The organism is Halobacillus sp. H74, assembly GCF_052246715.1.
Classification (GTDB): Bacteria; Bacillota; Bacilli; order Bacillales; family Halobacillaceae; genus Halobacillus; species Halobacillus litoralis_A.
This window is the reverse complement of record NZ_JBQQCI010000004.1, coordinates 230,687-578,497: the sequence shown is the minus strand read 5'-3', so window position 1 is coordinate 578,497 and position 347,811 is coordinate 230,687. Positions and strand designations below refer to the sequence as shown.

General features: G+C 42.6%; 341 protein-coding genes, 1 tRNA gene, 1 other RNA gene, 3 pseudogenes, 6 riboswitches and 1 other annotated feature (1 of these 353 running past the window's edge). Of the genes and pseudogenes, 80 read left to right on the top strand and 266 right to left on the bottom strand.

Annotated elements, in window-relative coordinates; genetic code table 11:
- Positions 1-563: 563 nt before the first annotated feature.
- From ACTWPX_RS12160 to leuS, 3 genes are all read right to left on the bottom strand, one after another.
- Entirely contained in the window at positions 564-899 is a 336-nt protein-coding gene (locus tag ACTWPX_RS12160; RefSeq protein ID WP_443119984.1) for a rhodanese-like domain-containing protein, read from the bottom strand.
- Positions 900-918: 19 nt separating this feature from the next.
- A complete protein-coding gene (locus ACTWPX_RS12155) occupies positions 919-1,230 on the bottom strand; it encodes a rhodanese-like domain-containing protein (protein WP_443119983.1) in 312 nt (103 codons plus the stop codon).
- A gap of 128 nt (positions 1,231-1,358) precedes the next feature.
- Entirely contained in the window at positions 1,359-3,773 is a 2,415-nt protein-coding gene (gene leuS, locus ACTWPX_RS12150; RefSeq protein ID WP_443119982.1) for a leucine--tRNA ligase, read from the bottom strand.
- A gap of 52 nt (positions 3,774-3,825) precedes the next feature.
- Positions 3,826-4,043, bottom strand: a binding site (T-box leader).
- A gap of 116 nt (positions 4,044-4,159) precedes the next feature.
- Here leuS and ACTWPX_RS12145 point away from each other — a divergent pair.
- Complete coding sequence (locus ACTWPX_RS12145; protein WP_164908596.1) at positions 4,160-4,297, top strand: hypothetical protein; 138 nt, start codon at positions 4,160-4,162, stop codon at positions 4,295-4,297.
- A gap of 210 nt (positions 4,298-4,507) precedes the next feature.
- Positions 4,508-5,080 carry a class I SAM-dependent methyltransferase gene (locus tag ACTWPX_RS12140; RefSeq protein ID WP_443119981.1) on the top strand — a complete coding sequence of 191 codons (573 nt, stop codon included), beginning with the start codon at positions 4,508-4,510 and terminating at the stop codon, positions 5,078-5,080.
- A 62-nt stretch (positions 5,081-5,142) separates the two neighbouring features.
- Here the strand turns inward: ACTWPX_RS12140 and ACTWPX_RS12135 are convergent, their stop codons facing one another.
- A complete protein-coding gene (locus ACTWPX_RS12135) occupies positions 5,143-6,183 on the bottom strand; it encodes a tetraprenyl-beta-curcumene synthase family protein (protein ID WP_443119999.1) in 1,041 nt (346 codons plus the stop codon).
- A gap of 55 nt (positions 6,184-6,238) precedes the next feature.
- Positions 6,239-7,015: a lysophospholipase gene (locus ACTWPX_RS12130; RefSeq protein WP_443119980.1), complete on the bottom strand. Its 777-nt coding sequence runs from the start codon at positions 7,013-7,015 to the stop codon at positions 6,239-6,241.
- 59 nt (positions 7,016-7,074) lie between these two features.
- On the opposite strand from ACTWPX_RS12130, the gene ACTWPX_RS12125 reads away from it, so the two are divergent.
- A complete protein-coding gene (locus tag ACTWPX_RS12125) occupies positions 7,075-7,587 on the top strand; it encodes a gamma carbonic anhydrase (protein WP_443119979.1) in 513 nt (170 codons plus the stop codon).
- Positions 7,588-7,624: 37 nt separating this feature from the next.
- On the opposite strand, the gene metK is transcribed toward ACTWPX_RS12125, so the two are convergent.
- Positions 7,625-8,821, bottom strand: coding sequence for a methionine adenosyltransferase (gene metK / locus ACTWPX_RS12120; RefSeq protein WP_443119978.1), 1,197 nt, complete (start codon positions 8,819-8,821; stop codon positions 7,625-7,627).
- A gap of 222 nt (positions 8,822-9,043) precedes the next feature.
- A riboswitch (SAM riboswitch) is annotated at positions 9,044-9,157 on the bottom strand.
- A gap of 285 nt (positions 9,158-9,442) precedes the next feature.
- On the opposite strand from metK, the gene pckA reads away from it, so the two are divergent.
- Entirely contained in the window at positions 9,443-11,038 is a 1,596-nt protein-coding gene (pckA, locus tag ACTWPX_RS12115) for a phosphoenolpyruvate carboxykinase (ATP) (protein WP_128526153.1), read from the top strand.
- 62 nt (positions 11,039-11,100) lie between these two features.
- On the opposite strand, the gene ytkD is transcribed toward pckA, so the two are convergent.
- From ytkD to ACTWPX_RS12075, 8 genes are all read right to left on the bottom strand, one after another.
- Entirely contained in the window at positions 11,101-11,577 is a 477-nt protein-coding gene (gene ytkD / locus ACTWPX_RS12110; protein ID WP_443119998.1) for an RNA deprotection pyrophosphohydrolase, read from the bottom strand.
- A 581-nt stretch (positions 11,578-12,158) separates the two neighbouring features.
- Positions 12,159-12,470, bottom strand: coding sequence for a hydrolase (locus tag ACTWPX_RS12105; protein ID WP_443119977.1), 312 nt, complete (start codon positions 12,468-12,470; stop codon positions 12,159-12,161).
- A 53-nt stretch (positions 12,471-12,523) separates the two neighbouring features.
- Positions 12,524-13,624, bottom strand: coding sequence for an o-succinylbenzoate synthase (gene menC, locus ACTWPX_RS12100; protein ID WP_443119976.1), 1,101 nt, complete (start codon positions 13,622-13,624; stop codon positions 12,524-12,526).
- A 1-nt stretch (position 13,625) separates the two neighbouring features.
- Complete coding sequence (locus ACTWPX_RS12095) at positions 13,626-15,083, bottom strand: o-succinylbenzoate--CoA ligase (RefSeq protein WP_443119975.1); 1,458 nt, start codon at positions 15,081-15,083, stop codon at positions 13,626-13,628.
- 82 nt (positions 15,084-15,165) lie between these two features.
- The gene (menB, locus tag ACTWPX_RS12090; RefSeq protein ID WP_128526149.1) at positions 15,166-15,984 is read right to left on the bottom strand and encodes a 1,4-dihydroxy-2-naphthoyl-CoA synthase; all 819 of its coding nucleotides are present in this window, start codon (positions 15,982-15,984) and stop codon (positions 15,166-15,168) included.
- A 65-nt stretch (positions 15,985-16,049) separates the two neighbouring features.
- Positions 16,050-16,847 carry a 2-succinyl-6-hydroxy-2,4-cyclohexadiene-1-carboxylate synthase gene (gene menH / locus ACTWPX_RS12085; protein ID WP_443119974.1) on the bottom strand — a complete coding sequence of 266 codons (798 nt, stop codon included), beginning with the start codon at positions 16,845-16,847 and terminating at the stop codon, positions 16,050-16,052.
- A complete protein-coding gene (gene menD / locus ACTWPX_RS12080) occupies positions 16,840-18,582 on the bottom strand; it encodes a 2-succinyl-5-enolpyruvyl-6-hydroxy-3-cyclohexene-1-carboxylic-acid synthase (protein ID WP_443119973.1) in 1,743 nt (580 codons plus the stop codon). Before menD ends, menH begins: the two co-directional genes overlap by 8 nt.
- On the bottom strand, positions 18,582-19,973 hold the full coding sequence (locus tag ACTWPX_RS12075) for an isochorismate synthase (protein WP_443119972.1): 1,392 nt from the start codon (positions 19,971-19,973) through the stop codon (positions 18,582-18,584). Before ACTWPX_RS12075 ends, menD begins: the two co-directional genes overlap by 1 nt.
- Before the next feature lie 228 nt (positions 19,974-20,201).
- On the opposite strand from ACTWPX_RS12075, the gene ACTWPX_RS12070 reads away from it, so the two are divergent.
- From ACTWPX_RS12070 to ACTWPX_RS12060, 3 genes are all read left to right on the top strand, one after another.
- Positions 20,202-21,149 carry a 1,4-dihydroxy-2-naphthoate polyprenyltransferase gene (locus ACTWPX_RS12070; protein ID WP_443119971.1) on the top strand — a complete coding sequence of 316 codons (948 nt, stop codon included), beginning with the start codon at positions 20,202-20,204 and terminating at the stop codon, positions 21,147-21,149.
- A gap of 130 nt (positions 21,150-21,279) precedes the next feature.
- Positions 21,280-21,675 carry a hotdog fold thioesterase gene (locus tag ACTWPX_RS12065; protein WP_443119970.1) on the top strand — a complete coding sequence of 132 codons (396 nt, stop codon included), beginning with the start codon at positions 21,280-21,282 and terminating at the stop codon, positions 21,673-21,675.
- A gap of 35 nt (positions 21,676-21,710) precedes the next feature.
- Complete coding sequence (locus ACTWPX_RS12060) at positions 21,711-22,088, top strand: hypothetical protein (protein WP_128526143.1); 378 nt, start codon at positions 21,711-21,713, stop codon at positions 22,086-22,088.
- 61 nt (positions 22,089-22,149) lie between these two features.
- On the opposite strand, the gene ACTWPX_RS12055 is transcribed toward ACTWPX_RS12060, so the two are convergent.
- Positions 22,150-22,362 (bottom strand): hypothetical protein, encoded by a 213-nt coding sequence (locus ACTWPX_RS12055; RefSeq protein WP_128526142.1) that lies wholly within the window; start codon positions 22,360-22,362, stop codon positions 22,150-22,152.
- A 102-nt stretch (positions 22,363-22,464) separates the two neighbouring features.
- Entirely contained in the window at positions 22,465-23,523 is a 1,059-nt protein-coding gene (locus ACTWPX_RS12050; protein WP_443119969.1) for a M20/M25/M40 family metallo-hydrolase, read from the bottom strand.
- Between the two features lie 137 nt (positions 23,524-23,660).
- On the opposite strand from ACTWPX_RS12050, the gene ACTWPX_RS12045 reads away from it, so the two are divergent.
- Both ACTWPX_RS12045 and ACTWPX_RS12040 read left to right on the top strand, forming a co-directional pair.
- Positions 23,661-24,212 (top strand): thioredoxin family protein, encoded by a 552-nt coding sequence (locus tag ACTWPX_RS12045; RefSeq protein WP_443119968.1) that lies wholly within the window; start codon positions 23,661-23,663, stop codon positions 24,210-24,212.
- Between the two features lie 94 nt (positions 24,213-24,306).
- Positions 24,307-25,302 (top strand): potassium channel family protein, encoded by a 996-nt coding sequence (locus ACTWPX_RS12040; protein WP_443119967.1) that lies wholly within the window; start codon positions 24,307-24,309, stop codon positions 25,300-25,302.
- Here ACTWPX_RS12040 and ACTWPX_RS12035 read toward each other — a convergent pair.
- The 3 genes from ACTWPX_RS12035 to ACTWPX_RS12025 all read right to left on the bottom strand — a co-directional run bounded on the left by ACTWPX_RS12035 (position 25,288) and on the right by ACTWPX_RS12025 (position 28,545).
- On the bottom strand, positions 25,288-25,704 hold the full coding sequence (locus ACTWPX_RS12035) for a YugN-like family protein (RefSeq protein WP_443119966.1): 417 nt from the start codon (positions 25,702-25,704) through the stop codon (positions 25,288-25,290). The genes ACTWPX_RS12040 and ACTWPX_RS12035 overlap by 15 nt on opposite strands.
- A 95-nt stretch (positions 25,705-25,799) precedes the next feature.
- Positions 25,800-27,146: a glucose-6-phosphate isomerase gene (locus ACTWPX_RS12030; RefSeq protein WP_443119965.1), complete on the bottom strand. Its 1,347-nt coding sequence runs from the start codon at positions 27,144-27,146 to the stop codon at positions 25,800-25,802.
- Between the two features lie 232 nt (positions 27,147-27,378).
- Positions 27,379-28,545 (bottom strand): iron-containing alcohol dehydrogenase, encoded by a 1,167-nt coding sequence (locus ACTWPX_RS12025; protein ID WP_443119964.1) that lies wholly within the window; start codon positions 28,543-28,545, stop codon positions 27,379-27,381.
- Between the two features lie 147 nt (positions 28,546-28,692).
- Between ACTWPX_RS12025 and ACTWPX_RS12020 the strand changes: the two genes are divergently transcribed.
- Positions 28,693-28,932, top strand: a complete 240-nt coding sequence (locus ACTWPX_RS12020; RefSeq protein ID WP_443119963.1) for a DUF378 domain-containing protein — start codon at positions 28,693-28,695, stop codon at positions 28,930-28,932.
- Between the two features lie 165 nt (positions 28,933-29,097).
- On the opposite strand, the gene yugI is transcribed toward ACTWPX_RS12020, so the two are convergent.
- On the bottom strand, positions 29,098-29,481 hold the full coding sequence (gene yugI, locus ACTWPX_RS12015; protein ID WP_128526134.1) for a S1 domain-containing post-transcriptional regulator GSP13: 384 nt from the start codon (positions 29,479-29,481) through the stop codon (positions 29,098-29,100).
- 167 nt (positions 29,482-29,648) lie between these two features.
- Between yugI and ACTWPX_RS12010 the strand changes: the two genes are divergently transcribed.
- Positions 29,649-30,002, top strand: coding sequence for a helix-turn-helix domain-containing protein (locus tag ACTWPX_RS12010; protein ID WP_128526133.1), 354 nt, complete (start codon positions 29,649-29,651; stop codon positions 30,000-30,002).
- Positions 30,003-30,296: 294 nt separating this feature from the next.
- Positions 30,297-31,469: a MalY/PatB family protein gene (locus ACTWPX_RS12005; RefSeq protein ID WP_443119962.1), complete on the top strand. Its 1,173-nt coding sequence runs from the start codon at positions 30,297-30,299 to the stop codon at positions 31,467-31,469.
- 43 nt (positions 31,470-31,512) lie between these two features.
- On the opposite strand, the gene ACTWPX_RS12000 is transcribed toward ACTWPX_RS12005, so the two are convergent.
- Together ACTWPX_RS12000 and ACTWPX_RS11995 are read right to left on the bottom strand one after the other, a co-directional pair.
- Positions 31,513-32,088, bottom strand: a complete 576-nt coding sequence (locus ACTWPX_RS12000; protein WP_443119961.1) for a superoxide dismutase family protein — start codon at positions 32,086-32,088, stop codon at positions 31,513-31,515.
- Positions 32,089-32,174: 86 nt separating this feature from the next.
- Complete coding sequence (locus ACTWPX_RS11995) at positions 32,175-32,366, bottom strand: hypothetical protein (RefSeq protein WP_128526130.1); 192 nt, start codon at positions 32,364-32,366, stop codon at positions 32,175-32,177.
- 130 nt (positions 32,367-32,496) lie between these two features.
- On the opposite strand from ACTWPX_RS11995, the gene ACTWPX_RS11990 reads away from it, so the two are divergent.
- Complete coding sequence (locus tag ACTWPX_RS11990) at positions 32,497-32,880, top strand: kinase-associated lipoprotein B (protein WP_443119960.1); 384 nt, start codon at positions 32,497-32,499, stop codon at positions 32,878-32,880.
- A 324-nt stretch (positions 32,881-33,204) separates the two neighbouring features.
- Positions 33,205-33,915, top strand: a complete 711-nt coding sequence (deoD, locus tag ACTWPX_RS11985) for a purine-nucleoside phosphorylase (RefSeq protein WP_443119959.1) — start codon at positions 33,205-33,207, stop codon at positions 33,913-33,915.
- A gap of 40 nt (positions 33,916-33,955) precedes the next feature.
- Here the strand turns inward: deoD and ACTWPX_RS11980 are convergent, their stop codons facing one another.
- Both ACTWPX_RS11980 and ACTWPX_RS11975 read right to left on the bottom strand, forming a co-directional pair.
- A complete protein-coding gene (locus ACTWPX_RS11980) occupies positions 33,956-34,198 on the bottom strand; it encodes a DUF2642 domain-containing protein (RefSeq protein ID WP_164908595.1) in 243 nt (80 codons plus the stop codon).
- Between the two features lie 175 nt (positions 34,199-34,373).
- The gene (locus ACTWPX_RS11975; protein ID WP_443119958.1) at positions 34,374-35,843 is read right to left on the bottom strand and encodes a leucyl aminopeptidase; all 1,470 of its coding nucleotides are present in this window, start codon (positions 35,841-35,843) and stop codon (positions 34,374-34,376) included.
- 164 nt (positions 35,844-36,007) lie between these two features.
- Between ACTWPX_RS11975 and ACTWPX_RS11970 the strand changes: the two genes are divergently transcribed.
- Positions 36,008-36,490 (top strand): divergent PAP2 family protein, encoded by a 483-nt coding sequence (locus ACTWPX_RS11970; protein WP_443119957.1) that lies wholly within the window; start codon positions 36,008-36,010, stop codon positions 36,488-36,490.
- Positions 36,491-36,571: 81 nt separating this feature from the next.
- Here the strand turns inward: ACTWPX_RS11970 and ACTWPX_RS11965 are convergent, their stop codons facing one another.
- The 3 genes from ACTWPX_RS11965 to ACTWPX_RS11955 form a co-directional block, all read right to left on the bottom strand.
- Positions 36,572-37,249 carry a 3D domain-containing protein gene (locus tag ACTWPX_RS11965; RefSeq protein ID WP_443119956.1) on the bottom strand — a complete coding sequence of 226 codons (678 nt, stop codon included), beginning with the start codon at positions 37,247-37,249 and terminating at the stop codon, positions 36,572-36,574.
- A gap of 756 nt (positions 37,250-38,005) precedes the next feature.
- Positions 38,006-38,323 carry a YuiB family protein gene (locus ACTWPX_RS11960; protein WP_128526123.1) on the bottom strand — a complete coding sequence of 106 codons (318 nt, stop codon included), beginning with the start codon at positions 38,321-38,323 and terminating at the stop codon, positions 38,006-38,008.
- 172 nt (positions 38,324-38,495) lie between these two features.
- On the bottom strand, positions 38,496-39,716 hold the full coding sequence (locus ACTWPX_RS11955) for an NAD(P)/FAD-dependent oxidoreductase (RefSeq protein WP_443119955.1): 1,221 nt from the start codon (positions 39,714-39,716) through the stop codon (positions 38,496-38,498).
- 298 nt (positions 39,717-40,014) lie between these two features.
- On the opposite strand from ACTWPX_RS11955, the gene ACTWPX_RS11950 reads away from it, so the two are divergent.
- Positions 40,015-41,001, top strand: coding sequence for an NAD(P)/FAD-dependent oxidoreductase (locus ACTWPX_RS11950; RefSeq protein WP_443119954.1), 987 nt, complete (start codon positions 40,015-40,017; stop codon positions 40,999-41,001).
- Positions 41,002-41,154: 153 nt separating this feature from the next.
- On the opposite strand, the gene ACTWPX_RS11945 is transcribed toward ACTWPX_RS11950, so the two are convergent.
- The 3 genes from ACTWPX_RS11945 to ACTWPX_RS11935 form a co-directional block, all read right to left on the bottom strand.
- A complete protein-coding gene (locus tag ACTWPX_RS11945; protein ID WP_443119953.1) occupies positions 41,155-41,514 on the bottom strand; it encodes a HesB/IscA family protein in 360 nt (119 codons plus the stop codon).
- A 131-nt stretch (positions 41,515-41,645) separates the two neighbouring features.
- Entirely contained in the window at positions 41,646-41,876 is a 231-nt protein-coding gene (locus tag ACTWPX_RS11940) for a YuzB family protein (protein WP_128526119.1), read from the bottom strand.
- 70 nt (positions 41,877-41,946) lie between these two features.
- Positions 41,947-42,288 carry a YuzD family protein gene (locus tag ACTWPX_RS11935; protein WP_443119952.1) on the bottom strand — a complete coding sequence of 114 codons (342 nt, stop codon included), beginning with the start codon at positions 42,286-42,288 and terminating at the stop codon, positions 41,947-41,949.
- Positions 42,289-42,452: 164 nt separating this feature from the next.
- On the opposite strand from ACTWPX_RS11935, the gene ACTWPX_RS11930 reads away from it, so the two are divergent.
- Entirely contained in the window at positions 42,453-42,674 is a 222-nt protein-coding gene (locus tag ACTWPX_RS11930; RefSeq protein ID WP_014644140.1) for a NifU family protein, read from the top strand.
- A gap of 45 nt (positions 42,675-42,719) precedes the next feature.
- On the opposite strand, the gene ACTWPX_RS11925 is transcribed toward ACTWPX_RS11930, so the two are convergent.
- Positions 42,720-43,685 (bottom strand): 2-hydroxyacid dehydrogenase, encoded by a 966-nt coding sequence (locus ACTWPX_RS11925; RefSeq protein WP_443119951.1) that lies wholly within the window; start codon positions 43,683-43,685, stop codon positions 42,720-42,722.
- 187 nt (positions 43,686-43,872) lie between these two features.
- Between ACTWPX_RS11925 and ACTWPX_RS11920 the strand changes: the two genes are divergently transcribed.
- The 3 genes from ACTWPX_RS11920 (at position 43,873) to ACTWPX_RS11910 (ending at position 46,464) form a co-directional block, all read left to right on the top strand.
- The gene (locus ACTWPX_RS11920) at positions 43,873-44,379 is read left to right on the top strand and encodes a phosphatidylglycerophosphatase A family protein (RefSeq protein WP_128526116.1); all 507 of its coding nucleotides are present in this window, start codon (positions 43,873-43,875) and stop codon (positions 44,377-44,379) included.
- A gap of 529 nt (positions 44,380-44,908) precedes the next feature.
- Positions 44,909-45,166 carry a hypothetical protein gene (locus ACTWPX_RS11915; protein WP_443119950.1) on the top strand — a complete coding sequence of 86 codons (258 nt, stop codon included), beginning with the start codon at positions 44,909-44,911 and terminating at the stop codon, positions 45,164-45,166.
- A gap of 23 nt (positions 45,167-45,189) precedes the next feature.
- On the top strand, positions 45,190-46,464 hold the full coding sequence (locus ACTWPX_RS11910; protein ID WP_443119949.1) for a hypothetical protein: 1,275 nt from the start codon (positions 45,190-45,192) through the stop codon (positions 46,462-46,464).
- A 173-nt stretch (positions 46,465-46,637) separates the two neighbouring features.
- Here the strand turns inward: ACTWPX_RS11910 and ACTWPX_RS11905 are convergent, their stop codons facing one another.
- Entirely contained in the window at positions 46,638-47,423 is a 786-nt protein-coding gene (locus tag ACTWPX_RS11905; protein ID WP_443119948.1) for a TIGR01457 family HAD-type hydrolase, read from the bottom strand.
- Positions 47,424-47,460: 37 nt separating this feature from the next.
- Positions 47,461-47,898 (bottom strand): DUF86 domain-containing protein, encoded by a 438-nt coding sequence (locus ACTWPX_RS11900; protein ID WP_443119947.1) that lies wholly within the window; start codon positions 47,896-47,898, stop codon positions 47,461-47,463.
- A 136-nt stretch (positions 47,899-48,034) separates the two neighbouring features.
- On the opposite strand from ACTWPX_RS11900, the gene glpX reads away from it, so the two are divergent.
- Genes glpX through ACTWPX_RS11885 form a run of 3 tightly spaced genes read left to right on the top strand, consistent with a single transcriptional unit; the run spans position 48,035 to position 49,630 of the window.
- Complete coding sequence (gene glpX / locus ACTWPX_RS11895; RefSeq protein WP_443119946.1) at positions 48,035-49,009, top strand: class II fructose-bisphosphatase; 975 nt, start codon at positions 48,035-48,037, stop codon at positions 49,007-49,009.
- 14 nt (positions 49,010-49,023) lie between these two features.
- Positions 49,024-49,290: a DUF3055 domain-containing protein gene (locus ACTWPX_RS11890; protein WP_443119945.1), complete on the top strand. Its 267-nt coding sequence runs from the start codon at positions 49,024-49,026 to the stop codon at positions 49,288-49,290.
- A 52-nt stretch (positions 49,291-49,342) separates the two neighbouring features.
- Positions 49,343-49,630: a cytosolic protein gene (locus ACTWPX_RS11885; RefSeq protein ID WP_281976028.1), complete on the top strand. Its 288-nt coding sequence runs from the start codon at positions 49,343-49,345 to the stop codon at positions 49,628-49,630.
- A gap of 36 nt (positions 49,631-49,666) precedes the next feature.
- Here the strand turns inward: ACTWPX_RS11885 and ACTWPX_RS11880 are convergent, their stop codons facing one another.
- Positions 49,667-49,942, bottom strand: coding sequence for a YutD family protein (locus ACTWPX_RS11880; RefSeq protein ID WP_128526109.1), 276 nt, complete (start codon positions 49,940-49,942; stop codon positions 49,667-49,669).
- Between the two features lie 139 nt (positions 49,943-50,081).
- On the opposite strand from ACTWPX_RS11880, the gene ACTWPX_RS11875 reads away from it, so the two are divergent.
- Both ACTWPX_RS11875 and ACTWPX_RS11870 read left to right on the top strand, forming a co-directional pair.
- Positions 50,082-50,711 (top strand): YhcN/YlaJ family sporulation lipoprotein, encoded by a 630-nt coding sequence (locus ACTWPX_RS11875; protein ID WP_443119944.1) that lies wholly within the window; start codon positions 50,082-50,084, stop codon positions 50,709-50,711.
- A gap of 80 nt (positions 50,712-50,791) precedes the next feature.
- On the top strand, positions 50,792-51,727 hold the full coding sequence (locus ACTWPX_RS11870) for a M23 family metallopeptidase (RefSeq protein WP_443119943.1): 936 nt from the start codon (positions 50,792-50,794) through the stop codon (positions 51,725-51,727).
- Positions 51,728-51,770: 43 nt separating this feature from the next.
- Here the strand turns inward: ACTWPX_RS11870 and ACTWPX_RS11865 are convergent, their stop codons facing one another.
- From ACTWPX_RS11865 to ACTWPX_RS11785, 17 genes are all read right to left on the bottom strand, one after another.
- Positions 51,771-51,869: a methionine/alanine import family NSS transporter small subunit gene (locus ACTWPX_RS11865; protein ID WP_128526107.1), complete on the bottom strand. Its 99-nt coding sequence runs from the start codon at positions 51,867-51,869 to the stop codon at positions 51,771-51,773.
- A 1-nt stretch (position 51,870) separates the two neighbouring features.
- Entirely contained in the window at positions 51,871-53,397 is a 1,527-nt protein-coding gene (locus tag ACTWPX_RS11860) for a sodium-dependent transporter (protein WP_443119942.1), read from the bottom strand.
- A gap of 398 nt (positions 53,398-53,795) precedes the next feature.
- The gene (locus ACTWPX_RS11855; protein ID WP_443119941.1) at positions 53,796-55,358 is read right to left on the bottom strand and encodes a Na+/H+ antiporter NhaC family protein; all 1,563 of its coding nucleotides are present in this window, start codon (positions 55,356-55,358) and stop codon (positions 53,796-53,798) included.
- Between the two features lie 136 nt (positions 55,359-55,494).
- Positions 55,495-55,678: riboswitch (Lysine riboswitch) on the bottom strand.
- Between the two features lie 54 nt (positions 55,679-55,732).
- On the bottom strand, positions 55,733-56,503 hold the full coding sequence (gene yunB, locus ACTWPX_RS11850; RefSeq protein WP_281976024.1) for a sporulation protein YunB: 771 nt from the start codon (positions 56,501-56,503) through the stop codon (positions 55,733-55,735).
- Between the two features lie 50 nt (positions 56,504-56,553).
- A complete protein-coding gene (locus ACTWPX_RS11845) occupies positions 56,554-57,627 on the bottom strand; it encodes an HD-GYP domain-containing protein (protein ID WP_443119940.1) in 1,074 nt (357 codons plus the stop codon).
- A gap of 80 nt (positions 57,628-57,707) precedes the next feature.
- Positions 57,708-59,093, bottom strand: a complete 1,386-nt coding sequence (locus ACTWPX_RS11840; protein ID WP_443119939.1) for a bifunctional metallophosphatase/5'-nucleotidase — start codon at positions 59,091-59,093, stop codon at positions 57,708-57,710.
- Positions 59,094-59,104: 11 nt separating this feature from the next.
- The gene (locus tag ACTWPX_RS11835) at positions 59,105-59,917 is read right to left on the bottom strand and encodes a sulfite exporter TauE/SafE family protein (protein WP_443119938.1); all 813 of its coding nucleotides are present in this window, start codon (positions 59,915-59,917) and stop codon (positions 59,105-59,107) included.
- 414 nt (positions 59,918-60,331) lie between these two features.
- Complete coding sequence (sufB, locus tag ACTWPX_RS11830) at positions 60,332-61,729, bottom strand: Fe-S cluster assembly protein SufB (protein WP_128526100.1); 1,398 nt, start codon at positions 61,727-61,729, stop codon at positions 60,332-60,334.
- A 33-nt stretch (positions 61,730-61,762) separates the two neighbouring features.
- The gene (gene sufU / locus ACTWPX_RS11825; RefSeq protein ID WP_128526099.1) at positions 61,763-62,209 is read right to left on the bottom strand and encodes a Fe-S cluster assembly sulfur transfer protein SufU; all 447 of its coding nucleotides are present in this window, start codon (positions 62,207-62,209) and stop codon (positions 61,763-61,765) included.
- Complete coding sequence (locus tag ACTWPX_RS11820) at positions 62,199-63,419, bottom strand: cysteine desulfurase (protein ID WP_443119937.1); 1,221 nt, start codon at positions 63,417-63,419, stop codon at positions 62,199-62,201. Before ACTWPX_RS11820 ends, sufU begins: the two co-directional genes overlap by 11 nt.
- Positions 63,419-64,726, bottom strand: coding sequence for a Fe-S cluster assembly protein SufD (gene sufD, locus ACTWPX_RS11815; RefSeq protein ID WP_128526097.1), 1,308 nt, complete (start codon positions 64,724-64,726; stop codon positions 63,419-63,421). Before sufD ends, ACTWPX_RS11820 begins: the two co-directional genes overlap by 1 nt.
- 19 nt (positions 64,727-64,745) lie before the next feature.
- Complete coding sequence (gene sufC / locus ACTWPX_RS11810; protein ID WP_443119936.1) at positions 64,746-65,531, bottom strand: Fe-S cluster assembly ATPase SufC; 786 nt, start codon at positions 65,529-65,531, stop codon at positions 64,746-64,748.
- Between the two features lie 235 nt (positions 65,532-65,766).
- Positions 65,767-65,907: a hypothetical protein gene (locus ACTWPX_RS11805; RefSeq protein WP_281976018.1), complete on the bottom strand. Its 141-nt coding sequence runs from the start codon at positions 65,905-65,907 to the stop codon at positions 65,767-65,769.
- Positions 65,908-66,133: 226 nt separating this feature from the next.
- Positions 66,134-66,499, bottom strand: coding sequence for a carboxymuconolactone decarboxylase family protein (locus tag ACTWPX_RS11800; protein WP_443119935.1), 366 nt, complete (start codon positions 66,497-66,499; stop codon positions 66,134-66,136).
- Positions 66,500-66,565: 66 nt separating this feature from the next.
- On the bottom strand, positions 66,566-67,423 hold the full coding sequence (locus tag ACTWPX_RS11795; RefSeq protein ID WP_443119934.1) for a MetQ/NlpA family ABC transporter substrate-binding protein: 858 nt from the start codon (positions 67,421-67,423) through the stop codon (positions 66,566-66,568).
- A gap of 30 nt (positions 67,424-67,453) precedes the next feature.
- Complete coding sequence (locus tag ACTWPX_RS11790) at positions 67,454-68,122, bottom strand: methionine ABC transporter permease (protein ID WP_281976015.1); 669 nt, start codon at positions 68,120-68,122, stop codon at positions 67,454-67,456.
- A complete protein-coding gene (locus ACTWPX_RS11785; RefSeq protein WP_443119933.1) occupies positions 68,115-69,140 on the bottom strand; it encodes a methionine ABC transporter ATP-binding protein in 1,026 nt (341 codons plus the stop codon). Before ACTWPX_RS11785 ends, ACTWPX_RS11790 begins: the two co-directional genes overlap by 8 nt.
- 79 nt (positions 69,141-69,219) lie before the next feature.
- Positions 69,220-69,331, bottom strand: a riboswitch (SAM riboswitch).
- Positions 69,332-69,561: 230 nt separating this feature from the next.
- A riboswitch (SAM riboswitch) is annotated at positions 69,562-69,667 on the bottom strand.
- 89 nt (positions 69,668-69,756) lie between these two features.
- Here ACTWPX_RS11785 and ACTWPX_RS11780 point away from each other — a divergent pair.
- On the top strand, positions 69,757-70,176 hold the full coding sequence (locus ACTWPX_RS11780) for a TlpA family protein disulfide reductase (RefSeq protein WP_443119932.1): 420 nt from the start codon (positions 69,757-69,759) through the stop codon (positions 70,174-70,176).
- A gap of 320 nt (positions 70,177-70,496) precedes the next feature.
- On the opposite strand, the gene ACTWPX_RS11775 is transcribed toward ACTWPX_RS11780, so the two are convergent.
- From ACTWPX_RS11775 to ACTWPX_RS11740, 8 genes are all read right to left on the bottom strand, one after another.
- On the bottom strand, positions 70,497-70,808 hold the full coding sequence (locus ACTWPX_RS11775) for a thioredoxin family protein (RefSeq protein WP_443119931.1): 312 nt from the start codon (positions 70,806-70,808) through the stop codon (positions 70,497-70,499).
- 10 nt (positions 70,809-70,818) lie between these two features.
- On the bottom strand, positions 70,819-71,166 hold the full coding sequence (locus ACTWPX_RS11770) for a toprim domain-containing protein (RefSeq protein WP_128526090.1): 348 nt from the start codon (positions 71,164-71,166) through the stop codon (positions 70,819-70,821).
- A gap of 135 nt (positions 71,167-71,301) precedes the next feature.
- On the bottom strand, positions 71,302-71,685 hold the full coding sequence (gcvH, locus tag ACTWPX_RS11765; protein WP_443119930.1) for a glycine cleavage system protein GcvH: 384 nt from the start codon (positions 71,683-71,685) through the stop codon (positions 71,302-71,304).
- Between the two features lie 83 nt (positions 71,686-71,768).
- Complete coding sequence (locus ACTWPX_RS11760; RefSeq protein ID WP_443119929.1) at positions 71,769-72,128, bottom strand: arsenate reductase family protein; 360 nt, start codon at positions 72,126-72,128, stop codon at positions 71,769-71,771.
- 228 nt (positions 72,129-72,356) lie between these two features.
- Entirely contained in the window at positions 72,357-74,138 is a 1,782-nt protein-coding gene (locus ACTWPX_RS11755; RefSeq protein WP_443119928.1) for an acyl-CoA dehydrogenase family protein, read from the bottom strand.
- Between the two features lie 17 nt (positions 74,139-74,155).
- Complete coding sequence (locus ACTWPX_RS11750; RefSeq protein ID WP_443119927.1) at positions 74,156-75,331, bottom strand: acetyl-CoA C-acetyltransferase; 1,176 nt, start codon at positions 75,329-75,331, stop codon at positions 74,156-74,158.
- A 23-nt stretch (positions 75,332-75,354) separates the two neighbouring features.
- Positions 75,355-77,754 carry a 3-hydroxyacyl-CoA dehydrogenase NAD-binding domain-containing protein gene (locus ACTWPX_RS11745; protein WP_443119926.1) on the bottom strand — a complete coding sequence of 800 codons (2,400 nt, stop codon included), beginning with the start codon at positions 77,752-77,754 and terminating at the stop codon, positions 75,355-75,357.
- A gap of 262 nt (positions 77,755-78,016) precedes the next feature.
- Positions 78,017-78,934: a proline dehydrogenase family protein gene (locus ACTWPX_RS11740; protein ID WP_443119925.1), complete on the bottom strand. Its 918-nt coding sequence runs from the start codon at positions 78,932-78,934 to the stop codon at positions 78,017-78,019.
- A gap of 212 nt (positions 78,935-79,146) precedes the next feature.
- On the opposite strand from ACTWPX_RS11740, the gene ACTWPX_RS11735 reads away from it, so the two are divergent.
- Together ACTWPX_RS11735 and ACTWPX_RS11730 are read left to right on the top strand one after the other, a co-directional pair.
- Positions 79,147-79,407 (top strand): hypothetical protein, encoded by a 261-nt coding sequence (locus tag ACTWPX_RS11735; RefSeq protein ID WP_128526083.1) that lies wholly within the window; start codon positions 79,147-79,149, stop codon positions 79,405-79,407.
- Positions 79,408-79,418: 11 nt separating this feature from the next.
- Entirely contained in the window at positions 79,419-79,748 is a 330-nt protein-coding gene (locus tag ACTWPX_RS11730) for a spore coat protein (protein ID WP_128526082.1), read from the top strand.
- A 33-nt stretch (positions 79,749-79,781) separates the two neighbouring features.
- Here the strand turns inward: ACTWPX_RS11730 and ACTWPX_RS11725 are convergent, their stop codons facing one another.
- The 9 genes from ACTWPX_RS11725 to ACTWPX_RS11685 form a co-directional block, all read right to left on the bottom strand.
- On the bottom strand, positions 79,782-79,988 hold the full coding sequence (locus ACTWPX_RS11725; protein ID WP_443119924.1) for a cation transporter: 207 nt from the start codon (positions 79,986-79,988) through the stop codon (positions 79,782-79,784).
- A 278-nt stretch (positions 79,989-80,266) separates the two neighbouring features.
- Entirely contained in the window at positions 80,267-80,941 is a 675-nt protein-coding gene (locus ACTWPX_RS11720; protein WP_443119923.1) for an STAS domain-containing protein, read from the bottom strand.
- Between the two features lie 76 nt (positions 80,942-81,017).
- The gene (locus ACTWPX_RS11715) at positions 81,018-81,686 is read right to left on the bottom strand and encodes a cobalamin B12-binding domain-containing protein (protein WP_443119922.1); all 669 of its coding nucleotides are present in this window, start codon (positions 81,684-81,686) and stop codon (positions 81,018-81,020) included.
- Positions 81,683-82,051, bottom strand: coding sequence for a hypothetical protein (locus tag ACTWPX_RS11710; protein ID WP_443119921.1), 369 nt, complete (start codon positions 82,049-82,051; stop codon positions 81,683-81,685). The genes ACTWPX_RS11715 and ACTWPX_RS11710 overlap by 4 nt, the downstream gene beginning before the upstream one ends.
- Positions 82,048-82,353, bottom strand: coding sequence for an antibiotic biosynthesis monooxygenase family protein (locus ACTWPX_RS11705; protein WP_443119920.1), 306 nt, complete (start codon positions 82,351-82,353; stop codon positions 82,048-82,050). Before ACTWPX_RS11705 ends, ACTWPX_RS11710 begins: the two co-directional genes overlap by 4 nt.
- Positions 82,354-82,490: 137 nt before the next feature.
- Positions 82,491-83,297, bottom strand: coding sequence for a VLRF1 family aeRF1-type release factor (locus ACTWPX_RS11700; RefSeq protein WP_443119919.1), 807 nt, complete (start codon positions 83,295-83,297; stop codon positions 82,491-82,493).
- Between the two features lie 427 nt (positions 83,298-83,724).
- Positions 83,725-84,633 (bottom strand): glycine betaine ABC transporter substrate-binding protein, encoded by a 909-nt coding sequence (locus tag ACTWPX_RS11695; protein WP_443119918.1) that lies wholly within the window; start codon positions 84,631-84,633, stop codon positions 83,725-83,727.
- A 196-nt stretch (positions 84,634-84,829) separates the two neighbouring features.
- The gene (locus tag ACTWPX_RS11690) at positions 84,830-85,012 is read right to left on the bottom strand and encodes a YfhD family protein (RefSeq protein WP_443119917.1); all 183 of its coding nucleotides are present in this window, start codon (positions 85,010-85,012) and stop codon (positions 84,830-84,832) included.
- Positions 85,013-85,200: 188 nt separating this feature from the next.
- The gene (locus ACTWPX_RS11685; protein WP_443119916.1) at positions 85,201-86,373 is read right to left on the bottom strand and encodes an MFS transporter; all 1,173 of its coding nucleotides are present in this window, start codon (positions 86,371-86,373) and stop codon (positions 85,201-85,203) included.
- 133 nt (positions 86,374-86,506) lie between these two features.
- Between ACTWPX_RS11685 and ACTWPX_RS11680 the strand changes: the two genes are divergently transcribed.
- A complete protein-coding gene (locus ACTWPX_RS11680; RefSeq protein WP_443119915.1) occupies positions 86,507-87,265 on the top strand; it encodes a TrmB family transcriptional regulator in 759 nt (252 codons plus the stop codon).
- Positions 87,266-87,409: 144 nt separating this feature from the next.
- Here ACTWPX_RS11680 and ACTWPX_RS11675 read toward each other — a convergent pair whose 3' ends face one another.
- Positions 87,410-87,649 (bottom strand): hypothetical protein, encoded by a 240-nt coding sequence (locus ACTWPX_RS11675; RefSeq protein ID WP_443119914.1) that lies wholly within the window; start codon positions 87,647-87,649, stop codon positions 87,410-87,412.
- 267 nt (positions 87,650-87,916) lie between these two features.
- Positions 87,917-88,513, bottom strand: a complete 597-nt coding sequence (locus ACTWPX_RS11670) for a serine/threonine protein kinase (RefSeq protein WP_443119913.1) — start codon at positions 88,511-88,513, stop codon at positions 87,917-87,919.
- 146 nt (positions 88,514-88,659) lie between these two features.
- On the opposite strand from ACTWPX_RS11670, the gene ACTWPX_RS11665 reads away from it, so the two are divergent.
- On the top strand, positions 88,660-89,046 hold the full coding sequence (locus tag ACTWPX_RS11665; protein WP_443119912.1) for a hypothetical protein: 387 nt from the start codon (positions 88,660-88,662) through the stop codon (positions 89,044-89,046).
- 4 nt (positions 89,047-89,050) lie between these two features.
- Positions 89,051-89,506 (top strand): flavodoxin, encoded by a 456-nt coding sequence (locus ACTWPX_RS11660; protein ID WP_443119997.1) that lies wholly within the window; start codon positions 89,051-89,053, stop codon positions 89,504-89,506.
- A gap of 83 nt (positions 89,507-89,589) precedes the next feature.
- On the opposite strand, the gene ACTWPX_RS11655 is transcribed toward ACTWPX_RS11660, so the two are convergent.
- Together ACTWPX_RS11655 and ACTWPX_RS11650 are read right to left on the bottom strand one after the other, a co-directional pair.
- Positions 89,590-89,853, bottom strand: coding sequence for an alpha/beta-type small acid-soluble spore protein (locus ACTWPX_RS11655; protein WP_443119911.1), 264 nt, complete (start codon positions 89,851-89,853; stop codon positions 89,590-89,592).
- Positions 89,853-90,062, bottom strand: coding sequence for a YozQ family protein (locus tag ACTWPX_RS11650; RefSeq protein ID WP_443119910.1), 210 nt, complete (start codon positions 90,060-90,062; stop codon positions 89,853-89,855). Before ACTWPX_RS11650 ends, ACTWPX_RS11655 begins: the two co-directional genes overlap by 1 nt.
- Positions 90,063-90,203: 141 nt before the next feature.
- On the opposite strand from ACTWPX_RS11650, the gene ACTWPX_RS11645 reads away from it, so the two are divergent.
- A complete protein-coding gene (locus ACTWPX_RS11645) occupies positions 90,204-90,341 on the top strand; it encodes a hypothetical protein (RefSeq protein ID WP_443119909.1) in 138 nt (45 codons plus the stop codon).
- Positions 90,342-90,387: 46 nt separating this feature from the next.
- Here the strand turns inward: ACTWPX_RS11645 and hpaB are convergent, their stop codons facing one another.
- The 3 genes from hpaB to aceB all read right to left on the bottom strand — a co-directional run bounded on the left by hpaB (position 90,388) and on the right by aceB (position 94,903).
- Positions 90,388-91,827 carry a 4-hydroxyphenylacetate 3-monooxygenase, oxygenase component gene (hpaB, locus tag ACTWPX_RS11640; protein WP_443119908.1) on the bottom strand — a complete coding sequence of 480 codons (1,440 nt, stop codon included), beginning with the start codon at positions 91,825-91,827 and terminating at the stop codon, positions 90,388-90,390.
- A 172-nt stretch (positions 91,828-91,999) separates the two neighbouring features.
- Positions 92,000-93,295 (bottom strand): isocitrate lyase, encoded by a 1,296-nt coding sequence (aceA, locus tag ACTWPX_RS11635; RefSeq protein ID WP_443119907.1) that lies wholly within the window; start codon positions 93,293-93,295, stop codon positions 92,000-92,002.
- 15 nt (positions 93,296-93,310) lie between these two features.
- Positions 93,311-94,903 (bottom strand): malate synthase A, encoded by a 1,593-nt coding sequence (aceB, locus tag ACTWPX_RS11630; RefSeq protein ID WP_443119906.1) that lies wholly within the window; start codon positions 94,901-94,903, stop codon positions 93,311-93,313.
- Between the two features lie 434 nt (positions 94,904-95,337).
- Here aceB and ACTWPX_RS11625 point away from each other — a divergent pair, with 434 nt between their 5' ends.
- Positions 95,338-95,751: a VOC family protein gene (locus tag ACTWPX_RS11625; protein ID WP_443119905.1), complete on the top strand. Its 414-nt coding sequence runs from the start codon at positions 95,338-95,340 to the stop codon at positions 95,749-95,751.
- Positions 95,752-96,036: 285 nt separating this feature from the next.
- Here the strand turns inward: ACTWPX_RS11625 and ACTWPX_RS11620 are convergent, their stop codons facing one another.
- The 3 genes from ACTWPX_RS11620 to ACTWPX_RS11610 all read right to left on the bottom strand — a co-directional run bounded on the left by ACTWPX_RS11620 (position 96,037) and on the right by ACTWPX_RS11610 (position 98,834).
- The gene (locus tag ACTWPX_RS11620; RefSeq protein WP_443119904.1) at positions 96,037-96,612 is read right to left on the bottom strand and encodes a histidine phosphatase family protein; all 576 of its coding nucleotides are present in this window, start codon (positions 96,610-96,612) and stop codon (positions 96,037-96,039) included.
- Between the two features lie 153 nt (positions 96,613-96,765).
- Entirely contained in the window at positions 96,766-98,463 is a 1,698-nt protein-coding gene (gene ilvD, locus ACTWPX_RS11615; protein ID WP_443119903.1) for a dihydroxy-acid dehydratase, read from the bottom strand.
- A gap of 212 nt (positions 98,464-98,675) precedes the next feature.
- The gene (locus ACTWPX_RS11610) at positions 98,676-98,834 is read right to left on the bottom strand and encodes a DUF1540 domain-containing protein (protein ID WP_128526056.1); all 159 of its coding nucleotides are present in this window, start codon (positions 98,832-98,834) and stop codon (positions 98,676-98,678) included.
- A 264-nt stretch (positions 98,835-99,098) separates the two neighbouring features.
- On the opposite strand from ACTWPX_RS11610, the gene murB reads away from it, so the two are divergent.
- The gene (murB, locus tag ACTWPX_RS11605; RefSeq protein WP_443119902.1) at positions 99,099-100,019 is read left to right on the top strand and encodes a UDP-N-acetylmuramate dehydrogenase; all 921 of its coding nucleotides are present in this window, start codon (positions 99,099-99,101) and stop codon (positions 100,017-100,019) included.
- 258 nt (positions 100,020-100,277) lie between these two features.
- On the opposite strand, the gene ACTWPX_RS11600 is transcribed toward murB, so the two are convergent.
- The 3 genes from ACTWPX_RS11600 to smpB all read right to left on the bottom strand — a co-directional run bounded on the left by ACTWPX_RS11600 (position 100,278) and on the right by smpB (position 102,099).
- A complete protein-coding gene (locus tag ACTWPX_RS11600) occupies positions 100,278-100,886 on the bottom strand; it encodes a YpjP family protein (protein WP_128526054.1) in 609 nt (202 codons plus the stop codon).
- Positions 100,887-101,176: 290 nt separating this feature from the next.
- Positions 101,177-101,537, bottom strand: a transfer-messenger RNA (tmRNA) gene (gene ssrA / locus ACTWPX_RS11595).
- A gap of 97 nt (positions 101,538-101,634) precedes the next feature.
- Entirely contained in the window at positions 101,635-102,099 is a 465-nt protein-coding gene (gene smpB, locus ACTWPX_RS11590; protein ID WP_128526053.1) for an SsrA-binding protein SmpB, read from the bottom strand.
- A gap of 158 nt (positions 102,100-102,257) precedes the next feature.
- On the opposite strand from smpB, the gene ACTWPX_RS11585 reads away from it, so the two are divergent.
- Complete coding sequence (locus ACTWPX_RS11585) at positions 102,258-103,133, top strand: GNAT family N-acetyltransferase (RefSeq protein WP_443119901.1); 876 nt, start codon at positions 102,258-102,260, stop codon at positions 103,131-103,133.
- Positions 103,134-103,447: 314 nt separating this feature from the next.
- Here the strand turns inward: ACTWPX_RS11585 and rnr are convergent, their stop codons facing one another.
- From rnr to secG, 3 genes are all read right to left on the bottom strand, one after another.
- The gene (gene rnr, locus ACTWPX_RS11580; protein ID WP_443119900.1) at positions 103,448-105,733 is read right to left on the bottom strand and encodes a ribonuclease R; all 2,286 of its coding nucleotides are present in this window, start codon (positions 105,731-105,733) and stop codon (positions 103,448-103,450) included.
- A gap of 40 nt (positions 105,734-105,773) precedes the next feature.
- Positions 105,774-106,517, bottom strand: a complete 744-nt coding sequence (locus ACTWPX_RS11575) for an alpha/beta hydrolase (RefSeq protein ID WP_443119899.1) — start codon at positions 106,515-106,517, stop codon at positions 105,774-105,776.
- A 183-nt stretch (positions 106,518-106,700) separates the two neighbouring features.
- On the bottom strand, positions 106,701-106,934 hold the full coding sequence (gene secG / locus ACTWPX_RS11570) for a preprotein translocase subunit SecG (RefSeq protein ID WP_128526049.1): 234 nt from the start codon (positions 106,932-106,934) through the stop codon (positions 106,701-106,703).
- Between the two features lie 240 nt (positions 106,935-107,174).
- On the opposite strand from secG, the gene ACTWPX_RS11565 reads away from it, so the two are divergent.
- From ACTWPX_RS11565 to ytzI, 6 genes are all read left to right on the top strand, one after another.
- Positions 107,175-107,924 carry a DeoR/GlpR family DNA-binding transcription regulator gene (locus ACTWPX_RS11565; RefSeq protein WP_443119898.1) on the top strand — a complete coding sequence of 250 codons (750 nt, stop codon included), beginning with the start codon at positions 107,175-107,177 and terminating at the stop codon, positions 107,922-107,924.
- Positions 107,921-108,835: a 1-phosphofructokinase gene (gene pfkB, locus ACTWPX_RS11560; protein WP_443119897.1), complete on the top strand. Its 915-nt coding sequence runs from the start codon at positions 107,921-107,923 to the stop codon at positions 108,833-108,835. Before ACTWPX_RS11565 ends, pfkB begins: the two co-directional genes overlap by 4 nt.
- A gap of 16 nt (positions 108,836-108,851) precedes the next feature.
- Positions 108,852-110,747 (top strand): PTS fructose transporter subunit IIABC, encoded by a 1,896-nt coding sequence (locus tag ACTWPX_RS11555; protein ID WP_443119896.1) that lies wholly within the window; start codon positions 108,852-108,854, stop codon positions 110,745-110,747.
- A gap of 54 nt (positions 110,748-110,801) precedes the next feature.
- Positions 110,802-111,068 carry a phosphocarrier protein HPr gene (locus tag ACTWPX_RS11550; protein WP_128526045.1) on the top strand — a complete coding sequence of 89 codons (267 nt, stop codon included), beginning with the start codon at positions 110,802-110,804 and terminating at the stop codon, positions 111,066-111,068.
- Between the two features lie 4 nt (positions 111,069-111,072).
- Positions 111,073-112,791 carry a phosphoenolpyruvate--protein phosphotransferase gene (ptsP, locus tag ACTWPX_RS11545; RefSeq protein ID WP_443119895.1) on the top strand — a complete coding sequence of 573 codons (1,719 nt, stop codon included), beginning with the start codon at positions 111,073-111,075 and terminating at the stop codon, positions 112,789-112,791.
- 85 nt (positions 112,792-112,876) lie between these two features.
- Complete coding sequence (gene ytzI, locus ACTWPX_RS11540) at positions 112,877-113,041, top strand: YtzI protein (protein ID WP_443119894.1); 165 nt, start codon at positions 112,877-112,879, stop codon at positions 113,039-113,041.
- Here ytzI and ACTWPX_RS11535 read toward each other — a convergent pair.
- From ACTWPX_RS11535 to ACTWPX_RS11485, 11 genes are all read right to left on the bottom strand, one after another.
- Positions 113,038-113,640 carry a nitroreductase family protein gene (locus ACTWPX_RS11535; RefSeq protein ID WP_443119893.1) on the bottom strand — a complete coding sequence of 201 codons (603 nt, stop codon included), beginning with the start codon at positions 113,638-113,640 and terminating at the stop codon, positions 113,038-113,040. The two genes, ytzI and ACTWPX_RS11535, sit on opposite strands and share 4 nt — an antisense overlap.
- Before the next feature lie 9 nt (positions 113,641-113,649).
- On the bottom strand, positions 113,650-114,234 hold the full coding sequence (locus ACTWPX_RS11530; RefSeq protein ID WP_443119892.1) for a YdcF family protein: 585 nt from the start codon (positions 114,232-114,234) through the stop codon (positions 113,650-113,652).
- A gap of 89 nt (positions 114,235-114,323) precedes the next feature.
- Positions 114,324-115,610 (bottom strand): phosphopyruvate hydratase, encoded by a 1,287-nt coding sequence (gene eno, locus ACTWPX_RS11525; RefSeq protein WP_443119891.1) that lies wholly within the window; start codon positions 115,608-115,610, stop codon positions 114,324-114,326.
- A 13-nt stretch (positions 115,611-115,623) separates the two neighbouring features.
- Positions 115,624-117,162, bottom strand: coding sequence for a 2,3-bisphosphoglycerate-independent phosphoglycerate mutase (gpmI, locus tag ACTWPX_RS11520; RefSeq protein WP_443119890.1), 1,539 nt, complete (start codon positions 117,160-117,162; stop codon positions 115,624-115,626).
- A complete protein-coding gene (tpiA, locus tag ACTWPX_RS11515) occupies positions 117,155-117,916 on the bottom strand; it encodes a triose-phosphate isomerase (protein ID WP_443119889.1) in 762 nt (253 codons plus the stop codon). Before tpiA ends, gpmI begins: the two co-directional genes overlap by 8 nt.
- Positions 117,917-117,937: 21 nt before the next feature.
- Positions 117,938-119,119, bottom strand: a complete 1,182-nt coding sequence (locus ACTWPX_RS11510; protein WP_443119888.1) for a phosphoglycerate kinase — start codon at positions 119,117-119,119, stop codon at positions 117,938-117,940.
- A gap of 180 nt (positions 119,120-119,299) precedes the next feature.
- A complete protein-coding gene (gene gap / locus ACTWPX_RS11505) occupies positions 119,300-120,307 on the bottom strand; it encodes a type I glyceraldehyde-3-phosphate dehydrogenase (RefSeq protein WP_443119887.1) in 1,008 nt (335 codons plus the stop codon).
- A gap of 36 nt (positions 120,308-120,343) precedes the next feature.
- Positions 120,344-121,372 carry a sugar-binding transcriptional regulator gene (locus ACTWPX_RS11500; RefSeq protein WP_443119886.1) on the bottom strand — a complete coding sequence of 343 codons (1,029 nt, stop codon included), beginning with the start codon at positions 121,370-121,372 and terminating at the stop codon, positions 120,344-120,346.
- A 150-nt stretch (positions 121,373-121,522) separates the two neighbouring features.
- Complete coding sequence (locus tag ACTWPX_RS11495; protein WP_443119885.1) at positions 121,523-121,744, bottom strand: glutaredoxin family protein; 222 nt, start codon at positions 121,742-121,744, stop codon at positions 121,523-121,525.
- Positions 121,745-122,122: 378 nt separating this feature from the next.
- Positions 122,123-122,347 carry a hypothetical protein gene (locus ACTWPX_RS11490; protein WP_128526033.1) on the bottom strand — a complete coding sequence of 75 codons (225 nt, stop codon included), beginning with the start codon at positions 122,345-122,347 and terminating at the stop codon, positions 122,123-122,125.
- 265 nt (positions 122,348-122,612) lie between these two features.
- Positions 122,613-122,688 (bottom strand) — tRNA-Arg (locus tag ACTWPX_RS11485).
- A 399-nt stretch (positions 122,689-123,087) separates the two neighbouring features.
- On the opposite strand from ACTWPX_RS11485, the gene clpP reads away from it, so the two are divergent.
- Positions 123,088-123,678: an ATP-dependent Clp endopeptidase proteolytic subunit ClpP gene (gene clpP, locus ACTWPX_RS11480; protein WP_128526032.1), complete on the top strand. Its 591-nt coding sequence runs from the start codon at positions 123,088-123,090 to the stop codon at positions 123,676-123,678.
- 123 nt (positions 123,679-123,801) lie between these two features.
- On the opposite strand, the gene ACTWPX_RS11475 is transcribed toward clpP, so the two are convergent.
- From ACTWPX_RS11475 to ACTWPX_RS11295, 37 genes are all read right to left on the bottom strand, one after another.
- Positions 123,802-124,056 (bottom strand): HPr family phosphocarrier protein, encoded by a 255-nt coding sequence (locus ACTWPX_RS11475; RefSeq protein WP_128526031.1) that lies wholly within the window; start codon positions 124,054-124,056, stop codon positions 123,802-123,804.
- A gap of 133 nt (positions 124,057-124,189) precedes the next feature.
- The gene (whiA, locus tag ACTWPX_RS11470; protein WP_443119884.1) at positions 124,190-125,146 is read right to left on the bottom strand and encodes a DNA-binding protein WhiA; all 957 of its coding nucleotides are present in this window, start codon (positions 125,144-125,146) and stop codon (positions 124,190-124,192) included.
- A 34-nt stretch (positions 125,147-125,180) separates the two neighbouring features.
- Entirely contained in the window at positions 125,181-126,134 is a 954-nt protein-coding gene (locus ACTWPX_RS11465) for a gluconeogenesis factor YvcK family protein (protein ID WP_128526029.1), read from the bottom strand.
- Positions 126,135-126,137: 3 nt separating this feature from the next.
- On the bottom strand, positions 126,138-127,022 hold the full coding sequence (rapZ, locus tag ACTWPX_RS11460) for an RNase adapter RapZ (protein WP_128526028.1): 885 nt from the start codon (positions 127,020-127,022) through the stop codon (positions 126,138-126,140).
- A 16-nt stretch (positions 127,023-127,038) separates the two neighbouring features.
- Positions 127,039-127,506 (bottom strand): 8-oxo-dGTP diphosphatase, encoded by a 468-nt coding sequence (locus ACTWPX_RS11455; RefSeq protein WP_443119883.1) that lies wholly within the window; start codon positions 127,504-127,506, stop codon positions 127,039-127,041.
- Between the two features lie 485 nt (positions 127,507-127,991).
- The gene (gene trxB, locus ACTWPX_RS11450) at positions 127,992-128,942 is read right to left on the bottom strand and encodes a thioredoxin-disulfide reductase (protein WP_443119882.1); all 951 of its coding nucleotides are present in this window, start codon (positions 128,940-128,942) and stop codon (positions 127,992-127,994) included.
- Positions 128,943-129,417: 475 nt separating this feature from the next.
- Positions 129,418-130,434 carry a tetratricopeptide repeat protein gene (locus ACTWPX_RS11445; protein WP_443119881.1) on the bottom strand — a complete coding sequence of 339 codons (1,017 nt, stop codon included), beginning with the start codon at positions 130,432-130,434 and terminating at the stop codon, positions 129,418-129,420.
- A gap of 88 nt (positions 130,435-130,522) precedes the next feature.
- Positions 130,523-131,146, bottom strand: a complete 624-nt coding sequence (hisIE, locus tag ACTWPX_RS11440; protein WP_443119880.1) for a bifunctional phosphoribosyl-AMP cyclohydrolase/phosphoribosyl-ATP diphosphatase HisIE — start codon at positions 131,144-131,146, stop codon at positions 130,523-130,525.
- Entirely contained in the window at positions 131,143-131,901 is a 759-nt protein-coding gene (hisF, locus tag ACTWPX_RS11435; RefSeq protein ID WP_443119879.1) for an imidazole glycerol phosphate synthase subunit HisF, read from the bottom strand. Before hisF ends, hisIE begins: the two co-directional genes overlap by 4 nt.
- Positions 131,901-132,632, bottom strand: a complete 732-nt coding sequence (gene hisA / locus ACTWPX_RS11430) for a 1-(5-phosphoribosyl)-5-[(5-phosphoribosylamino)methylideneamino]imidazole-4-carboxamide isomerase (protein ID WP_443119878.1) — start codon at positions 132,630-132,632, stop codon at positions 131,901-131,903. Before hisA ends, hisF begins: the two co-directional genes overlap by 1 nt.
- A 13-nt stretch (positions 132,633-132,645) precedes the next feature.
- Positions 132,646-133,275 (bottom strand): imidazole glycerol phosphate synthase subunit HisH, encoded by a 630-nt coding sequence (gene hisH / locus ACTWPX_RS11425; protein WP_443119877.1) that lies wholly within the window; start codon positions 133,273-133,275, stop codon positions 132,646-132,648.
- A complete protein-coding gene (hisB, locus tag ACTWPX_RS11420) occupies positions 133,275-133,868 on the bottom strand; it encodes an imidazoleglycerol-phosphate dehydratase HisB (protein WP_443119876.1) in 594 nt (197 codons plus the stop codon). The genes hisH and hisB overlap by 1 nt, the downstream gene beginning before the upstream one ends.
- Positions 133,865-135,139: a histidinol dehydrogenase gene (gene hisD, locus ACTWPX_RS11415; RefSeq protein ID WP_443119875.1), complete on the bottom strand. Its 1,275-nt coding sequence runs from the start codon at positions 135,137-135,139 to the stop codon at positions 133,865-133,867. Before hisD ends, hisB begins: the two co-directional genes overlap by 4 nt.
- Positions 135,136-135,774 (bottom strand): ATP phosphoribosyltransferase, encoded by a 639-nt coding sequence (gene hisG / locus ACTWPX_RS11410; RefSeq protein ID WP_128526018.1) that lies wholly within the window; start codon positions 135,772-135,774, stop codon positions 135,136-135,138. The genes hisD and hisG overlap by 4 nt, the downstream gene beginning before the upstream one ends.
- Positions 135,767-136,951, bottom strand: a complete 1,185-nt coding sequence (locus ACTWPX_RS11405; RefSeq protein ID WP_443119874.1) for an ATP phosphoribosyltransferase regulatory subunit — start codon at positions 136,949-136,951, stop codon at positions 135,767-135,769. The genes hisG and ACTWPX_RS11405 overlap by 8 nt, the downstream gene beginning before the upstream one ends.
- Positions 136,952-137,422: 471 nt before the next feature.
- Entirely contained in the window at positions 137,423-139,084 is a 1,662-nt protein-coding gene (locus tag ACTWPX_RS11400) for an acyl-CoA dehydrogenase family protein (protein WP_443119873.1), read from the bottom strand.
- A gap of 10 nt (positions 139,085-139,094) precedes the next feature.
- A complete protein-coding gene (locus ACTWPX_RS11395; RefSeq protein ID WP_443119872.1) occupies positions 139,095-140,612 on the bottom strand; it encodes a class I adenylate-forming enzyme family protein in 1,518 nt (505 codons plus the stop codon).
- Entirely contained in the window at positions 140,609-141,001 is a 393-nt protein-coding gene (locus ACTWPX_RS11390) for a MerR family transcriptional regulator (protein WP_443119871.1), read from the bottom strand. The genes ACTWPX_RS11395 and ACTWPX_RS11390 overlap by 4 nt, the downstream gene beginning before the upstream one ends.
- A gap of 172 nt (positions 141,002-141,173) precedes the next feature.
- Positions 141,174-141,557, bottom strand: coding sequence for a hypothetical protein (locus ACTWPX_RS11385; protein ID WP_443119870.1), 384 nt, complete (start codon positions 141,555-141,557; stop codon positions 141,174-141,176).
- 51 nt (positions 141,558-141,608) lie between these two features.
- On the bottom strand, positions 141,609-141,995 hold the full coding sequence (locus ACTWPX_RS11380; protein WP_443119869.1) for a hypothetical protein: 387 nt from the start codon (positions 141,993-141,995) through the stop codon (positions 141,609-141,611).
- Between the two features lie 181 nt (positions 141,996-142,176).
- Positions 142,177-143,850, bottom strand: coding sequence for a glycerol-3-phosphate dehydrogenase/oxidase (locus ACTWPX_RS11375; protein WP_443119868.1), 1,674 nt, complete (start codon positions 143,848-143,850; stop codon positions 142,177-142,179).
- Between the two features lie 228 nt (positions 143,851-144,078).
- Entirely contained in the window at positions 144,079-145,578 is a 1,500-nt protein-coding gene (gene glpK, locus ACTWPX_RS11370; RefSeq protein WP_443119867.1) for a glycerol kinase GlpK, read from the bottom strand.
- Entirely contained in the window at positions 145,578-146,393 is an 816-nt protein-coding gene (locus tag ACTWPX_RS11365) for an MIP/aquaporin family protein (protein WP_443119866.1), read from the bottom strand. The genes glpK (ACTWPX_RS11370) and ACTWPX_RS11365 overlap by 1 nt, the downstream gene beginning before the upstream one ends.
- Before the next feature lie 106 nt (positions 146,394-146,499).
- On the bottom strand, positions 146,500-147,060 hold the full coding sequence (locus tag ACTWPX_RS11360; RefSeq protein ID WP_128526009.1) for a glycerol-3-phosphate responsive antiterminator: 561 nt from the start codon (positions 147,058-147,060) through the stop codon (positions 146,500-146,502).
- A complete protein-coding gene (locus ACTWPX_RS11355; protein ID WP_443119865.1) occupies positions 147,057-147,587 on the bottom strand; it encodes an acyltransferase in 531 nt (176 codons plus the stop codon). Before ACTWPX_RS11355 ends, ACTWPX_RS11360 begins: the two co-directional genes overlap by 4 nt.
- 4 nt (positions 147,588-147,591) lie before the next feature.
- Positions 147,592-148,230, bottom strand: a complete 639-nt coding sequence (gene ppaX, locus ACTWPX_RS11350; protein WP_443119864.1) for a pyrophosphatase PpaX — start codon at positions 148,228-148,230, stop codon at positions 147,592-147,594.
- A complete protein-coding gene (locus ACTWPX_RS11345; RefSeq protein WP_443119863.1) occupies positions 148,205-149,161 on the bottom strand; it encodes a nucleoside recognition domain-containing protein in 957 nt (318 codons plus the stop codon). Before ACTWPX_RS11345 ends, ppaX begins: the two co-directional genes overlap by 26 nt.
- Before the next feature lie 13 nt (positions 149,162-149,174).
- Entirely contained in the window at positions 149,175-150,008 is an 834-nt protein-coding gene (gene lgt / locus ACTWPX_RS11340; RefSeq protein WP_443119862.1) for a prolipoprotein diacylglyceryl transferase, read from the bottom strand.
- Positions 150,009-150,022: 14 nt separating this feature from the next.
- Positions 150,023-150,955, bottom strand: a complete 933-nt coding sequence (hprK, locus tag ACTWPX_RS11335) for an HPr(Ser) kinase/phosphatase (protein ID WP_128526004.1) — start codon at positions 150,953-150,955, stop codon at positions 150,023-150,025.
- 238 nt (positions 150,956-151,193) lie between these two features.
- Positions 151,194-151,547 (bottom strand): phage holin family protein, encoded by a 354-nt coding sequence (locus ACTWPX_RS11330; protein WP_443119861.1) that lies wholly within the window; start codon positions 151,545-151,547, stop codon positions 151,194-151,196.
- 30 nt (positions 151,548-151,577) lie between these two features.
- The gene (locus ACTWPX_RS11325) at positions 151,578-152,612 is read right to left on the bottom strand and encodes a DUF4097 family beta strand repeat-containing protein (protein WP_443119860.1); all 1,035 of its coding nucleotides are present in this window, start codon (positions 152,610-152,612) and stop codon (positions 151,578-151,580) included.
- A gap of 109 nt (positions 152,613-152,721) precedes the next feature.
- Complete coding sequence (bshB2, locus tag ACTWPX_RS11320; protein WP_443119859.1) at positions 152,722-153,381, bottom strand: bacillithiol biosynthesis deacetylase BshB2; 660 nt, start codon at positions 153,379-153,381, stop codon at positions 152,722-152,724.
- Positions 153,374-153,745 (bottom strand): YojF family protein, encoded by a 372-nt coding sequence (locus tag ACTWPX_RS11315; protein WP_128526000.1) that lies wholly within the window; start codon positions 153,743-153,745, stop codon positions 153,374-153,376. Before ACTWPX_RS11315 ends, bshB2 begins: the two co-directional genes overlap by 8 nt.
- A gap of 67 nt (positions 153,746-153,812) precedes the next feature.
- Entirely contained in the window at positions 153,813-156,689 is a 2,877-nt protein-coding gene (uvrA, locus tag ACTWPX_RS11310) for an excinuclease ABC subunit UvrA (protein ID WP_443119858.1), read from the bottom strand.
- A 7-nt stretch (positions 156,690-156,696) separates the two neighbouring features.
- Positions 156,697-158,676, bottom strand: a complete 1,980-nt coding sequence (gene uvrB, locus ACTWPX_RS11305; RefSeq protein ID WP_443119857.1) for an excinuclease ABC subunit UvrB — start codon at positions 158,674-158,676, stop codon at positions 156,697-156,699.
- A gap of 220 nt (positions 158,677-158,896) precedes the next feature.
- Positions 158,897-160,486 (bottom strand): peptide chain release factor 3, encoded by a 1,590-nt coding sequence (locus ACTWPX_RS11300; protein WP_443119856.1) that lies wholly within the window; start codon positions 160,484-160,486, stop codon positions 158,897-158,899.
- Positions 160,487-160,652: 166 nt separating this feature from the next.
- Complete coding sequence (locus ACTWPX_RS11295) at positions 160,653-160,775, bottom strand: hypothetical protein (RefSeq protein ID WP_443119855.1); 123 nt, start codon at positions 160,773-160,775, stop codon at positions 160,653-160,655.
- A gap of 64 nt (positions 160,776-160,839) precedes the next feature.
- On the opposite strand from ACTWPX_RS11295, the gene ACTWPX_RS11290 reads away from it, so the two are divergent.
- Complete coding sequence (locus tag ACTWPX_RS11290) at positions 160,840-164,043, top strand: DEAD/DEAH box helicase (protein ID WP_443119854.1); 3,204 nt, start codon at positions 160,840-160,842, stop codon at positions 164,041-164,043.
- A 134-nt stretch (positions 164,044-164,177) separates the two neighbouring features.
- Here ACTWPX_RS11290 and ACTWPX_RS11285 read toward each other — a convergent pair whose 3' ends face one another.
- Positions 164,178-165,059 carry a COX15/CtaA family protein gene (locus ACTWPX_RS11285; RefSeq protein WP_443119853.1) on the bottom strand — a complete coding sequence of 294 codons (882 nt, stop codon included), beginning with the start codon at positions 165,057-165,059 and terminating at the stop codon, positions 164,178-164,180.
- Between the two features lie 278 nt (positions 165,060-165,337).
- Here ACTWPX_RS11285 and ACTWPX_RS11280 point away from each other — a divergent pair, with 278 nt between their 5' ends.
- Positions 165,338-165,985 carry a haloacid dehalogenase type II gene (locus tag ACTWPX_RS11280; RefSeq protein WP_443119852.1) on the top strand — a complete coding sequence of 216 codons (648 nt, stop codon included), beginning with the start codon at positions 165,338-165,340 and terminating at the stop codon, positions 165,983-165,985.
- Between the two features lie 186 nt (positions 165,986-166,171).
- On the opposite strand, the gene ACTWPX_RS11275 is transcribed toward ACTWPX_RS11280, so the two are convergent.
- The 31 genes from ACTWPX_RS11275 to ACTWPX_RS11125 form a co-directional block, all read right to left on the bottom strand.
- On the bottom strand, positions 166,172-168,247 hold the full coding sequence (locus tag ACTWPX_RS11275) for a PAS domain S-box protein (protein ID WP_443119851.1): 2,076 nt from the start codon (positions 168,245-168,247) through the stop codon (positions 166,172-166,174).
- 324 nt (positions 168,248-168,571) lie between these two features.
- Entirely contained in the window at positions 168,572-169,414 is an 843-nt protein-coding gene (locus tag ACTWPX_RS11270) for an ABC transporter ATP-binding protein (protein ID WP_128525992.1), read from the bottom strand.
- A gap of 350 nt (positions 169,415-169,764) precedes the next feature.
- Positions 169,765-169,947, bottom strand: coding sequence for a sigma factor-like helix-turn-helix DNA-binding protein (locus ACTWPX_RS11265; protein ID WP_443119850.1), 183 nt, complete (start codon positions 169,945-169,947; stop codon positions 169,765-169,767).
- A 386-nt stretch (positions 169,948-170,333) separates the two neighbouring features.
- On the bottom strand, positions 170,334-171,524 hold the full coding sequence (locus tag ACTWPX_RS11260) for a PDZ domain-containing protein (protein ID WP_443119849.1): 1,191 nt from the start codon (positions 171,522-171,524) through the stop codon (positions 170,334-170,336).
- 94 nt (positions 171,525-171,618) lie between these two features.
- On the bottom strand, positions 171,619-173,118 hold the full coding sequence (locus ACTWPX_RS11255) for a S41 family peptidase (protein ID WP_443119848.1): 1,500 nt from the start codon (positions 173,116-173,118) through the stop codon (positions 171,619-171,621).
- Between the two features lie 258 nt (positions 173,119-173,376).
- Positions 173,377-174,063: a cell division ATP-binding protein FtsE gene (gene ftsE / locus ACTWPX_RS11250; RefSeq protein ID WP_128525987.1), complete on the bottom strand. Its 687-nt coding sequence runs from the start codon at positions 174,061-174,063 to the stop codon at positions 173,377-173,379.
- A 237-nt stretch (positions 174,064-174,300) separates the two neighbouring features.
- Positions 174,301-174,705, bottom strand: a complete 405-nt coding sequence (locus tag ACTWPX_RS11245; protein ID WP_443119847.1) for a c-type cytochrome — start codon at positions 174,703-174,705, stop codon at positions 174,301-174,303.
- A gap of 51 nt (positions 174,706-174,756) precedes the next feature.
- Positions 174,757-175,596, bottom strand: coding sequence for a YitT family protein (locus ACTWPX_RS11240; protein ID WP_443119996.1), 840 nt, complete (start codon positions 175,594-175,596; stop codon positions 174,757-174,759).
- Positions 175,597-175,829: 233 nt separating this feature from the next.
- Positions 175,830-176,934 (bottom strand): peptide chain release factor 2 gene (prfB, locus tag ACTWPX_RS11235; protein ID WP_128525984.1). Its coding sequence is split into 2 segments (ribosomal slippage): positions 175,830-176,861 and positions 176,863-176,934, totalling 1,104 coding nucleotides; the frame shifts between segments, so codons are not numbered across the junction.
- Positions 176,935-177,001: 67 nt separating this feature from the next.
- Entirely contained in the window at positions 177,002-179,521 is a 2,520-nt protein-coding gene (secA, locus tag ACTWPX_RS11230) for a preprotein translocase subunit SecA (RefSeq protein WP_443119846.1), read from the bottom strand.
- 121 nt (positions 179,522-179,642) lie between these two features.
- Positions 179,643-179,825, bottom strand: coding sequence for a hypothetical protein (locus ACTWPX_RS11225; RefSeq protein WP_443119845.1), 183 nt, complete (start codon positions 179,823-179,825; stop codon positions 179,643-179,645).
- Between the two features lie 297 nt (positions 179,826-180,122).
- Positions 180,123-180,683, bottom strand: a complete 561-nt coding sequence (gene hpf, locus ACTWPX_RS11220; protein ID WP_128525981.1) for a ribosome hibernation-promoting factor, HPF/YfiA family — start codon at positions 180,681-180,683, stop codon at positions 180,123-180,125.
- A 556-nt stretch (positions 180,684-181,239) separates the two neighbouring features.
- Positions 181,240-181,623, bottom strand: coding sequence for a hypothetical protein (locus ACTWPX_RS11215; protein WP_443119844.1), 384 nt, complete (start codon positions 181,621-181,623; stop codon positions 181,240-181,242).
- A gap of 13 nt (positions 181,624-181,636) precedes the next feature.
- Positions 181,637-181,987 carry a flagellar protein FliT gene (locus tag ACTWPX_RS11210; protein ID WP_443119843.1) on the bottom strand — a complete coding sequence of 117 codons (351 nt, stop codon included), beginning with the start codon at positions 181,985-181,987 and terminating at the stop codon, positions 181,637-181,639.
- Positions 181,987-182,376, bottom strand: a complete 390-nt coding sequence (gene fliS, locus ACTWPX_RS11205; RefSeq protein ID WP_443119842.1) for a flagellar export chaperone FliS — start codon at positions 182,374-182,376, stop codon at positions 181,987-181,989. The genes ACTWPX_RS11210 and fliS overlap by 1 nt, the downstream gene beginning before the upstream one ends.
- Positions 182,377-182,398: 22 nt before the next feature.
- Entirely contained in the window at positions 182,399-183,940 is a 1,542-nt protein-coding gene (locus ACTWPX_RS11200; protein ID WP_443119841.1) for a flagellar hook-associated protein 2, read from the bottom strand.
- A 12-nt stretch (positions 183,941-183,952) separates the two neighbouring features.
- Positions 183,953-184,321, bottom strand: a complete 369-nt coding sequence (gene flaG / locus ACTWPX_RS11195) for a flagellar protein FlaG (RefSeq protein ID WP_443119840.1) — start codon at positions 184,319-184,321, stop codon at positions 183,953-183,955.
- Between the two features lie 243 nt (positions 184,322-184,564).
- Entirely contained in the window at positions 184,565-185,686 is a 1,122-nt protein-coding gene (locus ACTWPX_RS11190) for a flagellin N-terminal helical domain-containing protein (protein WP_443119839.1), read from the bottom strand.
- A 123-nt stretch (positions 185,687-185,809) separates the two neighbouring features.
- Positions 185,810-186,037, bottom strand: a complete 228-nt coding sequence (gene csrA / locus ACTWPX_RS11185) for a carbon storage regulator CsrA (RefSeq protein ID WP_443119838.1) — start codon at positions 186,035-186,037, stop codon at positions 185,810-185,812.
- Entirely contained in the window at positions 186,024-186,470 is a 447-nt protein-coding gene (gene fliW / locus ACTWPX_RS11180) for a flagellar assembly protein FliW (RefSeq protein WP_443119837.1), read from the bottom strand. The genes csrA and fliW overlap by 14 nt, the downstream gene beginning before the upstream one ends.
- A gap of 3 nt (positions 186,471-186,473) precedes the next feature.
- Positions 186,474-187,025 (bottom strand): DUF6470 family protein, encoded by a 552-nt coding sequence (locus tag ACTWPX_RS11175; RefSeq protein WP_443119836.1) that lies wholly within the window; start codon positions 187,023-187,025, stop codon positions 186,474-186,476.
- A gap of 450 nt (positions 187,026-187,475) precedes the next feature.
- The gene (flgL, locus tag ACTWPX_RS11170; protein ID WP_443119835.1) at positions 187,476-188,357 is read right to left on the bottom strand and encodes a flagellar hook-associated protein FlgL; all 882 of its coding nucleotides are present in this window, start codon (positions 188,355-188,357) and stop codon (positions 187,476-187,478) included.
- Between the two features lie 11 nt (positions 188,358-188,368).
- Complete coding sequence (gene flgK / locus ACTWPX_RS11165) at positions 188,369-189,910, bottom strand: flagellar hook-associated protein FlgK (protein WP_443119834.1); 1,542 nt, start codon at positions 189,908-189,910, stop codon at positions 188,369-188,371.
- 18 nt (positions 189,911-189,928) lie between these two features.
- On the bottom strand, positions 189,929-190,423 hold the full coding sequence (locus ACTWPX_RS11160) for a flagellar protein FlgN (protein WP_443119833.1): 495 nt from the start codon (positions 190,421-190,423) through the stop codon (positions 189,929-189,931).
- 12 nt (positions 190,424-190,435) lie between these two features.
- On the bottom strand, positions 190,436-190,702 hold the full coding sequence (flgM, locus tag ACTWPX_RS11155) for a flagellar biosynthesis anti-sigma factor FlgM (protein ID WP_128525969.1): 267 nt from the start codon (positions 190,700-190,702) through the stop codon (positions 190,436-190,438).
- A gap of 73 nt (positions 190,703-190,775) precedes the next feature.
- Positions 190,776-191,201, bottom strand: coding sequence for a TIGR03826 family flagellar region protein (locus ACTWPX_RS11150; RefSeq protein ID WP_443119832.1), 426 nt, complete (start codon positions 191,199-191,201; stop codon positions 190,776-190,778).
- 75 nt (positions 191,202-191,276) lie between these two features.
- Positions 191,277-191,837: a ComF family protein gene (locus ACTWPX_RS11145; protein WP_443119831.1), complete on the bottom strand. Its 561-nt coding sequence runs from the start codon at positions 191,835-191,837 to the stop codon at positions 191,277-191,279.
- Between the two features lie 101 nt (positions 191,838-191,938).
- On the bottom strand, positions 191,939-193,354 hold the full coding sequence (locus ACTWPX_RS11140; protein WP_443119830.1) for a DEAD/DEAH box helicase: 1,416 nt from the start codon (positions 193,352-193,354) through the stop codon (positions 191,939-191,941).
- A 60-nt stretch (positions 193,355-193,414) separates the two neighbouring features.
- The gene (locus ACTWPX_RS11135) at positions 193,415-194,260 is read right to left on the bottom strand and encodes a DegV family protein (RefSeq protein WP_443119829.1); all 846 of its coding nucleotides are present in this window, start codon (positions 194,258-194,260) and stop codon (positions 193,415-193,417) included.
- Between the two features lie 297 nt (positions 194,261-194,557).
- A complete protein-coding gene (locus ACTWPX_RS11130) occupies positions 194,558-195,235 on the bottom strand; it encodes a response regulator (RefSeq protein WP_128525964.1) in 678 nt (225 codons plus the stop codon).
- Positions 195,236-195,397: 162 nt separating this feature from the next.
- On the bottom strand, positions 195,398-196,537 hold the full coding sequence (locus tag ACTWPX_RS11125; protein WP_443119828.1) for a sensor histidine kinase: 1,140 nt from the start codon (positions 196,535-196,537) through the stop codon (positions 195,398-195,400).
- A 169-nt stretch (positions 196,538-196,706) separates the two neighbouring features.
- Here ACTWPX_RS11125 and ACTWPX_RS11120 point away from each other — a divergent pair, with 169 nt between their 5' ends.
- Positions 196,707-197,348, top strand: a complete 642-nt coding sequence (locus tag ACTWPX_RS11120; RefSeq protein WP_443119827.1) for a YigZ family protein — start codon at positions 196,707-196,709, stop codon at positions 197,346-197,348.
- A 61-nt stretch (positions 197,349-197,409) separates the two neighbouring features.
- Positions 197,410-198,384 (top strand): LCP family protein, encoded by a 975-nt coding sequence (locus ACTWPX_RS11115; RefSeq protein WP_443119826.1) that lies wholly within the window; start codon positions 197,410-197,412, stop codon positions 198,382-198,384.
- Positions 198,385-198,478: 94 nt separating this feature from the next.
- Here ACTWPX_RS11115 and ACTWPX_RS11110 read toward each other — a convergent pair whose 3' ends face one another.
- On the bottom strand, positions 198,479-199,525 hold the full coding sequence (locus ACTWPX_RS11110) for a glycosyltransferase family 4 protein (protein ID WP_128525960.1): 1,047 nt from the start codon (positions 199,523-199,525) through the stop codon (positions 198,479-198,481).
- A 482-nt stretch (positions 199,526-200,007) separates the two neighbouring features.
- Here ACTWPX_RS11110 and ACTWPX_RS11105 point away from each other — a divergent pair, with 482 nt between their 5' ends.
- On the top strand, positions 200,008-201,468 hold the full coding sequence (locus tag ACTWPX_RS11105; protein WP_443119825.1) for an APC family permease: 1,461 nt from the start codon (positions 200,008-200,010) through the stop codon (positions 201,466-201,468).
- A 435-nt stretch (positions 201,469-201,903) separates the two neighbouring features.
- A complete protein-coding gene (locus tag ACTWPX_RS11100; protein WP_443119824.1) occupies positions 201,904-202,056 on the top strand; it encodes a hypothetical protein in 153 nt (50 codons plus the stop codon).
- A gap of 41 nt (positions 202,057-202,097) precedes the next feature.
- Here the strand turns inward: ACTWPX_RS11100 and ACTWPX_RS11095 are convergent, their stop codons facing one another.
- Positions 202,098-205,238: an FN3 associated domain-containing protein gene (locus ACTWPX_RS11095; protein ID WP_443119823.1), complete on the bottom strand. Its 3,141-nt coding sequence runs from the start codon at positions 205,236-205,238 to the stop codon at positions 202,098-202,100.
- 229 nt (positions 205,239-205,467) lie between these two features.
- On the opposite strand from ACTWPX_RS11095, the gene ACTWPX_RS11090 reads away from it, so the two are divergent.
- A complete protein-coding gene (locus tag ACTWPX_RS11090) occupies positions 205,468-206,526 on the top strand; it encodes an LCP family protein (protein WP_443119822.1) in 1,059 nt (352 codons plus the stop codon).
- 41 nt (positions 206,527-206,567) lie between these two features.
- On the opposite strand, the gene ACTWPX_RS11085 is transcribed toward ACTWPX_RS11090, so the two are convergent.
- From ACTWPX_RS11085 to ACTWPX_RS11070, 4 genes are all read right to left on the bottom strand, one after another.
- Positions 206,568-207,287, bottom strand: coding sequence for a hypothetical protein (locus ACTWPX_RS11085; RefSeq protein WP_443119821.1), 720 nt, complete (start codon positions 207,285-207,287; stop codon positions 206,568-206,570).
- Positions 207,274-208,377, bottom strand: a complete 1,104-nt coding sequence (locus ACTWPX_RS11080; protein ID WP_443119820.1) for a molybdopterin-dependent oxidoreductase — start codon at positions 208,375-208,377, stop codon at positions 207,274-207,276. The genes ACTWPX_RS11085 and ACTWPX_RS11080 overlap by 14 nt, the downstream gene beginning before the upstream one ends.
- A gap of 233 nt (positions 208,378-208,610) precedes the next feature.
- The gene (locus ACTWPX_RS11075; RefSeq protein WP_443119819.1) at positions 208,611-208,865 is read right to left on the bottom strand and encodes a hypothetical protein; all 255 of its coding nucleotides are present in this window, start codon (positions 208,863-208,865) and stop codon (positions 208,611-208,613) included.
- A gap of 228 nt (positions 208,866-209,093) precedes the next feature.
- Positions 209,094-209,303: a YkvS family protein gene (locus tag ACTWPX_RS11070; RefSeq protein WP_128525953.1), complete on the bottom strand. Its 210-nt coding sequence runs from the start codon at positions 209,301-209,303 to the stop codon at positions 209,094-209,096.
- A gap of 209 nt (positions 209,304-209,512) precedes the next feature.
- Between ACTWPX_RS11070 and ACTWPX_RS11065 the strand changes: the two genes are divergently transcribed.
- Both ACTWPX_RS11065 and ACTWPX_RS11060 read left to right on the top strand, forming a co-directional pair.
- Complete coding sequence (locus tag ACTWPX_RS11065; protein WP_443119818.1) at positions 209,513-210,106, top strand: YdcF family protein; 594 nt, start codon at positions 209,513-209,515, stop codon at positions 210,104-210,106.
- A 569-nt stretch (positions 210,107-210,675) separates the two neighbouring features.
- A complete protein-coding gene (locus tag ACTWPX_RS11060) occupies positions 210,676-212,169 on the top strand; it encodes an NADP-dependent glyceraldehyde-3-phosphate dehydrogenase (protein ID WP_443119817.1) in 1,494 nt (497 codons plus the stop codon).
- A 101-nt stretch (positions 212,170-212,270) separates the two neighbouring features.
- On the opposite strand, the gene ACTWPX_RS11055 is transcribed toward ACTWPX_RS11060, so the two are convergent.
- The 32 genes from ACTWPX_RS11055 to gvpQ all read right to left on the bottom strand — a co-directional run bounded on the left by ACTWPX_RS11055 (position 212,271) and on the right by gvpQ (position 240,730).
- Positions 212,271-212,732, bottom strand: a complete 462-nt coding sequence (locus tag ACTWPX_RS11055; RefSeq protein ID WP_443119816.1) for a hypothetical protein — start codon at positions 212,730-212,732, stop codon at positions 212,271-212,273.
- Between the two features lie 160 nt (positions 212,733-212,892).
- Positions 212,893-213,912, bottom strand: a complete 1,020-nt coding sequence (locus ACTWPX_RS11050) for a YecA family protein (protein ID WP_443119815.1) — start codon at positions 213,910-213,912, stop codon at positions 212,893-212,895.
- Between the two features lie 185 nt (positions 213,913-214,097).
- Positions 214,098-215,465, bottom strand: a complete 1,368-nt coding sequence (locus tag ACTWPX_RS11045) for an ABC transporter permease (protein WP_443119814.1) — start codon at positions 215,463-215,465, stop codon at positions 214,098-214,100.
- On the bottom strand, positions 215,462-216,160 hold the full coding sequence (locus tag ACTWPX_RS11040; RefSeq protein WP_443119813.1) for an ABC transporter ATP-binding protein: 699 nt from the start codon (positions 216,158-216,160) through the stop codon (positions 215,462-215,464). Before ACTWPX_RS11040 ends, ACTWPX_RS11045 begins: the two co-directional genes overlap by 4 nt.
- A 169-nt stretch (positions 216,161-216,329) precedes the next feature.
- Entirely contained in the window at positions 216,330-218,006 is a 1,677-nt protein-coding gene (locus tag ACTWPX_RS11035; RefSeq protein ID WP_443119812.1) for a CocE/NonD family hydrolase, read from the bottom strand.
- A 61-nt stretch (positions 218,007-218,067) separates the two neighbouring features.
- Positions 218,068-218,964, bottom strand: a complete 897-nt coding sequence (locus ACTWPX_RS11030) for a glycine betaine ABC transporter substrate-binding protein (RefSeq protein ID WP_443119811.1) — start codon at positions 218,962-218,964, stop codon at positions 218,068-218,070.
- Positions 218,965-218,982: 18 nt separating this feature from the next.
- Positions 218,983-219,813: an ABC transporter permease gene (locus ACTWPX_RS11025; protein ID WP_443119810.1), complete on the bottom strand. Its 831-nt coding sequence runs from the start codon at positions 219,811-219,813 to the stop codon at positions 218,983-218,985.
- Positions 219,810-221,006 carry a quaternary amine ABC transporter ATP-binding protein gene (locus tag ACTWPX_RS11020; RefSeq protein ID WP_443119809.1) on the bottom strand — a complete coding sequence of 399 codons (1,197 nt, stop codon included), beginning with the start codon at positions 221,004-221,006 and terminating at the stop codon, positions 219,810-219,812. The genes ACTWPX_RS11025 and ACTWPX_RS11020 overlap by 4 nt, the downstream gene beginning before the upstream one ends.
- Positions 221,007-221,041: 35 nt before the next feature.
- Positions 221,042-221,512, bottom strand: a complete 471-nt coding sequence (locus tag ACTWPX_RS11015) for a thioesterase family protein (protein ID WP_443119808.1) — start codon at positions 221,510-221,512, stop codon at positions 221,042-221,044.
- A 13-nt stretch (positions 221,513-221,525) separates the two neighbouring features.
- Positions 221,526-222,473, bottom strand: coding sequence for an L-carnitine dehydrogenase (locus ACTWPX_RS11010; RefSeq protein ID WP_443119807.1), 948 nt, complete (start codon positions 222,471-222,473; stop codon positions 221,526-221,528).
- A gap of 3 nt (positions 222,474-222,476) precedes the next feature.
- A complete protein-coding gene (locus ACTWPX_RS11005; protein ID WP_128525940.1) occupies positions 222,477-223,370 on the bottom strand; it encodes a 3-keto-5-aminohexanoate cleavage protein in 894 nt (297 codons plus the stop codon).
- Between the two features lie 430 nt (positions 223,371-223,800).
- A complete protein-coding gene (locus ACTWPX_RS11000) occupies positions 223,801-224,337 on the bottom strand; it encodes a TetR family transcriptional regulator (RefSeq protein ID WP_443119806.1) in 537 nt (178 codons plus the stop codon).
- Between the two features lie 254 nt (positions 224,338-224,591).
- Entirely contained in the window at positions 224,592-226,670 is a 2,079-nt protein-coding gene (locus ACTWPX_RS10995; protein ID WP_443119805.1) for an LTA synthase family protein, read from the bottom strand.
- Positions 226,671-226,892: 222 nt separating this feature from the next.
- Positions 226,893-228,593, bottom strand: coding sequence for a methyl-accepting chemotaxis protein (locus tag ACTWPX_RS10990; protein ID WP_443119804.1), 1,701 nt, complete (start codon positions 228,591-228,593; stop codon positions 226,893-226,895).
- Positions 228,590-229,726, bottom strand: a complete 1,137-nt coding sequence (locus ACTWPX_RS10985) for an ATP-grasp domain-containing protein (RefSeq protein ID WP_443119995.1) — start codon at positions 229,724-229,726, stop codon at positions 228,590-228,592. The genes ACTWPX_RS10990 and ACTWPX_RS10985 overlap by 4 nt, the downstream gene beginning before the upstream one ends.
- Positions 229,727-229,974: 248 nt before the next feature.
- On the bottom strand, positions 229,975-230,934 hold the full coding sequence (locus tag ACTWPX_RS10980; RefSeq protein ID WP_443119803.1) for an ArsA family ATPase: 960 nt from the start codon (positions 230,932-230,934) through the stop codon (positions 229,975-229,977).
- 15 nt (positions 230,935-230,949) lie between these two features.
- Positions 230,950-231,213, bottom strand: coding sequence for a cory-CC-star protein (locus ACTWPX_RS10975; protein ID WP_128525934.1), 264 nt, complete (start codon positions 231,211-231,213; stop codon positions 230,950-230,952).
- 14 nt (positions 231,214-231,227) lie between these two features.
- On the bottom strand, positions 231,228-231,596 hold the full coding sequence (locus ACTWPX_RS10970) for a hypothetical protein (RefSeq protein ID WP_443119802.1): 369 nt from the start codon (positions 231,594-231,596) through the stop codon (positions 231,228-231,230).
- A gap of 119 nt (positions 231,597-231,715) precedes the next feature.
- Positions 231,716-233,452, bottom strand: coding sequence for a carbon starvation CstA family protein (locus tag ACTWPX_RS10965; RefSeq protein WP_443119801.1), 1,737 nt, complete (start codon positions 233,450-233,452; stop codon positions 231,716-231,718).
- A 263-nt stretch (positions 233,453-233,715) separates the two neighbouring features.
- Positions 233,716-234,846: an acyltransferase gene (locus tag ACTWPX_RS10960; RefSeq protein ID WP_443119800.1), complete on the bottom strand. Its 1,131-nt coding sequence runs from the start codon at positions 234,844-234,846 to the stop codon at positions 233,716-233,718.
- A 197-nt stretch (positions 234,847-235,043) separates the two neighbouring features.
- Entirely contained in the window at positions 235,044-235,409 is a 366-nt protein-coding gene (gene gvpU, locus ACTWPX_RS10955; RefSeq protein ID WP_443119799.1) for a gas vesicle accessory protein GvpU, read from the bottom strand.
- 27 nt (positions 235,410-235,436) lie between these two features.
- Complete coding sequence (locus tag ACTWPX_RS10950; RefSeq protein ID WP_443119798.1) at positions 235,437-235,880, bottom strand: YtxH domain-containing protein; 444 nt, start codon at positions 235,878-235,880, stop codon at positions 235,437-235,439.
- A 5-nt stretch (positions 235,881-235,885) separates the two neighbouring features.
- A complete protein-coding gene (locus ACTWPX_RS10945; RefSeq protein WP_443119797.1) occupies positions 235,886-236,215 on the bottom strand; it encodes a gas vesicle protein in 330 nt (109 codons plus the stop codon).
- Between the two features lie 12 nt (positions 236,216-236,227).
- Positions 236,228-236,527 (bottom strand): gas vesicle protein K, encoded by a 300-nt coding sequence (locus tag ACTWPX_RS10940; protein ID WP_128525927.1) that lies wholly within the window; start codon positions 236,525-236,527, stop codon positions 236,228-236,230.
- Positions 236,508-236,771 carry a gas vesicle protein gene (locus ACTWPX_RS10935; protein ID WP_128525926.1) on the bottom strand — a complete coding sequence of 88 codons (264 nt, stop codon included), beginning with the start codon at positions 236,769-236,771 and terminating at the stop codon, positions 236,508-236,510. The genes ACTWPX_RS10940 and ACTWPX_RS10935 overlap by 20 nt, the downstream gene beginning before the upstream one ends.
- 3 nt (positions 236,772-236,774) lie before the next feature.
- Positions 236,775-237,590, bottom strand: a complete 816-nt coding sequence (locus ACTWPX_RS10930; protein WP_443119796.1) for a GvpL/GvpF family gas vesicle protein — start codon at positions 237,588-237,590, stop codon at positions 236,775-236,777.
- Positions 237,591-237,609: 19 nt separating this feature from the next.
- The gene (locus ACTWPX_RS10925; protein WP_128525924.1) at positions 237,610-237,861 is read right to left on the bottom strand and encodes a gas vesicle protein GvpG; all 252 of its coding nucleotides are present in this window, start codon (positions 237,859-237,861) and stop codon (positions 237,610-237,612) included.
- Positions 237,858-238,619: a GvpL/GvpF family gas vesicle protein gene (locus tag ACTWPX_RS10920; RefSeq protein ID WP_128525923.1), complete on the bottom strand. Its 762-nt coding sequence runs from the start codon at positions 238,617-238,619 to the stop codon at positions 237,858-237,860. Before ACTWPX_RS10920 ends, ACTWPX_RS10925 begins: the two co-directional genes overlap by 4 nt.
- A gap of 12 nt (positions 238,620-238,631) precedes the next feature.
- Positions 238,632-239,537 carry a gas vesicle protein GvpN gene (gene gvpN / locus ACTWPX_RS10915; RefSeq protein ID WP_443119795.1) on the bottom strand — a complete coding sequence of 302 codons (906 nt, stop codon included), beginning with the start codon at positions 239,535-239,537 and terminating at the stop codon, positions 238,632-238,634.
- A gap of 15 nt (positions 239,538-239,552) precedes the next feature.
- The gene (gene gvpO / locus ACTWPX_RS10910; RefSeq protein WP_443119794.1) at positions 239,553-239,822 is read right to left on the bottom strand and encodes a gas vesicle protein GvpO; all 270 of its coding nucleotides are present in this window, start codon (positions 239,820-239,822) and stop codon (positions 239,553-239,555) included.
- Between the two features lie 54 nt (positions 239,823-239,876).
- Complete coding sequence (gvpA, locus tag ACTWPX_RS10905) at positions 239,877-240,155, bottom strand: gas vesicle structural protein GvpA (RefSeq protein ID WP_128525920.1); 279 nt, start codon at positions 240,153-240,155, stop codon at positions 239,877-239,879.
- Between the two features lie 20 nt (positions 240,156-240,175).
- On the bottom strand, positions 240,176-240,730 hold the full coding sequence (gene gvpQ / locus ACTWPX_RS10900) for a gas vesicle protein GvpQ (protein ID WP_443119793.1): 555 nt from the start codon (positions 240,728-240,730) through the stop codon (positions 240,176-240,178).
- 390 nt (positions 240,731-241,120) lie between these two features.
- On the opposite strand from gvpQ, the gene ACTWPX_RS10895 reads away from it, so the two are divergent.
- Both ACTWPX_RS10895 and ACTWPX_RS10890 read left to right on the top strand, forming a co-directional pair.
- Positions 241,121-242,320, top strand: a complete 1,200-nt coding sequence (locus tag ACTWPX_RS10895; RefSeq protein ID WP_443119792.1) for a S8 family peptidase — start codon at positions 241,121-241,123, stop codon at positions 242,318-242,320.
- Positions 242,321-242,741: 421 nt separating this feature from the next.
- Positions 242,742-243,707 (top strand): sodium:calcium antiporter, encoded by a 966-nt coding sequence (locus tag ACTWPX_RS10890; protein ID WP_443119791.1) that lies wholly within the window; start codon positions 242,742-242,744, stop codon positions 243,705-243,707.
- Positions 243,708-244,059: 352 nt separating this feature from the next.
- Here ACTWPX_RS10890 and ACTWPX_RS10885 read toward each other — a convergent pair whose 3' ends face one another.
- The 4 genes from ACTWPX_RS10885 to ACTWPX_RS10870 are packed head-to-tail and all read right to left on the bottom strand — an operon-like array spanning position 244,060 to position 246,507.
- The gene (locus ACTWPX_RS10885) at positions 244,060-244,782 is read right to left on the bottom strand and encodes an amino acid ABC transporter ATP-binding protein (RefSeq protein ID WP_443119790.1); all 723 of its coding nucleotides are present in this window, start codon (positions 244,780-244,782) and stop codon (positions 244,060-244,062) included.
- The gene (locus ACTWPX_RS10880; protein ID WP_128525916.1) at positions 244,782-245,438 is read right to left on the bottom strand and encodes an amino acid ABC transporter permease; all 657 of its coding nucleotides are present in this window, start codon (positions 245,436-245,438) and stop codon (positions 244,782-244,784) included. Before ACTWPX_RS10880 ends, ACTWPX_RS10885 begins: the two co-directional genes overlap by 1 nt.
- A gap of 54 nt (positions 245,439-245,492) precedes the next feature.
- A complete protein-coding gene (locus tag ACTWPX_RS10875) occupies positions 245,493-245,729 on the bottom strand; it encodes a hypothetical protein (RefSeq protein WP_443119789.1) in 237 nt (78 codons plus the stop codon).
- Positions 245,695-246,507, bottom strand: coding sequence for a glutamine ABC transporter substrate-binding protein (locus ACTWPX_RS10870; RefSeq protein WP_443119788.1), 813 nt, complete (start codon positions 246,505-246,507; stop codon positions 245,695-245,697). Before ACTWPX_RS10870 ends, ACTWPX_RS10875 begins: the two co-directional genes overlap by 35 nt.
- Before the next feature lie 269 nt (positions 246,508-246,776).
- Between ACTWPX_RS10870 and ACTWPX_RS10865 the strand changes: the two genes are divergently transcribed.
- Positions 246,777-247,634, top strand: a complete 858-nt coding sequence (locus ACTWPX_RS10865; protein ID WP_443119787.1) for an STAS domain-containing protein — start codon at positions 246,777-246,779, stop codon at positions 247,632-247,634.
- 122 nt (positions 247,635-247,756) lie between these two features.
- Here the strand turns inward: ACTWPX_RS10865 and ACTWPX_RS10860 are convergent, their stop codons facing one another.
- The 12 genes from ACTWPX_RS10860 to ACTWPX_RS10805 all read right to left on the bottom strand — a co-directional run bounded on the left by ACTWPX_RS10860 (position 247,757) and on the right by ACTWPX_RS10805 (position 260,085).
- Positions 247,757-248,284 (bottom strand): PepSY domain-containing protein, encoded by a 528-nt coding sequence (locus ACTWPX_RS10860; protein ID WP_443119786.1) that lies wholly within the window; start codon positions 248,282-248,284, stop codon positions 247,757-247,759.
- Between the two features lie 88 nt (positions 248,285-248,372).
- Positions 248,373-248,900 (bottom strand): PepSY domain-containing protein, encoded by a 528-nt coding sequence (locus ACTWPX_RS10855; protein ID WP_443119785.1) that lies wholly within the window; start codon positions 248,898-248,900, stop codon positions 248,373-248,375.
- Between the two features lie 44 nt (positions 248,901-248,944).
- A complete protein-coding gene (locus tag ACTWPX_RS10850; protein WP_443119784.1) occupies positions 248,945-250,285 on the bottom strand; it encodes a sensor histidine kinase in 1,341 nt (446 codons plus the stop codon).
- The gene (locus tag ACTWPX_RS10845; protein WP_443119783.1) at positions 250,282-250,962 is read right to left on the bottom strand and encodes a response regulator transcription factor; all 681 of its coding nucleotides are present in this window, start codon (positions 250,960-250,962) and stop codon (positions 250,282-250,284) included. Before ACTWPX_RS10845 ends, ACTWPX_RS10850 begins: the two co-directional genes overlap by 4 nt.
- A 231-nt stretch (positions 250,963-251,193) precedes the next feature.
- Positions 251,194-252,486, bottom strand: coding sequence for a (Fe-S)-binding protein (locus ACTWPX_RS10840; protein WP_443119782.1), 1,293 nt, complete (start codon positions 252,484-252,486; stop codon positions 251,194-251,196).
- The gene (locus tag ACTWPX_RS10835) at positions 252,483-253,883 is read right to left on the bottom strand and encodes an FAD-binding oxidoreductase (RefSeq protein ID WP_443119781.1); all 1,401 of its coding nucleotides are present in this window, start codon (positions 253,881-253,883) and stop codon (positions 252,483-252,485) included. The genes ACTWPX_RS10840 and ACTWPX_RS10835 overlap by 4 nt, the downstream gene beginning before the upstream one ends.
- 15 nt (positions 253,884-253,898) lie before the next feature.
- A complete protein-coding gene (locus ACTWPX_RS10830) occupies positions 253,899-254,792 on the bottom strand; it encodes a MurR/RpiR family transcriptional regulator (protein ID WP_443119780.1) in 894 nt (297 codons plus the stop codon).
- Positions 254,793-254,806: 14 nt separating this feature from the next.
- Positions 254,807-255,643 (bottom strand): carbohydrate ABC transporter permease, encoded by an 837-nt coding sequence (locus ACTWPX_RS10825; protein WP_128525906.1) that lies wholly within the window; start codon positions 255,641-255,643, stop codon positions 254,807-254,809.
- 19 nt (positions 255,644-255,662) lie between these two features.
- Complete coding sequence (locus ACTWPX_RS10820; RefSeq protein WP_443119779.1) at positions 255,663-256,556, bottom strand: carbohydrate ABC transporter permease; 894 nt, start codon at positions 256,554-256,556, stop codon at positions 255,663-255,665.
- A 228-nt stretch (positions 256,557-256,784) separates the two neighbouring features.
- Entirely contained in the window at positions 256,785-258,167 is a 1,383-nt protein-coding gene (locus tag ACTWPX_RS10815) for an ABC transporter substrate-binding protein (RefSeq protein WP_443119778.1), read from the bottom strand.
- Between the two features lie 54 nt (positions 258,168-258,221).
- On the bottom strand, positions 258,222-259,127 hold the full coding sequence (gene murQ, locus ACTWPX_RS10810) for an N-acetylmuramic acid 6-phosphate etherase (protein WP_443119777.1): 906 nt from the start codon (positions 259,125-259,127) through the stop codon (positions 258,222-258,224).
- The gene (locus ACTWPX_RS10805) at positions 259,120-260,085 is read right to left on the bottom strand and encodes an N-acetylglucosamine kinase (protein WP_443119776.1); all 966 of its coding nucleotides are present in this window, start codon (positions 260,083-260,085) and stop codon (positions 259,120-259,122) included. The genes murQ and ACTWPX_RS10805 overlap by 8 nt, the downstream gene beginning before the upstream one ends.
- Before the next feature lie 318 nt (positions 260,086-260,403).
- Between ACTWPX_RS10805 and ACTWPX_RS10800 the strand changes: the two genes are divergently transcribed.
- Entirely contained in the window at positions 260,404-262,134 is a 1,731-nt protein-coding gene (locus tag ACTWPX_RS10800) for a nitrilase-related carbon-nitrogen hydrolase (protein WP_443119775.1), read from the top strand.
- A 288-nt stretch (positions 262,135-262,422) separates the two neighbouring features.
- Here the strand turns inward: ACTWPX_RS10800 and ACTWPX_RS10795 are convergent, their stop codons facing one another.
- Entirely contained in the window at positions 262,423-263,499 is a 1,077-nt protein-coding gene (locus ACTWPX_RS10795) for a YkvI family membrane protein (protein ID WP_443119774.1), read from the bottom strand.
- A 237-nt stretch (positions 263,500-263,736) separates the two neighbouring features.
- Between ACTWPX_RS10795 and ACTWPX_RS10790 the strand changes: the two genes are divergently transcribed.
- The 3 genes from ACTWPX_RS10790 to alr all read left to right on the top strand — a co-directional run bounded on the left by ACTWPX_RS10790 (position 263,737) and on the right by alr (position 267,767).
- Positions 263,737-264,987 (top strand): PucR family transcriptional regulator, encoded by a 1,251-nt coding sequence (locus ACTWPX_RS10790; RefSeq protein ID WP_443119773.1) that lies wholly within the window; start codon positions 263,737-263,739, stop codon positions 264,985-264,987.
- Between the two features lie 105 nt (positions 264,988-265,092).
- Entirely contained in the window at positions 265,093-266,223 is a 1,131-nt protein-coding gene (gene ald, locus ACTWPX_RS10785) for an alanine dehydrogenase (RefSeq protein ID WP_281974760.1), read from the top strand.
- 425 nt (positions 266,224-266,648) lie between these two features.
- On the top strand, positions 266,649-267,767 hold the full coding sequence (gene alr / locus ACTWPX_RS10780; protein ID WP_443119772.1) for an alanine racemase: 1,119 nt from the start codon (positions 266,649-266,651) through the stop codon (positions 267,765-267,767).
- 109 nt (positions 267,768-267,876) lie between these two features.
- On the opposite strand, the gene ACTWPX_RS10775 is transcribed toward alr, so the two are convergent.
- From ACTWPX_RS10775 to nikB, 9 genes are all read right to left on the bottom strand, one after another.
- Complete coding sequence (locus tag ACTWPX_RS10775; RefSeq protein ID WP_443119771.1) at positions 267,877-268,479, bottom strand: pyroglutamyl-peptidase I; 603 nt, start codon at positions 268,477-268,479, stop codon at positions 267,877-267,879.
- A gap of 92 nt (positions 268,480-268,571) precedes the next feature.
- Positions 268,572-269,105: a chromate transporter gene (locus ACTWPX_RS10770; RefSeq protein ID WP_443119770.1), complete on the bottom strand. Its 534-nt coding sequence runs from the start codon at positions 269,103-269,105 to the stop codon at positions 268,572-268,574.
- A complete protein-coding gene (locus ACTWPX_RS10765) occupies positions 269,102-269,674 on the bottom strand; it encodes a chromate transporter (RefSeq protein WP_443119769.1) in 573 nt (190 codons plus the stop codon). The genes ACTWPX_RS10770 and ACTWPX_RS10765 overlap by 4 nt, the downstream gene beginning before the upstream one ends.
- Before the next feature lie 33 nt (positions 269,675-269,707).
- Positions 269,708-271,321, bottom strand: coding sequence for a gamma-glutamyltransferase family protein (locus tag ACTWPX_RS10760; RefSeq protein WP_443119768.1), 1,614 nt, complete (start codon positions 271,319-271,321; stop codon positions 269,708-269,710).
- Positions 271,322-271,826: 505 nt separating this feature from the next.
- Positions 271,827-272,801, bottom strand: coding sequence for an ABC transporter ATP-binding protein (locus tag ACTWPX_RS10755; RefSeq protein ID WP_443119767.1), 975 nt, complete (start codon positions 272,799-272,801; stop codon positions 271,827-271,829).
- A complete protein-coding gene (locus tag ACTWPX_RS10750; RefSeq protein ID WP_443119766.1) occupies positions 272,773-273,774 on the bottom strand; it encodes an ABC transporter ATP-binding protein in 1,002 nt (333 codons plus the stop codon). Before ACTWPX_RS10750 ends, ACTWPX_RS10755 begins: the two co-directional genes overlap by 29 nt.
- 7 nt (positions 273,775-273,781) lie before the next feature.
- Positions 273,782-275,341: a glutathione ABC transporter substrate-binding protein gene (locus ACTWPX_RS10745; RefSeq protein WP_443119765.1), complete on the bottom strand. Its 1,560-nt coding sequence runs from the start codon at positions 275,339-275,341 to the stop codon at positions 273,782-273,784.
- A gap of 11 nt (positions 275,342-275,352) precedes the next feature.
- Entirely contained in the window at positions 275,353-276,192 is an 840-nt protein-coding gene (locus tag ACTWPX_RS10740) for an ABC transporter permease (RefSeq protein WP_443119994.1), read from the bottom strand.
- A gap of 87 nt (positions 276,193-276,279) precedes the next feature.
- Complete coding sequence (gene nikB, locus ACTWPX_RS10735; protein ID WP_443119764.1) at positions 276,280-277,221, bottom strand: nickel ABC transporter permease; 942 nt, start codon at positions 277,219-277,221, stop codon at positions 276,280-276,282.
- A 313-nt stretch (positions 277,222-277,534) separates the two neighbouring features.
- Here nikB and ACTWPX_RS10730 point away from each other — a divergent pair, with 313 nt between their 5' ends.
- The 4 genes from ACTWPX_RS10730 to ACTWPX_RS10715 all read left to right on the top strand — a co-directional run bounded on the left by ACTWPX_RS10730 (position 277,535) and on the right by ACTWPX_RS10715 (position 281,786).
- A complete protein-coding gene (locus tag ACTWPX_RS10730) occupies positions 277,535-277,984 on the top strand; it encodes an Lrp/AsnC family transcriptional regulator (RefSeq protein ID WP_128526918.1) in 450 nt (149 codons plus the stop codon).
- A gap of 133 nt (positions 277,985-278,117) precedes the next feature.
- Positions 278,118-279,203: a CdaR family transcriptional regulator gene (locus tag ACTWPX_RS10725; protein WP_443119763.1), complete on the top strand. Its 1,086-nt coding sequence runs from the start codon at positions 278,118-278,120 to the stop codon at positions 279,201-279,203.
- 90 nt (positions 279,204-279,293) lie between these two features.
- Entirely contained in the window at positions 279,294-280,412 is a 1,119-nt protein-coding gene (locus ACTWPX_RS10720) for a glycerate kinase (protein ID WP_443119762.1), read from the top strand.
- A 15-nt stretch (positions 280,413-280,427) separates the two neighbouring features.
- Complete coding sequence (locus ACTWPX_RS10715) at positions 280,428-281,786, top strand: GntP family permease (RefSeq protein WP_443119761.1); 1,359 nt, start codon at positions 280,428-280,430, stop codon at positions 281,784-281,786.
- Positions 281,787-282,160: 374 nt separating this feature from the next.
- Here ACTWPX_RS10715 and ACTWPX_RS10710 read toward each other — a convergent pair whose 3' ends face one another.
- Positions 282,161-283,102 carry an LCP family glycopolymer transferase gene (locus tag ACTWPX_RS10710; RefSeq protein ID WP_443119760.1) on the bottom strand — a complete coding sequence of 314 codons (942 nt, stop codon included), beginning with the start codon at positions 283,100-283,102 and terminating at the stop codon, positions 282,161-282,163.
- A gap of 474 nt (positions 283,103-283,576) precedes the next feature.
- On the opposite strand from ACTWPX_RS10710, the gene ACTWPX_RS10705 reads away from it, so the two are divergent.
- On the top strand, positions 283,577-283,729 hold the full coding sequence (locus ACTWPX_RS10705) for a hypothetical protein (protein WP_443119759.1): 153 nt from the start codon (positions 283,577-283,579) through the stop codon (positions 283,727-283,729).
- 123 nt (positions 283,730-283,852) lie between these two features.
- On the opposite strand, the gene ACTWPX_RS10700 is transcribed toward ACTWPX_RS10705, so the two are convergent.
- On the bottom strand, positions 283,853-284,611 hold the full coding sequence (locus tag ACTWPX_RS10700) for a fumarylacetoacetate hydrolase family protein (RefSeq protein ID WP_443119758.1): 759 nt from the start codon (positions 284,609-284,611) through the stop codon (positions 283,853-283,855).
- Positions 284,612-284,763: 152 nt separating this feature from the next.
- Between ACTWPX_RS10700 and ACTWPX_RS10695 the strand changes: the two genes are divergently transcribed.
- From ACTWPX_RS10695 to ACTWPX_RS10685, 3 genes are all read left to right on the top strand, one after another.
- Positions 284,764-285,690, top strand: a complete 927-nt coding sequence (locus tag ACTWPX_RS10695; RefSeq protein WP_443119757.1) for a prenyltransferase — start codon at positions 284,764-284,766, stop codon at positions 285,688-285,690.
- 228 nt (positions 285,691-285,918) lie between these two features.
- A complete protein-coding gene (locus tag ACTWPX_RS10690; RefSeq protein WP_443119756.1) occupies positions 285,919-286,977 on the top strand; it encodes an aldose epimerase family protein in 1,059 nt (352 codons plus the stop codon).
- Positions 286,964-287,518, top strand: coding sequence for a GNAT family N-acetyltransferase (locus ACTWPX_RS10685; RefSeq protein ID WP_443119755.1), 555 nt, complete (start codon positions 286,964-286,966; stop codon positions 287,516-287,518). The genes ACTWPX_RS10690 and ACTWPX_RS10685 overlap by 14 nt, the downstream gene beginning before the upstream one ends.
- A gap of 283 nt (positions 287,519-287,801) precedes the next feature.
- Here ACTWPX_RS10685 and ACTWPX_RS10680 read toward each other — a convergent pair whose 3' ends face one another.
- Positions 287,802-288,407 carry a YdhK family protein gene (locus tag ACTWPX_RS10680; RefSeq protein WP_443119754.1) on the bottom strand — a complete coding sequence of 202 codons (606 nt, stop codon included), beginning with the start codon at positions 288,405-288,407 and terminating at the stop codon, positions 287,802-287,804.
- A 270-nt stretch (positions 288,408-288,677) separates the two neighbouring features.
- Between ACTWPX_RS10680 and ACTWPX_RS10675 the strand changes: the two genes are divergently transcribed.
- The gene (locus ACTWPX_RS10675) at positions 288,678-289,196 is read left to right on the top strand and encodes a hypothetical protein (protein WP_443119753.1); all 519 of its coding nucleotides are present in this window, start codon (positions 288,678-288,680) and stop codon (positions 289,194-289,196) included.
- 127 nt (positions 289,197-289,323) lie between these two features.
- Complete coding sequence (locus ACTWPX_RS10670) at positions 289,324-289,890, top strand: hypothetical protein (RefSeq protein ID WP_443119752.1); 567 nt, start codon at positions 289,324-289,326, stop codon at positions 289,888-289,890.
- Positions 289,891-289,940: 50 nt separating this feature from the next.
- Here the strand turns inward: ACTWPX_RS10670 and ACTWPX_RS10665 are convergent, their stop codons facing one another.
- On the bottom strand, positions 289,941-292,046 hold the full coding sequence (locus ACTWPX_RS10665; RefSeq protein WP_443119751.1) for a heavy metal translocating P-type ATPase: 2,106 nt from the start codon (positions 292,044-292,046) through the stop codon (positions 289,941-289,943).
- A 983-nt stretch (positions 292,047-293,029) separates the two neighbouring features.
- On the opposite strand from ACTWPX_RS10665, the gene ACTWPX_RS10660 reads away from it, so the two are divergent.
- Positions 293,030-293,860 carry a DUF2935 domain-containing protein gene (locus ACTWPX_RS10660; RefSeq protein WP_443119993.1) on the top strand — a complete coding sequence of 277 codons (831 nt, stop codon included), beginning with the start codon at positions 293,030-293,032 and terminating at the stop codon, positions 293,858-293,860.
- A gap of 368 nt (positions 293,861-294,228) precedes the next feature.
- Here ACTWPX_RS10660 and ACTWPX_RS10655 read toward each other — a convergent pair whose 3' ends face one another.
- The 6 genes and pseudogenes from ACTWPX_RS10655 to ACTWPX_RS10630 all read right to left on the bottom strand — a co-directional run bounded on the left by ACTWPX_RS10655 (position 294,229) and on the right by ACTWPX_RS10630 (position 301,487).
- Positions 294,229-295,989, bottom strand: a complete 1,761-nt coding sequence (locus ACTWPX_RS10655; protein ID WP_443119992.1) for a glycoside hydrolase family 32 protein — start codon at positions 295,987-295,989, stop codon at positions 294,229-294,231.
- Positions 295,990-296,310: 321 nt separating this feature from the next.
- A pseudogene (locus ACTWPX_RS10650) lies at positions 296,311-296,748 on the bottom strand (family 16 glycoside hydrolase); the annotation flags it as partial.
- 48 nt (positions 296,749-296,796) lie between these two features.
- A pseudogene (locus ACTWPX_RS10645) lies at positions 296,797-297,774 on the bottom strand (family 16 glycoside hydrolase); the annotation flags it as partial.
- A gap of 114 nt (positions 297,775-297,888) precedes the next feature.
- Positions 297,889-298,884: an ABC transporter permease subunit gene (locus tag ACTWPX_RS10640; RefSeq protein ID WP_443119750.1), complete on the bottom strand. Its 996-nt coding sequence runs from the start codon at positions 298,882-298,884 to the stop codon at positions 297,889-297,891.
- Positions 298,881-300,437 carry a sugar ABC transporter ATP-binding protein gene (locus tag ACTWPX_RS10635; RefSeq protein WP_443119749.1) on the bottom strand — a complete coding sequence of 519 codons (1,557 nt, stop codon included), beginning with the start codon at positions 300,435-300,437 and terminating at the stop codon, positions 298,881-298,883. Before ACTWPX_RS10635 ends, ACTWPX_RS10640 begins: the two co-directional genes overlap by 4 nt.
- Positions 300,438-300,509: 72 nt before the next feature.
- Entirely contained in the window at positions 300,510-301,487 is a 978-nt protein-coding gene (locus ACTWPX_RS10630) for a substrate-binding domain-containing protein (RefSeq protein WP_443119748.1), read from the bottom strand.
- 401 nt (positions 301,488-301,888) lie between these two features.
- Between ACTWPX_RS10630 and ACTWPX_RS10625 the strand changes: the two genes are divergently transcribed.
- The 3 genes from ACTWPX_RS10625 to ACTWPX_RS10615 all read left to right on the top strand — a co-directional run bounded on the left by ACTWPX_RS10625 (position 301,889) and on the right by ACTWPX_RS10615 (position 306,109).
- Positions 301,889-302,668: a DeoR/GlpR family DNA-binding transcription regulator gene (locus ACTWPX_RS10625; RefSeq protein ID WP_443119747.1), complete on the top strand. Its 780-nt coding sequence runs from the start codon at positions 301,889-301,891 to the stop codon at positions 302,666-302,668.
- A gap of 785 nt (positions 302,669-303,453) precedes the next feature.
- On the top strand, positions 303,454-304,767 hold the full coding sequence (locus ACTWPX_RS10620; RefSeq protein WP_443119746.1) for a glycoside hydrolase family 68 protein: 1,314 nt from the start codon (positions 303,454-303,456) through the stop codon (positions 304,765-304,767).
- Between the two features lie 16 nt (positions 304,768-304,783).
- Positions 304,784-306,109, top strand: a complete 1,326-nt coding sequence (locus ACTWPX_RS10615; RefSeq protein WP_443119745.1) for a glycoside hydrolase family 68 protein — start codon at positions 304,784-304,786, stop codon at positions 306,107-306,109.
- Between the two features lie 280 nt (positions 306,110-306,389).
- Here ACTWPX_RS10615 and ACTWPX_RS10610 read toward each other — a convergent pair whose 3' ends face one another.
- The 4 genes from ACTWPX_RS10610 to ACTWPX_RS10595 form a co-directional block, all read right to left on the bottom strand.
- Positions 306,390-306,848 carry a DinB family protein gene (locus ACTWPX_RS10610; protein ID WP_443119744.1) on the bottom strand — a complete coding sequence of 153 codons (459 nt, stop codon included), beginning with the start codon at positions 306,846-306,848 and terminating at the stop codon, positions 306,390-306,392.
- Positions 306,849-307,085: 237 nt separating this feature from the next.
- The gene (locus ACTWPX_RS10605) at positions 307,086-307,424 is read right to left on the bottom strand and encodes a n-acetylglutamate synthase (protein ID WP_443119743.1); all 339 of its coding nucleotides are present in this window, start codon (positions 307,422-307,424) and stop codon (positions 307,086-307,088) included.
- 155 nt (positions 307,425-307,579) lie between these two features.
- On the bottom strand, positions 307,580-307,966 hold the full coding sequence (locus ACTWPX_RS10600) for a hypothetical protein (RefSeq protein ID WP_443119742.1): 387 nt from the start codon (positions 307,964-307,966) through the stop codon (positions 307,580-307,582).
- Between the two features lie 8 nt (positions 307,967-307,974).
- Positions 307,975-308,232 carry a class I SAM-dependent methyltransferase gene (locus ACTWPX_RS10595; RefSeq protein WP_443119741.1) on the bottom strand — a complete coding sequence of 86 codons (258 nt, stop codon included), beginning with the start codon at positions 308,230-308,232 and terminating at the stop codon, positions 307,975-307,977.
- A 158-nt stretch (positions 308,233-308,390) separates the two neighbouring features.
- Positions 308,391-308,504: riboswitch (SAM riboswitch) on the top strand.
- Positions 308,505-308,560: 56 nt separating this feature from the next.
- Positions 308,561-308,768, top strand: a riboswitch (cobalamin riboswitch).
- A gap of 130 nt (positions 308,769-308,898) precedes the next feature.
- On the opposite strand from ACTWPX_RS10595, the gene metE reads away from it, so the two are divergent.
- Complete coding sequence (metE, locus tag ACTWPX_RS10590; RefSeq protein WP_443119740.1) at positions 308,899-311,202, top strand: 5-methyltetrahydropteroyltriglutamate--homocysteine S-methyltransferase; 2,304 nt, start codon at positions 308,899-308,901, stop codon at positions 311,200-311,202.
- Positions 311,203-311,367: 165 nt separating this feature from the next.
- Here metE and ACTWPX_RS10585 read toward each other — a convergent pair.
- The 3 genes and pseudogenes from ACTWPX_RS10585 to xylA form a co-directional block, all read right to left on the bottom strand.
- Positions 311,368-312,335 (bottom strand): annotated as a pseudogene (locus tag ACTWPX_RS10585) (aldo/keto reductase).
- A 396-nt stretch (positions 312,336-312,731) separates the two neighbouring features.
- Positions 312,732-314,228, bottom strand: a complete 1,497-nt coding sequence (gene xylB / locus ACTWPX_RS10580) for a xylulokinase (RefSeq protein ID WP_443119739.1) — start codon at positions 314,226-314,228, stop codon at positions 312,732-312,734.
- Positions 314,229-314,231: 3 nt separating this feature from the next.
- Positions 314,232-315,560 carry a xylose isomerase gene (gene xylA / locus ACTWPX_RS10575; protein ID WP_443119738.1) on the bottom strand — a complete coding sequence of 443 codons (1,329 nt, stop codon included), beginning with the start codon at positions 315,558-315,560 and terminating at the stop codon, positions 314,232-314,234.
- Between the two features lie 225 nt (positions 315,561-315,785).
- On the opposite strand from xylA, the gene ACTWPX_RS10570 reads away from it, so the two are divergent.
- From ACTWPX_RS10570 to ACTWPX_RS10560, 3 genes are all read left to right on the top strand, one after another.
- The gene (locus ACTWPX_RS10570; protein WP_443119737.1) at positions 315,786-316,964 is read left to right on the top strand and encodes an ROK family transcriptional regulator; all 1,179 of its coding nucleotides are present in this window, start codon (positions 315,786-315,788) and stop codon (positions 316,962-316,964) included.
- A 24-nt stretch (positions 316,965-316,988) separates the two neighbouring features.
- Positions 316,989-318,605 (top strand): glycoside hydrolase family 43 protein, encoded by a 1,617-nt coding sequence (locus ACTWPX_RS10565; RefSeq protein ID WP_443119736.1) that lies wholly within the window; start codon positions 316,989-316,991, stop codon positions 318,603-318,605.
- Between the two features lie 105 nt (positions 318,606-318,710).
- Complete coding sequence (locus tag ACTWPX_RS10560; RefSeq protein ID WP_443119735.1) at positions 318,711-319,865, top strand: ROK family protein; 1,155 nt, start codon at positions 318,711-318,713, stop codon at positions 319,863-319,865.
- A gap of 95 nt (positions 319,866-319,960) precedes the next feature.
- Here ACTWPX_RS10560 and xylE read toward each other — a convergent pair whose 3' ends face one another.
- The 8 genes from xylE to ACTWPX_RS10520 all read right to left on the bottom strand — a co-directional run bounded on the left by xylE (position 319,961) and on the right by ACTWPX_RS10520 (position 329,851).
- Positions 319,961-321,385 (bottom strand): D-xylose transporter XylE, encoded by a 1,425-nt coding sequence (gene xylE / locus ACTWPX_RS10555; protein ID WP_443119734.1) that lies wholly within the window; start codon positions 321,383-321,385, stop codon positions 319,961-319,963.
- A gap of 308 nt (positions 321,386-321,693) precedes the next feature.
- Complete coding sequence (gene gucD / locus ACTWPX_RS10550) at positions 321,694-323,154, bottom strand: alpha-ketoglutaric semialdehyde dehydrogenase GucD (RefSeq protein WP_281974735.1); 1,461 nt, start codon at positions 323,152-323,154, stop codon at positions 321,694-321,696.
- Between the two features lie 21 nt (positions 323,155-323,175).
- Positions 323,176-324,084 (bottom strand): fumarylacetoacetate hydrolase family protein, encoded by a 909-nt coding sequence (locus ACTWPX_RS10545; protein WP_443119733.1) that lies wholly within the window; start codon positions 324,082-324,084, stop codon positions 323,176-323,178.
- Between the two features lie 64 nt (positions 324,085-324,148).
- Entirely contained in the window at positions 324,149-324,922 is a 774-nt protein-coding gene (locus ACTWPX_RS10540) for an IclR family transcriptional regulator (RefSeq protein ID WP_443119732.1), read from the bottom strand.
- A 110-nt stretch (positions 324,923-325,032) separates the two neighbouring features.
- Entirely contained in the window at positions 325,033-326,649 is a 1,617-nt protein-coding gene (locus ACTWPX_RS10535; protein ID WP_443119731.1) for a glycoside hydrolase family 43 protein, read from the bottom strand.
- A gap of 39 nt (positions 326,650-326,688) precedes the next feature.
- The gene (locus ACTWPX_RS10530; RefSeq protein WP_128525856.1) at positions 326,689-327,510 is read right to left on the bottom strand and encodes a carbohydrate ABC transporter permease; all 822 of its coding nucleotides are present in this window, start codon (positions 327,508-327,510) and stop codon (positions 326,689-326,691) included.
- The gene (locus tag ACTWPX_RS10525) at positions 327,511-328,497 is read right to left on the bottom strand and encodes a carbohydrate ABC transporter permease (protein ID WP_443119730.1); all 987 of its coding nucleotides are present in this window, start codon (positions 328,495-328,497) and stop codon (positions 327,511-327,513) included. It abuts the gene before it with no gap.
- A 73-nt stretch (positions 328,498-328,570) separates the two neighbouring features.
- Positions 328,571-329,851, bottom strand: a complete 1,281-nt coding sequence (locus tag ACTWPX_RS10520; protein WP_443119729.1) for an extracellular solute-binding protein — start codon at positions 329,849-329,851, stop codon at positions 328,571-328,573.
- A gap of 323 nt (positions 329,852-330,174) precedes the next feature.
- Between ACTWPX_RS10520 and ACTWPX_RS10515 the strand changes: the two genes are divergently transcribed.
- Positions 330,175-332,142: a YjhG/YagF family D-xylonate dehydratase gene (locus tag ACTWPX_RS10515; protein ID WP_443119991.1), complete on the top strand. Its 1,968-nt coding sequence runs from the start codon at positions 330,175-330,177 to the stop codon at positions 332,140-332,142.
- A gap of 592 nt (positions 332,143-332,734) precedes the next feature.
- Entirely contained in the window at positions 332,735-332,977 is a 243-nt protein-coding gene (locus ACTWPX_RS10510) for a hypothetical protein (protein ID WP_443119728.1), read from the top strand.
- 39 nt (positions 332,978-333,016) lie between these two features.
- Here the strand turns inward: ACTWPX_RS10510 and ACTWPX_RS10505 are convergent, their stop codons facing one another.
- From ACTWPX_RS10505 to ACTWPX_RS10495, 3 genes are read right to left on the bottom strand one after another with little or no spacing between them, the layout of a single operon-like run.
- Complete coding sequence (locus tag ACTWPX_RS10505; protein WP_443119727.1) at positions 333,017-334,501, bottom strand: tripartite tricarboxylate transporter permease; 1,485 nt, start codon at positions 334,499-334,501, stop codon at positions 333,017-333,019.
- Positions 334,502-334,516: 15 nt separating this feature from the next.
- Complete coding sequence (locus ACTWPX_RS10500; RefSeq protein ID WP_443119726.1) at positions 334,517-334,975, bottom strand: tripartite tricarboxylate transporter TctB family protein; 459 nt, start codon at positions 334,973-334,975, stop codon at positions 334,517-334,519.
- A 60-nt stretch (positions 334,976-335,035) separates the two neighbouring features.
- Positions 335,036-336,043: a tripartite tricarboxylate transporter substrate binding protein gene (locus ACTWPX_RS10495; protein ID WP_443119725.1), complete on the bottom strand. Its 1,008-nt coding sequence runs from the start codon at positions 336,041-336,043 to the stop codon at positions 335,036-335,038.
- Between the two features lie 498 nt (positions 336,044-336,541).
- On the opposite strand from ACTWPX_RS10495, the gene ACTWPX_RS10490 reads away from it, so the two are divergent.
- Positions 336,542-336,694, top strand: coding sequence for a hypothetical protein (locus ACTWPX_RS10490; protein WP_443119724.1), 153 nt, complete (start codon positions 336,542-336,544; stop codon positions 336,692-336,694).
- Positions 336,695-336,730: 36 nt separating this feature from the next.
- On the opposite strand, the gene ACTWPX_RS10485 is transcribed toward ACTWPX_RS10490, so the two are convergent.
- From ACTWPX_RS10485 to ACTWPX_RS10470, 4 genes are all read right to left on the bottom strand, one after another.
- Positions 336,731-337,411: a response regulator gene (locus ACTWPX_RS10485; protein WP_443119723.1), complete on the bottom strand. Its 681-nt coding sequence runs from the start codon at positions 337,409-337,411 to the stop codon at positions 336,731-336,733.
- On the bottom strand, positions 337,411-338,997 hold the full coding sequence (locus tag ACTWPX_RS10480) for an ATP-binding protein (RefSeq protein WP_443119722.1): 1,587 nt from the start codon (positions 338,995-338,997) through the stop codon (positions 337,411-337,413). The genes ACTWPX_RS10485 and ACTWPX_RS10480 overlap by 1 nt, the downstream gene beginning before the upstream one ends.
- 417 nt (positions 338,998-339,414) lie before the next feature.
- The gene (gene glpK, locus ACTWPX_RS10475) at positions 339,415-340,908 is read right to left on the bottom strand and encodes a glycerol kinase GlpK (protein WP_443119721.1); all 1,494 of its coding nucleotides are present in this window, start codon (positions 340,906-340,908) and stop codon (positions 339,415-339,417) included.
- Between the two features lie 30 nt (positions 340,909-340,938).
- Positions 340,939-341,769, bottom strand: coding sequence for an MIP/aquaporin family protein (locus tag ACTWPX_RS10470; protein ID WP_443119720.1), 831 nt, complete (start codon positions 341,767-341,769; stop codon positions 340,939-340,941).
- Positions 341,770-342,146: 377 nt separating this feature from the next.
- Here ACTWPX_RS10470 and ACTWPX_RS10465 point away from each other — a divergent pair, with 377 nt between their 5' ends.
- Entirely contained in the window at positions 342,147-342,872 is a 726-nt protein-coding gene (locus ACTWPX_RS10465; protein ID WP_443119719.1) for an immunoglobulin-like domain-containing protein, read from the top strand.
- Positions 342,873-343,022: 150 nt separating this feature from the next.
- Here ACTWPX_RS10465 and ACTWPX_RS10460 read toward each other — a convergent pair whose 3' ends face one another.
- The 6 genes in view from ACTWPX_RS10460 to ACTWPX_RS10435 are tightly spaced (at most 54 nt apart) and all read right to left on the bottom strand, a layout consistent with a single transcriptional unit that may run on beyond the window.
- Complete coding sequence (locus ACTWPX_RS10460) at positions 343,023-343,802, bottom strand: SDR family NAD(P)-dependent oxidoreductase (protein ID WP_443119718.1); 780 nt, start codon at positions 343,800-343,802, stop codon at positions 343,023-343,025.
- Complete coding sequence (locus ACTWPX_RS10455) at positions 343,786-344,190, bottom strand: MaoC family dehydratase (RefSeq protein WP_443119717.1); 405 nt, start codon at positions 344,188-344,190, stop codon at positions 343,786-343,788. The genes ACTWPX_RS10460 and ACTWPX_RS10455 overlap by 17 nt, the downstream gene beginning before the upstream one ends.
- Entirely contained in the window at positions 344,187-344,624 is a 438-nt protein-coding gene (locus tag ACTWPX_RS10450) for an FAS1-like dehydratase domain-containing protein (protein WP_443119716.1), read from the bottom strand. The genes ACTWPX_RS10455 and ACTWPX_RS10450 overlap by 4 nt, the downstream gene beginning before the upstream one ends.
- Positions 344,624-345,772, bottom strand: a complete 1,149-nt coding sequence (locus tag ACTWPX_RS10445) for a thiolase family protein (RefSeq protein WP_443119715.1) — start codon at positions 345,770-345,772, stop codon at positions 344,624-344,626. The genes ACTWPX_RS10450 and ACTWPX_RS10445 overlap by 1 nt, the downstream gene beginning before the upstream one ends.
- Positions 345,765-347,234, bottom strand: a complete 1,470-nt coding sequence (locus ACTWPX_RS10440; protein WP_443119714.1) for an AMP-binding protein — start codon at positions 347,232-347,234, stop codon at positions 345,765-345,767. Before ACTWPX_RS10440 ends, ACTWPX_RS10445 begins: the two co-directional genes overlap by 8 nt.
- 54 nt (positions 347,235-347,288) lie before the next feature.
- A protein-coding gene (locus tag ACTWPX_RS10435) for a biotin transporter BioY (RefSeq protein WP_443119713.1) crosses the window boundary here: on the bottom strand, positions 347,289-347,811 show its 3' portion. It continues 50 nt past the right edge of the window; 523 of the gene's 573 nt are visible here — the last part of the coding sequence; its start codon lies off the right edge, out of view; the stop codon is at positions 347,289-347,291.

The following is a 347,811-nucleotide window of genomic DNA, read 5'->3' as shown; positions in this document are numbered from 1 at the left end:
TCAAACTCTCCATAAAAGTTAGTTTGACTTGCTCATTTGCACACCGAATGTGCTTGTTTCAAATCTCTTCTTTATAAGAAGAAATATCTTGACGTACTGGTTGGTTCGTTCAGTTTTCAAAGATCAATGACTGCCCTATGCGACAGTAATCAAATTCTAGCACAATAAATTATATATCGTCAATAGTTTTGATAGATTTTGTTGAAATAAATATTTCGTCCTTGATTTGATTTGTTTTCAAATAAGCAACGTTGACTATATTACATGTCTCTATTGATCACGTCAATAGTTTGTTAGATTTTTTATAAAAGGACTCCACTTTGCCTCTTAAGGTATTAACAAATCAAAAACCCCTTTAATTAACCATTGAGGAAAGCAGAGTAGAATTTCAATTATGAGGATGTGGAAACGGAAGCTTCCCCTTTACCCAGGTGCGAATAGTTGTACCGGTGCAAAATATAAGTTTCAATCCTCTTATAGATATACATACATATCCACTTATCATTCCAGAATGATCATTCACTGATTACAAATAAAAGATCCCCTTCTTCGAAAGAAGGAGATCATCCATTGGATTGAATATAATAGACAGGTTTGTGTTGTTTTTTTCTAATTAATTTTGCAGCCATTTTCGCTCCGCGTTTATCATCGGACACTACCAAAATTTTCTTCGGACAATCAAAACGCTCGTTCAGAGTTCTTCTTAAATAGCTCAGAGGGATGTTCTCTGCACCTGGATAGGGGGAACGGTGTGCACTGATATAATCTCTTATATCGATGACACAGAATTCATCTTCTGTAGACCTCTGCCGTTGATATGGCTTCAAGAAAAATCTCTGGTTGATTTGATAGGCAACCATCATGATTAAAATGACGGCACAGCCGTATAAAATTTCCATGACCTTTTATCCTTTCACTCTAGAAGACGAGTTCTCCGTTCCAGCCCAACATCCCGCCTTCCATATTCTTAACATTAGAAAAACCATTTTCATTCATGAATTCTGCTGCATTCATGCTTCTCCTACCTGACCGGCAAATCATGACATATTCCTTATCCTTAGGTAGTTGATCAACCGATTGCGGGACATCACTTAGACGGATATGTTTAGCCGTAGGTACCATCCCTTGTGCTACTTCATCATCTTCCCTTACATCTATAACTGTAAAATCTTCTTTTCGTCCGATTCTCTTCTCTACTTCTTGCGGAGTGATTTCTTCTATACGGCTCACATAAGACCCTCCTAAAGATTAGTTTCAAATATATTTTAATTTATAACAACTCAAAGTCAAGGTATCTGTTTTGGAGTGTTCAGCTTGTAAAGAACCACCTCGCACGCTTTATCGAGGTGGTTACTATATCAGTTTGCTACGATATTCACTAGCTTTCCAGGAACGGCAATCACTTTTCTTACTGTTTTACCTTCTAACCATTCTTGAACATTTGTATTTTCTAATGCTTGTTTCTCAAGGTCTTCTTTAGAGGCTTCTTTGTTGACCATCATCTTCGCTCTCACTTTCCCCATGACTTGAATGACGATTTCAACTTCATCTTCAACTAGTTTAGACTCGTCAAAAGAAGGCCATGGTTCATAGCTGATGGTTTCTTTGTGACCGAGTATTTCCCAAAGTTCTTCTGAAATGTGTGGAGCAACCGGAGACAACAGCTTTACAAACCCTTCCACATATTCTTTAGGCAATACATCCGTTTTGTAGCCTTCATTAATGAATACCATCATCTGAGAAATTCCTGTATTGAAACGAAGTTCCTCGAAATTCTCTGATACCTTTTTAACGGTTTCGTGATACACCTTCTCAAGCGTACTGTCATCACTATCCTCTTGAATGGCCCCTGATGATTCTCCATCCGTAACGAACAGCCTCCAAACGCGATCTAGGAAACGGCGTGCCCCATCCAGACCATTCGTAGACCAGGCTACAGATGCATCCAATGGTCCCATGAACATCTCATAAAGTCTCAAGGTGTCGGCTCCGTGGGAATAAACGATATCATCAGGATTCACTACGTTCCCTTTTGATTTACTCATTTTCTCATTGTTTTCTCCCAAAATCATCCCTTGGTTAAACAACTTCTGGAAAGGCTCTTTGGTCGGTACCACTCCCGCATCATAAAGGACTTTATGCCAGAAGCGGGCGTATAGTAAGTGAAGGACCGCGTGCTCCGCCCCACCGATATATACATCAACTGGAAGCCACTTTTTCAATGCTTCATAATCTGCGAACATTTCATCATTATTTGCATCTATATAACGAAGGTAATACCAGCAACTCCCTGCCCATTGAGGCATGGTATTCGTTTCCCTCCGTCCTTTCATCCCTGTTTCTGGATCAACGACATTCACCCATTCTTCTATATTGGCAAGTGGTGATTCACCTGTGCCTGATGGCTTGATTTCCGTTGTTTTAGGAAGTTGTATAGGGAGATCTTTTTCTTCCACTGGTGTGATGGAACCATCTTCCCAATGGATGACTGGTATAGGTTCACCCCAATATCGTTGCCGGCTGAACAACCAATCACGAAGACGGTAAGTCGTTTGTTTCCGCCCATCACCATTGTCTTCCAGCCATTCTATTGATTTGGTGATCGCTTCTTCTTTTGCCAAGCCGTTCAAGAAATCAGAGTTGATATGAGGGCCGTCACCTGTGTATGCCTCTTCCTCCACATTTCCTCCTTCGACTACTGGAATGATAGGAAGGTTGAACTTTTGAGCGAATTCATAATCCCTATCATCGTGAGCGGGTACTGCCATGATGGCTCCACTTCCATAAGTCATCAATACATAATCAGCTACCCAAATCGGTAACTTTTCTCCATTGATCGGATTGACCGCATATGCTCCTGTGAATACACCTGACTTATCTTTAGCTAAATCGGTACGTTCTAAGTCACTCTTGTTCTGGGCTTTTTCAATGTAACCCTCTACTTCAGACTTTTGCTCTTCAGCAACAATCTCATTTACAAGTGGGTGCTCTGGAGCTAATACAGCATAAGTCGCTCCAAAGAGCGTATCCGGTCTTGTTGTAAAAACATTAAAAGACTGATTATACTCATCGATTTGGAATGTTACTTCAGCACCTTCTGATTTACCGATCCAATTCCGCTGCATATCCTTGATACTCTCCGGCCAATCCAGATCCTCTAAGTCATCAAGAAGACGATCTGCGTAGGCTGTAATTTTAAGCATCCATTGTTTCATTGGACGGCGTTCAACCGGATGATCGCCTCTTTCACTTTTGCCATCGATGACTTCTTCATTGGCAAGCACAGTACCCAATGCGGGGCACCAATTGACAGCTACTTCATCAATGTACGCAAGACCTTTTTCATAAAGCTTCAAGAAAATCCATTGCGTCCATTTATAATAATCAGGATCAGTCGTGTTCACTTCCCGATCCCAATCATAGGAAAAGCCTAATTCCTGAATTTGACGGCGGAATGTATCGATATTTTTTTTGGTGAATTCTTCCGGGTCATTTCCTGTATCTAATGCATATTGTTCTGCTGGTAAACCGAATGCATCCCAGCCTATCGGGTGAAGAACTTCGTAGCCTTGCATCCGCTTCATACGGGACAAAATATCTGTAGCTGTATAACCTTCAGGGTGACCAACGTGCAGGCCAGCCCCTGATGGGTAAGGGAACATATCCAGTGCGTAAAATTTCTTTTTGTCCGAATAGCTGTCTGTTTGGAATGTTTTTTCCTTCAGCCAATGCTTTTGCCATTTTTTCTCAATGGTCTTATGATCAAAAGCCATATTCTTTTCCTCCTCATTATCTGAATAAAAATATAAAAAGCCCCTCATCCCTAAATGGGACGAGAGGCTTGATTCCCGCGGTACCACCCAAATTAACACTATAAAAGCGTTCAACTCGACATCTATAACGGCGATCACACCGGCAGAAACTACTTATGTTCACATCTGCAACATCCAAGGCGAGTTCATGACATTCAAGGACAGCTTTCACCAGCCACTGTCTCTCTAAAGCTTGAATCAATCACTACTACTCCTCATCTAAGTTTTTACATTTATAATCGTATCTTAATGAAAGCAGAAGGCTTTGTCAAGCAGACGGAGCCGTATTACCTTACAATAGAAAAAGTCCGTGATAAAATCATAGTGAAAGATGAAGGAGGTTTCTTATGAAAAAACTAATAAGCAAGGCTGTAAACTACGCTAAAAGAAATCCTGAGCAAACAAAACAGTATGCGAAGAAAGCTTATGACTCTGTACAGAAACACAAAAAGAATTCCAAAAACAAATCAAACTCTAAATATTGACCTGCATCTTTATGGTGCAGGTTTTTTCTTCGGCCAGGAATTTTAAAATGTTTAATTGAGAAGAAAAACCGCTTCACACAGGAAAAGACGTCCCTAAGTTCATCGATAATGTCCAAGACTTATGAGCCCGTGTCTGATTCATTTCATAGCCCTGTTTCCCATGCTACAATAAGGAATAGTGATTATATGTAAGATACGGAGGTTAGGTTAATGATTCTGCACCGGATTGTAGATTACTCGCACATATTAATGAAGCAAGCTGTAAATAAGGGGGATATCGCCATTGACGGAACTTGCGGAAATGGTCATGATACCCTCCTTTTAGCTGAACTTGTCGGAGGGGGAGGGCACGTATATGCCTTTGATATCCAGAGTGAAGCAGTCCGAAAAACCAGAGATCGTTTATCAGCGGAAAAAGTACTCGACCAAACGACGGTTATTCATGACTCACACGGAAAGGTAGAAGATTACATACCAGAAAAACATAAGGGGAATGTTCAGGCAGCCATTTTCAATTTAGGATACCTTCCAGGCAGTGACAAAAGCGTTGTTACCACGCCTGATGAGACGATCGCATCTGTAACGAATGTCTTGTCTTCCTTGAAAAAGGGAGGATTGGTTGTGCTTGTAGTTTATCATGGGCATCCTGGTGGGAGTGAAGAAAAAGATGCTCTTTTAGAATATGTAACTTCGCTCAACCAAAAAGAATATCATGTCCTGAACTATGGGTTCATCAACCAGAAACGCACCCCTCCTTTTATCCTCGCAATTGAAAAACACTAATTAAAAACTGGAACACTTCAGGCGATTGTTCTAATGATTAAAAAAAGAAAAGACCTGGGCGTTTATAATTCTCGTCCAGGCTTTAATCTATGATATATCTTTGTATTGTAATAAAAAAATGTTGCTTTTTTCCCGCTCGACTTCAACATATCTTTTACAAAACTTTTAGCATTTTGTAGTTTACCGACTTTACGATCAGCCAAATACATACCGACCAAGCCTTCATGAATCATTTGATGAAAAGCTGGATCAGGGAGTTTCTTTATCTCATGGTGTGTCCTTTCAACAAAATACTTGAAACGTTTTTTCATTTGATCTTCATGTTCATAATAAGCACAGAAGTTCAAGTCACCTTCCAACTCATCTTCGTCTTGGTCAATATAGTAATCCAATAAAATATGCAGCCCTTGCATGAATGGAAAATAGCTGCGTTCCACTTGAGCAGCTAATGAATGATCGATCCTTCCGCCCAAAGTATAAGAAACAAGACAGAAGATGCCTAATGTTGACCCTGTGCAGGCAGAAAACTCATACCATTTCAATTCCGGCCATTCTTTTCGATGCATTTCAAACCATTGCTGAAGCCGTGGTATTCTCTCTTCTTCAATAACATGTTTATGTACCTGCAGATCACTGTATAGGGACCCTAGCTTCAAAGTATAGTCACCCACCATCTCATACCCTTCAGCTTTCCCCAGTACATCTTGACAAGTCTTTACTAGTTGATGTAAATACCCGCCATCATTCTTTTCCTCACGATAACGGTAGTAATCTTTTGTTTCATTAGTTGGAGTGAGAGCGTCTGTCATAGATTGATGCAACATTCTGAAATCCTCAGGATCCATTGAAGTACTGCGATCACAGAGATTATCCAAATAATCACTAATGGTTTGGTAAGCAACTATGAAGCGAATCGCCTCTCTTGCTTCATTCCCTGCTAACACGGAATAGATTGCTCCCCCTTCGCAATGGAACGTTTTTTCTTCAATGCTGGCAAGTGCTTGAGTTCTCAACTCTTCATCTGGTATAGCTTTTGCAAGTTCAATCCATCGCTCAAGTTCTTGATGAACGGCAGGGAAAATATTTTTGTAAACTTGATACATGAGGTGGACGGCATTTTTTGGAACAGAACCTATCAAGATGTTGCCTCCTTGCAGATTAATTAAAATGATTATCGATAAAAGACCGTGTATAGCGATAAACCTCTTCAAATTCCGGTTCATTAAAAATTTCGTGATAAAGCCCAGGCCACTGTTTATAGCTCTTTTCTTTCGAAACGACTTTATCAAACCACTCTGTAGTTTTTTGAGCGTCAACCATGTAATCCGCTTCTGCCTGCATGACCAGCAGAGGGACATCAGGGAATTTGTCAATATTCAAAAATGCTTGACGTGTCGCCTTTTGAAATTCACGATACCACCGAACAGAAACTTTATCAATAATCAATGGATCCTCATTGAATTCCGTAATCTTCTTAGGATTCCTTGTTATGATTTCTGGCTGCTGAGAAGCTTTGATCCTAAGTGAAGGGGTGATATGGTTCAGGAGATAAGAAACTGCCTCTAAAGGTTTGCTTGCTTTATTCAAGATACTAACCGCTGGTGAGGACAGAATCACTCCATCTACTTTTGTTTGTTTTTCTTCCATGAACCGAATCACAGCCAACCCTCCCATGCTATGGCCAATGATGAATATCTTTTTTTCAGGATTTGCCTGCTCCACCCAGGATTTGATTGTATTGGTGTAATCCTTAAAAGAATGGATATGTCCTTTCTTCCCTTCTGAAACACCTTGCCCGGGAAGGTCGCCATATATGACTGAAAAGTGATCCTGACGTAAACGTTCCACTAATTCCTTGTACCTGCCACCATGTTCAAAGGCCCCGTGTACGAGAACGATGGTAGCGATATCGTCAACAGACTCCAATTTCTTCACAGCGTTCCCCCCTTTTCTTCTGATATACTATTATCAACTATATTATAAGGGGGTTCAGTATGTATTGCGAATATAAAGGAAAGCATCCGGACATCCACCCGAGCGCTTTCGTAGCGGATGATGCGGTTATTACAGGTGACGTCACCATAGGTGAAATGGCAAGCATATGGTTTAAAACAGTAATACGAGGAGATGTGGCACCAGTACATATCGGTAAAAACACAAACATCCAGGATCTCAGCCTTCTGCATCAAAGCCCTGATCAACCCTTGATCATTGAGGATGGCGTGACGGTCGGCCATCAAGTTACACTCCACTCTGCTCATATAAGGGAAAATGCTTTAATCGGGATGGGTTCGCTTATTCTGGATGGTGCGGAAATCGGGGAACAGGCATTCATCGGTGCAGGGAGTCTAGTACCGCCCGGTAAAGTGATCCCTCCAAATACACTAGCTTTCGGTCGGCCGGCTAAAGTGATCAGAGAATTGAATAATGATGACATTAAAGAGTTGAATCGCATTCGCGCAAGCTATGTTGAAAAAGGACAATATTATAAAAAACAGCAGAAATAAATAACTGCCTCCACGGTAAAGTGGAGGCAGTTTTTTATTATTTAAACCGATCTTTCAATTGAGCTGCTTTATCTGTTTTTTCCCAAGGAAATTCTACATCTGTCCGGCCAAAGTGACCATATGCAGCTGTTTGGCGGTAAATCGGCCGACGAAGGTCGAGCATTTTAATGATCCCGGCCGGACGAAGGTCGAACAATTCGCGAACAGCTTCGACAAGTTTCTCCTCCGATACTCTCCCTGAACCATTCGTATTGATGGAGATCGATACAGGTTGGGCCACTCCAATCGCATATGCTAATTGGACTTCTACAGAATCAGCAAGATCCGCAGCGACTATATTTTTTGCTACATAACGGGCAGCATACGCAGCAGAACGGTCAACTTTGGTAGCATCTTTACCACTGAAAGCACCGCCTCCATGACGAGCGTAACCTCCATAGGTGTCGACAATGATTTTTCTCCCCGTCAACCCTGCATCTCCTTGAGGTCCACCGATAACGAAGCGGCCAGTAGGATTAATGAAATACTTTGTCTCATCATCAATCAAACCATTAGGTACGACAGGGTCTATGACGTGGGTTTTTAAATCTTTCTTGATTTGCTCAAGTGTGATCTCCTCTGCGTGCTGAGTAGAAATGACAATTGTATCAACCCTGACCGGTTGATCCTTATCATCATATTCTATCGTCACCTGAGTCTTTCCATCTGGACGCAAATAATCCAAGGTACCATCATTGCGGACATCTGCCAGGCGTTTAGAAAGTTTATGAGCCAAAGCGATCGGAAGCGGCATAAGTTCGTCTGTTTCGTTGTTAGCGAATCCGAACATCAGACCTTGATCTCCAGCACCAATGGCTTCAATTTCATCATCACTCATCTTACCTTCTCGAGATTCTAAAGCAACATCAACGCCTCCAGCAATATCAGGAGATTGCTCATCGATGGCTGTCAATACAGCGCAAGTATCGGCATCAAATCCATACTTCGCTCGTGTATATCCTATTTCTTTGATTGTCTGACGGACAATCGAAGGTATATCTACATAAGTATTAGTACTGATCTCTCCGGAGACAAGCACCAGTCCCGTTGTAACTGTTGTCTCACATGCAACCCTCGCGTTCGGGTCATTTTTTAAAATTTCGTCTAAAATGGCATCAGAAATCTGATCGCAAATTTTGTCAGGGTGTCCTTCTGTAACAGATTCTGATGTGAATAACCGGCGGTTGGCAGGCATTCTGAAAAACTCCTCCTTCTGTAAGTACAAAGTATTAGACGGAACTCTTTACCAGTATGTGCAGAAACTAATAAGCTGTTTCATATATTTTCTTGTTGAATCATTTCACAACCAATTGAGCTTTTACATAGGAATATCACCAGGTTTTCCACCTGCTACGGATATTTCTCATAAAAAAGAAAAAACCCTTCCTATATCGAGGAAAGGGGCTGCTTCCTTTCGCTCTTATCGTCCAAGGAGTGTTCTCATTCCTTGCTTCAGGTTAGCACCATGTCATTTGAAAAGACGGTTGCTGGGTTTCTAAGGGCCTGTCCCTCCACCAACTCTGGATAAGAGAGTTTCCGTTCTCAGTTATCGTATCGAAATCCATGTTTAATGTCAATTAGAATACTAAGCTTTTCTAAGGGAAAAGGACCATGTGGAAGTGGTCGATCCTTTCTTCAATCGTAAACGTTCATTAGTATATTACATAAGATGATAACAAGGTATTTCCCACATATATATAGAAATTAATATCATGAAAGCATTTTCAATAATAGTATGGACTATTGTGATTAATGTGTTATACTAATTCCAGATTAGCTTACATTTAAATTTTAATATAAAGGCGGGTCGACGCATATGAGTACCATCAATCAAATGTCAGAATTAAACCTCTTATTAGCGCAAGAGCATGTCCAACACCAATCATCTGTTCCACATTTAGTGGAAAGGATCTTATATCGTAATGAAGGAACTTTAACGGAAAAAGGGGCCGTTCAAGCAACGACAGGTACTTACACTGGTAGATCACCAAAAGATAAATTCATCGTAAAAGATGAGACGACTGCAAATAAAGTCGACTGGGGAACTGTCAATAAACCTATCGATGACTCCACGTTCGTAAATCTGTACCATAAAGTTCTGGATTATTTGAAGGGAAGAAATGAATTATTCGTTTTCAAAGGTTATGCAGGAGCTGATGAGAAACACCGCCTCCCCCTTCAAGTACTTACCGAATTCGCTTGGCACAATTTGTTCGCCCGACAAATGTTCATACGTCCTGAGACTTCAGAAGTTGAAGATCACGAAGCTGAATTCACAGTCATTTCAGCACCAACCTTCAAAGCGGACCCCAGTGTAGATGGTACGAACTCTGAAGCATTCATCATGATTTCCTTCAAACACCGTGTTGTACTTATAGGCGGCACAGAATATGCAGGAGAAATAAAAAAATCCATCTTTTCTGTGATGAATTACGTTCTTCCTGAAAAGAACGTCCTGCCTATGCACTGTTCGGCAAATGTCGGAAAAGAAGGAGATGTCGCTTTATTTTTCGGACTCTCCGGGACAGGGAAAACCACTTTGTCTGCTGATCCACAGCGCCGATTAATCGGGGATGATGAGCATGCTTGGTCCAGTTACGGAGTATTCAACATTGAAGGAGGATGCTACGCGAAATGTATCAACCTCTCCCAAGAAAAAGAACCGCAGATTTTTGATGCCATTCATTTTGGAGCTGTGTTAGAAAATGTGGTGTTAAACGAAGAAACCCATAGACCTGATTACAGTGATACGAGTCTAACTGAAAATACTCGTGCTGCTTATCCTCTCGAGCATATTGAAAATACAGTACAACCGAGTATCGCCGGTCATCCAAATGCCATCATCTTTTTGACAGCAGATGCTACCGGTGTTTTACCTCCCATCAGCAAACTGACTAAAGAACAGGCGATGTACCATTTTCTAAGTGGTTATACAAGTAAGCTTGCAGGAACGGAGAGAGGGATTACCGAGCCGCAAGCAACATTCTCTGCTTGTTTCGGATCACCTTTTCTTCCTTTAGCTCCAGCTACTTATGCTGAAATGCTTGGTGAAAAAATCGACCAGTTCAACACAGATGTTTATTTAGTCAACACTGGGTGGTCTGGCGGTTCCTACGGTGAAGGAGAACGAATCAAGTTAAGTTATACGAGGTCTATGATTCAAGCCGCATTAGAAGGAGAGCTGAGTTCAGCAGAGACTTATCAAGATCCTTACTTCGGGTTGAACATTCCCACGCATTGCCCTGGAGTACCTGATGAAGTCCTTTTCCCAAGAAAAACCTGGGCAAAAGCAGAGGAGTATGACAAGAGTGCCAAAGAACTAGCGGAACAATTCCACGAAAACTTTCAAAAGTTCACTCATGCGAGCCATGCTATAAAGCAAGCAGGCCCGACCTATAACAGGTCCCGATAATATTTTCTCATCTTTTCATAGAATAAAAAGGGATCCACCGATACGAAGCGGTGGATCCCTTTTTAGCTCTCTTTGCAAATGTAATCAATTTTCTTCATACATTCGGGTAGAACTTCATCCTTCATCATGAAGCTGAACCGATCATTTCTTTTTAAGTTACGAGGTAAATGCCTGAATAATACAGGACCAAACGTTTCAAAATAATGCTCCTGATCCGTCAAACCGGAAATGACCGCAAAGTAAACGTTCTTTATGACGGTCCCACCTTTTCCATCTACATGGTATTGACCGATATAAGATAATTCATCAATTTGAGCGCCTGTCTCCTCTTGAACTTCTCTTATCGCTGCTTGCTCTGCCGTTTCCCCTTCCTCTACTTTCCCGCCCGGGAATTCGAGACCTCGGTCTTTGTGCTTCGTAAGCAGCCATTGGTCTTTAAAACGGCAAATGACCCACACATGTTTAGGTGTCTTAGAAAAAGGGTGATCATCAAAAGATAATCGAACAGGATTGTGATAAAAATCGTAAAATGTTTTCATGTCTGCTTCAACTGCCTTTAATTCTTTATAAGCGTTCTGTTTGCTTGCCTGTTTAAATCGTACCATAAGCCACCCCAAATACAAACCACTCTGCAGATAAACTTACAATCATCAAATGGTAGTGTCTTTTGGTTGATATACCCTCATATTTTGAAAATATAACAAAAGAAACCCAACTGGACTTAAATTCCGAAACGGCGGGATAGCCCCATCCTGAGATGAATAAACCTTTTTCCAATTCATTCGTATATCATGATGGTCTTTTTCTTTTTCTGCCAACAGAAGATGGGTGGTAAAGGGACATGAGAATGTTTAGAGCAAATGAATGCTTTTACCGATCACAATCATACCCCCGCAACTCCAGGAGCTTCAAAGCAGAAGGTGGTTATGCTCAACAATCAATTGGAGAAAAAATGAAAGAAAACACTGTCATACACTGTGAATACAGCCATTTTTATGAGACCGTGGACATCGAAATTCCAGCGGGTAGATAAAGTAGAAGTATAGGAAATGGATATTCTCCACGGTTTTATTAACTGAAAGTATTGAAGGCCGCTTCCTTATATGAAGCGGCCTTCTCCTTAATCTTCCAATACACCCATTTCGACAATATGATTCTTGGTTGTCTCATCACCGAGGTCATAAATTTTCTGAAAGGCATGTTTCATTTCCATGTCTGTCTCGTCATTATCTTCATCCTGGTGATAAGGCTTGAACGGTACATGAGCTCTGTAAAATGAACGTACATCGGAATTGTAGATTTCATCAAAAATCTCTCTTAAAGTGATTACTTCTTCTTTTGTAGCGTAAATGAGAAAATCGTCATTGTTTCCATCGTGATTCAATGAAATTTCTCTTGTGCCGATATTGATGTAATACTTATCCCTGTCCATGAATCGCCCTCCTTGGTCCTATTGTGAGCCATTGTTGGAAAGCTTATTACATTCTAAACAGAGAAAGTGTATGCTTCACAGGTCACATGGTGAAGATATTCCTCATCAACATCTACACCGATGCCAGGACCTTGAGGAACTTCTATTTGCCCTTTATTTATTTGAATACCAGGGTTGATGATGTCTTTTTCGAAGTAGCGCAAAGAACCAGACAGATCACCCGGTATGGTGAAATTAGGGAGAGAAGCAAGCGCCAGATTATGTGCTTTGGAAATTCCGGACTCAACCATCCCCCCGCACCAGACAGGGAAGCCCTTTCTTTTACAATAATCATGTATTTGGATTGCAGCCTTCAAGCCGCCCACCCTGCTGATTTTCACATTAATGATTTGGCAGCTTTCCAGCTGGACACCTTGGACCGCATCATGGAACCCACTCACTGATTCATCTAAACATAAAGGTGTTTGAAGGTTTTTTTGTAATTCACGGTGAAGATAAAAGTCACCCGGAGCAAAAGGTTGCTCGAGCATCATAAGACCATATTGATCCAATGACTTCAAATGATCGATATCTTTTGCATCATACTGTCCATTTGCGTCAATCATGATTGGAAGATCGGGATCTATTGCTTGAACAGTTTCAATCGTTTCATGTTCGTATCCTTTTTTAACCTTCAGCTTATAACGGTGATATCCATCTTTTTTTAAATCATGTATATATGATTCCATATCATCCCTTAAACTTATCACTGCCCCCGCTGTGACAAACTTTCGAGTTCCACCTATGAGCTGACTCAAGCTTACCTCTTCCTGCTTACAGTATAAATCCCATAATGAACCTTCCAGCCCAGATTTGGCCATTGGATGACCTTGAAAGCCCTCCATAATAGGTCCTATATCTTTCGGATGGTGGACATTTTTAGATAAGATCGATGGAATCAACAGTTCCTGCAATACATACCATGCTGTATGTATTGTTTCAGAAGTGTAGAATGGCGTAGGGAAAGCTGTGACCTCCCCATACCCTACACGACCGTCACCATCTCTCGTTTCGACGATGATCAGCGGTCTTTCTTCAAGGCGGCCGTGATGAGTGACGAATGGGGATTTCAATGGAAGTATAATCTTACGTAAAGTAATCCGGTCAATATTCATCTCAGTCCTCCTGATCCAATAAAGAAAATAATTGTCTGCGCAGCACCTTGTTCGAAGCATTTCTAGGAAGTTCCTCTACCCAGTGCAATTCAGCTGGCAGTTTATATTTTCCTAACCTTTCTTTACAGAAATCCAAAATCTCTTCTGATTCCAAGGTCTCAGGTGACTCTGAAACAAGGAAAGCGACAGGGACCTCGCCCCAACGTTCATCTTTACGGCCTGTAACCCCTGCTTCACGTATACCTGGAATATCAGATAACACACTTTCGATTTCTGCTGGATACACATTTTCCCCACCAGAAATAATCACATCCTTCACTCGATCGACCACATACAGAAATCCATCTTCATCTTTATAACCAATGTCTCCTGTTCTTAGATAGGCGTCCCTCTGTTGCGGACGATTATAATATCCTTTTGAAACCATCGGTCCACGAACGATAATCTCTCCTGGTTTCTTTTCATCATCGTTATTGATCCAGAGCTCAGCTATGCTTAACGCCTTACCTGCTGAACCTATTTTAGTAAAAGCTGACTCAGGGCTTAAGGTAGCAATTTGGGAGGATGTTTCTGTCATGCCATATGTCTGGAAGACGGGAACATTTCGGCCCGCTGTCTGCTCGAGTAAATGGACAGGGACAGGTCCCCCTCCTAAAAGCATACATTTGAAATGATCCGGGTATCGCTTGCCGCCTAAGTCTTCCATAAGCTTTTGTAGCATTACCGTGACCACGGAAACGTGTGATACCCCCTCAGTGATTAAAGCTTTATTTACCAAAGAAGGTTCAAACTTTTTCATTAAATGGATAGTCATTCCGTATATTACACTTTTCATCAAGACAGAAAAACCTCCGACATGAAACAATGGTAAACACATCAGCCATTTGTCATCATGTCGTAATCCCAGATTTAATGATGAAGCGATAGCACTGAACCAATGGTTCCCATATGTATGCATGACAGCTTTCGGCTTTCCCGTAGTGCCTGATGTGTACATCATCGTATAAACTTCATCCAGAGCCAACTCGTGCTTTAAGTCATATTCATCTGCAAGTTCCTGGGGCAGCTCACTCACTTTCTGCACGGCAGTATTCAAATTCTGAGAAGCTATTTCCGCTTTCACCTCATAACTATTACCTATGAATAAACGCTTAACATGAGCATCTTTTAATTGATAGGATATTTCTGCACTAGTCAATCTCGTGTTCAGTAACACGACAACGGCACCAATGTAGCTTATGGCATGTATGAAAACAGGATAATTCAAATCATTATCCGAGAGAAAAGCGATATGATCCCCTTTTTGCACACCTGAATTCATTAAAGCCTGTGCCATTTGCCTGCTTTCATTCCTTAGCTCTCCAAAGGTTTTCTTTCCCCCATCAGGAGACTCCAGAGCAATGTGATGAGGATTTACCTCTGATTGTTTTTCTAACCAATGTGGAATACATTCGCTCATTTTACTCATCCCTTTTTAAGATCTGGAAAAAAAGGGCACCCCCACTATGGGATGCCCCTTTAACAACCTTTCATTCATCAAATCATGGAAAACGCGGGAACTGATCGAAATCAGGCTTCCTCTTTTCCTTGAAGGCGTCACGGCCTTCTTTTGCTTCTTCTGTCGTGTAATAAAGCAGTGTAGCGTCTCCACCCATCTGCTGAAGGCCTGCAAGACCATCCGTGTCAGCATTGAATGAGGCTTTCAAGAAACGGAGGGCAGTAGGAGATTTTTCAAGCATCTCTCTACACCATTGAACTGTTTCTGCTTCCAGTTCTTCAAGAGGTACGACTGAGTTGACCAGCCCCATGTCTTCCGCTTCTTTCGCACTGTACTGGCGGCACAAATACCAAATTTCGCGTGCTTTCTTATGTCCGACGATACGTGCCAGCAAACCAGCACCATACCCGGCATCAAAACTCCCTACTTTCGGACCTGTTTGACCGAAGATGGCATTATCAGCTGCAATGGTCAAATCACATACAATATGTAATACGTGGCCGCCTCCTATAGCATAACCAGAAACCATCGCTACTACGGGTTTTGGAATAACCCGGATCAATCGTTGAAGATCCAGAACATTCAAACGCGGAATATGATCATCACCTACATAACCACCATGACCTCGTACACTCTGGTCCCCACCTGAACAGAAAGCATCATCGCCAGCTCCAGCTAATACAACAACGCCGATTCTAGAATCATCACGAGCATATGCAAATGCATCAATCAACTCATGGACGGTTTGTGGACGGAAAGCATTTCTTACCTCAGGACGGTTAATCGTGATTTTAGCGATCCCTTCAAATCTTTGATAGACAATATCTTCATATTCGCGGTCTTGAACCCAATCAAAAGACATATTATTTCCTCCTTGTTTACTTCTATATCTAGATTCTTCATGACCAAAACGTCTTCATACACATTTTATTTTACCATGAAGCTATCTACAATTTTAGCAAAAATCTGTGGTTTCTCAAGATGGACGGTATGACCGGCCCCTTCCACTTCTATCCAGGACCCATAAGAAAGCAACTCTTCCATCCTTCGATTGATGGATTGAAACTTACTATCTTTCGCTCCTGTGATAAGCATCACTTCAATTTCCAGGGAAGAAAGATGATCCCACCAGGAGGTTTGAACCCCCGTCCCCATGCCTCTTAAAGATTCAGATAGCCCTACAGGGTCTTGATTTAACCGTTCTCGCTTCAGCGTTTCTTTCTCCTGTTCAGGGAGAAGGACTTGAGATTTAAATAACGGGATGTTCTCCCAGAAGGAAACAAATTTTTCAATTCCTTCTTTTTGAAGCTGCTCCACCAACTTTTGATCATTTGCCTGTCGTACCTGTCTCTCTTCTATTGTGGCTAAACCTGGTGAAGCACTTTCTAAAATAAGCCGATCAACAAGATGAGGATAAAGAATAGCAAAAGATAAAGCTGTACGCCCACCCAGAGAATACCCCATCAATGTTACTTTTTCCAAGTTCATTTGGTCCAGAATGGCTGCTAGATCACAACAAAACTGTTCCATCGTCACCACTCCTACCGACCCTGTCCTTGAATGACCGGGAAGCTCCACTTTGATGACTCGATAATCTTGATTCATGTTTTCCAAGAAGAGATTGAATGTAGCTGCACTTCCAGTAAATCCATGGAGCATAAGCAAGGCAGGTCCCTCACCGGTGTCTTCTACCCAGTAATTCCGCTGTTGCACACGCTTAATCATCCTTTTCACTCCAGCTCAGGACAGCTTTTTCAACACTTTGCCACTTAGCTTTATGAAAAGCAACATGGTCCTCCCGGTTTGTCTTCACTTCAATGACATATAAAGATTCATTTTGATAACTTTCTGAAAGGGCCGTGCGATAATCATCCCAATTATCCACCTGTTCATGAATACCCCCATACATTTCTACAGCAGGTCCTAGCTCGATTCCGAGTGGTGTACCGAACAGTTCTTCAAAGTGTTTCTCATGATTGGACTGAGGAAGATAAGAAAATATTCCTCCTCCATCATTGTTGATGACGACAATTGTCAAAGGTATTCTCTTATTTTTAGCCATCCATAACCCGTTCATATCATGAAAAAAGGACAAGTCGCCAAGCAGCAGCGTCGTTTTCCGCCCTGTTGCAGCTGTTCCTAAAGCGGTGCTCACTACTCCATCAATACCATTCGCACCACGATTCGCCATTAACTTTATACGCTTTGGCGTCGACATGAAAAAGCTATCCACGTCCCTGATAGGCATACTGTTCCCAATAAAGAAGTTAGACTCATCAGGCAGGCTTTGCGATAAATACACAACAGCATGTCCCTCATTGAGGGACTCTCCAGGTTCAAGTAACATCTGTGTTTTAGCTTTATTATTCATAATCTGCCATTGATTCAACCAGGAGGTCTCTATATTATCTTCCGGCATATGGTCAGTGAGCTGATCGCAAAAACTTACGGGATCTGCCCAAATATGATTCGGGTTAATACCGGCAGGCTCCCGATAACTTGCATGATCATCCACAATATAATGATCGACCTGACTTTCAAATCTCTGCACCCATTTCAAATAGGCTTTGGAAACAGGCATTGCGCCAAAACGTAAGATATAGTCAGGGGTAAGACTTTCTTGAAGAAGCTCAGATTTCAGTAAACCGTCGTAGTTTTCAATGATATTCCTTTTATCGTGCTCCCCTGCCCGCAGTTGAGATAAAGGATCAGCCAGTATAGGGAGACCCATCCTCGAGGCCAGGCGTGTAACAGAAGCAGCCAGGTCCGTGTTTACCTGAGGTCCGACTACAATCAATCCCTTTTCCTTATGACCAAAATGAGTGAAGAAACTTTTAAGCTTCTCAGCAGATAAAACAGAGCTTCCTGCTTCCGCGCGCCGGATCGGCTTCACCTCTCCACGCCAACAGCCCTCCAAAGTAAAGTCAGGGATGAGGGGTTCTCGTAATGGAAAATTCAAATGGACGGGCCCCTCATGCCCTGCCACCGCTTCTTCAACAGCTCGAGCTGCCTGTCTTCTTGCATACATATGATTATCCAGTTCAGGCATGGCAAGATCCTGATACCATTTAGCGTAGTTACCAAACATGTTGATTTGGTTTATGGCTTGTGGTGCTCCCACTTCTCTTAACTCATGAGGACGGTCAGCCGTCAAAATGATCAGTGGGATGCGACTATAATAAGCTTCGACAATTGCTGGGTAGTAATTGGCTGCAGCTGTACCTGAAGTGCAGATCAAAGCTACGGGACGCTGCTCTTGTTTAGCCAGCCCTAAGGCGAAAAAGGCAGCCGACCTTTCATCGAGATGGACCCAATGGTTAATTTCTGAATGCTCAGCAAATGTCATAGCAAGCGGTGTAGATCTTGAACCTGGTGAAATGACCACATGCTCTACACCGGAGAAAGCAAGTTGGTCAACAAAGTGAGTGACAAACATAGATAATGACTCTATATGATTCATCAGAAACCTCCTAAAACAGACCGCATCGGTTGCAGCTTAACGGCTGTTTCTTCATACTCAGCCTCTGGATCTGAATCTTCTACAACACCACACCCAGCGAATAAGGAGGCTTCATCTTGTTGAATGAGTGCCGATCGGATGGCTACAGCGAATTCTCCGTTATTACGGGTGTCGAACCAACCGACAGGACCTGCATACCAGCCTCTGTTCAATGTTTCATGTTCTCTGATGTAAGACACGGATTTCTTCTGTGGCATACCACCAAGAGCTGGTGTAGGGTGAAGCTTCTCGATCACATCCAACAATGTATAACCTTGATCCAGAATAGCTTTCACTGGCGTATATAAATGCTGCAGATTCTTTAAAGGATAAAGAATAGGCGCTTCTGGTATTTCTATCTGACTACCGCAAGCTTCTACAGCTTCCCGAATCATTTCCACCACGAACTGATGCTCCTGACGGTTTTTAGGATCTGCCAATAACTCCTGCCCTAATAGCATGTCTTCTTCTTCAGATCTCCCTCTAGGAGTGGTGCCTGCCAGGCAAGTTGAAACCAACTTCCTTTCATCCACTTTCGCTAACCGTTCTGGTGTCGCACCTATGAAGTGATCTCCATTACTTTCAAAAGCGAAAACATAGCTGTTCGATTGTGTTTCAGCTAAAGTTCTCAGAATTGAAGTGATATGGGTATCTTCATGGAAAGATAATCTCAATTCACGCGCCAGTACGACCTTTTCAATCATACCAGCCTTAATATCTTCCGTAGCCTTTCTCACAGAAACTTTCCAGTCTTCCGGTGAAATTTCTACTGTTTTTTTGATTTCAGGAAGTTGGACAGCTTTCATTTCCGCTTCGAAAAGAAGCTCCCTTTGACTCAAAATCTGGTTGGCGATTTGCTGTGGGTGATCTTCTGGAAAAATTACTGCGTTGATTGTTAAATACGATTCCTCGTCCACATTAGTCAGTAAATAAGCAGGGATGGTCAACTGACTGTCAGGAAATGACTCCCATGGCGTTGTTTCTGCTTCAAAAGGATCAAAACTGAATCCACCTAAAGCTACCATACCAGTCCCTTTTTTATTATAATCATCATGGATGATTGCATTTTCCTGAAGCTCATTCCATAACGACTGCACTTCCTGGAAACGCTGTTCACTTTTCGCGTATAATTGACTGCCTTTACCGACGCCGACCATTGTAAAGTCATTATCAGCACTCTGCCAAAATGAGCGATGTGTATCTACAGCTGATCCCGCTTCAAAAAACTGAAAAGGGTCCTGGGTATCTATACGTTCAACGATACTTATAAAAAGAGGTTCCCCAATATGATGTGCTTTCTGAAGGGCTTCCCCGATCAATTCTTCTATATGAGGGGCCTTCGTATGAAGCATATAAATTCCTCCCATTCTTTAAGGGACGTTCATAATATTCTCATCATACAGCAACTTCGAAAGAAATAGTTGTATGCATCACTATCTATTTTATTCTCTTTTTTCTCTTGACTCAAGAAATCTTACCTCGTTCTTGCATTTTCTTACATTGATTGACACTCCGCGCCTGTTTCCCTAAACTTAAATTGTTATCATAAAATAAGATTGGAAACAAGGGAGAGAACATCAATGAGCTTAGTTCAAAACAACCAAAATGTAAAAGCTTCCTTGAATGAACGTGAAGGATTCCAAGTATGGTGGAGACTGCTTCGCCCTCATACATTAACAGCTGCATTCGTTCCTGTATTTGTCGGGACAATGTTAGCGGCTATGGAACAATCAATCGATTTCTGGTTATTTGCCGCTATGTTGCTCGCCTCCATCCTCATTCAAGCTGCCACGAATATGTTCAATGAATACTACGATTACGTTCGTGGACTCGATAATGAAAATTCAGTCGGGATTGGTGGAACAATTGTCCGGGATGGAATTCGTCCTAAAACTGTATTATTCCTCGCCCTCTCTTTTTTCGTAATCGCAGGTTTATTAGGAATTTATATTTGCGCTTCCTCCAGCTGGTGGATCGCTGTGATCGGCTTAATATCCATGTTGTTCGGTTATCTTTACACAGGCGGCCCCTATCCCATTGCCTATACTCCTTTTGGGGAGGTTACAGCAGGGTTCTTTATGGGAACGATAATCATAGGAATCAGTTACTACATCCAACGACTGATAATCACCAGTGAAGTTTTGATTGTTTCCATCCCGGTCGCAATCTTTGTAGGAACTATATTGCTCGCGAATAATATTCGCGACCGGGTGGGTGATGAAGAGAACGGAAGGAAGACCCTAGCCATTTTATTCGGCCACAAAGGTTCTATCGTTTTTTTAACCGTTTTATTTATTATTGCTTATATCATTACCGGAGCACTTATTTTCACAGGGACCCTTCCACTCTGGTCAGTAATCACTTTCTTTAGTGTAATAAAAGCTAGAAAAGCCATTCAGGGATTTATAGGAAAACAAGCACCTCTTGAAATGATGCCTGCTATGAAGGCTACAGCACAAACGAATACGATATATGGATTACTTTTAGGTCTTTCTTTGCTCATTCACCTTTATCTCCCCTTTGGTTAAAGTGAAGCGCATGAAGCTAATAAAGGTTCTGGTATTCACAACAATGAAGGATGGCTTACATACCATCCTTCTTTCTATTTAGGTTTGACCATTTTCAGAATGGGAATATTAAAAAAAGGTTGGGATGAAGATGGAACAATCAATGATGAAAAATACCTTGATGGAAACATTGGGGATGGAGATTGTAGAAGCTACTGAAAAACTCGTAAAAATAAGAATGCCTGTTGACTCCAGAACACTCCAGCCGATGGGTTTCTTACATGGTGGAGCGAATGTCGCATTAGCAGAAAGTGCCGCAAGTATTGGTGCTTATTTGAACATCGATCCTCAAGTGCAACAAGTATTCGGTGTAGAAATCAATGCTAACCATATAAAAAGCGCTCGTAATGGTCATGTCATAGGTACAGCCCTTCCAGCTCATATCGGAAAAAATACGATGGTCTGGGAAATTACCATTAAGAACGAGTCAGAAGAGATCATTTGTCTCTCCCGTTGTACTATCGGGATCGTTCCTCTGAAAAAATGAGATCACCTCAACAATAGAAAGGAGTACGATCATCCATGTTGACAGAACAGCAAAAAAAAGATTTCAAAAATCGCCTATTGAAAATGAAAGAAGAGGCTGAATCTGAAATGAAAGAATATCACCAGGACCAAGCCAAAGCAGACTACCCCAATGATCGGACAGGGGAAATCTCGAGTGTGGCCGATCATCCCGGCGACCAGGGCACAGATCAATTTGAGCGAGCGAAAGAGCAAACCCTTTATGAACAGGCTCGTGAAAAATTGATGGAAGTGAACGATGCTCTGAAAAGAATGGAAGAAGACCGCTATGGTTACAGTGAAAAGTCTGGAGATCCAATCCCCGAAGAACGTCTGGAAGCAATGCCGACCGCTCGTTATAAAGTCGACGAAGTAGAAAAAATGAAAGAACAATAACCAAACAAAAAAGGGCGCTGATCAGCGCCTTTTTTTGTTTGGTAGTATTAAATCAGAATCGTTAAGCAGAAGGACTCCCGAACTTTTCAGTCGCATCAATGAACAACCGTAAAGTGGAAGAAACGGTAGATACATCAACAAGACCATCATCGCTATCTTTCACTTTATCAAGCTGTAAAAGAATGTAATCATCATACCCTTGCACTTGCAGTTGACCAGCACAAATCTTACCTTTCAAAGTCATTATTTGTTGATGAAGAATTTCTCGATCCACACAGACCACTCCTTCGATTACTGAAGATTATATCTGCTATTCTTGCCAAATATGCCCTTTAATAAACGAAAAACGCCTGGGACATTCCCAGGCGCTCTATCTTTAATCTTCTAATGGATTTAAATTTTCATTCCCCGTCATGTTTGCAATCATTTCTACTAACAAATCCACTTCTTCGTCAATATCCTGAATGCTGGCTGTTTCCACGGGAGAATGCATATACCTAAGTGGTAATGAAACCAGGCTTACAGGTACCCCTTTCCCCGTTAAACGCATCTTATCCGCATCAGTACCTGTTAAACGAGGGGTCAATTCATATTGTATATCCATCTCCATTTTTTTGGCCGTTTGCTCTAACCACTGGTTGATTTTCCGATTGATTGGTGCCCCTTTAGCAAGAACAGGTCCTCCTTCTAACCGGATATCCCCATATTTGTTTTTATTCACACCAGGATAATCCGTGGCAAACGTTACATCGCATGCAATAGCCATTGACGGCTCAACTCCAGCTGCAGCAAAATAAGCTCCGCCCATGTTCGTCTCTTCATTGACAGTACTTACCGCATAAACACCTACATGAAGATTTTTCTCTGATAACTTCCTTAAAACTTCACCAACAATAAATTGCCCCGTTCGATTATCAAGACCGCGGCCAGCTATGTATCGGTCCATCAAGACTTCAGGATCTCGTTTATACACGGCAAGGTCTCCGATTTGGACTGATTTTTCTATTTCATCTTTGGATTTCGCACCACAATCGATGAATAAATCGGCCACACCGAAGTCACCTTTCAAACCACCATGATGCTGAGCATTGACGCCAATAACCCCGGTGACTTCTTTTTCATGACCGAGCACGGTCACTTTCATTCCGACCGCAGCTTTCGGATTAATTCCGCCCATCTTATCAAAATGAAGATAGCCTTGCTCATCGATTCGATTGATCACAAGGGCAATTTCATCACAGTGACCAGCAAGCATGACCTTGAAGTCAGCTTCGGGATTCAGAATGGCAATCGCGTTTCCGGCATGGTCTGTTCTTATTTCATCTGCTATCCCACGCATTTCTTCCATCCATCTTCTTTGAATCTGCATCTCCATACTAGAGGGAGATGGTGTTTTGAGTAATTCTAATAAAAGGTCCAGTCTTTCTTTTTTCATCATGTACGCCTCCTTCAATACCAATCATATCAAAAATATCTTATTAAATTTCAATTTCATGCATATTCAATCACAAAGGAGGGAACACCCACATGTATGTAGTCTTACATGTATGCTAGTTTCAGAGGAGGTTTTGTATGAGTCTAGAAGAATGGTTTCACAAAGGGATGACTGCACAAGAATATGTCGACCAAATGGAAAAACACCAAAAAAATTTCATTTATATATATGAAAATTTTTCAATCCCCACCCAGGACCAGCCATTATTCGAACAACTTCAAACAAAAAGACTTCGTGCTATTGTATTGACTGAAGATTGGTGTGGAGATGCAATGCTCAATATCCCTATTTATTTAAGGCTGGCTGAAGCTAGCCACATCCCTACCCACTTTCTATTAAGGGATGAAAACCTGGAGCTGATGGATCAATATTTGACGAATGGACAATCCCGTTCTATACCCAAAATCATCTTCATTGATTCTGAAGGAAAAGAAGTGGGAACATGGGGGCCGAGAGCACCTGAAGTACAGGAATTCATCAATGATTCTATGGCAAACCTTCCTGAGCGCAAGGCTGATGACCATCAGGAAAAGCAAAAAGAAATGCTAACCTTCATTACTAAGGCCTACCGGGATCACCATGATTTTTGGGATTATGTTTATGAAGATTTGAAGAATACACTTAAATAGTGAATCAATACTTGTCCTAGCATTCAGGACAAGTTTTTTTATGTTTGAATTTATGGATAATCTCCCATACTAATGATAAAAAGGGGCGAAAATGATGCAGCATTGGATTCGCCAGTATTTCCAAATTCCTTTGTTCCTACGTTTATTAAGTACGGTATTCCTCATGATGTTCCTTTTTGGGGCAACGATTCATATTATAGAGCCAGATAATTTCCCTACGGTGTTCGACGGGATCTGGTGGGCCTTTGTGACAGGTGCTACAGTCGGTTACGGCGATTACGTCCCATTAAGTTTGTCGGGAAAAGTGATAGCTATATTACTGATTCTTTCTGGAGGAGGATTAGTCACCTTTTATATGGCGACTTTATCCGCTTCAACCATCAAACATGAAACAAACCTCTCCGAAGGTAAAATTGATTTCAAAGGAAATGAACACTTAGTTGTTGTCGGTTGGAATGAACGGACCAGGCATTTGATTGATATGCTTGAAGAGCAAAATTTACATGAAAGAATCGTCTTAATCGATCGCACAATGAACCGTTTTTATCAGCGTCTATCCTCTGTCCATTTCGTCAAAGGTAGCGCAACGCACGAGGAAACGTTGGAACAAGCCAATCTAAAAGAAGCCCGTATCGCAATCATCACCGCTGATCCATCTATGGAAGAACAACAGTCAGATCAATCCGTCATCCATCAAATTGTTGCCTTGAAAGGGCACCACCCGGGTTTATTCATCATAGCGGAGATCTTGACAGAACGCCAACGAATCAATGCGCAACGTGCTGGTGCGAACACTGTCATCCGTTCAAACGATTTTATGAGCAGCCTTTTTTATCAGGAATTGTATAGGAATGACCCAGTTAAGCCGTTCGAGCTGTTGCTCAGCCTATTGACAGAGCGTCAGTTCCACGAAGAAAGAATCACAGATGAGCTTGTCGGACAGCCAATAATCAAAGCATATGAACATTTCTTAGAGAACTGTTTTCAAATTATCGGAATCCGGAAAAATGGGGAGGTCTCATTCAATATCCACACTGGAATCACGTTAGAAAAAGGAGATATCTTGATTGTCTTTTCACCTCTTCGTTAATAAAGCCTGTTCCACCTGGTGTAACAAATCCTCTCCTGCACTGATGTGTTCTTTGGGAAATGAAGCATCTTTATCGACAGGTTCTTGGAATTGATCGAAAATCGCCCGGACATTCCCTTCTTTAACGTTATCATCTAAACCTGGATTATATTTATGAGATAACAAGAAAGGTTCTTCCATTTGTATTAGTGCATGGTCACTCGGAGCGTCCAGTGAACCGGATGTAACTACAAATGGCAGACGAATAAACTGGTAACCGACATGATCATCAATTTTGTTATCAAAATACCCATGTTCATAATCCCAGTTATCTGCAAGGGTGAACCCTAGAGCTTTCAACTCTTTTTCAACATCATCGAAAGTAAATACACTGCCCGTGAGCGGGGAAGATAGTGGTATCAAAATCATCACTCCTTTATAGCTTACTATGCCCAAATAAAACCACCTCAGGTCATCCATTTTCTGGATGACCTGAGGTGGTAAAATATAGTTTATATTTACAGGCGCTTTTCCAATTTTTCTTTTTCTTCTTCGAATCCAGGTTTGCCAAGTAATGCAAACATATTCTTCTTGTATGCCTCGACTCCTGGCTGGTCGAATGGATTCACCCCTAACAGGTAACCACTGATAGCACATGCTTTTTCAAAGAAATATGCAAGATACCCAAATGTGTATGCATCTCTTTTCGGCATATGGAGGATTAAGTTTGGCACGTCTCCATCTGTGTGTGCAAGCATTGTTCCTAAATAAGCTTTTTCATTTACTTCATCCACAGTTCCTCCAGCGAGGTAATTAAGGCCATCCAGGTTCTGTTCATCTTCTTCAATGGTAATGTCTGAAGCTGGTGACTCTACATGGAGAACCGTTTCAAACAAATCTTTGCGGCCATCCTGTACGTATTGACCTAAGGAATGCAAATCTGTGGAGAAGTTCGCTGATGCTGGGAAAATTCCTTTTTGATCTTTTCCTTCACTCTCTCCGAAAAGCTGCTTCCACCACTCCGAGAAATATTGAAGAGAAGGCTCATAGTTGACCAACATTTCGATGGTTTTCCCTTTATTGTAAAGGACGTTTCTCACAGCAGCATATTGGTAAGCCGGATTTTCTGACAATTGATCAGTACTCAGCTCTTGTCTTGCCGCCTGGGCACCATTCATCATTTCTTCTATATCTATTCCACTTGCTGCGATTGGAAGTAAGCCAACAGCTGTAAGAACGGAATAACGTCCGCCTACATCATCTGGTACTACAAACGTCTCATATCCTTGTTCACCAGCTAGAGTTTTCAGAGCACCTTTATTTTTATCTGTTGTCGCGTAAATACGCTTCTGTGCTTCTTCCAGTCCATACTTTTCTTCCAAAAACTTGCGGAAAATACGAAAGGCGATAGCCGGTTCAGTAGTCGTCCCGCTTTTGGAGATGACATTGATGGATACATCTTTATCCTTAAGTACATCAAACAATTCATTCATGTATGGTGCACTGATGCTGTTCCCTACAAAGAAGACCTGAGGTGTATCGCGGTCTTCGGATGCTAATTCATTGTAAAAGCTATGATTCAGCATTTCCAATGCAGCACGTGCTCCTAAGTAAGATCCACCGATACCAATAACCAGTAGAACGTCTGAATCTGATTTGATTTTCTCAGCAGACTTCTTAATCCGTGCGAATTCGTCTTTATCATAATCTTCCGGGAGGTCTAACCACCCTAAAAAGTCATTGCCTGCGCCCGTTTTTTCGTGTAATGCTTTATGAGCCTGAGTAACAGCTCCTTGCATATATTCAAGTTCATGTTCACCAAAGAATGGCAAAGCCTTTTCATAATCAAACCGAATATGTGTCATTTATTAACCTCCAAATCTCAATTTTATTACCTGGAACAATTTCACTTTATCGAAACCTTTTATTCAAATCAAGCGAACCTTTTATTGTAAACGGATACATGTTCAATTTAATATTACTAATTTTGATAAAATTAAAAAAAGAACAAAAGCATATGCCCTTGGTCACACAGCTTTGGAGTGGTCTTTCAGGCGATTAATGACAAAAGAGGTACGGAAAACCGTACCTCTTTTGTCATTTAGACATTTCCAGAATTTTCTCTACATCTTCTTTATGAAGCTGGCTGAAGTTACCGAATGGTCCGCGCTTCATGGCACGATCAATGATCACATCAAATTTCTCATCATCGATGTCATAATATCTGAGTGTTTCTGGAGCCCCGATGGAAGACCAGAATTTGCGTAATTCTTCAATACCTTCTTCTGCCACTTCCCGTTCACTTTTCCCTTCTTTTGTAACCCCGAATACTTTAACAGCTAATTGAACGAACCGTTGCTCATTCACATCTAAATTGTGCTTCATCCAATTAGGGAATAGAATCGCTAGTCCGCCTGCGTGTGGTATATCATGAACAGCTGAGACCGCATGTTCAATATTATGACTTGCCCAGTCCCCGCGATACCCCATTTGCAACATTCCGTTAAGTGCGATGGTCCCTGCATAAAGGACCGTTTCCCGATGTTCCACTGATTCTAAATCCTTAAGCAGTTCAGGCGCAGTTTCGATGACTGTCCTCAATACCCCTTCAATCATTTCGTCCTGTACAGGTGATTGAGTGGGGTTATGGAAGTACTGTTCTAACATGTGTGTCATCATATCAACAACACCATATATGGTTTGATCTCTCGGGACACTTACTGTATAAGCAGGATCCAATATTGAAAAAGCAGGATTAGTTAAAGGTGCCGCTCCCCATCCATATTTTTCATTCGTTTCCCAATTGGTGATGACTGCACCTGCATTCATTTCAGATCCAGTCGCTGCTAAAGTCAGCACAGTACCGAAAGGAAGAGCGGCTTCTGGCTTCGCTTTTCGTGTAACAAGGTCCCAGGGAGCTCCATCAAATTCAGCCCCTGCTGCAATCGTCTTCGTACAGTCAATGACACTTCCTCCCCCAACAGCAAGTAGGAAGTCAATCTTTTCATTTTTACAAATTTCTACTCCTCTTTCAACAGTCGTCAGCTTCGGGTTCGGTTCTACACCTGAAAGTTCGAAAACTTCTACATCAGCTTGGCTCAACTGCTTCATTACCTCGTCATAAACCCCGTTCCTTTTGATACTGCCTCCACCATATACAAGCAAGACTTTCTTTGTACCTCCAGGAAGCTGGGTTGGCAATTGGGTGATTTGATCTTTACCAAAAATCAATTTTGTCGGATTATGAAACGTAAAAGCATCCATAAGAATTCCCCTTTCTGAACTGAACTACTTTTCATATTATCCCCGAATTCAATTAATATCTCAAAGGAAATGCAACGTGCATAATTTTCATCATAACGCTTATGCTATGTGGGAATTCCAAATTAAATTGATAAGGAGGTTATCCATATGAGTTGGATTCAACGCGTAGCCTTAATATTAGTTATCATAGGAGCCATCAACTGGGGACTGATCGGTTTATTCCAATACGATTTAGTGGCGGGATTATTCGGTGGCGGTGAGCAGAGTGGGGCTTTCGCTCGTGTCATTTACACACTTGTAGGCATCAGTGGACTTATTGCCATTTCCCTTTACTTTTCACCAGCATCTGAATACAGCGATACAACTGCACCAGAAACAAATGAATAAAACAAAGAAACAGACTGGTCTCGCATATTAAGACCCAACAGGAAAGAATAATTTTCCCTGTGAAAATTATCCTCGACTAGTACACAAGAGTTGAATATAAACCCAGTAGTACTTAGTCGATGCAAAAAGAGCCGGGTCAGCTGACCCGGCTCTTTTCTCATTCATTTATTTACGGAACTTTTCACGATCGTCAGACTGTTTGATCCAGTCTTCCAATTTGTCTTTCAACGAATTAAATCCTGCTGTAGACTCTTCATGTTGTTTCGGTGCCGCTTGCTTGCGTGGGCGGCGTGCAGCTTTTGGTGCTTCTTGAGTTGCACGAATGGAAAGTGAGTATTTGTTGCTCTTTTCATCAATGTTCAAGATTTTAACCTGTACATCGTCACCTTCAGAAAGGTGCTCATTAATGTCTTTAACATAACCGTGTGTAACTTCTGAAATGTGAACAAGACCTTGTACTTTTTCATCCAATGCAACGAAAGCACCGTATGGTTGAATTCCTGTAACTTTACCTTCTAATACCTGTCCTTCTTGGAACTTATCTGACATGCTATACAACTCCTGATTAATTATTATTCGCTTCTTTTCACGCAATAAATGATTTTACCATAAAACTATACATTTAGCAAAGCGCCGTTTCAATTTCACCTCTAAATGTTCATAATTTCACCTTCTCTATCATGGTATAATATAGAAAAGAGTGAGGAGGTATATTTATGTCAGTTGGTAATAACATTCGTAAGTACCGTGAACTGAAGAAGGTCACAATGGAAGAACTCGCCATAAAAGCGAGGATGGGAATACAAACATTAGAAAGTTATGAATCTAATGAACGCATTCCGGAACTTGATACGATCCTCAAAATATCCACCGTCCTTGACATCCCCGCCTCTGAACTTATGGAATTTCATGAAGATGACACTAAAATTGATAAAGAGCTCGAAAATCTCATTAGTGAAATCGGTACAAAAAGTTCCAAGCTCATCTTGAAAAAGGCCCGTGACTTCTCTGAACAGGATGTCCTGCGTGCTATGAATCTTCTTTATGATTTAAATCAGCAAAAAAAGTAAATAAATAGGTTTATAATCTATGAAATGTGGTTATATTAAGTAACGTAAGACTTTCTCGTATTCCCCCTGTGTAAGCAGAGCGATCGTTCGCTTTGCTTTTTTTTTGCTTTTTTTTTGCTTTTTTCCCCTTGCGTCTTCCACCATTTTTCCATTAAACAAAAAATCAACAAAAAAACATTTTTTAATAAAGATATTTAAGAAGTCCTCATTAAACATAAAGCAGTATGTTTTCATTAGACTCCCTGATTCGGTTATGATAATAAGATAATCTGAAATATAGTGGAGGGAAATCTGTTGGAACATTTCAATCAATTCATTTCTAGAAAAGGCACAAGGTCTGTGAAGTGGGATATGGCAGAAGAGCTTTATCAAGATAAGGATGTTCTACCGATGTGGGTAGCAGATATGGACTTTAAAACACCAGAAGCTGTAACCAATGCATTAATGGAACGAGTTGAACACGGGATTTTCGGCTATACTCTTCCTGATCGACTCGTAAAAAAACAAATCACTGAATGGTTATCAAAAAGACACGGTTGGGAGATCGACCCGGAATGGATTACATACAGCCCTGGGGTCATCCCTTCTCTTCATATGATCATTCAATCCTTAACAGATATTGGTGATCACGTTATTATCCAAACCCCTGTCTATCCTCCATTTTACAGTGTCATCAAAGACCACGGACGTCACGTCGTCAAAAATCCTTTGGTGTTAAAAGATAATCGATACGAGATTGATTTCGATGACTTCGAGAGGAAAATAAAAGAAAACGGTGTTACTCTCTTCATTCTTTGCAACCCCCACAACCCAGTGGGGCGTGTATGGACGAAAGAAGAATTAAAAAGAATGAGTGATATATGTGAAAAACACAGTGTGAAAATCGTAGCAGATGAAATCCACGCGGATTTAATTTTCAGCGGGCATAAGCATACGCCAATCGCGTCGCTTTCTGAACAGATAAATCACCTGACCATCACATGCTTATCTCCAACAAAAACATTTAACTTGGCTGGATTACAAACCTCCTATGTGGTCACTGCTGATGCAAGCATTAAAAAGAAATTAGATAAACAATTTCATAATCAAGGAATGATGATGCTTAACACGCTTGGAATCACTGCGATGGAGGCTGCTTATGAACATGGAGAAGAGTGGTTGGAAGAATTAAATGAAGTCTTAGAAAGTCATCGGGATTATGTGATGGAACGCATCCACTCTGAAACTTCTTTACTAAAGGTCTTCCCTGCTGAAGGAACCTATTTGCTTTGGATAGACTGCCGAGGACTGCAAATGAATCAAAAAGAATTGAAATCATTCATGCAGAAAAAAGCGAAAGTTGGTTTGAATGACGGAGTATCCTTCGGGGATGAAGGAAAAGGCTTCATGCGTTTAAATATTGCAGCTCCAATGTCTACATTAGAAGAAGGGGTTTCTAGAATCATAAAAGCTGTGAATGCTCAGTAAAGTCATGTATGGACATAAAAAAGTCTCCCTGAGGAGACTTTTTTTAATTGCTTTCTTGCTTCTTGTCTGGTTCCGTTGGATCACTAGCTTCGTCTTTATCAGCATTTAGAGTTATTATCCCGCAAGCTACTCGGTCCCCAGAGTCACCGGAAGGCTGCGACATTCCATCATCAGGACCGCTATGAATGACTATGGAGGTCCCCTCTTTTCGCAATAACGACATTTGATCTTCTTTCAACTTCGCTTCGGGAAGCATCAGCTCCGTATCGATCATACCGCTAGCATCTGCTTCCACATTCGGCATATCTCCCGCATGAGCCCCCTTGCTGTTCATGAGGCCATGCTCCTTAGCCAAAGGATTGAAATGATTCCCTGCGCTTTTGAAATCAGGAGCTTCACATTTTGGAAACTCATGGATATGTACTCCATGCATACCTGGTTCAAGACCCTCAATTTTCAACTTGACTTGAACTCCCTCTGGCTGTTCGGTGAAGACCGCTGTCCCGATTTTATCATTTTCTGAATTGTAAACTGAAGTTTCTAAAGGGGAACGCTCTCCCCCTGAACACCCGACTATCAGTAATAGAAGGATACTCAAAGACACTGACCATTTTTTCATTGCGTACCTCCGTTCCCTAGCGCTTTTCTATGGTTAGTATCTCCTGATGGCGAGAAAATATAACAAAGCCACGCTAGACATAGTGCCTAACGTGGCTTTTGATTTTGAGTAGGTTGTTCTTCCGACCCGAACTTTTCGTCAATTTTTTTTTCTTCTTTTTGAGAAGCTTTTATAATCAAAATCATCGTTGCCGCTGCAGCAACTATAAAGACAATCAACATGAGAACGGCGGGAATGTACTCCGATTTATCTTGTGGAAAGTATAAGAATTCCATCATAATGAACCACATCCTTCCCAGCAAGTATATCAGATAGTAAGGTGCAAATTGAAGAACTTTACGTATTCTTCACATTTTCGTATATTTGTTACAATAGAAATGAGCAAGCAAAATAAAGGGAGGGGAAGTCTTGACAACATTTGAAAATGGAACAATCGTCAAAGCCCACTACAAAACAGGTATTTACATAGGCGAGGTCATAGAAGACAGGAATCGTTTTTACCTCATAAAGGTTCTGGCAGTAGAAAAGCACCCGATGCAAGGAGATTTACACAACCCCGGAAAGACAGAAGATGTCTTCTTTCATCAACGGAAAGCTTTAAGCTATAATGAAAAAGCGAACGTCCAAAAAGAAGCGGTTCATGCATATGAGGAAAATGAAATTCCCGACTACCAGGAGTCGTTAAAACAAGCGGTCCAAACCTTGAGGAGTAAATTGATACGGAGAGAAACTGAATTCAATCAAAATGCGAAAATTCAATTGGATGACCTGGAAAAACAATATTTTGAATAAGAAAGATGTGGCAGTCATCTGCCACATCTTCTCTTCTTCTTGCAGATAAACAACTTCGAGTCCCATACATTTCATATGAGCCAGCTATCCTCCAGTTAATGGAAGACTTTTCCTTAACCATACATGCCCACCTTGTGCGTATATTCTTGCCTAACCGGTCATTTTGCTCGACACTCTCTATCGATGCATACCGCATAGTACGATCCCAAAATCATTTCTGTAACCTTATTCTTTCAGCCCTTACAATAAAAACAACACCATTTGTTTTCTGACATGGGGTATGGTAATTTTAAATAGTCGAAAGTTTTGGAGGAGGTTATACCTATGACAACACATATCGGGGCAAAACCTGGAGATATCGCAGATAAGATTCTTCTTCCTGGGGACCCGCTAAGAGCAAAATATATTGCTGAAAATTTTCTGGAAGATGCTACATGCTACAATGAAGTTCGTGGTATGTATGGCTACACAGGTACTTATAAAGGAGAGCGTATCTCCGTTCAAGGGACGGGTATGGGCGTCCCATCCATCTCCATTTACATCAATGAATTGATGGAAAGCTATGGTGTGCAGAAATTGATCCGTGTCGGCTCCTGCGGGGCTCTTCAAAGTGATGTGAAAGTTCGCGATGTAATCCTTGCTTCTACATCTACTACAGACTCACAAATGAACCGCATGGTATTCAACGGCATCGACTTCGCTCCTACAGCAGATTTCCATTTGTTGAAGAATGCATATGATGCAGGTGTTGAAAAAGGCTTGAAACTCCGTGTCGGTAACGTATTTACAAGTGATAGCTTCTATCGTGACCAAGCAATGGACCTTTTCAACCTCTTAGCAAAATATAATGTCTTAGCTGTCGAAATGGAAACTACAGCACTTTATACTTTAGCTGCTAAGTTCAACCGCCAAGCTTTGTCTGTATTAACCGTCAGCGACCACATCCTGACTGGAGAAGAAACGACTTCTGAAGAACGTCAGACAACTTTCAATGAAATGATTGAAGTAGCTCTTGAAGCAGCCATTCAAGACTAATGACGATAATACAGAAAGCACCCAATTAAATTGGGTGCTTTTATTTTGTGAGAACATTAGTAATATCTTTTATATCAATAGAGAACACCCGATCACCTATGTTCATTAATATATAATCCTTGCCCACCATATCCACTTTCCCATATAAAGTATGATCGATGGTCTGGATGATAAGAATGGTACCAATACTTTCAGTTAACACCTCTGAAAAGGGAAATCTCTTAACAGAATTAAAAACCGAAAACAGCCGAATCCTTTGCTTCAACCGTGATAAAAGAGACAAAGTACAGCCTCCCTAAAATGATCTTATTGTATTTTATACAAGATGAGGAGCAATGGTTCCAGCCTGAGGAGAGTGGTAAAGAATAAATATGCCAGCGCATTGGATGTCCTGCGATTCCGAAAACTCCCGGATAAAAAAACCTCCTAAGCAGCACCGCTTAGAAGGACTCATAAGATTATTGGATAATATATCCGGCCAACGTTTTGGCCATGATCCCCGTAGGACCTTTAGGCCCTAATTCATGGGATGCCTCGGCGATGGAAGTGCCGGCAATGTCCAGGTGGACCCATGGTACCTTTTCCACAAAAGCTCCTACAAATGCCCCTCCCATAATGGCATGTGCTTTCCTGGTCGGTGAATTATTCAAGTCCGCTATTGAACTTTTTCTCACTTGCGCTTGGTAATCTGCATTATATGGCAACAACCATATCGGTTCTCCAAATGCTACACCAGTATGTTCAACTTCTTGATAGAAGTCTCGATTATTAGTCATTGCGCCAGTCATCCATGAACCTAGCGCAGTTACTACTCCACCTGTAAGGGTGGCCACATCAATAACTCGGTCAGCCCCTTCACTTTGGGCATATGTCACGCCATCAGCTAAGGCAAGTCGGCCCTCCGCATCCGTGTTCAATACCTCAATGGTTTTCCCGCTCATAGAAGTTATGACATCATCCGGTTTAAAAGCATCCCCTGAAATCATATTGTCAGTAGAAGGAATAACAGCGATGACATTCTTGGCCGGCTTCATCTGACCGATTGTTTCCATTGCACCGAGGACAGCGGCAGCTCCGCCCATGTCCCCTTTCATTCCAGGCATTCCTGCTTTAGTTTTTATGGAATAGCCACCTGTATCATAAGTGATTCCTTTCCCTACAAATGCGGTGACATCTTTCCATTCATCCAAACCCTGGTACTTGAGCACAATCATCTTCGGTGGCTCCACGGACCCCTGGTTGACAGCCAACAACGCTCCCATGCCCAATTCTTCCATATCTTCTTTTTCAAGGATATCTAATGAAAAATCATAATCCTCCGCCATTGTGGTAGCAAACTCCGCCATTTCTGTAGATGTCAGAATATTCGCTGGTAAATGAACAAGGTAGCGCGCTGTATTTACACCATCTGCGAAAGCACGTCCCTTTTCCAGCGCAGGGAGAATCACTGCTTCATCATAATCTGTTAGAACGGTTAATTTCTCTATTGTCACTGCTTCATCTTCATTCGTTTTGAATGTAGGCAGCAGGTATGTAGAGGTAATCATTGTTTCTGCGATCAGAGCTGCACTGTCATCCAATCCCCCTTCTCTAGGAATAAAGCTTTCTAACCAAAGAGAAGGGTTTTTTGTTCCATCCTTTTGCATCACTTGAAAGGCATGTCCAACTGATTTTCTGAAGTGGTCTCTTTTCATATCCTCACTTGTTCCTAATCCAAGCACATACACACGTTTAATCCCTTTTTCGTAAGGGATCGTTATCTTTTCTACATGTTTATAACTGGGAGATACATCACTTTCTCGTATGTAATATTCCAAATCAATATTAAACTGCTCTTTGATGCTTGTTATTTGGTCCTCGTCATAATCACTAAACAAACCGATCAAAATCGTTTCTTCTGTTTTCCAATTATTTTTAATCGTAAACATATTTAACACCTCCTACTCTAGTATACAAAAAAAGACACACTTTGCTATCCCTATAAAGACGTTCACAAATCAATTATGATATAATAGCATTGCTCGTAAAAAAATGTTATCTATACATAAATCATATTTATACATATCCTCGAATGATCAGAAAGGATGTCAGAATGTTGTTAGATTTGTTTCAAAACTTCCCCTTATGGGCGTCGATCGCGGCTATTTTCTTCGCCCAAATCGTCAAGATACCCATTCAATTCATTGCTTCAAAACAGTTCAACGCTAGCCTTGCTTTTAGTACAGGCGGGATGCCCAGCAGTCACTCCGCTGCAGTAACAGCTCTAGCTACAGGGGTCGGAATTGAACAAGGCTTCGGATCATCTATTTTCGCCGTTGCATGTGTGTTTACAATCATCGTAATGTTCGATAGTACAGGTGTTAGACGACAAACTGGTGAACAAGCCATCATGCTGAATATACTTCTTAATGATTTCAATCGGTTTGTAAGTGAAGCTAGGAGTTGGCAGAATAAAGAAGGGTATCAAAAGAAAGAAGAGTTGAAAGAACTCCTCGGTCATCAACCCATCGAAGTGTTTTTCGGGGGACTTACAGGCATCCTGCTGACATTTTTACTACATTCCCTCATTTATTGAAGACAATTTTCTTAAATTCTAAGGATGAGTTCTATAAAGGAGATCGTAAAAAAACTCTCTTTTCTGATGAAAGAGAGTTTTTTATTGTTTCATTTGCGAGCGGAACACTTGCAGTGCTTCATTTTGATTTAGTTTTTCCAGGTCTTCCTCTGTCAATTCTCCACTGCCTTTTTCAATCACGTACACATCAATAGTCTGTTTCCCCCATTGGTCATACACTTCCTCCACTGTAGGAAAATACAAATCAAGTTTGTTCCCTTTAATTGCTCCTCCAATATCTGCTACTACTCCATAACCATAACCAGGGATGAACAGCACAGTCCCAATAGGGAAAAGATCCAAATCCGCAGCGATCGTAGAATATAAATCTCTTTTTACATTCACACCAGAAAATGTAATCCCATAACCCGGATGCTCCGGTGTTTTCCCTGTCGACTCAATTCCAGCTGTATAACCTGTAGCTGTCACCTCATGGCTTGAGTACTGGGTGAGGTCAATGCTATCTTCTAATGTTTGAACAGCTTCTATCACCGAGCTGGAAACATACCTTTGTTTTGCTTTTTTCACATTTAAACTTTTTTCATTCAACTCCTGGTTCTTGTCCTCCAAAGCACTTCCATCAAGGGAAGCACTATTGAATTTTGCTGCCAACCATTCATCAAAGTCTGTTACCGATAGATTCGTCACATTTGAAAACGTACTGTAAAAGGCCAACAAGAATAACAAGGTAAAAAAGACATGCTTGCTGTACTTTTTCATGAAATCACCTCTAGGTGTAATCATGTCCAAGCTCGTCTTTTTTATTCACTATTATTTAATAGCGCTGCTACGAAGTGTGTTGACCATTATTTGATAATTATTCAACATACGTGCAGTTTTCTTGAAGACTAAATTTCGAGGCTTTTATTGAGATTATAGGGCTACGTGGAACAACTCGTTTTCCGCGGGAGCGCGATGAGCCTCCTCGAGCTAAACGCTCTGTGGGGTCTCATCCTGCACTCTTGTCCCGCAGGAGTCTCCTTGTTCCCCTCCGCCCTTACCTTATAATTTTCTCGAAATCGCATTTAGGCATCTTTCTAAGTGTGGAGAACTCTGTGCAAATACTATTTCATAGCCTTTTTCAACTAAGAAATCCCTTCTACAAAAAGTCGGTTTCGAGAATTTCTTATGGCAATGGTCGCTTGGGAAGGATGAGACTCCCGTGGGAACAGGGAGTAGGCGAGATCCCACAGGGCTTTTAAGCCCGAGGAAGCTCGCCAGTTCCCCCACAGGAAAGTGTTCAAAGGTGGAATTGCCCTGGGAGACACGACTAGCATAAGCAGAACATTAACGGAATGTGCTTTTTCATTCCTTTGATGTTCTGCTTATGTCGCGAGTGTCTGGGCAATGTAACTGGAGGAATCCTTCCCAAGCGACCCTTTATTCCACACAAACATCTCGAAATCATCCTTTAATAGCAACATGTACAAAAAAAGCTGCTGAAGGCGAATTTCGCCTTCAGCAGCTTTTTGGGTGTTAAAACATTTGATATCCATTTTTCCTAAGTAAACGAATGATAATTCCTGCCACAATTGTTCCAGCAAAACCGCTTGCAAGAATAATGATGTCCACAACTTGCAAGTTCATCAATTGTTCAAAGACCGTTGAAAAAGAGCTCGACGGTTCAGTGAAATACTTCGTCCATGAAAAGCTATCTACGATGAACAGTACAATAACCGGGTATACGAATGACATAATCCATGAAGATCTTAAAAGCATATTTAATAGAAACGAAATTCCGAAAAATAGAACAAAAAACAATAACATAGATACAACGAATTGCACGATATTCAATGTTGCTTCCCCCTAAAACTGTTCAACAGTTCACTTACCCAAACCTCATTCTATAATGGTTGGAACAAAAGCGCAAGAGCCCATTCCTCTGACAAGGTTAGGTAAACGAGACAAATGATGTAAAGCAACAAAAAAAGCGGAGGCAGTCGGGACTGCCTCCGCTAACTCAGGATTAATGGAAGAAATTAAGCTTCCCTTTTTTCAGAAGTAAACCAATTCCACCCAGTTTCAATAAATAACGGTTATCGATGACTTTCTTCATCGCTGTGGCTGACCATCCGAACAATTTCTTATCGTCAAACACTACACCGATGGCATCGTCATGTCCAAGAGAAGCAACTGTTCCTTTCAAGTCTGGCTTGAATGCTTCCAAGTGATTATCACCTTTAACAAGACGGACAAGGTTTGCTGCTGTATGCTCTGCTTGTTGAATAGCAATCTGAGCTGTAGGCGGGTAAGGGCGTTCTGTTTCTTCGTTCATGATCAATGCACAGTCACCCACGATGAACACATCGTCATGACCTTCAGGACGGAGGTCGCCTCTTACTGGAATACGACCACGGTTGGCTTCGAACCCAGCTTCTTCTACTAAGGAGTTCCCACGTACACCAGCTGCCCATACAACTGTATTCGTTTCGATTTCTTCACGCTGCTCGTCTTTTTCGAAAACGAGTTTATTTTCAGTGACTTCTTTGATCATCGCACCAATTTTGAATTCAACTCCACGCGCTTCAAGAGAGTTCATTGCATACTCTACTAGTTCTGGATCGAAACCAGGAAGTGCTGTTGGCGCAGCTTCTACGTTGATGATACGAACGCGGTCACGTGGCACATCATATTCTTTGCAAAGCTCTGGTATACGGTTCGCCAATTCTCCAACGAATTCGATACCAGTAAATCCGGCTCCACCGACAACAATGTTCAAGCGTTCTTGTTTTTTGTCTGATTCATTGTTGTATTTAGCGAAGTTGTACTCGATATGCTGACGAATCAAACGAGCACTGTTAATGCTGTTAATTGTATAAGCATTTTCTTTCAACCCAGAAATTCCGAACGTAGCTGCCTCAAAGCCCAGCCCGATAACCAAATAATCATAAGAAAGCTCGCCATTTTCCAGAATTACTTTCTTATCTTCTTGCTTAATATCTGTTACTGTATCTTGGACAAAATTGACTTTGCTGGTATTCACAACGTCTTTGATTTGAATACGGGTACGATCATGGTGTAGAGTACCTGCTGCATTTTCATGTAACCATGTCGTTTGATAGTGATAACTATGTTTGTTCACTAATGTAATGTTCGCCTCATTGACCCCTAAGCTTTTTTGCAACTTGACGGCTGTCATGATGCCACCATAGCCGGCACCAAGAATGACAATGTTAGGATTCTTCATGAATGATCACTTCCATCTCGTAATTTTTTGCAATCCGTTAATTTCTTTGTGACTCGTTTCACACAAAAAAACATTAAAAAAAGCCTGTCGACTTTGATTGAAAGGTGTCACAAATTCGTAATATGTTTTCTTATTTCATCTTAGACCTTTTCCCATTCATTTTCAACCCAAAATCAATTTATCAAAATTATAGAACAATTACCGTTCTTGTAACTGCTTACATAGGTTCAGTGTTCCCACTACAATTTCTTTTATGATAGAATGTGCTTTAGTGACATTTTTCATCAGGAGGGTAATTATGAGTGATAAAATATATGATATAACTGTCATCGGTGGCGGCCCTGTCGGCTTATTCACTGCTTTTTATGGTGGTATGCGCCAAGCGAGTGTCAAAATCATCGAAAGTCTCCCGCATCTTGGGGGTCAACTGACGGCTCTATATCCGGAAAAATATATCTTTGATGTAGCCGGTTTCCCTAAAGTCCGTGCTCAGGAGCTTGTCGACAGTCTTGAAGAACAGGCAATGGCCTTCGATCCAACCATTGCCTTAGAACAAGAAGTCGTATCTTTGGAACGACTGGAAGACGATACAATCAAAATGACAACAGATAAAGAAGTACACTATACAAAGACAATCGTAATTACAGCAGGAAACGGAGCCTTTCAACCGAGAAAGCTGAAGATAGCTGATAGTGAGCGCTTTGAAGGAACCAACTTACATTACCATGTGAACAATATGGATAAGTTCCGCGATAAAAAAGTCATGATTGCCGGCGGGGGCGACTCCGCTGTGGACTGGGCTTTGATGCTTGAACCGATTGCAAAACAGGTTTCTCTCGTCCATAGAAGAGATAAATTCAGAGCTCACGAACACAGTGTTGCTCAACTGAATGAATCAAATGTAAGAATAATGACTCCGTTCACACCAGAAAAAATGATCGGAGAGGAAAAAATCGAGCAAGTGGAACTGCAAGAAGTGAAAGGTGACAGGTTAGAAACCATCGATGTTGATGATGTCATCGTCAATTATGGTTTCATTTCCTCTTTAGGTCCAATTAAAGATTGGGAACTTGAAATAGAGAAAAATAGTATCGTCGTTAATTCAAAAATGGAAACGAACATTAAAGGAATCTATGCTGCCGGAGATATTTGCACATATCCAGGTAAAGTCAAATTGATTGCTTCCGGGTTCGGCGAAGGCCCTACAGCTGTCAATAATGCGAAAGCCTATATCGATCCAGATGCCCGAGTACAGCCAAAACATTCAACAAGCATGTTTTCCTAAAACAACCCAAAGTTATTTGTAAAGGAAGGAGTCTGAAAATGACCTCCTTCCTTTTTTTATGAAGCACAGGATACATGAGGTTCTTATGCGGTCGTATAAAAATTTCAGCAAATAAAAAACCTTCCTGCATGACAGGAAGGGTAGTCTATATTATTAACAGTTCGGGTCAGGTGTACCAGCGTTCGTAGCTGTCTTGAAAGAGGATCCACAACCACAGGAAACAATGGCATTCGGATTATCAATCGTGAAGCCTCCGCCCATCATATTCTGTTTGAAGTCAATGGTTGTACCTTCAATGATTGCTGCATCTTGTCTATTGACAACGACCGGGACACCACTTGACTCTTCAGTCAGATCAAGTTCTTCATTGATTTCTTCTTCGAAGCCCATGCTATAAGACAATCCACTACAGCCTCCACCTTTGACTCCAAAACGAAGACGAACATCCCCATCTTCCTCTTTCAGCATCTCTTTAATTTGGTGACTAGCGGCTTCCGTAATGTTCAGAATCATCCAAAGCCTCTCCTTTCTCTTCTTAATAAATAGTATACTAAAGTGACAAACGTTTAATCAAACACCATGACCCTATTTCATTAATGGCCAAGGTATCCTGAAAAATGGATTTCAACGATGAATGCATTTACTTATAGGGTTTCATCCAGTTGTTCATATATTTTATCTACCAGTTCTTCTGGTGTATCAGCCATTACCCGGTCTCCTTCGACTAGAGCATACAGGGTTTGGGAACAAAGACCACAGTTACGTAAACAACCATATTCGACAACATCAAGATCAGGATCTTTCTCCAGCTCCGCCTTCGCAGCTTGTGATCCGCTGACCAAGTTATTTATACAGAATTCAATCAATGGATTCATCCGCTTCACCTCATTCTAATGGATGAAACCCTACCTTCATTCAATTTTATCACACCTCCCTTACTCAGGGCTATGGATTGCTTACTTGTTGAATGCCGTAACCTTCCAGAGCTTTGTAAACACTTTTCAATCGTGGATTACCTTCTCCAACAATTTCCCCTTCTACTAATACGAGGGGATAGAACAGCTCTTCATCCAAAAGCTGGTGGATAATTTCGTCCTCTGCTCCTAATTGGCCCTTTGTATGAATATCATAATATTGAAAATGAAGCCGCTCTTCTCCGTACTTCCTGGTAATAGCTGCTTGCAGCCATTCATAGGTTTCCTTAGAACCTGGGGCGTTCACACAACTTGCGCACTTAATTTCCGCTCCATACACTACGACATGAACAGTCTCTCTCTCCTCTTTCATTTTGAGGCTTCCCCCTAAGTAGTTGATTTCCTTTCATTTTACAAAAGAACTGAAAAAAGATAAAATGATAATAGTTCTCAATTCTAAAGATTTTGGAGCAGACAACCATAGATTTTTTATTGATTTCGTTTTATAATGATACTTAAGAAAGGGGAAGATTGAACATGAATGAACAAGTTCAAGAAGTACTGAATAAACTTCGCCCATTTTTACTTCGTGACGGGGGAGACGTTGAACTCGTCGATGTCGAAGACGGAATCGTCCGCTTGCGTCTCATGGGAGCTTGCGGCAACTGCCCGAGTTCAACCATCACTTTGAAAGCAGGTATTGAACGTGCGCTCGCTCAGGAAGTACCAGGAATTTATGAAGTGGAGCAAGTATTCTAATACAGTTCGAAAAAATTCCGCACACATTTATGTGTGCGGAATTTTTTAGTTTACAGGAGTTATCACTGGCTTGTCCTTAAAGAATTCGACTAAATTATCCAGACATAGCCGCATCATTTTGTAACGAGTTTCTACACTTGCTGAACCTATATGAGGCAGGCAGGTCACTTGTGGGAGTTGCAGCAATGGATGATTAGAACTGATAGGCTCTTCTTCAAAAACATCTAAGCCGGCAGCAGTGATTTCTTTATTCTCCAATGCTTTCTTTAAAGCTGTTTCATCTACAGTAGCCCCCCTGGAAGAATTAATGAAAATTGCCGTGTTTTTCATTTTCCGAAAGGCTTCATAGTTGAACATATGATGGGTCTCTTCTGTCAAAGGTGTGAGACAGACGACATAATCTGCTTTTTCTAACAAATCCTCAAACTCAACAAACACTGCCCCCACCTTTTCTTCAGCTTCAGGCTTACGCGAACGATTATGGTAAATAACATTCATATCGAATCCTAGCGCTCTTTTAGCTACCGCTTCTCCTATCCGTCCCATACCCACAATCCCGATTGTTTTATGGTGAATGTCACTTCCAGCAAGCAACAAAGGGGACCAGTGTTCCCAAGCGCCTGTTTTTATATAATCATTTGCTTCAAGTAAACGACGAGCTGTCGCCATCAGTAGACTGAAGGTCAGGTCTGCGGTGGTATCTGTTAAGACGTCCGGTGTGTTAGTAATTTTCACCTGATTATCTGAAGCAGCATCTACCTCCACATTGTCGTAACCCACCGCCATATTCGCTACAATCTTTAGATTTTCAGCATGTTCAAATAAAGTTTGATTCACATCGTCTGACAACATTGTCACAAGGCCATCAGCATTTTCCGCTTTCTCCAATAGGACTTGGCGATCAACGGGTTCCTCTTCTTTTGCCCACATTTCTATATCCAAACGGTTACGATAGGGTTCAATTACTTCATCTGGTAATGTACGAGTGATATAAATTTTAGGTTTTTCCATCAATGGCACCTCCGCATCTTTTTAAATAGTGTATCATATTCTCTGACACATAAATCTTTATTCACAAAGTCCTTTTGCACCATATGTCAGAAAATTTGATATAATGAACATAACCCCCTTTGTTTGTGCAATAATAAACTCGGGTATGAATGTTGTGCAAGTTATGAGGAACAGGAGGGAATTCACTATGGCAAACGATAAAAAAGTGTCCGGCCTTGAAAAAACAGCAAGGGAATGGCTGTTAGCACGGGGCGTAACCATCGATGACATGGCAGATCTCGTTTACTACTTACAATCTAAATACCATGAAGAATTATCAATGGACGATTGTCGTTATAATGTCAACAAAGTGTTGACAAAACGTGAAGTCCAAAACGCAATTATCACCGGTATCCAGCTTGACCAGTTAGCGGAGAAAAAATTACTGGAAGAACCGCTTCAATCCACAATTGAAGTGGATGAAAGCCTTTATGGTATCGATGAAATCATTGCATTTTCAATCGTTAATGTCTATGGCTCCATCGGTTTTACGAACTATGGTTATATCGATAAACAAAAGCCTGGGATTCTGCAGAAATTAAATGATAAATCATCTGGGGAGTGTCACACATTTTTAGATGATATTGTAGGAGCAATAGCTGCTGCCGCCTCAAGCCGCTTAGCCCACAGTATTGCAGGAGACGAAGAAGATTAATACAAAAAACCGGCATTTTCGGGGGTTACTGAAAAACCGTAACTTTTTTGTATTATTCATTAAATAAAGAAGCCGAGTTGGACGATTTTATCGTCCAACTCGGCTTCTTTATTTCTTACTTCTCCATGAGCTAGTATTCGTGGATATTGACGGAGAACGTAGCCACCGCCACCTTGTACAAGCAGAGTGATTTTCTTTTATTATTCAAAGAAATCACTCTTTTTAGATACGCCTCTGTTGATTCCACGATGGACGTTCAGTGGTAACGCCTGCGGAAATAGCACGACCCGAAGATCCACCTGGTAAAGTGAATCTCTTGACCAAGTTAGCTGAGAACAGCGGCAAGCATCCACCGACAAGCGATTCGTGAGGAGCAGCACCAAACTTTAACAACTCCTATGGATTGAAAATTTTTTTCAATAGCCTCCCGTATTCCACCGGTTTTTTTAAATTTTCTGAAACCTTCCCATCACTTATTCCGTATTCCATAAAAGACTGTTACAGAGATATGAAAGGGGAAAATGTGAAGATGAAAAAACTTAAGGGGAAATTGATATGGCTTCTCCCATCCATCATTGTGCTTTTTGGAATCACTCTTTTATTCATGGAGAATTATAATGAAGTGACGGAACCTGCCAATGAGGAGTGGAGTCGTGAGTTGGAGGTAGGATTGACTTCTGTGTTAAGAACTCCAACTACCCAACTGCTGGACGAAAAAAGAAGCATTACATACATAACAGAAGACGGGTCCAAAGGAACACATATGATAATCAGTATAATCTTTTAAACAAAGAAGTATATAACATACCTGTGGATAAATTCACTGAATTCTACTTTGACAACAACCGGTTAATTTTTGCTGATTATCACAATATCTATGATGAAAAATCAGGTGAAAAAATTACTGAAATCGATCAATTTTTCCCACTAAAAGACCAAATCTTATATACGAAAGATCAAGAACTTTATATTTTGGATACCGATCAATTTGAAAGCACTCCCCTTTTGGGTCTGGATGATAAGACCTCACTCCAGGTCCAGCAATCCGGGGACGGAACTTACCTATTGACACATAAGGTGGATGAAAACGGTAACCAAATGAAATATTATGAATTCACAGAGGGGGAAGTTAACAAATTAGGGGAGTCGGAATTTTCAATTCTAGGCACTGAAGAAGTACGTGATATTCAGTTTACCTTTCAAAATGACTCCTACCATTTACTCTTAACAACTGTACAAAAGCAAAGCATGTCCGGAAAAGCGTCTAATTATTATTACTACGCAGAAACCCCTTTTGGAGAAGATCCTGATTTAAAGAAGATGAGCTTTCAAGACCCAGTAGGGAATGCAGAGCTGAGAGAAGTTTCAGATTTAACCATGAAATCGGATGAAAATTCAACTACCATGCTTTTTAAAGCAATCGGATCAACAGAGACCAGGTTCAACGAGCCCGATCAATTTAATATTTATAAATCTTTGATTGATCAAGAAGGCACACAGCAAATAACAAGAATGAGTAATACACCAGATATTTCACACCATCCTACATGGATCGATGGAGAGACGATAGCTTGGGTGGATAACGGTGGAGACGCCAATAAAATTCTTATATCCTCAATGGATCCAAGCATTATAGAAAAAGCAGACCAAGTGAAACAAAGCAGCCTTATACACGCGCTCGGAAAAACAATGGGCATGCTATCCTTCAGCTTCTTGGCTCTGATCATTGCAATGTTTTGGTTCATTTGGCCTTTCCTATTCCTGGTCGTGCTGATGTTCTCCAGTAATCGAGCAATGGAGGAAGACCATTCTTGGGTACTTTATACAGGAATCACTATTTACATGCTTGCAGCTCTAATCGTTCGTGATCCTATCTTTTCAGATCGCTTACTAGCTGCAGCACCACAATACCTTAGCTTTCCAGGTAGTCCTTTCCTATTCATAATCGGGTTTGCTTTATTAGCTTTTGTTATTTTAAAGTCAGGAGCACGCATCAGGGATTGGTCCATATCCATTCAGTTGACCTATTTCATCGGCATCCACGTGCTTTTAGTTACAATTTTCTTTGGTCCTTATATTATGTAAGGCGCCATGCATTTAAGTGTTACTAATAGCTAAAGAGGCGGTGACAAACGAATTTTTTCTCTAGAAAACCCGAACGAATTCGTACGGGTTTTCTAGATGAATCATTTAATACATATGCCGCTCCAGCAACATCTGATCCATTCTACACTATTGTTTGTCTTTTCCAGTGGCATTTAATATGTTGTCCCATCACCTTTTTTCATCCAATCGAATAAATCAATGCATTTGTAAGTCGGGTGTACATCATCATCTGTAAGATCATTGAATGAGCTGAGACCTGTCTCAACCATCAAGGTATCCATTCCAGCCCGGATCCCAGCCTTGATATCTGTGTTGTAATTGTCACCAACCATCAGCACATCTTCTCTCCCATATCCTAACCTTTTCAGAGCACGGTCCATAATCAATGATTCAGGCTTTCCAACAAAAATAGGCTCTGTTCCTGTGCTGACTGATATCACGGCGGTCAGTGCTCCATTACCTGGGACCATCCCCCGCTCGGTAGGAATCGCAATATCACCGTTTGTGCTCAGCAAAACCGCTCCTTGTCTTACTTCTAAACAAGCTTGTGTAAGTTTCTCATAATTAATTTCCCGGTCGATGCCGATAACGACGTAATCCGCATCTTTTTCCACGAGCAACAACCCTTCATTTTCAAGCGCACCATAAAGCCCATGTTCACCAATGACGAATACGCGCGCCGATGAATTCTCACTCTTGATATACTCAGCCGTGGCGATACTGCTCGTATAGACTTGTTCCGCGGTTGCTTCCACACCTAACTTAATCAGCTTGTCAGCGATCTGGCCAGTTGTCTTTGAGGAATTATTGGTCAAAAATATGTAAGGAAGCTTCTTGCTTTTTAAATACCGGACAAACTCGGAAGATCCATCTATCTTTTTATCTCCCTTATACATCGTTCCATCTAAATCAATCAGGTAAGCCTTATAGTCCTTCAATCAATTCCACAACCTTTTCATCAAGCTTCTTAAAACATCAGTTTTTCGAAAATGCTGAAACTGGTCCCAACTCGTTATCTAAATATTGCCTCACCCGCAAAGGAAAATTTTCAATAGAAGTCCATTGATCATTCCATACTTTTTCCACATCAGTATGAGGAATATCCGTATAATGTTGGACAACCACTTTCCTCAATTGGATGAACCGTTTGTATCCCTCTTGCTCATCTACTGGCAATACTTTCTCATCAGTAAGAATATCAATGATATCTTCATAGCTGCCAGGGTCTCTCATAATAAATCCATCAATCATCATGTTACCCACATCAATGATTGCCTCAACACTCAAATGTGTCAAACGTTCGAGCAGCAGACGCTCGGCAAAATCGTTAAAAGAATGTTGCTTGTATTCTGATTGGATTTTTTCCATATAATTTAAAATTTCTTCGATTTTTGCCCTGTTCACAAAGTACATGCTTATACCTCCAAAAACTTTTTCACACAGATTCAATAAATATGATAACATAATTCATGGTTTTAATTAAAAAAGTATGTCTATTTAAAATTCATGTTAGCCTAAGCAGGTCTAGAAGAATCGGAGGAGAAATGATATGGAGAGAGAATTAGCCTTAGAACTTGTACGAGTAACAGAAGCTGCTGCCCTTGCTTCCGCACAATGGATGGGGCGTGGAGACAAAATAAGCGCAGATGATGCCGCCACTACGGCAATGCGAACGATGTTCGATTCCGTTTCTATGGATGGTGTCGTTGTAATTGGTGAAGGTGAAATGGATGAAGCACCAATGCTTTATATAGGTGAAAAACTGGGAAATAAAGCCGGACCAGCTGTTGATATAGCTGTCGATCCATTAGAAGGGACTAGCATTGTATCAAAAGGACATAATAATGGGGTAGCTGTAATTGCTGCTGCGGAACGTGGTGCCCTTTTACATGCTCCTGACATGTATATGGACAAGGTTGCAGTAGGAAAAAATGCCAAAGGCCTTATTAGTATCGACGATCCCATTGAACGGACGATTGATATTGTCGCTCGCGCCAACAACAAGCGCGTAAGAGATTTAACCGTCATCATTCAGGAACGCGATCGCCACCAGGAAATCATCGATCGTGTCATTGAAAAAGGCGCCCGCATCAAATTGTTCGGTGATGGAGACATCGCTGCTGCAATTGCTACATGCCTTTCACAAACAGGCGTAGACCTTTTCATCGGCACCGGTGGAGCACCTGAAGGAGTCATAACCGCTGCAGCTGTGAAGAGTCTAGGCGGAGATATGCAAGCTCGCCTGGCTCCACAAAATGAGGAAGAAATCACCCGCTGTCATGATATGGGTATCGAAAACCCATCTGAACTCCTCACTCTTAACGACCTTGTAAAAAGCGATGATGCCATCTTCGCTTGTACAGGAGTAACAGAGGGTGAATTGTTGAATGGTGTGAAATTCCTGGGCGGGGACCTTGCAGAAACAGACTCAATCGTAATGCGGGCAAAAACTATGACAGTCCGATATGTAAAGGCCCATCATCATTTGAACCTCAAGCCCCACTTAAAGACCAACGAAGAATAGGAGATGATGAGTTTATGGCTGAACGACCTCTTCTTGAGGATATCACTCAAGATACAAGCACTCGCTTCGTATCCTTTACCACTGGAAGCCATCGGTTTGAGCTCGCTTTAATGAGAGCCGAGTATTTCAATAACCAGACAATGGTCATCAACTTGCCGAAAAACCGTCAAGCTTTATTGGATTTGGAAAACATTAACCAAGACGGGCACCTCGAGCATATGTTCCAGTTAAGTGCGATGGAGGCAGAGGAACTTCGCAATTACCTTCCCTACTTGTTATGAGAGAATAAAGAAACTTCCCCTGGCTAAACTAAAGCTTGAAGGAGGTTTTTTTATGGGAAAAGGTAAAGATCAATATTCGGATTTCGCCAATGTTGAAGCCCAACGAAACTTTTTAACTCCTGAGCAATTACCCGAGGGCCCCTATGGTGCACCTCGAAACAAGTACGAACCCGTAAACAACGAAAAAAGTGCTCCATGGACAGAGAAGCAAAGATACTATAGTGCTTTCAACTATGAAAATAAAGCACTGCACCAGGATCTGCCCCGTCAAGAAGATGGAGCCCATCCACTTCATGATGAAACAGATCAGGACCTCAAGCCTTCAGAAGAAAAACATTGAAAAAAGCCGACGTGCTTTTACGAAGCGCGTCGGCTTTTAATTTCTTATCCGTTTTAATACAAAATATGAACATCCAAAATTACAGTATTCATATAAATAATCTTCCAACGTACTGATCTTCGTATCAAATGTAGCTTTAGAATTTTGATCATCATAAAAACCTTTAAGACGGAGCTGGCCATACCCCCAATCTCCTACAATGAAATCATATTTATTCAAAATATCACTGAAGCGTCCTTCCACTTCCTCTTGTTGAAAAGCTTCTTGATGATCTTCTAAAACCTCATATGTTTTACCGAATAGTTCGACCACTTCTCTCACCTCTATCCTACCAATAGTGTATCACATTTGATATTAATGACGGAATCGCAAGTTCGGGAAAAAGGTATGTTTCTTTTGAAAATGACCAATCTAAGAACTATCACGATATTATTTTCAAGGAGGAACTACATTGAATAAATTAATGAAAATCACGATCTTTTTTACTCTATTCGCCTTGATTGCAGCAGGATGTCAAGAAACGAAAGAGGAAGAAGCGAAGAATATGATGGATGATGATACTTTGAATGGAAACGCAATGGATGGGTACAACGACAAACAGAAGGATGGCCAAGTCGGATATGTAAGATTCAATAAACAACAGCTCAATCAAGACGCAGAAAAAAATAGAGAAATTAAAGTCAATCGCGAACAAATGGCAGATATGATTTCAAGAATGATCCTTCGTTATGACAAATTCGAAGATGTAGCTACTGTAGTAACAGACAATGAAGTTCTGGTAGCCTATAAAAAAGCAGACGACACTGATCGAGAATCAGCTGCAGATATGGTACAGAAAACCGCATATTCCCTAGTGCCAAGCTTTTATCATGTATATGTCTCTGACAACCCCGCGTCTTTTGGTGATATCCAAAGCTTGAGCAATTCGACAGTTTATGACCAAGGATATAATGACACGATTGACAGTATTATAAAAAAAATGAAGAACTCACCACAAGGAAAAGTCCAGGAAGAAAACTCTAATCAGCCGAACGTCGGACCGAATATGGATACGAAAGATAAGACAGGGATGGAAAATTAAACGGCAACCCAATTTTTCCAAACATAAGAATCAGCTTACTGTTTAATGCTAAAGGTATCAAAATAATGTAGGTGAACTATATGAAATATTTCGGTCTAATGATTTTATGCCTTTTAATGAGCTGCTTCTTCCACGCTGAAACTATTCATGCAGATGAAGAAAGTAAAGATCGACTGGCTCTTTATAAAAAAACTTCCGTAATTACTGATATCCCCTGGGAGTACTTGGCAGCTATCGATCAATACGAACGACAAGTACATGATGACCCGGAAGATGGCAGGATAACAGCGATACAAGTCGACCCTATGTTTTGGAATGGGACTGCTGGGGAGATACCTGCCCACCTATTCCCTGCAGGTTGGGGTTCTGATGGGAATGGTGATGGAAAAATACAAATTGAAAATGATGAAGATCTCTTATGGTCCCTTGGGAACTACATCAAGTCATACGGAACCACAGAAGAAGATATCAAAATTGCACTATGGAATTATTATAAACGAGACCTGACTGTACAGACCATAATGAATACAGCAGAAGTCTTTAAAAAATTCCAAACTGTCCAGTTGACAAATCGTGACTTCCCATTACCTAAACAAGCGAATTACAGCTTCAGAAGTACGTGGGGAGATGCGCGTGGCTTCGGTGGCAGAAGAGTTCACGAAGGAACAGATATCTTTGCGAATTATGGCGTACCGGTCAAGTCCACGACTTACGGAGTCATCGAAATGAAAGGATGGAACAAGTTCGGAGGGTGGCGCATCGGAATACGGGATATTTACAATATATACCATTATTATGCCCACCTTCAAAACTTTGCTGAAGATGTGAAAGTTGGGGACATCGTGCAGCCTGGAGATGTAATTGGAGCTGTAGGAGCATCTGGTTATGGACCACCAGGGACATCCGGTAAATTCCCTCCTCATTTGCATTACGGAATGTATCAAGACAATGGAAAAAATGAATGGTCCTTCGATCCCTATCCTTTTCTGAGAAAATGGGAACGGATGGCCAAATAAAAAAATAAGCGCCGCACTTTTTCAAGTGTGGCGCCCTTATTTTTTATTTGGATTTTTTCACTGCATTCATAATACTTGCAGCAAGTCCTCCCCAAATTACGACCATACCAATAACCATCATTGTAATAGCACCTGCTGTCATATTAGCCTACCTCCTTATTTTCATCCCCAAGAGCTTTGGAATCCCAACGTTTAAGAGTCATTAGGAAACCTATAACGATTGCGAATGCAGCAACAAACCAACCACCGAATAAAATGAAGCCATCTGTGTAGCCTTCATAGTTACCGGTCTCGGTATCAAATTGTCTAAGAAGGTTTGTTTTGAAGAGATCGAACATCATAAATCCGAGTACAAGTGGGGTGATGACTCCAAGACAAATCTTCCACCATCCACCCAGACGGATATCTGAAATGCCATTCGCATGGTTTTGGAAATCGCCAAGACTACGTAAGAACCAGGCAATGACAACAACTTCAACTAATCCGACGAATGCTACACCGAATTGATTGATGAAATAGTCTGCCGCATCAAGGAAGAACAAACCACCTTGTGTTGCAAATAATAGCGAGATAATAGCTGCTAGACCGCCACCAAATCCTACTGCTGCATTTCTTGATAATCCAAACTTCTCGCTTAAAGCGGCTACATAAGTTTCCGATATCGAAATTAAAGAAGACAAACCTGCCAATACTAGAGATAAGAAGAACAAGAATCCGAAAAGACCATTTAAGGCAGGAAACTCGTTAATGATTTGTGGGAAGACCACAAAGGCTAATCCCACACCTCCACTAACAACCTCATCTACAGGAACGTTGTTTTGAGATGCCATGAAACCTAGGGCTCCAAAAACTCCAATACCAGCTAATAATTCAAAACCAGAGTTACTGAAGCCAGCAATGAAAGCGTTATTTGTAATATCCGATTTTTTCGGAAGGTAACTGGAATAAGTGATCATAATAGCAAAAGCAATCGATAAACTGAAGAAAATTTGACCATAAGCGGCTACCCACACCGAGCTGTTTGTAATCGCATCAAAGTTTGGTGCGAAGAACGTTTGCAATCCTTCAGCGGCACCAGGTAAGGTGATCGCTCTGATTACGATGATTAAAAATAGAACGACAAGCGTCGGAATGAAAATTTTGTTAGCTGCTTCAATTCCCTTTTTAACTCCTTTGAAGAGAACCCCCAACGTAATGACCCAAACAATAAGAAGTGGAATCAGAACACCAGGTACAAGGCTTCCTGTTTGACCGGGATCTACAGATAATTGCAAATATTCATTGAACAAAAAGCCTTCTGTATCGGCTCCCCAAGAAAGATTGAAAGCGAAGATACTATACGAAATAGCCCAGCCGATTATGACGGCATAGTAAGTTGAGATGACGAAAGATACTAATACAGCCCACCATCCCAGCCATTCTGCTTTCTTATTCATTCTAAAGAAAGAAAGCGGTGCAGAACCACGGTACTTATGACCGATTGTAAATTCCATGACTAACAGCGGAATACCCGCTGTCAAAAGAGCAAATAAATAAGGTATAAAAAATGCCCCTCCACCGTTTTCATAAGCTACTGCCGGAAAACGCCAGATATTTCCTAAACCGATTGCAGAACCAACGGCCGCTAGTATAAAACCAGCTCGTGTTCCCCATTGTGCACGATTTTCCATGCGAAAGACCTCCCTGAGTTATCGAAACCCTCAAAAAAACATATGATTCAAAAGACCTGAGGATGTTTCGAAATTTTTATTTTTTTCTGATTATTTCTGCTTAAATTATAACCATCAAAAATGTGCTTGTCAAAATAAATTTAAAATTTTCAGAAAATGTAAAATGTAGTTTTCAGAAATTCATCTCAATAAAATGCTTTTTAGGAAGGGAACTTTATTCATAATAAGGATACAGAGAGTATACCTCTTATAGTTAAAAGTGGGGTGATGTTTTCAGGAAAGGGCTTGAAGAGACAGGTCTTTTAGTTGAAAAGTTGCTTATGAAGCACCGGCTGAAATTTTTAAAACCCGCTCGATTAAAAAAAGATAGAGGATTTTTTATCCTCTATCTTTTTTGTCTATTTACTTGTTGAAGTAGTGGCAGGATTTATTTTGTGAATGATCAATGCTACAACCGCCACAATCACCAATGTAATCATTAATGGTATCCATACCTGTCCTGAAAGACCTAAAATGATATATCCCACTGAAGCTGCAACCGCACAAATTACCGCATACGGAAGCTGTGTAAGAACGTGGTCGATATGATTCGCTCCCGCTCCAGTAGAGGAAAGAATCGTCGTATCTGATATAGGTGAACAATGATCACCAAATACCGAACCCGCGAGGACGGCGGACAGTGCAGGCAGAATGAGCGTCGGATCAGTAACTGCTGCGATTTCTCCCGCAATTGGCAGCATGATTCCGAATGTACCCCAAGACGTCCCTGTCGACAGAGCCATAAATCCAGATAACAGGAATATGATAAATGGCAGGTAAGCTATATTAATATCTGCTTGACTGAATTGTTGAGCCAAATACTCACCTGTTTGCAATTGGCTGATGATGTCACCAATCATCCACGCGAAAATCAAAATATAAATGGCAGGCAGCATCGCTTTAAGACCCTCAGCCAAGACACGGATGACATTTGACTTCGGCTGAGGTTGTCCTATATAAAGGACCAAAGCGAGGAAGACTGCTATTAAACCACCAGTAAACAAGGAAATATTTACATTGGTATTGGCGAAAATGGAGAGAATATCCGCGGTACCTTCCGAATTGCGGATTCCTGTTATAACCATTGTAGCTACAGTTCCGACAATCAAAGACACGATTGGCCAAATCAAATGTGTGATTTTTCCATTTTCATGCTCTTTGAATTCATCATTCAAATCACCTGGCACATCTCCTTTTTCAGGGTCATTCAATTCCCCTGTTGCAAGTGCACGTTTCTCATGAGTTTTCATCGGACCGATATCCAGCCTGAAATAAATCGTCATGAATACAAGTAATAAAGCCGCAAAGACATATAAGTTAGCTGGTATCATTAGGACAAATGCTTCGAAGGCTTGGTAGTTCGTAATTTCGTTGGCTGCCAATATACTGCCTATGGTCCCGATGATATATGCTCCCCAGCTTGATATGGGTGAAATGACTGTAATAGGTGCTGAGGTCGAATCAATATAATAAGCAAGTTTGGCTCTGGATACTTTATAGCGATCGGTTACTGGTCTCGCAACCTGTCCGACAGCTAAAGCATTGAAATAGTCGTCGATGAAGATGACTATCCCCAATAAAGACGGTACGAGTTGGGCTCCTCGTCGTGTACGGATGCGTTCTACTGCCCATTTACCAAAAGCCAGACTGCCTCCCGAAGCAGTCATAAAAGCAGTCATTATACCTAATAAGAATAAAAAAGCCAAAAGGTAGATACTTCCCATATTCAACGTGCCATCACTTACAAAAATGCTGGCAAAAATAGACCAGATCAGACCAATACCTGATCCGATATCCATTTGTGTGAGCATGAATGCTCCTACGATTATCCCTATCCCCAGGGATAGGATCACCTTCCTTGTGACTAAAACAAGGACCAGCATCAATATTGCTGGAATTAAAGAAAAGATGGTTCCTTCCATGTTGTTCCCCTCCGTATATCTTATGATGTAACGGGAGTTGGAAGGCTACTGTGGATTAAAATTGAGGAATAAAAAAAGACAATGATAGAAAATAACCTACCACTGCCTTTTTGCGGCAATTTGATTATCCTCCATTTCGATCAGTAGCGCCCCATGCACCCAAAAGCATGCATGACAGTGTATCTCCTGTTTAGATGTACACCAGCGTCTAACAGCTTGACTCACTGCTCTACACTTCGGCAAACAATCCCTTTCCTCAATGATCTTCGCTTGTCAAACTCCCATTGATTACTGATGATGTCTGCACCTCTACCTCACCGATCTGATAAGGTCACGCATATTCAATTCTTAGCCATTTTACCAAGGGATTCATATTATTGCAAGGGTTCCATTGGATAGGAAAATGAGGGAGTCCCCTCTCCGGACATACCGCCATAGAAATTAGGCACTTTTCCGAGAACGGTGGCTTGATCAATAGGGATATTGTTTGTCACGACTGTTGTTTCTGTAGAAAATGGAATGACGATACGTACATTCACCTCAAAATGAATCGTTAATTCAAATAAAGCTGCATTGATCCCATACTCTGTCATTTTAATATCCACTTCTGATTGAACATCCCCAATGACTCTTAATTGCACTGGAACTGTAGGCCCCAAGTTAGCAAGTAAGCTATTGTTCGTCGCAACGCCGATTGGCAGTTCAATAAGAGTGGCTGGCTGTTCTCCCAACTCTTCCTGAGTCATATCAGGATCTATGTTCGGCTCAAGAGTAGTGTCTTCCATAGGAAGCTCCCCAAGCTCCATACGTTTAAGGAAATTTTGGACACGAATCGTTGTATCTCTCAACGCTCTGTTTACAACGACTGAATTCCACCCCATATATACAATATTGCCCTCTTCATCTTTTTCCATTTTCACAAGATCATTGAACTGTAAATCTTCCGCAATGGTTTTGCTTACTGCTTCATTAATCGCATCCCTCGCAAGTTGCTGTGCTTTTGTTTCAGCAATCTCCACCAGTGCAGGCGTCACTCCTCTGTTGATGAACCAGAGACTTAAGGCGGTGAAAAGGGCAAAAAATATTATACTGATAACGATCCGCCTTCCGATCGAGGACCCTGTTGTCACATTCTTTTTTGGCATAAAACAACCCTCCTCACCTATCTATATGATGGAAAGAAGGGGATTAAGCATCAACTTAAAGAAGTTGTATCACAATTCGTAATGACAATATTTAATTCTTTAGACAAATCCATATCATAAGCAGGCTCATCCTTCTCCCAGACTCTGATTATGGGCCGGTCACATAAATGTGGATGCTGGCTTACAACAACGCCTTTACGGCCATCATCTAAACCAACCGTCAATCCATTTGGGTAAACAGCAATACACCTTCGGAAAGCTTCTACTTTTTTCCGATCGTACAAAGTGCCTGCGCCAGAATAAAGCACTTCCAATCCTTCATGTGGCAACATGGCTTCTCGATATACACGGTTGCTTGTTACCGCATCAAACACATCTGCAACCGCAAGAATCTTCCCGAACAAATGGATTTCATTCTCTTCAATCCCTCTCGGGTAACCGGATCCATTCAACCTCTCGTGATGTTGATAAGCACAGTGAGCCGCAACCAAGGAGATATTCGGAGATTTTCTCAGTAATTCGAAACCTGCTTCAGAGTGCTTCTTGATCATCTCAAATTCTTTTTCAGTCAATTTTCCCGGCTTCAAAAGGACCTCTCTCGGGACGCTGATTTTTCCTATATCATGCAAAATCGCCCCTAAACCTAACTCTTCCATCTTTTGAGCTGGTAATTGTAACTCTTTCCCTAAGGCAAGAGCATACATCGTCACATTTAATGAATGTGTAAATATGTAATCATCATAAGTGAATACATCAGATAGAAGAGAAATGACTTCATCATGATTGCGTAATTCATTCATCAAGGACCGTACGATTCCCCGCATTTCCCGCCCGGACTTTTCAAAAACAAAGTGATTCGATTGTTCGTCTACAGATGAAAAAGAATCCTTAATGGATTTAATTGCTTTCATTCTCAACTTTTCTGAAATTGGATACTGCGTTTCAATATCCTCCGTATGACCATCTTCGATATAAACATATGTAATATCATATTTATCCAGTCGTTCTATCATCCGGGAATTAAAAGCAACTCCCCGATGAAGTAAAACTTGACCATTCTCATTAAAAATAGTTTTCCCTAAAATTGTACCGGGCTCAAGGGATTTGGTAGCAATCACTCTCATGTTAAGCTCCTAACTAAACAAGGTATATTGACACATACAATAAAGCTACCTGATGGTAGCTTTATGATGGAATTCACCTTCTATGTTCTTAATACTTCAGATAATAAGTCTCTTAATAATTCAGGCATAAAATATTTTTTGTTTGATGCATATGCAATTTCAGGAAAAAACCTTCCAAAAGTGAATGTATCCGCTGTGGCAAAGCTATACACCTTGTTATGGTCTATCGGAAAACCATTGTGAGAAACGTTTACCACATGTTCTTCCCCATCACTCCCCTTTTTCACCTCAATATCTACTCCTGCAAAAACCATCTTCCCGATAACTTCTCCTCTGAATCCAAAGCCTTTTAAACGGATCTCAGTAAGTTCTTTTGTATGAGCAGCCCGAATAACTTCCATTATTTCATCGCCCCGCAATTCAACCTTACACGGATTCATGGGATGGGGACAGATACGATGAACATCCTCATAGGTAATATCACCCGCTGGTAAATGATCGAGAAGAATACCTGCATTCAACATCGCAATATCTGCTGATGTCCAATTCTTCAATTTTTCGGTCAATTGTGACATAAGAGGCGTATCCTGGAACCATGCTATATGCATCGCTTCTTCCAAGTTCGTTATTGGCACTTCTAAACTCCTGACTGCCTGAGACCTTATCTCTTGTAATTGAACATTAGCTTCATCATCTTTTTTGAATTGTTCTGTAGGTATAGCATAAGCTTCTTTTTTAGTCACCTTCTTGGTTTCCAGATTCCACTCCACCATGATTTCACCTAAGTGAGTGCCATGTTTACCTGCCGCCGTCAGGAGTGCTCCCTCCACATTTTCACCATTTTTAAATATGTGATGGGTATGACCCCCTATAATTATATCAATGGACGGATAACGTCTCGCAATTTCTTCATCATCATTAATCCCTAGATGAGATAATAGGACGATCATGTCAGCTTCTTTCTCGACTTCTGGCAAGAGAAGATCCAGTACATCAAAAGGAAAAGAGACATCCCATCCTAATTCCTGATAAAAAGCGCGGAAGGGGGCGGTCAGGCCGATAACGGCTATTTTCGTTCCTTTTTTTGATTCAACAATATGATACCGTTTTAACCATTTAGGAGGAGCCGTAATATTGCATGTTAAATTAGCACAAACAACCTTGAAATCAGCGTGGTCATATAAAGAATGGAGATCTTCACTCGCAAGTGTGATACCTTCGTTATTCCCTATAGTAGCAACATGATAGCCAGCATGGTTAAGAAGTTCCACATTGCCTTTTCCCATCAATCCTTCTGCAATAGGATGGAAGCGATCGACATGGTCTCCATTATCGAACAACCAGTATTCTTCACCTTTATAGTCATGTTTCTTCTTCTGTTCATTAAAGTAGCCGACGATTTGGGGCCAATTCTCAAAATGACTATGTAAGTCACTTGTATAATAAAAATATAATTTTTCCTTCATCATCAGTCTCCTCACCATATGCCTTGCCAAATTAAGCGAATACCAATTACTATTAGCAATACTCTTAAGAACCATTCCACAGCCTGTCCATTTAAATGACGATTAGCTGCTGCTCCTAGAGTACCACCTAAATAAGCCCCAGGTATGAACCACAGGGTATAGGCCCATTCCACATGCCCGAGAGCGATATGTGTAGCTGAACTGGATATACTAGCAAAAAATATCATAAACATAGAAGTTGCTGTTGCGATATGTGGTGGAATATTTAAAAGTAATATCATGGCAGGTACCATGAGTGAGCCTCCACCAATACCTAGTAATCCCGACAGCATTCCTACTACAAACGAAAGAAGCAGGCCGATTAGGAATGGCATTCGGTAGGTGTAAGTCCTACCGTCGACCACTTTCTCTCTTTGGATTCCTGTTTTAAATAAAGGGCTTCCTTTTTGCCTTCTTGGAATGAAAAACAGTAACGATACTAAAATCATAATGATTCCGAAAAACAAAGAAAAGGCATCTGCTTCAAAGAATTGATTCAACCAAGACCCAAAAATACCTCCCGGGATACTTCCATATAAAAAAATCACACCTATTTTCTTATCTACACGCTTATGTTTCATATAAGAAATAGCTGATGACATCCCTGTGAAAATCATGACCACTAATGAAATTCCTACAATCGCTTGAGGGTTCACCCATTCAAACGATTGAAAATGATCCCCTAAGAAAAGGAGAACAGGAACTAATATAACACCGCCGCCGAGGCCAGCAATGCTTCCTACCAAAGCTGTTATTAATCCAATAACAAACATAACAAAAAACATACGTACCTTCCTCAACTCTTAATAGATAATATTATAGTATCACGTTTTGTATTCCTAAAACATCTTGTGCTTCCAAGAGTTCCTTAACATGAAAGGATAACAAAAATAACATGGAAAGAACATTCAGTAAATAGATAGTTATCCTATATCAGCTTTTAAGCTGCTCCTCCTCGGGTTAGAAAAATTCGCAGGAGAAACAACGTCATTTCAACTAGAGTATTTTGTGCCTCTCCGAGCTGCCCCTTGTAAGTTGCACCCAACACCATGCCCTCAGAAGAGTAACCGCGTCTATCTGCTTCGGATCACATGATTTTCAAACCCTGCTACAAATAAAAAAACCTTCTTTCATAGTGAATATAAGGACAAAAATAAACCGTACAGATAATAAAATCTGTACGGTTATATAAATCAAAATTAACCGATAGAACCTTCCATTTCAAACTTGATGAGGCGGTTCATTTCTACGGCATATTCCATTGGTAATTCTTTCGTAAATGGTTCAATGAATCCCATCACGATCATTTCAGTCGCTTCTTCCTCAGAAATTCCACGACTCATAAGATAGAACAATTGCTCTTCAGAGACTTTAGAGACCTTCGCTTCGTGTTCAAGAGAAATGTTCTCATTCATGATTTCGTTATATGGGATTGTATCAGAAGTCGATTCATTGTCCATGATCAACGTGTCACACTCAACATTTGAGCGGGCACCTTCGGCTTTTCGGCCAAATTGGACAATACCACGGTACGTTACCTTACCACCATGTTTAGAAATCGATTTTGATACGATTGTTGAAGAAGTGTTTGGAGCCAAGTGGTGCATTTTAGCACCAGCATCCTGGTGTTGACCTTTACCAGCTAGTGCAATGGATAAGGTCATTCCGCGCGCCCCTTCTCCTTTCAACAATACAGCTGGATACTTCATTGTCAATTTAGAACCCAAGTTCCCATCGACCCATTCCATGGTTGCATTAGATTCTGCCACGGCACGTTTTGTAACAAGGTTATAAACGTTGTTCGCCCAGTTCTGAATCGTGGTATAACGGCAATAAGCGTTATCCTTCACAAAGATTTCTACTACAGCACTGTGAAGGGAACTGGAAGAATACGTTGGAGCAGTACAACCCTCTACATAGTGTACAGATGATCCCTCATCAGCAATGATCAACGTACGCTCAAACTGTCCCATATTTTCAGAGTTAATACGGAAATAAGCTTGAAGGGGTGTTTCCACTTTCGTATCTTTCGGCACATAGATGAATGATCCACCAGACCATACAGCAGAGTTTAATGCTGAGAATTTGTTATCAGATGGAGGGATTACTTTACCGAAATACTGTTTAAAGATATCTTCATTCTCTTTCAGAGCAGAATCTGTATCTTTAAAAATAACGCCTAAATCTTCAAGGTCTTTCTCCATGTTATGGTAAACAACCTCAGATTCATACTGCGCAGAAACACCTGATAGATATTTCTGTTCAGCCTCTGGAATTCCAAGACGGTCGAAGGTATTTTTAATCTCTTCCGGAACTTCATCCCAGGAACGTTCTGAACGTTCAGATGGTTTCACATAGTAAGTGATATCATCGAAGTTCAGTTCAGACAAGTCGCCGCCCCATTGTGGCATCGGCATTTTATAGAATTGCTCAAGAGACTTCAAACGGAAGTCAAGCATCCATTTCGGTTCTTCTTTATAGTTGGAGATTTGTTCAACGACTTCTTTCGTCAAACCCTTTTGCGTACGGAAAATAGAAACATCTTTTTCGTGGAATCCGTATTGGTATTCTCCTACTTCTGGCGCTTTTTTGGCCATGATAATATACCTCCTTTTGGTATTGACAAAAGCTTAATCCTCTTTCGTCTCTTCATCGACACCTTTTTCCATCGCTTTCCAAGCGAGGGTTGCACACTTGATCCGCGCAGGAAATTTTGAAACCCCTTGTAAGGCTTCGATATCTCCAAGATCAAGGTTATCTTCGTCAACATCTTTCCCTTGCATGATATCTGAAAAAAGATCGGACATTTTCAAAGCTTCATCAATTGGCTTTCCTTTGATGGCCTGTGTCATCATGGAAGCTGATGAAAGGCTGATGGAACAGCCTTCACCATCAAACTTGGCTTCTTTTACGATGCCATCATCTATTAACAATTGAAGTTGTATACGATCTCCACATGTAGGGTTGTTCATATCTACAGTCATGGGATCTCCTTCAATTGAACCACGGTTTCGCGGGTTTTTATAATGATCCATAATGACTTGACGATATAGTGTATCTAAGTTATTAAAAGACATCGCCAAAATACTCCTTTGTTGTTTGTAATCCTTCAACAAGTCGGTCGATTTCGTCTTCGGTATTATACAAATAGAAGCTTGCTCTTGCAGTTGCAGATACTTCCAACCAACGCATCAATGGTTGAGCGCAGTGGTGACCTGCCCGCACAGCAATTCCCTCTGCATCTAAAACCGTAGCTAAATCATGTGGATGGACATCTGCAAGATTAAAGGTAACAAGACCAGCTCGATGTTCTGGACCATAAATAGTCATTCCATCGATTTTGCTCATTTGCTGTTGCGCGTAAGCTACTAGTTTTTCTTCATGATCTTTAATGTTGTCCATCCCTATATCAGTTAAAAAGTCTATCGCTGCCCCTAAACCGACAGCACCTGCGATTATCGGAGTCCCACCTTCAAATTTCCACGGCAGCTCTTTCCACGTAGAATCATACCAATTCACAAAATCAATCATCTCGCCACCGAATTCTACGGGTTCCATATTATTCAATAGAGCTTTTTTTCCGTATAGGACCCCGATACCAGTAGGGCCACACATTTTATGACCGGAAAATGCATAAAAATCAACATCTAACTGTTGAACATCAATTTCCATGTGCGGAGCACCTTGAGCACCGTCAGCAAGTATGACTGCATTTTGTTCATGTGCCATTCTTGCAATGTCTTTAACTGGATTTATCGTTCCTAAAACGTTGGAAACGTGAGAGATGGCAACAATTTTTGTGTTTGGAGTGATTGTTTCTTTTGCATCTTCAAGCAGGATTGTGCCATCTGGCTGCAGTGGAATATATTTCAAGGTAGCTCCTGTTTCTTTGACGATTTGCTGCCAAGGAATGATGTTACTGTGGTGTTCCATCGGTGTTATGACAACTTCATCGCCTTCCTTCAAGTGAGCACGGCCATAACTAGCTGCCACTGTATTGATGGCGGTAGTTGTACCACGGGTGAAAATGACTTCTTGCGTACTTGAAGCATTGATGAAACGTCTTACCTTTTCACGTGCACCTTCGTATTCATCTGTAGCTATAGTCCCCAGTGTATGAACACCTCTGTGCACATTGGAATTGTACCCCCTGTAGTATTCACCCAACTTCTCAATCACCCGAACAGGCTTTTGAGAAGTTGCTGATGAATCCAAATACACGAGCGGATGTCCATTAACTTCCTGGTGCAGGATTGGAAACTCGTCGCGTACTGCTTTTACATCCATTAATATACTTTCCTTTCAATCACTTGTGTCAACTGGCGTTTAACAGCATCAACTGGTAATTGATTTACAACAGGGGCTAAGAAACCATGAATGATTAAACGTTCAGCTTCAAACTTGGAAATACCGCGGCTCATCAGATAGTATAATTGGACAGGGTCAACACGTCCTACAGAAGCTGCGTGGCCAGCAGTTACGTCATCTTCATCGATAAGCAGGATAGGGTTGGCATCTCCGCGCGCATCTTTGCTGAGCATAAGGACACGGGATTCCTGCTCCGCATTCGACTTGCTGGCACCATGTTCTATTTTACCAATTCCGTTGAAAATGGCAGATGATTTATCCTTCATAACACCGTGCTGAAGAATATAACCGTCAGATCCTTTACCGAAGTGAGTAATGTTTGCTGTGAAGTTCTGCTTTTGACTTCCACGACCAATCGCTACGGTCTTAGCATTTGAATGTGAATTATCCCCGATAAGGTGGGTGATATTCTCAGAAACGGTATCTCCTTCGTTCATTTGTCCAAGTGCCCATTCAATGACTGCATCACGATAGGCAACACCACGGCGGTTTGTGTAGACCGTCGTGCCAGCTTCAAAATTGTCAACAGCGCCAAACGATACCTTTGCGCCATTTTTTGCAATGACTTCTGTAACGATATTTGCTGATGTTTTTTCTTCTTTATTATGAGATATATAATTTTCTACATACGTTACGGAGCTATTTTCTTCAGCTACAACCAGAATGTGGTTGATCAGAGAAGCTTTAGGATCTTCCTGCCAAAAAATCGCTTGAATAGGGTCTTCAATTTGTACGCCCTTAGGAACATACAAGAAAATACCGCCATTCATCAGTGCAGCATGAAGAGCTGTTAAACGGTGCTCATCTACATGCACAGCATCATTCATATAATATTTTTCAACCAAGTCACTGTGCTCTTGGAGTGCAGTAGAGATGTCAGTGAAAATAACACCTTGATCCTTGAGTTTTTGATCAATTGTTCCATATGCAACTGTATGATTCCGTTGAATAACAAGGTTTTGTTGTTCTTTTTCTTCATCTAAGAAGTTTTTAATCTCTACAGGAAGATCATCCAGAGAATCTATCGGATCACTGGAAACGTGATGATCGAATTCAGTGAAGTTCCATTTCGAGATATTCGTTTTATCTGGTTTTGGTAATGGAAGAGATTCAGATTTCTCCAAGGCGCTAAGACGAAGGTTTTTCATCCATTCCGGCTCTTGTAAGCCCTGGGAGAATTGTGTGACATACTCTTTATCGTATGGTAGTGAGACTTCTACTGTCATGATTACCCTCCTATCTTGATTACGCTTTTTGGCCGATTGTTTCATCTTCGATGCCAAGTTCTTGTTTAATCCACTCGTACCCTTCTTCTTCCAGGCGGCGAGAAAGTTCTGGACCACCGGATTTCACTACGCGACCTTGCATCATAACGTGAACTTTATCTGGAGTGATATAGTTCAGCAAACGCTGATAGTGGGTAATGATCAAGCAACCAAAATTTTCGTTGCGCATTTCGTTGATACCTTGTGCTACAACTTTCAAAGCGTCGATGTCAAGACCAGAATCGATCTCATCAAGAATTGCGATCGCTGGTTGAATCATCATTAATTGAAGGATTTCATTTCGTTTTTTCTCACCGCCGGAGAAACCTTCGTTCAAGTAACGCTGGGCCATGTTTTTATCCATATCAAGTGTATCCATTTTTGCGTCCATTTCTTTAATGAACTTCATCAATGAAATCTCATCGCCTTCTTCCCGATGCGCGTTGATAGATGAACGTAAGAAGTCAGAATTTGTCACTCCACTGATTTCACTTGGATACTGCATTGCAAGAAATAGACCAGCCTGCGCACGTTCGTCTACTTCCATTTCAAGAACGTTCTCGCCATCAAGCAATACTTCACCTTTTGTCACTTCATATTTAGGATGTCCCATAATTGCAGAAGCCAAGGTGGATTTCCCTGTTCCGTTGGGTCCCATAACAGCGTGGAATTCACCACCGTTGATTGTTAAATTAACACCTTTAAGGATTTCTTGACCTTCAATTTCTACATGAAGATCTTTAATTTCTAAAGTTGATCCTGACATAATGTATACCTCCAGTATCTATTATTATCGAATGTCCTGGTTGATAGGGATCAAAGAACCATTCTCAATTTATTCTCATTACAATCTTATATCATTTAGTATTTGTTATCAACTTTTTCCTACTAATATGAATAGAAGAAACCAGTTTCACAAATCACCAATATTTTCATTACTCATCCTTATTATAACATGAAAAAATCAGGTGGCTAAAGACACCTGATTCAATCAAAATAAATTATCTATGCAATTGACGGTCGACCTGGGCAATCATTTTCTGACTCTCTTCGAATTCACGTTGGCGCTTTTCTTCTACTTCTAATCGCGTATCCAACTTTCTGCTGTACTCCGCATAACTCATGTTATGCGCTTGGTGCATGGCTTTCTCCATATCAGCAGTGTAATTCAATTGCAGATCGTCACTAATAACGAATCAATCCTTTCAGATTATTTACATAATTTAGAATATCACAGCATTATACGTTAGACAAAACACCGTGAAAGTCCAAATAAGACCCTCAACTGTCGTTTGGTGCGATGTAAGCGTTTAATTCTTTTCTGTTTAAAGAATACATCTTTTTTTCTTTAATATTCAAATTATTCAATCAATTGATACTAGTTGTTAAATCCATATATGCATCCTGGACGAGGGTAACGGCTTGACTGAGAGCTGCTCCTCCACCAAAAGCAGCAGCTACGCCACAAGCTTCAAGGATTTCTTTTTCTGACGCCCCTTGATCTACACAACCTTTGGTATGATAAATCATACAATATTCATCTTGAGCAACGATACTGATCCCAAGTGCCATCAACTGCTTATGCTTTTGGGAGACATCCCCCTCTTTAAAGCACTCTTCTGTGAATTGGCTGAATTTATGAGCCACTTCCGGCATATGGTCTGAGAATACCCCTATACCTTCTTTATAATCATGTAAATATGTCTGAGTCCATGTCATATTTTTCTCTTGCATCTTTTTACCTCCTAAAAAAATAAAGTGACTGCCGTTAGTATCAACAGCAGTCACTCATTTTATCCGTTATTCTGCATCACCAGAAACAGGTACAACGGCTCCATTATACTCTTCTTTAATGAAGGTTTGGATTTCTTCAGAGCGAAGGACTTGTACCAATTGATTGAGTGCTTCATTATCTTTATCTTTGCTTTGAGCTGCTACCACATTAACATAAGGCGAATTCGTACCCTCTAGAATTATCGCATCTTCTTTTGGTGACAGGTCTGCTTCTATAGCATAGTTCGTATTAATGGCAACTAGTACATTTTCTTCACGCTTATAAACTTCTGGAAGTCCTGCAGCATCAACACCCGTATCAAATTCGATATTTTTAGGATTTTCAACGATATCATCTACCGTAGCATCCACTTTTTCAACATTCTCATCCAATTTGATCAGTCCTTCTTTTTCTAATAAGGAAAGAACTCGGCCATGAGTAGAAACAGAACGGCTCATAACAAGTGTTGTACCTTCTTCTACATCCTCCAGGTTATCATATTTTTGAGAATAAACTCCGATTGGTTCAATATGAATCCCACCAAGGTTCACGAAATCAAATCCATCATTCTCTTCTTCTTGTAATTCTAAATAAGGAATGGTTTGGAAATAGTTAGCATCAATACGTCCTTCAGCCAAATCTTTATTAGGTAAAATGTAGTCTTGATACTCCTCAATCGTTAATGTAATGCCTTTTTCTTCAAGAAGTGGTTTCGCCTCTTCCAAAACCTCCGCATGAGGAACACTCGTTGCCCCGACTTTAATTTCAGAGCTTCCTTCACTTCCTCCTTCTTCAGAACCTGAAGTATTATCTTCAGAAGAACCACAAGCAGTAAGTACAAGTACAAATAATAAGGCAAGTGCGCCTGTCCAAATATTTTTCATTTTATAAACTCTCCCTTTAATATATATTTTTTATCTTTTATCCAATTTACGGGTTGCTAAGTCCCCGATGAATTGGAAAATAAAAACAATGATAATGATGATGACAGTACACATAAACACTACATCCCAGTTACTACGCTGGAATCCATAGAAATAAGCAAAGTCACCTAAACCACCAGCTCCGATCGCGCCTGCTACAGCGGTATAACCAATCAATGCAATGGCCGTGACAGTAATCCCGGAGATTAGTGCTGGCTTTGATTCCGGCAGCAGTACTTTGAAAACGATTGTTGAGTATTTAGCCCCCATTGATTTGGCTGCTTCTACAACACCTTTATCCACTTCTTTCAATGCAATTTCTACCAGACGTGCATAAAATGGCGCTCCTCCTATGATTAAAGCTGGCAAAGCGGCTTTAGGTCCTCGAATCGTACCCATTAAGAAATCCGTAAACGGGAATAATAGCAAAATCAGAATAATAAATGGAATGGCACGAAATATGTTAACAAGCGATGCTGTGACCCAGTTCAGCATTTTATTCTGCCAGAGCCCCCCTGGACCAGATAAATAAAGTAATAAACCTAGTAATAATCCAATAACGAACGTTCCAGCAACAGAAATCAGTGTCATATAAATGGTTTCATTTGTAGCTGTTATCATGTCTTCCATTCTTACGTTCGGAAATAACTGATTAAACATGAGGATTCACCTCCACTTCTACAGAGGTCGATTCAATATACTCTATTGCTCTCTCAATTTCACTCTGTTCCCCGTCAAACTGGACGAACATTGTTCCGTACGCCCCTTTTTGGGTTTGAGTGATTTTCCCATGAAGGATATTTACATCTAACTCGAATTTTCTTGATATATCACTGATTAAAGCTTGGTTAGTACTCTCACCAACAAAGTGAAGCTTAATGATTTCACCAGTTCGATAATTATCTTTGATCAACTGCATGGAAGTTTCTTTTTCCGGATCCCCCATTACTTGGTCCACGAATCTTTTAGTGACTTTTTTTTCTGGATGTAAAAATACATCTAGTACATCACCTTGCTCAACGATTTTCCCCTGTTCCATGACAGCTACTTGGTGACAAATTTTGCGGATGACATGCATTTCATGAGTAATGAGAACAATCGTCAAGCTTAATTTTTCATTGATATCGACAAGTAAGTCTAAAATTGAATCTGTAGTCTCGGGATCCAAGGCAGAAGTAGCTTCGTCACAAAGCAGCACTTTTGGATTATTAGCCAAAGCTCTGGCGATTCCAACCCTTTGCTTTTGTCCTCCACTCAATTGTGAAGGGTATGAATTGCCGCGCCCACTCAGCCCTACAAGTTCAATCAATTCATTAACCCTTTTTTGGCGGTCTCCTTTGGATACCCCTGCAATTTCTAAAGGGAAGGATATATTATCATAGACCGTTCGTGACCATAAAAGGTTGAAATGCTGAAAAATCATCCCTATTTCTTGCCTGGCGACTCTAAGCTTCCCTTTACTTAAAGCTGTCAAATTTTGATCATCCATAGTAATACTTCCTTCAGTGGGGTCCTCCAAACGGTTCAAAAGTCGAATGAAGGTACTTTTACCAGCACCACTGTAACCTATTACTCCATAAATTTCTCCTTTGCCTATATTTAGACTTAAATCATCCACCGCTCTAACTTCTTGGTCTTTCGTATGGAAGATTTTCGATAAGCCTTCGATTGAAATCATGGTGTCTCCCTCCATTTCAAAAAAACGCCTTACTGTTATGAGAACAGAAAGGCGTTTTTGTGTCGTCTTAATATCTGTTCTCTCATCTGCCAAAGGAATTTCAACTTTGCAGGAATTGGCACCTTACCAAGTTTTCACTTGCCGGTTGCCGGGCATCACAGGGCCAGTCCCTCCGCCACTCTAGATAAGAGATTTTAGCATATTAACTTATTATTACTTTAACTCACTTTAGCATCACAAGATGGATTCTAGCACTGTGGGAATTTTGTGTCAACTATAACCCGTGGTATTTCGACAAATTTCAAAATTATTTGGATGAATGAGTGTCAAAGTATCCTTTAACAAACGACCGCAATGATATCCTCTATCAACTGAAACTAAAAAAACCCCTTCAAAATAGAAGAGATTCCCTGTCTGTCTCTTCTCATCTGTCAAAGTCTGATGACTTTGCTGGAATTAGCACCGTGCATTATTTTGCCGGTTGCTGGGCATCGTCGGGCCAGTCCCTCCGCCACTCTGGATAAGTGAAGATGTCGTTATGAAATTATAATATATGTTAGCATGGGGTTGAGAATAACGTCAAACGTTAATTTCATCTTATACAAGGAGAATGATTATGAAAGAACAAGCCCCTCATTTTGAACTCCCTTATATTACTGGAGAATCAACTTATAACCTGGAGGATGACATAGAGAAAGTTATCGTCCTGACCTTTTGGACCTCTTGGTGTCCTGATTGTGGAAAAGACCTTCCCAAGAAAGAACAGCTTTACAGTACTGTGGATCACGAAAAAGTGAAGATGGTAACTATAAATGTTTCAGGAAGGGAACGGGATGTAAAAGAAGGCGTTGAATTCGCTGAAAAGTTTTTAAATCAACCGACTCTCGTTGATGAGGGACGTATGACATATGACTTGTATGCTTGCCAGGGCGTTCCGACGACGATCATCATCGATCAACAAGGAAACATTCATGACCGCTTTGGCGATCAAGCATCCTTTTTGGATGTTGTAGAATCTCTCGGTGCCCTAATTTAGATAACATCAGCAACACCCCCTAACACATTACTATGGATTACTTTTCATATAAGGTCGTGGCAAGGGAGAGTTCAATGCATTGTCATCCGACTCCTTTTCTTTTACTCCCTTGTCAGGACTTCCCTTTATGGGGGCAGTGCAGGAAAATCATACATAACACCACTGGAAATAACTCGAGTACTTTGACTTGAATCAAAATATCAAACCAGCACTTCGACTTACAATGTCTTCTTCTTTAAAAGTCACCAACATAAAACTCCTCCCAATTCGTAATTTCGCAAGAGGAGGAGCCCTTCGTCATTTCCCGGGTAATTATTAACTTATTCTACATAGTTAGATATTTTGTCCCTCATAAATGGAACAGAATGAAATGCATAAATTTTTTCAATCACTTTTCCTTCTCTGGTCACCAAAAGGCAGGGAACACTTTTAATCTTAAAGTGCTCCATCAGTGATGGGTGAAGAGAAGCGTTCATTTCTTGGAAAATATCTTTTTCATACAAAGCTTCCAATGTGGAAAGCATTTTTTTCGCCAAGTGACAGGTACCGCAAAAAGGGCTTTGTACAAAAGTGAGTGTTATTCTATCAGCACGAATCATTTCTACGGTTTCATTAGGTACAAGTTCTTGCACAGGAGTCCTCCTAAATTAGATAAATCGGTTTTACATTGAAATGCCTGCTCAGCAAAGCTCTAGCTATCTCGGGCTCAGGGGTCGCCGCCACTTCACGAAAAGCTTTGTCAATATAAATATGTTCTGCGTGGGGGAGCTCTTCAGTTAATTGCTTACGCAACTTATAGCCTGAATCGTCTTCATCAACTAAAATATAGACAGAGCGTTCATCCAAATTAAAATCGAGAATCATTTCTTCCATGCGCTCTATTCCTAAGGTCCCATGAGTACAAATGATTTCAACTTCTTCATCCAGCACCTTTTTCAGCTTCTTCTTGTCTGTGATACCTTCTACAATGACAATACGTTCTCCATCCATCTTCATCACCTTCTATATAGAAACAGACCATGCCAAAGGGGCATGGTCTGAACATGATAAGATCAAACGCGATCATGTCAGACAAGGAAGCATATGTAGCCCTGTCTGTACAATTGCTTGTAAATTTAATAAGAATTAATCTTCATTTATCATTTCTTTATATTCTTCTGGAGACATCAATTCTTCTTTCTCAGATGAATTGCTTGGTTCAACAACCACCATCCAAGCTTTATCATACGGAGACTCGTTGACAAACTCCGGACTATCTTCTAATTCTTCGTTAATTTCTACAACTTTCCCGCTGAGAGGTGCGTACAATTCAGACACAGTTTTCACTGATTCTACACTTCCGAATGGTTCGTCTGCTTCTAATTCTTCGCCGACTTCCGGCAGCTCTACAAATACGATGTCTCCGAGTTCAGACTGAGCGAACTCAGTAATTCCAATACGGACTTTTTCTCCTTCTTCTTTCACCCATTCATGTTCTTCAGAGTAAAGCAAGTCTTTTGGTAAGCTCATTAAGAAAACCTCCACAATAATAATTATAGTTTAACAGCAATTATAAACATAAAAGCAAAAAGCTTTTATTTCCAACGTTCTGCTCACTTCGCCCAATTTTTTTCGAATTCTTCCTGGTTGAATCCAACAGTCACATATTCACCATCTGTTACAATTGGACGTTTGATCAGCATTCCATCAGAAGCGAGCCATTTGATCATATCTTCTTCACTCGCTTGTTTTATCTTTTCCTTCATATTCAGTTCTCTATACTTCTTGCCACTCGTATTAAAGAATTTCTTCACTGGTTTGCCACTCATATTTACGTAATCTTTCAACTGTTCTTCAGAAGGTGGATCATTAACGATATGTACTGATTCGTAGTCAATCTCTGCTTCATCAAACCACTTCTTCGCCTTTTTACAAGTACCACAACTCGGATACCAATAGAAGGTTACAGACATTCAACCATCCTCCTTCCAACTTGTTGTTTTATATTTTATCATACTGAAGCCGGGAATTTCATGAAAATGTATGAATCTAATATAAGAACAAATGTGTAATTTCCCTAAAGGGACAGGTAAATGCGGACAGGATGCATGAAACAAAGGAAATCAATAAGCTTAAAATCCCAGACAAAGCCCCCTAACTTCATTTACAAAGTGAAGAAGGGGGCTCTGAATGCTCAGGGTTTAAACCGTATACTTTTCTGCATTGATCAATGTTTTAGCAATCGCACGTTTTTTAGTAATCACGTTGATCGGTGTATGCCGTGTCAACTTGCGTAATGCACCCAGCATCATCCGAAGAGAATCACCAGATTCAGCAGCGATTAGTGTCTCTTTCGCATGACCTTCTATGCGATTGAACGCTTCTTGGACATATACCTGTGTATAGAGAAGTTTTTGATTATTTTTTTCTTCGCCATTTTTGTTGATGGCTTTTTCGGTACGGAGAATCGCTGATTCCATATTGTAAATTTCCCCTACGATATCAGCGATATTAACGAGCAATTCTTGTTCATTCTCAAGTTTTTCACCATATTTCTGTGCAGCCAGACCTGCGGCAAGCAATCCGATCTTCTTCGCGTTCTTCAACAAGTATTTCTCTTGTTCTAATGCTTCAATTCCTGGTTCTTCAGGCATCATGGTCATAATTTCTTCCTGTAGTGCTTGTGCTTTCTGAAGGAGAGGCAGTTCTCCTTTCATAGCTTTCTTCAATAATGTACCTGGTACAATCATACGGTTGATTTCATTCGTTCCTTCGAAGATTCTGTTGATCCGTGAATCCCGATACATTCTCTCTACTTCGTACTCAGCCATAAATCCATAGCCTCCATGGATTTGCACCGCTTCATCCACTGCAAAATCAAGTAACTCAGTACCGAACACTTTATTCAGAGAACACTCAATAGCATATTCAGCAATAACTTTCGCTACAGCAGCGCCATCCTTGAGCTCTTCATCTGAGAGTTTACCCATGCTCTGCTCAAATAACCCGACTGTCCGATACACAGAACTTTCATTTGCATAGGTATTGGCGGCTACAGACCCGATCTTCTCCTGAATAAGTGGGAAACTAGCGATTGGGGTTTTGAATTGCTTGCGTTCTTTCGCATATTTCACTGAAAGTTCTAAAGCACGTTTGGATCCGCCGACTCCTCCAATTGCAAGTTTGTATCGTCCTACATTCAGGATATTGAACGCAATCACATGGCCGCGACCGATTTCTCCCAACACATTCTCTACAGGTACTTCAGCATCTTCTAAGATCAATGTTCGAGTAGATGAGCTCTTGATTCCCATCTTCTTCTCTTCTGGACCTGTAGAAACTCCAGGGTAATCGCGTTCAATAATGAAGGCTGTGAATTTATCCCCATCTATTTTAGCGTATACGACGAACACATCAGCAAAGGCGGAGTTCGTAATCCATTGCTTTTCTCCGTTGAGAATATAATGAGTACCAGCATCATTAAGTTTAGCAGTGGTCTTGGCCCCTAGTGCATCTGATCCAGATCCCGGCTCGGTTAGAGCATAGGCCGCTATTTTTTCTCCAGTGGCTAATACAGGGAGGTATTTATTCTTTTGAGCATCATTACCGAAGAATACAATTGGCAAAGACCCGATACCTACATGAGCGCCATGAGTGACCGAGAATCCCCCTGCACGAGAAAACTTTTCTGTAATCAAAGATGAACTGATTTTATCTAATTGCAAACCACCATATTCTTCAGGTACATCCGCTCCAAGCAGTCCAAGATCACCAGCCTTTTTCAATAATGCAACGGAATGTTCAAATTCATGTCTTTCTAAGTTATCAATCTTTGGTACAACTTCTCCTAAAACAAAGTCTTCCGCTGTTTTAGCAATCATCAAATGTTCGTCTGTGAAATCTTCCGGTGTTATGACATCTTCTGCAGCTAAATCCTCAACGATGAACCCTCCACCTTTGATCATTTCTTTTGTATCACTCATAATGTTTTCCTCCCCATTCATATTAGTTCAAATACTCCAGCAGCTCCCATACCGCCACCAATACACATTGTCACAACACCAAATTGCTCATTCCTTCTCTTCATTTCATGAATCAAGCTTAATGTCAATTTAGTCCCTGTGCATCCAAGAGGATGACCCAGAGCAATTGCTCCACCATTTACATTGACTTTTTCAGGATTTAAACCAAGCTCTCTGATCACCCGTAAGGATTGGGATGCGAAAGCTTCGTTCAATTCAAACAATCCAATGTCTGATAAAGACAAACCAGCTAGTCGGAGAGCTTTCGGAACTGCTTCAATCGGACCGACTCCCATGATCTCGGGTTCAACTCCTGCCACTGCAAAAGAACGGAATTTCACAAGTGGTGTCAGTCCTTCTTCTTCCGCTTTTTCACGCTCCATGACTAAAACGGAAGCCGCCCCATCACTCATTTGAGAGGAATTACCCGCTGTGACCGTTCCTGTCGTTGAGAAAGCAGGCTTTAATTTACCTAGCACATCTCTCGTGGTACTAGGTCGTACACCTTCGTCCATAGAAAATGTGGAAGTTTTTTCATTCACTTTGAGGTCAGCATCTAAATGTCGATTCATGACCTCTACAGGGACGATTTCATCTTTGAATTTCCCTTCCTTAATCGCTTTGGCTGCTCTTACATGACTTTGGACAGCAAAAGCATCTTGATCTTCTCTTGATATGTCGAATCGTTTGGCTACTTCCTCTGCTGTGTGCCCCATTGACATGTAATACTCTGGTGCCTGTTCTACTAACTGCACATTGGGTTTGATCACATGGCCACCCATCGGAATTAGACTCATGGACTCGGCCCCGCCCGCGATAGCTGTATCACTATGACCTAACATGATTTTCTCAGCAGCATATGCGATACTTTGTAACCCTGAGGAACAGTACCTGTTTATGGTAATCGCAGGCACTTTGTGATGAAGCCCTGCAAGACCGGCGATATTTCTGGCCATGTTCATTCCTTGTTCGGCTTCTGGCATGGCGCAACCAATAATCACATCATCTATGTTTCCTTCATATTGATTGGCACGTTTTAATGTTTCTTTTATAGTAAGTGCAGCTAAATCATCTGGACGCGTGTGGGCAAGCGAACCTTTCTTCGCTCTACCCACAGGGGTCCGTGCACCTGATACAATGACTGCTTCTTTCACGTTGCTTCCCCCTCTTCAAAAATTTAGTTGCGTAGCGGTTTTCCTTTCATGAGCATATGTTGCATACGCGCTTGTGACTTTGGCTCACCTATGAGGCTCAAGAATGCTTCGCGTTCCAGATCCAGCAAATATTGCTCATCCACAAAAGAACCTTGTGCCAATCGTCCTCCTGCTAAAACAAATGCCAGCTTTTCTGCAATCTTCAAGTCATGCTCACTCGCATATCCACTGAGAGCAAGTGATTTTGCCCCAAGCATCATAGTGGCATACCCCTGTTCTCCGACGACTGGGATCTTCACCCGTTTTGGTGGAGTGTAACCGGACCGTGCCAGGCCAAGCACTTTTTGTTTAGCGTCATGAAGGAGGTGGTCCCCGTTAGCACTGATTGCATCCATTTGATCAAGGTAGCCATTCTCTTTCGCTTCTTCCCCTGAAGTCGAAACTTTCGCCATGGCTATTTTCTCAAACACACTATTGGCTATTTTTTGTAAGTCGAAATCGACACCTTGAGGTATATTTCTCAAGTGTTTGATATAGAGTTCTTTGTTCCCTCCACCCCCAGGAATCAGCCCTACACCTGGTTCTACAAGCCCCATATAGGTTTCCGGAGATGCTTGAATTGAGTCAGCCGGCAAACAAACTTCTGCTCCCCCGCCAAGCGTCATTCCGAATGGTGCAACAACTACAGGTTTATCAGAATACTTAAGCTTCATCATACTATCTTGGAAATTTTTTACGACCATTTCAATTTCAAAGAAGTTGTAATCCTGAGCTTCCATTAAAATCATTCCAAGATTAGCACCGACACAAAAGTTTTTCGCCTGATTTCCAATGACAAGACCTTCATAATGTGCTTCAACGTGGTCAATCGAGAAATTGATCATTTGAATGATATCCAGGCCGATCGCATTACTTTGGGAGTGAAATTCTAAACAAGCCACTCCATCGCCGATGTCGATTAAACTAGCACCTGCATTCTTTTTGATGACCTCTCTCGTTTCCTTCAACCGCTTCAAATTGATATTTTTTTCGTTAAATGATTGTTGTCTATATTCACCAGCATGGTAATAGTAAACGTTTCCATTTTCTTTCTTATAAAAGGACTCGTTCACCTTTTCAAGCATGTTTTCAATCCAATCGGGAACGGTTTCTCCTTCTTTCTTCATTCGTTCTACAGAAGTTCGAACTCCAATGCTGTCCCATATTTCAAATGGGCCTAATTCCCATCCGAATCCCCAGCGCATAGCTTCATCAATAGAAGGAACATCATCAGCAATCTGACCATACAGTTCAGCAGAGTATATCAATACAGGCTTGATGACAGACCATACAAGATCCCCCGCACGATCCCCTTCAGCTGAAATGAGTGCTTTCAGTTTGCGTTTCGCTCCTTTTTCCTGTTTAGCCATTTCAGTAGCTTTTGTTTTCAGTTTCCCTCTTGCTTCGTATTCAAGGGTTTCAGGGTTCAATTGCAGGATTTCGCTGCCTTGTTCACCTTTCTTTTTAAGGAAGAATCCTTGACCGCTTTTCGATCCTAACCAACCTTTTTCGAGCATAGATTTCATGAACGAAGGAACTTCAAATGACTTTTTCTCTTCACCCTCCACCTGGTCATAGACGTTGTTCGCAACGTGGATGAATGTATCCAGTCCGACTACATCCAATGTTCGGAATGTGGCACTCTTAGGTCGACCGATCATCGGACCGGTAACAGAATCAACCTCCCCGACTGAATAACCTTTTTCAAGCATTTGCTGGACAGTTACTAATAAACCATAAGTACCGATTCTATTAGCAATGAAGTTTGGTGTATCTTTTGCTTCGACTACACCTTTTCCTAAGACATCTTCTCCAAACCTTTTCATAAATTCCACGACTTCAGATGATGTCTGTTTGGTGGGAATAACTTCTAAAAGCTTTAAATAGCGCGGCGGGTTAAAGAAGTGCGTGCCGAGGAAGTGGCTGCGCAAGTCTTCACTGCAATCCTCAGACATAGCTTCGATTGATATACCGGAAGTGTTGGAACTGACAATCGATCCTGTTTTTCTATGACGGTCCACATCTGCCAAGACTTTCTTTTTAATATCCAAATTCTCTACGACAACCTCTATCACCCAGTCGACTTCCGACAAGTGTTCCATATCATCGCTGAAGTTGCCGACCTCAATTAAATCCAAATTCTGTTTACTGCTTAGTGGTGAAGGTTTTTGTTTTAATAATGCTTTTTTATTTTCGATGACGATTCGATTGCGAACAGCACGATCTTCAAGCTTCAAACCTTTCTTTTTTTCTTCATCTGTTAATTCGCTCGGAGCGATATCCAGCATCAAAACCGGGATTCCCACATTAGCTAAGTGGGCAGCAATGCCTGCTCCCATAACACCTGAGCCAAGAACAGCTGCTCGTTTAATTTTCTGTTGCATTACATTTCCCCCTATCTCTTTGAATGAATACTCATTCATTTTAAAGCCAAAAAAATAAGTTACGGCTAATTCGTATCTATGTATAATATAAAATATTTTCTGATATTTCGCAATCCTTTTCTCCATAATTATGTAAATTCTTACACGCAGTTAAGGGAGGGATCCATCACATTTGATTGTCGATTCATTCTATGCTTATTGAATCGAATCGTGCACTCCCTTTTATGAACAAGGCACCCCGGTAAAAGAGGCGCCTGTTCCTTCACTTTCCAAATACACCCTTTAGAACAAAAGCTACATTAGCTGGTCGCTCTGCTAAACGGCGCATAAAGTAACCATACCAGTCATTCCCATAAGGAACATAAACGCGCATCTTATATCCTTCTTTCACTAACTCTTCTTGACGCTCCACACGAATCCCATACAACATTTGGAACTCAAACAAGTCCTTGGATATATTATTCTCTTCAACCAATTGTTTTGTGTATTCAATCATTGAGTCATCGTGACTTGCCACTGCCGTATAGTTGCCATTCAACAGGTGAAGTCGGATGATTTTCTTAAGGTTTTCGTCTACGTCTTTTTTATCAGGAAAAGCGACTTTAGGTGATTCTTTGTAAGCACCTTTTACTAATCGAAGGTTCGGATTGTATTGATCCAATTCCTTTATATCCTCAACCGTACGGTAAAGGTAAGATTGTAAAACAGTACCTATGTGTTCGAATTCTGACCTTAGCTTTTTGAAGATTTCCAAGGTCTTTTCACAACGATCAAAATCCTCCATATCGATGGTGACGAATACACCTTCTTGTTCAGCAACTCCCAGAATTCGCCGCATATTTTCCAACACGACCTCGTCTGATATGTCCAAGCCCATAGAAGTTAGCTTCAGGGAGAGCTGAGAATCCAGCTTATGTTCGCCAATAGCTTTGATGGCGTCGATACAGCCATCCGCTGCTTCTCTAGCCTCTTCTATGCTATCAATAAATTCACCCAGATGATCAATGGTAACAGCCATACCCTTATCATTAAGCTGCCGGATGGTTTTCACAGCATCGGGAACTGTTTCACCTGCTACAAATTTCCCTGCACCGAAACGCAATCCATACTTTTTAGCTAACTTAGTAAAAAAACGATTTTTTGATAAGAATAGGAAAAAATTCCTGAGTAAACGTTCCATGCCTCTACCCCCTACCTCTGGTACAATCCTATATATCCTAATATCTCTTTTGTAACCGTTAACATAATACTATTTTATCATTTCTGAGGATTAATGGGGAAATATTATCCCTTCTTCGACACGTAGCTCCACGATATTTTTCAATTTCTGTTTTTTTATAGAAATCTGTCTTAAGGTCATACTAAACATGACTATAGAAGGAGGGATTCTTTATGGAACAGCACAATCAATCATCTATGCAAGAGTCACAACCGATGCCTCAAGTTCCTGACATTGTAAGTACAAAAGATCAACTTTATATAACAGATATGTTGTCATGGAATTTGAACGCATGTAAAAAAGCACATTTCTTTGCTCAAAACTGTCAGACACCTGAAATTCAAGCTGCTTTAGAAGAAGCTGGTCAAATGCACCAACGTCATTATGATAAAATCCTCAAGCATCTTGATACCCAATCCAAAACGATGAATTAAGGAGAATGGTAATGAATCAATCACAAAAAATTCAAAACCCTGAAACCAGTGTTCCTAAAACACCGCAAATGAACGAGAGAGATTTCATCAATGATCAATTGACCACTGAGAAATATATGACAGCTTCTTATAATATCGCATTGAATGAAGCCAGTAATCAGACGTTCTACCAGGATCTAGCTACAATCTTCAAGGAAACACAAGACTGCCAAAGAAATTTATATAACCTGATGTTTAAAAATGGCTGGTATAGCATTGAGCAAGAACAACCTCAAAAAATCCAACAGGCCTATCAGCAATTTAATGGTTACAAGACTCAGCTCCCTTATACGGTTCAATAAAAAATAAAAGCCCGGCTAAACGCCGGGCTTACTTTATCCTACTGGTTCATATCCTTGAGCTTCAATCGCTTCTTTCATCAATGATTTTGTTACATATGCTTCATCATACGTAACATTCACTTTTCCACTATCGAGATAAACTTCTACTCCATGAACACCTTCCAGCTTTTCTAATGATCCTTTTACTGCTTTTTCACATTGTCCACAAGTCATACCGTTCACTTCTAAAGTCAATTCCATGTCATTCACAACCTTTCTATTTATTCTTCTTCACATTTTAAATGTGACAGTTGTTCTCATGCTATATTTTGTATATTCCACAATTCACTTGGATTATAACGTAAACCGGTGGATGAATTAGAATATTAGGGAGCCCTCGTGAGAAGGAGAGGGCCAAAAGGTAAGTAGAGATATGTAGCGAATTATTCCATAACTCTTTCCAAGTAATGAAAATAAAAAGAGCAGTTCCGTTTAAAGGTCCACCCTAGAGGCAGTACTCTCCTAAACAAAACTACTTTTCACTTTCCACAGTATTTCCGAACTGCTTGCTGCAAAGAGTTCATAAAATTGATTTTTGAGTGGAATTGCATTGCTTGGAAATTTTTCACGTGGTCCGGCCGCACTCCGGTTATGACAACCTCAGCCCCCATATAATAAAGTGAAGTCATGATATTTTTCAACACATAGGTTCCTTCATGTATTAATTCCCCGACACCTGTAAAATCAAAAAGGATACGTTCGGTTTCTCCAATTTGTGAAGAATGCAGTAAATGATCTTCTACTGTAAACATCTTATCTTCTGTAATATCACCAAATAATGGTACAAGTGCTGTATCAGTCGTCAACTGGATGAAAGGTGCTGATAACCGGTTGCTTTGTTGAATAGCCTCTTCTAACTTTTCTTTCTCTTCAAATAGTTCAAAGTTGGTGTCATTCAACCGCGATCGCAATTGATCCATAGTTTTCGTGACTTTTGTCAATTGATCATCTTTTGTTATAACCAATACTTCAGCATATAAATCATTTTTCCAATTTACGTGCACATCACAAGTGATGGGACTGATCGCTTCTCCCAGAGGTTTCAAATGGCTTTCTAATGATAACTTTTTGATATCAGGTGTGACCCATTTCCTGATTTTATCCATACTATCTTCATCAAAAACATCGAGTAAGTTTTCCCTCACTCCAAACATCGTTTCCGCCTCTTGAGAGTATGATTGTATGATGAACTTTTTATTGATAATAAAGAATGGAAGAGGAAAGGATCGATCAACTCGTTTCATTGAATACTTCATTCCTTCCTTCATCAAACCATTTATTCAGACAGCTCAAATCCCTCATGATCATTACTTGTTCTGATTCGAAGTTCTCCAATTCGTATTTAGTCGCCATGCGCCCCCCGATCATGATGAGAGGCTTCCACTCCAATCGGGAAAAGCGTTCTATTAATACTTTTATCATTGGCAAACGATAAGAGAGGGCGGCTGAGATACCGATAACATCAGGGCGGAATTTATTTATTTGAACCAGAGAATGATCCAAAGGCAGGTTCGGGCCTAGATATCTCACACGCCAACCCCGATCTTTGAAGGTCTCTGCCACCATTTTCAATCCTATATAATGTTGCTCTTCTTCAACACCGAACAAAATGGCTTTATTATTTTTTTGTGTCTTCCTATCTTGTGTCACGTTTTCTCCCTCAAGCCTTGATAACACAAAATCGCAAATCGCTGTGGCCAGATGTTCATCAGCGACAGAAATTTCATTACGCTCCCAAAGTTCTCCGATATAATACATGGCAGGGGTCAATATGTCACCAAAAAGGAAAGCCCTGGGATGCTCTTCTAAAAGAGCCTTCGTATATTCTAATGCGCTTTTATCATCTCCACTCAAGAAATATCGGGCAAGTTTTTCATGCTGCGTATTCAAATGCCTCACCTCTTTGCAAGAGTATGCAAATGTTCCAATGCTTGTTCCAAATAAGCGGTATATACTCTTTTTTCATTTTCATCTTCTAAATTTGTTTCATCCAATAAACGAACTAACCTTTTATAATTATCGATGATTATTTGGGTGGATACACCTCTTGACGTCAAAACAGTATTCAGCCAATTCGTATAATCAATAAAAAACGCTGCACTATCCATTTCATATGCAGCATACAAATGGTCTAAATGGTGAAAATTATCTTCCTCTGTTCGCTCTCTCCCATTTTGACCGAACTTTTCCCATAAAAATGGATAGGCGCCGTAAATCTCATCTACTACTTGTTGAACTAGACGACTCTGTTCTGATTTATTCACGTAGCGACCACCTCATATTTAGAAACCTTTGGTACGATGCCTTTCAATTCTTGGTCAGGGTAACGTTTTTCAAGTTCATGTATTTTCTTGAACTGCTCGCTACGTGCCCAACTTAAGTAGGCATCTTTTGACTCCCATTCCAGATGGACGGTCAACTCTCCTGGTTTTCGATCATTTTGAAGTAATTGAAAAGAATGAAAGCCTTCCGCTTCATCTACGAGACGAGAACGCTTTTTGTATATATTAATCAAGTCTTCAGCTTTATGCTCAGGGATGATGACCGTTGAGTCTACGACGAACATATGAATGTCTCCAATCTACGTAATTTCATTGAATATTATTTTATCATACTAATTTTCTCTATGTATATGTTAACATTCTCCATGCCTTAACATTAAAAAGAGGTACTGGTAATATTACCAGTACCTCTTAGTTTTATTTATTGGACGACTTCATCTAGAACATGCATTTCTTCATGATCTAACAGGTTCTTATTAATCATATCGTTTGCTTCTTTGTTCATATTGTCTTGTAAATCCTTCAGCTCTTCCTTATCACCGACAAGGTAGAAGCGTTCCCATCCATATTCCTTCGCAAGTTTATCAAGTTTAGGCGCAACGCTCTTGTACCAACGATAACGGTTGGCTTCAAATCTTTCCTTGAATTCATCCTGTTTGGAAGATTTTGCACCACCAGATCCCATGGAAGGTTGAGCACGGTGCGGGCCTTGGTGTTGACGCCAATCCTCTGTATTCAAATCTAATTCAAAGAGTTGCGTATCTTTCAAAGTACCAAGTTCTGCATCAATCAGTTTAATATGATTCTTTTGGGTTAGAATGACACCCGTTTTCGGAAAATCGTTCTGCATTTGTTTTAATTGATCAAGCACGGGTGTCTCTTCCCAGAAGAATTCCGTTTTCACTGGCATTTGGAAACGCTCAGCGAACCATACGGTTTCATCACCTGTAGCGAAGAGCACGATACTTTTCGCAAAATGTTGTTCATTTTCTTCAACATACTGCTGTACTTTTTCTTTTACAGCCCAATAATTTCTTTTTTCATCTGAATCTCCATCTTCCTGAAGATAGGATTCAAAGTTATTAAGACCATTTTTTAGATGAATTTTCCATTCTCCCCCTTGTTGCTCAGGGTCAGAAGGATCGGTATTTAAATACATTGTGAATACTTTTTGTGGTTTTTCTAAGTGTATTTGTTCCAATTTCTTTATTTCTTTGTTCAAGTCCATAAAACAGCGACTCCTTTCAAATGGTAAGAATGTCTTCTACAACATATGTTTCCTGAATAAGGAGCGCTTAAACTCGTTCTAAGACATTTTTCTTAACTAAATTATTTATTTATTTCTTTAATCTGTCGCTTAAGCTCATTTATTCTTTTGAAAAAACACTGTTTCTCTTCTTCATTCAAGTCTTTAGCACCGTATCGCACTTGTTGATATAAATATGTGGAATTTACATCAAGATCCACCCGGTTAAACCAATCCTCAATAGGTTCATTAGGGGCTCTTCCTACCCCATATTTAGCTGCGAACTTTTCAAAAACAAGGGAATGTTCTCTGATTTGACCTTTGGTTGACAAGATATCAATAGGCTGATTTTATAATTTTTCCTGATAAAAAAACAACCTGCTCGAATTAAGCAGGTTGTCCGAAAGATTTATTCTTTTGTCCACTCATCGATTAAATCTTGGTTTTCATCGATCCATTTTTGTGCGCCTTCTTCTTCAGTTTCAGCTTTGTTAATAGATGCCATTAAGCTTGCAAGCTGGTCATCAGTCAACATGAAATTATCAAACCATTTCACTACTTCTGGCTGGTCTTCCTTTAATCCTTTACGAGCAGCATATGAAATATTTTCTGAATCACCATACACATTCTTTGGATCCTCTAAGAATTTAAGATCCATTTCAGCAAAAACCCAGTGTGGCTTCCAAAGCGTAGCTACAATCGGTTCTTCACTTTCCAAAGAGCTTTTCAATTCAGTGATCATTGTTGGCTCTGATGAAGCTGCCAGAGAATAATCGAGCTCATACTCACTGATTACATCCTCTGTTAAAGACATGATACTAGCGCCGGCATCAATACCTACGATTTGCTTATCTTCAAAAGCATCAGAACCTTTTAAGTCTTCGATCGTATTGATGTCTTCCATATAACTTGGAACTGCTAGACCTAATTTCGTTCCTTCATACCATGTTTCACGCCAGTCAATGTCCTCTTTATACTTCTCATAGAACGATTTATCTGTATTCGGTAACCAGATTTCCATACCAATATCTAAATCACCACTGGAAAGTGCTTCATACAAAAAGCCCTTTTCTACTTGGTTCAGTTCAACCGTGTAACCCTTTTCCTCTAGAACAAGTTTCCACATGTTTGAAACGGCAACGTTTTCTGCCCAGTTATTCATACCAATCGTAATTGTACCTTTGTCCTCTGAAGTTTCCGCATCCGAACCTTCATTTTCATTTCCTTCAGTTGCTTCATCTTCTGAGCCGCCACAAGCTGCCAGGGTCAACAAGATCCCCAAGAAAACAGCTGGGAGCCATTTACGTAATTTTGTCATTTCTTCTGCCTCCTCTAAGTATGTGGGTTGGATATTAGATATATTTGAACACAGTAGAAAATTATATCATAAAATGACTAAAGTTAAAACAATTTAAACTGTACAAAAAATTCACTGCTGATAATTCACATATAATTCCACCTCAAGTCATCCAAATATTGGATGACTTGAGGTGGGTATTTCTCGTCATTTACATTTACTGTCTTTTGTGAGCGCGGCGGTCGGCCGCTTTGCTTCTCTCTTTCGCGATTTTATCATCACGATCGGCTATCTCTTCAGAGAACTCTACATCGATATTTTTATTTTTTTCATTTTTCGGTGTTTGTGGCAATTTATATTTCTTTTTGCCTTTACCATTATTGTGTTCATCTCTACCCATGAAATTCCCCTCCTTCGTGGTTGAACACAGATAGTATGCAACGCTTTCGTTTCAATTATTCTCTCCAGCTGTAGGCAACTTAACTAAACTTCCCCCGTATTATTTCATTGAGAAATAATTACAGAAATGGCTTTTTAGGGGGCGGATAAAAAATCCCTACCTTGATTAAGGTAAGGATTTTCGTAGGATTATGACTGATGCACAGTCTTTTGGTCGTATGATTCTTTTCCTCGTGTAATTGAGAAACAAGCTGTAGCAAGGGAGAACAATATAAACACACCGCCCACTGTAGCATTATGAACCACAGAAGCTTGTTCGATGACTATCCCGCCAATGGATGAACCAAAGGCAATTCCGAAATGCAATGCTGAATTGTTCAGACTTTGTTGAATGTCAGATGTTTCAGGAGCTGAGTTGATTAAATAGTTTTGTTGCGCCGGAGTGATCGCCCAACTTAACGCACTCCAAATGACCATCGCAATCAAAAATAAAGGTAAAGAGAAGGTTACATAAGGAATCGAGAAAATAGCAATCGCAAACATAATAATAATCCCGATTATACTCTTTTCAGATCCGAATTTGTCAGATAGAAATCCTCCCACTCCACCACCGAGCACAGCGGCTACTCCGAAGATGAAGTAGACGATGCTTACCCAAGTCCCGTCCAAGCCCATTTCAGTCTTTAGGAAGGGGGTTAGATAGGCATATAAAGCAAGATGTCCTGTTAAGAACAGAAATGAAGTGAACTGTGCTGTGAAAATCTTTTTATCCTTAAGCGTACGAAGTTGTTCTTTTACAGATACTACAGGTTTTGGTGCAATATGTCCTAATGTCAAAGCGACTGCTGAAATAGAAAGCAAAGTCAGTATACTGATGAATAAGAACGGTGCCCTCCATCCGAAGGCATTACCAATAGTTAAACCGATCGGCACCCCAAGTACGAGAGATCCACTGATCCCCATAAAAATAGTACCAATCGCCCTGCCTCGATATTCGGGTGCTACGATTGCAGAGGCTATTGTAACAGCAAGGACTACAAGTAAGGATCCACTGGCTGCTGTAATGATTCTAGCTGCCATGATGATGGAGTAATTTGGACTCCAAAAAGCCATAAGGTTTCCTAAGGAGAATACGGTTAGTGTTACTACCATTAGCTTTTTCCGATCGAATTTAGCTGTAGCCGTCAATAAAATTGGTGACGCAATTGCAAAAACCAAGGAAAAAATAGTGATGAGCAACCCTGCTTCTCCAAGGGATACACCAAGATCTTCTGCTACTAAGTCCAAAATCCCACCAATAATCAATTCCACAGTCCCAACTACAAAAGCAACAAGCGCTAACAGATAGACTTTTTTATTCATTGTTTATTATCCTCTCTTTTGGGTTACCACTATAATGGTAACCACTACTTACGAAGAAAACAAGAGGAAAAGTTTACGGTTTTGATCAATCATTGTATATTTGAAAGTAGAATAGTGTGAAGAGAGGTTCTCCATGTTACAAAAATTCGGATTCACTCAATATGAAAGCCAGGTCTTTGAAGTACTTACAGCAGGCAACTCGCCAATGGACGCAACCACAATCGTCAAATATTCGCAAGTACCCAAATCCAAGGTATATGAAGTTTTGCAGCGCCTTGTAGAAAAAGGCATGATTCTCACCTCTTTCAATGACCGGAAAAAACTTTACACTGCCTTACCAATGGAAACAACAATTGAAAAACTGACTTCAGAATTCCAGTCCAATGTCGAAGAATTGAAGAGTAAAGAATTCAGTCTTCCCGATTCGGATGACCGAGTATGGACCTTACAAAATGATACTTCTATTTCCGTGTTGATCAAGGAGTGCATTCAAAAAGCTGACAAACACATTTTAATTACAGGATGGAGTGATGAATTGACCCCGCTCCTTCCTCATTTACAAAAAAAACATAAGGAAGGTGTAAATATCGAGCTTTTATCAGTAGGGGACCTTGACACTGGAAGCATTCCTTCTCATTTACTATTACCGGATGAGCAGCATGAAGCTTTGGAGCGGCATAAACTAGTGATTGTAGATGAGCAGGAAATTCTTTTTGCAGGGGTGGAAAAAGGGTACTTTCAGGGCATACATACCCTTTCCAGACCACTCGTCAAATTCTTTACTGAGTTTTTCTATCATGATGTCGCCCTTACCGAGATCACAAAGAAATATGAATCTGTATTGATAGAGGACGAGGAAATCAGAGAGATTTTGATGAAACTCCGGTATTAATCGATGACTTTTTGCCCGCAAGTCAAAAATAATGACGCCAGCGTACCAAGTTTCTTACGACCAAAAAAGAGCCAGTCACTGGATTTCCCAGGCATACAAAAAGCGGGCCATTTATATTGAATAATGGCCCGCTCATTTTATAATTTATATTTTTTCAACAACATATGCTTTCTTTTCACGGTAATACTTTTCCCCATCCTCCGAAGAATGTTCAAAGAATCCAGCAAATGCATTTACCACCTTATATTCCCGATCAGGATCTGTAAACAATTGCTCTTCGTTATTGGATAGGACGACTACATCCGTTGTAGACACAAAACTATCCAATTCCTTTGCTTTATAATTCTTTCCTACCTCTACTTCACTCAAACGGTGTTGTGTCAATTTCAACTCCACCTTTCTTTTTCACTGTTAAACGTTCATGATGATTTTTTTAAATTAAAGTTTCCCGTTACTAAAGGGCAGGTTGAAGGTCGGGAAAGTATCACTCCCCCCGTTAACCCTGATTTCTACAAACGCCTCGAAATCAAGTTTTCATGTAACCTAACCCTCTATATTAAATGCGGTTCCCAGAATAGAGGAAGATAAAACTTCTCTCTGAGTGAACCTGCTGCAAAACCTTTGTCTGAATTTCAATCAATTAAATAAATTTCAAATAGGTAAGAGTCGTCTCCGATAAAGCCGGATAATAAATTCGATAAAGAACTTAGGGAATTTTTTTGGTACATACCGCCTTAGATAAAACGTTTCATATGCTTTTTTCAAGTCACGCCAATGAGGACAATCAAATTCCTGGGTAAAGCGAACAACATCAATGACCTTTACTTGACCAGAAGAAGTCAATAAAATGTTTTTCAAATGGATGTCTGACGGATTCAATCCAAGGCTGCAAGCAAATTCTAGTGCCTCATCCACCTTCACGACCATCTTTTCGGTAATAGGTATTCCACTAACGAGACAATCGTAAAATGTAATTCCTTCTACATATTCCATCAACAGAAATCCGTCGCCAACTTCATAAAAAGCTGGAAAGTAATCATGATTATTTAATTTCTGGTAAACATGCGCTTCTATTTCTGCCAGGCCTTTGAATTCTGGATAAAAAATCTTTACAGCTTTTTGTGTGTCAAGGACACGGAATACAGCTGCGCTTCTCCCCTTGCCGATGAATTGTAATCCATCAGGGATATAGATTATACAATCCTTGTCAAATTGGACTTCTTCAATCAAGCCTTTCACCTTGAACATAAGGATTCTCCTCTGTGAAAAAGCATTTTATTTCTATAATTATACTAGATTTCTCAAAGAAAGAAGTAATTTTTTGCTCAAACTATTTGACATTGATAATCATTATCAATTAATATGATGATAACTTATCGAAAGGAGATTAGTTAATGGAAAGTATTTTATTCGTTCTCACCCCATTTCAGTATGAAAAAGGAAACAGGGAATGTTCTTGTTATCAAACCATCCGCTTTCTATATGGAGATTTATTACACGTGATGGGAGATCCTTTTTATGTGGAAAACTTAGGGTGGTATATCGGGGTTTATAGAAATGATGATTCTCCTTTTTACATGTCCGCCCATTTCATTGATGATTTATATGAAAAAGGTGTGCTATATACAAAAATGGACCTTACCCTGGCTATCAATTTTCACCAATATAAACTGGATCAGTCCTTAGATGATAAAAACAAGCACCATTTCATTTCACATAAAAGAAAGCTCGATCAATTCACAGCTTTGCACCCTGAATACACGATTGTAGAAAAAAGGTGATCCTATAGCTAACATTCTTATTGGTTTTGCCAGTATGTCAGGAAATACTGAGGATATCGCGGACTTACTTCATACACATCTCCAGGATTCCCATGAGGTCGTAATGGAGGAAGTCGAAGATATTGAGGTTTCTAATTTAAAGGAATTCGACTGTATTCTTATTGGGTCTTACACATGGAATGACGGCGACCTTCCATATGAAGTCGAGGATTTCTATGATGAACTTTCGGAGGTCGATTTATCTGGAGTTCCTGCTGCTGTGTTTGGTTCTGGTGATCCCACATACCCTAAATTTTGTGAAGCGGTCCACTTGCTCCAACACCAATTGCAAATTTCTGGAGCAAACCTTATCCAAGAAGAGTTGGAGATTGAAATGAACCCTGATGAAGAAAGTGATTTACTGAGATGCAAACAGTTCGCTGAGGGCATTTCTAATTATTTATCTGAAGTGAAAATATAACAAGATCACAAAGATCATTTTTGTAATGCCTAAGCGGACTTTTTTTGTATTACCATAGATAACTATTAAAAAAAGAGGCGTGGTCAGCGCCTCTTTTGGTTATCCTCTATTTGCTGCTCTGCTCTCCTAATCAGTTCCTTGACCATACGTCCTCCGATTTGTCCGCCAATTTGACCGGCTTCCCGTGTGGTTAAGTCACCATTATTTCCACGTTTCAGAGGGATGCCCTGTTCCCTGGCCACTTCATACTTAGTGTCCTCTTGATTTGTAGTCGCCATCAGTTCCGCTTTAAGTTTGTCCATTCCTTCTCTCGCTTCAGGGACCAGCAGTTTATTTCGCCTTCCCATTACTTTCTCTTCCTTTTAATTTCTTTCCCTTTGTGGGTGACAAGGTTTCCGTTTTTGTCCACTTCATCTATTTTCCCATCAAATGTTCCTTCTGTGAGTGTGTCAGAAACTTGCTCGTGGGTCGTCGCTAACCCCTTGGAAACAAAGTCTTCCTTCTCATAATCCGATGGCTGATAATTGCGGACATCTTGGTCTTTTTTCTTCTTCACATGTATTCCTCCTCAAACTTTTTCTTAGTTTCTGCATTTTCAGATTAAAAATTCTTTGAAACCTTTTCCTAATTTGCTGCTTTGAGAATAAAGGATAAATATATACGATTTCCTGCACACTATCTATAGGAGGTGTTCATAATGAGTAAGAAAAGCAACTCAGAAAAAAGAAATGTCGCTCCGACTGTCAATCCCCAGGGGTTGTCTGAGGATATCGCGGATCAACAGCCACGATCGCAACTGGAACAAAAAGCAAAAAAAAGCAATGCCAAACGTTAAAAAGCTGACTATAATTTAGTCAGCTTTTTTTATGAATAACACATAATTATTCCTTCAACGACAAGAAGTCTTCAACCATCTTCTTAGACTTGGTTTCATCAAAATTTTGGTAGATCGTTTGAGAAAGCCGCACCGGATCCCCGAAAAAGAATCGTTCATAGAGGGTCTGTCTAGAACCAAACCCACTCATTGTCAAATCCCATGCAAGCCGGAAAAGGGCAACACGATCTTTTCCTTTCACTTCAACTCCTTGCAAGATATGGTCAAGTTGCTCTCCAATTTCTGTATCGAAATCAGTCTCTTTTGGAATCGTCATCAGTCCACTTGCCCCTAACAGCTGAATGATCTCTGTAAATCTTGGATAAAGTTCCTGAAATTGATTGACAGCTACATATAAGGGTTGTTTGGAAGGGACCATAACACCGTAACCATCTATTTTCGCATCATGTTCTGACATTAATAACAACGCTCTTAATGTCTCTAATCCTTTGATTATTTCAACCACTTTACTTTGCACATGTTGATAGTCGCTAATATTGATTGTATCCACAATACTTTGGGCAATTCCAAGTAAGAATTCCGTTTTCACGATCTGCCTTGACACGATTTGATGCAAAGTAAACGGTACAAACTTTCCTTTCAAGTACATTTTAGTAGCAGCACGGATATTGTCATGAAAAAAAACACGATTCCATGGTACAAGCACCCCGTCAAAAATGACAATCGTATCCATTTCAGCAAAACGGGATGATAATGGATAATCATAATCCGAGGCTTTATTAGCAAATGATTCACGACAAACGAATTTCAAACCATCTGTATCTGTTGGAAGGGAAAAACCATATGCATGACAACTTTCTTGAGCACCTGGCGCAGAGAAAACGAGAATCTCATCGGTGATTCCGCCTTGGGTGGCCAATAGCTTTGCACCTTTTATTATTAATCCTTCTTCATTTCGGTTAATAATTCTGGCGTTCGTGACATCTTCTTCTAAAAACGCAAGCTTTGACCGATTGCTTTGCGGATTCACAAATGTATGAGTAAAGGATAAATCTTTTTCCCGTGCGTATTCATAAAAATGAAGTAACCGATCCGGATAACAATTATCTTCTCCATCTAGAAGATCGACCGAAGAAGCAAATGAGGCAAGAACGGTGTTCATATAATCCGGGCTTCTTCCCATCAGGCCACCAGAAACACGCGCCCAGTGCTGGATCATAATCCTCCGTTTCTCCAAATCCGCTCTTGTTCTCGGTATTAAGTAAGATACCCCGATATCATTCCCCGTTGTTTCGGAGTCAAAAGTCATTTCATTTTTTATTTTGCTTTCATTCTGCATATCATAAAGCTGCGATTGAGTCCCCACTACACCTTTGAATGCCGGATGATCAGATATTTTCCCTGTCACCTTTGCTCCATCAAACCAAACCTCTGACTCCAATGCATCAATCCGCTTCTTGTAATCATCTCCTGTAATCACCGGCATGATATCACTCCCGAGTTTTTACAAACACATAAAATAGGTGATATCATACCATATTAAATTGCTTATAAAGTGTGCCTGAACTATTGATAGCAGAAATAAGGAAGAACGAAGGATTAAGTGTCTCCTACAGCTTCGACTGAAAAAGCCCACCGAAAAGGCGGGCTTACATGAATTAGGATTGTTTAATTACTTCTGAATTGAATTGCTCGTATTCAGTCGAACCTTTCAAAGCAGTGGTAGAAGAAGTCCCACCAGATATGACTTGGGAAACTTCGTCAAAGTAGCCAGTGCCCACTTCCCTTTGATGCCTTGTTGCTGAGTAGCCATGAATTTCACTCGCGAATTCTGCTTGCTGTAATTCTGAATAAGCTTCCATACCTCGATCTTTATACTGCCGAGCAAGTTCGAACATTCCATGGTTCAATGCATGGAATCCTGCCAAAGTAACAAATTGGAATTTGTATCCCATCTCCCCTAATTCATGCTGGAAGTCGGCAATGCTTTGATCGTCCAGTTTCTTCTTCCAATTAAAAGATGGCGAGCAATTGTAAGCAAGTAATTTCCCTGGGAATTTTTCATGGATCGCCTCTGCAAACCTACGCGCTTCCTCTAAATTCGGTTCAGAAGTTTCACACCACACGAGATCGGCATAAGGTGCATATGCCAATCCGCGTGCAATTGCCTGATCGAGTCCTGCCGTCGTTTTGTAAAATCCTTCAGCCGTCCGCTCCCCTGTAAGGAATTTCTCATCAACCGGGTCCACATCACTTGTGATCAGATTCGCTGCATTGGCATCTGTCCGAGCGATGATTATAGAAGGCACCCCCATGACATCGGCTGCAAATCGGGCAGAAATCAAGTTGCGGACAGCTGTTTGTGTTGGTAAGAGAACCTTCCCTCCGAGATGACCACATTTTTTCTCAGAGGAAAGTTGATCTTCAAAGTGTACAGCTGACGCACCTGCCTCTATCATCCCTTTCATGAGCTCAAACACATTTAACTGACCACCGAACCCTGCTTCTGCATCTGCTACAATCGGTGCGAACCAATCAATTTTCTCGTCCTCCTCCATGTAGTGGACTTGATCGGCACGCTGTAAAGCTTGATTGATGCGTTTCACTACTTGAGGAACGCTATTCGCCGGATATAAGCTTTGATCCGGGTACATATGTCCGGACAGATTAGCATCTGCCGCTACTTGCCATCCACTTAAGTAGATGGCTTTTAATCCAGCCTTTACCTGCTGCATCGCCTGATTTCCTGTGAGGGCCCCAAGCGCATGAACATAACCTTCTTCATTCATCAGCTTCCACAGTTTTTCTGAGCCTTTTTCAGCTAACGTATATTGAATATCCATAGATCCTCTCAATCGGATGACATCCTCAGGTTCATAAGGGCGTATCACTCCATACCAACGACTTTCATCCTGCCATTCATTATACAACTTCTCTATTCGCTCATTTCTCATTAATTAATTCCCCCTTTAAGGTAAATAACGATAAGCTTTCAACGTTAAAAAATCTTCAAATACTTCATTCCTGACCAAATCGTCGAAAAGTTGTGCAGCCTTTTGATAGGAACCATTTTCAAAATCATCCGCTCCCACTTCCAACTGAATCGCTACCATTTCTTCTTCCATAAGAGCATTATATAAATCAAAAGTGATCATCCGCCCGTCACTCAGTGCACCATGTGGATGACGGATCCATTGCCATACTTGCGCCCTTGAGATTTCTGCCGTTGCTGCATCTTCCATTAAATGGTGAATAGGTATAGCCCCCCGACCATCCAGCCATGATGCAATATACTGAATCCCTACATTTATGTTCGTCCTTAAGCCCTGTTCGGTGATTGACCCGTTTGGGGCTTCCATCAATTGTTCCGCGCTAATATAGTTCATCTTACGCTTTTGGTGTATCTGATTGGACTCCGGCATCCATTTGTTAAATATATCCATAGCAGTCGCTACCATGGCCGGGTGGGCGACCCACGTCCCATCGTGGCCATCTTTCACTTCCCGCTCCTTATCTACCCGTACTTTTTCAAAAGCTGCGGCATTTTTATCTGGATCTTTTTTTACCGGGATCTGAGCTGCCATACCGCCAATGGCATGCGCACCACGTTTATGACATGTTTGGATGGTCAGTAAAGAGTAAGCCCTCATGAATGGCACAGTCATCGTAACGTGCTCTCGATCAGGCAGAAGGATGTCTTCATCATGGCGAAACTTTTTCAAATAGCTGAAAATATAATCCCAGCGGCCGCAATTCAAACCGGCGGAGTGGACTTTCAGCTCATATAAAATTTCTTCCATCTCGAACACTGCTAAAATCGTTTCTAATAACACTGTTGCTTTGATTGTTCCTTGTGAGATATTCAAATATTGCTGGGCAAAAACGAAAACTTCATTCCAAAGTTTCGCTTCTTGATGGTTCTCCAGTTTCGGCAAATAAAAGTATGGACCAGAGCCATTCGCAATCAGCTGCTTCGCATTGTGGAAAAAATAAAGCCCAAAATCCACCAGGCTGCCTGACAATGCTTCACCTTCATAAGTAATATGCTTTTCATCTAAATGCCAACCGCGTGGGCGAACTTTCAGGACTGCCGGTTGTTCATTCAACTGATAGATTTTCCCGTACTCATTTTCAAATTGGATGGTCTTTCTGATCGCATCTCCTAAATTGATTTGACCATTGATCGTATTTGACCAGGTCGGTGAATTGGCATCCTCAAAATCTGCCATAAAAACTTTAGCTCCTGAGTTCATTCCATTGATCACCATTTTCCTGTCTACCGGGCCGGTTATTTCAACGCGCCGATCTTGCAAATCGTCGGGAATCGGAGCAATGGTCCACTCCGCATCCCTGATTTCTTTAGTTTCTATTAAAAAATCCGGTCGTTCCCCCTGATTGATTTTTTCCTGTATATCTTTTCTGTGTTCCAGAAGCTTTTTACGCTCATCATTGAATTTTTCATGAAGCTTGATTAAAAATACCATTGCTTCATCCGTGAGTATCTGATCAAAACCCTTATGAATTTCTCCATGGATTTGCAACCCCGAAAGTTTAGTTTCCATGATCAGCCCCCTTTTGTTATACATTAATAACTATACTTTGATTCTGATATATAACAGATAAAACAAAATTATTCATCTTTCTTAGAGAGACAGTGATCACATTCCATCATATAGGTATAAGCGTGACCCTCTACTTCACAGCCACATTGTGGACAGGGAATGCTGACATTTTTCGAGTGTTTTTTCATTTTCATTCCTCCTTTAATATAACAGATTATTAATTACTTATCTGTTATGGTACAGTTTACTGTGGTTCATTTGGAATTGCAACCACTTTTTTGAATATTTTTATAATTAGGCTTGGAAAGGAAATAAAAGCGGTCCTCTCAGAGAGGACCGCTTTTATTAATGGTTAAAATCGAACAAACGTTCTTGTTGTGTCAGTTAAGTAAGTGTATAATGATATTGACTATAAATATTGAAGGAGTGTTTCTGTGAAATATCAAGCTACGCCCTATTTTACTTTTAATGGTGATGCAAGAGAAGCTCTTGAATATTACAAAGATGTTTTCGGTGGCGAAATCACAGGTGTACAAACCTTTGGAGAAGCTGATTTCGAAACACCACCCGAAATGGACGATCGTATCATGCATGCCCAATTCAAAAAAGAAGAATTGTTTATTATGGTTTCAGATTCTTTCCTGGATCAAACTGTCCAACAAGGAAGCAACATTTCATTAGCCTTAGAATTAGAAAACACGGAGGAAATCCAAACTTATTATGATCGTCTAAAAAAAGACGGGACTGTCCTTATGGAACTGCAAGATACATTTTGGGGAGCAACATTCGCTAAAGTGAAAGACAATTTTGGGGTTATATGGGATTTGAATTATACAAAGGAGCAATAATAAATAGGGGCTGGGAAAAACTAACTGCCAGAGGAAAAGACGAACAATAGGGTGGAATGGATCAAATGGAGCGTAGGCAACATACGTAGACTCCTGCGGGAACAGCACGAGCAGAAGACTTCGAAAGAAAGCGGTCTTTGCTTCCTGAGGAGGCTGAGGCCGTGCCCGCGGAAAGCGAAGTATGTTGCCGGAGCGGCTTATGCATTTATTGCTTCATAAAGAAAACCCGAACCATTTTCGTTCGGGTTTTCTAGCGGAAAAATTCTTTTGTCCCATCCTCCACATTTATTCCTCTAAATGCACAACACAATTGAATAATTCACATTTCCATTTTCCCTCACGAAGGACCACTTCAGACAGCGATGTGTTCTTCATATGTGCTTCATTGATACTTTCCGCATCCAGCTCTCTTAATGTATGGCTTATAAAAGCCCCGTGACTGACTACGATGATATTCATTTTCTCATGCTTTTGAATGATCTCCTCTATGAAGTCTCTGCTTCGCTCCAGTATACTGGATGGCTCTTCTATCCCAAGGTCCAGTGTCCTCCAGCCTTCTCCCCATTTTTCAATTCTTTCTCTCTCTGTAGTCCCTTCTATTTGACCGCCATCGACCTCAAGCAATCGTGGGTCAACTTGTATCTCCAAACCCAGTTGTTCCGCTATGTATTCAGCTGTTTCTTTGGCTCTTTTTAACGGGCTGCTGTACAAAATATCCCAAGAATCACTTTGTAGTCGCTCTGCTAGTTTCCTGGCATCTGCTTTTCCCTCATCGTCCAAAGGAATATCCGATTTTCCCTGCGCTCTTTTTTCTTTGTTCCATGACGTGCTCCCATGCCTGATCCAACCTATTTTAGTCATGTTCATCCCCCCTCTTTCATCATTCTATTATAATATCCGATTTGCTGCACCATCACCTTTAGCCCTGACCCTGTTTATATTTTCTGTTGAACATTAAGATAATTTCTAACACCAATAAAAAAGAGACCGCTAATACCAGCGATCTCCCATTTATTAATCTAAATCCAAATCGGTGACAGCCCCTTTTGCGGATGACGAGACAAGCCGTGCATACTTCGCCAGTACACCCGTCTTATGCTTCGGTTCTGGTCGCTTCCACTCCTTCTTCCGGCGTTCATACTCTTCTTCAGACACCTCAAAATTTATTTGTTGTGAATCGCTGTCGATGGTGATTGTATCACCTTCCTGCAACAATCCAATCGGGCCTCCGACAAAAGCTTCTGGTGATACGTGACCGATAACAAAACCGTGAGATCCTCCGGAAAAACGTCCATCTGTCAAGAGGGCTACTTTACCACCCAGTCCTTTACCGACGATCATCGCTGTAATGGATAACATTTCCGGCATTCCTGGTCCCCCTTTAGGACCGACATTTCGAATGACAAGAACATCTCCTTCTTTGATTTCGTTACTCACGATGGCTTCTGTTGCTTCATCCTCACTATCATAAACTCGTGCCGGACCTGCAAAACGGCTGATTTTTTGACCAGACATTTTTGCAACAGCCCCTTCTGGAGCCAGGTTCCCTTTCAAAACCACTAATGGACCTTTTGGTTTGATTGGTTCATCAAAAGGAACAATCACTTTTTGTCCCTCTTTCAAGGACGGGACTTCAGCCAAGTTTTCTGCAATGGTCTTACCTGTTACTGTCAAACAGTCCCCATGCAGCAAGCCTTGTTCATGAAGCAGTTTCATAACTGCTGGCACGCCTCCGCTCTCGTAAAGATCCTGCATGACATACTTACCACTTGGCTTCATGTCTGCAATATGCGGCACTTCTTGCCTGACTCGTTCAAAATCATCCAACTCCAACTCCACTCCTGCAGAGTGAGCAATAGCTAATAAGTGGAGGAATGCGTTTGTAGATCCGCCTAAGGCCATAACAACAGTAATTGCATTTTCAAACGCTTCTTTCGTCATGATATCTCGAGGGTAAATTTCTTTTTCCAGGAGCTCGATCACAAGTTCTCCTGCTTGTTTACATTCAGACTCTTTATAATCATTTACAGCAGGGGTCGAAGAAGACCCGGGAATACTCATTCCAAGAGCCTCTACTGCAGAAGCCATCGTGTTAGCTGTGTACATTCCACCACAAGCTCCAGCTCCCGGACAGGCGTGACATTCGACTTTATGAAGTTCTTCATCATTAATTTGCCCTTCATGGTATTGACCGACAGCTTCGAATGAAGAAACGATGTCGATATCTTCACCATTCAGTTTACCAGGTTGAATCGTACCACCATATACATAAACAGATGGGATATTCATTCGACCGATAGAAATCAGACACCCTGGAGTTGTCTTGTCGCATCCTCCAATGGCTACCACTCCATCCAGACGCTCAGCGTTCGTTACAGTCTCAATAGAATCAGCGATCACTTCACGACTTGGCAAGGAGTAAAACATCCCTTCATGTCCCATAGCTATTCCGTCTGCTACTGTAATCGTATTGAATATCATCGGTGCACCACCATTTTCACTTGCACCGCTCTTCGCTTCACGAGCTAACCGATCGATATGTACGTTACAAGGGGTTACCTCACTCCAAGTGCTGGCTATCCCAATCATCGGTTTTTTGAAGTCTTCGTCTGTAAATCCGACAGCTCTCAACATCGAGCGGTTCGGGACTCGATTAACGCCTTCACTGATGACTTTACTTTTTATTCTCAAATCCTTCTTTGTTTCCTTCATCCCTTACACCCCTTAATCATTTAATGATTGGTCTTTATTGATTTTTTATTCATGAAAACAACTTACCATGATGATACTAACAAGGAGAGGGCTTGGCAATGACTTTTCTGAAAATAACGAACTTTCCATACATTTTAAGCGCTTTCATTTACTGAAAAAAAAGAAAAAAAGGCTTACTCAATGAGCAAAGCCTTTTTATATAGGGAACCAAACTACATATCTGTCGGTTTGAATGTTTTACAATCCGTTTCTTCACTATGACTCGCTTGTTTCCCTTTATGACTGACTACAAAGATTTCATCAGCACCACAAGAGCGGCCTTCATGATTATACACACAGTTACGTACTTCACAACGGACATCAAGTGCCATTCTCAAACACCTCCCTATATGGCTATAGCTTCTGTCGCAGAGATAGGGAATATTCTTAGCATTTTTCCCCTTTCCAGAGCCACACCAAATTCCTACGCATTGACTAGGAGAATTTATGATAAAATGTATAGCGTGATTACGGAATCCTCGGTGAACTTTTTGTCTAAGCCATCATAAAATGTTTTTAGATAAAGTATGGTCTACAATTACTTAACGTGGCAAATAAGGGTCAGAGGAAAACAACTTAAAATAGGACTGGTGTTTATGGATAAGAAACAAAAGATTTATAATAAATTATTAGACCTTGTCAAAAAGGAAAATGTGAAAGTCGACGAAGTGTTAAAGGATCATTTGTATACGAAGCTCGGTGGGAAGGCAGATTTCTTCATCACCCCTACTTCATATAAAGAGATACAAAATGTGGTCAAACTTTCAAATGAAGATGACATTCCTTTTACTTTACTGGGAAATGGATCGAATTTAATTATCAAGGATGGAGGAATTCGTGGAATCGTCATTAACTTGAAACACTTAGATGATATTTCTTCAGATGGAAATACAATAGTAGCTCAAAGTGGCGCTCGGATCATTGATACTTCTCGCTATGCTTTAAAAAAACATTTATCTGGATTGGAATTTGCTTGCGGTATACCAGGTACTGTCGGTGGTGCTTTGTACATGAATGCAGGAGCTTATGGTGGGGAAATCAAGGATGTACTCGATTATGCTTATGTTGTAGATAAGCAAGGGGATTTAGTGAAACGTCTCGCTTCAGATTTTGAACTGGATTACCGAACTAGCAATATTCCTGATAATGGGGATATCGTTCTGGAAGCGACTTTCAACCTCAAACCGACCTCCTATAATGAAATCAAAGCTGTCATGGATGATTTAACCTTCAAGCGTGAGTCAAAGCAGCCTCTGGAATATCCATCTTGCGGGAGTGTTTTCAAAAGACCGCCGGGGTACTTTGCTGGCAAACTCATTCAAGATAGTGAACTCCAAGGAACCAATATCGGTGGAGCAGAAGTTTCCAAGAAACATGCCGGATTCATTGTAAATAAAGATAATGCTTCGACGACAGATTACATTTCTTTGATCGAACATGTTCAAAAGACCGTTAAAGAGAAGTTCGGGGTCGATTTAGAACGCGAAGTACGTATCATTGGAGAAGATAAGGAATAAAACTAAAAGCCTGCGCTTTCTTCATAGCGCAGGCTCTTCATTGTGGATTTAAAAAGATTAAACAAACGTGCAGGATATTGGAAGGCGATTTCGATCCTTTCATTTAGATTATAGAGCTACGGGGAACAACTCATCCTGTTCTATTCCCGAGATACACGGGTCACAAGCAGAACATCAAACGGATGAAAGCAGAGCCCGTTGATGTTCTCCTTTTTAAAAAGGACGGTTCCGTCAGCGGAACCGTCCTTCATGATTTTTTTACGACATCCATTTCGGTGGAGTATTCTTTTCCCAATAGATGTCACCAATATTATGGTGCTTAACAAATCCATCTGTCTTCAAATGGTAATGAAAATTGAACCAATAACCTTCTCCAGGCCGCTTATCACGTCTTACATGAAACCTTGCTATTTCTTCATTGGTATGATGGTTGTACAAATTGAAGATTTTCTCACCATATCCAGGTGTAGCTTCTTCTGTGATTTCATAGTATGGAACCTCTTCTTCACCAGCTGAGGACAGGATTTCTGTAACGACTTCCTCGATTTTAGGTAAAATTTCGGCAGTCATATCCTCATCGACTTTTTCAATGATACGCGGTCCCATTTTAGTAACCGTTTGGCTTTTCGCCTGTTCTGTTATATTTTCAATGAACGCTTCGGAAGAAAAAACTTCTTCAAGAGACGGTGAAACAATATCGATATTCTCTTCAGTAAACTGATCTTTTGATGATTCATTCACATGATTGTTATCTGTCAGTTCTTTCTTTTCTGCTGCATCTGCATCTAATAATGTTGGTGGTACATACATGCCTAAGGTGATGGCTGATATAAGTACAACACATATCTTCCTTAACAACGGATTCATATAGAGTATCTCCCTTATATGTATTCATTTATGATTGTATCATGTTCTCTATGTTTGTCTATAAGGAAAAAGAAACCGTTTCCAGGTATTGCCCAACAATATTACACAATTGTGCGGCCACTAACCATTAATCTGGATATAATGATAAGCAAGACCTCTCTTTTACCCGCTGCACATGAAAAAAGGAAATAAAAAAAAGACCTCAGGTCATCCAGAAAATGGATGACCTGAGGTCCCTTTTATTGGTAAATCCCTAAAAAAACATATAAAAAAACCACCAATGTATGTATTGGTGGAGACGGTGGGAGTCGAACCCACGTCCGGAGATATCGGCACTCGGGCTTCTACGAGCGTAGTCGATATATTATATTTCGCTACCTCTTCGACCTATCGACAGGCTTCCAAGGCGCTAGCCTGATTAGTCTCTTCGTTTTTCCTCAGGCGGTGGAAAAACGCGTAGCCCACTTTAGTTTGAGACCCTTCATCTAGCACATGGGCGATACCAGGAAGGATCAGCTATAGTCTACTTACGCAGCTACAGCTAGGTTTTCGTTAGATTCGCCAGTTATTATAGGCAAATGACGTTTTACGAGACGTCGCTCGACTCGCGACCCGAGCTCGACCTATCCCCGTCGAATCCGTAACGTCCCCGTTAGGATTAAAGGGATAACAGTCAAGCTGTTTATCCATATCGTTTTTTAACGACAACTACTATTATAGCACAAATATATCTTTTTTCAAGACCTTACTACCTTAAACTGTCTTTGATGGCACGATCAATTTCACGTTTTTGCTGCTTTTGCTTAAGATCCTCACGTTTATCATATTTCTTCTTCCCTTTACCAAGTCCAATTAAAACTTTGGCCACCCCATTTTTTATATATACTTTCAAGGGGACGAGGGAGTAACCCTTTTGCTGTGTCTGACCGATCAATTGGTTGATTTGTTTGCGATGCAGCAGCAGTTTTCTTGCTCGTGTCGGTTCATGGTTAAAGATATTCCCTTGTTCATAAGGTGAAATGTGCATGTTATGCAAATACACTTCTCCTTTATTGATTCGCGCAAAGCTGTCCTTCAGATTAATACGACCGTTCCGGATCGATTTGATTTCTGTCCCTTGCAGAACAATACCTGCTTCGAATGTTTCTTCAATGGTAAAATCATGTCTTGCTTTTTTATTTTGAGCTATCGCTTTTCCATTTCCTCTTGGCATAACGGTTTCCTCCTCTGGTGCGTACCCTTTATTTTATCAAAAGTCCCCATTGTTTCCAATTCAAAAAGGGTCTGCCACTCTAATTTGTCTGAATAGACTTTATCCATTGCGTTGTGAGAATATTATTTTGCAGATGATAAGTAAAGGAGCCATATTTTATGGAGCGAATATTGAATGTAAAACCATTGACAGTGGATGACCTGCCTGCGCTTGAAGCAATGGATACAGGGATAGATGAAGATTATGTAGTCCGTATTTTTGATCGGCTAATAGAATCAGACAACCATGAACTTTTCGGACTTTTTCAAGATGAACAAATGTTAGCCGTCGGTGGCTACAGTTTATTCGGCCAAAAAAAATTGGCCATGCTGGGAAGGTTGAGAAGTGACCTTCGTTTTCAATTGAAAGGAAACGCTACAGAATTATTAAGATCTGTAGTGGACCAATTAAAAAGTGATCCTCGAGTAAGCTGGATTGGGGCAAATACACATTTGGGAAATCTTCCTGCAAGACGTGTTCTTGATAAACTGGGAATTCAACAAGGTCCTGTCCTTCACTATTTGACATTGGTCCGTCCAGATTTGTTGACAGGCCACACCCCAGGGCCTGTATGGGACATTGTCCAAGATGTGGACAAGAAAAGAGACCTGTTATCGGAATTGGAGGACAACGCTCTACAAGTGTTCCCATATGAATGTTACTACCCTCTCCCATATGAGGAAGCTCTTTTAACAGATGAGTATCTAAACAATGCTACTTTTTATCAAAACCCCACAGGAACTCGATTTGTCATAATAAAAAATGACACAAAAAAATATGATTACTCTCATGTGAAATATTTTTGGAACGACCACTATAAGCAGGCAGGGTTTTTCGAGACTCTGATAGACCATTGGAATAACAACCCTGATAACATTGGATGCTGGATCGACTTCTCTGATGAAGGATTAAAAAACATTCAAGACCTTACTCCTTATAATGTCCAGAAACCATGGATCCTTTATGGCATGTGGAAAAATACCAACAGCCAATAAATGTTCCCCTATGAAGTTGCTTTGCCTGATAGCTGGAAGGAGAGGGGCCAATCGTTTCATTACTTCCCCTGACGATAAATGAATGGTTAGGAAAAGGAAACCTGTGTCTGCCTAATCCGGCCATTAAAATGAGAAGCGATTTGTGACCAATAATCTGTATGAGCTATGTAACAAGTAACTTAAATGTAAAATAAATTCAGTTTTATACAACAAGTTTTGCCTCTTATTCAAAGTCCAGTGATCTCATCAATGTATAAACCTAACTGGTTTGAGCCAATGGGAAACGCGCGAGGATGCTCGCGCGTTTTTCATCACTATTTCTTCTTTTTACTACCCTTTTTGGAAACACCTTTATTTCTGTAAAAAGGCTTATTGCCTTTTTGCTTTTTCTTCTTATCTTTCTTCCGTTCCGGTGCTTTTGAATTAATTTGTTTTGGACGTTCAGGGCGTTTTCTTTCTTTTCTAGGCTTCATCCCATCAATTTCGAAATCGACCACGCGTTCATCCAAATTGACATTGGTCACACGAATGGTGACTTCATCACCAATTCGGAAAATGTTGCCGGTACGTTCACCAATCATTGCGAACTCTTTTTCCCGGAAAGAATAATAATCATCGGTAAGGGTGCTTACATGCACCAGTCCCTCAACAGTGTTCGGGAGCTCAACAAACATTCCGAAACTTGTAACTGAACTGATTACTCCTTCGAATTCTTCCCCGATTTTGTCTTGCATGAATTCCGCTTTCTTCAAGTCATCGGTTTCCCGCTCTGCATCAACTGCAGCTCTTTCCATCTCTGAAGAGTGCCGAGCGATTTCAGGCATTTGATCCTTCCAATGCTTCCGTGTTTTATAATCAAGTTTCTCTTCAACCAGATACGTACGGATTAAGCGATGGACGGTAAGATCCGGGTAACGTCTGATCGGGGACGTAAAGTGAGTATAAAAATCGGTCGCTAAACCGAAGTGACCAAGCCCCTGAGGATCGTATTTCGCTTGTTGCATAGACCGAAGCATCAGTTTAGAGATGATCATTTCCTCTTGGGAACCTTTTACTTCTTCCAATACTTTTTGTAATGCTTGCGGGTGGATATTATCGGCAGTTCCTTTGACCGCATAGCCCATATTCGCTACGAATTCAAAGAAGTTTTGTAATTTTTCTTCATCCGGGTCCTGGTGAATACGGTGGATAAACGGTACATCCATCCAATGGAAATGTTCAGCGACCGTTTCGTTTGCAGCGAGCATGAATTCTTCAATAAGGCGCTCTGCCACTGAACGTTCACGAAGTTTAACATCTACGGCCTTGCCTTCTTCATCCACAATGACACCCGCTTCTTTGAAGTCAAAATCGATAGCGCCGCGTCCCATACGCTTTCCACGCAATGTACTGGCAAGACCCTCCATCTCACGGAACATCGGGACAAGATCTTCGTATTTCTTAATTAAACCCGGGTCCCCATCTTCTAAAATACTGTTCACATCTTTATATGTCATCCGTTCATTCGTCTTGATAACACTTTGGAAGATCTCATGTCCTACGACCTCACCACTACTGTCAATTTCCATTTCACAAGAAAGGGTAAGTCGATCCACCTGTGGATTCAAAGAACAAATACCGTTAGATAAACGGTGTGGAATCATCGGGATAACTCTGTCGACCAAGTAAACACTAGTGGCGCGTTCACGTGCTTCTTTATCAATCGACGATCCTTCATCGACATAATAAGTAACATCCGCAATATGGACACCAAGCTTATAATTTCCATTATCAAGCTTTTTGACCATGACGGCATCATCTAAGTCTTTGGCATCCGCACCATCGATAGTGACAATAGTTTCGTCACGAAGGTCGCGTCGGTTCTTAATTTCATCTTCACTAATTTCATCAGGCGTATTCCCAGCCTGCTCCAAAACTTCTTCCGGAAAATCAACTTGGATTCCATGCTTATAGATGATAGAGATGATATCAATACCCGGGTCGTTCTTATGTCCAAGGATTTCTACAATTTCCCCTTCTGCACTCATACGGTCTTCAGGGAATTTTGTAATATTGACAATCACTTTATGACCGTCAGCTGCTCCATTGGTCTGCCCTTTAGGAATGAATATGTCATTTGGGATCCTTTTATCATCTGCAATGACAAAGCCGAAATTACGACTTGATTCATAAGTACCCACGACTCTGGTAGTCGCCCTTTCAAGAATACGGATAACTGTACCTTCCGGGCGCGTGCCATCCTCTTTACGTTTCTCAATACGGACAAGTACCTTGTCATTATTCATAGATGAATTCAAATCAGAATGATGAATGTAAACATCATCTTTATCTTCTTCATCAGGAATAAGAAAGGCGAACCCTTTCGCATGCATTTGGATACGGCCACGGATCAAATTCATTTTTTCAGGAAGACCGAAGCGATTCTTACGTGTTCTTACAAGTTCCCCTTCCTCTTCCAACTCATTAAGTGCCTTCATAAGATTCTTGAAGTCATCAGTATCATTAAATTCCAATGCTTCTTCAAGTTCTTGAACGGATAGTGGTTTTGATGCATTTTCCTTAAAAAACTTCAGTGTTTGCTGTTTTAATTCTGTACTCAATTGTCTTACCTCCTTTTAAATCAAGGACAAGACTCTGAAATTATGACCAATCGAGGGATTCAAGGAATTCAAGTATGTCTTCATGCAATTGTTCTTTTTCCTTATCCATTGTGATCACGTGTCCAGAGTTTTTGTACCATTTAATATCTTTTTGATTTGTTTCTACTTGCTCATAAATATAGTTTGCACTTTCAGTGTTTATCATTTCATCTTGTTCAGCTTGAACGACGAATGTCGGTGTATAGATTTGATCTATATCATCGTGGACTTCATTAATCAATCCACCCAGCTGTTTGAACATTTCTTCTGATTCGCCGAGCAGCTCTTTCACTTCTTGATCAATGTTTTCTTTGGATTTGCCTTCTAATTGCTTATACTGGCGAGCTTTAAATTCAAAACCTTTGGTCAGCTGTTCTTCATTATCAAAGAACACCGGGGCGCACATCGTCACCAGCCCTTTAACTGGTTCAGAGTAAGCCAATTTCAAACCAAGCACTCCTCCGAGAGATAAGCCAGCTATAGCGATTTTCTTATAGCCTAATTCACGCAGATGATTCAAGGCTTGTTTAACATCTGCCCACCAATCTTCAGGTCTCGCTTCAATCAAAGCTTCAAGTTCTTTCCCATGACCTGCATAAATGGGAGCATGAGAGGTGTACCCATGCTTCTGTAAGAAACGTCCGAGCATACGGACATCAGCGGAATGTCCTGTGAATCCATGTAATAATAATACCGCACGTTCGCCTTCCTCAAACGTAAAAGGCTGAGGTTGTTTAATCTTCATCTCATTCTCTCCTTACTTCATCTATTTCCTTATCTTTATATTTTCATTCTTATCCACAATGTTTTCTATTTTACCAAATTAAAGATGTGTTTACACATTTTGTGTCCGACTCCCTTATATTTCCCTTTATTGAAATAGAAAAACCGCGCTCTTTTCGAGCGCGGTCGTTTCATAAAGTAGTCATCAACCTAAAATATAAGCCGTCAAAAAGGCTAAAACGAAGAACAAGACGCCTGTTACAATCGTTGCTTTATGCAAAACAGCGTCAATCCCACGTGCTTTTTGTTTTCCGAACAATTGCTCCGCTCCACCAGAAATCGCTCCTGAAAGACCGGCACTTTTACCAGATTGTAATAAAACAAGTACAATCATAGCAATTGTATCAATGGTCAATAAAGTAATTGCAAGTGTTTCCATGATGTGCCAACACCTCCTAAAGACGTACAAATAACTAGTTTAAATGTAGCATAAAACCAATGGGTCAGCAAGCTTATTTCTGTAGCTTCCGCCCTCTCACAAACGACCAATCGGCAGAGGTAATATTCTTCTGTGATAATCCATGAAAGTTTTTGATTACTTTTGATTATTTATGGTTGATTTTTGTAAGGGCTTTCCTTTACTATAGAGGTAATGAAACGAGCAAGGAGATGTTTAGTATTGCTGACACCTGACCGCCATCAACTGATATTAGAAACAGTCAAAAACGATCATACAGCAAAGATCAAGCGTTTGGTAGAAGTTACTGGTGCATCAGAATCAACGATCCGCCGCGATTTGGATCAACTGGAGAAACAAGGGTTGTTACTTCGTGTACATGGTGGAGCCTCATTAAGAAGGTCAGCAAGTGCTGAACCGACGATGGGAGAAAAAATCACTAAATTCCATCGCGAAAAGCAACTCATAGCGAAATTCGCTGCATCGCTTGTCCAAGATGGTGATTGTATTTTCATTGATGCTGGTTCCACAACATTTGAAATGATTCCTTATTTGAAACAAAAAGATATTGTAGTAGTTACAAATGGTTTGAGCCATTTGGATGCGCTTAGTGAACATAATATAAAAACGTATGTGATCGGTGGCCAAGTAAAACATCGTACTGGAGCCGTTGTTGGCGCAGGTGCTTTACAAAGCTTACAACAATACCGATTCGACCAATGCTTCATGGGAGCAAACGGGGTTACATTGGCGGATGGTTTCACTACACCTGACCCAGAGGAAGCATCCATCAAACAAACTACAGTCCACTTATCCCGAAAACGATATATCCTCATCGATCATTCCAAATTCAATGAAGTCGCCTTCACAAAATTTTTGGATTTACCGGAAGCTGAAATAGTTACGGATTATAAGGGAAACTTACTAGAGGATTATACTAATAAAACGAATATAAAGGTTGTGACAACATGATTTACACATGCACCTTGAATCCTTCCATCGACTACATCATGAACGTGGAAGAATTTGAAGCAGGTGGTCTGAATAGATCTAATCAAACGTTTTACTACCCTGGCGGCAAAGGAATCAATGTCTCTCGCGTGATGGCCCGTTTAGAGATAACAACGGAAGCGCTAGGTTATATCGGTGGTTTCACAGGAGCATTCATTAAAGAATTCTTGGAGAAAGAATCTGTATCTCATGGGTTTATAGACACTTCACAGAATACAAGGGTGAACGTCAAGTTAAAGAGTGATGAGGAGACAGAGATCAATGGGCCTGGGCCTGAAATTTCTGCAAAACTTCAGGAAGAGCTTCTCATGAAGATCAGAACGTTTACAGAGAAAGATACACTCGTGTTAGCTGGGAGCGTCCCCTCCTCTCTACCAGATGATTTTTATGTGACTATGACTGAAATTTGTGCCAAAAATAAAATAAAAGTAGTCGCGGACACTTCTGGGAAAGCTCTGGAACAACTGATCGGTCATCCCCTTTACTTACTGAAACCCAATCATCACGAGCTTGGGGAATTATTCGGAGTTACAGTCGACTCTAAAGAAAAAGCAGCGGAATATGGTCAAAAACTCATCGATAAAAATGTTGAGCATGTCATAGTCTCAATGGGAGGCGAAGGCGCTGTATATATAAACAAAGATCAGAAATTATTTGCCAACGTTCCACAAGGTAAAGTGAAGAATTCTGTCGGCGCCGGCGATTCGGTTGTAGCTGGTTTTCTATCAGCAATGGCGAAAGAAGAGACTATGGAGAATGCATTCCGTTATGGAGTAGCCTCAGGGAGTGCTACAGCTTTCCAAGATGATTTATGCCAACAGAAAGATGTACAGGCACTGCTCGAGCAAATCAGCATATCTGAAATAAAATAAATGGGAGTGAACCAATATGAAAATCACTGATTTATTGACAAAAGATACGATTTTGTTAAATATGACAGCCGCTTCAAAACCTGAAGCAATTGATGAATTGGTCGGAAAATTAGATGCAGCCGGTAAACTTAATGACCGCGATGCTTTTAAGAAGGCCATTGAAGACCGCGAGCAACAGAGCACTACAGGAATTGGTGACGAGATTGCCATCCCCCATGCGAAGACATCAGCGGTTAAAGACCCTGCCATCGTTTTCGGACGTTCGACAGACGGGTTGGATTATGAGTCATTAGATGGTCAACCGACAAAACTGTTCTTTATGATCGCTGCGTCAGAGGGAGCTAACAATACTCATTTGGAGACGTTATCCCGATTATCTTCCTTTTTGATGGATAACAATTTCCGCGCTCAGTTGGAAGCTGCTAAAACTGAAGCAGACGTGATTGAAGCCATTAATGCCAAAGAAGCAGAGGAAGATAACGAAGAAGACTCTTCCGAACAAACTGCAGGGAAAATACTTGCAGTCACCGCCTGCCCGACAGGAATCGCCCACACGTATATGGCGGCTGATAAATTAAAAGCGACAGCAAAAGAAATGGGCGTTAATATCAAAGTTCAAACGAATGGCTCTAGCGGAGTAAAAAACCGTCTTACCCAAGATGACATTGCTGAAGCCGATGCCATTATCGTTGCCGCTGATACGAAAGTCGATATGGAAGGATTCAATGGCAAGCCTGTCATTGAAGTTCCAGTAGCAAAAGCCATTCACGAACCTGAAGAACTAATCAATAAAGCAGTAAACAAAGACGCTCCGATTTATCAAGGTGGAGGAAGCAACCAGGATTCATCTGAGGAAAAAGGTCAACGTACTGGCTTTTATAAACACTTGATGAATGGTGTATCAAACATGCTCCCATTTGTCGTCGGTGGCGGAATTTTAATTGCCATTTCCTTCTTCTGGGGAATCAATTCTGCAGATCCATCAAATGAAGAGTACAACCGCTTCGCCGAAATGCTGAATATCATTGGCGGCGGCAATGCTTTCTTCCTGCTTGTTCCTGTACTGGCTGGTTTCATCGCATCTAGCATTGCAGACCGGCCCGGTTTTGCACCAGGTATGGTCGGTGGTTTGATCGCCATTACCCAAACCGTTGAAGGTGCCGGGAATGGCTCTGGTTTCTTAGGCGGTTTGATTGCAGGTTTCTTAGCTGGTTATTTGACATTATTGGTCAAAAAGTTACTGGAAGGCCTTCCAGCTGTAATGGATGGTTTGAAAACCGTATTGCTCTATCCTGTCCTTGCGATTTTCGGAACAGGTATGATTATGTTACTCATCAACCCTGCTTTGACAAGCGTCTACACATGGCTGTTCGATCTTCTTGATCGTATGAGTGGTTCAAACTTGGCCCTGCTCGGATTAATTGTAGGTGGAATGATGGCGGTAGATATGGGTGGTCCTGTAAATAAAGCAGCCTACACATTCGGTATCGCAGCTTTAGATGCCGGAAACTATACGTTCATAGCTGCTGCAATGGCAGGCGGTATGGTCCCGCCACTTGCTATGGGACTTGCAACGACATTCTTCAAAAACAAATTCACTAATCAAGAACGCGAAACAGGAAAGGCAGCCTATCCACTCGGTGCATTCTTCATAACCGAAGGTGCGATTCCATTTGCCGCTGCAGACCCTGCACGAGTAATCCCATCCATGGTCGCAGGAAGCGCATTGACCGGAATGTTGACGATGTTGTTCGGAATAGGTTTACGCGCCCCACATGGCGGTATCATCGTCGCCCCGCTTGTTGAAGGTGGTTTAATGCAAATCGCACTTTACCTTGTGGCAATAATTGCCGGTTCGATTCTTTCTGCAATTATTGTAGGATTCTTGAAAAAAGACCTCCGAAAGGCTTAAAATAGTAAAGTTAGGGTAACTCATATACAATACGAATTTTTAGGAGGAATTATAATGGTTGAAAAAACATTTACAATTACATCCTCAGACGGTGTACACGCTCGTCCTGCCACAGTTCTTGTTCAGAACGCTGGTAAATACGAGTCTGATATTAACTTGCACTACAAAGAAAAGTCTGTAAACTTGAAATCCATCATGGGAATCATGAGCCTAGGCATCCCAGCAAACTCTGAAGTGAAAATCACTGCAGAAGGTAGTGACGAACAAGAAGCAATCGATCATTTGGAAACAACAATGAAGAATGAAGGTTTGGGGGAATAAAGGCATGACACAGCTTCAAGGTATTGCAGCTTCCAGCGGTATCGCTATTGCTAAAGTCTATCGTCTGGAAGCTCCAGACCTCTCTTTCAGTAAATCAGATATCGAACAACCGGAACAAGAGGTTAAACGCCTCCACGAAGCTTTGGATATTTCTAAGTCAGAGCTTGAAAAGATTAAAGAACACACAAAAAAATCACTAGGCGATGAGCATGCAGAGATCTTCTCCGCTCATCTATTGGTCCTCAGCGACCCTGAACTAATCAAACCGATCGAGGATAAAATCAAAAGCGAAAATGTAAATGCAGAGGCTGCTCTTTCGGAAACGGCCAATATGTTCATTGACATGTTCAAAAACATGGATAACGAATACATGCGTGAACGCGCTGCAGACATTCATGATGTGACCAAACGTGTGATGGCTCACTTACTGGGAGTGACTTTTCCTGATCCCGCATTGATTAATGAGGAAGTCGTCATCGTTGCTGATGATTTAACACCTTCCGATACAGCTCAGTTGAATAAACAGTTTGTCAAAGGGTTCACAACTGATATCGGTGGTCGTACCTCGCATTCTGCAATCATGGCCCGCTCGCTTGAGATACCAGCTGTAGTAGGGACTAAGAATATTACTTCTCAGGCTCCCAAAGATACAATGGTCATCGTAGATGGCATTAATGGTGATGTGATCATTGATCCAACTGATGCTCAAATCGAAGAGTACAAGCAAAAACAAGATGATTTCGAGAAACAAAAGCAAGAGTGGGCAAAGCTAAAGGATGAAACAACTGTCACATCTGAAGGGGAGCATGTTGAGCTTGTAGCTAATATTGGTACTCCCGAAGATGTTCAAGGTGTGCTCAACAACGGTGGTGAAGGTGTAGGTCTTTATCGTACAGAATTCCTCTACATGGGGAAAAGCCAGCTTCCGACAGAAGAAGAGCAGTTTGACGCCTACTCTTCCGTTCTTAAGCAAATGGGGGACAAGCCTGTCGTCGTCCGTACCCTTGATATCGGCGGAGATAAAGAACTGGACTACCTCGACCTGCCTGAAGAAATGAATCCATTCCTGGGTTATCGTGCGATTCGTCTTTGCCTGGAACGCGATGACATCTTCCGTGTCCAACTTCGGGCATTGCTGCGTGCAAGTGTCCATGGAAATTTAAAAATCATGTTCCCGATGATAGCGACACTTGAAGAGTTCCGTCAGGCAAAAGCGATTCTTGAAGAAGAAAAAGAAAACTTGAAGAGCGAAGGGAAAGAAATTTCTGATGAGATCGAAGTCGGTATGATGGTTGAAATACCAGCAACGGCTGTCATCGCACGTCAATTCGCTAAAGAAGTGGACTTCTTCAGTATCGGTACAAATGACTTGATTCAGTACACGATGGCTGCAGACCGTATGAATGAGCGGGTTTCTTACCTGTACCAACCATACAATCCTGCGATCTTGAACCTTGTGAATAACGTCATCGAAGCTGCTCATGCTGAAGGTAAATGGGCAGGTATGTGCGGAGAAATGGCTGGTGATGAAATCGCAATTCCGATCCTATTGGGGCTTGGGTTAGACGAATTCAGTATGAGTGCCACTTCCATCTTACCTGCACGTACACAAATCAGAGAGCTTTCCAAGAAAGAATTATCTTCATATAAAGACGAAATCCTTTCAATGGGCACAGCTGAAGAAGTTGTCGCTTTCGTGAAAGAAAAAACACAAACAAAGTAGTATTCTTATTCATTATGTGGGAAAATAGGTGTGTCCAGAGAAGAACTTCACCTCTGTTATGATCTAAAGAAAGAGATGTGTTTCCATGACATTTACGGTTATCATGCTCGTATGTATTGCTATTGTTTTGGGGATTGCCGCTATGTTCGGCATGGCTGTTTCAAAAGGTTATGATTACAAACACACCGTTGATCCTTTACCAGATGAGGATCACTTAAATGAAAAGAACAAGAAAGCTGACGCCAATTAAGCGTCAGCTTTTTTTGTTTCTCCACTGTCTATAATTTGCATCTTATTTTCAATGGGCGTTCTTTTTTTCGGATTAGGAATGCGAAGAGGATAACCCATCTGCAAAACCGAAACAAGCTTATAATCGGACGAATCAAGTCCGATATCCCGAACAAATTCATTATCATGTAAATATGGGCTTGTGGTCCATAAAACGCCTATACCTGCCTCCCACGCAAGTAGCTGAACGTTTTGGATATAAGCACACACAGCAGCATAGTCCTCTTCATACTTTCTTTGGTCAGGGTCACGCTCCATATAGACTAAAGCATGATGAGGGATATTGAGAAGAAACTGTCGGATTCCCTCTTTCATCTTATTGCTTTTTTGATGATCGTAATTGTTGAAAAAACCTTCTCTATCATAACTATCGATCACCTTTTTGGCATAGTCCATTTTCCCATCGCCTTGATAGAGCTTGATGCTCCATGGTTCTTTCATTCGATGGTTAGGGGCCCAGCAAGCCTTGGAAAAGATCTGCTTCAATACTTTTCGGTCTATTTGTTCATTTTTGTACTCATGAATAGAGCGCCGGTTTATAATCGCTTCTAACAGATCCATATGCTCACCTCATACAATCAGCAGTTTCGTGACTTGCTGGACCATTAGATAGGCCCATTCCCTTAAGAAGAAAGGCAACTTAGTTTCTAATGATTCATAAGCCGAATATTGGGTCGGGACCCCTTTTACATCCATCCCTTGGTTTTCTGCCATAATCACAGCTCTCTTCAAATGAAATTGATCACTGATCAATAGGAATGTATCGATGCTCTTCTCACCTGACACCTTTTTGGCATTTTTCAGGTTGTCCTCTGTCATTAAAGATCGATCTTCATATAAAATATCTTCCTTTGCAACTCCATGTGCGATGGCGTAATCTTTCCCTACTTCCGCTTCTGAGGAAGCAGCATTTTCACTCGTTCCACCTGTCAGCACTAAATATTCAACCTTACCTTCTTCATACAATTCAATCCCTTGTTTCAAGCGTCCTTCAAATACGGGACTAGGCTTCCCATCCCACTGAGCAGCACCAAGGACAATAGCTGCATCAGCCTCAGGTATCTCCTCTTCTTCTCCAAAGGTCCATACAGTGTAACCAGTATAAAGCCCATAGAAAAGGCAAATAAGAAAAACAATTTTAACCAGTCGTTTCATGAATGATTTTCTCCTACTCCTGTTTGTCTAACATTATCATATCATAGAAAAAAGCCTCCCTGAATCATCAGAGAGGCTCATTTGCGAATTTATTTATTCAAGTTATAGAACGCTTTTCCGCCCGCATAGGTAGCTGTTCCCAGTAACTGGTCTTCGATACGAAGAAGTTGGTTGTACTTCGCTACCCGGTCTGTTCGGGATGGAGCACCAGTCTTGATTTGACCAGCATTTGTTGCAACAGCGATGTCAGCGATTGTTGCATCTTCTGTTTCACCAGAACGGTGAGAGATGACAGCAGTGTAACCCGCACGTTTCGCCATTTCAATTGCTTCAAATGTCTCAGTAAGAGTACCGATTTGGTTCACTTTAATCAAGATGGAGTTCCCAATACCCTCTTCAATTGCGCGGCCAAGTTTCTCTGTGTTTGTAACGAACAAGTCGTCACCAACAAGCTGGATACGGTCACCAATGCGCTCTGTAAGAAGTTTTGTACCTTCCCAATCGTTCTCATCAAGACCATCTTCAATGGAGACAATTGGATACTTGTTGACAAGCTCTTCATACCAGTCAACCATTTCTTCAGAGGTGCGCACGACACCTTCACCTTTAAGGTTGTATTTACCGTCTTCATAGATTTCAGAGGCAGCAACGTCCATTGCAAGCTTCACTTCAGCATCCGGCTTGTAACCAGCTGCTTCGATCGCTTCGATGATTGTAGATAGAGCTTCTTCGTTAGATCCTAAATCAGGAGCAAAGCCACCTTCATCACCTACACCAGTGTTATATCCTTTGTTACTAAGGACTTTTTTAAGAGAGTGGAAAATTTCTGCACCCATACGTAGAGCTTCTTTGAATGTTGGCGCACCGACTGGCATAACCATGAATTCTTGAATGTCTACGTTGTTATCAGCATGCTCGCCACCGTTAAGGATATTCATCATTGGTGTTGGAAGCGTAGCTGCCGTGAATCCACCAAGGTACTTATAAAGTGGAAGACCTACTACATCAGCAGCAGCATGGGCAACAGCCATGGAAACACCAAGGATTGCGTTTGCACCTAAGTTTCCTTTGTTTTCTGTACCATCAAGTTCTCTCATCATTTGGTCAATGATTACTTGCTGAGTGACATCCATACCTAGAAGGTTTGGAGCAATTTTTTCATTTACGTTATCCACAGCGTTTTGGACACCTTTTCCAAGGTAACGTTCCTTGTCACCATCACGAAGTTCTACAGCTTCATATTCACCTGTAGAAGCACCACTTGGTACGAGGGCCGTACCGAAAGCTCCGGATTCTGTATAAATTTCAACTTCAACTGTTGGGTTGCCGCGAGAGTCCAGGACTTCGCGTGCATATACGTCAGTAATGTAAGGCATTAATATCTCTCCCTTATTTTTTAATTAATGATTTTCCTGTCATTTCTTCAGGTTGTTCAACATTTAACAGTTCAAGAAGGGTTGGCGATAAATCACCTAAAACACCGCCACTACGGAGTTCTGCACCTTCTTTTGTCACAATTACCGGTACAGGATTAGTTGTGTGGGCCGTCATGGCATCTCCTTCTAAGGTCGTCACCTCATCAGAGTTTCCATGGTCAGCCGTAATGATGGCATGGCCACCCTTTTCCTGTATTTTGTCTACAACTTTACCAAGACATTCGTCCACCGTCTCGATCGCTTTAATGGTCGGTTCAAGCATCCCTGAGTGACCAACCATGTCCGGATTAGCGAAGTTAAGAATGATTGCGTTATGCTTGTCTGCATCCAGTTCGCTCAGCAAAGCATCTGTTACTTCATAAGCGCTCATTTCCGGTTTTAAATCATAAGTCGCGACTTTAGGTGAATCGATGAGGATGCGCTCTTCCCCTTCGAATTCTTGCTCACGGCCGCCACTCATAAAGAATGTCACATGCGGGTACTTTTCAGTTTCTGCAATGCGGAGTTGTTTCATATCATTATCTGCTAAGACTTCTCCTACCGTATTTTTCAAATCATTCGGAGGAAAAGCTATCTTACTTTCAACTTTATCACTGTACTGTGTCATACCAACGAAATGGAGTTGTTTGGGTGCTTTATCTCCACGCTCGTAATCTGTAAAGTCATCGTTAGCAAAGGCACTTGAGAGTTGGATAGCACGATCCGGACGGAAGTTAAAGAAAATGACACTATCTTCATCTTCTACCGTTCCAACTGGCTTGCCGTCTTCATCAGTCAAAACGACAGGCTCCACGAATTCATCATAAATATCTTTTTCATAAGAATCATCAATCGCTTTGATTGGATCCTTGTATGTCGGGCCTTCACCGTAGGCAATCGCGTCATAAGCTTTCTTGACACGCTCCCAACGATTGTCACGGTCCATCGCGTAATAACGACCTGATATTGTTGCGAGCTGACCGACACCGACTTCATCAACCGCTTCTAATGTCTGTTTAAGATACGTTTTAGCTGATTGTTGACCAACGTCACGTCCATCTAAAAAGGCATGGATGAATACTTTTTCCAACCCTTCACTTTTAGCAAGCTTCAACGTCGCAATCATATGATCGATATGACTGTGAATTCCACCATCAGAAAGCAAACCGAAGACATGAAGCGCCTTGCTTTTCGCTTTCGCTTCACGTACCGCGTTAAGGAGAATCTCATTGTCAAAAAAGTCGCCTTCACGGATAGAAAGGTTGATACGAGTCAAACTTTGATAAACGACGCGACCTGCGCCGATGTTCAAATGCCCGACTTCTGAATTACCCATTTGTCCTTTAGGAAGTCCGACAGCTTCCCCACACGCCGTTAACTCGGAGTGTGGGAACTTGTTCCAATAACGATCAAAATTAGGTGTGTTCGCTTGTTTGACGGCATTTCCTTTCTCTTCATCCCGAAGAGCATATCCATCAAGGATAATCAATGCAGCCAGGTTTTGCTTACTCATGCTTACCTGCCTCCACAAGTTTTAGGAAAGAATCAGCTTCCAAGCTTGCTCCACCTACGAGAGCACCATCGATGTCGGACTGAGATAGAAGCTCATCTACATTCGCAGGCTTCACACTGCCGCCGTATTGAATACGCACAGCTTCTGCAGCTTCTGCATTCACAAATTCACTGACCACTTTACGGATGTGTGTACATACTTCATTTGCTTGCTCGGAAGTTGCTGTACGTCCTGTGCCTATCGCCCATATCGGTTCATATGCGATGATCGTTTCTGCACATTGTTCGTTCGTCAGACCATCCAATGCTTTTTTCACTTGTGTTTCCACTACGTCCATCGTTTGATCTGCTTCACGTTGATCAAGGGACTCACCTACACAAACTATTGGAGTTAAACCATGTTTGAAAGCAGCATGGACTTTTTTGTTAACAAGCTCATCTGTTTCTTTGAAAATTTCACGGCGTTCAGAGTGGCCAAGTACAACATATGTGACCCCAAGCTCTTTCAGCATAACTGGACTGACTTCACCAGTGAATGCTCCGCTTTCTTCAAAATGCATGTTCTGAGCACCGACTTTCAGGCTTGTGCCTTCTGTCGCTTCTACGAGTTTTTGTAGAAATGGGAATGGAGCACAAACAACAGATTCCACTTGATCAAAAGAAGGAACCTCGTTTTTAGTTGTTTGAATGAAATCTTCCGCTTCGCGATGAGTTTTATTCATTTTCCAATTTCCTGCAATCACTTGTTTACGCATATCTGCTTCACCTCTCCTTATTTATTTATCGTTCAGTAGTGCCACACCAGGAAGTTCTTTACCTTCCATGAATTCAAGGGATGCGCCACCACCTGTGGATACGTGATCCATATCATTTGCGTAACCGAACTTCTCTACAGCCGCTGCCGAATCTCCTCCACCGATAACTGTATAGCCATCTGTTTCAGAAAGAGCATTTGCCACCGCTTTAGTTCCGTTAGCAAAAGATTCAAGTTCAAATACACCCATTGGTCCATTCCAAATGACCAACTTGGATTCTTTGATGATCTCCGCATATTTCTCTCTTGTTTTCGGACCAATGTCCAAGGCTTCCCAATCAGCAGGAATACTGTCAATCGCTACCTCATGTTTATTGGCAGAATCAGAAAAGTCATCTGCTACAATAACATCCTCAGGCATATGGAAATGGACACCTTTGGCTTCTGCTTTCTTCATATACTCTTTTGCCAAGTCAATTTTATCTTCTTCTAATAGAGATTTACCGATTTCGTGACCTTGTGCTTTCACAAACGTGTAAGCAAGTCCTCCACCAATGATCAAGTGATCGACTTTATCAATCAGGTTGTCGATGACCCCGATTTTATCTTTAACTTTCGCACCACCGATAATTGCTGTGAATGGGCGCTCAGGGTTGGAAAGTGCTTTTCCTAATACATTGATTTCTTTTTCCATTAGGAAACCAGCTACAGCAGGGATATGTTCAGCTACACCAGCTGTAGAAGCATGGGCACGGTGAGCAGCACCAAACGCGTCATTCACGTAGAGGTCTGCCATATCTGCGAATGCTTTCGCAAGGTCTGCATCATTCTTTTCTTCACCTGGATTGAAGCGGACATTTTCGATAAGGAGTACATCGCCATTTCCCATTTCAGAAATAGCCTGGTTCACTTCATCTCCGTATACTTCATCCGTTTTTGTTACTGTTTGACCTAAAAGGTCGCTCAGGCGGTTCGCCACTGAATCAAGACGAAGTTCTTCAACGACTTCCCCTTTCGGACGTCCAAGGTGACTTGCAAGAATGACTTTGGCTCCGTTCCCTGTCAAGTGCTTGATTGTCGGGAGAGCAGCTTTGATTCTGGTGTCGTCTGTAACTTCTCCACCGCTCATCGGTACGTTGAAGTCGACACGGCAGAATACCGTTTGTCCATTCACTTCAACATCACGGATTGTTTTCTTATTCATAGAATGACAACCTCCTTGGTTTGTGGTCAGGTTCATCGCCTGCCCCATATGTACGTTTCCACGTATATCAACTATGAAAACGCCGATAAGCAGGAACCGAAAAAACATGGATAAAGGAGGAGGACATGAGACCCCCTCCTTTCCATCATTTTCATAGTATTTTCAAATATGGCTCAGATATTACAAGCCTTGGTTTTTAAGGTAAACGGCTAGGTCTACACAACGGCTGGAGTAACCGAATTCATTGTCATACCAAGAAACAACTTTAACCATGTTGTTTTCTAGAGTAAGTGTAGAAAGGCCATCGATTACAGAAGAGTGCGTGTTGCCATTGTAGTCAGTTGAAACAAGTGGCTCATCGCTATAACCTAGAATTCCTTTAAGTTTGCCTTCTGCTTCTGCTTTAAGTGCTTCATTCACTTCCTCAGAAGTAACGTTTTTATCTAATTCAGCAACGAAGTCTACGATAGAAACGTTTGCTGTCGGAACACGCATAGCCATACCGCTAAGTTTACCATCAAGTTGTGGAAGAACTTTTGCAACAGCTTGCGCAGCACCAGTAGTTGTCGGGATGATGTTTTGAGCAGCTGCACGAGCACGACGGTAATCCTTATGTGGAAGATCAAGAATTTGCTGGTCGTTCGTGTAAGAGTGAACTGTAGTCATCATACCGCGTTTAAGACCGAATTTCTCATCAAGAATCTTCGCATACGGCGCCAAGCAGTTCGTCGTACAAGAAGCGTTAGAGATAACGTGGTGAGAATCTTTGTCGTACTGGTCTTCGTTAACGCCCATTACGATTGTAAGATCTTCTTGTTTAGCTGGAGCAGAGATGATAACTTTCTTAGCACCTGCATCCAAGTGTTTCTTAGCATCTTCACGTTGAGTGAAGCGGCCTGTAGATTCGATTACGATATCTACACCAAGATCTCCCCAGCCAAGTTGAGCTGGATCTTTTTCAGAAAGCACTTTGATTTCATTTCCACCTACGATCAGGTTGTCACCGTTAGTCGTAACCTCTTCAGAAAGAGTACCGTGAACAGTATCATATTGCAGCAAGTGTGCAAGCATGTTCGCATCAGTCAAGTCGTTAACCGCTACTACCTCTACATCGTCATTTTTCAATGAAGCACGGAAAACGTTACGTCCGATACGTCCAAAACCATTAATACCAATTCTTACTGTCATGCAAAATTCCTCCTTGGATGATAAAAATCATTTTATTTAAAGGGATAACTCCCTTATTAACTCTTGTGCAGCACCTTCATCGGTGATCAGGACATTACTTTGTCCTGGTTGGAAATAAGATGCGATGGCTTGTGCTTTAGAGCGACCACCAGCAACAGCAATGACATGTTTCGCATGCTGCAAGTCTTCCAGTTGAAGACCAACGGTGCGAACCTTGTGAACGATTTCACCTCTATTGTTGAAATAATAACCGAAAGCCTCGCCAACAGCTTCATGCTTTCTGATTAATTCCAGTTGTTCTGAAGAGGTTTTTCTACGCTCTGCCATCGTCAATGCGTCCCCTACGCCATGGATGACGATTTCTGCATGACGGATGATATCAAGCACTTCCTTAATAGAAGGCTCTTCTTTGATGGTTTGATATGATTCCTCACTTAAAGGATCAGGTACATAAAGAAGACGATAATCACCTTTTGCTTTCTTTGCCATTTCTGCACAAATCGTATTAGCCTGGTTTTCTACTCTCTCACCCAAGCCTCCACGTGCAGGTACAAATAAACATTGATCAGCTCCATTGAGCGGAGTCATCATTTGTGCTACCGAAGCCATGGTCGTACCACCAGTAATGGCGATCGCCTCATTCGGACTCATATGCGTTTTCAAATATTGGACACAAGCTTTTCCCATCTCTTGTTTTACCCAATCGAGTTCATCACTATTACCTGGAACAACAACGACATAGTCTAGGTTTAATTTATCCTTTAATTGCTGTTCTAAAACCTTAATCCCAGTAGATTCCTTGATAAACTCGGCTAACTGTTCGAGAATGTTCTGCCCTTCATAACTTAAATGCATACCTCTGGACGTAATCTCGACAGCCCCTTGCTTATTCAAAAAATCAACCTCGCTACGGACGGTGCGCTCCGCTAATTCAACGTTCTCTGCCAGAGCTCTACGCCCTACAGGCTGCATAATCTGAATGTAATACAGCAGCAGATAACGCCGTTGAATAACGTCCAAGACATCGGGGAATAATTTTTTTTGTAAGTCGATGAACGCTCTCATGGAAAAGCTCCTTTTTGAAATGGTTCCACCTGGGATGTATTACGTCCCAGCTAGTCATATTATGTCCCGCTCGGAGCAAAAAAATATCTCATTTCAATTTTTATATTAACAGTGGGGGTCTCTACACGCAAGCGGAAACCATTACGTTTTTTATTGTAAACGCTTTTCCAGCTCAAAGTAGTCGATAGACCTATAATCCAATTCATAATTGCCAATCTTTAAGACAGGTACCTCAAACATGTAATTCTCCAGGAGAACGGGATCTGTTTCAATGTCGATTTCGATAACATCCACATTGAATAAGGAAATAAGGTTCCTTACCTCTTCGCACAGAGGGCATTTATTTCTGGTATACAAGATAACTTCTGACACAACAATCACTCCATTAAGCTGTTCTTATTAATCTGTTAAACCCGCTGTTGAACGTCACGTACGTATTCGGGAAATCGGTTCCGATATTTCTGGAGAGTTCATGAGAAGAAAAAGTCCGGTGTTAAATCTCGAGAAATGGTCTTTTCCATCACTGTGTTAAATTCAAGTTAATAATCATTACAATTAGACACGTAATCATCAACCATTCTGGTAATCCTTTAGTAGAGCTTCTTTTGCCGAAGAGAGGACTTTGTTATACGGTACCTTCCCCCGAACCACCATAAATAATCAATCCGCGATGAGGGGGCTCGTGTAACTGATGCTACGCTATACTAATCCAGTCCTATTATAAATGATTGAACAAAAAAAGGACACGCTCTAGGAGGCATGTCCTTTATCATCATAAAAACCATTATCAATTTTCAGTTTTCTTTTTTGTAAGAAATCCGCTAACTCTCCGCATGCATAGTTCTCAGGTGTTCTCTTCAACGATTCATAATTAAATGACAATTTTTGTTGTTGCTGCATGTCGAACACGTGGATCCGTCTGTCTTCAGAAATTTCCTCAGTTGACAACAGTTTGTAACGGATTAGGTTTGTCATAAATACCCCTTTTCTGTTCAAAGCGAAAAGTCTTTTATTACATAAAATAATAATAACATAAGTAAAGGGTATTAGAAACTACATCGAGATAACAAAAGAAAAAGACATCTTAGTGTAATTTATGTGTGATACTTGCGTAATGTATTTCTAGATAACATTTATGCAACTGCTTTTTCCACTTATATTATACTGAAAAAATATAATGTGAATTTCGACATAAAAAAAGGTCTTCCTATAAAAGAAGACCTTTTTCGACAATGTTCAGCGCGCCCGAGAGGATTCGAACCTCCGACTGACGTAGAACCGGAATCTACCGCTCTATCCAACTGAGCTACGGGCGCAAAAGTGACATGCATTTAATATTATAATTAGATTCATTGAAAAACGCAACCCTTTTATTAAGTTCGTTTTTATATGAATTCAAGGGGGCTCTTCTATATTAATGAAAGCATATATATTGAGCGGTCTTGAAAATTCCTGTTCACTTCATATAGCTATAAAACACGTTACACGTTTATCTGAAAAATATTAGGGTATGATGTTAGAAGGAATCTTAACAAAAGAAAAATCACTGGAACATCACTAGAGTTTACATATCGAGATAGACCCAAGATTTGCTCTTTTTTAATTCCTAATTAAGTAGAAAAAAAGGTCGAATGTTTTTGTTTGACCTTCATTGACCTTAATTGTATGATAAATGTATTCCATCATATTAATTTGATGATAAGGAGGAACTTAAAATGAATTTAGTCCCTACAGTTATTGAACAAACGAATCGCGGAGAGCGCGCTTACGACATTTATTCCCGCTTACTTAAAGATCGGATTATTATGCTCGGAAGCCCAATCGATGATAACATCTCCAACTCTGTTGTCGCTCAATTGCTTTTCCTGGCAGCTGACGACCCAGATAAAGATATCTCATTATATATCAACTCACCAGGTGGATCCATAACTGCTGGTATGGCCATCTATGATACAATGCAATTCATAAAACCCAACGTATCTACTATCTGTACAGGTATGGCAGCTTCCATGGGTGCATTCTTGCTTAACGCCGGAGAACCCGGAAAACGTTATGCTCTTCCAAACAGTGAAGTAATGATTCACCAACCACTGGGCGGTACTCAAGGTCAGGCTTCAGATATTGAAATTCATGCTAAAAGAATTATCAAAATGCGCGAGAAACTGAACAAGATTCTTGCTGAGCGTACTGGTCAACCGATGGAAGTCATTGAGCGCGATACTGATCGTGACAACTTCATGTCAGCTCACGAAGCAGTAGACTATGGCTTGATCGATAAAGTTATGGAGAAAACATCTGATAAATAAGATGTAATTCCTACATCTCTTTAGCAATACTACAGAAAACCGCTGTGATTATTCACAGCGGTTTTTCTCTCTTATGAGAACGTTCCCTTAATCGAGAACGTTCATTAGTTCACATACATAACGTTAAGTTTCCTGCACGAAAGCAGACAAAACACGAATGGCTTCTTCCTCATCTGAACCGTCTGCAATCAGTTTGATATCCTCATCTGTACCAACAGCCAGGCTCATCAGCCCCATAATACTTTTAGCATTCACTCGCTTTTCTTCTTTTTCAATGAATATGTCTGCCGCGAATTTATTCGCCTCTTGCACAAACTGCGCAGCAGGTCTTGCTTGTAGCCCTGTTTCCAACTCAATTTTTACAGTACTTTCAATCACCAGTCATTCTCCTCTCTAGCTATATCTATCGTTTTTTGAAAGCGGATTCAATCTTACAAGGAAAAGAACGCTTTCTAACAATGAAAGCGTTTATAATTGTAGTTAATTATAGCATGAATCAGTGAAAGAAACATTAATTTCTTGTGTTTTCTATCACTTCGCCTCTTCTCACTTTATCAGCAAACTCATCAATCTTCCTTAAGCGATGGTTGATGCCGGATTTACTGATCGTGCCTCCAGAAACAAACTCACCAAGTTCTTTCAAAGAAACTTCCTGATGCTGTAACCTTAGCGCGGCTATTTCTTGAAGTTTATCAGGTAAAGCCTCCAGACCGACAGTTCGCTTTATGAATTTGATGTTCTCCACTTGCCGGAAAGCAGCCCCGATTGTCTTATTTAAATTAGCAGTTTCACAATTCACCAAACGATTAACAGAATTGCGCATATCCCTTACAATGCGGACGTCCTCAAATTTGAACAGTGCCTGATGCGCACCGATATTGCTGATTAATTCTGTAATCTTGTCTGCTTCTTTCAAGTAAGTTATATAACCTTTCTTTCTGTCCAATGTCCGAGCGTGCAGATCGAAGCGGTTCATAAGCTCGCACAACGCCTCGTTGTGTTCCTCATCAGAAGAATAAATCTCCAGATGGTAAGACGAAGTTTCTGGATTGTTGACCGATCCACCTGCCAAAAACGCTCCTCTTAGATAAGCACGTTTACAACATGTATCATTGAGGTATTTACCTGGAATGTCGTGGTTTATCGAAAGTGGTCCCTTAAGAATCCCCAGATCTTCCAACACCACTTTCGCCTTTTCGGTCATCCTGACGATATAGACATTGTTTTTCTTTAAACGCATTTTTTTCCTGACTAGCAATTCTACTGGATATGGATACAATTTTTTTGTTAACGTATAAATCCTTCTGGCAATCGCAGCATTTTCTGTCTGGACATCTAGAATATACTCACGATTTGATAAGGAAAAGGTTCCGTTCATCCTAACGAGTGCAGCTAGTTCAGATTCCATACAGCAAGTATCTGCTTCGACATTGGTCAATTCTTTTTTGATTTCAGATGCAAATGACATGGATGTCCACCCCCTTTTACCACCGAATACCCACTCACAACATAGAATACAATAGTCGGGCGAGTTTATCGGTGTCATGACGTAACATAGACTTACTACGGTCTATGATATCTTCTTCTATTACTTTCAATCCCATCGACCTGATCCGGTCGATATCATAAATGACAGGCTCTGCGTTTTCTTCTGCGTATGCCTTTCTAACTCCCTGGTCAATCGGTTGGTTATGCACGATTACTGATTGGAGGACACCTTCACCGATATGGTCATACAGAGCTTGAATATGGTCGGCAGCCGTATATCCTGAAGTTTCCCCTTCCTGTGTCATAACATTACATATATAAGTGACTTTCGCTTTTGTTTCCATAAGGGCTTGACCGATTTCAGGTATGATGATGTTCGGCAGAATACTTGTATACAGACTCCCGGGGGAAATCACGATCAAGTCAGCCGCTTTAATGGCTTCAACCGCTTCTGGCAAGGGTTGGATGGGGGTCGGACTTACAAATACTTTTTTGATTTTTTTATTCTGCTTAGGAATACTGGATTCCCCTGTCACGATCGTCCCATCTTCCATTTCTGCATGGAGACTCATGGAATGGTTAGCAATCGGATAGATATGACCACGCACATTCAAAACGCGGGAAATCTCTTTGATTCCCTTATAAAAATCCCCCGTCATCGAGGCCATAGCAGCAAGCAATAAGTTTCCCATCGAATGTCCGGACAAACCATTACCATTGGCAAAACGATGTTGAAACAGTTCCAACAGCATCGGTTCTGCATCTGACAATGCGGCCACGACATTACGTATGTCACCTGGAGCAGGAATCTCCATTTCGTTCCGCAAACGGCCTGAGCTTCCACCGTCGTCAGCTACCGTAACAATTGCTGATAGATCGATCGGTAAATTCTTGAGGCCACGCAGAAGTACAGGCATACCGGTACCACCACCTACGACAACGACATTTGGCTTGGTCCCATTATCCATCCGTTACAAACCCTTTCTTTTGTCTATATCTCTATGAGTCACGTGTGTGACATAGTCTGTTGAAAAATATTCTGATAAGTGTTCTGCTAAAGCGACAGATCGGTGCTGCCCGCCCGTGCACCCGATAGCTACGACGAGTTGGCTCTTTCCTTCTCGTTTATATTGAGGAAGCATAAATTGAAGGAGATCCTTCAGCTTTTCAAGAAACTTTTGGGTATCTGACCATTTGAATACGTACGAAGAAACTTCCGTATTCAATCCTGTCAACGGGCGCATATGTTCCACATAATGAGGATTAGGCAGGAAACGGACATCGAACATGAGATCCGCATCGATCGGCACTCCATACTTGAAACCGAAAGAAACCATTTGTACAGAAAATACTTGTTGTTCTTTTTGACGGTAATTTTCGATGATACGCTCTCGGAGTTCTTTAGGTTTTAGTGTAGTTGTGTCAATAATCGTTTGCGAGCGTCCCTTTAGTTCATCAAGCATTTTGCGCTCCCTGCGGATCCCATCAAGAGGAAGCCCTTCCTTAGCTAATGGGTGAGACCGTCTTGTTTCTTTGTAGCGCGAAACCAATGATTGATCTTCTGCATCCAAAAAGAGAATATGTTCTTGTATCCAATCTTCTTTTCCTAGTCGATCCAAAGAGTCGAACAAGGCATCAAAAAACTCTCTTCCTCTTAAATCCATCACTAAAGCGACATTTTGAATATTATTGGTGGAATCTTTCATCAGCTCCAGGAATTTCGGAAGCAAGGCAGGTGGGAGGTTATCGACACAAAAAAAACCGAGATCTTCAAAACTCTGAACAGCCACGGTTTTCCCTGCTCCTGACATCCCAGTAATAATTACTAATTGAGTTTCGTTGGCATCAACTTGCATCTTCAATCGCTCCTCACTACTCAGGTCGTGTCGGATCCAAATCTTGATCGATCAATCGGAAGTCCGTCGTATATACAAATGTCCCATATACTTGCTCGTCACTACTCAGGATGTGCTTGAAAATTTCCCGATCACCCTCCGCCATCGGTTTTTTGAGAACTTCATCTACAGGGACCCACTCTAATTCCCCTTCGTCACTCACTTCCAGCAATTCTCCAGAATAGGCTGTACTGTAAAACGTGAACATCATCCATTCTTGCGCTGTCTGCTCTTCCTCCCGCATGATGAATGTGAAGGAACCCTTTAATTCAGGATTCTGGATGGAAAGACCAGTTTCCTCTTTGAATTCGCGGCTGACTGAGTCTTTTATGTTTTCTCCTGGTTCCATTTTTCCACCAGGAGCTACGTACCAGCCTCGTCGTGGTTTTTTCAACATTAATACGTGTTCATTCACTCGTAATATACAATTTGCTACACGTTGCATCTATTCTGTCACCTCAATTTCTTTCTAGAGGACATCTCCCCTCATTATACAATGAATACACAGAACGCCACAATGATATGATGACTTCTATATATAGAGGCCATCAAAAAAGCGTAATTACCGTTGGAATAAGTCTAACTTAAAGTATTAGGGATGTTAGTGTGGGAATTTCCGGATCAGACTTTGTCGTCCTGATCACAACTATTAAAAGTTCCTCCACGAACAAAAGAGCAAGCCCCTTGTCGCCTCCTTCTGAAGCCGAACGATGCCGCCATCATGTAGTGGAAGGGACTTTTAGCTGGAGGTGGTATGTAGAATAACAAGATACCACGGCTGTTTTTCATATTCTGACCAAAAAAAGGCACAGGTGACAAGCACCTGTGCCTCATAGAGATTTATATCTATTAAAAGGGGGTCAATTATAATTCCATCTTAACAGGTGAATATTTCACAGGCATTACACCTGGATTAAGAAGCTGTATCTTTTAATTGACGACTTTCAATTCCTCTAAAAGATTCTCAATATAGTGCTGTGAGGATTGCGCTGCGATACTTCCATCACCAGTAGCGGTAACGATTTGGCGCAGTTCTTTTTCACGGATATCTCCAGCGGCGAACACGCCAGGTACTTTCGTTTCCATGTTTTCATCTGTTTCGATATAGCCTTGCTCATTCGTGATACCAAGACTTTCAAATGGTTCGCTTAACGGATTCATGCCGATATAAATGAAAGTTCCATTTGTTTGGAAATCATATTCTTCATCCGTTTTTTTGTTGTGAAGTGTCACACTTCCAACCTTTCCATCTTTCTCGTTGATGGTTTTGACGACAGTATCCCAAATGAAATCGATTTTTTCATTATCAAAAGCACGATCCTGCAGGATTTTCTGAGCACGCAGTTCGTCACGACGATGGACGATTGTCACTTTGCTGGCAAAACGTGTCAGGTAAACTCCTTCTTCAACTGCAGAGTCGCCACCACCAACGACAACTAATTCTTTATTACGGAAGAAAGCCCCATCACAAACTGCACAATAAGAGACTCCACGGCCACCAAGTTCTTTCTCGCCCTGAACGCCCAGTTCCTTATATTGAGCACCAGTAGTAATAATGACTGCTCTAGCTTTATATTCTTTATTTCCAGCTCTGACTGTCTTATATTCTTTTCCGTCAATGATCTCTTTTATATCTCCATACGCATATTCAGCACCGAATTTTTTCGCATGCTCGAACATTTTATTAGAAAGGTCCGGTCCTAGAATACTTTCAAAACCAGGATAGTTCTCAACATCTTCTGTGTTTGCCATCTGGCCACCAGGCACCCCACGTTCAATCATGAGTGTATCCAAGTTAGCACGAGAAGTGTAAACAGCAGCAGTCATCCCAGCAGGACCAGCACCTGCAATGATCACATCATAAATACGTTCTTCACTCATCCGTTATCAACTCCTTGATATTCCAATAATCTCAGTTGCTTTTTCCTGTACATATCATAGTAAATCATACGAAAACCGTCCATTAATGTGCTTGAAAGAAAAGTGGAAGTGCCTCGTTCAGCCTCGACAAGCATAAGACAAGCGTTATAGTGAAGTGTTGTTCCTTCACGGAAACGATTGACTTATGACCTCGAGAGGCTAGGCACTGCAACTAGACATAAAGCGAAATGTGGAGAGGGGCCGGGAGCCCTGACACGCATAAGCAAACCATTGCAGTGGAGGGGTTTCTCCACGGAAATGTTTTGCTTATGTCGCGAAGGGCTGCCCCTCGGAACTGGACACCGAAAAAAGAAAAGTGGAAGTGTCTCGTTCAGCCTCGACAAGCATAAGACAAGCGTTGGTCCTTCACGGAAACGATTGTCTTATGACCTCACTAAATGTGAGGAATAGCTTGATAAATGGCTCTTTCCAGCTCTTATTCCTCTTTCCAAGGTCCACCTTCTTGGCCCATCTTCGGATACTGCCTGCATCCTTTTTCCCAAAGTTGTAAAGCTTTTGAAGGGTTTCCGGTATGATAAACAGCGATACTGTACCATTTGTAGTAGACACGGCGGCGAGTGACTTGTTTATTCCGAAGCGAGCGGAATCGATCCACTGCTTCCTTATAAAAGCCACCTCTTGCCAAAGTCTCTGCTACCGCTAGTTTCTGCTGATCATGCATTGGAAATACATTACGGAGTCGTTCAATGTGAACAAGGGCTTGATCCGACATCCCCTTTTCCAATAAAAAAGTGGCTAAATTCACATGACTGTGGATGTTCCAGGGCTCTTCTTCCAGTTGATCCATCTCTAATTGAATAGCTTCTTCTTGGTCACCGTTCATGAATAAAGCAGAAGCATATTTATGTTTGGCCATTTTAAAATCCGGAAAAAGCTCCATCATTTCACGAAGAACATCGAGCGCTTCATCCCATTCTTCTTGTTCCAGATGGTAAAATGCTGTCTCTTGATAGATAAGGAGTTCGTCTTCATCGTCAAAGGCCCACTCATCTTCATCATCGTCTTCCTCAAGAGAATCAAGCATTTCCATCAACTGTTTTGCAGCTTCTTCAAACTCACCATCACCAGGTTGCTCCAAATATGTTTCTACATATTTTTTTGCATCACTAAGCAAGCCCAGGTGAGCGTAATTGTTCGCCATCAAATAATAGCAATCTACATATTCCTTACCAAAGTTCGCTAATACCTCGGTAAGTACCTGATTTGCGGCATGATAAGAACCAACTTCCGTGTACACTACAGAAAGTTGGCATTGGTATAATGGCTCATCGGGAGAGGCTTCGATCGCTTTCTTCAACCACTTGACAGCAGCACTGAAACGACGCTTTTGAAAAGCCTGAATCCCATGTGTAAAGTAAAAAGTTCCTGAAGGCAAAAATGGGATGATGTTCGTATCCTCTTGTGCTGCCGTTCCATTTAGTGATGTTGTCATGAGTGCCCCCCTATTTCCGTTTCAAATCTCACTAATTATGCAGTATAACATAGATGAGCTTCGAGAAATAGGAGGAAAATGTAATTCACTAAGAATGTCTCTTCTCTAAAACACGGAGTGCCTCATCGAAAGGAACTCCACGATCCGTCAAAATCATAAGCAGATGGAACAATAAATCAGCGGACTCCATGGCCAATTCTTCAGGGTCATCATTTTTAGCAGCAATGATCACTTCCCCCGCTTCTTCGCCGATTTTTTTGGCAATGCGGTCCACACCTTCCTGAAAAAGTTTCGAAGTGTAGGAGTCTTTTGGTAAAGTCGATTTTCTCTCTGCCAAAACATCCTGAAGCTGGTCAAGGATCTCATACCGATTTTCCTTTTGTTTATTTTCCGTAACGGTAAGCGACTCTGTAAAACAACTGTAGTCTCCTTTATGACATGCGGGGCCTGAGGGAACCACTTGAACAAGCAACGCATCCTGGTCACAGTCATAATGAATACCCGTCACCTTCTGGGTGTTCCCGGATGTTTCTCCTTTATGCCATAACTCCTGACGGGAACGGCTGTAAAAAACCGTTTCTTCCAGTTGCAATGTCTTTCTTAGGGATTCTTCACTCATGTATGCCAAAGTCAGGACAGATTTAGAGCGGGCGTCTTGAACAATTGCCGGCACTAAGCCCTGCTCATCAAATTTAATTCCATCTATATTCATCTTACAGGCACTCCTTTTTCCTTCAGATATGCTTTCACGTTATCCACTGAGGTTTCCTTATAGTGAAAAATCGAAGCTGCAAGGGCAGCATCTGCATCCACTTCGGTAAAAACTTCGTAAAAATGCTCACTTGAGCCAGCACCACCAGATGCGATGACAGGAACATTGATGACTTCCTGCACGGCTTGTAACAGTGGTAAATCGAAACCTGTTTTCTCCCCGTCTTGATTCATTGAAGTTAGAAGAATTTCTCCTGCCCCTAAGCGAACCGCTTCTTTCGCCCAATCTGTCACTGACCATTTGGTTGGAGTGCGTCCTCCATGGGTGTAGACACGCCAATTTTGTATTTCTTCATCATATCTGGCATCAATGGCCACTACGATACATTGACTGCCGAAATAATCTGCTCCTTCAGTAATGAGCGCGGGCGTTTGCACAGCTGAAGAATTGAGGGAGACCTTGTCCGCTCCATGCCGCAGTGTTTCTTTGATATCTTCAAGTGTGCGAATACCTCCACCTACAGTAAAAGGGATGGCCAGCTCAGAAGCTACAGATCGGACGACATCGATCATCGTTTTCTTTCCTTCATGACTCGCAGAAATATCAAGAAAAACAAGTTCATCCGCACCCTGCTGATCATAGACTTTGGCAAGCTCGACAGGATCACCGGCATCGCGGATATCCACAAACTGAATTCCTTTGACGACTCGTCCTTCTTTTACATCCAAGCAGGGAATGATTCTTTTGGATAGCATCAGTCCACCTCCACATCGAGTGCTTCTTTTAATGTGAACTGATTTGTATAAAGAGCTTTTCCGACTATGGAGCCAATGACATGACGATTGCTGAATTGCTTCAACTCTACTAAGTCACTCAGTCCCTTAATGCCTCCGGAAGCGATGACATCGACGCCTGTCCTTTCAGCTAAGCGGACGATTTCTTTTGTATTAGGTCCTGACAACATTCCATCTTTGGCAATATCCGTATAAATGAAAGTTTCCGCTCCGGCGTCTGCCAATTCTGATCCAAGCTCTGCAGCTTTGATATGGGATTGTTCAATCCATCCAGCAGTAGACACATATCCGTCTCGTGCATCTAACCCTATAACGATTCGATCACCATATTCAGCCAGCAGTTTTTTCGTCGTTTCAATATCACTTACAGCAAGCGAACCGATAATCACACGATCCACACCACGTTCTAAGTAGTAAAGGACATCCGCTTCTGAACGAATGCCTCCACCAATTTGTACGCGGCAGTCAAGCTCTTCAGCAACTCTCAACACATGTTCAGCATTTTGTCTGGATCCTTGCTTCGCCCCATCAAGGTCGACCATATGGATCCACTTCGCCCCAGTCTCCGCAAATTTTTCTGCCACTTCAAAAGGATTGTCTCCATACACTGTTTCCTTATTGAAATCGCCTTGTTCCAGTCGTACACATTTCCCATTTCGCATATCTATGGCTGGATAGATCGTAAAGGTCATCACTGAATACTCCTCACTGTTTACACAATACTTTACAAAAATTTTCTAATAATTGCATGCCAGCTCTTCCACTCTTTTCTGGGTGAAATTGACTGGCGACCAAATTTCCTTTCCCGATAATCGCAGGAACTTCTACATGATAATCCGACGTTGCATATAATATGGAAGGATCTTTCGTTTGAACGACAAAAGAATGGACAAAGTAGACATGATCCTCTTTGACTTCTTTAAGTAGAGGCTGTCCAGGCTGGTGTATGTTCAGCTGATTCCATCCCATATGAGGAACCTTATAGGAACTCCCCTCTTCATCCATCCCAGAAAAACGTGTGATTTCGCCTTTAAAAAGACCAAGCCCTTCTGTTTCTCCACCTTCATGACTCAAATCGAATAAAAGCTGCATTCCCAAACAGATGCCATACAAAGGTACACCATTTTCCACCTTTTCTTTGATGAAAGGAATGAATCCATGTGCCTCCAGAGCTTTCATGGCATCAGGAAAAGCGCCGACGCCGGGAAGAATGTAACCATCACAGTTTGCGAGATCGGCTGGACGGTTCCCGAGTACATAATCAACTTCCAACCTTTCCAATGCTTTAGAAACACTGAACAAATTCCCCATTCCGTAATCTATGATTCCTATCATTATAAACTTCCTTTCGTACTCGGCACTCCTTTTACACGCGGGTCGATGGTGGTCGCTTCATCCAGAGCACGTGCCAGTGCTTTGAACATCGCCTCAATGATATGGTGAGTGTTTTGGCCATGATGAAGTACGATATGTAAGTTCATACGGGCTTCAACAGCCAGTTTCCAGAAAAATTCATGAACATTTTCCGTATCGAAAGTGCCGACGTGGTCTTTCGGTAATTCTGCTCTCCATTCAAGGTGTGGGCGGTCACTCAAATCAACAGCAACCGTCACAAGGGTTTCGTCCATAGGCAATGTCATGGAGCCGTACCGCTTCATCCCATGTTTATCTCCGGCTGCTTCTCGCAAAGCCTGCCCAAGACAAATTCCTATATCTTCTGTCAGGTGATGATCGTCGACTTCCACATCCCCTTGACCTGAAACAGTAAGGTTGAACAGGCCATGTTTTGTAAAAAGCTCAAGCATATGAGCAAGGAAAGGAACCTGTACATCCAAGTCGGCTTTCCCTTCTCCGTCAATGGAAAAATCCAGATGAATGTTCGTTTCTCTTGTCTTTCGTTCAATAATCGCTGATCTTGTTTCTGTCATTTCCAGCGCTCCTTTCTCGATTCTACTGCTCGTGCGTGTGCTTCCAAGCCTTCCAGGCGGGCGAACCGTGCTATTTTATCTGCATTCGTTTGCAATGCTTCACGACTGTAAGAGATGACGCTCGATTTTTTCACAAAATCATCAACAGTCAAAGGGCTGGAAAAACGCGCCGTTCCGTTTGTCGGAAGAACATGATTCGGTCCAGCAAAATAATCGCCGACAGGCTCACTGCTGTATGGTCCTAAGAAGATGGCCCCTGCATGCTTGATTTTCCCTAAGTGTTGGAAAGGATCAGACGTTATGATTTCTAAATGTTCTGGCGCAATGTCGTTGACCGTCTCTATTGCTTCGTCCCATGTGTCACAAACGATAATCATCCCATAGTCTTCCACACTTTGTCTGGCAATATCTGCCCTCGGAAGGTCCTCTAGCTGGTGATGAACTTCTGTTTGTACTCTCTCAGCCAAAACCTGGCTGGCTGTAACGAGGACACTGGATGAACGGGCATCGTGCTCTGCTTGAGACAGTAAATCTGCAGCAATTTCCGGCGCTTTGCCCGTCTCATCTGCCAAAATAGTGATCTCACTCGGACCAGCAATCATGTCTATATCCACATCCCCGAAAACTTCGCGTTTTGCAAGAGCGACAAAAACATTTCCTGGTCCTGTGATCTTATCGACAGAAGAAATCGTTTCCGTACCATAGGCAAGTGCAGCAATTGCTTGGGCTCCTCCAACTTTATACACATTTTCCACCCCTAAAATATGAGCAGCAAGCAGGACACCGTCTGGTATTTTTCCGTCTTCTCCCGGAGGCGTGACCATTACGATTTTCTCCACTCCAGCCACTTGAGCAGGAATTACATTCATAAACACAGAGGATGGATAAGTGGCCGTCCCCCCTGGCACATAAACACCAACGGCATCCAGTGGTGTGATTTTTTGGCCTAAAATCGTACCGTCAGGGGAAGTATCAAACCATGAATGCGAGATTTGTTTTTCGTGGAAAGTACGGATATTATCTGCAGCTTCCTGCAAAATTTCAACAAACTCTCCGTCCATAGCTTCATAAGCTTTCTCAAATTCTTCTCTCGTTACCTGGAGGGAATCGAGTGCCGTTTTATCAAAACGCTCTGTATATTCTTTCACAGCACGATCGCCGTGCAGTTTGACCTGCTCAATGATACTCTGCACAGATTTCCGTTGTGCTTCCGTTCCTTGATCTACACTACGCTTCAAAGACACAAGGTCCGATTTAGAAATGATTTTCATCGGCGATTCCCCTCCATAACAGCGCTCAAGTTTGTTACCATCTGTTCGATCTCTTTGCTTTTCATGCGGTAACTGACTGGATTGACGATTAAACGGGAAGTGATTTCTGTAATTTTTTCATATTCGACTAATCCATTTTCCTTCAGTGTACGTCCCGTTGAAACGATATCGACAATACGATCAGCCAATCCGATCAATGGCGCCAGCTCAATCGAACCGTTAAGTGGGATGATTTCGATTTGCTCCCCTTGTTCCCTGAAATAGTCTGAAGCTACTCTGGGATATTTGGTAGCGATTTTGGGAGCAATCCGGCTTAGTGGCTGTCCCGGTAAACCTGCGACTGCGACATAACACGGACTGATTTTCAAATCGAGCACTTCATAAACGTCACGGTCCTGTTCAAGCAGGACATCTTTTCCAGCAATTCCAAGATCAGCGGCACCATACTCGACATAAGTGACGACATCCATAGGCTTTGCCATCATGACCCGGATGTTCTGTTCAGGGAACTCTAAAATCAACTTTCTTGATTCTTCTAAATCAGCTCCTAAGTCATAGCCCGCCTGCTTCATGAGTTCAGCAGCCTCTTCGTAAATGCGTCCCTTCGGCATGGCAATCGTCAAAGGTTTACTCATTGCTTGCACCCCCACTTTTCGTGAAATCGATGGTTTCCGCCAACGCTTGCTGAAAAGCTTGGACATCAGGAATTTGGTCTACATGCTGAAGCAGAACAGCGTAGCCTTTTTGACGTTTGCTTTTGGATTCTGCAATCCCTTTGGTATAACTATCATCATCCACAATGATTCCGATTCGTCTTTCTTCATCTTCTTGTTCATGCAACGCTTCGACAAGACGCTCCAAATGAATCGCAAACCCAGTCGCTGAAGTATTCAATTGGAAGGATGGGAGCAATGTATCGTAACGACCTCCATTGCAAAGAAGCGCGCCAATATGAGGAGCATCCCCTTCAAAAAGAACCCCTGTATAATAATCCATGTGGCTGATCAAATTCAAATCAAAATAAACATATTTCTCCACGTCGTATTGTTGTAACAAACGGAAAAGCTGCTTCAATTCATTCACAGCCTGCATGCACGATTGGTTACGAGCAAGAGATCGACTGGAATCAAAGACCTCCGTGCCCCCTTTAAGGGTGAGTAATTGCAGCAAAGTTTCTTGTTTATCCTCACTGACAGCAAGGCTTTTGACAGTTTCGCGGTAACCGACGTAGTTCTTGCGATATAAGTGATTCAACAATGTATCGATCGTACCTTGATCATCCCCGAGCCATTCATTAAAAAAGGCTTTCACGTATCCGATATGCCCGACAGTAATGACAAAGTCGTCTAACCCTGTCTGTTTCAATGATTCAACAAGGAGAGCAATGACTTCAGCATCTCCATACGAAGAATGGTCTCCGATCAACTCAGTACCTACTTGTTCAAACTGAGCCGGTTTCCCACCTTCCGTCTGCTGAGCCCGGAATACAGGACCGTCATAGGCAAGACGCAAAGGAAATTCAGAGTTCTTCAGTTGAGAAGCTGCGACTCTTGCAATCGGTGCCGTCATATCTGGTCTCAAGACAAGTGTGTGGCCTTGCTGGTCCAACAACTTGAATAATTGCTGATCCATCGTCGCACTCACTTTCCCTACCGTTTCGTGATACTCCATAATAGGCGTATCCATAAATGAGTACCCGTAAGATAGAATGGCATCAGATAATTTTCTCCGTGCTTTTGATTTTTGTTTATAAAAAAAAGGAAGCGTGTCTCGCATTCCCAATGGTTTTTCGAACATCAACCGTTTAACCAATGATACCCATCCTTTCACAACAAAATCCTTTAGTATGCTAATATGCTAACAAAATAAAGATATAGCGTCAATCATCGCATCTCCATCTTTTATTCCCCTCTTTATCATAGCAGAAACCGCGAGCGGGCATTCTAATTCTTTGGTATATGCGAAACGGGGCATAAGGAAGCGGCTTGATTTTCCATTAAAAAATATAAAGAGGCTGGGACAAAACGATAACTGCCACTGGAAAAGACGAACAATAGGGTAGAATGGATTAATTGGAGTGTAGGCAACTGCGGGAACAGCACGAGGCGAAGACCCCGGAATAAAGCGGTCTTTGCTTTCTGAGGAGGCTGAGGCCGTGCCCGCGGAAAGCGAAGTATGTTGCCGGAGCGGCGTATGCATTTATTGCTTCATAAAGAAAACCCGAACGAATTCGTTCGGGTTTTCTAGCGAAAAAATTCTTTTTTCCCAGCCTCTTTCACATTATTACGTTGTCACCTTGCTTTCATTTAAGATATCGTCCGCATAAGAAAGGACGAGCGGCTTTTCTGAAGGAGCTTCTTCTGTAAACAATTGTCTCACAAACAGTTCTGCCACTTTCTGGTTCCTGCCACCTGATCCTCCCATTTCTAAAGCAACTGTCGCTTCATAAATCTTTGCCATTTTTTCCGCCAGAGTTTTACTATAATAAGTTTGGGCATCTTGAGGCATGGTCAGGACGTCCTGCACGTATGACGTGAATTCATGGACAGCCTTCTGAACCCGTGATACTTCTTCACTCAAGTTATTTACACACTCGAGTCTTTCAATCATGCTATTAGTAAAAAGATCATGAGCTTGGAATTTATTCAAAAGGCGCAGCACTTCTAAACCGAGGATATTTGCTGTTCCTTCCCATACTGTCAGAACTTGAGCATCCCTGAGTAACCTTGGTGTAACGAAGTCTTCGATATAACCATTTCCTCCGTGCAATTCAATGGCTTCATGGGTGAAATTCACCGCTTGTTCGGCCGTTTCTTTCTTCATAATTGCAATGCGCAGCCGGTTCAAGACTTGCTCCGATGAAGTCACTTGTTCTGGAGTGTGAGACACCTGCTCAAAATGATCGATTACATCAAAGACCACCCGTGTTTCCACTTCCTGTTTGACCGTCATTTTCACCAGCGTATCTTTCACCATCGGATATTGAATCAGCGCTTTTCCAAAAGCATTCCTTTTTGCTGCATAATCGACCGCTTCATTTAACGATCGCCTCATGATACCAATCGATGCAACTGCATTACAGACCCTGGATAAATTCAATGCTTCCATCATGTAATAAAATCCGCGATCTGCTTCTCCAACGAGGTATGCTTTCGCACCGTGAAACTCAACTTCTGCTGAAGGAACGGCCCGGACGCCCAGTTTGTCTTTCAAGCGGCGGATCTGGATACCGTTCAAACTTTCATCTTTATTCCTCCATGGCACTAGAAAAAGACTGAGCCCCTTGGTCCCTTCAGGAGCACCTTCTTTTCTTGCCAGTACCATAGCGACACCGCAAGCCCCCGCATTACTGGCGAAATACTTCTCTCCATACAAACGATGGTGACCGTTTTCGTACACAGCTTTCACTTCATTAGCTCCTACATCAGAACCACCTTGTCGTTCTGTTAAAAAAGTAGCCCCTTCAAAGAGCTCGACCTCTCCCGTTGATAGAACGTGAGGAAGGAACGCTTCTTTTAGTTCTTCGCTCGCATAATGGTCAATCAAGTATGCTGTCGCCATCGTCAGCGTCACCGGGCAATAGAAACCAGGCTCTGCTTGGGACAACAGATAACCTTGAGCAAAAGAATACGTATAATCCCCTTTTCGGCCTAATTCTGGAATTTCTTTATGAAGATAGCCGACAATTCCGGTGCCATAGGTCTCTTTTATCGTTTGCTTATATCCCTCATTCAGCCAGACTTCGGAAATGTCATCACCCATTTTGCCATATTTGATCAATCTAGGCTGACCTTCACGATCTGTGTGTGCAGCCCGTTCATCAATGTCACTCGCACACTTCGCTCCGAATTGAGAGAGTTTTGAATCTGCCCATTCAGCGAATGGTGCATTCCATTTATCTTTAAGGAGCTCTTGAAGGTTCTGATCTCTTACGTAAAAGTTCATACTTCTCCTCCTATACTTGACGGGCTTGCTTCCGCAAATGATGTTTCAAAAGCTTCCCTGTCACATTTCGAGGGAGTTCCTCCAGTTCCTCGTAAAGCTTGGGAATCTTATAATCTGCCAATTGTGTCTCTAAATAGGAGCGACATTCTTTTTCAATATCTGAAATTTGTCCATTTTGAATGACAAAGGCTTTTACCGTTTCGCCCCAATCCGGATGAGGAACGCCAATTACAGCAGCGTCTTCAATATGAGGGTGTTGTAACAGCGCTGTTTCGATTTCGCGCGGGTAAACGTTGACACCACCTGATATGACCGTGTCTTTTTTCCTGTCGATCACCCATAGATAACCGTCCTCATCCACCATCCCCATATCACCAGTCAAAAGCCAGTCACCCATGAACGTGTCCTCCGTCTTTTTCTCATCCTTATAATAGCTTTTCATGATCCCTTCCCCTTTAAGGGCGATTTCACCTGTGCGACCTGCCACCACCTCATTGCCTTGCTCATCAATAACGCGGAATTCACAATGGAGGGCGGCACGTTTCCCCACACTTCCTGCCTTCTCATCATGTTCCTTAGGAAGCAGCAAGGTGCCACTTGGCCCTGCTTCCGTCAGGCCATATAAACAGCAAAGACTATCTGTATTAAATTGTTCCCTTACAAACTCTACTTCTGTTTTCGATAGGGGAGCCCCACCGTATGTCCAATATTTCACCCAGCTTAAGTCCGTATCTGTCACTTTAGGATGTTTAGCTGCCATCAAGTAAGCGACAGGTGCACCGAAAAAGTGTGACACCCTTTCTTTAGCTACGAGGTCGAGCATTAAATCAGGAGTGAATGTAGAAGCAAGGATGTGGGTAGCTCCGACAAATGTTCCTCCTGCTAAAAACAAGTGCAGCGGTGCGGAATGACTCAGCGGCATGATATGAAGCATCCGGCTAGAAGGTTTCATTTCCAGTTCTACTGCCATCATAGAAGAAACAGTCAAAATGTTTTTGTGCGTGAAAACGACCCCTTTAGGATCACCGGTCGTTCCAGATGTGTACAAAATTGAGGCTTCTTCGTCTTCATGGGCATCATTGACCAGCTCTGTTGCTACTTCTTTTTCCATAATCTCTGAGAAAGAGTGCCATGGCTGCTTCGGAGCTCCTGTTTTAACGAACGTTCCGTATTTTTCATCAGCCAGCTGGCTCACTTGGTCAAACAAAAGCTCATGAGTCAAAAATACCGTCGCATCACTATGGTCATATATATAAGATACTTCGTTAGCTACTAGTCTTGCATTAACTGGAACCGCAATCGCACCTAAACGATGGACAGCGAAATAACTGATCACAAATTCTTTTGTATTCGGCATATGGATGATCACCTTTTCACCATCCTGGACACCTAAGCGACTCAACGCTCTTGCAAACTGATTGACCTTGTCATTCCATTCTCGATAAGTCAATCGTTCTTCAAGGGTGACGATTCCCTCTTTTTCCGGATACTTTCGGGATTGATAAGCTAACAGCTCAGAAAGATTCATCGCGCATCTCCTCTCCGTTCTTCTAATTCTTCTTCGAATTTCATCAACCATTGTTTCATTTCAGCCTTCAAATGCTCCAACTCCTGGATACGTACATCTACCTCCCTCATTTTGTCTTTTCCATAGCTCAATGTGCGCTCAAGCTGTCTGACCCCTGAAGGATCCTGATCGAATAGGTGAATCATCTCTTTAATTTCATCCAGTTGAAACCCATATTTTTTACCGCGGAAAACCAGACCTAGCCGAGTCAGGTCTTTTGACGAGAATGAACGTCGACCAGCAGAAGTACGCTCAGGATGAATCAAACCAAGCTCCTCATAATACCGGATGGTTCGCAGTGTCACCTGAAATTGATCTGCCACTTGTTGGATTGTAAAAGAATGTGTCATCCGATCCCCTCGCATTGAACGAATATTCTAACAATTAAACTATACCATTTACGTTAACGTAAAGTTCAACTATAAAATATTGGAAAATTCCATTCATTCATAATGGTCCATGATCTCGACTATTTCATTAAATAAAAAAAGCCTTTCAGAGAGGTATTCTCTGAAAGGACGATTACTGATCCCGTGATTGCAGTAAAAATATGAAGGCAAGCAGTGAAGCCGGAATATGTTCACGGATTTCCCATTCCACTAAATATCCCGGCATCTGCTCGAAGCGCTCAGCAACTTCTCTTGGAATTGCCCCACGTTTGATCATAGCCCATACCCTGCCGTCTTGATCTTTGATGGAGAAGTGACCAATGTATCCGTCACCTTCACAACTCCAGCGACACTGGTCTGCTTCAATATAGCGGGTAATACGTTGGCCTGTAGTCTTATTTTTTGTATCTTTCGTATAAGCTACATAAAAGCCTTCCCGGTTTTGGACATAACCTCTCCAGGAAAACCCGCCTTTTTTTTCGATTTGATATAATGCATGGTTGTTCCTATCTTTCAAAATAAAATCAGCAGAACGAACGTTTTCGAAAAAATTGACAAACTGAATGCCTCACAGGAGCTTATTTTTAACACCGGCTATTTCTTGAATTCCTCCATAAAGATCACCATCCATATCAAATAGTCCTGCCTGATAGGACTTCTTCGGCTTATTCCCGACATACATACGCGCAGGGACCTTTTCAAGGATCAGTGATACCTCATCTTCCATAAAATCTGTATCCGTCTGCCGCGATTTTTTCAAGTCAAGGTAACCCGTACGCAAAAGACTTAGTCCAGATGTCGTAAAAATAGCGGAATAAAAAAGGGAAATGAGGAGGCTGCTTATTGTTACCGTAATCACCCCGATGATAAAAACTAGGGCGATCATTGATAGAACACTGCCTGCAATCATCTGCCTTCTTGCATCTTGATAGATTAATGTTTGCACATGGGTCATTTCGCCCCCCCTAACAAGGTGAAAATACTGGTAAATCTTTCATATCCGTTATTAATTTTATCATAAGGCGATAAAAAACGAATAGATTACTTGCTTTTTTTGTATCAAATCTCTCTATAGGCTGGAATTTGGTCCACGAAAAAAACTCTCCCTCAAAAAGAGGAAGAGTTTCTCACTATTATCATACATATTCGATTGGTTTGACAGCTTCTTCTAATAAGCGTTCAAGTTGATTGATATAATCTTGTTTTTGTTGTTCCGTGTAACTCAATTCCTTAGCCATATAATCGATGACCGGAGCTTTATGCTTTCTAACCCAATTAATATTGAAGAAAAGCGCTGCCGTTCGACGGACGAAGAAATCAACCGGTTTGACTGTCATCTCATGTTCCATCGCATAAACGAGCTGAGCAAAAACGGCTGGATCGATTTGCGCTTGATTTGCTTCTTGCTGGCGCTTTTGATAATTGTGGAAGACCACATCGACATTCGATCCATACAGGCGGATCAGCTTTTCAGCCTCCTCTTTACTGAGACCGATGGATTCACCCATTCGGGTACGCTCTTCTTTGAATTTCTTGAATCCTTGCGATCCTCCCACATTACCACCGGAAATCGGCATGCGTTTTGTTTCTGAATCAGAGTAGCGAATTCCGTATTCCTCCATCAGTTGGTCACGGACAAGATCAACAGCTGTTTGAGCCATCTTACGGTAACCTGTCAACTTACCACCAGCCATGGAAATCAAACCAGAATCCGAAATGAACATTTCATCTTTACGAGAGATCTCAGAAGGATCTTTGCCTTCTTCATGAACTAATGGACGTAAACCTGCCCAGCTGGATTCGACGTCGTTTTCTGAAACCTCTACGGTAGGGAACATCGTCTTCATCGCATTTAAAATATACTCCCGATCTTCTTCCCTCATCGTCGGATGAGCGATATCCTCTTTTTCCTCATAAGTCGTATCTGTCGTTCCTATATACGTTTTACCATCTCTAGGAATCGCAAAAATCATCCGACCATCCGGGCTGTCGAAGTAGATAGCTTGTTTGAGCGGAAACTTCGATTGGTCGAAAACAAGGTGAACCCCTTTGGTAAGCTGCAATGTTTTCCCTTTTTTCGAACCATCGATTTCACGTAGTTCATCGACCCATGGACCACCGGCATTAATAACTTTCTTCGCCTTCACATGGTATTGCTCGCCCGTTACGGTATCTTCGATTTTTGCACCTACGATCGATCCATTTTCATCATAGATGAAGTCGACGACTTTAGCATAGTTGGAAGAGCAGGCACCATAATCAACCGCCTTCTTCATGACTTCAAGCGTAAGGCGTGCATCATCTGTTTTATACTCGACATAGTATCCTGCACCTTTAAGACCCTCTTTCTTTATGAGAGGTTCGCGCTCTAGTGCTTCTTCAGCACTCATCATTGAACGGCGTTCGGATTTTTTCACACCAGCAAGATAATCATATACGCGCAACCCTATGTTCGTTGAAAATGGGCCGAAGTTTCCTCCCTCATGGAAAGGAAGCATCATCCACTCTGGTGTCGTCACATGTGGGCCATTTTCATAAACGATTTCACGTTCCTTGCCGACTTCAGCCACCATTTTAACTTCGAACTGTTTCAAATATCTTAATCCACCGTGCACAAGTTTCGTGGATCGGCTGGAAGTCCCGGCTGCGTAGTCCTGCATCTCAACGACAGCTGTTTTCAGGCCGCGGCTGGCAGCGTCCAGAGCGATACCAGATCCAGTAATCCCCCCACCGATGACTAGGACGTCCCAATCTTCTTGAGCCATTCGGTCAAATTGTTCTTGTCTTTCGTAACTAGAAAATGATTGCATACGATCTCTCCTTCTTCCGTTGTCTTCTTTTTAATGGTCTGATACGGTTATTCCCTAAATGGAGGGTATTTATGTGTAAAATTGCTTATTCAAGCGAAACAATTCTAAAAAAAGAGACCACGAATCTCTTTATACCGCAGCATAAAGGTTCGTGGTCTCTCCGTATCTCCGACCGTTGCCATTAACTTATGCCCCAATTATATCAAATTGAGGGGGCGTGTCAAAGCATTAATCTTCCTGTTTGAATACTCTTGTAGCTTCCACCGCTTTCTGCCAACCTTTATAAAGCTTCTTACTTTTCTCTTCTTTCATAGATGGATCGAATTCCCGTTCCATTTTCCATTGATTTTCAATTGCCTTACGATCTTCCCAGAACCCGACGGCTAATCCTGCAAGATACGCAGCACCAAGTGCAGTCGTTTCATTCACTTCTGGACGCTCGACTGTAACATCAAGGAGATCACTTTGGAACTGCATCAGCAAATTATTTTTTACTGCTCCGCCATCAACACGAAGTTTTTTCAATTCAATATCAGAATCCTCGACCATCGCATCGACAACATCCTTGGTTTGGTAAGCCAGAGATTCAAGGGTTGCCCGGACGAAGTGCGCCCGCTTCGTACCGCGAGTCAATCCGAAGACAGCTCCGCGAGCTTCGCTGTCCCAATACGGTGTGCCCAGTCCTACAAACGCAGGGACGACATACACACCTTCCGTCGAAGATACTTCTCCAGCCACCTCTTCACTTTGAGGCGAGGTCTCGATCATATTAAGTCCGTCACGGAGCCACTGTATGGCAGAACCTGATACGAAGATACTGCCTTCGAGGGCGTACTCGACTTTACCATCAAGCCCCCATGCGAGGGTCGTCAATAAGCCGTTCTCTGATTTTACGGCTTCTTCACCCGTGTTCATAAGCATGAAACCACCAGTTCCATACGTATTTTTGGCCATTCCCTTTTCAAAACAAGCTTGTCCGAAGAGAGCGGCTTGCTGATCCCCTGCTATTCCTGCAATCGGCACTTTCTTACCGAAAAAGTGATAATCGACAGTATGGGCATAAACTTCAGAGGACTGCTTCACTTCAGGAAGCATGCTCTTCGGTACATCAAGGATTTCAAGAAGCTCATCGTCCCATTTAAGGTCGAAAATATTATACATCAGCGTGCGGGATGCATTAGAATAATCGGTCACATGGGCTTGCTTTCCTGAAAGCTTGTAGATCAACCATGTATCGATCGTTCCGAACATCAAATCGCCTTTTTCAGCTTTTTCGCGCGCCCCATCAACATTGTCCAAAATCCATTTCACCTTTGTGCCTGCGAAATATGGATCCAGCAATAAACCTGTCTTATCACGGAATGTATCCTCGTATCCCTGTTCCTTCAGTTCATTACAAATGCTTTGCGTTTGACGTGATTGCCAAACAACGGCTTTATATATAGGCTTACCTGTGTTCTTATCCCAAACGACAGTCGTTTCACGCTGATTGGTAATTCCGATACCTGCCACTTGATCCGCTTCGATGTCAGCTCTTCTAAGTACATCCGCAATACATGCAAGCACAGAGGTCCAAATTTCGTTGGCATCATGTTCCACCCAGCCTGGTTTTTGAAAATATTGTTCAAATTCCTTCTGACCTGTTTCTACGATTTCCCCATCGTGGTTGAACAAAATCGCTCTTGAACTTGTCGTACCCTGGTCAATAGATAAAATGTATTTTCCCATTATTCCACTCCTTCTTCAGTTTGATAAACTTTCTTAAGTTCCACTCTCATCGAAGAAAGCATAATTGCTAAAATGATTAAAGTTCCAATCCAGAACCATACATTGGCATTACCCTTGAAAATCGCCTGATAAAACAAGCCGCCATAAACTCCACCGATAGCTGGACCAACCACAGGAATCCATGCGTAACCCCAGTCAGATCCTCCTTTACCTGGAATCGGCAGAACAGCGTGAGCTATCCTCGGTCCAAGGTCACGGGCAGGGTTAATCGCATAGCCCGTTGTAGAACCAAGCGACATCCCGATTGCAACAATTAATAAGCCGACAATCAAGGGATTGAGACCATCTGTAAAATCATTCGCCCCTATGAAAAGGATTCCCATAACCAATACGAATGTTCCAATGATTTCACTCACTAAGTTAGAAATCGGGCTACGTATAGCTGGGTCTGTACAAAAGATGGACTTCATAGCCATCTGGTCTTCTGTATCTTTCCAGTGCGGAAGGTAATGAAAGAATACAATCGTCGCACCTATAAATGCTCCGATTGTCTGTGCAAAGATATACATCGGCACTTTCTCCCAGGCAAAGTCACCGACAGTCGCTAATCCGAGGGTCACTGCCGGGTTAATATGAGCACCTGTCACTTGACCGACAGCATAAACCCCCATAGCAACGGCAAGGCCCCAGGCAATAGTGATGAGTACCCAGCTTCCTTCTGCTTTAGTCGCTTTCAGATTGGCTCCGGCGATTACTCCGGCCCCGAAAATGATGAGAATCATCGTTCCAATCAGTTCACCCATAAATTCAGTCATGATGCGATCTCCTCTCTGCATTCCACAATTGACGAACAAAAACCACACAATGATCAGCAGTCTCTAATCATTGTGTGGATCCGTCAGCCTCATTCACGAAAGGTGATTATGTATTCTCGTTGTTAAAGCGCCACAAATCAGATCGTGAAGTAGAGACTGCGGCAGCTCCTGAAGCAAGGGCTTGATCAACCTCTGCATCTGTCCGGATCAATCCTCCGGCAATGACAGGAACTCCTACACGGTCCTTTATCTCTTCTATCATACCCGGTAATATGCCAGGTAAAACTTCAACGAAATCCGGCTTTGTCTTTTGGATGATCTTCACGTTATGTTCAATGGCCTGACTGTCTATTAAAAACAACCGCTGCACTGAAAGGAGATTGTATTTCTTCGCCTGGTGAATCACATGGGCTCTCGTCGAAATGACTCCATCAGGTTTCACCACCTGCCCAAGGTATTCCATCCCGTATTCATCTGCCTTCAGGCCCTGGATCAAATCGACATGAATGAAGATTTTCTTTCCGGCTTTTTGGCCAACTTTTACAAGTTTTCTCAAGAGTCCTAAGCGGCTTTCCAAAAGGATGATATAATCTGTCTCACTATCCAACAATGCCTCAAACTCTTTTATCTTCTTCACGGCGGGCAAAATTGACTGGCTCAACGTCACAAGCTTCCACCCTTTCCCTGATGCATTCTCCGCTCTTCCATCTGTTCTTTCGTATAAATCACCTGCATTGGATTGCCACCTACAAAAGCCCCCGGCGGGACATTCTTATGCACGAGTGTCCCCGCCGATACTACAGCTTTTTCTCCGATAGTCACTCCAGGTAAAATCGTCGAATTGGCACCGATCAATACCTCATCCCCAATGATGACATCGCCAAGGCGGAATTCCTCAATCAAATATTCATGAGCGAGAATCGTTGTATTATATCCGATCACGGCATTGCGTCCGACTTTGATTTTCTCCGGAAACATGATGTCGACCATGACCATGAGCGCAAAGGCGGTCTGATCCCCGACTTTCATGTGGAGAAAGGTACGGTATAACCAGTTTTTCATGGCTAGGAATGGTGTATAGCGAGCCAGTTGGATGATGACGAAGTTTTTGACCACTTTGAAAAACGGCACCGTCTTATAAATGTGCCATAAGGAATTAGCTCCCTTTACTGGATAGCGCTCCGTTTTTCTCATAAGGTCATCCCCCTGTAATTTCTACTAGCTCACTCATATGTGTCAGCATATAATCAGGTTTAAGATTATCCAACACTTCTCTGCCTTTGATCGTCCAAGCGACACCGGCAGTTTTCGTTCCTGCATTTTGACCTGCTTCAATATCGTGAGTATTGTCTCCGACCATCAATGCTTCCGATGCTTGGGAATCAAGATGACTCAACGCCTTGACGATAGGTTCCGGATGTGGCTTTGCATTCTTTACATCATCAAGTGTAATCACTGTTTCAAACAGCCCGTCCAGCCCTGTCAGTTCCAAGCCCATCTGCACCGTGTTACGCATTTTCGTTGTCACGATCCCAAGTCGGTAGCCTTGCTTTTTCAAAGTTTTGATCGTTTCAACGACACCGTCATATGCTTTAACATAACTGTTATGGTTCTCGATGTTATGTTTACGGTAAGTTACAATCATCTCTTCCACTTTCGCCGGATTCACTTTACTCAAGCTATCCCTCAAAGGAGGACCGATAAAATCGAGTATTTCCTTCCGCTCATATGGTCTGTCGGAATATTGCTCAATCGTATGTGTGAAGGAAGCGATGATCAATTCATTGGTATCAATCAACGTCCCGTCTAAATCAAAGAGAATGGTACGTATGCTCATTAGATGTATCCTTTCTTTTCTGTTGTAGTCTATTCCAAATGAAACCGACGGCTGCTGTCAATGCGACTGCCGTCAATAATCGGATGAGAAGAAGCGGCCAAACCGGAATACCGAGCGGGATGAAAATAAGTGTATCCTCAACGACAGCATGACAAGAAACGAGAAAAAGCAATGCTAAGTACATGTCCTTTTTCGAAACTCCATCTTCTTCTACCGCTTGAATCATCAAACCAGCCCCGTAAGCAAGGCCGATGGTCAGTCCGGCCACTAATGTCATCGAAGTGTTACGCTCCATACCGAGAAATTTCGTCGCCGGCGCAACCCACTCAGAAAAACGGTCCAACCATCCTTTTTCCCGCAAATACTGCATGAAAATCATCAAAGGGATAACAATCAAGGCAAGCTGGATTATCCCCATGAAAGCCGTCTGCAAACCTTGGAAGATGATCTCAGTCCATCCTTCAGGATCTGCCGTTTTCTCTGGAGTGAACCCATACTTAGCGGTTTCTCCTCCACCTTTCCAAAAGAAATTGATGGCTGCCGCCGATATGAAAGCAAGGCTTAAACGAACCCCTGCAACAAACCACCAGCTGACCCCGACTTTTTTGGCCACCGTCGACTCTATCAGCAAGTTGTGGGAAAAAGACATCATAATCGCTAAAATGAAAACTTCCTTTACAGTAAACTCAAAGGATATTATCGCCGCGATACCTGCATAAAGGTTCAAAAAATTACCGAGAACAAGAGGAACAGCTGCTTCTCCAGATAGACCAAGCCACCCCATCATCGGTTCCAGCCGCTCCATCACCCAGGGCAAAATCGGCGTGAATTGTAAGATGGTTACGATCAATGTCACTGGAAAAATGACCTTCCCAAGCGTCCATGTGAGATCGACCCCTTTTTTGATTCCTCTTTGTAATATGCCCTTCATGATACATGCTCCCTTATTTTACTTTCTTTCCGCTATAATATTTATTCGCCACCCCATTCTTGCGGCGATACACCATCAATACAATGGCACCGGCAACAAGAAGAATAGAAATGAACTGGGCCGTTCTGATTTCACCGAACAAATACAAACTGTCTGTACGCATCCCTTCTATGAAAAAACGTCCAACAGAATACCAGATGACATAGCTCAAGAACACTTCTCCTCGACGAGGGTTGAACTTGTGGCGAAGGACGAGCAATAAGATGAACCCAACAATATTCCATAACGATTCATATAAGAATGTCGGATGGTAGACAGTACCATCTATGCACATTTGCTGATTGATGAATCCAGGTAAATACTGCATGAAGTTATTATAAAACGACTCTGAAACAGGCCCCCCATGAGCTTCCTGGTTCATGAAGTTCCCCCAGCGGCCAATCGCTTGACCCAAGATAAGACTAGGAGCAGCGATATCCGCCATTTGCCAGAATGACAATCCTTTTACTCTTGTATATATCAAAGCTGTCAAAACAGACCCGATCAAAGCTCCGTGGATGGCAATGCCACCTTCCCACACAGCAAACACTTTCCACCATGGCCCTCCGGCGTACCGGTCCCATTCAAAAATCACATAATACAAACGGGCACAGATGATGGCTGCCGGAATAGCATAGACGACAATGTCTACCATATAGTCTTTCTTCAATCCCAAGCGCTCTGTTTCTCTAGTCGCAATCCACAGACCTAAGAAAGCCCCTGTCGCGATGATAAGCCCGTACCAATAAATCGAGAGTGGACCAAGTTGGAGGAAGACCGGATTTAACGGTTCAGGTGTACAAGTCATAATGAATTCCTCCCTTACACATTGTTCTGATCTTGATCGATCACTTTAGTCAAACGTTCCGAAAACTCTTCCGCAGCATTTACACCCATCCGTTTCAAACGGAAGTTCATCGCTGCAACTTCAATGATTACAGCAAGGTTACGGCCTGGTCGGACAGGGATGATCGCTTTCGGGATTTCCACGTCCATGATTTTCATAGTCTCTTCTTCTAATCCAAGACGATCGTATTGTTTATTTTTATCCCATAACTCAAGATTGATGACAAGGGTAATACGTTTATAGCTACGTACTGCTCCTGCACCGAACAATGTCATCACATTAATGATGCCAAGCCCGCGAATTTCCAGAAGATGTTCAATCAATGGCGGACTGTTTCCAATCAATGTATCATAATCTTCTTGCCGTATTTCCACACTATCATCAGCTACAAGACGATGGCCTCTCTTCACTAGTTCTAATGCTGTCTCACTTTTACCGACACCACTCTGGCCCGTAATTAAAACTCCAATCCCATAGATATCGACAAGAACACCATGGATTGCTGTAAATGGAGCGAATTTCGTTTCAAGGAAATTCGTCAGGCGGCTGATCACACGTGTCGTTTTATAAGGCGACAGCATAAGTGGAACCCCTGCTTCATTTGCAGCATGATACAACTCTTCAGGAATATCCATTCCCCGTGTAATAACGATTCCAGGCGTAACATCTGTGCAAAGTTTCTCAGCACGTTCCTTACGCTGTTCCTTCGTCAATTCATTAAAGTATGAGAGTTCTGTTTTCCCCAGCAATTGGAGACGGTCTTTCGGATAAAACTTGAAATACCCGGTCATTTCTACACCTGGGCGAGAAATATCACTCATATGTATTTCACGGTGGACACCGTCTTCTCCAGCAACTAACTCAAGTGCGAACTGTGTCAACAAATCTTGCGTACGGACCTTGCTCATATTTAACAACCTCCTCATTCATCAATCACTGTCCCCTATTGTAGCACGTTTTCATATAATCTTGGATAGTAGGTGCATCATATATCATTGAGTAAACAAGCTCAAGCAGCTTCAAAATACTTAGGTTTCGCTACGATATCGAGGATTGGACTTGCTGAAATTGAACCGTCCGGTTACAAACTTCGATAAACCAAAGAAATGCCGTACAGAAGGATGGCTCCTGTACGGCATTCAAAAGTCATTTTTTCATGTCTTTGATTAAACTGTTCAATATCAGGTTGATCATGGAAATGATGACTGCGGATATTATCGTCATTCCGAAACCATCGATATCAAAGGTACCTCCCAAGAGGAGATCTGTCAGCCAAAGAGTGATGGCATTAATGATGAATAAGAATAAACCGAGCGATAAAATCGTAATCGGTAAAGTCAAAATTACAAGAACCGGCCGCACAATCGCATTCAATATAGATAGAATGAGGGCAGCTAAAAGTGCCCCGCCGATTCCATCAATACTGACGGAGGCGAACAAAGCTCCGACAGCAATGATCGCAACAGCGTTGACTACTATGTGCAATAACCAATTTTTCATGACTTACACCTGCCTTCTTCTCATGGACAATCACAGTTGCACTGGAGGATTGACCGTCACAGATCCTGTCTTCGTCTCTGCTTCTATATGATATGCATCCTCAAATTGTTCGTATGCTTCAAATTCCAATAGTTTGTTCATAACTTCTTTTTTATCATTGAGAATCTTGTAATTATCGAGTTTACAATATAGACTACCCATTTTTGTACGCAATACCCCATCGATTTTTTTCTCAGTCGGTAGAGAAACTTTCACACTGCCTGTAGTCGTTTTATAAAAACCGGTGTGGGCTCTGTTACCAGTATGGTTGACTGTAATGCTGCCACTGACTGCAGAGGCATCACTTTTGCTGTAGGCTCCACCAAGGGTGATCGCTCCGTTAATCGTATCAGCATAGCATTGTTCGAACACACCATTGGTCAACGTAATGGCTCCATTTCCTGTTTCAAGTTTACACGTTTCCCCTGAAACATTACTGAGCTCGACAGGACCATTGGATGTTTTCAATTGAAAGTGCTCACTCTTCAACCCATCCATATGCAAAGGTCCGTTCGTCAATTTAGACTTCACAAAAGTGTACGATTTTTTCGGTAAAAACAGTTCCACATTCGTTTTGATTTTTTTAGAAGGACTTGCTAAACGCAGCAGATCATTATTGATTTCAAATTGGACATCGTCGTGAAACCTTTGTCGGGCTTCTTCCTCATTTTCCACTTGATATACTTTCACATGGGATGTGGCCTTCACATAATTCTTCTCCCATGTATGAACTTCCAATGAACCGTTAGCAATGGAAAAATCCGCATCATGAAAGTCAGCTGGCTCCAGTTCGGTTTCATGATCGAATTCTACGTATTCACCAAAAGATAAATCAAAATCGGAATTCTTGATTTTCTCCACAGCATCGCCAAGGAAATTTTTGAGGCCATATTTCTTCTTATCCTCTTGAGCAGCACTGCCCTTACCAGGTTCCTCTTCAACTGAAGAGAGCAGCTTAGCGCCTTCTTCGGCACTAACCGTCCCTTTTTCAATCATCTGCAGGATTTTCATACGTTCTTCATTCATAAAAAATCAGCTCCTTTATATCCATTTACGTTATTCCCTACTTTAAAGATTCAAAAACCAAAAAACACCCTGAAAAAGACAAGCTAGTCATTTCCAGGGTGTAAGTCAATCAGGTTGTAAATGTATATCGATAAAAACGTTCAGTCTTTAACCTTTCCAACTGTGCAGCTGTCTGATCATGGTTTTCAATCAAGCTCATCATTCCGTCTGCCTGGGATAAGTGGGCTTTGATTGCTGCCAATTTCCGCTCCCAGTAAGGTTTTACATCATAAACGATGTCCGGTTCCCCAAGATCTTTTTCACTATTGTTGGAGATTGCATGCATCCATAAGGCGGGACGTTTTGAGGACTCGATATTCTCAACAGCTTCTACTACTGCAGCCCCTAAAGCATCATGATCCGGATGGACCGCGTAACCAGGGTAATGTGTAATAACAATCGTGGCATTCAAAGCTTCAATCTTCTCCTTCAAATGCTCGGCGACTTGGTCACGGGGTTCAAACTCCAGAGTTTTATCACGGTAGCCTAACAGTTCTACATCAATATCCAGTTGCTTCACAGCGTCTTGAAGCTCTTTTTTCCGGAAAGAAGAAAGGGTTTCCCGATTAGCGAAAACCGGATTTCCCATATTTCTTCCCATTTCCCCGAGGGTCCCGCACAAATATGTGACGGAAGCACCCTCATCACGGAACTTAGATATCGTTCCGGAAGCACCGAATGATTCATCGTCTGGGTGTGGAAAAATGACTACGACATTTTCTTTACTCATCTGGATCAGCCTCATGAGAAAAAGGCGTTTCACTGATTTCCAATGCCACCATCAATCGCCCTTCCCTATCGTGGCCAGCCATCAACAGACGATCCTTATCATCGATTTCGTAGTCCGTCACACCTTCAGCGTAAACCCAGCCAAGATCCAGTTTCAGACCTACACGATAAGAACCTCCTGTGCTGACGATTTTCCCGTGTTGGAATTCCACTTGAGCGTTACGGATAAAAGCACCCACATTATAAGCATTTTCATCAAAGTGACTGGCATAGGCACCGTTTGTCGTTTCTAAATGAACATAAACTTTCTTGTTCGCTAATCGATCGATTTTATTTTGAACATTTTCTTGTATGATCGCTTCCATTACTAGTCCCCCCATCAAACCTTTCTGTGTAAAACGATACTCAATTTGAAGGTCAGCGTCAAAACATCTACTTTTGCGCTACTTCTTCCCGTGTATTCATTTTCTCCTCCATCCGTTTTCGATCCCTTTCTAATACTGGTTTCAAATAACGGCCTGTATAGGAAATTTCCTGTTCAGCGACATGTTCCGGTGTGCCGTCGGCAATGATCCGCCCACCGTTATCTCCCCCTTCAGGACCGAGGTCGATAATGTGATCTGCTTCTTTGATCACATCGAGGTTGTGTTCGATGATCAATACAGAGTCACCATTTTCCACAAGACGCTGCAATACATTCAAGAGACGGAAAATATCGTCAACGTGAAGACCTGTCGTCGGTTCATCCAAAATGTAGAAGGACTTGCCATTGGAACGACGGTGTAATTCACTTGCCAGCTTCACGCGCTGTGCTTCACCGCCGGACAACGTTGTCGCCGGCTGACCTAGCTTGATATATTCCAGCCCTACATCTGCCACTGTCTGCAATTTACGTTTGATCTTAGGAATGTTTGCAAAAAAGTCCAACGCCTCTTCAATGGTCATCCCAAGGACATCTGCAATACTTTTCCCTTTATATTTCACTTCTAACGTTTCCCGGTTGTATCGTTTCCCATCACAAACTTCACAAGGGACATACACATCTGGCAGGAAGTGCATTTCTATCTTGATAATTCCGTCTCCCCTGCAGGCTTCACAACGTCCGCCTTTGACGTTAAAGCTGAAACGCCCTTTTTTATAACCACGGATTTTCGCTTCGTTCGTTTGAGCAAAAACATCACGGATATCGTCAAACACGCCTGTATACGTAGCCGGGTTCGACCGTGGTGTACGGCCGATCGGAGACTGGTCAATGTCGATGACCTTATCAAGCTGATCGATCCCTTCGATCGTTTTATGTTTGCCGGGTTTTCGCTTACCATTATGAAGTTTCATGGATAAAGATTTATACAATATTTCGTTGATGAGCGTACTTTTTCCAGAACCAGAAACACCAGTTACCGCTGTGAACAGTCCCAGAGGAATATCTGCATCAACGTTTTTCAAGTTGTTCTCCTCCGCTCCTCGGATGGACAAGTATCGGCCATCTGGCTTCCTGCGTACAGCTGGCAGCGGAATGAATTTCTTGCCTGATAAATATTGCCCGGTCAAGGAAGTACGACTCTTCATTACTTGTTTAGGGGTTCCCTGTGTGACAATTTCTCCCCCGTGCGCTCCTGCTCCAGGTCCGATATCAATTAAATAATCGGCAGCCAACATCGTATCTTCATCGTGCTCGACAACAATCAGTGTGTTATCCAGATCCCTCATCCGTTTCAGCGTATTGATCAAACGATCGTTGTCGCGTTGGTGAAGACCGATCGACGGCTCATCCAACACATACAAAACGCCGGTCAAAGCTGATCCGATTTGGGTAGCCAGACGAATCCGCTGTGCTTCCCCACCTGAAAGTGTACCTGCTGAGCGGGATAAGGTCAGGTAATCAAGACCTACGTTAGCTAAGAAACTTAAACGTTCACAAATTTCCTTTAAAATCATTCGAGCGATCGTTTCTTCTTTTTCAGTGAGTTCCAGAGACTCGAAGAATTCCTTAGCTTCTGTAACTGAGTAATCTGTCGTGAGACCGATGTGTTTCCCGTTGATCAGCACGGAAAGAGCTTCCTCATTCAGACGGTTTCCTTTACATTTCGGGCATGGTTTTTGAGCCATATACTTTTCCATTTGTTCCCGGATGTAATCAGAACTAGTCTCACGGTAGCGGCGGGAAATGTTCGGAATGACCCCTTCGAAGAAAATTTCGTTTTCTCTCACTTTTCCAAAGTCATTTTCATAGCGGAAGTGGATCTTTTCATCGCCGCTTCCGTAAAGCACACGTTCTTTATGCTCTTCCGGCAAATCCTTGAACGGCTTGTCCATATCAATTCCATAATGATCTGCTACACTTTTCAGTAGTTGAGGGTAATATTGTGAGCTTTGTGGTTCCCAGGCGGCAATCGCATGCTTGTTCAAAGATCTGCTCCAGTCCGGGATGACAAGATCGATGTCAACTTCAAGTTGGGTGCCAAGGCCGTCACAACGATTACATGCACCATAAGGGCTGTTGAATGAGAACATTCTTGGTTCCAGTTCACTCACTGAAAAGCCGCAGATCGGACATGCATGATGTTCACTGAACTTCAACTCTTCTTCGCCAATCACATCAACGATCGTATGACCGCCACCGAGATTCAATGCAGTTTCTATCGAATCACTAAGACGGCCTTCGACTCCATCTTTCACAACAATTCGGTCGACGACGACTTCAATCGAGTGTTTTTTGTTCTTTTCTAATGATATTTCCTCGGAAATCTCCCGCATTTCTCCGTCAACTCGCAGACGGATATACCCTTCTTTTTGAAGTTGTTCAAAAACTTTCACATGCTCTCCTTTACGACCGGAGACGACAGGAGCAAGGATTTGAAGCTTCGTCCGTTCTGGATATTCCATCACACGATCGACCATTTGCTGGACAGTTTGAGAACTGATCTCCACTCCATGTTTCGGACATGTCGGCCTTCCGATCCTGGCAAACAAAAGCCGCAGGTAATCAAAGATTTCGGTAACTGTCCCGACTGTTGAGCGTGGATTACGGCTTGTCGTTTTCTGGTCGATGGAAATAGCCGGAGACAGACCCTCGATCGAGTCTACATCCGGTTTATCCATTTGACCTAAGAACTGTCTTGCATAAGCACTCAGGGACTCCACATAACGACGCTGTCCTTCTGCATAAATGGTGTCGAAAGCTAGTGATGATTTTCCTGAACCGGATAAACCAGTCATGACGACCAGTTTATTTTTCGGGATATCGATATCGATATTTTTCAGATTGTGAGCCCGTGCTCCTTTGATACTGATATGTTTACTGGCCATACTCTAATCATCCCTCCGCTTTTAGTTCCAACAAAATGTCACGTAGTTCAGCGGCACGTTCGAAATCAAGATCGCGCGCTGCCTGTTTCATTTCTGTTTCCATATTATCGATGAATTCCTGACGTTCTTTCTTCGTCATCTCTGATGGCTTCTTGCCTAGCTCATAATCTCCCTCTTCTTCCGCAACAGCTGTCGCTTTGATGACATCACGCACTTCTTTTTTGATCGTGGTCGGTGTAATGCCGTGTTCTTCGTTGTAAGCGATTTGTTTTTCACGACGTCGATAAGTTTCATCAATCGCAAACTGCATTGATTTGGTGATTTTATCTGCATACATAATCACTCGTCCATTTTCGTTACGCGCAGCACGTCCAATCGTCTGGATCAGCGAGCGATCAGACCTTAAGAAACCTTCTTTGTCCGCATCGAGGATGGAGACAAGCGATACTTCCGGAATGTCGATTCCTTCTCGTAACAAGTTGATTCCTACAAGGACATCGTATTTTCCGACGCGTAAGTCACGGATGATTTCAATACGCTCAAGCGTTTTGATTTCCGAATGCAAGTAGGCGACTTTGATGCCAAGTTCCTTCAGATAATCGGTCAAATCCTCAGACATTTTCTTCGTCAATGTCGTTACAAGGACTCGTTCATCCCTGTCTTTGCGTTTATTGATTTCTCCTACAAGATCATCGATTTGGCCATGAATCGGCCGGACCTCAATTTCAGGGTCAAGCAATCCTGTCGGCCGGATGATTTGTTCAATCATCTTCGGTGTATGTTCAATTTCGTAAGGTCCAGGTGTTGCTGATACATAAGCTATTTGATTAATATGATTTTCAAATTCTGAAAACATGAGCGGGCGGTTATCCATAGCAGAAGGAAGTCGGAAACCATGATCTACCAACACTTGTTTACGAGCACGGTCACCGTTATACATCCCTCTTACTTGAGGCAAGGTGACATGGGACTCGTCGACCATGATGAGAGAATCTTCAGGGAAATAGTCCATCAACGTGTAAGGAGTCGCTCCTTCTTCACGGAAAGTCAAATGCCTAGAATAGTTTTCGATACCAGAACAGAAGCCCATCTCATTCATCATTTCTAAATCATAATTGGTACGCTGCTCAATCCGTTGAGCTTCTAACAATTTATCCTGATCACGCAATTCCTTCACGCGAACAGCTAACTCTTTTTCTATATTTTTTATCGCTTTTTTCAATTTTTCTTCACGGGTGACGAAGTGGGAAGCCGGGAAAATAGCGACATGCTCACGATCTCCGACAACTTCTCCAGTGAGTACGTCGACTTCACGGATCCTGTCTATTTCATCTCCGAAAAACTCCACTCTCATGGCGTGTTCTTCTCTGGAAGCTGGGATGATTTCTACGGAATCTCCTCGGACACGGAACGTTCCGCGCTGGAAGTCGATATCATTCCTTGCGTATTGGATATCAACAAGATTCCTCAGAAGTTCATCACGATCTTTCTCCATTCCCGTTCTTATCGATAGAACCTGACTGCGGTATTCGTCGGGAGAACCCAGACCGTAAATACAAGAAACACTGGCGACAATGATGACATCATTACGTTCGAATAATGAGGATGTAGCAGAGTGACGCAATTTATCAATTTCATCATTGATGCTCGCATCTTTTTCTATGAACGTATCCGAGGACGGCACATATGCTTCCGGCTGATAGTAGTCATAATAGCTGACAAAATACTCAACGGCGTTATTCGGAAAAAACTCCTTGAATTCACTATATAATTGACCGGCCAACGTTTTATTATGAGCAATGATCAGCGTCGGCTTGTTCACTTGTTCAATGACGTTCGACATCGTAAATGTCTTTCCTGTACCAGTGGCTCCTAGTAGCGTCTGATGCTTTTCCCCACGGTTGATCCCTTCAACGAGCTGCTTTATCGCTCGCGGTTGATCCCCCTCAGGTGAAAAATGTGAAAATAATTCAAAGTTCCCCTCCACGACGAAAACCTCCGTTCCTTACTAGTTCTTATTTAGTTTACCACAACAGTTTACCATTCTAACATAAAACGAACAAACATTCGGTTTTGGAGTCTTTTGGTAATAAATGTTATACCTGAGGTGCTAAAATTCCCCACCTCAGGTATAACATTTATTTCCATTTACAACTCAAAAGAAAGCACTCTGATAGTCAGAGTGCTTTCAAGGGTCATTCTATAAATTAATTTTCAAAGGTTTGATTATATTGGTTTACTTCGAATAAATCCGTGAGTTCAATCTTAGGGTGTTTATCCTGGAACCAACGGAGTGAGAAATCATTTTTGAAAAGAACGACAGGATTTCCTTCTCTGTCTTCTGCCAGCATATTTCGTTCATCAAATAATGATTCATCCACTTGATCTTCCTTCAACCAGCGTGGAATCCGTTCGCCTAGTGGAGTCAGCTCAATGTCCACACTGTACTCATTCTTCATCCGGTATTCGAATACTTCATATTGAAGTTCACCGACGGCGCCGATAATATAATCTTCAAAACGGTAACGCTTGAACAGTTGTATGGCTCCTTCTTGGACAAGCTGTTCCAACCCTTTTCGGAACTGTTTCGATTTCATGACGTTTTTTGCTGTCACTTTTTTGAATAGTTCAGGGGGGAACTGGGGCAGTTCATCATATTCGAACTTCGATTTACCGGTAACAATGGTGTCTCCTATGCGGTAGACGTTCGGATCATAGATTCCGATAATATCGCCCGCATACCCTTCCTCGACTGTTCCTCGTGAAGAAGCGACGAACTGCTGGGACTGAGCAAGCTTGAATGTTTTCCCTGTTCGGGATAAGGTGACATTCATTCCACGTTCGAATTTACCTGAACAAATTCTCACGAAAGCAATCCGGTCACGGTGTTGTGGATTCATGTTCGCTTGAATCTTAAAGATGAATCCTGAGAATTCTTCGTGCTCAGGTGAAACGACTCCTTCGGTTGATTTTCTTGGTGCTGGTTCAGGTGCCATTTCGATGAACGAATTGAAAAATGTTTCTACACCGAAAGGCGCCAACGCACTACCGAAGAATACAGGTGTCTGGTCCCCTTTCAACACTTTATCCATGTCAAAGGTGTCACCCGCTTCGTCTACCATTTCCATTTCCTCTTGAGCTTCCTGGAATGTTGCATTTTCTGTCAGTTCAGGATATTGCTCGAGGTCGTCATAAGAAATGTAATTTTCCTCTTCGTTTCCAGTGTAATGAACAAATTGCTCATTTTCACGATCAAACACGCCAAGGAATCGTTTGCCCATGCCAGCTGGCCACGTCATAGGATATGTCTCAATATCAAGAGTCTGTTCGATTTCTTCCATTAAATCCAGAGGCTCCCGTCCTTCACGGTCCATTTTATTAATGAAAGTGAAAATCGGAATGCCACGCATTTTACAAACTTTGAACAATTTCAACGTTTGGGCTTCAATTCCTTTTGTTCCGTCGATGACCATGACCACACTGTCCACCGCTGTCAAGGTACGATACGTATCTTCACTGAAATCTTCGTGCCCCGGTGTATCCAAGATGTTGACTTGATAACCTTTGTACGGAAAATTCATTACACTTGATGTGACGGAAATCCCACGTTGTTTCTCGATTTCCATCCAGTCAGAAGTTGCGAATTTCCCTGATTTTTTACCTTTGACCGTACCGGCTGAACGGATCAAGTTACCGAATAGCAACATTTTTTCCGTCATAGTTGTTTTCCCTGCGTCCGGGTGGGAGATAATAGCAAACGTACGGCGCTTTTTCATTTCTTCTTGTATTTGACTCATCGTGATATCCTCCATTGTTTAAGATTTCTGTACATATTGGAATGAGGTAGGATATACGTTTTTACATCGGCCGATTCACTCCATAAAAAAAGCGCTCACACTAACAAGCGTCTTCTCAGAATTTTTTTGGTTATACTCTGAAAGTTAGCATAACCCACCATTAAAATCAATCACAACCGACAAACCAGCTTGAGAAATGTTCCATAAACTTCCACCTCAAGTCATCCAGAATCTGGATGACTTGAGGTGGAAGTTTATGGGGTTGGTAGAAAGGTTTTTGAACTTTCATATTCTCCCCTGCTTTTCAAACCTGTTATAATGGGGATAAAAACTGATAGTAAGGATGCCATTTTATGCAGAGTTACTTATTACAACCAAATGATATAAAGAAAATCACAGGGCAAACTTTTTATACTCGAGGGAAACAATATTTTGAGACAGGTAAAGTCTATGGACTTTCTCATAACAGCGCCATCCGATCATGGCGGGCGGTCGTAGCGGGGACACATGACTATGAAGTCCGCGTTTTCTTTTTTGAAGATGAAGATGTAGAAGCTACTTGTGAATGCGCGGCCTATGCAACCTATTACACGTGCAAGCATATTGCTGCTGTCCTTATCGCCATCCGCGAAAAAGCACTCGAAGAATTCGCTCCAAAACTTGCAGAAGAGGGAAGTCGTACAACAACCAACATGCCGAATCAAGACCGGATGTTTGCAGTAAGCTTGTTTGAAGCTTTCCGCCAACGCCAGGAGAATCGTGGAGCACAGGATTTAAAGAAACCCTTACAAATCCAATACTTTCTTCATATTCAATCCATTCTAGGTACAAAAAGTCTAGGGATCGAACTTAAGCTTGGTGAGGGGTACCCTTATGTAATTAAGAATATTCGGGAACTCCTTGAACATATACACAAGGATCACTCCTATCGAATCACTAAGAAATTCACTTATGACCCTTCTGAACATACTCTTTCAGAACCAGACAGGGAGATTTTCCATCTTCTGCAGACTTCCTACGAGCAGGAACAATTTTATGAGCAGCAATGGAATACTGCCGAACAAAAAATATTAAAGATTTCGCCAGGACTTATCCATCAACTGCTTCCTTTTTTAAAAGAACAACGGGCTGTTGTAGTCGAACGCGGGGAAACAACCGGCCTCATCGACTATCAAGAGGAATTTCCCGATTTATCTTTCTACGTTTCTGAAGAGCGTGGACATTTTCATATGCACATGAACCACCTGAAAGATTATGATTATCTTTCTGACTATCATCTCCTTTTCAAAAAAGGAACCTTCTATCCGATCGATCAGGAGAAGGAAGAAGTGATTCGCACTCTATACACGCTTCTTCCCTACAATTCAAACGGCAACCATACGGTGAGCCATCATGATATGGAAGGCATTGTATCCTATGTTCTACCTGAATTAGAAACAATCGCTGACGTGAACCTGGACTCGTCAGCCCAACAGAAAATCATCCAGGAACCCTTACGCGCGGAAACTTATTTGGACTTTTCCCAATGGACACTGACCATCGATGTGAAATTCCATTATGGCGATTTATCCATTGACCCATTCAATGAAAAAGCTCTCACTGAACAGACGATCGTTCGTCGTGATCGTCAAACTGAGCAAGAGATCATGCAAATCATAGAGTCCGCTGAATTCAAGTTTGATGGTGAAGTGGTCTATATAGAGGATGAAGACCAATTGGATGTTTTTCTTCATGAATATCTGCCCAAACTGAAAGATTACAGTGATGTGTATCTATCCTCTGCTGTCCGATCATTGATCAATCAAGAGCATCATGAATTGCAAACATCTGTAGAACTGGAAAGTGATGGCAGTTGGCTCGATATCAATTTCCAAATTGATGGGATCAGCTCTGATGATGTCACGGAGGCATTAAAGGCTGTAATCGAACGGAAAAAGTATTACCGACTTTCTGACGGGGCCCTTCTTTCACTGACATCGGATTCGTTTGAACGTTTTCAAAATCTTGTCGATGAACTTGACTTGAGCTCATCAGACTTGGATAACAACCAATTCCAATTGTCAACAGCTAGAAGCTTGCAGGTTGAAGACGCGCTGCATCCAAGTGACGCGGAAAGAAACCAATTGTTCAACGAGCTCGTTGATCGCTTGAAATCACCACAGTCATTTGAAATCGATCCACCCCAAGGGCTCGAAGCAGATTTGCGCCCTTACCAGCTGACAGGTTTCCGGTGGATGAAGATGCTCAGCTATTACGGCTTAGGCGGCGTCCTCGCTGATGATATGGGACTTGGAAAAACGGTCCAGACGATCACCTATTTGTTGCACGAGAAAAAACAGGGGTTAATGACAGAGCCAGCTATCATCATCACACCTGCTTCCCTTGTCTATAATTGGAAAAAAGAAATCGAAAAATTCGCCCCGGGTTTATCGGTACAGATTCTCACAGGGGATCCAACAATGAGACAGGAAGCCCTGGCCAATGCTCCCACAAAGGATGTGTGGATTACCTCCTATCCACTTCTCAGGCAGGATATTGATGCATATAAAGACCAGAAGTTCCATGCGATGGTATTGGATGAATCCCAAGCCATTAAGAATGAAACGACAAAGACAGCAGTTGCCGTAAGATCCATTAAAGCAAAGCATCGCTTCGCATTGAGTGGTACGCCGATCGAAAATTCTCTGCAAGAATTATGGTCCCTTTTCCGCACCATCATGCCAGGCTTTTTCACAAGCAAGAAAAAGTTCACGCAATTAAAACCTGAGAAAATCTCGCTTATGACGCGCCCGTTCATATTGCGACGGATGAAAACCGAGGTGCTTGACGAATTGCCGGATAAAATCGACACGGTTCAGTATTCCGAATTGACGAGAGAACAGAAAGAAGTCTACCTCGCTTATTTAGAACGGATCCAGGACGATATCCAGGAGACGATCGCGACAAAAGGAATTCAGCGTGGGAAGATTGAAATACTCGCAGGACTTACCAGACTGAGACAAATTTGTTGTCACCCATCACTTTTCTTAGAAAATTATGAAGGACAGTCCGGCAAGCTTGAACAATTGAAGGAACTTACCAGTGAACTGAAGGCAGGCGGCCACCGTTTGCTCATTTTCTCCCAGTTTTCAAGCATGTTGACGTTGATGCATAACGAGCTTGCAAAAACAGGACTCGACGCATTTTATTTAGACGGGAGTACAAAGTCTGATAAACGGATGGAAATGGTTGAAGCCTTCAATGAAGGTGAAAAAGATGCCTTCTTCATCTCATTGAAAGCTGGAGGTACTGGATTGAACTTGACGGGTGCAGACACTGTCATCCTTTATGATTTATGGTGGAACCCGGCCATTGAAGAACAGGCAGCAGGACGGGCCCACCGGATCGGTCAGGAGAAAGTCGTCCAAGTGATCCGGATGATTTCTGAAGGTACGATCGAAGAGCGCATTTACCAACTGCAACAAAAGAAACGCGACCTCGTCGACCAGATCATCCAGCCAGGAGAATCCATGCTCACATCCCTAAGCGAAGAAGAAATCAAACAACTATTCAAATAAAAAAGAGCCATGATGGCTCTTTTTTATTTGGTAATTACTGGATGACTTGAGGTGGAACTTTATTCCACCTCAAGTCATCCAGTAATTACCATTTTAATTCAAAAAGGAAGCTGCCTTCATTTGGCAGCTTCCTTTCATATAGTTTTCTTTTGAATTTTGAACCAGTATCCTCCGAGAATACTTGCGCCCACTGCCATCGTCACCGTGGAAATGATCATATGAAGTGATGAGGCCAATACGATATTTCCGGTCACAACAATGACAAAACCGACGACTGCGTTCAATAGAATAGTGATTAAATACAACCACGACAATGTAATATGATACTTGAACCTTGAAGCATAGATGACAAACCAGATCGCAGCTACAAGGATGACCACAGTAGCCACCCAGTGCAGGGAATAAATCATGTTGGCAGCAGCTTCGCTCTTGATCAAATACTCTATGGCTGGTATATCCAACATTACATTGCTCGCCCGGCTATGCTTAAAGAAAGCCCCTAAGATCACCTGGAATACATAAATGCTGTAACCAATTAAAAAAGCACGGTAACTCATGGAAATCGAAGACCAGCTCTCCCGACTCAATTCAATCTTACTTTCATGCAAACTGTAACTTAACAAAACAAGGACGATCAACAGCAGCTGGCTGAAAGTAACATCAAAGGTTGTGAATCCTGGCGGTGTACCAAGCAATACATTCAATCCACCAATGATCGATTGGAAAATCAGCAACCCTAAACTCATAATCGCTAAAATAAGGACCGGTTTACGTTTTCGATATTTATAGATGGCTCCAAGTGCATTAATGGTTGTCAGAAAAATCAATAATGGTACCATCATGCGGTGAGAATACTCAATAAGGACATGATAATCCGTAAAATCCGGGATTACCTGACCATTACAAAACGGCCATGACGTCCCGCAGGCATCTCCAGAATCTGTCGCAACGACAAGATTTCCTAGGATGAGTGCGAGAAACGTTACGAATGTAGTCAGAATGGAGAATTTTTTCATCGTCTTACCCTTTCTCTATTTAAATCATGGGATATAATAATTAGCTTCCTCAGTAAATCATATCATGAATACCAAAAGATAGAGAACGGAAAAGACGTTCCAAGCTCATGAACTTTTTGTGAACGCCCATTTTCCATCTTTCCCATGCCTGATAGGGGGAAGTTAACAGCGACTCAAAAGCTGCTACCCACGGGTATTTCTATCTCCATCTTAACTTCCCCTGTTTATCATTTTTTGTGAAGGGAAATGTATTCCACATAGAAAGGAGCTTACTATTTATGACCTATAAAGCCTATGTATTCGACGCCTATGGGACAGTTTTCGATGTTCACAGTGTGATGAAGAGGATCCATCAATTCTTTCCTGATCAGGGCCCTTTCATCAGTCAACAATGGCGAGATAGGCAAATTCATTACTTTCTCGTCCGCCAGCTGATGGATGAATATAAACCATTCACTGATATCACACGGTGGGCTTTACTGGACGCCTTAGCGTATAGTGAGGTTTCAGTAAAGCCTGAAGTCGTCGAGGAATTAATGAATGAATATGAAAGACTGCTCCCTTATGACGAAGTCAGTTCACTTTCTGAATATCACCCAGATAAAAAGTTCACCATATTCTCAAACGGCACCCGTTCGATGCTAGAGCCGTTATTAGAGAACAACGAGTTGAGTTCTATGTTCAGCCTTTTGAGCGCAGACGACGTGCAAATATATAAACCACATGCAGAAGCTTATCGATATGCTCATGAAAAGCTCGGCTACGAAAAAGAGGAAATCCTATTCTTTTCCAGCAACCCCTGGGATATCGCGGGGGCTACATCCTATGGCTTCCATACCGCATGGGTCAACCGCAAACAACAGAAGTGGCCGGAGCTTGGTATAGAGCCCACCCACATCATCCAGAACTTAAAAGAGATCCCATAAGAAACAAAAGTACAAGCGCCTTAGTCAGCCTCGGTAATCATAAGACAAGCGGTGCAGTAAAGCGCTCTTCCTTGCACGAAAACGATTGTCTTTTAAGATCGAGAGACTAAACAAGGCACTTTAACCGTTCAGTTATCTTATTAGTTCCCAATCACGAGAAAAGGAGTCCACCTAAGGACTCCTTTTTCAATGAATGTCTTCAAATAATAACACCTGGTCTTTCCCATGTTTTTTCCCTTGATATAATGCCTGATCAGCAGAACGGAACAAATCGTCCAACGAACGGCCATCAGCCGGAAAACAAGCGACACCGACAGAAAAGGAAGAAGCGATTTCCTGTCCATTAACGTAGTATGGTTTTCTCAACTTTTCTAAAGCACGGCCTGCCACTTCACGAGCCTGCTCACTGTCTTGGATGTTCTCTAAAAGGATGGCGAACTCATCTCCACCGATCCTACCGACAGAATCCCCCACACGGATACATTCTTTCATGCGCTTTCCGACAAGGCATAGGAAATCGTCCCCAATTTCATGCCCATACTGGTCGTTGATGGACTTGAATCCATCCCCATCCAAATAAAGGAGTGCAAAAGTCTGCTTTGTACGATCGGATTGCGCAATCGCATGAACTAATCGATCTTCAAATAACCGCCTGTTCGGTAAATCAGTCAAATAATCGTAAAAAGCAAACCGTTCCAGTTTTTCTTCATATGTTTTCTGGTTGGAAATATCACGCGCAACAATTACGAAATGGCTCACGATTCCCTGTTCGCTTACGACTGGTGTACCCCTGCATTCAAACCAGACCGGCTCCCCATTTTGGCTCGTCAGCTTCACTGAAACGGTAAAAGAGTTTTGGCTGGCATAACTATTATTGAATGCGGCATTAAGTTGGATGACATCCTCTTTGTCCAGCTGTCGCCTCAATTCGCGTGGAGACATGGCCATAGGATCACGCCCGAAAAACTTCTTATGCGAGGGGGAAGCGTACATCATACTCCCCGACGGAGCAAAAACAGAAATCATATCGTTTGAGTGATCAGCGATCAAACGGAATTTTTCTTCACTTTGGCGTAGTGCCTCGTGTGCCTTTTCTTTTTCCGTCACATCTTCAAGGATGGCGTAAATACCTTCTTTTTGATCTTTATCGATGATCGGCACAAGAAACACATAGAGAAGACGTTCCTCACCTTCAACAAAAAAACTCGTTTGAAACCATATGTCTTTTTTGAAAAAAGTGTTCAGCAGCTGTTGCTTGACCTCCCCGGCTTGACGATCAGAAACCCAATCAAGGATAGACGTATGCAGGAGCTGGTCTTCCTCTTTTCCTAAAAGGCGTACAGAAGCTCTATTAGCTTTGGTGATTTCTCCTTGAAAGGTCAGCCTCAAAATCGATTGAGGATTATGCTTGAATAATGAACGATAACGCGACCGGCTTGCTTCTAATCGCCTCGTCGCTCTCTTTTCCTCAGTGATATCGCGGACGATTGCACTGATTCCGATCGTTTCTCCTTCTCCGTTCTGAATCTGGGAAACGGTTACAGAAATGTCAATGAAGCTCCCATCTTTATGTACCCTTACCGTTTCATATCCGGATATTTCGAATCCTTTAAGCCCTTTTTCGATCAATCCCTCGGCTTCTTCCCTGCTTTCATCCGGTACGAAAGGAAACGTGGAGGATTGAAGTTCTTTCTTTGTAAAACCATAAAGTTCCTCAAGCGCCTGATTCGCTTCCAGCACGTTTCCATCCGTATCAACAATCAAGATCGCATCTGTCGTATTTTTCATCAAAGATCGGTAAATGGCATTGATTCTGGCTAAGTCCCGTTCTTTTTTCACCACTTCCGTAATGTTACGGGTGATCGCTACGATGTGGGTGACTTTGCCTTCGTCATTGATCGTCGGCGTCAACACTGTATGTCCTCTGAATAGAGTGCCATTTATGGTGATTTCATCTTCGAACGTAAGTGCTTCTTTCTTTGCCACTACTTTTTCATATGAATCTATCAAATCCCTGGATTCTTCATGCCCAAGCAGGTCTTCAATATATTTACCATTCCACTCTGCCCCTTCTATCGGGGAGTGCGCCTGTGCTGCATGGTTCATATAAACATATTTAAAACGTCTGCGATCGACCACTTCCATAAAAAAAATATAATCAGATATTCCATCCATCAGCATATGTAACAATTGCTCATAAGGGTTGCGGTCCGATAAATCACTCATCATCCCTATATCAAACAAATCTCTCACTCGCTCCATGGATATCCCCTCATTCTTTTAATCGTTTCTTACAAATGTGTATACAATATTACCACTTCTCATTATCATTCTACACTAAGTTTCCCATAACTGAAAATTAAATTTCCATCTTTTTACCTATGAAAATTTTCTATAAAGAGTCGAATATATCCATATCTCACAAGATGAAGTTCCAAATTATAGGAAAAACCCTGATTAACGGGAATAGAAAGCTGGTGTCCCTCATCAGGCTTAAGCAAACCTATAGCAGTAGTTTCATAACCTATTGTTAAATTTCTACACACCAAAAAAACCATACGGACGAATCCGCATGGCTTATCACATTTATACAATCGATTGTTTTTGCTGAGTCTGAGCTTCTGCTTGCGCTTGTTTGATCAGGCAACGCCCCTTGCCATGAGGAATGCACATCGGTGTACCGAAAAGTGGATCCTCTCTTACGTCACAAACCATTTCGAAGACATGCTGCATCATATCACATGTAACGACCTCTTCAGGTTTCCCCTGGGTAAAGACTGTTTTATCTTTTACTGCAATGATATGATCCGCATAGCGGCAAGCGAGATTAATGTCATGCAGGACCATGACTACTGTGCGCCCGTTGTCCTGGTTCAAATCGAACAACAAATCAAGAATTTCTATTTGATGCGTCATATCCAAATACGTCGTCGGCTCATCAAGTAGAAGAGTGTCCGTATTTTGGGCAAGGGTCATCGCAATCCAAGCACGCTGACGTTGCCCTCCAGAGAGAGAGTCGACCGAACGTTCTTTCAATTCCATCAGATTTGTATCTTCAAGTGCACGATTGACTGCTTCTTCATCCTGCTTCGACCAGCGTTTCGCGAATCCTTGATAAGGATAACGACCTTGTTTAACCAACTGGTAAACACTCAAGCCTTCAGGAGTCGTCGGACTTTGAGGTAGGATAGCCATTTTTTTAGCCACATCTTTTGTACGCATTTTAGATATATCTTCACTGTCCAAAACGACTTCGCCTGATTTCGGTTTCAAAAGACGCGCCATTGAACGGAGCAATGTCGATTTTCCACACCCGTTTCCACCAATCAGTACAGTCACTTTACCTTTCGGGATCGTAATATCCAATGAATCTATGATAATGGAATCTCCATAGCCTAAAGTCAAGTTGTTTGCCAACAGGGTATCCATAATCTGACCTCTCCTTTTATGTCCTCGCGAAATCTATCGCTGTTGGGGATTGCATATAAACTCACGTATTCTATGTTTTCTCTATTATCTAGTTTATGGTGTTGCTATCGTTGTGTCAATGATTTTGAGAATCATTTTCATTGTGAATCCTTGAAAAGTGTATGCGGTCAAGGAAGGGATGAGAACAAAATAAGCCAGAAGCCTTGTATGTGAAGACTTCTGGCTTTCGTTAAATTTATTCAGCGGTTGTTCCACAATGTTACTGAGAGTCAGTGATGTATTGGACTCATAAAAAATCCTTGCTTATACTTATTATTTTGCATCGTTTTTCTTGTTCAAATAACTATATATTAATTTAACTCCGGTACAATCTTTCGGTGTGCTTTGTACCGAATTTGCCTTACACGCTCTAAAGTTACATTAATTTCTTTTCCTATTTCACTCATTGTCTTTATTTCAGCATCAACTCCATATATCCTATTCAGTACAAGCTGCTCCCTACTTTCAAGAACATATTGGATACTCTTGTACACTTTTATGAACCTGAGATATTCCTCAGAGTTGCGATTCTTAAGTAATTCATAAAATGGAACTCGTTGATATCAATCTTTTTTAAGAGATTTCCTACTGACTTCTAACATACTCATATAAAAAGCAACATCCTCTTTTGTAATCATGGATAAGTCACTCATTTTTATATGCACCATCTTTTTAAATTGTAGATTTGTTGTTTATAGGTATTTACCAAATAACTTTTTCGAATATTCCTGTCCATACGTTGGTGCTTTATATTGGATTTGATCAGGAACACATGCACCCTCCATAATAAAGGGGTTTCATGGAAAAAAACAAGTTCACTTGTTTAAACTTCTTTACTTCCTTTAGGCTCTATCATAACAGTTACCGGAGTAATCCCACACTAGAAAAATCCTACTGATGCTTCATGAGTCGGGGGTTCGACGAAAACAAGTCCAAGCTCATAATGTTCCCCTTCGTACATCGCTCTCTGAAGGTAGCGGTTTTCTCCCCATTCGTCCCTGACTTCGATTTTATTGAACGCCCCTGTTTGCTGCAGAGCTTCATAAAATTGTGTTTCGCTTCTCACAGTCATCCCGTTCACCCGTTCAATCAGTTCTCCGGGAATCATCCCCATTTGAGCTGCCGGACTGCCTGGAATGACTCCAAGGATCCGCACACCTTTTGGATTAGAAGAAAAGAATGGCGGTCTCTCTTCCCTCATGCGATGGAGTATATGGATTATTTCTCGTCCCAACAGACTTACGACTACAGCTGCCAGTGATAATATCTCGACGAAAAAGCTGCCGATTGATAGAGCAAGGACGAGGAGAGCCAGTAAAAATGTATGTCTGCCAAGTGTTTTGGCAGCTTGCTCCGGCGCCTGGCCACGTACGACCCATTCCCATCCCAATAGGAAAGGGACGAGGATCAACCCATAAGATTCTCCTGCTATGGTAAATAATGGCCACCAATCAGCGAAAGGCTCAATACTTCCGCCTGGCACAAGTGCGAAAAAGGGAACGATAGCCATCTTCCTCCCCCTATGCTGACCGATCCACATTCCCCTGCTTCCTTTGGTCCGCTCGGGAAACGTTTGTGTCGGTGGTGTTTTCAACATCAGAATCGCTTCTACCAACAAGAAAAAACCCAATAGAACCGTAATGGCAGCTAGAGGTGTTTCTTGGAGGGGTGTCATCCAGGGGTAATCCTGCCACTCCCCCGGGATATATGGCAGCAGAAGCAGCACAAGATACGCGCCACCTAAAGTATAAGCTGGAGAGTACCAGTTCAATTTTCCTGAAAGACTAAACATGATTATGATAACAGCCGTCATCAAAAGAAAAGGGAAGGACAGGGCCATCCCTCCACCTACCGTAAATATCGATAAACAAAGACCTGCAATCAATGAGACAGCCCATGTGCCTGTCCATTCGGAAAAACGTTCAAACACACGGGTTCCGAATGTTGCCCGTTCTTTTTTTATTCTTTTCATTGATAAAATCATGATCATAATTATTGCTATGTACAAAAAAGGCAGGGTGAACATCCGGCCGCCGCCTTCTACAAATTCCCATATCCAAACGTCCAACATGATTCTCCTTTCAAACAATAGCACAGACAGGCTACGAAAAAATCCGCAGTCATAGACTACGGATATAATTCGTCATCCACCGGCAAATTCCTGCTTATTGAAACAAGACCTCCACCGCTTTTTGCATTTGTCTGTCATTCTCTTCTTTTCTCACTTCAGTAATGATGGCTTCTTCCAACTTGCCACCGGTCTCTTCATCCACTTCCCCTGTTACTGGGATACCAGCTTCTTTTTGGAAAGCTTCGACAGCTGCCTCGGTTTCTTTACTGTAATATCCATCTGTCCGTCCAGGGTCATGACCTAACCCTTTCAACAACTGTTGGATATTTTTCACTTTTTCATGATTATCGTTATATTTGAATGGATCTTCAATATCCACCGGGTTCGTATAGAAGTAGGACGGCTGCTTCACCTTCACAGTCGGCTCGATTCCTTTTTCATGGATCCAATTGCCTTCTGGAGTCAACCACTTGTACAATGTCAGCTTGATTGTACTTCCGTCACCCATCGGGATCGCTTGCTGGACCGTTCCTTTACCGAAACTCTTCGTTCCGACAAGATCATATCCTCCTGCTTCCTGCATGGTAGCGGCCAGTATTTCAGAAGCTGATGCACTTCCTTCATCCATCAACACAGTGATTGGATATGGTTTCTTTTCTTTCGTTTCAGAAAAGTAACGGGATTTCTCTCCACTGCGGTCTTCTACTTGAACGATCGGCTGATCATCCGGAATGAACTCTTTCAAAATTTCCTGTACGTCTGTAAATAATCCACCAGGGTTTCCACGAACATCGATGACGAGACCTTCCATCCCATCGTCCTCTAGTTTTTTCAACGCCTTATGGAACTCATCAGACGTTTTCTCAGAGAAAGAAGTGATTTCGATGATTCCTGCTTTTTTCCCATCGATCGTTTTCGTATCGGTATAAACCGTTTCTAAAGGAATATCATCACGGGTGATGTTGATGTTCAACGGATCGCTCACACCAGGACGGTCGATTTCCAGCGTCACCTCGGTCCCTTTTTCCCCACGGATTTCCAAGACCGCTTCGTAAAGATCAAGACCTTCGACACTCTCACCGTCCACTTTCAAAATCTGGTCGTTCGGCTTGAGCCCGGCTTTTTCTGCCGGAGATCCTTTGATAGGAGCGACGATAGTCACTTTATCATTGACCATGCTCACTTCGGCGCCGATTCCCTGGAAGGTAGATTCAATCGACTGGTTGAACTGTTCCATCGTCTCTTTATCCATGTACACACTGTAAGGGTCTTCTAAGGTATCAAGCATCCCCTGGATAGCACCTTCAACCAAATTCTTTTTGTCTACTTCCTCTACGTAATTCTCTTGAATGACGTTATAAGCTTGTTCTACTTTTTTCAAATCAGCATTGCCTGACATATCTTTCAAGAACTCTTTCTGTTCCTCTTCAGACAAGCTCCCGAAATTTTCTGCATTTTTATCTGCGTATTGGTCCGATTGCGATTCTTCTTGCACGCCACCAGCAAAATATTCTATGCCTATGTAAGAGCCTGCCGCTCCCAACAGGACCGCAAGCGCCATGAGCAGCGCAACGTAACGCGGTTTCAAATTCATCGCATTCACCCTTCTATAATGGATTTCCCTATTGCCTCTATCCTAGCAAAAAAGCGCCTTCATCGTAAATGTACGATCCTTCTTGAATTATAGATATGCTTCCATCGTCTACAGCATGTCCATTTCATTATAGGACATCGTCAGACATCTATCTACCTATTTTTGGATGAAAGAGCCACCCCTATCCCATGTTATTAACTAATAACGTTGATTATGTAAAACAAAGACTGCCTCTGCATGGGAGACAGTCTTTGTTTTCTAATATTCATATCCGTATTCACCGTTACTCTGGTCACGAACGAGCATGCCATCTTCAATCGCAATGACACGTCTGCGAATCGTATTTACGATTTCCTGACTATGTGTCGCCATCAAAACCGTCGTGCCCCCTGAATTGATTTCATCGAGGATGTGCATGATTTCCCAGGAAGTGTCGGGATCGAGGTTACCCGTCGGCTCATCGGCAATCACTACTTTTGGATGGTTGACGATGGCACGGGCAATTGAAACACGCTGCTGTTCCCCGCCGGAAAGTTCATCCGGTAAGAAGCGGGCTTTGTTTTTCAAACGTACTTGGTCAAGGACATCCATGACACGACGCCTGATGTTTTGAGGATGTTCTTCAATCACTTCTAATGCGAACGCTACGTTTTCATAGACCGTCAATGTAGGCAGCAAACGGAAATCCTGATAAACGACGCCGATTTGACGACGAAGCTTAGGTATTCTACGCTGTTTCATTGTCGATGTATTTATGTCATTGATCAAAACAGTACCTGTCGTCGGTTTTTCTTCACGGTAGATCAGTTTCGTGAACGTGGACTTTCCTGCCCCGCTCGGTCCTACAACATAGACAAACTCTCCCTGATCTATTGTCACATCAAGGCCGTTCAGAGCCGTGACTCCATTCGGATAGGTTTTATATACTCCCTGCATCTCTATCATAAGCGAATCACCTTAATTTCATTTATTATTATACAAACATCTATTCAGCTTCTTTTACAAACAACTCTATTATAACATTAATATTCGATAAATTTAGACATGAAATTATTACATTTCTTTTTCAATTGCTTAAAAGGGGATAGAGATGGCCGATGGAAAATTGAATTTCATGGAGGATACTTAGCCATATTTGACCATAAAAAAACCTGGTACAAGACCAGGTTTCTGTTAAGTATATTATTTTTTCGTTTCCAACCAGCTTGCTACAAGTTGAGCATCTTCTTCAGAAACTTGTTCTTGAGCCGGCATACTGCCTTTACCATTTTGAATGATTTCTACGATTTCATCAGCAGAATGGTCTGCACCGACCTTTTGCAGGGATGGACCGAAGCCACCGCCAAGCTCTCCACCATGGCAACTGGCACAACTGTTTTGATAAACCTCTTCCGCTGCCTGGGCGTCTACTGCCTCACCGTCTCCGCCATCTGTAGATCCTTCATCTGCACCTTCTTCTGTGCTTTCTTCCGAGCCTTCTTGTTCTTCTGTTGTGTTGTCATTTGCATTCTCTTCATCTCCGCCGCCCCCACAGGCGCTTAAGACAAGAATGAGTCCCATGAATAGGGCAAACATCAGCTTTTTCATTTCGAAATCCCCCTCGGAATTTTGTTAGAATATAGAAATATTATAACCCAGTTAACTCGTTTTGAAACCTTCCCCGAGCACCTCTGTCGCGTTCATTGCGACGACAAAAGCCCCTGGATCAACCATTTTGACCGTTTGTGTCAATTTGATGAATTCATTTTGCTGGACGACGCACATCACTACACGTCGCTCTCTGTCTGTATAACCTCCAGCACCGCTCAGCACCGTCACACCACGGTCGATTTGTTTGAAAATCGCTTCCCGCACTTCATTGACATCTTCCGTAATGATCATCACATTTTTCGATGTATTCAATCCGACCTGGACAAAGTCGATCGTCCTGCTCGTTGCAAAGAGGCCGATCAACGCATATAGACCTTCTTCCAAAGAGAAAACGATGGCTGATGTCAACACGATCATTCCATCTAACAGCGCTACACTTATTCCTAAAGGAAGATGGCTGAACTTATGCAGCACCTGAGCCGCTAAATCGATTCCACCTGTTGAGGCCCGGCCACGGAAAACAATCCCCAATCCTAATCCTACACCCATACCGCCAAAAATAGCTCCTAACAGCGGATTAGGTGTCGCTGGTGCCATTTCATTCGTCAACAGGACGAAAAGGGGTAAAGTCACCGTCCCTACGAAAGATTTGAAGCCGAAATTTTTCCCTAAAATGACCACGCCCATGATAAATAAAGGAATGTTCAAGATCCACTGCACGACTCCCGGTTCCCAACCGAATACTCCTTTAGTGATGGTACTGACACCTGCGACTCCCCCGGACGCAATATTATTGGGTAATAAAAATAAATTAAATGCTAACGCCACGAAAAATGCCCCTAAGATAACCAAACCATAATCAATTGTATGTCTGAGTACCGGCGGCATCGGTTCCCTGCGATATTTCTTTGCCATCATCATCATGTTGTTCTACTCTCCCTATGTGAACGTTCTCTAATAAACCGTAAGGAGTATAACACTCGCTCTATCCCCTGTAAATAAGAGCGGGATAACGTATTAACACGGTAAAGGAACAGGTTATTGTACGTGATAGCTTTTGCTTGAGAAAAAGTTATATGCAGACCAAAAAGACTCCCACTGAGTGAGAGTCTCCCGGTCGATCAGGCATCCATTTTAGAACGAAGATAAGAATTGATGAATTTATCAAGGTCTCCGTCCATGACTCCCTGTGTATTTCCCACTTCCGTATTCGTACGGTGGTCTTTCACCATTGCATATGGATGGAAAACATAGGAGCGGATTTGACTGCCCCATCCGATTTCTTTTTGTTCGCCGCGAATATCATCAAGCTGCTCTTGTTGGCGCTCGATCTCAAGCTGATAAAGTTTTGATTTCAACATCTTCATCGCTTGTTCACGGTTCTTGATTTGAGAACGCTCCGACTGACAAGTCACGACCGTATTCGTCGGCGTGTGAGTGATACGTACTGCGGAGTCGGTAGTATTGACGTGCTGACCACCAGCACCACTGGAACGATACGTATCAATTTTCAAGTCCTCTGTGCGAACATCGATTTCAATTTCGTTATTGAATTCCGGCATGATCTCACAAGAAACGAAAGAAGTATGGCGGCGGCCGGAAGAATCAAAAGGAGAAATCCTTACGAGACGGTGGACGCCTTTTTCCGCTTTCAAGTAGCCATAGGCATTGTGACCTTTAATGAGAAGCGTGACACTTTTCACACCAGCTTCTTCACCGGGCAGGTAATCCATCGTGCTGACAGAGAAGCCTTTCTTTTCCGCCCAGCGTGTGTACATACGCAATAACATGCTCGCCCAGTCCTGGGACTCTGTTCCGCCTGCTCCTGGATGCAATTCCAGGATTGCGTTGTTTTTATCATACGGTTCACTAAGCAAAATGTTCAATTCGAACTGGTTCAAGTCTTTAGTTAACTGTTGGACATCTTTTTCTAAGTCTTCACGCAGTTCCTCGTCATCTTCCTCTTTGACAAGCTCATAAGAGACTTCAAGGTTTTCGTGGGTTTCTTCGTGTGCTTCCAAGGTGTGGACAAGGCCTTTGAGTCCATTCACTTCATCGATGACCTTTTGTGCGGTATCCTGGTTTTCCCAGAAGCCCGGCTCTGTCATTTGCTCTTCTAGTTCAGCGATTCGGGTTTTCCTTTGATCGACGTCAAAGAGACCCCCTGAAGTCCGCTAATCGTTCAGCTGTATTATCCAATTCATGACGAATTTCTGCCATATCCATACTGATCACTCCTATTTATTCTATAAACAAGGGAAGACACCCTCCTTGAAGAGAGTGCCTCAACCCCTTATTTTCCGTGACAATTTTTATATTTCTTCCCGCTTCCGCATGGACATGGGTCATTTCGACCGGCGGTGTCCTTTTTCACGTAAGGGGTGCGTCTTTTGCTTTCTTTACTTTCTTCACCGTCACTGCCGGAGACAGCTTTCGCTCCTTGTGCGACTTCCTGACGCTGCAGGTTGTTGCGGATTTGCGCTTTCATGACGTAACGTGAAACTTCTTCATCGATATTCGCAACCATCTGTTCAAACATCCGGAAACCTTCGAAGTTATACTCACGAAGCGGATCATTTTGACCATATGCCCGCAGGTGGATACCTTGACGTAGCTGATCCATCTGATCGATGTGGTCCATCCACTTCTGATCGACTGTACGAAGAAGGATGACTTTCTCAAACTCACGCATCTGTTCTGCTGTCAGCTCTTCTTCTTTTTCATCATAACGCATTTTCACTTTTTCAAGAATCAGTTCCTTCATCTCTTCCGGATCTTTTCCTTGTAAGTGGTCTGCAGTGATGTCACCTTCGTGAAGCAGGTTTGCACGCATATACTCAGCGATGCTTCCAAGCTCCCAGTTTTCATCTTCATCATCGCTCGTGTGGACATCAACGTTCTGCGCTACTGTACGTTCAATCATTTTTTCGATGATTTCACGCAGGTTCTCTGAAGTCAACACATCATAACGCTGCTGGTAAATGACTTCACGCTGCTGACGGAGTACGTCATCGTAGGAAAGAATCGTCTTACGCGCATCGAAGTTATTTCCTTCTACACGTTTTTGGGCTGATTCAACCGCACGGGAAATCATTTTACTTTCAATCGGCTGGGAATCATCCATACCGAGACGATCCATCATTCCGCGGATGTTGTCAGATGCGAAACGACGCATTAATTCATCATCTGTCGCCAGGTAGAACTGGGACATACCAGGATCCCCTTGACGACCCGCACGACCACGAAGCTGATTATCAATCCGGCGTGATTCGTGACGTTCTGTACCGAGCACGGCCAGTCCACCGACTTCTACGACACCATCACCAAGTTTGATATCCGTACCACGACCGGCCATGTTGGTGGCAATGGTTACAGAACCTTTTTGTCCGGCATTTTCAATGATTTCCGCTTCACGGAAGTGATTTTTCGCATTCAAAATGTTGTGGGGCACACCTGCTTTATTCAAATAACGCGAGATGATTTCAGAGGTTTCAACAGCTACCGTACCGACAAGCACCGGCTGCCCGTTTTCATAACGCTCTTTAATATCTTCGACAACAGCTTTGAATTTGCCGTCCATCGTCTTATAAACAAGGTCTGCTTTGTCATCACGGACGATATCACGGTTGGTCGGGATGACGATGACACGCATGTTGTAAATATTGAGGAATTCCTCTTCCTCGGTCTTCGCTGTACCTGTCATACCAGCCAGCTTGTCATACATACGGAACAAGTTCTGGAAGGTAATAGATGCCAATGTCATGCTTTCATTTTGAATCTCCAGACCTTCTTTCGCTTCAATCGCCTGGTGAAGTCCATCACTATAACGACGACCTTTCATCAAACGACCCGTGAATTGGTCGACGATGACAACTTCATTGTCCTCCACCACATAATCCGTGTCACGCTGCATCGACGTGTGAGCCTTCAAGCCCTGGTTGATATGGTGAATGAGGGAGACATTGGAAAGGTCGAATAAGTTTTCAATTTTGAAAAAGCGCTCAGCCTTGTTGATACCCTCTTCTGTCAGCTGGACGTTTTTTGTTTTTTCATCATATGTGTAATCCTCTTCATGCTCAAGCAAACGCACGAACGCATTGGCTGATTGATACATATCCGCAGACTTCGAAGCCTGCCCAGAAATAATCAGCGGAGTACGTGCTTCATCAATGAGAATCGAGTCAACCTCATCAATGATGGCATAGTGAAGGGGACGCTGCACCATTTGTTCTTTGTATAACACCATGTTGTCACGCAGGTAATCGAACCCGAATTCATTGTTCGTACCATAAGTGATATCTGCACTGTAGGCTTCCCGTTTCTCATCTTTGGACATGCCGTTGGAGTTCAATCCGACCGTCAGTCCAAGGAATTGGAAAAGCTCACCCATTTCTGTTGCGTCACGGCTTGCCAAGTAATCGTTCACGGTAATGATATGAACACCTTTACCGGTGATCGCATTCAAGTAAGCCGGCATTGTGGAGGCAAGGGTTTTACCTTCACCTGTTTTCATCTCGGCAATATTACCTTCGTGTAAAGCAACCGCTCCAAGCAGCTGTACTTTGAACGGACGCATTTCCAACACACGTTTAGAGCCTTCACGGACGACCGAGAAAGCTTCTACTAACATATCATCTAACTCTTCGCCTTTTTGATAGCGTTCTTTGAATTCTTCTGTCTTATTTTTTAACTCTTCATCAGATAATTTTTCAATTTGCGATTCCATCGCTTCGATATCATCAGCGATTTTCTCCAATCGCTTCAATTGACGCGTATTTCCATCGCCAAATATTTTCTTTAAAGTTCCAAGCATTGCAACCGCTCCTCTATTGATTTCCATCTTCGGTTGAATTGTGTAATCCATATATTATCATAACACTAAGAGAAGCAGGCTGACAATAAAGGAGACAGGCAGGAGGGCCCAGGAGAGATAATTATGTAGAAGTGGTAAAAACGGATGGCCGTTCTCTGATGATATGATGATCAAAACCAAGCTGACGTTGATCCATTTCCGTCAGACGCCGGTTCGTCGCTCCGATGATATTCACGAGTTGAGCAATGGTCTCTTCCTGCTGTTTCAAGCGTTCATAAATGTAATGACAGTCCTTACAAATCATCGTTTCACCTCCTGTTAGTTCATTTATACTATATCTGCGAAATGGTCGCGAATGAGCGAATATGTGATTTCGGGACGCTGGTAAGCTGAAAAGGCTTTTTTCTGTAAGTGAAACTTCAAAAACCCGTTTAGAAACAGTCTACTTATGGATACTTATATTATGAGACGATTACACTCCAAGTTATTATCAAAACAGAAAAGAGCAAAATTGGTCCAGGGATACAATGGACGGCGGACAGTGAACATTTAAAAAGCACCCCTGCCACAGCAGGAGTGCTTCTCTATGATTCTATCAATATCAAGTTTCGATCAAACCATAACGGCCGTCACGACGTTTATAAACGATGTTCGTTTCATCAGTATTCGCATTTGTAAAGACGAAGAAGTTGTGGCCTAACATATCCATTTGCAGCGCCGCTTCTTCACTATCCATCGGTTTCAAGTCAAAGCGTTTCGTTTTTACGATTTCTACATCAAAATCACTTTCTTCTTGTTGGAGCTGTTCCTGCTGCGCCTCACGTTCCAGTTCGGCAAAGACGTATTTCGGAGCACCCTCTTGGCGGAACTTACGATTCACCTTCGTTTTATGCTTACGAATTTGACGTTCCAATTTATCTACCACAAGGTCGATGGCAGCGTATAAATCTGTGTTATGTTCCTCAGCACGAAGAAGTAGATTCTTCATCGGGATTGTGACCTCGATTGTCTGCTCATCATTATAGACACTTAAGTTAACGTGTACCTCAGAAGACGGGGGAGTGTCGAAGTAGCGTTCAAGCTTGCCCACCTTTTTCTCCACATATTCTTTAATAGAATCCGTCACTTCCAAGTTTTCACCACGAATGTTGTATTGTAGCATTAGAAGTGTCCTCCTTTCATCCTTATGTGATATATATTCTATCATACCCACAGGCATTCCTGCATAAACTTTCTAAATATTTTGTCAAATTTATGTCGGTAATTGTTGGAAGGTGATGAAACGGCGGGAGGATAAGGGAAATTGCGGACAGAATTTGATAGGTTTTTCCATGATTAGAGCTGATTGTGGACGATTTGGCGGTTTAGACAGATTATGTAATTGGTTGGCAGGATTGAGAAATGTTTCGGACAAATTATCTACATGATTGAATAAATTAATGCACTCAAAACTATTAAGTATATTAGGGCTTCCCTCTACGGGAGCGACAAAAGGTCGAATTTATCAACTGACCGATCGAAATGGCTTTCCGCTTTTACGTAATCTGTCCAAAAATAGATGGAAGTAAGCCATAGATTTGGAGAATCAGACCACGGAATCCAATAATCTCTCCAATCTAGCAGTTTATTTGTCCGGAACCACGGATAATCTGTCCAACCCATGCCAGATTCTGTCCGAACGAAAAAAAGCGCCTACCAAAAGTAGACGCCTGACTTGATCAATGAGCAATATAAGGTTTTACGAACGCCTGCATTTGAGTTCGCCACGTTTCATATGCTGGAACGACTTTCTCGACTAACAACCGGCGTTTTTCTTCATTCGTTCCAAGTTCAAACCATCCTTGCAGGAGTTGAACAATCTCATGGAAATCGACAATCAAAGGCTGCACTTCTTCTCTCTCTTCAAAGAGGATTCCCATTTGGTCATGACTGCGGCTCACCTGCTCGAGGCCAAGGAGCATATCTTCGAAAACTTGCTGAGTCTGTGGTGGAGCTTCTTCTGTAATGTTGTTTTCTAAGTATTCCAGTCCTTCACTGATCGTGTTCAAAAGCTGATCATATTGCTCTAGCATATGATGCTGATCTGACGTTAGTTCTGACAAAAAATCACCTATTCTACTTTTTATGGTCTAAATACATGCCATCATAGCCTGACACACTTTGGTACGGATTGATATAGCGCTGCTTACTGGATTTTTGTTTTTTCATGTTGCGCATGTCACCCTTCAATCCATCAAAAAGAAACTCTAACTTCTGATTGATTTTCAAGTCACGCTGTAAGACATCCTTTACCAGTGGCTTCTCTTCACGGGAGGGCTCTGGCAAGTTTTCAAGCATGGAAGCACGTTTCTCCAAAAGAACCTCTACTTCATCTATGACAGCTGTTCGATTCTTCTCGGTCACTTGTTGGTGGACGACCTCATCCAGTTTCTTGGTTATCGATGAAAACTCAGTCCAAACACTCATCAGGCATTGCCACCCTGGCCATACTGCATTTTTCTCGACTCCAAAATAACCTGCTTCCACGTATCGCGGAATTCTTCGACAAGGCCCTGGACTTCATCAAGAATTTCTACATCATTCTTCGTATTCGCATCCAACAGACGACGATTCATGTAATCATACAACGGCATGATTTCCTGTGTCACGGCATATTGCTGATCCATTGTAACCATGAGCTCCTGGATGATTTTCTGTGCCTTTTGGATATTGGTGTTTTTCTTCTCGATTTCTTTATTTTCGATTGCTTTTCTAGCAATTTTAATGAACTTGATACACCCATTATAGAGCATCATCGTCAGTTCCCCCGGGGAAGCTGTTTCCACTGAGTTATTTTGATAGGCTTGAATAGACATCTAGCCAGCACTCCTTTTATTGTTACATTCCACCGCCGAAATTCTGCATAATGTAGGCGGACTGCGAATTCATTTTTTGTATTGCTTGTTCCATGGCACCAAATTCACGCCAGTAGCGATTTTCAATGGATGTCAACCGATCCTGAAATGAATCCATTTCATCATTAATATTTTCAATTTGCTTTCCTAACATGAAGTTGTTATCTAAACTGGTCGGCTTCCCGGCCTTCCGCTCGATGGAATTGGTCGCGTTCTCTATTGATGACTCCAGGCGGCGTGCGATGCCAGGATTGGCGTCGGTCCCTGAAAAAAGTTTGGCAACAGAATCAGGATTGTCTCTCAATGCTTGACGCAGTTGATCCTCATCGACTTCCAGCTTTCCACCTTCTCGGTAATTGGAAGTAGTCGTAATTCCAATTTGCGAAGCCATACTATATTCCCCGTCTGTCTCCACAGGAGAATACCAATTTTGGCGCATGCTGCTTAGTGCACCGCTGACAACTGAATCGCCTTTAAGCATACCGCTTTTAGACTTTTCTTCCCACAACTCAATTTCTTCTTCTTCCATATCTTTTTTCTGTTCAGCAGTCAAAGGCTGGAAATCACGGTAGCGCTTCTCCTCAGTTTTCCCATTCAAATTCTCAATGACTTCATTGTATTTTTCAACAAAATCCATCACTTTTTCAAATGAATCATCAACATTGTTAGAGACACTGACCGTTGAGGTGCCGACTTCATTGAATGTGTAGTTGACACCATTCAATGAATAATCATTCGTGTGGGAACTCATTTCGAATGAATTGTTATAAGTGAACCGGGCATCCGTACCGCCCTTCTCATTCAATTCCCATCCAGTACCATCATTTTTACCATTTTTGATACCGAGTGTATCCGCTAAGAATGAAGCTGAAGATCCATCAAACCCGATTTCCGCTCCGAGAAACTTGCTTTCATCTGTATTGAAATCGCCTGTCGCCGTACGCTCGAGCATCACTTTATCTGCCCCTTTATCATAAAAGGCACGGACACCCAATTCAGAGTCGTTGATCTCACCAAGAATATCATTAAGAGACTTGTCTCCAGTTACGTCGAAAGAGACCGTGGTTTCCTCTCCGCCTTCTCCATATGTCGTAATGGAAAAAGTATCATCAAGCGTGATTCCATTGACCAGGTTACCCTTTTGATTTTCCAACGAGTCATCTGGATCGAACTCACCGTTACTAATGCCACTTTCACTGTAATTATAAGCAGCCTCTGCAAGTTCTAAAACTTCCATCTTATAGCTGCCTTCATCTGCACTGGACAACGCCGTCGCAGATACAGCGGAACCTGAAGAACTTACATCTTTAGAGTTATAAGAACGCTCTAGTTTCATATCGAAAGCCATCGTATCCAGCTCAGAAAGATGTTTATTCACATCACGATAAGCATCGCGTTTGTAGGTCAGCCATTCACGGTCCTGCTCCATTTTGTTAAGCGGCTGTCTCTCAGCATTCATCAAGTCCTTGATAATCTGATCCGTATTCATCCCAGAAGCGAGTCCACCAATACGCATATCACTCATTCAATCACCCACCTATATTTTTTCATCAACTATAAATCCAAGACGCTCCGCAATCGATGCATACATATCCAGCATCTTCTTCGGAGGAATCTCCTTGACAATTTCCTGTGTGTCACTATCTACGATGGTTACATAGTATTCTTCTAATTTATCATGAAACTCGAATCGCAACGAGGTATGTACAGCTTTGAAAAATTCATTCATATCCTCAGATGCCTGTTTCAATTTTTCTTTATCATTACTTGTTGAATATTCTTTGTAGTCTTCATTAACTCTCTCATTTTTCAATGATTCATGCTTCTGAACAGTTGAACGGCCGCCAAGTTGTAAGCTATTTCTCTGCAGAAGTTGTGATTGGGTAATAAGATTTCTTACATCCACCTTCAACAACTCCCTAATCGCTATGTAGTTTCTTTTTATATCGGTTAGAAGTCATAATTATTAAATGGATTAATGCAAAGCGTAACTATTTGTGGGAAAGATTCTAAGAGTTATTTAACCTCAAACTAATGTGAGCTATTTACAGTCATTGCAAGCATGTACTGGTTTAACTAATAGTGAATTAGCAAAAATATGCCTGGACATAGAAAAAGACCCTCGAAGTCGAGGGCCTTAGTAACATTATTAACGCAGAAGTTGAAGAACTCCTTGTGGTTGTTGATTCGCTTTCGCAAGCATAGCCTGAGAAGCTTGAGAAAGAATACTTTGTTTCGTTTGGTTCATCATTTCTTCAGCCATGTCTACATCACGAATACGAGATTCCGCAGCAGTCAGGTTTTCTGAAGATGTACCAAGGTTATTAATTGTGTGGTCTAAACGGTTTTGAACTGCTCCAAGTTTAGAACGCTCAGCTGATACAGTTTCAATTGCTTCATTGATTTTAGTGATTGAAGCATCAGCAGCAGATTGAGTAGAGATATCAATCCCACCAACTTTAACTTCAGAATCTGCAGTCAATGCTCCAGGTGCCGAACCATCATCAGTTAAAATAGCGGTAGCTCCTGATTTAGCAGCAAGCGAACCAGCATTATCTTCTACGTCATCAATAGCGTAATAATCTCCACTTCCTATATGAACTGCAGCAACTTCTCCGCTTTCACTTAACAGAACATCTTCACCAGAAAAAGTTGTTCCATCTACTTCAACATCACTTGAACCTGCTGTATAGGTTCCCGCTTGCAATCCACCAGCTGTAACAGTAGAAGTAGCACCATCAGTGTTTGTGAATTCAGTTTCCCCTGTAACTGCAAGAGCAGCTCCACGCATATCATTAATTTCAATAGATAGGTTTTGTCCTTCATTCGCTCCAATTTGAAAAGTACCTTCAAAAGAACCGTCTAATAGGTTTTGTGTATTGAATTCAGTGTTGTCACCAATACGTGATAATTCTTGAGATAGTTGATCTACTTCTTTCTGAAGCTCTCCACGGTCCGTATCTGTGTTTGTATCGTTAGCAGATTGTACAGCTAGCTCACGCATACGTTGTAGAATGCTATGAGATTCATTCATTGCACCTTCCGCAGTTTGAATCATAGAGATTCCGTCTTGAGCATTAGTTTGTGCTTGTTCAAGTCCACGAATCTGGCCACGCATTTTCTCAGAAATCGCAAGACCTGCTGCATCGTCTCCTGCCTTATTAATACGAAGACCGGAAGAAAGCTTCTCCATTGAATTCTGGTTTGCCTGGTTTGCTTGACCTAGTTGACGGTGCGTATTAAGCGCCGCGATGTTGTGATTAATTCTCATTTTAAAAATTCCTCCTTGAAATAAGTGACCCCACATCCTTGTGGCATCCTCTAGTTACAAAACAAAGTCGGCCGACTTATGTAATGTTTTACATTACTTATATCGACCGACTTTGCTAAGACTTTAATCTTTTTTTGTGTTTTTTAATAGATTTAAAAGATTTTCTGACACATTCGCCGCTTCAGCGTTCTCTTTTTGAATCGCAACATAAATTTCCTGCCGGTGAATCCCTACATGCTTCGGTGCTTCAATTCCGAGTTTCACCTGGCCGCCTTCGATTCCGACAACCTTTATAGTGATGTCGTCACCTACTCTGACAGATTCTCCTTCTTTACGGTTAAGGACGAGCATGCGACTCACCACCTTTATTCGAATGCGTCAAAGGATGCTTCGTTTGGTAGTTAATATCATTTAATATGACTTGTTTGGCGATGCGCTCAGGTATATTCACGACAATCGGCGCCTGAAGATTTAACGTCGATTCTTCAAAGGGCTCTTTTAATGTGACAACATTATAGACAGCGACCTCATCCGGCTTTTCAAGTGAAAGCTCATTTTCATCTATGTCGAAAGCGTAGTCTTTATAAAATAAATAAGGGTTCGTCACAATCAGGGAGAGTTCTGCTTCATCCACTGCCTGCAACGCGAAGTAGGTCCCTAACTCATCCACCGGGAGAAGTACAAACGAGTGAAAGCTTTCAAACCCAGGCAATCCGTGAGGAAAACGGATCATTTCCTCTGCATTCACTTCAACGGTACCGAAATATTTCGTTTCTATTTTCATTTTTTACACCTTCCAATCAATCTTCAAGTCTGGCCTTTGTTCCATCCGTACATCAACATTACCAGGACTGTATCTATGCTCTGGTTTTCGAACTCTCGCATCGATCTCAGGTTCACGGCGATTTATAGAGATGTCTGCACCTCCACGCTGATAATCCAGATCCACCAGCTCATACGCCGGACGGCCGCCAGGTTCAAAAGTGAAATCAAAACCTGCGTTACGCTTCGCTTGAGCGGCAATCGGATTGCCACCATCTTCAATACGCATCAATTCATCGCCTTCACGAGAAACACGGGCAATCCCTTCCATCCACTTCTGCTCAGCAATGCCGACAAGTTCTTTACTGCGGACAAGCACATTTTTCAAGTCGAGGTTATGCCAGGCGTTCGTCTGATCGATTGTCAGCTTTCCCGGCTTCTGCTCAATCGACATATCCGCTTCAGGCTGGCGGATTGATTGCTCTGCTTTCGGCTGACGTATGGTTTGCTGTGGTTTATTGGTATTAAGACCAATCCTTGCTGGAGCCGACTGAATTTGAAGCTTAGGAATGTTCATCCATGTTCCCCTCCTCTTTACTATAGTTCGATTAGTTCTTAAGCTTGTCGAGGCTGAACAAGACACCTCCACATTTGAAAGTCCAGTCCATACGCCGTTGCCCAAGGTGCTTCCGCTTTCAAGTTAGGAGTCTCGCAGCCCCCCCTATTACTATAATAAGAAAAACGAAACTTTTTCACCTGGTTCTAAACACTCATGCAAGGAAGATGAAATACCAACCATTCCGATCGAATCATCAGGCAAGGGGCGTAGGGGAACGAAGAGACTCCTGTGGGGTAAGAGGACATGGTGAGACCCCGGAAGGCGTAAGCCTGAGGAGGCTCATCGTACTCCCACGGAAAGCGAGTCGTTCCCCAACGCCCCTTCCTCTTCACTAGATATCGGAATAAAGTATATACAGATCGGGGTAAAGACTTTCAAAAAACAAGACTGCCTCAAAACGAGACAGCCTTATCTTAGAAAATCCATCAGCGTCGGCTGGATGATCCGGGCTCCGACGCCCATCGCCGCTCTATGGACACTTTCCTGCGTTTTCAAATTGGTAATCACTTTTTCAATATCCGCATCTTCATTATCGGACATCATCTTCGTCGCGCTCACTTTTTGGGATTCCAAGCGATCCTCAATCAATTCGACGCGGTTCATACGCGCCCCTAAATCGGCACGTTCATTGACGATATTCCCGATATGACCGTCGAATTTTTCAATAAAACCATCTAGCTCTCCCTGGTTTGTATCCCCTTCCAGAGCAGATGCGAAGTTTTCAAGGTCTTCGAAAAGCTCCTTGTTGAACACATTCCCTGGTGTGACATTCGTCTGCAACTTGACACCAGCGGAAACTTCGATATTGACCGGGTCATTTCCTGGTGGGCCTGATCCTTCTAAATCATCCATATCAAAAGGGGCTTCGGTCGTATTCGATCCATTAAAGATGTATTTATCATTCACTTCAGTATTGGCAATCGACCCGATATGCTCCTTCAGCTGACGAATTTCCTTAGCGATATTCTCACGCTGACCTTCATCGTATGTATCATTGCTCGCCTGAACGGTCAGCTCACGGACCCGCTGCATCGCTTCTGTCGTTTTATCAAGGGCTGCATCACTATTATCCATCCAGTTATGCACTTCACCGATGTTACGCTGGAATTGTTCTACTTCACTCACTTGTGAACGGTAATTGATTCCTTTCATCGCAACGACTGGATCCTGGGATGGTCGTGAAATCTTTTTCCCTGTCGATAATTGCTCTTGATACTTGCCCATATTTGCGTAGCTATCACTCAAGTTACGCAGCATATTATTCGAAAGCATGCTTTGTGTTACGCGCATCAGTCATTCACCTACCTTCCTACTCGACCCATTTGATTGATCACCCGGTCGAGCATTTCATCGACAACCGTAATATTCCTCGCCGCTGCATTGTACGCGTGTTGGAATTTGATCATGTTGGACATTTCTTCGTCCAATGATACAGAACTGACCGATCGTCTTTGTTCATCGACAGAACCTTTCAATGTTCCTGCATTGCGGGACATCCGCTCCGCTTCCTGCGTTTCGACAGCCATCGTACCGATCATGGATTCATAAAAACTGTCCATCGAGGTTTCTTCGCCAAAGACTGCATTCGGCTCATTTTGCACATCAGCTAAATTCGAAGCATTTTCACCGTCTCCAGCTTGATCCGAGACAGCTGCAGCAATGTGGTCCCCATCCGCTTTGATTTCATCGGTCAAATCAATGGTACCTGCCACGCCTTCGATGACTTCTCCTGCTTCCATATCAATATTGAAGAAGTTCGGGACCTCATCGCCATTTTCGATGCTGTTCAAGGACTCTCCCTGTGTGTGGACATTGTTGAACTCGCGTGCAAAACCTGTCGCCATCCGGTCCAGGTCTGAAAGCATTTGCGAATAGCTTCCTTGTTTCTCCCCATCTTCCATATAGCCTCCGGAATCAAGCAACCCTGTCAATTTACCTCGTGAAGAAAAGTCTTCAACCGCATAGGAAGCACTGTCTCCGACCTGAATGGTGCTTGCGTGCATTTCTCCATCGTCATAATTGACCTTGAGTGTATTCACTTCATTTGCCGCTCCATTCACAAGTGTAGCGGGCGGCTCCATTGGCTGGCCATCGTTCCCGACGATTGAAATGCTCGCTTTCCCCATAGCCAGTGGGTCTGCAGAGGAAGGCGTATCTTCGTATTTCACTTCGATGTTCACATGCTCGGATAATTGGTCCACCAAGCGATCACGTTCATCATACAAATCGTTCGGTACCATGCCGTGTGGCTCTACTTCAGCAATTTGCTGGTTAATGTTATTAATTTGGCTGGCAAGTGAATTGATTTCTTTTTCTGTGACGCCGACTTCTGTTTTGATATCCTTCTGCATGGATTGGATCGTGTTCGAAAGATAGTTGAACGTATCTGCTACGGCTTGTCCGCGTTGGCGTACAACAGAGCGCGCACCGGAGTCTTCAGGATTGACCGCCAAGTCCTGCAATGATTGCCAAAAGCGGTCCATCGTCTTCGCAAGGCCATCTTCGCTGGGTTCATTCATCACGTTCTCCAGTCTTCCCAATGCATCAGAACGTGTGTCATAATAGCCGGACTTACTGCTTTCGCCACGATACTGCTGGTCAAGGAACCCGACTCTCACTCGTTCTATCGAGCCAGCCTCGACACCGCTTCCCACTTGCCCCGGGATTTCCGGCCGGTTACGTGATGCCGGTGGATAAGGTCCTGTCTGTTCAAAATTGACGCGCTGCCTCGTATAACCCTCTGTATTTGCATTCGAAATGTTATGGCCGGTCGTATATAAAGCGGACTGCTGAGTGAAAAGGCCACGCTTTGCCACTTCAAGTCCATGAAAGGTTGATACCATGATATTTTCTCCTCTACTTTAAGCTTTCGAATCGAACACCGAGCGCTTCGGCTTCTGTCCAGAGTTCTGCTCGTTTTGATTTCCGTAGTTCATCGATTGAAGGGATGGCTGCAGCATATCAAGGGATAGGTTGATGAACTGCAGTGACTGCTTCGTAAGCTCCGAATTCAACTGTTCCTGCTGCTTCAACTCAGCAAGCACGAGGATCAGCTCATCATAGGCTTGCTGAAGCTGATCCTTATCTTCTCCTTCAAGCAGGCTGATCAAATCGGAAATCGTCGGTTGATCAGACGGAAGGTTTTTGTTTCCAGTCCATGCATCTACATCCTTGATGCGCTGCTTTTCAATCTTTTCAATCGCCTGGACATGCTTGCGCTCATCGGTCATGAGCCCCTGGATGGCAGCTGTGTCATTCGTCTTCAGTGCCTCTGTCTTTTTTTTCGAAAGAACGAGTAAACTTTCATGAAGCTGCTTCAATCGTTCCATATGGTTTATGATCGTGTCGATCGTCATGTTGATTCTCCTTTAGCCTTTGCTCGACCAAAAATCGAACATCTTCTTCGCCGTCGCTTGCGAGTCTACACGATAGTTGCCTGTATCTACATCTGCTTTGATTTGATTGACAAGTTTTTGGCGGGCAGGGTCTGGCTTGCCTGACTCTTGCATCTGTTTCGCTTGATTGGAGATTTCCACTTTATCCTCAGACTTTTGCTGGTTCTTCATGCTTTCCTGTTTATTGACCTGTTTTTGGTAAGGGTTGAAATTCGTTTGATTCGGCCCGTTGATTTTCATGTCATTCACCTCGCTTCATATCCGTTTTCATTTCTATTAATATCGGACTCTTAAAGCGAATCTTAAATCATGCTTATTGTTCATTTCTCACTGAATAATAAGTCCTGTTCGCTTTCTTTAGTTCTGCGTCTTTCTGCCTTTGTTTCATAGAGTCATTCTGTTCCTGCTTCTGCAAGCCTGATGCTATTTCACCCTTGCATCCTTCACATAAACGGCCTTCTCTGATCGAACTACCGCACTTCTCACAGCCATAGGCCATGTTCGGGAACTGGGCAGGATGGAGTCTTTTTTGCTTTACGAACTCGCGGATTTGTTTTTCGACAACGCCTGTATCTGCTTCGATATCCTCAACAGTCGCCACCCGGTTTTGTTTTTTTCTCATATACGCATACACGACCTGAAAGTCCTCTTCTTCTTTTTTCCTGCACTCGGGACAGACCGCCGCCGTCCCTTTGATGAAAATCGCATTACAACGCGTACAATTCGCCAACTCACCCATATGATTCGTCCTCCATTACACTCTTTTTTTATTATATCGGCAACAGAGAAAGATTCCAAAGGGGGAGGAGCATATTCATCTAAAAATCGTGAAAGAGGATACAGATGGACAGCCGTTCTTTCTCAATAGTGAGGCTATATGTCTGACGGTTCGCCCTGTTGTATAAATATCATCGACAATGACAACCGGAGAGGAGGTTGGCTCGCTCAGTTTAAAGGGATTCTCAGCTAGCATCCGCTCTTTCTTCCCTTTCTTTGATTGCTTTTCACTATGGATTCTTTCAAAAAGCTGGACTGGTTTTTCACCTAATAAATGAATGATCGCTTCTGATTGATTGAACCCCCGTTCTTTTTCCCTTTCTTCACTAAGCGGAACGGTAACAAGCATTTGTCCCTTCATCCTTTTCTTTACCCACTTCTCCCGCACATCATGCTTCAACGCTTGCAGTAAGATATAATCTCCGCGGTATTTCCAACGGGCGACTAACTCTTTGGCAGCGGCATTGTATTGATAGACAGAAGTGTTATTTTCAAGAAGATCAGGGTTCGTTTCGTGCCATTGCCTACAATCCTCACATGTCCGTATCCTATCTTTTCTATAACAGACCGGACATCCCGGCTTGTCGATCCTCTCCATTCCAGTTGAGCATTCCGCGCACATTTTCTTTTCTACGGGTGGTTTCCAAAACGTACTCCATGACACCTCAGGGATGATTTCTTCATTGCAAAGGAGACACCTCATGACCGGGAGGCCAACCGGTTCATATAAGTAATAGCATTGACAGCATCAAGCATCGCATCTGTTTTGCCAATATGGTAGAAAAGCACTTCACCTGTCGGATCCTGTTGACTGCGTCCTGCCCTTCCTGCGATCTGTACAAGTGCGGCTTCATCGAATACAGAGTGACCGGCGTCGATGACATACACATCAACAGATGGAAATGTGACACCCCGCTCTAAGATGGTCGTCGTCACGAGGATGCGGTATTTTTGTTCACGAAATGCATGTATTTTTTCTGCTCGATTTTCATCTTCTGCGTGGACGGATTGGACAAGATAGCCTTTATCATCCAAGAGTACAGCGACCTCTTCTGCTTTTGCGATCGAAGGAAGAAATAAAAGCAGTTGGCGGGCGGTGGTCTGTTGGTCTGCGATTTTTTTCATCACCTTTTCGGGGAGCTCACCTTTCTTCATATAACGGTGAAGTGTCGGAGTGAGTTTCAAATGAGGAACGGGAAGAGGGTGACCGTGGTATCGTTCCGGGATGAAAACGGCGGGCAATTGTTTTGCATGAATACGTTTCTTTTGCACCTTTCGCGGTGTTGCGGTCAAATAGAGGATGCTCGCTTCAGGTTTGGCCGCCCGTTTACTGGCAAAATGAAGGGAGGCATCGTTATGAAATGGGAAGGCATCCACCTCATCAATGATCATCACATCAAACGCATGAGCAAACCGTAGCAGCTGATGAGTGGTAGCTAAAATGAACGAGGCATTGCCGACTTTATCAGGACTCTCCCCATAGAGGGCTTGAATCTTCACCTCAGGAAAAGCACGTTGCAACCTCGGAAGTAATTCGCGGACGACATCCGTTCTTGGTGTAGCTAGACATACCCGTTTGCCTTTTTGGAGTGCAGTCGTCAGCCCAGGAAAGAGCATCTCTGTTTTTCCAGCCCCGCAGACAGCCCAGATCAGTTTTTCACCTGCTCCACATTCAACTAAACGGCTGATTTCATCTGCTGCATGTTGTTGATGGTTGGTTAAGGTGCCATCCCAAGTACAAGGATGTTCATAAACCGGCCATTCAATAGCAGCGTTGCCAATATAGAGCGGTTCACATTCCATCACTCTCCCCATCTGAATACAGGACCGGCAATACACACATTCTTTGCCACATTTCTTATGAGGGATTTTTGCAAAAAGGTGGGCGTGTTTGTTGCCACAACGACGACAGCGATGGCCCCACAGGTAATGTTCGATGCTTTCGATTTTCGATAAAACGGAGGAAGATACTAGTTGGGAGATTTCTTCTTCAGAAAAAGGGATTTCCTGTTGTAAGAGCAGTTTCCCAGCAAGCTGGGAGTAATTGTGAGGCGGAGTTTCCGTGGAGAGCAAGGGGAAGTCAGAAGTGAAATAGGCACGTAATTGATCAAGCATTCCATCACCATCCTTTGTAAGAATAACACCTGCCTGAGTCTCACAAGCAGGTGTTATTCATTAGGATCGGCGATACCAGCCCAGCCCGATTGCCCCTTCACCAAGGTGGGTTCCGATGACAGGACCAAAGTAACTAAGAGTGATTTCAACATTACTGAACTCTTGTTCTAATTCCTTCTTGATTTGTGCCGCTTCGTCGGGACGGTTGGCGTGGATCAGACAGGCGTTGTATTGACCATTCTCGTCGATCGCATCTTCAAAAATGGAGGTGATGCGTTTGATCGCCTTTTTGCGTGTGCGGATTTTTTCAAAAGGGACGATTTTCGTGTCGACAAAATGAAGCACCGGCTTCACTTGCAGCAGGCTGCCGACAAATGCTTGGGCGCCATTCAGACGACCGCCGCGGTGTAGGTGGGTCAAATCGTCGACCATGAAATAAGCATTCATCGATTCTTTCATTTCATTCAGCCGGCTGATGATTTGATCCGGCGTTGCTCCATTGTCGGCAAGGTCAGCCGCTTCCAGGGCATAAAATCCCTGCATGTGACAACTGATTTCCGAGTCGAAAACGCGGACTTCGATCTCTTCGACCATTTCACCGGCCGTCACCATCGCCTGGTAGGTGCCGCTGATCCCGCTCGATAAGTGAATCGAGACGACTGCATCATACTCTTGAGCGAGCTCTTCCAGTTTTTCTGTCATGATACCGATGGAAGGTTGAGAAGTCTTCGGCAGCTCTCCCCCTTCTTTGACCATGTCGTAAAAGTCATCTGCGTTTATATCAATTTCTTCCTGATAGGACTCATGGCCAAAAATCACGTTCAATGGAATCATATGTATGTGGTGAGCGTTTCGGATATTTTTCGGAAGGTATGCCGTACTATCTGTAATCACCGCTGTTTTCATCCAAAATCCCTCCTTATCGAATTTATGTTTCTATTTCTATATGTACATAATTTCGGTTATTCTCTCACTCTTATTTTACATGAACCCTATCTACATTGCACCAACAAACTAGAATTAATCGATACGAAAAGAGTTCATTTTACATTAACTGCCACCTCAAGCCATCCAGAATCTGGATGGCTTGAGGTGGAAATTAATGGTATTTATCCACTAAAAAACCCCACCAAAAAAGGCTGTCCTTCAAGGTATACTTTTCTATACCTCGAAGGACAGCCGATTCACTCTATTCTTTTATTATCAAACGACTTCGACCCAGCCATTCTTGATCGCTGTTACGACGGCCTGTGTACGGTCATTTACGTTCATTTTCTGTAAAATATTACTTACGTGGTTTTTCACTGTTTTTTCACTGATATATAACGATTCTGCTACTCCGCGATTGCTGTTCCCGTCCGCCAAAAGTTGCAGCACTTCACACTCACGACGCGTCAGCAGGTGCAGTGGTTTACGATATTCGATCGTACGATAAGCACTGCTTCCGTTGCTTTCAGACAAGCGGCGGTATTCAGCCACCAGGTTGTGAGTCACTTTCGGGTGCAGGTAAGATCCGCCTGCGCCTACGACTTTGATCGCATCAATGAGCGCGTCTGAATCCATCTCTTTCAACAAGTAACCTTGTGCTCCTGTTTTCAATGCATGTGTCACATAATTTTCGTCATCATGAATGGACAAAATGATCACTTTCATTTCCGGATAGCGCTTCGTAATCTCCGCCGTCGCTTCCACACCATTCATGCTTGGCATGTTGATATCCATCAGGACGACATCAGGCATATGCTCTTCGATGATTCCAAGAGCCCCATCCCCATCGTCGCCTTCAGCTACTACTTCAAAGCTGGATTCAAAATCCAGGATTCTTTTTACACCTTCACGGAATAATTTATGGTCATCAATAAGGACAATTCTGGTCGTCATGGTCATTTCCTCCTGTTTCTGTTACGTAGAATGGTTTTACTTCGTTCCCCTAACCTATTCTGTATCTCTTTATCTTTTATTTTCTCTATTTATGAATCTACCCTAATCCTATCCTATATTATAAACGATTCATGCCGATTTACATAGTTTTTCATTAAAATATCAATTTATTGGCAGATGAATCATTACAATAGTCCCTTCTCCTTGGCTGGAATCAATGTTGAGTTCGCCTTCAAGCATATCGACGCGTTCTCTCATCCCAACTAAGCCGAAGGACTTATCTCTCTTTTCCTGAGGATTGAAACCTTTGCCATCGTCTTTGACAATGATAATGGCTGCTTGCGGTTTCATTTCCACTTTCACCTTGATTTCTGAGGCCGCCGCATGCTTCACTGCGTTTTGAACCGCTTCCTGGACCAATCGGAAAAGCGCCACTTCATATTTTGATTCCAAACGGCGCTCTTTCCCGAATGAAGTGAATGAAATGACCATTCCTTCATTGTAGTCTTCGACGGTAGCTAAATATTTCTTCAAAGTCGGAATCAATCCAAGATCATCCAAAGCCATCGGACGCAAGTCATAAATGATCCGCCGCACTTCGTAAAGGGCGGAACGGACTAACGACCGTACACTCTTCACCTCTTGCATCGCATCTTCAATTCCGCGCTCGCGGTAAGTGCGATCAACAAGGTCTGACCTTAGCATGACATTTGCAAGCATCTGCGCGGGGCCGTCATGGATTTCACGGGACAGCCGGCGGCGTTCTTCTTCCTGCGCCTCAATGATTTGCAGGCCGAATTGCTGCTTCTCTTTGGCGTCTTCCAGAGCGTCAGTGACATGTTTGAAATCCTCTGTAAGATAATTGAGCACCACTGAGATTTTTCCGCCTAAGGCTTCTGCGCGGTTGATGGTTTCTTCTAAATTGCGTAAGCGTAATTCGATATCGTCTCTCCGCTCTCGCAGCTGCTTTTCTTTCTCCCGTTTCATCGATAAATCCATTTGTAATCCATGTGTTTGTTCGTACACTTTGCGGATTTCTTCTTCTGAATATTTCTGGAACTGTTTACTTACTTCTGACAAGCGCATTCGAGAAAAACGGACCTTTTGTTCCAACTTGTCTCCTTCATCAATCAGAGCAAGCACCTGCTTCTTCGTTTCTGTCAATTCTTTGTTAAGTTTTTCGAATTCACTACGGGATTCTTCACCAATTTGAAAAATTTCATCTTTACTATTGGTGACCGTATCCACCATCTCATTAATGATGTGGTCAAGGGCGATATCCCCAGTCTTTTGTACACTCATCACAAGTCCCTCCATCAATATTCACATAATCATTCGTAAGACCCATGTCCATTTATGGGGGTGTTTTCTGGTAATCATAGATTTTTTTGTAGAATAATAAACAACATTCTATTCATTTGCCGATTTTTCCCGCCATCGATATAATGAAAACTTAGGAGGTTTTCATACGATGTTAGAAAACTATTATACCGTAAAACCTGAAGGATCAGAAGAAGTGACCATCCAAAAATCCCGCTTCATCGGCTATGTGAAGCGTTGTGAAACAGAAGAAGAAGCGCAGACTTTCATACAAGAAATAAAAAAGAAACACCATGATGCCAATCATAACTGCTCTGCTTATATGATCGGGGAACACGATCTCATCCAAAAGGCCAATGATGATGGTGAACCGAGCGGAACAGCAGGAGTGCCCATGCTTGAAGTCTTAAAGAGAAAAGGCCTGAAAGATACCGCCGTTGTCGTCACCCGTTACTTTGGAGGCATTAAATTAGGGGCGGGCGGTCTGATTCGCGCATACTCCTCCACCACTTCTGCAGCCATCGAAACTACAGGAATCGTCAAGCGCCAGTTAATGAAAGAAATGAAAGTGAAGATGGAATACCACTTGCTTGGAAAGGTAGAAAACGAAGTGCGCAATTCGAAATATACGCTCGAAACGGTTAATTACTTAGAAAATGTGGAATTGATAGTATATGTAGAAAGCGGCCTTGAAGAAGAATTTGAAAGCTGGGTGACAGATTTGACGAGTAACCAGGCGGCCATTACACGAGGAGACTCTTCCTACGTAGAATTTGATGTCACACCTGAGTAAAGGAGCTCACCGCGACATGAAACGCAAAAAACTGACCATCTTCTTATGAATAGTTGTATTCATGATCATAGCTGGGTTAGGTGCTGCTGGTGGATATGCGATTTATTTAACCAATCAGGTAAAAAAAACAGCTTCAGATTCACACCAGGAACTTGATCGGGGAAAAAAGTCAGATAAACGGATTGAAGTGGTCAATCCGGCAACAGATCACACTTCTGTCTTGTTTGTCGGTATAGATGACAGTGAAAAAAGATCAGAAACGGCGCAAGATAGAGACTCACTATCAGATGCACTTGTATTAGCCACATTCAATGAGGATGATAAATCCGTTAAAATGCTTAGCATCCCCCGCGATTCTTACACATACATCCCTGAGGTCGGATATGAAGACAAAATCACTCATGCGCATGCATTTGGCGGAATTGACGCAACAGTCGAAACCGTTGAACGGATGTTGGATATCCCCGTCGATTATTATGTACGGTTGAACTTCAACTCATTCGTTGAGGTCGTCAACTCTATCGGGGGCATCTCCTATGACGTTCCTTTTGATATGACGGAGCAGAACAGTTCGGATCAGGCAGGAGCCATTGAATTAGAAGAGGGCCCGCAAACTTTGAATGGTGAAGAAGCGTTGGCCTTAGCCCGCACCCGTAAATATGATAGTGACTTAGCTCGTGGCGAACGGCAGATGGCGCTCATTCAAGAGATCTTCCGCGAAACCATTTCTGCAAAGTCATTGAACAATTTTGATGCGATTCTGGAATCGATCAATAATAATTTAAAGACGAATTTGACCTTTGAGGAAATGATTACATTCAAAGACTATATCCTTCAAAAAAATGAACTTACTTTCGATAAAATGCAGTTAGAAGGTGAAGGTGGATATATCGATGAGGTCTGGTATTATCAACTGGAAGAAGAAAGCCTTTCTGAAACTACAGACGAATTGAAGGCTCATCTCGGTTTATCTAATCCTTATGTGAAAGAGGAAGAGCCGGATACGATGACAAAGAATGAAGATGACTCTATGTAGATTTTTGCTGACGAAACAGGAAGCTTTTTGTAGAATTATTTCCCAGGCAATATACTTGAAGGGTGTTCCTATCCAGGAACACCCTTCTTATGTTTTATCTTCTTGTTCGTGTACCTTTGATAATATTAAGAATCGGTTTATATTCTTTACCAACTAAGCCAGTGATTTCAACAATAAGCTCGATCATCAGGATCAACATCGCAACAACCAGGACCGCCCCAAACATCGTCGCTTGCGAAAAAATGACGGCAGCTAAGCTGAATAAGGCGCCGCCTGCATAAATCATCAGCACCGTTTCCGGGTGACTGTAGCCTAAATTAAGAAGGCAGTGGTGCAAGTGAGACTTATCAGGTGCTGATAACGGTTTACGATGGACAATTCTCCGGACTATTGCGAACAACGTATCAGAAATCGGGATGCCTAGTATAATGACTGGAATAATGAAAGAGAATAATGTTACATTTTTGAAGCCGAGCAAGGATAAAACACTGATCATGAATCCTAAAAAAAGAGCGCCTGTGTCTCCCATGAAGATCTTGGCGGGGTAAAAGTTATACACGAGAAACCCTAGTGTGCTTCCAAGCATCATCAATCCTGCAAATACGACAAAAACATTTCCCATCGTGATGGCCATACCTGAAATCGTCAGCAAAGCAATGGCTGACACACCAGCGGCTAAACCATCTAATCCATCAATAAGATTAATGGCGTTGGTAATTCCGACAATCCATAAAATCGTGATGGGGATACTCATATAGCCAAAATCGATTTGTCCCCCAAAAGGTAAATTGACGAAATCGACCTGGACGCCGCCCATCACCACAACGACAGCAGCTAACAGCTGTCCTCCAAGCTTCACTTTGGCTGACAATTCTTTCAAATCGTCCAGAACGCCAGTAATAATGATGATGGTCGCACCCATCAATACGGGCCAGGTATAGTTACTTTCCGGAAAGAAAAATAAAATACCTAAAGCGAAACTAATGTAAATCGCTAAACCACCTAAACGCGGCATTACATTTTTGTGAACTTTACGGTGGTTCGGTTGATCTGTAGCACCAATTTTGACTGCCATTTTCTTGACTAGTGGAGTAATTACCACAGATGCGATCAAGCAAAACAGCAAGGCCTTATACTCCATAAAGACCCTCCTCAGGTTTATTATGTCCTCTCCCTAATGGATGTAAGCTCATATATTTTTTCCATATTCAACTGCATAATTTCTCTGTTTGTTATGCATATTAAACGTGAAAAATTATATCATAAGAACTCGAATCCTGACATAACGATTTCATTACGTTTTTGTTAGCTTTTTTGAAATATATTACTGCCCCTGATGACATTCACCACCAACTCTACTCCGAGCTAATATAAAATTAGGCGGTGCCTCTTGTTTTATGTACTTCCACGCTATAACTCATCAATTTGTAACCCGTTTATCCAATTTTCGTCAAAAGGTTGAGTCTCTTGTTACAGAATAACATTTAATTGTTAATTTTTTCATAGTTTTTTGAAAATATTTTGTTTTATTTTTCCTGTATACCTTTTCAATTGCATTTACACAAGAACCCTCTTTAAAATAGGGAACCTATGTTTTAAACAGATAGGAGGATCCATTACTTAATGGTGAATAGAGAAAGAAAAAAATTAGAAAAATCCCTAAAGCCTCATTGGGTTTGGGCGATCGCTTTCGGTTCTGCGATCGGTTGGGGCGCTTTCGTCCTTCCGACAGACTGGATTGGCCAAGCAGGACCGATAGGCGTAGTCATCGGCCTTTTGCTTGGCGCTGCTCTCATGATGATCATCGGGGTCAGTTATGGGTATTTAATTGAAAAATTTCCGGTAACCGGTGGAGAGTTCGCTTATGCTTATATCGGATTCGGACGGAAATTCGCTTTTATTGCCGGATGGTTTTTGACCCTTGGCTATATATGCATTGTCGCTTTAAACGCCTCTGCACTAGCTTTATTGGCGAAATTTCTATTTCCTGATTTAGTCCGCACCGGAAATATGTACACAGTGGCAGGATATGAGGTATCAATCATTCAAATTGCCATTGCCAGTCTCGCCCTTGTTTTGTTTGCATTATTGAATATCCGCGGTGCCAGTTTTTCCGGGCAGACGCAATTCATTTTCAGCATGATCTTAATACTGGGAATCACTTTATTAGCGGTGGGAGCTATCTTCACGGATGGTCCAAGTTTTTCGAATATCTCCCCTGCTTTTACACCTGATCAAACGGCATTCGCTTCAATTCTGACGATTTTAGCGATCGCTCCATTCGCATACGTCGGTTTCGATAACATTCCGCAGGCAGCAGAAGAGTTCAAGTTTGAACCGAAAAAAGCTTTCGGACTGATCATTTGGTCCCTTCTTGCAGCTGGCCTTGCCTATAGTGCAATGATCTTGATTACCGCAAGTACGATGCCCTGGCAACAGTTGCTCACACAAATCAACCAGTCCCAATCAGTCTGGGGTACAGGTGATGCGATTGAAAGTTACTTAGGTCGTGCTGGCGTGTTCATCATCGCTCTTGCCGTATGTATGGGGATTTTCACTGGATTGAACGGATTCTTCATTTCAGCAAGTCGCCTTACGTTTGCAATGGGACGGGCACGTATCCTGCCGAATATGTTCCGCAGACTTCATCCGAAATATGGCACACCTTATGTCGGCATTTTGTTTACGATGACTATATGCCTGATTGCCCCGTGGTTCGGCCGTCAAGCACTACTGTGGGTCGTTGATATGTCTTCAACAGGCGTGGCCATCGCTTACTTTTTCTGTACAGCCACAGCCTACAAATTCTTCCGGTGGTCAAATGGAGAAAGTACAGCCGAGCATACGACAACGGTCTCTCCTGGCAAAAAGTTGTTGTCACTCATCGGGATGATCAGTGCACTCGGTTTTCTGGTTTTACTGCTGCTCCCCTGGTCCCCGGCATCACTCGGCAGGGAATCTTATATCGCTCTAGGAATTTGGATTCTCATCGGGGTTATTTTCTACTTGTTCAATTCAAAGCGCTACAACAGCATTGACCGCAAAGAAATGAACTATCTCATCTTAGAAAAAGAAGAAATATAATTACAACGCTTCGTTAAACCTTAGCGTTGTTTTTCCTATAATCGCTCCCTTATCTGTAAGATGGGTTTCGTTGCTTATGCTGGGAGCAATGAGGTCTTGGAAATGGCTCGCTTTCCTCGGGGAAAACGGCAAGCCTCCTCGAGCTAATGTCCATTAAGAGACAAGTAAAACCTTCGCATAAACGAAACTACTGAAGAACTGCAACTCTCTGAGTTAGGCATCAAAGAAAAAAGCCGAGTAGGACGATTTTATCGTTCAACTCGGCTTCTTTATTTCTATGATAAATTCGGGCACTTACTCCATAAGCTTTACTATTCGTTGGATATTGATGATTTATATCGCCACCGGCCCTTGTACCCACACATTGGTTTTCTTTTATAAATCAAACAAGATCAATCTTTTTAGATAAAGCTCGTTGCTTCCAGTGAGCGTTCGGTGGTGACGCCTGCGGGAACAGCGCGAGCCGAAGATCCACTTGGTCAAGTGATCTTCTTGGCCAAGTTAGCTGAGGCCATGCCCGCGGCAAGCATTCACCGACAAGCGAGTAGTGAGAAGCAACAACAAACTTTAACAGCTCCTCTAGATTGAAGAGGGTGTTTCAGAGGCCTCGCAAAACGGGATTTTCTTGTTTAAAAACCGAAATAGCCAGCAAAATATTTGTTCCAGATGCTATAAAGGAACGAATGGAGCCATCCTTTTTTATCTTCTTTAATATGGATTTGGGCAAGTACCGGATCATGGTCACTTGCACGTCCATCCGCTTCAGAGAAGTCTGCATTAATGTTGACAGACTCGATCTTCGTCTGTTTAGCTAAGTTATTGCTTACCAGAATGTGATCAAGCACTTGGGAATTACCTTGATAAATATAAGTGTAACGTTCTTCTTCCGGCAATACCTCCATCATATTCGTGAGGACATCGCCTTCCAGTGTTTCTATAGGTGCAGAGAACTCGAAATCATTCAAGTCTCCTAAAACGACGACATTCGCATCGTCCATCTCATCTTCCACTTTTTGCACGAAGTTGTTAAGGACTTCTGCCTGCTTGAGTCTTTGAACTTCACTACCAAGTACGACAGGATGTTCTGCGCCGAATAATGCCCCATCTCCGCCTTTTGAATTGAAGTGATTAGCGACTACGACCACTTTCTCTCCATTGAATTCGAACTCGGCTGCTAACGCTTTTCTGGAGTCTTCGAATGCTTCATTGGCCGGGTCGACGCGTCCTGGGTTCAAAGTCAATCCATTTTCATCGACATCTACCGCTGTACTGGCATCTCCATCAGGCTTATCTACAAGAGAAACACGTTCCGGGTTATAAATGAAACCGACACGGATGTTCCCGCCTGGCTGTCCGCCATCCACTTTGTCTTGAGGGGCAATATCTGTGAAAGCATATTCAGGACCACCTGCTTCAGCAATGGCATCGATCAGTGTTTGATAACTTTCATTCGCTTCCACTGTACCGTCATCAGTCGGTCCATTGTTATCCTGGACTTCGACCAAACCTACGACATCAGGGGTGTTTAAATTTTCTACGATTGATTCGGCGATCTTGTTTACTTTTTCAGGGTCTGTACCTGCGTGGAAGTTCTCCACATTATAAGAAGCGACCGTCATTTTCTTCTTAAGGCCTTTCAATTTCGCTGACTGTCTTTCTGTTCCTCCATCTTGCAATTCAGGTAAGTCCCCTGCTGCACGGATTTTATAGTTACTATAATCGTAACTGACAACTCCTGTGATGGAATCATTGAAGTAGTCACCTGTTTTGGCGTTCAACCCCATCCCCGCTACATCAATGAGCACACGTTCTGGGTTGTAGTCATCTGGAGAAATCAGCAGTCCACCAGCTCTCGTGAAATCCTGATCTTCACTTGTTTCTACATAGACAGGAAGCTCGTCATATTTCACAGGTCCGCTCACTTTCGGCTCTGGGAGTTCAATCAGCATTCCTTCTAAACTTTCATAAAAGTCCAGACCGTCTTCTGTCGGATCGAAGGACTGCATTTCATCATTTTCGATGGTTTCTGTCGGTTGTTCACGATCGGCACCGATGACGATAGGGTCCGGTAGCGCCTCTCCCTGTGAAACGACAGTAATCGCTGAGGCGCTGATTTGTGTCGTCAGAAGATCTTCCGCATCGTAATAACCATCCTCACGATATTCCGTCACTTCACCATTAACGTTAACGATGTCACCGACTTCAACACCTGCTGAAGTTTTGTAAACATAAATACCTTCGGATGTAGCAAGGTCATCGTCTGCGCTCAAGGATTGCATGTAAAATCCATTCGAGCCATCAAGCTTAGTAACGACACCTTCCACATTCTCCACTGTTTCTCCTTCATATGGAGAGCTGTGGCCTGCTCCTTGAATGTCATGGATTTCTAAATCATCCAAAGCCTTAAGGGCCGAATATTCAAAAGTGGCTACATCACTCGTCTCCCCATTATCACGAGCTACTAGAGCTTTAACAGTCGTATCTTCTGTAATGGTGATCGGTTCTGTGTATTTCGTACTTTCCACTGTCGGTTCTGATCCGTCTACAGTATAATGAATCGTTCCTTCAGGTTCAGCGGTCTGCAATGTCACTTCAGATCCCTGAACGACGGAACCACTTCCAGGACTCGCCGTCACAGCAAATACTTTTTCAATAATATCGGATTCAGAACGCGGAACCAGCTTATACTCTTCAAAGCTATAGTTCACGACTCCCTGTATTTGCTCATAAGTTTTGCCGACTTCCAGCAGACTTTCATCTCCTGGTGTAATTGTGAACGATCCTTGCTCATCTTCTGCGGTGAAATCGCCGTGCTCGTTCACACCTGTAATCTCCACTTGACTGGCTTGCACGAACTCTCCTTCAATCTGCTCCCCTTGACTTGTAGAAAATTCCCCTGAATGCACAGATTGTGCTGCCGGAACACCTACACCTGCTCCTGTTACCTCTACACTAGCTGAAGAAGTGATGATTTGTTCCATTCCGTAGTAATCACTAAATTCACCTTGGGCCTTTACTTGATCTCCAACACTTGCAGAAAGACCAGGTGCGCGGACAATGATTCCTGCTGTTTCATCTTGTATGTAAAGGTTCGTTTGTCCACCACTTTCAAAAGAGGCAGTCGCTATACCCTCGACAGCAACCGTTGTCTCTTTTTCAGCCTGTCTTGCATCAGCGATTGTCTGGACTTCCACTTCTTCTTCCTCAGGCATGGCATAGCTGCCAAGATATTCGAAAGTATCTTTGCCGTAAGTATCCCACTCATTAGAAGTGGCAAAAGAATCGGACGGATCTGTATCACCAGAGATCATATCTGCTTGTCTTACCAGAGTGACATCCTTACCGAATTCGTCAGTGCTTCCGATTTGCCCGATTGAATCGATGGCACTATCTTCATTAGTAAGGACAAGCACATCATCACCATTGAAATTGGCAATACTATCTAAGACGTCAGCCACATTCAAGACGCTTTCTCCGGAACTGCTATGAGCAATGACCAGCACTTCACCATCAGCCAAAGAACCAGATAAATCCAATTCCCTTGAAACGGTTTCGCTGCCATTCGAATATAGCTCAAGCGAGTAGCTTGATAAATCTACTTCCTCCCCGGTGCCGTTATAGATTTCTACGGCTTTGTTATAACTTGATCCTTCGACATATTCAGATATGAACAAGTCTTCAGGACTCTCTGCCTTTACCGGGGTAAAAGGGACGAATACATAGCCCAGTACAAGGGCCATTATTAATAATGAATGAAACAATTTCTGCATCTTTTTACCTCCTTCAAATTGTGGTATAAATGGTATCTCTTTTTAAGTGTACAAAATTCAGAATAGAGTTTATATTTGTTTTTTGTAAAAAATGATAAATCGTTCCAATATCATACGCAAATATGACTAATTATGACAAACATTTTACGAATCTTCCGACATATGGAGTGAGTCATTCGGGTGTTTTCATATGTGGTACAATAGAAAATTGAGAGGTTAGAAAATCGAGGTGTTACTTTTGACTAAACGAATCGTGCGCGTGCGCAGACGCAAAAAAAAGAAGAAAATAAGAAGAATTGCTGCTCTACTCTTTTTAATCGCATTAATGATGGGAGGCGGCTTTTATTACGTCTCTCAAGTCTATACAGCCTCATATGAAGAATTGGGCCGTGGTGATAAATCCGACCTTCGTGAAGAAGCGGTAGATATCGGTGACGATCCGATATCCATCCTGTTGATGGGGGTTGAAGACTATTCGACAGATGGAAAAGCAGGACGGGCAGATACTCAAATCGTGATGACACTTGATCCTGAAACAAATAAGATCACGATGACCAGCATTCCACGAGACACGATGGTAGAGCTTCCATCCTATAAAGTGGGAGAAGAATATGCAGGCAAGCATAAACTTAATGCTTCCTACACACTCGGAGAACTTTCCGGTTATGGAGCAGAAAAGCTTGCTGTTGAAACGGTTGAAGACTACTTGGAAATTCCGATAGATAAATATGCTACTGTAAACTTTGAAGGATTCATTGAAGTCGTTGATTTGTTAGGCGGGGTCACCGTTGACGTCAAAGAAGGGTTCTGGGAACGGAGCAGTGTCGATTACTACGAGAAGATAGAATTTGAAGAAGGACCGATGCAAATGGACGGGGAGGAAGCATTAGCTTTCGTCCGTATGAGAAAACGAGACGCCGCATTGACTTATCCAAGAGATGAAAGGCAGCGTCAGTTCATTAAAGCGAGTATTGATGAAGCCATTTCTGCAGGGACTATTTTCAAAGCGGGAGAAATTGCCGATGTTCTGGGCAAAAACGTCTCCACAAACCTTAGTCCTAGAGAGCTTTATGCCATCCAGCGTGCGTTCTCCACAGGGGAATCCAATACAGAGACCTTTGAGATTGAGGGGGAGAACACTCGCCTTGAGAATGGCCTCTATTACTTCGTTCCGGATGAAGAGAGTTTACAAAATGTAAAAAGGAATCTGAAGCAGGAGTTAGGGTTTAAACTTCCGAGTGATTATGAGAGTACAGATGATCAAAACGATGCCTATCAAAATCAATAATCAATCTTCCGTCCGCCAAATACGGCGGGCGGTTTTTTTGTTCAATCAAGTGGTTCAGCTTCGATTGCTTCTTCAGGCTTGGCCGGTACCTCTCCGTCAAATACCGAAAATTCCATTTCATATGTAATAGTCTCAGGATAGGATTGCAAGAGGCCGATTTCCTCAGGCCTTTCTGGCTGTGCTTTTAATGAGAGCGACTCCCAATTTCCATCCACCAATGACATCGTTAAGGTCGTGCCGATTTGCTTTTTCAGCATAATGCCCCGGAAGTCGATTTCATTCATAGATTGGAAATGGGCCTTATAACTGACCGTCCCACCCTTTTTTGCATACTCGACACTGTCCGCCTCTTCTATTAATGAACTGACCCAGGAAAATGGGTCATCCAACGGCCGAAGTTCATCAATAACCCGGTGGGGGCGCTTTCCTTTACTCCATTCTCCCCCGCTATTCACATAAAAGCCCTCTTCTTCTATAAAAACTTCAAATTCAAAAGAGCTCTCATCAGACACAGGTGTTCGCACATTGTAGCTGGACCGCGCGTCTGACCAGTAGCCACGACTTTTTGAAGCTGTCTCTTCGTCACGTGAATAAAAGGTGGATATTTCATAAGCATGCCCTTGTGGTCCGTCTAACAAAGACTGCCATTTATGGTAATGATGCTCTTGCTCGCTAGGGAAAAAAATCAATCCTGCCCCTATTCCAATCAAAGCAGCCAGCGACGGAACAATCCACTTTTTTGCCGGCTTAAAGATACCCATCTACATCATAACCCCCACTCTTCTGCCAGTAACCGAGCTCCCTTTCTTTCGTGAACTCCAAGCGATTCACCCATTTCACTGACTTATACCCATACATCGATGGATGATACAAACGACAAGGATACCCTTGAGCTTTTTTCAATGGCCGGCCGTCGAATTCGTAAATAAGCAAAGCCCCTTCATCGACCAGTTGACTCGTTCTGAAAGAATCATAATATTCTCCGTCTCCCGAATAAGCTGTGACAAACTCTCCTCCAGGCTTAATCTCATAATCGTCCAGCAAATCTTTCACTTTTACACCCTTCATTTCAACGCCGTGTACACTCCATCCTGTGACACAGTGAAAATCATCGACAAAAGTCGTTGCAGGTAAACGGCGAAGGTCTTCCATCGTCAAATCGGCTGAGCGATCGACCAATCCTTCGATTCTCAAATTCCAGGGCGATTCTTCATAACGAGGATAATCATTCGTTACATTATAAATCCTGAAATATCCCCTTCTTTTATTTTCTTCTGTAGCAATGGAAAACGTAGGCAGCATCCATTTGATAGAAGACCCGATGGCTAAGAACACAAGACCGATCCCAGAAAATTTGAGAAAATCACGGCGTGTCCACACATTTTCCTGAATCACCGGGGGTAAAGGAGATTTTGTGCGCCACCATTTCGGCCAACCGACTCTCAAATGAAAAAAATGACCAATCGTATGTGTGAATATCCACGGCGTCATTAATAAGGTGCTTAAATCGTGAATCAAAACAGCTTGGTTACGGACATTGACTGGGAAAGATGCTTGAAAATACATAATAACTCCTGACCCGCTCCATAAAAGCGCAGCTGTGATCATAAGGCGACCATTGAATTTTTTGAGTCGGGGTGCTTTTGATATGTATCGAAGGAGCGGACGTAGACTGAAAATCACAATAACAACATAAATGATAGCGATTACAATATGGAACGTAACAAGAGGAAAACTGATTTGGTTAAACCAGGTTCTTGTCGGCGTCACATAGAGCATCGCACCTGATAGTAATAGAATGATGACCATAAGAGCATGCAAATGATGAAGTCTTACGAGTTTCTTCCTCATAGTATCCTTCTTCCCTTGAATCGTCACGATAAAATCCCAGTTCCGTGGTTGTTCTGTTTAACGTTAGCTTGATTATGAGAGAAACAGCGGCAAAAATCAACACACCGATGTTCGGAAGAGAATCTTTCCGGAAAAGCGACACATATCCTTGCTTAAAGTGTCCCCTCCATATAACCTAACTAAAAAGAACTTCCCGCATAGCTCGGAAGTTCTCGAAATTGAAGTATGTAACTCTAAGATGCTGTACGATTGAATATTAAAATACCATTTACCCTTTTGAACATATAAGGACCTTCAAATGTCAATGGTGATGAAAGATCAGATGCCTGGATGCCAACCTTCTTCACCGTGGAATTATTTTCCAGAATACGGTTCACCGTATCTTCCGTCAATCTTTTAAGTGGTTCCACTACAATCGTTTGATCCACTCGCACACTATATCTCGCGAGAATGGATAATTCTTCATCATCTAATACTAATTTTTCCATGTGTGCCAATCCACTTCACCCTCTCATGACTGATTTAATTAGAAGCGCACAGCACAGTCCCAAATCCCTATACCCTATAATATAATAGAAAATCAACCTATTGAAAACAGCAAAATTTACTATATAAGAAAACATAGGTAGGTTTTTCCTCAGATGTATTATGAAGGTAATAGTGGATTATATAAAAAGAAAAACCTCTCTTAAGTGTTAAGAGAGGGCACCGGAAAATTATTCTTCTATAATACGATAGTTTGTATGAGCGACAACCGTCCTATCGTATTCGAAATCGATTTCATCTAAGTTATCCATAATCGTCAAATCGACGATGACAGACTGTTGGCATTGACTAGGGATGACTTTCCCTGTAAATGTGATATCATTACGCTCAAAGGTTACGATTTGACCAGGTGTGGCAATGCGATCGTCAGGTTGTACCATATCTCTCTACCCTTTCTCTTCCTCGTATTATTTTCAACTGTGTTGAATTTATCTTAGCTTGAATTGACAAACAATTCAAATAAAACTTTTACAATATATGCTACTCGATTCGACAAAATTATACAAGTAAAAAGCTTCGATGTTTAACTTTTTTCTGAGGAGATATATACATACTTACCAAATATTATATAGAGAAGGGGAACCATTTCTTGAAAACACCGATAAATAAAGTAAAAAAAAGCATACTTTTGACCTCATCCATCCTCCTCACCCTGTTCATTATCGGCGTAATCACTCTTTTTATGCTAGGTCCTGAATTCTTAGTGGTCGAGGATTCACCAAAAGAAACCGGAGAAGCGGATGCCATAATTGTATTAAGTGGAAATGCGAGTAGATTGGATCATGCAGTTCAGTTATATGAGGAGGGGCTTGCGGACAATATGATCCTTACAAACGCCACGGAACCAGGCACGCAATCAGAAGATGCCGTTGCCCAAGGTGTACCTGAGAGGGCGGTTGTCGAAGAGAATAAGGCGGAAAGTACATATGAGAACGCAGTTTTTTCAGAAGAAATCATGGATCAAAACGAGTGGAAGTCGGCGATAGTAGTAACGAACGATTACCATTCAAGGCGGACGAAAATGACGTTCGAAAACATCTATAATGATGAGATCGAACTTTCCTATTCTTTTGCTTCTTCCTTTTTCAACCCAGAAGATGGTCTTTCTGAACGAGAAGAAAAGATGACCTTCGCTGAATACGTCAAACTTATCACTTATTCAATCCGGCTTCTCTTCCATTGACCTAGTATTATCACGAGGGTGGTCGTTTTCACTCCTACATCATCCTATATATTCGTTAAAAAAGCTCTCTCCTTTTGGGGGTCTACTGCAGAACTGCAACACTCAGAATTATCCAGCAAAGAAAAAGCCGAGAAGGACGATTTTATCGTTCAACTCGGCTTCTTTATTGCGATGAAATATTCGGGTTCGTACTCCTCCAAGAGCTGTAATATTCGTTTATAGTGAGAGTGAATAACGCCAACGGGCCAATCACTCTTTTTAGAAGGGACTCCTTGCTTCCACGATGAGCGTTCGGTGGTGACGCCTGCGGAAACAGCACGAGCCGAAGATCCACTTGGTCAAATGATCCTCATGACCAAGTTAGCTTAGGCCATGCACGCGGCAAGCATCACCGACAAGCGATTCGTGAGAAGCAACAACCAACGTTAACAGCTCCTCTGTATTGAAAAGGTTTTTCACTGGCCTCCCTTTTAGGTGGAGAGTTTTTTTATGTAAATATTCCCATCACCAAGCAAATTTGAGAATGAGGGAGTTATTCTTCGTAAAAGCCTAATGATAACGCTTAAACAATGAATGTTACCGCTGTCATCACACTTGATGATGCAACCCTATCTCCTATTATAATTGTAAGAACATTCAAAAAAGGAGTGATTGACATTAGCGTTTCAATAGCAAACGTAAAAAACACAGATACAAAAGAAATTTATTCCGTAACAGGTGACCAACTGCTTGGCAGCTTGGACCTCATGTCACAGAAACAGGTAAGTGAAGCTATCCATAACGCAAGTGACGCCCAATCACTATGGGCTGAAACTGAATTATATAAACGTGCCGAGATCCTTCACACTTGGGCTGATAAATTGGTTGAAAACCAGCAGGAAATCGCTCAAATGGTTTCAGAAGAAGTAGGAAAAGGACTAGCTTCTGCGCAGAAAGAAGTTGTACGTACTGCTGATTTGATCCGCTATACAGCTGAAGAAGGCGTCCGTTACCACGGAGACATGATGAAAGGGGACTCATTCAAAGGCGGGTCCAAAGACAAAATCGCCATGGTTGAACAGAAGCCACTGGGTGTCGTCCTGGCGATTTCCCCATTCAACTATCCCGTAAATTTAGCTGCTTCCAAAATTGCTCCTGCATTGATTACAGGGAACTCTGTCGTTTTCAAACCAGCGACTCAAGGTGCTCTTAGCGGGCAATTGATGATTAAAGCATTATTGGAAACAGACCTCCCCGAAGGAGTCATACAATTTGTCACCGGTAAGGGGTCAGAAATCGGTGATTTCATTGTGACTCATCCTAAAATCGATATGGTAACGTTCACAGGAAGCACAGAAGTCGGCCAATCCATTTCTCAGCAGGCGAAAATGATTCCTGTCGTTCTTGAATTGGGCGGAAAAGACCCTGCTATCGTGCTTGAAGACGCGGACCTTGAACTGGCAGCGAAAAATATTGTCGGCGGTGCCTTCTCTTACTCCGGCCAGCGTTGTACAGCCATCAAGCGAGTGCTGGTCGCTGACTCAGCAGCAGATGAATTGGCAGAGAAAATCAAAAAAGAGATGGACCAGCTTTCTGTTGGTTCGCCTGCTGATAATGCAACAATCACTCCATTGATTAACGATGGTGCAGCTGATAAAGTCGAAAACCTGATTATAGATGCCATCGAAAAAGGAGCAGAGCTGGTTGTCGGAAACAAACGTGAAGACAACTTGATCTATCCGACACTGTTGGATAACGTAACGTCAGAGATGGAAATTGCCTGGACAGAACCATTCGGACCTGTGCTGCCGATCATCCGTATACAAAATGAGGATGATTATGTGTCTATTTCAAACGAGTCACAGTACGGCCTTCAAGCGAGTATTTTTACAGAAGATGTGAAAAAAGCGATGCATATCGGCTCCAAACTGGAAGTCGGCTCTGTCCAGTACAATGCAAAAACAGAGCGCGGACCAGACCACTTCCCCTTCATCGGTGCAAAAAACTCTGGTCTTGGCTCCCAGGGCATTCGCCGCAGCATTGAGTCTATGACACGTGATAAAGTATTCATTTTGAATATGTAAAAATTTCACTCACAAGTAAAAAGCACTTCCCGAGGAGGAAGTGCTTTTTACGTTATTTCAGAACCGATGTGCGACCGATATTATCATGAATATTCGTACCATCACTTATGATAATCCCATAGAATTTTCCACTCCTCCTTTTCCTTCGCTACATATACATCCTGATGGAGCCTGAAATGTCCATACTTCCCTTTGAATGTTTGCACAACAGTCATATAATAAACACCCTTCAAAGGCTTCGATCCTTTTTCCATCGACCACTCATCCATCTTTTTCACATCATTGACTGTAAAAGAAAATGTCTCCACACCAAAATGATTCATAAACACATGAGCACGGTCCTGTATGTAATGACCTTTTGTGAATTTATCCTTCATTTGGGAATGTAACAGTTCCCAGGAATCAGAGAATTGCGCTTTTTGTTCATAGGTGTAAAATTCCTCCACTACGCTCTTTGCTTGATGGCTGGGGCGTGTGATATAAAAAATGAATAGCGCGACAGATGCAAGTAACACAAGTAACAGAATCAACAGGAAAGATTTCGGTGTCTGCTTACTCTTCATCTCTTCTCCCTCCCTCTTCTTACGGTATGCATCAAGAGGATAAAAAAGAAAAGCCTGACCCAATTTCTTGGATCAGACCTTATGGAGAGAGATTTTCCAAAGACTTTAATAAAGGAAAAAGAACGCCCGTTTATTTACGAGACGTTCTACAAATACTTGGTTATTTTTCACCAAAAAAGTCCTGAAGCTTGTTGATCCGATTGCTCATACTGCTCGGACTGACCTCATATTTAGTGGCTATTTCTTTTTTCGTTATTTTCTCAGCATCGTCGCGGAAATAAGTAGTGCTGCGGTAAATATGCTCTAAAGCAGCTGCCACGACTTCAGGCTTGCGGAAGGCTGGCTGCTGTTCTTCTTTATAATCCTGCCAGCTTTTTTTCAGTTTTCTAAAAGAGTACGAAGATGTGAGTTCTTCCTCCAAGTGATTGTCTAACAATTCGACGACCTCATCATCGCTCGTTTTTCCTGTGTTCGTTGGCTCAGCCTCTTCCGAAGTGTTGATGTACAACCATGCTTTCAGCTGTTCAATCAACGTGGCTTGCATGTACTGTTTCATAGATGAGTACGAGCTGTTGTCGTAATCCTGATTTACTTTTTCACGGAAAGTCTGATAGGAGGAGGCATAATTAGGGATGGCAAGCGGGATGAAGTTATAAACAGGTCCCCACTTCAGCAATACACCGATGCAATAAGGCATGTGTGCGTAATTTTCTTCTTTTAGCGGAATGCCATCACGGTTAGCTTCGTATGATTCATTGCTCCACACATCTTTAACAACCACCGTTTGTTCGGTTGCAGGTTGTTTGATTTCAAATACGCCTGCCACAGGGCTCTTCCAGTCTTCAAGTGAAGCCAACGTAGCTGGACGCGTAATCCCATCTTTTTTCTTATCAAGGAACTCTTCGTAAATGGTGAGTCCATTCTCTTGCGGTTCGATAAAAACGGACTGGACCAAACGGAAAGCGACTTCAATTTCCTCTTCCTGGCTCTCCTTGTTTTCGGCAGGCGTCAAATTCGGATAATTACGGTTTACATACGCCATAAAGTGACTATAGTGGGTATTCAACTCTTCATGAAGACTTGTTGAACTGATTCCCTGGTCGTTTTTATCCATACAGCATTTCTTATATTTTTTCCCACTGTCACACGGGCATGGGTCGTTTCTTTTAATCTTACTCATTTAAATCCCTCTCCTAATTGTGTAAACGTCAACTCTACTAGGGTACCTAATATTCCTCTAACATGCAAAAAAAGCGAGGGGAAAGAGGGATGGAATAAAAATCCACCTCAAGTCATCCAGAATCTGGATGACTTGAGGTGGAAAATAATGGTTCACCTGAGGTGGTAGTATTTGTTAAATACCCTTTATATATCTCTTCTCAGGGCGCGCAAGACATCAATATTGGTTGCTTTCTTGGCTGGTTTCATACCTGAAAGCATCGCTACTCCAATACTCAACGCCACACACAACAGTACTAAATATGGCGGGATATAGGAAAGCTGGATCACTGTGTCCGGAGACTCATTGAACACTTGCTGGATGACGAGCGGCAATATCTGATTGATTGCAAAACTTATGAGATAAGCGACTATTACACCCACTATCGCCCCCATTAAACCGATATAACCGCTTTCCATCAAGAAGATACTGCGGATCATTTTCGGATGGCCGCCAATAGCTTTCATTATTCCGATGTCTTGCGTCCGTTCGGTCACGGCCATGGACATCGTATTGAAAATTCCGATTGAGGCGATCAAGAGAGCAATCGCACCGACAATGACGAGACCTGTTTTCACGACTGCAAATACGATATTGATTTGATCCAGCTCTTCAGTCACTGAATAAATGTGGTAGCCATCATCCTTCAGTGTTTGAGAAATGGATTCCACTTGTTCCATATTCGAAGCAATGACATTCACTTGTTGATAGGTCCGTTCCTGTTCAGCATCTTGGATGGAATTGATTTCTTCTTCACTCATCTCAGGCCGGATCATTTGGCCATTCGTGGTTCCGGTAAATGATTCAATATTGGTAAGCATCGCTGAAGAAATGAGGACGTCTCGATCTTTCTGCCAATCCCTCGCAGGTTCTTCTGCAACGCCGACAACTTCTAAAGGAAATGTTTCACTGACCATTTCTCCATCTTTAAATTGTCTGACTTCCATTTGTATGGTCTTTCCCAGCAAACTCTCTCCTAATTGATACTTTTCTTTTACGACTCCTTCTTCGTTATACAGCTCTTCATCGGTCAGCCCTTCTTCTTTATGCAAATACTGATTTAAATGATAACCTATGATGACCTCATTCTCTGCCTCAGGCATTTCACCCGCTGAAAGATTCAGTCCTGCTTTTTTCTCTGCAGAAAAATCGACAGCACGAGCGGAGGATTGGGTGGAGTATCCCTCATATTGAACAGTCGTCTCGTTTTCTACCATGATTTTATGGGAGACTGCTTTGACATTCTCAATATCTTTGAATTTCTCGATGTCTGCCTTGGTAACCCCAGGGCTCTCTCCCTCTTCAACTGCCCGCTTGCCTTGTACTTGAATTTCCGTAATACTGCGGTCTTGCATGATATCTTTGACGATGAAACGCTGGGCCCCGAAGCCGACAGAAGCAAGTACAATCAGAAAGGCACAGCCGATTGCGGTTGCTAAAATCGTCATGAATACACGAGACTTGTTTTTCTTCATATTTTGTCTAATAAAATTCAGCCGGTCTTTCCACTTCATCGTCCTGCCTCCTCATCATGCGGCACTAGGAATCCATCTTCCAAGCGAATTGTCCGATCTGCAATATCAGCCACTTCGTCATCGTGGGTGATAATGACAAATGTGATGTTTTCTTCTTTATTCAACTGCTTTATGAAGGAAAGCAATTCTTCTTCTGTTTCCTGATCAAGACTTCCTGTCGGTTCATCAGCCAGTATGATCGGCGGGTTCACAATTAAAGCTCTTGCGACTGAAACACGCTGCTGCTGACCTCCTGACAGCTCTGATGGATAGTGATCGCTATATTCTGCTAAACCCACTTTCTCTAACATCTGTTCAACAAGAACTGTCCGCTCTTTTTCAGCGATCCCTTTCATGACTAATGGAAGTTCGATATTTTGATAGGCTGTCATACTTGGAATCAATTGAAAGCTTTGAAAAATGAAACCTAAATGATCTGAACGAAAACTGGCCCACTTAGCTTCGGTGAAATCTGTCACCCGTGTTTCTTTGATGTACAAATCACCCCTTGTCGGTTTGATATATCCACTCATCAGATTAAGCAAGGTCGATTTACCTGATCCACTGCGCCCGACAATGGATACCATTTCGCCTTCATGGATTTCCAAGTTGATACTTTTTAAAACAGGGACTTCCTGGCGTTTATTTTTCTTTCCTACATAAAAAGAGTGAGATAACTCGTCTACTTTAATCACGTTTGTTCCTCCTTATTGATCTCTCACCATATAAGACGAAACAAAATAGCAAATCATTTCAATTTTTTTTGGAAAAGGAGTGGAAGATTGGCAGATGGAATAAAAAACCACCTCAAGTCATCCAGAATCTGGATGACTTGAGGTGGTAAAAAATGGTTAATTTATTAATTCAGTTATCTGGGATTATCGGTAATAAGATATGGGAGGGATAGTCTTTTCCTTGGTGAATCGTTTGAATGACCTTCTTCGTATGAGTAGTATCCGATAATGTCCCTCCTGTATTAGGGTTGACATCATAGCGAGGGAAGTTACTCGACGACACTTCTATTTGAATCGAATGACCGGTGAGGAAGACGTTGCTTGTCGCCCATAAATCAATCTCAATCCGCATCGGCTCTTTCTCAATATGAGGGATTCTAAACACTCCATCTGTCAAGTTAAATGCCGTTCCATCAGGAGCGACATCCAAAAGCTTCGCTGTAAAGTCCGTAGAAGCAGCTTCAGAGGATACCCATAAGCAGACCTTTATTTCTCCGGTCACCTCCACTTTTTCCCTAAGAGGGTCTGTAGCATAGACAAGCACATCTTCCCTTGTCTGCGAAGGCTGGTGGATTCTCGGTCCGACATTCCTCCCCTGGTAAAACAATGTCCCACCTCCGTGCGTCGGCACAGGGTTTTCTGGGTCATAGACAAACCGGTCACAGGCATCTACAAGCGAAATATCACCATACAATCGCCCTTCTTGTAAATTGGAGTTACCATTCCCACTTAAATAAAAGGGGGTATACCTCGACCGCTTCAAAGGCCACTCCTCTTCTCCACGCCATTCATTCATCCCCATCACAAATATTTTCACTGGCTTCTCATCGAATAAGGGATGATTCTTCCCTTTGAGCCAAAAGTCGAACCAGGCGATATGCAGTGATGTAAGATCATCTCGTCCTTCAATGGAAGATCCTGCACTATGACGTCCAAAAGATCGCTCGCCGATCACAGAAGAAAAATCGCCATGTGCCCACGGACCGATGATCAATCGTTGATTCGGATTCACTTGTTTCATAAGCTGATAATTTCTGAGTGTCGGACCAAGGAAACAATCACAGCCTGCCATATGGTAAGCAGGTAAATCGATCTCTTCCAACTGTGAAGATATCGATGCCTCTATTAACGTTTCTTCTTTTCTATATTCATTAAACAACTCTTCTAAAGCAGGCTCACATTGAAATAGGGAAGACCATTCTTTCAAAGCGCTGTGTTCAAACAACTCTAAAACCTCTTCAAGCGCTTTTTCCAACAATTGAACTTCTTCTGGAGTCCTGCCTGCTTTGCTCAAGTAGTCAGGAGCGATCGACTCCAACAACCAGGTCGCGAACAACCCCAGTTCCAAAGCTCCTCCTCTGTAAATGAGCCCATCATCCAGTTCACTTCCGGTCATTACCGGGAAAAGAGCCTTCAAGGACGGCGGTTTCTCTACAGCCGCATAAAGTTGAGTGAAGCCATAATAAGAGAGTCCGAACATCCCTATTTTTCCATTGCTGTAAGGTAGGCGAGCTGCCCACTCGACGGTATCATACCCATCTTGTTTTTCTTGTAAAAAAGGATGGAAGTTCCCCTCTGAAGTAAACCTCCCCCTTACATCTTGAATAATGACAATATAACCTTCACGTGCAATACGGATAGGATCGATAAACCGATGGGAAAACTCCGGGAGATTTTTGTCATATGGTAATCTCGTGAGTAAGACAGGAAAGGTGCCTTCTTCAGAAGGGCGATAAACATTCGCAAATAAGGTGGTTCCATCAGATACTTCACATGCTACATCTTTTTCTACGATAATCGCTTTCAAACAGCATTCCTCCTGTAGAAAAAAGAGACCTGCAGCTATGTACAGACCCCTTCTCTCCTAGTTATTCACCCTTCATTTCAGCGACTTTATCCTGGTTGTTCTCAATCCATTCACGCGCCACTTTCTCAGGGTCCTTGCCGTTTTCCTCAATTTCAACGATCATTTTCTCTACTTCGTCGATCGAGATGTTCCAATTACTCAAGAATTCGTAAGCTTCTGGAGCTCTTTCACTCAAGTTACTGTTTGTTACAACTTCAACAGAAGAAGATTCAAAGAAACCTTGATCATTTGATAGAATCTTCAAGTCATGTTTATTGAACATCGTGTGTGGACGCCAGCCGAAGAACACAACCGGCTTCTCCTGTTCCATCAAACGAATAGCCTGAGCCATCATACCACCTTCAGAAGAATTCACTTGCTTCATGTCCAAATCATAAGCCTTAATTAGCTCATTGGATTCTTTTGTAGCGCTTGCTCCTTCTTCAATGCCGAACATTTCATTACCGAACTCGTCTTCCATGCCTTTCAAATCAGAAATGGAATTTACGTCTTCCATGTAAGCAGGAACAACCCAGCCTGTCTCTGCTTTCGGGTAGCTTACAGCCGTACGTTCTAACTTATCACCGAATTTTTCCATGTGGACTTTGTGCATCGGGAACCAGGCATCCATGAAGACATCCAGGTCACCACGGGATAATCCCATGAAGACACCGCCGACGTTCGTCTCTGTTTCTTCTACTTTGTAGCCCATATCCTGTAAAATCAGACTAGCGATTTTTGTAGGTGGGACTGTACTCGTCCAAGGCGTCACACCAAACTTGATCGTCTCATCCTTACTTTCAGAAGCTTGTTCCCCTTCTGAGTTCGATTCCCCACTGCTTTCTTCTCCCCCTGCAGAGCAACCGATCACTAATACTAAAAATAAAGCAGTCATTAAGCCGAATAATACTTTTTTCATACTAAACCTCTCCTTAATTTATACTTTTTGTCCAAACCCTTGTGTAATACGGTCAAGTACAATCGCTAATACGACTATTCCAAGTCCGCCTGTCAGACCAAGGCCGACATTGACTGTCGAGATGCCTGAAAGTACGGTGGATCCAAGTCCCGGAGCCCCGATCATTGAAGCAATGACGGCCATCGACAGAGCCAGCATGATCGTTTGGTTGACACCTGCCATAATCGTTGGCACGGCCATTGGCAGTTGCACTTTGAACAACAGCTGCTTCTTCGTAGACCCGAATGCGCGGGATGCTTCCACGACATCTGCTGGTACCTGTTTGATTCCTAAACTTGTCATCCTTACAGCCGGCGGGGTGGCAAATACGAATGTAGAAATTACAGCCGGCACGCCTCCCAGTCCGAAAAGTAAAATCGCTGGAATCAAGTAGACGAAGCTTGGTAGTGTCTGCATGAAATCCAGAATCGGACGGACGATTCTATCAACCATTTTATTGGTTGCACTCAAAATCCCCATCGGTATCCCGACTATGATGGATAATAATGTAGAAACAATGACAACAGCCACTGTCTGCATAGCTCCATCCCAAAGGTTGACCGATCCTAGATAAAGACAGCCAATCAATGTAAACAGGGCAATGCCTTTGCCTGCAACTCTCCAGGATAACAAGATAAGAAAGAGTGCAATGATTTCAGGAGGAATGGCGATCAGCATGTCTGTTACCGCCGTAATAAAGGTATCGAGGACGACACTGATTTGATTGAAGAAACCACCAAGCACCGGAAGGAGCCAATTATTCACAAAAGTATTGGTCCATTCTTCTAATGGAAAATAGAAGTAATTCATGTTGTCACCTCCTCTTTCTCTTTACCGAGTACGAGGCCAGAAAGAATGGAAACACGGGAAATGATGCCGACGAGCTTCCCATCTTCTGCCACGACAATCGGATATTTCGTATCAGCAGCTATCCCCAGCAAATCTTTCAACGGCCTATCTTTTCCAGTAATGTGAGCACCTTCCCGCACGACTTCTTCCAATGCAATCTTTTTATTATAAGCATCTATTGCGTCATCAATGGTCAACACACCTTTGTAGTTGTCTTCCTTATCAACAACAAAGATACTGGAGACACCCGCTTCTTCCATTTTGCGTACAGCCACATGCGGACCATCTTTGTATGTGGTCAAAACTTCAGGTTTTTTCATGACATGATGGGCTTCTAATACTTTAGATCGGTCCACATCTTTCACGAAACTTGAAACATAATCGTCGGCCGGTTTTTCTAAAATTTCTTCAGAAGTGCCTACCTGGACGATTCTTCCGTCTTTCATGATGGCAATGCGGTCACCGAGCTTCAAAGCTTCATCTAAATCATGGGTGATGAACAATATCGTTTTTCCTAACTTTTTCTGCAAGTGAAGGAGTTCATCTTGCATCTCTTTTCGAATCAACGGATCCAAGGCACTGAAGGCTTCGTCCATCAATAAAATATCCGTGTCGTTGGCAAGCGCACGTGCTAAGCCGACACGCTGCTGCATTCCTCCACTCAATTGATCAGGATAACTAGTTTCATAGCCTTTCAACCCGACATCTTCAATAGATTTGCGGGCTTTTTCCTCACGTTCCTGTTTGTTGATCCCTTGTATTTCCAGGCCATAACCGACATTGGCTAAAACCGTCCTATGGGGAAATAAACCGAATTTCTGGAAAACCATGCCAAGTTTTTTTCTTCTAGTCTCAATAAGAGTCCCCTGGCTCATTTTCGTAATGTCTTCCCCGTCGATATAAACTTCCCCAGAGGTCGGTTCGATCAATCGATTGACGAGCCGGATCAATGTCGACTTCCCGCTTCCCGAAAGCCCCATGATGACAAAAAACTCACCAGGTTCTACGGCGAAGGAGGCCTGGTTGACACCTACTGTCAAACCAGCCTCTTCTAATATTTGATCCTTCGATTTTCCATCCTCCAGCATTTTGACACCCTGTTTCGGATGAGAGCCGAAGATTTTAGTCATTTGATTCACTTCGATCTTATTCATAAACATTCTCCCTTTCTTTTCCGTAACAAGTGAACTTAGCGTCTGATGCCGATTTGACGTCCCGCTTGCTTCGGTGTTTCTAAATGTTCATGCGCTTGTCGTAGTTTTTCAATAAAGTCAGCAACTGTATCAGGAAATGGAGACGGGCGGCCTTCTTCGGTACTCATCCCCATCAACATTTGTTCACTGGTAGCTATTGCTTCGTTCTTGGCATTTTTCATCACAAAAAAGACATGCATACGCTTTTTATCTGCATCTAGAAGTTGAACAGATACTTGGAGACCTTCGTGTTCATGAGCTTCCTTCAAGTAACAGAGATGAGTCTCCAATGTAAAAATCGTATAAGCAAAAGACTCACGTGCCGGTGCATCCAAACCGATATGATTCATAAATTCATCCACTGCATGGCTGAAAACAGCAGCGTAGGCGGCATCATTCATATGACCGTTATAATCCACCCATTCGCTTCTGACTTGATCGTTATATTCAAAGCTTTGATTAGTCATCATCATCTCTCCTTTATTTGGTAGCGGAATTGTTCGTTTCCGGCCAGTATTCCTCAACTAGATCGAGCAATTTAACGAGAAACTCATTACGCTTTTGTTCCAGGTCGGCAACTGATTGATCTCCGGCATGATTTTCACAGCCAGTAATGACACGTTCTTTCAGTTCATCTGTCAATTCAGGTGCTTCGAGTTTTGTCCAAGGTAATTTCAAAGCAGGTCCGAATTGTTCCAGCATATGACGCATTCCTTGTTCTCCACCTGCTAAATGGAAAGTAAGGAATGGCCCCATTTGAGCCCAACGTAAACCAGCACCATAAACGATAGCTGCGTCTACTTCTTCGGTTGTCGCAACTCCATCATTGACAAGGTGCAATGCTTCACGCCACAAAGCTTCCATTAAACGGTCAGCTACATGGCCATCGACTTCCTTCTGGATAATCAATGGTTTCATATCAATGGATTCAAAGATTTGATGACCTTTTTCAATCACAGCAGCATCCGTGTCTTGCCCTCCTACGATTTCTACTAATGGCAAAAGGTATACCGGGTTAAAAGGGTGAGCTACGAAAAAGCGTTCAGGGTGGGCCATGCCTTCCTGCAAGATGGTCGGTTTAATCCCCGATGTACTTGAACCGATGATCGCCTCAGGCTTCGCATGCTCATCGATCGTCTGCAGGACACTTTTCTTCAGCTCTTCACGCTCCGGAACGTTTTCCTGAATATAGTCTGCCTCACGTACAGCACTCTCGATAGTATCCATGAATGTTAAGCGATCTTTAGAAGCTCCCTCTGCAAGTCCTCGTTCTTCCAGAGAAGACCAGGCGTGGTCAATCGCTTGTCGTGTTCTTTTTTCTGCCCCTTTTGCTGGATCAAAAGCGATGACATCCAATCCTTGTGCTAAAAAGCGGGCGATCCATCCATTTCCGATGACTCCTGTGCCTACAACAGTGACTTTTTTCATCGATCACTTACCTCCTTGGTGCGGGTTTCTCAGTTGGAACTTCTCTCGTGCTTCTTGCGGAGTCATAGCTTCCATGCCATTTCCGTGCAGCATGTTCACTGCTTTATCCACTAACTGATCGTTTCTTGCCATTACACCTTTTTTCAAATAAATATTGTCTTCCAACCCTACGCGGACATTTCCACCAAGCATGGCAGACTGGGTAGCGATCGGCATTTGCATACGTCCGATTCCAAAAGCTGACCAATGCGCGTTCTCAGGCAGTCGGTTTTTCATATAAAGAATCGTTTCCGCATCTGCTTCTGCTCCCCAAGGGATACCCAGGCAAAATTGGAACATCGGATCTCCATCGATCAATCCTTCTTTAATCAATTGATTGGCAAAGCGGATGTGACCGGTATCAAAACACTCAAGTTCCGGTTTGACGCCACTTTCCTGAACCATTTTCGCTTGATCACGAAGCCAGTCTGTCGGGCTCATATAAATCATGTTGCCAAAGTTTGTACTACCACAGTCGAGTGTGCACATTTCCGGAAGCAATTCCCCAACAGGCTGATGACGCTCTGCAGGTGTCTGCATATCCGTTCCATCTCCACCAGCAGCTGGTGTGGCCAGGCTTGGAATAAAGTCACCGCCGCCACCTGATGTAATATTAATGATTACATCTGTTTCAGACTCACGGATACGATCGACGATTTCCCGATAATGGTCGACGTTATGACTGATGCCGCCTGTCTTAGGGTCACGGGCATGGACGTGGGCCACGGTCGCTCCTGCTTTAGCTGATTCAATTGCAGCGTCGGCGATTTCTTTTGGTGTCACCGGTACATGTTCATTTTTCTTCACAGTGTCTCCAGCACCTGTAACGGCTGCTGTTAATAAAACTTTTTGATTCATATTTTTTCCTCCTTAGTTGGTTTCTTCTATTTATAAATGCCGTATTTTACTATTCACTTTCCGATATCGAACTATACGTCTGCTGAGTCGGCTTAGTAACTATACCATCCAGACGGTTTTTCGTACGTTTAAAACTGTACCATCCAGACGGTTATGTTTCAAGAGGGGTAAAGGTGGTTTTCTATGAGAAACACGTCGGGTTAATGCATCATTTCCTAGTTAACCCTATAAGACCAACACTTACAGGCTGTACAGAAAAAACTAAACAAATTGGATTTTTTATTTGATAGAGTGACTTGTAAAAAACTGGTTGGCTTGAGGTGGTAAATATTGGATTACCTGAGGTGGGAAAATATAGGCGACATCAAAATGAGCATTAAAAAACGCTCACCCCTCGTGTTAGGGTGAGCGCACTCATTATAAAAAATCTTTATTCTTCTGCCCATGCTTTTAAGCGACGGTATACTTCCGCTTTCTTTTCATCTTCGATTTGGTAGATATCGAACAGCTCCGACAGCCAGACACCATCAATCGCCAGGCGAATGATGGTCGCCTTCACTGGATCCAGACCATCGTTTTCGATATTCGTCTGCCAGTACTTATAGGCCTCCCTGATCGGTTCAAGCAAATCTGAATTAACAGCTTTAGCAGCGAGCAACCCGGCATTCATATCTTTATTTTCATAACTCTGGTTGAATGTCACTTCTAAAAAGGACCTCGTCCATTTTCCATTTTCACCAGCGTCCTCTTCCACATTATTCTCTATTTTCTCCCGATAGTTCTTCGCCAGGTGCTCGACCATTCCTTGTACTAAAGCTTCTTTGGACGGATAGTGATAAAGTAGGCCACCTTTGCTGATACCAGCTTCTTCAGCCACTGCTTCTAACGTCAAATTGAATATACCACGGTCACTGACTATTTTAGATGCAGCCGTAAGAATCTCCATTTTTCTAGAATTCCTGCCCATGTCAATCTCCTCATCTGAAATATATTTAGAAAAGCTCTCCCTGATCATCAGTAAAACTTTCTTAGGATGTTATTTGACATATACTTTACTAGCTAGACGGTAAAGTTTCAAACATTCCTTTATCTTCCACCTCAAGTCATCCAATATTTGGATGACTTGAGGTGGGATAATATGGAATTTATACAATGTCATAGCTCATAAAAATGCCCGCTCTGTCAAACCGATTATGGTTGACAGAGCGGGCTTTCTTCTTGTTATTGCGTGTTGTAAAGTTGATCAATGACATGCTGTTTGCCTGATAAAACATCAAACTGGAACTGGTGATAGTCAGATAATACTGACTGGGTGGAGGATGGTAACTGATTGGAAGATTCTACTATTTGCCCCTCGTCATCCATATAAATCCTGTTCCGGAAAGCGGGTATCTCTTCCTTCATTTCATTCATGAAGTCATAAAAAGGCGGAGAGTCCAACCCCAGTGCCTCAGAAATCATCGGTGCCAAGTAAATCGGACTCAGCGTACCTAAATCTTCGTCTAAACCTGTATCAAAGTTCGACAATACCAACAGTGGTGTTTCATAAAACTCAGCATTTGTCTGCTGGTCTTCTTCTGTGCCGAAACCAGCCTCTCTATAAGCTTTCAAGTTTGATCCTAATGAAGGTAAGTGATCACCATAAAAGACGATAAGCGTCGGCTCATCGAGCGCTTGAATTTCTTCATTCAATCGGCCCAATGTGGCATCAGAACGTTTGATTCCTTCTGAATAAACCTCCAGCATCCTTTCAGAGTCTTCAGAAAGTGATTCTCCTTTAACGTCAATCGTGCTGCCACCTTCATATTTATCTTCCGGATATGGTAAATGGTTGGCAATCGTTACAGCATGAATAAAGGATGGGTCCTCCTGTTGCTCAATCGTATCTAATAATTCATTCACCACCGATTGGTCGGAAACGAATTCACTATTATCTTTTTCCGTGTAGGTCATATCCTCAAGAAACTTCCAAGAATCGAACCCTAAATTAGGATAAACCCGCTGACGCCGATATAAATTTCCACTATTGGGGTGAATGGCTTCACTATAATAACCTTTATTATTCAAGTGGGAGACGACGGATGGGTATTGATCATTGGCAAGGATATGGTTGAAAGGATTTCCACCTGGGTTGATATAGTTCATTGAATAACTTGTTAACAATTCAAATTCAGTATTAGCGGTCTCCCCTCCAAATACTGGACTAAAAAAGGTACCCGAAGGATACTCATCCATCAGTTTTCTAACGTTAGGCATAGGGTCTTCCGAAAAATGGACATCCAAACGTGTGGGATCCCAAAAAGTCTCATTCAGTAAAAATACAACATTAGGCTTAACCGTTTCCTTCTCAGCTGGGGAATTCTCAACGGTCAATTCTTCTGCTTGAACCACAGACGCTTCCAGAACTTTTTCATTATATCGGTCTGGTTCTTGTACAACATCCAGCTTGATATTTGAAACCATTCCCAAGACCGGTCCATTGTAGTAATAATTATTATTCTGGTTCCATGGCATGAAGCTTGTGTATTCTTCATAAAAAGATTCTGCAAAGGTATCTTCGTAAAAAAGGAAGGAATAAAGGACAAAGCTTAAAGGGAGTAGAATAACCAGCCTTGATATCCAACCCAGCTTGATCTTAGGCATCTTAAACCATACCGCTATTGCTAATATCGCCGCGATGGCTACCCCCAGGGTAATGGGGAGAGAGATCGAATCAGAGATCAACGGTATAACATCTTTCATCTGCCCCACTTGAATAAAATCATTAGGGAACAGCGGCTCATTACGATATTCCTGCTTATAATAGTTGACCACGGCTAAAATAAAGTAAGTGAAAAGCGCAACCCCTGCCCCCATATAAACTTCCCCAACAAGCAGAATGATTACAAGAGTGATCAGAGACAACAGAAAAGCAGTAAATATGAAACGATTCAGATATTCCTGGATCCATTCCGTCGTCTTCCCGATTTGTTCTATATCTATATGATATGCCAGGAACACATAAGCTCCTATGGATCCTATCAGGAACGCAATAAGGAACGCCGTCAATACGCGATAGATTTTAGATTCGTATAATGGCATCATCCACCCTTTTTTCTCCAAAAAGTAAATGGCTCCTGCCCATAACGAAAGGGAAAGAAGAAAAATCATGCCACCTATTGTACTTGTATGGATCTGAATGACATCAATGACCGTATTCAAATCACCGGAAATGCTGATACTTGTAACAATGTATAGGAAACTAAGTAAAATTATAAACGATATAAACAAAGGAATTGTACGAAAAACACTTTTGAACATCTAGTGGTGCCTCCTAAAATGATCGAGCTTATTTCTTTTCTCCTCTTCATTTTAGTATGGAATGTTAAGAAAATCTATCAAATTGTTAAATCTTTGTAAATACCATTTACTTTCATCCTACAAAAGTTTATTTTTATAGGTTAAAATAAATTATCAATGTAAAAAATAGGACCTCAAGTCATCCAGATATTGGATGACTTGAGGTCCTTTAATTTGTTTATATTAAACTTTAAATTCTCTTACTTGTTCATTCAATTCTTCTGCTAGTTCCGACAGTTGACGGGCGCTGACAGAAACTTCTTCCATCGAACTGCTCGTTTGTTGTGAAGAGGCAGCTACTTGTTGCACACCTGCCGCAGATTCTTCTGAGACGGAGGCGATTTCTTCAATCGATGTATTCATCTGTTGACTACTTCTTGCGACATTTGATAAATGGGAAGAGATTTGTTGGACTCTTCCCGCCATATCAGATACGGATGTGTGAATGTCATCGAAAGTCCGTCCGGTCACTTCTATCTGCTTAGCCCCTTCATTAACTTCTTCATATCCTGTTTCCAATGAGTTGGCAACACTGCTTGATTCTGTTTGAATTTTTTCCACAATGGTCGTAATATCCACAATAGATGTTGACACCTGCTCGGCAAGTTTACGGACCTCATCAGCAACAACGGCAAAACCTTTTCCATGTTCTCCAGCCCGCGCTGCTTCAATGGCAGCATTCAGTGACAATAGGTTGGTTTGTTCCGCAATATCCTGAATGACCTGGACCAGCTTGTTGATTTCTTTCGATTGACGGTCCAGCCCTTTCACTTTATCTACAGCTTCTTTGACAATGTGATTGATATTGTTCATTTGAGAGACAGAGGTTTGCATCAATGTCCGCCCCTCATCTGTCATAGAAAGAACTTCCTTGGAGGTTGAAGATACTTCTTGGCCGCCTTCATTAGCCTCTTCGATCTTATGAACGAAGTCTTCCATCATTTCAGAGAGGTGACTGGAGCTATTCGCTTGAGATTCCGATCCTGTAGAAAGCTCCTGCATCGTTGAAGCCACTTGCTCACTCCCCTCTTTCACTTCATTTGCTGCCTGGGTCAACTCTTCACTTTGAGCTGAAACATCATCCGTCGCTCTGGATACACGGTTCACTAATGAACGGAGGCTTCCAACCATTTGATTCATGGAGTAAGCCAATTGACCGATTTCGTCTTTTCGTTTCGTTTCAATTTCCTCTGTTAAATCACCTTCCGTAATACGTTTAATGGAAGTCAATAATGATTGAACTGATTTGTTCAGTCGAGTTCCGAACAGATAGGCGAACAATGCCCCAAGCACGAGGGCAACCACTAGGAATATAGCTAAAAACAAATTGATATTGTTTTGTAAATCTTTCACGAACTGTGTGCTCATATCGACCCCGATAATCGCACCCGTATTATCAAGGGGAATAAAAATCGATTTATGGACACCCCACTCATCTTCATAAATAGAGGTGATGACAACTTCCCCATTATTGAAGGACTGGTTCTGTTCGTCGGTAAATGGAGATTCCACCATCATATCTTCACTGCCACTCAAGCTCACGATATAATCTGTATCTGCTTCTTTGGTAAGGATATATGCATATTCCAGACGATCTTTCCCTTCCATGAAAGTATCCAGTGTATTGACTAACCCTGAATGGTTTTCGTCAGGGTTTTGTATTGCCGCTTCGACTGCCTCCTCATCGATCGAACGAATAAGTTCTTCCCCATTCGTTTCTAATATTTGTTCAAATTGAGGTAGCACATATTCATCTACGATATGAGAAGAAAGTACTTCGACAAATGCAAAGACTAACACCCCTAAGATGATGATGGGAATGATGAAATTCAAGAAAAGTTGAGCTCGCAATGATTTTTTCGGATTGAATTGGTCTTTTTTCACTTGATGGTCTCCTTTACTTTTTTCAGTTCTATATAAGACTCTAAATCTAAATTCACCAGGTAATCGATTTCTGCCAGGCTAGTGGTCTTAAAGAAAATTACTGCAAAGGCACGATCACTTGCTGAGTCAATCACCCTGTATTCCAGGACTTCACTAAACTCCTGCTTCAGTTGCTCATGGTGAATATCTTCAATAAGACTTTTACTTATCTGTGTCGGAACTTCTGCGCAAAAGAAGCCATATATAGCTGGATCATTACGCTCTATAAGTGGTTTCCAATCTGGCTTTTCATTTAAAAAATATGCTTCCGCTGCATTGATGTCATAAGCATAATAACTGACGTCTGTCGTCCCTGCGCCAGCAAAGCGAAGAGGATTCATTTCAATTGGTATGATTCCCTTCGTTGATTTTCTTATTTCTATATGGAAAGGATAATTCGTAAAGTTCAAACGTTTATTTAATGAACGCAAGTACTTGACTGCATCGGCATGTATTTCATCAATAACCTGGGCGGATGTAAAATAAATACGATCAGAAGTATCCTGGTCATCAAGAAATCGTCTTTTCAATGCATTGAGGATGACAGGTTCACCTGCATCATCAAAATAGCAATCCAAAGCAAACTCCGTGCCATCGATCCATTCTTCAATGATGATTTGCTCACTATCAATTACAGAGTCGGAATACATTCCTTCAGAAAGGAGCAGGTCAGAATAAAGACCTTGCACAGATAGCTCCCATTCATGTTCATTTTTCACTATGTAGACACCTACACTCGAATACCCTTTGTTAGGTTTAATCACTACTGGAAAAGGGAGGGTATCTTTTTCTAAGTGCAGCAATTCCTCTAAGCTGAGAAGTCGAAAAAAATAATCCTGATTAATGGATGCAGATATCTCTCTGAACCTTGCTTTATTCTTTACTAGCTGTGAAGCTTTTGAATGAGCGTGATCAGGCGCTTTTCTCTCAAGAAGACTCAAGCAGCTTTCAGAGTTCGTCAATAATTTCGTGCTTTGTGTAAGGGCTAAAGATCTTTCATCATCAGTGTAGTAAATTGGTATGTGATGATTGAAGGCCATTTGTACTAGAATAGGTGAAATGATTTTTTCATCGATAATAAGGATATAGGCCACCTCCAAGTTTTTATTCGTTCCATACTCTATGGACTACCTTTATATCGGCCGTGTTTTCAAACCATACAGAGAAATTATAATGAAATAAAATTTTGATTACAAAGACCTAATTAGTTTGAAATTTCTTTACAATAGGCATTTTTACTCACTAAATTTCTTAAAAAGTACAAACGCCTTTGACATTCACAGACTTATACAATACTCTACAAAAAAAAGAAGACCCGGGATGTTGACCCAGATCTCCTCTATCACCGATTTTCAGTTGTAGAAATGACAGCCTCACGTATATGGTTCGCAAATCCTTCAAGCTTGTTCATATCTGACACATCCTCTTCAAATAAAGGCACCTTGACTAACTGCTGTTTTGAAAAGGTATGATCAATTTCATTCAAATAGGTTTTTTCTTGTTTTCTTCTTTTTTCCAAAAATACCCCATCCGCATGATCGGGAAGTACTTTATTCACTATAAGAGTCTGTACATGTAAATCATGTTGACCCAATTGTCTGATCGCCTGATTCGTTTCCAAAATCGGCAGACGCTCTGGAATAAGTACAAAGACAAAGCCTGTTCGCTTCGCATCCAATATGATTTCCCTGACTGCTGCAAACTTTTCTTTCCTTTTTTGCAGGACGTCATAGATCGGATCATCAATCGGGTCCCCATCATTAAGCAGCTGGGTATAATTATCATTGATCTTCTTTCGCCGCTCCAACATCCCATCAATCCAGACACTCATCAACTCAGGCAGAGTCAACAAACGTATAGTATGGCCTGTCGGTGCGGTGTCAAAGATGATCTTATCAAAATGATCCGCTTCTTCTAAGATAATCGAAATGAGACGGTCGAATAAAGCGGCTTCGTCAGCACCAGGGGAAGCACTGGCCATATCAATCTGCCTATGCACTTCTTCTACCATTTTTGATTTGACTAGTCCTTCCAAGTTGTCCTTCACACCTGCAATATATCTTTTTGATTCGTGATGGGGATCGATTTCAATCCCCCATAGATTGTCCATCAGCACCGTTTTATCATGACCGACTTTTTTATGAAAAATATCACCGAGGTTGTGCGCAGGGTCTGTTGAGATCACCAACGTCCGGTAACCTTCTTTAGCGTAAGCGACAGCCAGTGCTGCGGAGGATGTGGATTTCCCTACGCCCCCTTTGCCTCCGACGAAGATGATTTTGTTCTGCTGCAAATCTTTCATGTCCTTATTCCTCCTTTAACAGCACCGGATTCCATCAAGGGGTGATTTCTCCATCCCCATACGCAAATGCCAGTCGTGAAATTTTTCAATGATGTAAGGATACAGTTCAAGTGTATAATAGAAGGCCGGGTTCGGAATTCCCAGCATGTCTGAATAAACAAGAAGTAAAAAGAGATCATCCTCGTCCCGCAACTCACGGGCGATTTCCTGTTTATGAGGAAGGCTGAGGACTTCATCATACATCTCAAATAATCTCTTCAATGAAAATTTTTTCTCCATGCCTTCCCACCTCCTCATGTTTGTAACATTAACTTATATTCGCTCTCATTTTTGACATATTTTCCGTCTATGAAAACCGCGTAGTATTTCATATGGAACAACATAGAATGCAGAGCTTTCAATAAAGGTACATTCCCTCTTTTTATATGCTTGAAAAAGTAGGCGGCCATTGCTAACAGATTCCTTGGATCAAGGTAGCTTATATGAACACCCTCATACTCTTCCATCGTCTTTCGGTAAAGTACCCCTAACCTTCTGCGGTCCTCATCATGGTGCTTGAATTCCTCCTCCATATGAACAAGCCCGTCAGGATCGCTGCAAACTCCCCCGCAACATCCCATGCCGATTTCTTTTTCCGGTCTGATGATCATGATTTCAAACATTGCACCCCTCCTTTTGATGTAAAAAGAAAGCCGCACATATTGCACGACTTCCTTTGGAATGTTCCACACAACTCTTGATCTCTTCAGAATAGCTGTTGGTGCGGGAGACGTCAGCTAAGTCAAGCGCTTTTATCAATGGAGTCCTTTTCATTTCCTGTGATAGCGGAAATGGCTGTAATCAGAATCCAGAATGTGAAGACTAGAATGATAGCACCGAAGCTGAACAACATCCAGTCACTGCCCTCTGCCCAGGGCGCCCATTCCGTCAATACTTGACTGATCATCGCCCATAATGTCATGAACATCAGGAACACCATCGGAATGATTGTCGGCAGGTAATTACGACCCTGTTGTTTCAACCAAATGGAAACAAGCAGCAAACTGATTCCGGCTAATAACTGATTTGAAGTTCCGAACAGTGGCCAGAGCAGGTACCCACCGGAACCAAAACCTTTTGGACCCTGAGGAATCAACGTCAGTGCAGCACTGGACACGACTGCAACCGTTGTCGCAACGTGCATTTTTGTAAGTGGCTTGATTTTGTACTCTGTTCCAAGCTCTGCAATGATGTAGCGCATCAAACGGACGGAAGAGTCCAGCGTTGTCGCGGCAAAACTGACGACAATAACAGATACGATTGTAGCTGCTACAGAAGCAGGAATGCCTAAACCGGTTGCCAATTGGCCAGCACCCTGAATGAATACACCCAATCCTGCGTTACTGGCTTCTGCAAATCCACTGTACGTCGCTGTGAATTCACCTGCTGTCGGGAAGAATGTAACGACGGCAATGATAGCGACAAGAGCTAAAGAACCTTCACCAACAGACCCTAAATAACCGACAAAACGAGCTTCGGATTCATTATTCAATTGCTTCGAAGTCGTTCCAGATGAAACGAGCCCGTGGAATCCGGAAATAGCGCCACAAGCAATGGTGATGAACAATAATGGGAACCAGGAGGTATCTGCTGAAGTGTTAGTCACAGGTGCTGTGATTTCTGGATTGGTGAAAAGCAGACCGAGATACAATAGCCCAAGTCCGACAATAAGTTGATGGGAATTAATATAATCACGCGGCTGCAACAGCTTCCAGACAGGTAACGTCGAAGCAATATACACATAAGCCATTAAAACGATGATCCAGACGAAGAATGCCATCGAGGTGGCATTCAATCCGAAAAGAGTCGTCGCTCCTTCTCCTCCGAAATAGCGGACCAAATCGATTTGCAAAGCTGGTACATAACTGGCAACGATGGCCGCCAAATACATGACAGCAAGCGCTACGACGGATGGCAGCAGCATATTCCCCTGTTTTTTATACACACTGTAGCCGATCCAAACTGCTAATGGAATTTGAATGAAAACGGACAATACACTCGCCGGAAAGGAGATGAACAAATTGGCGATGACCCAGGCAAACACGGCGTTTACCATCAAGACGAGCAGTAAAATGATGAATAAGAATAAAACCTTCGCCTTTTCGCCGATCAATTTACTTGCCAATGTTCCAATCGATTGACCTTTGTTGCGTACAGATAAAACGAGCGTGCCGAAATCGTGGACTCCTGCTGCAAAAACGGTACCGAGCAGCACCCACAAAACAGCTGGCAGCCAACCCCAGTAAACTGCAATGGCAGGCCCGACAATCGGGGCTGCTCCGGCCACTGATGTAAAATGGTGCCCCCATAAGACGAATTTGTTTGTTGGAACAAAATCCACTCCATCTTTGTACTGATGAGCTGGAGTCACATAGTTCGGATCGAGTCGATAAATCTTTTCTGCAATGAACTTCGAATAATACTTATAACCAAGAAAAAAGACGATACCTCCGACAACTGCTAACCAAATCCCACTCACAAAACCCCTCCTCAATATTCCCTTAATATATGAATGCGTTTACATATGGTGGTATTATACAACAGTTTACATCTATTCATCAATGGAATTGTCGAATTTATCTGAAATGTAAGATAACTTTTAACAGATTTTAGTAAAAGAGACATGTTTGTTGACCTGGCAGGAGTATAGGGTCAAGAAACAGATTCTATAAATCTTTGTCCATGAAAAAGAAGCACACTCTGTCGAACAAAAGAGTGTGCTTCATATAAAACTCAAGCTTATTAGGCAGATGCACCTTTGTCACTGTATTCTTCCTTCTGACGTGGAAGCCCGAGGAACCTTGGTGCCCTCTTAGGCAGCTTCCCGAACAGCAAGCCTGGCAAAGGAAAGTAACGATGAGTCAGCCAGATGGTTAGATAGCATAGTGCCAGTGTGCTTAAGAACCTGAGTAAGATTCCCGCATGAAACCAATACCCTCCAGAAAGTGGGATGAATTGCGCAACCACTTTCAATATGAAAGGATGCAGCAAGTAAAACCCGAAGGAATAGATGGCGATATTCTGCACATGGGGGATGAGTTTCGGCCATTTATTGCAGACGATTTCAGTCAATCGGAACATCAAATAACTACTTGTCATGATATAAATCATATTAATGACCAAATAAGTCCAGCCAGGGAGATATAACGAATTAACCGTGTATAAATGGTAATGTAAATAAACGGTAGTGATTCCGGTGACAATGGCTGAAATCGTCCAAAACATCGTAGATTTATTGAAGATTTTCGCCTTCTGCTCCTTATAATAGGTGCCTATCCATGCACCTAATAAATAAGGCCCAAGAGCACTCAAGAAAGAACTGAATGGAATCAGTTGAAATTCACGATTCAAGAAATAATATCCAATTTCAATTCCTATCCCGAATAACCACATGTGCTTTTTGAAAAACGGGACCTTCTGAGCGACAAATAGAATAATAGGAAAAAATAAATAAAATTGCACAATTAAAAAGATGAAGTGAAGTTGATAAAACGACTGCCCTTGCAAAATACGCAATCCGATTTCACTGAAATTCAGTGAGACCGCTCCTGTATATATGGAAAAAGCTTCATAAAAGACAGCCCACACAAGATAAGGCACGACAATATAAACGGCTCTCTTTTTATAATAAGCCTTCAATTCTGCTCCATCCATTTTTTGTTCCATATATTTATAAAAAAACACCATTGCTGTGATCATGATGAAAATGCCTGCTTCTACTCTTATGATGCGATTGATGAAATGGTATTTCGCAAATGCATCGCTTCCGTAAGGCAGTACAGAATGAAAGGCCGCTGTTACATGGACCAACACGACCATCATCATGGCAAAAAGACGTAAAAAGTAGATAGACTCTATTCTTTCTCTAGCCATTTCTATCATTCCTTACTATTTTATTATTAAACCTCGCTAATTATATCACAATTCTCTCTCTCCTATGTTCCGTAACCTTTTTTAATAAATTGTTAAAAAAGGTTACGGAATGTGTAACTTTCAGCTGGTGGTGATAAAAAAAACAGGATTATAGACTGATATAGTCCTATAAATCCTGATTAATATATTTATCCGATTTATTCTGTTTTGGCATCGATTTTCCCTAAGAAGAATCCATCGATCTCTTGCAGTTTTCCGCGCCAATAGAAATCTCCTTCTGAAGGTGTCGGTTGATTGTCTCCATTATAGACTTGAGCATTTTCGAGGTGGATATACTGGATATCATCATGGTCGTAATCTCTTTGACTCGCTTCAGCGAGCTGCTCGCTAAGGGTTTGAGAAATCTCGTTGCCATCTTCGAAATTATTGCTCAAATACTCAAGGTATTTTTGCGCGGAAACCGTTTTTCCTGTAATTAATGCACCATCAACATTCAAAGTGATATCCAGCGAAAAGTCATGTTGATTAGCTGCCTTCACGAAATTTTTCAGTAAGTTATCCATTTTTTCAGCTCCTCTCACCAATCCTCTTTATCGAGTTGTATCATCATCACTGGAAATCTCAGTTACAGGTTCTTCTGTTTGTGTAGAAGGCGCCTTTTTGTTTTCACTAGTAGCTGACGCTTCTTTTTCAGAGCTTTCCAATTGCTGTGGGGGAAGGTCGGCCGCCTCCTTGGATGTCGTCTCTTCATTTTCTTCCTGCTTATCGTTCTTATTCTTTTTCAAATTGCTTGCCAATTTTCCGGATTTTTCCTTAGTTTTATCCTTCAGCCCTTTCAACGATTCTCCGGCTTGGTTCGCTTTATCTTTCAGCTGAGCCTGTTTCTCACTGTTCAACTTTTTAGGGGAGAACATTAATCCCGCTGCAGCTCCAGCAATTCCGCCGATGACCGCACCTGTAATCTTTCCTTTCTTATTGCCTTCTACCATTTCTTTTCTATTATCATTACTTAATACAGTTTTGTTTTTTGTCATTTCCTTCACTCCTTATTCGGCTGTCGGGCAGCCACATTTCTCATATTTTGTTCTAATTGTTCGATTCTCTTTTGCAATTGCTCATTCTCTTTTTCTAACGCTTCTGTGTTTGATTCTGCCGCTTTCGAATTCAAATATGGGTCTGTTTCCCACCAATCCATTCCGATTTCTTTCGCTTTGTCGACCGATGCAACAATCAAACGGATTTTAATTGTAAGTAACTCGACATCCGCGAGCCCTACTCTGATATCTCCAGCGATGACGACCCCTTTGTCCAAAACTGTTTCTAACACATCCACGATGCTGTTGGATTGTGTAGGATGTTCGATAGACATTCTCTTACCTCCTTACAATAAGTTCCCCAATGGACCAAGGTCGATATTCAGATCTTCATCATCAAGGTCGAAAATTTCTTTCAGCTCGTCCATTTTCACATCCAGGTTCATGAGGGCGACACCAAGCTGTTCAATCTGTTCTTCTGTCAACGTACCGCCGTCCACACGTCGAATCGCATGGCGTTCGACTAACTGTCTCAATAATTCGATGACAGTTAAAACGAGTTGAGCAAGTCCTTGTTCTGCTCCTTCAGGATCCAATTGTATCCGGCCACTACGAATCGGCTGCTTTTCAAGATCGCTCTGTGGCATGAGCAAGCGCCTCCTTTTCTTTATCCATATTTTCTGAACGAATCGATTCGACCCATTCGTCTTCTTTTGATTGGACGAGAGTCTCCACAGCAGAGACCAGAAGCTTCAAGTCCAAATAAACGAGGTCGATACCGGCGATTGAGATGACAATATCACCTTTGATGGCGACGCCCTTATCCAAAACCGTATCTAAAATATCTATTAAAGCGATGTCCCTATTCTCATACTCTTCTCTTCGTGACATTCATCACACCTCACTTTTGGATAGGGATGAAAAATGATAAGCAGGCCAGGGACCGGTCACCTCAATCTTCCAACCGCCAGCTTCCCCTTCCTCATTTGCAGCTGTCACCTGTTCAAGAAAAGGTTCCACTTTCTCCTTTTCTATTAAATACGCACTATTCCAACACATCTCTTCATCTTTGCCTGTGACACTTTTATTCCACACTTTTTTGACGACATCGTCCTTACACAAGTCCTTCCAATCGTCATGAAGGCGTTTGGAGAAGGATTGCTGCTCTTGTGTCACTTGCTCGTCTATCAATTGATCCAGCTTTTTTTGTTGTAAATATTGCATCCCTTTAGACATTTGAGCAATTTCTTCTTTTTTCTTTTGAATGGAGGGATGATTAGCAGCGATTTCCTCTTTCAAAAGCACAGGGTTATTATAGATTTTCACATTCCATTCTTCTTTTCCGGAAAGCTCTTCTAACAGTTTCACCCATTCGCTTTCATAAGGACGGATCTTCGCTTCCAAGTTCGAAGTGTGTTGAAAAATCGTACAGAATTTCATTGGAACTAGTGTTGCTTGATCTTTAAGCTTCATCAGAATCTCGTGATGAAGAAATGCTTTATCCTGTACCCAATCCATTTGCTGAGTCTTCTGTTCAAGCACTTCTTCGCCATACTCTGCCTCTTCCACCACACTGACAATAGCTGCGCATTTTCCATACTCCCACACATGTAATTCATGCTCTCCATCGATCCCTGTCATTTCCGAGAGTAAAGCTGGCTGTACTTCTTCCTTTAAAGCCACACCATACAAGTAATAAAGCTCCTCCATTTATAAATCCCCTATTCCTTTACCGTTTCGTCATATTCTCCCACTGCTCCATTTCAAGTTTCTTCGCTATTTCATACCTTTGGAGCAGCTCCTCTTCTTGAGCTGTATAAGCTTCTTCCGAGATTTCTTCCAGTTCATACATCATTTGCAATTGAACCAGCTTTTTCTGGATATGTTCAAGGTCATACATTTCTTTATCCACTTCTTCTTTCACATGCTCGCCGACCTTGACAATGAGATTGATTGGTGAAGTGAACAGTTTATGAATCATGAAGCTTCAACTTTCAATTTGATGTTGATGAAGTTATACGCTGGCCATGGGCCAGTATATTTGAAATCAACATAATCCTTCCATCGTTCGTGCAGCTGGTTCACACGTTCGTCAAAGGCTTCTTCCTGCCCCTTATCAATCAAATATGCACCGTTCAATAGCATTTTTTCTCCGAGTGTTTCATTCGATTTTGACGCTTCAGCTATTTTCGAAAGGGGTAAATGGATACTTTCTTCCACATCCTGCTGTAATCTCGTGAAGAAGTCACGTGCCATTTCCCCTAATTGAATCCGATCGAAGTAGCCAGCGGCTTCCGACTTGTTAGCGACCGTTTCTTTTTGTTTGACCACTTTATCATTCTGATGGATTTGCTCTTCCAACCATTCCTTTTTGCCGACGACCTTCAAACCGATTTCAATCTTATTCCTCACTTCACCGAATAAAGAGGATAGCTGCGGATACAGGTTTTCGATCAGGACCTTCGTGTCTTCCTTACTATTGAAGACATTACCGAAGCTGATCGGTACTACAGAGCTTTCTTTTTCCATCACGTCAGAAATGACTTTTTGGTGCATCATCAGGTTTTGCTTTTTGGGATGATAAATCTTTATCGGGGCTTCGATGGCCACCATTGCTGCATCTTTATAATGAATGGTGAAGGTTTCTCTCGATTGCCCTTCGAACTCCACAGTTCCGAAGCTCTTTGCATCGTCTGTTTGGATACAACAGAAAACATATACACCTATTTCTTCTGACATAAGCTTTTCCTCCTATATCTTCCTGCATTCTTCTAGTATCATCTCTTGGACATCTGTCTGTTCATCTGTACTCACATCCATATGGAAATAAGTAAGATCCATACAGAGGTTTTGAAAATCTTCATTCTCCCCATCTACGGGGTAGTTATTCTTGTTGACGATATCAGCGATAATGATGGAAGAACGCAAGCTCAGCTTCGCTTTATCGCTGTTGGAGCGTTCATTAACCTGACGGATGAATCTCACAATTTTCTCTGCATTCGCCTTATCAATATCAGTTCGCTCCACGACCACAGCGACTTCAGCCTCTTCATCCATCGCCTCGAAAGGAATGTTGATCATCCGATCCAGCAGCGCATCCTGTGTCTCAAAAACACCGACATATTCTGTCGGATTGCTTGTGAAGATGATAGAAAAATCAGGGTGAACCTCGATATGAGAATTTTTCTTTTTTGCTCCATATAAAGGAAGGAGTTTTTCCTCGATCACAGACAAAAACAGGTTGTTCGTATCCGGCCGTGATCTTGTGAACTCATCGTAGACTAACGTATGTCCATTCTTGACAGCTTCATATAAATGACCTTCCACCCAATCCTCTGATACATTTTCCTCTATTTTTCTAACTGTCTTTACAAAGTTATCGTTTAGTTTTTTCCGGTTGTATCCTGTATGGGCTCCAATCAAATCCTCGTTTTTCAAATCCTGATTCCCGCTTATCAATGTCACAGGTCTCTTCCTCAACTTAGCCACATGTAAAGCGAGTGTCGTTTTTCCAATTCCAGAGGGACCAGTGTAATGAACCGGGTAACCTGCTGATAAATAACGTAAAGACCGTTTAATTAAACTTTTGAAAAAGGGATGGTCGTAGACACGCGCTGTCGTTGAAGAATCAGATTTCGTCTGTGTTAATTTCGACATAGTCCATCCCTCCGATCACTGTTCCTCATGTTCTTCGATATCGCTCCGGTAACGCATGCTCAACCTGGAGAAGCCGGTAATTTCATGATTTTCGTCCAGAAAGGCTTCGTACAGGCCGACCATCTGGTCACGGGCATACTTTTTCATGTATTCTTTTTCCTCAATCACTTCCACAAGTACACGCCACTCTCCCTCTTTCTTACGTGCCGAAATGATTTTGTGAGGGGGGGCTATGTTTTCATTGAAAAATTGTGAAACTTCATTTAACACTTTCATAACTTTCACCGACCTCTCTTTCACTACAGAAGGAGGGTTGGATTATGCCCAACCCTCTTATTCTTATATACTGAATTCTCCTCGTTGATTAGGTGAGGAATCTTGTTCGCCGATTCGATTACCAAGGCCTTCATCTTCTACCTCATCGCGCAGTAACCCGACAGCTTCTGCATAACGCAACCATGTATCAACACTGGCGATGACTACTCGCGCTTCTACTGTAATTAATTCGATTCCGACTACCGATACACGAGCAAAGGCATCAATGACGATTCCCTTGTCTAAAATACGGTCGACCACTTCTGCTAGACTTGAACTATCTGTAGACTTTTGAATTGCCATTTTCTCTCACATCTCCTTTGTTAAGAATGATAGGTTTTAATGTCAGAAAGGCCTTTCACATCTTTAGGTCCTTTGATTTGCGAAGCACTCTTGATGTTTGATACCCCTTTGATGTCCTGAACGCCTTTGATATCCTGGACGCCCTTGATCCGGTGATTTCCGGATTGGCTTTTGTTGTTTAAAGATTCTTGAATCTCACTTCCGGATTCCTTGAGAGAAGACATCTTCTCCCGTAGCTTCAGAAGCCGATCCTGCACTTTTTGTTTCGCCTCTTCCGCTTTGGAATGAGCCTGTTCAGCATTGGCGTCTGCTTTTTCCTGTAAGTTTTCTTTCATTTTCCCGGCTTGCGACTGCAATTGGTTTTTGAATTGTTCTCGGATGAAATCACCAGTCGCATCATCCATTTCATCCTTCGCATGTTCTTTAGCCTCTAAGGGATCATCCGATTTGCGAACAATTCTAGTAAGCCTGGGCATGCCTTTCCGGATAACTCTTGCTGACTTTTTAACACCCCCTTCGATTTGGTCAATCATAGATGAGTCCTTATTTTGTTCCGTGTTCTTTTTCTCAGACATCTTCACCACCCTTTACAAATTGCCATATTGAAAAATTGGAATGGCTTTCTATCCTTACTTCCCACACACATATAGGTGAAACCCTGATTTGCTCCCAAATCGTCGAAAATGGTAGTATTTACATCCTTTATGACAGGCCCATCGAATCAAATGACTTATCAAATTAATGTTTTTTGCCCATGCTTCATCTTTTATTACAAAAATTACAAAAACATTATTTTCAGAGCACACAGAGTTTAATTTTCAAAATATTGGTACTTGCGCAACTTCTATGTGAAAAACACTCTTAAAGACTTAAAAACTACCTCCTATATCCCAACCCTCATTTCGCAGGATTTCGTCAGATTTCTCCGAATTACTAGAGTATATCTTTTAAAGGAGGAATTATTTTTGAAGTTCAAAAAGTTAGCCACATTGTCCCTCGCCGCATCCCTTGTCATCATGCCGACTACGGGATCAGTCTTTGCAGATTCTCAGCCAGAATCGCTTAACAAGGTAAACGTCCAGGAGGACAAAGGAGAGTATGTAAAAGGTGAAGTCGTCGTCAAGTTCAAACAAGGTAAGTCACTGAATGCTAAGCAGATGGAGAAGTACGGTGCAAAAGCAGAAAAATCAGAAGTAAGTAGTGCAGTCGTTGATTCAAAGGTTAAAGTACTTAAGGTCGGAAATGTAGAAGCTGTCGTTAAGGCTCTTAACAAAAATCCAAATGTAGAATACGCAGAGCCGAACTACGTTTTCGATGCAACATGGTCTCCAAATGATACTTACTATAGCAGTTACCAATATGGACCACAAAACACAGAAACACCAGCTGCTTGGGATATTACTCGCGGCAGCAGCAGTCAGGAAATCGCGATCATTGACTCTGGTGTCGATTACAATCACCCTGACTTGAATGACAAGACGATCAAAGGTTACGATTTCGTCGACAATGATTATGAGCCAATGGATGAGAACAATCACGGCACACACGTCGCAGGTACAGCAGCTGCTGAAACGAATAATGGTGCAGGAGTGGCCGGAATGGCACCAAACACTAACATCTTAGCCGTACGAGCTCTGGATGCAAGCGGCAATGGTTCCTTGTATGATATCGCTGATGCCGTCCGTTATTCAGCTGATGCCGGCGCTGAAGTCATCAATCTTTCATTAGGTTGTAACTGTGATACACAAACGTTAGAAGATGCCGTCAACTATGCCTGGAGTAAGGGCTCTGTTGTAGTAGCTGCTGCTGGTAATGATGGAGTCTCCACTACTTTCGAACCAGCTTCCTACGATAATGTCATCGCCGTAGGTGCCGTCAATCAGAACAATAGCAGGGCTTCTTTCTCCAACTACGGAACATGGGTGGATGTAACGGCTCCTGGTGTCGACATCGCTTCTACCGTTCCTAATAATGGATACGCTTATATGTCCGGAACGTCGATGGCATCTCCACACGTAGCTGGTCTTGCTGGGTTGTTGGCTTCCCAGGGACGTTCGAATAGCAACATCCGTGCAGCGATCGAGCAAACAGCTGACCCGATCAGCGGTACAGGCTATTACTTTGAACATGGCTTGATCAACTCTTATGACGCAGTAAACTATTAATCTGTGAAGAAAAAAGACCACGACTTGTTCGTGGTCTCTTTTTTATGGTTGATTATCTTTCATTTCGGTAAGACTATCTCGCTTGGACAGGTTATATGTTTTTTCGGACAGAATAAACTAGTAGTCTGACAGATTCACCCCTAAATCGGATAAAAGTCCTCTTTCATCAGCTCAATTATGCGAGTGTTCAGACAGATTCTCCGTTCACAAACTTGTCAATTGACGGGACACGTCCCATAAGCTATATTTAAATTAACAAGGGGAGTAGCGACCGCATAAAGCGGTTGATGAATCGTCATTCCGGTGTTCGTCCACCTGGTTCATCAAACTATGACCATAGTCCGCAAGACCTTGGCCTAATACAGGGCCAAGGTCTTTTTTATTTGGGATCTGGCTCGACATCCACAGGAGGAGATCTACCATGGTTTTTATTTTGTTCGCCCTATCCGCATTCATCGTCGTCTTAGCAGCTATTCAACTGAACCGTTTCGGTGATGTCATTAGCAGAAAGTCTGCTTTGAGCGGGGCTGTCGTAGGAACATTTCTGATTGCCGGCGCTACATCACTGCCGGAATTGACCACAAGTTTGACTGCCGTCTATATCGATAATCCCGATATCGCTGTAGGGAATATGCTTGGAAGTAATGTCTTCAATCTATTGATTTTGGCTGTTGTCGACATGTTTTACCGAAGGAAACGGATGTTCAATTCGGTCGACCGCCGCCAACACCTGCCGTCAGCGATTGCAGGGATCGTCTTCACATTAGTCATAGCAGCATCATTACTATTCAATTTTAATGCTTCTCTTTTCAATATTGGAATCGAAATGTTCGTTCTCGTTGCGCTCTATATCGTGACAATGAAGTTCTTCAATAAAGGGGAAGAAGAAGAAATGGATGAAGCAGCGGCGACTGGAAGAGATTATTCTTTGAGAGCAGCAAGCATTGGGTTTGCCATCTGTGCACTTGTGGTTTTCGGCGCGGGAAGTGCCTTATCGATCTTCGGCGATCAACTGGCACAGCAAACAGGCATGAGTTCAAGCTTCGTTGGTAGTTTTCTCATTGCCGCCTCTACCTCCTTGCCAGAACTCGTCACTGTATTAGTCGCTTTTAAGCTCGCTAATTATGGCATGGCCGTAGGGTCGATTCTGGGGAGTAACCTATTCAACCTGCAATTACTTGCTGTGACAGATGTGTTTTACCAAAAAGGAGCGATCCTGAGTGCACTGACTTCTTCCCACCTCCCGATTGCTTTACTAAGTATTGTCATGCTGGTATTGACTGTCTTCACTTTGAATCGGAAGCCGAAGGAAAACAGCCTGTATTATGCAGCTCCTTCATTAATCATCATTTTCCTGTATTTTGTCACATCGTATAATTTGTTTTAATAAAAGTGAGGAAAACCCGTCACCATGACGGGTTTTTTATCATTAAGTTATCCAACTAACATGCAGAATTTCGTAAGACACAAACTTCGAGACATGGTGGTTTGTTACCGTATAAGGAATAGGGGGGCTTTGAAATAACTCGCTTTTCTGCGGAAAGTGTTTATTGTGGAATCTTCCCGGGAGGCATGACCGGCATACTCAGAATATCAATGTAATGGGCTTTTTCCCCTCCTTTGATGTTCTGCTTATGCCACGAGTGTCTGGGAACCATCCCTCATACACCTCGACATCAATTCTTTCGGATTAAATAAAAAAAAGCTGGAGGAGTGAAATCCCCCTCGCAGCTTATCTATTATAATACTTTGCTCAAAAATTCCTTCGTTCTAGGGTTTTGCGGGTTACCGAACAGGTTCTCGGGCACATCTTCCTCCATGATGACCCCTTCATCCATGAAAAGCACCCGATCCCCTACTTCCCGCGCGAAGCCCATTTCGTGGGTTACGACAACCATTGTCATCCCTTCCTGCGCCAAGTCTTTCATGACAGCGAGGACATCACCGACAAGTTCCGGGTCAAGCGCTGAGGTCGGCTCATCGAATAACATGATTCTCGGCTCCATCGCAAGGGACCGGGCAATCGCCACACGCTGCTTCTGGCCACCTGATAAACTTTCAGGATACGCATCAGCTTTGTCACTTAGACCGACTTTATCCAATAGGGGACGGGCTACTTTCTCCGCCTCCTTTTTCTTCATCCCTTTTACCTTAATTGGACCGATAGTGATATTCTCAAGCACTGTTCTATGTGGAAAAAGATTAAAATGCTGAAACACCATTCCGACACGGGAACGAATTTCATTAATATTGATTTTCTTATCAGTCAAATTGTCGCCTTCAATCAGCACTTCTCCTGATGTTACTTCTTCCAGCAGGTTCAGGCAGCGTAAAAATGTACTTTTACCTGAACCGGAAGGACCGATGACACAGACCACTTCTTGTTCTTTGATTTCTGCATCGATTCCTTTCAAAACTTCATTGGAACCGAATGATTTGTGTAAGTCTCTGACAGTAATCATTATACATCCAGTCTCCTTTCAACTCTTCTCAAGTAAACCGCTGTCGGTACTGTGATGATCAAGTACATGATGCATACCATTGTTAGCGCCTGGAAGGCTTGGAAGGTCATACCGTAGTACTGCTGACCCATGTAAAGCAATTCCCCTACAGCGATAACTGAGAAAAGTGATGTATCCTTCAAGCTGATGACGAACTGGTTTCCAAGTGGTGGAATCATTCGTCGGAAAGCCTGAGGCCAGATGATATAACGCATGGTCTGATTTCGAGTGAGTCCAATCGAACGACCTGCTTCTTCCTGCCCTTTATCAATCGAGTAAACAGCTCCACGTACGATCTCTGCAATGTACGCCCCAGCATTAATAGCAATGGCGATGATGGAAGCTGTGATTTTATCAATATTGATTCCCATCAAGTCGGATAAACCAAAATAAATGAATAAGATCTGAGCCAAAATCGGGGTTCCTCGGACAGCTTCTACATACACTGTGGCCAGTCCGTATACAAGCTTATTTTTCGATAATCGTGCAAAACCGAAAATCGCACCAAGGACAAAACCGATGATCAACCCTACAAAAGTGATAAGTAACGTCCATACCAAACCTTCAAGTAAGAAAGGCATGACACGATAATAGTGGGATTCCGTAATAAACTCCATATGTGTAATCGCTCCTTGTGTTTTGAGTTGTACGATTCATGCCATTTAAAAAAGCTAAAAACGTCCTATGTAGACACGAGGAGCATAAGAAAAACGATGAATGGCAAGAGGTTTCATTACATAATCGATTGTCTGATGATTCAAGTGTCTGGACGCTGGAGCCGTATGTTCAGAAGGCAAAGACAGGTAAAAAAGCGTAACAAGCCAATCACTTGCTACGCTCTCCCTGATCAGCCATTCTTGCTTGTCCTTCCTATTATTCTGATGATTCTGTGCCGTGTTTACGCTCACCGAACCATTCTTCATAAATATCATCATACGTACCGTTGTCAATCAACGTTTGAAGCGCTTTGTTCACATCTTCCACAAGCTCAGAATCCTTCGGAAATGCGATTCCATATTGCTCACCTTGCAAAATGTCGCCAGCCGTCTTCAAACCATTAGAATCGTTAGTTACATAATATTGAACATTCGGTACATCATACATGACAGCATCTAAACGGCCGGATTCAAGATCCATGTACGCTTCGACGATTCCAGGGAAAGTGACCAATTCCGCATCAGGATGATTATCTGTAATATAGGATTCACTTGTCGTACCAGAACGGGTTCCTACCTTTTTACCTGCTAAATCCTCTTCGGATTTGATTTCTTCATTATCTTCACTTACAGCAAGCATCAAACCGGCATCATAGTATGGATCAGAAAAATCAATAGTTTCTTTACGTTCATCAGTGATAGTCATACCGGCGATTCCGATATCATAACGGCCGGATTGCATACCAGCGACCACTCCATCAAACTTCATCGATTCAATATTGATATTGAAACCAGCTTCATCTGCGATCGCTTTGATAAGGTCGATGTCGAACCCTTCCATTTCACCTGTCTCTTCATTCATAAATTCAAAAGGAACAAAGTTGTTATCCGTTGCGACCGTGTAGGTTTCTCCAGAATCGTCCGAACCTGAATCACCAGATCCTGACGCTCCTTCGTCTTCGCCGCCACAACCAGCCAGCAACATGCCGAGTACTATAACCATGATAAATAAGTACCATTTCGCTTTCATTCATTTTCCCCCTTTTATTATCTGAACTCTATTATCTCAAATTTTACTACTAATTAAAATTTTCTGAATAATGTGTTTTTAGCTCTTTTCGGGCAAATTAATGAATTTTAATGTGATTTCCGAAGCCTGGCTAACATTTCCGGCATATTAGTCCTTTTTCCTCTTATTTCATGATAAATTTTTGCAAAAATGATGTTTTAAATTTGTATGGCAGGGTAGTAGAAGAGGATAGGGCAAGACTCCTAATCTAAAGAAGGGAAAGGTTTGAAATGTCAAATGAATATCAATTGGATACAAAGGAATTCCATTCGCTGAAAACAGCTTCTTATAAAGTCTTTGAGGTTATCGCTAAGCGGCTGAACGTCCAAACCGCATACGTGACTAAAAGAGGGGAGACGGCGATGACTGTCCTCAGTTCATATAATAAAGAAGAAGAAATTATACCAGAGGGCTATTCGGTGGAATATGGCGGGACTTACTGCCGTTTGATCATCAGTAATAAAGAAAGTTCACTGACGACGACAAATCTTATGAAAGATGAACTTACCAGAGAGCTTGAAGTATCATCACAGCTCCAGGTGAAGGGCTTTCTGGGAGTTTCATTAACCGATTTGAACGGTCATGTCTTCGGGACTTTATGCGTGATGGATAAAGAAGAAAAAGAATTCACAGAAGAAGATATCGATTTTCTGAAATCAATTGCCGGTGTGCTCTCCCATATGATAGAACTTGATCAAACCCAATATAATATGGCTTTACTCAATGTTCCTATCATCCCCATAACAAAGGGTGTTTCAATTTTAACGATACAAGGAATTATCGACGAACACCGAGCTGAAAAGATTCTCGACAATGTTCTCACTTACGGAACAGAAAATGATATCGAATATTTCATTATCGACCTTTCAGGATTGGTGATCAGGGGAAACAATTTCCCACAAGTATTTGTTAAACTGGTACAATCCCTGCAGTTGATGGGGATTGAAACAATCATAACCGGCATTACACCTGAAATCGCCCAACGAGAAGTAGAAAATATTGCTCTGACGAATTTGAAGACAAAAACGGCTTCCAACCTTGAAGCAGCGCTCTCCTATATCGGTTTTTCCTTAGTGGAAAGCCCCTAAAACTCGCCATGGACGAGTTTTTCTTTTAGCATTAAATTACATATTTTTACACCTCAAGTCAACCATTTTATTCCAAATAAACACATAAAAAAACCCGTAAGCACGGGTTTTTTATAAACGAATTATTCTTTTTCTTTTTCAAATTCCATGACTTCACCTGTTTGACCGTTCACAGTTACACCATATTCATGCGTATCGTCTTTCAATTCAATTTCATAATGCCCATCGTCGACTTCCACTTCTACAATCTCTCCAGCTGATTTTTCCTTAGCGATTTTCTCTGCTTCTTCTTTGGTCACTTTCAGATTTTCGGCAGTTTGTTGATCTGAATCATCATCAGACTTTTCCTCTTCATCATGGTCGACTTTAATTACTTCCCCCGTAATTGCATCAACGTCAACTTCGACTTCTTTTCCATCCTCTGTTTTTCCATCGATTTCATAATAATATTGATTGTCGTCGTTATCTTTTTCGACTTTATTAATCGTAAGTTTTTTCACTTCATCTGTCGCAATCGATTCCGCTTCCTTTTGGGAGACTTTCACTTCTTCTGCTTTCCATTGATTATCACCTGCTACGGCACTCACGCCAAAGGCTCCTCCTAATGTGACAACTCCTGTAATCCCTGCAATCATCAATTTTTTCTTCATCAATTATTCCTCCTCTTGTTGTTCTACTTACACTATATCCATCAAAGATGAGAACAAATGGTGAGGAAAATGAGAATTTGATGAGAAATCAATCATCCCAGCTTACAGTCATGATTTCGCCGGTGATGGCATGAACTTGTATCGTTGCTTCACTTTCGTCTTCTTTTTCTACTTCGACTAGATAGAAAGAGACCTCGTCCTCTGTTTCAAAATCAACATCATCCACTGTACCATCAACTTCTTTCAATGCTGCTTCACGTGCTTGTTCTTCTGTTATCGGATTTTCAGAATCCGTCTTCTCATCCCGGGGCGGTTCTGGGGAGTTGTCCTCTTCCTCAGCCCCCTCTTCAATTCGCTTCATATCCGCTATTCGGCCGTTGTCTTTCAAAACAGCAATTTCATACAATCCTTTTTCAAGTTCGATGGTCGCCAAATAATGGTCATCCATCGATACGAAGTCTGTAATCGTGCCATGGTATTGCCCTTGTATTTTGTCCATTGCCTGCTCTTTGCTTAGCGGTTGGGCATTCAATGTTTCGTCGACGATCTGCCAACCGATGATAAGCAAAACGAAGAGTCCAACAATTGAAATGATTAATTTAATAGACTTCGACATTTCCTCACTCCTCTCTTCTCATCTTAAATGATGAAAATGAGATTTCACTGAGTAATCGGCAAAGAAATGGTCACAACCGTCCCTTGGCCTATTTGACTTTTCAAGCGTATTTCTGCACCTATTGCTTTAGCCAGTTCTTTCGCCATCGATAAACCAAGCCCATATCCATCGGTTCTTGACTCTTCCACTTGATAGAAACGGTCAAAGACTTTTTCTAACTCCTCAGCTTCCATTCCGATTCCATGATCTACAATCTGAATCTCAGCCTTCTCTGCAGTGGTTACGAGGCTGACTTCAATAGGATCCTCGCTGTATTTTCGCGCATTATCCATAAAAATATAAATAAGCTGCTTCAGTTTTTGCTCATCTGTGTCAATGGTTACATCCACTGCTTCCTTTGTAATCACATCCCGGTGATAAGCTTTTTCAAAGGATGAAACCGTCGACTGTAATAATGGAAGCAACTGTTTCGATGCTATGGTCACGTTCCAATGCTCTTCCTGTTTAGCTAATAAAAGCAACTGCTGCGTCAAATCACGCATCCGCTTTGCTTCTGAGTGAATCGCATCAACTGATTCCTGAAAAAGCTCTTCATCCTGTTTTCCACGCCGTTTCAAAAGACTGGAATAAGATTCGATGACAGTCAACGGGGTTTTCAATTCATGGGAAGCATTTGAAACGAATTGTTCCTGTTTATGATAATTCTCTTCTAACTGATCGATCATATCATTGAACGCATTCGCCATTTGGTGCAACTCATCCTTTGACTTCCCTTGCGTGTCAATGCGTTTAAAACGACCACTCGCCCGAATTTGCTGCATCGTATCGATTAATGAAGCAATCGGCTTTGTGATCAAATTGCTGAGAAGGCGGGCAGAAATGAAGAGTGGAAGAATCGCCAAAACCGTAACAATGACCAGAACCAGCCGCAGAATATCGAGATTCTCCGCAGACGTTTCTAAGCTTTGTGTCAACTGCAAAGCGGCCACTTCACCTTCCGACCAAATGATTGGGATAGAAACGAAACTATGAGGAGTCCCCTCATAACTTTCTATTTCCGCTTGTTCTTGGGAGTGAAAATCGTAACCCTGCTCCAGCAGATATTGTCGATTTCCTTCTGCAATACTTTCAGCTTGTCCATTTTGCCGGACAATCCGAATCATTCCATTCGCCGGTACGTAAGCACGCAACAGCTCAGAAGAAGGAACCTTCGTTTGATTTTCAGTCACCCCTGAAACGATGCGCTCCGCTTCCTCCCGGGTTTGCTCTAGATCACTTTCATAAATGATATGACTAAATGAAAAATAGATTGCGCCACTGACTAAAAGGAGGAGAACTATGAATAGCGCTGTCGTGTACACATGAATTTTATTACTCAGTTTCATTGCGGATCCTTCAGCACATAGCCGACGCCTCTCACTGTATGAATCAGCTTCGGCTCATAGTGCTTATCAATTTTATTCCGTAAATACCTGACATACACATCCACAATGTTCGTGTCACCATAGTAATCATAGCCCCAAACCCCATCTAGAAGTTGATCGCGATTCAGCACCTGGCGCTTATTTTTCACCAAATATACAAGTAATGAAAACTCTTTGGCGGTCAGCTCAATAGAGTCATCTCCGCGATGGACTTCATGAGTTGCCGGATTCACATGAAGATTGGCCACCTTCATGCCTTCTTTCTGCTCAGGATTTGTCCGTAAAGCAACACGGATTCTAGCCAGCAATTCCTCAAACTCGAACGGCTTTGTCACATAATCATTCGCCCCAAGATCGAGACCTGTCACCTTATCCTCAACCGCATCTTTTGCCGTCAGCATAATTACTGGTGTTTGCTCATCTCCTGATCGGATTCTGCGCAATACATCTGTTCCACTCAAACCAGGGAGCATGACATCAAGCAAAACCAGATCCCACTTTTGTTCCCTGAAAAGCTGCATGCCATCCAGCCCGTCATGCGCTTTTGCAACCTGATACCCCTCATACGTGAGCTCAAGTTCTAATACACGTGCGATTTTCTTTTCGTCTTCTATGACAAGAATGTTAGGTTTGCTCAAGGCTTATCCCTCATTTTTTCAGCATTTGTTATGGCTATTTTAGCATAGAACGTTTCGTATTGGTGACAAGGTAAGTTGGCTGAAGGGCGCATCGCGGTGTCGTGCTGGTGCAGGATATTTTTTGCGGCTGCGCCGAGGTTTTCGCGCTCTCGCCGATCTCATTGCTCTCACGCCGGTGCCCCATTGTGCGCAGGAAAAAAGCGATCCCTTCAAATAGAGATCGCCTTCCTATTATTTCGGTTTAGGTTCTGCTTCCATCAGCAAATCGACAAGGTGGACCGAATCTATTTCCCTACTCAAGCCTTCACGCTCAATCCCAAGCTTCATCTGCAATAAGCATCCAGGGTTTGAGGTCACTACGCCAGCTGGGTTCTTTCCACAAACGTCCTTCATTTTTACGTCTAAAATATCCATCGCATCTTCATAATTGACGATGTTATAGACACCAGCAGATCCACAGCAGAATTCAGGACGGTCAAGTTCCTTTAAAGTCAGTCCGGGAATTTGACGGATCAACTCGAGGGGTTCATTCTCTACTTTCTGGACATTTCTCAAGTGACAAGAAGGCTGATAAGTGACAGTTCGCTGCAACTCTTTTTCAAAGACAAGGCCATCCATTTCCACCAATACCTCCGAAATATCTTTCACTTTGGACACGAAGCGCAATGCCCGCGCGTGCCATTCCGTCCCGCTTTTAAAAAGGGCATCATATTCAATCATACGCGCCCCGCATCCCCCGGCATTATTGACGATATAATCGAAACCTTCTTCTTCGAACGCTACAATATTCTGCTTCGCAAGTTCTATGGAAGTATCGATTTTTCCTGAATGGGCATGCAGAGCGCCACAACATGTTTGCTCCTCAGGAAAAACGACTTCTGCTCCGCTCCTCAGCAGTAATTCCATTGTATTTTGATTCGACTCAAAGAAGACGCTATCCATGATACAGCCTGTGAAAAAGCCTACTTTCGCTGCCGCAGGACGTTTTCTTACATAACGCGAAGCTCGGTCCTTACGTTTTTTCGGTGAAGGCATCGACGGCAGAGCAGCTTCAAATTCATGGATGTGTAGGGGAGCGCGCTTAGTCAGTCCAAAACGCCTGGACACTTTTTGCAAACCGGAAGATTGATAGATCCATGTTGCATTCCCCAGGGACTTCATCCATTTGGATGATGGGAAGAATGATTGAAAGAAAAAGTCCTCCACTAATTTGCGCGGTTTCGATTTCGCATCTTCTTCATCAATGACCTCTTTCGCTCCTTCAAAAATCGCTCCATATTGTACATTAGTCGGACACACTGTTGTACAAGCCATACAGCCGAGGCATTTCTCAATCGGTTCTTTCAAATCTTCCACTGTCGCTTTCCCTTCTGCGACCATTTTAACAAGATTGATGCGGCCGCGCGGAGAGTGGGTTTCTTTTTCCATCGTTTCATAAGTCGGACAGGCTGGCAGACAATAACCGCATTGGACGCAATCGAACGTCTTATCATAACCCAACTTTTCCTTCAGAAGTTCACTCATTTATGAAGCACCAACTTTTGCCCTTTCTCCGGGAAAATCTTACCTGGATTCATAATTCCATTAGGGTCCCAGCTATCTTTGATCCGCTTCATCATCTCGAGGCCGATTTCACCAAGTTCAAGTTCCATGAATGGTGCTTTCATAGTCCCGATGCCATGTTCTCCTGATAGCGTCCCACCTAAATCAAGGGCCGCCTGAAACATCTCTTCAACAGCAAGTTCTACCCGCTTCATTTCTTCAACATCACGTTTGTCACAGAGTACATTCGGGTGTAAATTACCGTCCCCGGCATGGCCGAATGCGACGACCTCGACATTGTATTTCTCCTTAATGTCTTGAAGGCGGTCCATAAAGTCCGGGATTTTGCTGCGGGGAACAGTGGCATCTTCGGAAACTTTCGTCGGCTTGATTTTTGCAATGGCTGGTGATACTTGTTTTCTGGCATGCCATAAACGGGCAGCCTCCTCATCACTTTTAGGAATGATTACTTCTTCAGCACCGACCTCTTGCATGATTTCTTCAATCAATTTACGTTCAATCCGCAAAGTTTCCGGGTGCCCGTCAAGCTCGATAATAATGACAGCAGCAGCATCGACAGGTAAACCTACTGGCTGGAAGTTTTCAACAGCAACAATACAAGCCTGGTCCATGAACTCCATTTTCGCAGGAAGTATCCCTGATGTAAGGGTCTGGGAAATCGCTTCTCCAGCCTTTCGCACACCATCAAAGGCGACCATCATGGTTTGGACTGCTGGTGGTTTCGGCATCAGTTTCAGTGTCGCTTCAACAATCACACCCAGCGTTCCTTCAGACCCGATGATCAGCTTCGTCAAATCTATCCCCGTAACGTTTTTTATCGTCTGTCCACCAGTCTTGATGATTTCGCCTTCAGGTGTGACGATCTCAAGGCCGAGGACGTGGTCTTTCGTCACCCCATACTTCAATCCCCGTGGACCTCCGGAATTCTCAGCAAGGTTTCCGCCAATCGTGGCTACATGGGCACTGCTTGGGTCTGGAGCATACATCAAGCCGTGCTCTTCGGCAGCCTTGTTGATGTTACTTGTCAACACACTAGGTGCTACCGTTACCGTAAGATCGCGTGGCCTGAGGTTGATGTCAGCAGGCCACTGAGACATATCCAGTACGATTCCGCCATGGACAGGCAGTGGCCCACCACTTAAACATGTACCAGATCCCCGTGGATAAACAGGCACTTGAAATCGATTCGCTATTTTCAACACGGATGCCACTTCCCGTTTTTCTTTCACCTGGACGACGGCATCCGGTAAATATTCACCGAAGGAAGCATCAAAGCTGTAACTGTGTCGGTCGGCAAGTGAGGTGAGCACCCTTTTTTCTGGTAAAAATCCCAACAGTTCCTTTAACCATTGTTCCATCGAGATGGCTCCTTTCTATGATTTCGCAGACTTCGCACGTGAATTTTTCCCCTTTAAGACATCCATGACATCGGTAATTTCATGAAAATAGTCGGAAGCATCATCCCATTGTTCTGTAACCAGATTGACAAAAAGGATATCAATCATATGTAGTTGCGCCAATCTTGAGGATGTCGCCCCGCTTCTGAATGGCGCAGGAATTTCGCGGGAGGCGGAAATATATAATGGGATGTCCGCATAGGCAGTGACCGATGATTGGCCATAGCGAGTCAAGCTGATCGTTTTCGCCCCTTTACGTTTAGCGATTTCCATTATCTTCGCTGTCTCAAATGTTTCGCCTGAAAAAGATATGCCGAATACGACATCATTTTCTTTCACGTTCGCAATGTTCATGGCGGCGTTATGCAAATCCGTAAACGCGGATGTCGCTTTATTCATACGGAGAAATTTCTGTTGGGCATCTTGAGCGATGATCCCTGAAGCGCCCACCCCAAAAAAGTGGATTTTCTCTGCCTGCTTCAACACTTCAACCGCTTTCGACAGTGTTCGGTAATCCACAAGCTCTGTCGTTTCCTTAATCGCCTGCAAACTGTTATTCGTCATTTTTTCAACAATGGAGTCAGAAGCTTCTCCTGGTTGTATGTCACGGTACCGCGCTTCCGGTTTCTTTTGCAAATCACCTGAAATGCGCAGCTTCAATTCCTGCAGCCCTTTTAAGCCAAGTGATTTACACAAGCGAATCACCGCGGCACTACTCGTTGAGCTCAATTCCCCCAACTGTGTGGCTGTACAGTGAATCGCTTCATGAGGCTGGTCCAAAATAAATCCAGCAATCTTTTTTTCAGATGGCGGCAGCTTGTCTTTCATCTCATTCAGCATGACAAGTCCACCGGTCAGTGAATTCTTCATTTCTCTCACCACTCTTATCCTTTAATAGCTCCTTCTGTCATCCCTTTCACAATCCGGCGTTGGAAAATAGCGTACAAAATGATGACCGGAATGATGGCGATGACAAGACTTGCAAATAACGTTCCCCATGAATTGGTGTACTGGGTTTCATTACTGATATAATCGATCGCCAGGGCAAGCGTGTAATTTTCTTCGGATTGTAAAAAAATCAAGGCCATGAAATATTCATTCCAAAATTGAATCATGTTCATGATGGTAACGGTGATAATACCCGTAGTCGAGAGCGGGGTGATGATTTTCCACAAAATTCCGTAAGGGGTCATCCCATCAATAGCAGCCGCTTCTTCCAGTGACTTTGGAATCGTTGCCATGAAACTCGTCAGTACGAATATACTGAAAGGCAGCTGGCTGACAGCATATACGATACTGAGTCCAAAAATGTTGTCTAATAAATTCAATTGCATAAGTAAAAAGAACAACGGAATCCAACCAAGAACCATCGGAATCATCATCGCAGAAATGTACAACGTAAACAAGAAGCGATTGCCCCGAAACCTCATACGCTCCAATGCATAAGACGTCGGAATAGCCATCGCCAGCGTCAACGTCGCCCCGAGGCCTGTCACGATGAAACTGTTGAAAACACTCGTATCAATATTATAGTTGCTCCATGCATCGACGAAATTGGACAAGCTGAAAGAATCCGGGAGTCCCCATGGGTTCGCATAGATTTCCGCGTTAGACTTGAATGAACCAAGAATCATCCAAAAAATCGGATACAAAACAGCCAGTGACCAAATAATCAACGGAATACGCACGATTGAACGTGAGAAAAAACTGCCTTTTTGCACTGTATTCCCCTCCTATCTTTTAATACTCCACTTTTTCTCTTCTCATTAAGAATTGCATGATCAATACCGTAATCAACGATAAGATCAATATCATGACACCGATTGTTGCGCCATAACCGAAGTTGTATTTTACGAACGCCTGCTCATATAAATACGACCCCATCACGTGTGTCGAATTATTCGGTCCACCTTTTGTCATAACCTGGACGATGATGAAAGACCCGTTCAAAGTCGTAATGATAATGTACAGAATCGATATTTTGATTTGCGGCCATATGAGCGGGAGTGTCACTTTCCAAAACTGCTGCCACTCTGTCGCGCCATCGATTTCAGCTGCTTCATAATAACTCTTCGATATATTCGATATTCCGCCCATCAACATGAGCATGAATAAACCGATCCCTGCCCAGACTGATGGTAAAACAAGACTTGGCAGCGCCCAGTCTTCACTTCCGAGCCATGGTCGTGTCCAGCTCTCAAGCCCGATCAGTTCCAAACCAGAATTGACCAGACCAAGACTCGGGTTATAGATGAACATCCATAGAATACCGATGACGACGACTGACATGATATTCGGGAAAAAGAAGACGATCCGATAGAATGGAGCTTCTTTGATTTTCATTTGTGTCAAAGCTACCGCGAAAAATGTAGATAAGATCATGATGCCGATGACTTTTGTCACTACAAGGAAATAGTCGTGGAGGATAGTTCTGGGGATAATGCCGTCACTGAACAAACGACGGTAATTCTCTAACCCGACGAACTCTGCCAGGGATGACGCCCCCGACCATTTGAAGAAAGAATAATAAAGCCCGTTGAATAATGGGTACAGTGTAAATACTGCAAATAATATAAACGTCGGGACAAGACAAAAAGCTAAAAATAAATTTCTTTGCCGACTCGACTGGACCATAAAAACACCTCTTTCTTAATTCTAAAGTGCAAGCGTCCTGATTAGACACGACAAGCATTAGGGCGGAGCGAATTTCTCTCCTGATTACATCTGCTACGCCGATTTTAATCTCCGGTTCTGTGTCAAAAAAAGCGACGCCTACCTTTATAAAATGACAAATTATGCTGATTTTGTAAGAAAAAGTGGAATGCGAAGACGAACTCAGCGCCTCCACATTCCACAACATTCTTACTCCTTGCTATTGCGGTATTCAGCCGCTGCTTGTTCAGCTTCTTCAACGAATTCTTCTGCTGTAATATTTCCAAGCATCAGAGAAACGAGTGAGTTGCTGATTGGAGTTTCTAATTCTGAACTCATCGGGTGAGGTTTCTGGTGAATCTGCACCTGCTCTGGATCATTGATCATGTCGTTTGCTTCAATCAAGAATGGAGGTACGTCCTCACTTGAAGACAAGTCGACACCTTGTAAATTCATGATCGCACCGGTATGTTCAGAAAAGCTTTTCGCATATTCTTTTGTAAAGACGAATTCTACAAAGGCTTTCGCCGCTTCCGGGTTCTCCGCTTGTTCTGCAATCGCTAGTGGGCGAAGGTCTGGAACAATAGCATATGGTTCGCCTTCATCCTGCATTGGTGAAGGGATGAAACCATATTCGAAATCTTCAGGCGTGTCATTCGCCATTTCATTCGGGAGCCAGAATCCCACTGGAATAAATGCATTGTCATGGAGTAGGAAGTTCATTTGAGATTGTGTATGGTTCAATGCACCGAAACCAGAATCAATCATCCCTTCCTGCTGCATCTTCTCGACTTTTTTCATAACATTCAGGACAGGCTCACTCGTCCAGGCTCCTTCAGCACCTGTGATGACATCATTCAATAATTCGTCGCCACCTGCAGCACCGAATGCTGGATAGAGTGCACCACGTAAGAAGTAATATGGGTATTGACCTGTCGTTACGAAAGGTTCAATGCCTTCATCTTCTTTGATTTGACTCATAGTATCCATGAAGCTTGGAAAATCGGTCGGAACTTCCCAATCATTTTCCTCGAACCATGCGTTGTCATACCAAGTTCCCCATGTATCGAATACCAATGGCAGACTGTAAATCTCCCCATCGTATGTCGCTGGGTCTACAATGAAGCTTTCACTTAAAGCAGAACCATCTTCAAGCTCGACGCCATCCATCCATTCAGTCAAATTCATCAACTGACCGTCTTCCACCATTTGCGTTTCACTGGACCCTGCACCATCGATGTAAACGACATCTGGTGGATCATCGGATACCCAGCGGGACCGCATTTCTTCATTAATATTAGGACCTGCATGTTCGGTAATCGTCACGTCCGGATATTCTTCCTGAAAATCACCAATGACTTCTTTCCACCAGGAGTCTCCATACCCTCCGACAAAGTACTGGATTTCAAGTTCTCCTGAGATTTCACCCGATTCTCCTGAATCTGAATTTTCATCCGAAGTCGTCTCGTCCTTTGTTCCTTCACTATCCGTTTCATCCGTACCCGCTCCCGGAGCACAACCTGCTAACAAAACGAATGTGAACAGGATCCCCAACATCAACCAAGCAGATGTTTTCCGCCACATGCTCAACATAAGCTCCCCCTTTTGATTGAAAAATTTATTTGAAACCATCGTGTGGTATTCAAATCAAGATTGTAATTCTATTGCCTTACGAAGCTGGCCATCACTTTTTTCCAAAAGCTCTGCTGCTTTCTCATAAGATACATTACGCTTCAACATCACAATCGCGGGCTTAACCTGCAAATCTGCTTCTTGCAGCGCTTGCTCAGCTTCTTCATAACTTGCGGCCGTGCATTCCATGAGGATGCTTTTTGCCCGCTCGCGTAATTTATAGTTGCTAGCATGAACATCGACCATCAAATTCTCATATACCTTTCCAAGCTGGACCATCGCTGTCGTACTCATCATGTTCAAGACCATCTTGTGGGCAGTCGCCGACTTCAACCGTGTCGATCCTGTCAGCACTTCCGGTCCGACAATGACTTCGATCGGACACTCAGCGAAAGAACTGATTTCAGATTTATGGTTACATGAAAGGGAGATAGTGTAGGCCCCTTTCCGACGACCATACTTCAAAGCCCCGATTGGATAAGGGGTCCGACCGCTTGCCGTAATTCCGACAATCACATCTTCAGGTGTAACTTTTTTTTGCTGCAGATCCAATTCACCTTGTTTTTCGTCATCTTCGGAATTTTCCCTGGCTTTAGTAAACGCCTCCCCTCCACCGGCCATCACTGCCTGAACCATATCCGGATCTGCCATGAACGTCGGCGGACATTCGGAAGCATCGAGAATACCGATCCGGCCACTAGTTCCTGCGCCTACATAAAATAATCGGCCGCCATCTTTCAGTGCTTTGGTAATTTGCTCAACGGCCACTGTCACAGATGGCAGTACTCGTTTGACAGCTTCCGCCACCTTGTAATCTTCTTCGTTCATGACAGCCAGGATTTCTGCCGTCGTCATTTGGTCCATCTTTTTCGTACGTTCGTTCCTTTGCTCTGTCGTTAAATATGCCAATGAATCAGTCATTTTCTACACCACCTTCTTTCCTTATCTGTGCCAGCAACGCCGCCCCGAACTCTGGAGGGGCATAGGGCTCTGTGAAAACTCCTAAATTCCTTTGGTGGATCTGGTCGATGAAATATTCTTTAATGATCGCAGAATGTTTAAAGATGGACCCCGCTGCTGTCACAGGGGCTGTCGGGGCAAACCCATTCACTGCTAGAGTTTCGACATGAAGCACCAGCTCTTCTGCTGCTTCCGTGAGGATTTTCACGGCCACTTCATCTTTTTGTGCAGAGGCTTTGATGACACTTTCAGCTAAACGGGCGATTTCATGCTTTTCATGAGTTCGACTGTATATGTACCTGACTAGCTGCCTCGGGTCTTCCAGCTTCAACTTTTGCAAAACCAGTTTGGTGATCATCGTTTCCGGCCCACGTCCATCTGCCGCCTTCGCTATTGATGATAGCGCTTTCAAAGATAAATAATAGCCGCTACCTTCATCTCCTAGCAAATGCCCCCAGCCGCCACATTGATGAATCTTCCCTGATTGATTGACTCCAATAGCATTCGATCCTGTTCCTGCAATGACGAGTATTCCTTCATATGTATTCGGTTGAAGGGCTCCCCTCCATGCAGCTAAACTATCTGATCCGACGAATAAATTACAATTTTCAGATAATTCAAGGTTTAAAAAAATTGTCCCTGCTACCCTGGACATTTCTGTTTCATCTTCAGCACGCCCAATACCTGCAAGACCTAACCCGACACCGGTCAGATCAGAAGGAGCGATGGAATATTGCTGCATCCCTTTTCTTATGAGTGCTTCAAGACGAACACCCGCCTCTTGAAAACCAATGACATGAGGATTCGTGCCCTCGCCCGTTACGACCATCGGTTTCTCCGGCATTTCGTTACGATCGGCTTCAAGAAAAAGACAGGTCGTCTTCGTCCCCCCACCATCGACACCAATCACATAACTCATTTATTTCCTCCCAATGATTTCTTGTTTTAATTATAGATTCTCTGAATTTTTATGTCAATGAATAGTTTTATATTCTGTAATATTATTTCAAAAAATTGTCCAGTTCTGTCGAAAATCAGTAGTGAACCCAGCGCATGCTAACAGTTCCTTGACCCGTCTATCTATATTTTCAGCAGGCAGACTTGTATAATTTTTGCTTCAACATTCGAAGTCATGAAAACATGACATTACACAAAACCCCCTAAGACTAGTCAACACGAATGGAAATCAGGTATGTTAGAGATAGCTACTATTATACAGGAGGTCCTCCATCGATCTATGAACAGACAACACTCTTTCAAAGTCGCATCCATCCAATACAATCCAAAACTTAACCGCCGAAATGCCAATATACGTGAACTCAAGTCCCTTGTCCGACAGGCTGCTGAAAATGGAGCGAAGCTGATTGTTACTCCTGAAATGTCGACGAGTGGCTATCACTACCTGGACCGCTCTGCTATCAGCACTTATGTGGATACCATTCCAGGCTTGACAACAGACCATTTTTCCGAAGTGGCCAAAGAATACGGATGCTATATCGTCGTCGGGATGGCCGAAGAAGATCTGGAAACAGGACTTTATTACAACTCCTCCGCACTTGTCGGACCTGATGGATATATCGGCAAGTACCGAAAAATCCACCAGTGGGTCGTCGAGAACTATTGGTCATGCTGGGGTGACATCGGCTGCCCTGTATATGAAACAGAAATCGGTAACATCTCGATGATCATTTGCCAGGATTCCACCTATTTAGAGTCGGCACGCCTTGCAGCAGTCAATGGGGCAGATATCTTGTGTTTCCCTACGAACTCATCCAGTGCGTCGATTTCCATGCTGCAGCATTGGTCAGAAATGAACGGTCTATATGTAGTCAGCGCGAACCGCACAGATAAAGAAGAGGATTTCCAAATGATCGGGGCGAGCGCTGTCTGGTCGCCACATGGTGAGAAATTGGCAGAAGCTCCTATCTCACGGACCGAGGATGGAACGGATGATGACATTTTATATAGTGAAATCGATCCCTCTCAATACGATAACCCTGGAAAAGACCGGCTTCTTCAAAGACGGATGGATTCTTATAAGGATCTGATGCTATTTCTTGGCCCATGGGATTATACAAAAAATACCCAGTCCAGGCATGTCAAAGCCGCTGCTATTCAATATGAACCAGAAGTCGGGAACAAAGAAGCGAACTTAAAAAAAGTGAAACAGCTGATTGAAAAGAAAGTAGATGAAGGCGTTCATTTAATCGTCCTTCCAGAACTATCCCTGATTGGCCCGGTGAAAACGAGGAAAAAACAGGATATCCATGAGTACGCAGAAACAGATGACGGTTCAACTGTGAAAGAAATGAAGCGGATCGCCCAGGAAATGGATGCCCATATCGTATTCGGCTTTGCCGAAAAGGAATTGCCTCATTACTACAATTCAGCCATCTTGATCAACCCTGAAGGGGAAGTCATCGGAAAACACAGAAAGATCCATTTGGACGAATGGGATGAAAAGTGGGCGACCCCAGGGGATAAGATATCGATTACACCTGTGAACGGTTTCGGCAGAATTGGAATGATGATCGGCTCTGATGCTCTTTTTCCAGAAGTCGCAAGCGTGCTCGCTGTCAAAAGAGCGGATATGATTTGTATTCCGACAAGCTGGAACGGTAAATACGGAACCGAATTATCAATGAATCAGGAGATGTTCGCAAAACCATATCCGAACGGCACCGTTTCCACCTGGGACGCTGTGGCCAAAGGTGCTCAAGCGTACACGATTGTCGCTAACTTTGTCGGCACGGATACGCAGTATAGAGGAAGAAGCGCGATCTACAACCTGGATCAGAACTACACCGAAGATGAAACAGTCATTGCATCTGAAACGGAAGAAACAGTATTGATGAACGCGTTCCATACAATGAAAACGGATTGGTGGCTCGATCAAGAGAAGCTGATCCTGACAAGAAGGACGGCATTCTACAAGCCGCTTGTCACGAGAGAACCACCTTTCTTTTAAACTGAATGGAAAAAAGCCCGCCTTAGCGCGGGTTTTTTCTTGCGATTTTTGTGTTTGGACAGATTATCAATAGGTTAGGCATGATTATGAAGTGGTTCAGCAAGATTTCTGCTTGGAATGGGTGAATTATTGAATAATGCGGCATGATATCACTGAAATTCGGCTTAATCACTGATTTGGTGATTGTTTCCACCTCAAGCCATCCAGAATATGGATGACTTGAGGTGGAAACATATGGTAATAATCACAAAAAAGAAGCTGCCTTTTTGATCAAGGCAGCTTCCGTATTTATGCAGATAATCGTTCTTCTTTGCGCTTTTCGCCTTTCAAACGAAATGGTGCCGTAATTAAAGCAAAAATAAGGAAAAGACCCATGAATCCGATCAATGGATAGAAGAACGCTACTAGTTCTGTAAATCCTGCAAAGCTGAGTCCAAAAGCCACGAGACCGGTAATAAGCACAAACTTCTTATGGTTGCTTGTGCCGACAGTTGTGAAACGGGCAGCGAAGGAGAAGAACATGCTGACTGCCGTATTGAAGACCATCCCGAATAGAACAATGGAATAAAACATAGCAAGGACTGGAGATAGTTCATCGACAAGGGCAAGAATTGGCATATCAAAGGCCGCTACCGTATCAACTTTCGAGAAAATCGCCAGGTGACTCAAAACGATCATGATACCTAGACCGAGTCCACCAAGCAGCCCCCCTAATGAAGCTACTCTTTCATCTTTTTCACTTCCTCCCATAAGCAGAGCCATGGAAGCACCTACCGCCACATTAAAAGAAACGTAATTGATTGCAGATATAAACCAGTTGGAGAGCACAGATGGCTGCTCCACCGCTACAGGGTTCAGCTGACTGAAGGTCTGATCCATTGTCAGCAGGCTGTAAACAGAAATGATCAGTACCGTTATGATTAAAAAGGGTGTGATACTTCCGATAATATTGACCACTTTATCAACATTCATCATAATAGTCGCGATAACGATGACACTCATGAAAATGATCCCGACTAGTGGGGATAGACCGAATTGCTGACTGGGAATAGATCCTGCGCCCGCTATCATGACGACACCAACACCGAATAATGTGAAAATGATGACATAGTCGACGATCATGCCAAGGTATTTGTTCCCACTAACTCGATAGACTGCCTCTTTATGTGAAGTAGCTTTTGTCCTGGTTCCGAGCTTGACGAGCATCATCCCCATGTAGGCAAACAATGCCGTTGCGATAACTGTTCCAATGGTTCCCATATATCCGAAACTCGTAAAATATTGCAAAATTTCCTGTCCTGATGCAAATCCAGCACCGACAATGATTCCTATAAATGCGCTCGCGATTCTAAGTATCTTTTTCATTCGAAAATCCTCCTCATGTCTGTGATGTGTGTTGCTCTCTCGCTCTTTGTAAAACGCTTTCATATGAAAGGAGCGAATCTAGCGTATCATGAATGCGCTTTCTCAGGTTTGGTAGAATCCACAAATCCCCTCCCCTATATTCGTTCAATCAGACAAATACATCAATAGGAAAAATGGATGCTTCTATGTAAGGATCAATGATAGTATAGGAATATACACTAAATAAGGAGTACCGTTATGAAACATTCATCACGTCTAACATATGCTTATAAAGATTCCATAGATTCCCCTGAAGGGCTGGCTGACAGCATTGCGGAGTGCCTTGGATGTCCGGTTACCATTGAAGATGCCAATCACCGGATCGTTTCCTACAGCAAGCATGAAACAAATGTAGATAAAGCGCGCACAGCCACAATTATGAGACGGAAGGTTCCTGAACATGTCATCAATGGCTTGTGGAAACACGGGATCATGTCCAAATTGTTCGAGGGTGATCAGCCCCAAGTTGTCGAAAAAATCGAAGACATCGGACTTGGCAACCGTTTAGCTATATCAGTTCGGAAAAACAATGAAATCCTCGGTTTCATTTGGGCACAAACGAACGGCTTGGCTGTGAACTCCGACCATTTAGCAGAGATGAAGGAAGCCTCTCAATTGGTCAGCCATCACTTGCTTCGCCAACAGGCAAAAAAGAAGAAAACCGAGGAAAATCGTAAGGAGTTTTTCTGGCAGCTGTTGACGGGAGCTCTGCAAAACCAGTCTGAAATCAAGCGGCTCGGCAAGAAGTTTCATATGAATTTACAAGGTCAGCTTTGCGTAGCTGTCTTTGAATTCACAGAAGAAATGAGTCAGGCTGTTGAACGCCATGCCTATTATTTGACTGAGACCCTCCATCAATCACGGATTGTCAGCCGGATTTTCGACGATCAGCAGCTGATTCTTCTGGTCAGGACGGATAACCAGGAAGATGCGAACGAAATGAATCAAGCCTTCATTCGTGAATTCACCCAAAAGATGAAGGAACGGCTGCATTTCGAAGACTTGAAAGGGGCTTTCGGATTAATCTATGATTCTCCCCAAATGATCAGCGACAGCTATAAACAGGCCTTGAAAGTATTGGAATTGAAGGAACAATTTCCGGATGGCCTTCGGAATGCCGACAACTACCAGGACCTCGGGGTTTATCAGTTCATCAATGAGTTGGCAGCTCTGCAAAAACGGGAAAACTATAAAAACGATGCCCTTCTCCATATCAAAGCCTACGATGAACGGAATAAATCCATGCTGCTGGAGACATTGAAAGCCTTTTTAGATAAAAACAGCAATGTCCATCAAGCGGCTGCCCATATGCACATTCATACAAATACATTGAACTATCGTCTGAAACGCATTAAAGAGATTGGCAACATCGACTTCAAGGATACGAATCAAAAAACGATGCTTTACCTGGATTTAATGATCTACGAAAGCGAGCAGGAGGGTTTGTGAAATTTCACAAATCCCCCTGTTTATTTTTTCATTTTCACCTAAACAAAAAATTCCCAAGGCGGGCTATACTTTTCGTACAAACAATTTGAAAGGTGGACGTTCCCCATGATCATCGGAATTCCTAAAGAAATAAAAAACAATGAAAACCGCGTAGCGATTACGCCTTCTGGTGTCGTCAATCTCATTAAAGCTGGTCACACAATCCGTATCGAAACACAAGCAGGCTTCGGCAGTAACTTTACCGACGAGGAATATCAAAACGCTGGTGCTGAAATTGTTGAAACCGCTTCCGATATCTGGTCAAATTCTGAAATGGTGATGAAAGTAAAAGAACCCCTTCCATCGGAATACGCTTATTTCCGCAAAGGACTCATACTGTTCACATACCTTCACTTGGCCGCCGAACCTGAACTGACAAAAGCGTTAGTAGAAAACGGCGTCACAGCTATCGCATATGAAACGGTAACCGTTGATAACAAATTGCCACTCCTCACCCCTATGAGTGAAGTCGCAGGTCGTATGGCTACACAGGTTGGTGCGCAATATCTTGAAAAATCTTTTGGTGGAAAAGGAATTTTATTAAGTGGTGTTCCAGGAGTTTCCCGTGGAAAAGTCGTCATCATTGGTGGAGGAATCGTCGGAACCAATGCAGCGAAGATCGCCATCGGGCTTGGTGCTCACGTCACTATTTTAGACTTGAACCCGAATCGTCTCCGGGAACTGGATGATCAGTTTGGTGCAGATGTCCAAACATTGATGTCCAATCCATTCAACATAGCTGAATCCGTTAAAGAAGCTGACCTTGTCGTCGGTGCCGTGCTTATTCCAGGAGCTAAAGCACCGAAACTGGTCACAGAAGATATGGTGAAAGAAATGAAAGCAGGCTCTGTCATCGTGGACGTAGCCATCGACCAGGGTGGAAACTTTGAAACGGTCGATCATATTACAACACATGACGATCCTATTTATGAAAAACACGGCGTCCTGCATTATGCCGTAGCTAATATTCCTGGCGCCGTTCCACGTACATCTACGATCGCCCTTACAAATGTCACGATTCCTTATGCTTTGCAAATCGCTTCCAAAGGAGTGAATAAAGCTGTCGAGGACAATAAGGCGATTGAAGCAGGCGTCAATACAGTGAATGGTCATTTGACTTATGAAGCTGTTGCCCGTGATCTTGGTTATGAGTATCAGCCGGTTCGTGAGGCGCTTCAATCTCTTGCACACGTTTGATTCATGCAGCTCCTCCATCTTTATGGAGGGGCTGTTTTTCTAAGGGTTGTTTTAATAGAAGGCCTCTTGAAGGCACGATTCAAAATTAGTGGGATTCGTTTCCATGTGGAACTAAGGGGTTATAGGAAAACAACTCGCTTTCCTGCGGGGGACCTGGCAAGCTTCCTCGGGCTGCGCCCTGTGGGATCTAGCCTAGTCCCTTCTCCCGCGGGAGTCTCGCAGTTTTCCAACAACCCCATGCGAAGGATGAAGAACGAATCCCTAGACTTCCTGCAGGACCACAAGAAGAGAGGGATGCCCTTATCTTGTATTTTCAGCTCCCTCATTTGCAATAGTCCTTTATTAGTGGGGCTTTTTTGGTAATAGAATGAATTTACAGAGAACGAAAATTTAACAAGGGCTTTTAAGAAAGGGGCGTTATCATCATGAAAAACTATCGTCCGACGTGGGCTGAGGTGTCGTTAAAGGCACTCACACATAATGTGAAAGCATTCAAACATTACATAAATAAGGATTGTCAGCTGATGGCAGTTGTAAAGGCGGATGCGTACGGGCATGGACTCGTTGAATCCGCAAAGGTGATGATGGAAGCAGGCGCAGACCGGCTGGGGGTCGCCTTAGTGGAGGAAGCTATTCAACTGAGGCAGGCGGGATTCGAGGTGCCTATCCTTATCTTTGGCTATACACCTAAAGAAGCTGTTCGGGAAGCTGCCGAACATGAGCTTACTTTGACCGTTTTTACAGAGGAAGTGCTCAGAGAGGTCGACCATGTGGCGGAAGCTATGAAAAAAAGGGTGAACATTCATATTAAAATCGACAGTGGCATGCACAGAATCGGCCTTAAGCATACCCAAGACGTTCTCTTATTGCTAGAGAAAAACACCTCTTCTTTCGTGCATGTGGAAGGAGTATTCACACACTTTTCCGATGCCGATAACAAAGACCCTGCTTATACAGAACAGCAATTTCATCACTTTTTGAATGTGATTGAGGAGATTGAAAAGCAGTATGGCGCGATTCCGGTCAAACACTGCTGTAATAGTGCAGCTACCATCTCTTTTCCACACATGCACATGGACATGGTCAGGGTAGGAATCAGTTTATATGGGCTTCACCCAGCAGAACATATGATAGAATTGCTTCCATTGCAGCAAGTGATGAGTCTGAAGACCAAACCTGTCATGATTAAAACAGTCCTTCCCGGCGAACCGATCAGTTATGGGAGATCCTATCAACCTGCAAAGCCATCCACAGTGGCTACCGTCCCTATCGGATACGGGGATGGCCTTCCCCGTGCCCTGTCCAATCGAGGGAACGTCATTGTAGATGGCCAGAAATCTCCTATTGTCGGAAAAGTATGTATGGACCAAACGATGATCGACGTGACTTCCATAATGGAAGAAAAGCAAGATACTGAATACACTTTCTTCGGAGATCCGAATCAAGGACATATCTCCCTTCAGGAGGTAGCTGACCAACTCGGTACCATCCACTATGAAATCACCTGCCAAATCGGTCAGCGCGTGCCCAGAATATACACTTGATACGTAGTTCCACCTCAAGTGAACCAGTATTTCCCACCTCAAGCAATCCATTTTTTTACATTTTCCAACAGAAGAAAAACCGCCTTTTCCGGGGCGGTTTTTTCATGTATTAAAGGACTTTGATCATTTCCCTGACCGCTTCCGTTAAATCTGTTTGCGACCAGCTGGGCAGATTTTCATGCTGGATCGCCAACTCATGTGAAGCAGGGAGGTGGATAAATCCTGCAGGAACATCTTCATCCAATTTTCTAAAGTAATAGATTGCTTGATACATGACATGGTTACACAAATAAGTTCCTGCGGTATTTGAAATCTCAGCAGGATACCCATTTTTGTTTAACCCTTCGACAAATTCCTTGATCGGTAAAGTGGAAAACACTCCATCTGGGCCTCCTGCTATGATCGGATCTCCATCAGGAGTATTTCCTTCATTATCATTTTCTTTACTGGCATTACAGTTGATGGCGATCCGCTCCGGGGTGACTTTATGCCTCCCTGCTGCAAGGCCTAAAGATAGAACAGCATCTGGTTGTACCTTCTCTGTGAAGCTGACCATTTCCTCTCCGGATTTATTGTAATCCACAGCTAGGATCTTCCCATTGATAAAATAATCGTTAATGGTCTCTCCATTTAATGTTTCCACAATTTCTTCGGTTGGATTGACAGCAAAATCTAAAAAAGGTTCAAACCCTGTCAGTAATAATGTTTTCATAACATCTTACCTCCTTTTAAAAGCGCATTTTTCTATATGAACCTGGCCGAACAATTAAAAAACACCATTTCAGGTGGGTTAAAAAAAAGCGCTTAAGTATGGCCAAGAAAAATTGCTCCATAAATGAGCGATCCTAAAATAACGAACGCAGGGTGGACTTTCACTTTTTCCAGCAATATAAAACTTACAACAATCAAAAAGCCGGTCTGCCAAACACCACTCGAGTCATACGAAGTTCTGAAAAACTGAAATGCCATAAGGCCGAGTAGAACAGCGATGGCTGGACGGATCAAGTTAGTCATTTTCTTCACTTTCGGTGAGTTCTTGAATTTCGCGAGCAGACTGAGCAGCAGGATCATCAGAATCAAAGAGGGCGCGACGGTTGCAAACACTCCGACTACAGCTCCTAAAACACCTGCTTGCTGATAGCCGATAAACCCGGCCATTTTTGTAGCGATTGGGCCTGGGAGAGCGTTGGCCATTGCCAGCATTTCACTGAACTCGGTCACTGTCATCCATCCGAAACGATCCACCACTTCATTTTCCACTAATGGGATGGAAGCAGGTCCTCCTCCATAACCAAGGATGCCCGGGATGAAAAAGGCAATAAACACTTTCCATATCATGAGGAGGATGCCTCCTTCGGTTTAGAAGGTTCCACTTTTTTGGACGGACTCACCAGAGCGTATAATAATAATGTAAAAATGAGGATGCCGGGATGGACATTTCCCCATTCCATAAGCGCAAGCGATCCTAATCCGAGGATCGCTGTAACCATCCACCCCATATTGACCTTTGCTTTTTTGAAAAAATCATAGGTAAGCTTAGCTAACATCACACCGACCACAGGGACGACAGCATTGGTCATCCCATTCACCCATGGCTGTTCTCGAAAACTGTTCAAAGAGGTGATCAAGACGATCATAATGATGATCGTTGGTAAAATCGTCGCTAAAATTGCGTTCAGCATACCGATGACTCCCGACACACGATAGCCGATGTACCCGGCCATTTTCGTCGCGATCGGTCCAGGAAGTGAATTTCCCAAAGCCAGGACGTCACTGAAATCATCGTCACTCAGCCATTCGTATTTGTCTACGACTTCTTTATGTACGAGCGGAATGGACGATGGACCTCCTCCATAGCCAAGCATTCCCACTCGAAAAAAAGCGATAAAGAGGTTCCATTGCTGCATTCGCTCATCTCCTTTCCAATCCGCCATGCACTCCTAAAAAGCAGCGATGGTGCCATCTGTTCTCGATTCTGTTCCGCCATACAAAGTCCCCGTATCAGGGTCGCGCCATATGATTTGCCCTCTGCCGAATGCACCCGTCTCCAACTGTACTTCAATTTTATGGCCTTTTCTAGCTAAAGCTTCTGCCACGTGTTTCGGAAAATGCGGCTCTACCCACACACTTTTGTCTTTCATCCACTGCCACCTTGGAGCATCCAGAGCCGCCTGTGGATTCAAGTGAAAATCGACCGTATTCATAGCTACTTGTACATGACCTTGTGGCTGCATAAACCCTCCCATGACTCCGAACGGGCCGACCGGTTGGTCACCTTTTGTCAGAAAGCCAGGGATGATGGTGTGATAAGAACGTTTTCCACCGGCGAGTGCATTGGCATGATCGGGATCAAGGGAAAAGTTGTGCCCTCTGTTCTGCAGTGCGATTCCGGTACCTGGCACGACCAATCCGGACCCAAAACCCATGTAGTTGCTTTGGATGAAAGAAACCATGTTCCCTTCATCATCAGCCGTCGCTAAATAGACCGTCCCACCCCTAGGTGGTGTTCCTGCCTCCGGCGTCAGTGCTTCTTCTCCAATCAACCCTCTTCGTTCTGTGGCATAGTCTTCATTCAATAACTCTTCAGCTTTTACACTCATATGTTTTTCATCCGCTACATATTTTTCCCCATCAGCAAACGCTAATTTCATCGCTTCGATCTGTTTATGATACGTATCGACAGATTCTTTATCCATATAGTCGAACCCCTTCAACATATTGAGCGCGGATAGAGCAACGATCCCCTGGCCGTTCGGTGGGATTTCCCAAACGTTGTAACCTTTATAGTCCACAGAAATCGGCTCCACCCATTCCGGTTTATAATCAGCTAAATCTTTTTTCGATATGTATCCATTATGTTTTTTAGAAAATTGATCGATCGCTTCCGCAAGCTCACCATTGTAGAAAGCTTCACCTTTCGTTTCAGCGATTTTTTTCAATGTACTCGCATGGCCCTCTGATTTCCATACTTCTCCGATTTCAGGCGCTTTCCCATTCGGGGCGAACGTATCGAACCAGGAAGTGAATTCTTCACCACTGAGTACTTCCTTGAACTTGGTTGCAGCCATTGACCAGAATTTCCCTAACACAGGAGAAATCGGGTACCCTTCTTCTGCGTACTTTATAGCAGGAGCGAGCAATTCTTTGAATGGAAGTATTCCGAAACGATTGGAAAGCTCTGCCCATGTACCAGGAGCCCCGGGGACAGTGACAGGCGTGAAGCCGTATTTCGGTATTTCTTCATATCCTTGTTTCTTTAAGGCGTCGATGGAAATGGATGAAGGAGAATGCCCGCTTCCATTCAGTCCATAAAGCTTATCTTTCACCCAAACGAGGGCAAACGCATCGCTTCCTATTCCATTGGAGGTCGGCTCGACAACAGTCAAAGTCGCTGCTGTTGCAATGGCTGCATCAATTGCGTTTCCGCCTTTTTGTAAAATCGACAGACCTGCTTGGGCTGCTAGTGGTTGGGAGGTCGCGACCATGCCATTATGTGCAACGGTCGTATGTCTTGGCGTGTGATATGGATTATAGAGATGATCTAAATGCTTCATATAAATTTCCCTTTCCATTTTTTTGATTTTTATTATTTTATTTGTATCTGGAAGGCTCAGTTTCAAGACCCTTGTGAGAGCGGATGGTGGGTGGGGAAACAGCTCGCTTTCCACGGGGATGACGGCAAGCCTCCTTGAGTTAAAAGCTCTGCGGGGTCTCGCCAGCCAATCCATTCCCGTAGGAGTCTCCCCGTCCCCCCCCCCCACCATTAGTTAGAGACGTGCTCGAAACTACCTTCAAGATTGAGAGCTTTTTGGTGAGAATACTATATACAGGAAACGGAAGTAAATCTCTTTCTCAATGAATAGCAAATTATCCCTGAAGCAATTCGAGGCACAATTATAGTAAGGGTCAGCGTGGAATGGGGAGACTCCTGCGGGAAGAGAGTGCTTGGTGAGATCCCGGAAGGCGAAAGCCTGAGGAAGCTCACTGCGCTCCCGCGGAAAGCGACCTATTCCACGCCGACCCGACCCACTCATCAAACATCTCGAAATTTCTGACTCCTTATACTTCATGACAGGCGACATAGTGACCTTCTTCTACTTCCCTCCAAGCTGGTATTTCCTGTCGGCAGCGCTCGTGGGCCAAAGGGCAGCGAGTGTGGAAAGGACAACCACTAGGGTAGTCAGCCGCATTCGGCAGCTCACCTCTTAGGCGGACCCGCTCTTTTTTCTTCCCTACGACAGGTCGGGGAATGGCAGATAAAAGCGCCTTCGTGTATGGATGCAAGGGGTTGGAGAAGAGTTGATCTGATGAGGCTAACTCTGCCGTTGCCCCCAAATACATCACCAGCACACGGTCGGATATATGCTTGACAACACCTAAATCATGAGAAATGAATAAGTATGTGAGCTGGTGTGACTTTTGAAGTTCCTTTAATAGCTGGATGATTTGAGCCTGGACAGATACATCAAGGGCTGAGACCGCTTCATCACATATAATCAGAGAAGGGTTCAAGGAGACGGCCCTTGCTATACCGATCCTCTGCCTCTGCCCTCCACTGAATTCGTGCGGATATCTTTCCGCATGTTCTTCTTTCAAACCCACCTCGACTAAAAGCTTTTTGACCCTCTCTTTTCTATCGGCCTTATTCAACTTGGTATGAATGACAAAAGCCTCTTCAAGTGCATCGCCGATCCGCTGTCTTGGATTCAAGGAAGCATACGGGTCTTGAAAAATCATTTGCATTTCTTTTTTATATTTTTTCAATTCTCGATCTGACAAGCCGCCGATTTCTTCCCCACGGAACTTGATCGAACCATCTGTCAAACTTTCTAAACCAAGAATCGTCCGGCCGAAAGTGGACTTTCCACACCCTGATTCCCCAACAACCCCAAGGGTCTCCCCTTCCATGACATCGACAGAAACGTTCTCTACTGCCTGGACATTCGAGACTGTACGCTTAAGGAAGCCGCTTTTGACAGGAAAATACTTTCTCACTTGATTGACTTCAAGAATAGGCTTTTTGACGGGATTCATTTGAAGTCACCTCCTCGTGTAACCAGCATTTAGACTTATGTTGATCCGTTTTTTGAAAATAGGGCGGCTCTTCCACCTTGCACTTATCCATAGCATATGGGCACCGCGGATGAAAACGGCAGCCGGAAATCTTTTCATTCAGGTTGGGAAGTGATCCAGGGATTGCTTCAAGGTTATGACCCTCGTCATCAACATTCGGTACGGAGGCCAGCAGCCCTTTCGTATACGGGTGTTGAGGGGTTTCAAAAATCTCTTCGACAGTGCCAGTTTCTACGACACTTCCTGCGTACATAACCATCACTCGATCCGCCACTTCTGCTACTACGCCCATATCATGGGTGACCATAACAACACCCATACCCAAATCTTCTTTCAAGTCATCGATCAGTTCCAGAATCTGAGCTTGTATCGTCACATCAAGGGCAGTGGTTGGTTCATCAGCAATAAGTAAAGAAGGATTGCAAGCCAAAGCAATGGCGATCATCACCCGCTGCCTCATTCCTCCACTCAGTTGATGCGGATATTTTTTCAATACCTTTTCAGGATCGGATAGACCGACTTGACTTAACAGTTCAATCGCGCGGCTTTTCTTTTCCTTTTTCCCTAATTTCGTATGCAGGTTCAATGGCTCCATGATTTGATAACCGACGGTGAACACAGGGTTCAACGCTGTCATCGGTTCTTGGAAAATCATCGAAATGTCATTACCCCGATGTTTTCTCATTTCATCTTCCTTCTTTTTCGTGAGTTCTTCGCCTTGAAAAGTAATGGAACCTTCCGTGATTTCTCCATTGTCAGGAAGGAGCCCCATGACTGACAATGTGGTAATGCTTTTCCCACAGCCCGATTCACCGACAATGCATAAGGTCTCTCCTTTATCTACAGAAAAGGAAACCCCTCGCACAGCTGGAAGTTTGCCTTCTGCTGTGCGGAAAGAGGTCACCAAATGATTGACATCTAATAGAGTATCCATTCTCCACCTACTCTCTGCTTACATTATAAAGGGACCATTGACCTGTCGGATCAAGCTCTAAACCTTTAACAGACTGATCAAATGCCGCTGTCACTACACCGTGGTGCATCGGAATCCAAACCCCGTCATTGACCGCCATGATATTTGCCTCATTCAGTTTTTCCTGACGCACTTCCTGATCGACGGTTATCCGCGATTCATTCACAAGTTGATCGAACTCACCATTGTCATATCCCATACGGTTGGAAGATCCGATATTATCTGAATGAAGGTTCGGATATAGTAATTCGCTGCCATCTGCGGTACTGTTCGACCAGCCGAGGAATGTCATTTCGAAATTACCTTCAGCAGTCGTATCAAGGAAAGTCCCCCACTCCATCGTTTCGATGTTCACACTCAAACCTGCATCCGTCAGTTGGGCCTGGACAATTTCAGCCATCTTCATATACATATCGCGGTTGGCTGCAAGCAAAGTGATTTCTTTTCCTTCATAGCCATTTTCCTCAATCAATTGCTTCGCTTTCTCTGGATCGTAAGAATAACCTTCTTCAGAAGCGGACTCATCATAGCCGAACACTTTTGGTCCGATGATGCTATTATTTTTCACACCCAATCCATTCAATTGCTGGACATATGCCTCACGATCGACAGCATAAGAGACAGCCTTGCGGAAATTGATATCGTTGAAAGGTTCTTTATTCATATTAAAACCTAAGTAATAAACAGGGGTGCCTTCTTTTTGCTGGATTTCCACATTATCCATGGACTCCAGGCGTGGAAGCTGTTCAGTCGGAATCGCATCGATAAACTGGACTTCCCCTGTTTGCAGCATAGAAACAGCAGTGGAATATTCTGGAACAACTTTCATCGTAACACTTTCTAACTGTGGTGCTCCTTGCCAATAATCTTCATTCTTTTTCAAAGAAACATGGTCTCCCTGAACCCATTCTTCAAAGATAAAAGGTCCTGTTCCGACTGGGTTTTCATTTAAATTCCCGGCTTTATCAGCTTCAGGACTCACGATGGAAGCATTTGTATGAGATAATGCCGCCAGTAACGGGCCATAAGGCTCAGCTGTTTTCAAAACCACTGTGTACTCATCTTTCACTTCAATCGATTCCACAGGTTCCATTAATGAAGCCCTCGGAGCCGCTCTTTCTTCATTTTTGAACTCTTCGAACGTATATTTCACAGCTTCTGCATTAAAAGGTGTGCCATCATGGAAAGTTATATCTTCTTTCAATTTGATCTCCCATGTAAGGTCATCAGGATTCTCATAAGATTCTGCCAAGTGTGGTTTAATTTCCATTGTTTCTGGATCACGAATAAAAAGAGTTTCATAGACTTGCTCTATCATGGCGGAGGAAACAGAATCATTGGTATCGATCGGTGACAATCCTAAAACATCAGAGGTTGTAGCATACGTGATTTCCTGAGTCGAATCAGCACCAGAACCTCCTTCACCTTGATCAGCCTCTGTACCAGACTCATCACTACACCCTGCCAAAACCATCATGACCACTACGAAAATCGACAATCCATACAAACGAATTTTTTTCAATGTCATTCCTCCTAATATTATTGATCTAGCTCCATATTTGGATCGAGCGCATCCCTTAGCCCATCACCGACAACATTGAATGCGAAAACGACTAACATAATCGCAATCCCCGGTACGATGGTAAGATGTGGTGATGTAAACATATAATCTTGTCCTGCAGCGATCATCGCCCCCCATTCAGCAGTGGGAGGCTGTGCGCCTAAACCCAGGAAACTTAAAGCGGCTGTTGATAGAATTGCTGTAGCCATACGCATAGTCGCGAATACGATAATCGGCGCGGTGCAATTCGGCAGCACATGTTTGACGAGAATACGAGTGTTACCAGCCCCAAGAGATCTCATCGCTAAGATATACTCTTGTTTTTTAATCGACAAAACACTCCCTCTGACAATTCTTGCACAAGTCGGGATCGACCATATGCTGATTGCGATTACAACATTGACCAGACTGGTTCCAAGCATAGCGATGATGAGCATGGCTAACAAAATACCTGGAAAGGCGAACAATAAATCTACGAACCTCATTATAATTCCATCAAGCTTTTTAAAATAACCAGATATCAACCCGAGTGTTATACCGCCAATCAAACCCAATCCCACCGACCCAATTCCAACGAGTAAAGAAATTCTAGCTCCAAAGACAAGTCTTGACCAAACATCCCGCCCATAATTGTCGGTACCTAACCAGTGCCCTTCAACACCGATTCCTAGTTCCGCGTTGGTCAAATCCTGTTTGATAGGGTCATAGGTAGCAAACCAGGGAGCGAATGCTGCTAGTATCACCTGGATCACAATAATGAATAACCCAAACACAGCCAGTTTATTTTTCAATAAACGTTTCACTGTTTTAACTAACATTCTTTCCTTTTTACTTTCTATCTTGACCGCATTCGTTTGTTGTCTTGTTAAAGTACTTGAGCCCGCCAATATTTCCCCCTCCTCTCCTTAGTCATAGCTGATTCTCGGATCAACGAAAGCATAGATGATATCAACTAACAGATTGACAACAACAAACAGCGTAGCGACTAAAAGGACAGTCCCTTGAACAACCGGAAAGTCCCGCGCGGCAATAGCATCGATCATTAATCGCCCCACACCGTTGATCGCAAATACTTGTTCCGTAATGATGGTTCCTCCCAAAAGAAAACCGAAGTTCAACCCAATCACCGTGATTACGGGAATCATGGCATTTCTCAAGGCATGAACCCAAACAACGGTATTTTTCTTGACCCCTTTCGCTCTCGCTGTCCTTATATAGTCGGCACGAATGACTTCCAACATAGCTGAACGGCTCATTCTTGCAATCATGGCTGCTGATGCTGTTCCCAGCGTAATCGCCGGAAGAATCAACTGCTTAATCCCTTCTATAGTCCAAAACGGAGCACTGAGACCGCCAACAGGTAACCACTGAAGTTCTACGGAGAAGATGAGAATCAACATGGCCCCCAACCAAAAGTTCGGAATCGATATTCCCGCCAAAGCGACAGTTGTACTTGATACATCGAACCAGGAATTCTGTTTAATGGCTGATATGATTCCAGCTGGAACTCCAATCAAAATCGCTACCAGCATACTTGCTACAGCCAGGTTCAATGTTTGCGGGAAGCGGGTGACAATCGCCTCTGAAACGGATTGGTTATTTTGAAAAGAATAACCAAGATCTCCTTGTAAAACCCCCCGTATGTAATCGAAAAATTGAAGCATAACCGGTTGATTCAAGCCTAATTCAGCCCTTATAGCCGCTAAATCAGAGTCGGTAGCTGTCGGCCCGCCTATGATAGTTGCTGGGTCACCTGGAGCTAAATGCATACTCATGAATACAAGAAATGAAATACCAAATAACAATAAGACCAACTGAAATAAACGCTTAACGATCAAACCTAGCATGTCTTCCCTCCTAAACAAATGGAATCACTTGAAAGTGTTTCATCTTAATCCAACACCAAAAACAAATGAGTATAACCATTTAGATTTCGAAAGTTAATCAAATTAATAAATTTAATTAACAATCGTTTTTCTTTGTAAATGAGTATAATGTAATATTCAGAAAATTGAAACCCTCAGTAAGGGAAAAGTGCAAATTTTTTAATTTTTCTATCAATTATGAGGTCTATATTTGATAGGGGACTATTTTAGTGGTAAAATTCTTAGGGCTTACAGAAATAATTGAGGCGGTGATGGAATGCAAGAGGATTCAACCTTGAAAATAGATGATGTAGACAAGAAAATACTCGAGCTGCTCATTGAGGACGGGCGTCTCTCTTATACAGACATAGGCAAGACCTTAGGCCTATCCAGAGTAGCTGTCCGTTCACGTGTCAATCAATTAATCGAGTGTGGAGTCATTGAAAAATTCACAGCTGTTGTAAACAGTGAAAAAGTGGGCAAACAGGTCTCCGCATTTTTCGAAGTTGACTGTGAACCGCGTTCACTCGTAGAAGTCGCTGAAAACCTTGCCAACAATCCATACGTGGCTAGTTGTTACCAAATGACAGGACCAAGCACTTTACATATGCACGTCCTCGTAAAGGATTTCAAAGAGCTGGAGTCCTTCATCAACAATGAACTGTATGCTCTTGAGGGCATCACCCGTGTCGAAAGTCATACATTATTGCGCAGATTCAAAAGCAGAAGCGGCTTGAAACTATAAAAAGGACAGGTTTTCCATTTGAGAACTTGTCCTTTTTTGGTAGATGCCATTTGATGTTCACCCATAGTTTCTGTCCTTCACCGATCTTCATCTTCGGGTAAAATAAAGCAAAATATAAAAGGAGCCTCCCACCATGGAATTAACTTCACAGCTCGGTCATGAAATAATTCACCGCTTATCCAAATATATAAATGTCCCGATCAATCTGATGGATCCATTTGGAAAGATTGTCGCCAGCACAGATACCTCCCGTATCGATCAATTACATGGAGGCGCTCAACAGGTCATCGAGACATTGGAGCCTCAAAAAATCAGCCCAAAAGATACCGAGCTTTTTTCCAATACTAAACCTGGAGTCAACCTCCCAATTTTTCACCGTGGAGAGCTGGCAGGAGTCGTTGGGCTGACTGGAGAACCAGACGAGGTTTATCAAGCAGCTGGAATGACACAAGGATCCGTGGAAATAGCTTTAGAACAAATGTACATCCAAAGGCAAGCCTTCTATCAAGAGAGGCAATGGAGTCATTGGCTGCACCAACTGCTTCAACCAGACGAGATTGATGTAGCTGAGTTAGAAAAAGAAGCGCAGTACACATTGAGGATCGATATCAAGAAAACTTGGCAAGTCATTCTTTTTCAAACAGAATCCTCCTTTGAATTGGCCGAGTCCATTCGTAAAACAGCAGAGGCAGAAAATATCGAGCCACTATTCGTATTGCCATACCAGGAAAACATGGTCGTTGTTCCATTGCCTTACAATCACTCCCTTCCCTCGTGTCCCGATCGAGGTTATATGGGTATTGGAGAGCCCGGGTATGCGATTCGCGGCATCCGCGCTTCATTTAAGCAGGCTCAGGAAGCTATACAACTGGCAGGAGAAAAAGGCAAACCTGTCTACAGTGAATTCCTGAAGATGGATCGACTTCTGCACCATATCGATGGAAAAATATACCGAGATGTCACAAATCTATACGCTCATCGCCTTCAGAAATTAGAGCGCCCCTATGTAGACACTCTTCATTGTTATTTTGAATGTGATTTGAAGATGAACCGCACTGCAGAAAAACTCCACATTCATCGCAACACACTCCTTTACCGCCTTGATCAATTAAGCAAAAAAGTCGGACTTGACCCAAGAAAATTCAAAGATGCCGTCATTTTGCAAAGTATTTTGATTAACAATCGATTTGTGCATTTGCACAAGAATACGCTTACATAATTCTGAATTTTTGTACGTGTTATCAATTGTTTTATCTCTTGATTTTCGTTTGAATAAAGGTAAGACAAAATGATAAGGAGGGACCATAAAATGAGGATTTTATTTGCACCAGACTCCTTCAAAGGAAGTCTTTCCTCTAAGAGAGTCTCAGAAATCATGCGGCGAGCTTTTCAAGAGGTCGATGCCCAAGTGGAAGCGGTCTTAAAACCGATGGCTGATGGAGGGGAAGGAACACTTGAGGCTTTAGCAAAAGCCACTGAGCACGAGAAAGTAACTTTTGATTGCACCGGACCTCTAGGGGAAAAATCGAAAAGCTGGTATCTCGCCCTTGATGAAACTCGTGCTGTCATCGAGGGAGCTAATATTGCTGGCTTACCTCTTGTCCCATCAGGTAAAAGGAATCCTGACCACACGACTACCTATGGAATTGGCGAAGCTATTCAACATGCGCTCGACCGTGGTCATCGCGATTTGATGATCGCCATTGGCGGCAGCTCTACGAACGATGGCGGACTTGGTATGTTACAAGCTCTTGGTATGAAAACGCTTGATAACAATAGCCAACAAGTTGGAAAATTCGGCAAAGATGTGGCAAATATCGAACACATCGATTTATCTTCCATCGATCCACGTTTAGCAGAAACTACGATCCGTATCGCTTCCGATGTTGACAATCCTTTGACAGGTCCAAGGGGAGCCAGTCACATTTATGCCCGTCAAAAAGGTGCAACAAAAGAACAGATCGTCTCTTATGACCAATCCTTACACACCTATGGAAAACTTATAGAGGAAACGATCGGCCAAAGTTTAATGGATTATCCAGGTTCTGGTGCGGCAGGTGGTCTCGGCTTCGCTTTTCTTGCTATCGGAGCAAAACTCGAATCTGGAGCAAAACTTGTTGCTGAGGCCATTCAACTACGTGAAGCCGTCCAAAATGCTGACTATGTCATCACGGGGGAAGGCCAAAGTGATGAGCAGACGCTGTATGGAAAAGCTCCTGGGCATGTAGCTGAATTGGCTCAACACTTTGGAAAACCTGCCCTATTATTATCTGGCGGCATAGACGGTGAATTTGAGCAATTGAACCAACTTTTCACCAGTTGTTTTTCCATCGTTCCAGGTCCCAAATCGTTAGAAGAATGCTTGGAAAATGCAGAAGATTATTTATTTCAGGCAACGAAGCAAGTTGCTCGTTTGATCCTCAACTAATGAAGGAGTGAAATTATGGATGGATTCGGCCTTATTTTAATCATAGTTTTAGGTGTTTTGTTTGTGATTGTAGCAACGGCGAAGTTCAATCTTCACCCTTTTCTATCATTATTGATAGCCGCCTTCGCCATCGGAATCTTAGCCGGTATGCCACTTACGGATGTTGTAGAAGCTGTCAATGGCGGTTTCGGAGGATTGATGGGAGGAATCGGTCTCGTCATTGTTTTCGGAACGATCATCGGAGTTATTTTAGAAAAATCAGGAGCAGCCTTACGTATGGCTGAAGTCGTACTTCGGATCGTCGGTGAAAAACGCCCGCAGCTTGCCATGAGTGCTATCGGAAGTATTGTCAGCATCCCCGTATTCTGCGATTCAGGATACGTTATTTTATCATCATTAAAGAAAGCGCTTGCGAACAAAACGAAAGTGACAGTAGCATCAATGGCTATCGCTCTTTCCACAGGTTTATTCGCAACACACACGCTCGTCCCGCCTACTCCAGGTCCAATTGCAGCTGCGGGAAATATCGGTGCACAGAACTATCTTGGTACGGTCATCTTGTTTGGTTTCATCGTTGCCATTCCAGCTATTTTAGTCGGTTACCTTTGGGCTGTCAAAGCTGGAACAAAAATTCATGTTGAAAGCAGCGAGGACGATAAAGTGTATGATTACGATGAAGTCGTGAGCAGTTTCGGCGACATGCCATCTGCTGCTAAATCATTCGCACCGATTCTTGTCCCGATTTTGCTTATCGGTTTCAGCTCAGTCATCACATTTGCTGGTTGGGAAGGTCCTGTCTTCTCCTTTTTCTTATTCCTGGGTTCCCCTGTCGTCGCGCTTTTGGTCGGTGTGTTATTCGCGTTCGCATTATTACCGAAATTCGACGAAAAAACACTCACTCAATGGGTAGGAATCGGAATCAAAGAAGCTGCTCCTATTCTATTGATTACAGGTGCAGGTGGAGCGTTCGGTTCTGTCATCAGTTCTACTAGTATTGCTGACCTAATAAAAGGAATCGCAGAGAATGAAGTTGCCGTCGGAGCTCTCTTCATCTTTATACCCTTCGTAATCGCAGCAGCTTTGAAAAGTGCTCAAGGATCATCAACGGCTGCAATTGTCATTACATCAACCCTGATTGCTCCTCTGTTGCCGCAAATCGGCATTGAAGGGGCTGTTCCACTAGCACTTGTCGTCATGGCTGTCGGTGCAGGTGCAATGGTCGTTTCTCATGTAAATGATAGTTATTTCTGGGTTGTCAAAGAGTTCAGCGGCATGTCTATCACGCAAGCCTATAAGGCTCAAACAATGGGTACATTGCTTCAAGGGATGACAGCAATCATCGTGACATCCGTACTCTGGTTCATCTTCGTTTGATGCTCCATAGAAAAACCGTTCAAGGACTATTCCTTGAACGGTTTTTAATAGATTCCACTCCTTTTTAATCACTCCATAAACGCAACCTACCTCTTCACCTTAACAAGGAGATCAGATAAAAAAATCACATCCCAAAGAGGGAATGAAAACAAAATTCCCTCCTTCATCACTTTCTATCCAGATCTCTATCACTTTTTTCATTTACTAGGGACTTTCAATATAAAACTAGGTTAAATCTTGTAGTTAAGTAAATTTCCCTAAAGCCAACTATTGTGGAAGTGAGGACACTTGTTAAGAAGGGGGAAGTCTTCTATAGGCTGTTATTTTTAAATTCTTAAATAAAAAAGCCGCCTCTTTCAGAGACGGCCTTCTGATTATGAATTATATTCTGAAATCATGTCGTGAACATCGCGAACCTCTTGATCAGATACTTCCAGGTAATAGGTGCCACCGATTTTCGTTCCGGTACCCGTCATTTGATATGTGGTCAAATTCTCCCGGGCGCTCCGGTAGTTCACCATCAAATCCTTCATCGTTCCGAAATCCATGTTTGTCGTGACATTTTTACCAAGAACATCCATCACATTCCCGATTTTATTGATGGAACCGACATTGGCTCCCTTATTGATAATTCCTTCAATGACTTTACGTTGCCGTTCATTACGTCCAAAATCTCCGTTCGGGTCTTCGTAGCGCATCCGCACGTAGCCTAGGGTTTCGTCGCCATCCATAGTGAGTTCACCTTTTTTGTAATGGAAGCCGTCTTTCCCCTGCCAGTCGATATCATTATTGATGGTGATGCCACCGACTGCATCTACCATCTCAGCAAGTCCTTCCATATTGATGCTCACATAATAATCAAGATCCACATCAAGGAAGTTCTCGACGGTTTGAATCGCCATATCTGTTCCACCGAAGGCGTAAGCGTGATTAATCTTGTCCAGGTTGCCGGATTGTGAGGAATCTCCGACCATCTGGGTCCTTGTATCTCTCGGGATACTTACAATCTGGCTGCGATTGTTGTTAGGGTCTACAGAGAGAACCATCAAGGCATCCGAACGTCCCTGATCTCCGTCTCTTTCATCCACTCCCATAAGCAAAATATTCAATGGCTCCTGTTCTTTACGCTTCTTCTCGGTCAGCCCATGATCGATCGAGGCTACTTCCCGGTGCATTTTGTCTTCCACTGTGCTCTTTGCACCGCTATACACGGTGTAAGCATATATGCCGCCTGATATCAATATGAGGGAGAGCAGGAGAAGGGGGATCTTCCACAAGCTTCCTTTTTTCTTCTTATGTTTTGTTGAACGACTCATCGATCCTTCACTCCAATTTTTTTCTAACAATCTTTTTCTATTATATAAATAACCTCACACCATTACAATTCTATTTGCTATAAAATCTATTAATCTATGCGGAAACCTTTAAATATAAGCTTACAAAACCTTCGCTAAGCAACCATTACGGATAGAATAATTATTTGTACGCACTTGAAGCAGAAAAGAAACAACTATCCAAAAAGGGGCTGGGACAAAACACTAACTGCCACAGGAAAAGACGAACAAAAGGGTGGAATGGATCAAATGGAGCGTAGGCAACATACGTAGACTCCTGCTCGTGCCCGCGGAAAGCGAAGTATGATGGAGGCCACTGAAGAACTGCAACTTTTTGAGTTATGCATCAAATCGGCTTCTTTCAATGTACAAGGAAAAAGAGTGATTTTCTTTGTTTTTAAATCAAAGAAAATCACTCTTTTTAGGTGGCCTCGTTGCTTACACGATGAGCGGTCGGTGGTGACGCCTGCGGGAACAGCGCGAGCCGAATATCCACTTGGTCAAGTGATCTTCTTGACCAAGTTAGCTGAGGCCGTGCCCGCGGCAAGCACCTACCGACAAGCGATTCGTGAGAAGCAACAACAAACTTTAACAGCTCCTCTAGATTGAGAAGGGTTTTTCCCAAGTATGATGCCGGAGCGCCGTATGCATTTATTGCTTCATAAAGAAAACCCGAACAATTTGTTCGGGTTTTCTAGCGGCAAAATTCTTTTGTCCCAGCCACCTTCTCCTTTACTCTTTTACAGCGTTCGTAAGTTTACCGATTCCCTCAATCTCAATTTCGACTTGATCACCAGGTGAAAGCGGGCCGACGCCGGATGGTGTTCCTGTCAAAATGACATCGCCTGGTTTAAGTGTCATCACTTCTGTCACCTTCACCAATAAATCTTCGACACTATGAATCAAATCACACGTATTGGACTGCTGTTTGATATCACCATTAAGCGATAGTTTAATCCCTGTACGATTCGGATCAAGTTCTGTCTCGATGGCAGGACCAAGCGGCTTGAAAGTGGCGAATGACTTCGCTCTTGTGAATTGCCCGTCTTTCTTTTGTAAGTGCCGATTGGAGATATCGTTGCCCATCGTGTAACCGAAAACATAAGAAAGAGCATCTTCCTTCGTCACATGTTTCGCTTCTTTTCCAATTACTACAGCAAGCTCTGCTTCATAGTCGATCCGGTGGTGCATGTTCGGCAACTCGATTTTCTCCCCATCAGCAATCACAGCACTTGGTGAAACCATGAACATCATCGGTTCCTCTGGCAGCGGCTTTCCTGTTTCTTCTGCATGGAGTGCATAATTAAGTCCGATCCCGATTACCTGAGACGGTTCGACAGGTGGCAGGAGTGTCACTTCATCCAAATTATATGTAACCGAACTTTTTTCAACAGCTCCCTTTAGGTAATCACCTTTCAATTGAGTAATCGTTTCCCCTTCCAATAAACCAAAACAAACATCCCCACTCGTTTGAAAACGCAAATATTTCATAAGCTCTCCTCCTTTAATCTTGTTTAATATATTGTAAACCTATTACATGTATAGGTGAAGGATTTCCACCTCAAAGCTTGATATCTCTTTCAAAAGGGTATGTTATATTTAAAAATACTAGATTTATTATACTTTAAAGGAGTTGTTTTAATATGTTCAGCCAAGCCCTCACAACCTTAAAGGGAGGATGGCTTCTGCTTCGAGCAGTGGCGGTTATTTCCTCAAGCATGGCTACCATCGTATCTACAATTCTCCCTCTATATCTATATTTCTCCATCTCAGGTAATACATTGGTGACGACCTTTACCCTCCTGGTCGTCGGTGCAATCATGATCCATGGAATACTGACCCATATCTTGAACGACTACATAGACGACCAATCCGGGACTGATGCCAATAGTCCTGCAATATTGTCAGGAGGGAGCCGGGTGATCCAAAACGGTTTAATTTCCTCTTCAACAATGTGGCGTTTAGGCAAAGGATTGATTGGCACTTTATGCATCATCGTACTTACTCTATTGTTCTTGCAATATTATAAGCTGGCCATCTTGTTATCCATCGGTCTGTGGGGGGCGATCTCTTATTCCCTTCCCCCTTTACGGCTAAGTTACCGCCCGTTTATCGGAGAATGGCTGTCAACTTTCCCATCTGTTTTCTTTCTCGGTCTTGCCGGGGCCTGGTTAGCTATGGACACGGTGCCACTATGGGCCATACAAAATGCCACCATCAACGCTTTGTTTTGTATTGCCTGGGTCATGATTCACCACATTCCTGATCGGGAAGCAGACCAACAGGCTTCACCCACTAAACGTACGAGTGTCGTATGGGCGGTCAACAAGTTCGGAAGTGGTTTCAGCCGCCTGCCAGCCCTTATATATTTCGGGATGACAGGTCTTTGCGTTTTCTGGCTTGGCTTTGATCGTATTTATGCGGCCCTCGGTCTCGCCGTCATCATCATCGCAACAATCTCCCTGATTGTGAAAATGGACATTCATAATCATCAGCAGGTTTCTAATTATGAGAAGATGACTCTCGTTTTAGCTATGGTAAATGCTCTCTGGTTAGGGATTTTCATTTAAGAAATACAGCTGATCAGTCCTTTTTCTGACATTTCCCATTGCAAATCTTCTATATTTCCTGGGAAATCATGATGGTTTGTGTAGAAGAATAGTAATTTCCTATCACAACTGAGCTCCTTTCTCTTCCTGAATAAATTAGAGGCTCTCCATAACGATGGTGAGCCTCTTTGGCATCGGTAACACTAGAAAATGATATAATGGAGGCAACTTACCAATTGGAGGATACTTATGAAAATCATTGAGGAAGAACTGGCTATTGGGTGGAAACAGTTCACCATTTCTAATGATCATGGGATGACAATAAAAGCGCTGAATTACGGAGGGATCATTAAAGAAATCAACGTTCCTGATAAACATGGTCAGGTGGAAAATGTCGTGCTCCGGTACCAAAACGATGAAGATTATCTCGAAGACCCTAACTTCTTCGGGGCCCTCATCGGAAGAGTCGCAGGACGTATCGATCGCTCTTCTTTTTCAATGAATGGGGAAAACTACGAATTAGAGGCAAACGAGGGTGAACACCATATTCACGGAGGTTCAGAGGGATTTCACACGAAGGTTTGGGAGACAGAAACTTTTCAGGAAGAAGATCAGGCCGGTCTCACTCTCATACATAAAAGCCCTCACATGGACAGTGGTTATCCAGGGGAGTTGACTGTAAAAGTAACGTACCAATTGAATAACAACCACCAGCTTCTTATCGATTATCAGGCAAAGAGCAGCCAGGATACCGTCCTCACTTTGACGAACCACACCTATTTCAACCTGAGTGGAAACCTGGAGCATTCGATCCCCGATCATGAAGTGAAGATCCCCAGCCGACAATTTCTCGAGCTTGACGATCACCTGATTCCTACTGGAACGATCCGCTCTGTTGCAGGCACACCCTTTGACTTTCGTATCCCAGCCCCATTACGGACCGGAACTCAATCCAGTTACGATCAGAACATGATAGCTAAATCAGGCTACGATCATTACTTCCTTTTCGACCATATAAAGAAAAACACCATAGAAGTAAGCGATGAGGATAGTGGAAGAAAAATGACCATACATACAGACCAGCCCGGGGTAGTCGTGTACACTTCGAACAATCTAACAGATGAATGTCAGTTGGCAGGCCGACAATCCAGTAAATATTCCGGAGTTTGCTTTGAGACGCAAAGCTCCCCAGCGTCACTTCATCACGAAGGTCTTCCTTCCGTGAAATTGAAGGCAGGCGACCGCTATACGCAACAAACTTCGTTTATATTCACAACGGAAGGAAGTGCGGATCATGGGATTTCCTGAGTTGGAAACCAAACGATTGAAATTAGTTCAAGTAAAAGAGGAACATACTCAAAGCTTTTTTCAAATTATGTCCAATGACGAAGTTACTGAATATTATGGCATGGAGAGCTTGAAAAGTATGGATGAGGCCGCAAAAATAGTAGCCTCTTTTCAAAACAACTATGAAAGCAAAAGGGGCATCAGATGGGGCATCGTCCTAAAGGAGACAGATGAATTTGTCGGCACAGCAGGATTGAACAACCTGAGGACGTGGAGTAAAAAAGCAGAGATCGGTTTTGAATTACATCCTTCCCATTGGCGCAAAGGAATGACAACGGAAGCCGTAAAAGAAGTATTGCGTTATTCATTCGAAGATTTAAAACTTTTTAGGATGGGGGCTGTTACCTACCCTCAAAATGAGCCATCTATACAGCTTTTAAGGCGGTTAGGCTTTATCAAAGAAGGTGTATTAAGAGGATACCTTTATCAAAATAACCAATGTCACGATGCCTTAATCTTTTCCTTATTAAACACTGATTGGGGAAAACCTGAAAATCCCTAACTGGAAAAACGCTTGGATAGTAACTTCCAAGCGTTTTCGTTTGCCTGTTATACGATCACTAAACAATTTTCAAACACCGTGCCAGCATTCCTTCAAATAAACTCCGCTGATGAACTCAAGAACTTCTTTTTGAGAAAAATCGTGTACCTGCTTAAATTCCTCCCTCTCTAAACGGTTTCATTTCAAACCTGACAACTTGTTATCTACCTGTTTCAAGTTACGTAATCCCAGAAACACACTCGGGCCCACTTCAAGTTGTCCGTAAAAAAGTGCACGTCACCTTTTACTCAGCACTTAGCTCTTCTTCGGTTACCCACTTATGATTTTCTACTTTTTTTCCTCCACCAGTATTTTCAAAGTCAACCATGTAAACCGTTGTTTCTTTGGCAGATTCAATTGTGGCTGTTGATCCATCCATTCCTTTCATATGGGAAGCATTAAGTGTGACTTCATCACCAGATTCAAATGGTCTATTGCCTGCTTCTTCAATTTCTTCATGGATTACCCATTTATGGTCCGTTATTCTTTCAGCCCCATTCGCCGGTTCATAAGACACCACGTAAGCTACGGTATCATAAGCACCTGTAATTGTAGCCTTCGCACCTTCCATCCCGGCCATATGCCCCTCAGTGATGGTGGTCTCGTCACCTACTCTATAGGTTGGGTCATCTGCTTCCTTCAGGCCCTCTGGAACTTCCCCTGAACTGGAATGATTCATATCTGAATGATCCGTTCCCTCACCCTCATCAGAGCCTTCACTATTCATTTCTTCATTCGCACCTTCACTATTTTCATTATTTTGTATTTCCTCGCCTCCCTCACTATTCGAGCATGCAGTAATGCCTACTGCAAACACTAGCAAGATTACACTTAATAAAAATCCTTTCATGGCTATGTACCTCCTTCGAAATAATACCCCTCCCCCGTAATTATATTTACTATCGAGTACACCTGCAATAGGAAACAATCACTAAAAATCTTTCGAATCCATTTCTTCACAGGGAAATTATACACCGAGTTGCGCCCTTCTAATTCTTTAAATTCAAGTATATATTAATTGATCGCGCCTGTTTGTTATTTGATATATGTATCATTTCCATTCTCCAGTCATTATTTAAAGTCACAGAAATAAATATAAAGATGGGGAGGGATGTTGGTTATGATTCTAAAAATGATCGACTTAAGTTTAATGGCTGAGCACTTATCCGTTCATAAAGCTGAACTAGATAAATTAGCGACTTTCATCTGCAGCATACAAGACGCGGAAATCAAGCAAGTTGCTACAGAGCAGTACATGATCATGCAGAATCATGTGAAAGTCATGATTGCGCTTATGGATCCAGATCTAAATGAAACCATCGGGGTTAATGACTTACATAAGTGGGAGCCTGTTCAGATAAATTGCCACCAAATCTCCTTAGGTATGAGTCAAGAAAATATATTGACAGCACTCAAATCCACTTCGGAAACAATGGCTAATACAAATTTCAATTCAGGATTAAGGATGAAAGCGGAAAATGTCCGCAACATTCATTTTCATATGGCCCTGCAGCAAACGATGCTCCTTAGTCGTTACATTACTCTAATGGAAAAATTCATTAAAGATACAGCCCCGGAAAGCTCAAAAGAGAAGCAGAAGGAAACTTTTCAGACATTCAAAAACATGTTCAACATGTGAGAAATAGAGTTTATTAGCCATCAAGCATTGCCATTCTATAATCAATAGTTCCAAGCAAATAATAGACAGCTGCCTCGAAACATACAATGATACTAAGATACAAAACTCATTAAGAGGAGCAAAAAGGATGACATCATTTCAACTATTTATTGTTGGGACAATATTTTTTAGTGTTGCCGCTTCACTTGCGCTGGCTAAAAAGTATGGCTCTCTATTTAACCATTCTCAACGGATGGTTATAACTATGTTCATCGGGACAAGCATCGGCTTATGTATAGGGATGTTCTTTGCCTTCATTCTTCCAGGTAACATGTATCTTTCTACAATGTTGGGGCTATCAGCTGGAGCTTTCCTCGGCGGGCTGTGCGGGTGGAACTTAGGCGTAGTTGCTGGCCTGGAAGGTCTTATTTCTGCCTTGATGGGTGGAATGATGGGGGCTATGTTAGGAGAAATGCTCACTTATTCTGAATCTCTATTAATCCTTAACTTTTCTTTATCATTAAGTGTATGTTCGCTTATCTTATACCCTGTTTTTAAAAACCTCAGCAGTCCTGATTCCGTGATTTATTCGTATAAATGGTTGTTAAAGCCTTTGGTCGTTTTTCTGATTGTTCTCGGTTTCCTTTTAGCGGGAAGTGTGTTTAATGATGAACCTGCGAATGATATAAACCACCATCAACAACACTCTTCTTAACTAAAAAGACGACACAGCAAAATATCTGTGTCGTCTTATATGACTCATCCTTATTCGGCTTTTAGCAGTTTGGCATTGATCGCGACTACCACGGTACTCAAACTCATCAATATCGCTCCAATGGCAGGGCTGAGAACAACTCCTATAGGAGCTAGCACCCCTGCCGCTAGTGGGATGGCGAAGATATTGTAACCAGCAGCCCACCATAAGTTCTGCACCATTTTCTTATACGTATTTTTTGATAAATTTACAATTGAAACGATATCTTTAGGATTGCTTTTTACTAAGACAATATCAGCCGTTTCGACGGCAACATCTGTCCCACTCCCGATTGCTATTCCAACATCTGCTGTAGCCAGGGCAGGGGCGTCATTAATTCCATCGCCTGTCATGGCCACTTTTCTTCCCTTCGCTTGTACTTCCTTGACTTTGTCTGCTTTATGATCAGGTAACACTTCCGCATAGACTTCTTCCATCTCTAATTGATCGGCTACCCAATTGGCGACTTTTTCATTATCACCTGTAAGCATAACGGAATGGATATTCCTGGATTTCAACTCAGCGATCGCTTCTTTAGCTGAGTCACGAACCATGTCAGCAAGAGCCACCATTCCTAACAACTCATCATCAAGGAGAACGAAAACCACCGTTTTCCCCTCTTCTGATAATTCATTGAAGGCATCAGTATCATAAGCATAATTTTGTTCTTTCATATACCCAGGACTCATAACCTTCACTTCTCTTCCGTCTACTTTCCCTTTCAGCCCTTTTCCGGTAATGGACTCGAAATCTTCGACTCTATCCAGCGAAATGTCGTTGTCTCGTGCTTTCTCAAGGATACCTCGAGCCAGCGGGTGCTCAGAATTCTGCTCCACACTTGCGGCCCAGTATAGTATTTCTTTTTCTTCCTTCCCTTCTGCCTGAATCACATTCGTGACACCGAACTCACCCTTTGTCAAAGTACCTGTTTTATCAAAAATCACGGCATCGATGTTACGGGCATTCTCAAACTGAGGTCTGTTTCTGATTAATAGCCCTTGTTTTGCTGAAAGGGAAGTAGAAACAGCGACAACAAGCGGAGCGGCTAATCCTAAGGCGTGCGGACATGTGATGACCATGACCGTTACCATTCGCTCCAGGGCAACATCAAATGCGAAACCTAAGGCCATCCATACAATGAAAGTAGTGATTCCTGCCCCAAGTGCCAGATAAAACAGCCATTTAGCTGCCCGATTAGCAAAATCCTGGGCCCGTGACTTGGAATTTTGAGCTTCTTCTACCAATGTGATTACTTTGGAAAGGTACGTGTCCTCACCCGTATTTTTAACCTGAATCGTAAGGCTTCCTTCTTTATTGATCGAACCACCGATGACTTCTCCATCTTCCTCTTTTTCTATAGGGATGGATTCACCTGTCAGCATGGACTCATCGACAGCCGATTTACCTTCTGTAATCACCCCATCTACCGGGATCTTTTCTCCAGGTTTCACGAGGACCAGATCCTCTGCATCCAATTCACTGAGAGGAACATCTTCTGTTTCACCATCATCCTTTAAACGGTGAGCTTCATTGGGCATCAGTTTAACAAGTTCTTGTAAAGCGTTTGATGCTCCCATTACTGATTTCATCTCAATCCAATGACCGAGAAGCATAATATCAATGAGGGTCGCCAGTTCCCAGAAAAAGTTCTTGCCTGACCACCCAAAAACGACAAGCGAACTATACCCATAGGCAACGACAATCGCTAGGCCGATGAGGGTCATCATCCCTGGATTTCTTTGTTTCAGCTCGTCCACGGAGCCTGTCAGAAATGGCCAGCCACCATAGAAAAATACGAAGGTCGCTAAGCCGAATAATACATATTGATCAAAGGGGAAGGAAAATTCCAGCCCGATAAAATCCTGAATCATCGGCGACAACAGTAATATAGGAATAGTTGCAAATAACGAAATATAAAACCTTTGCTTGAACTCTTCTACCATAGCACCATGATCATGCCCTTCATGGCCGTGGTTCCCATGACCGTCATGGTTGTGAGGTTCGTGCCCTTCATGATCATGGTTCTGATGGCTGTCACGATGTTGCTCATCATTCTCATGGTTATGATCTTCCTCTTTCTTATGATTCGATTGCTGGTGGTGATGATGGTGTGCCATCGTTTTCCCTCCTATTATAAATATAAATCTTCCATTATTATACGTTTACCTCGTAGGGGTATCATTAAACTTATTTATTTTTCATAAAAAAACAGACAAGTATTAACTGGTCTGTCCAAAAAAGTATCAGACTATGCTCTTATATAGGGGATAAAAAAATGCAGATTAACATGCTTAATAAAATACTACTCCAACCCGCAAGATTGAAGCTGCCAACTTTCCCATTAACGATAATAATAACGGAAGCAGTAACAGAAGTATTATGTTATTCATTCAAAAATTTAGACCTGTTTAGGAGGGGGTCTGTAACCATCTATGAATATATTATAATGACTAAAATAACTACTATTGTATTCCACAGTCCATGAGCGATCATAGATGCAGTTAATCTCTTTGTATATAAAAAAGAACAGTATATGCGGTGCTAGGTACAAGAAGATCAATCCATTCAACAAGATCTTTAGGTAAGTGCCCAGCTGCAAAAAATAAAATGGAGAAAGCGGAAGCTATATAAAGTGCAGGATAATCCAAACAAATTGAACAATTGCCCATCCAATGGCTACTGCTACACCTAATAAACTATCACTTTTCCATTTCTTTGTGGTTAATCCTCTTTTTTAAAAGCTCATCTTTAAAGAGCGTAATCCAAGGTATAATAAAGGGATCACCATTAAAGCTTGTAATAATCCTATGATAGTTAAACTACTACCCTTATATCCACCAAATAATCCCATCTGAAAAGGGATTTGTGTAATTATGAACAGCAGAATGAATCTACCTATTAATATTAAAAAACAAATTGCTAGACTCTTAATCATGTTATTGCGCATTTCCATCAAATCCTCGCCTTTTTACAGGTATCAGCTATATACGTAACAAGTTATACAAACGGTAACCTGTTTGAAGCTGATTGGCACAAAAATTTCGTATAACATGCAGTGCTTTAACATACTGTTAATTGAAATGTTTTACTCGAGGAGGTCATTTACATTAGAAGCCCTTATGAAATATCCATATATGAAGAACATAGCTTTTGGCTTGAAATTTTAGAGGACCATGCACATTTTATCCACGACTTCTTATCTTCATCAGAAATGAAATGGGTTAACATGGCTTCTCAATTCATCCAACGTTTTCAACAACTGAGACAATGGTTAGAAAGTATGTCAGAAAACCTGCCAGTAAACTCTCCAACAATGGTCAATTTCGCACAAGAAAGTTACCAGGTGTCATCCTCCTATTTTAAATTCGAGGGTACACTACAAAGTCTCCGTATTTTGAATGAAGTCAACTTAAACCTTTCCCCTACTTACTTAAATGGTACCTTAAATGAAAACCAAGAATATCTTCGTATATTAAATTATTATATTAGTGGTAAAAAAGCAGATGAATTGCCACTTGTCCGTTTATTGGATTTATGGTTAGAAGATCAACTTGGTCATGCTCTTTTATTACAAAATGTGTTAGACCCGATTGAGATTCCGCTAGCCAAAGAAGCAGAATTTTTTATTAATGGTTTTAGAGCACATATGATAAAAAACCACACTATCAAAGGATATTTGCGTTTTTTGGATAGTGGATTCCCCGGTCAACAATATTTTTCAAAACAAGTTGGTGAAACTGTTGCCGGATTTAATCAATTAGTAAAGAAAGTGATACTTTTGTATAAAAATGATAAAGTTTTTAACCGGACTACACTACGTTTTTTAGAACACCATTTCCCTGAATCTTGCTATTTTTTAATCAAACTAGCTAATTTTGAGCCCGAACTGAAATCTCTAGCGAAATGTAGTCTTACAAAACCATCCTTTTAATACCAAAAGATAATCAAGCTTAAAATTGATCGTAAAGCTCTTGTCCTAAAGCACTTGTGACGATTAAAACATACGACTTATTATACTTTTGTTTACTATGGAAGACTAACGTCCTGCAACCAACGCTGCATACCTTGTTCCAAAAAGTAAATGACACCGGAAGAGAAAGCCAGTAAACAATTAGGCATTATGATTATTAACTCCCTTCAAAACGAATGCTTTAGAAGCGAATCTTACCAATTCATCTCCGTTATTCCATTCAAAGATGATTAATTTTGATAATTTCCCGACAATTAAAAAAGCAGCCCCACTATCAAGGAGCTGCCTTTTAAGACTTGAAATTTCACGGTGGGTTCTGCCATATCTTTTCATTTATTCTTATGATTTTTATCTGGTTTGAATTTCACTTTATTATACAAAACCGTTGCATCCCATACGTTCAGACCTAAGTGTCCTTCTTTATAGGACTGATCTTTTGTATCGATCACCAGGTTGTTATCTAAATAAGCTTTTATGTGAGCACCTGAAACGTCCACTTTTAAGCGGTAGCTTTTATTAGTTTTTATATTTCCGTGGTTGTAGGCCGCTAAGTCTGTACCGAGGCCATTAGCAAATTTAATAAGTTTCACTTGATTATGTTTCGCATCAATATTGACCACATACGAATTCTCACCAGACGAATCTGATCGAAAGACCAAAGCACCTGCCCCCACTAAGTTTCCGACTAAATCTTTACTAGGATCATCTGGGTGTGAATCTGAATCGAGAATTTTGATATCTGCCTCATACTTAAAGTCACTCCCCCTCTCGGCCGATAGAATGAAAGAATCACCACTGCTTTGCCCTTGTTTTCCATTCATCGTATCTGCCCAATTCCCTGAGATTGGTTCCCAGCTTGTCAGCTTAGACTGAAACCCGCTTTTTTTATTCCAAATACTATCCAACGGGTATATATCCAAAGATTTTAGAGTGACGTCCCCTGAATTGCTATAAACCTCTAATCCTTGACTGGACGGATCAGGGAAGATTTGATCTGTAATCACTGTTTCCCCATTGTTCCCAAATACTTCTATAGATGAACGATCGATAAAAATATGCATTTTCACAGTCTCATTTTCTATAGATAAAGGGCCTTCATGATTCTCTAATACATTGCTGCCATAATCGAAAGCACCGGAATGAGTACGATCCACAAACAGCGTCTTATCATCGACTTCATACCCTATCGTTGTGTATTCTTTTTCTCCTTTACGGACCTTAAACCCAAACTCTTTTGCATTCGTATTTGAAATATCAAATTCAGCAATCAACTCATACGAAGTGCCAGAAAATTCAGTCAGATGATTATTGAGTTCTGAAGCTTTTTTATTCTGATAAGAGATTGCGTTGCTCTTATCCTGGATGCTGTTAAGAGAAATTGGTGTTTGCTTTAAACGAGGACCCTCCTCTGTCTGTGTAAGTTCCATTTGACGTGGGAGTGTACCTGAGCCTCTCCAAGTAGTCGTTGGTGTATGGTTCGCATACTGCCAGTTACTCATCCAGCCCAGCCAATATTTTTCACCATTCTCGCCTTCAATTCCGTTCCAGTCCACAGCTGCATAATAATCAGCTCCATAATCGGTCCACAGAATTTTTTCGGAAGGACTTTCATTTGTAAAGGTTTTTCCATCAAAGTCTCCAACAAAGTACTGCATTCCTGATCCCCCAGCCGGGGCACCATCATTAATGCTCACTTGCAGGACCCATTTCGTGTTAGTCGGATCTCCATCAATAGGAAGCTCTACTAAGGCAGGACATTCCCAAATTCCCCCATTACTCCCATGTGTGGAAGGCACCCATTCCCCGGTGATCGCAGACCAGTCTTTTATCGTTCCACTTTGACGAATCTCATCACTTTCAGGCTCTTCTGCCACTTGATCAATGTCTGTTGGCATTGGACCTTCATTGTAAACATTAAAATCGTCAAGGTTTATATGCCCCCAGCCGCTCGTAGACTGATCAACAGCTTTAATATAAAGAACTTCTCCGATAAATTCGGAAGCATCCCATCTATACCGTTTATATGTTTCATCATCGTTAAATTTGGAGTTCGCCTGACGAACTAACTCCTGATCATCAGAAGCCCTCATTAAAGAAACATAACGATTACTGAGGTCATTCCCTCCACCTAATAAGAAATTAATTTCGCCCGATCCTCCAAGTTTAAAATAAGAAGAATTCAGCTCACCTGTCGCACGATCTCCCCCCTGTTGATCGGAAAAACCCCATAAATGATAATTTCCCTGCTGGTTAAACGATCCCCCCCAATAATCGGTGACGCCTGTAACATGATCATTTGTGAAGGCATTTCCATTTACTGACTCCCATCCAGTTAGATCCCTTGTTTCAAAATCAGGGTTAACAATGGTATTACGATCTGTATGAATGTTTTTTCCTTTTTGTACATTTTGGAATAAAGTCGAGGAATTCCATACATTCAACCCTAATTTACCACTTGAAAAGGATCCATCATTTAAATCATGTACTAGCGTTCCATCTAAATATACTTTAATGTTTTCATCAAATGCCGCTACCTTTATGTGATACGTGTGTTCGGTATCAACCTGTACGGACTTTTCAGCTAGTACACTGACCTCCCCATTTTCAATTTTCATGACTTTCATGACATCATGTAAGGCATCAATATTTGCAAAGTACCCGTTTTCTGCAAGATCATCAGCACGGAAAACCAGCGCTCCAGCTCCCCCGCCGTCATGTTCAGATATTTTTATATCCGCTTCATACAAAAAATCATCTGCATTTTCTTCACTAACTGTAAAGGCATCGCCTTCATACGCTCCCGTTTTCCCAGCTAAAGAGTCCTTCCATGTGCCATTTATGGGATTCCAGCTAGATAGGTTTGTTAAAAAATTTGATGTATTCTCAAATTCTACGTTACGAAAGCTAGCTGTTGAGCTTTCTGCGGTTAAACCAAAGAAACCATTTTCAAACGAGCTGTCTTCTTGGTCAACGACAAGCTGTTCATCAACATAAACCTGTATTCGATCTTCTTCTACAACCACCTTCAAATGATAGGTAGCAAAAGTGTCGAACTTCATCGAGTGACGAGTCAGTTCCTCATTCATTCCTTCCACGTTCTTACTTAATATTACTGTATCGCTTTTTGCATCTAAGCGGACCATATAACCGTTTTGAGCATCCTTATCAGAACGAAATACCAGCCCTCCTTCTCCTTCTCTGGCATTCTTTTTATGGAGAGTGATGTCACCTTCATAGGTAAATGAACCGCCTTTGTCAGCTGACACGGCATAAGAGACCCTATCCAGACTGTTTGCTTGAATACCTCCATCAGGTCCAAACTCGCTTGCATATTCCCAATCCTTTAAGTTAGGGGAGGTATAGAACATAATCCTATCTTTAGCCGCTAGAGACATAACCCACTGACTTGATTCTTCATGCCAAAAGACCTTTGGATCTCTCCAGTCTGCAACGGGAGGATCTGGCATCACCGGATTCCCCTCATATTTATCCCAGCTTCTTCCATTGTCAAGGCTATAAGCTAGACTCTGTACCTGCCCGTCCGGTCCTGAGTGAGTAAAAATAGCTACCATTGCCTCTTTTCCAAAACCAGCTGTATTATCCCAATCTATGACAGCGCTTCCAGAAAAGATCTGGCCATGTTCATCTGGAAAAAGAGCAATCGGCAAGTGTTCCCATTTTACAAGGTCTTTACTTACTGCGTGGCCCCAATGCATCGGCCCCCATGTATTCCCATATGGATGGTACTGATAAAATAAATGGTACTCCCCTTCGTAATAAATCATTCCATTCGGATCATTCATCCAATTTGCTTCAGGGGAAAAATGGTATTGATTGCGATGTGGTTCATCATAATAACCATCCTCTTCGGCCATGCTTAAAGTAGACGGCAGACATACAACAATGAAACAGGTCAGTAAGACTAACAGCCGTTTCCCTGTTCTTTTTATCAATTTCCCACTCTCCTTAAATAGGATAATTAAGATACGTTAGGAACGTAACCGATCAATTAATACAGCAGATATAATAACCCCGCCTTTTACAACCAGCTGCCAATAAAAACTAACATCCATGAGAGTGAGTCCGTTTGTGATGACCCCCATAATCAAAACTCCAATAATAGTCCCCTGGATTTTTCCAGATCCGCCCGTCAATTTTGATCCCCCTAAAATAACAGCCGCAATAGCATCTAATTCATACATATTTCCTGCTGTAGGCTGACCGGAATAAAGACGGCCGGCCAGGACTACTCCGCCTAACCCGGCGAGCAGGCCACTGATCGAATAGACATTGATAAGTGTTTTCTTAACTTTGATCCCTGTTAGTCTGGCTGCTTCTTCATTCCCTCCGATGGCATAGATGTGACGGCCAAACATAGAATATTTCAAAACGAAAAACATGACGATATATACAAATAACATGATATAAATAGGTGTAGGAATGGAAAGAACAGAACCTGCACCGATAAACTTAAATGCACTCGACTCAAGGACCACAGGGTAACCACCACTTGATACATAAGCAAGTCCCCTGACATAAGTCATACTACCCAATGTTACAATAAAGGCGGGTAACCCAATTTTCGCTGTAAAAAAACCATTAATAAAACCAATGACATACCCTGCTCCAATACCAAGCATCATAGCTAGAATAGGGTTGATCCCGGCTTGGGAAGCCATTACAGAAACCACTCCTGATAGAGCCACAATCGAACCTACAGACAAATCAATTCCGCCGGTCAAAATGACAATCGTCATCCCAGCTGCCAAAATAGCAATTACGGAAACTTGTTTTAGGATATTGGTAATATTAGAAGTTTCTAAAAAATTGGGTGCGATGATTGTCATCACTATACATAACAAAACTAGAATAATAATCATTCCAAGGCGGTTCCATAGAAGTGACAGACTGTTTGCTATGTTAAATCCTGGTTGTGTATTTGACTGTGTGTTTGGCTGTGGATTTGGTGACAAAATGGATTTCATTTTCCATCTCCCCCTGTAGCAAGATTCATAATCTTCTCCTGTGTTGCTTCCGATTTGTGCAATTCTCCCATAATACTTCCCTCATGCATCACACAAATTCGGTCACTTACTCCCATGATTTCAGGAAGCTCAGATGAAATCATTAATACAGCATGACCTTGATCAGCAAGTTCAGATATAATCTTGTGTATTTCGGTTTTAGCCCCAATATCAACACCACGTGTTGGTTCATCTAAAAGCAATACTTTTGGATTGGTCGAGAGCCATCTTGCGATTACAGCTTTCTGCTGATTCCCGCCGCTTAATCCCGAAATAATTTGTTCGGCAGAGGCCGTTTTAATTCTTAACTTTTGAATATATTGCTCAGCTGAATGATTTAACGCCTTCCAGTTGATCTTTCCTTTCTTTGTAAATGTGTATAATTCAGCCATTAAAATATTTTCTTTTACAGACATATCCAGAAACAATCCTTGTTCCTTTCTGCTTTCTGGCACTAGAGCAAGCCCATATTTAATCGCATCTATTGGGGAATTAATATACACTTGCTTTCCTTCAATATAGACTTCACCATCCTGAATATTAGAAACACCGAATATTGACCTGACCAATTCTGTACGCCCCGCGCCAACTAATCCTGCAAAACCTACGATTTCACCAGGGTAAATTTTAAATGAAAGATCTTTAACAAAGGTAGAATCACTTAAGTTTCTGACTTCTAAGGCTGGTTTAGCCATTTCTGTTTTAATATAGTTACTAGATGTTCTTTGAAACAGGTCTTTCATATCACGGCCAACCATTAAACTTACTAAGTGATCTGGATTTGTTTCGCCGATTGGACCACTTTGAATCCATTCTCCATCTCTTAAAACCGTATAACGGTCAGAAATTTTAAATATTTCGTCCATACGATGTGAGATGTACACAATAGCTACCCTGTTTTTCTTTAAATCATTGATAATTTGGAATAACCGATCAATCTCCTTATCTGTTAAAGAAGCTGTCGGTTCATCCATAATCAGCACCTCTGCATTGTATGAAAGCGCTCTCGCTATCTCAACCATTTGCTGCTGAGCAGTACTGAGTGTAGAAACTATAACTTCTGGGCTTAAATCCAGCCCCATGGAATCTAATACTTCCTTGGCGCGATTATGTACTTCCCCCCACTTAACCATGCCAAGTTTATTTCTTGGATACTTCGTCCCCATTAAAATATTTTCACTGATTGAGAGGTTTGAGGAGAGGTTCAGCTCCTGATGGATGACACTGATCCCTTTTTGCCTTGCGTGGAGCGGTCCCTTCCAAGAAATATGTTCACCCTTGTACGTAATTGCACCGCTTTCTTGGTCTGGGGTATAAATACCAGACAATATTTTCATTAACGTTGATTTTCCTGCACCGTTTTCTCCCATTAAAGCGTGTACTTCACCGGGATAAAGGTCGATATTGACATTTTTTAAAACGGTAACACCTGAAAAAGTTTTGCATATCCCTTCCATACTGAGGACAGACTCTACCGTAATATCAGATGTTCTTACTTTTTCATTTGTAAGCATGAACTTCCACACCCTTTCCCAGATTCATGCAAGGTCCTTAACAGAAGGACCTTGCATGGAGGTTTGGAAATCTTACCAGCCAGAATAAGAATCTACATTTTCCTGTGTAATTAGATCAACTGGAATTTTGACCACTTCGTCTACAGATTCACCTTCTAAAACTTTCACCCCTATATCCATAGCTTTTTTAACCATTTTGTCTGGGTGTTGTGCGGATGTACCAGCAATAGAACTTCCTTCCTTGTTCATCGCTTCGATCACATCAGGCGATCCATCGACACCTACGATATAAAATTCATCTTGGCGGTCTGCCTGCTGTTGAGCTATTTCAGCCCCTATAGCCACAGGATCGTTATTAGCAAAAACGGCGTCAATGGTACCAGATTCATTGGCCTGCAAGATGCCTTCCATAACCTTTAACCCTTGTTCGCGACTTCCTTCCCCGTTTTGTTTAGCAATCACTTTGATGTCCGTACCCTCGATGGTATCTTCAAACCCGGCAATTCGATCTTTTACAGCGGTTACAGGAGGCCCATCGATCACAACTACATTTCCTTTTCCGTTAAGGTCCTCAATGATATATTCAGCAGCAAGGACACCTGCTTGATAGTTATCAGAGGTAACCGTCGCCTCTATCCCGCCGTCTGCCCCTACATCAACAGCTATAACAGGAATACCGGCGGCATCTGCCTGTGCAACAGCACCTGCGATCCCTTCAGAATCAACAGCATTAAGTAAAATCAAATCCACACCCTGGGTTATAAAATTTTCAATTTGGGAGGTTTGTTTCGCTAAGTCTGCATCAGCAGCCTGAACGATGATTTCAGCACCCATCTCTTCAGCATAGGATTCCGCTGCATCACTCATCGAAACGAAAAACGGATTAGCCAGATTATTTAACGTTAAGCCAATTTTCAGCTTTTCATCCCCCGAATTGTCAGCGTTTTCATCCCCTTGCCCAGAAGTTTCATTGCTCACTCCGCAAGCAGTCGTAAAAAGTAGTAATAGTCCCATCAACACTACAGCAAAACTCTTATACCTTACCTTCATCTGTTTCCTTCCCCCTTTAGTAATCATTCTTATAAAGCGCTTACAAAACCAAGATCATTCCCCCCCTCCACCACCGAGCATACATAAATGACATTTCTTTCGTCTGCCATCTATGGCATATAATGGTTGATTGTTTTTGCTTATTATTGATGATATATGCACGAATAATTTTTGTCAATTAGTTTTTTAAAAATTTAAAATATTTGTATAACTTAGTGTTTTTACTATTAATCAAGGGGTCACTAGTTTTATATTTACTAAAATTCATACAATTCCATGATTATTTACGCTCATTTATAAACAAATGAGCATTGGAAGAGTCTTCCTATACTTTGAAACCTATTGAATGCTTTTCTTTCATCAGCAAAAATCGATTATAATAGGGAGAAGGAGAAAGGTGTGTGATTACAATATTTATGGAAGAACGGAAATCACAAATTCTTGATTACTTGCGTCATATGTCAAGGGCATCCGTACAGGACTTGAGCCAGCAGTTTAATGTGTCTGACTCTACGATACGCAGAGATTTAAAAGAGCTTGAGGAAACCGACAACATAAAAAGGACACACGGTGGCGCTATTCTCTTGCAGCCTGTGAGTTTTGAAGAATCCATAGGGAAAAGAAAAAAGGATTATATTAAAGAAAAAAAAGCGATTGCCAAAAAGGCAATAGAGTTTATTAATCACGGGGATGCCATTTTACTTGATTCGGGAACCACAACTTATGAACTGGTAAAGGAGTTAAAAACATTTAATAATTTGTCGATTGTTACCAACTCAATCATCATCATGCAGGAATTAGCAGATCTTCCCGGTCTAGAGGTAATGCTGCTCGGTGGAAATTTACGAAGAGAGACTTCAGCGCTAGTCGGTCCTTTTGCCGAACAGTCTCTTAACATGATCCGAATTGATAAGGCTTTCATAGGGACAAATGGAATTGATCTAAAAGATGGGATTATCACGACCCCTAACCTTACAGAAGCGCGGATTAAACGGATGATGATCACCAATGCCCGGCACACCATACTTCTCAGTGACCACAGTAAAATTGGAAAAGTGAATTTTGCAAAAGTTGCAGATCTTACCGAAATTGATTTTTGTATTACTGATGAGATGGTCCAGACCAACTTTGAGGAAGAAATGCACCGCTATGATGTCAATGTACATATGGTAAAAGCATAGTTTTCGTAATATTAAGGCGATGCTCTCAACCCTGTAGTGTATCCTTTCTAAGGAGTTACTCGGCTGCAAGGTAATTCATCTTCTATTTTTGCTGATCGTTCCTCCCCGGAAAGGGTATGGTCTGTGCTCCTGAAACAAGAAAAAAAGCTGCAGAAAACAAGGGGGTTCTTAACAAGCTGAGGAGAGTGCTGTTGCACTCTCCTTTTTTACATTGTTTAGCAAGGGTGGGGGATAGAGCATAGAGGAAGTCGTTTTAAAAATCAGGAATGCACTTCTAATGGCCATACCACTCCTGTTTCTTGAGTTCTTTTTCTATAGAGTCAATTAAACAGGAGCAATTTTAGTAGCTTAAGGAAATTACCTTGCACTATATTTTCTAATTCAAATGAATCAGAACTAAAGGAACATTTAATGTGGTTAATACCGGAAAAAAAACTATTAAAAAGAAAATAATACTAATAAAACCAATAACTAGTAGATAAATAAACCTATATTAAGAGAGTTCATCCTCTTAGACAACATGGGGTGGGGGCTAAGAGGTGCAAAAGAATAGGATAATAAACCCGAATGTGGAATCGATTCCTCTATCTTTAGGATTAATTTTTAATAAAATGTAATCGTTCTATCAAATTTGTATCAAGCGTTTACATTGTAGTTACTGCCCGCTTATGGGGACAATATACTCCCTTCTTTTGCCACTGGAAAATGCATTTGTTTTATCATCATCCATGTATTAGATTTATGTCGAAAGCTTTTATACACAAATTTTTTAAGGAGTGTGAATGATGAAGAGAGGTAAAAATTTATCAGTAGTACAAGGGGTAGCATTATCCGCTATCATGTTAGTGGGAGGATTGGTACAGACACCAGGAATCGCAAGTGCGGCAGAGAAAAGTGAAACGGAAACAGCGGTTTGGTCCCGTGAAGACGCTCAGGATTTTAACCTAAATAAAGGAAATACCGCACCTGACATTGACAACATTGATCAAGTCGCTCCTGATTATTGGGTATGGGACACTTGGCCGTTACGCAATCGTGATGGTTCCATCACGACAGTAAACGGGTACAAAGTTGTGTTTGCACTAACAGCATCTAAAGAATATACATGGAGTGGCCGTCATGACGAAGCAAAAATTCGCTACTTTTATTCTAAGAACGGCAAAGATTGGAAGATGGGCGGTTTATCATATGATCCCGACAAAGCACTAGGATCCCGACAATGGGCTGGCTCTGCGATGATGGAAGAAGACGGAAAGGTTCACTTGTTCTACACAGCAAGTGGGCGTAAAGGAGAAAAAACCACGACGTTTGAACAGCGTTTGGCTAAAACGACGTTTGACATTGGTGTAGACAAGAAAAATAAATCTGTTGAGTTAAGCAATCATGGAGAGCATACGATTCTTGCAGAAGCTGAAGGGAAGTATTATGAAACACAAGAGCAAAAAACAGGGGATATCATTTATTCCTTCCGTGATCCTTGGTTCTTTAAAGATCCGAAAACAAACAAGGAATACATCATTTTTGAAGGAAACTCTGCAGGGCATGACAAAACTTTAGAACCTGAAAATATCGGCAGCGAAGAATTCAGAGAAAACCATGTAGTTCCAGAGGGTGCTGAAGACTACAACGGAAATATAGGAATTGCTTCAGCGGAGAATGAAGAATTGACAGAATTCGAATTGCTTCCGCCGCTTTTTGAAGCTGATGGAGTAAACCAACAGCTAGAGCGTCCACATGTTCTAGTGAAAGGTGGACAGTATTACCTGTTTACGATTACTCACCAGTTCACATTCGCACCTGGTCTAAATGGTCCAGATGGTCTTTACGGATTCGTTAACAATTCCCTTCGAGGAGATTATCAGCCATTGAATGATAACGGACTTGTTGTTGCGAACCCGGAAGATGATCCATTTATGACGTATTCTCATGCTGTCATGCCGAATGGTACAGTTATCAGTTTCGTGAATGAGTACATTGATGAAAATGGTAATGAACAGCAAGGCGGTACGTTCGCTCCTACTTTGAAACTTTCCATTAATGGAGATGAAACGAAAGTGAACGGTGCCCTTAAGCCTGGCCAAATTATTCCATCACACTAATAAGGGAGGAATTTCTATGAGTAAAAAGACTAAAGTCTTCGGTTCAATTCTTGGAATGGCAACACTGTTTTCCTCTTTACTTACTCCTGCTTCTGTATTTGCGGATGAAGGTAACTCCAATTGGACACGAGAAGATGTGACAAAGATTGAACAGAATGCTGATAACACAGCTCCTGAGATTTCGAAGGAAGATTTAGAAAGGATTGCGCCAGAATACCACGTGTGGGATACATGGCCACTTCGCAATAAAGACGGTTCCATCGCTACGGTAAATGGTTATAAAATCATTATGTCCTTGACGGCTCCTAGTGATGTCCTGCCCGGGAAGCGCCATGACATTGCTGAAATCCGCTACTTTTATTCTAAGAACGGGAAAGACTGGAAGTTAGGCGGAAAGGTGTTTGAAAATGGAAACGCGTTAGGTTCAAGGCAATGGGCCGGTTCTGCCATGATCGATGAGGGCAAGATCCACTTTTTCTATACGGCTACAGGTAGAAAAGGTGAAACACAATTAACCTATGAGCAGCGTTTAGCTAAAGCTTCTGCAGATGTAGACGTAGCTAAAGGTCAAATCGAGTTTTCAAACTGGTCAGATCATGAAATCATTTTAGAGCCAGAAGGAAAGTATTATCAAACAAAAGAGCAATCAGCTCAAGGCGATATTGCTTACGCATTCCGTGACCCTTGGTTCTTTAAGGACCCTAAATCTGGAAAGGAATATATTCTATTCGAAGGAAACTCCAACGGAGCTCCAGCAGAACGTTCATGTCAGTCTGAACATATTGGCTCAGAAGAATTTGCAGCTGACCATGATGCACCGGAAGCATCCAAGCTTTTCAATGGAAGTATCGGGATAGCAGAAGCGAAGAATAATGACCTGACTGACTATGAAATCCTTCCTCCAATCATGGAAGCGAACTGTGTAAATCAGGAGCTTGAGCGTCCGCATATCGTAACAAAGGGGAACCAGTATTACTTATTCACAGATACGCACAAGAATAAGTTTGCCCCTGGAATCACAGGGCCGGACGGGCTTTATGGTTTTGCTTCTGATTCATTGACAGAAGGCTATGAGCCGTTGAATGGAGATGGACTAGTTGTTGCGAATCCAAAAGATGAGCCATATCAGACGTATTCCTGGATGGTCATGCCGAATGGTACAGTCATCAGCTTTGCCAATTTCTATGACTTGAATGGACTGAAAGTCAGCGAGATCGGTCAGCAATCTGAACAATTCCAATTCGATCATTTTGGTGGAACCTTAGCTCCTTCTCTTAAACTTTCTATTCATAAAGATGAAACTAGAATCGTCAAAGAGATGGACGCTGGCATATTCAAATAAACACTAAAGTCAAAGGCTATATGCCTTTGACTTTTCAATTTGTTTAAAAATTTGATTGTCTAGTCAAAAAAATCCATTTTTAGTTAACGTGATATTATCGTGGATAGAAGAACACCAAACGGTTAGTGCAATAGCATCTTAGGGGGTTCACTCGCCATAGTGCGAAAAATTACCACTACTATATGATGGTAAAGCTATGGGTGGTTATTTTTTTGCGAATAAGACAGTATGAAATCATCAAGAAAAAAAGCTGACTAACCCCTCTAGTCAGCTTTTCCCTTTACTCTGCCGTATTTTCTTTCAAGGCTTTAATCGTACCGGTATGTACCCCTTCATGGTACAATGTGAAATTCAGAATTTCTCCAACTGTCGGCAGGGATAAGAAGGCTTCTGCCGCTTCATCATCCAGCTGCCCTGCGAGCGCTTCCTTCAGTCTAGCCGGCTGTTCCTCAAGCTCTTGCTTCAGCTCAGCAAGTGTCGGGATGTCGCCATGCCAATCGGCCGGTTTTGTGCCTGGTGCGAACAGTTTAAGATAGCTGGACGGCGTTTCGATCGGTTTGCCGCCGAACTTAGCAATCAATGAGTTTTGCACCACGTAAATGTGTCCGAGGTTCCAGCGGATCGTGTTCCTGAATCCTTCCGGCTGTTTATCCGCCTGTTCTTCTGTGACATTGTCCAATTCCTTCAACGTCGCTTTTCTTACCAGGTTGATCTGTTGAAAAATCTGTCCTTCGTTCATGTTATCATCTCCCTTCTTACCTATAATTCTAGCTTTCCACCTTACCGTCCTCAAACATTCAGCTCAGACTTGCCTTGGTTATATCTCTATATCAAACCAGTCAATATCCCATTTAGATCAGCACTAAATAAGCTCTTCCCAAATTACTAAAGGAAAGCCCCTATTGTTGAAGATTTGAAATTGAAATATAATTTAAAAGAACTCAAATGTTTTATTATATTCTTTATGTAATAACCATTAAACTTCCCTAACTATGGATTTTCCTTTGGTTTGATCTTTATCAAGCCATTGCCAATCTTCATGTAGCTCAATTTTCCCCTCAGAGTTTAAGTGGGGAACTGATTTGCACTTCCCTCCTCTGATTTCATTTGATGTGTTCACATGATTATATCGGAATTCTAAAGTGTCATCGGTATTTACTATTCCTACTAATTTCCCTTTGACTATCTCTCCCCCTGAGTAATCAGCATAAAGGATATTTCCTTCTTGATAGTAGTCAAAATAAGTTTTGGAAGATACTTCACCACTTTCCGTATTCTCTATTGAAACAAATTGGCGATTATTATAATGAATCATTTAATCCCTCCTTGAACTTGTAAGCTACAATATTATCATACAATTTTTAAAATTTGAATAAAAAAGGAGACATCCACTATTTTTGAATCGCCCCTATTCCTGAAGACTAGAAATCGAGATAACATTCATTACAATCACTAGATCCTTCCATTTCCTTAAGATACTTTCTTAGCGACCACAAACCATAAAACCAAATCCTCTTTGTTCCCAGCTGGATCTGTTTCTGTTTGAGTATGTAATGTCAGCTCTAAAACCTTAAAGTTAGATGGTAATTCATGGTCAATTTCTTTTTCATCATAAAAATGCAATGACTTACCATCATGTAAGAAGGTATTTTCCTCAATTTCTTCTCCAACCCCGAAATTCTTATGGTCTTCAGTAGATATGCAAGTAAAAATCATTAAACCTTCCTGCTTTAATAGCTTATTCATTTGGTTCATAAGTAAAGTACGTTCATCTTTTAAAAATAGGTGTAAAACATTTGATAAATAAATCGCATCAAAATTCTCCTTAGTATCATTTGGTTTAAGTACGTCTTCCACTTGATACTCTATGTTTCTTTCTCGGCACTTATGTTCCTGCATGCAAGCTTTATAGCTTCTGATGAGACATCTATACCTTTAACCTTAAATCCACTTTGAGCTAATTCTAAACTATTACTACCGTAACCACATCCTGGTACAAGGATTGAACGGATATGGTTATCTCTTAGATGCGGCAAGCTCATATCCACTGAAGGACATGGTGATCCACCCCAAATTTCCCCTTCTTTAAAACGTTCGTCCCAATACTTGGCCTGTGTTATCAATAGCTCTCCCTCCATATGGTTGCATTTATATATTACTACCAATTATTGCAAATCAGATCACTGAAGTCGATGTATTGCTCTTTTCTATTAATTTTAACTATCCAATTTGACAGCCTCGAAACCCCATGCTAGTATTTCTTTTAATCATAAATCATAATCTCTTATTCAGAGAGGTGGAGGGACTGGCCCTATGAAACCCGGCAGCCGAATCAATATACCTACGTTGATTTAGGTGCTAATTCCAGCGAAGCAAGTGCTTTGAAAAATAAGAGAGGTCGAATGTCTAAACCTCTCAAATTGAGAGGTTTTTGTATTTATGAAGAAAATTTAATATCGTATATCTTCAGGTGCTGCCTAAACCACTTCGATCTTAGGCAGCTTAAAAGGGAAGTCCGGTGTAAGTCCGGCACGGTCCCGCCACTGTATATAGGAGCAAACCTGCTTGCATGCCACTATCTTATTTATGAATCTCGATGGGAAGGCTCAGGTTTGTGTTGAACATAAGTCAGGAGACCTGCCTGTTGAACGTACACTAAACCTACGAGGAATAGGGAGGTGTTTTGGCGCGCATGCATTTTACGTCCGTATGAGTTTTTTAACGTCATAACCATCTCTCTAATAAATAGAGGGATTTTTTTATTGAAAAAATCATTAGGAGGCATCGTGATGACAAGTGTAATAACTTCGACAATTGGTTATCCCAGAATTGGTGAAAAACGAGAATGGAAAAAGTCACTTGAACGCTTTTGGCAAGGTGGAATTTCTGAAAATCAATTATTGGATGAAATGAAAAAAATTCGCCTTGACCATTTACAAAAGCAAATGGATAAAGGGGTTGACCTTATTCCTGTAGGGGATTTCACTCTCTATGACCACGTGCTTGATACGTCTTTTATGTTTGGTCTGATCCCTGAACGCTTCGGAAACTATAATCAAAGTGACTCCCTTAATACTTATTTTGATATTGCCCGTGGAAATGATGAAGTCGTAGCCTCTGAAATGACAAAATGGTTTAATACAAATTATCACTACATTGTCCCTGAAATTGATGGAAATTCAAATCCTGAATTAATCAATAATTTCCCTCTTCATTATTTTAACGAAGCAAGAGAACACCTTGGCATTATTGGTAAGCCCGTCCTTTTAGGTCCAATGACTTTCATTACACTTGCGAAGGGTGTTGAAAAAAACAAGGGAAACTTCCTTTTGAAGAAGCTTGTCCCTCTATACATCCAAGTGCTTCAAGAACTGAAAAACGCCGGGGCCGAATGGGTGCAGTTCGATGAACCGATCCTTTGCACTTCTACTACAAAAGAGGATCTTCAACTCTTCAATGAAGTCTATGAATTGATCCATAGGCAATTGCCGGATGTAAACATCTTGATTCAAACATACTTTGAAGCCGTCGATCATTATGAAGAAGTCGTCTCACTTCCTGTGGCTGGTATCGGTCTTGATTTCGTTCACGATAGTGGGAAAAACCTGGATAATTTGAAAACATACGGTTTTCCAAAGGAAAAAGCCCTCGCTGCTGGTGTAATAAATGGAAGAAATATTTGGAGAGCAGACCTGGAAAAACAGCTAACACAGCTGGAAACAATTTTAAAAAAGGTAGATAACGAACGTCTTATTGTGCAGCCTTCCTGCAGTTTATTGCATGTTCCTGTAACCATAGAGACGGAGAAGGAGATTGATCCTGTATTGAAAGACGGTCTCTCTTTTGCTGATCAAAAATTGCAGGAAACAGCCCTCTTGACGAAAGCATTAAACGAAGGAAAAGAATCAGTGGAAGAAACATTGACTAAACAAAAGGAAGCCCTTATCCAGTTATGGGGGGACAAGGAACAAAAGGATTCCTCAAAAGATCGAACGAATACATGGGAAGAACAAAAAATCGGAAGAGCCTCTGATTATCGTACTCGTCAGAAGCTTCAGGAGAAATATTTCAACCTCCCATTACTTCCGACAACGACAATCGGCAGTCTCCCTCAAACAAATGGGATTCGGAAAGCGAGAATGAATTGGAGAAAAGGGGAGTGGACAGACTCCTACTATGAAACTTTTATTAAAAACAATATATCTGAGTGGATCAGTCGACAGGAAGAATGGGGACTGGATGTTTTAGTGCATGGGGAATTTGAGCGGAACGATATGGTTGAATTTTTCGGTGAGAAACTGGAGGGATTTGTATTTTCAAGGTTTGGCTGGGTGCAGTCCTATGGATCTCGCTGCGTCAAACCACCGATTATTTATAAAGAGGTTGTCCACCAGCAACCGATGACGTTGAAGGAAATAGCCTATGCGCAATCGTTGACAGATAAACCGATAAAAGGAATGTTAACAGGACCGGTCACAATTGTTAATTGGTCCTTTGTTCGAGAGGATATCAGCAGATTTGAAGTAACAAAGCAAGTTGCTTTAGCTTTACAAGAAGAAGTAAAAGCCTTGGAAGATAAGAGTATTCGTATGATTCAAGTCGATGAACCTGCCTTACGCGAAGGATTACCACTTAAAGAAGAAAAACAGAACGATTATTTAGAAAAAGCTGTATATGCCTTCAAACTTGCAACGTCGTTGGTCAAAGATGAAACCCAAATTCATACACACATGTGTTATTCCGAATTTGGAACGATTATGACTACCATCGACCAATTGGACGCAGATGTCATTTCTATTGAAGCCGCGCGCAGCCATGGAGAAATTGTAGCTGACTTTGAGAAAATATCCTATGAAAAAGGAATTGGTCTAGGAGTTTATGACATCCACAGTCCTAGAGTTCCGCATGTGGAAGAGATGGAAGCAAACATCCTCCGCGCTTTACGAGTCCTTCACCCTCGTCAATTCTGGGTCAATCCTGACTGCGGATTGAAAACCAGAGGAACGGAAGAAACCGCAGCTGCTCTCACAAACATGGTTGAGGCAGCGCGAAAGGCACGTGAGAAAGTAAAACAAAGTGTAAGTGGTTCCTGAAAATTTTCATACTTTTAAACGCTCAGGGATTAATCCCTGAGCGTTTTGTTTCCTTTGTAAAGAAGCGGGAGCATACAACCTGATAGATTGAAGCAGCCATCTTCCCCATTAACAATCATTATACAACCTCCAAATACATGACTTGAACATCTATAACCTTTGTTATCAATAAACACCTCTGATAAACTCATGCACTTCTTTTTGATAAAAATCACGTAACTGTTCTAGATCTCCCTCACTAAACGGCTTTACCTCAACAGCCGACAAATTGTCTTCCACCTGTTTTCGGTTACGGAATCCTGGAATCACACTTGTCACTTCTTCCTGCTGCATGACCCATCTCAAAGCCGCCCTGGACATATTTCCCCGCTCTTCTGCGATCCAATTCAACTTGCTGCTCAGCTCCACACCTTTTGGAAACTCTAATCCTGCGAAGGTTTCCCCGACATTGAACGCTTCACCATCACGGTTGAAGTTCCTATGGTCATCTTCTTCAAATTTATGTGTTTCTGTATATTTACCTATCAGTAACCCACTCGCCAAAGGTACGCGCGCTAAGATACCCACACCCTTGTCCTTTGCTGCAGGGAATAATTGCTCCAAGGGCTTTTGACGGAACAAATTAAAAATGACTTGCAGGGCGTCTGCATTCGTATTTTCCAACATCGACCGACTCGACACTAACACCGTAGTTTCGGATTTTCCCTTCTTGCTTCAACTTTTCGAGTACTTCAAAAACACGTCCATCTTCCAAAATCTCAAATGGTGGACAATGATTGATAGAGGTCGATTTGATCTCTATTCAACCTACGTAAACTATCCTCTAAATAAGAAGAAACCTGGGCCATCGTATACGTTTCCGGACTATGAATATCGCCTTGCCGGCAAAATTTTGTAGCGATATGAACCTGTGATTCTTTTCCTTTCAAGGCTTTCGCTAAAAGCTCTTCACTATGACCCATCCCGTACACATCGGCTGTATCAAAAAAGTTCACTCCGCGTTCGACGGCCAATTCAATTGCTCTTAAGGCTTCTTCATCATTGGTCTTTCCCCAGCTGCCTCCAATCGCCCACGTTCCGAAACCCAGTTCACTGATTTTTAAATCTGTCTTTCCGAGTGTATTATAATTCATTCCATTCCCTCCCTTTTGTAATAAACACAACAACAAAATCCCCATATCCAGAATACTTAGTTTCGAGGCTTTTGTATTCGGAGAAGGTGGCTGGGAAAACGGGTCATCCAGCTCTACCGCGGAAAGCGAGTCGTTGAGGCTACTGAAGAACTGCAACTTTCTGAGTTATGCATCAAAGAAAAAAGAGTGATCTTCTTATTTAAATCGAAGAAAATCACTCTTTTTTAGATGGTCCGCTGTTGATTCCACGATGAGCGTTCGGTGGTGACGCCTGCGGGAACAGCACGAGCCGAAGATCCACTTGGTCAAGTGATTTTCTTGACCAAGTTAGCTGAGGCCGTGCCCGCGGCAAGCATCCACCGACAAGCGATTCGTGAGAAGCAACAACCTTCTCCATTAACGATAAGCAACAAGACGTTCATTCAAATCTTTCGTTTGTTCATAAACATCCTGGTAGATGCCGAACAACACCTCATACTTCTCCACTCTTTCTTGATCAGGCACATAAGTCTTATCCACCGTCAAAAATTCATCTGCACAGCTTTCAAGAGATTGGAACCAGCCACAACCGTAAGCGGCAAGCATGGCCGCTCCCATACCCGGCCCCTGTTCACTGGAAAGTTTGACGACTTCAGCGTTGAAAATATCTGCCTGCATCTGCAGCCAGTAATCATTCTTAGTCCCGCCGCCAGTCGAAACGATAGTATCAATTTTTTTGCCATGAGCACGGAAGATCTCGAGTGATTCTTTCAAGGAAAAAGTGATCCCTTCCATGACGGCATGTGTGAAATCGTTCCTTGTATGGGAGTGATTCATACCGATGAAGCTGCCTCTTATAATGGCATCTGCATGCGGCGTCCGCTCTCCTGATATATAAGGTGTGAACAATAATCCATTAGAGCCGACAGAGACTTCTTCAACCCCCTGGACAAATTGTTCAAAAGGTACTTCAGGTGCATGAACATTCTTATACCAGCTGAGGCTGTCTCCGGCAGCAAGCGTGACTCCCATTGTATAATAAGCCTCCGGAGCTCCATGATTGAAATAATGGACTTTCCCGGAAAAATCCTTGTCCCGACTGGACTCATAAGAAAGGATGACACCAGAAGTTCCGATACTGCACAATGTTTTTCCGTCCGTCAAAATACCTGAGCCGATCGCTCCGCACGCATTATCTGCACCGCCTGCAAAGACTTTTGTATTCATAGTCAGGCCTGTGCGATCTGCGCTAACTGAAGCGATATGCCCCGTTTGTTCATGAGAACCGACAAGTGGTGGGCAAAGGGCAGGATTGATGCCAACCGTCTCACAGATTTCCTCACTCCACCGATTCGAAACCAGATCAAGCAATAGCGTACCAGCTGCATCCGAATAATCCATCGCTAATTCACCCGTCAGCCGGTACCGCAAGTAATCTTTCGGCAATACAAAAGTAGCAGCTTTTTCATAAAGATCCGGTTCATTTTCTTTCACCCACAAAATCTTCGGTAGAGTAAAACCCTCTAACGCCGGATTCTTCGTAATCGCAAGCAGGCGTTCTTCTCCTACCAGCCGGTTGATGTCATGGCACTGCTTTGTCGTCCGGGTATCATTCCAAAGAATTGCATTCCTCAAAGGATTTCTTTCATCATCCAATAAAACAAGGCCGTGCATTTGTCCTGAAAAACTGATCCCTTCAATTTCTTCTGGTGAACAGGGTGCTTGCTGAACGAGCTCTTCCAGCCCAGCTAAAGTCTGCTCCACCCAAACGTCAGGATCTTGTTCACTGTACCCGCTTTTTTCTTGAATAAGAGGGTACGGTTTAGAAACCTCTGCAGCAATGCCACCTTTTTGGTCGACAAGCAATAGCTTTACAGCACTTGTTCCTAAATCAACACCAATCACATGGTTCATCGATCATTTCTCCTCTGCGTACATTGTCAGTAAGTATTGATTGATTTTCGCTTTGATTTTTTCTAAGCCTCCGGATTGGTTCTGAATGCCATCAAGCCCTAATGCATGTTGTTCAAGTTTGTGGAAATCCGTTTTCCCTTCTACGATGTCCTTGCCGATTCCTTCACCGAAGCTGCTGTAGCGTTCATTCAGATGGTTATCAAGTACACCATCATCCACCAATTTCTGAGCGACTTTCAACCCGACAGCAAAACTGTCCATCCCAGCGATATGTGCATGGAATAAATCCTCAGGTGCGAAGGAGCCTCGACGTACTTTCGCATCGAAATTCAACCCTCCAGAACCCAGTCCGCCGTTTTTGATAATTTCATACATTGCCAGTGTCGTAGAGTAAAGATCTGAAGGAAACTCATCCGTGTCCCAGCCCAGCAACGGGTGGCCCTGATTCGCATCCACAGAACCTAACATATCATTGATTCGTGCATAATGAAGTTCATGTTCGAATGTATGTCCAGCCAGCGTTGCGTGGTTTGCTTCAATATTGAATTTGAAGTGATCAGCAAGATCATATTTTTGCAGGAAGGCGAAGCCGGAAGCTACGTCAAAATCATATTGGTGGGTCGTCGGCTCTTTCGGTTTAGGTTCAATGAGGAATTGAGCATCAAACCCGATCTCTTTCGCATAATCCACACCCATATGGAAAAAGCGGCCCAGGTTGTCCAGTTCCAGTTTCATATCTGTATTCAAAAGGGTTTCGTAACCCTCACGACCGCCCCAGAACACATAGTTTTCAGACCCTAATTCTTTACCGATTTCCAGACCTTTTTTCACTTTGGCTGCCGCATAGGCAAAAACATCCGCATTGTTGGATGAAGCCGCGCCATGGACGAAACGGGGATGGGTGAAGTTATTGACCGTATTCCAAAGCAGTTTCGTCCCGCTGTCTTTCATATAATCTTTGATCATGGCAACAATCGTATCAAGGTTCTGATTAGACTCCCTTAAATTACTTCCCTCTGGTGCAATATCGACATCATGGAAACAGAAATAAGGGACGTTCAGTTTCTCAAAAAATTCGAAGGCCGCCTCTACCCTCGCTTTAGCTAAGTCCATCCCACCATAACGGTCCCATGAACGGATCGCGGTACCTGTTCCGAATGGATCGGACAAATCTTCTGTGAATGTGTGCCAGTATGCGACACCGAAACGAAGGTACTCCTCCATCGTTCGTCCGCCTACGTTTTCTTCTGGGTTATAAAATTTGAATGCATAGGGATTGTTTGATTGAGGACCTTCGTATTTAATGTTATCGATGTTATCAAAATAAGTCATTTAATAAACCTCCTGGTATTTACAATTAAGTTCGGTTGATAAATGGGAGTCACAGTCTGAGAAAACGCTTTCTGTAATAAGCGACCTCCTTCTCAAAAGTAATGAATTTTCATTGTTTTTTGAATGTTTAACCAAAGACTACCAAACTAATCTTTGTTTGTCCAATGGATAAACAAATAAAATTGTGCTATACTTTTAAAAAAATGGAAAGCGATGGGGAAAACGATGAATAAGAAAACGACTTGGAACCAATTCACAATTAAAAATGTCAACAAATCACTTGTATTAGAAACCATTCTGAACAAGTCTCCGATCTCCCGGGCCGATATCGCCAACGAGACCCAATTGAATAAGGGAACAGTTTCCTCACAGGTAACGGAACTATTAAATGAGGGTTTGATTTATGAAAAAGGTCCCGGAGAGTCCAAAGGTGGAAGAAGACCTGTCATGTTGCTGTTCAACGAAAAGGCAGGCTATTCAATCGGTGTTGATATCGGGGTGAATTACATTCTTGGCATCCGCACAGATCTCGTAGGAAACATTTGCGAAGAATCAATGATCCACTTTAAAGACCTTTCCTTTGCGCATATTAAGGAAAAGCTTTTCAAAGTGATCGACCATCTCATGTATTCGGCTCCGTCAAGTGAATATGGCGTCGTCGGGATAGGCATCGGTGTTCCTGGTGCGGTCAGTAAAGAAGGCAAAATCCTCTTAGCACCGAACCTCGGCTGGGAGAATGTTGATGTCAAAGATATGGTCCAACAGCGCTACTCCTGCCCTGTAATCATTGAGAACGAAGCGAATGCCGGAGTTTATGGAGAAAAGACATTCGGCAAAGGCCGCTGGGAGAAGGACATTGTCTATGTCAGCGTGGGCGTCGGAATCGGTGTCGGTCTGATCATGAACGGTGAACTCTACAGAGGTACGAATGGTTTTTCCGGAGAAATGGGTCACATGACCGTTGAAGGAAGTGGACGGAGATGTCGATGCGGAAATCAGGGCTGTTGGGAATTATACGCATCTGAACAAGCACTCTCGCTAAACGATTTGCCGGAAGACTCTGACCCGCTGAAAAAAATGATTGAAAAAGCAGAGAATGGTGATGTAAAGGCGCTTGATTCGTTCCATTCGATCGGAACCTATTTAGGCATCGGTCTGACAACGATCATTAATACTTTCAACCCGAGCAGGGTCATCATCGGCAATAGAATCACAGCTGCCAAGCAATGGATTGAACAGCCGATGCTGGAAAGAACGAAGCAAAATGCACTGTGGTTTCAACAGGATCCTTTGAATATACACTTCTCAGAATTCCATTCCCATTCCTCTGCATTAGGAATGGCTGCTTTCACATTCGAGAATTTTCTGAAAGTCAACATTCACGAACACACGATGATTGTTTAACAAACTATTAAAGAGGTGATGATGATGGCAACGATTGAAAATCCTATTTTGACAGGCTTTCATCCTGACCCAAGCATTTGCCGGTTAGTGGAAGATTATTATATTGCTGTATCGACATTTGAATGGTTTCCCGGTGTCGGAATCTATCATTCTAAGGATTTGAAAAACTGGCGGTTGATCGCCCGTCCATTGAACCGAGTGGAACAATTGGACATGCGGGGGAACCCGGATTCAGGCGGAGTATGGGCACCAGCTTTATCTTATAGTGAAGGGAAATTCTGGCTCATCTATACAGATGTGAAGGTCGTTGACGGACAATGGAAAGATGCTCATAACTATCTGGTCACATGTGAGACCATTGATGGCGAATGGTCCAATCCTGTTCATCTGAACAGTTCAGGCTTCGACCCTTCCCTTTTCCACGATGATGATGGAAGGAAATACTTAGTGAACATGGTGTGGGACCACCGCATCAGCCGGCACAGCTTCTATGGAATTGTCCTCCAGGAATATAGTCCCGATGAGGAAAAGCTGATCGGCAAGCCTGAGATCATTTTCAAAGGCACAGACATAAAACTTACAGAAGCCCCCCATCTCTATAAAATGAATGGCTATTATTATTTACTCACCGCAGAAGGGGGGACCAAATACGATCACCAGGCGACGATGGCCCGTTCGACTAAGCTGAGAGGTCCTTATGAAGTCCATCCGGAAAATCCACTGATTACCACCTGGCCATATCCCAGAAACCCTCTTCAAAAAGCAGGGCATGCTTCCATGGTGAAAACTCATACCGGAGAGTGGTTTCTCCTCCATTTGACAGGGCGACCACTGCCAAAGGAAAATGATGCACTGCTGGATCCCAGAGGCTATTGTCCACTAGGCAGGGAAACGGCTATCCAGAGAATCGAATGGAAAAATGACTGGCCGTACATTACCGGCGGTAACCAACCTTCCTCTGTCATCGATGGACCGGCGATTGAAGAAGTCAAATGGGACAAGGATTTTGCAGAGAAGGATGAATTCGACTCGAGTCGTCTGAATCACCATTTTCAGTCTTTGCGTATCCCGCTTGATGATCGAATCATTTCCCTTGATGAGAGACCCAGTCATCTGAGAATATACGGAAAAGAATCCCTGACATCAACATTCACCCAAGCCTTCGTAGCCCGGAGATGGCAGCATTTTAATTTTTGTGCAGAAACGAAAGTGGACTTCAGGCCGGAGACCTTCCAACAGGCTGCCGGACTCGTAAACTATTACAATACGAAGAATTGGACGGCTCTTCAAATCACCTGGGATGAAGAATTGAATACGAGAATCCTTGACTTGACCATTTGCGATCATTTCGCTTTTTCTCAACCGTTAGAGGACCCGGTCATCATTCCGGATCATGTGGAGGATGTCTATTTAAGAGTGGAAGTTGAAACTAACACATACACGTATTCCTATTCCTTCGATGGTTTGACGTGGCATACAGTACCCGTCTCTCTGCCCTCTTACAAACTTTCCGATGATTATGTGGACGGAGGTGGCTTCTTTACAGGAGCATTTGTCGGGATGCAGTGCCAGGACACCTCAGGCCAAAATCAGTATGCAGATTTTGATTACTTCCTATACAAAGATCATCCAGAAAAATAACGACAAACAGCCCCGGTCGGACTACCCGCCCGGGGCTGTTCCATTTCAAAAATATGATACAATAATGATTAAAGTATAGACAGATTGTCTGGAGGATAGAAAGCTATGTCTTGGTCTCAACAATCCATTAAATCACAAAATAAAAAAAGAATATTAACGACGATTATGAATGAAGCCCCTGTATCACGGACGGCGATTGCTAAAAAACTCGGCGTCACTAAAGGAACCGTCTCTTCACTTGCCGCAGAATTGATCGAAGAGGAAATCATCTACGAACTTGGCCCGGGGTCTTCCAGCGGAGGAAGAAGACCTCTGATGCTTCTTTTCAATGAAAAAGCCGGTTTTTCAATAGGAGTCAACCTTGGAGTCAACTATATTATCGCCGTCTTGACCGACTTGAACGGGGAAATCGTTTCCGAACAAAGACAAACCATTTCCGAATATGACTTCAAACAATTGCTTCCTGTGATTACAGAAATGATCCAAAGTTTAATAGACGAAGCCCCCGCCTCTCCATACGGCATCGTTGGCATAGGCGTAGGTGTCCCGGGTATGGTGGACAATACTGGCACGATCCTGTTAGCACCGAACCTGCAATGGGAAAGCGTCAACTTGAAACAGGAAATCGAACAGACCTTCAACCTCCCTGTCACGATTGATAATGAGGCGAATGCAGGTGCCTATGAAGAAAGGAAACAGAGCCCCGCCACTTCCCGGAAAGATAATATCGTTTATGTAAGTGCCGGAATCGGTATTGGTGTCGGTCTGATTATCGACGGAAAAATCTACAGCGGCAAAAAGGGCTTTTCCGGTGAACTTGGTCACATGATGATCGATATAAATGGCCGGGACTGTTCATGTGGAAGTCAAGGATGCTGGGAAATGTATGCATCTGAAAAAGCCTTGATCATCGAAGCAGAAAAATTGTCAGAGTCGACGAATCCCAGTTTAGAATCGCTGATTGAGGAAGCCGGACACAATCCAAAGATAGCCTCCTTGTTCGCTGACATCGGTTATCATTTAGGGATCGGAATCAGTAATATTCTGAACACGTTCAACCCTGCAAAAGTTGTAATCGGCAACCGCTTGGCAATGGCTGAAGACCTTCTCCAGGAATCCGTTAGAGAAGCGGTCGACCGCCACACGTTAAGCTTCCATAAAGAAGAGGTCGAGATCACTTTCTCTCAATCGCCCCACTACACGACAGCACTGGGCTCAAGCCATTACATGGTCGAACAGTTCATCGAAAACTCTTTCTAAGAGCAGTCGGCCGCGAAACAGTTATCTGAATGAAGGAGGATTGAATGGCCTGGCCACTCAATCCTTCTTTTTTTGATAGATGTATAGGAGTGTTACTATTTGGATTGGGCGATTGGTTTGTGATCCCCCTTTTCATCTTTTCCCCTACGCAAGCGCATCTCCAATTGTTCTAATGACTTTCCTTTCGTTTCAGGGACGAACTTCCAGACGAATAAACCTGAAAGAATACTCATCACACCATAGAAGGTGTACGTAAAGCCCCCACTGAATTCCATCATCATTGGATAAGTGGATGAAATGAAGTAATTTGCAGCCCATTGAGCCGCTACGGCGATAGCTACCGCTTGTCCTCTGATTTTGTTAGGGAAAATTTCAGAAATCAATACCCATACGATCGGCCCCCAGGACATCATGAAGGAAGCTGTATATATGATGATGAAGATAAGTGTCGCTATTCCAATCGCATTGGCATAAGCAAGTCCTGCCACCCCGAACATCCCCACTGTCATCCCAATAGAACCTATGATCAATAGTGGTTTGCGGCCAAATTTATCGACTGTCAAAATAGCGATGACAGTGAAGATGACATTCACCAATCCCATAATAATCGTTTGGAACATCGAAGCATCTCGGGCAGCACCCATACTTTCAAAAATTCGCGGTGCATAATAGAGAGCCACATTGATGCCGACGAATTGCTGGAATACAGAAAGCAATATCCCCACAACGACTATGGAAACACCAAAAGAAAATAGCTTTCCTTTTTGTGTATCGAAGGAATTGTTAATCTCATATAATGTCGCTTTCGCCATCGTCTTATCGTAGATTTTGTTCAAGATCGAGAATGCTTCATCGTTTTTATTCTGTGAAGCTAAATAACGCGGTGTCTCAGGAACTGTAAATAGAAGCAGCAAAAACAACAGTGCAGGAATGGCTTCGGAAGCGAACATCAACCTCCAGCCAATCTCATTGACCCACTCTGTCGTCTGCCCTTTCGCAATTCCCCAGTTCACAAAGTATACGACAAGCATACCGAAAATAATCGCAAATTGGTTTAAGGAAACTAGACGGCCCCGAATATGAGAGGGAGCAATCTCGCCAATGTACATCGGGGAAACGGCAGATGCCAAACCAACACCGATCCCTCCAATGATTCTATAAACATTAAATAATAAGAGAAGAGCATAACTAGGTTCCCCTGCTGTGAAGAAAAGGAGTTCAGGATAAGCAGATCCTAATGCTGAAAACAAAAATAGCACAGCAGCTAAGATTAATGTACGTTTACGTCCGAACCGAGTTGCAAAATAACCGGATAATAACCCTCCGATGATACACCCGATCAATGCGCTTGAAACAGTCAATCCGTGGACAAGGGAGCTTAAGTCCAAATTCTCAGCAAAGTAATTCTGCAACGATCCTTCGGCACCAGAAATGACCGCAGTATCATAACCGAATAATAAACCGCCTAATGTAGCGACTAACGTGATCAATACAATGTAAATGTTCTTATTCTTTTTCATTCTCGAACAGAGTAGAAGACAAGACTACTCCTTCCTCCTCTCATTTTCAGTAATCGCTTTCATAATAAATATTGTATCAGTACTAACTTTGTTTGTATAGTGAATAAACTAAGTATTTTTAATCTTTTTACAGAAAGTGGTATTAGTTTTTGTCACCCAATCATGAAGGTTTGAATATCTTAAGGACACATCTATATAGTTAAAAGGCTATCTTTCCCAGCAAAGAAACAGACTAAGGCTATGGATGACAATAAAAAAAAGCAAAGCCAGCTTGAACTGGACTTTGCTTTTTTCTATCATTCTATTATTTACCCTTTAAGAAATACAGTTTTCATAGTCGTGAAGAATTCCTTCGCCGCTTCTCCTTGCTCCCTTGAATAAGAGCTGGAAGCTTTCATACCACCGAATGGTGCCTGCAGCTCCACTCCGGCAGTTTCGGAGTTGATTCTTACTAAGCCCGCTTCAATATCATCAATGAAGGAAAGGATGTGATCGATATTTTTCGAAAAGATCGATGCGCTCAATCCGAAGTCCACATCGTTAGCCAGCTCGATGGCTTCCTCGATCGTCTCCACCTTCATCAAGGCTAAAACAGGACCAAAGATTTCTTCTTGGGCAATCTTCATGGTTGTCGACACTTCATCGAAAACGGTCGGCTCAATGTAGTAGCCGTTCGTGCCGTTATCAATGGTATGACCACCGTAGACCAATGCTGCACCTTCTTTTTGACCGATCTCAATATATTTTTGGACCGTTTCATATTGCTCTTTAGTCGCACATGGCCCCATCCATGATTGAGCTTCAAGGCCATCGCCGACATTAATTTCACTGACTTTCTCAAGCAGTTTCTGTTTGAACTTATCATAGACACCTGCCTGGACAATCACCCGGCTGCTGCACGTACATTTTTGTCCGGTCGACTTCAAGCCGCCACTGATCGCTGCGTCGACAGCCAAGTCTAAGTCACAATCGTCAGCTACGATCAATGGGTTTTTCCCGCCCATTTCCAATTGATATTTTCCGCCTCTTGCTGCAACGGTCTGACCAATGTGGTTTCCGGTAGCGTTTGATCCTGTAAACGTAACAGCTGTCACATCTTTATGTTCCGCCAACCCTTGTCCGATGACAGAGCCTTTACCTGTCACAAAGTTGACTACACCTTCAGGCAGGCCGGCTTTATCAAAGCACTCGATGACTTTTGCAGCTGTAACGGAAGCTTCAGTAGCCGGTTTAAGAATAACCGCATTTCCGTAAATTAAAGCCGGGACCATTTTCCATAATGGAATCGCCACAGGGAAGTTCCAAGGTGTAATCACTCCTACCACACCAAGGGGTACCCGTTTACTGAACATCAAAGCAGAGCTGTCCGTCGATGGGATGACATCCCCTTCTTTTCTCATTCCTTCGCCGGCATAATAACGCAGGATCGCCACACCACGGTTGGTCTCACCTTTCGCTTCAGGAAGAGTTTTACCCATTTCCCTTGTCATTGTCTCTGCAATCTCTTCGATATTATTCTCAAGAATATCGGCCACTTTGAATAAAAGGTTTCCTCGTTCAGCTCCAGAAAGTTTCTTCCATTTTTTCTGTCCTTCTTTAGCCGCTGCCACCGCTCTTTCCAAATCCTGTTTTGTAGAGGCTTGCACATGTCCTAAAACCTCATCAGGATTGGCCGGGCTTGTGCTTTTCAACTGTTCACTGGATTCAGACTCACTCCACTTTCCATTGATATAGTTCAAGTAATTTTGTGTTTCTGTCGTTACACTCATTTTCATACCTCCTAAGTAGATTTAAGATGAAGTCACTGTATTTGAAACAGGTGTTTTCTCAACGGGATTGCTCAATGTTCCTACTTCCGGGATGGTGATCTCCACGACATCCCCTTCTGCCAATGTGAAATCATTGCCGGGGATGATGCATGTCCCTGTAAACAACACGGTGCCGTCGAATACGTCATTATCACGCATTAAATATTCGATCAGCTCATCATAGGTGCGCTTCAACTGCGATGTGCTGGCACTCTCTTCGAAAACTTCGGTGCCGTTTCTGATGATTTTACAAGTAATCAACAAATCATAAGGATTCTCTACTGTTTCTGCTAAGCGGATGGCTGGGCCGAAAGAACAGGAATGCTTCCAGATTTTCGCCTGTGGCAAATACAATGGGTTCTCCCCTTCGATGTCACGGCTGCTCATATCATTACCGACCGTATAGCCGACGATCTTGCCTGATTTATTAAGGACAAGGCCTAACTCAGGTTCAGGAATCTGCCAATTGGAATCATTGCGCAGATAAACAGGCTGCTTCGGCCCGATCGTCCTTTTACTCGTAGACTTGAGGAAAATTTCCGGGCGGTCAGCATCGTACACCTTGTCATAATAAGAATCGGCCACTTCTTCTTTCCCATCATAGGCTTCATAATTCCTCGCATTCTTACTCTTCAAGTATGTAACGCCAGAGGCCCATACTTCGTCAGCCTCCAGAGGAAGAAGCAAGGTTAGGTCCTCCACCTCCACTGGCAGAGCCTCCACTTTCCCGATGGCTTTCTCGACAATGGCTAAGCATGAAGTTCCTTCCTTTTCAGATTGCTGAATCACTTCAAGGAAGTCCTCATAGGGCAGTGGATACACGAGAGTCTCGTTTTTAACTGCAGCCAGCTGTGGGGAGCCATCCTGTTTTTTGAATTTAATAATTTTCATGACATCGCCTCCGTTTTATAATATAAAACACCGTTCTGAAATGTAGGCTAAAATATAATCTACCTTATGCATGAGATAAAGTAGATGTATAACCTAGTTTCTTGGAAATCGCCGCACCCGTCTGTTTCAGTTTATAAATGATCGGATGGATTTGATCTCCCGCAAAACGCGTAGATGGAGCAGATATGCTGACCGCTGCCGTAACCTTGCCTGAATGATCGTAAAGCGGAATGGCTAAACAGGTGATCCCAGGCTCATTTTCTTCGTCGTCGACCGCATAACCATTTGCTAAAACTTTTGTTAGTTCCGATTGAAAATCCTCATCGTTCGTAATGGTTTTATCTGTTTGTTTTTTGTAATGATAACCCTTCAGGATCTCATTTCTGGCTTCTTCCTGCTGATAGGCGAGCAATACTTTCCCGACGGCACTGGAATGAACCGGGACACGACGGCCGACGCGGGAATAGCCGATGATAGCCGTAGGACTGTCGACTTTATCAATATAGACACCTGACTGACCATCCAGAATCACTAAATGAACGGCAAGACTTGTATCCATGGATAGCTCCACCAAGGATGGTTTCGCAATCGACCGGACATCCATGCTGTTCATCAGGAAGTTTGAACGCTCAACGATCTTCATGCCGAGACTATACTTTCCTGTGTCCGTATCCTGCTTCACATAATCATGCTCTTTCAACGTTTTCAGCAGGGAGTGGACGGTGCTTTTATTCAAACTGAGTTTCGTGCTGATTTCAGAGATTTTCAATTCTGGATTCAACTCATCAAACAAATCCAGGATCTTGAACGCTCTGTCTACAGATTGTATGATCGGCATCTTCTGTCTCCTTAAATAAAGTGAAAGTGTGTAACCACTTACATTACATACAATATATAACCTGCGAATCTTACAGTCAAGTCTTACTATTCTGACAAAAAAGATTTTCCTTACGTGTTTCTGCTTGTGTTTTCCGTCATAACCGTCTTTTGAGCAGTCTCTGGAATCTGCTTATAAGTGAAATAATCAAAGTCAGCCGGTTTCTTCGTTCCGCTTAAATCCTGGGCACACATCCCGACAAAAGTCCCTGTAAATCGAATTAAATCCGCATCATCGTCAGATAAATGACTCGCGTCGATCTCACTGATGAGTGTTTCCCATGTGCGACCATCAAGGGAATAGAAAAATGTCAGCCACTCCCCGTTCATTCGTGCTTTCAAATAATAATGGGATTGATCCGGCAATGGAATCTCCTCATTCAAAAGTTCATCATACTGCCCATGTCTGGACCGGATGACGCCAAGGACCTTACCTGCGTTCTCCTCATGAGTGATTCTTAAATAGATATAATCGCTTGTATCATAATAAAAAATCAGCCCCGCCATCTGTTGGAAATGGTCTGGTTGAAAATCAAGACTCGTCTCCACTTCTACATCAAGACTTTCCAACCTTCTTGCCACCAAGCTCTGTCTGTGAAGAGAACTCATCGACTCCTGCCCTTTCAACCTGAGGTGATCGGGGCGCTCCGTCAGCGACATCCAATCCTCTGAAAAAGGAATACGCAGGGAGTTCCAGTGCAGGTTCAATGAAGACTCAGTGAAGTCATCGTGCGGATTTTCTTCTGGTACCGGAGCAGGTGTCAGCTCTGGAGCCTTGATTTCGGTTTGCGGCTGCGGACCGCCTTCCACCCTCAGCCACCCGTCCTCTGACCAGTAACCTTTCTGCAAGGCTGTTTCGCGGCCAAGCATACACTTCTGCTCTTTTACCGGCCGGGCACACAAATGAGCTATATACCATTCACCTGTCTGTGTTTCTACTAAACTGGCATGACCGGATTTCTGCAGGACGTCCCCTTCGCTTGAGGTGAGAATGGGATTGTGGGGGTCCATTTCATATGGACCGGATAGATTTTCTGAACGGGCGACCGTCACCGCGTGATTGTACCCTGTCCCGCCTTCTGCGGTCATCAAGTAATAATAACCGTTTCGTTTATAAATATGGGGCGCTTCTGTCAATCCTAATTCTGTCCCTTTGAAAATATTTTCAACAGGACCTATTAATCTCTTTTCCTCAACAGAATACTCTTGAAGAGCGATCCCTGCGAACGAATTCGTCCCTTTCCGATGGTCCCAAATCATATTGACCAGCCACTTCGAGCCGTCTTCTTCATGATAGAGAGAAGGGTCGAAACCGCTACTGTTCAAGTAAATCGGTTCAGACCATGGACCATTGATATCTTCAGCAGTCACAAGGTAATTATGGGTATCCTTAAAAGCTCCGGCTCTGCTTTTCACATCTGTGTAAATCAAATAAAACAGACCATTATCATAGCTCAAACATGGAGCCCAGACTCCTCCGGAATCGATATTTCCGGCCATATCCAGTTGCGAGGAACGGGTGAGCGGATAAGTTTGAAGTTTCCAGTTGACCATATCCCTGGAATGATAGATTTGAACACCGGGAAACCACTCGAATGTTGAGGTGGCAATATAGTAATCTTCCCCGACCCGCAACATGGAAGGATCTGGATGGTAGCCGGGCAAAACCGGGTTGGTAATGATACGCATTGAAACTCCTCCTCAGCTTTTAAATAATAATAGTACCGATCAGCCTTTGACTGAACCGGCCGCAATTCCTTTGACAATCTTCTCCTGTGCTACAAGGTAAACGAGCAATAACGGCAGACTACCAAGAGTCAGGGCAGCCATGATTCCCGGCACATTCACAGAGAACTGACCATAGAATTCTCTTAGCCCAAGAGGTAAGGTCGCATTTTCTTCTGAATTCGTCAGCACAAGCGCGAAGATGAATTCATTCCAAATCTGAATGAAATTATAGATCGCTACCGTTGCGACAGCAGGCGTCAACAATGGGAAGAGAATTTTCCAAAACAGCCGGAATGGTCCACAGCCGTCCATTTTAGCCGACTCTTCCAACTCTTTCGGTAACTCCTTAAGGAATTGCGTGAAAATGACGATCGACACTGGAAGCGCAAACGCGATATAAGGTCCAGGCAATGCCCAGATCGTATCATAAAGACCCATGTTTTTCGTTAAAAGAAAGATCGGAATCAATGTCGTATGGATCGGGATCATCATTCCGACTAAAAACAGGATGAACAGGGGTCTGTTTAATTTGAAGCGCATCCGTGCCAATGGGAAACTGGCCATCGCTCCAAGCACGATAACAGCGACCACCGAAATCACCGATACGAGGACACTATTGAAGAAGAAACGGAAGAACTCAGATTCGAATAACAATTGATAATTGGCAAGTGAAAAGCTGTCAGGTAAGGACCAGGGAGAATTCATGAACTCGAATTGAGTTTTGAAAGAGGTACTTACCATCACGAAAAATGGGATACCCGTGAACAATAACAAGATGATCGCTAAGGCATAGAGAGGAATTTGTCTGATTCTTTTCAACATCTAGCTGGCTCCTTTCCTTTTCTGGTCGAAAATGATGATGAATATGGTGACGATCAACGCAATGATGAACATACTGAAAGAGATACTGCTCCCGTAACCCATATTGAAATTAGTGAATGTCTGTTCATACATATAGGTGGCCATCAGTTCTGTCGAGTTGTTTGGCCCACCATCTGTCATGACATAAATCAGATCAAAATACTTCAATGCCCCGATGATCGATAGGATCGAAGAGGTGATAATGGTCGGGACAAGCAATGGCAGGGTAATCGCAAAAAATTTCTTCCGGGAATTGGCTCCGTCAATATCAGCAGCTTCATACAATTCTTCCGGAATCCCTACGATCGCTGCACGGAATAAAATCATGTAAAAAGGTGCAAATTGCCAGCAAACCGTGGCAATGACCGCCCAAATGGCTGTCTCTTCATTTCCAAGCCAGCCCCTCTGCCATGACTCTAGACCTAGTTGTCCGAGGATCTGGTTCACAATCCCGAAGTTTCCATCGAAGATATAGATGAACAAGATACCGATGGCTACTGTCGACATCAAGAAAGGCATGAAATAGATCGATCGGAAGAATCTCATTCCTTTGATAGGACTGAATAAAAGTAATGCCATAATTAACCCTAATGGGAGTTGGGTCAATAACGAAGCGCCGACTAAAAGAAAGTTATTTTGTAAGGAAGTCCAAAAAACGGCGTCCCCCATCAAGGTGATGTAATTTTGAATCCCGGTAAAGACCATGTTGTTATCAATGCCTGACCATTCATACAAACTGTAGTAGAAGGTCATCACTATGGAATAGATCACATATAACCCATAAATCAGGAGAGCTGGACCCATGAAACCGATGATCACCCATAAATCCTGTATCTTCCTCTTCTTTTTCGCTTTATCTAACCGTACCGGTACAGGAGGGCTGTAGACCTTCTCGCTCCCACTGTGCTGGTCCTGCTCATCACTCAATTTCTTTGCATTATTCGCCAAGCCTCTCACCTCACTCATGTTGGATATGAAAACTACACCAAGCAGCTGTGCACCTGATGTAGTTTTCCTGTTTCTATTCTAGAACTTCTTTTGCTTTTGCCTCGACTTCCTTGGCCGCCTCTTCAGGTGTCATGGATAAACCGAACAACGCCTGAGTCGTATCCAAGTGGACTTCGGCTAATTCCGGCGGAAGGGTCTGGTCATAGAATGTCTGCATGTATTCTGCTTCTTCAAGCACTTTGCTGATTTCCTGGACATATTCATCGTCGTACTCTACGCCCTTGACTGCAGAGATGGCCCCATCTGTATTCGCCAGTTGCTGTGCTGTTTCTTTGTTCGTCAACTCATTGACAAGCTCTGCTGCCAGCTCTTGCTTTTCACTTTTCTCAGAAACAGAGAAGACTGGACTTACACCACCGACGATATCCTTGTTCGATCCCTGTCCACCTTCGATGGTCGGGAACAAGAAGAATCCAAGTTTCTCTTCAAACTCAGGCATATCATTTCTTGTCGTCCCAAGCATCCAGTTCCCCTGAACAATCATTCCTGCCTGTTCAGCATAAAGAAGTTGTCTCGATTGACCTGTATCAAAATTCATCCCGTTGAACCCATCCGGGAACGCTTCCATCTCAGCAAGCTCCTGGATTTTTTCTCCTGCCTTGATATAAGCTTCATCATCAAAGCCTCTTCCTTCACGATTGTACGCTTCGTTGAAAAGTTCAGGGCCTCCGAATCTTTCAGCAAAATACATGTAATAGAAAGAACCAGGCCATTTCGATTGGTTGGCTAATGAAAATGGAACAATGTCATTGGACTTCAATGTTTCTACGATTTCCAGCAGCTCGTCATAAGTTTCCGGCTCCTCGAGCCCGTACTCTTCGAACATCTCTTTGTTATACCAGACGGGTACGATATCCATAGCTAAAGGGGCACCGTAGTTCTTGCCATCGAATTCAGCAGGTGAAAGCGCTGCAGGCAAGTATTGTGATGTATCGATATTTTCTGAAATATCCTTCACCTGACCGGCATTTACGAATTTCTCTAACCAGCCGCCACCCCAGGAGTGGAAGACATCTGGAGGTGTACCTCCGCCCATAGCGACAGAAAGCTTCGTTTTATAAGGGTCATTTTCCTGTCTGACAACCTCGACGTTGACGCCTTCATGACTTTCCTCGAAACGCTTGACCGCATCCTCGAGTGCCACTTCAGATTTACCTGTTTCAATATGCCAAAGTGTCAATTTTTCAGAATCGCCACCTCCTGAACCCCCGTTAGAAGCACTCTCGCTGTCCTGACACCCTGCTGCAAAAATCAATACAGCAATCGCCATCAACCATATTTTCGGTTTTAACATAGAACCTCTCCCCTTTTTGTTAGCGTTTTCATTATCATGTTAAAAAAAAGCCTTATTCTACCCCTTTCTGCAGATCCACCTCCTAAAATAAAATCTAAAACTAAGTTTGTCCATTGCACGAACTAATTAACGTCATAATACCTCATAGTTTGTAAGATATCAAGAATATTTTGAAATCTCTTTGCAATATACCGTTTTATATTATAAAACAAGGTTCTACATAGTTGACAATTTTGTTTAGAAAATTCATAATCATTTAATAAATAAGCGTTTTCATTTTATTGAAAGGAGTGCTTTTTTTGAGCAATCATAAAGAAGATCTCATGGAATTCACAGAAACGGACATCGATTTAATAGAAACGAAAGCCCATGGCCCTGGAGGAACTCTTCCCCTTACAGACGAGATGCTCCGAAATTCTCCGAGTGGGAATCTGTTCGGTTTATCTCAAAATGTCGGGATGGGATGGCAGCCGAATAAATTGAATGAAAAACAAGTCCTGATGCTAAGTACACAAGGAGGGATGAAAGACAGCAATGGCGACCCGGTTGCTCTTGGGTATCATACGGGGCACTGGGAAGTTGATATGCTCATGAAAGAAGCAGCAATGGAAGTCCATAAAGCTAAAGGGGTTCCTTTTGCAGCGTATGTAAGCGATCCATGTGACGGCAGATCTCAAGGGACGACAGGAATGTTCGATTCCTTTCCATACCGGAATGATGCCGCACAGGTCTATCGCAGACTTATCCGCTCCTTGCCGACAAGAAGGGCCGTCGTCGGGATTGCCACTTGTGATAAAGGACTGCCAGCGATGATAATGGCACTTGCTTCTATGCATGACCTTCCGACTGTCATCATCCCTGGCGGGGTAACACTCCCCCCTACATATGGAGAAGATGCCGGAAAAATTCAAACCATCGGCGCCCGTTACTCCAATGATGAGCTTTCACTTAAAGAAGCTGCAGAACTCGGCTGTGTAGCATGTGCGACACCAGGAGGGGGATGCCAGTTCTTAGGAACAGCTGCATCAGCCCAGGTTGTCGGCGAGGCGCTCGGCATGTCGATCCCGCATTCAGCACTGGCCCCTTCCGGACAAGATATATGGAAAGAAATGGGCAGGAAATCTTCCCAGGCCGTTTTAGAGATGATCAATCAAAAATTAACTACAAAAGATATCGTTACAAATGAAGCGATTGAAAACGCGATGGTCGTCCACGCCGCTTTTGGTGGGTCCACCAACCTCCTTCTTCACATACCGGCAATCGCTCACGCAGCAGGATGTGATATACCGACCGTAGAAGATTGGATCGAAGTGAACCGGAAGACCCCTAGAATTGTAAGCGTCCTCCCGAATGGACCTGACCATCACCCGACAGTAAGAGCCTATCTGGCAGGTGGCGTACCTGAAGTCATGCTTCATCTGAAGAATCTGGGCTTGCTCCACTTGGACGTCATGACCGTAACTGGCAAAACGTTGCGAGAGAACCTCGAGTGGTGGGAGCATTCGCCGCGACGAGCTAAAATGAAACAACGTTTGGCTGACGCTGATCAGGTGAAAGCCGAAGAAGTCATCATGTCACCAGAACGGGCAAAAGAAAGAGGTCTCACCTCAACGATCACCTTCCCTGTCGGCAACATTGCACCAGAAGGAGCGGTTATCAAATCCACCTCCATCGATCCTGAAGTGATTGATGCAGAGGGAATCTATTATCACAAAGGAAAAATCAAAGTATTCACAAGCGAGAGAAAAGCCATCACCGCTATCAAAAATGGGGAAATCAAAAAAGGTGACATCATGGCAGTCACCGGGTGCGGACCACTAGGAACAGGTATGGAAGAAACCTATCAGCTTACGTCCGCATTGAAGCATTTATCTTACGGCAAATACGTCACTCTTCTCACAGATGCCCGCTTCTCTGGTGTATCGACTGGCGCCTGCATCGGACATATCGGACCGGAAGGGTTAGCAGATGGGCCAATCGGAAAATTGAAAGACGATGATGTAGTGGAAGTTTATATCGACACCCACAACCTGTCCGGCCACCTTCATTTTCTCGGTACCGAAGATCAGCCAGCCACACCAGAAGAAGGAAGTGAAATCCTGGCCCAGCGCAGCCAAAACGAGGACATCCACCCGTCGGAGTATTTACCTGATGATACTCGTCTATGGGCAGAGCTGCAAAAAGTAAGTGGCGGCACGTGGAAAGGAAGCGTGTATGATGTCGACCGCATCATTGAAGTATTACGAGCAGGGGAAAAAGCACTCGAAAAAGAACATATAACTACTAGTTAACAATCAAAAGTGCAAGCACCTTGGGCAGCCTCGACAAGCTTAAGCAAACCTTTGAAGTGGCGGTTTTTGCCACAGTAAAGGGAAAGAGGAAGTTCGGCTAAAGTCGCAACGTCCTGTTGCAACGCCGAACGACCCCACATCGTGTGGGGCCAAGACCTCGAGAGGCTAGGTGCTGGAACTGGATGTGGTATATATCAAGCAGTTCATGCGGGTATAGTATAACCTCCTTATTAACAAACAAAAAGGCTGGGACAAAACGATAACTGCCACTGGAAAAGACAAACAATAGTGTAGGATGGATCAGATTGAGCGTAGGCAACATACGTAGACTCCTCCTGCGGGAACAACACGAGGCGAAGCCCCCGGAAGAAAAGCGATCTTTGCTTTCTGAGGAGACTTAGGGCGTGCCCGCGGCAAGCGAAGTATATTGAGGCTACTGAAGAACTGCAACTTTCTAAGTTATGCATCACAGAAAGGCTGGGCAGTACGATTTTATCGTTCAACTCGGCTTCTTTATTTCGATGAAACATTTATAAGTCAAAGAAAATCACTCTTTTTAGATAGGCCTCGTTGCTTCCACGAGGAGCGTTCGGTGGTGACGCCTGCGGGAACAGCGCGAGCCGAAGATCCACTTGGTCAAATGATCTTCTTGACCAAGTTAGCTGAGGCCGTGCCCGCGGCAAGCATCCACCGACAAGCGATTCGTGAGAAGCAACAACAAACTTTAACATATCCATTAGTTGATTCATATAGAAAACCCGAACGAAAAAATTCGTTCGGGTTTTCTAGTGGGAAATTCTTTTATCCCAGCCTCGCTTTATTTTCCTTATTTTGATTTACTGAATAGGCGCAAGAGCTTTTATTACAAATCCGCTTACACCTGTTTCGCACTCTTGCGGTTACGGATCAGTGGCACCGCGAAGGACAACAGACTTACGATATATAAGCTGATCGAAACCGGATCGGAAATCAGTGCCATCATGTCCCCTCCAGAAGCTGTCATCGTTTGTCGGAAAGACTGCTCCATCATTCCACCCAGAATGAATGCAAGAATGAAAGGGGCAGCTGGAAAACTGAACAACCTCATCAAGTAACCAAGCACACCGAAGATCAACAATAGATATAAATCAAATGTGCTGAAGCTGATGGCATAAACACCGATCAAACTGAAAATCGCCACAAGAGAGATGAGCATCGGACGGGCGATTTTCAGGATTTTTGCAATGTAAGGAATCAATGGCAGATTCAAAATCAGCAAGAAAATGTTCCCGATATACATGCTGGCAATGATCCCCCAGAAAACCTCTGGTCTGTCAGCCATCAACAATGGACCTGGCTGGATGCCTAAGACAAGGAAGGCTCCAAGCATGACTGCTGTCGTCCCGGACCCCGGAATTCCCAGGCTTAGCAAAGGCACGAAAGCACCACTAGTTGCAGCGTTGTTGGCTGTTTCGGGAGCAGACAATCCTTTGATCGAGCCTTTTCCGAATTCTTCCGGTCGTTTAGCTATTCTCTTTTCCGAAATATAGCCGATGAACGAAGCGATGGTCGCCCCTGCTCCTGGGAGCACGCCTAAAATAAATCCCAGAAAAGACTGTCTCGTCATCGGTCCTCTCATTTCTTTGAAATCTTCCTTCGTCAGTTTCAGACTTCCGATATCACCCTGGTTCTGAAGAGAGGTGTCTTTCCTTTTGATGACAAGGTGACAGATCTCTGCCAATGCGAACAAACCGAGAGCGATGACTAAGAAATCGATTCCTTCCAGTAAATTGGCATTCCCGAATGTAAAGCGGGTGGTCCCTGTTTGTCCATCAATTCCAATGGTCGCAACCATGAACCCCATCGTAGCCGTGATCAAAGCTTTGTTTGTCGATCCATCAGATAAACTGGAGATGGCCGTCAACCCTAAGAACATAAGCGCAAAATATTGGGCCGGACCGAAAGATACGGCCACTTGAGCCAAAGCAGGAGCGAAAAGCATCAGCAGTACAACTGAAACCGTTCCCCCGACAAAGGAGGAAATCGCGGCAATCGCTAATGCTTTCCCTGCCTCTCCCCGCTGAGCCATGGGGTAACCGTCAAACGATGTCGCAACTGTCCCTGATATCCCTGGGGCATTCAACAAAATGGAGGAGGTCGATCCACCGAAGACAGCACCATAATAAACGCCAGCCATCATAACAAGTGCAGAAGAGGGATCCATTCCATATGTGATCGGAATCATGATGGCAATCGCACTGATCGGTCCCAAACCCGGCATCATCCCGATCAACGTTCCCGCTACTACACCAATAAGAACAAATAATATTCCTTGCCAGCTAAAGGCAACTTGAAATCCTTCCATCAAACCTGCACCCATAATAACTCACACCTTCTAAAATGGTAATATCCCTTGAGGTAAACTAATTTGCAAAAGATAATTGAACGATAAATACATGACGAGTGGAAAAATGACCGCCACCATCGCATTGATTTTGTGCTTGCGATATCCCAAAAATAAGGAGCAGCAAAAGACGAACAACACGGAGCTGAGCACAAATCCAATGATTTCTAATAAGAAAATATAAAGAAAAATCATGCCTCCGACCGCAAGTAATACAAGAATCTCACTTCTTGGAACCTGTCTCTTCTCCTTTTCTTCTTCTGTTTCTGATGATTTATCAAAAAATAAAAACACAGCGAGCACGATCAATAAGTAACCAAGCACCTTAGGCAGAAAATCTGAATCCACCGGCACATAGGAGTACTCTTTCAAGTTGTAGCTCATATACAAATAACCCGCAGACAACAAAATCAGCACAATACTAATTTTTTGATTCAATGTTTTCAGCACACGTATCACCTTCACCTTAGTGGTAAATAGGAAAGGGCCTGCAACCAGACCCTCTCACCCTTATTGATTCAATCCCAGTTCTTCCATCAGAGTCCCCAATTCTTCTTTTTGTTCATCAAGGAACTTGCCATACTCTTCACTATCCATGTACATCTCATTCCAGCCATAGTTTTTACGAATGTCAGCAAAAGCTTCTGAATCACTGACTTCTTTCAGTTTTTCTTCATAATATTTCACTTGTCCTTCTGTCATATCTCCTGGACCGAAGAACCCTCTCCAGTTAACAAAAGTAGCGTCAATTCCCTGCTCTTTAGCTGTAGGGAATTCAGATAAAACCTCTCCTTCAAGTCTTTCTTCAGCAGTAATCCCAAGTACACGGACTTTTTCAGCCTTCACCTGTTCAACCGTTTCGGCAATACCTGTCGAGTAAACGTCAGCACTTCCGTTCAGGATCTGCGTCATCCCTCCACCATCTTGAGCCGATACATATTTGATTTTCTGAATGTCTACACCAGCTTTTTTAGCGATAGCAACGAACTGCATATGGTCCATTGAACCAGGAGAAGATGTTCCGACAACCGTGACACTGGACGGATCTTTCTTCATGTCTTCAAACAATTCATTCAGATTCTCCCATTTTGCGTCTTCGGCAACTGCGAACGCGCCATAGTCAGCAATCATATTCGCAAGTGGTGTGAAATCATCATGAGACAAATCAGATTGCCCATTCAGTGGTACAAAAATAAGCGGCGGGGAAGAAACGAAAATGTTGTGCGGATTATTCGTGCTGTTGATGTAAGACCAACCAACGGCTCCGCCACCACCTTCTTTATTCACGACACCTACATTTTGCTCCATAATCTCTTCTTCCTCCAGAATCTTACCGACAGATCTCGCTGTCGTATCCCAGCCGCCCCCAGCACCGGCCGGAGCGACAATCTCAACATTCTTCTCAGGCGTCCATTCGCCATCTCCTTCTCCATTACCGTCCCCGCTTGATTCAGAACCTCCACAAGCAGCTAATACCAAAACCAATAAGATAGAACCGAATAACCATAAGTGCTTCATCAAATAAGCCCCTCTCTTTTTTGCTAATCTATCAAGTGTGATGCTAGTTTATAATATTGTGACAATTATGTAACCGTTTTCAAAATAACCGATATTAAATGCAATAAACGTAATTAACCACATAAAATTCATGAAGGGGTACAGGTAGTTGGAAAGTTTTGCGGGAAATTATATCGATGCAGCTCGGAGTAAATGGGTAACTTACATTCTTAACAGACAAGCAGAAACCTCCTCACTAAAATTCCATAATAAAAAACCTTGTTAAACGGATTTTTCGTTTAACAAGGTTTTTTAATGATTTCGATAAAACATTTCCTTGAGCTTCTTTGGGAACTTCTTTTTCATGCCATCATTTACAGTGTAAATGACCTGGCGTACGGATTTTGAGCGGTTGCGCAGCACTTCTTCTGGAGAAGACGGAATATAGCGACTTTCTTTTATGGATCAGTGAAAACCCTCTTTTCAGATGGACCTCGTTGCTTCCACGATGAGCGTTCGGTGGTGACGCCTGCGGGAACAGCGCGAGCCGAAGATCCACTTGGTCAAGTGATTTTCTTGACCAAGTTAGCTGAGGCCGTGCCCGCGGCAAGCATCCACCGACAAGCGATTCGTGAGAAGCAACAACAAACTTTAACGGTTCCTGTAGATTGAAAAGGGCTTTCAGTTGTTTCCCTATCGACGGCTGGTTCACTTGCGGACATAGTATTTTCTTTCCGGCCGCCCTACACGGCCATAGTTCATTTCTGCTTTTCCTTTACGAATCGTGATCAAATATTCCAAGTATCGACGTGCTGTCGTTTTAGAAGCCCCCATTTGATGGCTGGCTTGTTCTGCGGTCAAACCTTCCTCCTTCGCCTGCTTCAGCATCGATTCCACTTTTTCCAATGTCAGCGGGTCGATGCCTTTAGGTACAGGGGGAGCGGATGATTCAGCCTCTTCTTGCGGGGTTTTCATAAGTTCATCCACCATCGTTTGGTCGAAAGTCTCTGCTTCTGCGAATAATACTTTCCGTTTTTGATAATCCTCAATCGTCTGCTGGAAACGTTCCAGTGTGATCGGTTTGATGATGTAGTCAACGATACCGTATTTCAAGGCTTTTTCTACTATCTCTTTTTCCTTTGCGGCCGTAATCATGATCACATCCACTTGCGGTGCTTTTTCACGGACATCATGCAGGATATCCACCCCAAGCCTATCCGGCATATAGACGTCCAGCAAAAGCAAGTCCGGCTGATGTTCGACAAGCATGTCCAACGTATCCTCTGCATTGAGCGCTTTTCCGACCACCTCTACTCCATCGATCATTCTTAAAAACTGGGCGTGCATTTCCGCTACACGAAAATCATCTTCACTGATCATGACTTTCATTACACTCGCCTCCCTCGATGCTTAGGGATGAAGATGGAAAAGACGGTTCCACCCTCATCTGCCCTAGTAATTTCCATCGTCCCCTTCAGCTTATCGACCACTTCCTTGACGTTCGCCAAACCATAGCCGCGCATTTCCCCCTGTTTCGTGGAAAAACCTCTTATGAATAAGTACGAGTAGTTATTCTCTGGAATACCTGGACCATTGTCTGTCACTTCAAAAACCAGCTCTTCACCGACATCTGTTACAAAAAATTCCACCTGTTTGTCTTCTTGAGTCCGGACAGCTTCGAATGCATTATCGATGATATTCCCTAAGACAGTGACCAAATCGGCATGATTGATATGGCCAGGGATCTGTTGTAATTCGGAATCTTCCTGAATGGTGAAATCGATTTTCAGTTCCGACGCCCGGCTCATTTTCCCAGTCAAAATCGCTTGCAGGGTTTCATCCTGAATACGGTCAAAAATGACTTGCTGATGCTTCTGCGTACTCGAAAATTCTTCCTCGATCATCTTCATCGCTTCCTGGTAATTGCCTAATTGCAGCATCCCCAATAACAAATACATCTTATTCGTGTACTCATGAGTTTGGGCTCTTAGACCTTCTGAGTAACGCTTCACCTCAGACAAAGCCTGTACCATTTCTCTCACTTCGGTCTTATCACGAAAACTGGAGACAACCCCTGTCACCGTCCCGTCATGGATGATCGGCGTCCGATTCACGATAACGATTTTATCCTGCAAAATCATTTCTTCATCTTTAGTCGATTCCCCCGTTTCTAACACCTGGAGCATATGCGTATTCGGAAAAACTTCTTTGATCAGTCGTCCTTCTGTCTTTTCCCTGAGGTTCAGCAAATCCATTGCCGACTGATTGATCATCGTCACCCGTCCCTGCCCATCTATGGAAATGATTCCTTCTTTTACAGAGGAGAGAATAGCTTCACGCGTTTGATAAAAAGAAGTGATTTCGTATGGCTCTAGGCCCAACGTATCTTTTCTTATACTACGGGCCAAAAGAAAGCTGCCGATCACACCAATAACGAGGACTAAAAGGGAAATCCAAAACACATTCGCCAGCTTATCCCATATGATCGCGCGGATATCTTCAATTAAAAAACCGACAGAAACAATGCCGATAATTTCACCACTGTCATTAATGATGGGAGCTTTACCACGTAATGAAGGGCCGAGTGTCCCTTCCGCTTGTGAAATGTAATAGTCGCCATTTTTCAGCGCTCTCGCATTATCCCCACCCACCATCTTTTTTCCGATTTTCCATTCATCCGGGTGGGCATAGCGAATGCTTTCCTCATTGCCGACAACGACAAACTCTGCGCCCGATTCCTCCTGGACACTCAAAGCGATCGGCTGAATGATTTCAGAAGGGTCATCCGTCTCGAACGCCTCCTTTATGGAAGGCATGAAAGAAACCGTACTCGCAACCTGGAGAGCCAGTTGCCCCATATGATCTTCCACTTCTTCTTTTTCCAAATAAGCGAAAACCCCAGCCAGGATACCGATGACCAGGATCAGCAAGGAAAGCACAAGCCCCAGAATCTTTGTACGCAGCGAAACCCTCAAACTACTCCCCCTCCCTTATGTAACCGTTATCTTTTTTACATATGGTAACATACACCCAGAGGTTTGAGCGGACTCTATTCGACAAAATTAAACTTTCTGTTAACAAACTGGCTTCTCTCTTAGATGAATTATGAAAAAATGATTAGATAGGACCAGGGAGCATTGCAACTGTGGTGCCTTAATAACCAAAAAAGTCAGGCGAGCGCCTGACTTTTTCTTTTTCTAATTTCATTTATGTTATTAAAGCATACCTGAGCTTATATCGGCGTTACAGTATTTTCACCGGCGTAAAACGAAATATATCGGCATAGTTGATGTTTTTATCGGTGTAACTCGAATTTCATTGGCGTACCAGCAAAAATGTCGGCGCAGCATTCTATAAATAGCCACGAAATATCGCCTCATCCCGTTCCACAATTACTTGAACTTCCTTGTCGCCTCCACCGCTTTTTGCCAACCGCTATATAAGTCTTCCCGTTCATTTTCACTCATTTCAACCGTGAAGGTGCGCTCATTCTCTGAGTGTTGTTTGATTTCATCTTTATCTTTCCAATAACCGACGGCGAGACCTGCCAGGAAGGCGGCACCAAGAGCAGTTGTCTCTTGCACGACGGGACGTTCGACCGGAACACCGAGCATGTCACTTTGAAACTGCATGAGGAAATTATTCTTCACGGCCCCCCCATCTACACGAAGGGCTTTCAGATCAATGCCGGAATCTGCGATCATCGCATCCAGAACGTCCTTCGTCTGGTATGCCAATGATTCAAGAGTGGCGCGGACGAAATGAGCGGTTGAGGTTCCGCGTGTTAAACCGAAGACGGCCCCTCTTGCCTCACTATCCCAATAAGGCGTCCCGAGTCCGACAAAGGCAGGAACTAGATAAACTCCATCCGCTGAATCAATGGATGTTGCATAATCCTCCGACTCTGCTGCACTTTCAATCAGTTTCAAGCCGTCCCGCAGCCACTGGATCGCGGAACCGGCAACAAAGATACTTCCTTCCAAGGCATATTCGACTTTTCCATCAATTCCCCAAGCAAGCGTTGTCAAAAGTCCGTGCTCAGAAGCGACGCCTTCTTCACCTGTGTTCATCAACATAAAGCAGCCGGTGCCATACGTGTTTTTCGCCATCCCTTTTTCAAAACACGCTTGTCCGAATAAAGCAGCCTGCTGATCTCCAGCGATCCCTGCAATCGGAACCTCATGGCCGAAGAAATGATAGTCGACGGTATTTGCGTACACTTCCGAGGATGGTTTCACTTCAGGCAGCATCGACTTCGGCACACCTAAAATGTCCAGTAATTCATCATCCCACTCCAGGTCATAGATGTTATACATCAACGTCCGGGAAGCATTGGAGTAATCCGTTACATGCGTTTTTCCACCAGAAAGCTTATGGACAAGCCATGTATCGATCGTACCGAATAAAAGGTCACCATTGTCTGCTTTCTCGCGGGCCCCTTCTACATTGTCGAGCATCCATTTCACTTTCGTACCGGAGAAATACGGATCGAGCAGCAAGCCTGTTTTTTCACGGAACAACTCGTTGTGACCGGCGGCGCGCAATTCCTTACAAATGTCTTCCGTCTGGCGTGACTGCCATACTACCGCATGATAAATCGGCTTTCCGGTGTTCTTGTCCCAGACAACTGCCGTTTCCCGTTGGTTCGTAATCCCGATGCCGGCAATCTGATCAGGTTCGACGTCAGCTTTCCTCAACACTTCGGCGATGCACGCAAGGACAGATGTCCAAATCTCATTGGCATCGTGCTCGACCCAGCCTGGTTTCGGGAAAAATTGTTCGAATTCCTTTTGGGCGGTTTCCACGATTTTTCCTGCCTTGTTGAATAAGATCGCCCGTGAACTTGTCGTCCCCTGGTCAATGGATAGAATGTACTGCTTTGTCATAGAAATCCTCTCCTCTAATGAAAAAATTTATCAGCTTACTTTTCCCTCTACTTGATTGCCGATGGTTCTCCCTTTTTTCAGTTCAGCATTAGCCGCTCCGACAAAAATGACAGCAACGATTGCAGATAACGCCCAGAACGCCAGCGAAAATTCCTGCGTAAAGACCGCTTGATAAAACAATGCACCATAGACTCCACCTAATATCGGACCGACAACCGGAATCCAGGCATATCCCCAATCAGAACCGCCTTTACCCGGAATCGGCAGAACAGCGTGCGCAATTCTCGGTGCCAGGTCACGTGCAGGGTTGATCGCATAGCCGGTCGTCCCGCCAAGAGACATCCCGATGGCCACAATCAAAGCACCGACGATCAGCGGATTCAACCCTTCTGTGAATTCATTGGCCCCGATGAACAAAATCCCCATCATTAAGACGAAAGTGCCGATCATTTCTGTCACCAAGTTTGAAAAAGGACTGCGGACAGCTGGGTCTGTACAAAAGACTCCCTTTTTCGCTCCCTGGTCCTTCGTTTTACGCCAGTGCGGAAGATAGTTGAGAAAAACGACCCCTGCACCAATGAAAGCACCGATCATTTGTGCACTAATATATAAAGGAACCTTCGCCCAAGGGAAATCCCCAATCGACGCCAGCCCCAATGTAACCGCCGGGTTGATGTGCGCTCCTGTAGAGCCGCCAATCGCATAGATACCCATCGTCACCGCAAGTCCCCAAGCGATGGTGATGACAACCCATCCTGAGCCCTCAGCCTTCGAATCCTTCAACACGACACCAGCTACAACCCCGCCACCAAAAATAATCAGAATCATCGTTCCAATCAATTCCGCAAGAAATTCAGACATGATCTCCACTCCTTTTTTTCATTTTTTGTACGAAAAAAAGAGACCCCCACTAAACTGCAAACTTTGGGTAAAGTTCGCAAAAATAGTGTGAGTCTCCAAATCTCCGTCACATGTTTAACTTGTTGCCTATTACTATATAACTTTATGAAAGCGGTGTCAAATGAATATTCGAAATTGCTTATCGAAAACAAAGATATCCAAATAAATGGTAAAATAGTAGTAATAACGATGAGGAGGGGAAAGATGGGAAAATACATAGCAATTTTAGGGATGTTCATTTTTATTGTAGTCGCCGCTAATATTGTCAGCCACATCTTGCTTCAAGTGGAAGCCAGAATATCCCCGCTCAAATCGGCGAACAGGATAAAAACCGCTTCATGTATACAGAAAGACGACCATATACAGAAGAAGAAGTCCTCCAAAAAACTGGCTATGGCCCTGCAACTGGCGAAGGGTTCAGAAGAATTATGGTATCCCCGATTTCAAACTTCTCAATCTATCAACCAGGTGAAGAACAAGGGACTTATGTAGAAGGGGTGCCCGAGGGGAAAACAGTAAGAGTACAACTGATTTCAAAAACGAAAGAATTAGAAAAGATTTCTCTAATCGAAAAGAAAATATACGAGGAAGGTGCGAAAGGTCTCGTCGTCACCCTCCCCGAAGAGCGGAATAGGCTTTATTCCGTAAGTGCAGAAATGCTGGATGAAACAGGAGAAGTCATCGATACGGTAGCAGGAATCGTTTACGTACCTGGAAAATCAGAAATCAATGCGAAACTATCCCTTGATAAAGAGGTGTATTCTGCTGAAGATACACTTGAATACAAAGTGACGAACTGGGGCCCAAGAAGACTTTCTTACGGTGCCAGATACACGATTCAAGTCTATCAAAACGGAGAATGGAGCATTCATCCGCACCATGATGAAATTTCCGCCTTCCCTGATCTCGAGTACGTCGTTCTTCCTGGAAATGAAAACAAGACAAGCATAAGTCTAGAGGATTTTGAAATGGAAGAAGGGAAATATCGGATCATTAAAAGAATAGGAATCACTGATGGCGAAGTGGAATTTTCTTTAGCGGCCGAATTCGAAGTCGAGAATTGATCATCGAATGAAGTCGGCGTTATAGCAGATTTATCGGTATAACTTGCTATTTTACCGGCGCAAACAACATTTTCACACCCTCAGCACTCCGAGGAACCCTCAACAAAAAAAGAGCGACCTCCGTATTTTAAGAGATCACTCAACTAATGATCACAGCAATTCATAGCTGGGTGGATGCCAGTATCCTATTTCTTCACCGTTCACCGCATACGTTTCGCCTGTCTGATTCATCTCTCGCTTCTTAATGAAATCAACGAGAAAATGAGCGACTTGCTCGGCAGAGCCTACATTCCAATAAGCCGCTTCCTCTTCACTGGATGCTTGTTGCTGGGCTTTTTCTATATGATGTCTCGTCATATCGGTGAGGGCAGCTGGGGCGATGGCATTTACTTGGATCGATTTCGACTCCAGTTCTTTGGCCAGCGTCCAGGTCATACCCAGAATAGCAGCCTTCGCTGTGCTGTAGTTCACTTGGCCGACATTGCCGATCAGGCCAGCAAGTGAAGTCATATTGAGGATGAAGCCGGATTTTTCATGGCTGCGTAAGTGCCGGATGACAGCCTGGGTGGGGATGAACGTACCCGTGACATGGACATTGAGCACTTCTTGGAAATCCCCAAGTTCCATCCGATGAGCCATCCGATCTTTGGCCACCCCTGCGTTGTTGATCAAACCGGTTACATCGCCGAAGTTCGCAAGTGCTGCTTCGACAAGCCGCGATCCTGTTTCCTCTTCGGTGACACTGGCGGCGACTCCTGCTGCCCTGCCTCCCGCCTGCCGAATCTCTTCCACCACTCTTTCTACTTCAGCATCCTTACGTCCATTAATTATGACGGCTGCTCCTTCTTTGGCTAAAGCAAAGGCGGTACTCCGGCCGATTCCTTTGGTGGATCCTGTTATGATCACGATTTCTTCATTTACGTTCGTCATCTTCGCTTCCCCCTATGACCAGTTTCGCTTTCAAGACACACGTCCGATGTTGGTTGAACCCTTTAATATCGACAAAAAACTTTCCCGCTTCTTCCTTAGCAACTTTTCCTTCTATTATAAGGCTATCCCCTTTGAGAACTGGTTTTATAAAAGAAGTACTCAGTTCTTTGATCGGCGGTTTTCCCCTGAACCACTGGTGAATCGAAGCATCGATGACTCCCATCGACCACATCCCATGAGCCACAGCGCGCGGAAAACCCGCTTTTTCAGCTGAGGCATCATCCAGATGAATGGAGTTAACGTCACCAGAGGCTTTCGCGTAATTCTCGATCATCTCACCGGTGATTTCTTTAATTGTGATTCCTGTATGGACTTCCCCTGTTTTCATGACAATTCCTCACCTTTCACAATAAGGGTCGTATAGACTTTGCACTGCAGCTCATTCAAATGATAGATATCTAACGTGTGATATAAAAATTCCATCATGCCAAGGGAGCTTTCTTTTTCTTCGATCCGATTCAGCGTTAATGTCGCTTGATACTCCCTGTCAGCCACTAAGGTTGTCTTGTATTCAAAGCGCTGTTCAGCATGGATGACGCCTTCAATCCCATTCAACCAGGGGATGTCGAACTTTTTCCAAAAGGTGATTGGCATCGTGGCAGGGAGCGGAATGTGCGGATAGCCGTGCGCTTTTGCTGCTTCGAAATCAAAATAGATCGAATTTTTCAAAAAAACCGCTTCAGCGAATGGCCCGATTTCAGCTGGATGGACAAGGATTGCTGAAGCTTCAACGGTATGGTTCAACCATCTTTCTTCCACCATCATTTCCCCATCCTTTCGAAAAGAGCGGCAAGTCCGATTCCCCCGCCAATGCCAAGAGTCGCCATTCCACAATTCAGCTCTCCACGTTTCATTTCCGTCAGCAACCGGGTCACCAATATGGCACCTGAGGCTCCATAAGGGTGGCCTAGAGCAAGCGCTCCCCCTGCAAGATTCACCTTTTGAAAATCAACCCTCAATTCTTTCAGTGATGCGATCACTTGAGATGCAAAAGCTTCGTTGAATTCGACGACATCAACATCTTCTATGGTTCGGTTTTGCCGTGCCAGCAACTTCCTTGCTGCCGGAACGGGTCCGATTCCAAGCACGTTCGGGTCGACCCCGGCGACTGTGGCATCGACAAATCGAACGATCGGCGTCAATCCAAGCGAAAGGCATTTGTCATAAGACATGACCAAAACAACCGAAGCACCATCATTCATAGGACAAGCATTCCCAGCCGTCACCGTTCCCCCTCCCCGGAAGACAGGCGAAAGTGAAGTCAATTTTTCCATAGAAGTATTCGGGCGAGGACACTCATCCTCATCGACCTCATCAACTTCGACGATTTCTTCCTGGAACCAACCCTTCCGCTTGGCTTCGACCGCTTTTTGGTGACTGGCATAGGCATAAGCATCTTGGTCTGCCCGCGGCACTTGATACATTTCCGCTACATTCTCCGCCGCCTCACCCATTTCCGGGTCCCCGATCGATTCCGGGGAAAAACGGGCCCGCCCATACAATGATGGACCACGTGGATCATGAATCGACGCCGGCTTTTCCATTTTCCATGGCGCAAGACTTGTGCTCTCGACACCCCCCGCTAAATAGATGTCCCCCGCACCCGATTGCACGAACCGCGCTGCCATGATGATCGCTTCTAATCCAGAGCCGCATTGACGATCGACAGTTACACCAGGGACAGTAACCGGGAGTCCTGCTTCTAATGCTGACAACCGCGCAATATTTCCACCAGGACCGACGACATTACCGAGGATGGCATCATCGACTTCTTTCAGAGGCAGCTCCGTTTCAGCCACCAATTTTTGAATCACCGGACTCACAAGTTTCTCAGGGGGCACATGTGACAAAGCGCCTCCCATTTTTCCAATTGCCGTTCTTTTGCCCGCAACGAGCACTACTTCACCCATGAAATCCCTCCTTTTCAGCAAGCCAATCAAGCATCTGTTTCCGCGCCACTTTTCCGCTGGAGGTGTATAGGAAATCAGCTACGTGCACCCACTCTTTCGGACACTTGTATTTCGGTATCCATTGCTTACAAAAAATCTCAAGCTCCTCAACTCGCAATGTATTCTCCCCTGTATAAACAGCGGTCACCTTTTCTCCCCAATAGGAATCAGGCTGGCCAAGAACGATCACCTCATCAATCGCTGGATGATCACGAATCACTCTCTCCACTTCTTCCGGATAAATGTTCAACCCGCCACTGATGATCATATTTTGTTTGCGGCCGATAAGGATGACTTGTCCCCTTTCATTTTTGTAAGCCAAGTCTCCAACCGTTGCCCATTCTCCATCAAACATCTCAGCTGTTTGCTCAGGCATGTTCAAATATCCCGCAAAAATCCAGGGGCTCTTCACGAACAATATTCCGATTTCCCCCTGTGCTGCCTCATTCCCTGCATTTGTGCGAATCGACCATTCCACTTGAGGAAAAGGTGTGCCGACTGCCCCGTGAGGAAGATCACGACCTGCCACCTTCTGCACACTGACAAAGCTGAGTTCCGATGCGCCGAAAAATTCATAAATGTCCGTTTCAGGGAAAAGTTGAGAGGCTTGCTGTTTAGAAGATTCCTCCCATTTCGCCCCGGACGATATCATGGTTCTCAAATCGGGAGCATGGGCGGGGGTTGCCGTTCGGTTCAAAGCTTCGAACATCGTCGGGACAATATACAAAACCGTAATGTCCTTGTCTTCCAGCACGCGCCACACCTCTTCTGCTTGAAAAGAAGAAACAAGATGAAGCGTTGCTCCAATGTGAAGCGCTTGAATGGAAGCATAAAGGAAATGGGAGTGCACGAACGGTCCAGGGGAAAAAATCTGATCATCCTGCTTCAATGAAAAAACTTCCTCCCCTTCTGAAAAGCAATCAGCCCAGGAGGCGTGGGATCTCATGAATCCTTTCGGCCGCCCTGTCGTCCCAGAGGTATATCCGATGTAAAAAATGTCGTCATCATTTATTTGCTCTGCAGGCAGTTCCAGCTCAGGGAAAACACTGATTTCATCCCATGTGTACGCATGAGCCCGTTCAGACAGGTCCTTCAAACCCTTGTCGTAGATGATCAAATCCGGATCGGCGTCCAACAAAACATCTTCAAGCTGCGATTTGGGCCACTTCGGATCCAGTGGAATCACTATTCCTCCAGACGAGCTCACGGCTAGGAAGACGACAAGCCATTCCGGTCCGTTCGGCAGTAGAAAACTTATTTTCTTACCATTCATGGAACCTAATTGATAGGTGCATTGCCTTTTTAACGTCACCATCTGGCATAGCAATTCCTCATATGTGAGCACCGTTCTCCCATGGACAACCGCTTCTTTTTCTGGAAAACACCGTGCTATTTCGTGAATTCTTTCGCCGATCAGCGCCATGAAATTCCTCCTCTGGATAGACCAAAAGGCTTGTCCGGGAGACAAGCCTTTATTCTATGCTGCTTTTTGATAATCGATCGACCTGTTCTTGTGCATCAAAGGATAGACCCGGTTCAATTGTTGAGCAAGGATCGAGGCGATGACAATTTTCGCCACATCCCCAGGGATATACACAAGAGCAGCTACGGCCGCTGCTGGCCAAGGAGTGTCAGTGACGAACGACAAGTAAGTTATCCCACAGGCATAAACAAACACTACGCCGCCGATAAAATTGAACGCAAGATAGTGCCACAACTTCAAGTTCTTCCAAAACCGTTCGACTAAAAATCCGATAATGAACGCGGCGATCGGATAACTCATGATATAACCGCCCGAAGGTCCGAAAAATACACCAAGACCTCCACGTCCGCCAGATAGAAGCGGAACACCGATCGCAATGAGCAAAACGAAAAGAAGCATACTCAACCCACCGCGTTTAGCACCTAAAATGGACCCCGCCAACATCAAACCAAGTGTTTGAGCCGTTATCGGCACAGGCGTGAATGGGGTCACAATGGGAGGAAAGAAACCTAAAGCT

What these genes read in the sequence shown, in the direction of transcription:
- ACTWPX_RS12160 (WP_443119984.1), bottom strand. Translation starts at nt 899, where the DNA reads ATGGAAATTTTATACGGCTGTGCCGTCATTTTAATCATGATGGTTGCC.
- leuS (WP_443119982.1), bottom strand. Translation starts at nt 3,773, where the DNA reads ATGGCTTTTGATCATAAGACCATTGAGAAAAAATGGCAAAAGCATTGG.
- ACTWPX_RS12145 (WP_164908596.1), top strand. Translation starts at nt 4,160, where the DNA reads ATGAAAAAACTAATAAGCAAGGCTGTAAACTACGCTAAAAGAAATCCT.
- ACTWPX_RS12140 (WP_443119981.1), top strand. Translation starts at nt 4,508, where the DNA reads ATGATTCTGCACCGGATTGTAGATTACTCGCACATATTAATGAAGCAA.
- ACTWPX_RS12135 (WP_443119999.1), bottom strand. Translation starts at nt 6,183, where the DNA reads ATGTATCAAGTTTACAAAAATATTTTCCCTGCCGTTCATCAAGAACTT.
- ACTWPX_RS12125 (WP_443119979.1), top strand. Translation starts at nt 7,075, where the DNA reads ATGTATTGCGAATATAAAGGAAAGCATCCGGACATCCACCCGAGCGCT.
- metK (WP_443119978.1), bottom strand. Translation starts at nt 8,821, where the DNA reads ATGCCTGCCAACCGCCGGTTATTCACATCAGAATCTGTTACAGAAGGA.
- pckA (WP_128526153.1), top strand. Translation starts at nt 9,443, where the DNA reads ATGAGTACCATCAATCAAATGTCAGAATTAAACCTCTTATTAGCGCAA.
- ytkD (WP_443119998.1), bottom strand. Translation starts at nt 11,577, where the DNA reads ATGAAAACATTTTACGATTTTTATCACAATCCTGTTCGATTATCTTTT.
- ACTWPX_RS12105 (WP_443119977.1), bottom strand. Translation starts at nt 12,470, where the DNA reads ATGGACAGGGATAAGTATTACATCAATATCGGCACAAGAGAAATTTCA.
- menC (WP_443119976.1), bottom strand. Translation starts at nt 13,624, where the DNA reads ATGAATATTGACCGGATTACTTTACGTAAGATTATACTTCCATTGAAA.
- ACTWPX_RS12095 (WP_443119975.1), bottom strand. Translation starts at nt 15,083, where the DNA reads ATGAGCGAATGTATTCCACATTGGTTAGAAAAACAATCAGAGGTAAAT.
- menB (WP_128526149.1), bottom strand. Translation starts at nt 15,984, where the DNA reads ATGTCTTTTGATTGGGTTCAAGACCGCGAATATGAAGATATTGTCTAT.
- menH (WP_443119974.1), bottom strand. Translation starts at nt 16,847, where the DNA reads ATGATTAAGCGTGTGCAACAGCGGAATTACTGGGTAGAAGACACCGGT.
- menD (WP_443119973.1), bottom strand. Translation starts at nt 18,582, where the DNA reads ATGAATCATATAGAGTCATTATCTATGTTTGTCACTCACTTTGTTGAC.
- ACTWPX_RS12075 (WP_443119972.1), bottom strand. Translation starts at nt 19,973, where the DNA reads ATGCTTCATACGAAGGCCCCTCATATAGAAGAATTGATCGGGGAAGCC.
- ACTWPX_RS12070 (WP_443119971.1), top strand. Translation starts at nt 20,202, where the DNA reads ATGAGCTTAGTTCAAAACAACCAAAATGTAAAAGCTTCCTTGAATGAA.
- ACTWPX_RS12065 (WP_443119970.1), top strand. Translation starts at nt 21,280, where the DNA reads ATGGAACAATCAATGATGAAAAATACCTTGATGGAAACATTGGGGATG.
- ACTWPX_RS12060 (WP_128526143.1), top strand. Translation starts at nt 21,711, where the DNA reads ATGTTGACAGAACAGCAAAAAAAAGATTTCAAAAATCGCCTATTGAAA.
- ACTWPX_RS12050 (WP_443119969.1), bottom strand. Translation starts at nt 23,523, where the DNA reads ATGAAAAAAGAAAGACTGGACCTTTTATTAGAATTACTCAAAACACCA.
- ACTWPX_RS12045 (WP_443119968.1), top strand. Translation starts at nt 23,661, where the DNA reads ATGAGTCTAGAAGAATGGTTTCACAAAGGGATGACTGCACAAGAATAT.
- ACTWPX_RS12040 (WP_443119967.1), top strand. Translation starts at nt 24,307, where the DNA reads ATGCAGCATTGGATTCGCCAGTATTTCCAAATTCCTTTGTTCCTACGT.
- ACTWPX_RS12030 (WP_443119965.1), bottom strand. Translation starts at nt 27,146, where the DNA reads ATGACACATATTCGGTTTGATTATGAAAAGGCTTTGCCATTCTTTGGT.
- ACTWPX_RS12025 (WP_443119964.1), bottom strand. Translation starts at nt 28,545, where the DNA reads ATGGATGCTTTTACGTTTCATAATCCGACAAAATTGATTTTTGGTAAA.
- ACTWPX_RS12020 (WP_443119963.1), top strand. Translation starts at nt 28,693, where the DNA reads ATGAGTTGGATTCAACGCGTAGCCTTAATATTAGTTATCATAGGAGCC.
- yugI (WP_128526134.1), bottom strand. Translation starts at nt 29,481, where the DNA reads ATGTCAGATAAGTTCCAAGAAGGACAGGTATTAGAAGGTAAAGTTACA.
- ACTWPX_RS12010 (WP_128526133.1), top strand. Translation starts at nt 29,649, where the DNA reads ATGTCAGTTGGTAATAACATTCGTAAGTACCGTGAACTGAAGAAGGTC.
- ACTWPX_RS12000 (WP_443119961.1), bottom strand. Translation starts at nt 32,088, where the DNA reads ATGAAAAAATGGTCAGTGTCTTTGAGTATCCTTCTATTACTGATAGTC.
- ACTWPX_RS11995 (WP_128526130.1), bottom strand. Translation starts at nt 32,366, where the DNA reads ATGATGGAATTCTTATACTTTCCACAAGATAAATCGGAGTACATTCCC.
- deoD (WP_443119959.1), top strand. Translation starts at nt 33,205, where the DNA reads ATGACAACACATATCGGGGCAAAACCTGGAGATATCGCAGATAAGATT.
- ACTWPX_RS11975 (WP_443119958.1), bottom strand. Translation starts at nt 35,843, where the DNA reads ATGTTTACGATTAAAAATAATTGGAAAACAGAAGAAACGATTTTGATC.
- ACTWPX_RS11970 (WP_443119957.1), top strand. Translation starts at nt 36,008, where the DNA reads ATGTTGTTAGATTTGTTTCAAAACTTCCCCTTATGGGCGTCGATCGCG.
- ACTWPX_RS11965 (WP_443119956.1), bottom strand. Translation starts at nt 37,249, where the DNA reads ATGAAAAAGTACAGCAAGCATGTCTTTTTTACCTTGTTATTCTTGTTG.
- ACTWPX_RS11955 (WP_443119955.1), bottom strand. Translation starts at nt 39,716, where the DNA reads ATGAAGAATCCTAACATTGTCATTCTTGGTGCCGGCTATGGTGGCATC.
- ACTWPX_RS11950 (WP_443119954.1), top strand. Translation starts at nt 40,015, where the DNA reads ATGAGTGATAAAATATATGATATAACTGTCATCGGTGGCGGCCCTGTC.
- ACTWPX_RS11945 (WP_443119953.1), bottom strand. Translation starts at nt 41,514, where the DNA reads ATGATTCTGAACATTACGGAAGCCGCTAGTCACCAAATTAAAGAGATG.
- ACTWPX_RS11940 (WP_128526119.1), bottom strand. Translation starts at nt 41,876, where the DNA reads ATGAATCCATTGATTGAATTCTGTATAAATAACTTGGTCAGCGGATCA.
- ACTWPX_RS11935 (WP_443119952.1), bottom strand. Translation starts at nt 42,288, where the DNA reads ATGAAAGAGGAGAGAGAGACTGTTCATGTCGTAGTGTATGGAGCGGAA.
- ACTWPX_RS11930 (WP_014644140.1), top strand. Translation starts at nt 42,453, where the DNA reads ATGAATGAACAAGTTCAAGAAGTACTGAATAAACTTCGCCCATTTTTA.
- ACTWPX_RS11925 (WP_443119951.1), bottom strand. Translation starts at nt 43,685, where the DNA reads ATGGAAAAACCTAAAATTTATATCACTCGTACATTACCAGATGAAGTA.
- ACTWPX_RS11920 (WP_128526116.1), top strand. Translation starts at nt 43,873, where the DNA reads ATGGCAAACGATAAAAAAGTGTCCGGCCTTGAAAAAACAGCAAGGGAA.
- ACTWPX_RS11915 (WP_443119950.1), top strand. Translation starts at nt 44,909, where the DNA reads ATGAAAAAACTTAAGGGGAAATTGATATGGCTTCTCCCATCCATCATT.
- ACTWPX_RS11900 (WP_443119947.1), bottom strand. Translation starts at nt 47,898, where the DNA reads ATGTACTTTGTGAACAGGGCAAAAATCGAAGAAATTTTAAATTATATG.
- glpX (WP_443119946.1), top strand. Translation starts at nt 48,035, where the DNA reads ATGGAGAGAGAATTAGCCTTAGAACTTGTACGAGTAACAGAAGCTGCT.
- ACTWPX_RS11890 (WP_443119945.1), top strand. Translation starts at nt 49,024, where the DNA reads ATGGCTGAACGACCTCTTCTTGAGGATATCACTCAAGATACAAGCACT.
- ACTWPX_RS11885 (WP_281976028.1), top strand. Translation starts at nt 49,343, where the DNA reads ATGGGAAAAGGTAAAGATCAATATTCGGATTTCGCCAATGTTGAAGCC.
- ACTWPX_RS11870 (WP_443119943.1), top strand. Translation starts at nt 50,792, where the DNA reads ATGAAATATTTCGGTCTAATGATTTTATGCCTTTTAATGAGCTGCTTC.
- ACTWPX_RS11865 (WP_128526107.1), bottom strand. Translation starts at nt 51,869, where the DNA reads ATGACAGCAGGTGCTATTACAATGATGGTTATTGGTATGGTCGTAATT.
- ACTWPX_RS11860 (WP_443119942.1), bottom strand. Translation starts at nt 53,397, where the DNA reads ATGGAAAATCGTGCACAATGGGGAACACGAGCTGGTTTTATACTAGCG.
- ACTWPX_RS11855 (WP_443119941.1), bottom strand. Translation starts at nt 55,358, where the DNA reads ATGGAAGGAACCATCTTTTCTTTAATTCCAGCAATATTGATGCTGGTC.
- yunB (WP_281976024.1), bottom strand. Translation starts at nt 56,503, where the DNA reads ATGCCAAAAAAGAATGTGACAACAGGGTCCTCGATCGGAAGGCGGATC.
- ACTWPX_RS11845 (WP_443119940.1), bottom strand. Translation starts at nt 57,627, where the DNA reads ATGAGAGTGATTGCTACCAAATCCCTTGAGCCCGGTACAATTTTAGGG.
- ACTWPX_RS11840 (WP_443119939.1), bottom strand. Translation starts at nt 59,093, where the DNA reads ATGAAGGAAAAATTATATTTTTATTATACAAGTGACTTACATAGTCAT.
- ACTWPX_RS11835 (WP_443119938.1), bottom strand. Translation starts at nt 59,917, where the DNA reads ATGTTTTTTGTTATGTTTGTTATTGGATTAATAACAGCTTTGGTAGGA.
- sufB (WP_128526100.1), bottom strand. Translation starts at nt 61,729, where the DNA reads ATGGCCAAAAAAGCGCCAGAAGTAGGAGAATACCAATACGGATTCCAC.
- sufU (WP_128526099.1), bottom strand. Translation starts at nt 62,209, where the DNA reads ATGTCTTTTAATAACTTAGATACACTATATCGTCAAGTCATTATGGAT.
- ACTWPX_RS11820 (WP_443119937.1), bottom strand. Translation starts at nt 63,419, where the DNA reads ATGGATGTAAAAGCAGTACGCGACGAGTTTCCAATCCTGCACCAGGAA.
- sufD (WP_128526097.1), bottom strand. Translation starts at nt 64,726, where the DNA reads ATGACAGTAGAAGTCTCACTACCATACGATAAAGAGTATGTCACACAA.
- sufC (WP_443119936.1), bottom strand. Translation starts at nt 65,531, where the DNA reads ATGTCAGGATCAACTTTAGAAATTAAAGATCTTCATGTAGAAATTGAA.
- ACTWPX_RS11805 (WP_281976018.1), bottom strand. Translation starts at nt 65,907, where the DNA reads ATGCACCAAGCGCATAACATGAGTTATGCGGAGTACAGCAGAAAGTTG.
- ACTWPX_RS11800 (WP_443119935.1), bottom strand. Translation starts at nt 66,499, where the DNA reads ATGCAAGAGAAAAATATGACATGGACTCAGACATATTTACATGATTAT.
- ACTWPX_RS11795 (WP_443119934.1), bottom strand. Translation starts at nt 67,423, where the DNA reads ATGAAAAATATTTGGACAGGCGCACTTGCCTTATTATTTGTACTTGTA.
- ACTWPX_RS11790 (WP_281976015.1), bottom strand. Translation starts at nt 68,122, where the DNA reads ATGTTTAATCAGTTATTTCCGAACGTAAGAATGGAAGACATGATAACA.
- ACTWPX_RS11785 (WP_443119933.1), bottom strand. Translation starts at nt 69,140, where the DNA reads ATGATTTCAATCGAAGGCTTATCGAAAATCTTCCATACGAAAGACCAA.
- ACTWPX_RS11780 (WP_443119932.1), top strand. Translation starts at nt 69,757, where the DNA reads ATGAAAGAACAAGCCCCTCATTTTGAACTCCCTTATATTACTGGAGAA.
- ACTWPX_RS11770 (WP_128526090.1), bottom strand. Translation starts at nt 71,166, where the DNA reads ATGGATGGAGAACGTATTGTCATTGTAGAAGGTATCACAGACAAGAAG.
- gcvH (WP_443119930.1), bottom strand. Translation starts at nt 71,685, where the DNA reads ATGAGCTTACCAAAAGACTTGCTTTACTCTGAAGAACATGAATGGGTG.
- ACTWPX_RS11760 (WP_443119929.1), bottom strand. Translation starts at nt 72,128, where the DNA reads ATGTCTGTAACCTTCTATTGGTATCCGAGTTGTGGTACTTGTAAAAAG.
- ACTWPX_RS11755 (WP_443119928.1), bottom strand. Translation starts at nt 74,138, where the DNA reads ATGAGTGATACAAAAGAAATGATCAAAGGTGGAGGGTTCATCGTTGAG.
- ACTWPX_RS11745 (WP_443119926.1), bottom strand. Translation starts at nt 77,754, where the DNA reads ATGCAACAGAAAATTAAACGAGCAGCTGTTCTTGGCTCAGGTGTTATG.
- ACTWPX_RS11740 (WP_443119925.1), bottom strand. Translation starts at nt 78,934, where the DNA reads ATGGAACGTTTACTCAGGAATTTTTTCCTATTCTTATCAAAAAATCGT.
- ACTWPX_RS11735 (WP_128526083.1), top strand. Translation starts at nt 79,147, where the DNA reads ATGGAACAGCACAATCAATCATCTATGCAAGAGTCACAACCGATGCCT.
- ACTWPX_RS11730 (WP_128526082.1), top strand. Translation starts at nt 79,419, where the DNA reads ATGAATCAATCACAAAAAATTCAAAACCCTGAAACCAGTGTTCCTAAA.
- ACTWPX_RS11725 (WP_443119924.1), bottom strand. Translation starts at nt 79,988, where the DNA reads ATGGAATTGACTTTAGAAGTGAACGGTATGACTTGTGGACAATGTGAA.
- ACTWPX_RS11720 (WP_443119923.1), bottom strand. Translation starts at nt 80,941, where the DNA reads ATGTTTGGAGTGAGGGAAAACTTACTCGATGTTTTTGATGAAGATAGT.
- ACTWPX_RS11705 (WP_443119920.1), bottom strand. Translation starts at nt 82,353, where the DNA reads ATGTTCGTCGTAGACTCAACGGTCATCATCCCTGAGCATAAAGCTGAA.
- ACTWPX_RS11700 (WP_443119919.1), bottom strand. Translation starts at nt 83,297, where the DNA reads ATGGACTTGAACAAAGAAATAAAGAAATTGGAACAAATACACTTAGAA.
- ACTWPX_RS11695 (WP_443119918.1), bottom strand. Translation starts at nt 84,633, where the DNA reads ATGACAAAATTACGTAAATGGCTCCCAGCTGTTTTCTTGGGGATCTTG.
- ACTWPX_RS11690 (WP_443119917.1), bottom strand. Translation starts at nt 85,012, where the DNA reads ATGGGTAGAGATGAACACAATAATGGTAAAGGCAAAAAGAAATATAAA.
- ACTWPX_RS11685 (WP_443119916.1), bottom strand. Translation starts at nt 86,373, where the DNA reads ATGAATAAAAAAGTCTATCTGTTAGCGCTTGTTGCTTTTGTAGTTGGG.
- ACTWPX_RS11680 (WP_443119915.1), top strand. Translation starts at nt 86,507, where the DNA reads ATGTTACAAAAATTCGGATTCACTCAATATGAAAGCCAGGTCTTTGAA.
- ACTWPX_RS11670 (WP_443119913.1), bottom strand. Translation starts at nt 88,513, where the DNA reads ATGTTCAAGGTGAAAGGCTTGATTGAAGAAGTCCAATTTGACAAGGAT.
- ACTWPX_RS11665 (WP_443119912.1), top strand. Translation starts at nt 88,660, where the DNA reads ATGGAAAGTATTTTATTCGTTCTCACCCCATTTCAGTATGAAAAAGGA.
- ACTWPX_RS11655 (WP_443119911.1), bottom strand. Translation starts at nt 89,853, where the DNA reads ATGGGAAGGCGAAATAAACTGCTGGTCCCTGAAGCGAGAGAAGGAATG.
- ACTWPX_RS11645 (WP_443119909.1), top strand. Translation starts at nt 90,204, where the DNA reads ATGAGTAAGAAAAGCAACTCAGAAAAAAGAAATGTCGCTCCGACTGTC.
- hpaB (WP_443119908.1), bottom strand. Translation starts at nt 91,827, where the DNA reads ATGCCGGTGATTACAGGAGATGATTACAAGAAGCGGATTGATGCATTG.
- aceA (WP_443119907.1), bottom strand. Translation starts at nt 93,295, where the DNA reads ATGAGAAATGAGCGAATAGAGAAGTTGTATAATGAATGGCAGGATGAA.
- aceB (WP_443119906.1), bottom strand. Translation starts at nt 94,903, where the DNA reads ATGGAAACTAAACTTTCGGGGTTGCAAATCCATGGAGAAATTCATAAG.
- ACTWPX_RS11620 (WP_443119904.1), bottom strand. Translation starts at nt 96,612, where the DNA reads ATGACTAAAATAGGTTGGATCAGGCATGGGAGCACGTCATGGAACAAA.
- ilvD (WP_443119903.1), bottom strand. Translation starts at nt 98,463, where the DNA reads ATGAAGGAAACAAAGAAGGATTTGAGAATAAAAAGTAAAGTCATCAGT.
- ACTWPX_RS11610 (WP_128526056.1), bottom strand. Translation starts at nt 98,834, where the DNA reads ATGGCACTTGATGTCCGTTGTGAAGTACGTAACTGTGTGTATAATCAT.
- murB (WP_443119902.1), top strand. Translation starts at nt 99,099, where the DNA reads ATGGATAAGAAACAAAAGATTTATAATAAATTATTAGACCTTGTCAAA.
- ACTWPX_RS11600 (WP_128526054.1), bottom strand. Translation starts at nt 100,886, where the DNA reads ATGAATCCGTTGTTAAGGAAGATATGTGTTGTACTTATATCAGCCATC.
- smpB (WP_128526053.1), bottom strand. Translation starts at nt 102,099, where the DNA reads ATGCCAAGAGGAAATGGAAAAGCGATAGCTCAAAATAAAAAAGCAAGA.
- ACTWPX_RS11585 (WP_443119901.1), top strand. Translation starts at nt 102,258, where the DNA reads ATGGAGCGAATATTGAATGTAAAACCATTGACAGTGGATGACCTGCCT.
- ACTWPX_RS11575 (WP_443119899.1), bottom strand. Translation starts at nt 106,517, where the DNA reads ATGAAGATTAAACAACCTCAGCCTTTTACGTTTGAGGAAGGCGAACGT.
- secG (WP_128526049.1), bottom strand. Translation starts at nt 106,934, where the DNA reads ATGGAAACACTTGCAATTACTTTATTGACCATTGATACAATTGCTATG.
- pfkB (WP_443119897.1), top strand. Translation starts at nt 107,921, where the DNA reads ATGATTTACACATGCACCTTGAATCCTTCCATCGACTACATCATGAAC.
- ACTWPX_RS11555 (WP_443119896.1), top strand. Translation starts at nt 108,852, where the DNA reads ATGAAAATCACTGATTTATTGACAAAAGATACGATTTTGTTAAATATG.
- ACTWPX_RS11550 (WP_128526045.1), top strand. Translation starts at nt 110,802, where the DNA reads ATGGTTGAAAAAACATTTACAATTACATCCTCAGACGGTGTACACGCT.
- ptsP (WP_443119895.1), top strand. Translation starts at nt 111,073, where the DNA reads ATGACACAGCTTCAAGGTATTGCAGCTTCCAGCGGTATCGCTATTGCT.
- ytzI (WP_443119894.1), top strand. Translation starts at nt 112,877, where the DNA reads ATGACATTTACGGTTATCATGCTCGTATGTATTGCTATTGTTTTGGGG.
- ACTWPX_RS11535 (WP_443119893.1), bottom strand. Translation starts at nt 113,640, where the DNA reads ATGGATCTGTTAGAAGCGATTATAAACCGGCGCTCTATTCATGAGTAC.
- ACTWPX_RS11530 (WP_443119892.1), bottom strand. Translation starts at nt 114,234, where the DNA reads ATGAAACGACTGGTTAAAATTGTTTTTCTTATTTGCCTTTTCTATGGG.
- eno (WP_443119891.1), bottom strand. Translation starts at nt 115,610, where the DNA reads ATGCCTTACATTACTGACGTATATGCACGCGAAGTCCTGGACTCTCGC.
- gpmI (WP_443119890.1), bottom strand. Translation starts at nt 117,162, where the DNA reads ATGAGTAAGCAAAACCTGGCTGCATTGATTATCCTTGATGGATATGCT.
- tpiA (WP_443119889.1), bottom strand. Translation starts at nt 117,916, where the DNA reads ATGCGTAAACAAGTGATTGCAGGAAATTGGAAAATGAATAAAACTCAT.
- ACTWPX_RS11510 (WP_443119888.1), bottom strand. Translation starts at nt 119,119, where the DNA reads ATGAATAAGAAAACAATCCGTGATGTTGAAGTGAATGGACAAACGGTA.
- gap (WP_443119887.1), bottom strand. Translation starts at nt 120,307, where the DNA reads ATGACAGTAAGAATTGGTATTAATGGTTTTGGACGTATCGGACGTAAC.
- ACTWPX_RS11500 (WP_443119886.1), bottom strand. Translation starts at nt 121,372, where the DNA reads ATGAGAGCGTTCATCGACTTACAAAAAAAATTATTCCCCGATGTCTTG.
- ACTWPX_RS11490 (WP_128526033.1), bottom strand. Translation starts at nt 122,347, where the DNA reads ATGACAAACCTAATCCGTTACAAACTGTTGTCAACTGAGGAAATTTCT.
- clpP (WP_128526032.1), top strand. Translation starts at nt 123,088, where the DNA reads ATGAATTTAGTCCCTACAGTTATTGAACAAACGAATCGCGGAGAGCGC.
- whiA (WP_443119884.1), bottom strand. Translation starts at nt 125,146, where the DNA reads ATGTCATTTGCATCTGAAATCAAAAAAGAATTGACCAATGTCGAAGCA.
- ACTWPX_RS11465 (WP_128526029.1), bottom strand. Translation starts at nt 126,134, where the DNA reads ATGGATAATGGGACCAAGCCAAATGTCGTTGTCGTAGGTGGTGGTACC.
- rapZ (WP_128526028.1), bottom strand. Translation starts at nt 127,022, where the DNA reads ATGCAAGTTGATGCCAACGAAACTCAATTAGTAATTATTACTGGGATG.
- ACTWPX_RS11455 (WP_443119883.1), bottom strand. Translation starts at nt 127,506, where the DNA reads ATGCAACGTGTAGCAAATTGTATATTACGAGTGAATGAACACGTATTA.
- trxB (WP_443119882.1), bottom strand. Translation starts at nt 128,942, where the DNA reads ATGAGTGAAGAACGTATTTATGATGTGATCATTGCAGGTGCTGGTCCT.
- ACTWPX_RS11445 (WP_443119881.1), bottom strand. Translation starts at nt 130,434, where the DNA reads ATGACAACATCACTAAATGGAACGGCAGCACAAGAGGATACGAACATC.
- hisIE (WP_443119880.1), bottom strand. Translation starts at nt 131,146, where the DNA reads ATGAATATAGATGGAATTAAATTTGATGAGCAGGGCTTAGTGCCGGCA.
- hisF (WP_443119879.1), bottom strand. Translation starts at nt 131,901, where the DNA reads ATGCTATCCAAAAGAATCATTCCCTGCTTGGATGTAAAAGAAGGACGA.
- hisA (WP_443119878.1), bottom strand. Translation starts at nt 132,632, where the DNA reads ATGACCTTTACGATCTATCCAGCCATAGATATGCGAAATGGGAAATGT.
- hisH (WP_443119877.1), bottom strand. Translation starts at nt 133,275, where the DNA reads ATGATAGGAATCATAGATTACGGAATGGGGAATTTGTTCAGTGTTTCT.
- hisB (WP_443119876.1), bottom strand. Translation starts at nt 133,868, where the DNA reads ATGACAGAAACAAGATCAGCGATTATTGAACGAAAGACAAGAGAAACG.
- hisD (WP_443119875.1), bottom strand. Translation starts at nt 135,139, where the DNA reads ATGAAAATCATTTCTAAATCGGACCTTGTGTCTTTGAAGCGTAGTGTA.
- hisG (WP_128526018.1), bottom strand. Translation starts at nt 135,774, where the DNA reads ATGAGTAAACCTTTGACGATTGCCATGCCGAAGGGACGCATTTACGAA.
- ACTWPX_RS11400 (WP_443119873.1), bottom strand. Translation starts at nt 139,084, where the DNA reads ATGAACTTTTACGTAAGAGATCAGAACCTTCAAGAGCTCCTTAAAGAT.
- ACTWPX_RS11395 (WP_443119872.1), bottom strand. Translation starts at nt 140,612, where the DNA reads ATGAATCTTTCTGAGCTGTTAGCTTATCAATCCCGAAAGTATCCGGAA.
- ACTWPX_RS11390 (WP_443119871.1), bottom strand. Translation starts at nt 141,001, where the DNA reads ATGACACATTCTTTTACAATCCAACAAGTGGCAGATCAATTTCAGGTG.
- ACTWPX_RS11380 (WP_443119869.1), bottom strand. Translation starts at nt 141,995, where the DNA reads ATGACCCATGTGCAAACATTAATCTATCAAGATGCAAGAAGGCAGATG.
- ACTWPX_RS11375 (WP_443119868.1), bottom strand. Translation starts at nt 143,850, where the DNA reads ATGCAATCATTTTCTAGTTACGAAAGACAAGAACAATTTGACCGAATG.
- glpK (WP_443119867.1), bottom strand. Translation starts at nt 145,578, where the DNA reads ATGGGAAAATACATTTTATCTATTGACCAGGGTACGACAAGTTCAAGA.
- ACTWPX_RS11365 (WP_443119866.1), bottom strand. Translation starts at nt 146,393, where the DNA reads ATGACTGAATTTATGGGTGAACTGATTGGAACGATGATTCTCATCATT.
- ACTWPX_RS11355 (WP_443119865.1), bottom strand. Translation starts at nt 147,587, where the DNA reads ATGAGAAAAACGGAGCGCTATCCAGTAAAGGGAGCTAATTCCTTATGG.
- ppaX (WP_443119864.1), bottom strand. Translation starts at nt 148,230, where the DNA reads ATGAGCATACGTACCATTCTCTTTGATTTAGACGGGACGTTGATTGAT.
- ACTWPX_RS11345 (WP_443119863.1), bottom strand. Translation starts at nt 149,161, where the DNA reads ATGAAGGGCATATTACAAAGAGGAATCAAAAAAGGGGTCGATCTCACA.
- lgt (WP_443119862.1), bottom strand. Translation starts at nt 150,008, where the DNA reads ATGACTTGTACACCTGAACCGTTAAATCCGGTCTTCCTCCAACTTGGT.
- hprK (WP_128526004.1), bottom strand. Translation starts at nt 150,955, where the DNA reads ATGAGCAAGGTCCGTACGCAAGATTTGTTGACACAGTTCGCACTTGAG.
- ACTWPX_RS11330 (WP_443119861.1), bottom strand. Translation starts at nt 151,547, where the DNA reads ATGAAAAATTGGTTATTGCACATAGTAGTCAACGCTGTTGCGATCATT.
- ACTWPX_RS11325 (WP_443119860.1), bottom strand. Translation starts at nt 152,612, where the DNA reads ATGAATGAAGAACGTATGAAAATCCTGCAGATGATTGAAAAAGGGACG.
- bshB2 (WP_443119859.1), bottom strand. Translation starts at nt 153,381, where the DNA reads ATGAGTAAAGAAAATGTCGTAGTCATTTTTCCACACCCAGACGATGAA.
- ACTWPX_RS11315 (WP_128526000.1), bottom strand. Translation starts at nt 153,745, where the DNA reads ATGGAAGCGATCATACAAGAAAATGTTCAAAATAAAATCGATCGATTA.
- uvrA (WP_443119858.1), bottom strand. Translation starts at nt 156,689, where the DNA reads ATGGCCAGTAAACATATCAGTATCAAAGGAGCACGGGCTCACAATCTG.
- ACTWPX_RS11300 (WP_443119856.1), bottom strand. Translation starts at nt 160,486, where the DNA reads ATGAGTCAAATACAAGAAGAAATGAAAAAGCGCCGTACGTTTGCTATT.
- ACTWPX_RS11295 (WP_443119855.1), bottom strand. Translation starts at nt 160,775, where the DNA reads ATGAAAGTTCAAAAACCTTTCTACCAACCCCATAAACTTCCACCTCAA.
- ACTWPX_RS11290 (WP_443119854.1), top strand. Translation starts at nt 160,840, where the DNA reads ATGCAGAGTTACTTATTACAACCAAATGATATAAAGAAAATCACAGGG.
- ACTWPX_RS11285 (WP_443119853.1), bottom strand. Translation starts at nt 165,059, where the DNA reads ATGAAAAAATTCTCCATTCTGACTACATTCGTAACGTTTCTCGCACTC.
- ACTWPX_RS11280 (WP_443119852.1), top strand. Translation starts at nt 165,338, where the DNA reads ATGACCTATAAAGCCTATGTATTCGACGCCTATGGGACAGTTTTCGAT.
- ACTWPX_RS11275 (WP_443119851.1), bottom strand. Translation starts at nt 168,247, where the DNA reads ATGGAGCGAGTGAGAGATTTGTTTGATATAGGGATGATGAGTGATTTA.
- ACTWPX_RS11270 (WP_128525992.1), bottom strand. Translation starts at nt 169,414, where the DNA reads ATGGATACCCTGTTGGCAAACAACTTGACTTTAGGCTATGGAGATTCC.
- ACTWPX_RS11260 (WP_443119849.1), bottom strand. Translation starts at nt 171,524, where the DNA reads ATGTTGGACGTTTGGATATGGGAATTTGTAGAAGGCGGCGGCCGGATG.
- ACTWPX_RS11255 (WP_443119848.1), bottom strand. Translation starts at nt 173,118, where the DNA reads ATGAATTTGAAACCGCGTTACGTTGCGCTGCTCATGGCGCTTGCGGTC.
- ftsE (WP_128525987.1), bottom strand. Translation starts at nt 174,063, where the DNA reads ATGATAGAGATGCAGGGAGTATATAAAACCTATCCGAATGGAGTCACG.
- ACTWPX_RS11245 (WP_443119847.1), bottom strand. Translation starts at nt 174,705, where the DNA reads ATGAAAAAGCTGATGTTTGCCCTATTCATGGGACTCATTCTTGTCTTA.
- ACTWPX_RS11240 (WP_443119996.1), bottom strand. Translation starts at nt 175,596, where the DNA reads ATGCCGCCGGTACTCAGACATACAATTGATTATGGTTTGGTTATCTTA.
- secA (WP_443119846.1), bottom strand. Translation starts at nt 179,521, where the DNA reads ATGCTTGGAACTTTAAAGAAAATATTTGGCGATGGAAATACGCGTCAA.
- ACTWPX_RS11225 (WP_443119845.1), bottom strand. Translation starts at nt 179,825, where the DNA reads ATGATTTGTAAGGACTGTCATTACATTTATGAACGCTTGAAACAGCAG.
- hpf (WP_128525981.1), bottom strand. Translation starts at nt 180,683, where the DNA reads ATGCTACAATACAACATTCGTGGTGAAAACTTGGAAGTGACGGATTCT.
- ACTWPX_RS11210 (WP_443119843.1), bottom strand. Translation starts at nt 181,987, where the DNA reads ATGAGTGTTTGGACTGAGTTTTCATCGATAACCAAGAAACTGGATGAG.
- fliS (WP_443119842.1), bottom strand. Translation starts at nt 182,376, where the DNA reads ATGTCTATTCAAGCCTATCAAAATAACTCAGTGGAAACAGCTTCCCCG.
- ACTWPX_RS11200 (WP_443119841.1), bottom strand. Translation starts at nt 183,940, where the DNA reads ATGAGTGATATGCGTATTGGTGGACTCGCTTCTGGGATGAATACGGAT.
- ACTWPX_RS11190 (WP_443119839.1), bottom strand. Translation starts at nt 185,686, where the DNA reads ATGAGAATTAATCACAACATCGCGGCGCTTAATACGCACCGTCAACTA.
- csrA (WP_443119838.1), bottom strand. Translation starts at nt 186,037, where the DNA reads ATGCTCGTCCTTAACCGTAAAGAAGGAGAATCTGTCAGAGTAGGTGAC.
- fliW (WP_443119837.1), bottom strand. Translation starts at nt 186,470, where the DNA reads ATGAAAATAGAAACGAAATATTTCGGTACCGTTGAAGTGAATGCAGAG.
- ACTWPX_RS11175 (WP_443119836.1), bottom strand. Translation starts at nt 187,025, where the DNA reads ATGAACATTCCTAAGCTTCAAATTCAGTCGGCTCCAGCAAGGATTGGT.
- flgL (WP_443119835.1), bottom strand. Translation starts at nt 188,357, where the DNA reads ATGCGCGTAACACAAAGCATGCTTTCGAATAATATGCTGCGTAACTTG.
- flgK (WP_443119834.1), bottom strand. Translation starts at nt 189,910, where the DNA reads ATGGTATCAACCTTTCATGGACTTGAAGTGGCAAAGCGTGGCCTTTTC.
- ACTWPX_RS11160 (WP_443119833.1), bottom strand. Translation starts at nt 190,423, where the DNA reads ATGACGATCGACACGATCATAAACCATATGGAACGATTGAAGCAGCTT.
- flgM (WP_128525969.1), bottom strand. Translation starts at nt 190,702, where the DNA reads ATGAAAATCAACGGGCCGAATCAAACGAATTTCAACCCTTACCAAAAA.
- ACTWPX_RS11150 (WP_443119832.1), bottom strand. Translation starts at nt 191,201, where the DNA reads ATGGGTGAGTTGGCGAATTGTACGCGTTGTAATGCGATTTTCATCAAA.
- ACTWPX_RS11145 (WP_443119831.1), bottom strand. Translation starts at nt 191,837, where the DNA reads ATGGAGAGGATCGACAAGCCGGGATGTCCGGTCTGTTATAGAAAAGAT.
- ACTWPX_RS11140 (WP_443119830.1), bottom strand. Translation starts at nt 193,354, where the DNA reads ATGCTTGATCAATTACGTGCCTATTTCACTTCTGACTTCCCCTTGCTC.
- ACTWPX_RS11135 (WP_443119829.1), bottom strand. Translation starts at nt 194,260, where the DNA reads ATGAAAACAGCGGTGATTACAGATAGTACGGCATACCTTCCGAAAAAT.
- ACTWPX_RS11130 (WP_128525964.1), bottom strand. Translation starts at nt 195,235, where the DNA reads ATGACGACCAGAATTGTCCTTATTGATGACCATAAATTATTCCGTGAA.
- ACTWPX_RS11125 (WP_443119828.1), bottom strand. Translation starts at nt 196,537, where the DNA reads ATGAGTGTACAAAAGACTGGGGATATCGCCCTTGACCACATCATTAAT.
- ACTWPX_RS11120 (WP_443119827.1), top strand. Translation starts at nt 196,707, where the DNA reads ATGTTAGAAAACTATTATACCGTAAAACCTGAAGGATCAGAAGAAGTG.
- ACTWPX_RS11115 (WP_443119826.1), top strand. Translation starts at nt 197,410, where the DNA reads ATGATCATAGCTGGGTTAGGTGCTGCTGGTGGATATGCGATTTATTTA.
- ACTWPX_RS11110 (WP_128525960.1), bottom strand. Translation starts at nt 199,525, where the DNA reads ATGGAGTATAAGGCCTTGCTGTTTTGCTTGATCGCATCTGTGGTAATT.
- ACTWPX_RS11105 (WP_443119825.1), top strand. Translation starts at nt 200,008, where the DNA reads ATGGTGAATAGAGAAAGAAAAAAATTAGAAAAATCCCTAAAGCCTCAT.
- ACTWPX_RS11095 (WP_443119823.1), bottom strand. Translation starts at nt 205,238, where the DNA reads ATGCAGAAATTGTTTCATTCATTATTAATAATGGCCCTTGTACTGGGC.
- ACTWPX_RS11085 (WP_443119821.1), bottom strand. Translation starts at nt 207,287, where the DNA reads ATGGGTATCTTTAAGCCGGCAAAAAAGTGGATTGTTCCGTCGCTGGCT.
- ACTWPX_RS11080 (WP_443119820.1), bottom strand. Translation starts at nt 208,377, where the DNA reads ATGAGGAAGAAACTCGTAAGACTTCATCATTTGCATGCTCTTATGGTC.
- ACTWPX_RS11075 (WP_443119819.1), bottom strand. Translation starts at nt 208,865, where the DNA reads ATGGAAAAATTAGTATTAGATGATGAAGAATTATCCATTCTCGCGAGA.
- ACTWPX_RS11070 (WP_128525953.1), bottom strand. Translation starts at nt 209,303, where the DNA reads ATGGTACAACCTGACGATCGCATTGCCACACCTGGTCAAATCGTAACC.
- ACTWPX_RS11060 (WP_443119817.1), top strand. Translation starts at nt 210,676, where the DNA reads ATGAATGTTACCGCTGTCATCACACTTGATGATGCAACCCTATCTCCT.
- ACTWPX_RS11055 (WP_443119816.1), bottom strand. Translation starts at nt 212,732, where the DNA reads ATGAAGAGTAAGCAGACACCGAAATCTTTCCTGTTGATTCTGTTACTT.
- ACTWPX_RS11050 (WP_443119815.1), bottom strand. Translation starts at nt 213,912, where the DNA reads ATGAGTAAGATTAAAAGAAACGACCCATGCCCGTGTGACAGTGGGAAA.
- ACTWPX_RS11045 (WP_443119814.1), bottom strand. Translation starts at nt 215,465, where the DNA reads ATGAAGTGGAAAGACCGGCTGAATTTTATTAGACAAAATATGAAGAAA.
- ACTWPX_RS11030 (WP_443119811.1), bottom strand. Translation starts at nt 218,964, where the DNA reads ATGAAAAAAGTATTATTCGGCTTAATGACTGCTTTATTTTTAGTATTA.
- ACTWPX_RS11025 (WP_443119810.1), bottom strand. Translation starts at nt 219,813, where the DNA reads ATGAATTACTTCTATTTTCCATTAGAAGAATGGACCAATACTTTTGTG.
- ACTWPX_RS11020 (WP_443119809.1), bottom strand. Translation starts at nt 221,006, where the DNA reads ATGAATAAGATCGAAGTGAATCAAATGACTAAAATCTTCGGCTCTCAT.
- ACTWPX_RS11015 (WP_443119808.1), bottom strand. Translation starts at nt 221,512, where the DNA reads ATGACTAATCAAAGCTTTGAATATAACGATCAAGTCAGAAGCGAATGG.
- ACTWPX_RS11010 (WP_443119807.1), bottom strand. Translation starts at nt 222,473, where the DNA reads ATGAAAAAAGTCACTGTTGTAGGCACAGGAGTCATCGGAAATGGATGG.
- ACTWPX_RS11005 (WP_128525940.1), bottom strand. Translation starts at nt 223,370, where the DNA reads ATGAATCAAAAAGTTTTATTAACAGCAGCCGTTACAGGTGCTGGAGAC.
- ACTWPX_RS11000 (WP_443119806.1), bottom strand. Translation starts at nt 224,337, where the DNA reads ATGGGCAGGAATTCTAGAAAAATGGAGATTCTTACGGCTGCATCTAAA.
- ACTWPX_RS10995 (WP_443119805.1), bottom strand. Translation starts at nt 226,670, where the DNA reads ATGTTCAAAAGTGTTTTTCGTACAATTCCTTTGTTTATATCGTTTATA.
- ACTWPX_RS10980 (WP_443119803.1), bottom strand. Translation starts at nt 230,934, where the DNA reads ATGAAAGATTTGCAGCAGAACAAAATCATCTTCGTCGGAGGCAAAGGG.
- ACTWPX_RS10975 (WP_128525934.1), bottom strand. Translation starts at nt 231,213, where the DNA reads ATGGAGAAAAAATTTTCATTGAAGAGATTATTTGAGATGTATGATGAA.
- ACTWPX_RS10970 (WP_443119802.1), bottom strand. Translation starts at nt 231,596, where the DNA reads ATGTTTGAAATCATGATCATCAGACCGGAAAAAGAAATCGGCATGGGA.
- ACTWPX_RS10960 (WP_443119800.1), bottom strand. Translation starts at nt 234,846, where the DNA reads ATGGCTAGAGAAAGAATAGAGTCTATCTACTTTTTACGTCTTTTTGCC.
- gvpU (WP_443119799.1), bottom strand. Translation starts at nt 235,409, where the DNA reads ATGGATAACTTACTGAAAAATTTCGTGAAGGCAGCTAATCAACATGAC.
- ACTWPX_RS10950 (WP_443119798.1), bottom strand. Translation starts at nt 235,880, where the DNA reads ATGACAAAAAACAAAACTGTATTAAGTAATGATAATAGAAAAGAAATG.
- ACTWPX_RS10945 (WP_443119797.1), bottom strand. Translation starts at nt 236,215, where the DNA reads ATGTCTATCGAACATCCTACACAATCCAACAGCATCGTGGATGTGTTA.
- ACTWPX_RS10940 (WP_128525927.1), bottom strand. Translation starts at nt 236,527, where the DNA reads ATGCCACAGAGCGATCTTGAAAAGCAGCCGATTCGTAGTGGCCGGATA.
- ACTWPX_RS10935 (WP_128525926.1), bottom strand. Translation starts at nt 236,771, where the DNA reads ATGTCACGAAGAGAAGAGTATGAGAATAGGGACATCGCTTTAATAGAT.
- ACTWPX_RS10930 (WP_443119796.1), bottom strand. Translation starts at nt 237,590, where the DNA reads ATGGAGGAGCTTTATTACTTGTATGGTGTGGCTTTAAAGGAAGAAGTA.
- ACTWPX_RS10925 (WP_128525924.1), bottom strand. Translation starts at nt 237,861, where the DNA reads ATGATTCATAAACTGTTCACTTCACCAATCAATCTCATTGTCAAGGTC.
- ACTWPX_RS10920 (WP_128525923.1), bottom strand. Translation starts at nt 238,619, where the DNA reads ATGTCAGAAGAAATAGGTGTATATGTTTTCTGTTGTATCCAAACAGAC.
- gvpN (WP_443119795.1), bottom strand. Translation starts at nt 239,537, where the DNA reads ATGTCGAAATTAACACAGACGAAATCTGATTCTTCAACGACAGCGCGT.
- gvpA (WP_128525920.1), bottom strand. Translation starts at nt 240,155, where the DNA reads ATGGCAATTCAAAAGTCTACAGATAGTTCAAGTCTAGCAGAAGTGGTC.
- gvpQ (WP_443119793.1), bottom strand. Translation starts at nt 240,730, where the DNA reads ATGTCTGAGAAAAAGAACACGGAACAAAATAAGGACTCATCTATGATT.
- ACTWPX_RS10890 (WP_443119791.1), top strand. Translation starts at nt 242,742, where the DNA reads ATGGTTTTTATTTTGTTCGCCCTATCCGCATTCATCGTCGTCTTAGCA.
- ACTWPX_RS10885 (WP_443119790.1), bottom strand. Translation starts at nt 244,782, where the DNA reads ATGATTACTGTCAGAGACTTACACAAATCATTCGGTTCCAATGAAGTT.
- ACTWPX_RS10880 (WP_128525916.1), bottom strand. Translation starts at nt 245,438, where the DNA reads ATGGAGTTTATTACGGAATCCCACTATTATCGTGTCATGCCTTTCTTA.
- ACTWPX_RS10870 (WP_443119788.1), bottom strand. Translation starts at nt 246,507, where the DNA reads ATGAAAGCGAAATGGTACTTATTTATCATGGTTATAGTACTCGGCATG.
- ACTWPX_RS10865 (WP_443119787.1), top strand. Translation starts at nt 246,777, where the DNA reads ATGTCAAATGAATATCAATTGGATACAAAGGAATTCCATTCGCTGAAA.
- ACTWPX_RS10860 (WP_443119786.1), bottom strand. Translation starts at nt 248,284, where the DNA reads ATGAAGAAAAAATTGATGATTGCAGGGATTACAGGAGTTGTCACATTA.
- ACTWPX_RS10855 (WP_443119785.1), bottom strand. Translation starts at nt 248,900, where the DNA reads ATGTCGAAGTCTATTAAATTAATCATTTCAATTGTTGGACTCTTCGTT.
- ACTWPX_RS10850 (WP_443119784.1), bottom strand. Translation starts at nt 250,285, where the DNA reads ATGAAACTGAGTAATAAAATTCATGTGTACACGACAGCGCTATTCATA.
- ACTWPX_RS10840 (WP_443119782.1), bottom strand. Translation starts at nt 252,486, where the DNA reads ATGAGTGAACTTCTGAAGGAAAAGTTGGGTTATGATAAGACGTTCGAT.
- ACTWPX_RS10835 (WP_443119781.1), bottom strand. Translation starts at nt 253,883, where the DNA reads ATGGAACAATGGTTAAAGGAACTGTTGGGATTTTTACCAGAAAAAAGG.
- ACTWPX_RS10830 (WP_443119780.1), bottom strand. Translation starts at nt 254,792, where the DNA reads ATGAAGAATTCACTGACCGGTGGACTTGTCATGCTGAATGAGATGAAA.
- ACTWPX_RS10820 (WP_443119779.1), bottom strand. Translation starts at nt 256,556, where the DNA reads ATGGTCCAGTCGAGTCGGCAAAGAAATTTATTTTTAGCTTTTTGTCTT.
- ACTWPX_RS10815 (WP_443119778.1), bottom strand. Translation starts at nt 258,167, where the DNA reads ATGTTGAGCATGTGGCGGAAAACATCTGCTTGGTTGATGTTGGGGATC.
- murQ (WP_443119777.1), bottom strand. Translation starts at nt 259,127, where the DNA reads ATGACTGATTCATTGGCATATTTAACGACAGAGCAAAGGAACGAACGT.
- ACTWPX_RS10805 (WP_443119776.1), bottom strand. Translation starts at nt 260,085, where the DNA reads ATGAGTTATGTGATTGGTGTCGATGGTGGGGGGACGAAGACGACCTGT.
- ACTWPX_RS10800 (WP_443119775.1), top strand. Translation starts at nt 260,404, where the DNA reads ATGAACAGACAACACTCTTTCAAAGTCGCATCCATCCAATACAATCCA.
- ACTWPX_RS10795 (WP_443119774.1), bottom strand. Translation starts at nt 263,499, where the DNA reads ATGAAAAAGATACTTAGAATCGCGAGCGCATTTATAGGAATCATTGTC.
- ACTWPX_RS10790 (WP_443119773.1), top strand. Translation starts at nt 263,737, where the DNA reads ATGAAACATTCATCACGTCTAACATATGCTTATAAAGATTCCATAGAT.
- ald (WP_281974760.1), top strand. Translation starts at nt 265,093, where the DNA reads ATGATCATCGGAATTCCTAAAGAAATAAAAAACAATGAAAACCGCGTA.
- alr (WP_443119772.1), top strand. Translation starts at nt 266,649, where the DNA reads ATGAAAAACTATCGTCCGACGTGGGCTGAGGTGTCGTTAAAGGCACTC.
- ACTWPX_RS10775 (WP_443119771.1), bottom strand. Translation starts at nt 268,479, where the DNA reads ATGAAAACATTATTACTGACAGGGTTTGAACCTTTTTTAGATTTTGCT.
- ACTWPX_RS10770 (WP_443119770.1), bottom strand. Translation starts at nt 269,105, where the DNA reads ATGATATGGAAAGTGTTTATTGCCTTTTTCATCCCGGGCATCCTTGGT.
- ACTWPX_RS10765 (WP_443119769.1), bottom strand. Translation starts at nt 269,674, where the DNA reads ATGCAGCAATGGAACCTCTTTATCGCTTTTTTTCGAGTGGGAATGCTT.
- ACTWPX_RS10760 (WP_443119768.1), bottom strand. Translation starts at nt 271,321, where the DNA reads ATGAAGCATTTAGATCATCTCTATAATCCATATCACACGCCAAGACAT.
- ACTWPX_RS10755 (WP_443119767.1), bottom strand. Translation starts at nt 272,801, where the DNA reads ATGAATCCCGTCAAAAAGCCTATTCTTGAAGTCAATCAAGTGAGAAAG.
- ACTWPX_RS10750 (WP_443119766.1), bottom strand. Translation starts at nt 273,774, where the DNA reads ATGGATACTCTATTAGATGTCAATCATTTGGTGACCTCTTTCCGCACA.
- ACTWPX_RS10745 (WP_443119765.1), bottom strand. Translation starts at nt 275,341, where the DNA reads ATGACATTGAAAAAAATTCGTTTGTATGGATTGTCGATTTTCGTAGTG.
- ACTWPX_RS10740 (WP_443119994.1), bottom strand. Translation starts at nt 276,192, where the DNA reads ATGTTAGTTAAAACAGTGAAACGTTTATTGAAAAATAAACTGGCTGTG.
- nikB (WP_443119764.1), bottom strand. Translation starts at nt 277,221, where the DNA reads ATGCTAGGTTTGATCGTTAAGCGTTTATTTCAGTTGGTCTTATTGTTA.
- ACTWPX_RS10725 (WP_443119763.1), top strand. Translation starts at nt 278,118, where the DNA reads ATGGAATTAACTTCACAGCTCGGTCATGAAATAATTCACCGCTTATCC.
- ACTWPX_RS10720 (WP_443119762.1), top strand. Translation starts at nt 279,294, where the DNA reads ATGAGGATTTTATTTGCACCAGACTCCTTCAAAGGAAGTCTTTCCTCT.
- ACTWPX_RS10715 (WP_443119761.1), top strand. Translation starts at nt 280,428, where the DNA reads ATGGATGGATTCGGCCTTATTTTAATCATAGTTTTAGGTGTTTTGTTT.
- ACTWPX_RS10710 (WP_443119760.1), bottom strand. Translation starts at nt 283,102, where the DNA reads ATGAGTCGTTCAACAAAACATAAGAAGAAAAAAGGAAGCTTGTGGAAG.
- ACTWPX_RS10700 (WP_443119758.1), bottom strand. Translation starts at nt 284,611, where the DNA reads ATGAAATATTTGCGTTTTCAAACGAGTGGGGATGTTTGTTTTGGTTTA.
- ACTWPX_RS10695 (WP_443119757.1), top strand. Translation starts at nt 284,764, where the DNA reads ATGTTCAGCCAAGCCCTCACAACCTTAAAGGGAGGATGGCTTCTGCTT.
- ACTWPX_RS10690 (WP_443119756.1), top strand. Translation starts at nt 285,919, where the DNA reads ATGAAAATCATTGAGGAAGAACTGGCTATTGGGTGGAAACAGTTCACC.
- ACTWPX_RS10685 (WP_443119755.1), top strand. Translation starts at nt 286,964, where the DNA reads ATGGGATTTCCTGAGTTGGAAACCAAACGATTGAAATTAGTTCAAGTA.
- ACTWPX_RS10680 (WP_443119754.1), bottom strand. Translation starts at nt 288,407, where the DNA reads ATGAAAGGATTTTTATTAAGTGTAATCTTGCTAGTGTTTGCAGTAGGC.
- ACTWPX_RS10675 (WP_443119753.1), top strand. Translation starts at nt 288,678, where the DNA reads ATGATTCTAAAAATGATCGACTTAAGTTTAATGGCTGAGCACTTATCC.
- ACTWPX_RS10670 (WP_443119752.1), top strand. Translation starts at nt 289,324, where the DNA reads ATGACATCATTTCAACTATTTATTGTTGGGACAATATTTTTTAGTGTT.
- ACTWPX_RS10665 (WP_443119751.1), bottom strand. Translation starts at nt 292,046, where the DNA reads ATGGCACACCATCATCACCACCAGCAATCGAATCATAAGAAAGAGGAA.
- ACTWPX_RS10655 (WP_443119992.1), bottom strand. Translation starts at nt 295,989, where the DNA reads ATGAGGGCTTCTGATGATCAGGAGTTAGTTCGTCAGGCGAACTCCAAA.
- ACTWPX_RS10640 (WP_443119750.1), bottom strand. Translation starts at nt 298,884, where the DNA reads ATGAAATCCATTTTGTCACCAAATCCACAGCCAAACACACAGTCAAAT.
- ACTWPX_RS10635 (WP_443119749.1), bottom strand. Translation starts at nt 300,437, where the DNA reads ATGCTTACAAATGAAAAAGTAAGAACATCTGATATTACGGTAGAGTCT.
- ACTWPX_RS10630 (WP_443119748.1), bottom strand. Translation starts at nt 301,487, where the DNA reads ATGAAGGTAAGGTATAAGAGTTTTGCTGTAGTGTTGATGGGACTATTA.
- ACTWPX_RS10620 (WP_443119746.1), top strand. Translation starts at nt 303,454, where the DNA reads ATGAAGAGAGGTAAAAATTTATCAGTAGTACAAGGGGTAGCATTATCC.
- ACTWPX_RS10615 (WP_443119745.1), top strand. Translation starts at nt 304,784, where the DNA reads ATGAGTAAAAAGACTAAAGTCTTCGGTTCAATTCTTGGAATGGCAACA.
- ACTWPX_RS10610 (WP_443119744.1), bottom strand. Translation starts at nt 306,848, where the DNA reads ATGAACGAAGGACAGATTTTTCAACAGATCAACCTGGTAAGAAAAGCG.
- ACTWPX_RS10605 (WP_443119743.1), bottom strand. Translation starts at nt 307,424, where the DNA reads ATGATTCATTATAATAATCGCCAATTTGTTTCAATAGAGAATACGGAA.
- metE (WP_443119740.1), top strand. Translation starts at nt 308,899, where the DNA reads ATGACAAGTGTAATAACTTCGACAATTGGTTATCCCAGAATTGGTGAA.
- xylB (WP_443119739.1), bottom strand. Translation starts at nt 314,228, where the DNA reads ATGAACCATGTGATTGGTGTTGATTTAGGAACAAGTGCTGTAAAGCTA.
- xylA (WP_443119738.1), bottom strand. Translation starts at nt 315,560, where the DNA reads ATGACTTATTTTGATAACATCGATAACATTAAATACGAAGGTCCTCAA.
- ACTWPX_RS10570 (WP_443119737.1), top strand. Translation starts at nt 315,786, where the DNA reads ATGAATAAGAAAACGACTTGGAACCAATTCACAATTAAAAATGTCAAC.
- ACTWPX_RS10565 (WP_443119736.1), top strand. Translation starts at nt 316,989, where the DNA reads ATGGCAACGATTGAAAATCCTATTTTGACAGGCTTTCATCCTGACCCA.
- ACTWPX_RS10560 (WP_443119735.1), top strand. Translation starts at nt 318,711, where the DNA reads ATGTCTTGGTCTCAACAATCCATTAAATCACAAAATAAAAAAAGAATA.
- xylE (WP_443119734.1), bottom strand. Translation starts at nt 321,385, where the DNA reads ATGAAAAAGAATAAGAACATTTACATTGTATTGATCACGTTAGTCGCT.
- gucD (WP_281974735.1), bottom strand. Translation starts at nt 323,154, where the DNA reads ATGAGTGTAACGACAGAAACACAAAATTACTTGAACTATATCAATGGA.
- ACTWPX_RS10545 (WP_443119733.1), bottom strand. Translation starts at nt 324,084, where the DNA reads ATGAAAATTATTAAATTCAAAAAACAGGATGGCTCCCCACAGCTGGCT.
- ACTWPX_RS10540 (WP_443119732.1), bottom strand. Translation starts at nt 324,922, where the DNA reads ATGCCGATCATACAATCTGTAGACAGAGCGTTCAAGATCCTGGATTTG.
- ACTWPX_RS10535 (WP_443119731.1), bottom strand. Translation starts at nt 326,649, where the DNA reads ATGCGTATCATTACCAACCCGGTTTTGCCCGGCTACCATCCAGATCCT.
- ACTWPX_RS10530 (WP_128525856.1), bottom strand. Translation starts at nt 327,510, where the DNA reads ATGTTGAAAAGAATCAGACAAATTCCTCTCTATGCCTTAGCGATCATC.
- ACTWPX_RS10520 (WP_443119729.1), bottom strand. Translation starts at nt 329,851, where the DNA reads ATGTTAAAACCGAAAATATGGTTGATGGCGATTGCTGTATTGATTTTT.
- ACTWPX_RS10515 (WP_443119991.1), top strand. Translation starts at nt 330,175, where the DNA reads ATGGAATTCACAGAAACGGACATCGATTTAATAGAAACGAAAGCCCAT.
- ACTWPX_RS10505 (WP_443119727.1), bottom strand. Translation starts at nt 334,501, where the DNA reads ATGGGTGCAGGTTTGATGGAAGGATTTCAAGTTGCCTTTAGCTGGCAA.
- ACTWPX_RS10495 (WP_443119725.1), bottom strand. Translation starts at nt 336,043, where the DNA reads ATGAAGCACTTATGGTTATTCGGTTCTATCTTATTGGTTTTGGTATTA.
- ACTWPX_RS10485 (WP_443119723.1), bottom strand. Translation starts at nt 337,411, where the DNA reads ATGAAAGTCATGATCAGTGAAGATGATTTTCGTGTAGCGGAAATGCAC.
- glpK (WP_443119721.1), bottom strand. Translation starts at nt 340,908, where the DNA reads ATGACAAAGCAGTACATTCTATCCATTGACCAGGGGACGACAAGTTCA.
- ACTWPX_RS10470 (WP_443119720.1), bottom strand. Translation starts at nt 341,769, where the DNA reads ATGTCTGAATTTCTTGCGGAATTGATTGGAACGATGATTCTGATTATT.
- ACTWPX_RS10465 (WP_443119719.1), top strand. Translation starts at nt 342,147, where the DNA reads ATGTATACAGAAAGACGACCATATACAGAAGAAGAAGTCCTCCAAAAA.
- ACTWPX_RS10460 (WP_443119718.1), bottom strand. Translation starts at nt 343,802, where the DNA reads ATGACGAACGTAAATGAAGAAATCGTGATCATAACAGGATCCACCAAA.
- ACTWPX_RS10455 (WP_443119717.1), bottom strand. Translation starts at nt 344,190, where the DNA reads ATGAAAACAGGGGAAGTCCATACAGGAATCACAATTAAAGAAATCACC.
- ACTWPX_RS10450 (WP_443119716.1), bottom strand. Translation starts at nt 344,624, where the DNA reads ATGGTGGAAGAAAGATGGTTGAACCATACCGTTGAAGCTTCAGCAATC.
- ACTWPX_RS10445 (WP_443119715.1), bottom strand. Translation starts at nt 345,772, where the DNA reads ATGGGTGAAGTAGTGCTCGTTGCGGGCAAAAGAACGGCAATTGGAAAA.
- ACTWPX_RS10440 (WP_443119714.1), bottom strand. Translation starts at nt 347,234, where the DNA reads ATGGCGCTGATCGGCGAAAGAATTCACGAAATAGCACGGTGTTTTCCA.